This window comes from Arthrobacter sp. 131MFCol6.1, from assembly GCF_000374925.1.
Lineage (GTDB): Bacteria > Actinomycetota > Actinomycetes > Actinomycetales > Micrococcaceae > Arthrobacter.
Map to the genome: position 1 here is coordinate 781,135 of NZ_KB895541.1, position 461,373 is coordinate 1,242,507.

Annotated in this window: 401 protein-coding genes, 6 tRNA genes, 2 pseudogenes and 2 riboswitches (2 of these 411 cut by a window edge); of the genes and pseudogenes, 163 read left to right on the plus strand and 246 right to left on the minus strand. The window is 66.5% G+C overall.

The window, feature by feature from the left end; genetic code table 11:
* The 12 genes from C566_RS0103750 to C566_RS0103805 all read right to left on the minus strand — a co-directional run.
* A protein-coding gene (locus tag C566_RS0103750) for a superoxide dismutase (protein ID WP_018772998.1) crosses the window boundary here: on the minus strand, positions 1–149 show its start. It extends 475 nt beyond the left edge of the window; only the first 149 of its 624 coding nucleotides appear in the window; its start codon is at positions 147–149; its stop codon lies beyond the left edge, outside the window.
* 167 nt (positions 150–316) lie between these two features.
* Positions 317–1,297, minus strand: coding sequence for a DNA-binding protein WhiA (whiA, locus tag C566_RS0103755; RefSeq protein ID WP_018772999.1), 981 nt, complete (start codon positions 1,295–1,297; stop codon positions 317–319).
* 10 nt (positions 1,298–1,307) lie between these two features.
* Positions 1,308–2,327 (minus strand): gluconeogenesis factor YvcK family protein, encoded by a 1,020-nt coding sequence (locus C566_RS0103760; RefSeq protein WP_018773000.1) that lies wholly within the window; start codon positions 2,325–2,327, stop codon positions 1,308–1,310.
* The gene (gene rapZ / locus C566_RS0103765; RefSeq protein ID WP_018773001.1) at positions 2,327–3,250 is read right to left on the minus strand and encodes an RNase adapter RapZ; all 924 of its coding nucleotides are present in this window, start codon (positions 3,248–3,250) and stop codon (positions 2,327–2,329) included. Before rapZ ends, C566_RS0103760 begins: the two co-directional genes overlap by 1 nt.
* 121 nt (positions 3,251–3,371) lie before the next feature.
* Positions 3,372–5,381, minus strand: coding sequence for an excinuclease ABC subunit UvrC (uvrC, locus tag C566_RS0103770; RefSeq protein WP_026266349.1), 2,010 nt, complete (start codon positions 5,379–5,381; stop codon positions 3,372–3,374).
* A 74-nt stretch (positions 5,382–5,455) separates the two neighbouring features.
* A complete protein-coding gene (locus C566_RS0103775) occupies positions 5,456–6,124 on the minus strand; it encodes a lysophospholipid acyltransferase family protein (protein WP_026266350.1) in 669 nt (222 codons plus the stop codon).
* A complete protein-coding gene (locus tag C566_RS0103780; protein ID WP_026266351.1) occupies positions 6,111–6,899 on the minus strand; it encodes an HAD hydrolase-like protein in 789 nt (262 codons plus the stop codon). Before C566_RS0103780 ends, C566_RS0103775 begins: the two co-directional genes overlap by 14 nt.
* Before the next feature lie 185 nt (positions 6,900–7,084).
* Positions 7,085–10,033: an excinuclease ABC subunit UvrA gene (uvrA, locus tag C566_RS0103785; RefSeq protein ID WP_026266352.1), complete on the minus strand. Its 2,949-nt coding sequence runs from the start codon at positions 10,031–10,033 to the stop codon at positions 7,085–7,087.
* Between the two features lie 67 nt (positions 10,034–10,100).
* Positions 10,101–10,493 carry a GntR family transcriptional regulator gene (locus tag C566_RS0103790; protein WP_018773006.1) on the minus strand — a complete coding sequence of 131 codons (393 nt, stop codon included), beginning with the start codon at positions 10,491–10,493 and terminating at the stop codon, positions 10,101–10,103.
* Positions 10,490–12,331 (minus strand): ABC transporter ATP-binding protein, encoded by a 1,842-nt coding sequence (locus C566_RS0103795; RefSeq protein WP_155846773.1) that lies wholly within the window; start codon positions 12,329–12,331, stop codon positions 10,490–10,492. Before C566_RS0103795 ends, C566_RS0103790 begins: the two co-directional genes overlap by 4 nt.
* Positions 12,332–12,444: 113 nt before the next feature.
* Positions 12,445–14,202, minus strand: a complete 1,758-nt coding sequence (locus C566_RS0103800; RefSeq protein ID WP_018773008.1) for an ABC transporter ATP-binding protein — start codon at positions 14,200–14,202, stop codon at positions 12,445–12,447.
* A 134-nt stretch (positions 14,203–14,336) separates the two neighbouring features.
* Positions 14,337–15,116 carry a trans-aconitate 2-methyltransferase gene (locus C566_RS0103805; protein ID WP_018773009.1) on the minus strand — a complete coding sequence of 260 codons (780 nt, stop codon included), beginning with the start codon at positions 15,114–15,116 and terminating at the stop codon, positions 14,337–14,339.
* A gap of 143 nt (positions 15,117–15,259) precedes the next feature.
* Here C566_RS0103805 and C566_RS0103810 point away from each other — a divergent pair, with 143 nt between their 5' ends.
* The 3 genes from C566_RS0103810 to C566_RS0103820 all read left to right on the plus strand — a co-directional run bounded on the left by C566_RS0103810 (position 15,260) and on the right by C566_RS0103820 (position 19,810).
* Positions 15,260–17,806 (plus strand): DEAD/DEAH box helicase, encoded by a 2,547-nt coding sequence (locus C566_RS0103810; protein WP_018773010.1) that lies wholly within the window; start codon positions 15,260–15,262, stop codon positions 17,804–17,806.
* A gap of 89 nt (positions 17,807–17,895) precedes the next feature.
* Positions 17,896–18,432, plus strand: a complete 537-nt coding sequence (locus C566_RS0103815) for a GNAT family N-acetyltransferase (protein WP_026266355.1) — start codon at positions 17,896–17,898, stop codon at positions 18,430–18,432.
* Between the two features lie 19 nt (positions 18,433–18,451).
* Entirely contained in the window at positions 18,452–19,810 is a 1,359-nt protein-coding gene (locus C566_RS0103820; protein ID WP_018773012.1) for an alpha/beta fold hydrolase, read from the plus strand.
* A 150-nt stretch (positions 19,811–19,960) separates the two neighbouring features.
* On the opposite strand, the gene C566_RS0103825 is transcribed toward C566_RS0103820, so the two are convergent.
* The 3 genes from C566_RS0103825 to coaE all read right to left on the minus strand — a co-directional run bounded on the left by C566_RS0103825 (position 19,961) and on the right by coaE (position 24,651).
* Positions 19,961–20,989, minus strand: coding sequence for a TerC family protein (locus tag C566_RS0103825; protein ID WP_018773013.1), 1,029 nt, complete (start codon positions 20,987–20,989; stop codon positions 19,961–19,963).
* A 163-nt stretch (positions 20,990–21,152) separates the two neighbouring features.
* Positions 21,153–23,234: an excinuclease ABC subunit UvrB gene (gene uvrB / locus C566_RS0103830; protein WP_018773014.1), complete on the minus strand. Its 2,082-nt coding sequence runs from the start codon at positions 23,232–23,234 to the stop codon at positions 21,153–21,155.
* 40 nt (positions 23,235–23,274) lie between these two features.
* Positions 23,275–24,651 (minus strand): dephospho-CoA kinase, encoded by a 1,377-nt coding sequence (gene coaE, locus C566_RS0103835; protein ID WP_081627242.1) that lies wholly within the window; start codon positions 24,649–24,651, stop codon positions 23,275–23,277.
* Between the two features lie 22 nt (positions 24,652–24,673).
* On the opposite strand from coaE, the gene C566_RS0103840 reads away from it, so the two are divergent.
* Entirely contained in the window at positions 24,674–25,375 is a 702-nt protein-coding gene (locus tag C566_RS0103840; protein ID WP_018773016.1) for an IMPACT family protein, read from the plus strand.
* The gene (locus tag C566_RS0103845) at positions 25,359–25,979 is read left to right on the plus strand and encodes a GNAT family N-acetyltransferase (RefSeq protein WP_018773017.1); all 621 of its coding nucleotides are present in this window, start codon (positions 25,359–25,361) and stop codon (positions 25,977–25,979) included. Before C566_RS0103840 ends, C566_RS0103845 begins: the two co-directional genes overlap by 17 nt.
* Before the next feature lie 699 nt (positions 25,980–26,678).
* Here the strand turns inward: C566_RS0103845 and rpsA are convergent.
* From rpsA to polA, 3 genes are all read right to left on the minus strand, one after another.
* On the minus strand, positions 26,679–28,154 hold the full coding sequence (gene rpsA / locus C566_RS0103850; RefSeq protein ID WP_018773018.1) for a 30S ribosomal protein S1: 1,476 nt from the start codon (positions 28,152–28,154) through the stop codon (positions 26,679–26,681).
* Positions 28,155–28,391: 237 nt separating this feature from the next.
* Complete coding sequence (locus tag C566_RS0103855) at positions 28,392–29,723, minus strand: GNAT family N-acetyltransferase (protein ID WP_081627243.1); 1,332 nt, start codon at positions 29,721–29,723, stop codon at positions 28,392–28,394.
* 34 nt (positions 29,724–29,757) lie between these two features.
* The gene (gene polA / locus C566_RS0103860) at positions 29,758–32,655 is read right to left on the minus strand and encodes a DNA polymerase I (RefSeq protein ID WP_442852614.1); all 2,898 of its coding nucleotides are present in this window, start codon (positions 32,653–32,655) and stop codon (positions 29,758–29,760) included.
* On the opposite strand from polA, the gene C566_RS0103865 reads away from it, so the two are divergent.
* A complete protein-coding gene (locus tag C566_RS0103865; protein WP_018773021.1) occupies positions 32,654–33,118 on the plus strand; it encodes a hotdog fold thioesterase in 465 nt (154 codons plus the stop codon). The genes polA and C566_RS0103865 overlap by 2 nt on opposite strands.
* A gap of 41 nt (positions 33,119–33,159) precedes the next feature.
* Here C566_RS0103865 and C566_RS0103870 read toward each other — a convergent pair whose 3' ends face one another.
* From C566_RS0103870 to C566_RS0103900, 7 genes are all read right to left on the minus strand, one after another.
* Positions 33,160–33,708, minus strand: a complete 549-nt coding sequence (locus C566_RS0103870; protein WP_018773022.1) for a dihydrofolate reductase family protein — start codon at positions 33,706–33,708, stop codon at positions 33,160–33,162.
* Positions 33,709–33,797: 89 nt separating this feature from the next.
* Positions 33,798–34,019 (minus strand): hypothetical protein, encoded by a 222-nt coding sequence (locus tag C566_RS0103875; protein ID WP_018773023.1) that lies wholly within the window; start codon positions 34,017–34,019, stop codon positions 33,798–33,800.
* Positions 34,016–35,221 (minus strand): inorganic phosphate transporter, encoded by a 1,206-nt coding sequence (locus C566_RS0103880; protein ID WP_018773024.1) that lies wholly within the window; start codon positions 35,219–35,221, stop codon positions 34,016–34,018. The genes C566_RS0103875 and C566_RS0103880 overlap by 4 nt, the downstream gene beginning before the upstream one ends.
* A 231-nt stretch (positions 35,222–35,452) precedes the next feature.
* Entirely contained in the window at positions 35,453–36,139 is a 687-nt protein-coding gene (locus C566_RS0103885) for a hypothetical protein (protein WP_018773025.1), read from the minus strand.
* Positions 36,140–36,243: 104 nt separating this feature from the next.
* Positions 36,244–37,113 (minus strand): universal stress protein, encoded by an 870-nt coding sequence (locus tag C566_RS0103890; RefSeq protein ID WP_018773026.1) that lies wholly within the window; start codon positions 37,111–37,113, stop codon positions 36,244–36,246.
* Between the two features lie 33 nt (positions 37,114–37,146).
* Positions 37,147–38,463, minus strand: coding sequence for an erythromycin esterase family protein (locus C566_RS0103895; protein ID WP_018773027.1), 1,317 nt, complete (start codon positions 38,461–38,463; stop codon positions 37,147–37,149).
* Positions 38,460–39,842 (minus strand): MBL fold metallo-hydrolase, encoded by a 1,383-nt coding sequence (locus C566_RS0103900; RefSeq protein WP_018773028.1) that lies wholly within the window; start codon positions 39,840–39,842, stop codon positions 38,460–38,462. The genes C566_RS0103895 and C566_RS0103900 overlap by 4 nt, the downstream gene beginning before the upstream one ends.
* Before the next feature lie 335 nt (positions 39,843–40,177).
* Between C566_RS0103900 and C566_RS0103905 the strand changes: the two genes are divergently transcribed.
* A complete protein-coding gene (locus C566_RS0103905) occupies positions 40,178–41,917 on the plus strand; it encodes a long-chain-fatty-acid--CoA ligase (RefSeq protein ID WP_018773029.1) in 1,740 nt (579 codons plus the stop codon).
* A gap of 52 nt (positions 41,918–41,969) precedes the next feature.
* Here the strand turns inward: C566_RS0103905 and C566_RS0103910 are convergent, their stop codons facing one another.
* The 5 genes from C566_RS0103910 to C566_RS0103930 all read right to left on the minus strand — a co-directional run bounded on the left by C566_RS0103910 (position 41,970) and on the right by C566_RS0103930 (position 52,894).
* Positions 41,970–42,845, minus strand: coding sequence for a hypothetical protein (locus C566_RS0103910; RefSeq protein ID WP_018773030.1), 876 nt, complete (start codon positions 42,843–42,845; stop codon positions 41,970–41,972).
* Position 42,846: 1 nt separating this feature from the next.
* Positions 42,847–44,547, minus strand: coding sequence for a multicopper oxidase family protein (locus tag C566_RS0103915; RefSeq protein ID WP_026266357.1), 1,701 nt, complete (start codon positions 44,545–44,547; stop codon positions 42,847–42,849).
* Between the two features lie 117 nt (positions 44,548–44,664).
* A complete protein-coding gene (locus tag C566_RS20690; protein WP_018773032.1) occupies positions 44,665–50,037 on the minus strand; it encodes a peroxidase family protein in 5,373 nt (1,790 codons plus the stop codon).
* 609 nt (positions 50,038–50,646) lie between these two features.
* Positions 50,647–51,843: a glycosyltransferase gene (locus C566_RS0103925; RefSeq protein WP_155846729.1), complete on the minus strand. Its 1,197-nt coding sequence runs from the start codon at positions 51,841–51,843 to the stop codon at positions 50,647–50,649.
* Positions 51,782–52,894 carry an SDR family NAD(P)-dependent oxidoreductase gene (locus C566_RS0103930; protein ID WP_155846774.1) on the minus strand — a complete coding sequence of 371 codons (1,113 nt, stop codon included), beginning with the start codon at positions 52,892–52,894 and terminating at the stop codon, positions 51,782–51,784. Before C566_RS0103930 ends, C566_RS0103925 begins: the two co-directional genes overlap by 62 nt.
* 382 nt (positions 52,895–53,276) lie before the next feature.
* On the opposite strand from C566_RS0103930, the gene C566_RS0103935 reads away from it, so the two are divergent.
* Entirely contained in the window at positions 53,277–55,625 is a 2,349-nt protein-coding gene (locus tag C566_RS0103935) for an FdhF/YdeP family oxidoreductase (RefSeq protein WP_018773035.1), read from the plus strand.
* A gap of 105 nt (positions 55,626–55,730) precedes the next feature.
* On the opposite strand, the gene C566_RS22605 is transcribed toward C566_RS0103935, so the two are convergent.
* Together C566_RS22605 and C566_RS0103945 are read right to left on the minus strand one after the other, a co-directional pair.
* Complete coding sequence (locus tag C566_RS22605) at positions 55,731–55,883, minus strand: LPXTG cell wall anchor domain-containing protein (protein WP_018773036.1); 153 nt, start codon at positions 55,881–55,883, stop codon at positions 55,731–55,733.
* A gap of 83 nt (positions 55,884–55,966) precedes the next feature.
* Positions 55,967–57,367, minus strand: a complete 1,401-nt coding sequence (locus C566_RS0103945) for an MFS transporter (RefSeq protein WP_018773037.1) — start codon at positions 57,365–57,367, stop codon at positions 55,967–55,969.
* A gap of 146 nt (positions 57,368–57,513) precedes the next feature.
* Here C566_RS0103945 and C566_RS0103950 point away from each other — a divergent pair, with 146 nt between their 5' ends.
* On the plus strand, positions 57,514–58,059 hold the full coding sequence (locus C566_RS0103950; RefSeq protein ID WP_018773038.1) for a hypothetical protein: 546 nt from the start codon (positions 57,514–57,516) through the stop codon (positions 58,057–58,059).
* 159 nt (positions 58,060–58,218) lie between these two features.
* Positions 58,219–58,851 (plus strand): CG0192-related protein, encoded by a 633-nt coding sequence (locus C566_RS0103955; protein WP_018773039.1) that lies wholly within the window; start codon positions 58,219–58,221, stop codon positions 58,849–58,851.
* 12 nt (positions 58,852–58,863) lie between these two features.
* Here the strand turns inward: C566_RS0103955 and C566_RS0103960 are convergent, their stop codons facing one another.
* The 4 genes from C566_RS0103960 to C566_RS0103975 all read right to left on the minus strand — a co-directional run bounded on the left by C566_RS0103960 (position 58,864) and on the right by C566_RS0103975 (position 61,979).
* On the minus strand, positions 58,864–60,021 hold the full coding sequence (locus C566_RS0103960) for a YihY/virulence factor BrkB family protein (protein ID WP_018773040.1): 1,158 nt from the start codon (positions 60,019–60,021) through the stop codon (positions 58,864–58,866).
* Positions 60,022–60,103: 82 nt separating this feature from the next.
* On the minus strand, positions 60,104–60,712 hold the full coding sequence (locus tag C566_RS0103965; RefSeq protein ID WP_018773041.1) for a DUF3618 domain-containing protein: 609 nt from the start codon (positions 60,710–60,712) through the stop codon (positions 60,104–60,106).
* 17 nt (positions 60,713–60,729) lie between these two features.
* Positions 60,730–61,131, minus strand: a complete 402-nt coding sequence (locus tag C566_RS0103970) for a phage holin family protein (RefSeq protein WP_043466035.1) — start codon at positions 61,129–61,131, stop codon at positions 60,730–60,732.
* Between the two features lie 8 nt (positions 61,132–61,139).
* Complete coding sequence (locus C566_RS0103975) at positions 61,140–61,979, minus strand: hypothetical protein (protein ID WP_018773043.1); 840 nt, start codon at positions 61,977–61,979, stop codon at positions 61,140–61,142.
* Positions 61,980–62,294: 315 nt separating this feature from the next.
* Here C566_RS0103975 and C566_RS0103980 point away from each other — a divergent pair, with 315 nt between their 5' ends.
* The 6 genes from C566_RS0103980 to C566_RS20705 all read left to right on the plus strand — a co-directional run bounded on the left by C566_RS0103980 (position 62,295) and on the right by C566_RS20705 (position 68,339).
* Positions 62,295–62,783, plus strand: a complete 489-nt coding sequence (locus C566_RS0103980; RefSeq protein WP_018773044.1) for a MarR family winged helix-turn-helix transcriptional regulator — start codon at positions 62,295–62,297, stop codon at positions 62,781–62,783.
* A gap of 196 nt (positions 62,784–62,979) precedes the next feature.
* A complete protein-coding gene (locus tag C566_RS0103985; protein WP_018773045.1) occupies positions 62,980–63,246 on the plus strand; it encodes a GlsB/YeaQ/YmgE family stress response membrane protein in 267 nt (88 codons plus the stop codon).
* A 326-nt stretch (positions 63,247–63,572) separates the two neighbouring features.
* Positions 63,573–64,019 (plus strand): Hsp20/alpha crystallin family protein, encoded by a 447-nt coding sequence (locus tag C566_RS20695; protein ID WP_018773046.1) that lies wholly within the window; start codon positions 63,573–63,575, stop codon positions 64,017–64,019.
* 422 nt (positions 64,020–64,441) lie between these two features.
* Positions 64,442–67,108, plus strand: a complete 2,667-nt coding sequence (locus C566_RS0104000) for a PEP/pyruvate-binding domain-containing protein (RefSeq protein ID WP_018773048.1) — start codon at positions 64,442–64,444, stop codon at positions 67,106–67,108.
* A gap of 167 nt (positions 67,109–67,275) precedes the next feature.
* Complete coding sequence (locus tag C566_RS20700) at positions 67,276–67,671, plus strand: DUF7793 family protein (protein WP_018773049.1); 396 nt, start codon at positions 67,276–67,278, stop codon at positions 67,669–67,671.
* Between the two features lie 128 nt (positions 67,672–67,799).
* Positions 67,800–68,339: a dihydrofolate reductase family protein gene (locus C566_RS20705; RefSeq protein ID WP_018773050.1), complete on the plus strand. Its 540-nt coding sequence runs from the start codon at positions 67,800–67,802 to the stop codon at positions 68,337–68,339.
* A 25-nt stretch (positions 68,340–68,364) separates the two neighbouring features.
* Here the strand turns inward: C566_RS20705 and C566_RS0104015 are convergent, their stop codons facing one another.
* On the minus strand, positions 68,365–68,955 hold the full coding sequence (locus C566_RS0104015) for a helix-turn-helix domain-containing protein (protein ID WP_018773051.1): 591 nt from the start codon (positions 68,953–68,955) through the stop codon (positions 68,365–68,367).
* A 96-nt stretch (positions 68,956–69,051) separates the two neighbouring features.
* On the opposite strand from C566_RS0104015, the gene C566_RS0104020 reads away from it, so the two are divergent.
* Positions 69,052–69,747 (plus strand): class I SAM-dependent methyltransferase, encoded by a 696-nt coding sequence (locus tag C566_RS0104020; protein ID WP_018773052.1) that lies wholly within the window; start codon positions 69,052–69,054, stop codon positions 69,745–69,747.
* Positions 69,748–69,784: 37 nt separating this feature from the next.
* Here C566_RS0104020 and C566_RS0104025 read toward each other — a convergent pair whose 3' ends face one another.
* Complete coding sequence (locus C566_RS0104025; RefSeq protein WP_026266359.1) at positions 69,785–70,114, minus strand: hypothetical protein; 330 nt, start codon at positions 70,112–70,114, stop codon at positions 69,785–69,787.
* 136 nt (positions 70,115–70,250) lie between these two features.
* Here C566_RS0104025 and C566_RS0104030 point away from each other — a divergent pair, with 136 nt between their 5' ends.
* The 3 genes from C566_RS0104030 to C566_RS0104040 all read left to right on the plus strand — a co-directional run bounded on the left by C566_RS0104030 (position 70,251) and on the right by C566_RS0104040 (position 72,730).
* Positions 70,251–71,075 (plus strand): SDR family NAD(P)-dependent oxidoreductase, encoded by an 825-nt coding sequence (locus C566_RS0104030; protein ID WP_018773054.1) that lies wholly within the window; start codon positions 70,251–70,253, stop codon positions 71,073–71,075.
* Between the two features lie 101 nt (positions 71,076–71,176).
* A complete protein-coding gene (locus C566_RS0104035) occupies positions 71,177–71,602 on the plus strand; it encodes a GNAT family N-acetyltransferase (RefSeq protein ID WP_018773055.1) in 426 nt (141 codons plus the stop codon).
* A 453-nt stretch (positions 71,603–72,055) separates the two neighbouring features.
* Complete coding sequence (locus tag C566_RS0104040) at positions 72,056–72,730, plus strand: ScbR family autoregulator-binding transcription factor (RefSeq protein ID WP_018773056.1); 675 nt, start codon at positions 72,056–72,058, stop codon at positions 72,728–72,730.
* Positions 72,731–73,178: 448 nt separating this feature from the next.
* Here the strand turns inward: C566_RS0104040 and C566_RS20710 are convergent, their stop codons facing one another.
* Together C566_RS20710 and C566_RS0104050 are read right to left on the minus strand one after the other, a co-directional pair.
* A complete protein-coding gene (locus tag C566_RS20710; protein WP_331271113.1) occupies positions 73,179–73,532 on the minus strand; it encodes a hypothetical protein in 354 nt (117 codons plus the stop codon).
* A gap of 25 nt (positions 73,533–73,557) precedes the next feature.
* On the minus strand, positions 73,558–73,851 hold the full coding sequence (locus C566_RS0104050; protein WP_018773057.1) for a hypothetical protein: 294 nt from the start codon (positions 73,849–73,851) through the stop codon (positions 73,558–73,560).
* A gap of 554 nt (positions 73,852–74,405) precedes the next feature.
* On the opposite strand from C566_RS0104050, the gene C566_RS0104055 reads away from it, so the two are divergent.
* On the plus strand, positions 74,406–75,458 hold the full coding sequence (locus C566_RS0104055; RefSeq protein WP_018773058.1) for a S66 family peptidase: 1,053 nt from the start codon (positions 74,406–74,408) through the stop codon (positions 75,456–75,458).
* A 78-nt stretch (positions 75,459–75,536) separates the two neighbouring features.
* Entirely contained in the window at positions 75,537–76,427 is an 891-nt protein-coding gene (locus tag C566_RS21980; protein WP_026266361.1) for an aminoglycoside phosphotransferase family protein, read from the plus strand.
* A gap of 47 nt (positions 76,428–76,474) precedes the next feature.
* Here C566_RS21980 and C566_RS0104065 read toward each other — a convergent pair whose 3' ends face one another.
* The 4 genes from C566_RS0104065 to C566_RS0104085 all read right to left on the minus strand — a co-directional run bounded on the left by C566_RS0104065 (position 76,475) and on the right by C566_RS0104085 (position 80,352).
* Positions 76,475–77,848 carry an FAD-binding oxidoreductase gene (locus C566_RS0104065; protein ID WP_018773060.1) on the minus strand — a complete coding sequence of 458 codons (1,374 nt, stop codon included), beginning with the start codon at positions 77,846–77,848 and terminating at the stop codon, positions 76,475–76,477.
* Between the two features lie 60 nt (positions 77,849–77,908).
* Positions 77,909–78,358 carry a cupredoxin domain-containing protein gene (locus C566_RS21985; protein WP_018773061.1) on the minus strand — a complete coding sequence of 150 codons (450 nt, stop codon included), beginning with the start codon at positions 78,356–78,358 and terminating at the stop codon, positions 77,909–77,911.
* A 289-nt stretch (positions 78,359–78,647) separates the two neighbouring features.
* Complete coding sequence (locus tag C566_RS0104080; protein WP_018773063.1) at positions 78,648–79,838, minus strand: Fic family protein; 1,191 nt, start codon at positions 79,836–79,838, stop codon at positions 78,648–78,650.
* A 124-nt stretch (positions 79,839–79,962) separates the two neighbouring features.
* The gene (locus C566_RS0104085; protein WP_026266362.1) at positions 79,963–80,352 is read right to left on the minus strand and encodes a VOC family protein; all 390 of its coding nucleotides are present in this window, start codon (positions 80,350–80,352) and stop codon (positions 79,963–79,965) included.
* 444 nt (positions 80,353–80,796) lie between these two features.
* On the opposite strand from C566_RS0104085, the gene C566_RS23065 reads away from it, so the two are divergent.
* Entirely contained in the window at positions 80,797–81,015 is a 219-nt protein-coding gene (locus C566_RS23065; protein ID WP_231386238.1) for a hypothetical protein, read from the plus strand.
* A 134-nt stretch (positions 81,016–81,149) separates the two neighbouring features.
* On the opposite strand, the gene C566_RS0104095 is transcribed toward C566_RS23065, so the two are convergent.
* Together C566_RS0104095 and C566_RS22610 are read right to left on the minus strand one after the other, a co-directional pair.
* Positions 81,150–81,542 (minus strand): SHOCT domain-containing protein, encoded by a 393-nt coding sequence (locus C566_RS0104095; RefSeq protein WP_043465705.1) that lies wholly within the window; start codon positions 81,540–81,542, stop codon positions 81,150–81,152.
* A gap of 107 nt (positions 81,543–81,649) precedes the next feature.
* A complete protein-coding gene (locus tag C566_RS22610; RefSeq protein ID WP_018773067.1) occupies positions 81,650–81,805 on the minus strand; it encodes a hypothetical protein in 156 nt (51 codons plus the stop codon).
* 131 nt (positions 81,806–81,936) lie between these two features.
* Here C566_RS22610 and C566_RS0104105 point away from each other — a divergent pair, with 131 nt between their 5' ends.
* Together C566_RS0104105 and C566_RS0104110 are read left to right on the plus strand one after the other, a co-directional pair.
* Entirely contained in the window at positions 81,937–82,380 is a 444-nt protein-coding gene (locus C566_RS0104105; protein ID WP_018773068.1) for a DUF3054 domain-containing protein, read from the plus strand.
* Between the two features lie 88 nt (positions 82,381–82,468).
* The gene (locus C566_RS0104110) at positions 82,469–82,750 is read left to right on the plus strand and encodes an Lrp/AsnC family transcriptional regulator (RefSeq protein WP_018773069.1); all 282 of its coding nucleotides are present in this window, start codon (positions 82,469–82,471) and stop codon (positions 82,748–82,750) included.
* Between the two features lie 71 nt (positions 82,751–82,821).
* Here C566_RS0104110 and trpD read toward each other — a convergent pair whose 3' ends face one another.
* Entirely contained in the window at positions 82,822–83,883 is a 1,062-nt protein-coding gene (gene trpD, locus C566_RS0104115) for an anthranilate phosphoribosyltransferase (protein ID WP_018773070.1), read from the minus strand.
* A 148-nt stretch (positions 83,884–84,031) separates the two neighbouring features.
* Between trpD and ctaE the strand changes: the two genes are divergently transcribed.
* The 4 genes from ctaE to qcrB all read left to right on the plus strand — a co-directional run bounded on the left by ctaE (position 84,032) and on the right by qcrB (position 88,373).
* Entirely contained in the window at positions 84,032–84,670 is a 639-nt protein-coding gene (gene ctaE, locus C566_RS0104120) for an aa3-type cytochrome oxidase subunit III (RefSeq protein ID WP_173403075.1), read from the plus strand.
* A gap of 86 nt (positions 84,671–84,756) precedes the next feature.
* Complete coding sequence (qcrC, locus tag C566_RS0104125; protein WP_018773072.1) at positions 84,757–85,545, plus strand: cytochrome bc1 complex diheme cytochrome c subunit; 789 nt, start codon at positions 84,757–84,759, stop codon at positions 85,543–85,545.
* 100 nt (positions 85,546–85,645) lie between these two features.
* On the plus strand, positions 85,646–86,716 hold the full coding sequence (gene qcrA / locus C566_RS0104130; protein ID WP_026266363.1) for a cytochrome bc1 complex Rieske iron-sulfur subunit: 1,071 nt from the start codon (positions 85,646–85,648) through the stop codon (positions 86,714–86,716).
* Positions 86,694–88,373, plus strand: coding sequence for a cytochrome bc1 complex cytochrome b subunit (gene qcrB / locus C566_RS0104135; protein WP_018773074.1), 1,680 nt, complete (start codon positions 86,694–86,696; stop codon positions 88,371–88,373). The genes qcrA and qcrB overlap by 23 nt, the downstream gene beginning before the upstream one ends.
* Positions 88,374–88,514: 141 nt before the next feature.
* On the opposite strand, the gene C566_RS0104140 is transcribed toward qcrB, so the two are convergent.
* On the minus strand, positions 88,515–89,306 hold the full coding sequence (locus C566_RS0104140) for a GntR family transcriptional regulator (RefSeq protein ID WP_018773075.1): 792 nt from the start codon (positions 89,304–89,306) through the stop codon (positions 88,515–88,517).
* Between the two features lie 271 nt (positions 89,307–89,577).
* Here C566_RS0104140 and C566_RS0104145 point away from each other — a divergent pair, with 271 nt between their 5' ends.
* Complete coding sequence (locus tag C566_RS0104145) at positions 89,578–89,871, plus strand: HPr family phosphocarrier protein (protein WP_026266364.1); 294 nt, start codon at positions 89,578–89,580, stop codon at positions 89,869–89,871.
* Positions 89,872–90,026: 155 nt separating this feature from the next.
* Here the strand turns inward: C566_RS0104145 and C566_RS0104150 are convergent, their stop codons facing one another.
* The 5 genes from C566_RS0104150 to C566_RS0104170 form a co-directional block, all read right to left on the minus strand.
* Entirely contained in the window at positions 90,027–90,428 is a 402-nt protein-coding gene (locus C566_RS0104150; protein ID WP_018773077.1) for a cytochrome c oxidase subunit 4, read from the minus strand.
* Entirely contained in the window at positions 90,425–92,146 is a 1,722-nt protein-coding gene (gene ctaD / locus C566_RS0104155; protein WP_018773078.1) for an aa3-type cytochrome oxidase subunit I, read from the minus strand. Before ctaD ends, C566_RS0104150 begins: the two co-directional genes overlap by 4 nt.
* Before the next feature lie 10 nt (positions 92,147–92,156).
* Complete coding sequence (gene ctaC / locus C566_RS0104160) at positions 92,157–93,029, minus strand: aa3-type cytochrome oxidase subunit II (protein ID WP_026266365.1); 873 nt, start codon at positions 93,027–93,029, stop codon at positions 92,157–92,159.
* 207 nt (positions 93,030–93,236) lie between these two features.
* A complete protein-coding gene (locus C566_RS0104165; RefSeq protein ID WP_018773080.1) occupies positions 93,237–93,626 on the minus strand; it encodes a HesB/IscA family protein in 390 nt (129 codons plus the stop codon).
* A gap of 169 nt (positions 93,627–93,795) precedes the next feature.
* A complete protein-coding gene (locus C566_RS0104170; protein WP_026266366.1) occupies positions 93,796–95,226 on the minus strand; it encodes a dipeptidase in 1,431 nt (476 codons plus the stop codon).
* 106 nt (positions 95,227–95,332) lie between these two features.
* Here C566_RS0104170 and C566_RS0104175 point away from each other — a divergent pair, with 106 nt between their 5' ends.
* Positions 95,333–95,932: a DUF3043 domain-containing protein gene (locus tag C566_RS0104175; protein WP_026266367.1), complete on the plus strand. Its 600-nt coding sequence runs from the start codon at positions 95,333–95,335 to the stop codon at positions 95,930–95,932.
* Positions 95,933–96,033: 101 nt separating this feature from the next.
* On the opposite strand, the gene C566_RS0104180 is transcribed toward C566_RS0104175, so the two are convergent.
* Positions 96,034–97,107 carry a quinone-dependent dihydroorotate dehydrogenase gene (locus tag C566_RS0104180; RefSeq protein WP_018773083.1) on the minus strand — a complete coding sequence of 358 codons (1,074 nt, stop codon included), beginning with the start codon at positions 97,105–97,107 and terminating at the stop codon, positions 96,034–96,036.
* A 139-nt stretch (positions 97,108–97,246) separates the two neighbouring features.
* On the opposite strand from C566_RS0104180, the gene C566_RS0104185 reads away from it, so the two are divergent.
* Positions 97,247–98,941 (plus strand): FAD-binding dehydrogenase, encoded by a 1,695-nt coding sequence (locus C566_RS0104185; protein ID WP_018773084.1) that lies wholly within the window; start codon positions 97,247–97,249, stop codon positions 98,939–98,941.
* A 45-nt stretch (positions 98,942–98,986) separates the two neighbouring features.
* Positions 98,987–99,958, plus strand: coding sequence for an alpha/beta hydrolase (locus C566_RS0104190; protein WP_018773085.1), 972 nt, complete (start codon positions 98,987–98,989; stop codon positions 99,956–99,958).
* A gap of 6 nt (positions 99,959–99,964) precedes the next feature.
* Here C566_RS0104190 and C566_RS0104195 read toward each other — a convergent pair whose 3' ends face one another.
* The 3 genes from C566_RS0104195 to leuA form a co-directional block, all read right to left on the minus strand.
* Positions 99,965–100,816 (minus strand): isoprenyl transferase, encoded by an 852-nt coding sequence (locus C566_RS0104195; protein ID WP_018773086.1) that lies wholly within the window; start codon positions 100,814–100,816, stop codon positions 99,965–99,967.
* Positions 100,817–100,836: 20 nt separating this feature from the next.
* Positions 100,837–101,589 carry a DNA repair protein RecO gene (recO, locus tag C566_RS0104200; protein ID WP_018773087.1) on the minus strand — a complete coding sequence of 251 codons (753 nt, stop codon included), beginning with the start codon at positions 101,587–101,589 and terminating at the stop codon, positions 100,837–100,839.
* 189 nt (positions 101,590–101,778) lie between these two features.
* Positions 101,779–103,518 (minus strand): 2-isopropylmalate synthase, encoded by a 1,740-nt coding sequence (gene leuA, locus C566_RS0104205; RefSeq protein WP_026266369.1) that lies wholly within the window; start codon positions 103,516–103,518, stop codon positions 101,779–101,781.
* Between the two features lie 252 nt (positions 103,519–103,770).
* On the opposite strand from leuA, the gene C566_RS0104210 reads away from it, so the two are divergent.
* The 3 genes from C566_RS0104210 (at position 103,771) to C566_RS20725 (ending at position 106,868) form a co-directional block, all read left to right on the plus strand.
* On the plus strand, positions 103,771–105,723 hold the full coding sequence (locus C566_RS0104210; RefSeq protein WP_026266370.1) for a M13 family metallopeptidase: 1,953 nt from the start codon (positions 103,771–103,773) through the stop codon (positions 105,721–105,723).
* A gap of 90 nt (positions 105,724–105,813) precedes the next feature.
* Positions 105,814–106,140, plus strand: coding sequence for an ArsR/SmtB family transcription factor (locus tag C566_RS0104215; protein WP_026266371.1), 327 nt, complete (start codon positions 105,814–105,816; stop codon positions 106,138–106,140).
* Positions 106,137–106,868 (plus strand): cation transporter, encoded by a 732-nt coding sequence (locus tag C566_RS20725; RefSeq protein WP_051082217.1) that lies wholly within the window; start codon positions 106,137–106,139, stop codon positions 106,866–106,868. Before C566_RS0104215 ends, C566_RS20725 begins: the two co-directional genes overlap by 4 nt.
* Before the next feature lie 59 nt (positions 106,869–106,927).
* On the opposite strand, the gene C566_RS0104225 is transcribed toward C566_RS20725, so the two are convergent.
* The 6 genes from C566_RS0104225 to C566_RS0104250 form a co-directional block, all read right to left on the minus strand.
* Complete coding sequence (locus tag C566_RS0104225; RefSeq protein WP_018773092.1) at positions 106,928–108,499, minus strand: LCP family protein; 1,572 nt, start codon at positions 108,497–108,499, stop codon at positions 106,928–106,930.
* A 132-nt stretch (positions 108,500–108,631) separates the two neighbouring features.
* Positions 108,632–109,591 (minus strand): GTPase Era, encoded by a 960-nt coding sequence (gene era, locus C566_RS0104230; protein WP_018773093.1) that lies wholly within the window; start codon positions 109,589–109,591, stop codon positions 108,632–108,634.
* Entirely contained in the window at positions 109,575–110,906 is a 1,332-nt protein-coding gene (locus C566_RS0104235) for a hemolysin family protein (RefSeq protein ID WP_018773094.1), read from the minus strand. Before C566_RS0104235 ends, era begins: the two co-directional genes overlap by 17 nt.
* Positions 110,903–111,376 (minus strand): rRNA maturation RNase YbeY, encoded by a 474-nt coding sequence (gene ybeY / locus C566_RS0104240; protein ID WP_018773095.1) that lies wholly within the window; start codon positions 111,374–111,376, stop codon positions 110,903–110,905. The genes C566_RS0104235 and ybeY overlap by 4 nt, the downstream gene beginning before the upstream one ends.
* Positions 111,373–112,461, minus strand: coding sequence for a PhoH family protein (locus C566_RS0104245; protein ID WP_018773096.1), 1,089 nt, complete (start codon positions 112,459–112,461; stop codon positions 111,373–111,375). Before C566_RS0104245 ends, ybeY begins: the two co-directional genes overlap by 4 nt.
* A gap of 305 nt (positions 112,462–112,766) precedes the next feature.
* Positions 112,767–113,282 carry a flavin reductase family protein gene (locus C566_RS0104250; RefSeq protein WP_018773097.1) on the minus strand — a complete coding sequence of 172 codons (516 nt, stop codon included), beginning with the start codon at positions 113,280–113,282 and terminating at the stop codon, positions 112,767–112,769.
* Positions 113,283–113,449: 167 nt separating this feature from the next.
* Between C566_RS0104250 and C566_RS0104255 the strand changes: the two genes are divergently transcribed.
* Positions 113,450–114,103: a class I SAM-dependent DNA methyltransferase gene (locus C566_RS0104255; RefSeq protein WP_026266372.1), complete on the plus strand. Its 654-nt coding sequence runs from the start codon at positions 113,450–113,452 to the stop codon at positions 114,101–114,103.
* 46 nt (positions 114,104–114,149) lie between these two features.
* On the opposite strand, the gene C566_RS0104260 is transcribed toward C566_RS0104255, so the two are convergent.
* Positions 114,150–115,196, minus strand: a complete 1,047-nt coding sequence (locus C566_RS0104260) for an NAD-dependent epimerase/dehydratase family protein (protein ID WP_018773099.1) — start codon at positions 115,194–115,196, stop codon at positions 114,150–114,152.
* A gap of 59 nt (positions 115,197–115,255) precedes the next feature.
* On the opposite strand from C566_RS0104260, the gene C566_RS0104265 reads away from it, so the two are divergent.
* Positions 115,256–115,699, plus strand: coding sequence for a GNAT family N-acetyltransferase (locus tag C566_RS0104265; protein ID WP_043465709.1), 444 nt, complete (start codon positions 115,256–115,258; stop codon positions 115,697–115,699).
* Positions 115,700–115,876: 177 nt separating this feature from the next.
* Here C566_RS0104265 and C566_RS23395 read toward each other — a convergent pair.
* The 3 genes and pseudogenes from C566_RS23395 to C566_RS0104275 all read right to left on the minus strand — a co-directional run.
* Positions 115,877–116,107 (minus strand): annotated as a pseudogene (locus C566_RS23395) (GNAT family N-acetyltransferase); the annotation flags it as partial.
* Positions 116,108–116,134: 27 nt separating this feature from the next.
* Positions 116,135–116,374, minus strand: coding sequence for a hypothetical protein (locus C566_RS23070; protein ID WP_018773101.1), 240 nt, complete (start codon positions 116,372–116,374; stop codon positions 116,135–116,137).
* An 87-nt stretch (positions 116,375–116,461) separates the two neighbouring features.
* Positions 116,462–117,535 (minus strand): DNA polymerase IV, encoded by a 1,074-nt coding sequence (locus C566_RS0104275; protein WP_442852615.1) that lies wholly within the window; start codon positions 117,533–117,535, stop codon positions 116,462–116,464.
* A 356-nt stretch (positions 117,536–117,891) separates the two neighbouring features.
* Here C566_RS0104275 and C566_RS0104280 point away from each other — a divergent pair, with 356 nt between their 5' ends.
* Positions 117,892–118,818: a GerMN domain-containing protein gene (locus C566_RS0104280; RefSeq protein ID WP_018773103.1), complete on the plus strand. Its 927-nt coding sequence runs from the start codon at positions 117,892–117,894 to the stop codon at positions 118,816–118,818.
* A 52-nt stretch (positions 118,819–118,870) separates the two neighbouring features.
* Here the strand turns inward: C566_RS0104280 and C566_RS0104285 are convergent, their stop codons facing one another.
* From C566_RS0104285 to hrcA, 3 genes are all read right to left on the minus strand, one after another.
* Positions 118,871–119,659 (minus strand): 16S rRNA (uracil(1498)-N(3))-methyltransferase, encoded by a 789-nt coding sequence (locus C566_RS0104285; protein ID WP_018773104.1) that lies wholly within the window; start codon positions 119,657–119,659, stop codon positions 118,871–118,873.
* Between the two features lie 2 nt (positions 119,660–119,661).
* Positions 119,662–120,792, minus strand: a complete 1,131-nt coding sequence (dnaJ, locus tag C566_RS0104290) for a molecular chaperone DnaJ (protein ID WP_018773105.1) — start codon at positions 120,790–120,792, stop codon at positions 119,662–119,664.
* Positions 120,793–120,870: 78 nt separating this feature from the next.
* Positions 120,871–121,884, minus strand: coding sequence for a heat-inducible transcriptional repressor HrcA (gene hrcA / locus C566_RS0104295; protein WP_018773106.1), 1,014 nt, complete (start codon positions 121,882–121,884; stop codon positions 120,871–120,873).
* Positions 121,885–122,201: 317 nt separating this feature from the next.
* Here hrcA and C566_RS0104300 point away from each other — a divergent pair, with 317 nt between their 5' ends.
* Both C566_RS0104300 and C566_RS0104305 read left to right on the plus strand, forming a co-directional pair.
* Positions 122,202–123,053: a DUF3097 domain-containing protein gene (locus tag C566_RS0104300; RefSeq protein ID WP_018773107.1), complete on the plus strand. Its 852-nt coding sequence runs from the start codon at positions 122,202–122,204 to the stop codon at positions 123,051–123,053.
* Positions 123,054–123,196: 143 nt separating this feature from the next.
* Positions 123,197–123,616 (plus strand): DUF4870 domain-containing protein, encoded by a 420-nt coding sequence (locus C566_RS0104305; RefSeq protein WP_018773108.1) that lies wholly within the window; start codon positions 123,197–123,199, stop codon positions 123,614–123,616.
* A 131-nt stretch (positions 123,617–123,747) separates the two neighbouring features.
* On the opposite strand, the gene hemW is transcribed toward C566_RS0104305, so the two are convergent.
* Together hemW and lepA are read right to left on the minus strand one after the other, a co-directional pair.
* Positions 123,748–124,986 carry a radical SAM family heme chaperone HemW gene (gene hemW / locus C566_RS0104310; protein WP_026266374.1) on the minus strand — a complete coding sequence of 413 codons (1,239 nt, stop codon included), beginning with the start codon at positions 124,984–124,986 and terminating at the stop codon, positions 123,748–123,750.
* Between the two features lie 45 nt (positions 124,987–125,031).
* The gene (gene lepA, locus C566_RS0104315) at positions 125,032–126,885 is read right to left on the minus strand and encodes a translation elongation factor 4 (RefSeq protein WP_026266375.1); all 1,854 of its coding nucleotides are present in this window, start codon (positions 126,883–126,885) and stop codon (positions 125,032–125,034) included.
* Between the two features lie 362 nt (positions 126,886–127,247).
* Here lepA and C566_RS0104320 point away from each other — a divergent pair, with 362 nt between their 5' ends.
* Both C566_RS0104320 and rpsT read left to right on the plus strand, forming a co-directional pair.
* Positions 127,248–127,853, plus strand: coding sequence for a type II toxin-antitoxin system PemK/MazF family toxin (locus C566_RS0104320; protein WP_018773111.1), 606 nt, complete (start codon positions 127,248–127,250; stop codon positions 127,851–127,853).
* A gap of 203 nt (positions 127,854–128,056) precedes the next feature.
* The gene (gene rpsT, locus C566_RS0104325; RefSeq protein ID WP_018773112.1) at positions 128,057–128,317 is read left to right on the plus strand and encodes a 30S ribosomal protein S20; all 261 of its coding nucleotides are present in this window, start codon (positions 128,057–128,059) and stop codon (positions 128,315–128,317) included.
* Positions 128,318–128,496: 179 nt separating this feature from the next.
* On the opposite strand, the gene holA is transcribed toward rpsT, so the two are convergent.
* The 3 genes from holA to C566_RS0104340 are packed head-to-tail and all read right to left on the minus strand — an operon-like array spanning position 128,497 to position 132,102.
* Positions 128,497–129,513: a DNA polymerase III subunit delta gene (gene holA, locus C566_RS0104330; protein WP_018773113.1), complete on the minus strand. Its 1,017-nt coding sequence runs from the start codon at positions 129,511–129,513 to the stop codon at positions 128,497–128,499.
* A complete protein-coding gene (locus C566_RS20735; protein WP_231386240.1) occupies positions 129,447–131,411 on the minus strand; it encodes a ComEC/Rec2 family competence protein in 1,965 nt (654 codons plus the stop codon). Before C566_RS20735 ends, holA begins: the two co-directional genes overlap by 67 nt.
* Positions 131,412–131,454: 43 nt before the next feature.
* Positions 131,455–132,102 carry a ComEA family DNA-binding protein gene (locus C566_RS0104340; protein WP_018773114.1) on the minus strand — a complete coding sequence of 216 codons (648 nt, stop codon included), beginning with the start codon at positions 132,100–132,102 and terminating at the stop codon, positions 131,455–131,457.
* A 914-nt stretch (positions 132,103–133,016) separates the two neighbouring features.
* Between C566_RS0104340 and C566_RS21990 the strand changes: the two genes are divergently transcribed.
* Entirely contained in the window at positions 133,017–133,610 is a 594-nt protein-coding gene (locus C566_RS21990) for a hypothetical protein (RefSeq protein WP_018773115.1), read from the plus strand.
* Here C566_RS21990 and C566_RS0104355 read toward each other — a convergent pair.
* The 3 genes from C566_RS0104355 to leuS all read right to left on the minus strand — a co-directional run bounded on the left by C566_RS0104355 (position 133,594) and on the right by leuS (position 137,636).
* Entirely contained in the window at positions 133,594–133,779 is a 186-nt protein-coding gene (locus tag C566_RS0104355) for a hypothetical protein (RefSeq protein WP_018773116.1), read from the minus strand. The genes C566_RS21990 and C566_RS0104355 overlap by 17 nt on opposite strands.
* 113 nt (positions 133,780–133,892) lie before the next feature.
* A complete protein-coding gene (locus tag C566_RS0104360; RefSeq protein WP_018773117.1) occupies positions 133,893–134,969 on the minus strand; it encodes a DegV family protein in 1,077 nt (358 codons plus the stop codon).
* Positions 134,970–135,104: 135 nt separating this feature from the next.
* Positions 135,105–137,636 carry a leucine--tRNA ligase gene (gene leuS / locus C566_RS0104365; protein WP_018773118.1) on the minus strand — a complete coding sequence of 844 codons (2,532 nt, stop codon included), beginning with the start codon at positions 137,634–137,636 and terminating at the stop codon, positions 135,105–135,107.
* Positions 137,637–138,510: 874 nt separating this feature from the next.
* On the opposite strand from leuS, the gene C566_RS0104370 reads away from it, so the two are divergent.
* Genes C566_RS0104370 through C566_RS0104385 form a run of 4 tightly spaced genes read left to right on the plus strand, consistent with a single transcriptional unit; the run spans position 138,511 to position 146,229 of the window.
* Positions 138,511–141,660, plus strand: coding sequence for an efflux RND transporter permease subunit (locus C566_RS0104370; RefSeq protein ID WP_231386242.1), 3,150 nt, complete (start codon positions 138,511–138,513; stop codon positions 141,658–141,660).
* Positions 141,657–142,115: a hypothetical protein gene (locus C566_RS0104375; protein ID WP_018773120.1), complete on the plus strand. Its 459-nt coding sequence runs from the start codon at positions 141,657–141,659 to the stop codon at positions 142,113–142,115. Before C566_RS0104370 ends, C566_RS0104375 begins: the two co-directional genes overlap by 4 nt.
* 1 nt (position 142,116) lies before the next feature.
* Positions 142,117–145,263, plus strand: coding sequence for an efflux RND transporter permease subunit (locus tag C566_RS0104380; protein WP_018773121.1), 3,147 nt, complete (start codon positions 142,117–142,119; stop codon positions 145,261–145,263).
* A 30-nt stretch (positions 145,264–145,293) separates the two neighbouring features.
* Positions 145,294–146,229 carry a hypothetical protein gene (locus tag C566_RS0104385; RefSeq protein ID WP_026266376.1) on the plus strand — a complete coding sequence of 312 codons (936 nt, stop codon included), beginning with the start codon at positions 145,294–145,296 and terminating at the stop codon, positions 146,227–146,229.
* A gap of 133 nt (positions 146,230–146,362) precedes the next feature.
* Here the strand turns inward: C566_RS0104385 and glpK are convergent, their stop codons facing one another.
* The 3 genes from glpK to C566_RS0104400 all read right to left on the minus strand — a co-directional run bounded on the left by glpK (position 146,363) and on the right by C566_RS0104400 (position 150,595).
* Positions 146,363–147,877 carry a glycerol kinase GlpK gene (gene glpK, locus C566_RS0104390; RefSeq protein ID WP_018773124.1) on the minus strand — a complete coding sequence of 505 codons (1,515 nt, stop codon included), beginning with the start codon at positions 147,875–147,877 and terminating at the stop codon, positions 146,363–146,365.
* Between the two features lie 42 nt (positions 147,878–147,919).
* Positions 147,920–148,672, minus strand: coding sequence for an MIP/aquaporin family protein (locus C566_RS0104395; protein WP_026266377.1), 753 nt, complete (start codon positions 148,670–148,672; stop codon positions 147,920–147,922).
* Between the two features lie 156 nt (positions 148,673–148,828).
* Positions 148,829–150,595: an FAD-dependent oxidoreductase gene (locus C566_RS0104400; protein WP_018773126.1), complete on the minus strand. Its 1,767-nt coding sequence runs from the start codon at positions 150,593–150,595 to the stop codon at positions 148,829–148,831.
* A 123-nt stretch (positions 150,596–150,718) separates the two neighbouring features.
* Here C566_RS0104400 and C566_RS0104405 point away from each other — a divergent pair, with 123 nt between their 5' ends.
* The 4 genes from C566_RS0104405 to C566_RS0104420 all read left to right on the plus strand — a co-directional run bounded on the left by C566_RS0104405 (position 150,719) and on the right by C566_RS0104420 (position 154,660).
* Positions 150,719–151,681: a sugar-binding transcriptional regulator gene (locus tag C566_RS0104405; RefSeq protein WP_026266378.1), complete on the plus strand. Its 963-nt coding sequence runs from the start codon at positions 150,719–150,721 to the stop codon at positions 151,679–151,681.
* 83 nt (positions 151,682–151,764) lie between these two features.
* Complete coding sequence (locus C566_RS0104410; RefSeq protein WP_018773128.1) at positions 151,765–152,634, plus strand: aldo/keto reductase; 870 nt, start codon at positions 151,765–151,767, stop codon at positions 152,632–152,634.
* Between the two features lie 11 nt (positions 152,635–152,645).
* Positions 152,646–153,572 (plus strand): alpha/beta fold hydrolase, encoded by a 927-nt coding sequence (locus tag C566_RS0104415; RefSeq protein WP_018773129.1) that lies wholly within the window; start codon positions 152,646–152,648, stop codon positions 153,570–153,572.
* Entirely contained in the window at positions 153,569–154,660 is a 1,092-nt protein-coding gene (locus C566_RS0104420; RefSeq protein ID WP_018773130.1) for a glycosyltransferase family 4 protein, read from the plus strand. The genes C566_RS0104415 and C566_RS0104420 overlap by 4 nt, the downstream gene beginning before the upstream one ends.
* A gap of 264 nt (positions 154,661–154,924) precedes the next feature.
* On the opposite strand, the gene C566_RS0104425 is transcribed toward C566_RS0104420, so the two are convergent.
* The 13 genes from C566_RS0104425 to pyrR form a co-directional block, all read right to left on the minus strand.
* A complete protein-coding gene (locus C566_RS0104425; protein WP_018773131.1) occupies positions 154,925–157,084 on the minus strand; it encodes a primosomal protein N' in 2,160 nt (719 codons plus the stop codon).
* A gap of 187 nt (positions 157,085–157,271) precedes the next feature.
* On the minus strand, positions 157,272–158,507 hold the full coding sequence (metK, locus tag C566_RS0104430; RefSeq protein ID WP_018773132.1) for a methionine adenosyltransferase: 1,236 nt from the start codon (positions 158,505–158,507) through the stop codon (positions 157,272–157,274).
* Positions 158,508–158,584: 77 nt separating this feature from the next.
* A complete protein-coding gene (locus tag C566_RS0104435) occupies positions 158,585–159,898 on the minus strand; it encodes a bifunctional phosphopantothenoylcysteine decarboxylase/phosphopantothenate synthase (RefSeq protein WP_018773133.1) in 1,314 nt (437 codons plus the stop codon).
* Positions 159,899–159,950: 52 nt separating this feature from the next.
* Positions 159,951–160,211 carry a DNA-directed RNA polymerase subunit omega gene (gene rpoZ / locus C566_RS0104440; protein ID WP_018773134.1) on the minus strand — a complete coding sequence of 87 codons (261 nt, stop codon included), beginning with the start codon at positions 160,209–160,211 and terminating at the stop codon, positions 159,951–159,953.
* 39 nt (positions 160,212–160,250) lie between these two features.
* Positions 160,251–160,823, minus strand: coding sequence for a guanylate kinase (gmk, locus tag C566_RS0104445; RefSeq protein WP_018773135.1), 573 nt, complete (start codon positions 160,821–160,823; stop codon positions 160,251–160,253).
* A 40-nt stretch (positions 160,824–160,863) separates the two neighbouring features.
* Positions 160,864–161,181, minus strand: coding sequence for an integration host factor, actinobacterial type (mihF, locus tag C566_RS0104450; RefSeq protein ID WP_018773136.1), 318 nt, complete (start codon positions 161,179–161,181; stop codon positions 160,864–160,866).
* A gap of 188 nt (positions 161,182–161,369) precedes the next feature.
* Complete coding sequence (pyrF, locus tag C566_RS0104455; protein ID WP_018773137.1) at positions 161,370–162,236, minus strand: orotidine-5'-phosphate decarboxylase; 867 nt, start codon at positions 162,234–162,236, stop codon at positions 161,370–161,372.
* Positions 162,229–165,528, minus strand: a complete 3,300-nt coding sequence (gene carB, locus C566_RS0104460) for a carbamoyl-phosphate synthase large subunit (RefSeq protein WP_018773138.1) — start codon at positions 165,526–165,528, stop codon at positions 162,229–162,231. Before carB ends, pyrF begins: the two co-directional genes overlap by 8 nt.
* Positions 165,528–166,805 (minus strand): glutamine-hydrolyzing carbamoyl-phosphate synthase small subunit, encoded by a 1,278-nt coding sequence (gene carA / locus C566_RS0104465; protein WP_051082255.1) that lies wholly within the window; start codon positions 166,803–166,805, stop codon positions 165,528–165,530. The genes carB and carA overlap by 1 nt, the downstream gene beginning before the upstream one ends.
* A 22-nt stretch (positions 166,806–166,827) precedes the next feature.
* Positions 166,828–167,349 (minus strand): PH-like domain-containing protein, encoded by a 522-nt coding sequence (locus C566_RS0104470; protein WP_018773140.1) that lies wholly within the window; start codon positions 167,347–167,349, stop codon positions 166,828–166,830.
* A complete protein-coding gene (locus C566_RS0104475) occupies positions 167,346–168,734 on the minus strand; it encodes a dihydroorotase (protein WP_018773141.1) in 1,389 nt (462 codons plus the stop codon). Before C566_RS0104475 ends, C566_RS0104470 begins: the two co-directional genes overlap by 4 nt.
* On the minus strand, positions 168,734–169,816 hold the full coding sequence (locus tag C566_RS0104480) for an aspartate carbamoyltransferase catalytic subunit (RefSeq protein ID WP_018773142.1): 1,083 nt from the start codon (positions 169,814–169,816) through the stop codon (positions 168,734–168,736). Before C566_RS0104480 ends, C566_RS0104475 begins: the two co-directional genes overlap by 1 nt.
* Positions 169,813–170,427, minus strand: coding sequence for a bifunctional pyr operon transcriptional regulator/uracil phosphoribosyltransferase PyrR (gene pyrR, locus C566_RS0104485; protein ID WP_018773143.1), 615 nt, complete (start codon positions 170,425–170,427; stop codon positions 169,813–169,815). Before pyrR ends, C566_RS0104480 begins: the two co-directional genes overlap by 4 nt.
* Positions 170,428–170,563: 136 nt before the next feature.
* Between pyrR and C566_RS0104490 the strand changes: the two genes are divergently transcribed.
* Positions 170,564–171,838 carry a PrsW family intramembrane metalloprotease gene (locus tag C566_RS0104490; protein ID WP_018773144.1) on the plus strand — a complete coding sequence of 425 codons (1,275 nt, stop codon included), beginning with the start codon at positions 170,564–170,566 and terminating at the stop codon, positions 171,836–171,838.
* A 105-nt stretch (positions 171,839–171,943) separates the two neighbouring features.
* On the opposite strand, the gene nusB is transcribed toward C566_RS0104490, so the two are convergent.
* From nusB to C566_RS0104565, 15 genes are all read right to left on the minus strand, one after another.
* Positions 171,944–172,354 carry a transcription antitermination factor NusB gene (nusB, locus tag C566_RS0104495; RefSeq protein WP_018773145.1) on the minus strand — a complete coding sequence of 137 codons (411 nt, stop codon included), beginning with the start codon at positions 172,352–172,354 and terminating at the stop codon, positions 171,944–171,946.
* Positions 172,354–172,917, minus strand: a complete 564-nt coding sequence (gene efp, locus C566_RS0104500) for an elongation factor P (RefSeq protein ID WP_018773146.1) — start codon at positions 172,915–172,917, stop codon at positions 172,354–172,356. Before efp ends, nusB begins: the two co-directional genes overlap by 1 nt.
* A 155-nt stretch (positions 172,918–173,072) precedes the next feature.
* A complete protein-coding gene (locus C566_RS0104505) occupies positions 173,073–173,591 on the minus strand; it encodes a tetratricopeptide repeat protein (RefSeq protein WP_018773147.1) in 519 nt (172 codons plus the stop codon).
* Positions 173,591–174,682, minus strand: coding sequence for a 3-dehydroquinate synthase (gene aroB, locus C566_RS0104510; protein WP_018773148.1), 1,092 nt, complete (start codon positions 174,680–174,682; stop codon positions 173,591–173,593). The genes C566_RS0104505 and aroB overlap by 1 nt, the downstream gene beginning before the upstream one ends.
* Positions 174,682–175,248 carry a shikimate kinase gene (locus C566_RS0104515; protein ID WP_043466073.1) on the minus strand — a complete coding sequence of 189 codons (567 nt, stop codon included), beginning with the start codon at positions 175,246–175,248 and terminating at the stop codon, positions 174,682–174,684. Before C566_RS0104515 ends, aroB begins: the two co-directional genes overlap by 1 nt.
* A 53-nt stretch (positions 175,249–175,301) precedes the next feature.
* Positions 175,302–176,501: a chorismate synthase gene (gene aroC, locus C566_RS0104520; RefSeq protein ID WP_026266381.1), complete on the minus strand. Its 1,200-nt coding sequence runs from the start codon at positions 176,499–176,501 to the stop codon at positions 175,302–175,304.
* Between the two features lie 26 nt (positions 176,502–176,527).
* Complete coding sequence (locus tag C566_RS0104525) at positions 176,528–177,439, minus strand: shikimate dehydrogenase (RefSeq protein WP_018773151.1); 912 nt, start codon at positions 177,437–177,439, stop codon at positions 176,528–176,530.
* Positions 177,436–179,229 (minus strand): endolytic transglycosylase MltG, encoded by a 1,794-nt coding sequence (mltG, locus tag C566_RS0104530; RefSeq protein ID WP_018773152.1) that lies wholly within the window; start codon positions 179,227–179,229, stop codon positions 177,436–177,438. Before mltG ends, C566_RS0104525 begins: the two co-directional genes overlap by 4 nt.
* A complete protein-coding gene (gene ruvX, locus C566_RS0104535; RefSeq protein WP_026266382.1) occupies positions 179,226–179,810 on the minus strand; it encodes a Holliday junction resolvase RuvX in 585 nt (194 codons plus the stop codon). The genes mltG and ruvX overlap by 4 nt, the downstream gene beginning before the upstream one ends.
* Positions 179,811–179,820: 10 nt before the next feature.
* Positions 179,821–182,499, minus strand: coding sequence for an alanine--tRNA ligase (alaS, locus tag C566_RS0104540; RefSeq protein ID WP_018773154.1), 2,679 nt, complete (start codon positions 182,497–182,499; stop codon positions 179,821–179,823).
* A 175-nt stretch (positions 182,500–182,674) separates the two neighbouring features.
* Positions 182,675–182,941: a DUF6167 family protein gene (locus C566_RS0104545; protein ID WP_196802329.1), complete on the minus strand. Its 267-nt coding sequence runs from the start codon at positions 182,939–182,941 to the stop codon at positions 182,675–182,677.
* Positions 182,942–182,960: 19 nt separating this feature from the next.
* On the minus strand, positions 182,961–183,335 hold the full coding sequence (locus C566_RS0104550; RefSeq protein ID WP_018773156.1) for a DUF948 domain-containing protein: 375 nt from the start codon (positions 183,333–183,335) through the stop codon (positions 182,961–182,963).
* A 180-nt stretch (positions 183,336–183,515) separates the two neighbouring features.
* Positions 183,516–184,142: a 30S ribosomal protein S4 gene (gene rpsD / locus C566_RS0104555; RefSeq protein ID WP_018773157.1), complete on the minus strand. Its 627-nt coding sequence runs from the start codon at positions 184,140–184,142 to the stop codon at positions 183,516–183,518.
* Between the two features lie 186 nt (positions 184,143–184,328).
* Positions 184,329–184,727, minus strand: coding sequence for a hypothetical protein (locus C566_RS0104560; RefSeq protein WP_018773158.1), 399 nt, complete (start codon positions 184,725–184,727; stop codon positions 184,329–184,331).
* Between the two features lie 264 nt (positions 184,728–184,991).
* Entirely contained in the window at positions 184,992–186,425 is a 1,434-nt protein-coding gene (locus C566_RS0104565; protein ID WP_018773159.1) for a replication-associated recombination protein A, read from the minus strand.
* 64 nt (positions 186,426–186,489) lie between these two features.
* Between C566_RS0104565 and C566_RS0104570 the strand changes: the two genes are divergently transcribed.
* From C566_RS0104570 to C566_RS20755, 6 genes are all read left to right on the plus strand, one after another.
* Entirely contained in the window at positions 186,490–187,134 is a 645-nt protein-coding gene (locus C566_RS0104570) for an acVLRF1 family peptidyl-tRNA hydrolase (RefSeq protein WP_018773160.1), read from the plus strand.
* 421 nt (positions 187,135–187,555) lie between these two features.
* Positions 187,556–190,069 carry a galactose oxidase early set domain-containing protein gene (locus C566_RS20750; RefSeq protein ID WP_231386246.1) on the plus strand — a complete coding sequence of 838 codons (2,514 nt, stop codon included), beginning with the start codon at positions 187,556–187,558 and terminating at the stop codon, positions 190,067–190,069.
* On the plus strand, positions 190,066–190,791 hold the full coding sequence (locus tag C566_RS0104580) for an excalibur calcium-binding domain-containing protein (protein WP_026266383.1): 726 nt from the start codon (positions 190,066–190,068) through the stop codon (positions 190,789–190,791). The genes C566_RS20750 and C566_RS0104580 overlap by 4 nt, the downstream gene beginning before the upstream one ends.
* A 112-nt stretch (positions 190,792–190,903) precedes the next feature.
* Positions 190,904–192,193 carry a glycosyltransferase gene (locus C566_RS0104585; protein WP_018773162.1) on the plus strand — a complete coding sequence of 430 codons (1,290 nt, stop codon included), beginning with the start codon at positions 190,904–190,906 and terminating at the stop codon, positions 192,191–192,193.
* A gap of 39 nt (positions 192,194–192,232) precedes the next feature.
* Positions 192,233–193,852, plus strand: coding sequence for an ArnT family glycosyltransferase (locus tag C566_RS0104590; RefSeq protein WP_018773163.1), 1,620 nt, complete (start codon positions 192,233–192,235; stop codon positions 193,850–193,852).
* 25 nt (positions 193,853–193,877) lie between these two features.
* Entirely contained in the window at positions 193,878–195,125 is a 1,248-nt protein-coding gene (locus tag C566_RS20755) for a glycosyltransferase (RefSeq protein ID WP_018773164.1), read from the plus strand.
* 19 nt (positions 195,126–195,144) lie between these two features.
* Here the strand turns inward: C566_RS20755 and C566_RS0104600 are convergent, their stop codons facing one another.
* Together C566_RS0104600 and aspS are read right to left on the minus strand one after the other, a co-directional pair.
* Positions 195,145–196,044 carry a GNAT family N-acetyltransferase gene (locus tag C566_RS0104600; RefSeq protein ID WP_018773165.1) on the minus strand — a complete coding sequence of 300 codons (900 nt, stop codon included), beginning with the start codon at positions 196,042–196,044 and terminating at the stop codon, positions 195,145–195,147.
* 118 nt (positions 196,045–196,162) lie between these two features.
* On the minus strand, positions 196,163–197,926 hold the full coding sequence (gene aspS, locus C566_RS0104605) for an aspartate--tRNA ligase (protein ID WP_018773166.1): 1,764 nt from the start codon (positions 197,924–197,926) through the stop codon (positions 196,163–196,165).
* 123 nt (positions 197,927–198,049) lie between these two features.
* Between aspS and C566_RS0104610 the strand changes: the two genes are divergently transcribed.
* On the plus strand, positions 198,050–199,393 hold the full coding sequence (locus C566_RS0104610; protein ID WP_018773167.1) for an APC family permease: 1,344 nt from the start codon (positions 198,050–198,052) through the stop codon (positions 199,391–199,393).
* On the opposite strand, the gene hisS is transcribed toward C566_RS0104610, so the two are convergent.
* A complete protein-coding gene (hisS, locus tag C566_RS0104615) occupies positions 199,390–200,733 on the minus strand; it encodes a histidine--tRNA ligase (protein WP_018773168.1) in 1,344 nt (447 codons plus the stop codon). The genes C566_RS0104610 and hisS overlap by 4 nt on opposite strands.
* A 277-nt stretch (positions 200,734–201,010) precedes the next feature.
* Between hisS and C566_RS0104620 the strand changes: the two genes are divergently transcribed.
* The 3 genes from C566_RS0104620 to C566_RS0104630 all read left to right on the plus strand — a co-directional run bounded on the left by C566_RS0104620 (position 201,011) and on the right by C566_RS0104630 (position 204,286).
* The gene (locus tag C566_RS0104620; protein ID WP_018773169.1) at positions 201,011–201,817 is read left to right on the plus strand and encodes a peptidylprolyl isomerase; all 807 of its coding nucleotides are present in this window, start codon (positions 201,011–201,013) and stop codon (positions 201,815–201,817) included.
* Between the two features lie 61 nt (positions 201,818–201,878).
* Positions 201,879–203,516 carry a DUF349 domain-containing protein gene (locus C566_RS0104625; RefSeq protein WP_026266385.1) on the plus strand — a complete coding sequence of 546 codons (1,638 nt, stop codon included), beginning with the start codon at positions 201,879–201,881 and terminating at the stop codon, positions 203,514–203,516.
* Between the two features lie 125 nt (positions 203,517–203,641).
* Positions 203,642–204,286, plus strand: a complete 645-nt coding sequence (locus tag C566_RS0104630; RefSeq protein ID WP_018773171.1) for a type IV toxin-antitoxin system AbiEi family antitoxin — start codon at positions 203,642–203,644, stop codon at positions 204,284–204,286.
* 42 nt (positions 204,287–204,328) lie between these two features.
* Here the strand turns inward: C566_RS0104630 and C566_RS0104635 are convergent, their stop codons facing one another.
* The 9 genes from C566_RS0104635 to pdxT form a co-directional block, all read right to left on the minus strand.
* Positions 204,329–206,647, minus strand: coding sequence for a RelA/SpoT family protein (locus C566_RS0104635; protein ID WP_026266386.1), 2,319 nt, complete (start codon positions 206,645–206,647; stop codon positions 204,329–204,331).
* Positions 206,648–206,862: 215 nt separating this feature from the next.
* Positions 206,863–207,882 carry a protein translocase subunit SecF gene (secF, locus tag C566_RS0104640; protein ID WP_018773173.1) on the minus strand — a complete coding sequence of 340 codons (1,020 nt, stop codon included), beginning with the start codon at positions 207,880–207,882 and terminating at the stop codon, positions 206,863–206,865.
* On the minus strand, positions 207,883–209,658 hold the full coding sequence (secD, locus tag C566_RS0104645) for a protein translocase subunit SecD (RefSeq protein ID WP_026266387.1): 1,776 nt from the start codon (positions 209,656–209,658) through the stop codon (positions 207,883–207,885).
* A gap of 105 nt (positions 209,659–209,763) precedes the next feature.
* Positions 209,764–210,186 (minus strand): preprotein translocase subunit YajC, encoded by a 423-nt coding sequence (yajC, locus tag C566_RS0104650; protein WP_026266388.1) that lies wholly within the window; start codon positions 210,184–210,186, stop codon positions 209,764–209,766.
* A 262-nt stretch (positions 210,187–210,448) separates the two neighbouring features.
* The gene (gene ruvB, locus C566_RS0104655; RefSeq protein ID WP_018773176.1) at positions 210,449–211,573 is read right to left on the minus strand and encodes a Holliday junction branch migration DNA helicase RuvB; all 1,125 of its coding nucleotides are present in this window, start codon (positions 211,571–211,573) and stop codon (positions 210,449–210,451) included.
* On the minus strand, positions 211,566–212,210 hold the full coding sequence (gene ruvA / locus C566_RS0104660; protein WP_018773177.1) for a Holliday junction branch migration protein RuvA: 645 nt from the start codon (positions 212,208–212,210) through the stop codon (positions 211,566–211,568). Before ruvA ends, ruvB begins: the two co-directional genes overlap by 8 nt.
* A 125-nt stretch (positions 212,211–212,335) precedes the next feature.
* On the minus strand, positions 212,336–212,914 hold the full coding sequence (gene ruvC / locus C566_RS0104665) for a crossover junction endodeoxyribonuclease RuvC (protein ID WP_018773178.1): 579 nt from the start codon (positions 212,912–212,914) through the stop codon (positions 212,336–212,338).
* Between the two features lie 48 nt (positions 212,915–212,962).
* Positions 212,963–213,718 (minus strand): YebC/PmpR family DNA-binding transcriptional regulator, encoded by a 756-nt coding sequence (locus C566_RS0104670; protein WP_018773179.1) that lies wholly within the window; start codon positions 213,716–213,718, stop codon positions 212,963–212,965.
* A gap of 3 nt (positions 213,719–213,721) precedes the next feature.
* Entirely contained in the window at positions 213,722–214,423 is a 702-nt protein-coding gene (gene pdxT, locus C566_RS0104675) for a pyridoxal 5'-phosphate synthase glutaminase subunit PdxT (protein WP_018773180.1), read from the minus strand.
* Between the two features lie 114 nt (positions 214,424–214,537).
* Here pdxT and C566_RS0104680 point away from each other — a divergent pair, with 114 nt between their 5' ends.
* From C566_RS0104680 to C566_RS0104690, 3 genes are read left to right on the plus strand one after another with little or no spacing between them, the layout of a single operon-like run.
* Positions 214,538–215,827, plus strand: coding sequence for a Mur ligase family protein (locus tag C566_RS0104680; RefSeq protein ID WP_018773181.1), 1,290 nt, complete (start codon positions 214,538–214,540; stop codon positions 215,825–215,827).
* Positions 215,824–216,621 (plus strand): type 1 glutamine amidotransferase, encoded by a 798-nt coding sequence (locus tag C566_RS0104685; protein ID WP_018773182.1) that lies wholly within the window; start codon positions 215,824–215,826, stop codon positions 216,619–216,621. Before C566_RS0104680 ends, C566_RS0104685 begins: the two co-directional genes overlap by 4 nt.
* 5 nt (positions 216,622–216,626) lie before the next feature.
* A complete protein-coding gene (locus C566_RS0104690) occupies positions 216,627–217,115 on the plus strand; it encodes a GNAT family N-acetyltransferase (protein ID WP_018773183.1) in 489 nt (162 codons plus the stop codon).
* Between the two features lie 46 nt (positions 217,116–217,161).
* On the opposite strand, the gene C566_RS21995 is transcribed toward C566_RS0104690, so the two are convergent.
* From C566_RS21995 to C566_RS20765, 3 genes are all read right to left on the minus strand, one after another.
* The gene (locus C566_RS21995) at positions 217,162–217,941 is read right to left on the minus strand and encodes an alpha/beta fold hydrolase (RefSeq protein ID WP_018773184.1); all 780 of its coding nucleotides are present in this window, start codon (positions 217,939–217,941) and stop codon (positions 217,162–217,164) included.
* A 69-nt stretch (positions 217,942–218,010) separates the two neighbouring features.
* Positions 218,011–218,868, minus strand: coding sequence for an alpha/beta fold hydrolase (locus C566_RS0104700; protein WP_231386247.1), 858 nt, complete (start codon positions 218,866–218,868; stop codon positions 218,011–218,013).
* An 11-nt stretch (positions 218,869–218,879) separates the two neighbouring features.
* A complete protein-coding gene (locus C566_RS20765) occupies positions 218,880–220,160 on the minus strand; it encodes a CapA family protein (protein WP_043465720.1) in 1,281 nt (426 codons plus the stop codon).
* A gap of 82 nt (positions 220,161–220,242) precedes the next feature.
* Between C566_RS20765 and C566_RS0104710 the strand changes: the two genes are divergently transcribed.
* Complete coding sequence (locus C566_RS0104710; protein WP_018773187.1) at positions 220,243–222,255, plus strand: M3 family metallopeptidase; 2,013 nt, start codon at positions 220,243–220,245, stop codon at positions 222,253–222,255.
* Between the two features lie 299 nt (positions 222,256–222,554).
* Here the strand turns inward: C566_RS0104710 and pdxS are convergent, their stop codons facing one another.
* The 6 genes from pdxS to C566_RS0104740 all read right to left on the minus strand — a co-directional run bounded on the left by pdxS (position 222,555) and on the right by C566_RS0104740 (position 230,996).
* Positions 222,555–223,481, minus strand: coding sequence for a pyridoxal 5'-phosphate synthase lyase subunit PdxS (gene pdxS / locus C566_RS0104715; RefSeq protein WP_026266390.1), 927 nt, complete (start codon positions 223,479–223,481; stop codon positions 222,555–222,557).
* 209 nt (positions 223,482–223,690) lie between these two features.
* On the minus strand, positions 223,691–224,329 hold the full coding sequence (gene pgsA / locus C566_RS0104720; RefSeq protein ID WP_018773189.1) for a phosphatidylinositol phosphate synthase: 639 nt from the start codon (positions 224,327–224,329) through the stop codon (positions 223,691–223,693).
* Entirely contained in the window at positions 224,322–224,975 is a 654-nt protein-coding gene (locus C566_RS0104725) for an HIT family protein (protein ID WP_018773190.1), read from the minus strand. The genes pgsA and C566_RS0104725 overlap by 8 nt, the downstream gene beginning before the upstream one ends.
* Positions 224,976–224,994: 19 nt before the next feature.
* A complete protein-coding gene (gene thrS, locus C566_RS0104730; protein WP_018773191.1) occupies positions 224,995–227,004 on the minus strand; it encodes a threonine--tRNA ligase in 2,010 nt (669 codons plus the stop codon).
* A gap of 147 nt (positions 227,005–227,151) precedes the next feature.
* A complete protein-coding gene (locus tag C566_RS0104735; RefSeq protein WP_018773192.1) occupies positions 227,152–230,664 on the minus strand; it encodes a DNA polymerase III subunit alpha in 3,513 nt (1,170 codons plus the stop codon).
* Positions 230,661–230,996 (minus strand): DUF6504 family protein, encoded by a 336-nt coding sequence (locus C566_RS0104740; RefSeq protein ID WP_018773193.1) that lies wholly within the window; start codon positions 230,994–230,996, stop codon positions 230,661–230,663. Before C566_RS0104740 ends, C566_RS0104735 begins: the two co-directional genes overlap by 4 nt.
* Before the next feature lie 231 nt (positions 230,997–231,227).
* On the opposite strand from C566_RS0104740, the gene C566_RS0104745 reads away from it, so the two are divergent.
* Positions 231,228–231,614, plus strand: coding sequence for a hypothetical protein (locus C566_RS0104745; protein WP_018773194.1), 387 nt, complete (start codon positions 231,228–231,230; stop codon positions 231,612–231,614).
* Positions 231,615–231,635: 21 nt separating this feature from the next.
* Here the strand turns inward: C566_RS0104745 and C566_RS0104750 are convergent, their stop codons facing one another.
* Positions 231,636–231,962 carry a chorismate mutase gene (locus C566_RS0104750; RefSeq protein WP_018773195.1) on the minus strand — a complete coding sequence of 109 codons (327 nt, stop codon included), beginning with the start codon at positions 231,960–231,962 and terminating at the stop codon, positions 231,636–231,638.
* A 14-nt stretch (positions 231,963–231,976) separates the two neighbouring features.
* Between C566_RS0104750 and C566_RS0104755 the strand changes: the two genes are divergently transcribed.
* Positions 231,977–232,399 (plus strand): VOC family protein, encoded by a 423-nt coding sequence (locus C566_RS0104755; protein ID WP_026266391.1) that lies wholly within the window; start codon positions 231,977–231,979, stop codon positions 232,397–232,399.
* Between the two features lie 56 nt (positions 232,400–232,455).
* Here the strand turns inward: C566_RS0104755 and C566_RS0104760 are convergent, their stop codons facing one another.
* A complete protein-coding gene (locus tag C566_RS0104760) occupies positions 232,456–233,202 on the minus strand; it encodes an SOS response-associated peptidase (RefSeq protein WP_081627248.1) in 747 nt (248 codons plus the stop codon).
* A 265-nt stretch (positions 233,203–233,467) separates the two neighbouring features.
* Between C566_RS0104760 and C566_RS0104765 the strand changes: the two genes are divergently transcribed.
* The 6 genes from C566_RS0104765 to C566_RS20780 all read left to right on the plus strand — a co-directional run bounded on the left by C566_RS0104765 (position 233,468) and on the right by C566_RS20780 (position 238,890).
* Positions 233,468–233,725 (plus strand): mycoredoxin, encoded by a 258-nt coding sequence (locus C566_RS0104765; protein WP_011692168.1) that lies wholly within the window; start codon positions 233,468–233,470, stop codon positions 233,723–233,725.
* 145 nt (positions 233,726–233,870) lie between these two features.
* The gene (locus C566_RS0104770; protein WP_018773198.1) at positions 233,871–234,956 is read left to right on the plus strand and encodes an S-(hydroxymethyl)mycothiol dehydrogenase; all 1,086 of its coding nucleotides are present in this window, start codon (positions 233,871–233,873) and stop codon (positions 234,954–234,956) included.
* A gap of 11 nt (positions 234,957–234,967) precedes the next feature.
* On the plus strand, positions 234,968–235,615 hold the full coding sequence (locus C566_RS0104775) for an MBL fold metallo-hydrolase (protein WP_155846731.1): 648 nt from the start codon (positions 234,968–234,970) through the stop codon (positions 235,613–235,615).
* Positions 235,616–235,682: 67 nt separating this feature from the next.
* Positions 235,683–236,249, plus strand: coding sequence for a DinB family protein (locus tag C566_RS20770; RefSeq protein WP_018773200.1), 567 nt, complete (start codon positions 235,683–235,685; stop codon positions 236,247–236,249).
* A gap of 709 nt (positions 236,250–236,958) precedes the next feature.
* Positions 236,959–237,390, plus strand: coding sequence for a VOC family protein (locus C566_RS20775; protein WP_018773201.1), 432 nt, complete (start codon positions 236,959–236,961; stop codon positions 237,388–237,390).
* A 57-nt stretch (positions 237,391–237,447) separates the two neighbouring features.
* Positions 237,448–238,890: an AAA family ATPase gene (locus tag C566_RS20780; RefSeq protein WP_051082219.1), complete on the plus strand. Its 1,443-nt coding sequence runs from the start codon at positions 237,448–237,450 to the stop codon at positions 238,888–238,890.
* 27 nt (positions 238,891–238,917) lie between these two features.
* Here C566_RS20780 and C566_RS23400 read toward each other — a convergent pair whose 3' ends face one another.
* Positions 238,918–239,316 (minus strand): GNAT family N-acetyltransferase, encoded by a 399-nt coding sequence (locus C566_RS23400; RefSeq protein WP_331271114.1) that lies wholly within the window; start codon positions 239,314–239,316, stop codon positions 238,918–238,920.
* Positions 239,313–239,702, minus strand: coding sequence for a hypothetical protein (locus tag C566_RS23405; RefSeq protein WP_331271115.1), 390 nt, complete (start codon positions 239,700–239,702; stop codon positions 239,313–239,315). Before C566_RS23405 ends, C566_RS23400 begins: the two co-directional genes overlap by 4 nt.
* 94 nt (positions 239,703–239,796) lie before the next feature.
* Between C566_RS23405 and C566_RS0104800 the strand changes: the two genes are divergently transcribed.
* A complete protein-coding gene (locus C566_RS0104800; protein ID WP_018773203.1) occupies positions 239,797–241,428 on the plus strand; it encodes an FAD-dependent oxidoreductase in 1,632 nt (543 codons plus the stop codon).
* 54 nt (positions 241,429–241,482) lie between these two features.
* Positions 241,483–242,742: a cytochrome P450 gene (locus tag C566_RS0104805; RefSeq protein WP_018773204.1), complete on the plus strand. Its 1,260-nt coding sequence runs from the start codon at positions 241,483–241,485 to the stop codon at positions 242,740–242,742.
* 165 nt (positions 242,743–242,907) lie between these two features.
* On the opposite strand, the gene C566_RS0104810 is transcribed toward C566_RS0104805, so the two are convergent.
* Both C566_RS0104810 and C566_RS0104815 read right to left on the minus strand, forming a co-directional pair.
* Positions 242,908–243,396: a hypothetical protein gene (locus C566_RS0104810; RefSeq protein WP_231386248.1), complete on the minus strand. Its 489-nt coding sequence runs from the start codon at positions 243,394–243,396 to the stop codon at positions 242,908–242,910.
* Positions 243,397–243,428: 32 nt separating this feature from the next.
* Positions 243,429–245,987, minus strand: a complete 2,559-nt coding sequence (locus C566_RS0104815) for an AMP-binding protein (protein WP_051082257.1) — start codon at positions 245,985–245,987, stop codon at positions 243,429–243,431.
* 212 nt (positions 245,988–246,199) lie between these two features.
* Between C566_RS0104815 and efeO the strand changes: the two genes are divergently transcribed.
* Genes efeO through C566_RS20790 form a run of 3 tightly spaced genes read left to right on the plus strand, consistent with a single transcriptional unit; the run spans position 246,200 to position 249,170 of the window.
* Positions 246,200–247,126, plus strand: a complete 927-nt coding sequence (efeO, locus tag C566_RS0104820; protein WP_018773207.1) for an iron uptake system protein EfeO — start codon at positions 246,200–246,202, stop codon at positions 247,124–247,126.
* Positions 247,123–248,517 carry an iron uptake transporter deferrochelatase/peroxidase subunit gene (efeB, locus tag C566_RS0104825; RefSeq protein ID WP_018773208.1) on the plus strand — a complete coding sequence of 465 codons (1,395 nt, stop codon included), beginning with the start codon at positions 247,123–247,125 and terminating at the stop codon, positions 248,515–248,517. Before efeO ends, efeB begins: the two co-directional genes overlap by 4 nt.
* Positions 248,514–249,170, plus strand: a complete 657-nt coding sequence (locus C566_RS20790) for a hypothetical protein (RefSeq protein ID WP_018773209.1) — start codon at positions 248,514–248,516, stop codon at positions 249,168–249,170. The genes efeB and C566_RS20790 overlap by 4 nt, the downstream gene beginning before the upstream one ends.
* 18 nt (positions 249,171–249,188) lie before the next feature.
* Here the strand turns inward: C566_RS20790 and C566_RS0104835 are convergent, their stop codons facing one another.
* On the minus strand, positions 249,189–249,722 hold the full coding sequence (locus C566_RS0104835; RefSeq protein ID WP_018773210.1) for a GNAT family N-acetyltransferase: 534 nt from the start codon (positions 249,720–249,722) through the stop codon (positions 249,189–249,191).
* A gap of 254 nt (positions 249,723–249,976) precedes the next feature.
* Between C566_RS0104835 and C566_RS0104840 the strand changes: the two genes are divergently transcribed.
* The 3 genes from C566_RS0104840 to C566_RS22005 all read left to right on the plus strand — a co-directional run bounded on the left by C566_RS0104840 (position 249,977) and on the right by C566_RS22005 (position 251,784).
* Positions 249,977–250,234: a hypothetical protein gene (locus tag C566_RS0104840; protein ID WP_018773211.1), complete on the plus strand. Its 258-nt coding sequence runs from the start codon at positions 249,977–249,979 to the stop codon at positions 250,232–250,234.
* A gap of 405 nt (positions 250,235–250,639) precedes the next feature.
* Entirely contained in the window at positions 250,640–251,062 is a 423-nt protein-coding gene (locus tag C566_RS22000) for a GNAT family N-acetyltransferase (protein WP_231386279.1), read from the plus strand.
* 140 nt (positions 251,063–251,202) lie between these two features.
* Positions 251,203–251,784 carry a hypothetical protein gene (locus C566_RS22005; protein ID WP_018773214.1) on the plus strand — a complete coding sequence of 194 codons (582 nt, stop codon included), beginning with the start codon at positions 251,203–251,205 and terminating at the stop codon, positions 251,782–251,784.
* On the opposite strand, the gene C566_RS0104860 is transcribed toward C566_RS22005, so the two are convergent.
* Entirely contained in the window at positions 251,781–253,100 is a 1,320-nt protein-coding gene (locus C566_RS0104860) for a carboxylesterase family protein (RefSeq protein ID WP_018773215.1), read from the minus strand. The genes C566_RS22005 and C566_RS0104860 overlap by 4 nt on opposite strands.
* 12 nt (positions 253,101–253,112) lie before the next feature.
* Entirely contained in the window at positions 253,113–253,820 is a 708-nt protein-coding gene (locus C566_RS0104865) for a FadR/GntR family transcriptional regulator (RefSeq protein ID WP_018773216.1), read from the minus strand.
* Between the two features lie 122 nt (positions 253,821–253,942).
* On the opposite strand from C566_RS0104865, the gene C566_RS0104870 reads away from it, so the two are divergent.
* From C566_RS0104870 to C566_RS20810, 3 genes are all read left to right on the plus strand, one after another.
* Positions 253,943–255,352 (plus strand): SLC13 family permease, encoded by a 1,410-nt coding sequence (locus C566_RS0104870; protein ID WP_018773217.1) that lies wholly within the window; start codon positions 253,943–253,945, stop codon positions 255,350–255,352.
* Between the two features lie 105 nt (positions 255,353–255,457).
* Entirely contained in the window at positions 255,458–256,711 is a 1,254-nt protein-coding gene (locus C566_RS20805; protein ID WP_018773218.1) for a CaiB/BaiF CoA transferase family protein, read from the plus strand.
* Positions 256,705–258,282, plus strand: coding sequence for a carboxyl transferase domain-containing protein (locus C566_RS20810; protein WP_018773219.1), 1,578 nt, complete (start codon positions 256,705–256,707; stop codon positions 258,280–258,282). The genes C566_RS20805 and C566_RS20810 overlap by 7 nt, the downstream gene beginning before the upstream one ends.
* Here the strand turns inward: C566_RS20810 and C566_RS0104885 are convergent.
* Positions 258,251–258,997 (minus strand): lipoate--protein ligase family protein, encoded by a 747-nt coding sequence (locus C566_RS0104885; RefSeq protein ID WP_018773220.1) that lies wholly within the window; start codon positions 258,995–258,997, stop codon positions 258,251–258,253. The two genes, C566_RS20810 and C566_RS0104885, sit on opposite strands and share 32 nt — an antisense overlap.
* Before the next feature lie 16 nt (positions 258,998–259,013).
* On the opposite strand from C566_RS0104885, the gene C566_RS0104890 reads away from it, so the two are divergent.
* Positions 259,014–259,403: a DUF2177 family protein gene (locus C566_RS0104890; protein WP_018773221.1), complete on the plus strand. Its 390-nt coding sequence runs from the start codon at positions 259,014–259,016 to the stop codon at positions 259,401–259,403.
* Here C566_RS0104890 and C566_RS0104895 read toward each other — a convergent pair.
* Positions 259,400–260,203: a thioesterase family protein gene (locus C566_RS0104895; protein ID WP_018773222.1), complete on the minus strand. Its 804-nt coding sequence runs from the start codon at positions 260,201–260,203 to the stop codon at positions 259,400–259,402. The genes C566_RS0104890 and C566_RS0104895 overlap by 4 nt on opposite strands.
* Before the next feature lie 187 nt (positions 260,204–260,390).
* On the opposite strand from C566_RS0104895, the gene C566_RS0104900 reads away from it, so the two are divergent.
* A complete protein-coding gene (locus C566_RS0104900) occupies positions 260,391–261,110 on the plus strand; it encodes an endonuclease/exonuclease/phosphatase family protein (protein WP_018773223.1) in 720 nt (239 codons plus the stop codon).
* 57 nt (positions 261,111–261,167) lie between these two features.
* Here the strand turns inward: C566_RS0104900 and C566_RS0104905 are convergent, their stop codons facing one another.
* Entirely contained in the window at positions 261,168–262,280 is a 1,113-nt protein-coding gene (locus C566_RS0104905) for an alkaline phosphatase family protein (RefSeq protein ID WP_051082220.1), read from the minus strand.
* A 151-nt stretch (positions 262,281–262,431) separates the two neighbouring features.
* Between C566_RS0104905 and C566_RS0104910 the strand changes: the two genes are divergently transcribed.
* A complete protein-coding gene (locus C566_RS0104910; protein WP_018773225.1) occupies positions 262,432–263,472 on the plus strand; it encodes an isopenicillin N synthase family dioxygenase in 1,041 nt (346 codons plus the stop codon).
* 71 nt (positions 263,473–263,543) lie between these two features.
* On the opposite strand, the gene C566_RS0104915 is transcribed toward C566_RS0104910, so the two are convergent.
* The 3 genes from C566_RS0104915 to C566_RS0104925 are packed head-to-tail and all read right to left on the minus strand — an operon-like array spanning position 263,544 to position 266,297.
* The gene (locus C566_RS0104915) at positions 263,544–264,011 is read right to left on the minus strand and encodes an SRPBCC family protein (RefSeq protein ID WP_018773226.1); all 468 of its coding nucleotides are present in this window, start codon (positions 264,009–264,011) and stop codon (positions 263,544–263,546) included.
* Between the two features lie 49 nt (positions 264,012–264,060).
* A complete protein-coding gene (locus tag C566_RS0104920) occupies positions 264,061–265,770 on the minus strand; it encodes a DUF5671 domain-containing protein (protein ID WP_155846732.1) in 1,710 nt (569 codons plus the stop codon).
* Positions 265,767–266,297, minus strand: coding sequence for a hypothetical protein (locus C566_RS0104925; protein WP_018773228.1), 531 nt, complete (start codon positions 266,295–266,297; stop codon positions 265,767–265,769). The genes C566_RS0104920 and C566_RS0104925 overlap by 4 nt, the downstream gene beginning before the upstream one ends.
* 104 nt (positions 266,298–266,401) lie before the next feature.
* Here C566_RS0104925 and C566_RS0104930 point away from each other — a divergent pair, with 104 nt between their 5' ends.
* Positions 266,402–267,856, plus strand: coding sequence for a DUF5129 domain-containing protein (locus C566_RS0104930; RefSeq protein ID WP_018773229.1), 1,455 nt, complete (start codon positions 266,402–266,404; stop codon positions 267,854–267,856).
* Positions 267,857–267,908: 52 nt separating this feature from the next.
* On the opposite strand, the gene C566_RS0104935 is transcribed toward C566_RS0104930, so the two are convergent.
* A complete protein-coding gene (locus C566_RS0104935; protein ID WP_026266393.1) occupies positions 267,909–268,103 on the minus strand; it encodes a DUF1918 domain-containing protein in 195 nt (64 codons plus the stop codon).
* 298 nt (positions 268,104–268,401) lie between these two features.
* Here C566_RS0104935 and C566_RS20815 point away from each other — a divergent pair, with 298 nt between their 5' ends.
* Genes C566_RS20815 through C566_RS0104950 form a run of 3 tightly spaced genes read left to right on the plus strand, consistent with a single transcriptional unit; the run spans position 268,402 to position 275,214 of the window.
* Positions 268,402–271,593 carry an efflux RND transporter permease subunit gene (locus tag C566_RS20815; RefSeq protein ID WP_018773231.1) on the plus strand — a complete coding sequence of 1,064 codons (3,192 nt, stop codon included), beginning with the start codon at positions 268,402–268,404 and terminating at the stop codon, positions 271,591–271,593.
* The gene (locus C566_RS0104945; RefSeq protein WP_018773232.1) at positions 271,590–272,057 is read left to right on the plus strand and encodes a hypothetical protein; all 468 of its coding nucleotides are present in this window, start codon (positions 271,590–271,592) and stop codon (positions 272,055–272,057) included. The genes C566_RS20815 and C566_RS0104945 overlap by 4 nt, the downstream gene beginning before the upstream one ends.
* A gap of 1 nt (position 272,058) precedes the next feature.
* A complete protein-coding gene (locus C566_RS0104950; protein ID WP_018773233.1) occupies positions 272,059–275,214 on the plus strand; it encodes an efflux RND transporter permease subunit in 3,156 nt (1,051 codons plus the stop codon).
* 12 nt (positions 275,215–275,226) lie between these two features.
* On the opposite strand, the gene C566_RS0104955 is transcribed toward C566_RS0104950, so the two are convergent.
* Positions 275,227–276,312: a serine hydrolase gene (locus C566_RS0104955; protein ID WP_018773234.1), complete on the minus strand. Its 1,086-nt coding sequence runs from the start codon at positions 276,310–276,312 to the stop codon at positions 275,227–275,229.
* Between the two features lie 153 nt (positions 276,313–276,465).
* On the opposite strand from C566_RS0104955, the gene C566_RS0104960 reads away from it, so the two are divergent.
* The 5 genes from C566_RS0104960 to C566_RS0104980 all read left to right on the plus strand — a co-directional run bounded on the left by C566_RS0104960 (position 276,466) and on the right by C566_RS0104980 (position 280,383).
* Positions 276,466–277,023 carry a dihydrofolate reductase family protein gene (locus C566_RS0104960; protein WP_018773235.1) on the plus strand — a complete coding sequence of 186 codons (558 nt, stop codon included), beginning with the start codon at positions 276,466–276,468 and terminating at the stop codon, positions 277,021–277,023.
* A 121-nt stretch (positions 277,024–277,144) separates the two neighbouring features.
* Positions 277,145–277,954, plus strand: coding sequence for a phosphatase PAP2 family protein (locus C566_RS0104965; RefSeq protein ID WP_081627249.1), 810 nt, complete (start codon positions 277,145–277,147; stop codon positions 277,952–277,954).
* Between the two features lie 2 nt (positions 277,955–277,956).
* Entirely contained in the window at positions 277,957–278,700 is a 744-nt protein-coding gene (locus tag C566_RS0104970; protein ID WP_018773237.1) for a DedA family protein, read from the plus strand.
* Between the two features lie 5 nt (positions 278,701–278,705).
* On the plus strand, positions 278,706–279,383 hold the full coding sequence (locus tag C566_RS0104975) for a response regulator transcription factor (RefSeq protein WP_018773238.1): 678 nt from the start codon (positions 278,706–278,708) through the stop codon (positions 279,381–279,383).
* The gene (locus tag C566_RS0104980) at positions 279,376–280,383 is read left to right on the plus strand and encodes a sensor histidine kinase (protein WP_018773239.1); all 1,008 of its coding nucleotides are present in this window, start codon (positions 279,376–279,378) and stop codon (positions 280,381–280,383) included. Before C566_RS0104975 ends, C566_RS0104980 begins: the two co-directional genes overlap by 8 nt.
* Positions 280,384–280,529: 146 nt before the next feature.
* Here C566_RS0104980 and C566_RS0104985 read toward each other — a convergent pair whose 3' ends face one another.
* Positions 280,530–281,225: a hypothetical protein gene (locus C566_RS0104985; protein ID WP_018773240.1), complete on the minus strand. Its 696-nt coding sequence runs from the start codon at positions 281,223–281,225 to the stop codon at positions 280,530–280,532.
* Positions 281,226–281,229: 4 nt separating this feature from the next.
* Positions 281,230–281,432, minus strand: a riboswitch (cyclic di-AMP (ydaO/yuaA leader).
* A 201-nt stretch (positions 281,433–281,633) separates the two neighbouring features.
* On the opposite strand from C566_RS0104985, the gene C566_RS0104990 reads away from it, so the two are divergent.
* Positions 281,634–281,882 (plus strand): hypothetical protein, encoded by a 249-nt coding sequence (locus C566_RS0104990; protein ID WP_231386249.1) that lies wholly within the window; start codon positions 281,634–281,636, stop codon positions 281,880–281,882.
* On the plus strand, positions 281,879–283,084 hold the full coding sequence (locus C566_RS0104995) for a cation:proton antiporter (protein ID WP_018773242.1): 1,206 nt from the start codon (positions 281,879–281,881) through the stop codon (positions 283,082–283,084). The genes C566_RS0104990 and C566_RS0104995 overlap by 4 nt, the downstream gene beginning before the upstream one ends.
* 54 nt (positions 283,085–283,138) lie before the next feature.
* Here C566_RS0104995 and C566_RS0105000 read toward each other — a convergent pair whose 3' ends face one another.
* Positions 283,139–283,858, minus strand: a complete 720-nt coding sequence (locus C566_RS0105000; RefSeq protein ID WP_018773243.1) for a DNA alkylation repair protein — start codon at positions 283,856–283,858, stop codon at positions 283,139–283,141.
* 345 nt (positions 283,859–284,203) lie between these two features.
* On the opposite strand from C566_RS0105000, the gene C566_RS23080 reads away from it, so the two are divergent.
* Positions 284,204–285,343, plus strand: a complete 1,140-nt coding sequence (locus C566_RS23080; protein WP_231386250.1) for a glycoside hydrolase family 16 protein — start codon at positions 284,204–284,206, stop codon at positions 285,341–285,343.
* Between the two features lie 86 nt (positions 285,344–285,429).
* On the opposite strand, the gene C566_RS0105010 is transcribed toward C566_RS23080, so the two are convergent.
* On the minus strand, positions 285,430–286,083 hold the full coding sequence (locus C566_RS0105010; RefSeq protein WP_018773244.1) for an aspartate/glutamate racemase family protein: 654 nt from the start codon (positions 286,081–286,083) through the stop codon (positions 285,430–285,432).
* 322 nt (positions 286,084–286,405) lie between these two features.
* On the opposite strand from C566_RS0105010, the gene C566_RS20825 reads away from it, so the two are divergent.
* Positions 286,406–286,726 carry a hypothetical protein gene (locus tag C566_RS20825; protein ID WP_018773245.1) on the plus strand — a complete coding sequence of 107 codons (321 nt, stop codon included), beginning with the start codon at positions 286,406–286,408 and terminating at the stop codon, positions 286,724–286,726.
* Between the two features lie 9 nt (positions 286,727–286,735).
* Here C566_RS20825 and C566_RS0105020 read toward each other — a convergent pair whose 3' ends face one another.
* The 4 genes from C566_RS0105020 to C566_RS20835 form a co-directional block, all read right to left on the minus strand.
* On the minus strand, positions 286,736–287,509 hold the full coding sequence (locus tag C566_RS0105020; protein ID WP_043465732.1) for a glycoside hydrolase family 16 protein: 774 nt from the start codon (positions 287,507–287,509) through the stop codon (positions 286,736–286,738).
* Between the two features lie 42 nt (positions 287,510–287,551).
* On the minus strand, positions 287,552–288,523 hold the full coding sequence (locus tag C566_RS0105025) for a dienelactone hydrolase family protein (RefSeq protein ID WP_018773247.1): 972 nt from the start codon (positions 288,521–288,523) through the stop codon (positions 287,552–287,554).
* Between the two features lie 239 nt (positions 288,524–288,762).
* On the minus strand, positions 288,763–289,194 hold the full coding sequence (locus C566_RS0105030) for a nuclear transport factor 2 family protein (RefSeq protein WP_018773248.1): 432 nt from the start codon (positions 289,192–289,194) through the stop codon (positions 288,763–288,765).
* Between the two features lie 230 nt (positions 289,195–289,424).
* The gene (locus C566_RS20835) at positions 289,425–292,832 is read right to left on the minus strand and encodes a choice-of-anchor D domain-containing protein (RefSeq protein ID WP_196802330.1); all 3,408 of its coding nucleotides are present in this window, start codon (positions 292,830–292,832) and stop codon (positions 289,425–289,427) included.
* Positions 292,833–293,305: 473 nt separating this feature from the next.
* Here C566_RS20835 and C566_RS0105045 point away from each other — a divergent pair, with 473 nt between their 5' ends.
* Positions 293,306–294,001, plus strand: a complete 696-nt coding sequence (locus C566_RS0105045) for a maleylpyruvate isomerase family mycothiol-dependent enzyme (RefSeq protein WP_018773250.1) — start codon at positions 293,306–293,308, stop codon at positions 293,999–294,001.
* 106 nt (positions 294,002–294,107) lie between these two features.
* Positions 294,108–295,148: a Gfo/Idh/MocA family protein gene (locus C566_RS0105050; RefSeq protein WP_018773251.1), complete on the plus strand. Its 1,041-nt coding sequence runs from the start codon at positions 294,108–294,110 to the stop codon at positions 295,146–295,148.
* A 52-nt stretch (positions 295,149–295,200) separates the two neighbouring features.
* Here C566_RS0105050 and C566_RS0105055 read toward each other — a convergent pair whose 3' ends face one another.
* Together C566_RS0105055 and C566_RS0105060 are read right to left on the minus strand one after the other, a co-directional pair.
* The gene (locus C566_RS0105055; RefSeq protein WP_018773252.1) at positions 295,201–296,346 is read right to left on the minus strand and encodes an aminotransferase class V-fold PLP-dependent enzyme; all 1,146 of its coding nucleotides are present in this window, start codon (positions 296,344–296,346) and stop codon (positions 295,201–295,203) included.
* Complete coding sequence (locus C566_RS0105060) at positions 296,333–296,848, minus strand: mycothiol transferase (protein ID WP_018773253.1); 516 nt, start codon at positions 296,846–296,848, stop codon at positions 296,333–296,335. Before C566_RS0105060 ends, C566_RS0105055 begins: the two co-directional genes overlap by 14 nt.
* Before the next feature lie 196 nt (positions 296,849–297,044).
* Between C566_RS0105060 and C566_RS0105065 the strand changes: the two genes are divergently transcribed.
* Entirely contained in the window at positions 297,045–298,154 is a 1,110-nt protein-coding gene (locus tag C566_RS0105065) for a HoxN/HupN/NixA family nickel/cobalt transporter (protein WP_051082221.1), read from the plus strand.
* 22 nt (positions 298,155–298,176) lie between these two features.
* Here the strand turns inward: C566_RS0105065 and C566_RS0105070 are convergent, their stop codons facing one another.
* The gene (locus tag C566_RS0105070; protein WP_043465735.1) at positions 298,177–299,499 is read right to left on the minus strand and encodes a hypothetical protein; all 1,323 of its coding nucleotides are present in this window, start codon (positions 299,497–299,499) and stop codon (positions 298,177–298,179) included.
* A 238-nt stretch (positions 299,500–299,737) separates the two neighbouring features.
* Between C566_RS0105070 and C566_RS0105075 the strand changes: the two genes are divergently transcribed.
* From C566_RS0105075 to C566_RS20845, 5 genes are all read left to right on the plus strand, one after another.
* Complete coding sequence (locus C566_RS0105075; protein ID WP_018773257.1) at positions 299,738–300,244, plus strand: LURP-one-related/scramblase family protein; 507 nt, start codon at positions 299,738–299,740, stop codon at positions 300,242–300,244.
* Between the two features lie 14 nt (positions 300,245–300,258).
* Positions 300,259–302,481, plus strand: coding sequence for a transglycosylase domain-containing protein (locus C566_RS20840; RefSeq protein WP_051082222.1), 2,223 nt, complete (start codon positions 300,259–300,261; stop codon positions 302,479–302,481).
* 131 nt (positions 302,482–302,612) lie between these two features.
* Entirely contained in the window at positions 302,613–303,170 is a 558-nt protein-coding gene (locus C566_RS0105085; RefSeq protein WP_018773259.1) for a hypothetical protein, read from the plus strand.
* Between the two features lie 98 nt (positions 303,171–303,268).
* Entirely contained in the window at positions 303,269–303,721 is a 453-nt protein-coding gene (locus C566_RS0105090) for a hypothetical protein (RefSeq protein WP_155846734.1), read from the plus strand.
* Positions 303,722–304,006: 285 nt separating this feature from the next.
* Positions 304,007–305,290, plus strand: a complete 1,284-nt coding sequence (locus tag C566_RS20845; RefSeq protein WP_269210535.1) for a wax ester/triacylglycerol synthase domain-containing protein — start codon at positions 304,007–304,009, stop codon at positions 305,288–305,290.
* Positions 305,291–305,375: 85 nt separating this feature from the next.
* Here C566_RS20845 and C566_RS22010 read toward each other — a convergent pair whose 3' ends face one another.
* The 5 genes from C566_RS22010 to C566_RS0105120 form a co-directional block, all read right to left on the minus strand.
* Positions 305,376–305,900, minus strand: coding sequence for a hypothetical protein (locus tag C566_RS22010; protein ID WP_018773262.1), 525 nt, complete (start codon positions 305,898–305,900; stop codon positions 305,376–305,378).
* A 120-nt stretch (positions 305,901–306,020) separates the two neighbouring features.
* A complete protein-coding gene (locus C566_RS0105105; protein ID WP_018773263.1) occupies positions 306,021–306,341 on the minus strand; it encodes a carboxymuconolactone decarboxylase family protein in 321 nt (106 codons plus the stop codon).
* 54 nt (positions 306,342–306,395) lie between these two features.
* Positions 306,396–307,124: a flavodoxin gene (locus C566_RS20855; RefSeq protein WP_018773264.1), complete on the minus strand. Its 729-nt coding sequence runs from the start codon at positions 307,122–307,124 to the stop codon at positions 306,396–306,398.
* Positions 307,125–307,231: 107 nt separating this feature from the next.
* Positions 307,232–308,089, minus strand: a complete 858-nt coding sequence (locus C566_RS0105115; protein WP_018773265.1) for an aldo/keto reductase — start codon at positions 308,087–308,089, stop codon at positions 307,232–307,234.
* Positions 308,090–308,154: 65 nt separating this feature from the next.
* Positions 308,155–309,147 carry an MFS transporter gene (locus tag C566_RS0105120; RefSeq protein WP_026266397.1) on the minus strand — a complete coding sequence of 331 codons (993 nt, stop codon included), beginning with the start codon at positions 309,145–309,147 and terminating at the stop codon, positions 308,155–308,157.
* A gap of 131 nt (positions 309,148–309,278) precedes the next feature.
* Between C566_RS0105120 and C566_RS0105125 the strand changes: the two genes are divergently transcribed.
* On the plus strand, positions 309,279–310,193 hold the full coding sequence (locus C566_RS0105125) for a helix-turn-helix transcriptional regulator (RefSeq protein ID WP_018773268.1): 915 nt from the start codon (positions 309,279–309,281) through the stop codon (positions 310,191–310,193).
* An 87-nt stretch (positions 310,194–310,280) separates the two neighbouring features.
* Here C566_RS0105125 and C566_RS0105130 read toward each other — a convergent pair whose 3' ends face one another.
* From C566_RS0105130 to C566_RS0105145, 4 genes are read right to left on the minus strand one after another with little or no spacing between them, the layout of a single operon-like run.
* Complete coding sequence (locus C566_RS0105130; RefSeq protein ID WP_018773269.1) at positions 310,281–310,685, minus strand: universal stress protein; 405 nt, start codon at positions 310,683–310,685, stop codon at positions 310,281–310,283.
* Positions 310,682–312,214 (minus strand): tripartite tricarboxylate transporter permease, encoded by a 1,533-nt coding sequence (locus tag C566_RS0105135; protein ID WP_026266398.1) that lies wholly within the window; start codon positions 312,212–312,214, stop codon positions 310,682–310,684. Before C566_RS0105135 ends, C566_RS0105130 begins: the two co-directional genes overlap by 4 nt.
* Before the next feature lie 9 nt (positions 312,215–312,223).
* Positions 312,224–312,811, minus strand: coding sequence for a tripartite tricarboxylate transporter TctB family protein (locus tag C566_RS0105140; RefSeq protein ID WP_155846735.1), 588 nt, complete (start codon positions 312,809–312,811; stop codon positions 312,224–312,226).
* A gap of 5 nt (positions 312,812–312,816) precedes the next feature.
* Positions 312,817–313,818 carry a Bug family tripartite tricarboxylate transporter substrate binding protein gene (locus C566_RS0105145; protein ID WP_018773272.1) on the minus strand — a complete coding sequence of 334 codons (1,002 nt, stop codon included), beginning with the start codon at positions 313,816–313,818 and terminating at the stop codon, positions 312,817–312,819.
* A gap of 142 nt (positions 313,819–313,960) precedes the next feature.
* Here C566_RS0105145 and C566_RS0105150 point away from each other — a divergent pair, with 142 nt between their 5' ends.
* From C566_RS0105150 to C566_RS20865, 8 genes are all read left to right on the plus strand, one after another.
* Positions 313,961–314,845 carry a LysR family transcriptional regulator gene (locus C566_RS0105150; RefSeq protein WP_018773273.1) on the plus strand — a complete coding sequence of 295 codons (885 nt, stop codon included), beginning with the start codon at positions 313,961–313,963 and terminating at the stop codon, positions 314,843–314,845.
* Between the two features lie 129 nt (positions 314,846–314,974).
* Positions 314,975–315,889 carry a 5-dehydro-4-deoxyglucarate dehydratase gene (gene kdgD / locus C566_RS0105155; RefSeq protein ID WP_018773274.1) on the plus strand — a complete coding sequence of 305 codons (915 nt, stop codon included), beginning with the start codon at positions 314,975–314,977 and terminating at the stop codon, positions 315,887–315,889.
* 11 nt (positions 315,890–315,900) lie between these two features.
* On the plus strand, positions 315,901–317,532 hold the full coding sequence (locus tag C566_RS20860; protein ID WP_018773275.1) for an aldehyde dehydrogenase (NADP(+)): 1,632 nt from the start codon (positions 315,901–315,903) through the stop codon (positions 317,530–317,532).
* Entirely contained in the window at positions 317,529–318,857 is a 1,329-nt protein-coding gene (locus C566_RS0105165; protein WP_018773276.1) for an enolase C-terminal domain-like protein, read from the plus strand. The genes C566_RS20860 and C566_RS0105165 overlap by 4 nt, the downstream gene beginning before the upstream one ends.
* A gap of 107 nt (positions 318,858–318,964) precedes the next feature.
* A complete protein-coding gene (locus C566_RS0105170; protein ID WP_018773277.1) occupies positions 318,965–319,885 on the plus strand; it encodes an AEC family transporter in 921 nt (306 codons plus the stop codon).
* A gap of 100 nt (positions 319,886–319,985) precedes the next feature.
* Positions 319,986–321,113, plus strand: coding sequence for an L-talarate/galactarate dehydratase (locus C566_RS0105175; protein WP_018773278.1), 1,128 nt, complete (start codon positions 319,986–319,988; stop codon positions 321,111–321,113).
* A gap of 10 nt (positions 321,114–321,123) precedes the next feature.
* Complete coding sequence (locus C566_RS0105180; protein WP_018773279.1) at positions 321,124–321,828, plus strand: FadR/GntR family transcriptional regulator; 705 nt, start codon at positions 321,124–321,126, stop codon at positions 321,826–321,828.
* Between the two features lie 174 nt (positions 321,829–322,002).
* A complete protein-coding gene (locus tag C566_RS20865) occupies positions 322,003–323,367 on the plus strand; it encodes an MFS transporter (RefSeq protein ID WP_043466150.1) in 1,365 nt (454 codons plus the stop codon).
* A 66-nt stretch (positions 323,368–323,433) separates the two neighbouring features.
* Here C566_RS20865 and C566_RS20870 read toward each other — a convergent pair whose 3' ends face one another.
* A complete protein-coding gene (locus C566_RS20870) occupies positions 323,434–323,622 on the minus strand; it encodes a hypothetical protein (protein WP_018773281.1) in 189 nt (62 codons plus the stop codon).
* Between the two features lie 75 nt (positions 323,623–323,697).
* A complete protein-coding gene (locus C566_RS0105195) occupies positions 323,698–324,168 on the minus strand; it encodes a MarR family winged helix-turn-helix transcriptional regulator (protein WP_018773282.1) in 471 nt (156 codons plus the stop codon).
* A gap of 81 nt (positions 324,169–324,249) precedes the next feature.
* Here C566_RS0105195 and C566_RS0105200 point away from each other — a divergent pair, with 81 nt between their 5' ends.
* A complete protein-coding gene (locus tag C566_RS0105200; RefSeq protein ID WP_018773283.1) occupies positions 324,250–324,960 on the plus strand; it encodes a hypothetical protein in 711 nt (236 codons plus the stop codon).
* A gap of 24 nt (positions 324,961–324,984) precedes the next feature.
* On the opposite strand, the gene C566_RS22895 is transcribed toward C566_RS0105200, so the two are convergent.
* Complete coding sequence (locus tag C566_RS22895; protein ID WP_043465742.1) at positions 324,985–325,449, minus strand: hypothetical protein; 465 nt, start codon at positions 325,447–325,449, stop codon at positions 324,985–324,987.
* A gap of 178 nt (positions 325,450–325,627) precedes the next feature.
* Positions 325,628–326,008, minus strand: a complete 381-nt coding sequence (locus C566_RS20880; protein WP_018773285.1) for a DUF7793 family protein — start codon at positions 326,006–326,008, stop codon at positions 325,628–325,630.
* 164 nt (positions 326,009–326,172) lie between these two features.
* Between C566_RS20880 and C566_RS0105215 the strand changes: the two genes are divergently transcribed.
* Both C566_RS0105215 and C566_RS0105220 read left to right on the plus strand, forming a co-directional pair.
* Positions 326,173–326,475: a DUF4193 domain-containing protein gene (locus C566_RS0105215; RefSeq protein ID WP_018773286.1), complete on the plus strand. Its 303-nt coding sequence runs from the start codon at positions 326,173–326,175 to the stop codon at positions 326,473–326,475.
* 186 nt (positions 326,476–326,661) lie between these two features.
* Positions 326,662–328,212, plus strand: coding sequence for a M1 family metallopeptidase (locus tag C566_RS0105220; protein ID WP_018773287.1), 1,551 nt, complete (start codon positions 326,662–326,664; stop codon positions 328,210–328,212).
* A gap of 75 nt (positions 328,213–328,287) precedes the next feature.
* On the opposite strand, the gene C566_RS0105225 is transcribed toward C566_RS0105220, so the two are convergent.
* On the minus strand, positions 328,288–329,022 hold the full coding sequence (locus tag C566_RS0105225) for an NUDIX domain-containing protein (protein WP_018773288.1): 735 nt from the start codon (positions 329,020–329,022) through the stop codon (positions 328,288–328,290).
* A 107-nt stretch (positions 329,023–329,129) separates the two neighbouring features.
* Here C566_RS0105225 and C566_RS0105230 point away from each other — a divergent pair, with 107 nt between their 5' ends.
* Positions 329,130–330,191 carry an SPFH domain-containing protein gene (locus C566_RS0105230; protein WP_018773289.1) on the plus strand — a complete coding sequence of 354 codons (1,062 nt, stop codon included), beginning with the start codon at positions 329,130–329,132 and terminating at the stop codon, positions 330,189–330,191.
* A gap of 9 nt (positions 330,192–330,200) precedes the next feature.
* Entirely contained in the window at positions 330,201–331,100 is a 900-nt protein-coding gene (locus tag C566_RS0105235) for an NAD(+)/NADH kinase (RefSeq protein WP_018773290.1), read from the plus strand.
* 45 nt (positions 331,101–331,145) lie between these two features.
* On the opposite strand, the gene ggt is transcribed toward C566_RS0105235, so the two are convergent.
* Entirely contained in the window at positions 331,146–332,972 is a 1,827-nt protein-coding gene (gene ggt / locus C566_RS0105240) for a gamma-glutamyltransferase (RefSeq protein ID WP_026266400.1), read from the minus strand.
* Between the two features lie 382 nt (positions 332,973–333,354).
* Here ggt and C566_RS0105245 point away from each other — a divergent pair, with 382 nt between their 5' ends.
* Together C566_RS0105245 and C566_RS23085 are read left to right on the plus strand one after the other, a co-directional pair.
* Complete coding sequence (locus C566_RS0105245) at positions 333,355–335,058, plus strand: HNH endonuclease signature motif containing protein (protein WP_018773292.1); 1,704 nt, start codon at positions 333,355–333,357, stop codon at positions 335,056–335,058.
* A 430-nt stretch (positions 335,059–335,488) separates the two neighbouring features.
* Positions 335,489–335,725, plus strand: coding sequence for a DUF2087 domain-containing protein (locus tag C566_RS23085; protein ID WP_269210536.1), 237 nt, complete (start codon positions 335,489–335,491; stop codon positions 335,723–335,725).
* A gap of 201 nt (positions 335,726–335,926) precedes the next feature.
* Here the strand turns inward: C566_RS23085 and C566_RS0105255 are convergent, their stop codons facing one another.
* The 3 genes from C566_RS0105255 to C566_RS0105265 form a co-directional block, all read right to left on the minus strand.
* Positions 335,927–336,895: a GNAT family N-acetyltransferase gene (locus C566_RS0105255; RefSeq protein WP_051082223.1), complete on the minus strand. Its 969-nt coding sequence runs from the start codon at positions 336,893–336,895 to the stop codon at positions 335,927–335,929.
* A 119-nt stretch (positions 336,896–337,014) separates the two neighbouring features.
* Positions 337,015–338,157 (minus strand): phosphotransferase, encoded by a 1,143-nt coding sequence (locus C566_RS0105260; RefSeq protein WP_231386253.1) that lies wholly within the window; start codon positions 338,155–338,157, stop codon positions 337,015–337,017.
* 210 nt (positions 338,158–338,367) lie between these two features.
* Positions 338,368–338,673 (minus strand): hypothetical protein, encoded by a 306-nt coding sequence (locus C566_RS0105265; protein WP_018773296.1) that lies wholly within the window; start codon positions 338,671–338,673, stop codon positions 338,368–338,370.
* Positions 338,674–338,841: 168 nt separating this feature from the next.
* On the opposite strand from C566_RS0105265, the gene C566_RS0105270 reads away from it, so the two are divergent.
* Positions 338,842–340,455 (plus strand): phospholipase D family protein, encoded by a 1,614-nt coding sequence (locus C566_RS0105270; RefSeq protein ID WP_026266401.1) that lies wholly within the window; start codon positions 338,842–338,844, stop codon positions 340,453–340,455.
* A 79-nt stretch (positions 340,456–340,534) separates the two neighbouring features.
* On the opposite strand, the gene C566_RS22015 is transcribed toward C566_RS0105270, so the two are convergent.
* Together C566_RS22015 and C566_RS0105280 are read right to left on the minus strand one after the other, a co-directional pair.
* Positions 340,535–341,518: a hypothetical protein gene (locus tag C566_RS22015; RefSeq protein WP_018773298.1), complete on the minus strand. Its 984-nt coding sequence runs from the start codon at positions 341,516–341,518 to the stop codon at positions 340,535–340,537.
* 191 nt (positions 341,519–341,709) lie between these two features.
* On the minus strand, positions 341,710–343,575 hold the full coding sequence (locus tag C566_RS0105280) for a hypothetical protein (RefSeq protein WP_018773299.1): 1,866 nt from the start codon (positions 343,573–343,575) through the stop codon (positions 341,710–341,712).
* A gap of 587 nt (positions 343,576–344,162) precedes the next feature.
* Between C566_RS0105280 and C566_RS0105290 the strand changes: the two genes are divergently transcribed.
* From C566_RS0105290 to C566_RS20900, 5 genes are all read left to right on the plus strand, one after another.
* Positions 344,163–344,618 (plus strand): hypothetical protein, encoded by a 456-nt coding sequence (locus C566_RS0105290; protein ID WP_155846736.1) that lies wholly within the window; start codon positions 344,163–344,165, stop codon positions 344,616–344,618.
* Between the two features lie 973 nt (positions 344,619–345,591).
* Positions 345,592–345,762: a hypothetical protein gene (locus C566_RS22625; RefSeq protein WP_155846737.1), complete on the plus strand. Its 171-nt coding sequence runs from the start codon at positions 345,592–345,594 to the stop codon at positions 345,760–345,762.
* A 512-nt stretch (positions 345,763–346,274) separates the two neighbouring features.
* Positions 346,275–347,048 (plus strand): DUF6994 family protein, encoded by a 774-nt coding sequence (locus C566_RS20890; RefSeq protein WP_018773303.1) that lies wholly within the window; start codon positions 346,275–346,277, stop codon positions 347,046–347,048.
* A gap of 884 nt (positions 347,049–347,932) precedes the next feature.
* Positions 347,933–348,946, plus strand: coding sequence for a serine hydrolase domain-containing protein (locus C566_RS0105305; RefSeq protein WP_196802331.1), 1,014 nt, complete (start codon positions 347,933–347,935; stop codon positions 348,944–348,946).
* Between the two features lie 989 nt (positions 348,947–349,935).
* A complete protein-coding gene (locus tag C566_RS20900) occupies positions 349,936–350,148 on the plus strand; it encodes a DUF6112 family protein (protein WP_018773306.1) in 213 nt (70 codons plus the stop codon).
* Positions 350,149–350,163: 15 nt separating this feature from the next.
* Here the strand turns inward: C566_RS20900 and C566_RS20905 are convergent, their stop codons facing one another.
* From C566_RS20905 to C566_RS22630, 6 genes and pseudogenes are all read right to left on the minus strand, one after another.
* Entirely contained in the window at positions 350,164–350,913 is a 750-nt protein-coding gene (locus C566_RS20905) for a PP2C family serine/threonine-protein phosphatase (RefSeq protein WP_018773307.1), read from the minus strand.
* Entirely contained in the window at positions 350,914–351,594 is a 681-nt protein-coding gene (locus tag C566_RS0105325) for a vWA domain-containing protein (RefSeq protein ID WP_026266404.1), read from the minus strand.
* A 45-nt stretch (positions 351,595–351,639) separates the two neighbouring features.
* The gene (locus tag C566_RS22020) at positions 351,640–354,030 is read right to left on the minus strand and encodes a protein kinase domain-containing protein (RefSeq protein WP_155846738.1); all 2,391 of its coding nucleotides are present in this window, start codon (positions 354,028–354,030) and stop codon (positions 351,640–351,642) included.
* Positions 354,030–354,482 carry a helix-turn-helix domain-containing protein gene (locus C566_RS23305; RefSeq protein ID WP_018773310.1) on the minus strand — a complete coding sequence of 151 codons (453 nt, stop codon included), beginning with the start codon at positions 354,480–354,482 and terminating at the stop codon, positions 354,030–354,032. The genes C566_RS22020 and C566_RS23305 overlap by 1 nt, the downstream gene beginning before the upstream one ends.
* Before the next feature lie 138 nt (positions 354,483–354,620).
* Positions 354,621–355,313, minus strand: a complete 693-nt coding sequence (locus C566_RS0105340; RefSeq protein ID WP_018773311.1) for a DUF6994 family protein — start codon at positions 355,311–355,313, stop codon at positions 354,621–354,623.
* 502 nt (positions 355,314–355,815) lie between these two features.
* Positions 355,816–355,905 (minus strand): annotated as a pseudogene (locus tag C566_RS22630) (thymidine kinase); the annotation flags it as partial.
* Between the two features lie 389 nt (positions 355,906–356,294).
* Between C566_RS22630 and C566_RS23095 the strand changes: the two are divergent.
* Complete coding sequence (locus C566_RS23095; protein ID WP_018773313.1) at positions 356,295–356,633, plus strand: hypothetical protein; 339 nt, start codon at positions 356,295–356,297, stop codon at positions 356,631–356,633.
* A gap of 679 nt (positions 356,634–357,312) precedes the next feature.
* On the opposite strand, the gene C566_RS0105355 is transcribed toward C566_RS23095, so the two are convergent.
* The 7 genes from C566_RS0105355 to C566_RS0105385 all read right to left on the minus strand — a co-directional run bounded on the left by C566_RS0105355 (position 357,313) and on the right by C566_RS0105385 (position 369,473).
* Entirely contained in the window at positions 357,313–359,589 is a 2,277-nt protein-coding gene (locus C566_RS0105355) for a hypothetical protein (protein WP_155846739.1), read from the minus strand.
* Between the two features lie 264 nt (positions 359,590–359,853).
* Positions 359,854–363,063, minus strand: a complete 3,210-nt coding sequence (locus C566_RS0105360) for a sacsin N-terminal ATP-binding-like domain-containing protein (protein ID WP_018773315.1) — start codon at positions 363,061–363,063, stop codon at positions 359,854–359,856.
* Complete coding sequence (locus C566_RS20925; RefSeq protein ID WP_018773316.1) at positions 363,060–366,083, minus strand: helicase-related protein; 3,024 nt, start codon at positions 366,081–366,083, stop codon at positions 363,060–363,062. The genes C566_RS0105360 and C566_RS20925 overlap by 4 nt, the downstream gene beginning before the upstream one ends.
* Before the next feature lie 377 nt (positions 366,084–366,460).
* A complete protein-coding gene (locus C566_RS0105370; protein WP_018773317.1) occupies positions 366,461–367,498 on the minus strand; it encodes an NYN domain-containing protein in 1,038 nt (345 codons plus the stop codon).
* Between the two features lie 113 nt (positions 367,499–367,611).
* Positions 367,612–368,010, minus strand: a complete 399-nt coding sequence (locus C566_RS0105375) for a DUF898 family protein (RefSeq protein WP_026266405.1) — start codon at positions 368,008–368,010, stop codon at positions 367,612–367,614.
* Between the two features lie 90 nt (positions 368,011–368,100).
* Positions 368,101–368,766, minus strand: coding sequence for a DUF4352 domain-containing protein (locus C566_RS0105380; RefSeq protein WP_018773319.1), 666 nt, complete (start codon positions 368,764–368,766; stop codon positions 368,101–368,103).
* Between the two features lie 47 nt (positions 368,767–368,813).
* Positions 368,814–369,473 carry a hypothetical protein gene (locus C566_RS0105385; protein ID WP_018773320.1) on the minus strand — a complete coding sequence of 220 codons (660 nt, stop codon included), beginning with the start codon at positions 369,471–369,473 and terminating at the stop codon, positions 368,814–368,816.
* 238 nt (positions 369,474–369,711) lie between these two features.
* Between C566_RS0105385 and C566_RS0105390 the strand changes: the two genes are divergently transcribed.
* The 5 genes from C566_RS0105390 (at position 369,712) to C566_RS0105410 (ending at position 378,766) form a co-directional block, all read left to right on the plus strand.
* Entirely contained in the window at positions 369,712–371,775 is a 2,064-nt protein-coding gene (locus C566_RS0105390; RefSeq protein ID WP_018773321.1) for a hypothetical protein, read from the plus strand.
* The gene (locus C566_RS0105395) at positions 371,775–373,403 is read left to right on the plus strand and encodes a class I SAM-dependent DNA methyltransferase (RefSeq protein ID WP_018773322.1); all 1,629 of its coding nucleotides are present in this window, start codon (positions 371,775–371,777) and stop codon (positions 373,401–373,403) included. Before C566_RS0105390 ends, C566_RS0105395 begins: the two co-directional genes overlap by 1 nt.
* Positions 373,400–374,638: a restriction endonuclease subunit S gene (locus C566_RS22030; protein WP_081627254.1), complete on the plus strand. Its 1,239-nt coding sequence runs from the start codon at positions 373,400–373,402 to the stop codon at positions 374,636–374,638. Before C566_RS0105395 ends, C566_RS22030 begins: the two co-directional genes overlap by 4 nt.
* A gap of 172 nt (positions 374,639–374,810) precedes the next feature.
* On the plus strand, positions 374,811–378,035 hold the full coding sequence (locus C566_RS0105405) for a type I restriction endonuclease subunit R (protein ID WP_051082224.1): 3,225 nt from the start codon (positions 374,811–374,813) through the stop codon (positions 378,033–378,035).
* A 56-nt stretch (positions 378,036–378,091) separates the two neighbouring features.
* Positions 378,092–378,766, plus strand: coding sequence for a DUF4230 domain-containing protein (locus C566_RS0105410; protein ID WP_026266407.1), 675 nt, complete (start codon positions 378,092–378,094; stop codon positions 378,764–378,766).
* 127 nt (positions 378,767–378,893) lie between these two features.
* On the opposite strand, the gene nrdF is transcribed toward C566_RS0105410, so the two are convergent.
* The 7 genes from nrdF to C566_RS0105445 all read right to left on the minus strand — a co-directional run bounded on the left by nrdF (position 378,894) and on the right by C566_RS0105445 (position 386,925).
* A complete protein-coding gene (gene nrdF, locus C566_RS0105415) occupies positions 378,894–379,868 on the minus strand; it encodes a class 1b ribonucleoside-diphosphate reductase subunit beta (protein WP_018773326.1) in 975 nt (324 codons plus the stop codon).
* A 90-nt stretch (positions 379,869–379,958) separates the two neighbouring features.
* Positions 379,959–382,079, minus strand: a complete 2,121-nt coding sequence (gene nrdE, locus C566_RS0105420; RefSeq protein ID WP_026266408.1) for a class 1b ribonucleoside-diphosphate reductase subunit alpha — start codon at positions 382,077–382,079, stop codon at positions 379,959–379,961.
* Positions 382,080–382,153: 74 nt separating this feature from the next.
* Positions 382,154–382,558, minus strand: coding sequence for a class Ib ribonucleoside-diphosphate reductase assembly flavoprotein NrdI (gene nrdI, locus C566_RS0105425; RefSeq protein ID WP_231386281.1), 405 nt, complete (start codon positions 382,556–382,558; stop codon positions 382,154–382,156).
* Positions 382,559–382,725: 167 nt separating this feature from the next.
* Positions 382,726–382,971 carry a glutaredoxin-like protein NrdH gene (gene nrdH, locus C566_RS0105430; RefSeq protein WP_018773329.1) on the minus strand — a complete coding sequence of 82 codons (246 nt, stop codon included), beginning with the start codon at positions 382,969–382,971 and terminating at the stop codon, positions 382,726–382,728.
* Between the two features lie 395 nt (positions 382,972–383,366).
* The gene (locus C566_RS0105435; protein WP_018773330.1) at positions 383,367–384,743 is read right to left on the minus strand and encodes a class I SAM-dependent methyltransferase; all 1,377 of its coding nucleotides are present in this window, start codon (positions 384,741–384,743) and stop codon (positions 383,367–383,369) included.
* Between the two features lie 2 nt (positions 384,744–384,745).
* The gene (locus tag C566_RS0105440) at positions 384,746–385,507 is read right to left on the minus strand and encodes a DUF1365 domain-containing protein (RefSeq protein WP_018773331.1); all 762 of its coding nucleotides are present in this window, start codon (positions 385,505–385,507) and stop codon (positions 384,746–384,748) included.
* Positions 385,504–386,925, minus strand: a complete 1,422-nt coding sequence (locus tag C566_RS0105445; protein ID WP_018773332.1) for an NAD(P)/FAD-dependent oxidoreductase — start codon at positions 386,923–386,925, stop codon at positions 385,504–385,506. The genes C566_RS0105440 and C566_RS0105445 overlap by 4 nt, the downstream gene beginning before the upstream one ends.
* A gap of 316 nt (positions 386,926–387,241) precedes the next feature.
* Here C566_RS0105445 and C566_RS0105450 point away from each other — a divergent pair, with 316 nt between their 5' ends.
* A complete protein-coding gene (locus tag C566_RS0105450) occupies positions 387,242–388,162 on the plus strand; it encodes a LysR family transcriptional regulator (RefSeq protein ID WP_018773333.1) in 921 nt (306 codons plus the stop codon).
* Between the two features lie 125 nt (positions 388,163–388,287).
* Here the strand turns inward: C566_RS0105450 and C566_RS0105455 are convergent, their stop codons facing one another.
* On the minus strand, positions 388,288–389,685 hold the full coding sequence (locus C566_RS0105455; RefSeq protein ID WP_018773334.1) for an aldehyde dehydrogenase family protein: 1,398 nt from the start codon (positions 389,683–389,685) through the stop codon (positions 388,288–388,290).
* 109 nt (positions 389,686–389,794) lie between these two features.
* Between C566_RS0105455 and C566_RS0105460 the strand changes: the two genes are divergently transcribed.
* Positions 389,795–390,301: a DUF2004 domain-containing protein gene (locus C566_RS0105460; protein WP_018773335.1), complete on the plus strand. Its 507-nt coding sequence runs from the start codon at positions 389,795–389,797 to the stop codon at positions 390,299–390,301.
* A gap of 242 nt (positions 390,302–390,543) precedes the next feature.
* On the opposite strand, the gene metE is transcribed toward C566_RS0105460, so the two are convergent.
* Positions 390,544–392,877, minus strand: a complete 2,334-nt coding sequence (metE, locus tag C566_RS0105465) for a 5-methyltetrahydropteroyltriglutamate--homocysteine S-methyltransferase (protein WP_018773336.1) — start codon at positions 392,875–392,877, stop codon at positions 390,544–390,546.
* Between the two features lie 48 nt (positions 392,878–392,925).
* Positions 392,926–393,942: a methylenetetrahydrofolate reductase gene (locus tag C566_RS0105470; RefSeq protein ID WP_018773337.1), complete on the minus strand. Its 1,017-nt coding sequence runs from the start codon at positions 393,940–393,942 to the stop codon at positions 392,926–392,928.
* Between the two features lie 430 nt (positions 393,943–394,372).
* Here C566_RS0105470 and C566_RS0105475 point away from each other — a divergent pair, with 430 nt between their 5' ends.
* On the plus strand, positions 394,373–394,570 hold the full coding sequence (locus C566_RS0105475; RefSeq protein ID WP_018773338.1) for a hypothetical protein: 198 nt from the start codon (positions 394,373–394,375) through the stop codon (positions 394,568–394,570).
* An 18-nt stretch (positions 394,571–394,588) separates the two neighbouring features.
* On the opposite strand, the gene C566_RS0105480 is transcribed toward C566_RS0105475, so the two are convergent.
* From C566_RS0105480 to C566_RS0105580, 20 genes are all read right to left on the minus strand, one after another.
* Entirely contained in the window at positions 394,589–395,791 is a 1,203-nt protein-coding gene (locus C566_RS0105480) for an ROK family transcriptional regulator (RefSeq protein WP_018773339.1), read from the minus strand.
* 155 nt (positions 395,792–395,946) lie between these two features.
* Complete coding sequence (locus tag C566_RS0105485) at positions 395,947–397,092, minus strand: class I SAM-dependent methyltransferase (RefSeq protein WP_018773340.1); 1,146 nt, start codon at positions 397,090–397,092, stop codon at positions 395,947–395,949.
* Between the two features lie 134 nt (positions 397,093–397,226).
* Positions 397,227–398,357, minus strand: coding sequence for an NAD(P)-binding domain-containing protein (locus C566_RS0105490; RefSeq protein ID WP_018773341.1), 1,131 nt, complete (start codon positions 398,355–398,357; stop codon positions 397,227–397,229).
* A gap of 14 nt (positions 398,358–398,371) precedes the next feature.
* Entirely contained in the window at positions 398,372–398,731 is a 360-nt protein-coding gene (locus C566_RS0105495) for a zinc ribbon domain-containing protein YjdM (RefSeq protein ID WP_018773342.1), read from the minus strand.
* Positions 398,732–398,800: 69 nt separating this feature from the next.
* Complete coding sequence (locus tag C566_RS0105500; RefSeq protein ID WP_018773343.1) at positions 398,801–399,598, minus strand: amino acid ABC transporter ATP-binding protein; 798 nt, start codon at positions 399,596–399,598, stop codon at positions 398,801–398,803.
* Complete coding sequence (locus tag C566_RS0105505) at positions 399,585–400,250, minus strand: amino acid ABC transporter permease (protein WP_018773344.1); 666 nt, start codon at positions 400,248–400,250, stop codon at positions 399,585–399,587. The genes C566_RS0105500 and C566_RS0105505 overlap by 14 nt, the downstream gene beginning before the upstream one ends.
* Before the next feature lie 36 nt (positions 400,251–400,286).
* Positions 400,287–401,108, minus strand: coding sequence for an amino acid ABC transporter substrate-binding protein (locus C566_RS0105510; RefSeq protein WP_018773345.1), 822 nt, complete (start codon positions 401,106–401,108; stop codon positions 400,287–400,289).
* A 217-nt stretch (positions 401,109–401,325) separates the two neighbouring features.
* Positions 401,326–401,401, minus strand: a tRNA-Ala gene (locus C566_RS0105515).
* Positions 401,402–401,578: 177 nt separating this feature from the next.
* Positions 401,579–401,651: transfer RNA gene (locus C566_RS0105520), tRNA-Ala, on the minus strand.
* A gap of 163 nt (positions 401,652–401,814) precedes the next feature.
* Positions 401,815–402,216 (minus strand): ribosome silencing factor, encoded by a 402-nt coding sequence (gene rsfS, locus C566_RS0105525; protein WP_018773346.1) that lies wholly within the window; start codon positions 402,214–402,216, stop codon positions 401,815–401,817.
* Positions 402,217–402,281: 65 nt separating this feature from the next.
* Positions 402,282–403,565, minus strand: a complete 1,284-nt coding sequence (locus C566_RS0105530; RefSeq protein ID WP_018773347.1) for a hypothetical protein — start codon at positions 403,563–403,565, stop codon at positions 402,282–402,284.
* Positions 403,566–403,572: 7 nt separating this feature from the next.
* Positions 403,573–404,256: a nicotinate-nucleotide adenylyltransferase gene (nadD, locus tag C566_RS20935; protein ID WP_231386255.1), complete on the minus strand. Its 684-nt coding sequence runs from the start codon at positions 404,254–404,256 to the stop codon at positions 403,573–403,575.
* 55 nt (positions 404,257–404,311) lie between these two features.
* Positions 404,312–404,551, minus strand: a complete 240-nt coding sequence (locus C566_RS0105540) for a hypothetical protein (protein ID WP_018773349.1) — start codon at positions 404,549–404,551, stop codon at positions 404,312–404,314.
* An 80-nt stretch (positions 404,552–404,631) separates the two neighbouring features.
* Positions 404,632–406,017, minus strand: coding sequence for a glutamate-5-semialdehyde dehydrogenase (locus C566_RS0105545; protein ID WP_018773350.1), 1,386 nt, complete (start codon positions 406,015–406,017; stop codon positions 404,632–404,634).
* A gap of 26 nt (positions 406,018–406,043) precedes the next feature.
* Positions 406,044–407,216 carry a glutamate 5-kinase gene (gene proB, locus C566_RS0105550; RefSeq protein WP_026266412.1) on the minus strand — a complete coding sequence of 391 codons (1,173 nt, stop codon included), beginning with the start codon at positions 407,214–407,216 and terminating at the stop codon, positions 406,044–406,046.
* On the minus strand, positions 407,206–408,795 hold the full coding sequence (gene obgE / locus C566_RS0105555) for a GTPase ObgE (protein WP_018773352.1): 1,590 nt from the start codon (positions 408,793–408,795) through the stop codon (positions 407,206–407,208). Before obgE ends, proB begins: the two co-directional genes overlap by 11 nt.
* Positions 408,796–408,912: 117 nt before the next feature.
* On the minus strand, positions 408,913–409,176 hold the full coding sequence (gene rpmA / locus C566_RS0105560) for a 50S ribosomal protein L27 (protein WP_009372867.1): 264 nt from the start codon (positions 409,174–409,176) through the stop codon (positions 408,913–408,915).
* A 61-nt stretch (positions 409,177–409,237) separates the two neighbouring features.
* Positions 409,238–409,546 (minus strand): 50S ribosomal protein L21, encoded by a 309-nt coding sequence (gene rplU, locus C566_RS0105565; RefSeq protein WP_018773353.1) that lies wholly within the window; start codon positions 409,544–409,546, stop codon positions 409,238–409,240.
* Between the two features lie 401 nt (positions 409,547–409,947).
* Positions 409,948–411,543: a bifunctional hydroxymethylpyrimidine kinase/phosphomethylpyrimidine kinase gene (locus tag C566_RS0105575; protein WP_043466187.1), complete on the minus strand. Its 1,596-nt coding sequence runs from the start codon at positions 411,541–411,543 to the stop codon at positions 409,948–409,950.
* A 36-nt stretch (positions 411,544–411,579) separates the two neighbouring features.
* Positions 411,580–411,677, minus strand: a riboswitch (TPP riboswitch).
* Positions 411,678–411,825: 148 nt separating this feature from the next.
* A complete protein-coding gene (locus C566_RS0105580) occupies positions 411,826–415,086 on the minus strand; it encodes an Rne/Rng family ribonuclease (RefSeq protein ID WP_018773356.1) in 3,261 nt (1,086 codons plus the stop codon).
* 481 nt (positions 415,087–415,567) lie between these two features.
* Between C566_RS0105580 and C566_RS0105585 the strand changes: the two genes are divergently transcribed.
* From C566_RS0105585 to C566_RS0105600, 4 genes are all read left to right on the plus strand, one after another.
* Complete coding sequence (locus C566_RS0105585) at positions 415,568–416,239, plus strand: vitamin K epoxide reductase family protein (protein ID WP_018773357.1); 672 nt, start codon at positions 415,568–415,570, stop codon at positions 416,237–416,239.
* Between the two features lie 166 nt (positions 416,240–416,405).
* Positions 416,406–416,951, plus strand: coding sequence for a flavodoxin domain-containing protein (locus C566_RS0105590; RefSeq protein ID WP_043465752.1), 546 nt, complete (start codon positions 416,406–416,408; stop codon positions 416,949–416,951).
* A gap of 64 nt (positions 416,952–417,015) precedes the next feature.
* Entirely contained in the window at positions 417,016–417,741 is a 726-nt protein-coding gene (locus C566_RS0105595; RefSeq protein WP_026266415.1) for a dienelactone hydrolase family protein, read from the plus strand.
* A 173-nt stretch (positions 417,742–417,914) separates the two neighbouring features.
* Positions 417,915–418,403, plus strand: coding sequence for a hypothetical protein (locus C566_RS0105600; RefSeq protein ID WP_018773360.1), 489 nt, complete (start codon positions 417,915–417,917; stop codon positions 418,401–418,403).
* 150 nt (positions 418,404–418,553) lie between these two features.
* Here the strand turns inward: C566_RS0105600 and ndk are convergent, their stop codons facing one another.
* From ndk to ileS, 4 genes are all read right to left on the minus strand, one after another.
* Positions 418,554–418,967, minus strand: coding sequence for a nucleoside-diphosphate kinase (gene ndk / locus C566_RS0105605; RefSeq protein WP_018773361.1), 414 nt, complete (start codon positions 418,965–418,967; stop codon positions 418,554–418,556).
* A 73-nt stretch (positions 418,968–419,040) separates the two neighbouring features.
* Positions 419,041–419,496 (minus strand): DUF4233 domain-containing protein, encoded by a 456-nt coding sequence (locus tag C566_RS0105610; RefSeq protein WP_026266417.1) that lies wholly within the window; start codon positions 419,494–419,496, stop codon positions 419,041–419,043.
* 3 nt (positions 419,497–419,499) lie between these two features.
* Positions 419,500–420,858 carry a bifunctional folylpolyglutamate synthase/dihydrofolate synthase gene (locus C566_RS0105615; RefSeq protein ID WP_018773363.1) on the minus strand — a complete coding sequence of 453 codons (1,359 nt, stop codon included), beginning with the start codon at positions 420,856–420,858 and terminating at the stop codon, positions 419,500–419,502.
* Positions 420,859–420,861: 3 nt separating this feature from the next.
* Positions 420,862–424,218, minus strand: a complete 3,357-nt coding sequence (ileS, locus tag C566_RS0105620; RefSeq protein ID WP_018773364.1) for an isoleucine--tRNA ligase — start codon at positions 424,216–424,218, stop codon at positions 420,862–420,864.
* A gap of 454 nt (positions 424,219–424,672) precedes the next feature.
* On the opposite strand from ileS, the gene C566_RS0105625 reads away from it, so the two are divergent.
* Positions 424,673–425,728 carry an endonuclease/exonuclease/phosphatase family protein gene (locus C566_RS0105625; RefSeq protein ID WP_026266418.1) on the plus strand — a complete coding sequence of 352 codons (1,056 nt, stop codon included), beginning with the start codon at positions 424,673–424,675 and terminating at the stop codon, positions 425,726–425,728.
* On the opposite strand, the gene C566_RS0105630 is transcribed toward C566_RS0105625, so the two are convergent.
* The 3 genes from C566_RS0105630 to C566_RS0105640 all read right to left on the minus strand — a co-directional run bounded on the left by C566_RS0105630 (position 425,725) and on the right by C566_RS0105640 (position 428,209).
* Positions 425,725–426,810, minus strand: coding sequence for a glycerophosphodiester phosphodiesterase (locus C566_RS0105630; protein ID WP_018773366.1), 1,086 nt, complete (start codon positions 426,808–426,810; stop codon positions 425,725–425,727). The two genes, C566_RS0105625 and C566_RS0105630, sit on opposite strands and share 4 nt — an antisense overlap.
* Before the next feature lie 175 nt (positions 426,811–426,985).
* Entirely contained in the window at positions 426,986–427,792 is an 807-nt protein-coding gene (locus tag C566_RS0105635; RefSeq protein ID WP_018773367.1) for an SDR family oxidoreductase, read from the minus strand.
* A 27-nt stretch (positions 427,793–427,819) separates the two neighbouring features.
* Entirely contained in the window at positions 427,820–428,209 is a 390-nt protein-coding gene (locus C566_RS0105640) for a DUF488 domain-containing protein (protein WP_018773368.1), read from the minus strand.
* 106 nt (positions 428,210–428,315) lie between these two features.
* On the opposite strand from C566_RS0105640, the gene valS reads away from it, so the two are divergent.
* The 3 genes from valS to C566_RS22635 all read left to right on the plus strand — a co-directional run bounded on the left by valS (position 428,316) and on the right by C566_RS22635 (position 431,887).
* The gene (gene valS, locus C566_RS0105645) at positions 428,316–430,934 is read left to right on the plus strand and encodes a valine--tRNA ligase (RefSeq protein ID WP_018773369.1); all 2,619 of its coding nucleotides are present in this window, start codon (positions 428,316–428,318) and stop codon (positions 430,932–430,934) included.
* Between the two features lie 340 nt (positions 430,935–431,274).
* Positions 431,275–431,739, plus strand: a complete 465-nt coding sequence (locus tag C566_RS0105650) for a DUF6325 family protein (protein WP_018773370.1) — start codon at positions 431,275–431,277, stop codon at positions 431,737–431,739.
* 1 nt (position 431,740) lies between these two features.
* Complete coding sequence (locus C566_RS22635; RefSeq protein WP_018773371.1) at positions 431,741–431,887, plus strand: hypothetical protein; 147 nt, start codon at positions 431,741–431,743, stop codon at positions 431,885–431,887.
* Between the two features lie 551 nt (positions 431,888–432,438).
* Here C566_RS22635 and C566_RS0105660 read toward each other — a convergent pair.
* The 6 genes from C566_RS0105660 to C566_RS0105685 all read right to left on the minus strand — a co-directional run bounded on the left by C566_RS0105660 (position 432,439) and on the right by C566_RS0105685 (position 437,755).
* Positions 432,439–433,044, minus strand: coding sequence for a mycothiol-dependent nitroreductase Rv2466c family protein (locus C566_RS0105660; RefSeq protein ID WP_051082259.1), 606 nt, complete (start codon positions 433,042–433,044; stop codon positions 432,439–432,441).
* A gap of 113 nt (positions 433,045–433,157) precedes the next feature.
* Entirely contained in the window at positions 433,158–434,441 is a 1,284-nt protein-coding gene (clpX, locus tag C566_RS0105665) for an ATP-dependent Clp protease ATP-binding subunit ClpX (protein ID WP_018773373.1), read from the minus strand.
* A 131-nt stretch (positions 434,442–434,572) separates the two neighbouring features.
* Positions 434,573–435,232, minus strand: a complete 660-nt coding sequence (locus tag C566_RS0105670; RefSeq protein ID WP_026266422.1) for an ATP-dependent Clp protease proteolytic subunit — start codon at positions 435,230–435,232, stop codon at positions 434,573–434,575.
* Between the two features lie 38 nt (positions 435,233–435,270).
* Complete coding sequence (locus tag C566_RS0105675; protein ID WP_018773375.1) at positions 435,271–435,909, minus strand: ATP-dependent Clp protease proteolytic subunit; 639 nt, start codon at positions 435,907–435,909, stop codon at positions 435,271–435,273.
* A gap of 308 nt (positions 435,910–436,217) precedes the next feature.
* Positions 436,218–437,612, minus strand: a complete 1,395-nt coding sequence (gene tig / locus C566_RS0105680; RefSeq protein WP_018773376.1) for a trigger factor — start codon at positions 437,610–437,612, stop codon at positions 436,218–436,220.
* A 68-nt stretch (positions 437,613–437,680) separates the two neighbouring features.
* A tRNA-Pro gene (locus C566_RS0105685) sits at positions 437,681–437,755 on the minus strand.
* A 131-nt stretch (positions 437,756–437,886) separates the two neighbouring features.
* Between C566_RS0105685 and C566_RS0105690 the strand changes: the two genes are divergently transcribed.
* Positions 437,887–437,957 (plus strand) — tRNA-Gly (locus tag C566_RS0105690).
* 139 nt (positions 437,958–438,096) lie between these two features.
* Here C566_RS0105690 and C566_RS0105695 read toward each other — a convergent pair.
* From C566_RS0105695 to C566_RS0105705, 3 genes are all read right to left on the minus strand, one after another.
* Positions 438,097–439,014, minus strand: coding sequence for an Fpg/Nei family DNA glycosylase (locus tag C566_RS0105695; RefSeq protein ID WP_018773377.1), 918 nt, complete (start codon positions 439,012–439,014; stop codon positions 438,097–438,099).
* Complete coding sequence (locus tag C566_RS0105700; protein WP_018773378.1) at positions 439,014–439,505, minus strand: ribose-5-phosphate isomerase; 492 nt, start codon at positions 439,503–439,505, stop codon at positions 439,014–439,016. The genes C566_RS0105695 and C566_RS0105700 overlap by 1 nt, the downstream gene beginning before the upstream one ends.
* 242 nt (positions 439,506–439,747) lie before the next feature.
* Positions 439,748–440,749, minus strand: a complete 1,002-nt coding sequence (locus C566_RS0105705; RefSeq protein WP_018773379.1) for a hypothetical protein — start codon at positions 440,747–440,749, stop codon at positions 439,748–439,750.
* Positions 440,750–441,034: 285 nt separating this feature from the next.
* Here C566_RS0105705 and pepN point away from each other — a divergent pair, with 285 nt between their 5' ends.
* On the plus strand, positions 441,035–443,590 hold the full coding sequence (gene pepN / locus C566_RS0105710) for an aminopeptidase N (RefSeq protein ID WP_018773380.1): 2,556 nt from the start codon (positions 441,035–441,037) through the stop codon (positions 443,588–443,590).
* Positions 443,591–443,678: 88 nt separating this feature from the next.
* Positions 443,679–444,164 carry an OsmC family protein gene (locus C566_RS0105715; protein ID WP_018773381.1) on the plus strand — a complete coding sequence of 162 codons (486 nt, stop codon included), beginning with the start codon at positions 443,679–443,681 and terminating at the stop codon, positions 444,162–444,164.
* 5 nt (positions 444,165–444,169) lie between these two features.
* On the opposite strand, the gene C566_RS0105720 is transcribed toward C566_RS0105715, so the two are convergent.
* Entirely contained in the window at positions 444,170–445,195 is a 1,026-nt protein-coding gene (locus tag C566_RS0105720; protein WP_018773382.1) for an NAD-dependent epimerase/dehydratase family protein, read from the minus strand.
* 136 nt (positions 445,196–445,331) lie between these two features.
* Between C566_RS0105720 and C566_RS0105725 the strand changes: the two genes are divergently transcribed.
* On the plus strand, positions 445,332–445,991 hold the full coding sequence (locus C566_RS0105725) for a mechanosensitive ion channel family protein (RefSeq protein WP_018773383.1): 660 nt from the start codon (positions 445,332–445,334) through the stop codon (positions 445,989–445,991).
* 4 nt (positions 445,992–445,995) lie between these two features.
* Complete coding sequence (locus tag C566_RS0105730) at positions 445,996–446,454, plus strand: globin (protein WP_018773384.1); 459 nt, start codon at positions 445,996–445,998, stop codon at positions 446,452–446,454.
* 65 nt (positions 446,455–446,519) lie between these two features.
* Here the strand turns inward: C566_RS0105730 and C566_RS0105735 are convergent, their stop codons facing one another.
* Complete coding sequence (locus C566_RS0105735; protein WP_018773385.1) at positions 446,520–447,179, minus strand: hypothetical protein; 660 nt, start codon at positions 447,177–447,179, stop codon at positions 446,520–446,522.
* A 62-nt stretch (positions 447,180–447,241) separates the two neighbouring features.
* Between C566_RS0105735 and C566_RS0105740 the strand changes: the two genes are divergently transcribed.
* Positions 447,242–448,219, plus strand: a complete 978-nt coding sequence (locus C566_RS0105740) for an acyl-CoA thioesterase (protein ID WP_018773386.1) — start codon at positions 447,242–447,244, stop codon at positions 448,217–448,219.
* Between the two features lie 176 nt (positions 448,220–448,395).
* Here C566_RS0105740 and ettA read toward each other — a convergent pair whose 3' ends face one another.
* The 3 genes from ettA to C566_RS0105755 form a co-directional block, all read right to left on the minus strand.
* The gene (gene ettA, locus C566_RS0105745) at positions 448,396–450,078 is read right to left on the minus strand and encodes an energy-dependent translational throttle protein EttA (RefSeq protein WP_026266424.1); all 1,683 of its coding nucleotides are present in this window, start codon (positions 450,076–450,078) and stop codon (positions 448,396–448,398) included.
* A gap of 95 nt (positions 450,079–450,173) precedes the next feature.
* A complete protein-coding gene (locus C566_RS0105750) occupies positions 450,174–450,479 on the minus strand; it encodes a DUF6993 domain-containing protein (RefSeq protein WP_155846740.1) in 306 nt (101 codons plus the stop codon).
* A 367-nt stretch (positions 450,480–450,846) separates the two neighbouring features.
* Complete coding sequence (locus C566_RS0105755) at positions 450,847–451,413, minus strand: single-stranded DNA-binding protein (protein ID WP_018773389.1); 567 nt, start codon at positions 451,411–451,413, stop codon at positions 450,847–450,849.
* Between the two features lie 246 nt (positions 451,414–451,659).
* Between C566_RS0105755 and C566_RS0105760 the strand changes: the two genes are divergently transcribed.
* Positions 451,660–451,732 (plus strand) — tRNA-Arg (locus tag C566_RS0105760).
* A 76-nt stretch (positions 451,733–451,808) separates the two neighbouring features.
* On the opposite strand, the gene C566_RS0105765 is transcribed toward C566_RS0105760, so the two are convergent.
* Entirely contained in the window at positions 451,809–452,825 is a 1,017-nt protein-coding gene (locus C566_RS0105765) for a magnesium and cobalt transport protein CorA (RefSeq protein WP_018773390.1), read from the minus strand.
* A gap of 330 nt (positions 452,826–453,155) precedes the next feature.
* Between C566_RS0105765 and C566_RS23100 the strand changes: the two genes are divergently transcribed.
* Positions 453,156–453,659 carry a LapA family protein gene (locus tag C566_RS23100; protein ID WP_018773391.1) on the plus strand — a complete coding sequence of 168 codons (504 nt, stop codon included), beginning with the start codon at positions 453,156–453,158 and terminating at the stop codon, positions 453,657–453,659.
* Positions 453,660–453,697: 38 nt separating this feature from the next.
* Positions 453,698–454,375, plus strand: a complete 678-nt coding sequence (locus tag C566_RS0105775; protein ID WP_018773392.1) for a GNAT family N-acetyltransferase — start codon at positions 453,698–453,700, stop codon at positions 454,373–454,375.
* Here the strand turns inward: C566_RS0105775 and map are convergent.
* On the minus strand, positions 454,372–455,139 hold the full coding sequence (gene map, locus C566_RS0105780) for a type I methionyl aminopeptidase (RefSeq protein ID WP_018773393.1): 768 nt from the start codon (positions 455,137–455,139) through the stop codon (positions 454,372–454,374). The genes C566_RS0105775 and map overlap by 4 nt on opposite strands.
* A gap of 78 nt (positions 455,140–455,217) precedes the next feature.
* Here map and C566_RS0105785 point away from each other — a divergent pair, with 78 nt between their 5' ends.
* Positions 455,218–455,901: a DNA alkylation repair protein gene (locus C566_RS0105785; RefSeq protein WP_018773394.1), complete on the plus strand. Its 684-nt coding sequence runs from the start codon at positions 455,218–455,220 to the stop codon at positions 455,899–455,901.
* On the opposite strand, the gene mptB is transcribed toward C566_RS0105785, so the two are convergent.
* Positions 455,898–457,505 carry a polyprenol phosphomannose-dependent alpha 1,6 mannosyltransferase MptB gene (gene mptB / locus C566_RS0105790; protein ID WP_018773395.1) on the minus strand — a complete coding sequence of 536 codons (1,608 nt, stop codon included), beginning with the start codon at positions 457,503–457,505 and terminating at the stop codon, positions 455,898–455,900. The two genes, C566_RS0105785 and mptB, sit on opposite strands and share 4 nt — an antisense overlap.
* A gap of 168 nt (positions 457,506–457,673) precedes the next feature.
* Here mptB and orn point away from each other — a divergent pair, with 168 nt between their 5' ends.
* The 4 genes from orn (at position 457,674) to def (ending at position 460,439) form a co-directional block, all read left to right on the plus strand.
* Positions 457,674–458,306, plus strand: coding sequence for an oligoribonuclease (gene orn / locus C566_RS0105795; RefSeq protein WP_026266426.1), 633 nt, complete (start codon positions 457,674–457,676; stop codon positions 458,304–458,306).
* Between the two features lie 199 nt (positions 458,307–458,505).
* Positions 458,506–458,578, plus strand: a tRNA-His gene (locus C566_RS0105800).
* A gap of 93 nt (positions 458,579–458,671) precedes the next feature.
* Positions 458,672–459,826 carry an acyl-CoA dehydrogenase family protein gene (locus C566_RS0105805; RefSeq protein ID WP_018773397.1) on the plus strand — a complete coding sequence of 385 codons (1,155 nt, stop codon included), beginning with the start codon at positions 458,672–458,674 and terminating at the stop codon, positions 459,824–459,826.
* 40 nt (positions 459,827–459,866) lie between these two features.
* Complete coding sequence (gene def / locus C566_RS0105810; protein ID WP_018773398.1) at positions 459,867–460,439, plus strand: peptide deformylase; 573 nt, start codon at positions 459,867–459,869, stop codon at positions 460,437–460,439.
* A gap of 65 nt (positions 460,440–460,504) precedes the next feature.
* Here the strand turns inward: def and C566_RS0105815 are convergent, their stop codons facing one another.
* Together C566_RS0105815 and C566_RS0105820 are read right to left on the minus strand one after the other, a co-directional pair.
* Positions 460,505–461,215, minus strand: coding sequence for an alpha/beta fold hydrolase (locus C566_RS0105815; protein WP_018773399.1), 711 nt, complete (start codon positions 461,213–461,215; stop codon positions 460,505–460,507).
* 9 nt (positions 461,216–461,224) lie between these two features.
* Positions 461,225–461,373, minus strand: the final stretch of a protein-coding gene (locus tag C566_RS0105820) for a DUF1579 family protein (RefSeq protein ID WP_018773400.1). Its footprint extends 310 nt past the window's final position; the window shows 149 of its 459 coding nt (coding positions 311–459); the start codon falls outside the window, past its right edge — the gene reads right to left on this strand; the stop codon is at positions 461,225–461,227.

A 461,373-nucleotide genomic window follows, 5' to 3' on the forward strand; every position in this document is an offset into this window, starting at 1 on the left:
GCCTCGGCCAGCTGGGCCAGGGCGTTGTTGGCGCCGGCCACGTAGGCGGCGTGGTGCTTGCTGTGGTGCAGCTCCATGATCTTCGCGGAGATGTGCGGTTCCAGCGCTGCGTAGTCATAGTCGAGCTGGGGCAGTACGTACTCGGTCACAAAATCCTCCAATGTCGTGGACGGGTTGTCCGGTTCGGTAACTCTCGGATTGTGCATCCGGATGCGGGCATCCGGAAAATTGCGGTGGGATCCAACGGCGACAACCCACCGCGGCTCCCGGGTATTTCCATTCCCGGTATATTCCTGCTGTTGATTCTAGGGGCGGGCTAGTCGTCGAGCATTTCCGGCGTCACATTGGCTTCGGTGCCCGGGATGCCGAGGTCCTGGGCCCGTTTGTCCGCCATGGCCAGGAGCCGGCGGATCCGGCCGGCGATGGCGTCCTTGGTCATGACGGGGTCGGCGAGCCGGCCCAGCTCGTCCAGGCTGGCCTGCTTGTGCGCGACCCGGAGCTCACCGGCATACTTCAGATGGTCCGGGACGTCGTCGCCCAGGATTTCCAGGGCCCGGTCCACCCGGGCGCCGGCGGCCACGGCGGCCTGCGCGGAACGGCGCAGGTTCGCGTCATCGAAGTTGGCGAGCCGGTTGGCAGTGGCCCGGACTTCCTTGCGCATGCGGCGTTCCTCCCAGACCATCAGGGCGTCATGTGCGCCCATGCGCGTGAGCAGCGCGGCGATCGTGTCGCCGTCGCGGATCACCACGCGGTCCACTCCCCTGACCTCGCGGGCCTTGGCCTGGATGCCCAGGCGGCGGGCGGCGCCGACGAGGGCCAGGGCCGATTCGGGGCCGGGGCAGGTGACTTCCATGGCCGAGGACCGGCCGGGCTCGGTGAGCGAGCCGTGGACCAGGAATGCGCCGCGCCAGACGGCTTCGGCGTCCGCGGCGGAGCCGTTGACCACTACCGACGGAAGGCCGCGCACGGGGCGGCCCCGCGCGTCCAGCAGTCCGGTCTGGCGGGCGAGGGCCTCACCGTCGCGCACCACCCGCACCACATAGCGGCTGCCGCGGCGCAGGCCGCCGCCGGAGACGACGATGATCTCGCTCTGGTGGCCGTACACCTCGGCGATGGCGGCGCGCAGCCGCCGGGCGGTCGATGCGAGGTCGACTTCGGCCTCGATCACAATCCGGCCCGAGATGATGTGCAGCCCGCCGGCGAAGCGGAGCATGGCCGAGACCTCGGCCTTGCGGACTGAGGACTTCTTGATATCCAGACGGGAAAGTTCTTCCTTGACTGATGCTGTCAGTGCCATGGCACCTTTCCTAACTATTCCCGAAAATATCGTGATACGCCGTCGCCAGCCGCAACGGATCGTGGACCGGACGGCGACCAGACGCCCCCACTTTACCCAAGACCACCTCGGCGCCGAGCATTCCTGCCGCCGCCTCGAAGTCGGGCAGGTTCTGCACCGACGCCGGGTCGGCCAGGATGACGTCGATCGTGAACTCCGGCGCGTACTCGCGCAGCACCCGGAGGTGGTCGGCGGCGGTCATGCCGGCGGTCTCCTTGGTATCTGTGGCCAGGTTCATGGTCAGGCACCGGCGGGCGGCCGTGTTGGCGAGGGCCTCGCGCATTTCGGGCAGCAACAGGTGCGGCAGAACGGACGTGTACCAGGAGCCCGGACCGAGGATCACCCAGTCTGCCAGCTCGATCGCCGTCAGTGCCTCGGTGCAGGCCGGAGCGTTCTCAGGCAAGAGCCGGACGTGCTCCAGGGACCCTGCCACCGCGCACTTGGCCTGACCGGTGAGGGTCTGCAGTGCCGTTGCGCCGTCCGGGGCGGTGACCCGGACCTGGCCCTCGATGGTCAGCGGGACGCTGGACATTGGCAGGACTTCGCCGCGGGCGCCGAGCAGGGCGCCGGCCCACTTCAGGCCCGCGACGGTGTCGCCCAGGAGCTCCCAGAGCGTGACGATCAGGAGGTTACCCATCGCGTGTTCATCGAGGGAGCCGCCGCGGCCTTTGCCGGGCGCGAAGCGGTGCTGCATGACGTCACGCCACGTGCGGCCCCAGTCGGTGTCGTCGCACAGCGCGGACAGGGCCATCCGCAGATCGCCGGGCGGCAGGACGCCGTACTCTTCGCGGAGCCGGCCGGAGGAGCCGCCGTCGTCCGCGACCGTGACGATCGCGGTGAGCTCGGAGGTCAGCAGGCGCAGGGCCGACAGCGAGGCGGAGAGACCGTGGCCGCCGCCGAGCGCGACGACGGAGGGTCCTTTGTCCTGCTGGCTGGCGAAGGCCGCGCTGGCGGGCGGGACGAGGGGCAGCGGGCCGGTCAGCAGCGCCATTACTCGCGGCCCAGGTCCCGGTGCGTCGTGGTCACGGTGACGCGCGGATATTGCGCCAGCCTCCGTGAGAGTTCGACGGCGACCGCCACGGAACGGTGTTTGCCGCCGGTGCAGCCCACGGCGATGGTGGCGTAGTGCTTATTCTCCCGCCGGTACCCGTCCAGGACCGGTTCGAGGGCCAGCACGTAGCGTTCCACGAAGTCGCTGACGCCCTGGGCCTCCAGCACGTAGTCGCTGACGTCCTTGTCCAGCCCGGTGTGCGGGCGCAACTGCGGCACCCAGTGCGGGTTGGGGATGAAGCGGGCATCGGCCACGAAGTTGGCATCCACCGGGAGCCCGTACTTGAAGCCGAAGCTCATGACGTTGAGCCGCAGCGCCACCGGCCCGGTCTCGCTGAAGAGTTCGGTGATCGCGGTGGCGAGGCCATGGACGTTGAGGGAGGACGTGTCCAGGACAATGTCGGCGGTGTCCTTCAATTCACGCACCAGCTCGCGTTCGGCGGCGATGCCGTCGAGGATCCGGCCGCCGCCCTGGAGCGGGTGGGGCCTGCGGCCCTGCTCGAAGCGGCGCACCAGGACGTCGTCGTTGGCGTCGAGGAACAGCACGCGGAAGCTCACGCCCGTGGCTTCCAGGGCGCGGAGCGCCGCGCGCATGTCGACGAACAGTTCCTTGCTCCGGACGTCCATCACGACGGCGAGCTTGGACATCGAGTGCGGTGTCCGGGACACCAGTTCGGCGAGCGTGCCGAGCATCTGCGGCGGCAGGTTTTCCACGACATACCAGCCATGGTCCTCAAGGGCGTCCGAGGCGGTGCTGCGGCCGGCTCCCGACATTCCGGTCACCACGAGCAGTTCAGCCTCGACGGGTTTGACGGGTGTCATGCCGTCCGCATCCGTCTCGGATCCTGCCGTCGACTCTGCCATCAGTGAAGCCCCATCTCTGCCTGTGCGATTTGCTGTTCCGTCAGGTTTGCGCGCCGGCCGCGGTGATGCCGCGGCCGTGCCGTACCCAAGTCTTTACCCTAGCTAAGTTTGGCGGCGCTAGCTAAGTGTCGAGGATTTCGCCGGTGGTCATGTTGACGGCAGGAACCGTAGCGGCTTCCTCGAGGCCGCCGGCAGTGAAGTGCCGGACGATCGAGGCGGCCAGGGAGGGGCCGATCCCCTTGGCACCGGTGAGTTCCTCCTGCGTCGCGGCCTTGATCGCCTTGACGGAGCCGAACTCGGCCAGGAGGGCCTTGCGTTTGGACTCGCCCAGCCCGGGCACGCTGTCCAGCGCGGACACCGTCATGGCCTTGCCGCGCTTTTGCCGGTGGAAGCTGATGGCGAAGCGGTGGGCCTCGTCGCGGATCCGCTGCAGCAGATACAGGCCGGCGGAGGCGCGCGGCAGGATCACCGGGAAGTCGCTGTCCGGCAGCCACACTTCCTCGAGCCGTTTGGCCAGGCCGACCACATAGACGTCCTCGATGCCCAGCTCTTCCAGCGCCCGCGCGGCGGCATTGACTTGCGGCTTGCCGCCGTCGACGACGACAAGGTTGGGCGGGTAGGCGAATTTGCTCCGCGGCGTGGGCGTCGTGGAGTCCGCGACCGCCGCGGCGGTTGCCGCGTCCAGGGCCGCTTGGTGCGCCGGTTTGGCCGCGGCCGCCGCGTGCTCGTTTTTCTCCTGGAGATAGTGCCGGAACCGGCGGGTCAGCACATCGTGCATGGCCGCCGTGTCGTCGGTGGCGGCGGCTCCGGTCACGGCGAACTTCCGGTAGTCGGACTTTTTCGGCAGGCCGTCCTCGACCACCACCATGGAGCCGACTACGTTGGTGCCCTGGACGTGTGAGATGTCGAAGCACTCGATCCGCAGCAACGCCACGGGAAGCTCGAGCGCCTCCTGGATTTCCTGCAGGGCCTGGGAGCGCATGGTGAGGTCGCCGGCGCGCCGGGATTTATGGAGTTTGAGGGCGTGCTCGGCGTTTTCACGGACCGTGGACAGGAGGGCGGCCTTGTCGCCGCGCTGGGGGACGCGGATGTCCACCCGTGCCCCACGCAGGCCGCTGAGCCATTGTGCGAGTTCCGGGGCGTTGCTGGGTTCGGTGGGCACCAGCACTTCCCGGGGCAACCTGCCCTGCAGCCCGGCTTCCTCGCCGTAGACCTGCTGGAGCAGGTGTTCGACCAGTTCCGGGGTGGTGGAGTCCTCGACCTTTTCCACCACCCAGCCGCGCTGGCCGCGGATCCGTCCGCCGCGGACGTGGAAGACCTGGACGGCGGCCTCGAGTTCGTCTTCGTGCAGGGCGAAAACGTCGGCGTCCGTGCCCTCGGCCAGGACGACGGCGTTCCGTTCGAAGACCTTTTTCAGCGCCACGATGTCGTCCCGGAGCCGGGCCGCGCGTTCGTAGTCGAGCTCGGCGACTGCCGCGGCCATCTCCCGTTCCAGCCGGTTGACGAAGGGCTTGGCTTCGCCGCCCATGAACGTGCAGAAATCCTCGGCCAGGGCGCGGTGGTCCGCAGCGGAGATCCGGCCGACGCACGGCGCGGAGCATTTGTCGATGTAGCCGAGCAGGCAGGGCCGGCCGCTGGCTTCGGCGCGTTTCAGCACCCCGGGACTGCAGCTGCGCACCGGGAACACGCGCAGCAGGGTGTCCATGGTGTCCCGGATCGCGCCCGCGGTGTACGGGCCGAAGTACCGGGTCCCCTTCCGCCGGTCGCCGCGCAGCACCTGGACGCGCGGGTACTTCTCCCCCATCGTCACGGCGAGATACGGGTAGCTTTTGTCGTCCCTGAACATCACGTTGAAGCGGGGCGTGAATTCCTTGATCCAGGTGTATTCCAGCTGCAGCGACTCGAGCTCGCTGCCCACCACGGTCCATTCGACGCTGCTGGCCGTGTGCACCATCGCGTAGGTTTTGGGCATGAGCCCGGCGGGGTTGGCGAAGTAGGTGTTCAGCCGGGCACGGAGGTTTTTGGCTTTGCCGACGTAGATGACCCGGCCGTGCGGATCGCGGAAGCGGTACACGCCCGGATTGGTCGGAATTTCACCCGTCTGGGGTCGGTAACTCGCTGGATCTGCCACAGATCAAGTCTACTGAGCCTCCGGCGGTGCCGTTGCACGTGCACCGCCGCCGGCCGGGAGCAGGAAACCGCGGGCTATTCGGCCGACTTGCTCTGGTTGTAGCTGGTGGAGCGTTCCTGGCCGCTGAGGTCCGCGATGGCGTCCATGATGCGGTCCGTGACCTGGCGGCGGGCCGGCAGGGAATGGTCCGGTCCGGTCTTCTCGAAATACAGCGGCTCGCCCACCTTCATGGTGAAGTGCTGCGGTTTGACGGACTTGCTGTCCGCAGGCTGCAGGTGTTCGGTGCCGATCAGGCCCACCGGGATCACGGGCGCGCCCGTGGTGAGGGCCAGCCAGCCGACGCCGGTGCGGCCGCGGTACAGGATGCCGTCGCGGGAGCGGGTGCCTTCGGGATAGATGCCCACGCCCTTGCCGGAGTCGAGGATGTCCAGCAGGGTCTTCAGAGCCTGGACGCTCGCCGCCTGCTCACCGCGTTCCACCGGAATGGAGCCCACGGCCTCGAAGAAGGACTTCATGGCTTTGCCCTTGATGCCGCCGGTGGTGAAATATTCAGCCTTCGCGAAGAATGCCACGGGCCGCGGCATGAGGGCCTGGACGATCACGCTGTCCAGGAAGGAGAGATGGTTCGGGGCCACGATAAACGGCCCATCCTTGGGCACGTTTTCCAGGCCGATGACCGTGGGACGGCACGTGGTGGTTACCAGCCCCCGCGTGGTCCAGCGGATTGCGTCAAACATTGCCATCGGTGTGCACCTCGTTCAGGGCTGTGGTCCCCGGGCGTTCGGAGAGCCGGTTGATCGTCGCGTGTAGCGCCGTGGTGGTGTGCACGATCTCGACGGCACCGGCCGCGTGCAGTTCGCCGTCGGGCGCAAACCCCCAGCCTACGCCGATGCAGTCCAGTCCGTTCGCAGCGGCCCCGGCGACGTCCTGTGCCCGGTCCCCCACCATCACGGCCCGGCCGACGGCCGAAGGGGCAGCGTCAGCCAGGTCCGAGAGCGCGGCAGCGACGATGCCGGCCTTGCCTTCTGGAACGGAGCCTTCGGGGACGGAGCCTTCGGGTAGGGAGCCCGCGCCCGGACCAACGGCCTCGCCGGCGGCCTCGTCGGCGGCGGAGCCCCGGATGCTGTGGAAGAGCCCGGCGATGCCGTGGCGCGCCAGGACGGTGCGGGCAAGTCCTTCCGGCTTCTGGGTCGCGACGGCGATGGGCCGTCCTGCGGCGACAAAGTCCTCGAGGAGGCCGCGGATTCCCGGGTAGAGCCGGCTCTGCGCGATTCCCGTGGCAACGTAGTGCGCGCGGTAGATGCGGATGGCGTCTTCCAGCTGTGCGGCCGGAACACCGGCGATTTCCGTGAGGGAATGGCTGAGCTTGGGCCCAATCATGGCGTCCATCCGAGACTTGTCCGGAACCGGCAGGCCAAGTTCGGTGAGGGCCGCGGCGATTCCGTCGGTAATTCCCCCGGCGGGATCGACAAGAGTGCCGTCAAGGTCGAAGATCACGGGCACTGTTGTATGCGTCACCGGCTTAGTTTCTCACGAGTGTGCGGTTGCCAGAAATTCGCATGCTCCTTCAGGAATACATCGGGAATACATCACGCGGTACATCAGGGAATACAGCAGCGAATAGATCAGGCGGTGACATCCCCGCGGGGGGACGCGTGCGGCGGAAGCATGCCTGCCGCCGCACGGTCCCTGGCGGCGCGTGTTCAGGCGAGGAGCTCGGCCAGGAACGCGGCCGTGTGGCTTTCGCTGGACTTGGCCACCTGCTCGGGGGTGCCGGACGCGACCACACGGCCGCCACCGGACCCGCCGTCGGGGCCAAGGTCCAAGATCCAGTCGGCGCTCTTGATGACGTCGAGGTTGTGTTCGATCGTGATCACCGTGTTGCCCTTCTCCACGAGGCCCTGCAGCACCATGAGGAGCTTGCGGATGTCCTCGAAGTGCAGGCCGGTGGTGGGCTCGTCCAGGACGTAGACGCTGCGGCCGTTGGAGCGTTTCTGGAGCTCGGCTGCGAGCTTCACGCGCTGGGCCTCACCGCCGGAGAGCGTGGTGGCGGGCTGGCCCAGCCGGACGTAGCCAAGGCCGACGTCGACGAGCGTGTTGAGGTGCCGCGCGATCGGCGAGAAGGCCGCGAAGAACTCGGCCCCTTCCTCGATGGGCATGTTCAGCACATCAGCGATGGTCTTGCCCTTGTAGTGGACCTCCAGGGTTTCGCGGTTGTACCGGGCGCCGTGGCAGACCTCGCAGGGGACGTAGACGTCCGGCAGGAAGTTCATCTCGATCTTCAGGGTGCCGTCGCCGGAGCAGGCCTCGCAGCGGCCGCCCTTGACGTTGAAGGAGAACCGGCCCGGCAGGTAGCCGCGGACCTTGGCTTCGGTGGTCTCGGCGAAAAGCTTCCGGATGTGGTCGAACACGCCGGTGTAGGTGGCCGGGTTCGAGCGCGGCGTGCGGCCGATGGGGCTCTGGTCGACGTGCACCACCTTGTCCAGGTGTTCGAGTCCCTGGACGGACTTGTGCCGGCCGGCCACCTGCTTGGCGCCGTTGAGCTTGTTGGCGAGCACTTTGTAGAGGATCTCGTTGACCAGGGTGGACTTGCCCGAGCCGCTGACGCCGGTGACGGCGGTGAACAGGCCCAGCGGGAAACTGGCGTCGATGTTCAGGAGGTTGTTTTCCTTCGCCCCGACCACCTTGAGCTCGCGCTTCTTGTCGTATTTGCGCCGCTTCTTCGGGATCTCGATTTTCCGCCGGCCCGAGAGGTAGTCGCCGGTGAGTGAGTCCGTGTTTTCCAGCAGCGCCTGGTAGGAACCGGAATGGACCACCATGCCGCCGTGCTCGCCGGCGCCCGGTCCGATGTCCACCACCCAGTCGGCCTCGTGGATGGTGTCCTCGTCATGCTCCACGACGATCAGGGTGTTGCCGAGGTCCCGGAGCCGGGTGAGTGTCTCGATCAGTCGGCGGTTGTCCCGCTGGTGCAGGCCGATCGAGGGCTCGTCCAGGACGTACAGCACGCCCACGAGGCCGGAGCCGATCTGGGTGGCCAGCCGGATGCGCTGGGCTTCGCCGCCGGACAGGGTGCCGGAGGGCCGCTCCAGGTTCAGGTACTCGAGTCCGACGTCGAGGAGGAAGGTCAGCCGGGCCTGGATTTCCTTGAGGACCTGGTGGGCGATCTGGGCCTCACGGCCGGTCAGGACGAGGTTGTCGAGGAAGCCTGCGCATTCCCGCATGGGCAGCGCGGCGACCTCGGCGATTGATTTGCCGTTGATCAGCACGGATAGCGACGCGGGGTTCAGCCGTGCCCCGTTGCAGGCCGGGCACGGGACCTGGCGCATGTATTCCTCGTAGCGGTCGCGCGCGTAGTCGGAATCGGTCTCGCCATGCTTGCGGTGGACGTACTGCACGACGCCCTCAAAGCCGGTGCTGTACTTCCGTTCCCGGCCGAAGCGGTTGCGGTATTGCACCACCACCTTGTGGTCCTTGCCATGCAGGACGGTCTGCCGGACGTCGGTGTCGAGCTTCTCCCACGCCGTCGTCATGGAGAAGCCGAGTTCCTCGGCGAGCCCGGCCAGCAGCCGGTTCCAGTACTCCGTGGTGGCGGTGCCCAGGGACCACGGCGCAATGGCCCCCTCGGACAGCGAGAGCTCCGGGTTGGGGATGAGGAGCTCCTCATCGACCTCCAGCTTGGTGCCGATGCCGCTGCACGCACTGCAGGCGCCGAACGGGTTGTTGAACGAGAAGGAGCGGGGCTCGATCTCGTCGATCGCCAGGGGGTGCTCGTTGGGGCAGGCGAGGTGTTCGGAGAACGCCCTGATCCGCTCGGGATCGTCCGCTTCGAGGTCGACGAATTCGGCCAGAATGCGGCCCTCCGCCAGTCCGAGGGCGGTTTCGACCGAGTCGGTCAGGCGCTGGCTGATGCCTTCCTTGACCACGAGGCGGTCCACCACCACTTCGATGGTGTGCTTGAACTGCTTGCCCAGCTTCGGCGGATCACTCAGGTGGACGAGCTCGCCGTCCACCCGCGCCCGCGAGTAGCCCTTGGCGGTGAGTTCCTTGAAAAGATCCACGAATTCGCCCTTGCGGCCGCGGACCACGGGTGCCAGCACCTGGAAGCGCGTGCCGTCCGGGAGTTCGAGCAGCTGATCGACGATCTGCTGCGGGGTCTGTTTGGTCACAGGCTCACCGCAGACGGGGCAGTGCGGCCGGCCCACACGGGCCCAGAGCAGGCGCATGTAGTCGTAAATCTCGGTGATGGTGCCCACGGTCGAGCGCGGGTTCTTGGACGTGGACTTCTGGTCGATGGACACCGCCGGCGAGAGGCCCTCGATGAAATCGACGTCGGGCTTGTCCACCTGGCCCAGGAACTGCCGGGCATAGGCGGAGAGCGATTCGACGTAGCGGCGCTGGCCCTCGGCGAAGATGGTGTCGAAGGCGAGGGAGGACTTCCCGGAACCGGACAGGCCGGTGAACACGATCATGGCATCGCGCGGCAGGTCCAGGTCCACGTTGCGCAGGTTGTGCTCGCGGGCGCCCTTGACGACGAGGCGCGTCATGTCCGGACGTTTCAGGACGGGGCGGGACGGGACCGCATCCCGGACTGCCAGCGGCTCGACGGCGGAATGGACTTCAACGGCTGGATCTTCAGCTACAGCTTTAGGCACGAATCTAATGCTAATCGAAAACTTCTTCGAAAAACTATTCCGCGAGCCTAGGGCGGCACCGGATGTGCTACTGGCGGTCGTAGGCGGCGGCCAGCAATTGCACGGCCTCGGCAAAACTCGCGCCCTGGGCCTTGGCGGCCGCGGCGAACTCCTCGGCGGCGGCGGACAGCGAACTCCAGGCCGCATCGCGGGCACACACAACGGTGCCGTTGCGGCCCTTGGTCACCACAACGCCGGCCGCCTCGAGTTCCTTGTAGGCCCGCGCCACGGTGTGCGGAGCCACGCCCAGCTCGCCGGCGAGGCTGCGCACGGCCGGAAGCCTGGTGCCCGGCGCGAGCGTGCCGTTGTCGGCGCGTTCGATGACGTAGAGCCGCAGCTGTTCGAAGAGCGGGACGGAGCTGGCCGGATTGGTCCGCCAGGATCCCGGGAAGCGCTCCCCCGCGGCGTCCGCGGGGCTCACTGTTCGGCCTTCCGAACGGCCGGGACCTGTTCGCGGCCGGCGAACTGGGCCTCGTACAAATCCTTGTAGAGGCCCCGCCGCGCCACCAGCTGCTGATGGGTGCCGTGTTCAACGATTCGTCCGTGGTCCATGACGAGAATTAGATCAGCGTCCCGGACCGTGGACAAACGGTGCGCGATCACGAAGCTCGTATGACCTTGCCGCAGCTGCTCCATGGCATGCCGGATCTGCACCTCCGTGCGGCTGTCGACGGAACTCGTCGCCTCATCCAGCACCATGATGTTGCGCCCTGCAATCTGCGCCCGTGCGATCGAGACGAGCTGGCGCTGGCCCCGGCTCAGGGAGTCGCCGTCATTGCCGAGCATCGTGGCGTAGCCGGCCGGCAGGGACCGCACAAACTGGTCCACGTGGCTGGCGCGGGCCGCCGCTACGATGTCGGCGTCGGTGGCGCCGGGCCTGCCGTATTCGATGTTCTCCCGGATGCTGCCGGTAAACAGCCAGGCATCCTGCAGCACGATTCCGAAGGCGCGCCGCAGCTCGTCCCGCGGGATGGTGGCGATGTCCGTCGAGTCCACCAGGATCCGGCCGGAGTCGAGTTCGTAGAAGCGCATCAGGAGGTTGACGACGGTGGTCTTGCCGGCCCCGGTGTGTCCGACGATCGCCACCGTCTGCCCCGGGTCCACCGTGAAGGAGAGGTCCTTCACCACGGGGGTGCCGGGGCTGTAGCTGAAGCTGACGTGTTCGAACGTGACCCGGCCCGCTACTGCGCCGGGATCCAGCAGGTCGCCGGGCGTGGGCGGGGCAGGGGGTTTGCGTCCGTTGGAGGATTTGCGGGGGACATGGAACTTCCGCGCGGCCGTGGCGCCGCGCAGCTTGCCGGCGCCGTTGGCCGCAACGGCGGGCACGGCGCTGTCCGCAGGGATCTCCGGGGCGTCCAGCAGCTCGAACACGCGCTCGGCCGAGGCCAGGCAGGACTGCACGAGGGTCAGCATGCCGCCGATCTGGCTCACCGGCTGGCTGAAGAGGCGGGAGAACTGGACGAAGGCCTGGATGCCGCCGATCGTCAGGAGCCCCGCGGTGACCTGCAGCGCCCCCACCACAGCAATCGCGATGTAGTTGAGGTTGGCGACAAACACCAGCAGCGGCTGCACGATGCCGGACAGGTACTGGGCGCGGGTGCTGGATCGGGTGAGCTTCTCGTTGCGCTCCCGGAAGCTCGCCGCCGACTCTTCCTGCCGGCCGAATGCCTTCACCACTTCATGCCCGGTGAAGAATTCCTCGAGTTGGGCGTGCAGTGCCCCCGTACTGCTCCACTGCTCCTTGAAGTGCGCCTGGGAGTGCCGGGCCACGAGGACCGTGATGACCGTGGACACCGGCACCGAGAGGACCGCGATCAGCGCCAGCAGCGGCGAGAGCCACAGCATCATGGCGAGTGCGGCCGAGAGCATCAGGACGGACATGATCAGCTGGTTGAGGAGCTGGTTGAGCGCCTGGGAGATATTGTCGACGTCGTTCGTGGCCCGGCTGAGCACGTCGCCGCGGCGCTGCTCCTCGAAATGGCTGGACGGCAGCACATGGAGTTTTTGTTCCACGGAGCCGCGGAGGCCGTAGCTGAGGCGCTGCACCGCGGTGGCGGTGAGGCTGCCCTGGATCCAGCTGAACAGCGACGCCCCGACGTACATGGCGGAAACCGCCAGCAGCCGCTCGGCCAGCTGTTGCTCGTCGAGGGAGCCGCCCAGGAAGCCATCGACGACGACGTCGGTGGCGTCGCCCAGGACCTTGGGCGCCGCCACGTTCAGTGTCACGAACGCACAGGTGGCGGCGATGACACCGGCCATCCGCCATTTCAGCGGCAGCAGCAGGCCAAGCAGCCGGGCGGCGGTGTGCCATTTGATGCGCTCCGGCACGCCGGGTCCGGCAACGGTCCCGGCGCGGTGTGCCCGCGCGCGGCTCACGGGGCTTCCTCCAGCACCAGCTGGGACGCGGCAATTTCCTGGTAGCTGGGCGAGGACTCCATGAGCTCTCTGTGCGTACCCTGCGCGACGACCCGGCCGCCCTCCAGTACCAGGATCAGCCCGGCGTCCACGATTGTTGACACCCGCTCGGCCACGATCAGCACGGTCGCCGAGCGCAGCAGCGGCTCAATCGCCGCCCGGAGCCTGACGTCGGTGCCGTAGTCCAGAGCCGAGAAACTGTCATCGAACAGGTAGGCGGGGGCCCGCTTGAGCAGTGCCCGAGCGATGCACAGGCGCTGCCGTTCGCCGCCGGAGAAGTTGGTACCGCCCTGGCTTACGGGGGTTTCGAGCCCGAGCGGCAGGGCGCGGACAAATTCGGCGGCCTGGGCGGCTTCGAGCGCCTGCCACAATTCGGGCTCGCTCGCGGCTGGCGCCCCAAGCCGGAGGTTCTCCGCGACCGTGTCCGCAAAAAGATAGGACTGCTGCGGGACTATTGCCATCAGGCCGCGCAGGACGTCCAGGGGCATCGCCCGCACGTTGTCCCCGCCGATGCTGATCTCTCCGGCCGTCGCGTCGAGGAACCGGGGCAGCAGGTTCAGGAGTGTCGTCTTGCCGCTGCCGGTCGCGCCGATGATCGCCGTCGTGGTCCCGGCCCTGGCGGTGAATGAGACGCCGTCCAGCACGGGCGCTTCGGCTCCGGGGTACGCGAAGGACACGTTCCGGAACTCGACAGCGCCGGAGCGGTCCGTGGCGCCCGCATCGGCGGCCCCACCGGCGGGAGCAGCGGCAGAGCCGGCGGGAACGGCCGGATCCGCGATGGCCGGTTCCGTGTCCAGCACTGCGCGGATCCGTTCCGCGCACGCCGCTGCCCGGGGTGCGGTCATGAAGACGTACATCGCCATCATGATGGCAATCAGGATCTGCAGGATGTAGGCGATGAACGCCGTCAGCGCCCCCAGCCGCATTTCGCCGGCGTCGATCCGATGTCCGCCGAACCACACCACGAACACGGAAGAGATGTTGACCACGAACATGATCATCGGCATCATCGCCGCCACCAGGAGGGCGGACTGCAGATTGTTCCGGGTGAGGTCCTTGTTGGCTTCATCGAAGCGGCGGACTTCGTGGTCCTGCCGGACAAAGCCGCGGATGACATTCGCGCCGATGATCTGCTCCCGCAGCACCCGGCCGATCCGGTCCAGGAGGCCCTGGCCCTGGCGGTACAGGGGAATGAGGCGGCGCACGATCACCGTCATGATCACCGTCAGGACCGGGATCACCACGACCACGATCCAGGACAGCACCACGTCCTGGTGCACGGCCAGCACGATGCCGCCGATGAAGATCGCCGGTGCGGCAATCAGCATGATGAACACCAGGACGGCGAGGTTTTGGATCTGGGCGACGTCGTTGGTGGCCCGGGTCACGAGGCTGGGCGCGCCGAAAGCGCTGACCTCCTGGGAGGAGAAGGACTGCACCTTCGCGAACAGCTCCCCGCGCAGCTGGCCGCCAATCTCCATGGCGACCACAGCGCCCAGATATCCGGCCGCGACGGCCGTGATCACCTGGACGGCAGCGATTCCGGCCATCCAGGCCCCGAGGTGGAGGATCTCCCCGGTGTCCCCGCCGATGATGCCGTCGTCGATGATCGCGGCATTCAGGGTGGGCAGGAGCAGGTTGGCAGTGGCTTGCACGAGCTGCAGCACAACGATGGCCAGCACGGTCCCCTTATGCGCGGACAACAGCCGCGACATCAGGCCTATAAGCACTGAACCTCCATTACTAGCCCAGGGCCCGGAATGGTGATCAGCCTAACGGCCGCCCCACACCGCCACGTCATTGTAAGCCCCATTCCGGAGTGCTTCGTGTCAACCGGCAGACACGCCGCCTACCCGGTTTTCTGCGCCACCGCGAACGTGCGGCGGAACGGGAAGACCGTCCCGTGCCGGCCTGCCGGATATGCGTCGTCCAGCCGTGCCGAATACTCGGCTTCGAACTCCCTGGCCTCGTCCTCGGGGAGGGCCGCGAGGACCGGCCTGAGTCCGGTGCCGCGGACCCACTCCAACACCGGGTGGGCGCCCGGGAGCAGCTGCTGGTAGGTGGTCTCCCAGGCGTCGGCGGCACAACCGGCGTCGAGCATGATTTCCAGGTACTCCGCCGCTTCCCCCACCACGTCGTCGTGGCGCAGCACCCCGGCGAGCCGCCCCGCCCAGGCCGGAGATTCGGCCAGCTCCCGCATCAGGGTGTGCGACGGGGCATTGAAGTTCCCCGGCACTTGCAGCGCGAACCAGGCGCCCGGCTTGAGGGCATCGAGCCATCCAGGCAACAGCTTTCGGTGGCCGGGCACCCACTGCAAGGCCGCGTTGGTGACCACCACGTCCGTGTCGCCGGACGGCAGCCAGTGCTCAATGTCGGCCAGCTCGTAGGAAAGATTGGCCGCCGCGGCTGCGTGGTCCTTGGAAATGGCCAGCATTTCCGGCGATGAATCCAGACCGACCACCTGCGCGCCCGGCCAGCGGTCCGCGAGCGTCGCGGTCAGGTTTCCGGGACCGCAGCCGAGGTCCACCACGTGCCGCGGGGCTTCGGCATGGATCCGCCCCGTCAGATCAAAGAATGGCCTGTCCCGGTAGTCCCCGAACTGCACATATTTCTCCGGATCCCACTTCATGGCTGCCTCCAGTTCCCGGCACGTTGTCCTAACCGAAGCCTAGTCCCGGCCCGTGGGACAGCCAAGGAAGAGCGCCGGCGCTGCGTGCGGCGCACGGCCCGTCCGGTGCCGCGGGTACCACGCGGGCACTAAGCTGGACAGCAATGAAACTCGTTGATCAGCTCCCCGCCCCGGCCGCCCGTATCCCCGGCAGGACGGGCCTGGACCCGGACGAGCTCTACACCCGGTTTGTCGAGTGGACCGAGACCCGCGGACTGGCCCTATACACCGCCCAGGACGAGGCCATCATGGAGCTGGCCGCCGGCTCCAACGTCATCCTGGCCACCCCGACCGGGTCCGGGAAATCCCTTGTCGCCATCGCCGCGCACTTCCAGGCCATGGCCCGCGGACAGCGGAGCTACTACACCGCCCCGATCAAGGCCCTCGTCTCGGAAAAGTTCTTTGCCCTCTGCGAGATCTTCGGCGCCGACAACGTCGGCATGATCACCGGCGACTCCGGCGTGAACCAGGACGCCCCGATTATCTGCTGCACGGCCGAAATCCTGGCCAACATCGCCCTGCGTGAAGGTTCGGCGGCGCAGCTCGGCGCCGTGATCATGGATGAGTTCCACTTCTACTCGGACCCGCAGCGCGGCTGGGCGTGGCAGGTGCCGCTGCTTGAACTGCCCCAGGCGCAGTTCCTGCTGATGTCGGCGACACTCGGCGACGTCAGCCGGTTCGAGGACGGCCTCAGCGAACTGACCGGGCGCACGACGACGACCGTCAGTTCCGCGGAACGCCCCATTCCGCTGCACTACTACTACGAACAGACTCCGGTCCACGAGACCCTCGAGGAGCTGCTCGCCACCAAACAGGTCCCGGTGTACGTGGTCCACTTCAGCCAGGTCGAGGCGATCGACCGGGCCCAGAACCTGATGAGCATCAACGTCTGCACCCGCGAGGAAAAGGACAAGATTGCCGAGCTCATTGCCGGGTTCCGTTTCGCCGCAGGCTTCGGCAAGACGCTCAACCGGCTGGTCCGGCACGGGATCGGCGTCCACCACGCCGGCATGCTGCCGAAGTACCGCCGGCTGGTCGAACAGCTGGCCCAGGCCGGCCTGCTGAAGGTCATCTGCGGCACGGATACGCTCGGGGTAGGCATCAACGTGCCCATCCGCACCGTGCTGCTCACCGCCCTGAGCAAGTACGACGGCGTCCGCACCCGGCTGCTGAACTCCCGCGAGTTCCACCAGATCGCCGGGCGCGCCGGCCGCGCCGGCTACGACACCGCCGGGACCGTGGTGGTCCAGGCCCCGGAGCACGTGACGGAAAACGTGAAGGCGATGGCCAAGGCCACGGCCAAGTTCGGCGACGACCAGAAGAAGCTGCGCCAGGTGGTGAAGAAGAAGCCCCCGGAAGGCTTCGTGTCCTGGGGTGAACCGACGTACAAGCGGCTGGTCGAGTCTGTTCCCGATCCGCTGACGTCAAGTTTCACCGTGACGCACGCGATGCTGATGAACCTGATGGAACGCGCCGGCGACCCGTTCCAGGCCGCCCGCCGCCTGCTCACCGAAAACCACGAGACCCGCCCGGCCCAGCTGCGGCTCATGAAGAAGGCCCTGGGAATTTACCGCGAGCTGCTCGCTGCCGGCGTCGTGGAGCGGATCCCGGCCGGGGAGCAGGGTGCTGACGGCCGCACGGTCCGGCTCACGGTCCACCTGCAGGCCAACTTTGCCCTCAACCAGCCGCTGTCCCCGTTCGCGCTGGCCGCGCTGGAGCTGCTGGACCCGGAGTCGCCGTCGTACGCCCTGGACGTGGTGTCGGTGATCGAGGCCACCCTGGAGAAGCCGCGCCAGATCCTCTCGGCACAGCAGAAGAAGGCGCGCGGCGAGGCCATCGCGGCGATGAAGGCCGACGGCATCGAGTATGACCAGCGGATGGCAATGCTCGAGGAGGTCACCTACCCGCAGCCGCTCGCGGAGATCCTCGGCGAGGCCTTCGATGTCTACCGCAAGGCCGCGCCCTGGGTCGGCGACTTCGAGCTCGCGCCCAAGTCCGTGGTCCGGGACATGTACGAGCGCGCCATGAACTTCGGCGAGTTCGTCCAGTTCTACGGCCTCGCCCGCTCCGAGGGGATCGTGCTGCGCTACCTCGCCGACGGTTTCAAGGCGCTCCGCCAGACTGTCCCGCAGGATGCCCTCCGTGAGGACCTCGAGGACCTCATCGCCTGGCTGGGAGAACTGGTCCGGCAGGTGGACTCCAGTCTGCTGGACGAATGGGAAGAGCTCACATCCGGCGCCGCGCCCACACCGCACGACGCTCCCCCGCCCCCGCCGCCGTCGCTGACCTCCAACATCCGGGCCTTCCGGGTGATGGTGCGCAACGAGATGTTCCGCCGCGTGGAGCTGTTCGCCGATGAGGCCGCCACGGCCCTGGGCGAGCTCGACGCCGGCTCCGGCTGGGACGCGGAGCGCTGGGAAGATGCCCTCGATGACTACTTTGATGAGCACAACGACATCGGCACCGGCCCGGATGCCCGCGGTCCCGGGCTGCTGATCATCACCGAGGAGCCCGGGGTGTGGAAGGTGCGGCAGATCTTCGATGACCCCGCCGGCAACCACGACTGGGGCATCTCCGCCGACGTGGATCTGGCGGCCTCGGACGAGTCCGGGACCGCCGTCGTCCGTGTCACCGACGTCAACCGGCTCTAAGCGGGACGGCACGGGGCGGGCGCAGGCCTGAAAGCACGGCGGGCTTGAACGCAGGGCCGGGGCCTTCGCACCGCGGGTAAACTCGAACAATGAGTGTAATCCGCCCTGCCACAACGCATGACGTCCCTGCCATCCTGCAGATGATCCACGACCTCGCCCTCTATGAGAAGGAACCGGACGCCGTCCGGAACACCCCCGAGATGCTCACCGAGGTCCTTTTCGGCGACAATCCCAAGGTCTTCGCCACGATGGCCGAGAACGCGGCGGGCGAGGTCCGCGGCTTTGCCCTCTGGTTCCTGAACTACTCCACGTGGGAGGGCGTCCACGGGATCTACTTGGAGGATCTCTACGTCCGGCCGGAGGCCCGCGGCGAGGGCCACGGCAAGGCACTACTGCAGCACCTGGCAGCGACCGCCGTCGACCGCGGCTACGCGCGCGTCGAATGGAGTGTCCTGGACTGGAACGAGCCCTCCATCAACTTCTACAAGAAGCTCGGCGCCCTGCCGATGGAGGAGTGGTCCACCTTCCGCCTCACCGGAGCGGCTCTGGCGGCTTTCGGCGGCCGCCGCGCAGTTGCCGGTGCCGGCTCCCGCTCCGGTTCCCGCGAGGCGGCAACCCGTGGCTGATCTTCCAATGACGGGACTCATGGGAGCCTCCCTCCTGGAGACTGCATCCAGCGACGGGCGCAAAGTTCCGCACAGCGTCCGGGCACGCCACACCTACCGGGGCATGCGGACCGCGGAACACTACTTCCAGGTCCCCCTGGACCACTTCAGCGAGGCGGGGCGCCGCGGCGAAACCATCACCGTGTTCGCCCGCGAGTACGTGTCCACCGAACACAGCGAGGAAGCGGCCGCCGGGCTGCCCTGGCTGCTGTTCCTGCAGGGCGGTCCCGGCGGCCGCGGAAACCGGTTCCCGTCGCTGGGCGGCTGGAGCAAGGCCGCCGCGAAGGACTTCCGGATCCTCATGCTGGACCAGCGCGGCACCGGACTGTCCTCGCCCGTGGACCGCAACACGCTGCCGCTGCGCGGCACCGCCGCGGAGCAGGCCGCCTACCTGAAGCACTTCCGCGCCGACTCGATCGTCGCCGACGCCGAGGCCATCAGGGCCGCCTTGGACTCCGCCCCCTGGACCATCTACGGCCAGAGCTACGGCGGATTCTGCGCGCTCAGCTACCTCTCCTTCGCCCCCGAGGGGCTGCGCGAGGCACTCGTGACAGGCGGGCTGGCCCCGCTGGGCGGATCCGCGGACCGTGTGTACCAGGCCACGTTCCAGCGGGTCGCGGCACGGAACGCCGAATACTTTGACTGGTACCCCGAGGACCGGGCCGCCATCACCCGGATCGCCAGGCACCTGCGGGAAACAGAGGAGGTCCTGGCCGACGGCGGCCGGCTCACGGTGGAACGGTTCCAGATGGTGGGCTCGTTCCTGGGCGGCAATACCCGGGTGGACGCGCTGCACCACCTGCTCGAGGACGCCTTCGTGGCCACACCAGGCGGCGACCGCCTCTCGGACGCCTTCCTGGAACAGGTCCGTGGCCTCGTGTCCCGGGCCGCGAACCCGCTGTATGCGTTGATGCACGAGTCCATCTACGCCCAGGACGGTGCCACCAATTGGGCCGCCTGGCGCGTGCTGGAGGAATTCCCCGAGTTCCGCCCCGACGCCGGCGAGCCGCTTCTGACCGGGGAAATGGTGTACCCGTGGTACTTCGAGCAGGACCCGGCGCTGCGCCCGCTGCAGGAGGTGGCCCGGCTCCTGGCCGAAAAGGACGACTGGGCGCCGCTCTACGATCCGGAGAGGCTGGCACTGAACACCGTGCCCGTCGCCGCGGCCGTCTACACCGACGACATCTACGTGGACCGGGAGCTGTCCCTGGAGACGGCGGCCGCGGTCCGGGGCCTGCAGGTCTGGGAGTCCGGCGAGTTCCACCACGACGGCATCGCGGACGACGGCGAGGCGATCTTCGGGCGCCTGCTGGGGATGGCCCGTTCCGCCCGCCGCTGACCCGGCCGCCGGCCAGGCACGGTCTCGGCCCGATGATCCCCGGCTTAACAGTTAGCCGAAACAGGTACGGCGCTGGACCCGCGAGGGGCCAGCGCCGTACTGCTGTGCGCTGCCAGGCATGCGCTGCCGGGTACCCCCGGCGGTGCGGAACTAGTCGACGTCGCTCAGGCTCTTGCGTGAGTCCTCTTCCAGCCGGGCGTCCAGCTTCGACTTGGACGCCTTGGAGCTCACCAGGCTGGCGACCACCGCGATGACGATGGTGCCGATGATCACCCCGAGCGAGACGTAGGTGGGGATCTCGGGGGCCCATTCGATGTGCTGGCCGCCGTTGATGAACGGCAGCTCGTTGACGTGCATGGCGTGCAGGACCAGCTTCACACCGATGAACGCCAAGATCACGGACAGGGCGTGCTTGAGGTAAATGAGCCGGTTCATGAGGCCGCCGAGCAGGAAGTACAGCTGGCGCAGCCCCATAAGGGCGAAGATGTTGGCGGTGAAGACGATGAAGGCGCTCTGGGTGAGGCCGAAGATGGCCGGAATGGAGTCGACCGCGAAGAGCAGGTCCGTCATGCCGATGGTCACGAAGACGATCAGCATCGGGGTGAACACCTTTTCGCCGTCGACGACGGTGCGGAGCTTGCCGCCGTCGAACTGCTCGGACATCGGCAGGACCCGGCGGATCCGGGCGATCAGCGGGTTTTCCTTGTCTTCCTCGTCCTCGCCCTCGTCCTGGGCCTGCTTCCAGGCGGTCCAGAGCAGGAAGGCGCCGAAGATGTAGAAGACCCAGCTGAACTGCTCGATCACAATCGCGCCGAGCATGATGAATATGCCGCGGAGGATCAGGGCGATGATGATGCCCACCATGAGCACTTCCTGCTGGTACTTTCTCGGTACCGAGAAGCGGGCCATGATGATGATGAAGACGAACAGGTTGTCGATGCTCAGGCTGTATTCGGTCACCCAGCCGGCGATGAACTGGCCGCCGAATTCCGGGCCGGTGAAGGCGAACATGGCGCCGGCAAAGACCAGGGCCAGGGCCACGTAGAACGCGACCCATAGTCCGGCTTCTTTCATGGAGGGCTCATGCGGGCGTTTGAGGACCATCAGCAGGTCGATGGCCAGAATGACGCCGAGGACGACAAACGAGCCGATCTCGAACCACAGGGGAAGCTCGGGCACGGGGGAAATACCTTTCGTAGGGTACAGCTCAGCGGTGTAAGTCTCTCCGACCGCCGGCGCATGACGCTGCCTGGCTGCCCGCTACGCCCGGCACGGCATCGTAGCCGTGCGTGTTGACGATCGTAGCGTTTCGGATACTCCCCTACGTTTGACCGAGTTTACCCTAGGCGTGCCCCGCGGATTGCATTTGCCGCAGTTCCTTCTTCAATTCGCCCACCTCATCGCGCAGCCGGGCGGCCAGTTCGAACTGCAGCTCCCCGGCTGCGGCGTGCATCTGTTCGGTCAGCTGTTCGATCAGGCCGACGAGGTCCTCTGCCGGCGCGGCGGCGAGACCGTCCGCACGGATGAGCGAGGTGCCCTTGCCCTTGCCGCGGTTCTTCCCTGCCGCGGCCAGCAGCTCGCGGGTGTCCGCGTCTTCCTTGGCCAGCTGGTCGGTGATGTCCGCGATCTTCTTCCGGAGCGGCTGGGGATCGATCCCGTTCTCCGTGTTGTAGGCCACCTGGATGGCGCGGCGGCGGTTCGTCTCGTCGATGGCGTGGGCCATCGAGTCGGTGATCCGGTCCGCGTACATGTGCACCTGGCCGGAGACGTTTCGGGCGGCGCGCCCGATGGTCTGGATCAGGGACGTCGAGGAGCGCAGGAAGCCCTCCTTGTCCGCGTCCAGGATGCTGACCAGCGACACCTCCGGGAGGTCCAGGCCTTCACGGAGCAGGTTGATGCCGACGAGGACGTCGAAGACACCCATCCGCAGTTCGCGCAGGAGTTCCACGCGGCGCAGCGTGTCGACGTCGGAGTGCAGGTATTCCACCTTCACGCCGTGGCCCAGCAGATAGTCCGTCAGGTCCTCGGCCATCCGCTTGGTCAAGGTGGTGACCAGGACCCGCTCGTTCTTCGCGGTGCGGGTCCGGATTTCGCCCAGCAGGTCATCGATCTGCCCCTTCGTGGGCTTGACGACGACCTCGGGGTCGATCAGGCCCGTGGGGCGGATGATCTGCTGGACGAAGCCGTCGGACTTGCCGAGCTCGTACTTGCCCGGTGTGGCGGAGAGGTAGACGGTCTGGCCCACGCGGTCCTGGAACTCGTCCCATTTGAGCGGGCGGTTGTCCATCGCCGAGGGCAGCCTGAAGCCGTGGTCCACGAGGTTCCGCTTGCGGGACATGTCGCCCTCGTACATGGCGCCGATCTGCGGCACGGTGACGTGGGATTCATCGATCACCAGGAGGAAGTCGTCCGGGAAGTAGTCGATCAGGCAGTGCGGCGCGGTCCCGCGGGCCCGGCCGTCGATGTGCGAGGAATAGTTCTCGATGCCGTTGCAGAACCCCATCTGCTGCATCATTTCCAGGTCATAGGTGGTGCGCATCCGGAGCCGTTGCGCCTCGACCAGCTTGTTCTGGCTTTCCAGCACGGTGAGGCGCTCGGCCAGTTCGTCTTCGATCCGCTTGATCGCCCGGCCCATCCGTTCCGGACCGGCGACGTAGTGCGAGGCGGGGAAGACGTACATTTCGTTCTCGTCCCGGAGCACTTCGCCGGTCAACGGGTGGAGGGTCTGGATATTTTCGATCTCGTCGCCGAAAAACTCGATCCGGATCGCCAGTTCCTCGTACATCGGGATGATTTCCACGGTGTCCCCGCGCACCCGGAACGTGCCGCGGTGGAAGTCCATGTCGTTGCGGGTGTACTGCATGGAGACGAACTTCCGGAGCAGGTCGTCGCGGTTCATTTCCGCCCCCTTGCGGAGCGTCACCATGCCGGCGATGTATTCTTCCGGGGTGCCAAGGCCGTAGATGCAGGAGACGGTGGCGACCACGATCACGTCGCGGCGGGTCAGCAGCGCGTTGGTGGCGGAGTGGCGGAGCCGTTCGACTTCCTCGTTGACGGAGGAATCCTTCTCGATGAAGGTGTCCGTCTGGGCGACGTAGGCTTCCGGCTGGTAGTAGTCGTAGTAGGACACGAAGTATTCCACCGCGTTGTTCGGCAGCAGTTCTCGGAATTCGTTGGCCAGCTGCGCGGCGAGGGTCTTGTTCTGCACCATCACCAGGGTGGGCCGCTGGACCTGCTCGATCAGCCAGGCCGTGGTCGCGCTCTTACCGGTACCGGTGGCGCCGAGCAGCACGACGTCTTTTTCGCCGTTCTTTATGCGCTCGGTCAGCTCTGCGATAGCGGCCGGCTGGTCACCCGCCGGCTGGAACTCACTGATGACCTCGAAGGGCGCCACGACGCGGTTGATTTCCTGGGCAAGACTCATGTACCTAATCTACCGCCGGGCTGTGACAGGATGCCCTGATTCAGCTTTGGGCAGTACCGGGGCCGACCCCAGCGCCAGCGCTTTGTCCCGGCGCAGGGCCGGTGGCAGGTGCCGTGGAAGAGCTGGCGGCAGGTGCGGTTGCGGCGGCGCCGCCAACGGTGCCTGTACCGGCGTCGTCCGCTCCGGGGTTGTCCGTTCCGGTGTTGTCCGGGTACGACGGCGGCTGCCATCCCGTGCGCTGCACCCACGCTTCCATCCGGGGCGCGGCGTAGTCGGTGAACCAGCCCTCTTTGTCGGCCGCGTAGCCCGCGGTGGACTTGTCGACGTCGTGCAGCCCCGCGACCCGCTGCTTTTCGGCGACGTAGTCCGCCCGGGCCTCAGGATCGGCTCGCAGCCAGTCGCGGAAGCACAGCGCGTAGCGCCAGCCAGGCGAGCCGGCCGCGCGGAGGTGGAGATTCACCGGCCGGCCGGGGTCGGCGTTGCCGTGCAGCCGCTTGCCCCAGTCCGCAGGGTCCGGGTGCGAGGGCTTGGGGTTGTCGGCGATGATGCCGGGCCAGCGCGGGAATCCTGCGGCGGCCAGCAGCGGCGCGATCCGGTCCGCGGCGTCGAGGTCCCGGACGCTGAGCTGGAGGTCGATCACATCTTTGGCGTCGAGGCCAGGGACGGCCGTGGACCCGATGTGGTCCACGGCCAGGACATCCTGCGGAACCGCTGCCCGCAGCCGGGAGATCAGCCGGGCGGCCTGCGCGCCCCACGCGGGATCGGCCGGGGCGAGGACCGGCCCCGCCGTCCGCGGGGCAATCCTCTGCTCCTTGAGGTTCAGTGCGAACGGCGCCAGCCGCTCCTCCCACAGCGCGTCGACCGCGTGCCGGAGGTCCCCAAGGGTGCCTGAGTTATCCAGCACGACGTCCGCAGCGGCCAGCCGGTCCTCGCGGCCCGCCTGGGCTGCCATCCGGGCGCGCGCCTCGTCGGCGGTCATGTTGCGGTGTTCGGCCATGCGGTGGACCCGGACGTCGTCGGGGGCATCCACCACGACCACCAGATGGAAGTTCTTCCCTTGTCCGGTTTCGACCAGGAGCGGGATGTCCTGGACCACGACGGCGCCGGCCGGGGCGGCGGCGACCATCGCCGCGGCGCGCTCCCGCACCAACGGGTGGATGATCCCGTTGAGCGCGGCCAGGCGCTCCGGATCACCGAAGACCAGGGCACCGAGCCGTGCCCGGTCCAGCCTGCCGTCCGGGGTCAGGACGGCAGCACCGAAGGCCTCCACCACACTGGCCAGCCCGGGCGTACCCGGCTCCACAACCTCCCGGGCCAGCGCGTCGGCGTCGACAAGTACTGCTCCGAGGTCGCGCAGGCGCGCGGCAACCATGGACTTTCCCGAGGCGATTCCGCCGGTCAACCCGATCTTCAACACCTCACCAGACTAAACTGAACCGGTGGCAGATGCGGCGGAATCCCCCGAGAGCAGGACGGCCATTTACACCACCCTCGCCGCGGGGCCCGGGTTTCGCCACGAAATCGAGGTCAAGCGGTCCCGTTTCATCACCGTGCTGGCCCGCACGGCGGACGAGGACGCCGCCCGGGCCGTCTTGGGCCGGTTGCGCCGGGAATTCCATGACGCACGGCATCACTGCTTCGCCTTCGTGCTCGGTCCCGACCGGGACGTCCAGCGGTCCAACGACGACGGCGAGCCGTCCGGCACCGCGGGCGTCCCCATGCTTGAGGCGCTGCTGAAGCGGGAGACCGCACCCGGCGTCACCGACCTCAGCGACGTCGCCGTCGTCGTCGTGCGTTATTTCGGCGGCATTCTCCTGGGTGCCGGCGGCCTGGTGCGGGCCTATTCCGAATCGGTGTCCAGCGCGCTCGAGCTCGCTCCCCTTGTGCGGCGCCGCCGGCTGCGCATTTGCTCGGTTCCGGTGCAGCACGCCGTGGCCGGGCGGCTCGAGAACGATTTGCGCGCCGCGGGGTATGTCATGGCCGAAACCCGTTACGAGGCGCAGACTACTGTCCTGAGGCTGGCGCTGCCGGATGATCCGGAAGAACTGGCCCGGGCCGCGGACCGTGTGGCCGCCATGTCGGCCGGCAGCGCGTCGCTGCTGCCCGGAGAAACGGAGTGGATCGATGTCCCCATCAGTTGAGCCTGCGCCCGCGGTCGAGCTGCTTGACGTCAGCGAGGAGCTACTCGAACAGCTCCTGGAACTTGCGCTGCGGGACTCCGACGCCGACGAGGTCACCCCGCCGCTGGGCACGACCGCCGGCTGGAACACCGACCGGATCAGCTGGTTCCGCGAATTCCACCGCGCCGCCGCAGCCGGCCTGGACGGTCCCGCGGGGCAAAAGACGTGGGCCATCCGCTGCGACGGGCAGCTGGCAGGGTCCATCCGGCTCAAGCGGATGGACCCGGAGTCGGCAGAAGCGGGTGGCGGGGCCGGCGGTGGCGGGGCCGGCGGTGGCGGGGCGGGTAGTGGCGGTGGTACCGGGGCTGGTGATGGTGGCGGCGGGGCGCTGGAAACCGGGATCTGGCTCGCCCGGAGCTTCCGCGGCCGGGGTGTGGGCCGCGAGGCACTGCGCCTCGTAAAGGCTCGCGCCGCGTCGGCCGGGGCAGCCGTCCTGGTGGCCGAGACGACGGCCGGCAACGTCGGAGCCCTCGCGTTGCTGAAGTACGCGGGCGCCGAACTGGTGACCGGTGCTCCCTCGGAGACGGAGACGGTACCGGTCATAGGGAAGATCCCGCTGCGCTGAAGGCATGGCATCCGGGCCGGGTCTTCCTATGCCCATCCCACGTTCCCAACACTGGACATGCTCTCCTGTGGCCCACCCCCGGGCGCTGAACGACCACTGGACATGCCCCACCGTCGTCGCGGGAGATGTGCCGGCTCCTCCTATGCCCATCCCACGCACCCAACACGGGACATGCCCTCCCGTGGCCAACCTCCGCGTGCGGAACGACCACTGGGCATGCCCCACCGTCGCCGCGGGAGATGTGCCGGCTCCTCCTACGGCCAGGCCACGCACCCAGCACTGGACATGCCCCGCAGGAGAGTTTCAAGAATGGGCATGTCCGGCGGCCATCGCATGTTGCGGGCACCCGGCACTGGACATGTCCCGCGCCCAGGACCAGGACTCGACACAATCCACAAATGCCCACGGGCCAGCTCCAAAAATGGGCATGTCCGGCGCCAGGGCATGGCGTGTGCCTCCCAGCACTGGATATGTCCCGCGCCCAGGACCAGGACTGGACACAATCCACAAATGCCCACGGGCCAGCTCCAAAAATGGGCATGTCCCCCGGAAGAGGGTTCCACGAATGGGCATGTCCCCCGGAGAACAACGGGGGCCCAACGTGGCACAAAGAAAGGTGGCCGCCCCCGAGGGGACGGCCACCTTCAAGCTACAAACTGCCTGGCCTCAGGGAGCGGACTCCGTGAGGGACACGGGCAATTAGTTGCCGGTCAGCTTCTCGCGCAGAGCGGCAAGAGCCTCGTCCGAAGCAAGCGTGCCTGCACCGGTCTCGGCCGCAGCCGGCTCGGAGGAGTAGCTGGTGGTGCCGGAATCGCTCTCGCCGGACGTTGCAGCTGCAGCGTCGTCGGCAGCGTGCTGGGCAACCTGCTTCTTGTGTGCTTCCCAGCGGGTCTGGGCGTCAGCGTACTGCTGCTCCCAGGCTGCGCGCTGGTTCTCGTAGCCCTCAAGCCACTCGTTGGACTCCGGGTCGAAGCCCTCCGGGTACTTGTAGTTGCCCTCTTCGTCGTACTCTGCGGCCATGCCGTAGAGAGCCGGATCGAATTCGGTGCTGTCGGCGTCGACGCCCTCGTTGGCCTGCTTGAGGGAGAGCGAGATGCGGCGGCGCTCGAGGTCGATGTCGATGACCTTGACGAACAGCTCGTCACCAACGGAGACAACCTGCTCGGCCAGCTCAACGTGGCGCACGGCGAGCTCGGAGATGTGGACCAGGCCTTCGATGCCGTCTTCAACGCGAACGAACGCGCCGAACGGAACCAGCTTGGTGACCTTACCCGGAACAACCTGCCCGAGGGCGTGGGTGCGGGCGAAGGTCTGCCACGGATCTTCCTGCGTAGCCTTGAGCGACAGGGAGACGCGCTCGCGGTCCAGGTCGACCTCGAGAACCTCGACGGTGACTTCCTGGCCAACTTCGACAACCTCGGACGGGTGGTCGATGTGCTTCCAGGACAGCTCGGAAACGTGAACCAGGCCGTCTACGCCGCCCAGGTCCACGAAGGCACCGAAGTTGACGATGGAGGAAACGACGCCGGGACGGACCTGGCCCTTTTCCAGCTTGTTGAGGAACGTGGAACGGACCTCGGACTGGGTCTGCTCGAGCCATGCACGGCGGGAAAGCACAACGTTGTTGCGGTTCTTGTCCAGCTCGATGATCTTGGCTTCGATCTGCTGACCGATGTACGGAGCGAGGTCGCGCACACGGCGCATCTCGACGAGGGATGCGGGCAGGAAGCCGCGCAGACCGATGTCGAGGATAAGACCACCCTTGACAACCTCGATGACGGTACCGGTGACAACACCGTCTTCTTCCTTGACCTTCTCGATGTCGCCCCAGGCACGCTCGTACTGAGCACGCTTCTTGGAGAGGATCAGGCGGCCTTCTTTGTCTTCCTTGGTGAGCACCAGGGCTTCGACCTGATCGCCAACGGAGACGACGTCTCCGGGGTCAACGTCGTGCTTGATGGAAAGCTCGCGGGAGGGAATGACACCTTCGGTCTTGTAACCGATGTCGAGCAGAACTTCGTCGCGGTCGACCTTGACGACGGTACCTTCGACGAGGTCTCCGTCGTTGAAGTACTTGATGGTGGCGTCGACAGCTGCGAGGAAGTCCTCAGCGGTACCGATGTCGTTAATGGCGACTACGGGGGTACCGGGCTTCTCGGTGGAGGTGATGGTCATGTAGTAGGGGCTCCGTTGTGGATAGTGAGTCGGTCAGGCAAACGCTTCGCCGGCATTATGGAATGCAGGCCAAGAGCACGGCATCACAGCTAGCGATCCGCCGGGTCATCCTGATTTTGTGGATTGTAGATGCGCGCACGTAGTACGCGCCCGTTTAGTCTAGTCGTTTACGCGAACGCCGGTCAAAGCGCCCGGGAGTGTTCGCGTCGCCGGTGGCGCCGAAAGCGGGCCGGAGGCCTAGAAGTGCGTGAGGCAGTGCGGTGAACGTTCGACGGCGAACATGAGCCGCGCTGTCAGCGCCGCCCCGGCGGTGTGCTCGGTGATCCGGCCGGCAGCTTTCAGGGTTACAGGACAGACGGCGCCCAGGTAGATCGAGCCGAGGTCCGCGACATCAAGGGACAGGTCCGGTTCGGCCTCCGGAGCCGGCGTCACCGTGGCCTCTCCCCCGCTGACCGTGAGAGCGAAGGTGCCGGCCGCGAAGCCGAGACCGTCCCTGATCGCGAGAACGACCGTCCCGTCGGCCGAGTAGCGCCGGGCCCCCAGCACCCGGACCGGGTCCAGGACCCGCAGCCACAGCATGTCGCGGTGGTCCGAGGCCTCGACGCACCGCGGATCCTCAAGCGCCCAGGCCAGGGGGTCGTCCACCGGCGCATCCTGCCAGCTGATCCGGTCCACCAGGTCGATGCTGCCCAGGAACTGCCACAGTTCCAGGTAGGCGGCGTCATTCGCGGCCACGAGGTCCACGATCTCCATGGTGTACGGCTTGGCGTCCCACCCGGCGAACTTATAGGACACGTACCCGTCCACGGTGCCGTCGGCGTCGTAGTGCAGGGCGCAGCGGATTGCCTCGTCCTCGCCGCCGTCGCGGCCGAGCATGCCCGAGGACCGCAGCCGGTACGCCTCCTGCCGCGAGATCGATCCGGGCATGGAGGCGTGGAGCCGCCCAAAGACCTTGGGGGCCAGTTCCAGCAGGACTTTGCGGTCCGCAATCTCCACGGAGCCAGCGGGCGCATGGCGCAACCGGAAGCGCGGCCCGGTGTCGACCTTGATGCTGCGTTCGAAGGTGGCCACGCCGTAACCGAACCGGCCGTAGATCGAGGCCTCCGAGGCGGTCAGTGCCGCCAGCGCGACGCCGTCCGCCTTCGCCGCGGCAAGGTCCTCGGTCATCATCCGCCGCAGCAGTCCCTGCCGGCGGTGGGTCCCGCGCACCGTGACGGCCGTGACCAGCTGGGCCTCGAGCTGACGGCCGTAGCCGATGTTCAGCTCCTTGCGCAGGGTGGCGAAGGTCGCCACCGGGACGTCAGCCGCCAGCGAGTGGGCCGCGACGCCGTCGGCCTGGTAAACGCCGGTCATTTCGCGGTTGTCCACGAGATACATGGCCATGATCTTGTCCACGAAGTCGGCTTTGCGCGGCTCGTCGTAGAAGCCGATCCCGACCCCGTGCAGCCACGCCGTGCCTTGCGCGTAGTCCGCCGAGTCCTTCGCGACCGCGCGGAACCGCCTGAGCTCGTACTTATCTGCCATGTACTTCTCCCCCTGAGAATCCTGCGAATCCTGAAGTCCCGGCATTGCCGGAACGAAAACCTGCCGGAACCGGTAAGCGTTAGTGCCCCGCCTCGTACCAGCTGGAGCCGATGCCGATCTGGACGTCCAGCGGGACGCTGAGGTCCGCGGCCGAGCCCATTTGCTCGGTCACCAGCTTCTCCACGGTCTCGCGCTCACCTGCGGCGACTTCGAGGACCAGTTCATCATGGACCTGCAAGAGCATGCGCGATTTCAGGCCCTGTGCCGCTAGTTCCGCGTGGACGCCCAGCATGGCGCGCTTGATGATGTCCGCCGCCGATCCCTGGATGGGAGAGTTCAGCGCGATGCGCTCCGCATTCTCGCGCAGCTGGCGGTCGGTGCTGGTCAGGTCCGGCAGGTAGCGCCGGCGCCCCTCGATGGTCGCGGTGTAGCCGTCGATCCGGGCCTGGTCCACCACGCCGCGGAGATAGTCGCGGACGGCCCCGAACCGGTCGAAGTAGTCCTTCATAAGGGTCCGTGCCTCGTCAACGGAGATCTCCAGCTGCTTGGACAACCCGAACGAGGTCAGACCGTATGCGAGGCCATAGGACATCGCCTTGACCTTGGACCGCATGGCGCTGGTCACCTGGTCGGTGGGCACATGGAAGATGTTCGAGCCCACGAACCGGTGGAGGTCTTCGCCGTCCTTGTAAGCCTGGATCAGGCCGGCGTCGCCCGAGAGGTGCGCCATGATGCGCATTTCGATCTGCGAGTAGTCCGCGGAGAGCAGGCACTCGTAGCCCTCGCTGACCACAAAGATGCCGCGGACGCGACGGCCTTCCTCGCTGCGGATCGGGATGTTCTGCAGGTTGGGGTTGTTGGAGGAGATCCGGCCCGTGGCTGCGACGTTCTGCGCGTAGGTGGTGTGGATCCGGCCGTCCTCCGTGACGGACTTCTTCAGCGACTCCAGCATCTGGCGCAGCTTCGACGACTCCCGGTGCGCCATGAGCTGGACCAGGAATTCGTGCCCGGTTTTTTCCAGCAGGTTCTTGAGTGAGGCGGCGTCGGTGGTGTAGCCGGACTTGATTTTCTTGGTCTTCGGCAGTTGGAGTTCGTCGAACAGCACGGTCTGGAGCTGCTTCGGCGAACCAAGGTTGACCTCATGGCCGATCGCGGCGAACGCCAGCTCCTGGGCGTTGTCGATCACCTTGGCGAGGTCCGAGAGCTGCTCGTCCATGCGGGGCATGTCGATGGCGATTCCCGCGAGTTCCATATCGGCGAGGACGCGGCTGACGGGCAGTTCCAGCGTGGTGAGCAGGTCCTGGGCTTTGCGTTCCTTCAGTTCTGATTCGAAGAAGCGGCTCAGGGCCTGGACGACGGCGGCCACGTGGACCAGCGCACCGGCACTGGCGGCGTCGTCGCCGTCGAACGCCAGCTCTAGCTGGCCCGCCTTGGCCGCCTCGGTCGACACCGAGATGTTCAGGTGATGCTGCGCCAGCTCGGCGAGTTCATAGCTGCGGCGGTCGGGCTGGATGAGGTAGCCGGAGATGGAGGTGTCATCCACCACGCCCTCCAGTTCCAATCCGCGGGCGGTGAGGGCCTTCAGGGCAGCCTTGAACCCGTGCACCACCTTCGGTGCCTTGGCGTCACGCAGCCACGCTGCCAGGACGTTCTCGGCGGCAGCATCCTGGCTGGCCAGGTCGATGTAGACGGCGGAGTCGTCGCGGACGATCGCCACCGCGGCGGCGTCCTCGCCGATCCGGCCCGGCACGAGGTCCACCGCCACCGCGGAGCGCTTGCCGGCACCGGCCGCGAGGAACGCGCCGAGCTCGGCTGCGTCCGACGGGACCACGAAGTCGGGCGTTTCGAGGCTTTCCCGGTCGGCTTCGGCAACTTCACTGCCGTAGAGGGCAAAGAGCCGGGTGCGGATGGTTTTGAATTCCAGGGCGTCGAACAGCTCCTCGAGGGCGGCCTGGTCCGGCCGAGGGTCCGCGAGCTCGTCCAGTGTCACCGGCAGGTCCAGGTCGGTGTGCAGCCTGTTGAGGCGCCGGTTGCGCTTGACGTCGTCAACGTATTCGCGCAGGGAGTCCCCCACTTTCCCGCCGATCGCGTCGAGGTTCTCCAGGACACCCTCCAGGCCGCCGTAAAGGTTGATCCATTTTGCTGCCGTCTTGGGCCCGACGCCGGGAACGCCGGGGAGGTTGTCCGCGGACTCCCCCACCAGGGCGGCAAGGTCCGAGTACTGGGCCGGGCTGACGAAATACTTCTCCTGGATGGCGTCCGCGTCCATGCGGGGAATATCGCTGACACCCTTCCTGGGGTACAGGACAAAAACGTTGTCGGTGATGAGCTGGAAGGCGTCGCGGTCGCCTGAGACCAGAAGCACCTCGTAACCGGCTTTTTCCCCCATTGCGGCGAGCGTGGCCAGGATGTCGTCAGCTTCCCAACCGGGCATTTTGATGGTCTTGATGCCCCAGGCGCCCATGACCTTGTCGATGAGGTCGATCTGGCCGCTCATTTCCCGCGGTGTCTCGTTGCGTCCGCCCTTGTACTCGCTGTACTCGGCCTTGCGGTGCGTCGTGTCATCGGAGACGTCGAACGCGACCGCCACGTGGGTGGGCTTTTGCTCCTTGATCAGATTGATCAGCATGGAGGTGAAGCCGTGGACGGCGTTCGTGTGCTGGCCCGTGGCGGTGGAGAACTTGTCCGCGGGCAGGGCGAAGAACGCCCGGAATGCCATGGAGTGTCCGTCGAGCACCAGAAGCCGCGGCTGATCCGTGATCGGGATCACGGGGGCCTCGGTGGCGGAAACCGATGCTCCGGCCCGGCTGGATTTTCCGGCTGGCTTGGCCGCAACCACGGAATCCGGCTCAGTTGCCGGGATAAGGTCTGCGGAAAGGGGGGCAGCAGAAAGAGGGGCAGCATTTCGGGAGGCAGCACTTTTGGAAGCAAGGGCCGGTTTGGTAGTTTCACTCACAGGTGCCAGCCTAGTTCCCATGATGGACAATTTCACGCCCGGCCCGTACGCAGCCGAGCTCGCGGCGGCCGGTGTTCCCGAGGAGATGCACGATTGGCTGGGCCAGTACGGCGTCGGGGCCCTCGTGGTGAAGATGGGCATCCGCTTCCTCGAGATGAGCCCGGAGCGGACCGTGGCCACCATGCCGGTGGAGGGCAATACCCAGGTGGCCGGCATTTTGCACGGCGGTGCCCACGTCGTCCTGGCCGAAACCCTGGGTTCGTTCGCCGCGGGCCTGCACGCCGGTCCCAACCGCCAGGCGCTGGGGATCGAGGTCGGGGCGACGCACCACCGGGCTATCTCCGAAGGCATTGTCACCGGCACCTGCACGGCCATCCACCTCGGCCGGACCCTCGCCACCCACGAGATCGTGATGACCGACGAGCACGGCCGGCGGCTCTCCACCGCCCGGATCACAAACCTTATCCGCGATACCGCGCGCTAGGGGAACGCACCGCCTGCGGTACCGGATCTGGCCGGATCCGGCTACGTCCGGCCCGGGAAGCGGTACCGCAACTCGACGATGCCCCGGCCCAAGGTTCGGGAAGACGTCAGCTCGAGCGGCGGCGTCGGGCCGGCCATGGGCAGCAACGGCTTGCCGCTGCCCAGGACCACGGGAATGACCGAGACAATCAGTTCGTCCAGCAGCCCGGCGTCCGCGAACTGCGCCGCGAGCACGCCTCCACCCACAACCCAGACGTTCCGGCCGCCGGCTGCGTCTTTGAGGTCGTCCACGAACTCGCCCACGGCCCCGCGAACGAACGTCACATCTGCGCCCTCCGGGGCGGAGTGTTCGTGGCGGGTGAAGACCCAGGAGGGTGTGCCCGGATACGGCCACGTGTCCGGTTCATGCTCCCGGAGCCACGCGTAGGTCTCGCCGCCCATGACAATGCAGCCGACGTCGGCCATGAACGCGTCATAGCTGTCCTGTCCGCCCTCAAAGCCGTCGAACTGCAGCAGCCAGGCCAGATTGTCGTCGGCGGTGGCGATAAACCCGTCGAGCGACGAGGCCACGAAGTACTGGAAGCTCACCATGGCCCCAGCCTAGCGAATCCGGTAACCGGTTTCCCATCCCCGTGACGTACCGGTTGCACGGCCGCGCGGACGCCCTACTTGTGGACGCCCTACTTGTGAAAGTAAGGAATGATCAGGTAGAGCCCGTAGAGGATCGCACAGCCGCACACGGCGAAGCAGCCGTACGCGAGCGGCCGGGTCCACGACGGCGGCGAGTTCCGGATGTCGCCCGCGATGGCCGTGAGCCGGACACCCAGGGCATAGAGGACGACGACCGTCACTGCGGAGACAAGCGTGGCACCTGCCACACTGAACAGTTCCAACCATTTCATCGCTGGACACCACCGTTCTTGATCGCCTTCGCGGCGGACTTCTTCTTGCGGAATTGCACGGCCTGGCCGACTTCCTCGATCTGGACCGCGTTGTGGTGGCCGACATGGGATTTGCGCGAACGCAGGAACATGTAGGCCACGGCGGCGGTGCCGGCGACGGCCGCAATGACCACTCCCACGACCCCGGTTTGCACGAGCATCGCTGTCAGTGCGCCCACGATTCCGGCCGCGGGGAGCGTGAACAGCCAGCCAATGGCAATCCGGCCGGCGGTTCCCCACCGCACGGTGGTGCCGCGGCGTCCCATTCCGGAGCCGATGACTGAGCCAGAGGCCACCTGTGTGGTGGACAGGGCGAAGCCCAAGTGCGAGGAGGCAAGGATAGCGGCGGCGGTGCTGGTCTCTGCGGAGAAGCCCTGGGCGGGCTTCACTTCGGTGAGGCCTGAGCCCATGGTGCGGATGATCCGCCAGCCGCCGGCATAGGTGCCGATCGCGATGGCCAGGGCGCAGGCCGTAATGACCCACCACTGGGGGTCGGAACCGGCGGGCTGGGTGCCGGCCGCGATCAGGACCAGCGTGATGATGCCCATGGTCTTCTGGGCGTCGTTGGTGCCGTGCGCCAGCGCCACAAGGCTGGACGTGAAGACCTGTCCGGTGCGGAATCCGCCACGCTTCTGCGTGAGTTTGTCACCGGTTTCCGGGTCGTGGCGGGAGGTCAGGGCGTAGGCCAGCCGCGTGCACAAGTAGGCGACGCCGCCGGCGATGATCGGGGCGAACACGGCGGGAAGAATGACCTTCTGCAGGAGCGACTCGAAGTTGATCGAGTGGATGCCGATGCCGGCGATCGCGGCGCCGATCAGGCCGCCGAAGAGGGCGTGGGAGGAACTGGACGGCAGGCCCTTGAGCCAGGTGATCATGTTCCAGAGGATGGCGCCCATCAGCCCGGCGAAGATGATGTCCGGGGTGATCTGGACACCGTCCGAGCCTTCCTTGATGATGCCGCCAGAGACGGTCTTGGCGACTTCAGTGGAGAGGAACGCTCCCACAAGGTTCAGCACCGCCGCGAGGGCAACTGCTGTTTTCGGTTTGATGGCGCCGGTCGCGATGGGGGTAGCCATGGCGTTCGCGGTGTCATGAAATCCGTTGGTGAAGTCGAAGAATAGCGCCAGCGATATCACTAGCGCCACCATTACGGTGATTTCCACCTGTTGCCCAATCTGCAGTGTCCATGGTCAGCAGTTCCATCCCCGGCGCCGCAGGACGACAAACGTTCATCTGATGTCCGATGATTGTTTGTGGTCACTTAACAGCTTGAAACCTTATCGATGGTACGTGGGAAAGACGGCAGGGCAAAACATGCCGGAAGACCCTAATTCCCGGGGCCGCCCGCCGGTGGCCGGCAATCTTGGCGGCGGTGCGACGCCGGTCACAGGAGGCTAGACGGCCCGGCGGGCGTCCGGCGCCGGACCGGCGTCGAGCATCGAAGCGATCCTGTCCTCCAGCGCCGCGAGCGTCGCCTCGGGCAGCACGATGAGCCCGTCGAGTTCCCGGCGGGCGCGCCGGTAGGCCGTCTGCCGCTCGGCGGGAGTCGCGGCCGCGTCCGATGCGATCCGCAGAAGTTTCCGGGCCGTCTCCAGCCGCTGGCGTTCGGGACCGGTAAACTTGCTGTCCCTGATCCGCTTGGCTTCCCGTTCGGCGACGTCGAATGCGAGCTCAAAGCTGGTCACGGCCGCCCGGTACTCCGCAAGCCGTGCGGCGGTCCTGACTTCGGCCGGGGCGGCGGGCCGCAGCCCGTCGGCCTCGCGCTTGGCCCGCAGGAAAGCCACGGTGAGCGGCTCCCGGACATCCGTCATGACCGGATAGTCGATCAGCTTGCCCACGTCGAGTTCGTAGTCCAGCCAGCGCTTGTTGACGGTGTCGTGCGCCTTCATGAGGGCCAGCACGTCGGCCTGGCCGGCCTGCTCTGCCTGCGCCGCCTGGTTCTTGAGCGTGTAAAGCTCCACCCGGCGGCGGTGCCGGCGTTCAGCGGCTTTGGACCAGGACCGCGCCCACCCACCGGCCAGTCCGCTCAGGGGGAAGACGAGCCACCAAAAGTGAGTGACGAAATTGAAGAAGGGGTCCACGGCATCATCCTCCCATCCGTGGGCGACGCCGGAAAGCCCCCTCCAAAAGGGGGCCTTCCGGCCCGTTCCGGGTCCTGCCGGGCAACGGGTGGCCTGCCTGGCGGTCAGTCCCCGTGCTTGACCTTGTGCACCCGCGTGACGATGGTGGGGCACGGCACGTTGAGGAGCACTGCGTGTGCGGTGGAGCCGAGCACTGTCCGGGAGAACCCGCCACGTCCGCGGCTTCCGATCACCAACTCCCTGGCGCCGGCGGCGATATCCACGAGGGCCTTGGCCGGTTCGGTGTTCGTCTCCAGGCGCTGGTGGACCACCAGGTCGGGATATTTGTCGCCGAGCCCGGCGACCGACTCGGCGAGGACAATCCGGTCCTCTTCGACGATGCTCTCGGCGAGACCGCTGGTCGGCAGCTGCTTCTCGACCCACCGGGCGGGGCTCTTGAACGCGAGGACCACGGTGAGCTCGTCTCCACCCCGGTCAGCTTCTGCGGCCGCGAAAGCGACGGCCTGCAGCGACTCCTCGGAGCCGTCCACGCCGACCACAACGCCCTTTGCCCCGGCGGCCGGTTTCGCCGGCACGACCGCTACCGGGCATTCCGAGGCCGAGACGACCTGCAGGGCCCGGTCCGTCATGGGGCCGCCGCCCATCCAGTGTTTGTCGTGCCCGCCGACCACGATCATGGCGGCGTCCTTGGACACGTCCCGGAGCACCGAGCCGCCGCTGCCATGACGGAGCTGGATGTCCACCGGGACCTCCGGGGCCTGCTGCCGGGCGGCCTCCTCCGCGTCCCGAAGCAGTTCCATCCCCGATTCCCGGATGATCTCGTGGTACTGGAAATCCGGCGACATCCAGCGGTCGTCCACCGCGTGAACGACCGTGACCGGGAGCTTGTCCCGGCCGGCCCGTTCAAGGGCCCAGGCCAGGGCGGCGTTGCTGCCCGCCGAGCCGTTGATGCCGACAATGATTGCTTTGCTCATGCTGGTTCCTGCTTTCCTGGAATGCACACCGGCCTAGTATCCGGTGGGCTCGGTCTCGAACTCCGGTTCTTGGGGCGGGCCCTCATGGTGCACCGGCCGCAGCGGTGCGGTGTGTTCCAGCCAGATGAGGGCGTCGTAGCGCTCCCCCATTCGGGTCGGAACGTAGTTTCCGGCGTCCCTTTCCGGGTGGTAGACGACGCCGATCGCCCGGTGCCCGAGCCGTGTCGAAAGCCATGGCCCGGTCCTGTCGTCGCCGAACTCCAGCACTGCGGGCACCCCCAGGGCCTGGTGCAGGAAGTCTTCGTGGCTGCCCGGGCGTGCTTCCGGCACCGCCAGGATGCGTTCGGGGCGGCCCCACCCGTCGGAGGCGATCACAGAGCCGCGGTGGGCTGCGAAACCGACCAGCAGCACCCCTTCGCCCGCGTGGCGTTCGCGCAGCAGCTGCCCGACGTTGACCAGGCCGTCCTGCGCCATGTCGGTGGCCCGGGCGTCGCCGATGTGCGTGTTGTGTTCCCAGATCAGGCCCTTCGACGCCGGCCCCAGGTGCCTGCTGACCCGGTCGATGGTGTCGGCCATATGGTGGTCGCGGACGTTCCAGGACTGCCGGTCGCCGCGGACCATGATGCGGTAGTAGTGTTCGGCGTTGGCCGCGACTTCAGCGTTCTGGACGGCGTCGAAGGCATCCTCCTCATGGTGGCCGGGGCTGAAGGCCCGGTTCCTGACTTCGGTCAGGAGGGCCACGACGTCGGGCTCGCAGGACTGCGGAACAAGCCGCGTGCTCCAGGCATACTGGTGCGGGTCCTCATGGTGCGGCAGGAAGCACTGCCAGGCGCGCTCGGCCGCGGGCACGGCGTCGGGAACGTTCTCCTGCAGCCAGCCAATGATTTCGCGCAGCGAATCCCAGAGCGAGTAGACATCCAGTCCGTAGAACCCGACACGTTTGTCCAGCGGCCTGGCCAGGTTCCAGCTGCGCAGCCAGTCCAGGAACGCCGCGACTTCCTCGTTGGCCCACATCCAGGTCGGCCAGCGTTCAAAGCCGGCCAGCAGCGCGTGGACGCCCTGGTCCTTCCCGTCCTGGCCGCGGACCCAGCGGTTGATGCGCCAGCAGTCGGGCCAGTCCCCTTCCACTCCAATCCAGTTGTAGCCTTCCTCCGCGATGAGCCTCCTGCTGAGCGTGTCACGCCAGGTGTAGAACTCGTGGGTGCCGTGGGAGGCCTCGCCGATGGCGACAAAACGGCAGTCGGCCGCGCGCCGCACGAGGCCGCTGAGGTCCCGATCGGTTTTCAGCGGCCGGGCGAGGTCGTGGATCTCCTTGAGCACGGTGGTGCGGGTGACGGCCCCGGGAATCATCGCGGATCCTCGATATCGACCGTTTCCAGGTATTCGGGCACCCTGGCCCGCCACCCGAGTTCGCGTTTGATCCTGATCCGCAGGGCGTCCGACGCGTCCGGGTCACCGTGCGTGATATAGGTCATGCGCGGCTCTATTTCTGCCGCCCTCATCCACGCAATGATGGCGTCGCCGTCGGCGTGCGCGGACAGGCTTTCCATCTGGATAACTTCGGCCCGCACCTTGACGTCCTCCCCGTAGATGCGCAGCTCGCGTTCACCGGCAGCCAGGGTGGCCCCCCGCGTGCCGCTGGCCTGGTAACCGCTGAGGATGATGGCGTTTTTCGGGTCGGGGCCGTACGCCGCGACGTGGTGCAGGATCCGTCCGCCAGTCAGCATGCCGCTGGCCGAGATGATGATCATGGGCCCGCCGCGCAGGTTCAGCAACTTGGATTCGTCCACTGTGCGGGTGAGTTTGGCCAGCTTGTACATGTCCACGTATTCCTCCCGCTTGAGCCTGTGTTCTTCGGGGTGGCGCTGGTACATTTCGGAGGCGTCGATGGCCATGGGGCTGTTCAGGTAGACCGGGATGCGGGGAATCGCGCCCTTGCGCAAGAGCCGGGACAGGTACAGCATGAGCGTTTCGGCCCGGCCGACGGCGAACGCGGCAAACATGATGACCCCACCGCGTTTCGCGACGCGGTTGATGATTTCTCCCAGCAGCTGCTCCGGGTCCTCGGTGGAGTGTTTCCTGTTGCCGTAGGTTGATTCCGTCACCAGGATGCCGGTCTCCCCGAGCGGACGGGGCGGGTACATGAACGGGTCATCGGCGCGGCCCAGGTCCCCGGTGAAGTGCACCGACTGCGAGCCAAGCCGGACGTGCACCTGGGCGGCCCCCAGGATGTGCCCGGCCGGCACAAACGTCAGCTCCATGCCGCCGCCCAGATCGCGGGGAACGTCAAAATCGAGGATTTTGAATCTGTTAAGGGACGCAACGGCGTCCGCAGCCGTGTAGAGCGGCAGTGCGGGATCATGCGCGGATGACCCACGATGCGAGGCGTACCGGGCCTCTTCCTCCTGCAGGTGGCCGCTGTCCGGCAGGATGAGTTTGCACAGGTCTGTGGTCCCGGCCGTGGCATACACGGGGCCGACGAACCCGTCCCTGACCAGAGCAGGGACATAACCGGTGTGGTCCAGGTGCGCGTGGGTCAGCACCACGGCGTCGATGGACCGCGGCGGCACCGGAAAGGGCGCCCGATTTCGCTCGCGGCTGCGCTTGTAGCCCTGGAAGAGTCCGCAGTCCACCAGCACGCGCCCGCCGCCGGCGTCGATCAGGTAGCGTGAACCGGTCACAGTGTCGGTGGCACCAAGGAAGTTCAGGCTCGGCTGTTGGTGCTTCATGGCGCTCCCGTGGACCTTTTGCGTTGCGCAAACCCGTGAACTGCGCGAACCTGTGACCTGCACGAACCTGTGAACTGCGCAAACCTCTGAACTGCGCGGCCCAGAGAAATGCGCGGATCTGCGGCTCGCTGTGTACGCCCCAGCTTCCGCCCGGGCCTGCCAAGCGCCAAGGGCCAAAAGTCACCTCCGGGCCAGCGCCGCCCGCCGGAGTCCCTTCCCGCTGCGCGCGTCCGCACTGGCCCGCCCCGGTAGGATTTCCTGACGGGCCCGGCCGGGCCCGCGGCCGGGAGCCCGGCACAGCCCCGCACAGCGCAGCCCAGTGGCAAGGACACACCATGAGCACCACATCCGCAGGGGCCCGGCGTCCCGACCGCCCCTGGACCCGCCACTACAGCCCCGGCGTTCCCGCCAGCCTCAAGCTCCCGGAAGGGTCCCTGGTCGACCTGATGGACTCGTCCGTCCGGCGCTACGGGAAGAAGACCGCGCTCGAATTCTTCGGCGCGCGTACCAGCTACCGCGACCTCGGCACCGCCATCAACAGGGCGGCCGCGGGCCTGAAGAAGCTCGGCGTCCAAGCCGGCGACCGGGTGGCACTCGTCCTGCCGAACTGCCCGCAACACATCGTCGCGTTCCACGCGGCACTGCGCCTGGGCGCCGTCGTCGTCGAACACAACCCCTTATATACGGACCGCGAACTGCGCCACCAGTTCGAGGACCACGGCGCCACCGTCGCCATTGTCTGGGACAAGGCCGTGGACAAGGTCCGCCAACTGCCCGCCGACGTCGGGCTGCGAAGCATCGTCTCCGTCGAACTGATACCGGCGATGCCGCTGCTGCAACGGATCGCGTTGCGGCTCCCCGTACCGGCGGCCCGTGCGGCGCGCGCCGCCCTGGCCGCCGGCAAGCACCCGCCCCGGCCCGCGGCGCAGCCGGCACCCCGGACCGTGCTGGCGTGGAAAGACCTTCTTGGCGCCGGCAGCCTGAAGAAGAGGCATCCGCGCCCGGCCGCCGCCGACCTGGCCGTCATTCAATACACCAGCGGCACCACGGGCCGGCCCAAAGGCGCCATGCTGACCCATGCCAATCTGCAGGCCAACGCCGCGCAGGGCCGCGCCTGGGTGCCCGGGCTCAAGGACGGCCGGGAAACCGTATACGCGGTGCTGCCCATGTTCCACGCCTACGGGCTGACGCTGTGCATGACGTTTGCCCTGAGCATCGGCGCGAAGCTGGTGCTGTTCCCCAAGTTCGACGTCGACCTTGTGCTGAAGGCGCACAAGAAGTCGCCTGCCACGTTCCTGCCGGCGGTGCCGCCGATCTACGACCGCATCGCCGCAGCGGCCGCCGAGCGCGGTATTGCGCTGGACAGCATCCGCTTTTCCATCTCGGGGGCGATGAACCTGCCGACGGCGACGGTGGATACGTGGGAGAAGGCGACCGGGGGCTACCTGATCGAGGGCTACGGGCTGACGGAAACCTCACCCATCGCCCTGGGCAACCCCTTCGGGCCCACACGGAAACCGGGAACCGTGGGGGTCCCGTTCCCCCTGACGGACATTCGTGTGGTTGACCCGCGGAACGTTCTCCTGGACCGTCCCCCGGGCGCCGAGGGCGAGCTCCTAATCCGGGGCCCTCAGGTTTTTGCCGGCTACTGGAACCGGCCGAAGGAAACGGAGGAAGCGCTGCTGGAAGGCGGCTGGTTCCGCACCGGTGACATTGTCTCGGTGGACAAGGATGATTTTGTGACCGTCCGGGACCGGATCAAGGAACTGATCATCACGGGGGGCTTCAACGTCTCCCCCACGGAAGTGGAAGACGTCCTCTCCGCATACGCCGGTGTCCAGGACGTGTGCGTGGTGGGACTGCCCCGCCCGGGCGGCGGCGAAGACGTGGTTGCCGCCGTCGTCCCGTCCGCGGGCTCTGGCCTGGACCAGGAGGCGCTGCTGGCGTTTGCCCGGGAGAACTTGGCCGCCTACAAGGTGCCGCGCCGCGTTGCCGTCATGGACGAGCTGCCGCGTTCGCTGATCGGCAAGGTCCTGCGCCGCGAGATCCGGGACACCCTCGTGGCCGGCCGGTAGCGTTCCCCCTTGCCCCCCGGCCGGCCACTTGTGCGGTCAGTCCCCGGGCTCCTCAGTGTCCTGAATCATCGGCGCCTGTGTCGTGACTGCCTGTGTCGTCACTGGCCGTGTCCTCAGGGGCGGCGCCTTCGTTGTGCCCTGGGTGATCCACGCTGTCCTCAGCCGAGGGCTCCGGGGCCGGTTCCGGTTCGCGGGACAGGTCGACGCCCTCCCCGGTGGTCGAGCGGGGAACCAGTGCAACGGTTGCCGGTTCCACCCCTGCGCCGCGGGCGATGCCGTTCCGCACGGATTCCACCAGCGCGTCGCTGAGCAGCGGTCCCGTGTAGCTGACTGTCAGGGTTCTGCCCTTCTGGGAGGTCGCGTAATTGCCCAGCGCGTCCGACAGAATGCCTTCCTCGGCGATGGCATGGGCCGAGGCTGCCGGATCGGCCGCCTGTACCGTGAACTGGAGATCGTGGACCAGGACCGAGGCGGCATGGATGTGCTCCACACCGGGGTTGCTCCCCTCCGGGCCGAAGGCCCGTTCGGCCAGCTTCTGCGCATCATCGCTGGTGCTTCCGGGCGGCAGCGCCAGGATGAGGTCCGGAGAAAGGTGCTCAAGGACCCCTGGGTCGAGCACATCCGGGGAGATGCCGGACAGTACGGTGCCGCCGGCGGCCGCGGCCCGCTCGAGCCGGGCACGCAACGCGCCGAGGTCGGCGTCCGGGGCCGGGTGGACGGCGATGACGGCGCGGCGCCGCACCATCAGCCCGTCGTGGCTCACGGCCGGACGGCCGTTGCCGACGTCGGTCCCCGTCTCGAGCGAGACGGGCGCGGCGCTCGGCGCTGCCGTCGGCGAAGGCTGGGCCGGGGCCGGCGGCCCGCCCGTGCAGCCGCTCAGCGCCAGCACCAGCAGGGCCGCCACGCCCACTGTCTCAACGCGGCCCATCTCAGGTCCCTGCGGGCAGGCCGGGCCGGTACACCGGCGGGAACGCGTCCGGGGCAGTGGTGTCGAGGACCGGCGGGTCGGAGGTGATGGGGTCGTTGGTGCGGAGGTCGCCCACCGAGAACTGCACCATCATGTCGTGGTCCTCATGGACCAGGTTGTGGCAGTGGATCATATAGCGGCCGCCGCCGCCGGTACCGGTGTCGAACTGCATGAGGGCCGTGATGGACTCGTTCTCGCCGGCGTAGAAGACATCCTTGGGGCCCTTCTCCCAGGCAAACGGCAGGCCGCCGTTGGTGTTCCTCGCGATGATCTTGGCGTCAATGAGGTGGATGTGCACCGGATGGAACCATCCCCCGGACGCGTTGATGATGGTCCATTGCTCGACGTCGAAGGGCTGGGGGTTGCCGAACAGCTTGGTGAACCCGGATTTTTCCACATCGGCCCACGTGACGCCGTTGACGGTCCACTCTCCGTGGTCCCGGAAGAATTTCAGCTCGCGCTTCGCCTTCGCCATCGCCGGGGTGAGGCTCATGGTGGGGATGCCGCCCCGGGCCGCGTTGACGGAGCCGCCATCGTCCAGGGTGACTGGGATGCTGGAAATGGAACCGGTCCCCGAGCCGGAGTCGGTCACTACCTGGAAGCGCATGATCTTGCCGGTGTTCGCGAAGTCGATGTTGTTCTTATTGCTGAGGTTCCGCAGCTCGATCAGCTGGCCGGTCCGGTATTTACGGAAGTCGATCAGGACCTCATAGCGCTCGGCCGTCCCTTGCCGCCAGGACTTCACGGCCTGCACCTTGGGAACCATGCCGGCGTCGGTGCCCACCACATAGATGGGATCCCCCGTGGACAGCGTTGGCCGGTAGGACCGCGAAATCGAGGCGACGAGCACACGGAACCGGTAGATCCGGGGCTTGACCTTCATTGTGGGCCACGGAACGCCGTTGACCATGATGATGTCGCCCCAGAGCCCCTTCTGGTCGTTGTCGTTGTAGGCGAGCGAGCCGTCGGCGTTGAACATCGCGTCCGAGATCATGAGCGGTACGTCGAACTCTCCCTGCGGCAGCTGCGCCCGCTCGTACTTGTCCGACAGCGGATAGAAGCCCGCCAGGCCCGAATACACGTTCTGGGCGGTGATGTGGTGCTTGTGGTCGTGGTACCACAGGGTCCGTGCCGTCTGGAAATTCGGGTAGCGGTAGTTCTTGACGTTGCCCGGCACGGTGATGTCGTTGGCATAGCCGTCGTACTGCGGCAGCGACGCTGAGCCGTGCAGGTGGGTGACGGTATCAAAGCGGGCCGGCTGAACCAGCCCGGCGGCGGGCAGGGCGTTGCGGATCCGCACCTCGATCCGGGTACCCTGTCGGGCCCGGATGGTAGGACCCGGAAAGATGCCGTTGTAGCCGGCCACGGTGGTGTTCAGCCCCGGCACGAACCGGGCCTGGCCGAGCTTCTGGGTGAGGGCATAGCGGGCGAAAGGACGGGCGGGGTCGCCGCCGTCGAAACCCGTCTGAAAGGGGACGAGTTCAGGCGGGCGGCGGAAGACGCCCGCATAGGGAACAGGCATGTTTTCGGGTGCAAGTTGGCTGGCGGTGATGACCGGTGTGCTCGGCCCAGTAGCGGGGATGTCGTCATCGCCACCACTGAGTCCGGCAAGGCCGAGAGCGCTGACGGCGCCCAGTTTGAAGATCTCTCGTCGTGTAGTCATGGCCCCTCCAAGTGGGCAATAGAGCTGTATACCGTGTCGAAAAGTGGCTTTCCAACAAGTGAGGAAGCCGGCCGGCGGACCGCTACAGGCCCGCCGGCCGGCGTTCTCAGACTGCTGCTACAGTGCTGATCCCGTGGTGAACGTCCACCCGGTGTTGACCAGCGGGTTACCTGCCAAATCACGAATTGCGGCGGTGCCACCTTGTAGGTGGACAAGGTACTGCGTATTCGCGGTCAGGCTGGCTGACGGGTCGATAGTCAGCCTCCTTGTCACTGAGTTGAACGTGACGGTCGCTGTCACCCGAGCCCCGGCCGGATTGGTCAGCCAAGCAGTGGTCGACGAGAATCCGGTGATGGCCTCACTGAACGTGGCGGCCACGTTGCTGTTGCGCAGCACCCCCGTGGCTCCAGCGACGGGAGTCCTGGCAGTGACGGTGGGCGCCGGGCCCGTGGTGAACTGCCACGTGCTCGTCGCCATCGTGTTGCCCGCAACGTCACGGATCCCCGAGAGGGTCGCCGTGTACACCCGGTCTGCCGTCAGCGTGATGCTCGGGTCCAGAGTCGCAACCCGGGTGAGCACGTTGTAGGACACGACGGCGGGAACCAGTGTGGTGCCGAGCCGCAGCTGGAACGTGGTTCCGCTGACTCCCGTCACCGCCTCGCTGAACGTTGCCGTCACATTCGCCGTCTGGCTCACGGAGCGGGCACCGGATGCCGGTGTCCGCGCCGTCACGGTGGGAGCCACGAATTCCGTCCGTGGTGTCACCGCTGCGGTGCGGGCCGAGAATCCGCCCGTACCCACTGCGTTGACGGCGGCGACGTCGAACGTGTAGGCCGTCCCGTTGGTCAGGCCCGTCACGACGACGCTTCCAACGTTCCCGGTGACCGCCTGCGTACGTGCCAGGACAGTTCCGGCGAAGGCCCGCACCGTGTAGCCGGTGATGGCGGATCCGCCGGTGTTAGCCGGTGCGGTCCACCTCACGGTCGCCGAAGCATTCCCTGCCGTGACTGTCCCGATGGTGGGCGCTCCCGGTGCGGTGGCCGTCGTCGGGCTCACCGTGTTGGAGAGTGCCGAGAACGGGCTGTCACCGAGGGCGTTGCTGGCCAGGACCTGGAACCGGTACTGGGATCCGTTCGTCAGACCGGTAACCACCAGGCTGGTGGCGCCAGCCGGGGCGGCGCGCAACGCACCGACCTGGACACCGGCCGGGTTGGTCGTCACGTCGAGCACCTTCACGGCGAAGGCGTCGGCAGGGCCGACTGTCGGGGCCGTCCAGCGGACCGTTGCCTGCCCGGCGCCGGCGGTTGCCGTGCCGATGACCGGAGCGTTGGGCAGGACGGTGTCGGAGAACTGCAGGAACTCGATGTTGCGGATCGTGTCCGTGCCATCGGCGCCGACGTTGTCCACCACCGTGGTGGTCGAGCCCGCCGAGCCCACTGTGCCGTTCCCGCCGGTGGTGGTGACGGTGTAGTTGGCCCGCGGTCCGGTGAAGATCGCGACGTCCCGGTTGCCCGCGGTTTCGAGGGCGGTGGGGGTGACGATTTCACGGACGGCCACCAGGTTGCCCGGGTTGACCACGCCGGCCGCTACGGCGGCCGCCAGGGTCATCGGGTTACCTGTCTGGTACTGGCGCTCCATGAGGTCGGTCGTGCCGATCTCCGCTCCTGCGTCGTCCCGCACGCTGATGCGGATCTTCAGGGACCGGTCACCGTCGAGCACGTCGTTGCCGCCGCGGCCCTCGAGCTTGTCGCTGCCAAGGCCGCCGATGATGATGTTGCCATCACCCCAGACCGGACCGGTCAGCGGGCAGACACCCATCGGTGAGAGTGCTTCCACGGGTGCAAGCGGGGTTGTCGGCGCCGGGAGGATGGCTGCCAGGCCGGCGATCCGGTTGATGCCCGTCTGGTCGAGGACGTCGCAGCCGCTAAAGCCGGCACCACCTACGGTGCTGGGCACTTCGTCGTCACCTCGGATCACGTCGTCAAACTTGGAGCCCGAGTTGGCCTCCACTTCCTGCCAGCGGTCGCGGTTGACCACAACGGGCAGCGGAACACCAACGAGGTTGTTGTTGATCTTCATGTCGTCGTCGGCGGGCACGGTGTCGTACTGGTGGGAGGCCCAGTCGAAGCCAGCTGAACCGGCGTAGCGGTCGATCGCAGCGTTGCTCGTCATGATGTCGTCGCCACCCTCGGCGTCGTAGTCGTTCTCGCCAACCTGTCCGACGAAGATGTCGTTTCCGGGCTTCGTCTGGGCCGGGTCATCGAAGAACGGTGCGCCGTGGTCGCCGATCAGCAGGTCCTGCCCGGATCCGCCTTGGATCCAGTCATCGCCGCCGTCACCGAATGTGGCATCGGCACCGTCACCGGACTGCACGAAGTCGTTTCCTTCGCCGGCAAACGTTTCGTTGTCGTTGGCGCCGCCGTTGGTGAAGTCCTGGCCGTCGCCGCCCATGTTGATGTCGTCACCGATACCGGAGTTGAGGTAGTCGTTATCCGGACCGCCCTTGAGCACGTCGGCCCCCGAGAGATCGGTGATCCTGTCGTTGCCCGTGCCGCCGAGTGCGATGTCGTCGCCGCCCTGGCCTTCAATGACGTCGTTGCCCTCGTTGCCGAGGAACGTGTCGTTGTCGTTGCCGCCGGTGACCCGGTCAGCGTTGGCGGTGCCGTTGTAGACCGACTGGCCGTTGATGCCGCTCGGATCGACTGTGTTTTTCTCCATGTACTGGATGGTGCCGTCCGGCTTGCGCAGGAGCAGCAGGTTCTCCTGGCACTCGCTGGCCGGGTCATCGGCAACCGTGGCCCCCGATGCCGTGTAGCCCGCCGGAGTACCGGCCAGGTTGCCCAGCTGGAACTTGCAGTCGGCGGTGCCGAACGCATCGGCCTTGAGCGAGTGCGCGTTGGTGTTGCGCATGATCATCTCGGCAAAGGAGTTGCTCTCCAGCTGCGCCCGCAGGTTCATGCCCGGTGTGCGCAGCAGGTAGTAGAAGCGGTCGCCGTTCTGCAGGTCGGTCAACTGGTTCTCGAACACGTAGTTGAACGTGCTGCCCAGGAGGCCGCCGAAGAGGTTGGTCTTCTCCGCGAGGCCGCCAACCCAGAGGTCGACCTTGTTCAGGCCGGTCTCCTGCGTCGCCCACGGACCGGCACTGTTCATGAAGTCCGTCATGTCAGCCGTGGGAGGGGTTGCCAGGGTGCCGGGATCAACGATTGCCTTGGCTGCTGCCCGCTTGCCTGCCAGCGTGGTTTCGCTGGTGATGGTCGGGTAGGTGCCGTAGGCGGCTACAAAGTTGATCAGCGATTCCGGGTGCTTGAGGTTCTGCCCGAAATCCGCCCAGCTCGTATACGGAGCCAGTTGGGCGTCGCCCGTTTCGTTGTTGATCTGGCGCCGCAGCTCGTTGAGCGGCGGAACGCCTTCGGAACGGGCACGCGTCATGTTGATCGTCGCCAGGTCCAGGGGAAGACCCAGCAGGTTGTTGCGCAGGGTGCCCGTCACGAACTCGTCGAGTTCGTTGCCGACCTGGTCGCTCATGCCCATGACGATGCTCCCGGCGGCCTCTTCCGAGGTCAGGGACCCCGCCGATCCGCCGTTGGTGTACTCGGGCGGGTTCAGGAAACCATTCAGCAGGGAAATGGAGTTGTCGGTGCCGTCCGCGTTGGTCCTGGCGATCGTCTCGGTGAGCATCGAGTGCCCGAACCGGTAGACCGCGTGGGCGAACTCTGCCCTCACGGCCGCGTTGACGTCCGTGTGGTAGACGTGGAACGGCTGGACCGCAGGCTGGACCTTCCTGGCGAACTCCTCGAAGACAAGGTGCTGGTATTCCATTTCCGTGACGAACCGTGCCGCCTGGAACAAGCGTTCGCCGTTCCAGCCGTTGGCACCGGCGGCCAGCTTCCACTCCGCCAGCGCGGCGACGCCCTTGGCCGAAGTGTCGTTGGTCAGGGTGTTCTCGATGTCCGCGACGAGCCGGTCATGCTCGGAGTGGAACACCTGGTGGATCGTGGTCAGGCCGATGTTTTCGTTGACGCGGCCGTCACCGGCACAGAAGTGCGCGTTGAGCATTTCGTCGTCGTACGTCCCGGCGGGCTGGTTCGCAAAATCTGCGGAGGCCGTGTTGTCGGTGTCCGGGGTGGGCGCGACGGGCGGCGTGGCAGGGTTGTGGTCCGCGTCCTGAGGCGACGGGTCGGCGTTGTGCGCGATGTCGGTCAGGAACGGGGTGTCGAAGTGCCGCACGTTTGCCGGCACCGGGACAGGATTTGCCGTGTCGCCCTCAACGAGTCCGGTCAGCGTAACGTATTGCGGCAGGCCCCGGGCGGGGCCGGGAATGAACTTGCCGTACGGGTCAGCTGCGATCATCGGGATGTTGGTGACATCCTTGTCCTCAAGCTTGAGGCCAAGGAAAATCGCTGCCTGCGACTTGACGTCCGCCCACGTGGCCATGCCGCCGGCTGTGGGGCCGGCAGGACCGCCGAGGAGCTTGCCGGTTGAAACCGGCCTGCCGGCGGCGTTGTTGATGTACTCCCGCAGGAACACCTGGTGCGAGGGGTGGGATGTGTAGGTCTGGGACTGGTCCACGTAGGGCGAGTCCGTGTTGGCGGCTTCCTGGACGTCATCCGCGGTACCGAGGATTCCGTCGTTGCCCGGCTGGTTCTGGGCCCGGGTGAGCACCATGAACGCGTTCGGGCTGTTGGGGGCCACTTCGTCACCCGTTCCGGCCTTGCCATCAGGGCCCACGGTAATCAGCGGGTCGTCAGCCTTGAGCGGCACGAACACCGTTCCGCCGCCCTTGACCGTCTGATCCACACCGTGGTCGAAGAACTGACCGAACAGGGTGAACAGGGAGTTGTACGGCGGAGAGAGCCCGACGTCGGTGGTGACATTGGGGATGAACAGCGTGTCACCCGTGGGGACGCAGCCGGCCGGCACAGCCTCGACCGGCGGAGACGCCAAGGGGTCAGGATCAGTGGTGCAGGGGAACAGCCCGGGGGCGCCTTGGGTCCGGACCGGGAACCCGGCGGCAGCCACGGCGGCTGGATTGGTGGATGTCTGGTCCACGACCAGATTGCTGATCTGGCGGGGCTGGGAGTCGAACACGTTGCCCGACTTCTGTGCGTAGGAGGACGTGCCGGCAGGGCCGAACCCGGCGGGCACAGCGTCGGCGGTGCTAAATGACGGCGTCGCGTGGCGTGGGAAAAGCTGATCGGCGGCCCCAAACGTTTCGCGGCCCTTGATCAGGTTGTTGCAGGAGCCGTCAACCGTACGGAGGCCATAGGAGGTGAGGGCATCGGGAACTTGGTTGGGACCCGGCCCGACCAGCGCCCCGCAAGGGCCGGTGGCCGACGTCGTGTTGGCGACGTGCGCCTCGGCGACCTTGATCTGCTTGAGGATGTAGGCCAGGTCGGCCGGGGTGACGGTGAAGCCTGCGCCGATGGGTGCCGGCGCAGCGTTGGCGCCAAGCGCCGTTGTGGTGAGTCCGATAAAGCTGAGCAGGGTCATCGCTGTCCCTGCGGCAACTGCGCGGGTTGGCCGACTAAAGGCACGTCTTTGGCCGTCGACCTTCCTGCATGCGAACAAATTCATTGCACACCTGCCTCTTCGAGTGAGTGATGGTGCAAGAGTGCTGGGTGATTCCTTGGAGAAAACTGGACCCGGCCGGTAACTAACGATCCGGACCACGGTCCGGGGATTTCCGGGGCGTCGGGCCACGCGGACCGCGGGCTGGAAGTACGCGCGCCGACACCTTGGGCTACTCGCCCCGAGGCCGACGGCGGCAACGTAGCCTACGCGGGAACTACCGCGCTGACGTGGCGTCCGAGAATAACAGCCGGGTAACTACTACCCCTTGAGGACTCGAATTTTTGGCTCCCACTACCTGAGGCCGACGCACAGCAGATCCCCAGCTTGCGCCAAGGTGGTGCTGGTATGGGCGGTGCCGCATGGTTGCCGGACGGTGCACGGGATCCTGGCGGCATGGTCCCCCCGGTAGCCTAGGCAGGGCCCGGGGGCTTCGCGACCGTTTGCCCCTTTTGCACCAGCGGGCGACGGTCGGCGCTCATATGCCGCTGGCTGGCCAAGCCGCGAGCCTGAGGGACAGCGGCACACTGGCTATGTGCTGGCTATGCCCACTGCGTTCCTGCGACGTGGGCTCGTCGCGCTAGAACCCCCAGAGCCACGGCGAAACCTGATGAGTCCGAAGTTCTTCTCCGGAATTGCCATGGCAAAATACCAAACCATGCCGAGGGGCAGAATGATCAAGCTTGTGATCAGTGTGTAGAAAGGCATCAGCAATAGCCAGCGATTCCGATCTTTCCAGTGAATGCCGTAAATCATGCCGAAGTAGAGAACGGCTGCGGCCAGCAGCGACAGCCCGGGATGCACGAGCGCTTCCCACCGAAGAAGGAGAAAAGCAAACAGTACGACACTGCCGTATGTCCAGAAGAATGGATGCCAAAAGCAGAAACGGATATTCACAATATACAAACGGAATTCCCCGCCCGCCCAGGCCAGGCGCTGCCGCCACCAGGACCGCAGCGTCGCTGGTACCTCCGTGTTCACGGCGAACGGGATGTGTGTCATGCGGTATCCAAGGCGCTCACCGAGCAATCCTGTCTCAACATCATTCCCCTGGAAGAAGAGTGAATGCTGCGCCATAATGGCCCGCATCGCAGATGTTGTTCCTGCGTGGCATGCGCCGCTCAGAAGCCACGGCATGACGAACCGGAGACGCATGGCCAGGCGGTACTCATGCCGCTGCAACTGGACCAAGGCGGGCCCCTCCGCCTGTGGCACCAGTTCAATGGAGGCGACATCGTCACCCCGCCTCCGAAGCTCTCCCACCAGCTCTGACAGCGGGCGGACCGACGTCGAGTCCGCATCCAGGCATACGACATAGTCGGCTTGCACAACAGTGTTCAGCGCGTCCCTGATCACGCGGTCTCGCACGGTGCCGCCCGTCCGGCGCCGGGTTCCGGCCGCGGGAGGAGCGTAATCGCTGTAGAAAATCCGGAACCCGTGGTTCGCTGCTATTTCCTCCAGCGATTGCCGGAAATCGTCGGTTTCGCCGGAGGTCGTGCAGAGGATGATCTGTGGGCCGTAGCTATGGAGATAGTCCAGGTTGGTCAAATACCGGATGTCACCGTAAATGGGTACAAGTACATCGAACGACAAGCCCTGAAGGGACTCGCTTCCGGCTTCACGATGCTCCGTTCGGAAGCGGCTGCTGCGGGCCGCTCCGACAGCGTCAATTAAGACTGCCAGAAGGGGCAGTGCTAAGAGCGCCAGAAGAGAGGCTGTCCAGTCCATCGTTTACCTTTCCAGCAGTAGTGAATTCGAGGGCCTCGCGAACGAGTGCGGGGTGCGCGCCGTGATCTACGAGCTCGCGAAGCAGTGCCAGTGCGCCGTCAATCGGATACGCTCCGACGTCGACCTTCGAGATCCGCGGATGAGGCGTGGCATAGTGGGTTTCGCGCAGGTCGAAAAGTTCCTCGGACATCTTTTCGCCGGGGCGGAGCCCGGTGTACTCAACTTCAGGCATCGGGCAGTTGACCAATTCGACATACCGGCGCAGCAGCGACTCGATCCGCACCGGCGCACCCATGTCCAGCACGTACGTTTCCCCGCCGGAAGCGAGGCAGGCGGCTTCGATCACCAGGCCGGCCGCTTCGGGGATGGTCATGAAATAGCGTGCGACACCGGGATCGGTGATCCGGATCGTCTGTCCCGTTTGAATTTGCGTCATGAGCGTGGGCAGAAATGAGCCTCGGCTGCCCAGGACATTTCCAAAGCGAACACTGGCCACTTTGGTCGCCGAGGTCTCGGCGTACTTGCCAGCAACGTGCTCGGCGAGACGCTTGGACCATCCCAACGCCGACGTCGGATTTGCCGCCTTGTCCGTGCTGATGTTGACAATCCTGTCCACGCCCGCGGCCATTGCGGCACGCACTACGGACTGGGTCCCAAAGACATTGGTCTTGACGGCTGCTTCGGGTGCCCGCTCCAAGAGCGGCAGGTGCTTGTGCGCTGCGGCATGGAACACCACGTCCGGACGGACCTCCTGCATGATGCGCCGCATCAACTGCTCGTCACGGATGTCGGCCAGCCGGTAGACGTCATCATCCAGCAGTGCCATGCCTTCCAGGTCCATTTGCAGGTTATAGAGGGCGAACTCGTCGTTATCGACGCAGAAGACCTTGCCAGCTTCCAGCGTATTCATCTGGCGCACGATCTCTGACCCGATGGAACCCCCGGCGCCCGTCACCAGGATGGTTCTGCCTTGGATCAAGGCTTTCGCAGCAGACCCGTAAACGTGCATCGACTCTCTGCCAAGTAGTCGGTCGGCCCAAAACTTTTCCATCGCACTGCCCCCAAGTTCAAAAAATTGTTCGGCTTCTGATTGAGCAAATTCATCGCAGGACAGATCTCCTCGGCTCCGCCAAGGAGGCGGCCGAACGCAAATGAATACCCGCATGCCGCAGGGCCGTGACCCTGGAATCCGTTGGTTTTCCCCCACTGAGACCTTCCACCCCAACAACACACGGCTTTTTTCTCGGCAACACGAGTAGCTGGTACCTGTAAATGGGCGCGGGCACTACTTGGTAAGGAGGACTTGCCCACGGGCCCGGCCCGGCCAATTGCTTGCGGCGCTCCGGTCAAGCTGATAGGCCTGAAGGTAAGGTGCAGAGTGGCAGATCAGCACGCCGCCCCGTCCGGGTGGTGGTTGCAGAAGGGAATTTCACGTGACTCGCAAGACTCCTCATATCGAGGAACCGTCCGAGCAGGATCTCGTCGTCGGGGACGGGCCGAAGAGCTGGGCCGCCGGTGTCCCGGGCGTGTACCACTCCATGAAGCCGGCCATCGAACAGATGGGACTGAACCGGACCCGCAAGACCGTCATGGCGATGAACCAGAAGGACGGCTTCGACTGCCCGAGCTGCGCGTGGCCGGATCCGCACCACCGCAAGGCATTCGAGTTCTGCGAAAACGGGGCCAAGGCGGTGACCTGGGAGGCGACCCCGGTGGTGGTTCCCGAAACTTTCTGGGCCGAGAATTCGGTCAGCGACCTGCGCAGCCAGACGGAGTACTGGCTTGGCATGCAGGGCCGGCTGACCGAACCGGTGTACAAAGCCGCCGGCGAGGACCACTACAAGCCGGTCAGCTGGGACGAGGCGCTCCGGCTCGTGGCCGACAAGCTCAAGGGCCTGGACTCCCCCGACCAGGCGGCGTTCTACACCAGCGGCCGGACCTCGAACGAGGCCGCATTCCTCTACCAGCTGATGGTCCGCGGCTACGGCACGAACAACCTGCCGGACTGCTCCAATATGTGCCACGAATCCTCCGGCTGGGCCATGGGCCAGACCATTGGCATCGGCAAGGCGACCGTCAGCTTCGACGACTACGCCCGGGCCGACCTGATCATCATCATGGGCCAGAACCCCGGCACCAACCACCCCCGGATGATGACCGAACTTGAGGCGTGCAAGCGCAACGGCGGCGAGATCGTGGCCGTCAATCCCCTCCCCGAAGCCGGCCTGCGCCGGTACAAGAACCCGCAGCAGGTCAACGGGGTCATCGGTCACGGCGTCCAGATCGCCGACCAGTTCCTCCAGATCCGGATCGGCGGCGACATGGCGCTGCTGCAGGCCGTGTCCAAGCGCGTCCTCGACGCCGAGACCAAGAACCCCGGGACAGTCCTGGACCACGCCTTCCTGGCCGAACACTGCGAGGGACTCGAGGAACTCAAGGAGCATCTCGCCGGGCTGGATGAACGCACAGTACTCGAGGCCACGGGCCTGCGCAGCGAGGACATCGATGAACTCGCCGCCCGCTACCTCAAGGCTGAGAAAGTCATCATCACCTGGGCCATGGGCATCACGCAGCAGAAGAAGGGTGTTGCCACCATCAAGGAGATCATCAACCTCCTGCTGCTGCGCGGCAACATCGGCAAGCCCGGCGCCGGCGCCTCTCCCATCCGCGGGCACAGCAACGTGCAGGGCGACCGGACCATGGGCATCTGGGAGCAGATGCCGCAGTCCTTCATGGAGGCCCTCGGCGAGGAGTTCGACTTCGAGCCGCCCCGTGAACACGGCGCGGACGCCGTCGAGACCATCAACAAAATGCGCGCGGGCGAGATCAAGGTATTCGTCGCCCTGGGCGGCAACCTGGTGGGTGCCATCTCGGACACGAACGCCGCCGAGGCTGCCATGCAAAACACGGAGATGACGGTCCAGATCTCGACCAAGCTGAACCGCTCGCATACTGTGACGGGCCGGGAGGCCCTGATCCTCCCCACGATGGGCCGCACCGAGATCGACATCCAGGAATCCGGTCCGCAGTTCGTTTCGGTGGAGGACACCGTCTGCGCCGTGCACCCGTCCTGGGGCAGCGTCGAGCCGGTGTCCCATCATCTGCTCTCGGAGCCGGCCATCGTGAGCCGGCTGGGCAAACTCCTGGTGGGCGACAAGATCAGGGCCGACTGGGACGGCTATGAGAAGAACTACGACCTCATCCGGGATCACATTTCGCACGTGGTGGGCGGCTGCAAGGACTACAACCAACGGATCCGGCAGGAGGGCGGGTTTGTCCTCGCCCACGGTCCCCGCGACTCCCGCACCTTCCCCACGCCCACCGGCAAGGCCGTGCTGACAGTCAATGACCTTGAACTTGTCGAACGGCCGGAGGGAACCCTGATCCTGCAGAGCATGCGCTCCCACGACCAGTTCAACACCACCATCTACTCGCACAACGACCGCTACCGGGGCATCAAAAAGGGCCGCCATGTGGTGTTCGTCAACCCTGACGACATCGTCGAACTCGGCCTTGCGGACGGTCAGTACGTGGACGTCCGCGGCGTGTACGACGACGGTGAGGAACGCGTGGTGCGCAAGTTCCGTGTGGTGTCCTATCCCACGGCACGCGGTTGCGCTGCTGCCTATTACCCCGAAGCCAACGTGCTGGTGCCGCTGAACCACACGGCCGAAGGCAGCAACACGCCAGTCTCGAAGGCAGTCATCGTCCGGCTCGAGCCGAGCCTGGACCAGACGCCCGACGCCGCCGCAACAGCCCCTGCCCGGGTGGCCTCACCCTAGTCACCTGCCCAAGTCACCCGCCAGCCGGGGCCGGGCCGATCCGAACGAAAACGGCGGCCGGTCCCGAAGTGGACCGGCCGCCGCCGAATGGATATCAGGGTTGCATCAGGCCTTGGCCTTTCGCTTCACCCAGCCCCATACAGCCGTGGCCACTAGGAGTACCAGGCCGATGATGGCCAACCAGAGCAGGCCCTTCACGGCGAAGCCAAGGATCGAAAGAACAAGCCAAATGATAAGCAGTGTGATTATTAGTCCCATACCGAAAGCCTATGCCACCCGTGTGGCCGTGGTGGCGCAACGACGCTCCGGCCACCGGACACAAGCGCTGGACGCGGCCCGTCCTATGGGCCAGGTTTGAAAATCTGACGGCTCCGGGTGCTTTGGGATGGGACCTTCTGCCTTGCCCGGAGTGCGGGCCGCTTAGGCCGGTTCTGGATACCGACGGCGGAAACTATGCCCCCGAGTATCAACAACACCGCCGTCACCGCAACCATCCGGTGAAATCCATCGAGCTCAAGTTTGCCGCCCAGGACCAGGCCTACCAGCGCGATGCCGATCAGACCGGCTACCCTGCTGACGGCGTTATTCACTGCCGAGCCGATGCCGGCCTGTTGTTCCGAAACCGAACCGAGAATGGCGGCGGTCAGTGGGGCGACTGTCGCCGAGAGCCCGACGGCGAACAGGAGGATCCCAGGCATCAACTGGGTCCAATAGTTGACCGGGATCTCAGTCGCGAGCATCAGAAAGTAGCCGCCGCCGGCGAGTGCAGGTCCGAAGGCCATGAACCACCTCGGTCCGAAGCGCCCGGCCAGTGAACCAAACCATGACGCCAGGAGGATGTTGACGATGCTGACCGGAAGCAATACCAGCGCGGCCATCGTCGCCGGAAACCCTGCGACCTGCTGCAGGAAGAGCACGATGATGAATCCCCCGATCGACAATGCGGCGTAGATAAATGCCGTAGCCACGTTGCCGACGGCAAAGTTTCGGACGGAGAAGAGGCTGAGGGGCAAGAGCGGCTGATGCGCCGTCCTTTCCCGCCAAATGAATCCGGCGAGGCACAGGATGCCGAGGGCGAGGGGCATCAGAATGAGCGGACTCCCCCAGCCATAGTTGCCTTGTTCGATCAACGCGTAGACTGGCCCCGCCAACCCGAGCACACAGAGCACAGCACCCGGGTAGTCGATCCGCACGCCCTTCTTGCGAACATCCTTGGCCCGCAGCACGGCCAGCAAGTACAAAGTCACGGCAATGGGCAGGACGTTGATTCCGAAGATCCAGCGCCAGCCCACCGAATCTACGAGGACTCCGCCGAGCAGGGGTCCGGCGATGAAAGCCACGGTTGTACCAGCTGTCCACTGGCCGATTGCCTTAGCCCGGGGCGCTTCGTCGAAGTTTGATGTGATCAGGGCCAGGGAACTGGGCACCAGCAAGGCGCCCGCGACGCCTTGAAGCGCCCTGGCCAGGACCAGCCAGTCCGCTGTGGGTGCCAGCGCACACATCACTGATGTCGCGCCGAACCCGATCAGGCCTGCGCGGAGAACGACAACCCGGCCCAGCAAATCAGAGAGCGAACCGGCGACCAGGATCAGTGACCCCAGGGTGATCAGGTAGGCATCGACAACCCATTGCTGCGTCGTCAGTCCGCCGCCCAGTTCACGGGAAATGGCCGGCAGCGCTACGTTGATGACGCTGCCGTCGAGAAACGACACAAAAGAGGCGAGAATCGCGATCCACAGCACGAGCCTCTGCGTACGCGCCGACGGTAGGGAACCCACCCCTCAAGCTAACACCCTCGCCCCCTCCGACAGTCTCACCGGGAAGGATGGACTAGCCCTCCTGGGCCACGCTGTGCGGTGAGCTGGGCCTAGCGAGGTACTCTGCGACGATGCTGAACACCCTCAACCCTTGCCGCTTGTTCATCACGGGCGCCAGCGGATCTGGAACGACAACCCTCGGCCGGGCTATCGCCAACCAGTGGGCGGTACCCCACGCCGACGCCGACGACTACTTCTGGCAGCCGACGTCACCGCCGTACCGGGAAAAGCGGACGCCGCCGGAGCGCATATCGTTGATGCGCGAAGTCTTCCTGCCGCGGAGTGCCTGGGTTCTTTCGGGTTCCATCATGGGCTGGGGCGAGGACCTCGTGGAGAAGATTGATGCTGCAGTGCTCCTCACCCTTGATCCGGAGTCGCGCATGTCGCGGCTGCGGGCGAGGGAACGAATCAGGTTTCGCGAATTGGCCAAAACAGGCGGGATCGACGAGGCAGCCCATGCGGAGTTTTTGTCCTGGGCGCGAGGATACGACGACCCCGATTTCGCGGGCCGGAACCTCCGCCGACATGAACAGTGGCTGTCAACTCTGCCCTGCCCCGTCCTTCGAATCGACAGCTCCCGGCCGGTGGACGACCTCGTGCACGCCATTACCCGATAGGCCAGAAGTCCCGTCCCGCGCTGCGGCCGGGGACCACCGTCATAGTCGACCGAAACTTCACGCGTCGGCCCTACCTTGCCGGGCCGGATGGTGCTGGCTGCATCAATCTGAAGGACAGCTTCTGCCCGAACCCCCCGGGCCGCGGTTAGGCTTGCAGTCATGGCGATCATCCACCAGGCAGAACTGCAGCCGACGAAACTTGAACTTCTCGCAGAGTGGCTGCCCCGCCAGGCGTGGTTCACGGAACCCGACACGGCAGCGCTGCACAAAGTAGGCTCCTACCGGTTCGACGACCCCGCCGGCGAGGTCGGCATAGAAACCATCATCGTGTCTGTGGGCAGCTCCACTTTTCAAGTCCCACTCACGTACAGGGCCCAGCCCTTGGCTGGCGCGGAACCCTGGTTGGTCGGCACGATGCAGCACTCGGTACTCGGCCTGAGATGGGTTTACGATGCCTGCGCCGATCCAATCTACGTGGCAGCACTGGCGGCGAGCATCATGTTGGGACGCCCGCAGGCAGAGCAATACCTCCAAAAAGGGGAAAACCTGGAACTCCTGGCCCAGACGGTCTTCGTGCAAAGCACTGGACCGAAACTCGAGGCAGTTCCTGACGTCTCTTCGGCGGCACCGCGCGCCACCGACGCCGGCACCGCTATCGAGACTGCCGGCCTCAACTTGCTCGTTATCCGGCGGCTGGACCTAGATGAGCACCCTGTCGGCCCGCTCGCGCTCACCGGCACCTGGGAAGGTCAGAGGGACAACGTCAAACTCGCCGCCATCAGTGATGCCTGACTTTTCCGCAAGTTAGGGGCGCTCCACTCCGTCGGTGTCCCGATGACGGTTTTGGTCTTCCTGCGGTTCAGGCTGGTTCCCGTACTGTTCCCGCAGCTCGCGTCCGCGGCCAATGTCTTCTTCTTCGCGGGCCTGGAGCTTGTCGCTCTGTTTCGTATCCCGTGGTGGCAATTGGATGGTCTCTTCGGCCTCAATGCCGGATTGGAGTTGGCGTCCACGCTCCATTTCGGCGTCGAACTCGGCACCGAACAGCAGCGACATGTTCAAGATCCAGAGCCACAGCAGCGAGATGATGACGCCGCCGATCGCACCATAGGTCTTCTCGTAGCTGTTGAAGTTGGCCGCATAGAAAGCGAAGGCCAGGGACGCCAGCAGGAAGATGACCAGGGCGATAGCGGAACCCAGGCTCATCCAGCGGAACTTGGGCTGCTTTACGTTCGGCGTGGCGTAGTAGAGGATGGCGATCGCCAGAATCACGAGCAACAAGATCACCGGCCACTTGAGAATGTTCCACGCCGTCAGGACTGCCCCGCCCAGGCCGATCGCGTTGCCGACGGCCTCGGCCACCGGCCCGCTCAGCACCAGCATGGCCGAAAGCACGAGAACGATCAGCACGGTGGCAATGGTGACGGCGAGCATCGTGCCCCGAAGTTTGATGAACGGCCGGCCCTCGTCGATTTCGTAGATCCGGTTCATTGCCCGGCCAAAGGCCCCGACATAGCCGGAGGCGGACCAGAGGGCGGTGACGATGCCGATCAGCAGAGTGAGTCCAGCCGCGGAGGAACTGCTGAGCTGCTCGACTGGTTGTTTGATTGCCTCCACAGTTTCAGCAGGCGCGAATCCCTGGACGATCTCCAGGAGTGCGGACGTGGTCTTCTCTGCCTGCCCGAAGATGCCCAGCAAAGACACAAGGGCCAACAGCGCCGGGAAGATTGAGAGGACCGAGTAATAGGTCAGGGCTGCGGCGAGATCCGGGCACTGGTCCTTCGTGAATTCACGCAGGGTCTTCTTGGCGATGTACTTCCACGAGGGCTTAGTGACGTCGGCCGGGCTGTCCGGTTTGCGGGAGTCGTCCGGGGCGGGTGCCGTGCGGGCCTTGGCGGTGCTGCTCTCGTCCGTTTCGGCGTCGGTCATGGATTCATCTTCTGCCCTGGTTGGGTTCTTGGCCATGGAGATTCCTTCGTGGTGTTAAGGGAAATGGCCGGCCGCCCAGCGCATCAGCGAGGGCAGCCGGCCGTATTCAGACGCGGCCTCAGGCCTGCTGAACGTTGTCCTTGGCTTCGGCGGCGCGATACTTGACGTCCGCCACAGCGGTCTGCCCGTCTGCCTTGAGATGATCGGTGGCGTCCGCGGCAGTGGCCTTGACGTTCGCCATGGCTTCCTGGGCGGGCTCCTTCAGCCCTTCGGCCACGTGCTTGGCGGCATCCGTCAGTTCCGTAGTGAGGGGCTCGGCTGCCGATTTGAGGGCATCAGCGGCTTCACGCTCCTTTTGGCTGGCCGGGATCAGGGAGGAAACGAGCAGGCCTGCCCCGAAGGCGATCAGCCCGGCAGCCAGCGGGTTCCCCTGGGTCCTGTTCTTCAGCTGGCCCGGCGCGCCCGCAACCGCCGAGCCCGCGTCACTCACGTGCGCGCCGACGGTTCCGGTGGCGGAGTGAACGTGGTCGGCGGTGTGGTCTGCGGTTCCCATGACTTTATCCTTCACTCCGAAGACGGCGTCTTTGACGTTCTCTTTGACTCTGTCCGTCTGCCGCTGGACGATGTGCGACGGCGTGACCTTGTCAGCGACGGCGTCCACGTTTGTGCCCAGGCGGGCACGGGTTGCTTCAATATCTGCTCGGATGACATCCGGGTTTTCACTCATCGTGTTCCTCGCTGAATCTAGGAGTTGGGTTTTAGGGTGGGCGGGATTTCCTGGAGGGTTTCGGCCGTTCTCGGCATGCCCTTGATCGCGTTCAGTTCCTTGCGGCCCCTGGCTGCCAGCACAGCGGCGACAACTGCCCAGATGACGGCGACAACGACGCCGGACCAGCCCAGTCCCATCACATTCCCCAGCGCCCACCAAAGCGCCAAAGAAAGGAACAGGAGCACGAAGTGGCCAGCGACGCCGGCTCCGGCGAGCATGCCGGTGCCCTTGCCGGCCCGGGTGGCGGACTCCTTGAGTTCGACCTTGGCCAATTCCACCTCCTGCCGCATCAGGGTGGACATGTCCCGTGTGACCTCACCAAGAAGGTCACCCAGGGAAGTCGATTCAGCCTTTGCCTGCGCGGCTGTGGGAGGCATTTCGCTGCTCATCGACGGCCACCGTCAAAGGGGTCATCGCGCAGCGGATCAGCCTGCTGCAATGGCTCACCGGCCACGGACTCTGAGGACCGGCGGCCCTGCCCGGCGTCGCGGAGCGGATCGTGGGTGCCCAAATCGGAATCCAGCGGATTCGGCGGGTAGGTGTCCGCGAGGCCCGCCGTCGTGGTTTGCGGAGCGGGCATCTGCACGGGCGGCGGCGGAACCGCTACCCCGGTATCGGGGATCCGGCCAGCAGTGGACGGTCCGGCAGCGGTGGCGCCCGTCGTCTCGGGAGCACCGGCGCTCAGGCTGCGGCTCAGACGCCCGGCCAGTACACCGGCTCCGGCCGCGAGCAGGAGGAAGGTACCCGGGCGCTGGCGGGCAAAGGACTTTACCTCGGTCAGCAGCGAACCCGGGTCCCGGCCATCGAGCCAGGACGCAACAGCGGAGGACCGCTCGGCGGCTTGGCGGACGAGGTCGGTGGCCACGCCGGGCTGGTCCGAGGCGGCCGCCATGGAATGCAGTTCGCCGGCGACGGATCGCAGACCCTCGGCGACCTTCTGCTGCTGGGTTCCTGCCTGCTCGGTGAGATCGGACCTGGCCTGGTGCAACAGGTCCCGGGCATTGGTCTTGACTTCGGCGGCAACGTTGACTGCCTCGGTCTTGGCCGTCTCGGCGACGTTCTGGGCAGCGTCCGCCGCGTGCCGCGTTACGTCCGCAGCTTCGTCCCGGGCCGCTTCCTGTTTCGAGTCAGCGCGTCCCGTACCTTGCGGGGGCACAACTCCAACGCCGGCGTACCGGTCCTGGGAAACTTCGGGTGTTGCCTGGGCCCATGGATTCTGTGTCATCGTTGCTCTCTTTCAGGAATGGTCCGCTTGGGATCGTGACTAGCGCTACCGGATGAAATTAGTAAGCACGGTTACTAACTAGATAGTAAGCACACTTGCTATATGGAGCGCAAGCCCTCCGTCGAAAATCGGACGGCCCGGCTCTCGCCCTCCCCACGACACGCCGTGCACCTGCAAGCGGCGTGCGAAAAATAGTAAGCATACTTGCCAAAAGAGTGTCCGGCATGCATAGGGTGGAGGTTCAGCGCCGGCGCTTTTTGCCGCCGTCGCGGGCAGCGTGACCTTCGTTGCCACCCAATCAGGAAGGCCTTCTTCGTGATCCTCGCCCGTGAGCCCCACGCCAGGGACGGCTACCGGCTTCTGACAGCAGCGGCCCGTTTAGTCCAACGCCTCCACGACGACGCGTTGGCTCCGCTGGGATTGACGCGTGCCGCCGTCATCGCCCTGGAAGCCGTGGCACCCCGCCCCATGTACCAGGAGCAGCTCGCCGCAAAAGTCCATGTCCAAGGCCAAACGCTCGGCCGCGTCCTTGCCCGGCTCGAGGACGGGGGGTTGGTCACGAGGACGCGAAACCCGGAGGATCGGCGCCAATTTCGGGTCGAGATTACCGACGCCGGCAACGCCGCACTGCAGGCGGCCTCTCGGGCTGAGCGGGCGGCCGTTCCTGCCGACTTCGACGGGTGGGAGGCCTTGTCTGAACAACTCGCCCGGTTTGTGGAGTTCTTCCAGGCTCCACGACCGGGAACTCCAGGTTCCAGCGGCCCACCGCCCACCCAAAGCCGGCCCCCAGCTTCAATGAACTAGCCTCCCCCGGCCAGTTCCCCTGAGCCGGCCACACCCGGGACCCACGGCCGGCCGCCGCTTCCCTTGGAGGCGGGAACGGAGAGGGACGAGCGAGATCCAAGGCCGCTCCGCCGGGTATTGCGCGTTACTACGCATGCTGATTAAATCGCCGTTACGGCCGGATTCCACGACCGGTATACCGAAAGGAAGTACAAAGATGGGAATTCTTGCTTTTCTCATTCTCGGCCTTATCGCCGGAGCTATCGCCAAGGCGATCCTTCCGGGCCGGCAGGGAGGCGGCTGGCTGATCACACTCGTTGTTGGCGTCGTGGGCGCAATCCTCGGAGGTTGGATCGGCTCGTTGATCTTCGGCGGAGGCCTCGCTGACTTCTTCGATCTGCGGACCTGGCTCCTCTCCATCCTCGGGGCCGTTATTGTGCTTCTGATCTATGGCGCCCTTGCCGGTCGCAGGACCAGGGCGTAGCAGGCTCGGCCCTTCGGATGCGGGGCTGCCCCTGAGGGCGTCCTGCAACGTCTGTTAGGCGGCTGCGGGCCGGTTCTGGAACGCCCCGGCAAGGAACTCCTGGTGTTTCACGGCCCGCACCCGCCGAATCCAACCTCATGCCGGGCCCCCAGCCCCGCCACGCTTCGTCGAGCACAAGCTCTGAAAGTCCTCAAGAGCAGTTCCCTCGGCCGGCGCCGGCGCCGGCGTCGCCGTCATAAGTAGTAGCCGCCAAAGCGGCCGATGTCACGGCTCCGCGCGCATCCGGCCTCACGGGACCAGCGATGCAAAACAGCAAGGAGATAGAGATGGACAACCTATTCCGCCGCACGGGCATCGACGTGCCCGAACCTGTCCGGCGCTTCCTGCAGGGCGAGACCGACACCTGGCTCAGAGTCGAAGAATACCGGGACGGAAACACCTTGGTGGTCAGAACCGACATCCCCGGCATCGATCCCGACAAGGACATAGATATCACCGTCACCGAGGGCAACTTGAACATTGTGGCCCGGCGCACGGAACCTGCGCACAAGGATCAGCCGGGTTACCGCAGCGAAGTGCGGTACGGCGAATATTCTCGCAGCGTCCCGCTCCCCCGCGGGGCGGACACTGACAACGTCGAGGCCAGCTACATCGACGGTGTCCTGGAAATTCGCGCCCAGATCCCGGAGCAGTCCGGAGCATCCGCCACGAAAGTCCACGTCTCCCGCGGCGGAAGCCAGTCACCGGAAGCACCTGAGAACTTCGTGACCTGACCGGCAATTCGGGCACTCGACTCAACCGGCACTCACCAGCGACCGCGGCGCCTTCCGGCATCCCTAACAGCAGCGAATCCCCTGCTCGACTAACTGGACAAGAACCAGACCTGCTCGTGCACCTTGCTCTCAGCCGTCGCCTCGCTCAAGGACCCACCTCGGACAGCGACGACGAGGTAATCCTTCACGAAGAGCGAGACATAGCCACCAAGGAGACCGTCCCGGTTGAACGGGTCCGCATCGTTACTGAAACGGTCACCGATGAAGTCACGAGCCGTGCCTCCGGGCACCCCTCGGCCGGCGGCGTCAACGGGATACCTTGGCCCCGTACGGCTATGGCCTCTTGCCTGCGGCAGTGCCAGTATGTTGGGCATCAGGCTCAACCACGGAGCCCCGGCTCCGGGCGGAAAGGACTCGAGGTCATGACCTACATCAACAACTTCAGCGATGTGGGGCGAGGCGACGTTGCCGTGGCCGGCGGCAAGGGCGTCGGACTGGGCGGCCTCAGCCAGGCAGGACTGCCGGTGCCTCCGGGGTTTGTGCTGAATACCGCAGCCTATGCGGATTATGTGGCTGCCAACCATCTCGGGCCCGGCATCCATGAGCTGGCCACCCTGTCGCCGACGGCGGCGCCCCAGGACTATGAGGAAGCCTCGAAACGGATCCGCGCCCTGTTCACCGGGGGCACCATGCCGGCCGGGATCGCGGCGGAACTCGGCGCCGCCTACGGGAGGCTCGGCAATGGGGACGCGGCCGTGGCGGTGCGCTCCTCCGCCACGGCCGAGGACCTCGCCTCAGCCAGCTTCGCCGGGCAACAGGAAACCTACCTCAACGTACGCGGGGAAGAGGCCCTGGCCGCGGCCGTGACCGAGTGCTGGGCTTCCCTGTGGACGGCGCGTGCCATGGCCTACCGCGCCCGTGAAGGCATCGGACCGGACACGGTGCGCCTCGCGGTCGTGGTCCAGCAGATGGTCGACGCCGAGGCGGCCGGGGTGATGTTCACCGCCAATCCGGCCAACGGGCGCCGCGACCAGACGGTGATCAGTGCCGCATGGGGTCTGGGCGAGTCCGTCGTCAGCGGATTGGTCACCACGGATGACGTCGTCGTCGAAATGGAGACGGGCCGTGTGCTGTCGCGCCGGACAGCTGACAAGGAGGTCATGACCGTCTACGCGGAGCGCGGCACCGTGGAGCAGCCGGTGCCGGCGGCGCGCCGTCGCCAGGCCGTACTGGACGACCGGGCGGCGGCCGAGCTTGCCGGCTACGGAACACGGATTACGGATCATTTCGGGGCGCCGCAGGACATCGAATGGGCACGCGCCGGTGGCGAGTTCTTCATCCTGCAATCCCGGCCCATCACCGCACTGCCCGAACCGGCAGCCGACGTCCCGGACACCTGGCCGGTGCCCTACCGGCACGGGCTGTACTTCCGGGCAAGCATCGTTGAACAGCTGCCCGACCCGCTCTCGCCGCTGTTCGCCGACCTCATTGACGGCTCGGTGTCCCGGTCGCTGAGGGCCCTGACGGCCGGCGCCGTCGGCAAGGAAGTAATCCGCGAGGACGACGTCGGGCTGCCCACCATCAACGGCTACGCCTATTACTACTACCGCAACTCGGGAATGTGGCGGGTGATGGGCAAGTCGCTGACCGCGATGCGCGCGCTGGCCCGCGGCAAGGCGCATATGGGAGTGGCCGGCTGGCGGGAATTTTCGCATCCCCGCTACGAGGAGGTGATCAAGGACTGGTCGGCGAAGCCCGTCGGGGAGCTCTCCGGCGAGGAACTGCTGGCGGGTGTGCAGACGCTGCTGGACGCCGGCACGGTGTACTACACGGCCGTGCAGTCCATCATTCCGATCGCCGCAACAAGCGAAATCTCCTTCCGGGCCTACTACGACAAGTTCGTTCGGCGCGACGGCGATCCCCCCGCGCAGACCTTCCTCCTCGGCTACGACAGCGAACCCATCCGGGCCGAGAAGTCGCTGTACGACCTCGCGGCCTGGGCCCGGGACGTCCCGGGGCTTGCCCCGGCGATCCTCAACGCACCCACCGCGGCACTGGCCGGGTCGCAGCGCACCGGGTTCCCGCCTGCCGGCGTGGACCCGGCACCCTGGCAGCGCTGGCATGCCCGTTTCCAGGAGCACCTCGGCCGGTTCGGCCATGCGGTCTACAACCTGGACTTCGTCAGCCCGGTGCCGGCCGACGATCCCTCGCCGCTGCTGGAGACGGTGAAGTTTTACCTGCGGGGACAGGGCAATGACCCGTACGAGCGCCAGCGGCTCTCGGCCGGCCGCCGCGAGGAGGAAACCAGCCGGATCATCGCCCGGCTCGGGCCGAGGCGCTGTGCCGCGTTCCTCCGGTTGCTCCGGTGGGCACAAAATGCAGCCCCGATCCGCGAGGATGCCCTGGCCGACGTCGGCCTGGCGTGGCCGCTGCTGCGGCAAATGCTGTTCGAGCTCGGACGACGGCTGGTCGGCTCCGGTGTCATCGCCGAGCCCGGCGACGTCTTCTGGCTGCGCCACCGGGAGTTGCGCAGCGCCGTCGAGTTCGGCCTTGCCGGGTCGGGCACACCGGCGGCCGTGGCAATTACCGGGGCAGACCGGCCCGTCCGCGCCGGTGCCGTCGAGGAGCGCAAGATGCTGTGGCGGGGCCAGGCCAAGGCCGCTGCCCCGCAACTGCTGCCGGAGAGCCGGTGGATGGAGCGGGCCTTCGGCTCCATGATGCCGGCGGGCCCACAGGACCAGCTCGGCGACGTCATCAAGGGCGCCGGCGCCAGCTCCGGGCAGGTCACCGCCCCCGCCCGCGTCCTGAGCGGGCCCCAGGATTTCGGCCTGATGGAGCCCGGGGACGTCCTGGTGGCCCGCATCACCACCCCGGCCTGGACGTCGCTGTTCGCGATGGCCTCCGCCGTGGTCACCGACGTCGGCGGGCCGTTGAGCCACAGTTCAATCGTGGCCCGCGAGTATGGCATCCCGGCCGTGCTGGGCACCGGTGTGGCCACCCAGCGGCTCACCAGCGGCCAGCGAATCCGCGTGGACGGCGACGCCGGCACTGTCACGATCTCGGATCAGGCCGATGGGCAGGGGCCGTGACCGGAAGCCGTCAAAACGCTCCTGCCGCCCGCTAGTGCGCGATGATGCAGGGCCTCCGCGGAACACTCATGCGCTCCTGCCCTTTGCCGTCATGCCTTGTGATTGTTCAACAAGTCACATTTATTCCGCGGGGTGGGCTACCCTCATCGGAAGACTAAGGGGAACTCATGGCGGAAATCGCGTTGACCTGCACAAACGCAAAGTTGGACCTGGATGCGGAGGGCACCTTCCACCTGACTTGGAAGCCCGGCTCCACGGTCTCGGCAGCCGATGCCGGCGCCGTCGTTGCGGCCGTCCAGGCGGTGAGTGGAAGCAGTCGGCAGCCGATGATTGTGGAGGTTGTGGACGTGTGCATGAGTCCCGGGGCGAGAGAGACGCTGTTGGCGAAGCGCTTCGTCTCAGCAGTGGCACTGGTCGGGACTTCCGTCGTGGACCGCGTGGTAGCCGCGGCGCTGCTGCGCCAACAGGATTGCCCGCACGGATATTTCACGTCCGTCGACGTTGCCAGGCAGTGGCTGGGACAATTGGCTGCCCCCGCAGCAGAAGAAGGATCCGCGGCATAACCGTGAGGGTCCACGCCCTCAGACTCGCGGCCAGCGCAGTTGCCCCGGCCGCCATCCACGAGGCACGAACACTCCGGCTCCGAAGCCTCGGATAACAGCCAGGCGCCACCGACCTGAAGGAGATCTTCATGGGCAAGCTGACAGTGACCGCTTTTTCTACTCTGGACAACGTTGCCGAGGAGCCCCAGCTCTGGTCGGGCCCGTTCTTCAGCGACGCCACCGTGGCCTTCAACGAACAAGTTCTGGCCGGGGCGGACTCGATGCTGCTCGGCCGGGTCACTTATGAGGGCTTCGCCGCCTCCTGGCCGTCACGGTCGGGCGACTTCACGGCCGACACATTCAACGCCATGCCAAAGTATGTCGTGTCCACCACCCTGGACCACGCCGACTGGAACAACAGCACGATTATCGCCGACGACATTATCGGCCAAGTCCGCGAACTTCGCGAGCGGGAGAACGTGCTCGTGTGGGGAAGCCCGACGCTGACCAAGACGCTCATGGAGGAAAACCTCGTCGACGAGTACGTTCTGCTGCTCTCCCCCATCGTGCTCGGGCGTGGCAAGAAGATGCTGCCGGAGGACGGAACCCGACACACGCTGCACATCGTCGAGCTTGAGCTCCTCGAAGGCGGGATGCTGGCCCTCCGGATGGCGCCGGCAGCGGCCTAAGGAGTGAGCCCGTCAGAGGATGCGCTCAGCTCTTGCGTGTGGGTGCAGCCCGGACGTGCGCGCGCTGACCTTGTTTGCCGATGAGGCTGAGGAATTCGACCGGCCCGGCGCTGGTGGCGCCGAACCAGTGCGGGGTTCGGGTGTCGAACTCCACGGCTTCGCCGGGCCTGAGGATCAGGTCATGTTCACCGAGGACGAGGCGCAAGGTGCCGTTGAGGACATAGGCCCAGTCGTAGCCTTCGTGGGTGCGCAGCTGAGGCTCCTGTCCATCCCGCCCCGTGGGGAGGATGAACTTGTAGGCCTGAATACCGCCTGGCCGGCGCGTGAGCGGCAAGATCGTCGACCCGTCTGCACCGGCGACGGGTCGCAGATTGAGCCGGGGGTCGCCGGTCGGCGGCGCATCGACGAGTTCGTCGAGGGTTACCCCGTGCACGCGGGCCAGTGGAAGGAGCTGCTCGAGGGTGGGCCGCCGCAGGCCTGCTTCGAGTCTGGAGAGTGTGCTGGCGGAGATGCCTGTCTGCTCGGCGAGGTCAGCGAGTGTGACGTCACGGCGGAGTCGCAGGCGCTTGAGGCGCGGCCCGACGGCGCTGAGTGTGTGGTCGAGATCGTCGCTCATGGGGCCATTTTGCCATTCGGCAATACCGCTTGCACGCCCACGTAATTGTTCACGACCATGGATTCTCAAGCGTAATCAGATCGGAAGGGGTTCCAGATGGCCGAGACGGCAGAGACATCGTCAGAGGAAGAAGCTGGGGGACGCGACGGGGATGAGATGACGCACAGCTTCGACAAGGACTACTGGCAAGGGCACTGGGCATTGGCCCACGGTGCCACGCAGGCAGATTCGGGAGGGAGTGCCCCGAACCCGCATCTCGTACGCGAAACCAGCGGACTCGCACCGGGTAGAGCGCTGGATGCCGGGTGCGGGACAGGGGCCGAGGCGACCTGGCTGGCCGCGCGCGGCTGGCAGGTCACCGGCGCCGACATCTCCGGCGCTGCCCTCGCTCAGGCGGCCGAGCGTGCCGAAGGGCAGTCCGCGCCCGGCAGGGTGACCTGGGTCGAGGCTGATCTGACGTCGTGGGCGCCGGGAGGCCGCTTCGACCTTGTGACCACCCACTACGCGCACCCGGCGATGCCGCAGCTTGCCTTCTACGAACGCATCTCACATTGGGTAGCCCCCGGCGGCACACTGTTGATCGTCGGGCACCTGCACGGTCCCGCCACCCCGGGGCACGGGCACCGTCCTCCCCCGGAAGCGACTGTCACCCTGGCGGACATCACCAGGGGTCTCGACTCTGCCGTATGGAGCATCGCGAGTGCCGAGGAGATCACACGGACGCTCCCCGGACCCGGTGACCGCGCTCTCCCGCTGCACGACGTCGTCGTGCGCGCCATCCGACACAGCTGACCTGACCGTTTCCCGCGCGCTATACCCCCGGTCCCGCTCAGTCCGGCAGGCTGGCATCGACCGGGAAGGTCATGAACGCCGGCGTCTCGTACGGATGAACGGACAGCGCCGCCTTGACGACGGCGTTACGGCGGGAGTGGGGGAAGATTGCCTCGATCCGGGTTTCCGACACCTCCTCGGGGGAACCGACGACGCCGACGGCCGGGTTCGCGCCGGGCAGCGGGGTAAAGCGCCCGGTGCCGTCGAGGCTGAACGAGCAGTGTGAGTAATTGCCCAGCCTGCCGGCCCCGGCGTCGCCAATGGCCTGCCGCACCGCGGACGCGGCGTCGGTGGGGACATAGATGACCAGACAATCCATGGGCTCCATGCCAGAAAGTCTGCCATGGAGCCCGGAGGAGTACTGGGCCATACGCCGGAGCGGGTGCGTGCACCGGGCGCCCGGGCGCACGCACCGGCCTATCATGGGGATCACGGAACGGAACATAAGCGGGAGGCCGCTTAAAATGACCAGCGAACGCGAACGCGCTGCGGCGCCAACGGGCAACGTTGCGCTCGTGACCGGTGCGAGCCGAGGCGTCGGCCGGGGCATTGCCCTTGGCCTCCTGACCGGGGGGTTTCGAGTTTACGGCTCGGGCCGCTCGATCAACGAGGCGGACCTGCCGCGGGAAATACGGCGACTGCGCTGCGACCATCTCAGGGACGACGAGACGGCGCGCGTTTTTGAAACAATCCGGTCCGAATGCGGCAGCCTCGATCTTCTCGTCAATTGCGCCTGGGGCGGCTACGAGAAGATGGTTGAAAGTGGCGCGTTCACGTGGCCAGCGCCGTTTTGGGATCAGCCGCCGCATCGCTGGACCGGCATGATGGACGCAGGCGTACGCGCGGCGTTTATGTGCTCGGCGCACGCGGCACGCATGATGACCCCGCAGCACTTTGGCGTCATCGTCAACATCAGCTTCTGGTCGGCGCAGCGCCACCTCGGCAACACGATTTACGGCATCGCCAAAGCGGCGACAGACAAGATGACGTCAGACATGGCTCTCGAGCTGAAGCCGTTCGCTGTCCCGGTAATCTCGCTCTACCCCGGCCTGGTTCGAACCGAGGCGGTCCTCGCCGCCGCCAAAAGCGGGGCATTCGACCTCTCAACCAGCGAAAGCCCCGAGTTCATTGGCCGCGTGATCAACGCGCTGTTCCACGACCCGAACCTGATGGCCCGGACCGGCCAGGTGCTTGTCGCCGCCGCGGTTGCTAGGGAGCTGGGCGTGCTGGACATCGACGGAAGTTCGCCGCCCGTACTTACCCTGGCGGACCTAGGCTTGGAGGGGTGAGCAGTTGGGCAGCGACACCCGTGGACCATTCCGGTGCCGTCGAACGGGGTCACTGCGGATTCGCTCTGCCGCCGCTTGCAACGCCATGCAACACTGGTCGGATGCCGGCGTTTAGCATCTTCACTTCCAGCGAGTTTTCCGATGCCGAGGTTCTCTCGTTGTACGAATCTGTGCGGTGGGCCGCCTATACCCGGGATCCCGCACTGCTCACCAGGGCGATCCGAAGTTCCTCGTTTGTCGTGACCGCCCGGAATGCGGAAGGTGAGCTGGTTGGCCTCGCGCGGGTTGTGTCCGACGATGCGACCATCTGCTATTTACAGGACATCCTCGTTCGGCCATCCTTCCAAGGCGCGGGAGTAGGGCGGGCTCTGGTGGACCAAGTCACGGCAAGATTCGCGCATGTCCGGCAAACAGTGCTCATCACCGACAATGAACCAGGGCAACGCGCCTTCTACGAAGCCATGGGTTTTACCGAGGGGTCAAACTTCGCTCCGGAACCCGTGCGTGTCTTCGCTCTATTTCGGTAGCGCGGGCGTTTCAGTGCGGAGGGACCCCTATTTCGCTAGCCCGGAACTTACTCGACCCGCAGGTCGACGGAGACATTCATCCAGCAGTGGAGGCGGCCCATCATCCCCTCTTCCTAACAGTGACGCGTTCTGCTGGAGCCTCGGCTGGCGCACCGGCCACGCCGAGCTCCGGAGCCGGAGGCTCTGGTTTGGCCAAGAAAGTACCGGCCCGTGCCGTCGCAGAAGTTGCAGTCGATCCACCGCTACAAGACGGTTGACCGCTTTGCTAGGATCGGAGCAGGCTTTCGTCTCCTACCTTTCAGTTGGCGACCGGTGGGTCCCGGAGTTGCGACAGTTGCGACGCGACAGAGGGTGGTTCAGAGAACGCCGGACGGCGGAACTCCCGATCAACTCGCGCAGCGGGTGAGTGAAGATCCTGCTTCCACGTCCCAGAGTTGAAGTTGAGGTTCATAGATGGTCCTTCAGGATCGCGCGAAGGCCACCCGCGGTGCCATTGTCGTCGGTGCCGCTGCAGTTTTTGAGGAGCACGGCTACGGCAGTGCCAGCTTGACCCAGGTCTCTGAGGCGGCCGGGGTGACCAAGGGCGCCCTCTATTTCCACTTTCAGTCCAAGGAAGATCTCGCCAGGGCGGTCATCGAGGAGCAGCATCGGATCGTCGTGGCCGAAAGCGAAAGCATCCTTGCCGGGGATTGGCCAGGCCTGACGGCAATGATCCTGCTGTGCCGCGCTTTTGGGCTCCAGCTCGTGCACGAGCCAGTTGTCAGGGCCGGCATCCGATTGACGTTTGAGGCGACGGCTTTTGGTCCGCCCGTGCGCGGCCCCTACGAGGACTGGATCGCCGTAATGGAGCAGCTTACCGAGCGGGCCAAGGCAGAATTGCAGGTCCGGCCTTCCATCGACGCCGGGACATTTGCCCGATACCTTGTTGCTTCGTTCACCGGGGTTCAGATGGTCTCCGGAGTACTCACCGACCGCGCGGACGTCATGCAACGGATCGAAGAAATGTGGGAGATCGTGCTGCCGGGGATCATGCATGACGATTTCAACGAGGACCCCCATGCCCTCTCCGGACTGGTTTCCACTGGAAGCCTCAGCCCGACAGGGATTCGTACCCCACTAGCACCGTGACCGCCTCGCACGGCCGCGAGGGCTGCGACTCCCGAGCAGGAGGTGCCTTGCTTGCCCTCCTCGGGACTTTCTGCGAGCCCAACTCCCCTAAACCGGATGACCGCCTTGTTTTAGCGCTGGTGGTCAATTATTCTTGTCTCGGATCCATTGGGGACTCCGCTCGAAGAGGGCTGTGTCGGCGCGCATTTTTTGGGGGGCGCCGGCACAGACCCCCGGACTGGACTGCCCGCCATGGCGATCCAAGGCGTTCGCGGCGACTGCCGCCGTCACGTTTGAACTTGAACAAGTCTCCGCCTATGGTTGTCGGAGGCGCCCCGATGCATCCCCCAATAGCATCGGGGCGTCCCCATGTTCCGAGGCTTGGAGCGGCACGAGTGAGGCCACTGACCGGCGCCAGAACAGCGCCTCTTACCATCGGGACTCAGACCTCAGAGGGAAAGTTTGAAGCCTACGTGCGACGCTTCGAAGCCAAGTCGCTCATAGAACCGGTGTGCTGCGACCCTGGACTGGTCAGACGTGAGCTGAACCAGTTGTGCGCCACGTCGGCGCCCTTCTGCGACCGTTGCATGGTCCCAACCACTTCATTTTCGGTCGAGACAACTACGAGAAGAAGCTGCGCGGGGTCCGCATCAATCGCCTGGAAAGCAAGATCGTAGGGATTCCGGTGCTCGATTGCAATCGAGTCGACAGAGGCTCGGAGCTGGTCGGCAGCCAGCAGCCCAACAATCGAAGCCACATCACATGATTCAGCTTTCCTGATTGTGAATCGGCGGCCGGGCAGTTCCAGTTCAGCGAGAGTCATTTCCTCAGTATTCCAGCCATCAAAATCAGCCAGGCGCGGCCCGCCGACGCGAGGCCAGCACTCCAATGATCGCGGTGGCGACGATGACACACGTTGCTGCTACTGACGCGTTGAGGACGAACGAGAGTTCCATTTGGTGCGGGAGAAGCATAGATTCGTCCCACCCCGCATTGTCGGCGCGATTGATGATGTCTGCGTCGATCGGATTCCACAGGATGGCGGCGACACTCGTCGCCACGAAGGCGCAGAGACTCAGTGCGAGCTGGACGACGGACAGTACTGACGGCTTTCCATTGTGGTTTGACGGATGTTTGTCCATAGCTTCCCCCGTTTAGTCTCAGTCGCGGCCGTTGCAGCCGCCGCTAATGCATTGCCCGTTGCCCACCGCCGGGGGCGACGTCAGCCGGCCCTGCCGCTTCGATAAGCCCTGAGTGCGTCTTCCCTGATCCACTTTCGGGTCAGGAAAGCGTCCAGAACGAAAGAAGCGCCGAGGGCCGTCCAGGAAGTCCATACTGGCGCAAGGCCGGCAATCACCCAGACCCCGACAGCAACAACGAAGCCGGCGGAGACGTAGCCATAGATTCGGCGTGCACGGGTCGCAAATCGTGCCTCTTGCGTCTCGCGAAAGTAGTTCAGCATCAGTCCCCCAAGGTTCGAATCGGAGCCTACAGCACCGGCTGCGCCAAATGGCGAAAATGGATGCGTGGGAGATACGGCTATAACCCACAATATTTCTGAATCACGGAGTTATCAGGCTCGCCACCCGCAGCGCCATATCTCCGCACCTCCTCCGCAGCACGGTTGAGGATCCTGCACCGGCACGTCGGGGCGTCGAGTGGCCTCGAACCACGCCCCATCTGGTTCGATGAGTGAATGGATCATTCGCAGCTGAAGCTGTCCGCCCCGAAACTCGTTGCGGGCGATCGGGTCGCGGTTCTCTCCCCGTCCTTCGCCGCCCCGGGATTCGCCCCGGCCGTGCATGCGCAGGCGATGCGGCTGCTCACTGCGGCTACGGGGTTGATCCCCGTGGAATTCCCGACGACTCGCAAGCTCGGATCCAGTCCCGAGGAACGGGCGGCGGACATCAATGCGGCGTTCGCCGATCCCAGCATCCACGCTATTCTCGCCACCATCGGCGGCGACGACCAGATCACGGTCGTACCTCATCTCGACGAGGCGGCCGTCCGGACGAATCCAAAGATCTTCATCGGATACAGCGACAACACCAACCTGCTCAACTGGTTGTGGTCACTCGGGATATCCGCATATTACGGCGGTTCGACCCAAGTCCACCTCGGCGCCGGGCCGGGTGCGGACGACGTCCACGTCGCTTCCCTGCGGGCTGCGCTGCTCACCGGGGGCGAGCTCGACATTACCGATCCCGGGGAGTCAGAGGACTTCGGGCCGGATTGGCTCGATCCGCGGGCACTCGTCGAATACGGCGACCGCGAACCCACCGAACCCTGGGCGTGGACGGGCGCCCAACGCACGGTCTCCGGTTACACGTGGGGTGGCTGCATCGAAGTCCTCGACCAGCTCGCCATCGCCGACAGGCTGCCCTCCGTCGACGCGCTCCGGGGCGCAATCTTGATCCTCGAAACCAGCGAACTGCTCGCTCCCGCAGATTGGGTCAAGCGATGGGTTCGTGCGCTCGGCGAGCGTGGTGTCCTGGGGGCGGTCGACGGCGTGATGGTCGCCAGGCCTCCCGTCAGCAGCCACGGGCAGGTTCCGCCTGCCGCCGAACGGGCTCGGCTGCGCGCCGCACAGCGCGATGTGGTCAGCACCGAAATCGCACGATACAACCCGGACGCCGTCGTGTGCATCGGGGTCCCCTTCGGGCACACCCGGCCGCAGTGGATCCTCCCCTACGGCGGTCGAATCCAACTCGACGGAGAAGCTAGGACGGTTACCGCCAGTTATGCCTGATCGTGGCTGGCGGTACCCAGCAAGGGATCTGATCGGGGAAGTTTCACGAGTGTGGCCCGCACCGCATAGCATCGCTTCATGACACAGGTTGCGGTGCCCATTGCTGCCCGCGACCGGTTGCTCGAACGATTCGGCCCCGCGGCTGCGTCCTGGATCGACGACTTCGGAACGATCGTTGGAGAGCTCTGTAAGAAGTGGGGAATGGAGCCCCGCACTGTCTGCGCGGGCGGGACCGGTGCCGTCGTCGAGTGCGTGTCGACCGCGGACGGAACGCGGTACGCGCTCAAGCTCTCACCCGACCCCACAATCTCAGAGCAGGAGGCCTCCGCGCTCACGTATTGGGCAAACGCGCACACTGTCGTCGACCTGGTGGACGCGGACGCCACTCGTGGCGCGATCTTGCTCCGTTGGCTCCCCGATGCCACCGAACTGACCGAAGCGTGCAGCATCGCGGAGGTTACCGGTCTCATCAGCGACCTCTACACGCCAAACAGAACACCGCCACCGAATGTTCCCCGTGCCCGTGAGCGCGTGGAGTTCGTGTTCGAGTTGTGGGATCGCCGGCGACGCGCTCTCCCGAACTCACCGATCGACGATGCAGTCTGGCGTCGATGCCACGCTGCTGCGATGGATATGGCAAATGACGGGGATTGGCTTCTTCACGGCGATCTTCACCCAGGCAACATTCTGCGGACGGGTAACGGCGGCCGAATTGTCGCGATTGACCCACGCCCGTGCATTGGTGATCCAGCGATGGACCTCACCGACCTGGCTATGTCTGGCGCGACCAGCGAAGCGGCCATCCGCAGCCGGTGCCGGCAGCTCGCTGATATTGCCAATCCAATCGACCCAGACCGGCTGTGGCTCTGGTGCCGCAACTTCGCCCCGATCATGGCTGTCTCACTCGCCCGCCGCGTTGCGGGGACCGCCACCATCATCACCATGCGCACCCTTGCCAACGCCCGCTGAGCACTCCCTGCCACGATCGAGGGCACCCGTCGAGTCAGCGTCATTTCCTATCCGGTGGGGCGCACGTTTTGATTTGAGCGGAAGAGGTTGATGGGGTCGTATGCGGCCTTGACTGCGGCCAGCCGATCGTAGTTCGCGCCGTAGGCTGCCCTCACCCGTTCCTCCCCTTCCTGGCCCAGATCGTTGACGTAGACACCGCTCGCGGCAAAGGGCTGCATCGCTTCGAAGAAGGCGCGGGCCCAGCCGACGTGGCGCTCGGTTTCTGCCGGATCAGACCACTGGGCCAGGATGAGGAGTTCGCTCTGGGACCGGCGATGGGGAAATGCCGTGGCTGCCGGGGGAACCCTCGCGGCCACACCGTGCAGTTGTTGCATTCCGATGCCGCTCGCCGCTGAAGGCATCTCGACCGCAAACTGGAGCAGGACATCGATGGCGCCGGCGGTGAAGTCAGTGAAGAAACTCGACTTCCAATAGTGGTTCCGGCCCCGCGGAAAGCCGGCGTCGTGGGCGCTCTGCCAAGCGCCATAGTCGGTTGGCACCACCTCGTCCACAGCTGGGCCAAGCTCGCGCAGGGGTCGGAGCGCCAGCGCCGCCTCATCATGCCCGCCGCTCCAGCAGACGCCGACGCCGAAAACAGGGCGCCCAGAGGCGTCACACCCCAGGCTGGCCGACATCGAGAGTTCGTCGGGGCAGGAAGCGGCGAATCCGGGATAGAACCCCAGGACCTCCCTTGTCCGTTCGGCCGGGAATGAGAGCGCTCCGGCAAGAACCTGCCCGACGGGATGCAAACCATAGGTGAAAGACGTGACAACGCCGAAGTTGCCGCCGCCCCCACGGATGGCCCAGTAGAGGTCTGCGTGTTGGTCGGGGCTCGCCGTCAGCAGCCTGCCATCCGAAGTCACGATGTCGGCGGCCAGCACGTTGTCGCAAGCGAGCCCGTGTTTGCCGTTGAGCCAGCCGATGCCACCCCCGAGGGTCAAGCCGGCGATGCCGGTAACCGACACGACTCCGAGCGGCGTGGCCAGGCCGTGCGCCTGAGTGGCGGCGTCAAGGTCGGCCAGGAGCGCACCCGCTCCAGCCACGGCAACCCGCCGTTCGGCGTCGACCTGAACGTGCTTCATGCCGGAGCAATCCAGCATGAGCCCATGGGCGCCGACGGCGTTCCCTGCCACGTTGTGGCCGCCGCCCTTAATGGAGACGGGGAGATCCTTTTCCCGGGCGAAGGTCACCGCACGGCGAATATCGTCGGAGTCGGCCGGGCGGACGATCACGTCCGGACGGCGGTCAATCATCGCGTTGAAGACCTTCCGGGCTTCGTCGTAGCCGACGTCTCCTGGACGGAACAGCGGGCCCCGGAGCGCCGAGTTCAGGCCATCGACGTCGGCCGGGTCAAGCGACGGTGAGGGGCTCCGGAAAGCCATGCCGCGGCACCTTTCTCGTTCGAGATCGTCAGGAACGCTCCCCGGCCCACGGCGTCGTGCTCATTTGACCGTCAGTGAGCCGTGCATGTTGGGGTGGTAGGTGCAGTGAAAGGCGTAGGTCCCCGGTTCGGAAGGTGCCTTGAATGTGGCCGTACCGCCGTTTTCCTTGACCTCGACATCAAAGAGAGTCACATTCTGGTCAGCGGTTACCGTGTGCTCGGCAGTGTCCATGTTGATCACCTTCACCTCAGCGCCGGGAGCCACGGCACCCGGGATCTCGTAGGCGAAGTTGCTGATCGTGATGGTCGCGGCGGCGGCGTTTGCCGCCCCGCTGCCCGATCCTGACGCGGCGGATCCGGCCGGGGCAGACGGTTCCATCGACATGCTGGGAGAGGTCCCGGCCGTCGTGGCGGGCGCCGGCGTCTGCGTTCCGCCGCCTCCGGCACAGCCGCTCAGCCCGATCAGTACCGTTGCCAGCACAAGTGCAGTCCGTGTCTTGTTGCTCGTCATGATGTGCCGTCCTCAACGCTGGAGGGGGCTGAGGAATCAGCCCGGCTTCCTTCCATTCTGCATCCGCCACCATCAAAAAGCACCGCTAAATAGCTGCGTCAGAGAGTACTGCCATCAGTCCTGCGTCCTTGCCTTTTGCAGGTAGGCCATGAGTCCGGCCAGTTGATCCGGGGTCCAGGGCAGATCGGTGCTGAGGGCAGCCTGATTGTCATGCCACATGGAATTGCCTTTCCAGGAGAGTGCGCAGCGCCCCCTGGGGACGGGCCGCCGGCTCCGGTTCCGTCCCCGGTCAGCCGGCCTTCCCGACGTCGGCCAGCCGGTTGTTCAGCCGGTCCACCTCGTCGAGGACTTCGGTCGCCGCCCAGGCGCGGCTGCGCTTGGACTGGGTGACCGGGGTGATGACTCCGGCGGTGGAGAGCCGCTGCAGTGCGGCGTAGACGGAGCTCTCGGCGACGCCGGCAATATGGGCAGCGCTGTGGGCCTCGAACACGGGCCGCTCCAGCAGCCACGGGATGATCTTCTCGTCCGCGGATCCTCTCCGAGGCCTGGCCAGCTCCAGCCACATCGCCGGCAGCGCATCGAGGGCGGCGACGGATTCCCGGGCCGCATCCGAGGCGCGGACAGCGGAACGGGCCAGGTAGAGCACGAACGGATCGGCATCACCGGAGCGGTAGTTGTTGACCAGGCTGAAATACGTGTCGACGTCGGCGACCATCGCCGACGCAATCGGGGTGACGGTGTTCTTGGTGAGCCCACGACGCCGGGAAATCGCACCAATGAGGGCCCGCCCGATCCGGCCGTTGCCGTCGGTGAACGGGTGGATGGACTCGAAGTGGGCGTGCGCGATCGCCGCCTGCGCCATGATCGGCACGTCGCGGCGGTTGCAGAAGACCATCAGGTCTTCCATCAGGTCCGGCACGAGCTCCGGCGGGGGCGGGACGTGGATGGCGCCGCGCGGTGAATGGTCGCTGCCGCCGATCCAGTTCTGCACGTCCCTGAGCCGGCCGGCGTGTGGGCCGTCCATCGGGTCGTCTTTCATGAGCGTGTGATGGGCGGACAGCATGGCCTCCAGCCGGATCTCGCCGGTTCGCCCGGCATCGTCGATCATCCCTTGCACAGCGTCGGCGGCAGCCACCATTGAGCGAGCGTCGTCACTGGCCTTGAGCCCGATCATGGCCCGGGCGTAGTCGTCGCGGTTGGCGTTGACGTGCTCGATTTTGGAGGAGGAGACCGCCTCGCTGCGGAGCAGGAACCCGCTGATGGCGGCCATCCGCGTGCCGGCGGTGACGTCCAGGGACGCTATGGCGACGGCGGCCTCCTCCAGTGCGACGATGGTCTCACGCCCCGGATCGAACCAGCTCCCGGCGATCAAGGGCGGCAGAGAGACCACAACCTCAGTGAATTCCCGGTCTTCGCGGGGCGGCCGCCCAGACGACTTCCACGGCATCGTCTTGCTGCCGTGCGCAGGCCAGCGGGTCATGGATCCTCCGGAAGTCTAAATAGTCACCTTGCTATTTAGACTTTAGGGGCTAAACATGAATAACGCGATGCGTGTTTGGGGAAACCCGCCGTGGCGGAGCACTCTGCGGTCGAATGGTCCAGCCTTAGGAGCCGGCTTGCCTAGCGTCCGGCCCCGTAGCTTCCTGTATGACCCAGCGGTTGCCGTCCGGGTCACTGAAGTAGGCGAAGGCGATTCCACCCATGTCTTGGACTTCGCTGACTTCTGCTCCCCGCTGGAGCAGCTCAGCCCGCGTGGACGCCATATCGGGGACCACCAATTGCAGGCCCTCCAGGCTGCCCGGCGGCATGCTGGTCATTCCCGTGCCGATGACTATGGAGGTGGCGGAGCCGGGTGGCGTGAGTTGCACGACCCTCATGCCCGGTATGTATTCGACGTCGTGGTCCAGGACGAACCCGAGTCGGTCCGTATAGAACGACTTGGCCTTGTCCACATCACTGACGGGTACTTGTACGACCTCGAGGCGCATCTCCATGCGCCCCACAATACCCCGGCGGTCGCGCCGGAAGACAGGTACGGACAATGCCGCTGCGAGGAGGTCGGATGGCGCCTGCCGCGATTTTTCGAATACGCGAATAAGCTCTCCACAGCTACGACAACATGCATGAAGCGCCGGAGCGCAGCGCCGGGAAGAACCGGAGCGCAGCGCCGGGAGGAACCGGGTTCGCGAAGGCCCGGGAATTGCTCGTCAAGCTCGCGGCACGGTGGACACACGTTGCGGCTTGGGACAGCTACAAGGAGATGGATATTGATGCCGCTAGATCAGCTTTTCGCAATACTCGCCTGCACACTTCTGGCTGGCCTGAGCATTTTCCAAGGCGCGTTGGCCGCCGGTGCCCCGCTCGGGAGATTGGCGTGGGGCGGAAACTACCGTGTCCTCCCAGCCAAACTGCGAATCGGGAGCGCCGTAACCATTGCCGTGTACGCACTCTTCGCCTACGCCGCGCTCGCAAAGGCCGACTTTGTCCCGGCCTTGGTCAGCGAATCCTTTACGGCGGTCACCGTGTGGGTGATGACGGCATACTTCGTGCTTGGCGTCCTCATGAACGGGATCTCCCGCAGTAAACCTGAGCGTCTCGTCATGACCCCCACCACGCTTGCCCTTGCAGCCCTCTACCTGGGCCTTGCACTCCACTGATGTCCAGCAGGGGAATCAGCGAACATGGATCGTGCCGAATCCCACGCCGGACGTAGCGCGCCCCAACGGAAAACGCAGCCGCGACGACGGCTGCGTTTTCCGCTGATGGGGTGGCCGACTTGAAGGCGGTGGAGTCAGGCCCGGCTCAGCGCCTTGGCCTTAACTGCGTCGAATTCGCTCTGGGTCAGCGTGCCGGCGTCGAGGAGTTCCTTGGCCTTCGCGATTTCCTGGGACGGGGACGCCGTGGCCACGGAGCGGATGTATTCCGTTGTTGCCGCTTCTGCCTGCTGGGCGCTGCGGGCCTGGCGCTCGGCCATGCTGCGGCCCCGCGCGATCAGGTATACGAGAACCGTGAGGAACGGCACGAAGATCAGGAAGATGACCCACACGGCCTTGAGCCAACCGCTGAGTTCGTGGTCGCGGAAGATGTCGGTGATGACCGCAAACAGTGCGAAGAGGTACGCGATGAACGCGAATGACCAAAAGAACAGCCAAATGAAGTTCCAGAATTGCTCCACGGGAGCCATCCTTTCGTTCTGAGGAGGCCCTGCTGGCATCCCTTACCCGCCAAGCTAGCCCGACTGGGTTGCCCGCCGTTAGGACCAAAGGGCCTGATTTCAGCGGGGTGGCGGGCCTAGAAGAAGTGCAGCTCGCTGGCCGCATCCGGCGAGGGGTGCACCACGGGAGCCTGGCCAAGTTCGAGCAGGATGTCGTTAATGCTCAGCTGGCCGTCCAGCTGAGGATCCAGCTGCACCGGGACAACAGCCTCCGGAACGGCGTCGCTACTCATGCCACGATCATATGTGCGGACAGTCCCTGAGCCTGGGGGCCACGCCGACCGGGGTCCGGGGCTGGCACCGGGGGCGTCACGCGTAGTCCTCCTGCAGGGCGGCGATGGCCAGCGGGACTAGGCTTGGATGTATGCCTTCTCCAGCCCCCAGACTCCCCCGCCCGTCCGCTCAGGGCAGTCCACGTACCGGCCTCCGGCCCGCGCAGACAGCGGCCCTGGCCGCATGCGCGGATGCACTGCTGATTCTGCTCTTCGCAGCGATTGGGCGCGACGCGCACCAGCGCGGAGAAATCATCACCGGTGTCTTTGCGACGGCGTGGCCGTTCCTCACGGGCGCGGCACTGGCCTGGCTGGTCCTGCGGTTGTGGCATGACCCCCTGCGGGTGTGGCCCGCAGGCGTCGCTGTCTGGCTTGGAGCCGTCGGCGTCGGCATGCTCCTGCGGGCCCTCACCGGCCAGACGGTGGTGCTGCCCTTCATCATCGTGGCCCTGCTGAGCCTGGCCGTTTTCCTCTTGGGTTACCGACTGGTGGCCGCGGGCGTCCGGCGGCTGCGTTCACGCCGCCGCCAGGCCTAATGCACTAGGCTTGCAGAAGATGGCAGCGCCCGTGCAAGGGCCGCCGACAGGCCCGCAAACGGCGCAACCGATCCGGAAAGGCTCACACGTGGTCACCGCATTCGTCCTGATCAAGACAAACGCTTCACGCATCCCGGAGACCGCCGAGGAAATCTCCGCCATCCCGGGGATCAGCGAGGTCTATTCCGTAACGGGCGAGTGGGACCTGATCGCCATCGCCCGGGTCGCCAAGCACGAGGACCTGGCGGACGTCATCGCGGACAAGCTCTCGAAAGTGCCCGGCGTCGCGCACACCACCACGCAGATCGCGTTCCGCGCGTACTCCCAGCACGACCTCGATGCGGCCTTTGCCCTTGGTTTCGAGCAGTAGCGAACAACCCACATACCAGCAGCACACAGGACGGGCCCGGCAGAATCTGCCGGGCCCGTCCTACTTGATCTTTATGCGGTCTGAGACAGGGCAACCCACCTGTCCAGCACGGCGGCCGCCGCTCCGGATTCAATAGACTGCTCGGCGCGGCTAAACGCGGCGGCCATGCGCTCCGCCAGCGGACCCACGGCGTCGAGGTCGAACGCCACCAATCCGGCCGCGGCGTTGAGCAGCGCCGCATCGCGGGCCGGCCCCGGCGCACCGCCCAGGACGGCCCGGACGACGGCGGCATTCGCCACCGCGTCGCCGCCGCGCAGCTCCTCCAGTGTGGCCTTCCGGATGCCGAGATCGCGCGGATCAAACATCTCTTCAGTTACCTCACCGTTGCGGATCTCCCACACCCGCGACGGGCCGGTGGTGGTGAGCTCATCCAGGCCGTCATTGCCGCGGAAAACCAGGCCCCGGCTGCCGCGCTTGGCCAGCACTCCGGCCACCAGCGGGGCCATCTGCTCATTGGCGACGCCCACCGCCGATGCCTGGACATGTGCCGGGTTGACCATGGGGCCAAGGAAGTTGAACGCCGTCGGAACGCCGAGTTCGCGGCGGGCGACGGCGGCATGCCGCATCGAGGGGTGGAAAACCTGGGCGAAGCAAAACGTGATTCCCGCCTCTTCGGCGTTGAGCGCCACGCGGGGAATGGGAAGATCCAGCCGGACACCGAGGGCCTCCAGGACATCGGCGGAGCCTGACGAGGACGACGACGCACGGTTGCCGTGCTTGACCACCCGGGCCCCCGCTCCGGCGGCGATAAGGGCGGCCATCGTGGAGATGTTGACCGTGTTCTGCTGGTCGCCACCCGTGCCGACGATGTCCAGCTTCTCGCCGGCAATGTCAATGGGGTTGGCGTTGGAGATCATCGCCTCCACCAGGCCAGCCAGCTCATCCACGGTCTCGCCCTTAGCGCGCAGCGCCACCAGGAATCCCGCCACCTGGGCCGGCGTCGCCTCACCGGACATGATGGAGTTCATGGCCCACTCAGTGCTCCCGGCAGTGAGGTCGGCGCCGCTGATGAGAGCGTTGATGAGCCGCGGCCAGGTGTTGCCTGCCGCCTGTGCAGATGCCTGTGAAGTCACCTCCCGATGCTATCGAGGTCGGCCCCGCAAAGACCAATGTGAACCCCGCCGGGAACTTTTCCGCGCGAATTCGCGTCTTTGTAGAAAAAGTCCTCCGAAAACGCGGTTTGCGTTGGGCAGGACGGACTTTTATAGACATAATGTCTATGTGACATCTGCGACCCATGCCCCCAGTACCCCGGCGCACCCGACGCTGAACCGCCCGAACATGGTTTCTGTTGGAACCGTTGTGTGGCTGTCCAGTGAGTTGATGTTCTTCGCCGGTCTCTTCGCCATGTACTTCACACTCCGTTCGACTTCCGGACTGATGTGGGCCGAGGAGACAGCCAAGCTCAACTTCCCGTTTGCGCTCGTTAATACGATCGTCCTCGTGGCAAGTTCCTTTACTTGCCAGATGGGCGTCTTCGCTGCCGAGCGGCTCCAGCCGCGCCGGACCGGCGGACGCTTCAGCTTTACCCAGTGGGGGATGAACGGATGGTTCATCCTGACGTTCCTCATGGGTTCCTTCTTCGTCGCCGGCCAGGCGACCGAGTACGCCATGCTCGTTTCCGAGCATGTCTCGCTGTCCTCCAACGCCTACGGTTCGGCCTTCTACATCACGACGGGCTTCCACGGCCTGCACGTCATCGGCGGTCTGATTGCCTTCCTGCTCATCATGGGCCGCTCCTTCGCCGCGAAGAAGTTCGGACACTTTGAAGCGACTTCGGCGATTGTCACCTCGTACTACTGGCACTTCGTGGACGTCGTCTGGATTGGCCTCTTCCTGGTCATCTACGTCCTCAAGTAGTCAGACTTGACTCTTTTTCTACAAGAGGCAGAATTTCAAGAAGCGGCTCCCGGAGCCACCGCAGGATCGAATAAAGGAACCACCACGTGAAGGCACTCTCGCAGAAGCGACGTCACCCACTGGCAGCAATTGCACTGCTGCTGATGGGCCTCTTGGTCACGGGTGGGCTGTACGCCGTTGCCACCACCGTCAACCAGGCCAAGGCCGACACCACTACCTACAGCGCAAGCGACGTAGAGGAAGGCGGCAAACTCTTTGCCGCCAACTGCGCCACCTGCCACGGCATGGGTGCCAGCGGATCGCAGGCCGGACCGTCCCTTGTGGGCGTCGGCGCCGCCGCTGTTGACTTCCAGGTCGGCACCGGCCGCATGCCCATGCAGATGAACGGCCCGCAGGCCTACAAGAAGCCCGCCCAGTTCAATGAGGAACAGACCAAGCAGCTGGCTGCTTACGTTGCCTCCCTCGGCCCCGGCCCGGCCATCCCGGAGGCAGGTGTGCTCGATGAGAAGGGCGACGCCGCCAAGGGTGGCGAGCTGTTCCGCACAAACTGCGCCATGTGCCACAACGCTGCCGCTGCCGGCGGTGCCCTGACCCGGGGCAAGTTCGCCCCGGCCCTCGCGGGTGTCTCCGGCCAGCACATCTACGAAGCCATGGTTACCGGCCCGCAGAACATGCCGGTCTTCAGCGACGCGAACATCACCCCGGAGGGCAAGCGCGACATCATCACGTTCCTGAAGCAGATTGAGGCCAACGGTTCGCCCGGCGGCGCCGATCTTGGCGCACTGGGACCGGTTTCCGAAGGTCTCTTTGTCTGGATTGCCGGCCTGGGCGTAATCATCGCGTTCACCATCTGGCTCACGTCCCGCACGTCCTAAGCGGACCTTGCACCTGTAAGAATTTTCTGCTGACCCGTCAGCAGTTTGAATTGAAACCTAACTCGGCACTCGCCGAGACGAGAGAAGGATGAGGCGAATTATGGGCAACCATAGTGACGGCGGTCCGAACGACTCGGGCACCGTAGCTACGGCTGGTCAGAATGAGGTGGAGAAATTCCAGGATCCTGGAATTCCCCCGCACCGTTTGCGCCTGGCTGACACGGACCCGAAGGCCGCTAAAAAGGCAGAACGGCAGGTAGCCCTTCTGTTCGGCATCTCGGTCGTTGGCACCTTGATATTCCTGGTGGCGTATTTTGCGATCGATCTGGGGGATGATTCCACGATCGCCACGATCCGTCTCCAGAATGCACTGCTGGGCCTGGGTACCGCGTTCGCGATGCTGGGCATCGGCACCGGTATCGTCCACTGGGCCAAGGCCCTCATGCCGGACCACGAGGTCTCGGAAGAGCGCCACGCGATCCGCACCGAGGAAGACCGCCAGGCTGCCGTCCGCATCGTCGATGACATTGTGGAAGAAACCGGCATCAAGCGCCGGCCGCTGATCCGCAACACCCTGCTCGGCGCCGTCGCACTGGCACCCCTGCCGGCCCTGGCCATCTTTGGTGACCTCGGCCCCCGGCCGGATGACACGCTGGCCCACACCATGTGGGCCCCGCAGGACGGCAAACTCAAGCGTCTCGCCCGCGACCCCGATGGCACTCCGATCAAGGCCGCGGACGTTACTTTGGGCTCTGCTTTCCACGTCATCCCGGAAGGGCTGAACGAGCTGAGCGAAGGCAAGCTGAATGAGAAGGCTAAGTCCGTTGTCCTCCTCATGCGCCTGAACCCCGAGGAGCTCCACCCCTCTCCAGGGCGCGAAGACTGGGCCTACAACGGAATCGTTGCCTACTCCAAGATCTGCACCCACGTCGGCTGCCCTGTTGCCCTCTACGAGCAGCAGACGCACCACCTGCTGTGCCCGTGCCACCAGTCCACCTTCGACCTGACCCAGCAGTGCAAGGTGATCTTCGGCCCCGCCAGCCGCCCCCTCCCCCAGCTGCCGATCTCCGTCGACTCTGAGGGTTACCTCGTCGCCACGAGCGACTTCCATGAACCCGTTGGACCGACCTACTGGGAGCGTGAGCAGCATGTCCTCATCCCAAACTCCTGATGCCCCCGTCTTCGTCGCCAAAACCTCAGGCGGCCGCATCACCGACTTCGTCGACCAGCGTGTTGGCGGCTCCGGAATCCTCCGTGAATTCGGTCGGAAGGTCTTCCCGGACCACTGGTCGTTCATGTTCGGCGAAGTGGCGCTGTACTCCTTCGTCATCCTGTTGCTCTCGGGCACTTTCCTGACCTTCTTCTTCGATCCGTCCATGGCGGAGACGCACTACGCGGGCTCTTACGCGCCCCTGAAGAACGTTGAAATGTCCGTGGCGTACAGCTCCTCACTGGACATCTCCTTCGATGTTCGTGGCGGCATGTTCATGCGCCAGGTACACCACTGGTCGGCCCTGCTGTTCGTAGCCTCTGTCTCCGTGCACATGCTTCGCGTGTTCTTCACCGGCGCATTCCGCAAGCCCCGCGAACTGAACTGGGTGGTGGGCAGCGTCCTGCTCATCCTCTCCATGGCCGCAGGCTTCACCGGCTACTCACTCCCCGATGACCTGCTCTCCGGCAACGGCCTGCGCATCATCGACGGCGTCATCAAGTCCATCCCGGTCATCGGCACGTACACCTCGTTCTTCCTCTTCGGCGGCGAGTTCCCGGGCACCATGATCATCAGCCGCCTGTACATGCTCCACATCCTCCTGGTTCCCGCGCTCATCCTGCTGATGATCGTGATGCACCTCTTCATGGTGGTTGTGCACAAGCACACGCAGTACCCCGGCCCCGGCCGCAATGACGGCAACGTCGTCGGCTACCCCCTGGGACCGGTTTACGCGGCGAAGGCCGGCGGCTTCTTCTTCATCGTGTTCGGTGTCGTTGCCCTCATGGCGGCGTTCTTCACCATCAACCCGATTTGGAACTACGGCCCGTACGACCCCTCCCCGGTTTCGGCTGGCACCCAGCCTGACTGGTACATCGGTTTCGTTGACGGCGCCCTGCGCCTGATGCCGGGCACGATCGGTGACTGGAAGGTTGAGCAGATCTGGTTCGGCCACATGTTCACGTTCAACGTGCTGCTTCCGGCCCTGGTCCCCGCGGGCATCCTCTTCACGGTCATGTTTGCCTACCCGTGGATCGAACGCTGGATCACCAAGGACAACCGTGAGCACCACGTCCTGGACCGTCCCCGCAACGCTCCTACCCGTACGGCAATCGGCATGGCCGGTTTCGTCTGGTACTGCGTGATGTGGGCAGCCGCCGGCTCGGACCTCATCGCCACCCACTTCCACGTGGCCCTGAACGATGTGACCTATTGGCTGCGCGCGCTGTTCTTCATCGGACCGGTCATCGCGTTCATCGTCACGAAGCGGGTCGCCCTGGCGCTCCAGCGCAAGGACCGCGAGATTGCCCTGCACGGCCGTGAAACCGGCCGCATCGTGCGCCTGCCGCACGGAGAGTTCATCGAGGTCCACGCCCCGCTGGACGAATACAAGCGCTACAAACTGGTCGGCTTCGAGTCCCCGGCCCCGCTCCCCGCGGTGCCGAACGAGAACGGCGTCGTCGACCGCAGGGAAAAGCGCCGCGCGAAGCTTTCCCGCTGGTTCTTCGAGGACCGGGTTGCCCCGGCCACTCCGGCAGAGCTGGAGGCCGCTCACGGCCACCACGGCGCCCACGAGGCCGTCGAAGCTGCAGAGTCCCAGAAGACGCTGAGCCACTAGGCAGCACCAAGCAATACACAGGAAGGCCCGGTCCCCTTGGGGACCGGGCCTTCCTGCATTCCCAATGAAACAACAGCAACACTGGGTCACTTCGCGCAAGCCACCTTCGGGATGGGCGCGAAGTGAGCCGAGGTGTTGTGGCTAGGGGCGGTACCCCGAGGCGTAGTTGCGGGTAGGCCGGACGCCGGGGCGTTGCAGGGGCACCCAGAGCTTGTAGCGGTCAGCCCGGTAGTAGGACACGGAGTAGTCCACCATGGCGCGGGCCACAAAGGCGTGCCGCTGGATCTTCAGCAGCGGAGTGCCGACCTCGACGTTCAGAAGCCGGGCCGTGGACGGCGACGCCGCCGTGGCCTCGATCATGTCCTCGCCCCACTCCATCACCAGCCCGTAGCGTTCGCTCAGCACGTTGTAGAGGGACGTGGGCGGTTCGCCGTCCAGCAGCCCGGGAACCCGGTGGGCCGGAATGAAGTTCTCGTCCACGCTCATCGGCTCGTTGTCGGCCAGCAGGAGGCGCCGGAACCGGACCAAGGGTGTCCCTTCCTCCAACTGCAGTTCGCGGGCCAGGAACGCGCTCGCGCCAATCTGCTCGAAGCTCAGGACCTTGGCGGCGGGGACCATGCCGCGGCGCTGCATCTCTTCGCTGTAGGAGGTCAGCTTCACCTGGAGATCCAGCTTGGGTTTGCGCACAAACGTGCCCAGGCCCACGACGCGCTCAATCACTTCCTCGCCCACAAGGGCGTCGATGGCCTGGCGCACGGTCATCCGGGCCAGACCGAAGCGCTGGGCAAGGTCCCGTTCGGAGGGCAGGGCGGATCCGGGCGGGCAGGCGGCGGCGATGTGCGCCCGCAGGATTTCCCGCAACTGCACGTAGATCGGCACCCCGCTCTCACGGTCGATCTCGCCGATCATTTTGGCCGCGTTAGTGGACGCCATGCTTCAGCCTCCGGTCGCGGCCCGGCGCGGGAAAAACACTCATATCTCAAGGGTAAGCCCGTGGCCCGGCAGGTCTAGACCACGCCGCCGACTCAAGTCGTGCGGCGCACTCCCCCGCGGCTACCCTAGAAGGTAAAGACCGGTGCCGGGGCAAGGGCGCCCGCCCGGTCCGACGGAATGCCTGCCGAACGTCTCCACCTGGATCGCGGTCGGGTGGCCGGCCCGCCCAGTAGCAGCACGTACAGAACAACACCAGCATGAGGGAGTCCCGTTGCCAGTTCGCAAGGCAATCGTCATGGCCGCCATCGGCCTCCACGCCCGGCCGGCGGCAGTATTTGTCCGGGCGGTCACGGCGACCGGCCTCCCGGTGACCATCAGCAAGGACGGCAGGCCCGGCGTCGACGCCCGTTCGCTGCTGGAGGTCATGACCGAGGACTTCGAGTGCGGCTGTGAGGTGGAGCTGGCCGTCGCTGCGGACGCCCTACCGGCCGCCTGCAGCCCCGCAGAGGCCGAGGGTGCGCTGGAGGAACTCCGGATCCTCTTGGAGTCGGCAGCGGCGTCCTGAGGGGCGCACGCGGGCCGGACGCGCGAAGGCGCACCACACCCAGCCGGCAGGAACAAGCCCCGGCAGCAACAAAGAAGCAAGGCACAAACGACGGCGGCCCCCACCATTGGTGGGGGCCGCCGTCGTTTGTTCTGAACTTTTAGTCCGGGTGCGCGCTAGTGCGCGTGGTCACCACGGCTGTACTCGTAGACCCAGCCGACCAGTGCGACCACTGCCATTCCGCCGGCGATGAAGACGATCCACCAGCCCACGGCCAGGCCGAGGAACCCTGCGGCGCAGGACAGGCCCAGCATCAGCGGCCACCAGCTCCAGGGGCTGAAGTGTCCCTGCTCGCCGGCGCCTTCGTGGATCTCGGCGTCGTTGCGGTCCTCGGGGCGCATGCCCACGCGCCGGCCGGTGAAGCCGAGGTAGGCGCCGATCATGCCGGCGAGGCCGCCAACCAGCAGGATGGCCAGTGCGCCCACCCATTCGGTCCAGTTGGTCAGGTAACCGTAGATGAATGCCACGGGCACGAAGAAGAAGACGCCGAAGCCAAAGATCCTTGATTCGATTTTCACTTGGCGGTGTCCTTCTGGTCGGCGTTACCGAGAGCCGCTGCTGCCGGAGCAGGCGAATCCACGGTGTAGGACTGGGAAAGCTCCGGGTGGTGCAGGTCCAGGGCAGGACGCTCGGAGCGGATACGGGGCAGGGAGGTGAAGTTGTGACGCGGCGGCGGGCAGGACGTGGCCCACTCCAGGGAGGCACCAAAGCCCCACGGGTCATCAACTTCCACACGCTCGTTGCTGCGCCAGGTGATGTAGACGTTCCAGAAGAACGGAATCAGCGACGCGCCGAGGACGAACGAGGCGATGGTGGAGAACTGGTTCATCCACGTGAAGTTGTCCTGCGGCATGTAGTCGGCGTAGCGGCGGGGCATGCCCTCGACACCGAGCCAGTGCTGGATCAGGAAGGTGCCGTGGAAGCCAAGGAACAGCATCCAGAAGTGGATCTTGCCGAGACGCTCGTTGAGCATCTTGCCGGTCCACTTGGGCCACCAGAAGTAGAAGCCGGCGAACATGGCGAACACGACGGTGCCGAAGACCACGTAGTGGAAGTGCGCCACCACGAAGTAGGAGTCCGAGACGTGGAAGTCCAGCGGCGGCGAGGCCAGGATGATGCCGGTGAGGCCACCGAAGAGGAACGTCGCCAGGAAGCCGATGCTCCACAGCATGGGGGTCTCAAACGTGATGGAACCGCGCCACATGGTGCCGATCCAGTTGAAGAACTTCACGCCGGTCGGAACGGCGATGAGCATCGTCATGAAGGAGAAGAACGGCAGCAGTACCGAGCCGGTGACGTACATGTGGTGGGCCCACACGGTCACGGACAGGGCGGCGATGGAGATGGTCGCGTAGACCAGGCCCTTGTAGCCGAAGATCGGCTTGCGGCTGAAGACCGGGAAGATCTCGGAGACGATGCCGAAGAACGGCAGCGCAATGATGTACACCTCAGGGTGGCCGAAGAACCAGAACAGGTGCTGCCAGAGGACGGCACCGCCGTTCTCGGGGTCGAAGATGTGCGCACCGAAGCGCCGGTCCGCGCCGAGGGCAAACAGCGCGGCGGCCAGCGGCGGGAAGGCCATCAGGACCAGGATGGAGGTTACGAGGGCGTTCCAGGTGAAGATCGGCATCCGCCACATGGTCATGCCCGGGGCGCGCATGCAGATGATGGTGGTGATGAAGTTGACCGCGCCAAGGATGGTGCCGAAGCCGGAGAGCGCCAGGCCGAAGACCCAGAGGTCACCGCCCACGCCGGGGCTGAACGTGGTGTTGGACAGCGGCGCGTACGCGAACCAGCCGAACGACGCGGCACCCTGCGGGGTGATGAAGCCGGAGACGGCGATCGTGGAGCCGAAGAGGAAGAACCAGAAGGCCAGTGCGTTCAGTCGCGGGAAGGCGACGTCGGGGGCACCGATCTGCAGCGGCATGATGACGTTGGTGAAGCCGGCGAACAGCGGCGTCGCGAACATCAGCAGCATGACGGTGCCGTGCATGGTGAAGAGCTGGTTGTACTGCTCTTTGGTCTGCAGGATCTGCATGCCGGGCTCGAAGAGCTCGGCACGGATCAGCAGCGCCATGATGCCGCCGAAGCAGAAGAAGATGAACGACGCGATCAGGTACATGTACCCGATCGTTTTGTGGTCGGTCGAGGTGATCCAGTTGACGACGATGCGTCCCTTGGACTTCGGTACTACGGGAGCCTCGAGGATCCCGGCGGATTGAGTGTAAGTTGCCACGTCGCTCCCCTTACTTGGTTTCGGCCGGGGCCGGGTTGCGGTCGTACTCTTCACCGAGCAGGCCGGTGTTCCCGTCCTGGCGCAGCTTGTCCATGTGCGCCTGGAACTCCGACTCGGAGACAACCTTCACGCGGAACAGCATTTCGGAGTGGTACTCGCCACAGAGTTCGGCGCACTTACCGTCGTAGGTGCCCTCCCTGGTGGGCGTCAACCGGATGTAGTTGGTCTTGCCGGGAATCATGTCCCGCTTCTGCAGGAAGGCAGGGACCCAGAAAGAGTGGATGACGTCGCGCGCGTTGAGCTCGAGGTCAACAGACTTGTTGACCGGCAGGTACAGGGTGGGCAGCTTTTCCTTGTCCACGTCGTTGCCGGTCAGGTGCGCCTGGACGCCCGCTTCGTGCACGTCCTCGGTGACGACGTTGCCCTTCAAGTAGTTGAAGTCCCAAGCCCACTGCTTGCCGCGGACGTCGACGACGACGTCGGCCGGCGTTGAGCGGTCATCGATCGACTGCTGATCGCGGTCGGTGAAGTAGAAGAACACCAGGACCATGAACAGCGGGATCGTCAGGTAGAACACTTCAAGCGGAAGGTTGAAGCTGCTCTGGCGCGGGAAACCCACGGTGCCCTTGCGGCGCCGGTAAGCGACGATGCACCAGATCATCAGGCCCCAGGTGATGATGCCGACGACCAGCGCGGCAATCCATGAGTTGACCCAGAGGTCCATGATGAGGTCAGTGTGATTGGTGGTGCCACGCTCGGTGGGCAACCAGCCCTTCTGTACCTCTGGTGAACATCCAGTCAAAGCCAACGCGCCGGCTAGTGCCAAGCCAGTGATCGTAGTGATCTGTTTGCGTCGGCTGCCGGTTCGGTTCTGCGAACTCACAGACGGCCCTTCCTACTTGTTGCTGTTGCCCCGCAAATTACGGGCAGGGCAAACGAAAAGTTTTACTACTCGGTGTAGAGCTTACCGCTCCCCGGGAGTTTTCGCCCACATGTCCGCACCGTGCGTCGGGAGCTTTTTGTAGGCGCCGCTCGTTGAGGATCCTGCGGCACTAAGGCCGGGCAAAATGCCCGGCCTTAGTGGAAGGAATTAGTGGAAAGAATCTCCGCAGGCGCAGGACCCGCCGGCGTTCGGGTTGTCGATCGTGAAGCCCTGCTTGGCGATGGTGTCCTCGAAATCGATGCTGGCACCGCTGAGGTAAGGAACACTCATCTTGTCGACGACGACTTCCACGCCGTCGTAGTCGCGCACAGCGTCCCCGTCGAGCAGCCGCTCGTCGAAGTAGAGCTGGTAAATCAGGCCGGAGCAACCGCCGGGCTGCACGGCAACGCGGAGGCGCAGGTCGGTGCGGCCTTCCTGCTCCAGCAGGCTGCGGACCTTTCCGGCCGCGACGTCGGTCAGCATGACCTCGTGCGTGGCCAGCTCGCCGGTCTCGGCGGCAGTGTTGCCGGCGCTGTTTTCATTGGTTGTAGTGCTCATGGCCTACCTTCTTGCAACGGTGGTGGCGGCCCCGCTCGCACGGTGCCCGCCCCTACTTAAACGGTATGGGCTATAGCTACATGCTACTTCGCGCAGCCTTGTAGCTCTAACTCCTGACGTAACTGTGGGAGACGGCTGGATGTTCCCCCGGCCCGCCACTGCGCGGGGGCTAGAGCGCGCCCTCGTCGTTCAGGCGCGCGAGCAGCAGGGCCTCGGCGACGATCGCGTTCCGGAAGTCGCCCAGGTGCAGCGATTCGTTGGCGCTGTGGGCGCGGGAATCGGGGTCCTCGACGCCGGTGACCAGGATCTGCACGTCCGGGTAGAGGTCCGTCAGGTCCGCGATGAAGGGAATCGATCCGCCGATCCCCATTTCGACTGCGGGCACGCCCCAGGCCTCGCCGAGGGCCCACATGGCCACGGACGCGGCCTTCGAGCTCGTGTCGGTCAGGAAGGAATTGCCGCTCTCCCCCGGGGTGAATACGACCTGCGCGCCGAACGGGGCGTGGTCTTCGACGTGCTTGCGGACAGCCTCCATGGCGGCTTCCGGGTCCTGGCCCGGGGCCAGGCGCAGGCTGAACTTGGCCCGTGCCCGCGGCAGCAGGGTGTTGGAGGCTACGTCCACGGCCGGGGCGTCAAAACCGATGATTGACAGGGCGGGCTTGGTCCACATGCGTGAGGCAATGCTGCCGGTCCCGGCGAGCTTCACGCCGTCGAGCACGGAGGCGTCAGCGCGGTACTCCTCCTCGGTGAGGTCGACAACGACGTCATCGCGGCTCACCAGGCCCTTGATCGCGACGCTGCCCTCGTCGTCGTGGAGTGTCGCGATCAGGCGGGCCAGCAGGGTCGGGGCGTCGAGCACCGGGCCGCCGAACATGCCCGAATGCACGGCGTGGTCCAGAACCTTGACCTCGATGGTGCCGTCCACCAGGCCGCGCAGGCTGGTGGTGAGGGCCGGAATGCCGACCTTCCAGTTGCTGGAATCGGCGACGACGATCACGTCCGCGCGGAGCAGCTCGCGGTGGGTTTCCAGGAACTGCCGGAACGTTGGCGAGCCGGCCTCCTCTTCGCCCTCGAAGAAGAACGTCACGCCCAGGCCCAGTTCGTCCCCGAGTACGCGCGTCACTGCCGAGTAGGCGGCGACGTGGGCGAGGATGCCGGCCTTGTCATCGGCGGCGCCGCGGCCGAAGAGCCTGCCGTCGCGCTCGACGGCGGTGAAGGGGTCGGTTTCCCACAGTGCCAGGTCGCCGGTGGGCTGGACGTCGTGGTGGGCGTACAGCAGGACTGTCGGCTTGCCCTCCGCGGCCGGGCGGCGGGCGACGACGGCGGGCCCGCCGGGCGTCCCGTCTTCCTTGTCGCAGCGGAGGATCCGGACGTCGTCGAAGCCGCTGGCCCGAACGAGGCTGGCGACGGCGTCGGCGCTGCGGTTCAACGGAGCAGGATCAAAGCTGGGCCAGGCGATGCCCGGAATGGCGACAAGGTCCGTCAGCTGGCCGATCGTCTCGTCGAACGATTCGGCAACGGCCTGGCGGAGGGCCTCGGCATCGATGGTGCCGTCGTGGTCCATGGTGGTCTGCGGGTTCCCCGCGGTAGATGAAGTCATGGCCAAAACACTACCCGTGCTCTGAATCACTACAAACAGCGTCACGGCCGGGCCTGCACCGTGTGGGCTGGGTCTCGGGCCTGTGTCTGCGGGGTATTCTTTAGGGGTGTTTGGACGTAAAAAGGAAGCGCCATCGGCGCAGGACGTAGTTGACCAGCAGGCATCCGAGGCAGCAGCCCGTAGCGCCGTGACCGGCAAGGGCGCACCCACGCCCAAGCGCAGCGCCCAGGAGGCGGCCCGCAAGCGGCCCCTCGTGCCGGAGGACCGCAAGGCTTCCAAGGCTGCCGAGCGCGCCGCCGTCACGGAGCAGCGGCTCAAGATGCGGCAGGCCATGGACACCGGTGATGAGAAGTTCCTGCCGCTGCGGGACAAGGGTCCGCAGAAGCGGTTCGCCCGTGACTTCGTCGATGCCCGCTTCAGCCTTGGCGAGTTCCTCATGTTCGGGGCCCTGCTGTTTGTCATCATCTCCTTGCTCGTGCCGGCCTCCAGTGCACAGATGGTCTACGTCCTGGGCGCCTTCTGGGTCATGTTCCTCGCGGTCTTCGTGGACGTCTTCATCCTCTCCCGCAAGCTCAAGAAGCGTCTCGGCGAAAAGTTCGGCGACGTCGAGCGCGGCACCGTCTGGTACGGCTCCATGCGCTCCCTCCAGTTCCGCCGCCTGCGCCTGCCCAAGCCCCAGGTCCGGCGCGGCGAGTACCCCGCTTAACATTCCCTTCCACTATTTTTCAACCAAGAAGCCCCCGGCAGTCACCTGCCGGGGGCTTCTTGGTTGCAGCGAATGGTCCGGGCCCGAGTACCCCGGGAGCTTTAGCGCCGGCTCGGGTGGGTGGCCAGCAGCCGGTTGATGCGGGCGGCCCAGAAGGGGCCCTCATAAAGGAACGCCGTGTAGCCCTGGACGAGGGTGGCACCGGCGTCCAGCCGTGCCTGCACATCCTGCGCCGTTTCGACGCCGCCCACCGAGACCAGGGTCAGTGCTCCGCCGGTGACGGACTTGAGCCGGGCCAGGACCTCCAGGGACCGCTTCTTCAGGGGTGCCCCGGAAAGACCCCCTGCCCCGCACGCCTCGACCTTGTCGGGGCCGGAGGCGAGCCCGGTGCGGGCGATCGTGGTGTTGGTGGCGATGATGCCGTCCAGTTTCAGGTCGAGCGCCAGTCGCGCGACGTCGTCGATGTCCTCATCGCTGAGGTCGGGCGCGATCTTGACCAGGAGGGGAACGTGGCGGCCAGCGGCCTTGTCCGCCTCCTCCCCCACTGCGCTCAGCAGCGGGCGCAGGGTCTCCACGTCCTGCAGCAACCGAAGCCCGGGGGTGTTGGGCGAGCTGACGTTCACCACGAGATAATCCGCTGCGGGGGCAAGGCTGCGCGCGCTGATCAGGTAATCGGACACCGCGTCCTCGAGCCCAACCACCTTGCTCTTGCCGATGTTCACCCCGATCACGGGCCGGACGCCGGGGTGCTGGCGCTGCAGGGCGGCGCGGGCGGACTTGAGCCGCGGGGCCACCGCCGCGGCGCCGTCGTTGTTGAACCCCATGCGGTTGATGACGGCTTTGTCCTCTACGAGGCGGAAAAGCCGCGGCGCCGGGTTCCCGGGCTGGGCCTGGCCGGTGATGGTGCCGACCTCAACATGGCCGAAGCCGAGCTCGGCCAGCGCCTCGATGCCGAGGCCTTCCTTGTCGAAACCGGCCGCCAGGCCGAACGGCGACGGGAAGGTCAGGCCGAACGCCTGGGTCTGCAGCGACGCCGCCGGGGCGGTGAACTTCTGCAGCAACCGCCCGGCACCGCAGCTGTGGGCGAGGCGGATGGCCTTGAACCCGATCTTGTGGGCGCGTTCGGCGTCCATCCATGAGAAGGCCAGCCGGAAGAATGTGGGATATACGCGCATGCCTCTAGTTTTCCGGTTCGGGCCGCGCAGACCAAACCAGTGTGCCGGTGCCAGCCGGTTGTGACTGCCGTTGTGACTGCAACGCCGCACGCCCCTGCCCCGGCGGCCGAAGGGCACCGGGGCGAGTTAGCATGAAGCCATGACCAGCGATGAGGGCGTCGGAACGGGCGGCTATGGGGCATCAGGGCGCGGGATCGAGGCCGACGTCGTGGTGGTCGGCGCCGGCCTGGCCGGGCTCGTGGCCGCGGCCCAGGCCTATGCCGCCGGCCGCCGGGTGGCGGTGCTCGATCAGGAACCCGAGGCCTCCGTCGGCGGCCAGGCGCACTGGTCCTTCGGCGGCCTTTTCCTGGTCAACACCCGGGAACAGCGGCGGCTTGGGGTGCGGGACAGCGAAGAGCTCGCCCTCGCCGACTGGCATGCGTCCGCGGGATTCGACCGGCCGGAGGACGCCCTGGCGAAGGAGTGGGCGGCGGCGTACGTGAACTTTGCCGCCGGGGAGAAGCGTGCCTGGCTCGCCTCGCTGGGCGTCGGGCTGTTTCCCCTGGTGCAGTGGGCCGAACGCGGCGGCTACGGTCCGGACGGCCACGGCAATACTGTCCCGCGCTTCCATGTCGCGTGGGGCACGGGACCTGCGCTGGTGGCCCCCTTCCTTGCCAAACTGCGCGAAGGCGAAGCTGCCGGCCGCGTGTCCTTCCATTTCCGCCACCGCGCCACTGGGCTCGTGAAAACCGCGGGCCGGGTCAGCGGCGTGCGCGGCGAACTGCTCGAGGCCAGCGGCGCGGGCCGGGGCGAACGCTCTTCACGGCGTGTGGCCGGAAGTTTCGAGGCTGCGGCCGCGGCCGTGGTGGTGACAAGCGGCGGGATCGGCGGCAACCACGATACGGTCCGCAAGCAGTGGCCGGGCGGCGCGGCGCCGGAGCGGATGTTAAGCGGCGTGCCGGCATCCGTGGACGGGGAATTCCTCCCCGCCGTGGGCCGCGCCGGCGGACACCTCATCAACGGGGACCGGATGTGGCATTACCCGGAGGGCATCCACAACCATGCCCCGGTCTGGCCGCGGCACGGCATCCGGATCCTGCCCGGACCGTCGGCCCTGTGGCTGGACGCGACCGGGCGGATGCTCCCGCCTCCCCTGTTTCCGGGTTTCGATTCCCTCGGCGCCCTCCGCCACATCCTGGCCACGGGACATGCCCATTCATGGTTCGTCCTGAACCGCAGCATCGCCCTGAAGGAGTTCGCGCTGTCCGGATCCGAGCAGAACCCGGATCTCACGGGCAAGGATGTTCGGCGGCTGGCCTCACGACTGAAGCCCGGCAGCGACACGCCTCTGCAGCTGTTCCTGGACCGCGGGGTCGACTTCCTGCAGGCACGGGACCCCGCCGAGCTGGCCGGCCTGATGAACGAGTTGACGGGCGGGCAGCTCATCGACCCCGCGACCCTGGAGCAGCTGATCCGCGACCGGGACCGGCAGTTTTCCAGCGGGATGGGCAAGGATCCGCAGCTGGCGGCGATCCGGGCAGCACGGCGCTTCGCCACCGACAAGATCATGCGGGTGGCGCCGCCGCACCGGCTGCTGGATCCGCGGCACGGTCCGCTGCTTGCCGTCCGGCTCTCGGTCCTGACGCGCAAGAGCCTTGGCGGTGTGCAGACGGATCTGCAGTCGCGGGTCCTGGATGCCGGCGGGCAGCCGGTGCCCGGGCTGTTCGCGGCCGGTGAGGCCGCAGGGTTTGGCGGCGGCGGAATCCACGGCTACCGGGCACTCGAGGGGACGTTCCTGGGCGGGTGTCTCTTCTCCGGACGTTCGGCGGGCCGCGCCGCGGCGTCCGCGGCATAGCCGGCACGCAGCAAGCACAGAGTCAGCAGCGCAGGAGGAAAGTCGATGCAGTGGCGGACCGACATTCTGGGGGATGATTTCCAGGCGTGCGCCTTCGAGGCCGCCGGCCCCGACGGTGTGCTGCGCACTGCCACCCTGGTCCGCCATACCCCGCTCCCGCCGGCACCATCGGGACTGCCGGCCCGGGCCGTGCTGTTCCTGCACGGCTGGAGTGACTATTTCTTCAATGAGGAGCTCGCGGAATTCTGGGCGGGGCAGGGGTTTGAGTTTTTCGCTCTAGACATGCACAACCATGGCCGCAGCCTGCGCCCGGGAACCCACGGCGGCTACGTCGCGGACCTGGACAACTACGACGCCGAAATCACCGCAGCGATCGGGATCATCGGCTCGCTCCGGCCAGCCGGCGCGGCGCCGCAGGTGACGCTGATGGGACACTCCACCGGCGGCCTGATCGCTGCGCTGTGGGCCGACCGGCATCCGGGGGTGGTGTCACAGCTGGTCCTGGACAGCCCGTGGCTGGAAGTCCACGGCAGCCCCGCCCTGCGCCGGGCCGCGCGGACCATGGTGGAGCCGTTCGCCCGGTTCTGGCCAGAGTCGGTGATCCGGCTGCCCGAGCGGGCCTTCTATTGGCGCAGTATCAGCAGCGCCGCGGAGGGCGAGTGGGCCCTGGACGATGCCTACCGCCCGCCGCATGCCTTTCCGGTCCGCGCCGGCTGGCTCAGCGCCGTGCTCGCCGGACAGTCCAGGGTCGCCCGTGGCCTGAACATCGATGTACCCATCCTGGTGCTCATCTCGGGCGCCAGCGCCAACGGGATGTTCTGGAAGGAGTCCATGCGCCGCACGGACGCGGTCCTGGACGTGAACACGATCGCCCTCCGCGCGCTCAGCCTGGGCCGCACCGTGACGCTGGAACGGATTGACGGCGCCCTGCATGACGTCTTCCTCTCCGCCCCGCGGGTCCGGGCTGACGCCTATGCCCGGTTGTCCCGGTGGATCAGGGCATACGTCTACGATTGACGCGGATCAGCTGACCTGGCCGCCCGCGGCGGGAGCGGCATCGATGGCTCCTCCGTAGCGGCGGTCCCGCTGTGCGTAGATCTCGACGGCGTCCCACAGGGTCCGGCGGTCCACGTCCGGCCACAGGGTATCCAGGAACACGAACTCGGCGTAGGCCGACTGCCACAGCATGAAATTGGACAGCCGCTGTTCCCCCGAGCTGCGCAGGAACAGGTCAACGTCGGGCAGGTCGGGCTCGTCCAGGAACTTCTGAATGGTCCGCTCGGTGATGGCGCCCGGCTTGAGCCGGCCCTGCGCCACTTCCTCCGCGATCGCGGCGACGGCGTCGGCGATTTCGGCGCGTCCGCCATAGTTGACGCACATGTTCAGGGTGCAGGTGCTGTTGCCGCGGGTGTAGTCCTCGGCCTCTTCAAGCTCGCGGATCACCGAGCCCCACAGTTTCGGACGCCTCCCGGACCAGCGGATGCGGACCCCCCAGTCGTCGAGCTGGTTCCGCTGCCGGCGCAGCACGTCCTTGTTGAAGCCCATCAGGAAGCGCACCTCCTCGGGGGACCGCCGCCAGTTCTCGGTGGAGAAGGCGTACACGCTCACGTGCTCGATCCCCAGCTCGATCGCACCGGCCATGACGTCCAGCAGCGCAGGTTCCCCCGCCTTGTGGCCCTCGATCCGCGGCAGGCCGCGCTGGTTAGCCCAGCGCCCGTTGCCGTCCATGACGATCGCCACATGCCTCGGGATGAACTCCGCGGGAATCGCGGGCGGAACAGCCCCGGACGGGTGCGGATACGGAGCCACCACCGGGGTGGTCCGCCGCCGGCCGTTGGCCTGTTTCGCCTGGCTCTTCTCCAGGTTCTTTCCCAAGCTTCTTCCCAATGCCACTTTTACGTTCGCTCCACATGTTTGAGGGATTTCAGGACTCGTTCCAGGTGCCACTGGAGGTAGCTGGCCACCAGACCGGCCGCTTCCCGGCGGTGGACGGACGCGGAGGCATCCGCCGTCGTCCAGTTCCCGGTGAGCAGGGCACCCATCAGGAGCACCGTCTCCGGGGCCGGCGCGGGCGATCCCGGCGGCCGGCACGCGTGGCAGACCATGCCGCCAAGCGGCGCGGAAAAGGCGGTGTGCGGCCCGGGCGCACCGCACCGGGCGCAGTCGGTGAAGCTGGGCGCCCAGCCGCCGGTAGCGAGGGCGCGGAGCAGGTAGGAATCCAGGATGAGTTCGGGGGCGTGGTCGCCCCGGCTCAGGGACGCGAGGGCACCCACCAGGAGGTTGTATTGGGCGGTTCCGGCTTCGCCGTCGACGTCCGTGAGCTTCTCCGCTGTCTCGGTCATGGCGGCCGCCACCGTGTACCGGCCATAGTCCGCGGCGATGTTTCCGCCGTAGGCGCCCTTGGCCACGGCCTGCGTGACGACGTCCAGGGTGCGTCCGGAAATCAGCTGGAGATCGGCCACCATGAACGGTTCCAGCCTGGCACCGAACCGGCTGCTGGTGCGCCGGACGCCCTTCGCCACCGCCCGCACCTGGCCGTGGTGCTTGGTCAGCAAGGTAATGATCCGGTCGGCCTCGCCCAGCTTGTGGGTGCGCAGTACGACGGCGTCATCACGGTAGGCGCGCGCTGCGAAGGATTGTTGGACCACAGTTAATCTTCGCACTGTCTTTGCGGAATCACGGCATGGGCAGCACCGTCGAGGTCAAACGCGTTGGCAAAATACGGCGCCGCCGGAGTGTTCCGGCGGCGCCGTATGTGTTGGTCCGACAGTGCCCGCCCGTCCACTGACGGATCAGGCCGGGTCGGATCAGGCAGGGTCGGTTCAGGCAGGGTCGGTTCAGGCGCGGGCGTCCCGGATGGCACGGTTCACGGCCGAGATGACGGCCTTGAGGGCGGACGTGCTCGTGTTGGCGTCAATCCCCACGCCCCAGAGCACGCGCTCACCCACGGCGCATTCGACATACGCGGCGGCCAGGGCGCTGCCGCCCTCGGAGAGTGCGTGTTCGCTGTAGTCCAGGACCCGGACGTCCACGCCGTCCTCCCGCAGGATGCTCAGCAGGGCCGCAATGGGGCCGTTGCCGGTCCCGGTCCGGCGGACCTGGGTCCCGTCGATCTTCAGGGCGGCGGTCAGGGTCATGTCGCCGTCTTCGTCCGTCTCGGTGCTGATCGAGCCGAGGGCGTAGCGGCCCCACTGCGTATCGGCAGAGCCCGAGGGCAGGTACTCGTCCTGGAAGACCTGCCACAGCTGGGGTCCGCTGACTTCTCCGCCGACCGTGTCGGTCCGCTTCTGGATGACGCCGGAGAACTCGATCTGGGCGCGGCGCGGCAGGTCCAGGCTGTGCTCGTTCTTGAGCAGGTACGCGACGCCGCCCTTGCCGGACTGTGAGTTGACCCGGATGACCGCCTCGTAGCTGCGGCCAAGGTCCTTCGGGTCCACCGGCAGGTAGGGGACCTGCCAGGTGTAGTCGGCCACGTCCTTGCCCGCTGCGGCCGCGTCCTTTTCGAGGGCCTCCAGGCCCTTCTTGATTGCGTCCTGGTGCGAGCCGGAGAACGCCGTGAAGACGAGGTCTCCGCCGTACGGGGACCGCTCGGCCACGGGCAGCTGGTTGCAGTACTCCACCGTGCGGCGGATTTCGTCGATGTCGGAGAAATCGATCATCGGGTCGATGCCCTGGACGAACATGTTCAGGCCCAGCGTCACCAGGTCCACGTTGCCGGTCCGCTCGCCGTTCCCGAAGAGGCAGCCCTCGATCCGGTCTGCACCGGCCAGGTAACCCAGCTCGGCGGCGGCGACGCCGGTGCCGCGGTCGTTGTGCGGGTGCAGGGACAGGATGATGCCTTCGCGCGGGTGCAGGTTCCGGCTCATCCACTCGATGGAGTCGGCGTAGACATTGGGGGTGGCCATTTCCACCGTGGCGGGCAGGTTGATGATGACCTGCCGGTCCGCCGAGGCTTCGAAGACGTCGGCAATCGCGTTGCAGACCCGGATCGCATACTCCAGCTCGGTGCCGGTGAAGGACTCGGGCGAGTATTCGTAGGTGATGTGCGTATCGGCGAGGGTTTCCTCGTACTTCTTGCACAGCCGTGCACCCTGCAGAGCGATGTCCAGGATGCCGTCTTCGTCCTGGTTGAAGACCACCCGGCGCTGCAGTATGGACGTGGAGTTGTAAAGGTGGACGATTGCCTGCTTCGCCCCGACCAGGGACTCGTAGGTCCGCTCGATCAGGTGCTCGCGGGCCTGGGTCAGCACCTGGATCGTGACGTCGTCGGGGATGTGGTTGCCCTCGATCAGCTGCCGCACGAAGTCGAAGTCGGTCTGCGATGCCGAGGGGAACCCGACCTCGATCTCTTTGTAGCCCATCCGGACCAGCAGGTCGAACATCTTCAGCTTGCGGGCCGGGCTCATGGGATCAATGAGGGCCTGGTTGCCGTCGCGGAGGTCCACGGCGCACCAGCGCGGGGCCTTGGTGATGACTTTGTCCGGCCAGGTGCGGTCCGGCAGTTCAACGGTGATCTGGTCCTGGAACGGAACGTAACGGTGGACCGGCATTCCTGAGGGCTTCTGTGCGTTTCGCATTACAATCGGGGCCTTTTCTGTGATTCTTGGTGAAAGGGTGGCCGGGCAACACAAACTCCGCAGCGAGGGTGGGCCTTGCGCTAGATCGCGTCTGAGGCCTCGCCGCGGCAGCTAAGAAGGAGCAGTTCTGCGCGCACCTTTTCACAGTAACACGGGTGCGTAAGATGAAGGAGCCAGACCACCGTAACGTCCACCATGCAGACCGTGCGCCGGCAAACGCTCCGGGCCGGACTGCCTCTCAAAGGAGCATCCGTGCCACTTTCGGGGATCGATCTGTCCACCATCGACGCCAGCGTCCGCCCGCAGGATGACCTGTACCAGCATGTGAATGGCGGCTGGCTCAACAGCACGGTCATCCCGGACGACCGGCCGCTGGAGGGCACGTTTACTGCCCTGCGCGACGCGTCGGAGCTCGCGGTGAAGGAGATCATCGAGCAGGCCGCCGCACGCGGTGCGGAGGCTACCGGCATCGAGCGCAAGATCGGGGACCTGTACAACAGCTTCATGGACGAAGCGGCGGTGGAGGCCAAGGGCCTGGACCCGCTCCGGGCGCGGCTGGCGGAGGTGTTCGCGACGACGTCGGTGCCCGGTCTCGTGGCGCTGGCCGGGCGGCTGTTCCGCGCCGACGTCTCCGGACTTTTCTACATCTATCCCGCCCCGGATGCCGGAAACCCGGACCGGGTCCTGCTCTACACCGGCCAGGGCGGCCTGGGCCTGCCCGATGAGTCCTACTACCGGGAAGCGAAGTTCGCCCCGATGGTCCAGGCCTACCGTGCACATGTGGGGGCCATGCTGGGCCTCGCTGACGTGGCCGACCCCGAGGGGGCGGCCGGGCGCGTGGTGGCGCTGGAAACTGCACTGGCCTCGCACCACTGGGACAACGTGACATTGCGGAATCCGCAAAAGACGTACAACTTGAAGTCCGCGGAGGAAGCGGCGGAGCTGTTCCCCCTGCTGGCCGACTGGTTCGACGCGGCCGGCATCGAGCCGGAAAAGCGTGCCGAGCTGGTGGTGAGCACCCCGGATTTCTTCTCCGGCGCGGCCTCGCTGCTGGACTCCGAACCGCTGGCGACCTGGCAGGAATGGCTCGCCATGCGTGTGGTCAGCGCGGCCGCCCCGTACCTGTCTTCCGAGTTCGTGGACGCGAACTTCGCGTTTTATGGCACCACCCTGAGCGGTACGCCGCGGATCAAGGACCGCTGGAAGCGCGGCGTCGCGGTGGTCGAGGCGGCCCTCGGGGAGGCAGTCGGGCAGATCTACGTGACGAAACATTTCCCGGAGGGGCACAAGGCGCGCATGCAGACCCTCGTGGCCAACCTGATCGAGGCGTACCGGGAGTCCATCACCGGGCTGGCCTGGATGGGCGAGGCAACCAAGCTCGAGGCCCTGAAGAAGCTGGATTCATTCCGCGCCAAGATCGGCTTCCCGGACAAGTGGATTGACTACTCCGCCGTGGAGATCGACCCCGCCGATCTGCTCGGGAACGTGGAGCGTGCGCACAGCGCCGACGTCGACCGCCACCTCGACGAGGTCGGCAAGCCCGTGGACCGCGAGAAGTGGCTGATGACGCCGCAGACGGTCAACGCCTACTACCATCCGCTCCTGAACGAGATCGTGTTTCCCGCAGCCATGCTGCAACCCCCGTTCTTCACTGCCGACGCCGATGACGCCGTCAACTACGGCGGCATCGGTGCCGTGATCGGCCATGAAATCGGCCACGGCTTCGATGACCAGGGCTCGCAGTACGACGGCAGCGGCCTGCTGCGCAACTGGTGGACCGAGGACGACCGCACCGCCTTTGAGGCTCTGGCCTCCCGGCTCGTGGCGCAGTTCGATGCCCTCTCCCCCACGGCCGCCCCCGGCCACACCGTCAACGGCAAGCTGACCCTGGGTGAGAACATCGGCGACCTGGGCGGCCTCACCATCGGCTACAAGGCCTACCTGATCAGCCTCGACGGGCAGGAACCGCCCGTGCTCGACGGCATGACCGGGGTGCAGCGGTTCTTCGCGTCCTGGGCCGCTGGGTGGCGGCAGGTCATCCGGACTGAAGAGGCCATCCGCCGGCTCGCCACGGATCCGCACTCCCCCAACGAGTTCCGCACGAACGCCATCGCCAAAAACCTTGACGCCTTCCATGCAGCATTCGGCGTCACGGACCAGGACGGCATGTGGATGCCACCGCAGGAGCGCGTCAGCATCTGGTGACCCGAGGCGCCCGGTCACTGGCACCGACCCAGCCGGGAAGGATGTGCGTACACGCTTGCGTGAATACATCCTCAGCTGTACTTTCGGTTGATGGAAACGCTCACAAATGCCCCGGTGCTGGCACGGTTCGGTTATGCCGTGTCAGACCCGACACGGGCAGAGATCATGCTTGCCCTCACGGCTGCGCCGTCCTATCCCTCTGAGCTGGCGGATTCTCTTGGGGTATCCCGGCAGAGCATGTCGAACCACCTGACGTGCCTGCGGGGATGCGGTCTGGTCGTTGCCGTGCCCGAGGGGCGAAGGACCCGCTATGAGCTCGCCGATCAGCGCCTCGGCCATGCCCTCACGGATCTTCTGGGCGTCGTGCTCGCCGTGGACCCGGCCTGCTGCGCACCCGACGGGACGTGCACGCTGTGACGACATCCCTCCAGCTGTCGCCAGGCCCGGTCCGCCGTGCCGTCCTCAGCCGCCGGATCCGCCTGTTCGCGGCCGCCACCATCAGTTACAACCTCATCGAGGCCATTGTGGCTCTGTGGGCCGGGGGTACGGCCGACTCGTCGGCCCTCATCGGCTTTGGCCTGGATTCCATCATTGAGGTCGCGTCGGCGCTGGCGCTGTCGTGGCAGTTTTCCACCAAGGACCCCGAGCGGCGCGAACACCTCACCCTGCGGATGATCGCCGTTTCATTCTTCGCACTGGCCGCCTTTGTCTCCGCCGATGCGCTCAGTTCGATTCTCGGCGCCGGCCAGGCACAGCACTCGACCCCGGGCATCGTGATTGCCGCACTGAGCCTGCTGATCATGCCGGTCCTCTCCTGGCTCCAGCGCCGGGCCGGCCGGGAGCTCGGATCACGCACGGCGGTGGCTGATTCCAAACAGACCCTGCTCTGCACGTACCTGTCGGCGGTCCTGCTGGCGGGATTGGTACTGAACAGCACCCTTGGCTGGTGGTGGGCCGATGCCGGCGCGGCGCTGGTCATCGCCGCGATCGCCATCCGCGAAGGCATCAACGCCTGGCGCGGCGACGTCTGCTGCACGGTCCCCCATACGGCGGCCGGCAGCCTCCCGGCGGCGACGGAGCAGGCCTGCTGCGACGGCTGCGGCGCCGAAACAACACCTCCGCAGGCCGTCGCCCAGAACCCCTGACCAGAAAAAGGGTCCCCGTACAGAAAAGTCTGAACGGGGACCCTTTTTTGCGGGCGGGGTTAGCGCGTGATCAGTTCCGGGTTGGCCTGCTGGCAGACGGTGTCGCCGGCGGTCTGGTTGACGATGTCCTTGGGCAGCTGCGGGGCAGCAGCGGCGGCGGTCGGCGTCCCGTTGGCGAAGTCACTGCCCAGGTAGACCTGGACCCCGGTTACTCCGGCGGCCGGGAGCACCCGGTCCGGCGCCACGCCGAGCAGGGCCGCGACGTCCGCGGCGACGTCAGCGGAGTCCGCGCCGTAGTAGACCGCCGTCGCGGCGACGGACGGAGCCGTCAATTGGCCCACCTCGGTGAAGCCGGCGCCCTTGATGGCCTGCATGATTTCCTGGGTCCGGGCCGGAACGCCCGAGCCGTTGGCCACGGTGACGGGCTGCAGCGTCTTGTCATACGCCGGGGCGGTGGGGCTGGGAGTCGGCGTCGGCGTGGCGCTGGCACTCGGGGTAGTGCTCGGCTTCGCGGTCGGATCCGTCAGGTCCACGTCGTTGCGCATGGCGGCGAACAGCTGGGATGCCGCGGGCTCGGCCAGCTGCAGCCGGTTGATGTCCGCTTCGGCCGGGACTGTCGGGGTGGCAACGAAGGCTACTTTGCCGACGTCGATGTTCTTGAGCCGGTTGCCCACGGTCAGCAACGTCGGCACCGAGGCCAGGCCGTCGTCGATGGTCAGGTTCTTGGTGATCGCGTCCGCGATGCCAAGCATCCGGGCCGGGTTGGTGAGCGTGCCGTCGTCCTTGATCTTCCGGGTCAGGGCCGACAGGAAGCCCTGCTGGGCCTTGATCCGGCCGAGGTCGCCGCCGTCACCGAAGGCGTGCCGGGTGCGGACGAACGACAAGGCCTGCTCGCCCTGGACGGTGGAGGTGCCCTTGGGCAGCCGCAGCTTCGAATCGGGGTCGTATACGGCGTCGCTGACACACACTGACACGCCGCCGACGGCGTTGGAGAGTTCCTTGACGGCGTTGAAGTCGGCCATCATGAAGTGGTCGATTTCCAGGCCGGTGAGCTTGTTGACGGTGTCCACGGCGCAGCCGATGCCGGCCTCGGACATGGCCGAGTTGATCATGACACCGGTCTGGGCCGGGTACTCCTTGTTGGTTTTCGGATCCCTGCATTTGGGGATATCGACCAGCAGATCGCGGGGGAAGCTGACCACGTTGACCCGCTTGTTGTCCGCGGAGATGTCCATCAGCATCATTACATCCGAGTGCCCGTAGCCGGTTGCGTCATCGCTGGTGCCGTACTGCGAGTTCTTCCCGTCGCGCGTGTCCGAGCCAAGGATCAGGATCTGCATCCGGTCCGTCGAATCGTTCACGGCACCCTCGGTCTTGGTGCTGCCGGCGCTCAGCGGGGCCTTGGTGAGGTTGCCCTGGAGCCGGATGGCCCAGTAGGCGCCGAAAGCGATCACGCCGACCAAAAGCACGGCCACCACGCCTGTGAAGACTTTCAGCCAGGTGGGGGTCCGGCGGGCGGAGCCGAGGTGGCGGGCCGGACCAACGGCGGGATCGGCCGTGTGCCGGGCAGCGGCCGTTGACCGTGCCGGCGGGGCGGATCCATCGGCACGGTTGTCACGGGGTCGAACCACTTGTTGAGCCTTCCTAAACGAACGGGGAGTCAGCCCATTTTAGAGTCCGAATCTGAGAAAACGCCGATGGCCCTCTCTTGGGAGCGGCGGGAAGGGCCAACGGCCAAAATAGGGGCCTAAGAACAGCCCGGTTCAGAACCCCAGTTTGACGAGCTGCTTCGGGTCGCGCTGCCAGTCCTTGGCGACCTTGACGTGCAGGTCGAGGTAGATCCGGGCACCGAGCAGCGCCTCGATCGCCTTGCGCGCGTTGGTCCCGACCTCGCGGAGCCGGGCGCCGCCCTTGCCGATGATGATGGCCTTCTGGGAGGGGCGCTCGACGTACAGGTTGACACGGACGTCCAGGAACGGCCGGTCTTCGGGACGGCCTTCCCGCGGAACGATCTCATCGACGACGACCGCCAGGGAGTGCGGCAATTCGTCGCGGACGCCTTCGAGGGCTGCTTCCCGGATGAGTTCGGCGATCATCACCGCTTCCGGTTCGTCCGTCAGGTGTCCGTCCGGGTACAGCGGCGGCGACGCCGGCATGTGGCCGATCAGGACGTCGGCAAGGGTGTCGACCTGGAATCCGTCCGTGGCGGAGACCGGGACGATGTCCTTCCAGCCCTCCTCGCCGAGGACCTCGCGGCCCAGGGCAGCGACGGCGAGCAGCTGCTCGGTGAGCGCCTGGCGGTCCACGGTGTCGGCCTTGGTCACGATCGCGATGATTGGCTTGTTGGGGATGGCGGCGAGCTGGGCGGCAATGAACTTGTCCCCGGGGCCGATCTTCTCGTTGGCCGGCAGGCAGAAGCCGATCGCGTCGACCTCGGCGAGGGTGTCGGCGACCAGTTCGTTCAGCCGCTTCCCCAGCAGCGTGCGCGGGCGGTGCAGGCCCGGGGTGTCGACGAGGATCAGCTGGGCGTCGTCCCGGTGCACGATGCCACGGATTGTGTGGCGCGTGGTCTGGGGCTTGGCCGAGGTGATCGCGACTTTTTGGCCGACCAGGGCGTTGGTGAGGGTGGACTTGCCCGCATTGGGCCGCCCGACCAGCACCGAGAAACCGGCGCGGTAGCCGCCGTAGGCTGCTTCGCCGTCGGACTTATTCTGCTTGCTCACGTGAGACTCCCTGTTGGATTGGTGCGGCCTCGTCGAGAAGGTCTTCAAGGTCAGTTTGTTCTTTTGCCACGGCGGCCGCAATGATGTGGCTGACGCGGTTCCGCCGGCCCTCCAGCCTGTCGGCGCGGAGGGACAGTCCGTGGACCTGGACGGTGCTGCCGACAATCGGCACCCGCCCGAGGGCCTTGGCCAGCAGGCCGCCCACGGTGTCTACTTCGTCGTCGTCGAGCTCGAGGTCGAAGAGTTCGCCGAGGTCCTCGATGCTCATGCGGGCGCTGACCCGGTAGCTTCCGTCCCCCAGGGCCACGGCCTCGGCGCTTTCGGTGTCGTATTCGTCCACGATTTCGCCGACGATTTCCTCGATGAGGTCCTCGAGCGTGACCAGCCCCGCAGTTCCGCCGTATTCGTCAATGACGATCGCAACGTGCGTGGATTCTTTCTGGAGTTCGCGCAGCAGGTCACTGACGAGCTTCGAGTCCGGCACGTAGCGGACCTCGCGGGCCACCTCGTCCACGACCGGGGGTTCCTCGTCCGGGCCGAGGTTGTGGAGCGAGGCGGCAACGTCCTTCAAGTACACAATGCCCAGGATCTGGTCCGTGTTTTCGCCGATGACCGGGATCCGCGAATACCCGGAGCGCAGGAACAGGGACATCGCACGGTGCAGGCTGGATCCGGAGTCGATCGTGAGGATGTCGGTCCGCGGCACCATGACGGAGCGGACCAGGGTGTCCCCGAAGTCGAAGACCGACTGGATCAGCTCGGCCTCGTTGTCCTCGATCACGTCGGACTCGGTGGCCCGGTCCACGAGTTCGCGGAATTCCTCTTCGCTGAAGAACGCCTCGCTGTCGGCCGGCGCGCCGGGCGCTACGACGCTGCCGAGCCGCACCAGCCAGCCCGGGATCGGGCCGAGCACGGCATAGAGGGACCGGACCAGCGGGGCGCTGAACCGGACCAGGGCGGCGGAATGGACCCGGCCGAGCTGCCGCGGGGACACGCCGACGATCACGAAGCCGACCAGCGCCATGATGCCGGTGGCCGCCAGCCCGGCCAGCCAGACGTTGTCCAGCATGCTGTAGAGGAGGACGGTGACGGCGACGGCGGCGGCCATCTCGAACCAGACCCGCCAGAACCGCAGGGCGCGCATGTGCCCCACGGGATGGGCCAGGATGCGTTTGAGCGAGGTGCCCCTGCTGTTCAGGACCGCCTGTTCGGCGTCGTGCCGGGGCAGGAAGTTGAAGGCGGACTCGGCAGCGGTGAGCACTGCGGCAAAGCTAAGGAACACCAGCGCCATGCCGGCGAGGATCAGTGGGGTCACTGAACCGTCTCGGACGGGGCTGCTTTGCCGGTGAAGGCGGTCAGGAGTTCGCGCTGCAGCCCGAACATCTCTTCCTTCTCTTCCGGCTCGGCGTGGTCATAGCCCAGCAGGTGCAGGATGCCGTGCGTGGTCAGCAGCAGCATCTCGTCTTGGGTGGAGTGGCCGGCGTTGCGGGCCTGGACCTCGGCCACCTGGGGGCAGATGGCGATGTCGCCGAGCATGCCCTGCGGTGTCGGCTTGTCCGGCGTGCCCGGCGTCAGCTCGTCCATGGGGACCGAGAGGACGTCGGTGGAGCCGGGCTCGTCCATCAGTTCGAGGTGCAGCTTTTCCATGGCCGGTTCGTCCACCAGCAGGATGGACAGCTCCGCCTGCGGGTGGATGTAGAGGCTTTCGAAGATGAAACGCGACAGCGCCACGAGCTCGGACTCGTCCACGACGACGCCGGATTCGTTGTTAACCTCAATGCTCATGCGTGTTCTCCCCGCGTTTCCCGGGCAACGGAGTGCTTGACCCGGTTCCTTTGGACTTCGTCCCAGATGCTGTACGCGTTGACGATATCCCCCACGAGGCGGTGCCGGACGACGTCGGAGGCATCCAGGATCGAGAAGTTGACGTCCTCGATTCCCTGCAGGATCTCCTCGACAATCCTGAGCCCCGAGCGGGTGCCGAAGGGCAGGTCCACCTGGGTGATGTCGCCGGTGACCACCATCTTGGAGCCGAAGCCCAGACGGGTCAGGAACATCTTCATCTGCTCCGGCGTGGTGTTCTGGGCCTCATCGAGGATGATGAAGGCATCGTTGAGCGTGCGGCCCCGCATGTAGGCCAGCGGGGCGACCTCGATGGTGCCGGCTGCCATGAGGCGGGGAATCGATTCGGGGTCCATCATGTCGTGCAGGGCGTCGTAGAGGGGCCGCAGGTAGGGGTCGATCTTGTCGCTCAGGGTGCCCGGCAGGAAGCCGAGCCGCTCCCCCGCCTCGACGGCAGGACGGGTCAGGATGATGCGGCTGACTTCCTTCTGCTGCAGGGCCTGGACCGCCTTGGCCATTGCCAGGTAGGTCTTGCCGGTACCGGCCGGCCCGATCCCGAAGATGACAGTGTTCGCGTCGATCGCGTCCACATAGTTCTTCTGGTTCAGCGTCTTGGGCCGGATGGTCTTCCCGCGGGTGGAGAGGATGTTGGTGGTCAGCACTTCCACGGGGTTCTGCAGTGACTGGCTGCGGAGCATGGAGACGAGCTGCTGCAGCACGGCCGGGGTGATGACGGTGCCTCGGGCCACCAGCCCGCGCACCTCATTGAGCAGGCGCATGATGCGCGGCACGTCGGCGGCAGGCCCGCTGATCGCAAGCTCGTTGCCCCGGACGTGGAAATCGACGGCGGGGAACTGGTTTTCGATGAATCTTAAGGCTTCGTCATGGCTGCCCAGCGACTGGACCATCTGCTCTGAGTCGTCGAACAAGACCACCTCCGTCCGCAGCCCTGGTAGGGAGTGGGGAAATTCCCCTGCGGTGCGTTCTCGGGCGCTGAACCGGGCCTTGCCGTTCGCTGCTTCAGTCATGGTGTTGGCCCGCGGGCCTCTGGTCCCCTCCAGTATGAATATGGTCTGTCGCCGTGATCCGTACCGACGGCGGTTCGCACCGCCCGCGGCCGGGGTCAACGGGTCCTTCCATCTTACGCCAGCGCGGCGCGGCCGACGCCGGAGGGGATCCGGCGCCGGCCGTTACGGGTACGTATTACCGAAGACGACCCACCCATCCAGCCAGTGGGCGCCTGTTGCCGGGCACGGCTGTTCCGCGTTGCCAGGTTGCGGCTCCGGTTGCGGCTCCGGTTGCGGCTGCGGCTCCGGTTCCGGCGTCGACACGGTCATGCCACGCTCTCCAGCGCGCCGGCGCAGGACCGGACGCCCACGTAACTTCCCTTGTAGAAGAGCAGGGGCTCAGCATCGGGACGGGCGCCCAGGGAGCGGACAGCGCCGACGACGATCGTGTGGTCGCCGCCGTCGTACTCCTGGTGGAGTTCGCAGTCCACCCACGCCAGGGCCCGGTCCAGAACGGGGTTACCCAGCGGCGAAGGAGAGTGGCCGACGCCGGCGAACTTGTCCGTCCCCGAGCGCGCGAACTGCCCCGCCAGGTGCTGGTGCTCAGCGGGCAGGATGTTCACGGTAAACCGGCCCGCCGAACGCAGCAGCGGCCAGGTGCTGGACGTCCGCGCGGGGCTGAACGTGACCAGAGCCGGCTCCAGGGACAGGGACGCGAAGGACTGGCAGGTGAAACCGGCCGGCCCGTGCTGCGTTGCCGCGGTGATCACCGTCAGCCCGGTGGCGAAGTGTCCAAGAATGTGGCGGAGTGTCGTCGGGCTGAGATCAGTTTGTTCCGTCATGGCGGGTCCTTTCGAGCGCTGGTAGCCCCAATCAACCACCGCGGACACGGGTTCCCAAGCCGGCCGCAACGCACTGTCGCGCAGCGACACAACGCGTCACGGACCCGTTGCATGACGTAAGAATCGGGCGCCACGGGTTCGCCGGCCATGGCCGTTAGGCTCGGTTGATGGCAAACCACGAAAATTTGATGGCCGTCAGATCCGCGTACGACACGGTCGCCGAGACCTATTCGGCGGTGATCCCGGATACCAGCTTCGAGGCCACGCTGGATATGGCCATGGTGGACCACTTCATCGCGCACCTGCGCGCCACGGCAGGCCGGACGGTGATCGACGTCGGATGCGGTACCGGACGAATGGCCAGTTACCTCGGCCACGCGGGGCTGAACGTCAGCGGTGTCGACGTGTCGCCCGAAATGGTCCGGGTCGCGCAACAACTGCATCCCGGGCTGCTGTTCGAAGTCGGAGAGCTGGCGGACCTGCCCAAAGCCGACGCAGCCGCGGACGGTGTACTCGCCTGGTATTCGATCATCCACTCTCCCCCGACGGCGCTGCCGGCGATCGCGCGCGAGTTCTGGAGAGCGCTCCGCCCTGGCGGTTCGGCGCTCGTCGCTTTCCACGCCGGCAGCGGCCACCACACGATTGACCGCGCCTACGGACATGACGTCGAGCTCCGCACGGAACTGCACGCCCCCGACGAGGTGGCACTCCGGTTCACGGAACAGGGCTTTGCGATGCGCGCCCAGCTGGTGCGTTCACCAAGGGCCATGGAAAAACATCCGCAGGCCGCCATTCTCGTCGACAAACCCCTCGCCCCTTAAGCCCTTAGCCCCCTCAAACCCATAGCCCCTTCAAACCTGTAGCCCATTACAGGGGACGTTGGCGTGTCCGCAGGGCGGAACCAGCGGTGAACTGCTCTTCACGGCTGTAGTCGAGATAGTGCCCGAGGGACGGATCGTCGGTTCCCGGCATGGCTCCGGCCGCTGCCGCCTTCACCAGCCAGTCCACCTGATGCGGGATGGTCTGGGCATATGTCCCAACCGGCTCATAGGCCAGGACGAGGGAGGCCGTGGTGCTGAGTACCAGCGGGGGCCGAAAATCCCACGGGTGGTCGCCGAGGCCCGCGGGTGCGCTGTCATCCAGGAGCACCTCTTCCCAGTGGTGGCCCAGGTGGCGGGCGATTGCTGCGGCGATCTGCCGGGCATTCGGCGCATCTGGATCGGCGCTGTTGAGGATCCGTGCCGCGGGCACGGCGGCCACCCGTTCCACGAGGGCCGCCGTGTTCACCGCTGCCGTCGTGTGGTCCGCGCCCTGCCCCGCATGGGCCAGGAATACGGCCGGGCGCCGGTCGAGCACCCGTTTGACGAACATCCATTCCCGGGGCAGGGCCGCGCCCTCACCATGCACCTTGGAGGCCCGGATCACTGTCACCGGATGGCCGCTGTCCAGGAGGGTGTGCTCTGCGGCCACCTTGTTCGCGCCATAGCCTTCCCGGGAGTCGTAGTCCCCGGTTCCCGGCCGCATGGTCGGATTGTTCTCGAGGATGGGCTCATCAAAGCGGGGCGGTACATCGGAATTGACGTGATTGCCGGCGGCGTCAACGTACACGGCCTTGCTCGAGAGCATGACGGTCGAGGACACCGAGGCCAGGTGCGGCAGGAGTTGCCGGGCGTCGGCGTCGGTGTAGCAGACCGCGTCCACGAGGAGATCGGCGCCACCGGCTATCACCCCGGCCATGGCGGCGTCGTCACGACGTTCGGCGGCGATAAATCGGACACCGGCGGCAGCCAGGTCAGCCGGCATCTTGGTCCGGTCCCGGCCCGTCATGTCCACGGCCCAGCCGGCACGGATCAGCCGCCACGCAATCGCGCGGCCGAGAACGCCAGTGCCTCCAAGGATTACTGCCCGTTTCATTCGTCCGACTCTAACGGACGGGTGCTTTTGCTGACGCACCGCCAAAGTAGGGTACTTCCATGTTCATCATTCGCGAAGGGCGCCCAGACGATGTGCCCGGCCTTGCGACGCTAAGGGCCACGTGGGCGGCGGAACAGGACCCCGCACTCATGGACGATCCAGCCTTCGATGCCGCCTTCCGAGAGTGGATGACTGCCAGTCCCCGAAAGTTCTTCGTGGCCGACTACGGTGGCGAACTAGTCGGGATGCTCAACCTGATGATTTTCGAGCGGATGCCCAAACCGGGGACGGAATCGTCCCGGTGGGTCTATCTGGGCAACGCCTACGTCCTTCCGGAGTTTCGGAACGCCGGAGTCGGCGGCCAACTCGTGGACGCCTCGATCCGGTTCGCACAAAGCATCAATGCCGTACGGATGGTGCTTTCCCCCTCCGACGAATCACGCGGCTTTTACGCACGGCTTGGTTTCGAGCCGGCCGGGGAACTGAACATTCTCAGGTTCTGACGCCTCGGATCCGCCAGGCTGATGCGCCGGCTCCGGCATGATGGACCCATGGAATTGCAGACTGAGCGTCTCCTCCTGCGCGAATACACGATGGATGATTTTGCAGCGGTACATTACCACCTGATAGCGCACGGTCGGTGGGTGACCTCAGCCGACCGTCGGCGTGGATGTGCCCGGCTAAATGTCGGAGCGGACCATCCGCATCTCAGGTAGTTGCTCCCAGTCGGGTGAAAGCAATTTTCGTGTCCCATCGGGCTGAAAACCGTTCTTGGCATAAAGGGCCCGAGCGCGGGGGTTGGCCTCAAGCACCCACAGGTAGGCGGGTAAATCGCCGACGGCGGCCCTCAGCAGGGCCTCCCCGAGTCCAGTGCCATGGGTGCGCCCCAGTGTGTAGATGGAGTAAAGCTCAAGTTCTCCGGGTAAGTCATCGTCACGTCACGTGCCTGCGTCGGCAAATCCGACGATTTCATTGCCCTTGTCCAGGGCGATGATTCGAGGCTCGGCGCTGTCCAGATAAGGTCGGCGTTTTTCCACGCGCTCCGGGATGCTGGCACGGCGCGCATCGAAGAACGCCGGGGACAGAAGGTGGCCGTAGCATTCCTCATGGGCCCGGGTGTGCATCCGGACTACGGCATCAGCGTCCCCACCCGCGGCCTGGCGGATCTGGTATTCCATCCTCCCAGCATAGCTTTGACTTGAGGGGTTCCCAGGGTCACTTTCAGCCTGCCCGCAGAACGCTGCGGCGGTAAGGCAGCGACGCCGTCACCAACCGCCGCGCGTCGGTGTATGTCCCGTTCGGGCATCGTCGGGCATTGCCATTTCGGCCCGCAGGCCCAGGAGCCGGATCGGACGGCCCGCTTCGATTCCGGCTGCGAGGTCCAAGGCCCGCGAGAGGATTTCGTCCCGGTCGAATGTCTCGGGAATCTTCCTCGCGTGTGTCTTGGTGACGAACGGCGCGTAGCGAACCTTCAGGGTCAGTCCAACCACGGGCCGTCCTTCGGCCACAACATCCTCCAGGACACGCGCCGTCAGCTCCCTCACGGCGTCGTCCACCTGTGCGGGCTCGGTCAGGTCGCGCTGGAAGGTGGTCTCCCGGCTATGCCCGCGGGCAACCCACGGGGTGGCGTCCACAACGCTGGTGCCGTCCCCGCGGCCGAGCTCCGCGTACCAAGGTCCCATCCTGGGGCCGAACTCCGGCACCAGGTCTTGGGGGTCGGACGCGGCGAGCTCGGCGACTGTGTTGATGCCGAGTTTGGCCAGCCGGCCCGACACCTTGGTTCCGACGCCCCACAGGTCCTTCGTGGGCCGACTGCCCATGACAGCGAGCCAGTTCCCGGCAGTGAGACGGAAGACGCCGGCCGGTTTGCCGAAACCGGTGGCGACCTTGGCTCGGACCAGGGTGTCGCCGATGCCCACGCTGCAATGCAGCTGCGTGCGCTCCAGGACAGCGGCCTGCACCTGCCGGGCGTAGGCTTCCGGATTCTCTGTCTTGATGCCCACAAAGGCTTCGTCCCACCCCAACACCTGCACGGTGGCGCCGGGCTGCGCGCGCAGGGTAGCCATGACCGTTTCAGACGCCGCCAGGTAAGCCTCCTGATCGACTGGCAGGATCACGGCGTCGGGCACTTTCCGGGCCGCAATGCGTAAGGGCATGCCCGAACCGACGCCGAATGCCCGGGCTTCGTAGGATGCGGTCGACACCACAGCGCGTTCCGTGGGATCGCCACGGCCGCCGACAATGATCGGCTTGCCAGCAAGCTCCGGCCGCCGGAGTACTTCGACAGCCGCGATGAACTGGTCGAGATCGACGTGCAGCACCCACGGGATTCCGCTCACGCCACCAGTCTGCCCTAAACGACCCCGGCAGGGATCGCTGGCTGAGCAACGATGGGCGCCACCGGCGTCCGCGCCTGGAACCACCAGCGGGCCAATTTAGGTATCAACTTTGTATCGGCCTCATATCGTTCCCGTTGCAGTTCCGGCGCCGGGGCCCAAACCCGGCTGCCGCACCGTGCCCATGTGCCATGCTGGAATCCGGCTCCCCCGGGATCGCCGCGCCGATCTCCGGCCGGTGAGGGACGGGTGCGGCCGCCAGCGGCCGACGACGGCTACAAACGGATCATCACCGCGGAACGCGGGGCGTAAGACGAAGGGACAGCGGCATCAGCAAGCGTGGAGTTCAGCAGCCATCGGTGGGGCGCATCCGCCGCGCCGCGCTGGCGTTGGCGCTGCCTGCCGCCCTCGTCCTGTCCGGCTGCGTGGCGACGCCGCAGAGCGGCATCACGAATTCCAGCAGCCCGTCGGAACTCATTCCCGTCCCGGCGTCGGGCGTGCCCACCACGAGCGCTCCGCTCGAGACAGCCCAGACGTCGAACAAGGCTCCCGTGTATTGGATCGGCCGGGGCAATGACAACGCGTTTCTCTACCGCGAGTTCCGCGATGTTCCGGACCAGGACAATCCCGTCACCCGTGCCCTGCGGGTCATGATGTCGCAGAAGCCGCTGGACCCGGACTTTTTCACGCCCTGGCAGAATCCGAAGAAGCTGGCGACGTCGATTTCCGGCAAGAACGTCATCACGGTGGATGTCTCCGCTGATGCCTTCAACAGCAACGTGGATGCGGCCATGGCCGAGCGCGCCATCCAGCAGCTCGTCTACACGGCGACAGCTGCCGCGGCCAGCGCCGGCCTCATCGATGCCGGACAGCAGGTCCAGGTGGTTGTGCTGGTGGACGGTCACACGGACTACGTCGCCTTCAACCACGTCCGTCTGGGCGAGCCGACGTCCCGCAGCGCCGGGATGGTGGCCCCAGTGTGGATCATTGATCCGCAGGAGGGCACGTCCGTGGGCGACGGTTCGGTCAAGATCCGTGGCCGCAGCACCGTCCAGGGCGGGAAGCTCCGCTGGGCGATCCTCAAGGTCGACGGCGACGGCGACAACGCCAAGACCGCGTATCTCAACGGCAGCGCCACCGCCTCGGCCGATGCAACCCAGTCCGGGCTGTTCACCTTGTCCGTGAACCTCGGCCCGGGCAATTACGAGGTCCGGGTGTCCCAGGTGGACGCATCCGACAGCGCCAAGGAAGTATTCCAGGACACCCGCGGGTTCACGGTCAAATAACCGTCACCGTCAAATAGCCGCCACTGTCACCGGTGACGGCGGCTGCCGCGGGTCACCAGCGGCCGAGGATGTCGCTGGCCAGCACCGTGGCGGCGGGCCCCGCCGTGGACGAACGCAGAACATGGTGCCCCAAAAGGGCCGTGACCGCGCCGGCGTCGCAGAGCCGGGTCACCTCCCGCGGACTGATGCCGCCTTCCGGACCCACGATCAGCAGGACCTCACGGGATCCGGCATCGCCTGCCATGACCTCGCCGGGCTGCGCGGATTCCAACCAGGATTCCAGGACGAGCCGCAGCGGGCGCACGGCGTCTTCATGCAGGATGACGGCGAGATCTGCCGCCGCCACGGCCGCCTGCAGCCCGGCGCCGTCGACGGCGGCCCGGACCTCGGGAATCCATGCCCGGCGCGCCTGTTTGGCGGCGGCCGTCACCACCGACTGCCATTTGGCATGCGCCTTGGCGGCCCGCTCGGCCTTCCACCGCACGATGGACCGCTCGGCCTGCCAGGGAATGACGGCGTCGATGCCCAGTTCTGTCGCGGTCTCGGCCGCGAGTTCGTCGCGATCGCCCTTGGCGAGGGCCTGGACCAGGACCAGCCGGGTTCCGGGCCGCGGTTCCTCGGCAAGGTCCATGCATTCGACGGTCAGCTGCCCGGGAGCGACGGCGGTCACGGCGCCGGTCAGGCGTTTGCCGGCGCCGTCCGCGATGTCGACGGTTTCCCCGACGGCGATCCGCTTGACGGTGACGGCGTGGCGTGCCTCGCCGCCCTCAAGGACGAAGACCGAGCCGGGGACCTGCTGGTCCAGGGTGCCTGGTGCGGTGAAGAAGACCGGGTTACTCACCGCTACAGGTTACCGAGCCGGTCCCGCAGTTTGGCGAAGACGCCGCCGCTGGCCGCAAGCTTTCCTTCCGTGAGGTGCTCGCCGCGGTGCTTGGCCAACTGGCGGAGCAGTTCTTCCTGGACGTGATCGAGCTTGACCGGCGTTTCCACCTGCAGGTGCACCTTCAGGTCGCCGCGACCGTGACCGCGCAGGTGCGTGACGCCGAGGCCGCGCAGGGTGATGATCTCGCCCGACTGGGTGCCGGCCTTGACGTCGATCTCCTGCTGTCCGTCGAAGGTGTCGAGGGATATTTCGGTGCCGAGCGCGGCTGCGGTCATGGGAATGTTGAGGCTCGCGTGGAGGTCATCGCCCTCGCGCACGTAGGTGGGGTCGTTGTTGACCCGGATCTCCACGTACAGGTCCCCGGCGGGGCCGCCTGCAGGGCCTGCCTCGCCCTGGCCGGACAGCTGGATGCGGGTGCCGGTGGCGACGCCGGCCGGGACCTTGACGGTCAGGGAGCGGCGGCTGCGGATCCGGCCCTGGCCGCTGCATTCGTTGCACGGGTCCTTGATGACGGTGCCGAAGCCCTCGCAGGATCCGCAGGGGGCGGATGTCATGACCTGGCCCAGGATGGACCGCACGGCGCGCTGGACCTGACCGCTGCCGCCACAGATGTCGCAGCGGACCGGGTGGGTGCCCTCGCGGCAGCAGGACCCCTCGCACGTGGGGCAGATGACGGCCGTGTCGACCTCGAGCTTCTTGTTCACACCGAACACTGCGTCGCGGAGGTCGATGCGGACGCTGATCAGCGCGTCCTGGCCGCGGCGGACCCGGGACGCCGGGCCGCCCTGGCCGCCGCCGGCGCCGAAGAAGGTCTCGAAGATGTCCTGGAAGGCGAAGCCCTGGCCCGAGTAGCTGCCGCCGCCGAAGCCGTTGTCGGTGCCGTTCTCGTTGCCGGTGGTGTCATAGACCCGGCGCTTCTGCGGATCAGAGAGGACCTCGTAGGCGTGGGTGACGGCCTTAAACCTGTCCGAGGCATCTTCCCCGGGGTTCACGTCCGGGTGCAGGGTGCGGGCCAGTTTCCGGTAGGCCTTCTTGATCTCCTCCCCCGATGCGTCGCGGGAGACTCCAAGAACGTCGTAGTGGCTGCTCAAAGTGTGTATCTCTTCCTTTTCGTACTGCCTGTGGGGCACTGCCTGTGGGGCAAGAAGTCGTGTTCGGTCCCGGGCCTGTCAGGGCCCCAGGATCCTCGAAAGGTAGCGGGCCACCGCGCGGACGGCGGCCATGGTGGTGGGATAGTCCATCCGGGTGGGCCCAAGCACGCCGACCTTGGCCGTGGCGTCCGGCCCGTAGGCGGTGGCCACAACGGAGGCCTCGGCCAGACCGTCGTAAGGGTTTTCCCGGCCGATGCTGACCGTGACACCCCGCGGGTCTTCGGCCATTTCGCTGAGCAGGCGGAGCATGACCACCTGCTCCTCGAGGGCCTCCAGTACGGGGCCGATGCTGAGCGGGAAGTCCACGTTGGAGCGGGCCAGGTTGGCGGTGCCGGCCATGACCATGCGCTCTTCGCGGCTGCTCGTGGCCAGGGCCTCCAGGCCGCGGGCCAGCGCCTGGGCCGCTCCGCGCCGAGCGGGCGGGCCACCGGCAACGACGGCGGGCAGCAGCTGCGGCATCAGGCTCAGCGGGGTTCCGGAGAGGCTGGCCAGAAAGCTGGTCCGCAGTTCCGCCAGCGCGTCGTCGGGAAGGTCCTGCCCGACGTCGATCACGCGCTGCTCCACCTTGCCGGTGTCCGCGATCAGTACCGCCAGCACTTTCCGGGGCGCCAGCAGCACGAACTCGATGTGCCGCACCCGGGCGCGGCTGAGCAGCGGATACTGCACGACGGCGACCTGGTTGGTCAGGTGCGAGAGGAGCCTCACGGTCCGGTCAAGAATGTCGTCGAGGTCGTCGGATCCTTCCAGCAGCGCCTGGATGGCCCGGCGCTCGGCCGGGGACAACGGCTTCACCGCTGAGATCTGGTCGACGAAAAGCCGGTAGCCCTTGTCAGTGGGGATCCGGCCGGCGCTCGTGTGCGGTGCCGTGATCAGGCCCTCGTCTTCCAGCGCCGCCATGTCGTTTCGGATCGTGGCGCTGGAGACGCCGAGATGGTGCCGTTCCACGAGCGCTTTGGAACCCACGGGCTCACGCGAATGGACGTAGTCCTCCACGATGGCGCGCAGCACTTCGAGTTTGCGCGGTTCGCTCACGCTCCACCTCCAATCGACTGTCCCGCAGTCGGTGCCGTCCGCCGTGTCCGGTCCGGGTCCACAAGTGCTGCACGGACGGTCCGCATCAGGACAAGGGTTAGCACTCGACATGCCTAAGTGCTAACCAGTCTAATATGAGTCGCCGCGTTGTTAGCATTGGATTCGCTCCAGGCGTGGCCCGCGGGAACGCGATTCCCGTCACGCCGGTGCCGAGACCGTGGCAGCCGCTGCCGTTGCCGCGCCGTCGCGGTCCGGTTCCGGCCCCGGAGAGTTCCACCGACCGCCGTACATTCCGAGTGCAAAGTAAGCGTGTAGAGATGTCGTACCAGAACTGGGGACCCCAGGACCTGTCCGCCCCCGCCAAGACCCAGTTGCCGGAAGTCCCGGTGGAACGCGGGATGGTCCTCGAGGAGGTCCAGTCCGGCTGGGTGGGGGCCGTGACCCGGGTGGAGAAGTCCGGCGGCATGCACGTGGTGGCGTTGGAGGACCGGCGCGGCAAGTCGCGGTCCTTCCGCCTCGGCTTCGGCTTCCTCCTGGAGGGCCAGCCCATCCGCCTGATGCCGCCGGCCCCGAAGAAAGCGGCACCGGCCGCCGGTGCCGGCCGCACGGCGTCGGGCTCGGTGCGGGTGGCGGGGCAGCGCGCCCAGGTGGCCAAGGCCAGCCGTATCTGGGTGGAGGGAAAGCACGACGCCGAGCTCGTGGAGAAGGTGTGGGGCGATGACCTCCGGGTGGAGGGCATCGTCGTCGAACCCCTGCACGGCATTGACGACCTCGCGGCCGCCGTGGCGGAGTTCGGCCCGGGCCCGGGGCGGCGCCTCGGCGTGCTCGTGGACCACCTGGTGCCCGACTCCAAGGAGTCGCGGATCGCCGATGCCGTCATGGCCTCACCGGGCGCCGCCGGCAACGTCCTCATTGTGGGGCACCCCTACGTGGACGTGTGGCAGGCCATCCGGCCCGCGGTCCTGGGGATCGAGCAGTGGCCGGTGATCCCCCGCGGCGCGGACTGGAAGACCGGCATCCTGATGGCTTTCGGCTGGCCCCACTCCACAAAGGAGGACATCGGCCTGGGTTGGCAGAAACTCCTGGGTGCTGTCCGCAGCTACGCTGATCTGGAGGCGTCGCTGCTCGGCCGCGTGGAAGAGGTCATTGACTTCCTCACTGTGCCCTAGTCCGCCGCGGCGGCCGCCCCTGATCTCCATTTCCGGGCGCGAGCAAGTATTCTTGAAACGGCGGCCGCGCTTCCAGTGCGGTCCCGGCTAGTTCAGGCACAACCCAGGCAGCAACGCATCACCGCAATCCGAAGGGCTACACCGTGGCAGATAACGCACGCGAACACACGGGCAATCAGGCTGGCCATGGCCAGCCCCCGTACCATGGGGTTCCGGCAAACGCGCTGCCGCTGACGGCCAGCGAGGACCGCCAGTGGGCCACGCTCGCCCACTTCGGCGGCATCCTTGGCTGCGTGCCGTCGCTGCTGATCTACCTCATCTTCAAGGACCGCGGCCCGTTCACGGCGCAGGAATCCAAGGAAGCCCTCAATTTCACGCTGCCGCCGACCATCGCTGCAGTGCTGGCCAATCTGCTGGTCTTCATCCCGGTGGTGGGCAACCTCTTCGCCGTGCTCGCCACGGTGATCTGGATTGCTGTGACGTGCTTCTCGGTGGCGGCAGGCATCCACGTCAACCGCGGCCAGCCGCACCGTTACGAGTTCAACCTGCGCTGGATCAAATAGCCGGCCCGGACCAAGCTAAAGAGAGCCGGCCGCTGCCCGTATGGGGCAGCGGCCGGCTCTTTTTTGTGCCGCAGGCCGTCTGCGGCGCTGATGCGGGCAGCCAAATTGTGGAGGCTTTGCGGCCGGGCAGACTAGTCCGGCAGGATCCTGCGGACGACGGCGTCGGCCAGCAGCCGGCCTTTGAGCGTGAGGATGAGCCGGCCCTTGAACGCGGCCGCGGGGTCCACGAGGCCGTCAGCGATCAGCCCCGCGACGGCGTGCCTGCCGGTGTCCCCCAAGCCGCCGAGGCTCGGGATATCGAGTCCGGAGTTCAGCCGGGCCTCGAGCATGACGCGTTCCACGTGGCGGGTTTCGGTGTCCAGCGTTTCGCGTCCGGCGGCAGGTGAGACGCCGGCGCCGAGGCGGTTGGCGTAGGCGGTGGGGTGCTTGACGTTCCACCAGCGGACGCCGCCGACGTGCGAGTGCGCCCCGGGCCCGATGCCCCACCAGTCGTCCCCGCGCCAGTAGGCGAGGTTGTGCCTGCAGGCCTGTTCGGGGGTGCGGGACCAGTTGCTGACCTCGTACCAGGCGAGCCCGGCGGCGGAAATCAGCTCGTCGGCGAGTTCGTATTTGGCGGCGTGGTCGTCGTCGTCGATTTCCGGGACTTCGCCACGGCGGATCTGCGCGGCAAGCTTGGTGCCGTCTTCAACGATCAGGGCATAGGCGCTGATGTGGTCGGGGGCGTAGGAGAGTGCGGTCTCGAGCGAGTGGCGCCAGTCTTCCAGCGACTCCCCTGGCGTCCCGTAAATGAGGTCGAGGCTGACGGCGAGCCCGGCATCGCGCGCCCACTGAACCACCTCGGGCACCCGGCTCGGCGTGTGGGTGCGGTCCAGGACCTTCAGGACATGCGGCACGGCCGACTGCATGCCGAACGAGACCCGGGTGAACCCGGCGTCGGCGAGCAGCTGCAGGGATTCGGGCGTGACGGAATCGGGGTTCGCCTCGGTGGTTACCTCGGCGCCGGGCTGCAGGCCCCAGGCGCCGATCGCGGCTGTGAGGATGCGCGCCAGATCCTCCGCCGGCAGCAGCGTGGGGGTGCCGCCGCCGAAGAAGACCGTGCTGAGCGGACGGTCAGGCAGGCCGCTGCCCCTCAGGGCCGCGGCGGCGAACTCCACTTCCGCGATCGCGGTGGCGGCGTAGGCGTCCTGGGAGGCCCCGCCGCCCAGCTCGGTGGCGGTGTAGGTGTTGAAATCGCAGTACCCGCAGCGGACCGCGCAGAACGGGATGTGCACATACAACCCGAAAGCGCGCTGACCGGCGCCCTCGCGCGCCTGGGCGGGCAGGAGCCCGTCCGGCGGCGCCGGGTCGCCGAGGGGAAGGACGCTAGGCACGGGCCCGGCCTGCCGATACTGCAGCAACAGTCATTACCTGCACCGTTACTTCTTGGCCTTGTCCTTGGACTCGTCCGTTGTCAGCGCGGCGATGAAGGCCTCCTGCGGCACCTCGACGCGTCCCACCATCTTCATGCGCTTCTTGCCTTCCTTCTGCTTTTCCAGCAGCTTGCGCTTTCGGGTGATGTCACCGCCGTAGCACTTGGCCAGGACATCCTTGCGGATGGCGCGGATGCTTTCGCGGGCGATGATCCGGGAGCCGATGGCGGCCTGGATGGGCACCTCGAACTGCTGGCGCGGAATGAGCTCGCGCAGCTTGCCGGTCATCATCACGCCGTAGGCGTAGGCCTTGTCACGGTGGGTGATTGCGGAGAATGCATCAACCTGCTCGCCCTGGAGCATGATGTCAACCTTGACCAGGTCGGCCACCTGCTCGCCGTCGGCCTTCCAGTCCAGTGACCCGTAGCCGCGGGTCTTGGACTTGAGGATGTCGAAGAAATCGAAGACGATTTCGGCCAGCGGCAGGCGGTAACGGATTTCCACCCGGTCCTCGGAGAGGTAGTCCATGCCGCCCATGACGCCGCGCCGGCTCTGGCACAGCTCCATGATGGCGCCGACAAACTCGTTCGGCGCAAGGATGGTGGCGGACACCATCGGCTCGCGGACTTCCGCGATCTTGCCGGTGGGGTATTCGCTGGGGTTCGTGACGTGGACGACCTTCTTGTCCTCCAGCGTCACCTCGTATTCCACGTTGGGCGCGGTGGAAATCAGGTCCAGGTTGTATTCGCGTTCGAGCCGCTCGCGCGTGATTTCCAGGTGCAGCAGGCCCAGGAAACCCACCCGGAAGCCGAATCCCAGCGCGGCCGACGTTTCCGGCTCATACACCAGCGCGGCGTCGTTGAGCATCAGCTTCTCCAGCGCATCGCGGAGCACCGGATAGTCCGTGCCATCGAGCGGATACAGGCCGGAGAAGACCATCGGCTTGGCGTCCGCATAGCCGGGGAGAGACTCGGTGGCCGGCTTGGCCAGGTTGGTGACCGTGTCGCCCACCTTGGACAGGCGGACGTCCTTCACACCGGTGATGAGGTAGCCCACCTCGCCGACGCCAAGGCCCTTGGAGGGGGTGGGTTCCGGGGAGCTCACACCGATCTCAAGGAGCTCGTGCGTGGCACGGGTGGACATCATCTGGATGCGTTCACGCGGGTGCAGCATGCCGTCGACCACGCGGACGTAGGTGACCACACCGCGGTAGGTGTCGTAGACCGAGTCGAAGATCATGGCCCGGGCGGGGGCGTTCGGGTCGCCCACCGGGGCCGGAAGGTCGCGGACAATCTTGTCCAGCAGAACCTCGACGCCCATGCCGGTCTTGCCGGAGACGCGGAGCACGTCGTCGGGGTCGCCGCCGATCAGGTTGGCGAGTTCCGCCGCGTACTTCTCCGGCTGTGCTGCCGGGAGGTCGATCTTGTTCAGGACCGGGATGATCGTGAGGTTGTTTTCCATCGCCAGGTAGAGGTTGGCGAGGGTCTGGGCCTCGATGCCCTGGGCCGCGTCCACCAGCAGGATCGCACCTTCGCAGGCCGCGAGCGAGCGGGAGACCTCGTACGTGAAGTCAACGTGCCCGGGGGTGTCGATCATGTTCAGCGCGTAGCTGGTGCCGTCGAGTTCCCAGGGCATGCGGACGGCCTGGGATTTGATGGTGATGCCGCGTTCGCGCTCAATGTCCATGCGGTCCAGGTACTGGGCCTTCATGTCACGGGACTGGACAACACCAGTGAACTGGAGCATCCGGTCGGCCAGTGTGGATTTGCCGTGGTCAATGTGCGCAATGATGCAGAAGTTCCGGATGATGGCCGGATCTGTTGCGGCGGGCACCGGGGCGGTGCGGGCCATGGGAGACACGCAGGGTCCTAACTGTTGGCATTACTGTTGGCTTTTCCACGGCTCGGTGCGGATGCTCGTATGCCATCCTGCGACGTGGCGCATTTCTGTCCCTATAGTCTCCCACGTCCGGGTCAGTGGCAGTGCATCCCTGCGTTGCGTTGCGCACTCTGCCAGCTCCGGTGGGCTCTCGGCGGGATTCCGCCCGCGGGTCCCGCCTCGATTCTGCTGCGGTTCCGGCCGCGGCTCTGGCCTCGCTGGGTCGCTCCGGGGGCAGCATCCGCCGGCCGCCTGCCGCCAGCCGGGCACCGCCCCTCTCGCCCTCCCATACCCTGCCCCTTTCTCTGCCCTTCCCCTGCGGGGGTTGCCGGTATGGTTTCCCCATGGCTTGGAACTTACGATCGATCAGCGGCGCCGTCCGCGATGCCCTGCGCTTCCTGGACAAACTCGGCGGCTCCGCACCGGGGACCACCCGCGGGCCGGCGGCGAAACCCGCCGGAAAACCTGCGGCGAAGCGGCGGCCCGGCCAGGCACGTCCCGGCACCCCGACCCGCGCCACAGGCGGCACCCCGGCCGCCGGACTGACCGGGACATATCCCGGCGACTTCCGGGGGCGGGCCGCCGTCCGCTACGCCCCCGCACCCAACGGCCTGCCCGAGCCCGGAGAAATCGTCTGGACCTGGGTGCCCTACGAGGAGGACTATTCCCAGGGCAAGGACCGCCCGGTGCTGCTGGTGGGCACCAGTGGCCGGTATTTGCTGGGACTGATGCTGACGAGCAAGGACCACGACGGCGACTCCCGCCGGTCGGATGACTACGTGGACATCGGCACGGGACCCTGGGACCGCCAGGGCCGGCCCAGCGAAGCGAAGCTGGACCGGGTTCTGCAGATCAATTCCAAGGACATCCGGCGCGAAGGGGCGATCCTGGACGCAGGCCGCTTCAACCTCGTCGCGGCCGCGCTGCGGGAGAGCCGCGGCTGGAGCTGACCCGGCGGACACCCTGTGCGGCGGCGGATCGCCACCCGCACTCGTGCCTGCACGTTGATCTCTGCTATTATTTACAGCTGTGTGTCCGTGCAGGTCGACGGCCACAGATGGTTGGTCGCCATAGGTATCCCCACGCCGCTCAGTCAATGGCCAATCTGAAAGCCCTCTAGACCATTTTCCGCATTGAAAAAGAGAGTTCACACGTGGCTAATATCAAGTCCCAGAAGAAGCGCATCCTGACCAACGAAAAGGCTCGCCTGCGCAACAACGCAGTCAAGTCCGAGCTGAAGACGGCCATCCGCGCCGTCAACACCGCCGTTGAGTCCACCGACAAGGATGCTGCGGCTGTTGCACTGCTTTCTGCCAGCCGCAAGCTGGACAAGGCCGTCAGCAAGGGTGTTCTCCACAAGAACAACGCTGCAAACCGCAAGTCGGCCATCTCCAAGAAGGTCAACGCGCTCTAAGGTTTCCAGTTCACTTGAACTGATGATTGTGGCCGGCACCCCTTGGGTGCCGGCCACATCCAGTTAAGACGTACCGTCATGAACCAACTTCGCGCCCATTCGGGTACGCCGCCAACTGGCCGCGCCGGGTCCGGACCCGCAGGGCCGACAGGCCCGGACCCTAGGTTCGAACGCGGGTGTCAGGAACTTCGCGCTGAAGTGGCAATCACCGTCACCGCATGTTCCACGGCATAAACGGGATCCCGGGAGAGGCCCTTAACCTGGGCGTCGGCCTCGGCGGTGACCTGGATGGAGCGGACCAGCCCCTCGGGCGTCCAGCGCCGGACTTCCCGCTGGGCCTGTTCGACGAGCCAAGGCTGCATTCCCAGTTGCTTGGCGATCTGCGAGGACGACCCCTGCGCACCGGCCACCTTAGCCAGGGAGCGCAACTTCGACGCCAGGGCAGCCACGATCGGAACGGGGTCCGCGCCGGTGGCCAGGGCATGGCGAAGTGTGGAGAGGGCCAGGGGGCCGTTGCCGGCCATCGCGGCGTCTGCGACCTTGAAAGCTGTTGCCTCGACCCGGCCGCCGTAGTACTTGTCCACCATTGCCGAGTCCACGCCGGTGGTGGCGTCAGCGATCAGCTGGCTGCAGGCGGCGGCTAGTTCCGCGAGTTGCGCGCCGACGGCGTTGACGAGGGCGTGCACGGCGTCGGGCTCGATACGACGGGAGGCCGCCCGGAACTCGGCCGTGACGAAGGCGATTTTCTCGGCGTCCTTTTTGAGCGGCTGGCAGTCGACTACGGGCCAGCCCGCGGCCTTGATGGCGTCCAGCAGCTTCTTGCCGCGCACTCCCCCGCCGTGGCGGAGCACCAGGAAGGCGTCCGGTTCCGGCTGGGCCACATATTTCAAGGCATCGGCGAGGAAGGCATCGTTCATCGCCTCGAGCCCGTCGACCTCGATGAGCTTTTGTTCGCCGAACAGTGAAGGGCTGACGTTCATTGCCAGGGACCCGGCTGTGTAGCTGCCGGCATTGAGCCGCGTAATTTCGACGTCGGGCGCCACCGCGCGGACTTGCCCGCGGATACGGTCCATGGCTCGGGCACCCAGGTAGTCTTCCGGACCGCCCACCAGGACGACGGCAGCAGGTGTCACGTCGCGCCAGGTGGCGGTGTTCGACGCCGAGGTCCTGGGCCGTTGGGTCTGGGCAGCAGCCACTCGTGATTCCTCCCGGAAGTTGGTTTGCGGACTCTAAGCGTCCCACGCCCGGACCGGTGGTCCAAGCCGCGGCTATAGGTCTGCCGGGCGGCTGACCGTGCCGCCGCCTGCGACCGTCCGTCGAGGACGGCCACCACCCGCGCGTGCGCCGCCAGGACACCCCGAACAACCGCGGCCGGGTGCAGGGCGAGCCACGCCGTCGCCAGCACAGTCGCGGAAAAGAGTCCCATGGTGGCTGCGCCGAAGGCCCCTTCCGGCCAAGGCAGGGCGGCGCCCGGGAGGGCCGCGAAGAACCGCGCGACGCCCGCCACTGCGCCTGCGAAGACAGCAGCTGCGGCCATGAGGAGGCCCGCTGCGGCGGGGACAGCGGGCAGGAGCGCCGCGCCGGCCGTGCCGAGGAGTGTTACTGGCGCCACGAGCGCTGCAGCGGCCATATTCGCGGGCAGGGCGTAGGCGCCGAACTGCGGCTGCAACAGTACGATCGCCGGGGCGCAGAAGAGCTGGGCGGAGAGGGGGACGGCGACGCCGGCTGCCGCCCAGCGCGGCACCGAGGGTGGCAGCCAGTCCATGATGCGGCGTCCGGTGACAACGATTCCCAGCGTGGCCAGGACCGAGAGCAGGAACCCGAAGCTGGTCGCCAGGACCGGCTGCGCCACCAGCAGGCCGATGACGGCCACGCAGAGCAGGCTGAGTCCGCGCCCTGCCCGGCCAAAGGCCACGGACGCGAGGCCGATGCTGCCCATGAGCGAGGCCCTCAGCACGCTGGGATCGGGTCCCACCATGAGGACGAACAGCGCGAGCCCCGCGAGACTGGCCCCAGCGGCTGCTGTGCGCGGAAGCCGGAGGGTGCGGGCGGTGAGCAGCAGCGTCCCCAGGATCAGGCTGCAGTTTGCCCCGCTGACGGCTGTCAGGTGCGTCATCCCGACGGTCTTCATGGCGGCTTCCAACTCGGCGTCCAGGGCGCTGGTGTCACCGGTGACCATGCCGGGCAGCAGCCCGCCGGCGTCGCCCCCGAACCGTGCCGCCGCGGCGGTGAAGGCGCGGCGTAGCTCCCCGGGACCCTGCTGCCAGGGCCCGGGTCCACGCAACAGGGTCGGCGCGGACGTCGCTGCCATGAGTCCCGTCTCCGGCTGTCCTGGAGCGGCCGGCCGGAGCTTGCCTGTGGCGCGCAGGTGCTGGCCCGGAACGGCGTCTCCCCACGAGGCCCCGCCCATGACGACGAGTCGGGCGTCCCCTGCGACCCTGTGGCCGCCGAAGGTCATCGCGGTCAGCTTCACGGGAACTGCCCAGCGGTCGGCCAGGCCACCGGCCCCGGGAATCCTGAGCCGCCGCGGGGCGCTTTCAATTTCCAGTTCCGCGACGACGGCCGCGCGGGCGGCCACGGCTTCGGCGATTGCGCCGTCATGCCGCTGGGAGGCCTCGACGGCGGCGTGCGCGGCCGCCGCGAGGGAGAGCGACAGCGCCACTGCCACCGTGGCACGTAAGCTGCGCGGAGCCGCCTGCCCGGCACTGGGGCCGAGCCCGGCGCCGCCGCGCCCAATCCTGGCGCGCCGCTTCCCCTCCGGCCGGATCCCAGAACGGCCGAGTTTGACGCGGCCGGGCAAGAAGAGCATGATTCCGGCCGCCGCCGCCAGGGCAGTGCAGAGGCCGGCCAGTCCAGCAGGGGGCAACCAGTTCCCGGCACCGGCGGTACCCCAGACGAGGAGTGCCGGGAACACCAGCCGCAGGTCCGTCCGCCGTCTCCGTGCGATCTGGCGCTGACGAGAGGCGGTGTCACGCGCGGGTTTGAGTGCTTCGCGGATCTGGCCGGCGGCCACCGGATCATCGTGCTCCTTGCGGGCCGGGGAACGGACGGCCGCGTCGGCGTAGCGCTGCCATCTGCTCGGTGGGACCCTCACAGAACCCAGCCGGCTGGTCCGATTCACGCCGGGCTGTGCCACGTCAGATACCCACCAACGGGAGCAGGGCCTCGAGCAACTTGGGACCGATCCCGTCAACGGCGTCGAGCTCCTGCACGGTCTTGAACCGCCCGTGCTGCCGGCGCCAGTCCACGATCCGCTGCGCCAGCACCGGCCCGACGCGCGGGAGAGTCCCGAGCTCCTCGAGGCCGGCGGTGTTGAGGTTGACCTTCCCACCACCGCTGACTGGCCCTGTGCCGCCCGCACCGGAACCGGGCGCAGATGAGCCGCCCGCGGGCGCATCCGGCTCATCGGGTTCGCCGCGGATCGGCACCAGGACTTTCTGCCCATCCTCCAGGACGGCTGCCAGGTTGAGCCGGTCCGGGTCCCCGAGGCCAGCGGGTCCGCCGGCGGCCGCAATCGCCTCGTGCAGACGGCTTCCCGCCGGCAGTTGAACCACCCCCGGGCTGGCCACGGCACCGGCAACATGGACCTCGATGCTTTCCGGCTCTCCGGAGCCACCGTCTCCCGGAGGCGCGGTTGTCTCGCCAGGTGCGGGACCTGGTGCTTCCTCGGCGGCAGCGGCGGAGTCGCTGAGAGCCACCACCTGAGCGCCGCCGGTGCCGGCCTGCCACCAGAAGCAGCCGCCCAACAGCACTGTGAGGACGCCCAGCAGAGCCGCAGCCTGCACCCCGGTCCTGGCCCGCAATCGCAAAGTTGACGGGTGCCTCCCTGCACGGCGGTACCCGCGGGTTGCATCCGCATGGCGTGAAGGGTCGCCCCCAACGCGCCGTCCAGCAGCGCGGACGGCTTCGGCCGCCCGGGTCGGAACGGGGGTGTCCGGTGCCGGCACCTGCACCTCCAGCAGCCCCATGGAGTTGCCTGGTTCCCGGCCGGGATCCGGGAATTTGTCCGGATTCGCAGCGTCCCCCGCATCCCGGGCATCCCCGTGCGTCGCCGCCAGGCGTTCACGGGCAGCCCTAACTCCCGTGTCGGATCCAGCTCCCGGGTTGCGGCGTGACATGGAAACGACTCTAGGCAGCCCTCACGCCCGCTGATACCGGGGACCGGGCGTATGTGGAAATACCTGAGTAATACGCGTAGATCCCCGGCATCAGGCAAGTATTCCCTACGCTGGTGCCCGCCCGGACCCGGTGGTAACGTCTGCATCCAATCGAGAAGACTTTGCCGGCTGGGGGCAACCCTGATCGCCTGGATGTAAACATCAGGCGGCGAAAGCTGGTGTGCAATGAAGTGGTTGTTTGGGCCCGCGGCGGTTCTGGCGCTTGGCGGTGCCATGCTGCCGGCCCCGCCCGTTGTGGCAGATACAACGCAAGCCACTTCAACCCAGGTCGTGAAGTTTTCTCTGGAAAGCAGCTTCTGCCCTCAGCACGGTCTTTACGGCATAGCGCATGTTTCGGTCGACGGCACGGCGGGAATGAATGCCGACCAGAATTTTATCTGGACGACCCAAACAGCCGCCACATCCATCCATGCCGTTCCGCCGCAGGGCGCCGTCGCCAATGTCACGATTGTCTACCACTGCAACGTCCAGGTGCTCTGGTGGCTGGAGCCCGGCAGTGCCCACAGGGTGAAAGCGGCCCTTTGGGTCAACGGCTCAGGCGAGCAGCCCAGCTACACTATCGGGCCGAATCAGCCAGCCCCCGGGCCAACGCCTCCAACAACGCCCCCGCCAACGACTCCGCCTCCGACGACCGCGCCGGCGACCCTGCCATCAACCGCCCCGCCGACGTCAGTGTCAACAACCGCGCCCACGCCTTTGCCGACGACCCTGACGACGATCCCGGCACCCCTTGCGCCGACCCCGCCGCCGGCGGCCATACCGACCACCGAGCCAACGTCCGAGCCAACGTCCGAGCCAGTGACCGTGCCGACGACCCCGGCAACGCCCGCGCCGCCAACGTCCGAGCCAACGTCCGAGCCAACGCCAGCGCCGACGGTCGCGCCAACCACCCCGCCAACGTCCGAGCCAACGACCCTGCCAACGTCGGAGCCAGCCACCCCACCAGCCACCCCACCAACGTCCGAGCCAACGTCGGAGCCAACGACCCTGCCAGCGACACCGCCAACGGCATCGTCCACACCTGCGTCGACGGAATCGCCGACGCCCGGACGGACATCGCCCGTGCCTACCCCCTGAAACGCAGTTACGGCCCGGGGTTCACTTCTGATAGGTGATGTACGCCTCGTACTGCACCCGCCACTTGTCCGCGGCCTTGGGATCCGGCACCGTGGTGGTGAGGAACTGAACGCTGGTCACTTGGCCCTTGAGGTATTTCAGCCACTTGGTCACCTCTTCGGCAACGTCGCGGTCGAATTGGGCTACGTGGTGCACCTGCATTGCCATGGCGGCCTCCGGATTCGCATGTTCGCTGGGTTCGGTGGAGTGACTTTACCGCCGCCGCCCGTTCACGGCCAGAGGCCAGCGCCCGCGCAGATGGAGCGGATGGACCCGCCGGACTAGTCGCCGGCTTCCGTCTCTTCGGCCGCCGCCCCGCCAGGGCGCGCTTCCCCGCCCGCCGGGGCAGCGACGTCCCCGGCGAAGGCATCGGGCTTCGCTGCGGTTGGGGTGCTGCCCTCCCCCACGATCACCGCCAGCACACCGAGCCCCGCATGGGCCGCCAGGACGGCCGGGAGTGCGCTGATCTGGGCCGGCGGGCATTCCGGCAATGCCACGGCCAGGCGCCGGGCAAGGTCTTCGGCCTCGGCCTGGTTGCCGAAGTGGTGCACCGCCAGCCGTGCCTGCCCGGCAGGGCGGGTGGAGGCGTCAGCGGCCACGATTTCTTCGAGCCGTGCGATGGCCTTCCCCGCTGACCGGACCTTTTCCAACGGGATAATCCGGCCATCGTCAACCGCCAGGATGGGTTTGATCGAGAACATGGTCCCCCAGAGCGAGGCCGCCGCCCCGATCCGGCCGCCCCGGCGCAACTGTTCCAGGCTCGGCACATAGAAGTACACTTTGGTGCGGTCCAGCCTGTCCTGCGCGAAGGCCAACACCTCGGCCGCGCTCCTGCCGTCGGCGGCCGCGACCACCGCGCCCTGCACGCCCATCCCCTGCGCCATTCCAACCGTCCGGGAGTCGAGGACCTCTACCGGGATGCCGACCCGTTGGGCTGCCAGACGGGCGGCGTCGGCAGTCCCGGAAAGCCCTGCGGAGATGTGAATGGAGACCACGGACTGAAAGCCACGCTCGCTGGCCTCCCGGTAGGCGTGTTCAAACTGCCCCGGTGACGGACGCGAGGTCTTGACGGGCTTGCCGCTGGCCAGTGCCACGGCGATGGTCTCCGCAATGTCGTCCTCACCTTCGCCGTAGATTTCGGCGCCGACCATAACGGGCATGGGGACTACAGTGAGCCGACCGTCAGCAGCGAGAGCCCGGATCCAGTCGGCGGGCAGCGCGGCAGCAGAGTCCGTGACCACCGCAACCTGCACGACGGCGGCCGGAGCCGCTTCGGGGATGCCTCCCCGGGAACCCTGCCGCAGGCGAACAAGCCGCTCGCGCAGCCATGGCCAGCCTGACGGCTCGCGGTCTGGCACGAAGGACCTCCTGCTGTGGGGACGCATGGACTTTTTTGCCGGCGAGGGCAATCGTGCCCGTCCCATTGCCTGCACTGGTTGCCTGTACTGGCCGCCGGGGTCAACCGGCGGCCAGTGTCAGGCTAGTACGCCCGGCTAGGCCGGGACGATGTTGACCAGTTTAGGCGCCCGCACGATCACCGTGCGAAGGGCACGGCCGTCGAGGGCGCGCTGGACATTTTCCGATGCCAGCGCCAGTTCGCGCAGGTCTTCCTCGGAGATGTCCGGGGAAACCTCCAGCCGGTCCCGCACCTTGCCCTGCACCTGGACGACGGCGGTGACCGTGTCCTCCACGAGCAGCGCTTCGTCGTGGGTGGGCCAGCCGGCGTTGGCGACCGATGCCGGGTGCCCCAGGACGTTCCACAGGTCCTCGGCGGTATAGGGCGCAAACAGGCTCAGGATGACGGCTACGGCTTCCACGGCTTCGCGGACTGCGGGGTCTGCGCCGCCGGCACCGCCGACTGCGTCAATAGTCTTGCGGGTGGCGTTGACCAGTTCCATCAGCTTTGCCACAACCACGTTGAACTTGTTGTGCTCCAGCAGTGCCTGCGCATCGGCGATCGTGCGGTGGGTGACGGTGCGCAGGGCACGGTCACCGGTGGCGACGTCGACGCCGGGTGCGCTTGTTACGTCCTGGCCGAGGCGCCAGGCCCGGGCCAGGAACTTCGCGGAGCCCGACGGCGATACGTCCGCCCAATCGACGTCGTCCTCCGGCGGGGAGGCGAAGATCATGGTCAGGCGGACAGCGTCGACGCCGAACTTGTCCAGCTGTTCGCCGAGGTCGACGCCGTTGCCCAGGGACTTGCTCATGGCCTTGCCGCCGTTGAGGACCTGCCCCTGGTTCAGGAGCGCGCTGAACGGCTCGTCCGCCTCGATCATGCCGAGGTCGTGGATGACCTTGGTGAAGAACCGCGCATAGAGCAGGTGCAGGATGGCGTGCTCCACGCCTCCCACGTACTGGCCCACGGGCATCCAGTCGTTGATCTTCTCCGGATCGAACGGACCGCCGGTGTACTGCGGGGAGACGAAGCGCAGGAAGTACCAGGAGGAATCCACGAAGGTGTCCATCGTGTCCGTGTCCCGCTTGGCCGGGCCGTGGCAGTTGGGGCACTCGACATTGACCCAGCTTTCGACCGCGGCGAGCGGCGACGTGCCCTTCGGGGACAGGTCTTCGCCGCGCAGGTCCGCCGGCAGGGTCACGGGCAGCTGATCGTCCGGGACCGGGACCTCGCCGCAGGCCGGGCAGTGGATGATGGGGATCGGGGTGCCCCAGAACCGCTGCCGGCTGAGCAGCCAGTCACGCAGCCGGAAGTTCACGAACTTCTCACCGGTGCCCAACTCGCGCAGGATTTCGATGGCCGCCGGGATGGCCTCGGCCTTCGGCAGCCCGTCGAGGCCGCCGGAGTTAATCAGAGTCCCCTCGCCGGTGGTGGCGATGCCCGTGGCAGCGGGGTCTTCCTCGCCGGTGTCCAGGACTGCCCGGACGGGCAGGTCAAAGGTCTTGGCGAAGTCAAGGTCGCGCTGGTCATGGGCCGGGACGGCCATGATGGCGCCTGTGCCGTAGTCGGCCAGGACATAGTCGGCGGCCCAGACGGGCAGCTTTTCGCCGTTGAGCGGGTTGGTCGCGTAGCGCCCGGTGAAGACGCCCGTCTTTTCGCGCTCGGTGGACTGGCGCTCGATCTCGGAGAGCGCCTTGACCTGTTCGCGGTAGGCGTCCAGGGCAGCGGCGTGCTCGTCGGTGACCAGTTCGACGGCGAGCGGCGCGTCGGCGGCGACGACGAAGAACGTGGCGCCGTAGAGAGTGTCCGGACGCGTCGTGAAAACGGTGACATCCTTGGCGGCTTTGCCGCCGTCGGCCTCGATCACGAAGTTGACGTGGGCGCCCTCGGAACGGCCGATCCAGTTTTTCTGCATCGCGAGGACGCGTTCGGGCCAGTGCCCGCGCAGTTCGTCCATGTCATCGAGCAGGCGGTCGGCGTAGTCGGTGATCTTGAAATACCACTGGTTCAGGGACTTCTTGGTCACAGGAGTGCCACACCGCTCGCAGGCCCCGTTGACCACCTGCTCGTTGGCCAGCACGGTCTGGTCCTTGGGGCACCAGTTGACCGGCGAATTCTTTCGGTAGGCCAGTCCACGCTCGTAGAACCGCGTGAACAGCCACTGGGTCCAGCGGTAGTACTCCGGGTCGGAAGTGTGCAGCCGGCGGGACCAGTCCGCCGAGATTGCGTAGCGCTTGAACGACGCCGCCTGGGTGTCAATGTTGGCGTACGTCCACTCGCTGGGGTGCGCGTTGCGTTTGATCGCTGCATTTTCCGCGGGCAGGCCGAAGGAGTCCCAGCCGATCGGGTGCAGCACGTCGTAGCCCTGCTGGCGCAGGTAGCGCGCCACGACGTCGCCCATCGCGAACGCCTCGGCGTGGCCCATATGAAGGTCACCGGACGGATACGGGAACATGTCCAGCACGTAGCGGCGTTCCTTAGAGCCGTCATCGAGCGGCGTGAAGACCTTCAGGTCTTCCCAGACCTGCGGCCATTTGGCTTCCATTGCCGCGAAGCTGTAGGCACCTTCCTCGGGCCCCTCCGCCGCGGCTGCTGGCGATCCGGTCTGTGTTTCCGGCTGAACGCTCACTGCTGGCCTCTTCTGTTCTATGCGGCCTGTTATCCCAGGCCTGTCTACCTTCAGGCCTGCCTGCCGCCAGGCCTGTTCACCATCAAGTCTGCACTGTCACGGCCGGCTGCCCGGCCCTGACTCCATACTGTCCGTACGTGGTACTCCTGCTGTTACTTCGTGCGTTGCGGCCCGGAATGTACCCCGGACACACAAAAGCCCCTCGACATGGAGGGGCCGCCGCTCGGCAATCCGGGGACTCTTCGGAATCGAGGTCTCGTCGGGATGCCGGGCGGCTAGCTAAGCAGGAGCACGGCGCGCATAGGACCACTTTAGCCCCTCGGGCTGGTTCGCGCTGAACCGACGGGCCCCTTGCGGCCCGGTAGTCGCAGTCGACTCGCGCTCCGGCGCCCGGCGCGGGCCGCTATGTCCACAATTGTTACAAATGACATACCTATGGAATAGCGGTACTTACTGCCAATTGCTGGACGCATCGGGCGAGTAGTCACGACAGCAATTCGAGTAGCTCGGCGTATAAAAACAGGTAGAAAAATAGCGAATACTCGGGTGGCCGTCCGCGGGTGGCCGGCCCGTTCCACGCAATTCGATCCGAATGCGGATTATGAGCCTCCAGGCTGGGAGAAACCCGTGAAAACCCGGGGGTGAAGCTTAAAATTTGACCTTGCCAAACGATTCAAATGGGAACACTATTCGATAAAGATCAGCAAATGGGATCTCTTGGGGGGATTCGCAAATGGTCTCGGGTTGAGGAGCCTGTAATGTATCAATTGCGCAATTCTTCCGTGCAACTGCCGAAAACCCCCACCGGCCGCGATCGCGACGCCGGCTCCCTGGAACAGGGCTAGCCATGTTCGGCTGGATCACCCGTTTCAGTATGCAGTTCCGCATCCTGGTTCTTGCGATCGCCGGCGGACTCATTGCCTTCGGGGTAGTGAACGTCCCAAACGTCGCCATCGACAGCATGCCGGAGTTCGCCCCGGCCCACGTCGAGATCCAGACCGAGGCCCTGGGCCTCTCAGCTGCCGAAGTTGAACAGCTCATCACCGCTCCGATGGAAGCCGACCTCCTTAACGGGGTGGCGTGGCTCGATGAAATCCGGTCCAAATCAGTTCCCGGCCTATCCTCAATCGAGCTCGTGTTTGAGCCGGGCACCGACCTTCTGCGCGCCCGCCAGCTCGTGGCCGAACGCATGACCCAGGCCCACGCGCTGCCGAACGTCTCGGCACCGCCGCTGATCATGCAGCCGCTGTCGTCAACCAGCCGCGTCCTTATGGTCCGGATGAGCTCCAAAGAGCTCTCCGGGATCGAAATGTCGGTCCTGGCCCGGTGGAAGATCAAGCCGCGGCTGATCGGCATTCCCGGTGTCGCCAACGTTTCCATTTGGGGCCAGCGCGAGCAGCAGCTCCAGGTCGAGGTGACCCCCACGCAGCTGCGTGAGAAGGGCATCACGCTCGAACAGGTCATCAAGACCACGGGCAACGCCGTCTGGGTGTCGCCGCTGAGCTTCCTTGAGGCGTCAACTCCCGGCACGGGCGGGTTCGTAGAGTCGCCGAGCCAACGGCTGGGCATCCAGCACGTCCTGCCCATCCGAACGCCGGCCGACCTGGCCAAGGTCAGTGTCGAAGACGCCGGATCTCCCATGCTCCTGGGTGACATTGCCCAGGTAAAGGAGGACCACCAGCCGCTGATCGGCGATGCCGTCGTCGGCCAGGATGCTGGCCTCCTGCTGGTCGTGGAGAAGTTCCCCGGAGCCAGCACGCTGCAGGTCACCAAGGACCTCGAAGCTGCGCTGAACGACATGCAGCCCGGCCTTTCCGGAATCCAGATGGATACGTCCGTCTTCCGGCCCGCCTCCTTCCTGCAGGATGCCGTGGACGGACTCGGCCTGGCGCTGCTCGTGAGCCTCCTGATCGCCGTCCTGCTCTTCTGGGCCCTGTTCCGTTCCTGGCGTGTCGCCGTGATCGCCCTCGTGGCGATCAGCACCACGGTCATGGCGGCGGGAGTGGTGCTCTACTTGCTCGATTCCACACTGAATATCTCGATCCTCGCCGGCATCTTGCTGGGCGTGTCCGTGATTGTGGGAGACATCGTGGAGGATGTGCAGGCGCAGCGGCGCCGGCCGTTGCGGGCCACGGAGACCGAAACCGATGCCACCATCAGGTTCCGCATGGTCCAGCTTGTCCGCAGCGTCCGCACACCACTGTTCCACGGGTCCCTCATCATGGCCCTCTCCCTCGTTCCCACGCTGTTCGTTGCGGGAGTCGGAGGCGCGTTCTTCCAGCCCCTCTTCTGGTCCCTGGCGTTGGCGCTGGCCGTGTCAATGGTGGTGGGTTTGTCCGTGACACCGGTCCTGGCGTACCTCCTGCTTCCCGCCGAAAACTCCCGGCGGGCGGACTCGCGCAGCGTTGTCCGGGCCAAGTCCACTTACGACCGGGCCCTCGAGGGGGCACGTTCCCGCCGCACCCTCAGCCTCGTCGCCGTGGCCGTCGTTGGCCTGCTGGGACTCGCCGCCGCATCGCAGCTGGTCGGAAACCGGGCGGTCGTGCCGACGATTCCGGACCGAACGCTCCTGGTGCAGTGGGACTCGATGGCAGGCACGTCCAACGACGAGGTCCGCCGGGTGGCGTCCAAGGCGTCCGACGAACTGCGGACCCTGCCGGGTGTTTCAGGAGTCGGCGGGCACATCGGCCGCGCCATTTCCTCCGACCAGGTTGTCGGGAACAGTTCCGCGGAACTCTGGGTATCCATCACACCGGATGCCAACTTCAGCGAAACGGAGCAGGCGGTCCGTGACGTCGTCCAGGGTTACCCGGGCATCGCCCACAACGTGGTGAACTACTCCCAGCAGCAGATCGGTCAAGAGCGCAGCAGCATGGATCCCGGATTCGCCGTCCGCGTCTACGGAACCGACCTGACCGTCCTGCGCGAGAAGGCCGAAGAGGTCCGCAAGGCCATCGAAAAGGTCGACGGCGTGAAGAACCCGACGATCAACGCCAGCACCATGACGCCCGTCGTCGAAGTCGAGGTCAACCTTGAGGCGGCGCAAAAGGTCGGCATCAAACCCGGCGACGCACGGCGCGCGGCTGCCGCCCTGATGCAAGGCATCGTCGTCGGCAACCTTTTCGAACAGCAGAAGGTCTTTGAAGTGGTGGTGCGCGGCGCGGTGGACGTCAGGGATGACCTGACCAGCATCCGTGAACTCCTGCTCGACACGCCCAGCGGCGGCCAGGTCCAGCTGGGCCAGATCGCCGACGTCCGGCTCGTGCCCAGTGAAGTCGTGATCCTGCATGATGACACCTCACGCCGGATCGATGTCGTGGCCGAGGTCAGCGGACGTCCGCTCGCGGATATCCAGCGCGACATCAGCGCGGCGATCGAACAGGTTCAGTTCCCGCTGGAATACCACGCCGAAATCCCCACGAAGTACAGTGAACAGCTCGCCGGGGATTCCATGGTTCTGTGGATCGGCGCGGCTGCCCTCCTGGGCATCCTGCTCCTCCTCCAGACAGCCGTGCGGAGCTGGAAGCTGGCGCTTGCCGTCTTCCTGTCCCTGCCGGCCGCGCTGGCCGGGGCCGCCGTGGCAGCGTGGATCGCGGGAGGCGCCATCACTGTGCTGGCACTCACGGCCTTTGCCGCGGTGCTGGCGGTCGCTGCCCGCAACGCGGCGCTGCTCTCCGCCCGGACTGACGAGCTGTGGCGGGCCGCCCCGCACGAATCCCCTGACAAGGTCATCATGATGGCGGCCCGGGACCGGGTATCGCCCATCCTGAAGGCCGCCCTGATCACGGTGGCGATCCTGATCCCGCCGGGACTCTTCGGCGGCGCCGTTGGCGGGTCCTTCCTGGGCCCGATGGCCCTGATCATTGTCTGCGGACTCATCACCACAACTCTCATCGGGATCTTCGTACTCCCACTGCTCGCACTCTGGTTCGGGCCCAGTTCCGCCCCGGAAGAGTGGGCCGAAGTGTACGAGGCCGAAGTTCCCGTCCAGCCCGTTACGCAGGAAAAGGTGGAAGCAAAATGACCAGCCAACAGCCCTCGCGGCGCCTGCCCCTGGCGGCCGCTGTATGCGCAGCACTTCTGTTCGCATTGCCCGCCTGTGCCCAGACGACCGCGGCGGCCCCCGCCGCCGTGTCCGCCAACGAACCCGCCAAGGTGGAGAAGAATGCCGCAACCGGCATCGCGAAACTGACGTTGACGGAGAAGGGAATAGAACGCCTGGACCTGAAGACCGATACCGTCAAGGCCGGAAAGGGAACGGACGTCGTCGTACCCTACTCAGCCCTGCTCTACGACGCCAGCGGAAAGACCTGGGTGTACACCAACCCGGCCCCGCGGGTCTACCAGCGGCAGCCGGTGACGGTGGCCAAGGTGGAGGACGGAGTGGTCACGGCCTCAGCCGGCCCCGCGGTCGGCACCGCAATCGTGACGGTCGGCGCGGCTGAACTCTTCGGCGCTGAATTCGATACGGCGCACTGACATGCGCCGGATTGTCGCTGCAAGTCTGAGGTTCCGGTCCATCATCATTGCGATGGCGGCCGCCCTCATGATCGTGGGCGGCGCGCAACTGAGCAGTGCTTCGGTGGATGTTTTCCCGGAGTTCGCACCGCCCCGTGTCGAGGTCCAGACGGCATGTCTGGGTCTCACTGCCTCCGAAGTCGAGGAACTCGTCACGGTTCCGATGGAGCAGGCCTTCAACGGCATAGACGGCCTGGACCAGATGCGGTCGAAGTCTGTGTCGCAGCTGTCCGCCATCGTGATGGAGTTCAAGCCCGGGACCGATCTGCTCACCGCCAGGCAGCTGGTGTCTGAGCGGATGGCAACGGTCATACCAACCCTGCCTACCTGGGCCGCGCCGCCGGTGATGCTCCAGCCGCTGTCCTCCACCAGCCGTGTCATGAAGATCGGGCTGTCCTCCGAGACCCGCTCCCTGATCGAAATGTCCATGGTTTCCTACTGGAACATCCGGGCACACCTGTTGCGGGTGCCGGGCGTGGCGAACGTGGCGATCTGGGGCGAACGCCTTCAGATGCTCCAGGTCCAGGTTGATCCGGCCAAGCTGGCAGCCAACAACGTGACGCTGGAAAACGTCATGAACTCCACGTCCGATGCCTTGGACGCCGGGTTGCTCAAGTACTCACCCGGCGCCTTGATCGGCACCGGCGGGGCGCTGGAAACACCCAGCCAGAGCCTGACCATCAGGCACGTACAACCCATCACGTCTCCGGCGGACCTTGCCCAGGTGCCGCTTGAGGAACGTGAGGGATTGCCTCCCCTGAAGCTCGCCGACGTGGCAACTGTCGTGGAGGACCACCAGCAACTGATCGGTGACGCGGTCATCAATGGCGGCCCCGGACTGATGCTGATCGTCGAAAAGCTGCCGTGGGGCAACACCCTCGAAGTCACCCGCGGGGTCGAGGAAGCGCTGAAGGAACTGCAGCCCGGCCTGACCGGGATCGCAGTCGACACCACCCTGTTCCGGCCCGCCTCGTTCATCGAGGAATCGCTCGGCAACCTGAGCCTCGCGCTGCTGCTGGGCTGTTTCCTGGTGGTCCTGGTGCTGAGTGTCTTCCTGTTCCAATGGCGGACAGCACTGGTGAGCGTGACGGCGATCCCGTTGTCGCTGATGGCAGCGGCCCTGGTGCTGTATTGGACCGGAGGCACGATTAATACGATGGTGCTTGCGGGGCTGGTGATTGCCGTCGGGGTGGTGGTGGACGATGCCATCATCGACGTCGAGAACATCGTCAGACGGCTCCGGCACCACCGGGCCAGCGGCGGGACCGAAAGCACCGCCCGCGTGGTCGTCAATGCCTCCCTGGAAGTCCGTGGCCCCATCGTCTACGCCACTTTGATCATCGTCGCCGCCACGGTGCCGATCTTCTTCCTGGACGGACTGACGGGTGCCTTCTTCCGCCCCCTGGCCACTGCCTACACCCTGGCCGTGATGGCGTCCATGCTGGTGGCCCTCACGGTCACGCCGGCGATGGCGTACATCTTCCTGCGCAACGCCAAGCTGGAAGACCGGGATCCGCCGGTGGTCCGGGTTCTCAAGCGCTGGTACGGCGCCGCCCTGCGGCCCATTGTGAAGCGCCCGCTCCCGGGCTACCTCGCGGTGGCGGCACTCGGCGTCGTCGGAATCATAGCGGCACCGCTCCTGGGTCAGTCGCTGTTGCCCTCGTTCAAGGAACGTGACTTCCTCATGCACTGGGTCACGCAACCCGGCACCTCCAACGCCGAGGAAGTTCGCGTTAGCCAGCTGGCTTGCCGGGAGCTGATGACCATTCCAGGTGTCAACAACTGCGGGTCCCACATCGGTCAGGCTTTCGCCGCCGATGAGGTGGTGGGCGTCAACTTCGGCGAGAACTGGATCAGCGTTGACCCCTCGGTCGACTACGACAAGACCCTGGCCTCCATCCAGCAGGTCGTGGACGGGTATCCCGGCATCCACCGGGACGTCCAGACTTACCTCAAGGAACGTGTCCGCGAGGTGCTCACCGGCACGGGCTACTCGATCGTGGTCCGCGTGTACGGCGATGACCTGGACACGCTGAAGAAGCAGGCGGACAAGGTCAAGACTGCCCTGGCCGGCATCGAGGGGGCCATCGGCGCCAAAGTCGCCCTCCAGGTCAACGTTCCGCAGGTGGACGTTGAGGTGAACCTGGACGCCGCCAACCGCTATGGCCTGAAGCCCGGTGACGTCCGCCGTGCCGCGGCCACCCTGGTCTCCGGCGAGGAGGTCGGCGACGTCTACCGGGACGGCAAGGCCTACGATGTCCAGGTCTGGAGTCCTCCGGCAATCCGGACCAGCGTCACAAGCATCGAGAACCTCCCGCTGGACACTCCCAGCGGGCAGAAGATCCGGGTGGCCGATGTCGCCAAGATCACGGTCAAGCCCACTCCCAACGTCATTGAGCGTTCTGAAGGGTCCCGCCGTCTCGATGTCAGCGCCAACGTCAAGGAAGGCGATCTCGCTAAAGTCGTCGAGAAACTCGAATCCGATCTCCAGTCGGTGGAGTTCCCCACCGGGTACAGCGCCGAGATCCTGGGCGAATACGCGGAGCGGCAGGCCGCCTCGCAGCGGCTTCTCCTCTTCGCGATGGGCGCCCTGGTTGTGGTCTTCCTCCTGCTCCAGGCGGCATTCCGGAGCTGGCGGCTTGCCGTGCTGGGCATCCTGACGCTGCCGGTGGCACTGGTGGGCGGGGTGATCGCCGCGCACATGAGCGGCGGAATCCTGTCTCTCGGTTCGCTGGTCGGGTTCCTGACAGTGATGGGCATCGCCGCCCGCAACGGCATCCTGCTCATCAACCACTGCCAGCACCTGGAACAGTTCGAGGGAATGACCTTCGGACCTGCCTTGGTCCTGCGGGGCGCAGCCGAACGCTTGTCACCAATCCTGATGACTACGCTTGCCACCGCCCTCGCCCTGGTCCCGCTGGTGGTGATGGGCAACCGGCCCGGCCATGAGATTGAGCACCCCATGGCGGTGGTCATTCTGGGCGGCCTTGTCACGTCGACACTGGTCAACCTGTTCATCGTCCCATCGCTCTACCTGCGGTTCGCCAAGAAGGGCCCGTCACGCCGTGACCGCCAGCCCGGCCAGCCGGAACCCGTCCCTGTCGCCTAGTACCACCACCAATAAGGAGAGGCCAGTCAGATGACACCACTATCTAAGAGATTTACCGCTTACTGCTCCGCGGTCTTGCTGGTGGTGGCATCGCTGACGGCGGCGACGGCGGCCGCGGCGACGGCCGCCGCCGCGCCGGCGGCCACGAGTACCAAGGAACTGTGCGGCCCCGGCTCGGTGCTGAGGTTCAACCGTTCCGCGTTCCCGGCAAAACCGAATATCGACAACCAGTGGCTCAGGCTCAGGCCCGGGATGCAATACACCACAACCGGCAAAGTAATCTCCCCGGACGGGACGACCACCCGCACGGTTGTCAGCACCGTCACAGGACTAACCAAGGTCATTGACGGGGTCAAGACGATCGTGGTCTGGGACCGGGACTACTCCGACGGTGAACTCGTGGAGTCCGAACTCGCTTTCTTCGCCCAAACGGAGAAAGGGACAGTCTGGCTCTTCGGCGAATATCCGGAGGAGTACGAGAACGGGAAGTTGGTCGGCGCGCCCAGCACGTTCATCAGCGGCATCGACAGGGCCCGGGCCGGCATCGCCATGCAGGCCAAGCCGCACCGGAACACCCCTGCATACGTCCAGGCCTATGCCCCCACCGTGGACTTCCTGGACTGCGGGGACGTATTCGCGAAGAACCAACGAGTCTGCGTCCCCACGGGATGCTACAACGACGTGCTGGTGATTGATGAGTTCAACCCGCTCGACCCGCCAAGCGCCGGCCACCAGCGCAAGTTCTACTCAGCCGGGACCGGGCTCATCAAGGTGACAGCAGTCGGCGGCGAAGACCAAGAGTTCATGGACCTGGTCAAGATCACCAGGCTCACCAGCGCGGTGCTGGACAGGATCAACACCCGTGCCCTTGAGCTCGACAGCAGGGGCTACACAGTCAGCAAGGACGTCTACGCCAAGACGCCGCGTGCTGTCGTGCGGACCCCGTCTACGCGGCCCGTGCCCTGAGGGACAAACCCGACGCGGGACAGCGCTGACGCAGACAGTGAAGAGCTCCGGCCAGGTTTCCCTGGCCGGAGCTCTTCTTTGTCCGCCGAAGCCGTACCCGCCGGGGCGGCACCCGGCGGGTCGGTGTGTGCGCCTACTTCACGTCGTCATCAACCCAGTCCATGGACTTGGTGACGGCCTTCTTCCAGAGACGCATCTGGCGTTCCCGCTCGGCCTGGTCCATTTGCGGCTCCCACCGCTTGTCCTCGGCCCAGTTGGCCGAGCACTCGCCCAGGTCCTTCCAGAATCCGACCGCCAGGCCGGCCGCGTAGGCTGCGCCCAGCGCCGTCGTCTCGACCACCTTCGGACGGATGACCGGCACGCCGAGGATGTCCGCCTGGAACTGCATCAGGGCGTCGTTGGCGACCATGCCGCCGTCGACCTTCAGCTCCGTCAGCGGGACGCCTGAGTCGGCGTTGACGGCGTCGAGCACCTCGCGGGTCTGGAAGGCGGTGGCCTCCAGCGCCGCGCGGGCAATATGGGCCTTGGTAACAAAGCGGGTCAGGCCCACAATGGCGCCACGGGCGTCCGAGCGCCAGTACGGCGCGAAGAGGCCGGAGAACGCCGGAACAATGTACACCCCGCCGTTGTCCTCCACCGAGGCCGCGAGGGTCTCGACCTCCGGGGCGCTGCTGATCATGCCGAGGTTGTCACGCAGCCACTGGATCAAGGAACCGGTGACGGCAATGGAGCCCTCCAGCGCGTAGTGCGGCGCCGCGTCGCCGAGCTTGTAGCCGACGGTGGTCAGCAGCCCGTTCTTGGAATGGATAATTTCCTCGGCCGTGTTGAAGATCAGGAAGCAGCCCGTGCCGTAGGTGTTCTTGGCTTCCCCGGCATCGAACGCCGCCTGCCCGAACGTGGCCGCCTGCTGGTCGCCCAGGATGCCGGCCACAGGAACCTCGCGCAGCAACTGGGAGGTGTGCACCGTGCCGTAGACCTCGGAAGAGGACTTGATGGTCGGCATCATGGAGGCCGGGACACCGAACGCGTCAAGAATCTCCTGGTCCCATGACAGCGTCTCAAGGTCCATGAACATGGTCCGTGAGGCGTTGGTCACGTCCGTGACGTGCACTCCGCCGTCGGTCCCGCCGGTCAGGTTCCAGAGCACCCAGCAGTCGGTGTTGCCGAAGACGAGGTCACCGGCCTCCGCCTTGGCCCGGGCGCCTTCGACGTTGTCCAGGATCCACTTGATCTTGGTGCCCGAGAAGTAGGTCGCCAGCGGCAGGCCCACCTTCTGCTTGAAACGTTCCACCCCGCCGTCCTTCGCGAGTTCGTCCACGATCGGCTGGGTGCGGGTGTCCTGCCACACGATGGCGTTGTAGATCGCCTCGCCGGTGGTCTTGTCCCACACCACCGCTGTTTCGCGCTGGTTGGTGATGCCGACGGCGGCGATGTCGTGCCGGGTCAGGTTCGCCTTGGACAGAGCCGAGCCGATCACTTCGCGGGTGTTGTTCCAGATTTCAGCGGGGTTGTGCTCCACCCAGCCGGGCTGGGGGAAGATCTGCTCGTGCTCCATCTGGCCGGAGGAGACGATGCTGCCGCTGTGGTCGAACACGATGGCGCGGGTACTCGTGGTGCCCTGGTCGATGGCAACTACGTACTGGTTCATATTGACGTCCTTGTCTGTTTAGCGTGGCAGTTGATCTGGCAATCAGAGGGGTAGTACAGGGGGGATGATCGGCACAACAGCGGCCACGAGGCCGCCGAGGCCGCCACCGATCAGGGGTCCGACGACCGGGATCCAGGAGTAGCTCCAGTCGGAGGACCCCTTGCCCTTCATGGGGAGGAGGGCGTGCGCGATGCGCGGGCCCAGGTCACGGGCCGGGTTGATGGCGTAGCCGGTGGGGCCGCCGAGGGAAACACCGATGCCGACAACCAGCAGGGCGACCGCCAGCGGGCCAAGTCCGGACGGTGTCCCGCCGAAGGTCAGGATGACGAAGACGAGGACAAAGGTGCCGATGATCTCGGTGATCAGGTTCCACGGGTTCGAGCGGATCGCCGGGCCGGTGGAGAAGACGGCCAGCTGGCTGGCGGGCTCGGATTCGGCATCGAAGTGCTGCCGGTAGGCCAGCCACATGATGACGGCGCCCAGGAAGGCGCCGGTCAGTTCCCCGCCGAAGTAGGTCAGGGTTGAGGCGAAGTCGACCGGAACGCCGGGGGCGTACAACTTCTTGCCGTTGACCAACAGGCCGAAAGTCACGGCAGGGTTCAGGTGTGCACCTGAGATGGCGGCAACATAGACACCGGAGAAGACGGCAATGCCCCATCCCCAGGTCACCATCAGGAACCCGCCGTTGTTGCCCTTAGTGCCTTTGAGCGCAACGTTGGCCACCACGCCGCAACCCAGCAGGGTCAGCATGGCGGTACCGAATAATTCGGATAGGAAAACTATTCCAAGAGACATCTTTGACTCCTCTATTTTCTGTTGTCGGCGTCCGCGAGTTTGGAAGCCGTGGGGCCGGCAGCATGTTCGTGCTGCCGGCCAGCCACTGCGCCGGCCGCCGGGGCGGACCGCGCAGTGCTTGCACCCGGGCTTCCCTGCCCGGGCACGCAAGCAATATCAGGCGACCAGGCTGTGGACCCGGACACCGTGGAACCGTTGGAGCACCTCCTGTGCGTGGCTGATCTCTGTGGCCCGGCGTGCCGCGTCCCAGCCGAGCGGTCCGGAAAGGATGTCCGCAACTTCATTCAGCAGTTCCCCGGTCACCAGGCCGCGGAAAGCCAGGGACGTGCGGCGGATGAGGACGTCCACGAGGTGCCCGATCTGCTCGTGGGCGGCCATGAACTCCAGTTCGCGGGTGCTCAGCTCACGCGTCGAATGCAGCAGCCGGTCCGGCCCGCCGGCCGGCCCGTCCAGGAACCGGATGACTTCTTCGGCGCGAGTCCCGTAGCGGGTCAGCAGCCCGGTGACGCGGGCGGCGTCGCGGCCGGCCGACATGTGGGCCTTGATCCAGCGCTGGACGCCGTCCTCGCTGTCCGGGAACCCTGCTCCGCCGCCGATGGCGAGCTTCGCCGTCGAAACCTTCCGTTCCAGGCCGAGCTCGGCCAGGACGTCGTTGCTCAGGTGCTCGGCCAGGGCCCGGAACGTGGTCCACTTGCCGCCGACGAGGCTGAGGACGGCTCCGCCCGCCGCCTGCCGGCGTTCGATCCGGTAGTCCCGGCTGACGAACCCGGGCTGGGTGGCGTCATGCTTCGGCAGCGGGCGCACACCGGAGAACGAGTAGACAATCTGGTCCCGGCCCACCGGGATGTCCGGGAAGACGTGGCCGATCAGGTCAAAGAAGTAGTCGATTTCCGCCTCGGTGCACACGGCGTCCTGGGCCATGTCGGCGTCGACGTCGGTGGTGCCGACCAGGACGCGGTCCCCCATCGGATAGATCAGCACGATCCGGCCGTCGGTGTGCTCGAAGAAGATCTCGCGGCCGTTGCACGCCGCGAGCAGCTCCGGATGGTCCAGCACGATGTGCGAACCTTTGGTGCCGCCCATGAACGACGACGCCGCTCCCATGGCCTCGTTGGTCAGGTCGACCCAGGCGCCTGTGGTGTTCACGACGACGTCGGCAGTGAAGTCGAACATCTCGCCGGTCAGTTCGTCGCGCAACTGGACCGTGGTTCCGGGGGTGCCGGTGGTCCCGGAGCCACCGAGGGAGACAAGCGAAACGTAGTTGCTGGCGCGGGCGTGGCTGTCCGCACCACCGGCCTTCTCGCCATCCTGGAGCACGTCGAGGGTGAGGCGCTCGGGGTTGTGGACGGAGGCGTCGAAGTAGGTGGCCGCGTATTTGATCCCGGGGTGCAGCCGGGGCAGCTCCTCCAGGGCGCGCTTGCGTCCGCGGAACTGGTGGCGCGGGACCGTGCCGCCGTCGCGGGAGAAGAAGTCGTACATGCTCAGGCCGAGCTTGATCAGGAACGCCCCGCGTTCGGTGTGCTTGCCCTGCTTGTGGGTCAGGAAGCGCATGGGGGCGGCCAGGACTCCGGAGAAGGTGCTGAAGATCGGGATCGTGGTCTGCAGCGGCTTGACGTAGTGCGGTGCGATCCGCAGGAGCCTGTTGCGCTCGGTCACGGATTCCTGGACGAGGCGGAACTCGCCGTTTTCGAGGTACCGGATGCCGCCGTGGATCATGTGGGAGGAGGCGCCGCTGGCGCCCTGGCAATAATCGCCGCGCTCAACGAGCGCCACATCCACGCCCTGCAGCGCCAGGTCACGGAACGTGCCGACCCCGTTGATTCCGCCTCCGATGATCAGAACCTGCGCGTGCCGCCGCGTCCGCAGCTTCTGCACCGAGGCGCGATCGTTCGCCGGTGTGCCGACTGAGTCCTTCTGTCCCAAAACTGCTCCCTTGGGTTTGATTCTGTGCGGCACGCCCGTGGCGCGGCGCCGTTCAACACTATTCTTTGGACTAATGGAAAATGGAGTCAAGCACTATGCACAAACGTGCAGATGGGAAATTTCATGATGCATTCACGCCAGTCCGACGCCCTCCGCGCGGCCCAGCTGTATTACCTGCAGGACCTGACCATGGATGCCATCGCCCGCGAGCTCCGGACGTCCCGGTCCACGGTGTCGCGGCTGTTGTCGGCGGCGCGCGATTCAGGTCTGGTGCAGATCCAGATCCGCAGCCCGCTAGACACCGGGCCCGAACTCGAGGGCATGATCCGCGCCGAATACAAGGTGGATGTCCATGTCGTTCCGGTCGTGGACACCCTCAATGAGGCGGAAACACTGGACCGGGTGGCCATGCAGGCCGCCCGGACGATCGGACCGCTGGTGGACTCCAACGCCATCATCGGCGTCGCATGGGGCTCCACCCTGAGTGCCGTGAGCCGGCACCTGACGCGCAAGATCACCCACGACAGCGTGATCGTCCAGCTCAACGGCGCCGGGAACATGCAGACCACCGGCATCACCTATGCCTCCGACATCATGCGGCGGTTCGGCAGCGCCTACGGAGCACGGGTGGAACAGTTTCCCGTACCGGCCTTCTTCGACCACGCCGCGACCAAAAAGGCCATGTGGAATGAGCGCAGTGTTCAGCGGATCCTGGAGCTGCAGGCCCGGATGAGCATCGCCATCTTTGGTGTCGGATCGGTCGACGCCGACTACCCCAGCCACGTCTACGCCGGCGGCTACCTCGATGAAGACGACCTGAACGTGCTGGCGAACTCCGATGTGGTGGGCGATGTGGCCACGGTGTTCTTCCGCGCCGACGGGTCCTCGGGCGGCATCACGCTCAACGCGCGGTCCACCGGCCCGGGCCTGGCCCAGCTCCGCCAGGTCCGGCGCCGCATCTGCGTGGTGTCAGGTGCCTCCAAGATCAACGGGCTCAGGGGCGCGCTGGCGGCAGGACTGGCCACCGACCTGATCCTGGACGAGGCCAGCGCCCGCAGGCTGGTCCGGTTCGACGGACTGGGCTGAGCGGCCGCGGGGCACCGTGACGGGCGTGGTCTGCAGCAACGGCGGTCCGGCATCCGCCAGCGCCAGTGGGTAAAGTCTTTGTCATGAGACTCTCCCCCCGGCTGACCCTGAACAACGGCGTATTGATCGACCGGCTGGGATTCGGGCTGTACAAGGTCCCCCCGGCCGACGCCGCCAGCCTGGTGACCATGGCGGTCGAGACCGGCTACCGGCACTTCGACACCGCCGCCATGTACGGCAACGAGACCGGCGTCGGCAAGGGAATCGGTGCCCTATCCGGATTTGAGGGGACCGGCGGCGGCCCCGGGGAAACCGCACCCTATGTTTCCCGCCAGGACCTCTTCATCACCACCAAGGTCTGGAACGACGACCACGGCTACGACGCCACCATGCGTGCGTTCGACACCTCGATCTCCAACCTCGGCCTGGAGTACATCGACCTCTACCTGATCCATTGGCCGTGCGCGCGCCGTGGCCTGTTCCCGGAAACGTACCGGGCCCTGGAGACGCTGTACCGCGAAGGCAAGGTGCGCGCAATCGGCGTCTCCAACTTCCAGCCGCAGCACCTGGACCGGCTCCTGGAAACGGCGGAGGTGGTGCCCGCCGTGAACCAGATCGAGCTTCATCCCTGGCTGCAGCAGGATGAACTGCGGGAAAAGCACGAGGTCCTGGGCATCCGCACGGAGGCGTGGAGTCCTTTGGGCCGCGGCCAGGTCCTGAAGGACCCGGTGATCCTGGCCCTCGCGGCCGAACACGACCGCACGCCGGCGCAAATCATCCTGCGCTGGCACCTGCAGCTGGGCAATATCGCCATCCCCAAAGCCAGCTCGTCCGGGCGGATCCGCGAAAACTTCGAGGTCTTCGACTTTGAGCTCTCCCCGCTGGATATGACGGAGGTCGGCGGCCTCGAACGCGGCTTCCGGACCGGCTCCCACCCCGACAACGTCGCATAGGATTCGAACCAATGGAACAAGTGGATACCGGTCCCTCACGCGCGCCCCTGTTCAGCGGCGGACTCGACGCCCGCACCCGGGCCGCGGCCGTTGAGGTTGACGGCGCCCGGATCGCATACTGGGTCTACGAACCCGCCGAGGTCACCGCCGAGACGCGCACCATCCTGGTGGTGCACGGGTTCCGCGGCGACCACCACGGCCTGCTCCGGGTAGCCGACCAGCTGACGGACATGCGCCTGATCATGCCGGACCTGCCGGGCTTCGGCAGCTCGGCTGCCTTCGCAGGAACAGGGCACAGCGTTGCCGCCTACTGCCAGTTCGTTGAAGGCTTCATGGCCGCGCTGGGGCTGGGCTCGGACACGGTCCTGTTGGGGCATTCGTTCGGTTCGATCATTGCCAGCCATTTCGTGGCGGCCAAGCCCGGCGCCGTGGCCCAACTGATCCTGGTCAATCCCATCGCGGCGCCTGCCCTCGAAGGGCCCAAAGGCCTGATGACGAAGCTTGCGGTGCTCTACTACGAGGCCGCCGCACGCCTTCCCCAGCGGTTCGGGCTGGCCCTGCTGCGCAGCCAGGCGATCGTGCGGGTGATGAGCGTGACCATGGCCAAGACCGGGGACAAGGACATCCGCCGGTTCGTGCACGCCCAGCACAGCGCCTATTTTTCCTCCTTCGCGGACCGGGACAGCCTGCTTCAGGCCTTCAAGGCCTCGGTGGGCAGCAACGTCACCGAGGTGGCCTGCGAACTGACCCTGCCGGTGCTGCTGATCGCGGGAGAGAAGGACGAGATCGCCATGCTGGCGGACCAGCACAAACTCGCGGCGCGGCTCCCTGACGGGAGGCTGGAAATCATTCCCGGCGTCGGGCACCTGGTCCACTACGAAACCCCCGAACCCGCCGCCCGCTACATCCGACGCTTCCTGAAGGACCACGCCGCGTGAAGATTCTCATTGATGCCCGCTTCACCCGGCTGGACCAGCACGACGGGATCAGCCGCTACGGCGCCAGCCTGATCGCGGCGGCGGCCAAGATCGCCGACGTCTCGATGCTGATCAGCGATCCCCGCCAGCTCGCGCTCCTGCCCGAGGTTCCGTACACCGTGATCAACAGCCCGCTGTCCCCGGCCGAACTCTTCGTGGCGGCCAGGGTCAACAAGCTGGGCGCGGACGTGGTGGTGTGCCCCATGCAGACCATGGGCAGCTGGGGCCGGAAGTACGCCCTGGTGCTGACCCTGCACGACCTCATCTACTATGAGCACCCCACTCCTCCCGGATTCCTGCCGGCCCCGGTCAGGGTCCTGTGGCGGCTGTACCACAAGGCCTTCTGGCCCCAGCGGCTTCTGCTGAACCGGGCGGACATCGTGGCAACGATCAGCTCCACCACGGCGGCCCTGATGGCGAAGTACCGGCTCACCCGGCGTCCCGTCAGGATTGTCGGCAACGCCCCCCAGCACGGCCACACCCCCCGCGACCCCGGGGCGGGGGCCGACAAGACGCTGCTCTACATGGGTTCCTTCATGCCCTACAAGAACGTGGAGACCATGGTCCGCGGCATGGCGGAGTTGCCGGACATGACCCTCCATCTGCTCAGCCGCATCGCCCCGGAGCGGCGGGCCGAGCTCGAGGCCCTGGCCCCGGAGGGCGCAAACATCGTCTTCCACAATGGCGTGACCGACGCCGAGTACGAGGCCCTCCTGGCACGCACCACCGTCCTGATCAGCCTGTCCCGGGCCGAGGGCTACGGACTGCCGCTCGTCGAGGCCATGTCGCACGGCACGCCGGTCATTGCCAGCGACATCCCGATCTTCCGGGAAGTCGGCGACGACGCCGTCAGCTACGTGCATCCGGACTCCCCGGCGGAGTTTGCCGAGGCGGTGCGCACGCTTGAGGACCCCGCCCTGTGGAAAGCCCGTTCCCGCCGTTCCGTGGAGCGGGCGGCAGACTTCAGCTGGGACGAGTCGGCGCGGCGGCTCGTGGCCGTCGCCGAAGAGGCCGTCGCGCTCCGGAACCGGCCTCGCGGCCGGAGATAGCCGGAAGGGCCGTAAGCGGCCGGCTCGGAGATCGACTCCGCACTCGCGGCGGGGCCGGGATGACGCCGGGGCCATGGGTCCCCGATCACCCATTTGTCGCAGATGGCCGCAATAGGAGCCTCATTCCGGCCATCTGTGGCGAATGGCTGCCAGCAGGCAGGCCCGTTGCACGGGCGGGGCCGCCGCGCATGGTGGGGCCGCGGTCCAGGGTGGGCCGCCGCGCCGGGTGGGGCCAGGTGAACCGCGGGGACGCCCTGGAAGGTTCTAGAGGACGTCGACGCCGTCCAGGCGCAGCTGCACCGGGTCGTCGCTGCGCTTGGCTGCGGCCGCCGCCTTGACGGCCCGCATGACAGCCGTGGCGGCCGCGGCCTGGGCGTAGGGGATGAACAGAAGGGTCCGGACTTCCTCGCCGGAATCCCGGGGCGGCGTGCGGCCGGCCCCTGCGGCTGCCGACAGGATGACCGGCGCGGGCCCGGCAGTCCGGAGGACGGTTCCCTGCGCGGCCAGCTGCTGCTGAATGGCATCCGTGAAATGGCCGACGGCGGTCCTGCCTCCGGTGACGGAGGCGACACGCACGGCGGGCGGCAGCTGCAGCTCCTGCCGCAGTGCCAGTTCACGGCTGGCGTACCCGGCGGGATCCCAGCGCAGCAGGGCGCCGACCCCGGCGGCGTCGTCGGCCGTAATGACCACCAGGCCGCCCTCGGAAGCCGGCCGCACCAGGGCCGCGGCGTTGAACCAGCGGCGGACTGCGTCCTCCCCCGCCCTCAGGTTCTCCCGGCGCAGCAGCGAGTCGCCGTCGAGCAGCAGGGCTGCGGCGTAGCCGCCGGCGGCCACCGGTTCGGCACCGACGGTGGCCACCACGAGGGCCGTGGTCTCCGCAACGGTGGCCTTGATCTGGTCCCCGGAAGAGGTGATGACCGGTTTCCCCGGAAAGGCCCGGCCGAGCTCCTCCGCGGTGCGGAGGGCTCCCGTGGCGCCGCGCCGGAGCCTGGCGCCGTTGCACGTGCCGCAGCGCCATGCCGGGGCCGGTGCCGAGCACCAGCGGCACTGCGGCACGGCGCTGCTCCCGGCCGGGCCGGCGATCGCCAGGGGCCCGCTGCACGCGGTGCAGCGGGCAGGTTCCCGGCAGGTGTCGCACACCAGCGAGGGGGCGTAGCCGGCGCGGGCCACCTGGACCAGGACCGGACCGCGTTCCAGGCCCTCCTTGGCAGCCCGCCAGGCCGCGCCGGGGAGGCGGGCGATGCGGGCGAGCGGGTCATGCTCGAGTTCGTAGCTGTCGGCCGTGTTCAGGACGCGCGGGACTGTCCGCCGCAGGACGGTCCGGTCCGCTTCCACGGCCTGGGCCCAGCCGGAGCCGACCAGCCTCTCCGTCTCGGTGCTGCGCGAATGGGCCGCGAGCAGGCACGCGGCTCCTTCCTGGCCCGCCCGCAGCAGGAGCACTTCGCGGGTGTGCGCGTACGGTGACCGCTGCTCGATATGGAGGTCATCGCCGTCGTCCCAGCAGACCACGAGCCCGAGGTTCGGCACCGCCGCGTAGGCCGCGGACCGGGTACCCACCGCGACTCCGGCGGCGCCGCTGAGCACGCGCAGGAAACTGCGGTAGCGCGGCGTCTGGCCGTCGTCAGCGGTGAGCCGGGCGACGTCGCCGGCGGGAAGCAGTTCCAGCAGGGCAGATTCCACGCGATCGAGGTCCCGGTAGTCGGGCACCACCACGACGGCGCCGCGGCCCGAGATCCGGACCGCGGCCACGGCTTCGGCGATCATTCGCGGCCAGCTGGCGGGCCCGTACCCCTGCAGGGCGGTCAGCACGGCCCGGGGCGACTCCCCCGCGGCGAGGTGGGCGAGGAACGCCGCACCGTTGCGGTACCGGGTCCAGACGCTGCCGGCGGCCGGTGACGGAAGCGACACGTCGGTCGCCAGACCGAACATCTCAGTGCCGAAGAGTCCTGGGTCGAGCCGGCCGTCCGGGGCGAATTCCTTTTCGAGTTTGGCCATGCGCGGCGGCACGGCAACGCGCAGGACATCGCTGACGGTTCCGGCGTAGCGCGCGGCGATCCGGCCGGCGAGCTCGGCCACGGCGGGGGTCAGGACCGGCACGGCGGAGAGCACCTTGTGCAGCGGCACGAGGGGGTGGCCGGCGTCGGATCCGGCCGTGCGCTCCAGCAGGTATCCGGCCAGTTCCTGCCCGTTGAACTTGACCTTGACCCGGACTCCGGGCAGGGCTTCGGCGTCGAGGGCGGCGGGCACGCTGTAATCGAAGGGCCGGTCCAGGTGTGGGAGCGAGGATTCGATCAGCACCCGCGCCACCGGCAGGTGCGCCGCAAGGGCAGGCCCGGACGCTTCCGCGGCGGAGGCGGGAAAGCCCTGGAGCAGGGAGAGCTGCTGGGGTTCGCCGGGCGCGCCGCCGGCAGGACTGGGACTCACGGCTCGAACCTCCCCTCGGGCTAAATGGCGGTTTCTCAAATGCACTGTGATCCTGGAAAACTGTGATGCTAAGAAAAACTGTAGCCAGGCCACCGGAAGGCGGCCTGGCTACAGTGCATCACACAGGACTGACAAACTCACCATCAAAACAAACCGCCTGGACGGCTTCGGACGGTGTGGCCCGGCCTCAGGCGTTGAAGAACGCCTTCAGCTCGTCCACCCGGTCCAGGCGTTCCCACGTGAAGTCCGGGTCTTCGCGGCCGAAGTGTCCGTGGGCGGCGGTCTTGGCGTAGATCGGGCGCTTGAGGTCGAGGGCGTCGATGATGGCCCGCGGGCGCAGGTCGAAGATCTCGGCGATCGCGGCGCTGATCCGGGCCGGGTCCACTGTTTCGGTTCCGAACGTCTCAACGTAGGTTCCCACCGGGCGGGCCTGTCCGATCGCGTAGGCGATCTGGATTTCGGCGCGCTTGGCGAGGCCGGCGGCCACCACGTTCTTGGCGACCCAGCGCATGGCGTAGGCGGCCGAGCGGTCCACCTTCGACGGGTCCTTGCCGGAGAACGCGCCGCCGCCGTGGCGGGCCATGCCGCCATAGGTGTCGACGATGATCTTGCGGCCGGTGAGGCCGGCGTCGCCCACCGGGCCGCCAATCACAAAGGCGCCTGCGGGGTTGAGGATGTTGCGGGTCCGTGAGGTGTCCAGGTTGGACAGCGCCATGACCGGTCCCACCACGTGCTCGGCGAGGTCGGCCCGGAGCCGGTCGAGGCTGGTGCCCTCGGCGTGCTGGCTGGAGATGACGACGGTCTCGACCGAGACCGGACGGTCGCCGTCGTAGCCCACGGTGACCTGGGTCTTGCCGTCCGGGCGCAGGTAGGAGAGTTCGCCGTTCTTGCGGACCTCGGTCAGCCGCTCGGAGAGCCGGTGCGCGAGCCAGATGGGCACGGGCATGTAGGACGGGGTTTCATCGCTGGCGTAGCCGAACATGAGTCCCTGGTCGCCGGCGCCCTGGAGGTCGTAGTCGTCCTCCTGGCGGCCTTCACGGGCTTCGAGGGAGTTGAACACGCCGCCGGCGATGTCGTTGGACTGCTGGCCGATGGACACCGAGACGCCGCACCGGGCGCCGTCGAAGCCGTTGGCCGAAGAATCGTACCCGATGCCCAGGATGGTCTCCCGGACTATCTGGGGGATCTCGACGTAGGCGTCGGTGGTGACCTCGCCCGCAACGTGGACCAGCCCGGTGGTGGCCAGGGTCTCCACGGCTACCCGGGACTCGGGGTCTTTGTCGAGCAAGGCGTCGAGGATCGCATCGCTGATCTGGTCACAGATCTTGTCGGGGTGGCCCTCCGTCACCGACTCGGACGTGAAGAGCCGGAGCGCGGCGGGCGTGGACCCGTGGAAGGCGGGGATGTGCAGCGGTAAAGTCACTCAACTACCTTACTGGTTGGATAACGGACGTCCGGCGGCGTGTGTCCCCGTGCTAAGGAGATGTTGGTTACGCCGGGCTACGCCGGCGGTACAGCCCGGCTCAGCTCGGCGCTGATCCGGTCGATCACGGCAGCCGCGACGTCGGATTTGGAACCCGACGCCTCTTGGGGTTCGGAGCCGTCGCGGGAAAGGATGACTACTGAGTTCGTGTCCTCACCAAAGACCAAGTCCCGGCCCACCTGGTTGACGACCAGCAGGTCACAGGCTTTCCGGCGCAGCTTGTCCCGGGCATAGTCCAGGACGTCACCGCCGGCGTCGCCCGTCTCGGCGGCGAAGCCGACAATCAGCTGGTTCCGGGACGCGGCGTCGCGGACCTCGACGAGCTCGCGCAGGATGTCCGGGTTGCGCACCAGGTTGATCACGGGGTCGGCGACGTCGTCGCGCTTCTTGATCTTGGTCCCGGCGACGTCCGCCGGGCGGAAGTCCGCGACGGCGGCAGCCATGATGACGACGTCGGAGTCGGCGGCCGCGTGCAGCGCCGCCTCCCGCAGTTCCAGGGCAGTTTCGACCTGGACGAGTTCGACGCCGGCGGGCGCCGGGACCTCCATGTGGGCGGCCAGGAGGCGGACGCGGGCGCCGGCCGCACTGGCGGCCGCGGCCAGGGCCACGCCCTGCTTGCCGGAGGAGCGGTTGCCGAGGAACCGCACGGGGTCCAGCGGTTCCCGGGTGCCGCCGGCACTGATGGTCACCGTCAGCCCGGCCAACGGCGGGACCGCCGGCTGCGCCGCTGCCGGCCCGGCGGCCGGGGCGGTGTCCATGTCAGCCTTAACGGCCGGCATGGCCGCGGAAGCGGCGGATGCGGCGGCGCCGGCGAGGGCCATGGCGGCGGTGAAGATCGCCTCGGGCTCGGGCAGCCGGCCGGGGCCGGAGTCGGCGCCGGTGAGCCGGCCGCTCGCGGGTTCCAGCACCGTAACACCGCGGCTGCGCAGGGTTTCGACGTTGGCTTCGGTGGCGGGGTGTTGCCACATTTCGGTGTGCATGGCCGGGGCCATGAGCACCGGGCAGTCGCCGGCCATCAGCAGGGTGTTGAGGAGGAGGTCATCGGCCTGGCCGGTGGCCGCACGGGCCAGGAGGTCGGCCGTGGCCGGGGCCACGACGATCAGTTCGGCCTCATGGCCGAGCCGGACGTGGTTGACCGTGTGGACGGCGTCGAACACGCTGTTGCTCACCGGGTGCCCGGACAGGGCCTCCCACGTGGCGACGCCGACGAAGCGGGTGGCCGCCTCGGTGGGGATGACCGTGACGTCATGCCCGGCTTCAGTAAAAAGCCGGAGGAGCGATGCCACCTTGTAGGCGGCAATCCCTCCCCCGACTCCGAGGACTATGCGCACGTGATCTCCGTCAGCAGGCAGTCTGTTTACTTGGCTCTTCCCGCGGAGGGAATTACTCTGCGGTTTCGATCGGCGTGGAGACGAGCTTGCCTTCGTTGATCTCGCGCAGCGCGATCGACAGGGACTTCTCGTTCAGCTTGGTGTCTACCAGCGGGCCAACGTACTCAAACAGGCCCTCATGCAGCTGGGCGTAGTACGCGTTGATCTGGCGTGCGCGCTTGGCACCGAAAATCACCAGTCCGTACTTCGAATCGGCGGCCTTCAGCAGCTCGTCGATCGGCGGGTTGATGATGCCTTCAAGGTTCGTGGACACGAATTCTCCAAATTCTAACGGGCCGGTACGTCCCGGCGCCTAGCGCGGGTTCGGGGTCAGCCCCATGAGTGAAACAAGCTCGTCCGCTGCCCGACGAACGTCATCATTGATGACGGTGTGGTCGAACTCCGGTTCAGCGGCAAGTTCTAGTTTAGCGGTTTCCAGCCTCTGCTGTTGTTCTTCGGTGCTTTCCGTGCCGCGGCCGACCAGCCGGCGGACCATTTCGTCCCAGCTCGGGGGCGCCAGGAACACAAACTGGGCATCCGGGACGGCCTGCTTGACCTGCCGGGCGCCCTGCAGGTCGATCTCCAGCAGCACCGAGCGGCCCTCGGCAATGGCGGCGTCAACCGTGCTGCGCAGCGTGCCGTAGCGGTTCCGGCCGTGGACGACGGCCCATTCGAGCAATTCGCCGTTTTCGACCAAAGAATCGAATTCCTCGGCCGATTTGAAGAAGTAGTGGATCCCGTCCTGCTCCCCCGGCCGCGGCGGGCGCGTGGTGGCAGACACGGAGAGCCAGACGCCGGGATAGTTATCCCGGATGTAGGTGGACACGGTGCCTTTGCCAACAGCCGTCGGGCCGGCGAGGACTGTCAGTCCCGGTTTCTTGCTCACATATTCCTTTGGGCGGTGGTGGGCAACTCGGCGGACCGAGCTACTTGTCGTCAATAAAATCTACCAGCGCACGGCGCTGGTGGATTCCCAGGCCGCGGACCCGTCGGGACTGTGCGATGCCGAGCTGGTCCATGATGGCCGCCGCCCGGACCCGGCCGATCCCGGGCAGAGCCTCGAGCAGCTCCACGATTCTCATGCGGGCAATGGCGTCGTCGGATTCGGCGGCGCTGATGACTTTGGCGATGGTCAGCTCGCCCGTCTTGAGGCGCTCCTTGGCCTCGGCCCTGGTGGCCCTTGCGGCAGCAGCCTTGCGAAGGGCGTCGGAACGCTCCTGAGGAGTGAGTGGTCTCAAACTCACGGAAGGCCTCCCTGCATGGCGGGACGGGGCACTCATGCCCTTGCCCCGAACCTACCGTCAGGCGGCGGCAGAAATCAATGGAAATCTGCGCGCCGGCCAGTTCGGGAACGGAAAAGAGCAGTCCCCGGACGGGGCAGCCCGCGGTCCGGGTCCGTTAGCTCGGTCCCGGGCCGGTGTGGCGGCCGCCGCTAGGCGGCGAGGAGTTCGTCGAGGGTGCGCCGCGCGGCATCCCGGAGGGCCTGCTGCTGCGGTCCGGCGCCGAGGATGTCCCGGCTTGAGGTGCCCAGGACCTGGGGATAGGCCGCACCGAAAGTGCGGCGCAGGTCCGCGGCGGTGGCTCCCTGCGCACCCAGCCCGGGGGCAAGGATGGGCCCGCGGACCGCCGCCAGATCGAGATCCAGTGCGGTGAGGGCGGAGCCCACCGTGGCGCCGACCACCAGGCCCACGGAACCAAGGGAACCGTCATAGCGGCGGTTCTCCACCGCGGCCGCTTCCGTGATCCGCCGCGCCACGGAGTCCGTCCCGCCGACGTGCTGGACCGAGGCTCCCTCCGGGTTCGAGGTCAGCGCCAGGACGAACACCCCGCGCCCGGTCTCGGCCGCCAGGTCCAGGGCGGGCCGGAGTGATTCGAAGCCCAGGTACGGGCTCAACGTCACCGAATCCGCGGCCAGGGCCGAACCGTCCCGCAGCCAGGCGTCCGCGTAGGCGGCCATGGTGGAGCCGATGTCGCCGCGTTTGGCGTCCGCGATGGTCAGCACGGACGCTTCAGCCGCCGCCGCCAGGGTGCGTTCGAGCACGGCGATGCCGGCCGAGCCGTGGCGCTCATACAGGGCCACCTGAGGTTTCACCGCGGCAGCGAGGGAACCCACGGCCTCCAGCACGGTCAGCGAGAAGCGTTCCAGCCCGGCGGCGTCGTCACTCAGCCCCCAGCGCTGCAGCAGCGCCGGGTGCGGGTCGATGCCGACGCACAGCGGTCCGCGGGCCGCCATGGCCCGCCCCAGCCGGGAGCCGAAGGACTCCCGGCCGGCCGTTTCGGCGGCGGATGCCTCAGGCATCCTGGAGCGCCTTCAGGTTCGCGGCGTGCTCCTGCAGGCTCGTGACCGACCATTCGTAGGTGCGCAGCGCCTCGATGGCCTGGACGGCGGCGTTGAACTCGGCCACGGTGGTGATGCACGGGATCCCGATCGACGTCGCGGCGGCACGGAGTTCGTAGCCGTCGCTGCGGGCCTCGCCACCGGAGGGGGTGTTGAAGACCATGTCGATCTCGCCGGCGATGATGAGGTCGGCGATGGTGCCTTCACCCTCGGCGCTGGAGCCTTCGGCGACCTTCCGGACCGGGGTGGCCTGGATGCCGTTGCGGCGGAGCACGTCGGCCGTGCCGCCGGTGGAGACGATCTCGAAGCCGAGGTCCGAGAGCCGCTTGACGCCCATGATGACCGAGCGTTTGTCCCGGTTGGCCACCGAGACAAAGATCTTGCCCTCGGTGGGCAGCGCGTTGTTCGCGGCCGCCTGGCTCTTGGCGAAGGCCGTGTCGAAGTGCTTGTCGATGCCCATGACCTCGCCCGTGGAGCGCATTTCCGGGCCGAGCAGGGAGTCGACCACCTTGCCCTCGGGGGTGCGGAAGCGGCTGAACGGCAGCACGGCTTCCTTGACCGAGACCGGCGCGTCCAGCGGCAGGGTGGAGCCGTCGCCGCTCTCCGGCAGCATCTTGTAGGCGCTGCGGAGCTGGTTGATGGTGACGCCGGTGCCGATCAGGGCAGCGGCTTTCGCCATTTGCACACCGGTGGCCTTGGAGACGAACGGCACGGTGCGGGAGGCGCGCGGGTTGGCTTCGAGGACGTAGAGCACGTCGGAGGCCAGGGCGAACTGGATGTTGATCAGGCCGCGGACGCCCACGCCCTCGGCGATGGCCAAGGTGGCGGTGCGGACCCGTTCCAGCACGTTGCCGCCCAGGGTGATGGGCGGCAGCACGCAGGCCGAGTCGCCGGAGTGGATGCCGGCCTCCTCGATGTGTTCCATGATGCCGCCGAGGTACATCTCCGTGCCGTCGTAGAGGGCATCGACGTCGATCTCGACGGCGTCCTCAAGGAAGCGGTCGATCAGCACCGGGTGGTCCGGGGTGATTTCGGTCGCGTTGGCGATGTAGCGGGAGAGGTTGGGCTCGTCGTAGACGATCTCCATGCCGCGTCCGCCGAGGACGTAGGAGGGGCGGACCAGGACCGGGTAGCCGATCTCGTCGGCGATCTTCTTGGCGTCCTCGAAGGACACGGCGGTGCCGTTCTTCGGCGAGACGAGCCCGGCCTTGTCGAGGACGCGGGAGAAGGCGCCGCGGTGCTCGGCGAGGTCGATTGCCTCTGGCGAGGTGCCGAGGATCGGCACGCCGGCGTCGGCGAGCTGCTGGGCGAGCTTGAGCGGGGTCTGGCCACCGAGCTGGACGAAGACGCCCATGACCCCGCCGGTGCGCTCCTCGGCCGCGATGACCTCGAGGACGTCCTCCAGGGTGAGCGGCTCGAAGTAGAGCCGGGTGGAGACGTCGTAGTCCGTGGAGACGGTTTCCGGGTTGCAGTTGACCATCACGGTCTCGTAGCCGGCCTTGCGCAGTGCCATGGAGGCGTGCACACAGGAGTAGTCGAACTCGATGCCCTGGCCGATCCGGTTGGGTCCGGACCCGAGGATGATGATGGACGGCTTGGCGTGCAGCGCCACCTCGTCCTCCTCGTCATAGGAGGAGTAGTGGTACGGGGTGTAGGCGGCGAACTCGGCCGCGCATGTGTCCACGGTCTTGTAGACGGGACGGATGCCCAGGGCCTGCCGGACCCCGCGGACGACGTCCTCGGAGTTGTGGGTCAGCGCACCGATCTGTTCGTCGGAGAAGCCGTGGCGCTTGGCGCGGGTCAGCATCTCCGGGGTCAGCGCCGCGGCCTGGCGGATTTCGAGGGAGATCTCGTTCAGCAGCTGGAGCTGGTCCAGGTACCAGGGGTCGATCTTGGTCGCCTCGAAGAGCTGTTCGACGGTGGCGCCGCCGAGCATGGCGCGCTGCACCTGGTGCAGGCGCTCGGTGGTGGGACGCTTGGCCTTTTCGATCAGCTCCGCGACTTCCCATTCCGGGACGTGGCTGAAGTCCAGCTGCGAGCCCTTCTGCTCGAGGGAGCGCAGCGCCTTCTGCAGCGCCTCGGTGAAGTTCCGGCCCATGGCCATGGCCTCGCCCACCGACTTCATGGTGGTGGTCAGGGTGGGGTCCGCCGCCGGGAACTTCTCGAAGGCGAAGCGCGGGACCTTCACCACCACGTAGTCCAGGGTCGGTTCGAAGGACGCCGGGGTCTTCTGGGTGATGTCGTTCGGGATCTCGTCCAGGGTGTAGCCGAGGGACAGCTTCGTGGCGATCTTGGCGATCGCGAAGCCGGTGGCCTTGGACGCGAGGGCGGAGGAACGGGAGACGCGGGGGTTCATTTCAATCACGACCACGCGGCCGGTGTCAGGCTCGACGGCGAACTGGATGTTGCAGCCGCCGGTGTCTACGCCCACCTCGCGGATGACGGCGATGGAGATGTCGCGCAGCCGCTGGTATTCGCGGTCCGTCAGGGTCAGGGCCGGGGCGACGGTGATCGAGTCGCCGGTGTGCACGCCGACCGGGTCGAAGTTCTCGATGGAGCAGACCACCACGACGTTGTCGTTTTTGTCCCGCATCATCTCGAGCTCGTACTCCTTCCAGCCGAGGATGCTCTCTTCGAGCAGCACCTCGGACGTGGGGCTGTACTGCAGGCCCTGGCCGACAATCCGGCGCAGGTCCCCCTCGTCGTAGGCCAGCCCGGAGCCCAGGCCGCCCATGGTGAAGGAGGGCCGGACGACCATCGGGTAACCGAGGTCCCCGGCCGCCTCGAGTGCCTCGTCCATGGTGTGGATGATGTGGCTGCGGGCCGACTCGGCGCCGCAGCGCTCCACGACGCCCTTGAACTTTTCGCGGTCCTCGCCCAGCTCAATCGCGGCAATGTTGGCGCCGATCAGCTCGACGTTGTACTTCTCCAGGACGCCGTTCTTGTCCAGCGCGATGGCCGTGTTCAGGGCCGTCTGGCCGCCGAGGGTCGGCAGGAGCGCGTCGGGGCGCTCCTTGGCGATGATCTTCTCCACCACTTCGGGGGTGATCGGCTCGATGTAGGTCGCGTCAGCGAACTCGGGGTCCGTCATGATGGTGGCCGGGTTGGAGTTGACGAGGATGACCCGCAGGCCTTCCTCCTTGAGGACGCGCAGTGCCTGGGTGCCGGAGTAATCGAATTCGGCCGCCTGGCCGATCACGATCGGGCCGGACCCGATGACCATGACGCTCTTGAGGTCAGTTCTCTTGGGCATTACTTCGTGTCCTCAGTCTTGGAATCGGTGGCAGTCTTTGTGCCGGTCTCTGTCTTTGAAGAAGCGTCCGCCATCAGCTCGATGAAGCGGTCGAAGAGGTAGGCGGCGTCGTGCGGGCCGGCGGCCGCCTCGGGGTGGTACTGCACGGAGAAGGCCGGAATGTCGAGGCAGGACAGGCCCTCGACGACGTCGTCGTTGAGGCTCACGTGGCTGACCTCGACGCGGCCGAAGCGTTCCTCGGGGGCCTGGGTGGCGCCGTTGAGCGGGGCGTCGACGGCGAAGCCGTGGTTTTGCGACGTTATTTCGACCTTGCCGGTGCGGCGGTCCATCACGGGCTGGTTCAGGCCGCGGTGGCCGTAGCGCAGCTTGTACGTGCCGAAGCCGAGGGCCCGGCCCAGGATCTGGTTGCCGAAGCAGATGCCGAAGTACGGGATCTTCTCATCGAGCACGGAGCGCAGCAGCGCCACCTGGTTGTCCGCGGTGGCGGGGTCGCCGGGGCCGTTGGACATGAAGAAGCCGTCGGGGTTGACGGCCTGGACGTCGGCGAGGGTTGCCGTGGCGGGCAGCACGTGTACCCGGACCCCGCGCTCGGCGAAGCGGACCGGGGTCATGCGCTTGATGCCGAGGTCGATCGCGGCAATGCTGAACCGAGGCTCGCCGTCCCAGCCGAAGTCCTTGGGCTCCACCGTGTAGGCGGCGTCCACGCTGACTTCCTCGGCGAGCCGGGAGCCTTCCATCGGCGCGCTGGCCAGGACGGCGTCGACGAGGTCCTTGTCCGTGGCGCGGGCGGCGTCGCCGGAGAAGATGCCGGCGCGCATGGTCTTGTGTTCGCGCAGGTGGCGGGTGATGGCGCGGGTGTCGACGCCCTGGATGCCGACGATCCCCTGCTCGACGAGCTCGTCGTCGAGGGAGCGTTCGGAACGCCAGTTGGAGGGCCGGCGCGCGGCGTCGCGGACGATGTAGCCGGCCACCCAGATGCGGCGGGACTCGGCGTCGTCGGTGTTGACGCCGGTGTTGCCAATGTGCGGCGCGGTCTGGACCACGAGCTGGCGTGCGTAGGAGGGGTCGGTGATGGTCTCCTGGTAGCCGGTCATGCCGGTCGCGAAGACTGCCTCGCCGAGGGCCGTTCCGGCGGCGCCGTAGCTGGTGCCACGGAAAATCCGGCCGTCCTCGAGCACGAGGACTGCGGGGGTGGATGCTGCTGCAGCGGGTGCAGTGGGGGTTGGTGTCACTGTTTTTTCAATCACTGTTTTTTCTGACACTGCTGTTTCTGACACTTCGTTGGCTTCCGTCACGTCGTTACTTTCCACTATCGGCTTCTGCCTGAGGGGCTGCGGAGATCAAATTTCGGAGGGTGGTGAGGAGCACGGCTTTGTCCTCGGCGCGGCGCGTCCGGTAGCCGGTGTCGAGTTCGTGGGAACCGAGCATCCAGCTGAGCACCAGCAGGCCGTCCTTTTCCACGAACTTTCCGGCCATGCCGCTTTCCTGCCGCACACCGGTGAGGCGTCCGGCCGGGATGAACACCGGGCCGGCGCCCGCGCGCTCGAACAGCACGCCTTCGGGGTGCACGGAGAGCCTGGCGTTGGTGCGGATGCCCAGATGGTGCACGGCGATCCGGTCCAGCCAGTCACCGGCGGTGGTGGAGGCGACGTACTGGCCGTCGGCGGCGGCCAGCGGGGCGCCGAGTCCGGCCGGAACCTCGGGGAGGGGCTCGACGTCGGACTGGCGGCGCAGGCGGTTACGCCAGCCGACGGCGATGAGGGCAAGCGCGACGCCAATCAGGACGAGCGTGAAGAGCAGGGAAAGGTCCTTGACACTCACGGGCGGCGGCCCGCCGGTCCGGCGTCGAGCGCATCGACCGGCCACCGGTAGGGGGTGTTGAGTTTTCCGTCGAGAACGGTCGGGTGGCCCTTGAAAAACGTCGCCACTACCTTCCCCGGCAGTTCCCGGCCGGCAAACGGAGAGTTTCGGCCCATGGTTGCCATCTTAGAAGGGTCCACGGTCCAGCGCGCAGCCGGGTCCACGAGTATGACGTTGGCCGGCTCCCCCGCCTCGAGCGGCCGGCCCTGGTCCTGGACCCGGCCGATGGCGGCCGGCGCCGTAGAGGTCACACGGGCGAAGTCCTCCCAGCCCATCAGGCCGGTTTCGATCATGGTGTGCTGGACCACGGAGAGCGCGGTTTCCAGCCCGGTCATGCCCATGGCTGCCTGCGCCCATTCGCATTCCTTGTGTTCGCTCGGGTGCGGGGCGTGGTCGGTGCCGACGACGTCGATCGTGCCGTCGGCCAGGGCGGCCCGGAGGGCCTGGACATCGGCGTCCGTGCGCAGCGGCGGGTTGACCTTGTAGACGGGATCGTAGCTGCGGGCGAGCTCATCGGTGAGCCAGAGGTGGTGCGGGGTGACCTCGGCTGTGACGTTGACGCCGCGGGACTTGGCCCAGCGGATGATCTCCACAGACCCGGCCGTGGAGACGTGGCAGACGTGCAGGCGGGAACCGACGTGCTGGGCCAGCAGCACGTCACGGGCGATGATGCTCTCTTCGGCGACGGCCGGCCAGCCGGCCAGGCCGAGGACGGCGGAGACCTCGCCCTCGTTCATCTGGGCGCCGGCGGTGAGGCGGGGTTCCTGCGCGTGCTGGGCCACGACGCCGTCGAACGCCTTGACGTATTCGAGCGCGCGGCGCATCAGCACCGGGTCGTGCACGCAGATGCCGTCGTCGGAGAACACCCGAACATGGGCGCGGGAGTCTGCCATGGCGCCGAGCTCGGCGAGCTGCTCCCCCGCGAGGCCCACGGTGACCGCGCCTACCGGGCGGACGTCCACCCAGCCGGCGGTCCGGCCAAGGGTGAGGACTTGCTCCACGACGCCGGCGGTGTCCGCCACCGGGGTGCTGTTGGCCATGGCGTGCACGGCCGTGTAGCCGCCCAGGGCGGCGGCGCGGGTTCCGGTTTCGACGGTTTCGGCGTCTTCACGGCCGGGTTCGCGCAGGTGGGTGTGGATGTCCACCATGCCCGGGAGCGCGACGAGGCCCGCGGCGTCGATGACTGTCGCTTCCCGCACCCCGGCAACGTCGGCGTCCAGGTGCCGGCCGCGGGCGGCGATCACGCCGTCCCGGATCAGGAGGTCTTCGGCTGCTCCGCCCAGGATTGAGGCACCCCGGATGAGGTGGGCGCCGCTGTTGTCTGCGTTCTGGTGCTGATCGGCCATCAGTGGCTCTCCTGGTGGGAATAAGTGAGGTTCGGATTGGCGGCGTGGGCCGCGGGCGCGTCCGAAGACGCGGCCGCAGACGCGGCCGCAGAGGCAGAAACTGCTGCGGCGGCGGGCTCGCGGTTCTCCCCGGACAGCAGCAGGTATAGTGCCGCCATCCGGACCGAAACGCCGTTGCGGACCTGCGCCAGCACGGTGGAGCGGGGCGAGTCGGCCGCGGCCGCGGAGATTTCCAGGCCGCGGTTCATCGGACCCGGGTGCATGATGATGGTGTCCTTGAGCCCCAGGCTGTCGAGGGCACGGAGCCGGTTGTCGTCGAAGCCCCAGCGCCGCGAGTACTCGCGGGTGGTGGGGAAGAAGGAGGCATTCATCCGTTCGCCCTGGACGCGGAGCATCATCATGGCGTCCACGCCCTGCGCGAGGGTCTCGTCGAGGTCGAAGCTGACCGCGCACGGCCATTTTTCGACGCCGATGGGCAGCAGCGTGGGCGGCGCGACGAGGGTGACCTCGGCGCCGAGGGTGCGCAGCAGCCAGACGTTGGAGCGGGCCACGCGCGAATGCAGGACGTCACCGGCGATGGCGACGCGCATGCCTTTGAGGTCGGCGCCGGCCGACGGTGTTCCGGCCAGCTTCGACCAGTGCCGGCGCATGGTGAACGCGTCCAGCAGCGCCTGGGTGGGGTGTTCGTGGGTGCCGTCGCCGGCGTTGATGACGGCGGCGTCGATCCAGTCGGTCGCGGCGAGCCGGTGCGGGGCGCCGGAGGCCCAGTGCCGGATGACCACCGCGTCGGCGCCCATCGCCGCGAGCGTCTGGGCGGTGTCCTTCAGCGACTCGCCCTTGGAGACGGACGAGCCCTTCGCGGCGAAGTTGATGACGTCGGCGGAGAGCCGCTTGGCGGCGGCCTCGAAGGAGATCCGGGTGCGGGTGGAGTCCTCGAAGAAGAGGTTGACCACGGTGCGCCCGCGCAGGGCGGGGAGCTTTTTGACCTCGCGCTCCCCCACAGCCGCCATTTCCTCGGCGGTGTCCAGGATGCGGATGGCGTTGTGCAGGCTCAGGTCTTCGGTGGAGAGCAGGTGCCTCATGCGGTGGCCTCGATGACCACTTCATTGACGGGGGCCCCGTCTGTTGCCCCGCCTCCGGCAGAGTCGGTTTCCTCGAGCCGGACCCGGACCTTCTCCGATGAGGAGGTGGGCAGGTTCTTGCCGACATGGTCCGCGCGGATGGGCAGTTCCCGGTGGCCACGGTCGATCAGCACGGCGAGGCGGACAATCCGCGGCCGGCCGAGGTCGATGATGGCGTCCAGGGCCGCCCGGATGGTGCGTCCGGAATAGAGGACGTCGTCGATCAGCACCACAACTTTGTTGTCGATGCCGGTGCGCGGCAGCTGGGTGGGGTACGGCGGCCTGGTGGGCTGGTGGGAGAGGTCGTCGCGGAACATCGTGACGTCGAGTTGGCCGACAATCGCGGCGGCGTCCACGGTGGGATCCGCGGCGGCGATCTTGGCGGCGAGGCGGACGGCGAGGGGATAGCCCCGGCGCGGGATGCCCAGCAGGACGAGGTCCTGGGAACCTTTATTGGCCTCAAGAATTTCATGGGCGATACGAGTGAGGGCGCGGTCTATGTCAGCCTGGTTGAGGACAACCCGGGTGAGCACCACCTGCGCCGGACCCGGTGCTGAAGGCACGGAAGTCATGGCTCGTCTCCCCTTTCCCCGCCTCACGGGACGGAATTAAAAAAGGATTGTTTGCTCTTTCAAATTACCACAACGGCACTGCCGCCCCGTCGCCGCGGGAATGCGTTTAACCTCACACGGACATAGGCTCGGTTCCATGACGATGAACGAGCCGCAGCCGGGGCATGGGCACACCGGCGGCTCCCGCCAGCGGCCGCTGCCGGAGCAAGCGAACCCGACGTGGCTGGGGCGGGTCCAGCCGGCGTACTACCAGCGGCCCCCTGCCAACGACCGCAGCCAGTTCCAGCCGGCGCTGCCTCCCGCCCGGCCGGCGGGCGGCGGCCCGGGCTGGAAGAACGGCCGCAGTTCCGGCGTTTTCGGCCTCGTGCTGGCCGGCGGATTCCTGGCGTTCCTCGGCCTCTTCCTGGTCCTGCCCTTCCTGCTGGAGAGGACCGGTATCGCCGGCTTTGCTGTTGGCTTCGTCGCCTCACTGATTCCCCTGGCGACCGTGTTGCTGACGGTGCGCTTCATCGACCGCTGGGAACCCGAGCCGAGGGCCCTGCTGCTTTTCGCGTTTGCCTGGGGAGCCGTCGTCTCGATCGCGGTGACGATGCTGATCCAGCCCTATTTCTCACTGGTGGCGGGGCCCGCCTCGGGACTGGACTATGCTGCGTTCGCCGTGACGGTCCAGGCGCCGGTGGTGGAGGAATTCGCGAAGTCCCTGGGGCTGCTGTTGCTCGTGCTCTATGCCCCGAAACACTTCAACGGACCGGTCGACGGTGTGGTGTTCGCCTTCACGATCGCGGCGGGCTTCGCGTTTACCGAAAACATCCTCTACTTCGGCCGCGCCATCGCCGCATCCAGCGACCCCGGCACGGACCTCGCGGTGGTCTTCTTTCTCCGCGGGGTCCTCTCACCCTTCGCCCACGCCATTTTCACGGGTACCACGGGCCTGGTGATGGGCTTCGCCGCCAGCCGCGGGAACACCGGACTGTCCGTGCTGGCGTTCTTCGCCGGCCTCGTTCCCGCGATGCTGCTGCACAGCGCCTGGAACAGCATGGGCCGGGACTTCCTGGACCGGTACGTGATGGTGCAGGTGCCGATCTTCCTGCTGGCCGTGCTGGTGATCGCGCTGTTGCGGGTGGCTGAGCGCAGGCTCACACGCCAGCGGCTCAAGGAATACGCGGCCGCGGGCTGGTTCACCGCGGCCGAGGTCGAAATGCTGGCCACCGCGGCCGGCCGCCGTTCGGCGCTGCGCTGGGCCAAGTCCACCGGGCGGGGCGCACAGATGAAGGCCCTGCTCGATGCCGCCACCCAGCTCGCCCTCACCCGGCAGCGGATCCTCAGCGGCCGGGACGTGCCGGCCCACCAGCGCGATGAGCAGCACCAGCTCGCCCGGATCGCCGCACTCCGGGCCGCCGTCGTCGGCTAGGAAACGGCGGACGCCAGTGGAACCGGTGCATGACGGTTAACCCGGGGGAACAGAAAGAACCCCGGCCAGGATGTCCTGGCCGGGGTTCTTCGGGGCGCCGAGAGCTTACGCCAGCAGCGAGGGCTTCAGCTGCTGCAGCCGGCCCAGTAGGCCGTTGATGAACGACGGCGACTCGTCCGTGGAGAGCGTCTTGGCCAGGGCCACAGCCTCGCTGACCGCCACGCCGTCCGGGACGTCGTCGTTGTAGAGCAGTTCCCAGGTGCCGATCCGCAGGATGATGCGGTCCACGGAGGGCATGCGCTCCAGGGTCCAGCCCTGCGAATAGGTCTCCAGGAATTCGTCGATCGCCACCTGGTGCGAGACCACGCCTTCGACGATTTCGAGGGTGTACGGGTTGACGATCTGGTCGGTCTGCTCGCGGCGGGACTTCAGCACGTCGAACGCCGAGGCCGAGCGCTGCTCGGCCTCAAAGAGCACATCGAGGGCCCGGTTCCGGGCCTTACCGCGCGCACTCACTAGTCGTTGACCCGGCCGAGGTAGCTGCCGTCGCGGGTGTCGACCTTGACCTTGGTGTTGTTCTCGACGAACAGCGGCACCTGGATCTCGTACCCGGTTTCGAGGGTGGCGGGCTTGGTGCCGGCCGAGGAGCGGTCGCCCTGCAGGCCCGGCTCGGTGTAGGTGATCTCGAGGACGACGCTCGGGGGCAGTTCGATGTACAGCGGGTTGCCCTCGTGGATGGCGATGTTGACCATCTGGTTCTCGAGCATGAAGTTGGTGGCGTCGCCGACGGTGGCGGCCGAGACGGTGAGCTGGTCGAAGTCCGAGGTGTCCATGAAGACGAAGTCGGCGCCGTCCTGGTACAGGTACTGGTAGTCGCGGCGGTCCACCGTGGCGGTCTCAATCTTCAATCCGGCGTTGAAGGTCTTGTCGACGACCTTGCCGGACATCACGTTGCGCATCTTGGTGCGCACGAACGCGCCTCCCTTGCCGGGCTTGACGTGCTGGAACTCGATGATGTTCCAAAGCTGGCCCTCGAGCTTAAGGACGGTTCCGTTCTTGATGTCGTTAGTGGTTGCCACTGTATCCTCTTAGTTTCTCTCTGGTTCCATCAGGCCGGTGCTATCGGCCGGACGATCTATGCCGGGCCGGCATGCCAAGCGGCCCGCCAGCGCGTATTTGTCAAAAATCCAAGATCCATTCTACCGGTTCTGGCGGACAGCTGCCTGACGCAGGCTCAGGACTGCTGTTCCAGCACGTCCCTGGCGCGCTGCAACGCTACGGTGGAGGCGTAGATGAGGGCCGCGTCGGCGGACCCGGCGACGCGCAGATCCAGCGCCTTGGCGAAGGATTCGACGGCGGCGCCGATGTTCCCGCCGGCGAAGTAGGACCGGCCGAGGTGCTGGCGGACGGCGGCCTCCTCCAGGGTGCCCTGGGTCTCGGCGAGGAGCTGGCGGAACACCTCCACGGCCCGGTCGAAGCGGTTCGAGACCCGGAGCACGTCCGCCTCGAAAATCCGCAGCCGGAGCGAGCCGGGGTCCTTGTAGCGGGCCTCGGCGAGGAGCTCCGCGGCTTCGGCCGCGTGCCCCTCGACGAGCCGGACGAGGATCAGGTCCCCGGGGTCCGTCGAGGCTGACAGCGCCTCGGCCAGGACCTCGTCATTGACGATCTGGGGCATCAGGGACTGCGGGTTGATCCGGATCCCGGGAAATCCCGCGTCCGGCCACTCGCTCGTGCCGCCCTTGACCATGTGCATCAGGAGGCAATCTCCTGGTAGGCGGCAAACAGCAGGGACGTGTCCGGGACATCGAGGATCCCGGGCCGGCCGACGCCGTCGAGCACCACGAACCGCAGCAGGTCACCGCGGGATTTCTTGTCCCGGCGCATGCCGTCCAGGAGGGCCTGCCAGCGGTCGCGGCGGTACGTGATGGGAAGCCCGAGGCTTTCCAGGATGCTGCGGTGCCTGTCGGCGTCGGCGTCGCTGAGCCGGCCCACGCTGCGGGCGAGCTCGGCGGCGAACATCATGCCCACGGAGACGGCGGCGCCGTGCCGCCAGGAGTAGCGCTCGGCGAGTTCGATCGCGTGGCCCAGGGTGTGGCCGTAGTTCAGGATCTCGCGCTGGCCGGTTTCCTTCAGGTCCTCGGACACGACCCGGGCCTTGACGGTGATGGCGCGTTCGATCAGTTCCCGCAGGATGTCCGAGCGCGGATCGGAGACCGCGGACGGGTCCTTTTCGATCAGGTCCAGGATGGCCGGGTCGGCGATGAAGCCGCACTTGATGACCTCGGCCATGCCGGAGATGATCTCGTTCTTCGGCAGCGTCGCCAGCGTGTCGAGGTCCGCGAGGACGCCGGCGGGCGGGTGGAACGCGCCCACCAGGTTCTTGCCCTCGGCGGTGTTGATCCCGGTCTTACCGCCGACCGAGGCGTCCACCATGCCCAGCAGGCTCGTGGGCATGTGGATGACCTTCACGCCGCGCAGCCAGGTCGCGGCGACAAAGCCGGCCAGGTCCGTGACGGCGCCGCCGCCGACGGCGACGATGGCGTCGGACCGGGTGAAGTCGTTCTGCCCCAGCACCTGCCAGCAGAAGGAGGCGACCTCGATGTGTTTGCCCTCTTCGGCGTCGGGGATTTCCGCGGTCAGCGCGGTGAAGCCGGCGGCGGCCAGCTCTTCCCGGACGGTGTCCCCGGTCAGCCGCAGCGCGCGGGGGTGGATGACCAGGACGCGCTTGACGCGCTCGCCCAGCAGGCCCGGCAGGCTTGCCAGGAGGCCGCGGCCCACTACGACGTCGTAGTTCTCACCCGGCGTTTGTCCGGTGACTTTGATGACGGTTGATTCGGTACTCACTATTCAACTTCCTTTGTCGACGCCGGAGCGGGCGCCGCCGCGGCCTTAGCCGCGGCGTGCTCCCCCAGCGCATCTTCCAGCCGGTGAGCCAGCTCCGGAACGCTGCCGCGCCGGACATCGAGGACGAGGTCGGCGAGCCGTTCGTAGACCGGTTGCCGGGTGGCGAACAAGGTCCGCCACCGGCCCATGGCGTCCCCGGCCAGGAGCGGCCGGCCCGAATTTCTGGCGATGCGTTCCGCCACAGTCTCGGCGTCGCATTCGAGGTATACAACGGTACAGCGGCCCAGGAGCTGCTGCGTACCGGAGTCAAGGACGGCCCCGCCGCCGAGCGAAATGACGGCGGTGCCGCCCTGTGCCTCTTCGATGGCCTGGGCCACGGCCCGGGCCTCCATCTCGCGGAAGGCGTGCTCGCCCCGGCTGGCGAAGATCTCGGCGATCGTCCCGTGCTGGGCCACCACGAGGGCGTCGGTGTCGATGAAGGCGCACCCGAGGTGCTGGGCGAGCTGTTGCCCGATCGCCGATTTGCCCACCGCCATCGGTCCGATCAGGACCACCGGGCCGACGATTTTCGCGGCGGGCGCCGCCGCAACGGAGGGCCCGTCGGTGTTCCCGGCCGGCACTAGTGGCCGATCGAGTCCAGGGACGCCGGAATGCTGTCCAGGTAACCCTTGATGTTGCGGGCGGTCTCCTGCACGGAGTCACCGCCGAATTTTTCCGCGACCGCTTCGGCGATCACGAGGGCCACCATGGCCTCGGCCACCACACCGGCGGCCGGCACGGCACAGACATCGGAGCGCTGGTGGTGGGCCTTGGCGGCCTCCCCCGTGCTGACGTCGACCGTCCTGAGGGCGCGGGGCACGGTGGCGATCGGTTTCATGGCCGCACGGACGCGCAGGACATCGCCGATGCTCATGCCGCCCTCGATCCCGCCTGCGCGGTTGGAGGTGCGGATGATCTTTCCGTCCGCGTCTTTGACGATCTCGTCGTGGGCGGCGGAGCCGCGGCGGGCCGCGGTCAGGAACCCGTCGCCGACCTCAACGCCCTTGATGGCCTGGATGCCCATCAGGGCCGCCGCCAGCCGTGAGTCGAGGCGCCGGTCCCAGTGGACGTAGCTGCCGAGTCCCGGCGGGAGCCCGTAGGCGAGTACTTCCACGACGCCGCCGAGGGTTTCGCCTTCCTTGTGCGCGACGTCTACCTCGGCCACCATGGCGTCCGAGGTTTCGCGGTCGAAGCAGCGCAACGGGTCGGCGTCCAGGGCGATCACGTTGCCCGGGACCGGCAGCGGCCGGCCTTCCGGCACGGCTACGCTGGCGATGGACACGGTGTGGGAGACGAGTTCAATGCCGAGCTGCTTGAGGAACGCCGCGGCGACCGTGCCGAGCGCCACCCTCGTGGCCGTTTCGCGGGCGCTGGCGCGCTCCAGGACCGGGCGGGCCTCGTCGAAGCCGTATTTCTGCATGCCGGTGAAGTCGGCGTGGCCGGGCCGCGGGCGCGTCAGCGGGGCGTTCCGGGCCTGGTCGGCCAGGATTTCGGGCTCCACGGGATCGGAGGACATGATCTGTTCCCACTTGGGCCATTCGGTGTTGCCGACCTGGATGGCGACGGGACCGCCCTGGGTCAGGCCGTGGCGGACTCCGCCGAGGATCGTGACCACGTCCTGCTCGAATTTCATCCGGGCGCCGCGGCCATAGCCGAGCCGGCGGCGGGCCAGCGCCTCGCTGATGTGGGCGCTGGTGAGTTCCACACCGGCGGGCACGCCTTCAATTATTCCGACCAGTGCCGGGCCATGGGATTCTCCGGCAGTCAACCAACGCAACATACATTCCATCCTGCCATGTCGGGCGGTTAGAACACCCGTCGGGGCGCTCCGACTGCGTCACACATCACATCTGTGACTCCGGCCGGGAGGGCCTCGCCCAGCCCGGTGAAGTGCCGCACCTGCTCCACCGCCTGGTAGATCAGCATTTCCAGTCCGGGGACCACGGTGCCGCCGGCTGCCTGCCAGACCGCGGCGATCCGGCTGGGCCAGGGATCGTAGGCGACGTCCAGGAGGACGCCCGGGCTGCCGTGCGCCGGCAGTGCGCTCGACGGATTCGCCGCCAGCTCTTCGGCCAGTTCACCGGCCAGTGCGTCGGCCGCGCGGGGCGGCAGCGTGGAGATGACGACGTCGGCGGCTGCGACGGCGGCGGCCGCGCCGGCGAGGGGAAGGACCCGGACGGGGACGCCTACGGCGTCGGCAGCCGCGCGGGCTTCCGCCGCGCGGCTGACATCGCGGACGAACACTTCGGCGGACACCGCCCCCAGCTCCTTGAGCGCCGCGACGGCTGCTGCCGCGGTCCCGCCCCCGCCGAGGATCGCGGCGGTGGGCGCCGAGGCTGCCCCCGCGTGCCGGAGCGCGTTGACGATCCCGGCGACGTCGGTGTTGTATGCGACCAACCGGGTGTGGCCAGCACTGCCGCCGTCGGATTCGAACGCCACCGTGTTGACGACCCCGAGGGCGCGTCCAACGCCCCGGACCTCGTCCACTTCCGCCACCATGGCCGACTTGAGCGGCATGGTGACCGACAGGCCGCGCCAGGAACCGTCAGCGCGCACCTCGTCCCTGACGTGCCGCATGAAATCCGGCAGGGCGGCCTCGGTCACGTCAATGGCTGAGTAGGCAATGTCCACGCCGAGGTGGGCGTACGCGGCCCGGTGCAGCGCCGGCGACTTCGAATGGCTGATGGGATGCCCAAGGACGGCCGCCCGAAGCGTCATACGCAGCGTCCCGGGTTGGCCTCGCACCAGGCGTTGTACTGCTCCACGTAGCCGTTGTGTTCCGCCAGGGTCTTGGAGAACTTGGTCTCCTTGGTGTCCAGGTTGATGGTGACCCAGTAGAGGAAGTTGTTGGACTTGGGCTTGGCGGCGGCGTCAATGGCCGTCTTGCCGGGAGAACCGATGGGGCCGGCCGGCAGTCCCTGGTTGGCGTAGGTGTTGTACGGGTTCGACTTGTCAGCCTTCTGGGCCTCGTCGATGTGGAAGCTGCGGATGCCCAGCCCATAGGTGACGGTGGCATCGGACTGGATCAGCCCGTTGGTCTCGGTGTTGTTGGGCTTGAGGCGGTTGTAGATAGCCCCGGCCACGTCACCGTATTCGGCCTGGCCGCCTTCGGCCTGGACGATGCTTGCCACCGTCAAGACGTCGTACTGTTTCGCGGGATCGGTGACGCCCTGGGCCTTGAGTTCAGCCTGGGTGTTGCTGACGAGCTTCTGCATAATGTCCTTGGCGGAGGAGCCCAACGGGAAGCGGTACTCTCCCGGCGAAAGGTAGCCTTCGAGGTTCTTGGCTTTGGCCGGGACGCCGAACTGCCCGGGCGCATCGCTGAGCGCTTTCAGCTCCTGAACAGAAATCCCGGTGCCCTCGGAAATCGCCTGCAGGGATTCGCCGATCCGCAACCCGGCGCTGAGCGCAAAGTACATGACCTTGTCCTGGCCCTTGTTGAGCAGGACATCCACGGCATCGGAGTTCTTCATTTCCTGGCGCATCGAGAACGTGCCGGGGTTCAGGGCACCGCCCGAAGCGGTGAACTCCTTGAGGAAAGTGTCCGCGTTCGCCACGACCTTTTTCGACTGCAGTTCGGTGGCCACGGACCGCGGCCCGGCGCCGGGTTCGACCGTGATGGTGACCTCACCGGTTCCGGGGCCGGGGTAGTCGGCCATGGTGTCCCCGCCCAGGAGCGGCTTGAGGAACTGGGCGCCGACGGCGATTGCGACGACGAAGACCGTCAGGGTCAGCACCAGGGCCAGGAAGCGGCGCCGGCGGCGGACCTTCTTGGACGGACCCTTGTTGTGGCGGACCGCTCCGGCCATCAGCTCCTCTCCCGGGTCGCCGTGGTACTCGGCGTCCGGGTGCGGCTGTGCCTGGGGGTCACCGGAGTTGTCGTAGGCATGGTGCGCCTCGTCGAGGGGGTGCGGAGCGTAGCCATCGTGGACGCCGGCGTCATGGGCAGCCGCATCGTGGCGGGCCTCGTAGCCGAGCCGTCCCGCTGACGCATAGACGGCGTCCTCGTGGCCAACGTCTTCGCGGACGGGCTCGTCGGGGACAGGTACTTCGTGGACAGGTACTTCGCGCACGGGGATCAGCTGCGTGAAGTCTTCGTGCGTGGGCTCTTCGTGCATTGTTTCCCGGTGCACGGGCTCATCAGGCACGGCTTCCTCGTGCACAGTCTCTTCAGGAACTGCTTCTTCGTGCACAGGTTCTTCACGCACAGGTTCTTCCTGCGCGGCTTCTTCGTGCACGGGCTCTTCACGAACGGCTTCTTCGTGCACGGTCGGAGCCGCGTCGGGGAGTTCCGGTGCGGACTGCGGCAGTTCGCGGTCCTGTGCCGGTGGCGGGGCCGGGGCCGGCGTAGGGACGTCCGCTCCCGTCTCAAAAGCCTGCGGCGGGATCACGTTGTGACCTTGGGTGGCCAGAAGCTTTTCCCGGGCCCGGATTTCTTTGCGCGTCAGCGGTCGGCCGGCGCCACCAAGGGCGTCACCGGAGGAGTCATCACTGTTGACCGGGCTCACTGTAGCCTTCCATGTTCTGAAGAGTGCGTCTGTACTGCCGGGCCGGTCTGTGCGCCGTCTCCGGTCGGCCCCGGCGCAGACTCCGCGTACACGCGGGTTCCGACCTCCGTTCCCCTGGCCTTTTGCATATCAATCGCATGTTGCAGAATACCTGCCGCCGCAACCTGATCAACAACTGTACGGTGATTCCTGCTGCTCATGCCAGCCTCGTGCAGGTTGCGGTGCGCGGTCACAGTGCTGAGCCGTTCGTCAATCAGGCGCACGGGCAGCTCGGATCCGGCGTCGCGCAGGGCCAGTGCCAGCAGCTGTGCGTAGTCTGTGGCCATCCTGGCGGAGGCGTGTTCTTCGCCCTTCATGGTGCGCGGCAGTCCCACGAAAATCTCCACGGCATCCAACTCCACGGCCAGGGCGGCCAGGAGTCGCACGTCAGTGTTCTTTTTCACGTTCCGCTGCAGCGTGCGCAGCGGGGTCGCCAGGATTCCATCGCGGTCGCAGACGGCCACGCCCACGCGGACGGTGCCGACGTCCACCCCGAGCTTCACGCCCCGGGGATAGACGCCGGCCACAGCAGCTTCAGACACGTGGGATCCGCTATCGCCGGGTAATGGCGTCCACGACGGCGCCGAGGGCAGCGCCGACCTTGGCGACGTCGGTGCCGCCGCCCTGGGCGACGTCGTCCTTGCCGCCGCCGCCGCCGCCGAGGATGCCTGCGGCGAGGCGCACCAGGGCGCCGGCCTTGACTCCGGCTGCCCGGGCGGCCTCGTTGGTGGCGATCAGGATCACGGGACGGTCGTTGCTGACACCGGCCACCGCGACGGCGGCGGGCTCGGAACCGAGACGCGTCCGCAGGTCCAGGGCCAGGCCGCGCAGGTCGTCCGCGCCGCTGACCTGGCCGGCGTCGTGCGCAATGACCTTGACGCCGGCGGCGTCCTGGGCGGTGCCGACCAGCTGGGCAGCGGCGGCCGTGAGCTGCTCCTTGCGCAGCCGCTCAAGTTCCTTTTCGGCCGTCTTGAGCTTGGTCAGGGTGCTGGAAATCCGGTCCGCGAGCAGCCCGGAGGGAACCTTCAGCATTTCCGTGAGTTCGGTGACAAGTGCCCGCTCCGCGGCGAGGTGCCGGAAGGCGTCCATGCCCACGAAGGCTTCGACGCGGCGGTTTCCTGAGCCGACCGACTGTTCGCCGAGCAGGGACAGGCTGCCGATCAGCGAGGTGTTCTCGACGTGCGTGCCGCCGCAGAGCTCGCGGGACCAGGCACCGTCGATTTCCACGACGCGGACCTCGTTGCCGTAGTTCTCACCGAACAGCGCCATGGCGCCGAGCGCCTTGGCCTCAGCGAGTCCCATGATCTTGGTTTCCACCCGGAAGTTGTTGCGGATCGCGATGTTGGAGACTTCCTCGATCTCGGACCGGGTGGCGGCGCTCAGGCCCTCGCCCCAGGCGAAGTCGAAGCGCAGGTAGCCGGCCTTGTTGAAGGAGCCGCGCTGCAGGGCCTCCGGGCCGAGGATCTGGTGCAGGGCCGCGTGCACAATGTGCGTGCCCGTGTGGGCCTGCTCCGCGGCGTGCCGGCGTTCCCGGTCCACGGCGGCCTGAACCAGCGAGTCGGCACCGATTTCGCCTTCGCGGACGATTGCCTTGTGGACGCTGAGGCCCTTGACGGGGCGCTGGACATCCAGGACCTCGACGACGAAGCCGTCGCCGGTGATCAGCCCGGTGTCGGCAGCCTGGCCGCCAGCCTCGGCGTAGAACGGCGTCTCGGCCAGGACCAGTTCGATTTCATCGCCGGTGGAGGCCTGGGCGACCTTCCGGCCGCCGGACAGGATGCCGCGGACCTTGGACTCGCCCTGGAGCTCGGTGTAGCCGGTGAAGACGGTCTCGCCGGCGGACAGCAGCTCCTGGAACGCGCTGAGGTCCGCGTGCGAACCCTTCTTGCCCTTGGCGTCGGCCTGGGCGCGCTGGCGCTGTTCGAGCATGAGCTTGCGGAACTCGGGCTCGTCGACTTTCAGCCCGGCCTCTTCGGCCATTTCCAGGGTGAGGTCGATCGGGAAGCCGTAGGTGTCATGCAGGGCAAAGGCGTCGGCGCCGGAGAGCGGCTGGTTGGCGGCCTTGGACTCCTTGACGGCGTCCTCGAGGCGGGCGGTGCCGGAAGCGATGGTGCGCAGGAACGCCTTCTCTTCGGCGTAGGCAATCCGGCTGATGCGCTCGAAGTCGGTCTCGACGATCGGGTAGACACCCTTCATGGCGTCCCGCGAGGCCGGCAGCAGCTCCGGCAGGCAGGCCTTTTCGACACCGAGCAGGCGCATGGAGCGGACGGCCCGGCGGATCAGGCGGCGCAGCACGTAACCGCGGCCCTCGTTGGAGGGGGTCACGCCGTCGGCGATCAGCATGAGCGCCGAGCGGATGTGGTCGGCCACGACGCGCATGCGGACGTCGTCCGTGTGGTGCGGGTCCTCGGCGGACTCAGCGGAGGTGTACTCCCGGCCGGAGAGCGCCGCGGCCCGGTCGATCACGGGACGGACCTGGTCCGTCTCGTACATGTTCTCGACGTCCTGGAGGATCATCGCGAGGCGCTCCATGCCGAGGCCCGTGTCGATGTTCTTCTTGGGCAGCTCTCCGGTGATGTCGAAATCCACCTTGGAGCGGACGTTGTCGATCTGGTACTGCATGAACACGAGGTTCCAGATCTCGACGTAGCGGTTTTCGTCGGCGATGGGGCCGCCCTCGACGCCGTAGGACGGGCCGCGGTCGTAGTAGATCTCCGAGCAGGGACCGGCCGGACCGGGCTGGCCGGTGGACCAGTAGTTGTCGGCCTTGCCCATCCGCTGGATCCGTTCGCCCGGCATGCCGGTGTTCTTCAGCCACAGCTGCTCGGCCTCGTCGTCCTCTTCATAGACGGTGACCCAGAGCCGCTCCGGCGGCAGTCCGTACCCGCCGTCGTCCACGCTGGTGGTCAGGAGCTCCCACGCGAACTTGATGGCGTCTTCCTTGAAGTAGTCGCCAAAGGAGAAGTTGCCGCACATCTGGAAGAAGGTGCCGTGGCGGGCTGTCTTCCCGACTTCCTCGATGTCACCGGTCCGGATGCACTTCTGCACGCTGGTGGCCCGCTGGTAGGGGGCCTCCTCCCGTGCCGTCAGGTACGGGATGAACGGGACCATGCCGGCCACCGTGAACAGCAGGGACGGGTCGCTGGAGACCAGGGAGGCGGAGGGCACGGCGGTGTGCCCCTTGCTGACAAAAAAGTCGATCCAGCGCTTGGTGATCTCCTGCGACTTCATGAGCTGATTTCTTACCCTTCAATATTCACTGCGATATGTGGCCCGCGTCTGTGTTGCGCGGGACAAGCTGGGGACCGGCACTGATCCGGGCCCGTCAATCTGGTGCCCGCCACCGGGGGCGTTGGCGCGCCGTCACTCCCGGTGGCGGGCACCTTACTTACTAATTCTCTCCCGGCTAGCGCCGGACCGCATCCCGGCGGGCGACGGTGCCGCCGGAAGCCAGGTCCGTTGCGGTCTCGATCCCGAGCGCCGCGCGGAGTTCGGACTCCCGCTCGCCCATGCCGTCGCGGATGGCATCGGCGAAGTCGAGCAGGCCGTCCGCCAGCCGTCCGACTGCCCGGTTCAGGCCCTCGGGGCCGAGGGCGGACTGGGCTTCGGTGACCTTGCGGAAAGCGATGACGCCGATTGCGACGCCGATTCCCATCCAGATGATTCTGTTCATGTCAGGTGCTCCCGGAGGGTTAGCGGCTGCGGCGGCCGGTGGCGGGCTTTTTGCGGGTGCTGAAGGCGGAGCGCACACCGTAGCTGAAGGCTGCCACCTTGATCAGCGGCGAGCCAACGGTGGCGGCCATAAGCGAGGACAGCGCCGAGATGTTGGCGGAGGCGTCCGAGACGTTCGAGGAGATGCCGTCAACCTTCTTCAGCTGCTCGTTGGTGGTGGTCACCGTGGCGGTGACCTCGTCCATGAGCGGGGTGGCGCCGTCGCTGATGGAGCGGATGGTGGTCCGCATTTCGTCGAACACTCCCCCGAGCTTCAGGATCGGCACGGCGAGCAGCAAGACCAGCAGTGCAAACACTCCAGCCGCGATCAGGCCGGCAATATCGCCACCAGACATAGACACTCATCTCCTTGAACTGCAGTGGATACCTGCTTGTTGCGTCGGGTTCCGACGGTTTCGGCCGGCAGTTTAAACCGGCAGGCAGAGCCTGCTCCCGGGGAACTCCCCCAAGTACCTTACATACAAAGAAGCCCGCGGCGCTTGCCACGGGCTTCTTTGTAGGTGATGCCTTTTGAATTAGCGTGCGTAGAATTCCACGACGAGCTGCTCTTCGCAGGTCACGGGGATCTCGGAACGCTTGGGGCGGCGCACCAGGCGGGCCTGCAGGGCGTCAAGCTTGACGTCCAGGTAAGCCGGAACGATCGGCAGGACGTCGCGGTGAGCGCCGGCTGCTGCAACCTGGAACGGAGGCATGGTCTCGCTGCGGCTGTGAACGTGGACCAGCTGGCCCTCGCCGACGCGGAAAGACGGGCGGTCAACGCGGATGCCGTCAACGAGGATGTGGCGGTGCACAACCAGCTGGCGGGCCTGGGCGATGGTGCGGGCGAAGCCGGCACGCAGCACGAGGGCGTCGAGACGCATTTCGAGCAGTTCGATCAGGTTTTCACCGGTCAGGCCCTTGGTGCGGCGTGCTTCTTCGAAGGCACGGGTCATCTGGGCTTCGCGGATGCCGTACTGGGCGCGCAGACGCTGCTTTTCGCGCAGACGTACGGCGTAGTCGGAGTCCTGCTTCTTGCGGGCACGGCCATGCTCACCGGGGCCGTACGGGCGGCGCTCCATGTACTTGGCGGCCTTGGGGGTCAGAGCGATGCCGAGTGCGCGCGAAAGGCGTGCGGTACGGCGAGCACGAGTGTTGTTAGCCACTTGTGTCCTTCCAATATCTGCGGTGTGTCAGTGTTACTGGCCTCCACGATGGAGAGCATCGGCCAACCGCTGCCTTTTGCTACTGGGCACAGGGCAACCCTCATCAAATGCGAAGATTCAATGGATTGTGCGTCCGTACCTTGCCAGACAACGAACAAGCCTACCAGATCCGGCCGACGGACCGGCTCAGATCCGGGCGTGCAGTCCCCGGGCTCCGCTGCGCCCAAAGGACGCCGCCCCCAGGAATTCCACGGCCACGAACGGTTTCGGGCCGACCACCCATTCGTCGTGACCGGGCGGAATCGCGTAGGTGTCGTTGGCGTGGATCGTGGAGCGCAGCCCTTCGGCCGTTTCAACTTCCATCTCACCGGAAATGCAGAAACCGAGATGGTGGTGCAGGCAGACGTCGGTCTGCTCGTAGGGTCGGGTGTTAACCGACCAACGCCAGCCCGGGCCCAGGATCAACCGGGCCACCGAGTAGTCGTTCACCGTGCAGAGGTCGAATTCGGCCTTGTCCGGGCACCGTTTCTTGTCCGGCACATCGAAGGACTTCACTGCCATGGCTGTAACGAAGTTGATACTCATGGGGCACCTGCTGGGGAGGGGGCGGGAACGCTCGCGGTGGATGACCTGGGATGGAGCGAAGCCGGCTGCCGTTCCAGGCTCCGGGTAGCGGGAGCCGGCATGTGCCCGCGCTGTCCCCTGCGCCGCACGGACGGTCAGCAGATCCGTGCTGACATAATTCCACGTTAGACCTCTTGGCCCCTATGTCAACGGCGGATTCCGGCGCCGCGGCCCGCTGCCGACCAGCCGCTGGTCACGGGCGTTCGCGGGCGGTTCGCGAGCGGTTCAGGTGCCGCGGATGATCTTCCGAAGCCGCTCGAGCCGGGTGGAGATGTCGCGTTCGGCCCCGTTGCCGGTGGGTTCGTAGTAGTTGCGCCCGACGAGGTCATCCGGCGGGTACTGCTGGGTGGCGACGGCGTGCGGGGCGTCATGGGCGTATTTGTAGCCTTTGCCGTGGCCCAGCTGTTTTGATCCCGGGTAGTGGGCATCGCGCAGGTGGGCGGGGATGCCGTTCCCGAGCCCGGCGCGGACGTCGGCGATCGCCTGGTTAATGCCCATGTACGCGGCGTTGGACTTCGGTGCGGTGGCCAGATGCACCACGGCCTCGGCGAGGATGATGCGGCCTTCCGGCATGCCGATCAGCTGCACGGCCTGGGCCGCCGCGACGGCGGTCTGCAGCGCCGTCGGGTCAGCCATGCCGACGTCTTCGGCCGCCGAGATCACGATCCGGCGGGCCACGAACCGGGGGTCCTCACCCGCCTCCAGCATCCGGGCGAGATAGTGCAGTGCGGCGTCGACGTCGGAGCCCCGGATCGACTTGATGAACGCGCTGGCGACGTCGTAGTGCTGGTCCCCGGCCCGGTCGTAGCGGACGGAGGCGACATCCAGGGCGCGCTCCGTGTGCTTGAGGTCGATCTTGACCGGAGCCGCATCGGCGTCGTCCGCGTCCCCGAACGCGACGCCGGCGGCCGCCTCGAGCGCGGTCAGTGCACGGCGGGCGTCGCCGCCGGAGAGCCGGACGAGGTGCGCCAGGGCGTCGTCGCTGAGTTCTACTTTGCCGCCGAGCCCGCGGGCATCCGTCGCGGCCCGCAGGAGCAGGCCCTCGACGTCGGCGTCGGTGAGCGGCTTGAGGGTCAGCAGGAGGGACCGCGAGAGCAGCGGGGAGACGACGGAGAAGGACGGGTTTTCGGTGGTCGCGGCGACCAGCACCACCCAGCGGTTTTCGACGCCGGGCAGCAGGGCGTCCTGCTGCGCCTTGTTGAAGCGGTGGATCTCGTCCAGGAACAGCACGGTGGTGGTCTTGTAGAGGTCCCGGGCAGTGAGGGCCTCGTCCATGACGCGGCGGACGTCCTTGACTCCGGCGGTGATGGCGGAGAGCTCGACGAACTTCCGCCCCGGGCCCTTGGCAATCACATGGGCAAGAGTGGTTTTGCCGGTTCCTGGAGGCCCCCAGAGAATCAGTGAACTGGGGCCCGCGGGGCCGGTCGCGTCGGAGCCGGCCGCCAGTTGGCGCAGCGGGGAGCCTTGGCCGAGGAGGTGCTGCTGGCCCACGACATCATCGAGGGTGCGCGGCCGCATCCGGACGGCGAGGGGGCTCCGTGGCGACGCTGGCCCGGCGGCAGACCGGGCGTGGCCGGAATCGTCGGTGGCACCCTCGGCTGCGCCGAAGTCGTCGCTACCGTCGGCGTTGTCCCGCCCTGCACCAAAGAGATCATCCACATAGATAGGCTACTTCTAGTTCCTGCCGCCCCTCACCCTTATCCCCCGCAACGGAGTACCTGCCATGTCCAGCCCCGAGACCCGTGTGGCTTTCGTCTCCGGCGACCGGCTGCCGGGCTGGGTGGATCGCTTCGCCGCGAGCCACGGGGCACTGGCGGAGGAGGAGCTCGACGCCGGCCTGCAGCTGCGCGCCGCCGACGGCGCCGTGGCCGTCCTCCGGGCGCCCTGGCCCGTGGACGGCCGGCCCGGCAGCGGCCACGACGCCATCTCCCGGCTGGCCTCCCTGGCCGGGCAGCCCCGGAGCATCGGCACCGTCCTGGTCCGCCGCGGCGGATATTCGGTGGCTGTGGTCAGCGCCGGCGCCGTACTGACGTCCAAGACAGGCACGCGCCACGTCCAGTCGCGGACGGCTGCAGGTGGCTGGTCCCAGCAACGTTTTGCCCGGCGGCGCGCCAACCAGGCCGATGCCCTCGTGGAGGCTGTCGCCGAGCACGCCGGACGGATCTTCGCTGAGCACCGGGTCGAATACCTCGCGCCCGGCGGCGACCGGACCCTGGCGGACCAAGTGCTCGCCGAGCCCGTGCTCCGGCGCTACGCCGGCCTGACGCGGCTCGCGTTTCTGGACGTCCCGGATCCACGCGCGGCGGTACTGAAGAAGGCCGCCGCGGAGCTGTGCTCCGTGCGGATCCTGGTGACAGACCCGCAGTAGTTCCTGCCGTACAGGCTCCCGCCGGGTAGGCGCCGGCCCCGGATTCGGCTCATTTTGTGTCTCTTGCAGCGTCCCCGCAGTTTCTCTGCCCGGCAGCTCCGGCCGGGCGCGGGAGCACCGGAGGGGCGCTGACCTTGGCTTCCACCCAGTGACCAAGTAGTTCGGCGGGGTCCCCGTCCACCACCTGAGTACACCCCGCATTCCGGCGCGGTGCGAAGTCGAGTAATTTTTACTCGTTCCCCCTGCATTTTGCCGCCCATAGACTCAAACACATCCCTTTGTCACTGAAATCACACGCTAGTGGGGAATTCAATGTGCAACATTGACCATCCGATTCCCAGAATGACAAATACGGAATCAACGCCCACCGAAAACAGGATCTACAACGGCAGAATACGCAACGCACTGGATGCGGCGGGCCGTGAATAACCTACAACGCCCCCGGCGCCTCATAGCGCTCATCCTGGCGTTCCTTATTCCCCTGAACTTTATCGTGGGCGCCGCCGCTCTGGCAGCCGACCCCGTCAATCTCGTGAGGAACCCGTCTCTGGAGGAAGGTGCCGTGGACGCCACATGCTACAAGCGGGCCGGCTGGGGAACCGAAGGCGACTGGAGTTTCGTCCAGGGACGGCTCGGCGGCAGGGCTGCATCAGTCACTCTCCAGGGCCATACGGCGGGCGACCGCAAGCTCGTCCAGGAGGAGAGTACCCAATGTGCACCTACTGTGGTCCCCGGCCGCGGCTACACCATTCAAGTCTGGTACAAGTCCACGGCGCCCGTGTCGCTCACCCTGTTCCGCCATTCAGCCCAGGGCTGGAGCTACTGGGGCGATATCCAGCAGCAGGCACCGGCAGCGGACTGGACCCTCGCCACTGCCCCCACCCCCACGATCCCCGACGGAACGGATTTCCTAAGCTTCGGGCTGTCGCTCGCAATTGACGGGACACTGGCGACCGATGACTATTCCCTGACGGAAATTCCTGCGCCGACGCAAAACACCACCGAATTGATAATTAACGGAAACCTCGCGGACGGAACTCCCACACCAGCGTGCTTTATGCTGGCCGGTTGGGGAAACCGACAAATAGCGACTTCACTCTCAAATGACGTCCCGGCAAATTCACCCGCCGGAACGCGATCCTTCGCAATAAGTGCCAGCGCATATCAGTCCGGAGACGCAAAACTCATCCAAGCGGACGCGCCGGGCTGCGCACCCGCCGTCACACCAGGGGAACAATACGACTTCAAGGTCGATTACAAGTCCACCGCGGCCGGCCCGTCCGGCCTGACCGTCTTCAGCCATACAGTCAACGGCTGGCAGTACTGGACCGACCTGAAGGAATTGCCGCCCGTCCCCGGCTGGACGACAGGCCAGGCGCGAACACCGGCGATCCCCAACGGCGTCGACCGTATTGCCCTGGGTGTTTCCATCGCCGGCAACGGCACCTTGTCGACCACCAACTACTCGCTGGCCAAATACGACGCAGCGGGACCACCTCCGGTGGGCGGGCCGGACGCCGTCGGCTCCTGGGAAATCCTGTCATCGCAAATGCCCGTGCGGGCGCTGCATTCAACGCTGCTCCACGACGGACGCCTGCTGCTGATCGCCGGTTCGGGCAACGACGAGACGAACTTCAATGCAGGGTCATTCCGGGCCGTGGTCTGGTCACCCAGCACCAATGTCTTCAAGAACATCCCGGTGCCCTACGACATGTTTTGTGCCGGACACGTGACCCTGCCCGACGGGAAAGTACTCCTCGCCGGCGGCACCCAGGCGTTCCCCACCGCCAATGTGGGGCCCACCACCTTCCAGGGATCCAAGAAGAGCTACTACTTCGACCCCGCGGACGACGCCTTCCATCAGCTCTCGGACATGGCCGGGGCCCACTGGTACCCGTCACTGACGAAACTGGGCAACGGTGACATCTGGTCCGCCGGCGGCCTCGATGAAAAGGCCCAGGGCACGGTCCTGACAGAGATGTTCAACACCTCGGCCATGAGGTGGCTGCCGCAGAACCAGGTGCCGCAGACCTGGAGCTTCTGGGGCACCTACCCGCACATGTTCCTTCTTGAAAACGGCAGGATGTTCTACTCCGGGGGCCACACCTTCGGCAACGGGCTGCCGGGGACGGGCTCGTCGATCTACGACTGGGCAACCGCGCAGATCTGGGATGTCCCCGGGCTGCGGCAAAAGGATCTCAGGGACCAGGCCGGCTCCGTTTTCATCGGTCCGGTCCAGGACCAGAAGCTCATGATCGTTGGCGGCGGCAACGCCGACGGCAACACCCCCGGCATCAACCTGGTCGACATCATCGACCTCAAACAGCCGAGCCCGCACTACGTGCCCGGCCCAGACCTTCCCGGACCCGGCAAGATGTACGTCAACGTCCTGAACCTTCCCGACCGCTCCGTGCTTGCGGCTAATGGCGGGCAGTTGAACCGTTCTGGAAACATCCAGACGGCTGCCATCTACACTCCGTCGACCAACTCCTGGAAGACTGTGGTGGCAGACCCGGTTGGCCGCAATTACCACTCGACGTCGATTCTCCTGCCGGACGGCCGGGTGGCGGTCATGGGCTCCAACCCGCTGGATAATTCCTTCGAAGCCAGGATCTCGGTCTACAGTCCGCCGTACCTGTTCAAGGGACCCCGGCCGGCCATCACATCGGCTCCCGGCCAGGTGGGCCACGGGCAGAATGTGCAGATCGCTGTGACCGGCGATGTCGCCACCGCCTCCCTCATCCCGCCGATGTCCCAGACCCACCAGACCGACACCAACGCGCGCGTCGTCGACCTGCCGCTGGCGGGCACGGGCGCGGACCGCACCGTGCAAATCCCCAGCAATCCGAACCTCCTGCCGCCCGGGCCGTACATGCTCACAGTGTTGTCCGCTGACGGAATCCCCAGTGTTGCCCGTTGGGTGTGGGTTTCATGAGGCGCGGCACGGAAACTGCAGCGGGTGGTGCACGCGGGGCACGCGTCGTCGTCGCCCTGACGACGGCGGGCCTGGCAGCCGCGGCAGCCATGGTGTGGGGCGGGATGTCCGCCGTCGCCACGGTCGGTGCGGTCAACGCCGGTCCGCGCGCGAGCCAAATTCCACCGGCCGCCACGCCGGCCGAAGCGCCCACCGGCGCCCGGCCGGGGCCGTCCGCCACCACGGACGCGGCCACGGACCCCACCCAGGACGCCACCGGTTCCGGCAACGCAGTGAAACTGGGGCCCATTCCCCCGGTTTCCGTGGCGCCCCAGGCGTCCACGTCAGCAGGCGACGCACCCGAAGTCTCCCTGGCTGAGGCGGCACGGACGGAAGCCGGTGCGGCCGCCTCCTTGCCGGAGGGCGGCAATTCCATGGGCCTCAAGCAGCGGGGCCCCGTTGACCCGGCAGCGGTGCTGTCCGGCAAGAGCCTGTCCCTGGGCGGTTGTCTGCCCCAGTACGGCTCCGACGGACAGTGCCTTCCTGCCATTCCGCCGAGCATGAGCCGGCACCTGAAGGAAATGAAGGACGCTGGCCTCGACCCCGGGTCCATGCCGCATACATGGACCTGTACCGAGGTCCGTACGTACTTCAAGGGCGGACTCGCCGTGCGCAAAGCGCACGTCGATCCGCAAAAACTCGACGCCAACCATGACGGCGTCGCCTGCGGTGCGGCCGACTAGCCGCCGCGTCCCTTCCCGGGCCCGCCTGCGGTCCTGCTGACTGTCCACCCGACTGACGATCCCGCCCGTTTCCGAGATCCCCTGCTTCCACCTACCCCATTGGAGCTCCGTCATGTCCGCTACCTTCCTGGCCAGCGCCCTCGTCGTCATCATCGCCCTGGCACTCTTTGCCATCGCAGTGTCCACCCTTTACCTGAACACGTACGCATGGTGGGACCCCAAGACGCAGGTGCGGACCTCCTACTCCGGCCTTCAGGGGACGGAGGGACATTCGTTTTCGCTGATCATGCCGTGCCGGAACGAACGCGAAGAGGTCATGCGCGCCACCTTGGCCGCGCTCCTGGCACAGACCCATTCGCGCAAGGAGATCATCATCTCGGTCGGACATGACGACACCGAGACGGTGGAGGTCGCACACCGGCTCGCCCGGGAGTTCCCGGAGTTCGTCCGGGTCAGTGTCGACGTCAGCGAGCGGAAGAACAAGCCGCGGCAGCTGAACCAAGCGCTGTCAATGTGCCGCTACAGCGTGGTCGGGGTTTTCGACGCCGAGTCGATCGCGGCCGAAGAACTCCTGGCCCATATCGACAGTGTCTTCACCACCAAGAACGCCGACGTCGTCCAGGGTGCCGTGCAGCTGATCAACTACAAGGACACGTGGTATTCGCTGCGGAACTGCCTTGAATACTTCACGTGGTTCCGGTCCAGGCTGCACGCCCATTCCCGGCAGGGATTCATTCCCCTCGGCGGCAACACCGTGTTCATCAAACGAGAACTGCTGACGGCGGTGGGCGGCTGGGACGGCTCCTGCCTCGCCGAGGATTGTGATCTCGGTGTGCGCCTGTCGACGCTGCGCCGGAAGATCGTGGTGGCCTATTCGCCGCAATTGGTCACGCGCGAGGAGACGCCCGACAGCCTGTCCGGGCTCATCCGGCAGCGCACCCGCTGGTCCCTCGGATTCATGCAGGTCTTCGCCAAGGGCGACTGGAAGGCCCTGCCGTCCCGGCGGATGCGGACCATCGCCTGGTGGACCCTGATGCAGCAGCATTTCATGGCACTGGCCGGCGTCTGCATTCCCATCGCCATCGCGGCGGCTATCTGGGGCAATTTCCCGCTGGTGGTCACGTTGATCACCTTCCTGCCGCTGGTACCCACGCTGGTGACGGTCGCCTTCGATGTCTGCATGCTCCACGAGTTCGGCCGCGACCATAAGTTCGCCATCAGCTGGTACGACTACTTCCGCCTCGTTGCCGGCACTCCCCTCTACCAGATGGTCCTGGCCTTCGCGGCTCTGCGGGCTTTGTTCAAGTTCGGGCGCCGCGATTTTGCCTGGGAAAAGACCGACCATTCCGGATCCCATCTGTCCTACCTCGTCCCCAGCACTGCCGCACCGGCACGGCAATAGCACCCCATTGACATTGCAACGTCCCCTCAGGAGGCAGTCATGGCAACCACGGAACTAAAACCCGCTCCACCAGCGGCGGCCGGCACCCCGGGTGCAAAGGCCGAACGCGCGCCCAAACACCGCGGCACAGCGCACGGCCCCACGTTCAACCTCAGGTTCCTCCCGTTGTGGGACAAGGTTGCCCTCGCTGCGCTGGCCGTCGCCGCGGCCGTCCTCAGCCTGTGGAATCTCGACGGAGCGCCCAGCTACCAGGACGACGAAGGCACCTACACCTCCCAGGCCTTCGCCGTGCACTCGGGAACCCTGGCCCCCTACACCTACTGGTACGACCATCCGCCGCTGGGATGGATCCAGATAGCCTCACTGAACTGGCTGCCGAACCTGCTCGGGCTCGGCGACGGCACCTCCATCGGTGCCACCCGGTACGTAATTTCGGTGTACTTCGTGGCCAGTGCGCTGCTGCTCTACATGGTGGCCCGGCGGCTGGGCATGCGCATTCCCTTCGCGGCCCTGACAACGGTGCTCTTCATCCTGTCCCCGCTCTCCCTGGTGCTCGGACGGCAGATCTACCTCGACAACATCGGTGTGCCCTGGCTCCTGCTGGCCTTCTATCTGGCCCTGTCTTCGCGGGACGCGCTGTGGCACCACGTGGGAGCCGGGATCTGTTTCGCGATCGCCGTGCTCTCGAAGGAAACCCTGTCCATCTTCGGCCCCGCCCTGCTGCTGGCCCTGATGTACCGGCCTAAATGGAGCAACCGGCTATTTTCGGTGGTTGGCTTCCTCACCGCCGGCGGACTGCTGCTGGCCTTCTACCCGCTGTCGGCACTGCTGCGCAACGAGCTCCTCTCCGGACCCGGTCACGTCTCGCTCCAGGATGCCCTCGCCTACCAGCTGCTGAACCGTTCCGGCTCGGGCACCATCTTCGAGGCCGGCTCCAGCCGCGCGGAGTTACTCGCAGGCTGGCTCTACTTTGACAAGTACCTGATCGCGGCCGGACTGGTGGCCGCCGTCGTCTGCCTGCTGCGCCCGCGGTCCCGGATTCTCTTCGTCGCCATTGCCTCCTTCGCCACGCCGATTGTGCTCGGCCAGGGCTACCTCCCCGCGATGTACATCATCGGCGTAATCCCGTTCCTGGCGTTGGCGTGCGGCTCGGCCGTGGACATCGCCTGGAGCGGGGCGGAAGGGCTCGCCCGCCGCGCGCCGGGCCTGACCCGGCCGCTGCAGGCGGCGTTCGTTGCCGTGCTGTCGGCATCTTTGCTCCTGATGTCGGTGCCGCAGTGGTTTGAACAGGACAGAACGCTCCTTACCGCCCAGACCAATTCCAACTGGCGCAGCGCCATGACCTGGGTCCAGGACAACGTCTCACGGAGCGACGTCGTCCTCGCCCCCTACTCCATGTGGCACGACCTTAATTCAAGCGGCTGGAACAACGCCTGGACCATGATCGCCACGGAGAAACCGGACCTCGACAAGCAATACGACATCGAACGGCCCGGCGGGTGGCGGGAAATCCGCTGGATCATCGTCGGCCCGTCCGTCACGGCCAACATCGACTCCCTGGGCCTGAGCCGGGTGAAGACGGCCCTGCAGAACTCGGAGGAAGTCCAGACCTTCGGCGAATGGAGCGTGCACCGCGTCATCAATCCCCCGTCCACCTAGGACGCAGACGAACAGGACGGCAGTCATGAAACTTTCAGTCATCGTCCCCACGCGCAATGAGGCGCCGAACGTCCAACAACTGATCGGCCGGGCTGCCGAGGCCTGCCGTGAAATCGACGCGGAACTCGTGTTCGTTGACGACTCCACGGACAACACCCGGGACGTCATTGCGGCCGCCGCCGCGACGGAGCCAATGCGCATCAGGGTGATCCACCGGGAGGCGCCCGCCGGCGGCCTGAGCGGCGCCGTAGTGGATGGCGTGCGGTCCAGCGGCGCCGAGTTCTGCATGGTGATGAGCGGCGATCTCCAGCATCCGCCGGAGCTCATCCCCGCCCTGCTCGCGGAGCTCGAAGACAACGACGCCGACGTCGTGGTCGCCTCGCGCTACGGTGCCGGCTGCAGCGGCCGCGTCCCCGGCACTGGCGGCAGCAGCGGCGGCGTGGCGACCTGGTCCCGCCGTGTCCTCTCGGCCGGGGCCACGCGCATCACGCTGGCACTGTTTCCCCTGCGGCTGCGGGGCTGTTCTGATCCCATGACGGGGTTCTTCGGAGTGCGGCGCTCCGCCATTGAGTGCAGCGCGCTGCGGCCCAGCGGGTTCAAGATCCTGCTGGAAATCCTGGCCCGGCACCAACTCACAGTGTCCGAAGTTCCGTTTACCCTCGGACTGCGGACCGCAGGCAGGTCCAAGGCGGGCGTGGGCCAGGGGCTGCGCTTCCTCCGGCAGCTCGGCGAGCTGCGTGCGGGAACGGCCGCGCTGTTCGCCGCCGTGGGCGCTGCCGGGACCGTGCTGAACCTTGCGATCATGGCATTCCTGCTCTCCTCCGGAACATACTTCGTCGCGGCCGCCATCGTGGCCGCGGAGCTGACGATTGTCTCGAACTTCCTGATGCAGGAACACATTGTCTTCGGCACCCTGCCGCACAAGGCCAACGGCTTGCGGACCCGGTTTGCGCAATCGTTCTGTTTCAACAATCTGGAGGCCCTGGCCCGGCTTCCCGTCCTGATGCTGGCCGTGAACGTCCTGGCCATCGACGCCGTCCTGGCGCAGGCCGCGACGCTCCTGGCAGCGTTCGTGGTGCGGTATTTGTACCACTCGAGGATCGTGTACTCGGCTAAACCCGCGCGCACCCCCGGCGCCGGCCGGACGGCGTCCAACGGCGGGGGGATCGCCCGGGCCCGTGGACGCCTCCGTCGGCAGCCGGCCCGCGGCCCCGGGGCGCACAGCCTTGGGACGGGCGGGCTCGGAAATGGGCACGCCGGCAAGGGAACCTGACGCCTGCCGGACGGCCCGGCTAGCAGCCGGTCAGGTGCCGCTTGGGCCTGTCCTGACGGTAGAGGTAGCGGCCGGCTTCGCGGAAGCCGGCGCGGGCGTACAGCTCACGGGCACCGGCGTTGGAGGCCATGACCAGCAGCCAGTACCCCGCCAGGCCGCGGGCCCCGCCCTCGCGCAGCAGCGCCTGGACCACCCGGCCGCCGTGGCCCCGACGCCGTGCATCCGGCCGCGTTGCCATGCAGTACAGCCCGCCCCACCCGGGCCCGGACGGGCCGGTGTTGGGCAAGGCGAGGCGTGCGACGGCGGCCGGCGACCCGCCGTCGTCCCGGACGAGGGCGTACAGGGCCGGGCACCCGGCCAGGATGCGGCGGGCCACGGCGAACTCGTCCGCTCCCCCGCGGCCGTCGACGCTCCACCACAGCTCCAGCCATTCCGCCGACGGCTCGGCGGAGATTTCCACGGCAGGTCCGGGGCCGCCGGAATCCGGGCCGGGTCCGGACTCCGCCCAAGGGCCGCGGACCAGGACCAGGGTTTCGGACTGCCGGGTGAACCCTTCGTCATCGAGCATTGCGTGCAGCGCCGCATGGGGCGGGCCATCGAAGACCTGGAAAATCAGCGGAAGCCGGCGGTTCCGGTACCAAAGCCGGGCCTCCCGGAGCGCGGCCAGCAGCCGGTGCGGGTCATCATCGCCGGGAAGCCGCGCCCAGACCGAGTTTGCCCGTTGCGTCACGCCGGAGGCCGCCCGCAGCACCCAGCCGCCCGATTCCTCCCGTTCGGCAGCCGGCCATGCGGCATCCATCAGCCCTTCCAGCCCCGGAATGGCCAGGAGGTCCGATTCGGTGCCCACTTCCGGGTCCGGTTCGGGGCCCACTTCCGGGTCCGGTTCCGGGCCCGCTTCGGGCATCGGGGTCAGGTCCATCGAGGTTCTCCGTCCGGAACAGTTGCGGCCGATCATGACAGCGGCAGGGGCCTCCGGTTGCCCGGGGAGCCCCTGCCGCTACGGCTGATGCTTCCAGCCTGGTTTTGCCGTCCGCGGCCTACTTGGCCTCGGGCTTAAAGTCGACGCCGGCTTCCTTGCGCTGCTGCGCCGTGATGGGAGCGGGAGCCTGGGTCAGCGGGTCGAAGCCGCCACCGGACTTCGGGAACGCGATGACGTCGCGGATGGACTCCACGCCGGCCAGCAGGGCAACCACGCGGTCCCAGCCGAACGCGATGCCGCCGTGCGGAGGGGCACCGAACTTGAAGCCCTCCAGCAGGAAGCCGAACTTGGTCTGCGCGTCTGCCTTGTCCAGGCCCATGAGCTCGAAGACCCGTTCCTGGACGTCGCGCTCGTGGATACGGATCGAGCCGCCGCCAATTTCGTTGCCGTTGCAGACGATGTCGTAGGCGTAGGACAGCGCCGACTCGGGATCCGTGTCGAAGGAGTCCATGAACTCGGGCTTGGGCGAGGTGAACGCATGGTGCACGGCGGTCCACTTGCCGGCGCCGACGGCGACGTCGCCGGAGGCGACCGCGGCGGCGGCGGGCTCGAACATCGGCGCGTCCACGACCCAGCAGAAGGCCCAGTCAGCGGGGTTGATGAGCCCGGTGCGGTGGCCGATCTCGACGCGGGCAGCGCCGAGGAGCGCACGGGACGGGGTCTTCTCGCCGGCTGCGAAGAAGATGCAGTCACCGGACTTGGCGCCGACGGCGTCGGCGAGGCCAGCGCGCTCGGTCTCGGTGAGGTTCTTGGCGACGGGACCGGCGAGTTCGCCGTCCTCCTTGTAGAGCACGTACGCCAGGCCCTTGGCGCCGCGCTGCTTGGCCCATTCCTGCCAGGCGTCGAGGGCGCGGCGGGCCTGGGAGGCGCCGCCGGGCATGACGACGGCGCCGACGTAGGGCGCCTTGAAGACGCCGAAGTTGGTGTCCTTGAAGAATTCGGTCAGCTCGGTGAGCTCCTGGCCGAAGCGCAGGTCCGGCTTGTCCGAGCCGTAGCGGGCCATGGCGTCGTGGTAGGTGATGCGCTGGATCGGCGTCGGGATCTCGACGTCGATCAGCTTCCACAGGGCCTGGACGATGTTCTCGCCCAGGCGGATGATGTCGTCCTGTTCCACGAAGCTGGCCTCGATGTCCAGCTGCGTGAATTCCGGCTGGCGGTCCGCGCGGAAGTCTTCATCGCGGTAGCAGCGGGCGATCTGGTAGTACTTTTCGAAGCCGCCCACCTGAAGGAGCTGCTTGAACAGCTGCGGGGACTGCGGCAGCGCGTACCAGGAACCCGGCGTCAGGCGTGCGGGGACCACGAAGTCGCGGGCGCCTTCCGGCGTCGAACGGGTCAGCGTGGGGGTTTCGATCTCCACGTAGCCGTCCTGGTGGAGCAGTTCGCGGGCCACGCGGTTGGCTTCCGAGCGCAGGCGCAGGTTGCGGGCGGGGCCGGGGCGGCGCAGATCCAGGTAGCGGTGCTTCAGGCGTGCTTCCTCGCCCACCTCTACGTGCTCGTCGATCTGGAACGGCAGCGGATCCGAGGTGTTGAGGATGGTGACCTTCTCGGCCATGACCTCGATCTCGCCGGTGGGAAGCGCCGGGTTCTCGTTGCCTTCGGGACGCTGGGAGACGGTGCCGACGATCTGCAGCACATACTCGTTGCGCAGTCCGTGGAAGACCTCTTCTTCGCGGACCACAACCTGGGCGACGCCGGACGCGTCGCGCAGGTCAACGAATGCGACACCACCGTGGTCACGACGCCGGCCGACCCAGCCGGCGAGGGTTACGGTTTGTCCAATGTGCTCGGAGCGAAGTGATCCGAGGTCATGTGTGCGCAGCACAGCACGCCTTTCTGAAGAAGACAGAGGGAAAATCAAAAGCGATATTAAAACAATGACGTTCTAATAGGATCGCTACGGGAACGATCCCGTTCGAGTTTACCCGTTGGAAAGGCCCCTTCCGCCATGGCAACCCGGCACAACGGAACCCAGCCCGGTGGCCGGCCCGGCCCGCAGCGGCCACACCAGCGGCTGCAGCGGCGGCTCGGCGTGTTCGATTCCACGGCAATCGGCCTGGGGTCGATGCTGGGCGCCGGCGTGTTCGTCGTGTTCTCCCCCGCCGCCGCCCTGGCCGGGCCACTGCTGACACTCGCCGTGGCCGTGGCCGGCGTCATCGCCTACTGCAATGCCGTCGCGTCGGCGCAGCTGGCGGCAAGGTACCCCGCCAGCGGCGGCACCTACGTGTACGGGCGCCGGCAGCTCGGCCAGTGGCCCGGCTTCATTGCGGGCTGGGGCTTCATCACGGGCAAGACGGCGTCCTGCGCGGCGATGGCGCTGACGTTCGGGCACTACGTGGCGCCGGCCTATGCCACACCGCTGGCGGTCGCCGGCGTCGTCGCCCTCACGGGAGTTAATCTGCTCGGCATCACGCGGACCGCGTTGCTGACCAGGATCCTGCTGGCCGTTGTGTTGGCCACGCTCGTCTTCGTCGCCGTGGCCTCCCTGCTCGGCCCGCACCCGGCGGGCGCCCCCGCGGTGTCGGCGGCGCCGGCCTACCCCGCGCCGCCCTCCGGCGTCTGGGGCGTCCTTCCCGCGGCGGGGCTGATGTTCTTTGCCTTTGCCGGCTATGCGCGGATCGCGACCCTGGGTGAGGAGGTCAAGGATCCCGCCCGTACCATTCCGCGGGCCATCCTGGCCGCACTGGCCGGGGCCTTCGTGATCTACCTTGGCCTGGCCGCGCTGCTGCAGTGGCACCTGCCGCCGCAGCAGCTGGCGGGTTCGACGGCGCCGCTGCTGGACGCGGTGGAGGCCTCCCGCCTCAGCGGCGGAGTCCCGTTCGTCCAGGCCGGCGCGGCGGCCGCCTGCCTGGGCGCTCTGCTGGCCCTGATCACCGGGGTCGGCAGGACCACTTTGGCGATGGCGCGGGAACGGGACCTGCCCGCCCCGCTGGCCAGGGTGGGCCGCGCCCGCAGCGTCCCGTTCACGGCGGAACTGGCCGTCGCGGCCGCCGTCGTCGTCCTGCTGCTGAGCACCGATGTGATGACCGTGGTCGGATTTTCCAGTTTCGGTGTGCTGGTCTATTACGCCGTGACCAACGCCGCGGCTTTCACGCTGTCCGGCCGCCCCTGGCATGCGCCGCGGTGGCTCAATGTGCTGGGCTTCCTCGGCTGCCTGATCCTGGCCGTCACCCTGCCGCCGGCCTCCGTGCTGTTCATGGCGGCGGTGCTGGCGGCAGGGGTGGCCGGGCGGTTCCTCGTCGTGCTGGTGCGCAGGACGAGGGACAACAGCAGGCCTGCCCCGAAGGCCTAGCGCGCGGCGATGACGCGCACGTGCAGGTCCTCCTCGGAGGGCGTCCACGAGTCCGGATCGGCGTCATACTGCTCGCCCGTGCGGATGTCCTTGACCTGGTGCTTGCCGTCGTTGTCGGTGAACCAGACAAACGGAATGCCGCGACGGTCGGCGAACTTGATCTGCTTGCCGAACTTCTCGGCCTTAGCGGCGACCTCCGTGGCGATGCCCCGGCTGCGCAGCTGCGCCGCGACATCCTGCGCGGCAGCCCAGCTGTCGTCGTTGTTGAGCGTCACCAGCACGGCGGTCGGCACGGAGCGCGTGGCTTTGGCCAGGTCCTGGCTCAGGATCCGCGATACCAGGCGGGTCACGCCGATCGAGAGGCCGACGCCGGGGAACTTCCGGTTGCCCTTGCTCGCCAGGGCGTCGTAACGGCCGCCGGAGCAGATCGAACCCAGCTGCTCATGCCCCACCAGGACGGTTTCCACCACGGTGCCCGTGTAGTAGTCGAGGCCGCGGGCGATGCTGAGATCGGCTACGACCCGTCCCGGCGCGTGCTGGACGGCGGCCGCAATGACCTGCTCCAGCTCGTTCAGGCCTTCCTCCAACAGCTCGTTGGTAACACCCAACGCCCGGACCTGCTCCACGAAGGACGTGTCCGTGGTGCGGATGCCCGCGAGCTTCAGGGCAGCCTGCGCCTGATCGTCAGTGGCGCCGAGTTCCTCCTTCAGCAACTCGGCCACCTTCGCCGGGCCGACCTTCTCGAGTTTGTCGATACTGCGCAGGACGCCCGCGGTGTCCGTGAGGCCGATCCCGGTGTAAAAGCCCTCGGCCAGCTTGCGGTTGTTGATCCGCAGCAGGAAGTCGGGGATGGGCAGCGCGTTGAGCGCCTCGGCAATCACGAGGGCGATTTCGACGTCGTACCGGAACGGAAGTTCGCCGTCGCCGACAACATCGATGTCCGCCTGGGTGAACTCGCGGGCCCGTCCCTCCTGGGGACGTTCGCCGCGCCAGACCTTCTGGATCTGGTAACGGCGGAACGGGAACGCCAGGTAGCCCGCGTTTTCCACGACGTACCGGGCGAACGGCACGGTGAGGTCGAAGTGCAGGGCAAGGGCGTGCGGGTCAACCTTGGCAGCGGTGTCCGCGTCCTCGTCCTGGAGCCGGCTCAGCCCGTAGACCTCTTTATCGATTTCCCCCTTGCGCAGCAACTGGCCCACCGTCTCCACGGCGCGGGTCTCGATGGAGGAGAAACCATGGAGCTCGAAGGTCCGGCGCAGCGTGTCCAGCACATGGAGTTCCACCAGCCGCTCCTCGGGGAGCCACTCGGGGAATCCTGACAGGGAGGCTGTGCGTGCCATGGTGAAATTTTCTCCTCTGGTTACCACTGCGGTATCTCGTTGCTACTGCAGTATGTCTGGGCGCGGGCGTCAGGCGGCATTCTCACTGTCGAAACGTGACGAAGATAAGCGGCAGACCGGCCAGTCGTGCATAAACTGTGTGCGGCAGTCAGTTTATGCGTTCGGCGCCCGCTTCTTCCAACGGAGCCGGCCCGGCGGGGCTGCCTGCAGCTTGCTGCTGCTACCGCGACGGCGCCTACGGCCCGTTATGGTGGCGGCCATACAACCAGGAGGACCTTTGGCGGCCAGTTCACGCAGCGCACGCGAGGCGAAGCGGCGCGTCCAGCAGATGGAGGCCAGGCGCGGCCTGCGCCGGGACCAGGACAAGCGCCGCAAGCGCGACAACGTCTTCGCCATCAGCGCCGGCACGGCGGCAATTGGCCTGGCCTTGGTGCTGCAGCTGACCGTTTTCGCCTCCAACCCGACCGAAGAGGAGTTCGCGGCCGTGCAGGAGGGACTGAACAGCCCGTCGGCATCCGCTACACCCACCGCGGCCCCGACGAATGGCGCGAACATCCCCAAGCCGGAGACCGCCGCGGGCAAGACGTTCACGGGCGAGCTCAAGCTCAACCGCGGCACGCTCGGCGTCGAGTTCGACGGCACGAAGGCCCCCCAGGCCGCGGCGGTCTTCAAATCCCTTGCCGACCAGAAGTTCTACGACGGCGTCAGCTGCCACCGGCTGACCACGGCCGAGAACTTCGGCGTACTCCAGTGCGGGTCCAAGGCCGGCGACGGCAGCAGCGACCCGAGCTACACCTGGGGCCCGCTGGAAAACACCCCGCCGGACAACAAGTACCCCGCCGGAACGATCGCCGTGGCCCGGACTGGCGGGAACGCCAACGGCAACGGCACCCAGTTCTTCATTGTGTACAAGGACACAGTCATTCCAGCGGATGCCGCCGGCGGCTATACGGTGGTGGGCAAGGTGACCTCGGGGCTCGACGTGGTGGGCGGTATTGCCGCCGCCGGACTGAAGCCTGGCGACAACGCCACCGACGGCGCACCTGTGGAACCAGTCACGATAGACTCGTTCTCACTGAAGTAACCAGCCGCGGCCCTAAAGGCCGTGGTCCCGGTATTTCCCTCCAAGCGAAAGACTTCTAGCGGTGACAGACAGTCAGAAATCCGACGAAACATTGGCAACAGCAGCTGCCAACGAAACCGAAGCCGAGGCAACCCCAGCCGAGAGCGCAGGCGCTGCCGTAAACGCCGCCGGCGAGACTGCGGAACCCGCGGCCCCGGCCGCCGCAGGCGAGGAGCCCGCCGAGGCATCCGAACCCACTGTGTCGGCGGAAGCCGTCGAGGCTGCGGAGACGACGGAGACGGCCGAGGCTGTTGACGAAGCCGAAGCGACTCCCGCATCCGCTCCGACGCCGGGCCCCACGGCCGCGCGTCCCGCGCCGAGCCCGGCAGCGTTTGCCGCCCGGCCGAAGGCCAAGCCGTCAGCGGCCGCACCGGCTCCCGCGCCGGTGGCCGTGTCCTCCGCAGCCTCACTGGCCGAAGCGGCCCGCTGGGGCCGTGTTGAAGGCGACGGCCACGTCTTCCTGACCGTTGACGGCACGGAATACCCCGTAGGCCAGTACCCGGGGGTCAGCGCCGACGAGGCCCTGGGCTACTTCGCCCGGAAGTTCGACGACGTCGTGGCCCAGATCGTCCTGCTTGAACAGCGGGTGAGCTCCAAGGCGCCCACCGCGGACATGCAGAAGACCGTCACGCACCTGCGCGAGCAGCTCGCCGAACGGAACATGGTGGGCGACTTCCGCTCCGCCGAGGCCCGGCTGGACGCGCTGGTGACGCAGATCGGCGAGCTGGAAAAGGCCGAGAAAGCCGAACACGACGCCGTCCGCGCCGCTGAGCTTGCCGCCCGCGAGGCCATCGTGGCCGAGGCCGAGGAAATCGCCGGCCACGATCCCGCGCAGATCCAATGGAAGACCTCCAGTGCGCGGATGAACGAACTCTTCGAGAGCTGGAAGACCGCACAGAAGAGCGGCGTCCGGCTCGGCCGCAGCAACGAGGACGCGCTGTGGAAGCGGTTCCGCGCCGCCCGCACGGTGTTTGACCGGCACCGCCGCGCCTACTTCTCCCAGCTGGACAGCAACAATTCGGCGGCCAAGGCCGTAAAAGAGAAGCTGATCACCGAAGCCGAGGCCCTGTCCTCCTCGACCGACTGGGGTTTTGCCGCCGGCGAGTACCGCCGCCTGATGGATGAGTGGAAAGCCTCCCCCCGCGCCAGCCGCAAGGACGACGACGCGCTGTGGGCACGCTTCCGCGCCGCCCAGGACGTCTTCTTCACCAACCGGCAGGCAGCCAACGACGAGATCGACCAGGAATACGGTGCGAACCTGGTGGTAAAGGAAGCGCTCCTGGTGGAGGCCAACGAGCTCCTGCCGATCAAGGATCTCGCGGCAGCCAAGAAGGCACTGCAGTCCATCCGGGACCGCTGGGAAGAAGCCGGCAAGGTGCCGCGCGCCGACATGGGCCGCGTCGAGGCCGGTCTGCGGAAGGTGGAGGACGCTGTCCGCCACGCCGAGGACGAAAACTGGAAGCGCTCCAACCCGGAGACGAAGGCACGCACCAACAGCGCCCTCACCCAGCTCGAAGCCGCCATCGCCGGTCTCAAGGAAGACCTGGCCAAGGCGGAGAAGGCCGGCGACGAACGCAAGATCAAGGCCGCCCGGGAAGCCCTCGAGGCACGCCAGGCCTGGCTGGAGCAACTCGAGCGCTCAGCGAGCGAGCTCTCCTAGGCACGCTGCAGCCCAGTACGAAGTACACCAGCAGGTCAGTCCAGGCCCCGTTTCGGTTATCCACATGACCGGCACGGGGCCTGTTCTGTGTCCGGGGAACCGGGAACGATGGCGGAATGGTACCCATGCCCCGCGCTCCCGCCGTCCCGCAGGTTCCGGGCCGGCACGCCCCGGACCCGAGGGGGCCGGGTCCGGGAGACTGCGAACTCTACTCCCCCGGCGCTCTGTTCTCCTGGCCCGAGCTGCAGGCCATGGCCGCCGACGGCGTGCTGACGCAGCTGTATCAGCGCGGCTACCTGCCACCCGGGGCCAATGCCAGTCCGCAGCTTCGCGCGCGTGCCGCGTCCCTGGCGGTGGCGCCGGCAATCCGGCAGCGGGTCGTGGCGGGCCGGATGACCGCGGCATGGATCTATGGGTGTGCCACGGAGCCGGACCGTCTGGCGCTGCTGGTTGACGCCAACCGGCGGATTTCCAGCCTGCGGTCCGTGCGCGGCTGCACCTTCCACGAAGTTCGGCTGGGGCCGTTCGACGTCGTGAGCATGGGAGGCCTGATGGTGACCAGTCCGCTGCGCACGGCCGTGGACGTGGCGATGCACGTGGATGAGGAACGGGCCCTGCCGGCCCTGAGGGCGCTGCTGGCTCGTCCCGAACTGGGCGTGCGCCTGCGACTGCTCAGGCTTGCCGTTGACGCGAGTCCGCGCGTCCCGCACAAGCGGGCGGCCCTCGCGAAGCTCGCCGCCCTCGTGGCAGAGCCGGCGGCGCCGGATTGACCCCGTCCTCTCAAGGGTCGGGCCGAGCCGTGAACTGCCGGGTCAGCTGCGGCGGCGGTTTCCGGTGGTGCGGTACACGTCGAAGACGCCGTCGATCCTGCGGACCGCGCTGAGCACGTGGCTGAGGTACTTGGGGTCGCCCATCTCGAAGGCAAACTTGGAGATGGCCACCCGGTCCGTGGACGTGTGGACGCTCGCCGCCAGGATGTTGACGTGGTTTTCCGAGAGCACCCGGGTGACGTCGGAGAGCAGTGATTTGCGGTCCAGCGCCTCGACCTGGATCTCCACGAGGAACACGCTGGACTGTGTGGGGGCCCAGTCCACCTCCACGATCCTGTCCGGCTGGTCCATCAGGCCGCTCACGTTCGTGCAGTCGGTCCGGTGCACAGAGACCCCGGAGCCGCGCGTGACGAAGCCGAGGATCGGATCCGGCGGGACCGGCGTGCAGCACCGGGCCAGTTTAACCCAGACGTCGTCCACGCCGCGGACAACAACACCAGAATCGGAGAAGCGGGCCTTGCTGACCTGGGTCGGGATGGAGACCTCGGTGAGGGCATCGTCCGGGTGCTCGTTCCCGCCGAGGCTCTCCACCAGGCGTTCCATCACGGACTGCGCGGAGGTGTGGCCATCGCCCACACCGGCGTAGAGCCCGGAGATGTCGGCGTACTTGAAGTCCTCCGCGATCGCCGCGAGGGCGTCGTGGGTCATGAGCCGCTGCAGCGGGAGGTTTTGCTTCCGCATCGCCTTGGTCAGCAGGTCCTTGCCGCGGTCGATCGCTTCCTCGCGGCGTTCCTTGCTGAACCATTGCCTGATCTTGTTTCGGGCCCGGGCACTCTTGACGAAGTGCTGCCAGTCCTGGCTGGGGCCGGCGCCTTCGGCCTTCGACGTGAAGATCTCGACCCAGTCGCCGTGGTTCAGTTCGCTGTTGAGCGGAACGAGCTTGCCGTTGACGCGCGCGCCGATGGTCCGGTGGCCTACCTCGGTGTGCACCGCGTACGCGAAGTCGACGGGCGTGGACCCGGCGGGGAGGGCCATGACCTCGCCCTTGGGGGTGAAGACGAACACTTCCCGGGCGTTGATCTCAAAGCGCAGGGAGTCGAGGAATTCGCCGGGGTCCGACGTCTCCTGCTGCCAGTCCACGAGGGACCGCAGCCAGCCCATGTCGCCGTCGCGCGGGCTGCCGGGGCCGGCGGCCGTACGGTTCGGCTGGTCCTTGTACTTCCAGTGTGCGGCGACGCCGTATTCGGCCCGGCGGTGCATCTCGTGGGTGCGGATCTGGATCTCCACCGGCTTGCCGCCGGGACCGATCACCGTGGTGTGCAGCGACTGGTACATGTTGAACTTGGGCATCGCGATGTAGTCCTTGAACCGCCCGGGCAGGGGGTTCCAGCGCGAGTGCATCGCGCCCAGGGCCGCGTAACAGTCCCGGACTGAATCGACGAGGACGCGCACGCCCATGAGGTCGTTGATGTCGTCGAAGTCTTTGTCGCGGACGATCATCTTCTGGTAGATCGAGTAGTAGTGCTTTGGCCGTCCGGTGATCGTGGCCTTGATCTTCGCGGTCCGGAGGTCCTCGGTGATCTGGTTGCGGATGACCGCGAGGTTCTTTTCGCGCTCGGGGGTCCGGTCCCCCACCATGCGCACGATTTCCTCGTACACCTTCGGGTAGAGGGCCGCGAAGGACAGATCCTCCAGCTCCCACTTGATGGTGTTCATGCCAAGCCGGTGGGCCAGCGGCGCGAAGATCTCCAGCGTTTCGCGCGCCTTGCGGGCCGAGGACTCGGCCGAGACAAAGCGCCAGGTGCGGGCGTTGTGGAGCCGGTCGGCGAGTTTGATCATCAGGACGCGGATGTCCTTGGCCATGGCGACGACCATCTTGCGCACAGTCTCGGACTGGGCCGCCTCACCAAAGCTGACCTTGTCCAGCTTCGTGACGCCGTCCACCAGCATGGCCACTTCCGGGCCGAACTCGGTCTTGAGGTCGGCGAGGGTATAGGACGTGTCTTCGACAGTGTCGTGCAGCAGGGCCGCGGCCAGCGTGGTGCCACTGAGGCCGAGTTCGGCGAGGATGGTGGCCACCGCGACCGGGTGGGTGATGTATGGGTCACCACTCTTGCGCTTCTGGCCCCGGTGGCAGCGCTCGGCCACCACGAAGGCGCGCTGGATGAGGTCGAAATCCTCTTTGGGGTTGTTGGCGCGCACCGTGCGCAACAAGGGCTCCAGGATCGGCGAGTACGCCGGAGCACCACGGCCCGTCAGCCGGGCAAGGCGGGATCTCGTGCGTTCGCGACGGCCGGGGAAAGTGGGCCGGGCACCGGAATTGTCAACCGGCACGGGAACATCGGGGCGTCCGGGAGCCACCAGGCCAGTCTGTGACCCCTGGCCTTGGCCCTTGTCCGCTGGTGCCTCCGGCACCGGCGTCGAACGTTCTTCCAATGGAGCACCTCTCGCGACCGGTTAATTATTCAAGTGTATTCCCGCAGCAGGATACTTCGATAACCGACGGGGATACGGCGACGGGCCGGAGGCCGTCGAAAGGGACGGTCTCCGGCCCGTTTGTGGCCGCTTGGGACGGTTCAGGCCGTGGCGGGCGATGCCGGCGACGCGGTCTTGGCTGCCGCTTCGGCGCGCCTCTGCTCCACGCGCTTGGCCTGCTTGACCAGGTCGGGTTCGCCCTGCCGCAGCGCGGCGTACAGCGGAGCCGCGATGAAGATCGTGGCGGCAGTGCCGACCAGGATGCCCACGAACAGCGCCAGGGACAGGTCCCGCAGGGTTCCGGCACCGAGCAGCCCGGCCCCGATGAAGAGGATCGCACCGACCGGCAGGATGGCCACCACCATGGTGTTGATGGACCGGACCAGGGTCTGGTTGATGGCGAGGTTGACCTCTTCGGCGAAGGTCCGCCGGGTGGAGGCCTGCATGTCCGAGGTGTTCTCCCGGATCTTGTCGAACACCACCACGGTGTCGTACAGCGAGTAGCTGAGCACCGTGAGGAAGCCGATGATGGCGGACGGGGTCACTTCGAAGTCGCTGAGGCCGTAAACACCGGCGGTCATGAACATCGTGACGGCCATGCCGACAAGTGCCGAGAGCGACATCTTCCAGGTCCGGAAGTAGAGCGCCATCAGCACGGCGGCCAGGCCCACAAAGATTGCCAGACCCATCAGCGCCTGCTTCGTGACGTCCGCACCCCAGGTGGGGCCGACGAAGGTTGACGTGACTTCGTTATCCGTCACGCCGTAGGCCTTGGTGAGGCCTTCCTTGATCTGCAGCGTCTCGTCGTCGGAGAGCTTGTCCGTCTGGATCCGCATGGTGGTGCCGGCGACATTCGCCACGCGCGGCACGGACCCCGCCACGACGTCCGTGACGGCCTTCTCGCCGAGGGAGGCCTCGGTGGTCTTGACGTTGGAGACCGTGAACTCGGAGCCGCCGCGGAACTCGATGCCGAGGTTGAATCCACCCTTGGCGACCGGGATCAGGATTGAGAGCGCGACGGCGATTCCGGCGATCAGGAACCAGATCTTCCTGTAACCGACGAAGTCGTACGAGCGCTTGCCCGTGTACAGCTCATTGCCGAATGTTGAGAAGTTGACCATTTACTTGCCCTCCTTGGACGCGCTCTTGGAGGTACCGGCGAGCTGTGCCTGTTGTGCCTGATCCTGCTTTTCGGCGAGACGGCGTTCTGCAATGGTCATCCGGCGCTCTGCCTCGGCGGCGGCACCGGTGTTCTTCGCCCGTACTACTGCCACGGGCTTGTCCTCCGGGGTACGCATCCGGCCGGCACCGCGGTACAGCGGAACGGCGCCGAGGCGCTTCGGGTCCAGGCCCGAGAACCGGTGGCCTTCGCCGAAGAACTTGGTGCGGGCCAGCAGCTGCAGGGTGGGGTGGGTGAACATGAAGACGACGATGAGGTCGGCGATTGCGGTGAGGCCGAGGGTGAACGCGAAGCCGCGGACGTTGCCCACTGCCACGAAGAACAGCACGACGGCGGCGAGGAGGTTCACGGCCTTGGACGCGAGGATGGTGCGCTTGGCCCGCTTCCAGCCGTTTTCGACGGCCGAGACTAGGCCGCGTCCTTCGCGGAGCTCATCGCGGATGCGCTCGAAGTAGACGATGAACGAGTCGGCCGTCTGGCCGATGGCCACGATCAGGCCGGCGACGCCGGCGAGGGAAAGCCGGTAGTTTTCGGTCCAGCCCAGGATGGCGATGGCCAGGAACGTCAGCACGCCGGCGATCACGAGGGAGGCCACGGTCACGAAGCCAAGGGCCCGGTACTGGAACAGCGAGTAGATCACCACGAGCAGCAGGCCGATCAGGCCGGCAAGCATACCCATGCGGAGCTGCTCCCCGCCCAGGGTCGCCGAGATCTGCTGTTCGCTCTGGATTTCGAAGCTGATTGGCAGGGCACCGAAACGGAGCTGGTCGGAGAGGGCCTTGGCCGACTCCTCGGTGAACCCGCCGGTGATCTGCGGCCGGCCGTCGGTGATGACGGCGAGGGAGCGCGGGGCGGAGATGACCTGGTCGTCCAGGACGATAGCGAACTGGGACTTCGGATCCGAGCCGGTCTGGCCGCCGCCGGCGGCGTAGAACTGGTACAGGCGCTCGGTGATTTCCTTGAACTTGGTGGTGCCCGCGTCATCGAACTGGATGTTGACGGCCCATTCATTGGTCACGGCACCCTGGGCGCCGCGCTGCAGCTGGAAGGAGGAGGACTTGATGTTCGAGCCCTTCACCTCCACCGGACCGAGGATGTACTTGATGGCCGGCGAATTGGCCGACGCCGGCTCGCAGGTCACCAGCGGCTTGGTCGGGTCCGAGCGCTGCTGCTTGTCCTGGGAGGGGTTGTCGCAGTCGAGCGCCTCGAACTGCTTGTAGACCTCGGGGGTAATCCAGTTCTCGTCGCTGCTGTTGGCGGGTGCGGCAGTCGGCTTCGGCAGCTGGGCGTCCGGGGTCCTGGACGCGGCGGGGACCGCTGCGCCGGGACCGGTCTGGATGACCGGGCGGAAGTTCATGTCGGCGGAAGCCTGGATCAGCGCACGGGTTTCCTTGGCAGGGGTTCCCGGGAGGCTGACGACGACGTTGCGGCCGGACTGCGTGCTGATTTCCGCTTCCGCGACACCTGAGCCGTCCACGCGCTGGCGAATGATCGCCACGGCCTGGTTGAGCTGGTCTTCGGTGATACCCGAACCGCCCTCAACCTTGGGCGCCAGGATCATCTGGGTGCCACCTTCAAGGTCCAGTGCGAGCTTTGGAGCCCAGCCCGCCTGGCCGGCCATCGTGCCGCCCGCCAGGACAGCCGTCATGGCGGCGATGATTACGCCAAGCCAGACCAGCATCCTGATGGCTGAGTATTTGGGGCCAGTTCGTGCCATTGTCGATCTTTCTATTATTTACGGCGGATCCGCCGGCGCGGGCTCTGGGCCCCCGCCGGCGGATGCCCGCAACCGTTGCTTCGCGGGATAGCTCAGGAAGGCAGACTAGCTGTCTTTTTTGCCTTCGTCGTTGAGGCGGCGCAGGGTTTCCTCGGGCGTTTCGGTGCGCGGCGCGTCGTGGACCGGGGCGCTGGCGTCCGTGCCCTCAGCACCCAGCTTCTCGGTGGTCAGCGAGGACGCATCGTCGGGAACGACGGTCGGCTCCTCGGCAGCGACAACCGGCTCCACAATTTTGGTGACGGCCTGGCGGTGCACGGTGGCGGTGTTCCCCGGGGAGAGCTCCAGCGTGACCTTGTTCTCGGCCTCATCGATGTTCACGATCCGGCCGAACAGCCCGAAGCTCGTCATGACCTCGACACCGGGCTCGAACTTGGACTGAAGCTGTGCCTGCTGCTGCTGGGTCTTCTTGTTGCGGCGGAACATCATGAAGACGAAAAGTCCGAGCATGACGAACAGGAGAATCGTCATGATGTCGATGCCGCCGCCGGCCTGCGGCTGGGTCTGGGCAGAAATAAGTCCGAACACAGGGATTGTTCCGTTCTGTACTTGCATAGCTGTTTTTCAGCAACGTCCGTTTGCTCCGGGCGGCGCGGGCAGGGGTCTGCGCAGCAAACTGGCAGCGAGACCGTCCCCCAGACCGCCGGCGGCTACCTGCTCTCCGCCCACGGAAACAAAACCCGAACGTGCCGAGCGTCATACCAGTCTAAAGGGAAAAGCTGAAAGAACGGTGCTAGCGGCTGTTTCGGATCCATTGAGGATCGGTTTCTTCGCCAAGGTCCCCGCCGGGCACGCCCATAGGGCTCTGGTCCAGCTCGTCGGCCTGGAACAGCTCGAGCGGGTCCTGGCCGAAGGCGCCGGCCGGAACGGCGAAGCCCAGGTGCGTCCATGCCGGCGCCAGGGCAATGCGGCCGCGCGGCGTCCGGCCGAGCAGTCCCTCCCGCACCAGATAGGGCTCGGCGACCGTTTCCACGGTCTCCGTTTCCTCGCCGACGGCGATCGCGAGCGTGGACAGGCCGACCGGCCCGCCGCCGAACTTGGTAATGAGGGCCTCGAGAACGGCACGGTCCAGCCGGTCCAGGCCGCGCTTGTCCACCTCATACATGTCCAGGGCCGCAGACGCCGCCCGCGCATCGATTTGCTCAATGCCGTGCACGAGCGCCCAGTCCCGGACGCGGCGCAGGAGCCGGTTGGCGATGCGCGGCGTGCCCCGGGACCGGCCGGCGATCTCGCTGAATCCGGCGGAATTGACCTTCAGGTCCAGCAGGCCGGCGGAACGGCGCAGGACCAGTTCCAGCTCCTCGACGGAGTAAAACTCAAGGTGGCCGGTGAAACCGAAGCGGTCCCGCAGCGGCCCGGGAAGGAGGCCCGCCCGCGTGGTGGCGCCGACGAGGGTGAAGGGCGGCAGCTCCAGCGGAATGGCCGTGGCGCCGGCGCCCTTGCCGACGACGATATCGACGCGGAAATCCTCCATCGCCATGTACAGCATTTCCTCGGCCGGCCGGGACATGCGGTGGATTTCATCCAGGAACAGGACCTCGCCCTCGGAGAGCGAGGAAAGGATGGCCGCGAGGTCACCCGCGTGCTGGATGGCCGGGCCGCTGCTGATCCGCAGCGGGACGTTCATTTCGGCCGCGATGATCATGGACAGGGTGGTCTTGCCCAGGCCGGGAGGGCCCGAGAGCAGCACGTGGTCCGCGCTGCGGCCACGCATGCGCGAGGCCTCCAGGACGAGCGAGAGCTGCTTGCGGACCCGGTGCTGGCCCACGAAGTCGTGCAGGTTCTTGGGCCGCAGGGCGGCTTCGATGACCCGCTCCTCCGGCTCCTCTCCCCCGGCGACGATCGACGGCTCAGCCACGCGCGCCTACCCGGTTTCCGGCGCGGGCGCCGTCCTGGCCCAGCCAGCGCAGCGTCGCGCGGAGAATCTCCGCCACATTGCCGTTGGCGGCAAGGTCCGGGGAATCGGCCAGGGACTTGTCGATGCTGGCCGTGGCATCCTTTTCGGACCAGCCCAGGCTGGTCATCGCGGCCACCACCTGTGGCTTCCAGACTGATTCCGCGGACACGGCCGCGACGGGCGCGCCGGCAGTGCCGTGCGGCACAAGCTTGCCGGCGAGTTCGAGCACGATCCGGCCGGCCACCTTCGGTCCGATGCCGGGGACCTTCGTGAAGGCCTTGCCGTCGCCGGAGTGTGCGGCCACCCGGATGGCTTCCGGCTCGTGGACGGCCAGCACGGCCAGGGCGAGGCGGGGACCGACGCCGCTGACGCTGAGCAGCACGTCAAACACCTCGCGCTCGTCATCGCTCGCGAAGCCGAACAGGGTCAGCGAGTCCTCCCGCACGATCAGGGACGTGAACAGCTTTCCCTCCTCACCCACCCGGAGGCCACTGAGGGTCTGCGGTGTGGCGTTGACGCTCATGCCGGCGCCGTTGAGGTCGATCACGGCGGAGGACAGGCCAACATGCGCAACGGTTCCGCGAAGAAAACTGATCAAGGCCGGGCTCCTGGTCTAACTGGCGTCTGTAACTGGGGGATTAAAGAAAGTACGGCCCGGCACGCCGGCTATCCGAACATATCTACGAATACCCTACCAAGCTACGCGGCGCCACAGCCGGACATTCAGCGCGCACGGCGCGCTTTTGCCTCCGCGTCCGCCCACGCCCGCTGCGCCGGAGTGAGGGACTGGCTGCCCGGCCCCGTCGTCGAGACGGCGGCGCCGCTGCCGGCCCGCCAGGCATGGGTGATGGCCAACGCGAGGGCGTCGGCGGCGTCGGCCGGGCGCGGGGGCGCGTCCAGCCGGAGGATCTTGGTCACCAGCTTGGTGACGGCGTCCTTGTTCGAGGTCCCGCTTCCCGTCACGGCGGCCTTGACCTCCGACGGGGTGTGCAGCGCCACCGGGATGCCACGGCGCGCGGCGGCCGCAATGACCACGCCGGAGGCCTGCGCCACCCCCATGACCGTGCTGACGTTGAGCTGGGAAAAAACCCGTTCCACGGCGAGGACGTGCGGCTCGTACTTGTCCAGCCACTCATCGATGGATGTGGCGATGACCAGCAGCCGCTGGTCCAGGCTCTCCTCGGGGGAAGTTCCCACGACGCCGAAGGCCACCAGGGTGGCCCGCCGGTTCCGCTCGACGTCGACGACGCCGATCCCGCAACGGGTGAGGCCCGGGTCAACCCCCAACACGCGCAGCGTCACGATTGGGCCGTCAAGACCGGGCCTCAACGTCTCGGCGAGGTGAGCGCGTCACTCAGCTTCCAGTGCGGCCTGCACTTCGTCGCTGAGGTCGGCGTTGCTGTAGACGTTCTGGACGTCGTCGAGCTCTTCCAGGGCGTCCACGAGCTTCATGAACTTCTTGGCGGCGTCGAGGTCCAGCGGCACCTGCATGGACGGCACAAACTCGGCCTCGTCGGTGTCGTACTCGATGCCGGCTTCCTTGAGGGCATCGCGGATGGCCTGCAGGTCGGTCGGCTCGGAGTGGATCTCGAAGCTGTCGCCGTTGTCCTTGACTTCCTCTGCCCCGGCGTCGAGGACTGCCATCAGGACGTCGTCCTCGCTGAGGCCGTTCTTCGGCAGCGAAACGACGCCCTTGCGGGAGAAGAGGTAGCTGACGGAGCCGGGATCGGCGATCGTGCCGCCGTTGCGGGAGATGGCGAGCCGGACCTCGGAGGCGGCACGGTTCTTGTTGTCCGTGAGGCACTCGATCAGCAGCGCGGAACCCTGCGGGCCGCGGCACTCGTACATGATTTCCGTGTAGTCGACGACCTCGCCGGTGAGCCCGGCGCCGCGCTTGATGGCGCGGTCGATATTGTCAGCGGGCACCGATGTCTTCTTGGCCTTGGTGACGGCCAGTTCCAGGCTGGGGTTGCCGGAGAGGTCAGGGCCGCCCATGCGCGCCGCGACTTCGATGTTCTTGATCAGCTTGGCGAACGACTTGGCCCGGCGGCTATCAAGGATGGCCTTCTTGTGCTTGGTCGTCGCCCATTTGGAGTGGCCTGACATGCTTTACGCTTCTCCTCTGATCATTCGAATAAACAGTTCATGCACGCGCTTTTCCCCCGTCACTTCCGGGTGGAAGGAGGTGGCCAGCAGCTTGCCGGAACGCACTGCAACAATTCTAGCCGTCCCGTCCAGGGATTCGGGGTGGCCGGCTTTGGACGGTTCCACCTGGGCGAGGACTTCGACGCCGTCGCCGACGCGCTCCACCCAGGGCCCGCGGATGAAGACGGCATGGACCGGGGCCACTGCCCCGCCGGCGGCGCTGAACCCGAGCCCCCTGAAGTCCAGGTCCGTCTCGAAGGACTCGCGCTGCCGGCCGAAGGCGTTGCGGCGCACGGTGATGTCGAGTCCGCCGAACGTCTGCTGCGGGTTTCCGGCCAGGTCCTTCGCCGGGTCCGCGATCTCGTCCGCCAGCAGGATCATCCCGGCGCACGAGCCGTAGACGGGCAGGCCGGCCTGGATGCGTTCGCGCAGCGGATCCCGGAGCCCGAAGATCCTGGCGAGCTTGTCGATCGTGGTCGATTCGCCGCCGGGGATGATGAGCCCGTCCAGGCCGTCGAGTTCGGCGGGACGCCTGATCCCGACGCCCGCGGCACCGGCGGCTTCCACGGCATGCAGATGCTCCCGGAAATCGCCCTGGAGTGCCAGGACACCAATCCGGAGGCCCGAACCCGCGCGGGATTCAGGGGAAAAAGAGGGGGTGGTCATCCCCACAGCATAATGCGCTGCGCCGCGCCGCAGCGCATAGAAGGCGCATGGAAGGCGCCTGCAACGGCCCCGGGCGTCCGGGTTCCATGCCGCTGCTGGGATATATTACAGAGCATGCTTTACTTCAGCGTTCCGCTCGGCAAGTTCGTCCGCCGGGTCTCCCGGCTCAGGGGCGGAGGCTCGGCCCTCCCCGGGCTTGTGGTCGAAAAAATCGACCCCGATTTCATGCGGCGGACGTTGTCCACGCTGCCGCTGGGGGTCGCCGTTGTCAGTGGCACGAACGGGAAGACCACCACCACCAAGATGGTGGTGGAACTGCTCGAGAGCCAGGGACTGAAGGTCTTCACCAACCGCACCGGCAGCAACTTCACCCGCGGCGTGGCCGCGGCGCTCCTGGGCGAGGTCGACTGGCGGGGCCGGCTCGATGCCGACGTCGCGGTCCTGGAACTGGACGAGGCACATGCCGTGCACTTCGTCAACAAGGTCCCGCCGCGGTACAGCCTCCTGCTCAACGTCCTCCGCGACCAGCTGGACCGTTTCGGCGAGATCGACAAGACCGCCGAACTGCTCCAGCACATCGCGTCCAGGACCACCGGGACCGTGGTCCTGAACCGGGAAGACCCGCGCGTCGCCCGGATCGCGCAGACCCTGGACGGGCCGGAGGTGCTCTACTTCGGGCTGGACGATTCCCTGCTGAGCACCTTCCCCAACGACGACGACATGCGCGCCGCCCCTGGCAGCCCGGTGCCGGCCGCCCCCGCCCGGCCCGCCGCCGACGTCGTGTTGCGCCGCGTGGGCGCCGACGACGCCGATTTCGAGTACGACGGCGCGACGGTCACCACGGGGATGAAACTGCGCGGCGTCTACAACATCTTCAATGCCGCCGCCGCGCTGACCCTGGCCCGCGGCGTCGCGGGCGCCCGCGGCACCGGGACCGACCAGGCCGGCCTGCTGACGGCGCTGTCCAAGGTGGCGCCGGCGTTCGGCCGCGGCGAAAGCCTCGTGGTCGATGGCCTCCCGCTGGAACTGGTCCTGGTCAAGAACCCCAGCGGTTTCCGGCTCGGCCTCAAATCCTTCCCGGCCGCGGGGTACGCCACGATGATCGCGATCAACGACAACTACGCAGACGGCCGGGACATGTCCTGGCTGTGGGACGTCGAATTCGACACGCTCCGCGACGGCGGCGTGGACCAGCTCACGGGCTCCCGCGCGTATGACATGGCGCTGCGGCTGCAGTACGACGACGTCGCGATCGGCGCCGTCGACACGGAAATTGCGCCGGCGCTGGCAGCGTTCATCCGCGGCGGCGAGGGCAAGCCCAAGAGGATTTTCTGCACCTACACGGCCATGCTGGCCATCCGCCGCGAGCTGTCCAAAATCACCACAGTGGAGGTGGTCTCATGACCCCCCGGTCCCCCGAAACCCCGCACGAGCTGTCCTTTGGGCACGAACTTCCGCCCGAAGATTCCGCGGCCCCCAGCAAGGGAACCATCCGGGTCCTGCAGCTATACCCGCGGGACATGAACATTTACGGCGACTGGGGCAACGCCCTGGTCCTCGCGCAGCGGCTGCGCTGGCACGGCTACACACCGGAACTGCTCGAATACAACGTTGGTGACCCGTTCCCGGCAGACGTGGACCTGATTGTCGGTGGCGGCGGACAGGACAGCGGACAGCTCGTCATCCAGGACGACCTCCTCTCGCGCGAGTCCACCCTGAAGCAGATGGCCGACGACGGCACCCCAATGCTTGTGATCTGCGGGCTGTACCAGCTGTTCGGGAAGTTCTTCAAGACCCGGCTCGGGTCCGTCCTGCCGGGCATCGGCATCCTGGACGTGGAGACCCACGGCACCGATGAGCGCCTGATCGGGAACGTCACGGTCTCCTCCCCCGAATTCGGCAGCATCCTGGGCTATGAGAACCACAGCGGCCAGACCACACTGGGACCGGGCGTCGAACCGCTCGGGACCACCGCCAAAGGCACCGGCAACAACAGCACCGACGGCCAGGAGGGCGCCCGCTACCGCAACATCGTGGCGAGCTACCTGCACGGCTCGCTGCTGCCCAAGAACCCGGCCCTGGCGGATTTCCTGATCCGGACCGCCGTCGAACGTAAATACGGCAGCTTCACCCCGGGCACCCCGGACGACTCCTACGCGGTGCTGGCGCGGGAACACGCCGCCCGCCGGCCCCGCTGACCCGGATGGCAGGCACCGGCGGCGGCACGATCCAGATTGGGCGCGACACGCCGGGGCGGCAGGACGTCCTGCAGCTGCTGGGCGAGCACCTCGCCGACATGTACGCGACCTCCCCGCCGGAAAGCGTCCACGCCCTTGATCCCGCCGCGCTGGCAGGCCCCGGCATCAGCTTCTGGACGGCCCGGCAGGACTCCCGGCTCCTGGGCTGCGCGGCGCTGAAACACCTGGCTTCCGGCGACGCCGAGATCAAGTCGATGCGGACCGCGAATGCAGCCCGCGGGCGCGGTGTGGCCTCGGCTCTGCTGCGCCACGTTCTGGCGGAGGCCCGGGACAGCGGCTACGAACGCTTGTTCCTGGAGACGGGTAGCCAGGAGTTTTTCGCCCCCGCGCGGCGACTGTACGAACGGCACGGCTTCGTGGGCTGCCCGCCTTTCGCCGGCTACGAAGCCGACCCCAACAGCGTCTTCATGAGCCTGCGCCTCGACGCCGGGTAACAGCCCGGAAGCTTTCCACGGCCCGGCCTGCCATTACCGGCCCCCATTACCGGCTCCGAACGAAGGCCAGGACGTCGCGCGGCACCCGCCTGCTCGATCCCGCCCGGAGATGGCCCCACCGCTCGTAGACGATCAGGGTGCAGTCTGGAATCAACCGCGCGGTCTCCTCCGCAACCGTCCTCGGGAAGAACGCGTCCCGCCCGCCGCAGAGCAGCAGGACGGGCGGGCGAATGAGCGGCAGCACCGCCCGCGCATCGAACGCCAGCTCGGCACGCGCCTCCGTCAGGATATCCGCGGCGGGGCACCCGGCGGGGTCCAGCACGCGCCTGCCGACAACAGGTCCCAGCAGTTCCCGCAGCCACCGGGTCCGCGGGCCCGGTAAGAGGTACTCGGCCAGGACCGTGCCGGCGCGGCCCGGGTCTCCGGCCGCGACGGCGGCGGCCATCCGCTCGTCCACGTCCTTGCCCCACGCGCTCAGTTCGGCCGCCGTGACCACCATCGCGATGTGCCCGAAGGACCGCGGATGGCGGGCGGCCAGGTACTGCCCGATCATCCCGCCGAATGACTCGGCCACCACCAGGTCAACCCGGCCGCCGAACTCCTCGGCGATCAGCCGGGCATAGTCGGCCGCCATGTCGGCGCTGGTGTGCGACTCCGGCATGTTCCGCCGGCGGGTGACAATCCAGATGGCGTACCCGGCCTCCTGATAGGCGGCGAACTCCCGCCGGAACACCTGGCGCAGCACCCCCTGGGGCACAAAGCTCCCCGGTCCGCCCTGGACGAACAAGAGCGTCTTCGGGCCCGGGCCCCACGTCAGGTAGTCCATCCCGTTAGGGAACGTCCCGCTCCGGGATTCCCGATCCCGCCGGCCTGCCCGCGCCATGACGACGCTGGCCTACGGCGTCGTCAGGGGCTGCGGCTGCCGCAGCAGCTCCGCGAACTCCGCCGGCCGGGATGCCGGCCACCAGTGGCCGCTGTCCACCCGGATCACCGTGAGGTCATCCACCCAGGATTCCAATCCCTCCATGAGGTCCGGCGACAGGAAGGAATCCTTCAACGGCACCACCACCTGGACAGGCAGCGTCACGCGGCCGCCGGGCGGCCAGTTCACGGCCGAGAAAAAATTGGCGCGGTAGAGGGCCAGACCGCGGATGGGATCATCGCCGACGTCGCGCTTCGCCGTCTGCGCGTAGCGTTTGGTGAGGAACAGGCGCCAGGCGGCCTCCGGCAGCTTCGGCACAAGGAACGCGGCGATGTACCAGCTGCGGGCCAATTGACCGGCCAGCTGCGGCCACGCCCGTGGACGTGCATACCGGCTTCGCACCCACCGGGCGAAGTGCCGCAGGTCCGGGCCGGAGATGGACGTGTACCGGCCGATCAGCCCCGCGGCCCTAGGGTCCTGGACTGCGGCCCAGCCCTGGATCGATCCCCAGTCATGGCCCACAAGATGGACGTCCCTGGCTCCGACGGCGGCCAGCACGGCGAACATGTCATTCACGAGCGTCTTCAGGGTGAAGTCCCCGGGGAGGCCGGTGACGGCGGACGCGCCGGCGTTCCGGGTGTCGTAGGCGACCACGTGGTGGCTTCGGGCCAGATCACGGATGGCCGGCAGGTAGACCTGATGGTTGTCCGGATAGCCGTGTACCAGCAGCAGCGTCGGCACGTCCGGTCCCGGCTCCCTGCCATACTCAAACACGGCAAGCTCGGCCCCGTTGGCCGCGACGGTGCGCCGCCGTTCGTTGATCATCTCCATGCCGCCCAAGCTTAGGGCCCCGCGGTGAGAATAAGCTCATGGGCGCCCGCCGCCGCGGCGCCCATCGACTCCAGCACGGCCGTGGTGCGCCGGCGCGTGGCCGCGTCCGCCGCCGTTCCGGCACAACGGCCCTGCGGCGCGTCGGCCGCGACCGAACACCAGCGGTAGGGTCCGCGGACCATCACCGACGGCGCCCAGGCCAGGTCTGAGGCGGCCCAGGACCCGGCCGCGTCCTGGCTGAACTGCACCCGGACCAACAGGCCCTCGTTGTTGACGACGAACGACGGCGAGAGCTCGGTGATGCCGTTCCCAAGCCCGTACACAATCCAGGTTCCCTTGTACTTCTCGATCGGCAGCATCGAGTGGCTGTGGTGGCCGTAGACCAGGCTGAACAGGCCGCTGTCCACGAGCGCATGGGCGACGTCGCGCTGCTGGGCGTCGGGCCTGTTTGAGTACTCCTGGCCGGCGTGCATGACCCCCAGCACGATGTCCGCGCCCAAAGCCCTGGCCTTGCGTGCTTTGGAAATCATGGCATCGGGATCGAGCAGGTCAACCTGCCAGGGCTGCTCGGCGCGCAGCCCGTTGAGGCCGTATGTGGCATCAACGACGGCGATTTTGGCCGCGGCGGTCTGCAGGATCAGGATCCCCTGTGACTCCGCCTCGGTCCGGTACGAGCCCGTGTGCCGGAGTCCGGCGGCGTCGAGGGCGTCCAGGGTGCGGATAAGTCCCGCGGTGCCGCGGTCAACGGTGTGATTGCTGGCCGTCGTGCAGGCCTGATAGCCCACGCCCCGCACGGCGGTGATGATCTGCGGCGGAACGTTGAACGAGGGATACCCGGAGAACGGACCGTCCGGGCCGGCCACCGGTGTCTCCAGATGGCAGATCGCCACGTCGCTCTGCTCGATGTAGCGCCGCTGGCCCTCCAGCAACGGCCCGAAGTCCAGCCCCGCCGCGCCGGCAGCGCGGGCGTCCTCGCTGGCCTGCCGCCAGAGCTGGGGGTGGACCAGCATGTCCCCGGTGACGAGGACGGAGGTGCACCGGGCAGCCGCACAGCCTGGACCCTTCCCGGGCGTAGGCGTGGGCGTCGGTGTGGGCGTCGGGGACTGCGTCGGGGTGCCCGACGGCGGCCGGGCGACGTCAGCCGCTCCCCCGGTACCGCCGGCTCCCGCCGTGGGACCCGGGGGGTTATCCGGCCCGGCAAAGAGTCCGCAGGATGCCAGCAGAGACGCGAGAACAACGGCCGTGGCGACAGCCAGCATCCGTCCCCGAGGCCTTGCGGTCGTGCTCCCCATGCCGCTCATCCTATGGTGGGCGGCATCACAACACACGGAGGCGATCGTTGAGAAGCGGCCGCCTGCATGAAAGAGTCATTTCATGACCAATCCCCTCCTGAGCCCCAGCACCCTGCCCTATGGACTGCCGCCGTTCGCGGATATCGAAGACGCGCACTACGCCGAGGCCGTCGAGGCCGGCCTCGCCGAGCACCTTGCCGAAATCCAGGCCATCGTGGACACCCCGGCGGCCCCGACCTTCGAAAACACAGCCCTTGCCATGGAGCGCTCCGGCCGGCTCCTGGACCGGGCCGCCGCCCCCTTTTTCACCCTGGTTTCCGCGGACGCCCCGGACACCATCAGGGACCTCGAGACCCGACTGTCCCCGCTCTTTGCCGCCCACCAGGACGCCGTCTACCTCAACCGCGGGCTCTACGAGCGCTTCGCGGCGCTGGACGCAACGGTCCTGGACGCGGAGTCCGCCCGGCTCGTGGAGGAATACCTCAAGGAGTTTCGGGCCTCCGGCATCCAGCTCGACGACGCCGGCCAGGAGCGCCTCAAGGAAGTCAACGCCGAGCTTTCCCGGCTCGGCACCGAGTTCGGCCAGCGCGTCAAGGAGGGCATGAAGTCCGCGGCCCTGCTGCTTGATGACGCCGACGACCTCGCCGGCCTGCCCGCCGACGACGTCGCCAGCGCCGCCGAGGCTGCCCGGACCGCCGGACACGAGGGTAAGTTCCTGCTGACCCTGATCCAGCCGAGCAACCAGCCCGCCATGGCCGCGCTGGCGAACCGGGATGTCCGCCGTCGCCTCTATGAGGCCTCCATCGGCCGCGGCAGCGACGGCGGCAGCTTCGATGTGCTCGATCTGGTCAAGGACATGGTCCGGCTCCGCGCCGAGAAGGCCAGCCTTCTGGGGTTCGCGAACTTCGCCGAACTCAGCGTGGACCGGCAGACGGCACCGGACTTCCAGGCCGTTCAGGCGATGATGAGCCGGCTGGCCCCGGCCGCCGTCCGCAATGCCGACGCGGAGGCCGAGGCGCTGGCCGAGGCCGCCGGCCACCCGCTCGAGGCCTGGGACTGGGCGTACTACTCGGCCAAGGTCAAGCGGGAGCGGTATGCCGTGGACGAGCAGGCCTTGCGCCCCTACTTCGAGCTTGACCGGGTTTTGAATGATGGCGTGTTCTTCGCGGCGAACGCCCTGTACGGCGTCACCTTCCACGAACGCGCCGACCTCGCCGGCTACCACCCGGACGTGCGAGTCTGGGAGGTGAAGAATTCCGACGGCACGGACCTGGGCCTGTTCCTGGGCGACTACTACACCCGTGACACGAAGCGCGGTGGCGCGTGGATGAATTCCCTCGTGGAGCAGTCCGGGCTGCTGAACACCCGTCCTGTGGTGATCAACAACCTCAACATCTCCAAGCCGCCGGCCGGCGAACCCACCCTGCTGACGCTGGACGAGCTGCGCACCACCTTCCACGAGTTCGGCCATGCCCTGCACGGCCTGTTTTCCGCCGTCACGTATCCGCGGTTCTCCGGTACGAACGTGCCGCGGGACTTTGTGGAATACCCTTCGCAGGTCAACGAAATGTGGATCATGTGGCCCGAGGTCCTGGCCAACTATGCCCGGCACCACGCGACCGGCGAGCCCCTGCCGCAGGAGACCGTGGACAAACTCAACGCCGCGCAGCTGTGGGGCGAAGGCTTTGGCACCACGGAATACCTCGGCGCTGCGCTGCTGGACTTGGCGTGGCATGTCCTGGACGGCTCCGACATCCCGGACGACGCCGTCGAGTTTGAAGCGAAGGCCCTGGCTGCGGCCGGCGTGGCGCACAGCCTGATCCCGCCGCGCTACCGGACCGGCTATTTCCAGCACATCTTCGCGGGAGGCTGGTACGCCGCCGGCTACTACTCCTACATCTGGAGCGAGGTCCTGGACGCCGACACCGTGGAATGGTTCAAGGAAAAAGGGGGCCTCAGCCGCGCCAACGGCGACTTCTTCCGCGCCGAACTGCTTTCCCGCGGCAACAGCCGGGACCCGCTGGAGTCCTTCCGCGCCTTCCGCGGCCGGGACTCGGATCTCGGGCCGCTGCTGAAGCGCCGCGGCCTCGACTGACCCGTCTGAACTGAACCCTCATCGACTGACCCCTCTTCGACTGCTCCGTAGGCGCCCTTTTGAGGCCCGATAACGGCAGTTGCGGAGCAATCGACGGGGAAAACCAACGACGCCGGGCGGCCACCCAAGAAGGTGACCGCCCGGCGTCGTCAATCAGGAGCGTCAGGCGAAGGGCGGTGTGATCCGGCAGCGTGCGTAAAAGGGGCCCCGCGCCCCGAGCAGCCTCTTAGCCGCCAACAAGGCGCGGGGAATAGCACGCCGAGGATCAGCGCCGTCCGGCGCCCCCAAAGGCCCGAACGTTACCAGCCGCGCTCGGCGAGGCGGTGCGGCTGCGGGATCTCGTCGACGTTGATGCCGACCATGGCCTCGCCCAGGCCGCGGGAGGCCTTGGCGATCTCGTCCGGGTCGTCGTAGAAGGTGGTGGCCTTCACGACGGCGGCGGCACGCTGGGCCGGGTTGCCGGACTTGAAGATGCCGGAGCCGACGAACACGCCGTCGGCGCCGAGCTGCATCATCATCGCGGCGTCGGCCGGGGTGGCGATGCCGCCGGCGGTGAACAGCACCACCGGGAGCTTGCCGGTCGCGGCAACTTCCTTGACCAGTTCGTACGGTGCCTGCAGTTCCTTGGCCGCGACGTAGAGCTCGTCCTCCGCCATGCCGGCGAGCTTCTTGATCTCCGCGCGGATCTGGCGCATGTGCGTGGTGGCGTTGGAGACGTCCCCGGTGCCGGCCTCACCCTTGGACCGGATCATCGCCGCGCCCTCGTTGATGCGGCGCAGGGCCTCGCCCAGGTTGGTCGCACCGCAGACGAACGGAACGGTGAAGTTCCACTTGTCGATGTGGTTGGTGTAGTCGGCCGGGGTCAGGACCTCGGACTCGTCGATGTAGTCCACGCCGAGGGACTGCAGAACCTGCGCCTCGACGAAGTGACCGATCCGGGCCTTGGCCATGACCGGCACGGACACGGCCGCGATGATCTTGTCGATCATGTCGGGATCGGACATGCGGGACACGCCGCCCTGGGCGCGGATATCGGCCGGAACGCGTTCCAGCGCCATCACGGCCACGGCACCGGCGTCTTCGGCGATGCGGGCCTGCTCGGCGTTGACGACGTCCATGATGACGCCGCCCTTGAGCATCTCAGCCATGCCGCGCTTGACGCGGCTGCTGCCCGTGACGTTCTTCGCGGACGCGCCGGCTTCGCTGCTTACATCAGGTGTAGACACAAAAACCCCTATGGGTAGATAGATGACCTCGCCGGGGGCGCGGACGGCACGTTCATGCCGTGTCTCGCACACACCGGATTACCGGATCCATTGGCCGGTAAGGCTAATACTATCCCCCGGCCGGGGCACGGCAGAATTCGGGTTACAGCAGTCGAATCCCGCGCGGGGACAGGGATTGGGCGCGGCCGCCGGGGCACCGTGTGGCGCCGTCAGGCGGGACGTTCGGTGGCGGTACCTTCGGGTTCCCCAAGCGACTGGCGGTGCACTGTCACGATGCGCTGGATCACTGTCACCAGGCTCGCCGTCGCGAGCAGGCACAGCGTCACCAGCAACACCACGGAGGGCAGGCCCAGGCCGGTGAGTCCCGTGACCACCAGCACGGACACGAGGCGCTCGGCGCGCTCGGCGATGCCGACGTTGGCGTGAAAACCCAGGGCTTCGGCCTTGGCCCGGGCATAGGAGACCACCATGCCGAGCACCAGGCAGAGAATGGCGGCGACGGCGATCGCCGGGTTGGCGCCGCCGGTGAAGAACCAGACGGCGACGCCGGCGAACAGGGCGCCGTCGGCCACGCGGTCAAGGGTGGAGTCCAGGAAGTTGCCCCACCGGCCGCCGCGCTGCTGCATCCGGGCCATGATGCCGTCGATGACGTCGGAGAAAATGAACGCCGTGATGAACACGGTCCCCCAAAAGAGCTGCCCGAGCGGGTAGAACACGAGGGCGCCGACCACGACGCCGAGCGTGCCGACCACCGTCACGGCGTCGGGAGAGACCCCGATCCTCAGCAGCCAGCGGGCAACCGGGGAAAACAGGGCGGTGAAGAAACCCCGGGCGTGCCTGTTAAGCATCCTTCTCCCCGGCTGTTTCCTGGTGCGCTGGTATTTGCTGCTTTGGTGTCTCCTGCGGCGCGGGCGTTTCCTGCGGCCAGGCGTCGGCGACCTGCTGGCGGACCTCGCCGAGGGTCTGCGTGACCGCCTTGGTCTGGGCAATGATGGGGAAGAAATTTCCGTCCCCGCCCCAGCGCGGCACCACGTGCTGGTGCAGGTGGCCGGCGATGCCCGCCCCGCCGGTGACTCCCTGGTTCATGCCCAGGTTGAAACCGGAGGGGTTGGCGACTTTGCGCAGCACCCGCATGGCCGTCTGCGTCAGTTCGGCGAATTCCGCCGTTTCCTCGACCGTGAGATCCGTGTAGTCGGGGATGTGCCGGTAGGGGCAAACCAGCAGGTGGCCCGGGTTGTAGGGAAAAAGGTTCAGCACCACGTAGCTGGTGCGGCCCCGGTACACGATCAGGGAGTCCTCGTCCCCCCGCTCGGGTGCGGCGCAGAACGGGCAGTCGTTGGGGTCCTTGAACTGGTGCTGGCCGCCCTTGATGTACGCCATCCGGTGCGGGGTCCACAGGCGCTGGAAAGCGTCCGGGACCCCGGCCAGGCCGAAGTCGTCCGTCACGGCGTGGTCGCCCGGATACTCCGGCCCGGCCCCTGTCGATTCCTGCACGCGCTGCCCTTCCGTCTGCCTAGCTGGTCCGGTTGCGGACGGCGTCGACGATCCGCTGGACGGCCTCGGCGACGGGCACACCGTTGTCCTGGCTGCCGTCGCGGAAGCGGAAGGACACCGCTCCCGCCTCGGCATCGTCCCCGCCGGCGATCAGCACGAACGGGATCTTGTCCTTGCTGGCCGTGCGGATCTTCTTCGGGAAACGGTCCGAGGAGATGTCCACCTCGGCGCGGATGCCGGCCGCCTTGAGCTGGTCCACGACGTCGAACATGTAGTCGTTGAAGGCCTCCGCGACCGGGATCCCCACCACCTGGACGGGTGCCAGCCAGGCAGGGAAGGCGCCGGCGTAGTGTTCGGTGAGCACGCCCATGAAACGTTCCACCGAGCCGAACAGGGCGCGGTGGATCATCACCGGCCGCTGCCGGGTGCCGTCGGCGGCCTGGAACTCGAGTTCGAAGCGCTCGGGCAGGTTGAAGTCCAGCTGGATGGTGGACATCTGCCAGGTGCGGCCGAGCGCGTCCTTGGCCTGGACCGAAATCTTGGGGCCGTAGAACGCGGCTCCGCCCGGATCCGGGATGAGCTCGAGCCCGGAGGCTTCGGCCACCTCGGCAAGGGTGCGGGTGGCTTCGTCCCACGCGGCGTCGTCGCCCACGAACTTGTCTTCGTTCTTGGTGGAGAGCTCGAGGTAGAAGTCGTCCAGGCCGTAGTCCTTGAGCAGGCCCAGGACGAAGTTCAGCGTGCTGGTGAGCTCGTCCTTCATCTGCTCGCGGGTGCAGTAGATGTGGGCGTCGTCCTGGGTCATGCCCCGGACGCGGGTCAGGCCGTGCACCACGCCGGACTTCTCGTAGCGGTAGACCGAGCCGAATTCGAAGAGCCGCAGGGGCAGTTCGCGGTAGGACCGGCCGCGGGAGCGGAAGATCAGGTTGTGCATGGGGCAGTTCATCGGCTTGAGGTAGTAGTCCTGGCCGGGCTTGCGGACCGTGCCGTCCTCGTTCAGCTCCGCGTCGATGTGCATCGCCGGGAACATGCCCTCCTTGTACCAGTCCAGGTGGCCGGAGACCTCGTACAAGTGACCCTTGGTGATGTGCGGGGTGTAGACGAAGTCGTAGCCGGCATCGACGTGGCGCTGGCGGGAGTAGTCCTCCATGGCCTTGCGGATGATGCCGCCCTTGGGGTGGAAGACCGGCAGGCCCGAGCCGAGTTCGTCCGGGAAGGAGAACAGGTCCAGCTCCGCGCCGAGCTTGCGGTGGTCGCGGCGCTCGGCCTCGGCAATGCGCTCCTGGTAGGCCTTGAGCGCGTCTTTGGTGGGCCAGGCGGTGCCGTAGATGCGCTGCAGCTGCTGGTTGTTCTGGTTGCCCAGCCAGTAGGCCGCCGAGGACCGGGTCAGCGCGAAGGCGTTGGAGATCAGCTTGGTGTTCGGCAGGTGCGGGCCGCGGCACAGATCGCACCAGACGCTGTCCCCGCTCTTGCGGTCCACGTTGTCGTAGATGGTGATGTCGCCGGCGCCGACCTCGACGCTGACGCCCTCGCCGGCATCGGCGGCGTCATTCTTCTTGCCCAGCAGTTCGAGCTTGTAGGGCTCGTCCTTCATCGCCTCGCGGGCCTCGTCCTCGGACACGACGCGGCGCACGAACTTCTGGTTCTGGTTGATGATCTTCTGCATCATCTTTTCGAGCTGGCGGAGGTCTTCCGGGGTGAAGGGTTCAGCGACGTCGAAGTCGAAGTAGAAGCCGTCCGTGATGTAGGGGCCGATGCCGAGCTTCGCGTCGGGGCGCAGCTGCTGCACGGCCTGGGCCATGACGTGGGCCGTGGAGTGGCGCAGGACGTTGAGCCCGTCCGGGGAATCAATGGTGACGGCCTCAACGTTGGCGTCCTCGGGAAGGGGCTGGTCCAGGTCCTTCAACTCGCCGTTTACGCGGGCCACAACGACGTCGCGGCGCTCAAAGAAGAGTTCCGCGCCGGTGGTCCCGGTAGTCACCTTGGTCTCTTCGCCGTCGACGAGAAGGGTGATCTGCTGGGCATCTGACACGGGTGTCTCCTATTCAAAGTTAAGGCTTCGTAGCTTGTGGCGTACGGGGACCACAGCCAGCCTCGTCCATGCTATCGGTTTCTCCAGAGGCCAACCAACGCGCCACGGGCGCAGCCGCAACCCAGCGGCGGCCCCGCCGCGGGCCGGTCAGCCGCCCAGCCCGGTGATGGCGAGGTTCCTGCTGATCCCGTCCAGGGGACCGTCCAGGGGGCCGGACAGGTAAGGCTCCTGCTGGCCGTCGACGCCGGATTCCGGGGCCGGGAACGGCAGGCTCTCGGGGCGGCTGAGGTCCCAGGCCATGGAGGCGCTGATACTTATCCCCCGCGGCCCGGTCCGGCGGGTTGTGCCGCGGATCAGCAACAGGCGGGTGCCGAACAGCAAGGATCCGGACTGCTCCTGCGCTTCGTGGAAGAAGACCGAATCCACGCAGCCCGTGCCGTCGTCGACGCTGATGAACACCACCCTCCGGCCGCCGCGCATGGGCGGAGTCTGGGTGGCCACCCGGACCCCGGCAACCAGCACCTCCGTGCCGTTGCGCAGGCCCAGCAGCTTGTCCGCGGTGGTGACGCCGAGCCGGTCCAGTAGCGGGCGGTGGCTGGTCATGAGGTGCTCGCTGACGTCCACGGCCATGAGGTCCAGCTCCGCGCGGACGTTGTCCACCATGCTGGGTGCGGGCAGCGCCGGCAACAGGTTCGTCAGCTCCACGTCCCCCAGCGGCAACGCCAGCTGGCCCTCAATGACCTCCACGCCCTTCCGCAGGGGGCGGGCCTGGAGTTTCTGCAGGTGCTGGACCAGATCCGCCCGGTTGGCGTCTCCCCCGGACGCCCGGTGCAGCGAATCGAAGGCCCCCAGCTGGGCCAGTCGCTGGATGCTGGGCCGGCTGAGCCGCGACCTGGCCCGCAGGTCCGCCAGGGAGTCGTAGGGCTGGCCGGCCACAATCCGTTTCAGCTCGGCGCCGGAGAGTCCGAAGATGCCGTTCAGGCTCAGGCGGATGCCCAGCCTGCCCCGGTCCGGCCCGGATTCCACCCGCTCCACCCGGTACTCGGCCTGGCTCCGGTTGATGTCGAGGGGAAGGATGGGGATCCCCAGCCGGCGGGCCTCGGCCACGAGCAGGCGCTTGGGGTACATGCCGGGGTCGTGTTCCCAGAGCCCGGCGAGGAAGGCCTCCGGGTGGTGTGCCTTCAGCCAGGCGGACTGGTAGGTGGGCACGGCGAAGGCGGCGCCGTGGGCCTTGCAGAACCCGAAACTGCCAAAGCCCTTCAGCGTGCCCCAGACCTTGTCCACCACCTCGGGACCGTAGTTCCTGGCCCGCGCCTCCTTCCGGAAGAACTCCTCCACCTTGGCTTCAAGCACTTCATTGCCCAGCGCACGGCGGAACTCGTCGGCCCGCGCCAGCCCGCACCCGGTCATGACGTCGAAGGTCTTGAGGATTTGTTCGTGGAAGACCGTGACCCCGTGGGTCTCTTTCAGGACCGGCTTGAGGTCGGGATGCGGGTAGACCTCGGGGGCGAATCCGTGCCGGTGCTCCAGGAAGGGCCGGACCATGTCGGATTTCATCGGACCCGGCCTGAACAGCGAGATGTCAATGATGAGATCGTTGAATTCCCGGGGGGCCAACTTGCCGATCAGTTCGCGCTGGCCCGGGGACTCGATCTGGAAGCAGCCCAGGGTGTGGGTGCTGCGGATCAGTTCAAAGGTTGGCTCATCATCGAGCGGGACCGCGTTGAGGTCGATGTGCCCGTCCCCTGAGATGTAATCCGGCCCGGTCCCGTCAGGGCCGGCCGGATGCGCGCCGGCGGCCACCACCTCGGCCTTGGAGGGGTGGAGCCGGATGACTTCCCGGACGGCGAAGGCCATGGCGCTCTGCATCCGGACGCCCAGGACATCGAGCTTGAGCATGCCCATGGGGTCCATGTCGTGCTTGTCGAACTGGCTCATGGGCAGGCCCAGGCCGCTGGGCTGCACGGGGGTGCGGTCCAGCAGGGTGGCATCGCCGAGGATGACCCCGCACGGGTGCATGGAGATGTGGCGGGGCAGCCGGTCCAGCCGCTCCGTGAGGTCCACCAGCAGGTCCAGCTGCTGGTTTTCGGTGAAGCCGCGCTGCTCCACCCGGTCCGCGAATTCCTTCAGCTCGGGTTTCTCCACGAGGGCTTCACGGAAATGCCGGGCCGAGAACCGCCACAGCTGCTTGGCGATTTCCCCGACCTCGCCGTCGTCCATGCCCAGGGCCAGGCCGGCGTCGCGCACGGCACCGCGAGCGCGGTAACCGTTCTGCATGCTCATCAGCGTGACGCGTTCGGCTCCGAAGCGCTCAAAGATCTTCCGGTAGACGTTGTGCCGTTCTGCGCTTTCGACGTCGATGTCAATGTCCGGCAGCGTGGCGCGGTCCCGGGAGAGGAAGCGTTCAAAGATGAGGTCGTGCTGGAGCGGGTTCACCTGGCTGATGTCGATCAGGTAGTTGACCAGGCTGGAGGCGCCCGAACCGCGCGCGGCCGCCCGGACGCCCAGGTCCAGGATCATCCGGGAGACCTCTGCGACGGTCAGGAAGTAGGAGGCGAAGCCCAGCGAGTCGATGATCCGGAGCTCGTGCTCCAACCGGGCCCGCAGCTGCTGTTCCCGCTGACCGGAAATTCCCGGGAAACGGCGGCCGATGCCGGCCTCACAACGCAGGGTCAGTTCGGCGAGCGCGTCGCCGTCGATCCCGATCACGGAGGCCTCCGGGACTACGGGCTGTTTCCAGCCCATGTCGGCTTCTGGATCCATGCGGCAGCGGTCCGCGAGCGCCTCGGTCTGGGCCAGGAGCCGCTTGAGGTCCGCCGTGCCGTAGCCGGCGGCGTGGATGATCTCCTTGCCCAGCTGCAGCATCTGGGCCGCCGATTTCAGCCAGCCCTGCCCGTTGGGCTGCAGCAGCGGGGCGGCGGAGAGCTCGGGGAGGGATTTCAGCGTCCGGGCCGAGTCCAGCACATCGGCGGTGGCTGCGCCGTCCTCGGCCACATACCGCACGGCGTTGCTCAGCACGGCGGGCACCCCGTGTTCTGCGGCGAGTTTGAGCATGCGCACCGCATGGGCGGTGCTCAGCGGTTCCCCGGGCGGGCTGAGCTGGGACACAACCTCCGCCGCGAGGGTTCCGGGGGGCATGGCGTCCAGCCAGCGCTTGAACAGGGTGCGGGGCCGCAGGTAGCGCCGGCCGCCCATGGCCCGGCCGACGTCGGAGTCCGGGCCGATCAGCACTGTGAGGACCGGCTGCAGGGTTTCCGGGTGCAGGGTGCGGGAGGCCAGTTCCGCCCGGGTGACGGCCACCGGCACTATTCCCCCGGCCTTGCCCGTGGTGCGGGCATGGGCGTCGGAGATCAGCCGGCACAGCGCCCGGTAGCCGGCGCCGTTGTTGTGTCCATGCGCCAGCACGACGACGCGTCCCCCGAGCTGGGTGCGGTGGTCGCCGTCGTCGTCAAAGACCGCAAGGTCCACCCCGACGACCGCATCCAGCCCGGCGGACATACATGCCTTCAGGTGCTTGACGGTCCCGTACAGGCCGTCACGGTCCGTGCAGGCCAGCGCGGTGGCGCCGTCTGCGGCGGCCGCGGCGGCGAGTTCATCCGGCCAGGAGACGCCATAGTGGGCGCTGAAGGCGGTGGAGACGTGCAGATGGGTGAAGTTCATGCTGATTCGGACTTCCGGAGGGGCTGCAGGGCGTCGTGGATCTTCAGGAGCCGCCACCGGCCGCTGCCTACGTGCCGGGTCAGGTCTAGGGTGAGGGTCGAATCCGCGGCGTGATCCCCGACGGCTCGCACCTGGACCCGCCAGATCTCGTGATCCACCAGGCCAGGCCCGCTCCCGAGCGGCGCCCGGCGTTCCTCCGCCCACCACTGGCGGCGTTCATACCAGCGGACGGGTTCCGCGCAGACCGTATAGCGCCGGCCGGCCCAGTCCAGGCGCAGGGGCTGGCCGGAGGGCGTGCAGACGACATCCACGGACTCGCTGAAAATGCCCACGTTGCCTCCCGACCCAGTCCGGGCTGGAGCCGGCCCAGTCCCCGCTTCGACTTCCTACGTCTATTCCGCTTCCAGCGCCTTGTGTTTCAGCGCCTTCTGTTGCAGCGCCTCTGTTTTTCGAGCCCTGTATTTATTCGAACATATCTTCGAATAAATACAGTCTACGTCGGAGAGGCGACAAAACCCAGATCGGGGGTGGACGGACGATTGCACAGGTAGCAGGATTGAGCCATGAGCTCCCATATCGCACTCCTGAAGCACGTAAAGATCGCCGCCAAGAATTCAACCTTGGTGGCGACCTTCGATATAGACGGAAATATCCCGGGGCAGGGCGCCTACGTGGTGGGCCTACTGGCAGCCGGGCCGGACTACTCCCATCAGCGCAGACTGGGCATTGAGTTCATGAACGGCGAGGCCGTGTCCTTCTACTACTTCAACCATGACGGCACGGAAGAGAACTTCGACCTCAAAGGCGTGGAACACTCAGGAAACACCATCACCGGGAACTTCCCCATTGCAACTGTGCTTGGCCTGCCCAAGGGCCATCTCATGACGGCCTTCAGCGACTGTGACGGCCGGGATTACCAGGCCAACGTGCCTGTTGAAGAGGCCCTCTAGGCAACTTCTTATGGGCTCCCGCTAGGAAGTGGACTTGTACACTTCCAGCTCGAGCGTGATGAAGGCATCGATCATCGCCCGGTAAGTCTTCTCGACAAGTTCGACGTCGATGTCCTTCTTTTCCGCCGTGGCGCGGACATGTTCGATGACCCGCTCCACACGTCCGGGCGCACGGACCTCGGCGCTGTCCGCCTTGAGGGTCCCCGCGATCCGGATCAGCCGCTCGCGGCGCCCGATCAAGGACACAATCTGCTCGTCCACCTCGTCAACAGCCACCCGCACGGCGGCGAGCTGTTCGCGGTCGGCCTGGGCGGCCTTGTCGTCTGCGTGATTTGTGGGCATGTGCATGACAGTATCGAAAGATGCAGCCACGAGTCGACTTCATATCGCTAGGTGTCCGCAGTGTTGACGCCTCACGCCGCTTCTACGTTGATGGCCTCGGCTGGCCGGCCCACCGGGAAGTCCCCGGGGAGGTGCTCTTCATCCAGGTCAACCACGGGCTCATCCTCTCGCTCTGGGACGCGGGCCAGATGCAGTCCGAAGCGGCCACAGATCCCCCTGCCGGCATTGCGAGCATTACGCTCAGCCACAACCTGGCCAGCACGGCGGAAGTCGACCGGGTGATGGCCGAAGCCGAGACCGCGGGAGCCCGCATCGTTGCGGCACCGAAGACCCAGCCCTGGGGCGGCTACACCGGCTACTTCGCCGATCCCGACGGCTACCGCTGGGAAGTCGCCTTCAACCCCGGCTGGTCGGTCGACGGCGGCGGCATAGTGACGCTCTGACCTCAGGGGCCCAACGCCCCCACGCGGGGCAGTCGCTGGATGTGCCGGGGCACCCGCTAGAACAGGCTCCCGACCGGCTGGATGAGTTCCGGTGAGTCATTCTTGACGTTCCCGACGGCGGTGCCGACGGCGTCGATCGTCCAGCCTTCCGCCACGTCGTGCGCCCCGGCCCGGACCAGATCCACGAGCCCGGCCGCGTCATCGGCCTGCGGGTCCAGCCAGGTCTGCATGGTCTCGCGGTTCATGGGCAGCGGAACCCTGTCGTGCAGCGCGGTCAGCTCGGCCAGCATTCCCCCGGCGTAGCCCTCCGGCGGCGAGTCGGTGGTCATGATCGAGGTCGAGAGCATCCAGCGCTCCGGGTCGCCCTCCGCCTTGGACGGGTCCCGCCACCATTCATAAAGCCCAGCGAAGACAATGGGGCGTCCGTCCTTGGGATGGACGTAGTAGGGCTGCTTGGTGCGGCCCTCACCCTTCCACTCGTAGTAGCCGTCCGCCGGGACGGCGCAGCGACGTGCGCGGGTCGCTTTCCGGAAGGCTGGCTTCTCCAGCACGGTCTCGCTGCGGGCATTGATCATCTTGGACCCGATGCCCGGGTCCTTGGCCCAGGACGGCACTAGGCCCCAGCGCGCAATGTGCAGTTGACGGACCGGCTCCCCCTCCACCAGCCGTTCGAGCAGGATCGGCACATCCGCCGTCGGGGCCACGTTCCACGACGGTGGAATCGCGATCTCATCCTCCATCCCGGCATCGAATTCGGCCAGCAGGTCTCCGACGGCCCGGGCCATCACGTAGCGTCCACACATGGCACCAGCATGCCACCGCACCCATTTCATGTCATCCGCCCCAGCCTCCCGGCTGAGCCCCGCCGAGGTCGCCGGAAACCTGCGATTTCGCCGGAGCTTTGCGGCGACTCCGCTGCTTTCCCGCGAATTCGCGTCCGGCGCCATCGTGGGCCACGCGCCTGCGGGAATAGCGGGGTGCGGGGTACGGTTGTTGGCAGTGACGTACGACTTCAGTGGGCGCCCGGCCCGACATGCCGGCCCCAACCACTTACTTGAGGAGAACTTAGTGGACTTCACCCCCGAATCCGGCACCATCACCATGTTTTCGACCACTTGGTGCGGCTACTGCAACCGGTTGAAGAAGCAGCTGGATGCGCAGGGCATCGGGTACACCGAGATCAACATCGAGGAAGTCGAAGGCACCGCCGATCTGGTCGAGCAGCTCAACGGAGGCAACCGCACAGTCCCCACCGTGCTGTTTCCGGACGGCACCGCCGCCACCAACCCCTCCGCAGCAGAGGTCAAGAGCCGGCTCGCCGCCTAGGCCCTTCCTGCATCCAAGGACACCACCAAACCACGACGGCGCGGCCTCCCAAAGGCCGCGCCGTCGCCCGTTGCGCCAGTATGTTGCGCCAGTAACCAGTAAGTTGTGCCAGTAATCCGCGTTCGAGAGCAGAGGAGCTTGTTTCATGGTCCATAAAGTCAAGGCCGCAGTAGTCCGTTCCAAGAATGCCGACGTCACCCTGGAGACAATCCTGGTGCCGGACCCCGGCCCCGGAGAGGCCCTCGTGGACATCCTGACCTGCGGTGTCTGCCACACCGATCTGCACTACAAGCAGGGTGCCATCAACGACGACTTCCCCTTCCTGCTCGGCCACGAGGCCACCGGTGTTGTCAGTGCCGTCGGACCCGATGTCACCGAGGTCGCCCCCGGGGACCGTGTGGTGCTGAACTGGCGGGCCGTCTGCGGCGAGTGCCGCGCCTGCCGCCGGGGCCAGCCGCAGTACTGCTTCAACACCCACAACGCCACCCAGAAGATGACGCTGGAGGACGGCACGGAGCTGACGGCCGCGCTGGGCATCGGTGCCTTTGCCGAGAAGACCCTCGTGGCGGCCGGCCAGTGCACCAAGGTGGACCCCGACGCCGATCCCGCCGCCGTTGGCCTGCTCGGCTGCGGCGTCATGGCAGGCATCGGCGCGGCGATCAACACCGGAAACGTCCAGCGCGGCGATTCGGTCGCCGTGATCGGCTGCGGCGGAGTCGGCGTGGCCGCCGTCGCCGGCGCGGCGCTCGCCGGAGCCACGACGGTGATTGCCGTCGACATCGACGCCAAGAAGCTCCAGCGCGCGAAGGACCTCGGCGCCACCCACACGGTGGACTCCTCCGCCGGCGACCCCGTCGAAGCGATCCGTGAACTGACCGGCGGTTTCGGCGCCGATGTCGTGATCGACGCCGTCGGCCGCCCGGAAACCTACAAGCAGGCCTTCTACGCCCGGGACCTCGCCGGCACGGTGGTCCTGGTGGGTGTGCCGAGCCCCGAGATGACACTTGAACTGCCGCTGCTGGATGTGTTCGGCCGCGGCGGCTCGCTGAAGTCCTCCTGGTACGGCGACTGCCTGCCTTCGCGCGACTTCCCCACGCTCATCAGCCTCTACCGGCAGGGCAAGCTGGATCTGGACGCCTTCGTGACGGAGCGGATCACGATCGACCAGATCGAGGAAGCCTTCACGAAGATGCACGCCGGCGCCGTGCTGCGCTCGGTGGTGGAGCTGTGAACGCCGGCTCTGTGAGCATCCGGATCGACCGGCTGGTGACCTCCGGGACGTTTTCCCTCGATGACGGGACCTGGGATGTCGAGAACAACGTCTGGATCCTCGGGGATGACGCCGAATGCGTCATCATCGACCCGGCCCACGATCCCGCTGCCGTGGCCGCCGCCGTCTCGGGCAGGAAGGTCACGGCAATCCTGCTCACGCACGGCCACGATGACCACATCCGCGCCGTGGGCGAGGTCCGGTCGCTCGTAAACGCGCCCGTGTACCTGCACCGGGACGACTGGATGCTGTGGGAGCGGGTCTTCCCCGGCACCGAGCCGGACCACGCCATTGCCGACGGCGACACGTTCGACGTCGCGGGGGCAAGGCTCGTGGCACTGCACACCCCCGGCCATTCGCCGGGTTCGGTGTGCTTCCTTCTCGAGAGCGAGGGCACCGTGCTTAGCGAAAAAACGGTGTTCAGCGGGGACACGCTGTTCCAGGGTGGCCCCGGGGCGACGGGCCGTTCCTTCAGCGACTTCCCGACCATCATCGAATCCATCCGGACCCGGCTCCTGCCGCTCCCGGCCGGCACGACGGTCCGGACCGGCCACGGGGATCCGACGACGATCGGCGCCGAGGCACCGCACCTTGAGGAATGGATCGCGCGGGGACACTGACCGCATCCAGGCAAAGGCCCGGTCCGCCGCTTCCGGACCGGGCCTTTCCGCCATAGGATGTGACGCCATGAGCTCTCTCCCCAGCAAGGATCCGGCAGTACTGACCGCGGACCTACGGACCCAATTCGATGCGTTCCTCGATGAACATCGTGCGGACCTGCACGCCTGCCTGGACGGGCTCACCGAAGAGGAGGCCCGGGCCTCGCTGGTGCCGTCGCGGACCACCCTCCTGGGGCTGGTCAAACACGCCGCCTTCGTGGAGAAGGTCTGGTTTGATGAGGCCATCACGTGCCGGTCCCGGGCGGAGATCGGCATTCCGGCCACCCCCGACGAATCGTTTATCCTGGCGGAGGAGGACACCATCGCGGGCCTCCAGGCCGACTACCTCCAGGCCTGCGAGGACTCACGCCGTCGGGCCGCTTCCCTCGATCTTGACGACCTTGTCAGGGGCAACCGGCGCGGACCGCTGCCGTTGCGGTGGGTCTACCTGCACATGCTCAGGGAACTCGCCCAGCATTGCGGCCACGCGGACATTCTGCGCGAGCAGATCCTCGCAGCGCGCACCGGACGGCACCGGCCGCCCGGGCCTGGAATCTACACCAGAAGAGCGGCAATGCACAATGGGTGCGGGTGAGCGCGGATGCGGCCACCCCCGATTGGTTTTCACAGGGCCGCATCCGCGCTGGTCTAGGGAAGGCCGGGTTCCAGCTCTGGTCCCGCGTGCCGGCGGCGTAATCGCACCCCGGTCGGCTCAGACACCACAGTGGGGGCACTCCAAGAACCAGGCCGGCCGGATGTCGTGCGCGATCCAAAGACGAACGCCGTGAACGGGGCGACGGCACTGCCGGCGACATCGACTCTGGTGGCCATGAGATAGGAACTCCCGCAACGAAGTGAGCAGCCTCTGCCTGACCAAAGTCAGAATATCAATTGCATTTGCCGCACAAAAGGAAAAGAGAGTAACAATCAATAGGCGGATTTTCCGGCCGGAAAGCCCGTAGCTCCCCCGTGCCGGCCTCACCATCCGCCGAACAGACACCATGCTCCGTACTTCCTCGTCAGAAGACCGGGTGCTGTTCCAGACCCCAGCGCGAGCAGTGGAGTGAGCGCCACGGCTGCAATTCCAGTTTTCGTTCCCTTATTCGTGGTTCCCCAATTGGCCAGAAATATGTTGGCGAGCCTGCCGCACGGGTGTCAGGTTTCCCGGGCGACGGTGATTTCCCACTCGGGCATGGAGTTTCAGCAGTTTGCCTCGCCGGAATCTCCAGTTCGGTCTTGATCGACTCCGCGGCCGTGGGAAACAATGTTCGCGGCGTAACGGTCCCCGGTGAAAAGGGTTTTCAATGACAGCGCGGGATACCTCCTCAGTCGGTGTGCCGTGCTGGGTCGATACCTGGCAGCCAGATCCCCAGGCCGCCAAAGACTTCTACGGTCCGCTCTTCGGCTGGACTTTCGACGACCCGGCTCCGATGCCGTCCGGTCTCGACGGCGCCTACTACGTTGCCCGCCTCCACGGTCAGCTGGTGGCCGGCATCGGACAGGCGCCGCCGCAATCGCCGCCGGGGTGGATCACCCATGTGCGTGTCGACGACGTCGGGGAAGCCCTGGTGCGTTCCGAACGGGCGGGAGGCAAGCGCTTGGCGCCGTTTGATGCCGGCGCGGATGACCGTCACGCTGTGCTCGTCGACGGCGCCGAACTGGCGAACGAGCCGAATTCCTGGGCCATGAGCTCGCTGCGGGGCGGCACCTTTGCCGTCAGCGCAGCCGCCGGCTGACGCTTGCTGGAGAGCATGAGCGCCGCACCCGATTTGCGGCGCTGGTAGGGTCAGCGCATGGATGAAATTTTGGGGAAGTTCATCGACAATTTCGCGCGGCTCGTGGAGCTTGCGCAGTCCGGGCAGCAGCGGGTGCAACCGGGAACCCAGCTGCTGACTACGCTGACTGAGCATTTGGCGGTCCGGGCCGAATCAGTGTCAGTAGTGGTTGAGGAGATTCCGCCGCACCGGTTCGTGGACGCAGACATCCTCATGGAGGAGCTCGCCACGGAGGATCCTGAGTTCCGGCTCGTGGGCATCGGCGGCGGCGACCAGCGCCACCATCACTCGCTGAGCGACATGCTGCAGCAGTCCCAGCTATTTCCGCAATTCCCCCTGTCCCAACCGGACTACGCCAACCTCGCTGTCGGGCCGGACGAACAGCGGCAGGCCGTTGCCCTGGGGCTGTGGCTGTTCAGCCACGGAGGCAGTCCCATCGCCGTGCTGCAGCGGGACGCCAACCCCCGGTATGGCCGGCAGTCAGCGTCCCTTGAAGTTTTGGCCGGCGCCACAGATAGGGCCGCCCGGTTCCTCTCGGAGTTCCGGCGGCGGATGCAGCACCGCAGCGTGCTCAAGGGGCAGGTCATTTCCCTGGTGATGGGTGAGTATGGTCCCAGCGCGGCCGGGGTGACCTTTCATGCGCGGCCGGTCCTTGCCGCGTCGGATGTCATCCTGCCGGACGGCCTGCTGGAGAAAGTGTCGGACCACGCGCTGGGTATCGCCGAGCACCGTGAGTCCCTGATCAAGTACGGCCAGCACCTGAAACGCGGCGTCCTGCTCTATGGCAGGCCGGGGACGGGCAAGACCCATACGGTGAGGTATTTGTTGAGTCGGAGCGAGGGTGTCACAGCAATCCTTCTTTCGGGGGGATCGCTCGCCAGAATCTCAGAAGCCGCCACCATGGCCCGGGCGCTGCAGCCCTCCATCGTGGTTCTTGAGGACTGCGACCTCATCGCCGAGGACCGCAGCTTCGGGCACGGGCCTCAGCCGCTGCTGTTCGAGGTGCTGGACGCCATGGACGGTCTGGCCAGCGACGCCGATGTGGCGTTCGTGCTTACCACCAACCGCGTGGACATGCTCGAACGAGCCCTGGCACAGCGCCCGGGCCGCGTGGACCTGGCCGTGGAAATTCCCATGCCTGCCCAGGCGGAGCGGGTTGCGCTGATCAGACTGTATGCCCGTGGTATTCCCTTCAGCGCGAACTCGATTGAAGATGCCGCCGCCCGCGCCGACGGCACCACCGCCTCGTTCGCGCGCGAACTCGTCCGCAGGGCGGTCGTTGCCGGCGCATTGGAAGGCGTGCCGGTGGCGGACATTCATCTCGAGAAGGCCGTGGATGACCTGATGGCCGACAGCGCCGCCCTCACCCGAAGCCTCCTCGGCAGCGGCGCCGGGAGCGACGCTGAGGGCATGGGAGGGCCGTTCCCCGGACCGCCGGCGACCTTTCATCCCGGGGGCTAGGAATGACCGCACCCAGTGTCTGGGCCGTCAGCGCCGCCACCGGTACGGCGTGGTTGTGGACACCCGGCGCAAACCGTAGCGTTCCAGGATTGGTCGCGAATATTCGGTCGAGTCACTGTGGATGAGTTTCTTACCGAGCGTTAGTGCGGCGCGAGCCCGGGCGGCGGTGAGGGCCCGGTAAATGCCCCGGCCGCGCCATTCGGCCCGCGTTGCCCCGCCCCAGATGCCCGCGAATTCTGTGTCAGGCACCGGTTCGAGGCGGCCTGCGCTCACGATCAGGCCTTCGTGTTCGGCTACCCACAGTTCCATTCCGCCGTCGTGTGCCACCCGACGCAGGATTGCCTCAGCGTTGCCGTCGGAGACGTTGGCGCCGAAAACCTCGTCCTGCATTGCGCTCATGGCACGGATGTCCCGTTCTGCGCTCACCCGCCGCAAGCTGACGCCGGGAGTGGCACATCCACGTTCAGCGAGTGGGCCGGCCCGATCATGACCGATTCGGTCTCATCAGGTTCAAATCCGTTGTCGAGCAGTGCGCCATGAAGTCCCGGCGCATGATCGTGACCACGGGTTTTCCACTCGACCCGGTCAATTGCGGGATCCTCGCGAAAAAAGGCGAGCGCTTCGGCCACCCAATGCGAGATCGTCCGGGCACTGGCCCCATCGAGGTCCTGATATGTCACGAAGCCGCTGCCGCCCGCGAAGGTCACCAGGCGCAGCGGGCCCAGCCGTTCGACCCCGATGGCACCAAGCGTCTCGGCATCCGTGCGGAGTTGCCGGTCGTAGGCCATCAGAAGTTCGTCAGAAAGAGTCATCGGCGTCCACGGTACAGCCAGAGAACTACCTCTTCCACGGCCAGCCGCCGAGGCTTAGACTCGATTCGCTTGACCAAACAGGGAGAAGTCCGGCATGAGGCTCGTCGTCGATCTCACAAAATGCCAGGGTTACGCACAATGCGCCTTCCTCGCCCCGGACGTCTTCACGATCCAGGGGGACGAGGCCCTGACGTACGACCCCGACCCTGACGAGGCGCAGCGCACGAGGATCCGGCGGGCCGCCGCGGCGTGCCCTGTACAGGCCATCCGACTCGACCAGCTTGAGGAGCCGCGCAGCCCGCGGCCTCCCATAGAAGCCCCAGGAACGGCAGCCGCAGGCGGGGGCAACGGGGGCATGTTCAAACGATCCGGAAGGATCGTCATCGTGGGCACGTCACTGACCGGGCTGCGCGCGGCGGAGCGGCTGCGCGAGGAAGGGTTCACGGGCTCGCTGACCCTGATCGGCGAGGAAACGCACGAACCCTATGACCGGCCGCCGCTGTCGAAACAGGTCCTGACCGGTACGGTGCGCTCCGATGACACGTCGCTGCCACGCCGCCGCACAATCGACGCAGACTGGCGTCTGGGCGTCGCCGCCACCGGTCTGGATCTGGCCGCCAGGCAGGTGCATCTCGCCGACGGCAACCGAATCGGATTCGACAAGCTGTTGATCGCCACCGGCGTGCGGGCCCGTTCCTGGCCAAACGCGGCGGAGGCGGCGCTGGCAGGCGTGCTGACCTTGCGGACCCGGGAGGACGCCGCAACGCTTCGGCAGCTCCTGGCCGCGCGCCCTCGCCGGGTCCTGGTCATTGGCGCCGGGTTCATCGGCTGCGAAGTCGCTTCGGTGTGCCGCGAACTTGGCCTGCCGGTCACCGTGGCGGAGGCTGGTCCGGCACCGCTCGGCGCGGCGCTGGGCAGCGTGATCGGTGCAATTGCCGGAGAGCTGCAGATCGAGAACGGCGTGGATCTGCGCTGCGGCGTCAGGGTCGTCTCGCTGGAAGGCGATGCCGGCGGACAGCTGCGCCGCGCCCGCCTCTCCGATGGCACCACACTTGACGTGGACATCGCGGTCGCCGCGCTCGGGACCGTCCGCAACGGTGACTGGCTCGCCGGTTCCGGATTGGCGAGCGGTGTGTGGGGCGTCGCGTGCGACGCCGGCTGCCGCGCTTTCGACGCCAACGGGCTGGTCACCGATGACGTCTTCGTCGCCGGCGACGTGTCCCGCGCCCCGCAGCCGATGTTCGGCTACCAGTTCCTCGCCGTCGAGCACTGGGGCAACGCGATCTCCCAGGCCGAGGTTGCAGCGCACAACATGGTGAGCGGCGAGACCGAACGGTGGCCGCACCTGGCGGTGCCTAAGTTCTGGTCCGTCCAGTTCGGCACCGAAATCAAGAGCGTGGGCGTGCCCTCGGTCGCCGATCAGGTCGCCATCGTGCAGGGAGCGGTTGCCTCGCGGAGGTTCCTGGCGGTTTACGGCTACAAGGGCCGCATCGTGGCCGCGGTGGCCTTCAACCAGAACAAATGGCTTGACTTCTATGAACCGCTGATCGAGCAGGCGGCGTCCTTCCCGCCCTCGTTCCACCACGTTGACGAGCCCGCCGATGCGCAGCCGGTGCAGGCCGGGTTCCAGCCCGCCGCCAGCCCGACCCAAGATGCGACCGTCGTGGTGACCGGCCACTATCCCAATGAGCGGCGCGCCAGATTGACTGACCGCCGCCTCCCGTAACGCGCCGCCCGGAGACCGGCACCCACCGGCCCCACGACCCTAGGAGCCTTCGCCATGGCCCAACCCACCATCTGGGAGCAGATCCTCGACACCGCCAACCGGGCGAACCCCTACCCGTACTACGAGGAGCTCCGCAAGACCCCTGTGACACGTCTTCCGGACGGAAGCTATCTGGTGAGCACCTACGCGGAAATCGCCGCCCTGTTGCACGATCCGCGGGTCAGCTCAGACATCACCAGGAACCCGGCAGCCGCCGCGGCGGGCGCCGCCGCCACCGGCGAGGACGGGGACGGGGACGGCGCGGGCATGACACCGACTTTCCTCAGCATGGATCCGCCTGATCACGACAAGTTTCGACGGATCACCATGCGGCACTTCGGCCCGCCAACGACTCCCGGCAGGGTGGCCGGGATGGAGGAGCGGATGGCGGAAATTGTCACCGACCTCGTCGACGACATGGCCGACCGCGGCCGGATCGACGTCGTCGATGACCTGGCGTATCCGCTGCCCGTCACGGTGATCTGCGAACTTCTCGGTGTGCCCCCAGGCGATGAACAGCGCTTCCGGGTCTGGGTGGACGTTGCCCTGCAATCCACGGATCCAGGTCTCGATCCCGAAACCCAGCAAAAGAAGAGAGTCGAGGCCGGCAAAGAACTACGTGCATTCATGCAGGAACTGGTCGACACCCACCGGCGGGCACCGGGGAATGACCTGCTTTCAGCGATGGCCACAGATGATGGCCCCGAAGGGCGCATGCCGGACGAACAACTGGTGAGCACCGGGCTTCTGCTGCTCATCGCCGGACATGAAACCACCGTGAACCTCATCTCCAACGGCGCACTGACGTTGCTCCGTCACCCCGCCGAGCTCCAGAGGCTGCGCGATGACCCGGGTCTGGCCATCCCGATGGTCGAGGAACTGCTCCGCTACGAGCCGCCTGTCCATTTCATCCCGTTCCGCACCGCCCTCGACGACATCGAGATCGCCGGCACCACCATCCCGGCCGGCGCCTCCTTGACCCTGGTCCTGGCCGCGGGCAACCGCGACCCCGCCCACGTCACTGACCCCGGCCTCTTCATCCCAGACCGGCGCAACAACCAGCACCTCGGCTTTGGTGGCGGCGTCCATCTTTGCTTCGGGGCGCCCCTGGCCCGCTTGGAAGCGCAGATCGCCCTCACCCAGTTCGCCACCAGGCTGGAGAACCCGCGGCTGGTCTCCGACCCGCCGCCGTACCGGCCGAGCCCTTTCCTGCGCGGCCCCTCCCACCTTCCGATAGACATCGACGGCGTCCTCGCCCCTGGCCAGGAGAACTGACGGTAGTCGTTGGCATCGCCAACGCCGGCTTCCCTGATGATCTGGTCCATGCCGACTGCCCGGATGCCCTGGTGGTAGAACAACGGGCTTGCCGAGGCGAACGCCACGGTCGCCAGCCGTGACCCGCAGCGCGCTGAGGGCACCTTCAGCGCGCCCGTGCGGACTTCAGCGGGTGACCGTCAGTGGCTTCATTGGCGCCGCACAGGACACCAGTGCAAGGCCGACCTCGCCAGCGCCTGCCACGCGGTTGTTCCTGCCGGTGTCATCGCACCAGTCAACGTTGTAGGGCATAGCGGTTACGACGGCATCCCCCACGGCCGTCCGGGCGGGTACGACAAATGTGTACGTGAACCCGCCGGCGTCGTTCATGGCGGCGGTGGTGTTGACGACTTCCACCCCTGTTGCGTCGGTGACGCTCACCTGGATGCGCGCGTTCTTGCCGTAGCGGGGATTGCAGTCAGCGTCCGGCGCTGCGACCGTCACGCTTTGCCCAGGCGCGGCCGTCGTCGGAGTCAGCGAATAGGCGGGCGGGAAACACGGCGGCTCCCCGTCAGTGGAGGACGCGCACCCCGAGATCGAGGCAACGAGTACCAATGCGCCCACCGTGGCACTGATCGCGGAGTGCCGACCACGGTCCTTCCAATGGAGAGCCATGCCGTCAGTGTCGCTGGTACGGCACCCGACGCCTACTGTTGTGCTGAATTCGTGCCCGGATCGTTGCCTGCGCGTGTACGCCACCGGCTGACTGCGCTCATCACCCGCCCCCATAGCGCCCAGTAGGCCACGCCCGCGGCCAACGAGCCTGCCACGGCCAAGGCGGGGCTGATCGCGGCCAGCGGCGGGTAGACCACCCAGTGGACCAGATACGCGTAGAGGGAGGCGCTGGCGAGCACCACCATGAGGCGGCGGAGGACCCTCGGCACCGGAATGCTGGGCAGCCAGATGAGCAGCAAGATCCCGGCGAGCAGCGTGGCCTCCCGGCCCGGATTCTCGAAGAATCCCGGAACGGTCGCTGCTGCAACGACAGAGACCAGGCAACGCTGGGCGATGGTCCGGGACCGTGCAATAGCCCAACCCAGCGCGAAGAGCCAGAGCGCAGGCGCCGTGTGCGGCACCCCGGGGTTCACCAGCTCATAACGGGTCAGGAGCCCCACGCCGGTCAGCGCCAGCGGAAAGAGCAGGGGGAAGCGCCGCTCGGCGCGGTCCGCCCACGGAATGGCCAGCAGTGCCGTCGCCGCGAGAAGCAGGTAGACGAGAATTTCGATGAACCAGAAATGCCACTGGGTGGTCACCGCCTCCGGCCCGAGGACGGCGTTGAGCAGCAGGATATTGGCGGGCGCGTAGTAGTCGGTGGTCAGGTACGCCACCGCAATGAACGCCATGCTCGGCACCACGATTCTTGCCACGCTGGACAGCTGCCGCCGCAGCCGTGGGACGCGCTTCCCGGAGAGCTGGAAGCGGGCGAAATTGTAACCGGCTACCGCCATGAGCACGTGGGCCGCACCCTGCCAGCTGAACAGACCGACGTGCGTGCTGATGATCAGGACGATCCCGACGGCCCGCAGCACGACGCTCGTTTCCACGGGCGTAACGAACCGCCGGCGCTTCCGGACCGGTGCAGTGCGCGGCGGCGGCTCCAGGTCCCGGACCGGCGTCACGTGCCAGTTGGGCGGGAGATGGCCCAGGGCCTGTTCCAGCCGCACCGACGCGGCCACGTAGGACAGTGAGTCCCCGCCCAGGGACACGAACGTGTCATTGGGCGCGATGTCGGCGCACTCCAGCGCGTCCTGGAAGATCCTCCGGACGCTGTCCGGAGGACTATTGTCCGGGCCGCGGATTTCCGCCGTGGGGGCGGGTGCTGGCACTGTTTTCGGCCCGCACAGGGCCAGAACGGCCTGGTAGTCGAGCTTGCCCGTTGCCAGGCGCGGGAGATGTTCGACGGCGTGGACCTCCAGGGCCGCCCGCGGCAGCCCCATGCCCTGGGCGAGGACCTTGCCCAGCAGGTGCGCGTCGTGGTCGCCTTCGACGGCGACGACGACGCCGTCGTCCGTCCCGGCGCTGGCCGCCTGCACACCGAGGTCGGCCAGGAGCCGCTCGACCTGTCCCAGGTCAACGCGCAGCCCCACGATCTTGACGAACCGGCTGCGCCGGCCCACGACTTCGTAGACGCCCGCCGGGTGCAGCCGGGCGAGGTCGCCGGTGCGCAGCTCCTCAACGGACCGGCCCGCGGCGAGGTCCGCCGGGCATTCGGCATAGCCAAGCATGACGTTGGCGCCGCTGTAGACAAGTTCGCCGTGTTCCAGCCCCGGTACGGGGTCGATCCTGAACGAGCCGCCGGGCACCGGGATGCCCACCGCGCCCGGGACTTCGGCCGCCAGTTCCGGAGGCAGGTACGCCATCCGGGCCGTCGCTTCGGTCTGGCCGTACATCACGAAAAATTCCCAGCCGTTGCGGCGGCCCAGTTCGGCGTATTTCCGCACCGATTCCGGCCCCAGCCGGCCCCCGGCCTGGGTGACGTAGCGCAGGCCGGGCAGGTCCATGTCCGCGAACCCGACCCGTTCCAGCAGGTCAAAGGTGTACGGAACGGCCGCGAAGGACGTAGCTCCCCGGCGTCGGAAGAGCTCCCAGAAGCATGGATCAACCACGGAAAGGTCGGTCAGGACCAGCCCGGCGCCGCGGAGCAGGTGGCTGTTGATCACGGACAGTCCGTAACAGTAGGACGTCGGCAGCGTCGTCGCGGCACGGTCGTCGGGCCCGATGTTCAGGTACTCGGCAATGGACTCGGCGTTGGCCTGCAGGTTTGCATGAGAGAGCCGGACGAGCTTGGGCGAGCCTGTGGATCCGGACGTGCTGAGCAGGAGGGCCAGGTCCGGGTGAAGCTCGTGGCGGGTGTCGGTCCGGCGTTCGTCCATCAGGAGCTGCCCGGCGCCGGACCGGACAACGACGTCAGGGTCGTAGGCCGCAACGAGGGATTCCAGGGCGGCCGGCTTGTCCTCCGGCAGGAGAATCAGCGGGTGGCCGCCGGCCAGGGCCGCCAGATAGACCACAAGGGAGTCGAGGTCGTTGGCGGCGGCGAGCGCCACGAGGCGCCGCGTGGTGCCAAGACGGAGGGAGAAGGCATCGACCCTCTCCGCCAGCTCCCGGTACGTCATTGCCAGGGTGTCGGTGAGTATGGCAGGGCTGTCCCCGTGGCTCGCAAGATCGGCGGCAAAGGGCACCCGCATGAAGTCAAGCTGCGTGGTCACCCGGATCACTTTATTAGATTAGGCTTACCTAAACCAAATTAGGGTACGAAAGGTTTGCGTAATCCCCGCCGATGGGTATCCTCCTTACTTAGGGGTGCCTAAATCGGGCTAGCGTCGGCGGTATTGCCGATGGAAGCCCACACGGTCCCGCACCCCCGGCTTCCGCACTCCAGCACAGCACTGTTCCACCCGTCCGATCCAAGGAAACACCCATGCCCAGCATCCCCCTGCCCAAAACCACTCCCCGGCTCCGGAAGACGCTTGCCCTGTTGGCCGCGGCAACCGCCGTTCCGCTTGCCCTGGCCGGCTGCATGGACACCCCAAAGACCCCGGGCGACGCCGCCGCCGGCCCCGTCCAGGTCAGCAGCAGTCCGGCCGTCGACGCCAAACTCCAGGCCCTGCTGGACACCGGCACCCGGCAGTACTCGGCTTTCGTCTTGGACCAGACCGATCAGCTGCTTGACGGCACGAAGGCGTTCGCGGCAGCTTACGCCGCCGGGGACGCAACGAAAGCCCGCGGGCTCTATGCCGACACGCGCATGCACTGGGAGCGCATCGAGCCGGTGGCCGAGTCTTTCGGGGACCTCGACCCCAAGCTCGATGCCCGTGAAGCCGACCTCGAACCCGGCCAGGAATGGACCGGCTGGCACCGGGCCGAAAAGGACCTGTTCCCGCCGGCCGGCTACACCCCCCTCGCACCGGCGGCACGTGCCGCCATCGCCACGCAGCTCGTTGCCGACACCGAGGACCTGGCCCAGCGGACCCGCACAGTGGAACTCTCCGCGGACAAGATCGGCAACGGCGCCAAGGAACTCCTGGACGAAGTAGCCACCGGCAAAGTCACCGGGGAGGAAGAAATCTGGTCCCACACCGATCTCTGGGACTTCCAGGCCAACGTTGACGGAGCCCGGACCGCCTTCGACAGCCTGAAGCCGGTGCTGGCGCAGAAGGACCCGGCCCTGGCCGCAGCGCTCGAGGCCAAGTTCGCAGCCTTGCAGGCCGGGCTCAAGAAGCACTCCACCGGCGACGGCTTCACCTACTACAACAAGCTCAGCCAGGCCGAAGTCCAGCAGCTCGCCTCCCTGGTGGATGCCCTGGGCGAGCCCCTGGCCAAGCTCACATCGGCAGTAGTCCTGTGACCGGCTGCCCCTTCGGCGGCAGCCCCGGCCAGACCCCCGACGGCGGCACTCCGGAATCAGCCAAGGCACCGGGAGCCCCGGCCTCGCCCGCGCCGTCCGCAGCCCCCGGTTCGGGAAAGGGCCGGCTGTCCCGCCGCGGGCTCCTGTCCCTCGCAGGAGCCGGCGGCGCGGGCGCCGTCGCCGGCCTGGCGGCGGGGCTCCTCAGCCACGACGCCGTGACGGCAGCGGCCGCGCCGCTGGCGGCGCCCGGCGACATCATCCCCTTCCACGGTGACCGCCAGGCCGGCATCGTCACGCCGGCCCAGGATCGCCTTCACATTGCAGCCTTCGACCTCGTCACGGAGGACCGCGCCGAACTCATCCGGCTCCTGAAGGACTGGACGGCGGCCGCCGCGGCCATGACCGCGGGGCGCAGCACGGGCAACAGCGGTGCCGTCGACGGCCCCTACGACGCCCCGCCCGAGGACACGGGAGAAGCCCTGGACCTGGGGGCCGGCAAACTCACCCTCACCTTCGGGTTCGGCCCCGGCCTGTTCGAGAAAGACGGCAAGGCCCGCTTCGGACTCGACGGGCGCCGCCCGGACGCCCTGATCGACTTGCCGCACTTCCCCGGCGACGACCTCCAGCCCGGACGCACCGGCGGCGACATCGTGGTGCAGGCCTGCGCGGACGACCCCCAGGTGGCCGTCCACGCGATCCGCAACCTTGCCCGCATCGGCTTCGGGCAGACCCGCGTCCGCTGGTCCCAACTGGGCTTCGGCCGGACGTCCTCCACGACGCGGGCCCAGACCACCCCGCGGAACCTTTTCGGCTTCAAGGACGGCACCAACAACCTCAAGGCCGAGGACACCGCCCTGCTCGAGGAGCACGTGTGGGCAGGCCAGGGAACGCGTCCGGAAGAGGGCTGGATGGCCGGCGGCACGTACCTCGTGGCGCGCCGGATCCGGATGCACATCGAAATCTGGGACCGCACCTCGCTGCGCGAACAGGAAGCGCTGATCGGGCGCACCAAGGGCGCAGGGGCCCCGCTCTCCGGCGGCGAGGAATTCACCGCCCCGGACTTCCAGCTCCAGGGGCGCAGCGGGGAACCGCTGATCCCGCTGGACGCCCACGTCAGGCTCGCGCACTCAAGCCAGAACGACGGCGTCAAGATGCTCCGGCGCGGCTACAACTACACCGACGGCTCGGACGGCCTGGGGCACCTCGACGCCGGACTGTTCTTCATCGCGTTCGTCACGGACCCCAGGACCCACTATGTGCCCATGCAGCTGGCCATGGCGAAGGAGGACACGCTGGCTGTGGAATACCTTAAACACACCGGCTCGGGTCTGTTCGCGGTTCCGCCGGGCACCAGGGCGGGAGGCTTCATCGGCGAAGGTCTCTTCGCATGATGGCAGCCGTCACCGCTGCCGGACTTCCGCCCGGTACCGGTGAAGCGGGCCAGCCCGATGGCACGGAACATCCCGGACGCGGCATCAGCGGGTCCGGCAGGCCCGCTGGCAAACCAACCCTGAAACTCGTGCTGCTGGGGATGGGCTGTTCGGCAGCGTGGCTGGCCTCCGTGCTGATCGGAGGGTCGTTCGACCCCGGGGTGCAGATCCACCGGGTGGCCCTCGCCGCCCATATCCTGGCCCTGGTGCTGTCCTTCGGCGCCATCCTGGTGCTCGACTGGGTCGGCCTGCTCTGGCTCCTTGGCCGCCGCGACGTCCACGACACACGCCGACTCGATTCCGCCGCGCAGCCGCTGATCTGGGGCGGGCTGGCGATCCTGCTCATCTCCGGGGCGCTGCTGCACCCCGATCTCTCCAGCCCGCCGACCCAAATCAAACTCGTCAGCATCCTGGTCCTCATGCTCAACGGGCTGGTCCTGACGAAGACCATGAAGCAACTGCATCAACTGCCGCCGGAAACCTTGTTCACGGCAATGGCAGCCGGGCTGCGGGCACGTTTGCTCGCGGCTTTGTGCATCTCGCAAACCTGCTGGTGGACGTCCGTGCTGGTCGGGCTGCTCAACAGCACGCTGCGGCGCTGGACGGGAACCTGACGCCGGTGAGACCTTTGACTACCGCGCGGGCGAGAAGATCCGGCTGTGGCGTTTCTCGGCCACAGCCGGATCGAATCTCGTGTCTTCCAGTGTCCCGCCGTCGTCGAGCCACCGGCGGTTGGTGTAGAAGCTGATGGCCCGATTGTTGCCTTTCTCCACCCAGAGAAATGCCCGGTCGTAGCCGAGGGCGATCAGCTGTTGTTCCGCGGCGGCGAACAGAACGGAACCTACGCCCTGCGCCCACCAGTCCGGATGCACATTGATCGCGTGGAGCTGACCGGTTTCCGGGTCCGCGTCGCCGGCAGCAGGGCCGAGGATGGCGAACCCCGCAACCTCACCGGCGCTTTGGACGACGAGGTGAATGGTCCCTTGCCTGGGTTCCAGGATGTTTCGGCGCCAGGCGGTGGCTGCGCGTCCGACGTCGAGACCGTCAAGGTACTCATCGGTCATGACGCCGCGGTAAGTGGCCCGCCAGGCCGCAATGTGGATCTCGGCCAGCCGTGCGGCGTCGTGCACGGTTGCGGCCCTGACGCTGATGTCCGGAGTGGTCATGGTCCAGAATCTATCAACTGGGGTCACCGGTGCCGTGCGGCGCGCACAAGGCGGCGGGCCAAGTAGCCGATGACGACGACGCTGGCTGTGGCGAGGAGCCACGTGCCCGCGGATCCAAGGGCTAGGCCGCTCACACTAGGGCCGATTCGTTCAGCGCGGTACCCTGCATTAACACCGTGCCGGCCTCCCCCGGCCACGTCGCCCGCTGCGGTCCCGACCGGCTAACGGAACCGTTTCTTGGAAAGGTCCACGCAATGTCAGAATCTGATCTTTCGGCGCTCCGGGAGCGGGCTGCCCGCGGTGACAACGACGCCATCGGCGAGCTCATCGAGCTTGCCGCGGAGCGGGAAGACTTCGACGAGCTGCGGCGCCTTGCGGACGGCGGCAGCAAAGACGCTGAGGATCAACTCGTTGAACTCGCAGCCGAGAAGGAAGATTTCGAAGAGCTCCGGCGCCTGGCATCCGCCGGCAATACGGACGCCGCCGACATCCTGGCCGAACTCAATGAGTAAGCACTCCCGTGCCCCGGGAGAATCTCCGCAGCTGAAAATTGACTAGGTGAATATTCGCTGAAGCACCTATGCTGCGCTGAGTCGTAAACACGGCATCGATACTGGGGGTTTGAAATTGGATCTTGGCTTGCTCGTTGCGGCCCTTTACTGGGCTGTTCCCGTGGCAGCGTTTTTCGTTCTGGCGCGAACCGTTTTCCGGCTGAACACGTTTCTGAAGTTGCGGATCGCCCAGCTTCGCGCAGAGGCCTCGCCCGCCGAGGCAGCAGAGCTTCCGCACTAATTTCAGTTCGCTGGATTGATTCCATATTGGCGAATAGTTCAAGGGAAAGAGCGCCCGTGACTCCTATAGCGCTGGTGGTGCGCGCAGCGAGGCCGGAAGACGCGGCTGAGGTGCGCCGGTTGTCCATGGCTTTCACCCCAGGCGCACAAGAGGTTCCGCCGGAAGTTTTCCATAGCCGTTTCGCCCGGTTCGTGGCCGACGCTTCATGGTGCCTCCCCGTGGCACATGCACAGGGAAGCGGCAGTCTGATCGGCTATGGCCTGGCGCAGGATTTCGGGCCAGGCCTGCGGGCTACGTACACCACAGGTCGCGTACATGACCTCTTTGTCGATCCTGACACACGCCTGGGCGGCACGGGAAGGGCCCTCATGGACTTCATCTTCGACTGGTCACGCGCCAGACCGCAGCCAATGATCCTGGACTGGCAGGCAAGTCCGTCAGCCATCGGCTTCTACGAGGCCCTTGGGTTCACGGCCGATCGCGTGGGCGACTTTCCCAAGTGCCCGGGTTTCACCCTTGACCACCGAGTCGGACACCGCGTGCGGTAGATTGCACTCATCCCGGCCACGGCTCGGGCAATGGAGGGGGACCATTGAAAGCATCACAAGAGCGGCAGCACCCGCCGCGGGCGGGCCGTGCGGACTCCGCCCGTGGAGGCAAAACGCACCGCTCGGCGTCGGGCCGCCCAGTGGCCGCTGCCGTTTGGGCCGCGGCTGCGGGCACCCTGTGGTGGCTGATGGCCGGCGGAGAATCCCGGGCCGCGATGGACGCTGCACCTTGGCTGGTGCTGGTGTCCTGGTTGGTCTATGTAGCCCAGTGGCGGCCGTGCCTGCGCGCTGATGGCGGCGGCTTTACGCTGATCAACGGCCTCCGCGACCACCGGATACCTTTCGAAACGGTCCAGGACGTCGAAGTCCGCTACGCCGTCACTGTCAGGGCCGCCGGCAAGCAGTATGTGAGCTGGGGCGCTCCCACCCCGCCGGGCTCGTTCGAATCCGGCTTTGAGCACGTAAGTGACCTGAAGAGCCGGCCCCACAGCATCTCGCCTAGCAATGAACGGTTCAGGCACCCACAGCCCGCGGTGACCACCGGCCGAGACGAGATCGCCCAGGCGTGGCAGGACGCCCGCGCCGCCGGGCTCCGCTCCTCCGACGGCACAGAGACCACAACCACAGTTACCCCAGCCACCGTATCCACGACATGGAACCGCCCGATGATCGCCCTCGGCGTCGTGGTGCTCCTCTGGGTGGTCGCTGCCCAACTGTTCTAGACCGAGCGGTAGCGGAGCGAGCCGGGAATCTCGCCGCGGGACCCGAGACCTTCCCCGTAGGCGAACCGTGCCCACAGTGCCCGCATGGCCCGGCCGTGGGCATTGATCTCGTCCCACGTCGCTCCCGCCAGGAGCCCGGCACCCTCCCACGTGCGCTGGTGGCCGAACAGCAGGGGCAGGTCAACTGTGTGCGCGGCACCATAGAGATTTCCCGGTGCGCGCCAGGACAACAGGTAGCTATGGGCCCGGCCGCCCGCCCGTACATGCCGCTTGGCAAACTGCCGCGCCGCTTTGCCGTACACCATTTCCGTGACCACCCATGTGACCGCCTTGAGCACGGCGCTGCCGACCACGGGAATCCTCACCACCCGGCCCAGGCGCGGGCTGCGCGGCAGAAACAGCCGGGCCTCCTCCGCTGTGTAGCCGATCAGGATGTCGATAGCCGGGGCAGCGGCATTCCAGGCCCGGTCAAGCCCGGACTCCTCGGGCAGGGGTGAATGCCCGTACTGGATCCCGAACGGCATGGCAGCCATCAGCCCGAACTTCCTCGCCGCCCGCGTCACGTCCTCTTCAATGGCGACGACGTCCATCGCCGGAGTCGCGGCGGTAACCGCCTCGGCGGCCACCCCCATGGCGGCGGTCATCCTTTCCCGCCCCCGGGTGATGCCCAACGGAGCACTTTGAATGATTGCGCGCTGGAAGAGCGACGCCGCGTCAGGGGTCGCCATGAGGTGCGCGACGGCGTCGCCCCCTGCGGATTGCCCGAACGCCGTGACGCGGCCCGGATCGCCGCCGAAGTATGCGATGTTGCGCTGCACCCACCGGAACGCCTCGATCTGGTCCAGCAGGCCCAGATTGGCGGGCCGGCCGGTGCTGGTGGACAAATATCCGAAGAGGCCCAGCCGGTAGGTCACCGAAACGACGATCACCCGGGTTTCGGCAACCAGCGCGGCCGGGTCGAAGATCGCCAGATCCCCGGAACCGGACGTGTAGGACCCGCCGTGCAGCCACACCATGACAGGCAGCCGTTCACCGTCGTGGAGATCGGCAGGCAGGGTGATGGTCAGGCGCTGGCAATCCTCGCTGCCCGGAAGTTCGCCGTAGCGGGTGCCGAGCACGTCATCCAGGAAGGGCACCGGCGCCTGCGGGCACGCCGGAGACAGGGATGTCGCCTCGAGCGTCTCGGACCAGTCGGGTGCCTGCGCGGGCGGCTGAAAGCGTTCCGCGGTGGCGTAGGGAATGCCGGCGGCACGCACGACGTCGCCGTCGCGCCATCCGGCGATCGGGCCACACGGCGGATCGAAGGAAAGGTTCACGTTTATTCCGGTCTAGCTGTTCTTCAGGAGGGCAACGTCGGAGACAAGATCAATGTGCTCGAGCATCGCCGCCGCGGCGGCCGCCGAGTCCCGGGACCTGATCGCGTCGGCGATCTTGCGGTGGGAGGCGAGCGACTGCTCCGGCCGGCCGGGCTGTCCGAGTGATTCGAGGCGCGTTTCCAGGACCATGCCGGCAATGAAGGTCATGAGCTGGGCCAGGACCGCAGAGTGGGCCGCGGCGGTGACGGCCTGGTGGAACAGCTCGTCGCCGCGTGCGCCGCGGTCTCCCGAGGCGACCTCTTCAGCCATGGCTTCGAGGGCGTGATCGATCGCGCTCATGTCCTGCTCCGTGCGGCGGGCCGCGGCCAGTTCGGCCAGCTTAACCTCCAGCGTGCTCCGCGCCTCAACGATCTCGGGCAGACGGCTCCGGTGCTCGCGGAGGCCTTTGATCACGGAAGGAACGTTCGGCCGGTAGACCAGCACCGCTCCGGTGCCGTGCTGGACGTCGATCACGCCAAGCACCTCGAGGGCCACCAAGGCCTGCGCCAGGGTGGCACGGGAAACCCCCAACCGCTCGGCAAGTTCCCGTTCGGCCGGCAACGTGTCCCCGGGGCCCAACTCTGCGGACTCGATGAAGTCCATGATCTGCTCCACCAGCTGCTCGTAAAGCCGGGGCCGCGAAACGCGGGAAATCTGATGCGTTGCCGCTTGCTTTGCCATGCGCGTCCTTCCAGCCTGCCTTGACTCCTAAGACTACCGGAGAACTATTGACAAAGACACCTAGTGTCTAGGAGGCTAGGCCACTAAGCCAGTACCAACCACTTCGATCCGGAGGAACAACGATGTCCGCTCCCGTCCTGTCCATCATCATCCTGGCGGTGATGTTCCTGCTGGCCACGGTGCTGCCGCTGAACATGGGTGCCTTGGCCTTTGTAGGTGCCTTTCTTCTGGGCTCCCTGGTACTGGGGATGTCCACCAACGACATCCTGGCCAACTTCCCCGGCGGCCTGTTCCTGACCATCGTCGGGGTTACTTACCTGTTCGCCATCGCGCAAAACAACGGCACCATCGACCTGCTGGTCCGGGGCGCCGTCCGGCTGGTCGGCAACAAGGTCGCCCTGATCCCGTGGGTCATGTTCGCCATCACCGCGGTCATTACCGCCGTCGGCGCCCTCTCCCCGGCCGCCGTGGCCATCATCGCGCCGATCGCCCTGAGCTTCGCCGCCAAACACAAAATCAATCCGCTCATGATGGGCATGATGGTGATCCACGGCGCGCAAGCCGGCGGCTTCTCCCCCATCGCCGTCTACGGCGTCACCGTCAACAGCATCATTGCCAAGACGGAGCTGGATGCCAATCCGATGGCGATCTTCCTGGCGAGTTTCCTCTTCAACCTGGCCATCGCGCTGGTGCTGTTTGTCGTCCTCGGCGGCGGCAAACTGCTGTCCACCCCGGGCGGGCGGTTGGTGGAACAGGCCGCAGAAAAGCGCATGTCCGTCAGCGTGGGTGCCCGCGCGGCCGGCGTCACGCTGCAGGGATCCGGATCCGACATCTCCGCGGCCGGCGTCTCGGCCAAAGGCACCTCAGGCTCCGGTGCATCCCCGGCAGCCGGTCCCGCCGGGGCCGCTGCGCCCCCGGCCAGCGGCGCCCGGGCATCCGTGCCCCAGCTCATCACCATCCTTGGCCTGATCGCCCTGGCCGTCATCTCGCTCGGATTCAAGGTGGACGTCGGCTTCGTTTCGATCACCATCGCAATCGTCCTCGCCCTCGTGTCCCCCGCAGCGCAGAAGGGCGCCGTTAACAAGATCAGCTGGTCCACCGTCCTGCTCATCTGCGGCATGCTCACCTTCGTGGGCGTCCTCGAAGAAGCCGGCACCATCGCATTCGTGTCCGGCGGCGTGGCGGATCTTGGCATGCCCCTGCTCGCCGCCCTGCTGATCTGCTACATCGGCGCCATCGTCTCGGCCTTCGCCTCCTCCACTGCCATCCTGGCGGCCCTCATTCCACTGGCGGTGCCGTTCCTGGCCACCGGCGAGGTCGGCGCCGTCGGCGTGATCGCCGCCCTGGCCGTGGCCTCCACGATCGTGGATGTGTCCCCGTTCTCCACCAACGGCGCCCTGGTGCTGGCCAACGCGCCAGAGGACGTGGACAAGGACAGGTTCTACAAGCAGATCCTGGCCTACAGCGGCATCGTCGTCGCCGTCGGGCCGGCCATCGCCTGGCTGGTCATGGTAGTCCCGGGCTGGATGTGACCCCTGGATGTAGCCGGCAAATCAACCAGCCGGGGCGAGCACACCGCCCGCACCCGCCAAGACCGACCAGAGCCCGCCAAGACCGACCAGAAAAGGAACACGTCCATGAGCACCGAATCCATGCCCGACGCCGAAGGCCCCCTCACCGGCTATCTCGTGGTGGACCTGAGCCGTGCCCTCGCCGGCCCGCATGCCGGGATGATGCTGGCTGACCTCGGCGCGCGGGTGATTAAGGTGGAGAACCCCGGCACCGGAGACGACACCCGCGGCTGGGGTCCGCCCTTCGTGGGCCCCGAGGATGATCCGCAGGCCACGTACTTCCTCTCCTGCAACCGCAACAAGGAATCCATTGCCCTGGACCTGAAGAGCGACGACGGGCGGGCAGTGCTGCGTGAGCTGCTGGAACGCGCCGACGTGGTCATCGAGAACTTCCGTCCCGGCGTCCTGGACCGGCTCGGGTTCTCCGCTGCGCAGATGCATGCCCTGAATCCGGCGCTGGTGGTCCTCTCCATCACCGGATTCGGGCACGACGGACCCGAAGCCCAACGCAGCGGCTATGACCAGATCCTCCAGGGCGAGGCCGGGTTGATGTCGCTGACCGGACCCGGGCCGGACGATCCGCAGCGGGTCGGGGTCCCCATCGCCGACCTCCTCTCCGGCATGTACGGGGCGTTCGGCACCCTCGCGGCGCTGCTCCAGCGTGAGCGGACCGGTCAGGGCCAGATAGTCCGCACCTCATTGCTCGCGGCCCTGATCGGGGTCCACGCCTTCCAGGGCACCCGGGCCACTGTTGCGGGCGAAGTGCCCAAGGCCCAGGGCAACCACCACCCGTCCATCGCCCCTTACGGACTGTTCCACTGCCGGCAGGGCAGGGTGCAGATCAGTGTGGGAAGCGAAAAGCTCTGGAGAACGTTCGCGTCGACGTTCGGGATCGACGCCGCGCGGCCGGAGTTCGCCACCAATGCGGACCGCGTGCGCAACCGCGAGAAAGTCATCGAAGAGGTGGAGCGGGTGTTCTCCGATTTTGAGGCGGAGCCGCTGCTCACCAAACTCAACGCCGCCGGCGTCCCGGCCGGCAAGGTCAGAACCCTGGACGAAGTCTACGAATGGGAACAGGTCCACTCGCAGGGTCTGGTGATCGACGTCGAGCACAAAATCCTCGGGACCGTGAGCCTGCCTGGCCCGCCGTTGCGGTTCTTCAGCGCCGCCGGCACCAACGAAACCACGTTGACGTCCCACACCGCACCGCCGCTGCTGGACCAGGACGGCGAGCAGATCCGGCGGTGGCTGGGGCTGACAGCCGGCACCCGGGCCGGCGCGGCGACAGTCACGGGCCAGAAGGGTCCCCGGGCATGCTGACCCAGCAGACGGTCCGGCACCTGGACGCCACCGAACTCATCGCCGCGGTCCTCGATCCCGGGTCCTACCGCAGCTGGGACGCTCCCGTGCTGGACCCTGATCCCGACCCCGGGTACCGGCAGGAACTGGCCGCCGCCCGGGCCAAGTCCGGCGTGGACGAGTCCGTCCTCACCGGCGAAGGCCTTATCCGCGGCCGCCGGGTGGCCGTGATCGTCAGCGAGTTCCGGTTCCTTGCTGGTTCCATCGGCCAGGCCGCCGCGGAACGGATCGTCGCCGCCGTCGAACGGGCCACCCGCGAGGGCCTGCCCCTCCTCGCCGGTCCGGCGTCGGGCGGAACCCGCATGCAGGAAGGGACCATCGCGTTCCTCTCCATGGTCAAGATCAGCGCCGCCGTCCGCACCCACCGCAACGCCGGGCTGCCCTATCTGGTCTACCTGCGCCATCCCACCACGGGAGGCGTCATGGCCTCGTGGGGGTCCCTCGGCCACATCACCGCCGCCGAGCCCGGCGCCCTGCTCGGCTTCCTCGGACCCCGGGTCTACGAGGCCCTCCACGCCACCCCTTTCCCGGAGAACGTCCAGACAGCCGAGAACCTCTTCGACAAAGGGCTGATTGACGCGGTGGTCCCGCCCTCGCAGCTGTCCGACGTCGTCGACCGCGCCTTGGGCATCCTGGTCACCGGCCCCCGCCCGACGGTCACCGCGCCCGCCACGCTGTCCGTGAAGCCGTCCGGCGCCGGCGCCTGGGAGTCGATCGGCATCACCCGCGACCCCCGCCGGCCGGATGTCCGGCAGCTGCTGGCGCACGGGGCCCGGGACGTGCTCCCGCTCAACGGCACCGGCCAGGGCGAAAAGGACCCCGGCCTTCAGCTGGCCCTGGCCCGTTTCGGCCGGGAATCCTGCGTCGTGATCGGCCACACCCGGCCGCGGGCCGACCGGCCGACGGCGATGGGGCCGGCGTCCCTCCGGGAAGCCCGGCGCGGCATGCGCCTCGCCGAGGAACTCGGGCTGCCGCTGGTCACCATCATCGACACCGCCGGCGCCGCCCTGTCCCAGGAAGCCGAGGAAGGCGGCCTGGCCGGCGAGATCGCCCGCTCCCTGCACGACCTCATCGGGATCAACGCACCCACGGTGTCCGTGCTGCTCGGGCAGGGGGCCGGAGGCGGGGCACTGGCCCTCCTGCCCGCGGACCGCACCATCGCCGCGCAGCACGCCTGGCTGTCGCCGCTGCCGCCAGAAGGCGCGAGCGCCATCGTCCATCGGAGCACCGGCTTCGCCGCGGCCATGTCCGAGGCCCAGGGCGTCAACGTCGCGTCGCTGTACGCCAACGGACTCGTGGAGCACATCGTGGACGAACGCCCCAATGCCGCCGACGAGGCTCTGGCCTTTTGCAGCCGCCTCGGCCGCGCCATCGAATACGAACTCGCCGCGCTCTCAAAAGCAGGAGTCGACGAACTGCTCCCCCGGCGCCTGGCAAAGTACCGAAACCTGGGCAGCGTCCTGGCACCGGCGGAGGGACGCCGCCCGGCCGGGACCGCCGCTAGGACAGGCTCGAGAACTCCGCGTAGCTGAGCGGGGCGTAGCGTCCGTAGGCGGCGATCACCGCGGCCTCGACCGCATCGACGTCGAGGCCCGGCACCAGGTCATCGGCCGCGCCGGCCGTCGCCGGGTCCCATTCGAGGCCGAGGGCGGCGTAACTGGCCTCCAGGACCGCGCGGATCGGGGCCGAGTCCGCCACCACGATCACGGAGCTGAAGAGCCAGCCGCCGGCGACCACGCGCTGGGCGGTGCCGACCAGCTTGATCCGGTGTTCGGGGAACTCCGGGTCGCTGCCGTGCACGCTGAACTCCCCGGGGCAGTACTCCCCCGGGATCTCACCGACGCCGGCATCCACGCCCGCGTCGCGCAGTGCCCCGGCGAGCAGTTCGCCGAAACGCGAAAACCGTCCCTTGGCCCCGGCTATCGCGTCCGCATCGGGTTCCAGATGGTCAATTACGAGCGTTCGCTCGTGGTACGCCGCCGCGCGGCCGCCGGCCTTGCGGACCAGCGGCTCGAAGCCCAGCTGCCGGCAGGCGTTGGCGGCTGCTTCGAAGCCGGGCAGGTGCGTGTCGCGCTGGCCGAAGGCGACCGTGGGAACCGGCCGGTACAGCCGCAAGGTGGGACCGAGTGAGCCCGTCTTGACCTTCTGGAGGAGCCCGAGCGCGAAGTCGAGGTCGGCCGCGGCGCCCAGTGATTCCTGCTGCCGCACCACCGTCAGTGTCCGGGACCCGGCAGGCGCCTGCGGCATGTTGTTATGCTCCCTTATGGTCATTCTGCAATTCCTCGTCGTAGCCGCCGCCTTCGCCGTCATCGACGCCATCTGGCTCAAGACGATGAACCCGTTCTACCGCCGCCAGATTGGTGGCCTGATGGCCGACAAGCCCAATCTAGGTTACGCGGTGGTGTTCTACGTGATCTACATTGCCGGGATCGTGTTCTTTGCCCTGACGCCAGCGCTCGACGGCGGCAGCTGGCTCAGCGCTGTGGGCTACGGTGCCGCGCTGGGCGTGTTTGGCTACGCCACCTACGACCTGACAAATGCCGCCACGCTCAAGACGTGGCCGTGGCAGCTGATCGTCGTCGACATCCTGTGGGGAGCCGTGCTCACGGCGCTGGCCACGCTGGCCGGCTGGCTCGTCTTCCACACGAACTAGGACTTGCGCAGCGTCAGGATCTGTTCCGCGCGTCCGAACGGGCCCGTGAGGTCATGCAGCACCGTGGAGGTGAGCCCGATCCCGTCCGTGCCGAACGTGACTTCGTTGTCCAGCCCCAGCCACTCCCCCTCCGGCTGCCGGTACATGTGGATCTGCAGGTCCAGGTTGGGGAAGGCGTAGCTGCCCTGGCCCGGCGGGACCCGGGCGGCAATGCCGTTCGCTGTGTCCACGAGGCCGACCAGCCGGGCGAGGTCGCCGCTGTCCGCCCGGTCGGTCAGCGGATAGTCGGTGCGGAGCCACACTGTCCCCGAGCCCGCCCGGTGGCCCTCGGCGATCCGCATGTGCAATGAGGCGATGTAGCCGCCGGGCCAGACGGCCGCGGCGTCGTACGGCTCGCAGTCCTCAGGGGCCGGAATCCGAGGGTCCTCGAAAGCCGCGATGGCGGACGTGTCCGAGGTGATCATCCGCCAGGCCGTGGCGCGGATGGCCGTGCGCCCGCCGGCGACGAGCTCGGCCTGCACCAGTTCGATGGTCCGGCCCGGGCGCAGGGTGGAGGTCACGATCTCGAACTCACCGCCGGGGATCAGCCCGAGGATTTCATAGCTGAGCCGCGCCATGCGCATATCCTCGCGAGGCTCATGCCGGGCCAGGCAGTCGGCCATGATGCCGGATGCGGGGGCCATGTGCTGCTCGTGTTCGTTCCAGGCGCCTTGGGCGTGGATGGTGGAGCGGAACCGTCCGTCCCCCAGGACCTCGTAGTAGAAATCGCCCTCGGCAAGATCCGGTAGTGCAGCAGTCAACGTCCGCCCTTTCGCATGGCTGGTGATTCCAGAACACACTATCCTGCTGCGCTTTTCGCAGCTCCCGGCCGCTGTGTTTCCGGCTCCGGTCCGGCGCGGTCCCGGGACGCGCGTTGCGGTTGTTCCCACTCGATCCGCTCTGGCTGGGTAGACTCGGGTGAGGTTTTAACGACTATTCACCGAAGAGGTGCTCCCCCTGCTTAGAGTCATCAGCTACAACCTCCGCAAGCACGCGGCCAGCGGCGAGCTGGTCGATCTGGCCCGTGATTTCGAGATTGATGCTTTGTGCCTCCAGGAGTGCGACACGGACGATCTGCCCGAAACCATCGGGGATCTGCATCTGGCCGATTCCACCAAGGGCAACCGGCTGGGCCTGGCGATCTATTACCGCATGAGCCGTTTCACGGCCTACGAGACCAAGACCTTCGCCCTCAAGAAGTCCATGCACGACCGTGTCCTCTCCCCCGCGCACGAGCGGCTCATCGGCACGCGGGTGACCGACAACGAGACCGACCACGGCCTCGTCATCGCATCGTTCCACGCGGCGCCGCTGACGGCGTCCAACTCACTGCGCCGGAACCAGATCCATGCCGCCCACGCCGAGCTGCTCAGCATGGGCGGCGGACTGATGTCCCTGATGGTGGGTGACTTCAACTATCCGTTCTTCACCAAGTCCCTGACAGCGCAGATGAAAGACGCCGGCTACGACCTCACCATGAGTGACCGACGGACCTACACCCGGTACAAGGTCTTCAAGGGCCATTTCGACTTTGCCACGTCCCAAGGCCTCGAGATCGAAAGCGTGGAAACGCTGGCCCGGGGCGCCTCGGACCACCTTCCCATCCTCATCACGGCCGAATATGGCCAGGATGGCAACGGCAACGGTGCGGCACCCGCGACCAGCTGACGGCCGCTCCTGAGGCGTCGGTCCTGCCGGGTAGGTCGTGCCGGGCGGGTCCTGCCGCTAGGAACCCGCATTGAAGACGTCCCCGCCGAAGCCGTTCAGCCCCGGCGCCCCGGCGTACCCGAGGCGCGGGAGCGAGAACGCGTCTTCGATGCTGGCCAGGAGGCTGAAGTGGTTGTAGGCCCGGTCCGACGTCGTGCCGCCTTTCGTGAACGGCGAGAGGACCAGCGCACCAATCCTGCCGCCGGCCGTCCCTCCGGGCAGCAGCCCTGAGGGCCCAACTGTCTTGCCCTCGGACTCGTCGAAGGTGATGACCAGCATCCCGTCCTGCCGGAAGGCCGGGGAGTCCAGGATGGCCGGGACCTGCTGGCTCAGCCAATGGTCTGCGGTGGCCAGTCCGCCTGCGCTGCCATCGACGCAGGGGTTGTCGTGGCCGTCATTGCAAAGATTGGGCGAGATGTAGGACAGGTTCGGGGTGGTGGCTACGGACTGGAGGTCGCCGCGGAGTTCGCTGAAGTCCACCACATTGCTCTGGCAGTCCGGTGACGAGGTGATGGCCTGGAAATACACGAACGGGTTGTGCCGCGTTGCGTATTGGTCACCCACCTTGGCGCCCTGGCTGGTGTCCTGCCCGCCGAGTTCGGGATGCCGGCACGGCGTGCCCATGTCTTCCATGTAACCCTTCCAGGTCTTGCCGGCGGCGCTGAGCTGCCCGGCGACCGTGGGGACCGAGGCCGGATAGACGCAGCCGGTGCCCTCCGCCAAGCCGAGCGCGCCGGTCCCCGTCAGCTCAAACGCGGCGTAGGTGGGGCAGTCGGCGCGGGTCATCGCGTTGGACGCCTGCCCGGAGATCTGGGCCAGGTAGTTCGGGTTCGAATTGTGAGCGATCCCGTAGTACTTGGAAAGCAGGACGCCCTGGCTGCGAAGCGTCTGCGACAGGTAGGGGGCCTCAGAACCTGCGCCCCACACCTTGTTGTAGCCCTTGTTCTCGAGATTGATGACGAACACGTGCCCGGGCTTCGACGCCGCCCCCGTGGTGGCGGTGCCCCCGGCCGTGGGAACCGGGTTGCTCCCCGGCGGCGCCGGCGCGCACGCCGCTGCCGACACGACCAGGACTGCTGCAGCAAGCAGCGCGGCGATTCGTCGATGAGTTTTCGTGGCAGTCCGGCTCATGGATTCAGGCTTTCTGATTGACCGATCAGCGTGGCCTTGGCGGCTTCAGTGTTTGCACTCTTTCACACCGCGGTCAAGAAAACCCGCGAGGACGCTGCACAGTTGCTGGGAATGAGTTCAGTAGTGAATGCTGTGGTGGTAGTTTGCACTCATGGGCGCACCATCGGATCCCATTCCGCTCCTGGATCTGAGCACCGCCAGGGGGCGCGACGGCACGTTTGACCCGGCGTTTATTGATGCACTGCGCGACGCCACGCACCGGGTGGGCTTTTTCCAGCTGACCGGCTACGGGGCCTCTGCCGCCGAGGTGGATGAGCTCTTCGACGTCACGCGGCGGTTCTTCGAGCTTCCGCTTGAATCACGGCTGGAACTGGACAACCGGCTCTCACCCCATTTCCGCGGTTACACCCGGCTGGGCCACGAAATCACCCAGGGGCGGCCGGACGCGCGCGAGCAGCTTGATTTCGGACCGGAGCGGCCCGCGGTCGCGGACTACCCACCGGATCAGCCGTATTGGCTGGTCCAGGGGCCAAACCTGCTGCCGGACCGGGCGCTGCCCGAGCTGCGCACCGTGTGCATGGCCTGGGCGGAGCAGATGTCCCGCGTCGGAGCCGAATTGCTCAGCGCCATCGCCGTGTCGCTGGACCTGCCAGAGGGATACTTCGACGAACCGTTCCGGGACTCACCGGCCTGGATGGCCAAGTTGGTCCACTACGTGGGCGGCGTTGTCGCGGACGCCGGACCGCAGGGTGTCGGCGCGCACGCGGACTACGGCTTCGTCACATTGTTGCTCCAGGATCAGGTCGGCGGCCTGCAGGTTCTCCCGCCGGGCACCGATGGCTGGATTCCGGTCGAACCTATTCCGGGGGCTCTGGTGGTCAATCTGGGCGAAATGCTCGAAGTCGCGACCCAAGGCTACCTGGCCGCCACCATCCACCGCGTCGAGGCGCCCCCGGCCGGCGTCGACCGCTATACGGTCCCCTTCTTCTTCTCGCCCCGGCTCGACGCCGTCATTGAGCCAGTGCCCCTGCCGCCCGCGCTGGCGGCCCGGTCACGGGGGGTTTCCGATGATCCGGACAATCCGATGCTCGCGTCCTACGGCGCCAACGTGCTCAAAGGCTGGCTGCGGGCCCACCCCGAGGTTGCCCGGATCCATCACCCCGAACTTATCCGGACCGCCGGGCAGTCCTGAGCGGCCGCAATTGACCGGCCAACACGCCGGGAATGACGAGCCGCCGCAGGGCGTCCCGGCGGCGTCCCCCCTCAGGCCTTTCGCTGTGCGACGGCGCCGGCCAGCGAGGCCAGGCCCTTTTCGAAGTCGGCGCCGACCATCTTGTCCATATTCATGAACAGGGCAAAGACCTTGCCAATGCCCTTGTTCTCCCCGGTCATCGTCCAGGTGACCTGAGTGCCGTCACCGGAAGGCGTGAACGTGAAGGAGGTGGGGTTGACCGCTTTGAAGGGCTTGGTGAACTCCAGACGGATCTTGATGTTGCGCGGCTCGGCGGTGTCCACGATTTCCATCGTGCCGGAGCCGGCCTTGCGGTTCCCGCTCCAGGCGTATTTGGCGCCGACCCCGGATTCGTTGCCGGAGTAGCTCCGTTCCATGGCAGGATCAACTGACTCCCACGGCGACCACTTGGTCCATTCGCGGAAGCTGTTGACCAGCGGAAAGATGTCCTCGGCCGGTGCGGGAATGACTGCGCTGCGGGTAACTTCGTAGGTAGACATGCCGCAATCCTAGGGGGTGATCGGCCCGACCAGGCCCAGGACAGGCAGGTCAGCCCTGCAGCGGGATGACCTCAATCCCCCCGTGCTGATCGGCAACGACCAGGACCCGGGCCGCCGCCACACCCTCCAGTGCGGCCGCCAACCGGTTCTCTTGGGTCCCGGCATCGCCCGCGGCTTCCCCACCGGCAACGCCGGCAACATCGGCAACGCCGGCAACATCGGCAACGCCGGCAACATCGGCAACGCCGGCAGCACTGGCACCAGCACCGCCGTCGGCCCGCTTCCACACGGTGACGCCGGCCCCGGTGACCTCGTCGATGACTCGCCGCAGCGGTGCGGGGTCGGATCCCGCCACGAGGAACACGTGGCCGATGGTGCGCGGACGGACCGGACCGGCCGCGGCGAGCACGGCGCGGTCCTGCCGCCACACCGCAAAGTGGTACCCGAACACGAGTCCCGTGGCCACCAGAAGCCCCAGGGGTGCGCGGATCCGGTCCACGAGGCTTCCACCGCTGACATCGCCCAGGAAGAACTCGAACATCCGGAACCCGATCACCAGCAAGGTGACCACCGCCACCACCGCGCTCAGGCCGAACACGGCCACCAGGTAGATCCGGCGCGCGTTCAGTCCGGCGCCGGTCGCCGACGACTGCTCCACGGGCCGCCACGCAAGCCACCAGACCGGCCCGCCAACCAGGAGCGAGCTAATTCCCGCAAGCAGCAGCGTCCGCGCCCCGGCGCCGGCCAGCGGCGTCGCCGTCATCGCGAGGACCGAGTTGACGATCACGCCGATCCCGGACGCTGCCGCGACCAGGGCGACGCCGGAGGTCACCAGCCTGCCGCCCTGCAGCGTTGCCTCTGTGCGCCCGCGCGCGATGTTGCGGTGGTAGACCCAGACGAGGCAGCCGATGGCGGCCGCGGACACAGCCGGCGCGAGTGGCTCCAGCAGGAGCTCCAGCGGTTCGGAACGGTCGAACAGCAGGCGAAGGACCACGAAGAGCGCGACGCCGGCTCCGCCCAGGGTGAGAATGCCGGCGCCGAGCACCCCGACCGTGATGAGCGCGACGTCGGCCAGCCCGGTCTGCAGCCTCCGGCCGCCGTCGTGCTTCCAATGCCACCACCAGATAATGGTTCCGCCGACGGCCCAGACCAGGGATTGCAGCGCCGAAACCCACCACGGCTTGCCCACCGACACCTCAGTCGCGGCTCCCCGCAGGGCGGCATCCAGCAGTGTGGATAGGGCTGAGACGGCGCCGCCCACGCCCAGCACGAGCCCCAGCACCGAGCCGAGCACCGTGGGGACGTCGGAGAGGTCTGTCGGGTTCTTCCGGGGGTGATGCCACATCCACCGGTGCCAGGCCAAGACCGCGGCCCACACCAGACCGGTGGCCAGCGACAGCCGCCATTCCAGCCCCTGGCCGCCGATCAGCGAAGACAGAGAGTTCAGCACGTTGGTGGCGGCGATGAGCAGGGCGAGCAGGTAGGCGCCAGCCAGGTAGAGACCCCAGCCGACGGCGGACCGTTCCTCCGGGTCGTCGAGCCGCCGCCATACCGCCCACCACAAGAGGGCAGCGAGCGGCCCGCCAATCAGGGCGAAAGCCAGCGAGCGGGCGAGCCCGGCGACGTCGTCCGAGGCCAGCTCCGTCCCCGCCACCAACAGGCGGCCGAGCAGTCCGCTGAGCCCGACGGCGGTGATCACCACCAGCGCGAACAGCAGCGCGTAGGTGATGAGCCGGCGCACAGTCCGTTGGGCGCTCACTGCTTCACCTGGCCCGGGCACACTGTCAGCTGCCAGGGTGCGGTGTCGATCAGCCAGCCGTTGCCCGACCGAACGAGGTCGAACGCGTCCTCCACCTGGTATTCGGCACTGCCAAAGGGGCCGCCCGGCTCGGACACAGTGATGAGCACCCTCACGTCCGCGGATTCCGGCCGCTCGGTGGTAGATACCAGCGTGACTCGCAAATTCCGGGCCGTGGGGCGGGCGTCGGGTGTGCACTTGCTCCGGGCGGCTGGCGTCAGGTAGGCGGAGGCGGCCGCCTCATCCCCGGCAATGACGGCGGCGGCATAGCGCTGTGCGACGCCGGCGGGCGTTGACTCGGCCAGGGGCGCAGGTTCCCCGCGGGTGAAGACAACTGCCAGCGCGATGATCACGATCACCGCGATCGCGGCCAGGATGGCCAGCAGGGTCCGGTCAGGCCTGGTGCGGCGCGGCTCCCCCGGCTCCTCCGGCTTCTCCGGCTTCTCCGGGCCGGGTTCCTCCGGCGGTCCTTCAGGCTGCGGGCTCATGCCGCAAGTATGGACGCTGGTCCAGCGAACGGTCACGATGTCTTTCGTCCCCTTTCCGCGGCGTCCGCGTCGACGCAGCCGAAGCCAGCCACTACGCTCGGAAAATGGGATTCATGCGCAAAGCCCTCGCCGCTGCGGTTGTGCTGATGGCCGGCCTTCTCGGCGGGGCCCCCGCGGCGCTCGCCGTGACGCCGACCGCCGTCGTGGTTGAAGACCGCGCCGGGGTATTGGACCAGCGGACGCTGCTGCCGGCGGTACAGGCCACCGACTTTTATGAGCCCACCAAAGTTGCGGTCTACACGTACAACGGCACGGCCGCCGACAATCTGAACGAAGAAGTCCTGCGGTTCGCCCGCACCGAACATCCCGAATGGATCAGCGCCGACGGGCAGAAGTGGGCAGACGGGCTGTTCATCTTCGCCCTCGATCCGGTGGGCCGGCATGTGGGGACGTACATGGGCGAGGACCGGAAAGTCTCCCTTGAACAGCGCGAGGACATCCAGAACGCCGCCAAGGAGCTCCTTCGCGATGCGCAGTGGACCGAGGGCACCATTGCCGGGATCCGCCGCGGTGCCGAACTCATCAACCAGCCGTGGTACCGGTCCACGGCTTTCCTCGTCACAGCCTGGGCGGCAGTGGCCGCCGCAGTCTGCGCAGCCGCGGCATGGCTGATCGTGCGGTGGCGGACCAGGGTGTCCAGCCGGAAGGAACTGGCCCGGGGCGACGCCAGCTACGCCAATGTCAGCATGGACCTGCAGGTGACCGAGCTCAACGCCAGCACTATTCCCGAGTCGTCCCGGTACGGGAGCACGGTGCTCGAAAAACACCGCACATTCGTGAACCGCTACGGTGCAGCCACCGAACTATCCAACCAGGTACACGCCCTCAGCAGCCGGGACCTGAGCCGCCGGCCCAACCTCAAACTGGTCCGGAGTTACGCCGACACCGCCGCCGAACTCGACGCGCTGGACGACGTGATCGCCGATACCAATGCCTTGCTCAACCGAGGCTCGTCCTGGCCTGCCGCTTGGGACCGCCAGCTCGCGCCGTTCCGCAGTGACCTGGACGGCGTGGAAGACCTGCTGAGCCAGCGCCGCGCCGAGGGAACCTCAGCGACGGCAGCGGCCCTGCGGTCCTTCCGCGACGAAAGCCAACGTGACATGGAGCGCTGGTCGGCGGAACTGGCGGACGGCTCAATCACACCCGAAACGGCGCTGGACCGGTTGCGTGACGCCCGGACCCACCTCTCGGAGCTGCTGAAGAAACACGCCGACACCCTGATCCAGGCCTTTGCCCGCAATGAGAAGGAAGCCGGGCTGATGCGCGAGGAAATGGACAGCGCGCAGGCGGGAGCGAAGGCAAAATACGGCCGCACATACGAGCCGAGCATCCTCGGAACGGTGTACCCGTCCTACTACTTCTTCTCAGTCCCGAGCTTCAACACCGGCTTCACCAGCGGCGTCAGCAGTGTCAGTAGCGCGCGCGGCGGCGGCACCACCACGGGGTACGGGTCCAGCGGCGGAAGCTTCTCCGGGTCCGGGAGCTCATCAAGTTTCTAAGGCCACGTTTCCTGGGCCCACTCCTTGGGGCCGTACTCCCGGGCCCTTACTCCTAGGGCTCGGTCCCGGGCCGTTCGACGGCGAAATCACCACCGGGGAACATGATCGTCTCGTGCCCGTCGTCAAACCTGACGAGGTACGGCGGGGCACCATCGACCCCCCTGACCTCAACGATCTGGCCGTGTCGGTCCGTGGATTCGACCGTGGTTCCCCGGATGACAATGCGGTCCCCTGCGACTGCTTTCATGGCGATCACCTGTATCTCTATTGACGCCTCTGTGCCCGAAGATCATTATGACTCTTGACGGTGGGGGGCGCCATGGCCTTGGACTGAGGAGCCGTGCCGTGAACACCATCCGGGCATTTTCCACTGCAGAAAAAGCATTCAGCACCCATTTCCCCGAGTTCGGTTCCGCCGCCGGACCGCGTCGCCCGATCTCCTCGCTTCCCGGGCTCGTCGGTCCGGGCCACCGGCGACGCCGGCCCGGTGGTCGCCAATCCGCGGGCCCGGGCAACATGGTGGAGCCTGCGGGGTACCGGCCGTGATGGGCGCAATTCTCCGCTGGGTTCTGCAGTTCCGGATTCTGGTCCTGGCAGCGGCCGCGGGAATCCTGGCCCTCGGGCTCACCAGCCTGCCGAGCATGTCCGTGGACGCCTTCCCGGAATTCGCCCCGCCCCAGGTGGAGATCCAGACCGAAGCCCTGGGACTGTCGGCCGCCGAGGTTGAGCAGCTCATCACCTCACCCATGGAAGCCGACCTGCTGAACGGGGTCGCTTGGGTGGAGGCCATCAGGTCCAAATCCGTCCCCGGCCTGTCCTCGATCCAGATGGTTTTCAAGCCGGGGACCGACCTCCTCCGCGCACGCCAGCTGGTCTCGGAACGGCTAACCCAGGCACGCGCACTGCCCAACGTTTCGGCGGCGCCGGTGCTGATGCAGCCGCTGTCCTCGACCAGCCGGGTCATGATGATCCGGCTGACCTCCAAGGACATGTCGGCCATCGACATGTCCGTCCTGGCCCGCTGGACCATGAAGCCCGGGCTCCTGGCCGTGCCGGGCGTCGCCAACGTGGCGATCTGGGGCCAGCGCGACCAGCAGCTCCAGGTCCTGGTGGACCCGGCGCGGCTCGAAGCCAAGGGCGTCACGCTGGACGAAATCATCAAGACGACCGGCAACTCCGTGTGGGTCTCGCCACTGAGCTACCTGGAGGCATCCACACCCGGCACCGGCGGCTTCTTTGAGACGGGCCACCAGCGGATCGGGGTCCAGCATGTCCTGCCGATCACCACACCGGAGGACCTGGGCCAGGTCCCCGTCCAGGGTGCGCCAGGCCATCTCCTGCTCAAAGACGTCGCCACGGTGTCAACGGATCACCAGCCGCTGATCGGCGACGCCCTGCTAAGCAAGGAAGCCGAGCTGTTGCTGGTCATCGAGAAATTCCCGGAGACCAACACGATGGACGTGACCCGGGGCGTTGACGAGGCCCTGCACGCCCTCCAGCCCGGCCTGCCCGGCGTCGCGATAGATACCAGCGTCTACCGGCAGGCGTCCTTTATCGACGAAGAGATCGGGACGCTCGGCGCCGCCCTGCTGGTGACGCTGCTGCTCATTGTCGCCATGTTTGGGGCCTTCTTCCGTTCCTGGCGCACCGCCTTGATCAGCCTCATCACGATCCCGGTGTCGCTGACCGCGGCGGCGCTGGTGCTCGATTGGCGCGGCACCGGGATAAACACCATGGTCATGGCCGGCCTGGTGCTGGCCCTGGCGGTCATCGTGGGAGACGTCGCGGAAGACCTCAGCGGCATCGCCCGGGCACGGAGGGCCGAGGCCAGGTCCCGCCGCGAACCTTCCGACGGCGGGACGGAGTCTACGCCGGCACAGGACAGGCAGCCGCGCGATTCAGTGATCCCGGCCGCCCTGCGGGCAGCCCGCACACCAATGCTCTACTCACTGCTGATCATGGCTTTGGCCCTCACGCCCGCGCTGTTCATCCCGGGTGAGAACGGTGCCCTGTTCGGACCTCTGGTCCAGAGCTACCTGATTGCCCTGATTGTCTCGATGATCATCGCCCTCACGGTCACTGCAGCCCTCGCGTTCGTCCTTCCGGCGGCATCCAAGACCCCGGAGCGGCGGTCCCTCCGGCGGCTTGAAGGCGCGTACGGCAGGTACGTGAAGCGTTTGGCAGGGAAAACCCGGTGGGTATTCGCCGCCGCCGCGGTGGTGGCGCTGGCCGGACTGGCGCTCGCTCCCCAGCTGGCCGGGACCCATCCAGTGGTGCCCGTCCTGGCGGACAAGACCCTGGTAGTGCACTGGAGCGCGATAGCCGGCACCTCCGACCAGGAAATGAGCCGGATCACCGAGGCGGCAGCCGACGAACTGCGCACGCTGCAAGGGGTGGCCAACGTTGGAGGACACATCGGACGCGCGATCACCTCCGACCAGGTCGGCGACGTCAGCTCCGGCGAGCTGTGGGTGACCGTGGCCCCGGACGCGGCGTACGCCGACACTGCCGCCGCCGTCGACCGCGTGATCGCCGGCTATGCAGGCCTGACCAGCAAAGTCTCCACCTATCCGCAGGAACGCATCGACCAGATCCGGGAAGAAGCCGACAGTGGGTTTGCCGTCCGGGTCTTCGGACTCGACCCGACGATCCTGCGGCAGAAGGCGGCGGAGGTCCAAACAATCCTGGAGCACACCGCCGGAGTGGCCAATCCCCACGTCGACCTGCCCGCCGAACAGCCCATCGCGGAAGTCAAGGTGGACCTCGCCGCGGCCCAAAAGGCCGGCGTCGTCCCCGGCGACGTCCGACGCGCGGCAGCCGCCCTGCTGCAGGGCATCGAGGTCGGCAACCTGTACGAACAGCAGAAAGTCTTCTCCGTCATCGTCAAGGGCGCCGCGGCCACCCGCAACAGCCTGGACAGCGTCCGCAACCTGGTCATCGACACTCCCGACGGCGGCCACGCCCGCCTCGGCGACATCGCACAAGTGACCATGGTCGGGAACGAGTCCGTGATCCTGCACGATGACACCTCGCGCCGCATCGATGTGAAAGCCGACATCCAGGGGCGCCCCCTGGCCGACATCCAGCGTGACATCAACGCGGCCCTGCAGCAGATGCAGTTCCCGATGGCGTACCACGCCGAGATCCTCACCCAGTACGCCCAGCAGCAAAGCAACTACCAGTGGCTCTGGCTGCTCGCGGCAGTCGCCGCGGCCGGCATCCTGGTGTTGCTGCAAACGGCGACGGGGAGTTGGCGGCTCGCCGCCCCGCTCTTCCTGGGCCTGATCCTGGCACTGTCCGGCGGCGCGCTGGCCGCTCAGGCCACCGGCGGCGTCAACGCGCTGGTCGCCCTGGTCGCCTTCGCCGCAGTCCTGGGAATCGCTGTCCGCGGCGCCCTCCTGCTGGCAGGCCACGTCCGGGACCTGCGGGCAACAAATGCTTCGGCCCCCTGGCAGGCGCTGGTGGTCCGCGGAAGCAGGGAGCGGCTGGGACCTGTCCTGATGTCGACCGTGATAACGGCGCTGGCGCTAGTGCCCCTGGTCCTGCTGGGCGGGGTCGTCGGAACGGAAATCATCCTGCCGCTTGCCGTGATCATCTGGGGCGGCCTGCTGACAACAACGTTCTTCACGCTGTTTGTGGTGCCCGCTGTGCTGCTTCGGTTCGAGCCCCAGCAGGCGCCCAGCCCGCCGGCCGGCCAAGGCACCGCCGCACCAACTGAAAGTCGGGATGCGTCATGAACTCCACACTTTCGCCGCGGGGTAACAAGGTCGCGGTTTTCATCATCGCGCTGATCGTGACGGTGTTCACGGCGCTCTCGGCCACAGGTTGCGCCCAGGCGCCGGAGGCCGCACCCTCCGAAGGCGAACCGGCGGAGATCGCTGAAGTCCCCGGCACGGATCTTCACCGGCTCACCCTCACGGACCACGCCGTCGAACGGGTCGGGATCGCCACGGCGGTGACTGCAGTGGATCCCCAGACCGGGAAACTCACTGTCCCCTACGGTGCCATCCTGTACGACAGCTCGGGCAAGGCATGGGTCTACACCAACCCTGAGCCCCGGGTCTACGTCCGCCAATCCATCACGGTCCAGCGCATCAACGGCGACGTTGCCGTCCTGACGGACGGGCCGCCGGCAGGGACCGTGGTAGTCACCACAGGTGCCGAGGAACTTCTCGGCACCGAATTCGATACGGCCGAGTGACATGCGCTGGCTCATCGGGATCAGCCTCCGTTTCAAGACGGTTGTAGTCGCCCTCGCGTGCGCCGTGATGCTGCTAGGTTCCCTACAGTTGGGCGCAGCATCCGTGGATGTCTTCCCGGAATTCGCCCCGCCACGCGTGGAAATCCAGACCGCATGCCTCGGGTTGACCGCCCAGGAAGTCGAAGAGCTCGTCAGTGTGCCGATCGAGGCCGCCGTGAGCGGCATGCCGGGCCTGGACGAGATCCGGTCCAAGTCCGTACCCCAGCTGTCCTCGATCGTGCTGCTCTTCCATCAGGGCACTGACCTGCTCAACGCCCGTCAGCTCGTATCGGAACGGATGGCTTCGGTGACCGCGGCGCTGCCCACGTGGGCGGCCCCGCCGGTGATGCTGCAGCCGCTGTCCGCGACCAGCCGCGTGATGAAGATCGGGATGACGTCGTCGGAACATTCGCTCATCGAAATGTCCATGCTGTCCTACTGGACCATCCGGGCCCGGCTCCTGCGGGTCCCCGGGGTGGCCAACGTGGCCATCTGGGGCGAGCGGCTCCAGATGCTGCAGGTCCAGGTGGAGCCTGACAAGCTCAAGGCCCAGAACGTCTCCCTGAACCAGGTCATGGAAGTCACTGCCGGCGCCCTCGACGCCGGGCTGCTGAAGTACTCGCCCGGACGCTTCATCGGCACGGGCGGCTTCATTGACAGTCCGACCCAGAGGATGGGGGTCCGCCACGTCCAGCCGATCCAGACGCCCGCGGATCTGGCCCAGGTGACGATTCGGGAAAAGAACGGCGTGGCGCTGCATCTGGGCGACGTTGCCCAGGTTGTAGAGGATCATCAGCCGCTGATTGGTGACGCCGTGATCAACAACGGCCACGGGCTCATGCTGATCGTCGAGAAGCTGCCCTGGGGCAACACACTGGACGTGACCAAAGGTGTCGAGGAGGCCCTCCACGAGCTGCAGCCGGGCTTGCGCGGTATCAACTTCGACACCACGATCTTCCGTCCCGCCAGCTTCGTTGAGGAGGCGATCTCCAACCTCAGCATCGCGCTGTTGCTGGGCTGCCTGCTGGTAGTCATGATCCTCGTCGCGTTCCTCTTCCAGTGGCGCACGGCCCTGATCAGCATCATCGCCATTCCGTTGTCCCTGCTTACAGCCGCACTGGTGCTCTACTTCACGTCCAGTTCCATCAACACGATGGTCCTGGCAGGGTTGGTCATTGCGGTGGGCGTCGTGGTCGATGACGCGATCATCGACGTCGAGAACATCATGCGCCGCCTACGGCAGCGGCGCGCCGGAGGCGTTAAGGGCTCGGGCACCGACGAATCTGCGGCATCGGTGGTTTTGAAAGCCTCCCTGGAGATGCGGAGCCCGATCGTCTACGCGACCCTGATCATTGTGGTCGCCGCCGTCCCGATCTTCTTCCTGGACGGGCTGACCGGCGTCTTCTTCCGGCCGCTGGCCGTCTCCTACACCCTGGCCGTCCTGGCCTCCATGTTCGTGGCGCTGACGGTGACGCCGGCCCTTGCCCTGATTCTGCTGGGCAACGCCAAACTGGAAGAACGCGATGCGCCGCTGGTCCGGGTGCTCAAACGCGGCTACCACGCCGCCTTGTCCAAGGCCATGAACCGGCCCCGGTTCGGTTACGCAGGCTTTGGCGTTCTGGCGGTGGTGGGCCTGGTCCTCGCTCCCCTGATGGGTTCGTCCCTGTTCCCCACGTTCAAGGAACGGGACTTCCTGATGCACTGGATCTCCGAACCGGGAACCTCGGCCGCCGAAGAGTTCAGGATTTCCCAGCGCGGCTGTGAGGAATTCCTCAAGGTCCCCGGGGTCCTGAACTGCGGCACGCACATCGGGCAGGCATTCGCCGCGGACGAGATCGTCGGTGTCAATGCCGGCGAACACTGGATCAGCATCGACCGCCACGCCGACTACGACGCGACGGTGGCGGCTGTGGAGGAAGTGGTCAACGGCTACCCGGGGCTGCACCGTGACGTCCAGACCTATCTGAAGGAGCGGATTGAAGAGGTTATCACCGGCGCCAGCGAACCCATCCTGGTCCGCGTCTACGGAGACGACCTCAACGTGCTCCGGGAACAGGCGCAACGGGTCAAGACCATCATGGACTCGATCGAGGGCACCGAGGACCCGCATGTTTCGCTCGAGGTGGAAGTCCCCCAGATTGCCGTGACGGTTAACCTGGCCGCGGCGCAGAAGTACGGCCTCAAACCGGGCGACGTCCGGCGCGCGGCCGCGACACTCGTGGCAGGCGAGGAGGTCGGCGACGTCTTCCGGGACGGCCGGGCCTACGACGTCCAGGTCTGGAGCACCCCGGCCACCCGCTCCTCCGTCACCAGCATCGAGGATCTGCCCATCGATACGCCCAGCGGAACGCGGGTTCGCCTCGCCGACGTCGCGGACGTGATCCTGCAGGCGACGCCGAACCAGATCGACCGCACCAACGGTTCCCGCCGTGTCGAGGTGGGATCCTTCCTGGCCAACGGAGCGGATATGGGAACCGTGGTCGGTGAGTTGAAATCGCGGCTGGAGAGCCTGGAGCTCCCCACCGGCTACAGCGTGCAGCTGCTCGGCGAATACACCGAACGCGAGGCGGCAACGAACCGCCTGATGATCTACTCCGCGGCGGCACTTGTGCTGATCCTCCTGCTGCTGCAGGCGTCCTTCCGCAGCTGGCGGCTGGCAGTCCTGTCGCTGCTGACGCTGCCCGTAGCCCTGGTGGGCGGGGTCATAGCCGCCTACATGACCGGCGGAGTCCTGTCCCTCGGGTCCCTCGTCGGCTTCCTCACGGTGATGGGGATCGCTGCGCGCAACGGCATCCTGCTGATCAACCACTGCCAGCATCTGGAAACCTATGAAGGCCAAACCTTCGGCCGCGCCCTGGTGATGCGCGGGGCGGCGGAGCGGCTCTCGCCCATCCTCATGACCACCCTGGCCACCGGGCTGGCCCTGGTACCCCTGGTGGTCATGGGCAACATCCCGGGCCATGAAATTGAACACCCCATGGCCGTCGTCATCCTGGGCGGCCTGGTCACCTCCACGCTGCTCAATCTGTTCATCGTGCCCTCGCTCTATCTCCGCTTCGCCAAGTCCAGGAAGACCACGGAGAGGGAACGCGCTGCCGCCGGGCCGGCGACCGTCTGACGGCGGCCAGACTCAGAACAACGCGGCGGTCACAGTCCGGGTGAGCTGCTGAATGATCTGGGTGCGGGGGCCCATATCGGAGTAATTCTTGCCCCGGGTGTACACGACGAACACGAAGGCCCGGCCGTCCTTGTCCAGGACGGCCGCGTCATGCAGGTTTCCGAACAGCAGTCCGTACTTATGGTGAACCCCTACCCCGGGCGGAACCGCCGGCGGGATCAGTGTCTCAAAGTTGGTGTTCTGCATATAGGAAAGGAGCTGGGCGGTGTTGCGGGCATTGAGCAGCTGTCCCGTGTAGAGCAGTTGGAGGGTCCTGGCCATTTCTGCGGGCGTCAGCAGGTTGACCGTGCGGTCGTAGGTGATCCCGATCGACGCGGCGTATTCCGTGATGCCCCGCTGGCCGACCGCCCGCAGGATCAGCGCCCACGACTCGTTGTTGCTCTGCTGGACCATCTGGCGGATCTGGGCGCCGGCCGTCGAGGCGCCCATCCGGGCGGTCAGCGAGGCGCGGCCGGTTTCCACGAGATGGTAATACGCCGACGCGGCCAGGATCTTCGCCGTGCTGGCGGCCACAAACTTGCCCTGGGCCCCATAGCCGTGGACCACGCCGTCGGAGACATCGATCAAGGACACCCCCAGCGCGTAGGCGCTGTTGGCCGCGATGATCCCGTTGATCTGGCTCTCCAGTTCCGGGTCAATGGCCGGGACCGCGACGGCAGGCACGGCGGGGAGCTCAGCCGGTTTCCCGGCGGCCGCCGAGACGGTTCCCGCCACGGGCGAAGGAGTGGCGGGCAGGTCAGATGCCGGCGGAACGGTCCGGCCGGCATCGGTGACCGGCGCCGTCGCCGCAGCGGCCGGCGGGTCAGAAGGCAGCCCTGCCTGGACGCCCGCATAGACGCCGCCGGCGGCTACAAGGGCCAGTGCGACGGCGGCCGCCGTCGCATACTGTCGCCGGATCCTCCCCTCGCGCCGGGCGAGGGCCCGCGGGCCGGGCTGGGACCCGTCGCTTGCCCGGTGCCCGCCGGAGCGGTAGTGGCGCGGCGTCGGCTCAGGCATCCGGACCGGCCCCGTGCTGTTGTTCGAATCGTTCGCAGGCATCGTACTTCCCCGAAGGTGACTGACCGCGGTGGGGCCATAGACTTCCAGCATTCTTCCCGCTTGCGGTATCCCGCGCAAGGGCACGTCTCCGGGGAAAAGTGGTTCTGCCATCCAAAGCCGCGGCGTACTGTGGAGAAAACGTGAGGAGCGGAGATGCGAAAAATCGTCCTGGCCATGCAGGTGTCCCTCGACGGATTCTTCGAGGGCCCGGACCGCGACATCAGCTGGCACATGGTCGACGACGAGCTGCACCGCCATTTCAACCAACAGTTGAGCACCATGGGCGCCTTCCTTGACGGCCGCGTCACGTACGAGCTGATGGAAGGGTTCTGGCCCACCGCAGACAAGGACCCAGCCGGCGGCCCAGTGATCGCCGAGTTCGCCCGGATCTGGCGGGACATGCCCAAGCTCGTCTACTCCCGGACGCTGACATCAGCCGCCTGGAACACTACCGTGGTCCGGGATGTAGTGGCGGAAGAAGTGCTGGCCCTGAAGGCGCAGCCGGGCGGGGACTTGGCCCTCGGCGGGGCAGAACTGGCCGATACCTTCCGGCGGCTCAGGCTGATCGACGAATACTGGCTGTACGTCCATCCGGTACTGATTGGCCGGGGCAGACCGCTGTTCAAGGCTGCGGACAGCAGAGCCCAGCTCCGGCTGCTGGAGACACGGGCTTTCAGCAACGGAGTGGCGCTGCTGCGCTATGCCGCGTAGCCGGCGCGGCGGCCCCCTGTGGCCATCGCTGCTGCACTTTCTTAAGCATTTCTTAAACGGCTGACGGAAGAGTGGAAGTTGTCGCCTGTCCGGGCGCCCTTGTCCCGAGCCGGAGGATCCCATGACTGGACCTGCCCCTGTTAAGCGCGATACGCCGCCGGGCGGTGATGGAGCACTGAGCCGCAGTGGGGTACTGCGCCGTCCCGACGCCGTGCCTCCCACCGCGGGGCCCCGGCTGTGGGCCCTCCCCCGGGTCCGCCATTGGCTGGTGCTGGGCATTCTGCTGTCCGCCGCCGTCGTGGCGCTGGGCGTGGCGGCGCAGCTGACCCCCGGCTTTAGCGCCACCGAGCTCGGGATCGATCAGGATCTAAGCCGGCACCACGCCGCCGCCCTGACCGCCGTCGCGATGGCCCTGAACGTCGTGTTTGGCCCGGTGGCGGGCCTCGCGCTGATCGGCGCCACGGCGCTGTCCATCTGGCTGTTCCGCGGCGGCCTGCCCAAGGCGGTTGCTTTCGGCCTCGTGGCATCATCCGGCTGGGTGGCGAGTGAAATCTTCAAGCTCATCGTGGCCCGCCAGCGGCCCAACCCTGCCCTGCTGTTCGATCCCCTGGCGCCGGAAACGGGTTCCAACAGCTTTCCAAGCGGCCACGTGTCCTTTGCGGTGGCACTGGGATTCGCAGTGTACTTCCTGGCCCGCGGAACCCGCTGGGCCAAGGTCACGGCCGCCGGGGCGGCGGCGGTGGCCCTGATCGTAGCCTGGTCACGGCTGTATATCGGCGTCCACTTCCCCACCGACGTCGCGGCGTCGTTCCTGGCCGCGAGCGCAGCCGTGGTCTTGCTCGCGGGACTGTGGAACCGTGTCGCGCCGCGGATGGCGGATTGGCGTCGGGTGACGTCCGGCAGCCGGCCGCTGGGCGCTGAGGGGAAATGATAATGCCCGCCCTAAACGTTCTTGCCGTCCTTCCGGCCGCCCACGCCGCCGGAACACCGTCCCTGCTGGACCCGGCAAGCCTGCTCGCCGGGTTGGGTCCGGCCGCCTTGGGTGTGATCGCGGCCATGGTCTTCATCGAATCGGGCGTGCTCTTTCCCTTCCTGCCCGGCGACTCCCTGCTGTTCACCGCAGGCCTTCTGCACCAGCAGCTGCAACTGACGTTGCCCGTGCTGATCGGCGTCGTCACCGCGGCCGCGGTCGCCGGGGACCAGGTCGGCTACATGCTCGGACGGAAATTTGGCCGGCGCTGGTTCAAGGACGACGCCCGGATCCTGAAGACAGCGCACCTGACCACCACGGAGGACTTCTTCCGCCGCCACGGCGGGGCCGCCGTCGTGCTGGCGCGCTTCGTCCCCATGGTCCGGACGTTTGCTCCCCTGACCGCCGGAATCGCGCGCTATGACTACAAATCCTTCACCCTGTGGAATATCACCGGCGCCGCGGCATGGGCGGCCTCCGTGACGATGCTTGGCACCTGGCTGGGGCACTTTGACATCATCGCCAGGAACATCGACGCCATCGTCGTGGCCATGGTGCTCGTCTCCGTCGTGCCGGGGGTGGTGCAGCTCCTCAAACGCCGCCGCAACTCCCGCGGCGCAGCCGCATCCGCAGCCAACGCCGCCGGCGACACGGCGGAGGAACCCGGGGGCGGACGGCGGACTGAGGAAATGGCCGCGGAAGAATAGCTGACATGACTTCCGCTGAGCTTCCCTCCCTGCTGCTCGTCGAGGACGACGCCGTCCTGGGACCGCTCATCGCCGAGCTCCTGGACCCCGACTACCGGGTCCAGTTGGTCACCAACGGCCGCGATGGCCTCCACCAGGGGCTGACCGGGAGCTGGGACGTCATGATCGTCGACCGCGGGCTGCCCGCCATGGACGGCATCGCCCTCATCACGGCTTTGCGGTCGAAAGGCATTGCCACGCCCATCCTGATCCTGACCGCGCTGGGCGATCCCGACGAAAAGGTCAGGGGACTGGACGCCGGCGCCAACGATTACGTGACCAAGCCGTTCGACGCCGGCGAACTGGCAGCACGCCTGCGCGCACTGACGCGCTCCTTCCCTCCCCCGGCCCCGGCACCGGTGGCGATCGGGGACTGGGAACTGGACCCGACGCAGCGCTCCGTCCGTTCCGTCTACGGGCAAACGGTGCCGCTGACCGCGAAGGAAGGCCAACTGCTGGCAGCCCTGGCCGCGGAACCGGACCGCGTCTTCACCCGGGACGAGCTCCTCGCGGCGTGCTTCCACGCCTCGGAGCAGCCCGGCGTGATCGATACCTATGTCCATCACCTGCGCCGGAAGATCTCCAAAGCCGTGATCCGCACGGTGCACGGCCTCGGATACCAGATCGGCGATGCTCATGAGTGACGGCCGGCCGGCACGCGGAAATCCGGACCACTCCGTCCTGCGCAAGGCCTCCCTCAAGGTCGCGCTGCGGATCAGCGCCGCGTGCGCGGTCATGGTTCTCGGGCTGCTCGCCGCCACGGCGCTGTACCTCACGAACCAACTGGCCCATCCTGAAGTGCCGGGTTCGGCGGCGGCCGGGGCGGCCTACACATACCTGGATTCCAAGGATGTCCTCGAAGCCATGATCATCGCCGGGGTGGCGGGAATCCTGCTGGCCGGCATCGTCGGGTGGCTCAGCGCGCGCAGCGCCATCCGACCCCTCAGTGAGGCCCTGGCCAGGGAGCGGCGTTTCGTCCAGGACGCGAGCCACGAATTGCGCACCCCATTGACCATCCTGGACACCAGGATCCAGCTGGCCCAGCGCAACACTGTGCCCGGCTCCAGGCAAAGCCAGGACCTGGCCCGGATCCGGGAGGACGCCGCGACGCTGACCGGGATTGTCACCGAACTGCTCCTCGCGGCTACCGCGGAGGCCCCGGCCCACTCCGCACCCCCTGCCGACCTGGCCGATGCTGCCGCCAGCGTCGCCGTCAGCCTCCAGCCGGTGGCAGAGCAGCGGAAGGTGCGCCTGGAATTCTCTGCCGATGCCCGGCCGCTGGCCCGGATCGAGAAGAACTCGCTGCGCCGTGCCGTGCTGGCCCTGGCGGACAACGCCCTGGCCCACACGCCTCCGGGCGGCCGCGTGTCCATCACGACCTCAATCGAGCAGAAGCGCGCCGTGATCACCGTGGCGGACTCGGGGACCGGAATTACCGGCGTCGATCAGGCCCGGATCTTTGACCGGTTCGTGCGGACCGCCAGCACCGGCAGCTCACAGGGACAGCGGAGCTTTGGGATCGGGCTGGCCTTGGTCCGGGAGATTGCCGTCGCTGCGGGGGGCACTGTCGAAGTGGCCGCGACCGGGGACGAGGGAACGGTCATGAAGTTGACGCTTCCGCTCAGTGCGAGCGGGAATCCCTGAGGATCCTGTGCTGGAGAAAGGCGGTGCCGCCGGGAGCCCGGACCCCCAAAATGCAGAGACAGGAAAGACCGGCGATCGATTTGCCCCCAAGGGAAATCGATCGCCGGTCTTTCCGGACTGTCTGGCCCCGCTCGGGGCCATGCGGCTTAGGCGCGGACGAAGGTCACGCCGCCGGTCGCGGTGAGCCAGGACAGCGGGTGCACCATCGTCTGGTTCGAGCCGTTCATGCCGCCGCTGACCACCTGGCCGTTGCCGGCGTAGATGCCCACGTGGCCGGACTGGACCACCATGTCACCGGGCTGCGGCGTGGCAACAACGGCTCCAAGGCCAAGGAACGCGCGGGGACCGATGTCGCCAACGGGCTTGCCCGCGGCGCCAAGGGCCTTCTCCACCATGGCGGTGCAGTCCTGGGTGATGCCCACCTGGCTGTAGGCGGCAGAGAGCATGATGGCGTTGCGTCCGCCGGCAGCGGGCGCCGCGGCCGGCGCTGCTGCCGGAGCGGCCTGCACCTGGACGGTCGCCTTGGGCGCTGCCACCGGGGCTGCCGCGGGCGCTGCAGCGGGCGCTGCAGCGGGAGCCAGAGCTGGAGCCGGAGCAACGGGCTGCTCGATGACCGGCGCGGCAACAGAATCCACTGCGGGGCGCTCGAAGCTGATCTTGACGCTTGAATCGGCGCTGACGGGGGCGCTGACCTGTCCGGTGACGTCGATGTTCGACGCCGGAGCGGAGTCACGCTGCACGGGGGCGGTGGCGGCGTTGGCAGCCATTCCGCTGGTCAGGACCAGGCCGGATGCGGCGGCGAGGACGGCGGCATGGCGCGCAAAAGTATTGACTGAAGTCATGAATGTAGCCTCTCCCAATGCCTGCGAGGTGAGCTGTCGGATTCGGATGGGAGGCACCCGGCCGCACTCCCGGGCCCGTCGTGGCGGGCACTGTGCGGCTTCACCCCAAGACCTGCATATCAGCAGGTCAAAAGTGGTTTCCCCGTCTCTGCCGGACGTTGATGCGAGTTACCCCCGGGCCGCGGCAGAGTTAGGCAATCGGCTGGGGAGCGCCCGTATCGGAGACAACAGGCACTCATCAACCGTAGCGCGAACCGCACCCGAAAGTCACATTCAGGTAACGGAGGCGGTGAGGGCGTCCCGCAATTTGCCCATAGGGCGGCGCCGTTTCCGAACATAGGATGATGCCATCAGCACCACCGGAAGCGGAGGCCCGAAATGAACAGCCATTGTGTCGCCATCTGCCAGTTGAGCACTCAGCCCCAAGAGGATTTCGACGTCAACACCGAGCTGCTGATCCTGGACGGCGGGGACGTCCACGTAAGCACATGGGACGCGGAACCGCGCGACGGCGGCTTCGACGAGCACGTCCTGAATGACCGGGTGGACGCGCTCGGGTACATGGTTGTCAACGACTGGGCCTTCCTGGACGGGAAGGCCTACGCAGTAGTGGAACGGCGGTCGGGAACGGTGCCGGCGGGCCGCGGCGAACCGTGACCTTCCTGTCCCTGGCGCTGATCGCCATCATCGCCCTGGCTGGCCCCCTGCTGGCCCTGCCCGTGCGCTGGCACTTGCCTGTCATGCTGGGTGAGCTGCTGGCCGGCATCGCGATCGGGCGCTCAGGCCTGGCCCTTGTGGACCCCGCGGACCCGACATTCACCCTGCTGGCCAATATCGGCTTTGCGCTGATGATGTTCGTGGCAGGCACCCACGTTCCCGTGCGGGATCCGCACATCCGTGGCGCCCTCGGGAAGGGCTCGCGCCGGGCGATTGTGGCCGCAGCGGCAGCGGTGGTGGTCGGAACCGGCATCGGGCTGCTGTTCGGGACTGGACATGCTCCCCTCTACGTCGTGCTGCTGGCGTCTTCGTCGGCCGCCCTGGTGCTTCCAATCGTCGATTCCCTGCGCCTCGGCGGGCCAGATGTCGTGGACATGACAGCGCAGGTGGCAATAGCCGACACAGCCTGCATTGTGGCGTTGCCGCTCCTGGTGGATCCGCCCCACGCAGTCCAGGCGGCGCTGGGCGTCCTCGTGGTGACCGGGTGCGCGGTGGTGCTCTTTGTCGGCTTGCGCTGGCTGGAGCGCCGGGGAATCCGCCGGCGCGTGCACCGGCTCTCGGAAAGCCGCAAGTTTGCCCTGGAGCTGCGAATCCAGCTGGCCGTACTCTTCACCCTGGCCGGTGTCGCAACGTGGAGCAATGTTTCTGTGATGATGGCAGGCTTTTCCTTCGGCCTGGTGATGGCTGCCGTCGGCGAACCGCGGCGGCTGGCCCGGCAACTGTTCGCGCTCAGCGACGGCTTCCTGGGTCCGCTCTTCTTCGTCTGGCTGGGTGCCTCGCTGACGCTCAGGGACCTGGCCGGACACCCTGACATGATTGCCCTCGGCCTGGCACTGGGGGGCGGGGCCCTGCTGGCGCATGCCGACCTGGCTTTCCTGGGACTCCCGCTGCCCCTCGGGGTGTTGTCGGCGGCCCAGCTTGGCGTACCGGTGGCCGCGGCGAGCATCGGCACGCAGCTCCAGGTCCTGCTCCCGGGCGAGGCCGCGGCCCTGCTGGTGGGAGCGCTGGTCACCATAGCCGCGGGCGCCGTCGCCGGGTCACGGGCGGCGAGGACTTTCGCGCTGCCGGCAGGTGCCGGCGGCAAGTCCGGGGATTCCGGCAGCACCGTCGGGCAGGGCGATCCGGGAGATCCGAAGGGCTGACAGTCCGGATGTCTGAATGTCCGACATGTCTGAATGTCCGAACCAGCCGGATCGTCATGCCCCAACGGACGTGAATTGCAGTTCCGGCCTCCGCTTTGCCATCTCCGCCAGGACCCGGGAGACCGCGTCCCGGACAGCCATGCCGTCGGCGTCGAACTTCCCGCCAGGCTCGCCGAGCACCGCGTTGGCGTGCCGGACAAACCTGTCCCAGTCCCCCGCGCCCGCGCGCAGCGCCAGCAACGGCGAGAGCAGCGCGGCCCGGCGCAGCCAGGCATCCGGCTCGCGCACCCATCGGTCCAGCACGCTGTCGGCCCGCACCCTGGCCAGGACATCGAGTCCGTCCACCAGGGGCCCGACGACGTCGACGGCGAGCGGATCCACAAGGTCCGGCACCCGCGCCTGCCGGATGAACCCCTCCAGCCGGGTGAGGTCGGCGTTGGTCAGCAGCTTCACGTTGTTCTGCAGCAGGACCACGGCGGCCAGCCGGCGCTCGAAAACCGGCGCTGCCCGCAGATCCGAGCCCGCCAGATCGGAGCGCTCCAGTTCCGAGCCCCACAGTTCGGAACTCAGCGCAGCGACCTCATCACGGGAGAGTCCGGGATAGCGGCGGCCGGCATCGCGGACCGTGCCACGTACGGCACCCACGGAGGTGCCGTAGAACCGAAGGCCGCTGCCCGCTGGCTCCGTTTCCAGCCGCGCCTGCAGCTGCTCAGCGCGGCGCCAGGAAGCTTCCCGCTGCAGGGAGAGGTCGATGAACTCGCCGGCTTCACTCACGGGTCCATTCTTTCCCCTCCCAGCTCACGGTGGAAACGCGGTGCCAAGCCGTCCTGAGCGGCGGGCGTGGACCGTCCAGATCCCCCGCCGGCCCTGCTTGGCAGGTCACCCTTATCTTCGCGGGAGGCTTGCGGGCTGAGGTAACGGTCCGGTAACGTTGGCCGCTGGCCGTGAGGCCCGGCCCGAATGCAGGGCCCCGGACCGCCCCTTCGCAGGGCCCCGTTGCGCCGTTCGGCGTCTGCTCGCCCATGCCTTGCGGCAGGGGCCGGATGAGACTTTCCGCACTATCCGCCGCCCTGGCAGCGTCGGTTGTGTGTGCCAGCCACGAAAGCCCGGAGGGGTCCGTTGTTCAAGAAACCGCTGTTCAGTAAATCAACGTTCAATACATCAACGTTCAAGGATGCACGGCCGAAGGCACGCCTCTCGGCACCACAGCTGAACAAGGTAGCGATTGCGCTGAGCCTGGGCGCACTGTCCCTGACCGGCTGCAGCGCTGGTCCCACCTCCGGCGCCGCAGCCGTTTCCCCGGCCACCGAGGCCGCGTATTCTGCTGCGGACTCCACGTCCTCGGCGGCAACCCAGGCCTCGCATCCTGCCGCGAAGGCCACGGCCTCGGCGGCCGCAACGCCGAAGCCGGCGGCCCCCTCGGCCCCCAAACCTGTCTCCGGCACGGCCGCTGCACATCCGGCCCCCGGAGCCGGTGCGGCACCTGCACCGGCTGCCGCGGCAGCCGCCCCGGCAGCTGGCGCACAAGCGGCAGCCGCTCCGGCGCCGGCACCGGTAACGGCGGCCGCCGCGCCCGTCGCGGCCCAGGCCGCCGTCGCCGCGACCGGCGACGGGTCCCAGGCCGCCACGGCCCGGGGCTGGGGTGCGGTTGTTGCGGGTGACGAGTTCTCCAAGGCCGGCGCCCCCGACTCCACCAAGTGGAGCGTCTTCAAGGGATCCGGACATGCCGGCAAGGGTGTCAGGAGCCCGCAGGCGTGGTCAGTCGCCAACGGCGTGGCCACCGTCAGCGGTGACTCGGCCGGCACCACGGGCGGCATGTCGGCCAAATTTGCGCAGCAGAAATACGGCAAATGGGAGACGCGCATGCGGACCAACGCCCGGGACCCCGAGTACCACCCCGTGCTGATCCTGTGGCCCAACAACAACACCTCGCCCAACTGCGCCGAGATTGACTACGCCGAGGGCAGCACCAACACCACGCAGATCAAGTTCTTCCTGCACTACGCCTGCGGCGGCTCGAACTTCCAGACCACGGCGGCCAAGACGATCGACACCACCCAGTGGCACAACTACGCAGTGGAGTGGACTCCTGCCGGCATCACCGGTTACATCGACGGCGTGAAGACCTTCTCCGACACGAACCCCGCGCACCTGCCCTCCGTGGGCATGCATCAGACGTTGCAGCTGGACTGGTTCCCCGACGGATCGGCCACCAAGCCTTCACAGATGCAGGTTGACTGGGTCCGCGTCTACAAATAGGACCGACACCAGGCAGCCCCGCGCCCTGTTGCGGCGCGGGGCTGCCGTGGCGTTGGACCCTGGTTCGCCGTCACAGGCGGCCGGACTCAAACCTCCTGAAGTTCCCGGGCGAGAACTGCTGAGACGAGCATCGAACCGGCCGCCGTCACGGCGTCGATCACCGGAACCCCGAGCCGGCGGCGGAGCACGTCCGCCATGCCGATGCTGCTCAGGCCCGTGCTGGCCTGGACGATCACGTCGGCACCGGCGTCAACCAGCATGTGGGCCGCAGCGAGGGCGTCGAAGATCCCGGCAGGCATGAGGAACGCGTCGGGTGTCTCGACCCGCCCCTGCCCGTCAATGAGCAGCATACGGTCGCCCAGTGCATCCGAGATCGGGCCCGGTACGTGTGCGCCGAGTCCCAAAACTCCAATCCGGCCGCCGAAGGTCAGAGCCGCGGCCGCGGCTGCGGAGCCCGCCCCGATGACCGGGATATCCACGGCTGCCCGTGCGGCGGCCAGCCCGGGGTCGGACGCGCAGCTGATAATCAGGGCGTCGGCGTCCCCCGCCATGTCCCGCGCCAGCTGGACAACTTTGGGTGCCGCAGACTCGAGCGACGCCTGGTCGTAAACGCCGGACGGCTGGTCCGGAATACAGCGCGAGGTGACGGTAAATCCGAATGCTTCCCGGAGGAGTTTCCCGTGGGCGTGAAGCAGGCGTCGGTCCGACGTCGTCATCACCCGGATCAGTCCAACACGCATGGCGTACTACCTTTCGAACGGAGTGCTTGGTGCGAGGCTACCCGGCGAGTATTTCCGCGTCTTTTCGGGCAGATGACCAACACAAGCGCTGCAGCGGATACGCCCCGTGGCGCCAGCGGCCGTTAGCATTCCGCGGGCAGCGGCGACGTGACTTGTGCATGAAACTTGGCGAAAACTTCGCTCCCGTGTGGGGTTGGTGGCCCGGCGTCGTTGTAGGTTTGTCACGGTGGCCCGTCTTAGGACCCGGGTGCAGTACCCGGGATTGGGGGAAGGCGGCAGGCCGGTTCCGGACTCAGCCGGAACGTTGACCAAAGGAATAGCCATGTCGGTGGAGCCGTCGTCCACTCCAGGACGCCTCGAAGAACAGAATCCCGAGAACCTGGTATCCGGTGCGGAACATGCCGCATCTGCCGCCGGAATCCGACATCAGGCCGCCAGGATCATTGACGCCGTCCTGGACGACACTGCCCCGGAACAAACCCGCGCACGGGAACTGCTGCGCCAGCAGTTGGCTGCGCATCCCGGACATCCGGAACGGGCCCTGTTGGAGCACCTTGCGGCGTTGAAGGCTTTTGACGGGCACCGCGAAGGGACGTCGGAGGCTGGCGGCCCGTTCCGGCCGGAATTTGCCTCCGGCGAGTAAGCGCAACACTTACTTGTAAACGCGGATCCAGTCGACCTGCATCTGGCTGGGTTTGGTGGGCGTGCCGTTGGGAAACCAGTCCAGCTGCACTGTTTGGTGCATGCCCACCGTGGGCTGGTGCGCCGGGTTCGTGTCCGCAAACCACAATGACCCATCGAGGTATCCGGTAATTCCGGCGGGGGTCCACTCGACTGCATAGTTGTGCCATTGCGTCGTGTCGAGCGGCCGGGCTGCCCGGGTCTGGAAGCCCGGTCCGCTGCAGGCGTGGTGCAGGTTGAACCTGATCAGAGTGGTGTCCGCAGTGCCTTCCGCATAGTCGATCTCGGCACAGGTGGGTGAACTGTTGTTGTTCGGCCACAGGATCAGGACCGGATGGTATTGCAAATCCCGCGCACTCGTTTTCATCCTGGCCTCCCAGCGGCCGTACCGCTGATTGGCAAACCTGGCGGACATTCCTCCCGTGGTGCCTGCCCCGTCGCCGCTGAGGGTCACGACGCCGCAGCCCACTGCAAGGGCATTCGGACTTCGGATCCCCTTGCCCGCGTGCCCCGGGCCCTTGTAGACCTTCCATTTCGCCGGGTCAGGCGGCCCTGCATAACTAAACTCATCCCCGGCCACCACCGGTCCCCAGCCGCGGACGACGGCGGCCTGGGTCCCGTCGGAGGCGAGCGTCACGGCCGTGGCGACTTCGGCGGGCCGGTCCATGCCCGGCGCGGCGCCATACCCGCCAAGAGTCAACGCGCCCGCCGCGGCCAGGGCCGCCGTCGTTCGTCCTACGGTCATCGTGCCTCTATCCGGTCGGGAGGTATCTCCGGGCCCTGTCGCTCATACGTATTTGCCGAACCAGGCGAGCGTGTCGTTCCATGCGGCCGTGGCCTGCTCCTGGTTGTAGCGCGGCCCGGTGTCATTGTGGAAGGCGTGGTCCACGCCGGGATAGATCTTGAGCTCGTTCCGGACGTCGGTTTTGGCCAAGGCATCCCGGAGCGCCGGCATGGCGCCGGTGATCCGCTGGTCCAGTTCGGCGTAGACGCCGAAGACAGCCGCCTTGATGGCGGTGACCTTGTCCAGGTCAGGCGCGGGTCCATAGAATGCTGAGGTCGCTTTCAGTCCCGGGATCGCGGTCGCCGACTGCCACGTGATGCCGCCACCGAAGCAGAAGCCGTTCATGGCGATGCGACCCTGATCAACGAAGTCCTGGGCGTTCAGGTAGTCAAAGCCCGCTGTGAAGTCGGAAACGTGACGCTGCGCCCCGGCCTGGGTCAGCGCGCCCGGGACAGCGTCCGGGTCCATACCCGCGGTCCCGCCCTCCCGGCTGAGCAGGTCCAGGGCCAGTGCGGCGTATCCGGCTTTGGCGAAGCGGCGTGCCACATCCTGGATATGGGGTGTCAGCCCGCGGTTCTCGTGGCAGATCAGCACGGCCGGCCCGGCGGCCCCCTGTGCAGGCCGTGCGAGATAGCCACTGATATCGGTGCCGCCCGAGGCGAATTGCACGGTCGCCGTTGTTAGTCCGGCCGCTCCCTCCGGGACCGACAGCGGGCTCTTGGCCCCCGGCACCGCACCCGCGGACGCGGCGCCGGACCCCGGAGCGGACAGTGTCGGCGTCGGCATCGGATCGGTACTGCGGGGAACCTCGTCGGGCGTGCAGCCCACCAGGAGCATCGCCGCCGAGGCCGCTGCCATGCTGCCCATGATGAACGCCACACGGCGCGTGAACGTGTGCTGGCTCATGGCGCCGGCGCGGTAGTCGTCGAAGAATTCCTCGATCAGATACTTTTCAAACTTGCCGAGCTGGGTCATGACGGGCCTCTTCCAGTGTGCCGATCATCCTCCTCCGAAGTCAGAATTCCGGCAAGGGTCCTGCACGCAGAGCCACCGCGGCCGGGCGCCCGGCTACTACCCAACTTCCCAACAACGACGACGACGGCGGCGGCCCAACCCGGCGCCGGCTCGGTAGCGGCAGGCTCCCGTCACCGGCACCACGCCAAATCGCTCAGACGCGCGCGTAGCCTTCCTTCAGCCGCCTGGGGCCCGCCGCCTCAGTCCCCGCGACCACCCGTGGGCCGGTCCGGCCGGCGGCCCGTTAGCGTATGGACTGCCTCTGCAATGCCCACGTCCCCCCGTTCAAGCTCTTGCATGTAGAGTCTTCCGCTCGTAATGAGGCCGTCCTTGATCTCGAAGATCGTTACGCCGCGCATGTCGAAGGACCGTCCATCGGTGCGGGTGCCGAGCCAGGTCCATTCGCTCCATGTGCTGTTACCGTCGTCCACGGAGCGGAGCAATTCTGCGTGAAAATCGGGAACGCCAGCGAATATCGCTGCCCAGTTCGCGTGCATCTGCGCCCGTCCCACAAATGCCCTGGCCGGGTGCACCGGCTGCACGCTTTGGTACGACTCATGGAACAACGCGGCCGCTGCCTCAAGGTCGTGGTCGTTGAACGCAGCAAGCAGGCGCTGGATAAGTTGGCTCATGTGATCACTCCTCAGCTTGGCGGGCTCCTCCTCGGTTTCAATCTGCAGGCTCGTTGGCGGCCCGCGCCACTGCCGGAAACCGGTCGGCCCGGATCTTCAATTTACGCCGCAGCCGTCGCCCGCTTCCAGACCACTCAGGTCGGACGGTACAGATCCGGACCGACCGGCGTTCGGACCGATAAGGTCCAGACGCCAATCGGTCCGGGAGGATCTGACGTGACGTGCCCCCGCTATCCGGTGACCTTCTTCAGTGTTGCGTTCCATGTCAGCCGCCCATATTGGAAATCCGTCGCCCGACCGACGGATACCGTGTATGAGTCGCTCGTGGGATATCCCAGCCGGCTCGTCTCCCAGCCCAGTGACGCCCACTTAGACCGGATCGCACCGGTCACCGGGTGCGCCAGGGTCCTCGGCGTCCAGTAGATCGACGCCGAACCGGAGAAGTGGTTGTAGCGCCCCACTTTATCGGGGGTGCCCTTCTCGTCCGTGATCGGGTAGCGCAGCGGGCCGGTCTCCCAGCCAAGTGCCGCCCATTTGGACCGGATGGCACCTAAGACAAAGTGCGCCCCCGTCGTCGGCGACCAGAAGATCGAGTTTCCACTTCCACCTGAGAAGTGGTTGTACCGTCCCACCCCGTCCGCCGACGCCGTAGTGTCGGACGTCGGATAGCCAAGTCCGGTCTCCCAGCCCAGCGACGCCCACTTGGCGCGGACGGCCCCTGTCACCGAATGGGCCTTGGTTGTCGGTGTCCAGTAGATCGACGCCCCACCCGCACCGGAGAAATCGTTGTACCGTCCCACCCCGTCCGGGGCCCGTTTCTCGTCGGTGATTGGATAGCCGAGCGGTCCTGTCTCCGCGCCGAGTGCCCTCCATTTGGACCGGATCGCACCGGTGACCGAGTGCGCTCCAGTGGCCAGTGAATAGTAGATCGAGGTCCCGCCCGCACCAGAGAAGTCGCTGTACCGCCCCACCGTGTCTGGCGACACCTGCTCGTCCGAGGTCGGGAAGCCGAAGCGGCCTCCGGCGCCGCCTTCGGCCTTGTAGCGCTTGTAGATTTCATTGAGGACTGCATGGGCCCCGGTCTTCGGTGACCAGCAGATCACCCCTCTGGTGTAGTCCTGGCATTTGCCCACGCCCACGGCGTACTCCGCGGTCAGTGACCGGCCGAGGCTCGACCCGGGGCGGCCGGCATTAATCTTCCATGCGTAGGCAGCGATGGGGTCATCGGTACCGTTCCCGGTGAGCATGACCTTCTGGGCAGCTTGGCCGTCGTTCGCCGTGATCAGGTAGTAAGTTTCGGAAGTTCCGGCCTGCCCGACGGCCGTGGGTGCGAAGGTTACGGTCTGGTACGCGGTTTCACCGGCGGGAATTTTCAAGCCCTCGGAGATGGGATTCGTAGTGGAGAAGACGCCCTGCGGCGCTTTCGCCTTCGTGATGGTCATTGGAATGTTGCCGGTGTTCTTGATCTCGAAAGCCCGCGTAACCGACGTCCCGGCGGGGACGTCACCGAAGTCCAAAGAGCGCGGCAACTCCAGGTGCGCTGCGCCCGAGACTGCGGTCGCGGCCACCTTGACGGTCACCTTCCCTCGGTTACTGGCGACTACGAGCGTATCGGTCACCGGACTCGCCGAGGTGGGACTGAACGTCATGGACACCGCCACCGACGCGAGGGGCTGGATGCTCTGCCCGACGCCCGGCACCGTGGCGGCGTCAACGCGGAGCTGTGCGTTGGCCGGCAGAGTGACGCCGGTGATCTTGGCGACGGTGGTGCCCGTGTTGACGATGTTGACGGTCTGCCGGCTGACAGTGTTTGTCGGGACGTCGGTGAACTGGACCGTGGCCGGAGTCGCGCCCAGGCCCTCCTTCGTGCCGACGCCGTGGACGCCGAGGAGGACGGTCTCGCCGTCGGCTGTCTTGACCCTCAGGGTGCCATCCGCCTGACCCGGAACGGCCGGCGAGAAGGCCACAGGTACCGTCATGCTTCCGCCCTTGGCCAAGGTCCGGGGCAGGGTGAGCGTGGTTCCGATCCTGAACGGGGTGCTTGTTGTGATGGAGCTCACCGTTACCGCCCGCGACGCGGTGATCGTCACGTTGCCGGTCACGGTCTTCCCCACCGCGACGGTGCCGAGGTCGGTGTTCTTCGCCCCTACCGCTGATGTTGTCGGGGCGCCGAAACCCAGGACGTGCCCGTCCCGGGTGCCCACGTAGACGCGGCCTTTGTCCGTGGCCACCGAGGAGAACTTGGCCCCTATACCCAGTGGTGCGCTAAACACTTCCTTGAGGTTCCCGGTACTGTCCGGAATTGCACGGTAGGCGCGCAGTTCGGCCCCGGCCCCGGTGCCTCCGCTGACATAGACCACCCAGACCAGGGCGGAGGACCCGTCCGTGCCGGAGGACGTCACCACCGGCGAACCGGAGCTGAACCCGAACGTGCCCGCAGAGGTCCCGACGGCGGCGAGGCTGACCCCGCCATTGGCGCCAGGCACGAGCTTGAAGGCGCGAAGGTACCCGTTGCTTTCGACGACGTAAAGGTAGCCACCGTTGCTGGTCCCGAGAAACGCGGGCTTTCCCCACACTCCGCTGTACGGACCGGCCTTGTCCAGGACGGCGTCGGTGCCGCCGGCCCCCTGCGCCATGCCCCCCAGGTTGTCCCGGTCCAGGAGATACATGGTGCCGTCTTTACCGATTTGGGCCAACAGGTGGGGGTGTGCAGCAGTGCCATAGCCATCCGGGATCGCGACGGGAGCGCCGGAGCCCAGATCGGCGTCGTTCCGGTTAAGTTTTGCGTTGTCGGCCGGGCTGAAGAAGTCGGTGGCTTTCAGATTGCCGTCACTGCCGACCCGGAGCCGGACCACCGCCTCCGCCAGTGTGGTTGGGGGATTCGATCCCGGGCCGGGCTTCGGGGAAATGCCGTTCCCTGTGGTGAGCAGGATGTTGGCGGGACCGTCGGACACCAGTCCTCCGCCGGATTGCCAGATTCCGCCCTCCGCGTTGGCGTTGCCTGATTCGGTGGCCCACATCGTCGTCTGCCGGCCGGCGGTCGATACGCCGACGACGTAGCCGACGAAGGGGGTGTAGTCGCAGTGGCTGGCAAATCCTGCATATACGACCCCGTTCAAGAGCAGCAGCCCTGGGCGCTGCATCGCCGTCATCGGGTTGAACGGGCGGGCCGGGTCATTGGTCGGGGCGCCTTGGATCTTGACGGGGAAGCCGGGTTTCTCCGCGCCGGTCGCCACATCCAGGGCGTGCATGTACCAGTGCGGGAACAGCTTACTTGCCCCGTCATTCGTCTTGGCCAGCAGGTAGACGCTTTTCGTCGCCGGGTCGTAGACCGGAGTGGACGTGATTCCGATGTTGGGAGTGAGGTCACCGCAGCTCACCGTCGACGCCGGCCACGCCGGCCCGAGTTTGCGCGTCCACTTTGCCGCGCCCGTGGCGCTGTCCAGCCCGTAGACGGCATTGTTTTCCGTGGCGGCAATCACGGTGGTGCCGACTACGAGCGGCTGGGCGTAGACCTGCCCGTCCACGGTTGCGGAGAACAGTTTGCCGAAGTTTGATGATGCGACCGCCGACGGCGAGAGCCCGGGCTCGTCGCGGTCCCATCCGGTCCGCAGGGAATCGTGGGCGATGGTCCCCACGTCCGCGACGGCGGTCCCGCCGACCGACAGCCCGGCGAGGGCGAGCGTGGCCGACAGCAGCGACGCCCACGCGCCCCGGGACCACCCGCGGTGTCGGGGCGACGTTGCGTGGATTGCGGCCGCCCGGTGCTTCCGGGGATGCGGTGGCCCACCCGTCCGTTTACTGCGCAGACGGCCCTGAAAATGGCCGGACGACACTCGAGATTCTGTTTGATCATGCATGGCTGAGACCCGATCCTGACCATTACATTGACTTTATTAACCCAGTGCTTTGGAGCCTAGAAGCGGGGGTTGGTGAGCGCGCGAGTGGAGGGTACTCGACTTTTCGCGTGCGATTCCCGTATTCTTCCGGCTGCTACTGGCCTTGTACTTGGGCGGACACGATTGCCTACTTGCCGGGCGTGCGGAAACGCCTCAGCGCTCCGCGCCCGCCCGGGCCGCTGACTGCCCCGGCGTCGCGTTAGGCTCCTCTCATGTCGCCCGATCGATTCCTGGCCGAGCTGGCCAGCTCCCTGGACCACCTCGGCACGCTCGCCCGGCAGCCGCGGGACACGCTTGCCCGCAACGTTCCCGCGTGCCCCGGCTGGTCGCTCGAGCAACTCTTCGGGCATCTCGGCTCAATCGAGCAGTGGGCAGCAGCTGTGGTTCGGACAGGCACCTTTGCCCCGGAACCTGCACCGCTGGCTGAGGGCGCCACAGCCTGGTTCCTGGCGGGCACCGCCCCCTTCCTCGAGACGATGACGGGCCTGGATCCCGAGAAAGAATGCTGGAACTTTGGCCCGCGGCCCCGCACCGCCCGGTTCTGGCTTCGGCGACAGGCCCACGAACACGCCATCCACCTCGTCGACGCCTGCCAGGCACTTGGCCTGGAGATCCCCGCGCTGGCGGATGACTTCATGCTCGACGGTGTCGACGAGGTGCTGGCAATGTTCGCGCCGCGGCAGCTGCGCCTGGACCGGATGCCGCACCCGGACAAAGCCGTGACCTTCCAGGTGCCGGGGGCCACCAGCTGGACGCTGGGCCCTGGTCCCGCCGTGGCATCGATTTCCGCCCCGTTGCCGATGATGTATCTGGGTCTTTGGGGTCGATCCAACCTGGCAGACAGCGCCCTCATTGAAGGTGACGCCGCCGCGGCCCTGCGCGTGCTTCGGGGTCCGCTCACACCGTGAGTCCCGGTTTTCGGGCTTAGGATACGAACACGTCCCGGGAAGCCGTGGACACTCCACGAGCCGCCCGATGCTTTCGTGACCGCATGTTCGAAGGGAACCCAAACGCATGTCAGAGCACGCCACAACCGGCACCGCAGATCTCTCCACGCCCGTGGCCAGATGGGGAATTCTTGGCACCGGGTTCATCGCCGGGCTCCAGACGCCGGACCTGATCGACAACGGCTCAGTGGTCCAGGCCGTGGGCTCCCGGACCCTGGCATCCGCGACCGAGTTCGCCGCCCGGTTTCAGATCCCCACGTCCCATGGAAGCTACGAGGACCTCGTGGCCGACCCGGACGTCAATGTTGTCTACATTTCGACGCCGCACCCGTTCCACCACGAGAATGCGCTGTTGGCCCTGGACGCCGGTAAACACGTGCTGATTGAAAAACCCTTCGCCATGAATGCCTGGCAGGCCCGGGAGATTGTGGAGCTCGCCGAGGCGAAGGGACTGATCGCCCTTGAGGCCATGTGGACCCGCTACCTTCCGCACATGGTCCGTATCCGTGAGCTGATTCGGTCCGGTGCCCTGGGCGAGGTCCGGACAGTGATCGCGGACCACAACCAGAATCTGCCCAGAGACCCGGCGCACCGCCTCAACGACCCGGCGCTGGGCGGCGGAGCGCTCCTGGACCTGGGCATCTACCCCGTGTCCTTCGCCTTCGACGTCTTCGGGGCGCCGACCGGCATCCGCGCTACGGCCAGCATGACTGAAACCGGTGTGGACCGGCAGACCGCGATGATCTTCGAATACGGTGACGGGCAGCAGGCCGTGCTGCAATGCGCGCTGGACACGGCAGGACCAAACCAGGCCGCGATCATCGGAACCGGAGGCCGGATCGAGATCCCGTCAGTCTGGTACACGCCGTCGGCCTTCACCAGGTACGACGCCGACGGAAACGTCATCGAGCGCTTCGATGAACCAGTCGCCGGCCGCGGCATGCAATACCAGGCGCGGGAAATGGAGCGGCTCATTGCGGCCCCCGCCATTGCCAACGACATCCTGCCGCCCCGGCAGAGCGTTCAGGTCATGGAGGCCATGGATGAAGTCAGGCGCCAGATCGGCCTCGCCTACGCCAGCGACGCCAAGGACCACGGGCGCGCCTAGTTCCGGTGCTCCGGCAGCCCCGGTGTCCAGGGGAGGCACGGCCCGCCGCCGCTCAGCCGCGCCCGATCAGCCCGGCCACGCGATCGAGTTCTTCTTCCAGATTGTAGAAATGTACCGCCAGCCGGATCCTGCCCTCGCGGACGGATGCCACGACGTTGGCCTGGCGGAACCGCGCCAGGACCGCCTCGGCGTCTGTCACGGGCACGGAGAAGATCGTGGAACGGTGCTGCTCGGCGAACGGCCGGAACGCGGAGCCCTGCGCCACCAGGGCCTCCTCCAGGCGAAGGGCGAGCCGGGCGTTGCGATCGAGCAGGGCCGTGATGCCGAACCGGGTGAAGATGCCAAGCGCCGCCTGCTCGGCCAGGGCGGGAAACCACGCCAAGGAGGCATCGAGCTTCGAAGCCGTGGGTGAGAGGTCCATAGCCGGTCCGTAGAAGCTCTCGGCCGGGTTGCGAGCGGCCTTCCAGCCGGGACCGACGGGCTGGATCCGGTCAAGCAACCCGCTGCGGACATAGAGGTAGCCCATGCCCCTGGAGCCGAGCAGGAACTTGTGGCTCGCGGCGGCCAGGAAATCCACGCCGTCGCGCACCACATCCAGCGGCACCGCGCCCGCGGCCTGGCAGGCGTCGACGAAGAACCAAGCGCCGGAGCGGGCCGCGACCCGGCTGAGCGCGGCCAGGTCGGCCCGGTAGCCGTTGGCCGAATGAACGGCGCTCACGGCGATCAGGCGGGTGCCGCCGTCGGCCGCCTGGCCAAAGGCCTCGGCCGTCACGCCGTCGCCGCCCGGTGCCACGGCCCGGACCTCGTAACCGCGGTTCCGGAGCAGGAGCCAGGGGTAATAGTTCGAGGCGAATTCGTTCCCGGCGACCACGACGTTCTCCCCGCGCTTCGCAGGCGGCAGGTTGGCGGCCACTATTCCGGCGGCGGAGCTCACGGCCGGGACGATCGCGATCTCCCCCGCCGTCGCCCCGACGACCTCCGCGAACATGCTGCGGGCCTCCTCCCCTGCCCGCTCGGCATCCATCCAGTCGAACGTGCCGGCGGACCAGCGCTCGACGGCCAGCTCGTAGGCCTCGCGGGCGGGGGCGCAGCCGACGTTCATGGAGGCGGTGTTGAGATAGATGGTGTCCTGTAGCCCCGGGAAGAGCCCGCGAATATCGGCCGCCTGCATGGCCGGGACCGCCCTAGCCGTGCCCATGCACGGAGTTCAGGCCCTTGGCGTAGGCCGCCTGCCCCACATGCTGGAGGCAATCGGCAATCGTGCTCACCAGCCGCACCCCGAGGGTGACGGGCGGGTCCCAGCGGGTATCGACGATGCGGTCGAAGTCGTCGTCGCCGAGGTTCGCCAGGAAATTCGAGGTCTGCCGGTGGACGGCGTCGTAGTATTCGAGCAACAGTTCCGGCGGTGCCTGCACCGCGTCCACCTGGGCGCTCGTATGGCCGTAGCCGGTGTCCCGCTTGGAGAGCGGCAGGCCGAAGCGGGCGGCAAACCCCTCCGAGGTCCAGACCTGGTCCAGGCCCGCGGCGGAGGCGACTTGGGCGTCCTCGACCCTGCTGAGGTGCCAGATGAGCCAGGCCATTGAATTCCCGTTGCCTCCGGGCCGTCGGAGCAGGGCGGCCTCATCGACCCCGGCCAGGGCCGCGGCCACCGTCTCACGGATCCGGCCGAAGGCATCCAGCAGCAGTTCATTGGATTTCATCGAGTCCCCTCGCTGTGCGTGATCGAAGTGCTGTGCATGATCGGTGATCCCCATGCTTGCATGGAGGCCGCACCGGCGGATAGGGCCGCGCGTCAGGCGCAAGCGGACACCCTCGCGGCGTCAACACTGTCGCGCGCAGTTCCGCAGCCCGCGAGGTCTTGGCAGCGGCGACCCCCCGCGCCTACCCTTACGGATTATGAGCAACTTGTTGCCTGTAGCGCAGCCGGTGCGGGCGACGTCCAGTCGCTGGGAACGCCGGGACAAGTTCCATCTCGCCGGCATCACCGGCTTCGTCCTCCTGCTCAACGTCGTCGGCTGGAGTGTGTTGACCCTGGCCGTGGCTCCACAGAACTTCACGCTGGGCCGCTCCGGTGTGTACGGGGTAGGGCTGGGCGTCACCGCCTTTCTGCTGGGAGTGCGGCACGCGTTCGACGCCGACCACATCGCCGTCATCGACAACACCACCCGCAAGCTGGTCGGCGAGGGAAAGGCCGCGCTGGGGGTGGGCTTCTGGTTCTCGCTGGGCCACTCGACCGTGGTGTTCGGCGCGGCGCTGCTCCTGGCCCTCGGCGCGAGGGCCATGGCCGGCACCGTGCAGGACGGGGACTCGGCCCTGATGCAGACGCTGGGACTGGTGGGAAGCGTCGTGGCTGGAACGTTCCTGATCCTGATAGGTCTGATGAACCTCGCCTCGGTGATCGGCATCGCCCGGGTGTTCCGCGGGATGCGGACCGGGGAACTGGACGAGGCCGAGCTTGAGCACCAGCTCAACAACCGGGGCTTCCTGGCGCGGCTCCTCGGCGGAACCATCCGGCGGATCACCAAGCCATGGCACATCTATCCCGTCGGCCTGCTGATGGGCCTGGGATTCGACACCGCGTCCCAGGTGGCCCTGCTCGTGCTCGCGGCCGGTTCCGCGGCCTTCTCCCTGCCTTGGTACGCCATCCTGGTCCTGCCGGTGCTGTTCGCCGCCGGAATGAGCATTTTCGACACCGCCGACGGCGTGTTCATGTCCCGGGCTTACGGGTGGGCGTTCCTGAAGCCGGTCCGCAAGGTCTTTTACAACCTCACAGTCACGGTGCTCTCGGTGATTGTGGCCCTGGTGGTCGGGGTTACCGTGCTGCTCGGGGTCGTGGCGGACAAGCTGGGACTCGAATCCGGTCCGGCTTCCGCCATTGGTTCGCTGGACCTCGGAAACGTCGGGTACATCATTGTCGGACTGTTTGTCATCATCTGGCTGATCGCGCTCGCCGTCTGGAAATTTGGCCGGATCGAGCAACGCTGGAGCCAAGCCGGCACCAGCTGAGCCGCTTCCGGCGCAAGATGGGTCAGCAGTTGGGCGAGTCGAACTCGTAGGCCCCCGAATCGGCAGCGGCCGTTCCGTTGCAGTCCCCGTCCTGGGGCACCGCACTTCCGGCAAGGTCGACGGCGGACAGGCTCGTTCCAGCGCGGTCGATGGCCGGGCTGGTGCCGGTCAGGTGGAGATCGGCCGGTGCGTTCACGAAGCGGGCCGACGCGGTGGTGGACGTGCTGTTCGGGACAAAGTTGACCGGGCCGTTGAGGACGTTCTGCTTCTCGGTCCAGCCCGAGCCGTTGATCCACAAGGAGTTCTTGACGCCCGTCAGGATGTTGCCACGGATCACGGTCGATGCCGGGCAGCCCGCATGGCAGACGACGGCCTGGGATTGCGGCCCGTTCAGATACACGGTGTTGAACTCGAACACGGTGCCGTTCGTCGGCCCGAAGGACGTCCCTGCACCGCGGGCGATCAAGCCCTTGGCCTGGGCACAGTTGGCACCACAGGTCGACCGGACCAGGTTGTAACGGTAGGTGTTGCCGTCCGCAGTTCCGGAGGACCGGCCGATCTCCGAGAAGTTGTTGTTGTCCAGGGACACATTGTGATGGATGTAGTTCCGGCTGCCGTTGTAGATTTCGAAAGAACCGCCGTCGCGAGTGTAATCGTAGGAAAACGCGGTGGAGCCGCTGACCGTGTTGCTGGAGAGTTCGTTGTCATTGCCGTTGATCAGCACACCGGAAGCGCCAGAATCGTCACTGCAGTTCACCGCCTGGGGTGTCCCGCAATTCGTGCCCTGTGTCAGGACGTTCATGATGTTGTTGTTGGTCAGCACATTGCCGGTGTATTTCCCGAAGTCAGACCCGGTCCCTGCTTTGATGCCGACGGCATTGTTGGAGGCGCTGGAATTGCGGACCGTATTGCGGTCGCCGGTGACGCTGATGCCCGCGTAGCCGCAGGAGACGCCCCGAAGCCCGTCAACGGTGGTGAAGTTGCCGTTGATCCTGATGCAGTTTCCTGACTTTCCGCCGGTAATGATCGGAGCGTTGCCGGGCCCGTAGCCGATCAAGGTGATGGGCGCTGCCTCGGTCCCGCTCTGGGTGGTCACGACACCTCCGGTCCAGGTGTCGCCCCTGCGGAAACTGACGGTGTCGCCGGGCTTGAGGACGATCGAGTTGACCTTCGACAATGACTTCCAAGGCGCAGCGCTTGACGTTCCCGAATTCGTATCGCTCCCGGCCGCACTGACGAAGTACGTGGTGCCCGCGGCCTGGGCCGGCGCCGGGAGGCCCACCGCCAACCAGCCGGCCGTCAGGAGCAGGGTGGTCAAGGCTGTGAAGGCGGAATTGATTCTCATGGCCATCCTCGCGGGTTTGTGGGTGAACGGAGGAGAGCTCCGCGACCTTGAGTGTGTCCGCTCCGGCGCTTCGACCATAAGTCGAGACAGGTCATCCGCCGAACCTAGTGGGCCGGGGTTGTAAAAAGCTGGGGACGGGTCCGGGCATAGCCTCATTCCAGGCCGTTCTTCAGAGTGGCCCGCGGACCATCCGGTTCGGGTGAGGCGGCGGCCGGAGGAGCGGTCCTATGGTCAGGGAATGGGACTACTGCGGCACCGGCCTGACGAACCCGTGGGCGAGCGGTTTCAGATGCGCGAGAAGCTGCTGTCGATCGGGGATGACTTCTGGATCGAAGACAGCCAGGGCAGACGCGCCTACAAGGTCAATGGCAAGGCGTTGCGGATGCGGGACACTTTGGTTCTGGAGGACGACTCCGGCAACGAGGTGGCGCGCATCCAGGAGCGCAAGCTCTCGATCCGGGACAAGGTCGCCGTCGAGCGCGGCGAAGACACCGCCGCAACGGTCCACAAGGCGTTGATAGGGCTCCGTGACCGCTTCTCGATCGACGTAAAAGGCGGCCCCGATATGATGGCGCACGGCAACATCGTCGACCACGAGTACGAGATCGAACGCGACGGCCATACGGTCGCCACGATCTCCAAGAAATGGTTCCGTGTGCGCGAGTCCTACGGCGTCGAAATCGCGGCGGGCGAGGACGTTCCGCTCCTCCTGGCGATCACCGTCGCCATCGACTCGTTGACCTAGCCTGGCCAGGCACCATGGCGCCCAGGAAACGCACCCGATCCCGGCTAGCCGTGACCCTGTGGGGGCTTTTCGGCTTCTTCACAGCGAGCGCGGTCTGCGGCGTCCTGGCCGCCAGCCTCCTGGTCCCGACCGTGGCCGCCGCCGGCGTCGCCGTCAAGGAATCGATCGTCCTGTTCAACAGCCTTCCCTCGGAACTGACCGTTGATCCGCCGTCGGAGTCGACCAGGGTGCTCAGCGCCGACGGGAAACCGATCGCCACCTTCTACGCGGAAAACCGCGTGAAGGTCCGCCTCGACCAGATGTCCCGGTACATCAAGGACGCGATCGTCGCGATCGAGGACCGCCGCTTTTACGAACATGCCGGCATCGACCCCCAGGGGATTCTCCGGGCCCTGGTGTCCAACCTGACCAGCGGCGGCAGGCAGGGCGCCTCCACCCTGACCCAGCAGTACGTCACCAACGTGCTCAACGACTCCCTCGTGTCGGCGGATCGGGGCGATCAAATTGTCCTCAACGGGCAAAAGAGCATGGCCGACAAGATTCGCGAGATGAGGCTCGCCGTCGAACTGGAGAAGAAGTACACCAAGGACCAAATCCTCGAGGGGTACCTGAACATCGTGTTCTTCGCCCGGGACGCCTACGGCATCGAAGCCGCGTCCCGCTATTTCTTCAACACCACGGCCAAGGACCTCACCCTGCCGCAAGCTGCCCTGCTGGCCGGCCTCGTGAACAGCCCCAGTTTCTACAATCCTGACGTCCATCCGGAGAACGCCGTCCAGCGCCGCAACCAGGTTCTCGCCAGGATGCTCAGCTACGGCGCCATCACGCAAGTGCAACACGATGCGGCCGTCGCCGCCCCGGTGGATCTCAAGATCACCCCCGGCAGGCAGGGGTGCGCGGGCGCGGAAATGGCACCGTACTTCTGCGACTACGTGTCCCACCTCATCCTCAACAATCCGGCCTACGGCGCGGACATGGCCGAGCGGGAACGGAAGCTGTTCCGCGGCGGCCTGACTATCACCACCACCCTGGACAGCCGGCTCCAACTGGCCGCCCAGGCGCAGGTCGATGCCACGGCCGGGGCCAACCCGGACAAATGGGGCGCGGCGATGGTCTCCATCGCACCCGGTACCGGCAAGATCCTGGCGATGGCGCAAAACACCGTCTTCCTCCCGGCGCCCGGGAAATTCGATACGCAACTGAACTTCAACGTCGATTCCAAGGATGCCAACGGCAACGACCTCAACGGCGCCGGCGGGTTCCAGCCCGGCTCCACCATGAAGCCGTTCACGTTCGCGGAATGGCTCAACGAGGGCAAGTCCCTGGCCGCTATAGTCGACGCGTCCCGGCGCTCCTATCCGCTCGGGTTCCGCTGGAGATCAAGCTGCGGCAGGGTGCTCGGGGCCTACAGCACCAGCCAGAAGAGCCTCGGCGCGGCGGACGACCTCCAGAACAACGACGCCGGGTACTACCGCCGCATGCGCGTGGACTACGGGCTGTATAACTCCATCAACACCGCCACCTTCGCCGAGGCCGCGCAACTCGATTTCTGCGGCATCCAGAAGATGGTCGATGCCGCCGGGCTCCACAGCGGCGTGGACAACGCCCAAATCAACATGCACCAGCTGGGCAATCTGCTGGGCGCCATCGGGGTGGCGCCGCTCCATCTGGCCAACGCGTTTGCCACGTTCGCCAACGACGGCAAGTACTGCGCACCGATCGCCATAATGTCCGTCACTGATGCGGGGCGACGTAAGCTTCCGGCCGAGACCAGCGCCTGCCGTGATGCGTTCAAGCCCGAGGTCGCCCGGGGCGTGAACGCCGTGCTGCAGGACGTGTTGAAACGCGGGTCCGGCGTTTACATCAAGCCCAAGGTCCAGGAGCGGTTCCCGGTTGCGGCCAAGACCGGCACGTCCAATACCAACGGCGCCACCTGGGTGGTGGGCTACACGAGCGGCCTCGCGACGGCTTCCTTCTTCGGCGACGCCCTGGAGGGCCAGAAGCGGCCAGGACAAAACATCACCGTCAACGGCAAGTTCTATAAGGCCATTGACGGGTACATGCTCGCCGGCCCGCAGTGGGCGAACTACATGCTTCAGGTCGCCCGGTATTACCCCACCGCCCCCTTCCCGGCGCCGCCTGAGTCCATGACCCGGTCGCCCTTCGCGAGCCGGACTCCCCCTACGACCCGCACGCCGTGCTTCCCCGGTGTTAATGGTGCGTTGTTGTGTCGCTGACACTGGCCCGAAATGCTCTGGATCCAAAAGCGCACTCTATGCCTTCAGGCCTGGAGCCTCTATCCTCTTGCCATGGGAGACGGGGCCAAATTTCCGGCGAGGGGAACCGCGCCACCGCGCGCAGGTGGCTCATGAATCCCGATAACGCCCAGCCCCACGACAATTACGACGCGTTCCTGTCGAGGCTTGACGCCGCCACAACCAGCCTGAGCACCCGGGCCGCGTCGCTGGACAAAGCACTGGCAGCCGTTTCCCTCCTCTTGGGACCATCTGAGTCCGCCGTCCGGAAATGGGAACGACGGCGCCATTACGTCAGTGAGCAGCTCGCCGTGCACTCCGGGTCCCCGCAGTCCTACACCGCGCTGTGCGAGCTCCACGTCGTGGCAGGAAAAATGGAATCGATGCTCCGCGGCCGTGTCCAGCGTGTCACCGAGAAGCTGGCAGTCATGCAAGGGCGTCGAGAGGCCATCGACAAGTCACTGCTGGAGCTTGAGCTGAGCAGAATTAAGCTGACTTCGTCCCGGATGCTGTCACAAGACCGCGAAAAGTTGAGCAGCATCTTTTCCGAAATCGCCGGCTCCACCGTGGCCACAGGAGCCATTCCCGATATGGGGTTGCTGAGCGATCTCAAGGAAGCACGCCAGGCAATCATCCTGGCCGAAGCGCTCATGGAAGTGAAGGGGTACTAATCATGGATATTTCACGGCGCGATCAGCCCCGAAAGGACATCGTCGCCCTCGTTCGCTGGTCAAAGAAACCGGGCGAAAACCCCGTTTTCAAATTCATCATGTCGAGTATTTTGGGATTGATTCTCTGCCTGTTCCTGATGATCTTTCTGCCCTTCCTCAGAAGCTTCGGTGCCCTGGTGTTGTTCACCCTCTTCTTCGCCGCGCTTCTGACGGTGCGCACCGTCATGGCCCAGCAGCGCTTCATGCGGGGGCTGACCAAGAGGATCAATGACACCCTCGCCGAGGTCACGAACAGCCCGGGCGACCAACTGTCGGTCAGGCAATTCCGGCACATGACCAAGACCGGGGAGCAGCTTCCGCTCCTTGTCAGCGGCGTACCCGGGCTGAACCTGCATGTGGCCCGGGCGTCAACGCTGGAGAGACATGCCCCCGAGAAGTGGGTTGCGGTCTTCACGGTTGTGCCTCCGGAGAACGGGACCGCCAGCTTCGACCGCCTGGTGGCGGCGGCCATCAACGCCGGCCCCGGTACCACCAGCGCGAAGGCCTCCTAGCGGCGGGAGCTGGCCGCCGTCGTCACTCCACATTTTTCGGCGCCGCTGGCGGCTGGCTCCTCGGCTATGCAGAGCGGGCAAGTGGGACGTTCTGCCCTAGCGTCTAAGCCATATAGGCCCAACAGTGAGGACATGACGACCAAGTCGGGTCGCAGGCTGTCTCTGCTCAGCAACTTGTGGGTCGCTGTTTTCTTCCCTCCAAGGAGTACAGAGAATTCAAAGATCTGGTTCCGGGGACCGAAAATGACGCCAAGACAACATGTTGACCGGGTGAGTGCCGAGGACATGATGTCCCTGGACGCCGATATCGGCTCAGCACCAATGCAAGTCGGGGCCATCCTCATGCTCAGCGAGGAAGGCGGCGAAGGTCCGGCACCCCTCCTGGATGCACTGGCGCGTCGGCTCGGCGCTGTCCCCCGGCTGCGTCAACGGCTGGTCTCTGTCCCCTTCGGCTGCGGGCGGCCCATTTGGGCGGAAGATTCCGGCTTTGATCCGGCACAGCACGTGGGCGTGATCGCCTGTCCGGCCGGCGGCGAGGAAGCCGTGCTCAACATTGCAGCCGAAATGCTCGCCACGCCGCTGTCCCACGACCGTCCTCTCTGGTCAGCCAAGCTCATTACCGGCGTGAGCCAGGACCTGTCAGCGCTTGTTGTCGTTTTTCATCATGTCCTCACGGATGGAATTGGAGGTCTTGCCGTCCTGGAGGCCCTGGCCGCCGCGGAAGAGGGATGGCATGGCCGCCGGGAGCCAGAGATTCCATACTCGGCGCTGCAGCTGGCCATTGATGCTGCGAGAAGCCGATTCAACGCACTGGCCCGGCTGCCGGCCGCACTTCGGACCGCAGCCGCCGGAGCCTCCGAGTTGCGAGAGACGGGCAAACCCCGGGCTGCCCGCACCTCACTCAACCGCCCGACGGGTCCGCAACGGACGCTTGCTGTCCTCCGCTGCGACGTGGAGGCCGTCAGAACCGCCGCACACGTGCAGGGAGCGACGATCAACGATCTGATCCTCACCGCCGTCGCGACGGCCTTGCACCGCGTGCTGCTGGCGCGGGGCGAATATGTCGAAGAGTTCGTCATCTCCGTGCTGTTTTCGGCACGCCGCCACACAACAGTCACCTACTTGGGGAACCGGAGCGGCATCATCCCGGTGACCGTTCCCGCGGTCGGTCCGACCAACAGACGGCTGGCAAAAGTGGCCGCAACAATGATGAGTGTCAAGCAGCGGCCTCCCGGCGCCTCCACTGCAATCATCGGCCCCGTATCCCGGATCGCAGCGCACCTTGGCGCCTACCGCTTCGTCATAGACCACCAACACCTTGTCCATACATTCGTCACGAACCTGCGGGGGCCCGAACGTGCCCTGGAGATCGCGGGCAGGCCGGTAACCGGGATCATTCCGCTCGGAGCGATCAGCGGTAACGTAACGGTTGCATTTGCTGTCCTCTCCTATGCCGGCACGCTGACCATCACCACAATCGCCGATCCCGAGACATGCCCGGACCTGACACGACTTCGTGACGAACTTTCCAGCGCACTTGAGGCTCTGATGGAGACTGGGCCCGCATGAGCTTCGACCCGGGAATGTCCGGACATGGAGGGCATCCGGCCGGGCGCATTCTGCGCGGGTGGGAACCTAACTGACCTGGCGCTGGCTAACGCCGTTTATCCAAGCGTTCACGGACCTTTGTCCAGAAGCCCGGACCGGCGCCGTCGTGATTCATCCGCCCGGTCCAGTGGCTCTTCGGGGTGTCCCTCCGGTAGACATGACTGTGAACGGTTGGGTCCGTACTCAGCAGCCAGTCCACGACGCCCCAGAATTGGGCCAGCAAGTCCTGCTGGAGCGCTTCCTCGCGTGAGAGTTTGTGGCCCCAAAGGGGTGAGTCAGGATACGGCTGGGCTGCGTCCACCACAGTCGCCGCCGGTTCTGCGGCTCCCGCTATGGGACCGACTCTGCAGCCGAAGCTCACTCGCCCGCCGGTGGAGTCGTCCCCGAATGGGCCGAATATGACATCGATCCACGCCTCATGTTCGTCGCCATGGTGATGAAGTGCTGACTTCGCAATGGCATGGGTGCGGCCATCCATCAGGATGAAGTGATCCACAACGACAAAGGTCGCCCCGCAACAGGAGCATTCCTGCTCACGAATGTCCGGCGCGCCGTCCAAGCTCAAGGTCATGCCCCGACCCTAAGCGATGGACGGGGTATCCTGCCGGCAACCGGGGCAAACTTGGGCATTTGGACCGCGCCCTCGACCCCGACAGCTAGTGCTCTGACACCTTAGGTAGCCACCTCGCCGTCAGGCGGTGAAGATTTCCCTGGCGACCGTGATGGCGGACATCGCTTTGGGCCAGCCGGCGTAGAAGGCCAGGTGGATGATGGCCTCTTTGAGTTCGGTCTCGGTCAGGCCGTTGGCCTTTGCGCGTGCGAGGTGTCCGCGGAGCTGGTCGGTGCTGCCGCTGGTGACCAGGCTGGCGACCGTGATGAGGCTGCGGTCCCTTGGGGAGAGTTCGCTCCGCTCCCAGACGTCGCCGAAGAGCACGCTGTCGGTGAGGTCGACGAGCTTGGGGGCGAAGTCGCCGATGAGTTGCTGGGCCCGGGTCTGGTGTGAATTGCTCATGCTGGAGTCCTGTCGGGAAGTGTGTGCAGTGGATGGGGATTGGCTGCGGGCAGCTCACCCCGCGGGGCTTGAACGGTCCTGGAGCAGTCCGGTGCGGCGCAGCCAGGCCTCGGCAGCCGGCCCGGCGTCCCGGACGTCCTCGCCCCGCACCGCGAGCCCTTCGCCGATGGTCGCCCCCGGGCAGGAGCGGGCGTAGTCCCGTTCGGTGGTGCCGAGACCGCTCATGGCGTGGGTGGTGACGGCGTGGATGGTTTTGCCGGTGAAGTCGTAGCTTTCGGCGAATGTCGTCATGATCATCGGCGCCCGGACGTTCCAGATCCCGCTGGCCAGCAGTACGGTGTCGTACTCCTCGATCGAGGCAAGCGGGGAGGCCATGGCCGGGCGTGCGTTGCCGTCCTGCTCGCGGACGTTGCGCGCGACGGTCGCGTCGTAGCCGTCCGGGTAGGGGTCGGCGGCCTCGATGCGGTGTACGTCGCAGGCGATGAGATTGCCGATCGTGCTGGCCAGTACTTCGGTGTTGCCGACGTCGAGGTTGGTGCGCCCGCCGTAGTAGTAGTTTTCCCCGGCGCGGGAGAAGTAGGCGAGCAGGACCCGCCGGCGTTCCCGCGCTCCCGGGGTGATTTGTGCGGAGGGAGACGTGGCTGGCTCTTGTAGGGGCATGGGGGCGTCCTGTTCTCGCGGGCCGCAACCCGAGATTCCGGCCGTGATCATGGCGGCGCCCAGACCGCTGACGGCCGAACGCAGGACTGCGCGCCGGGCAAGGGGCTCCAGGCTGGTGTTCATCACGGGTCTCTCTGGTCGTGTTTGCCGCCCCGGGGCCGGCGGTGGCCCGGGGCAATGGGGTCCGTCCGGGTGCCGGGTCGGGTCACCCGGACGGAAGGCGGGGGTGGTTAGTCGATCCGGCGTCCGCCGAGCCAGCTGACCATGGCGGGGTCGCGGTGGTCGAAGAAGAGGCTCGCACCGGTGTCCAGGGTGGCGATCCGGCTCATCTGCTCGTCGGTGAGCTCGAAGTCGAAAACATCGAGGTTCTGGGCCATCCGCTCGGGCCGGACTGATTTGGGGATGACGACGACCTCGCGCTGGATGAGCCAGCGGAGGACGACCTGGGCCACGGACTTGCCGTGCGCCTCGGCGATGGCGCTGAGGAGCGGATCGGTGAACAGGTTGTTCTTTCCCTCGGCGAAGGGTCCCCAGGACTCGATCTGGACGCCGCGTTCGCGCATCAGTTCCTGGTCGGTGGCGCGCTGGTGGAAGGGGTGGGTCTCGATCTGGTTGACGGCCGGGACGATCTTGTTGTGGTCGATGAGGTCGACCAGGCGGTCGGGGTGGAAGTTGGACACGCCGATGGCGCGGGCCAGGCCTTCTTTGTTGATTTCCTGCATGGCCCGCCACTCGCTGTAGTAGTCCCCGAGCGGCTGGTGGATCAGGTACAGGTCGAGGTAGTCCAGTCCGAGCCGGTCCAGGGACTTTCCGAAGGCGCGCCTGGTGTCGTCCTGGACGTTGCCGGTGGGTGCGTGCTGGATCCAGAGCTTGGTGGTGATGAAGAGTTCGTCGCGGGCGATTCCGCTGGCCTTGATCGCGGCGCCGACGGCCTCTTCGTTGCCGTAGGAGGCGGCCGTGTCCAGGTGGCGGTAACCGGCCGCGAGGGCGGCTTCGACGGCGGCCTGGGTTTCGTCGTCGGGGATCTGGAAGACACCGAAGCCGAGGATCGGCATCTGGACGCCGTTGTTGAGGGTCACGTTATTCATGGGATTTCCTTTGTGCGGGGTATCGGTTGGTTGCGGACGGGGCCGTGGCGGGGCCCGTGGCTCTGTCACGTTTGGGGCCGGGGTGCTTCCGCATGCCGTAGTCGCAGCGACGCGGCGATGAGGACGACGAGGACGACGGCGGTGGTGCCGAGGCCCAGGCGGAGGCCGGCCATGAAGTCGTGCCCGGCGAGCAGGGCGCCATAGATGGCGACGCCGAGGGAGCCGCCGACCTGCCGGGCGGTGTTGATGACTCCGCTGGCGGTCCCTGCGTTCTGTGCCGGCACGTGGTCCATGACGAGGGCGATGATCGGGGGAACGGTGAAGGATCCGCCGACGCCGACGGGGACCATGACGAGCGCCACGAGCAGGGCCGGCGCGTCGGCGGGGAGCACCCACAGTCCGGCCAGGCCCAGCGCCATGAGCAGTTGGCCGGCGGCGATCATGGCCACGTTGCCGAACCGGGCCATCAGCCGGGCCGCGAGGGGGTTGAGGATGGCGACGAGGCCGGTCATGGGCAGGAACAGCAGGTTGACGAAGAAGATCAGCCGCCAGTCGATCTCGGTGAGCACGCCGCCGAGCACCGGACCTGCCGCCGCAGCGACGGAGCCTCCCAGACCCCAGTACACGATGGCCCGGCCGCGACTGGCTGCATCCTGGTAGGCCTCCCGGATGAGGGCCAGGGAGCTGGGGGTGATCATCGCCGCGCCGATGCCCTGCAGGATGCGGCCGGCAATGAGGACCGGCAGGCTCGGGCTGAACCCGCACGCCAGGGACGCAACGGTGAACAGGATCATGCCGAGGCCATAGGCGCGGCCTGCCCCCGCCCGGTCGGAGAAGGTCCCCGAGAAAAGCTGCAGGGCGGAAAACATCAGGGTATAGCCGGTGACGATCCACTGCAGTCCGGACAGGCCGCCTCCGAGGTCGTTGCGGATCTCTGGCAGGGCGACGTTGACGATCTGGGCATCCAGGGCAACGGCGAAGAACCCGAGCATGGCTACCGCCAGCGACGCGCGCGGCCGGGCCACCGTTCTCGAGGGGCTGAGCGTGGATAAAGACATGGTGTCCTTGCAGGATGGGGAGACTGGACTCATTCAAGAAAACCAGCCGTTTCCTGAGCGCGGGAGTACCTGCCGTGCGGTGTACTGCCAGTTCCTGTTAGGCCGGACCGGGAGGTCGTAGCGTAGGGGCCATGGAGAACAGCCAAGACGTCCGCGAGTTCCTCATGAGCCGGCGCTCGCGCATCACTCCCGCCCAGGCCGGGCTGCCCGCCTACGGCGGGACGAGGCGGGTGGCCGGCCTCAAACGCGAGGAAGTGGCCATGCTGACCGGCGTCAGCACCGAATACTATGCCCGGCTCGAGCGTGGAAACCTGCGGGGAGTATCCGAGAGCGTCCTCGAATCCCTCGCCGCGGCCCTCCAGCTCGACGAGGCCGAACGGGCCCACCTGCTCGATCTGGCCAGGGCCGCCGCCCCATCGCGGGAACCGGGGAAGCGACGGGTCCGGGCCGAAGTCCGGCCCAGCATAGAGCGGATATTGTCCGGAATGACCGGCACGCCCGCCTATGTCCGCACTACCCGCATGGACATCGTGGCTGCCAACAGCCTCTGCTTCGCCCTCTACGGCGGCATTCTCAGCCCCGAGACCCTGCCGCTGAACCTCGCACGGTTCATGTTCCTGGACCCGCGTTCCCGGGACTTCTTTCTCGAATGGAACACCGTGGCAGATGACCTCGCCGCCGCGCTCCGCACCGAAGCAGGCCGCAGCCCCCACGACAGAGCCTTGAACAACCTCATTGGTGACCTTGCCACCGGAAGCACGGAATTCTCGACACGCTGGGCACGGCACAACGTCCGCTTCCACCGCTCGGCCCGCAAGACACTGCACAACCCGCTCATCGGAGACATCGAACTCACCGGCGATTCACTCGAAATCCCCGGAGAGGGCCTGACCCTCATCGCCTACACCGCCGAACCTGGAAGCCATGCCGAGGAACAACTCGACTTCCTCACCAGCTGGAGTGCCGCCGGAAAACGTCCCGCCGAACCGGCTGCAGCCACCGCAGCGACCATGCCACCCGAAAGCGACTCGCAGGACCGACCCTGAGCATCAAATAGCGCCGCGAAAAGCAAACGGGCCGGACCCCGCCTAGGGGGTCCGGCCCGTCCGCCGTTTGGGAGCCGCGGGCGCTTTCTAGGAGAGGGCTCCGTCCGCCTTCACGGCAAGGACAGGCCGATCGGCCTGCATGAGGATGCGCTGGGCGTGGCTGCCCAGGATGAATTTTCCGACCTGTGAGCGGTGCCGCAGGCCAATGACGATGAGGGAGGCGTTGACCTCTCGGGCGACGTCAAGGAATTCATCGGCGAGGTCCTCACGGTACGGCGGTTGGATCACCGTGGCCCTGATGCCGGCCTCCGTGGCCCGGCGGCCGGCCTGCTCCAGGATGTCGGAGGCGGCAACCGACTTGTCCACCAGTGCGCCCTCGCGGGCGGAGTTGACGATGACCAGGTCTTCCTTCCGGAGCACGGCTTCGGCGATGCCGGCGGTCAGCGCGGCTTCCCCTGCCGGGGTGGGGACGAAACCGACGATGATGCTCATACCTTCTCCTTGATTTTCGTGGTGACGGGTTGTCCGACTGGCACTGTCTTGCGTTTGGCGAGCACGGTCCGGATGCCCGGGAGCACCGCCACCAGGACGAACACGAGGAGCAGCGTCGCGGAGATGGGACGGGTGAGGAAACCAGTGGGATCGCCGCCGAACACGAGAAGTGAACGGCGCAGCGAGCTCTCCAGCAGGGATCCGAGGACGAACGCCAGGACCAGCGGCCCGGGTTCAAAGCCGAACTTCTTCATCAGGTATCCGACGATCCCAAACACCACGACAAGCGTCACATCGAACATGCTGTTGTTGATGGTGTAAGCGCCGAGCAACGTGATGAGAGCGGTGACCGGGGCCAGGATCGCGGCCCGGACGCGGAGGATCTTTACGAAGATTCCCACGAGCGGCAGGCTCATGATCAGCAGGAGGATGTTCCCGATGTACATGGAGTTGACGACGCCCCAGAACAGCTCGGGGTCCTGCTCCACCAGTTGCGGCCCCGGTGTCACGCCCTGGATCAGCAGGGCACCGAACATCAGGGCCATGGTGGCGTTGGCCGGGATTCCAAGGGTCAGCAGCGGAATGAACGACGACGTTGCCGCCGCGTTGTTTGCCGTTTCCGGCCCAGCGACGCCTTCGGGCGCGCCCTTGCCGAATCGTTCCGGCTGCTTTGCGCGCTTCTTCTCCATCGCATAGGAGGCCATCGACGCGATCGTGGCGCCCCCGCCGGGCAGAATCCCGAGGAAGAACCCCAGGACCGAACCGCGGGCGATCGCGCCTGAGGCCTGCTTGAGATCCGTGCGTGAAGGCCAGACGTTCGTGACCTTGGACGGCGCCTTGGCCGCCCGGTGACGCTCCTCGAGGTTGTAGAGGATTTCGCCCAGGCCGAAGACGCCCATGGCGATCGGCACAAAATCGATTCCGTCGGCCAACTCCAGGTTGCCGAACGTGAAGCGGCTTTCGCCGGTGAAGATGTCCCGGCCGACCGTTGCCAGCAGCAGTCCGACGGCGGCGGCGATGAGTGCCTTGGTCTTGGCACCGTTGCTGATGGTGGCCACCAACAGGATCCCGAGCAGTGCGAGGGCGGAATATTCTGCCGGGCCGAAGTCGAGGGCAAAGCTCGCCACGATGGGGGCCAGGAAGGTCAGGCCGATGATCGCGGCGGTTCCGCCGATGAACGAACCGATGGACGCCAGGCCGAGTGCGGTGCCGGCCTTGCCCTGTTTGGCCATCTGGTAGCCGTCGAAGACCGTCACCACTGAGGATGCTTCGCCGGGAAGCCGGAGGAGCACGGAGGTGATGGTGCCGCCGTACTGTGCCCCGTAGAAGATTCCCGCGAGCATGATGATGGCGGTGACGGGTTCGACGTTGTAGGTCAGCGGCAGCAGGATGGCGATGGTTGCCGCCGGCCCCAGGCCGGGCAGGACACCGATCAACATGCCGATGACGACGCCGATCAGGCAGTACAGGAGGTTGCTCGGCTCCAGGACAACGGCGAATCCGTTGATCACGGGATTTAGAAAATCCACGGGGTTCTCCTAGAAGAGGTGGGGAATGGAGGTGTTGAGCGCCAGGACGAAGATCGCATAGAACGCGGCCACGACGATCGCGCTCACCAGCACGGTGGAGCGCCACGTTTCGCCGCCCAAAAAGCGCATCCAGATGACGCATAGGACCAGGGCGGGCAGTTCAAAACCGATCACGGGCATGAGCGCCACCATGGCGGCGAGGGTGACGAGCCCTGTGAGGGGTGCCAGGGACATGCGGGTGAACTTCTCCGCGTCCCGGTTGTGCCGTCCGATGATCAACTGGAAGAGTCCCAGGACCACCATGACGCAGCTGATCATGAACGGCCACAGCCCGGGCTGCGGGGCCGCCGGAGTCCCCAGGCCCATCACAACGGACAGGACCAGGGCGCCGGTGCCGACGCCGACGACCACCAGGGAAGATGCCGCATTGGCGAGCGCCCCGGCGGCGGGAGGCTTTTCGTCCTCCCACTGCGCGGCGAGCTGCTCCGGCGTCAGGTCCTCCAGACGGTCGTCGGCAGGCGTGTCGGGGGCGTCCCCGCCGGAGGGGGCGGCCGGGTGGCGTCCCCCTCCGGCGGGCACTGCAGGTGTTGCCGTCACTTGGATCACTTCGTCCCGCTGAGGCTGATGTCGTACTTCTCCACCAGCGACTTGTACTTGGCGGCGTATTCCTTCCACTGGGTGACGACTTCCTCGCCGGAGATTTCTTTCGGCGTCAGCATGTTCTTCTTGTTGAATTCCTTGTACGAATCGGACTTGAAGGTCTCCTGGATGGCAGCGAGCAGCTTGTCCTTTACGTCCTTGGGGGTCCCCTTGGGAGCGGCGACAGCGCGATACTGAGCCACAGGAACGTCGTAACCGGATTCCTTGGCCGTGGGCACGTCCGGAAGGAAGGAGTTCCGCTCTTCCGAGAAGACCAGCAGCGGTGCTACCTTCCCGGCCTGGATCTGCGGCATGGCTTCACCAAGCTGGATGGTGGACACTTCGACCTGATTGCCAAGGACGGCGGTGAGGGCAGGCTTGCCGCTGTCGAACGGAACATCGGTGCCCTTGACGCCGGCCTGCTTGAAGAGGACGGTCTGCGCCAGCTGGCTGCCGGTACCCACGCCGGTGGTGCCGAAGGTGATGTTGCGTCCGGCTCCGGTCAGGTCCTTGATGCTGTTGAAGCCGGAGGCCTTGCTGGCGACCAGCACGTAGTCGTCCTGGGACAGGCCGGCGATGATGTCGAGGTCGTCGATGTTGACGGCCTCATCCGCGGTGACCGCCAGCGGGGTGATCGTGACAAGGGACGCGGTGACCAGCAGGAGGTTCTGGCCGTCGGCAGGTTTGCCGGCCACTTCCTTGGTCGCCAGGGCCCCGTTCGCGCCCGGCTTGTTCACCACAGGCATCGGGGCGCCGAGGGATTTGGACGCGCCCTCGGAGATGGCGCGGGCAATCAGGTCGGTGCTTCCGCCGGCGGCCTGGCCTACGGTGAGGTTTACGGGCCCGTTCGGATATTTTGAAGAATCGGAACTGCCGCCGGCAACATTGCCGCAGGCCGTCAGCGCCAAGAGCGTGACGGCGGATGCCGCTCCAAGTACGGTGCGGCGCGAAGGGAAGTGCATCATTGAAACTCCTCATTGATGGTCAGGGCCAGCGCCCCGGAAGCATGTGAACCGCGTCACTGCCGGTTCGCTGTGTCGAGTGTAGGGAGCGGCTATGATGCATGTCTAAGCCCAAATATGCATCGAGTGATACCGGGAAGGCATCATGTTTACCTTTGACCAGCTGGCCGGATTCATCGCGGTGGCAGAAGAACTCCACTTTGGCCGCGCAGCGGAACGCCTAAACATGACCCAGCCTCCGCTGAGCCGGCAGATCCAGAAGCTGGAGAAGACCGTTGGCGCCGAACTGCTCGAACGGGACAACCGGAGGGTCCAGCTGACCCCGGCAGGAACCGCGTTCCTCGACGAAGCCAGGCGCCTGCTGGCCCTCGCGGAACGGGCGCCGGTCACCGCCCGCCGGATCGCTTCGGGCCGCTCCGGCCTGCTGCGAATCGGCTTCACCGCCGCCAGCGGGTTCAGCATCCTGGGACCGCTGCTGGAGGAGATTTCGGCGATTCTCCCCGACGTCGACGTCGACCTGCAGGAACTGGTGACCGGCGAACAGATCCAGGCCCTGGAAACGGGAGAACTGGACCTGGGGCTGGCACGACCGCCGTTCGACAAGGACGTTTTCGATTCGCGGCTTCTGTACCGCGAATCCATGATGGTGGCGGTCCCGGCCGGCCACCGCCTGGCCCGCCGCGGCGGAATGGTTGGGAACGAGGACCTCAAGGACGAGGCCCTCATCATGCATTCGCCGCTGCAGGCCCGGTACTTCTACGACCTCGTAATCCGCATGCTGCCAGTGCAGCACGGGAACGTGGTCCACACCGTCAGCCAGATCCTGACCATGGTCTCGCTGGTGGCCGCCAAACGCGGCGTCGCCTTTGTGCCCCGCTCCGCCACGGCACTCGGCATCCAGGGGGTCGAATTCCTCCCGCTGGCCAGCAGCCATGGCGAGCCCGTGGAGCTTCATGCCATCTGGAGCCGGAAAGTGAGCAATCCCGCCCTGTCGCGGCTTCTCGGCAGCCTGGACTTCCAGCTGGACTGAAGCCGCGACCATGCACTGAAGGTATCAATGCATTCAATAATGCACTTGGACAGGCATGAGGCGCCAAACCTAGGGTGAAGGGGAACCGCACTTCCCCGCCGACTCGGCGCATATCCGGAGGACCATACCGTGGCAAAATACACACCCCAGGAACTGGCGAACGTCCTCAAGGACGGCCTGCTCTCCTTCCCCGTCACCTCGTTCGATGCTGAGCTCCAGTTCGACGAAGAGAACTACCGCAAGCACCTCGCCTGGCAGGCCAGCTTCCCGGTCGCCGGACTCTTCGCCGCGGGTGGCACCGGGGAGGGCTTCTCGCTGACCCCGACCGAGTCCGGGCGCGTTGTCCGCGCCGCCGTCGGGGAAGTCGGCAGCATCGTCCCGGTCCTGGCCTCCGCCGGCGGCTCCACCGCCCAGGCCATCGAAAACGCTCGCGCCGCCGAGGAAGCCGGCGCCGACGGCATCCTGCTGCTCCCGCCGTACCTGACCGAAGCAGACCAGGGCGGCCTGATCGACCACGTCAGCGCCATCTGCCGGTCCACCTCCCTCGGCGTCATCATCTACAACCGTGCGAACGCGATTTACAAGGACACCACGGTCGCCACGCTGGCCGACCGCCACCAGAACCTGATCGGTTTCAAGGACGGCGTCGGCGATCTCGAACACGACGCCCGGGTCTACGCCAAGCTCGGTGACCGCCTGTTCTACCTCGGCGGCCTCCCCACTGCCGAGACGTTCGCGCTCCCGCTGCTGCAGCTGGGCATGAGTACCTATTCGTCCGCCATGTACAACTTCGTGCCCCAGTTTGCCCTGGACTTCTACCAGGATGTCCGCAACCACGACCGGGTCGCCGTCAACCGGAAGCTGAACGAGTTCGTGATCCCCTACCTGGACATCCGCGACCGCGTGAAGGGCTACTCCGTCTCGATCGTCAAGGCAGGACTCGACGCGATTGGCCGCTCCGCCGGCGGGGTCCGCCCACCGCTGCAGAACCTGGCGCCCCAGGACCTCGCAGACCTCAAGTCCCTTATCGCCACCGTTTCCTAGGAGGACGCACCGTGACACTCACCGGACGCTCACTCATTGCCGGCCAGGCCGTCGCCGGGGACGGCACGACGGCGTACGCCTTCAATCCCGCCACAAACGAACGGCTCGAACCCGGCTACACGCTGCTCACCGAGGAACAGCTGAAGGACGCCACCGCAGCGGCCGCCGCGGCCTATCCCTCCTTCAGCACGCTCGACCCGGAAACCCATGCCCGGTTCCTCGAGGCCATTGCCGGGAACATCGAGGCGATCGGCGAGGAACTCATCACCCGCGCGGGCCTCGAAACCGGGCTGCCGGCCGCCAGGCTCCAGGGTGAGCGGGCGCGCACCACCGGCCAGCTCCGGCTCTTCGCCGGCGTCGTACGCCAGGGGGATTTCCGCGGGGTCCGGATCGACCCGGCGCTGCCGGACCGCGCTCCGCTGCCGCGGGCGGACATCCGGCAGCGGCAGATCCCGCTGGGTCCCGTCGCCGTTTTTGGTGCGAGCAACTTCCCGCTGGCCTTCTCGACGGCGGGCGGCGACACCGCCTCCGCCCTCGCCGCCGGCTGCCCCGTGGTTTTCAAGGCCCACAATGCGCACCCGGGCACCGGCGAACTCGTCGGCCAGGCCATCACCAAGGCCGTCCGCGACACCGGGCTGCACCCGGGCGTGTTCTCGCTGATCTACGGTCCGGGCAGCAGCATCGGCCAGGCGCTCGTCGCCGATCCGGCCATCAAGGCCGTCGGCTTCACCGGGTCGCAGTCCGCCGGCATCGCGCTGATGCGCACCGCGGCCGCCCGGCCAGAACCCATTCCTGTCTATGCGGAGATGTCCTCGCTCAACCCGGTGTTCGTCTTCCCCGGCGCTCTCGACGGCGACGCCGAAGAAATCAGCGCGCTCGCCCGGCAGTACGTTGCCGCCGTCACCGGCAGCTCCGGGCAGCTGTGCACCTCCCCCGGCCTCCTGTTCGCCCCCGCCGGTGCGGCCGGCGACGCCTTTGCCGCCGCCGTCGGCCGGGCCGTGTCCTCCTGCGCCGGGCAGACCATGCTGACCGAAGGCATCGCCGGGTCCTGGCACGCCGGAGCCGATGCCCTGGCTTCCGCCGGGAACGTCGGCGTCGTCGGGCAGGGCGCCGACGGCGCGACGATGAACGCCCCGGCTCCGGCCATCTTCGGCACGTCCGTCGCCGAATTCGTGGCCAACCCCGTCCTGCACCAAGAAATCTTCGGCGCCGCCAGCCTGGTGATCCGGTACTCCACCACCGGGGAGCTCGTCGACGCCGCCCACCGGCTCGAAGGCCAGCTCACGGCCTCCCTGCAGCTCACCGAATCGGACTACCGCGCCGCTGCCCCCCTCATCCCGGTACTGGAGCAGAAGGTCGGCCGGATCATCGTCAACGGCTGGCCGACCGGCGTCGAAGTAGGCCACGCCATGGTGCACGGCGGCCCGTTCCCCGCCACATCCGACACCCGGACAACGTCCGTGGGTACATTGGCAATCAACCGGTTCCTGCGCCCCGTCGCCTACCAGAACCTGCCACAGGAACTGCTCCCGGCGCCGCTGCAGGACCCCAACCCGTGGCGGCTGAACCGCCGGATCGACGGCGTCGTTCAAGCCCCGGCGGCAGAACAGACTGCAACAGAGAAAGCAGAGGCCAACGCGTGAGCACGCAGCCCACCATTGCCCACGTTGAAGTGGTCCCCGTTGCCGGGCACGACAGCATGCTGATGAACCTCAGCGGCGCGCACGGCCCGTTCTTCACCCGCAACATCGTTCTCATCACCGATTCGAATGGCCGCACCGGACTCGGCGAAGTGCCGGGCGGGGAAAAGATCCGCGCCACCATCGAGGAGGCCGGCGCCTTCCTGGCCGGCCAGCCGGTGGCCCGCTACCGCTCCCTGCTCCGGGACGTCGCGGCGAAGTTCGCCGACCGCGACGCCGGCGGCCGCGGCCTGCAGACCTTTGACCTGCGCACCACCGTCCATGCCGTCACCGCGATCGAATCCGCACTCCTTGACCTGCACGGTCAGTTCCTCGGCGTCCCCGTCGCGGAACTGCTCGGCGACGGCCAGCAGCGCAGCTCGGTGCCCATGCTCGGTTATCTATTCTTCATCGGCGACCCCGGCCGAACGGATTTGCCGTACCTGGTGGAGGACGCGCCGGCGGACCGGTGGGAAGAGCTCCGCCGGCGGGAGGCCATGACACCGGACGCCGTGGTGGCCCTGGCCGAGGCCGCCCAGGAACGCTACGGCTTCAGCGACTTCAAGCTCAAGGGCGGCGTGCTCTCCGGCGACGCCGAGGTGGATGTGGTGACGGCCCTGGCCGGGCGTTTCCCGGAAGCCCGGATCACCCTTGATCCCAACGGTGCCTGGCTCCTGGAGGAAGCCATCCGGCTGGGCAAACGCATGCAGGGCGTTGTGGCCTACGCCGAGGACCCCTGCGGCGCGGAGGGCCGTTTCTCCGGACGCGAGGTCATGGCCGAATTCCGCCGTGCCACCGGGCTTAGGACCGCGACGAACATGATCGCGACGGACTGGCGCGAAATGTCCCATGCCATCCGCAGCAACGCCGTGGACATCCCCCTCGCGGACCCGCATTTCTGGACCATGCACGGCTCCGTCCGGGTGGCACAGATGTGCGCCGAATTCGGCCTGACCTGGGGATCGCACTCGAACAACCACTTCGATATCTCGCTCGCCATGTTCACCCACACCGGGGCGGCCGCCCCCGGCGAGATCACGGCGCTGGACACGCACTGGATCTGGCAGGACGGCCAGGGGCTCACCAAGGACCCCCTGCAGATCAAGGACGGTGCGATCAGGGTTCCGGACGCTCCGGGCCTCGGAATCGAACTGGACCGCGACGCCCTGGACAAGGCACACCAGCTGTATCTGGAACACGGTCTCGACGCCCGCGACGACAGCATCGGCATGCAGTACTACGTTGACGGCTGGTCCTTTGATCCCAAGCGGCCCTGCCTCGTGCGCTAGAAAGCAACCATTCCTTCTGCACGGCCGGGCATCCTCCACACCAAGAGGCCCGGCCGTGCAGAGCCACGCGTACTTAGCGCGTACACAGATTATTAGAAGGACCAATCTTGGGCGGCGTTCTCACCGGCATACTGATCGTCGCCTCCGTCATCGCCGTCGGCTATCTCTCAGCCCGGCTGCGGATCCTCGGACCGGAGGTCCAGGGCGCCCTGACCCGCACCGCGTATTACATCACCAACCCGGCACTGCTGTTCACAGTGGTGGCCGGCAGCGATATCCGGGCCGCGCTCGGAACTGATGCCCCGCTGGCGCTGCTCTCCGCGGCGGCCGTGGGGCTGCTCTATGCACTGCTGAGTTTCCTGTTCTTCCGCCGGCCGGTGGCAGAGACAGCCGTCGGCGCGATGGCCAGCAGCTACGCGAACGCCAACAACATCGGGATCCCCGTCTCCCTCTACGCCGTGGGAACTGCCCAGCACGTGGCTCCCGTCCTGTTGGCCCAGATCCTCGTCCTGGCGCCGGTCTATTTGACCCTCCTGGGGCTCGCGTCGGGGTCCAGGATCTCCTGGCGGAAACTGCTGCTTCAGCCCTTAGCCAACCCCATGATTATTGCTTCCGGCCTGGGTGCGGCGGTCGCACTGACCGGCTGGACCGTTCCGGACCTGCTGCTGAAACCTGTCGACATGCTCGCCGGCGGCGCCGTCCCCATGGTGCTGCTGGCCTTCGGACTGTCCCTGGCCGGCAAGGCCCCGCTGCAAAAGGGCGACGGGCGCACTGAATCGCTCGTCGCCACCTTCCTGAAGATCGCAGGCATGCCGGTGATCGTCTGGGCGCTGGGACGCTTCGTCTTCGGCCTCGAGGGGCAGCACCTGCTGGCCATCGTGATCATGGGGGCGCTGCCCACGGCCCAGAATGTCTTCCTCTTCGCCTCCCCGTACCAGCGCGGCGTGATCGTTGCCCGGGACGTCATCCTGTGCACCACCCTGCTCTGCGCCGGCTCCCTGCTGGTCATCGCCTGGGTGCTTGGCTGACTGCGGCGCAACACTGTTCCGATACTTGTTATACAAGTATATAACTTGTAACCTAAGTTGAGCGAGGCGGAGTTGCCCCGCAGGAACTTCAGGGAGAACCATGACCAGCGTTGATCTCATCCGCCACGTAAAGCTGTCCACGGCCAGGCTTCCACTCGCCGTTCCGATCAGTGACGCGAAAGTGTTCACCGGACGCCAGAAGCCGATGACCGAGGTGGTGTTCCTCTTCGCCGAAATCACCACCGAACAGGGCCACAGCGGAATCGGCTTCAGCTACTCCAAGCGCGCCGGCGGGCCGGCCCAGTACGCCCACGCTAGGGAAGTCGCCGAAGGCATCATCGGCGAGGACCCGAACGACATCGGCCGGCTCTACACCAAACTTCTCTGGGCCGGGGCGTCCGTGGGCCGCTCCGGCGTGGCCACCCAGGCGCTGGCCGCAATTGACATCGCGCTCTACGACCTCAAGGCCAAGCGCGCCGGCCTGCCGCTGGCCAAGTTCCTGGGCGCCTACCGGGACTCCGTGCAGACCTACAACACGTCGGGCGGTTTCCTCCATGCCTCCCTGGCCGAGGTCAAGGCCCGCGCCACCGTCCTGCTGGACGAAGGCATCGGCGGCATCAAGATCAAGGTCGGCCTTCCGGACACCGCCGAGGACCTGCGCCGCGTCGCCGGCATCCGCGAGCACATTGGCTGGGACGTGCCCCTCATGGTCGACGCCAACCAGCAGTGGGACCGCGCCACCGCACTGCGGATGGGCCGCCGGCTGGAAGAATTCAACCTCGTCTGGATTGAGGAACCGCTTGACGCGTACGACTTCGAAGGCCACGCGGACCTCGCCCGCGCCCTGGACACCCCCATCGCCACGGGCGAGATGCTGGCCTCGGTCGCGGAGCACAAGGGCCTGATCAGCGCCAACGGCTGTGACATCATCCAGCCTGATGCCCCGCGCGTCGGCGGCATCACCCAATTCCTGCGCCTCGCCGCCCTGGCCGACGAGCGCGGACTCGGCCTGGCCCCGCACTTCGCCATGGAAATCCACCTCCATCTCGCCGCCGCCTACCCGCGCGAGCCCTGGGTGGAGCACTTCGACTGGCTCGATCCGCTGTTCAACGAGCGCCTCGAAACCAAGAACGGCCGCATGCTGGTCCCGGACCGCCCCGGGCTGGGCATCTCCCTCAGCGAGCAGGCGCGCGCCTGGACCACAGAATCTGTGGAATTCGGCAAGTAACCTTGAATCCATGAGCCGGAACCTGACCGCGGACCTCGCAAGCGATCTCCGCCGCCGCATCGTCGACGGCGTCATTGTGCCTGGCGCGAAGCTGCCCAGCGAAAACACCCTGATCAGCGAATTCGGCGTCAGCCGGACCGTGGTCCGTTCGGCCCTGACCCGGCTGCAGGCGGAGGGGCTCGTGGAAACCGAACGCGGGCGGGGCAGCTTTGCGCTGACCCCGCCGCCGGACGGCCCGCAGCACTCGGCCGGCAGCCGCCCCGTGGCCAGCCTGGAAGACCGCCTGTGGCAGTTGGAGTTCCGCATCGCGGTGGAGTCCGAGGCAGCCGCCCTCGCCGCCCGGAACCACACAGCCCGGCAGCTGAACGCTGTCCGGAAGGCTTTTGAAGAGTTCATGGACAGCGCGGCCCACCCGGCTCACGCCATGAAAGCCGACTACGAATTCCACCAGGCCATTGCCGCAGCCTCCGGGAACCCCTTCTACTCCGACTGCCTCGCATCCCTGGGGCCGACCATGATCGCGATGCCCCGCGCCCGGCTCGTGGGCGGCGGTGAGCCTGATGCGCGCGAGCATTTCGACCAGGTGGTGCAGGAACACGAATCAATCGTCGCCGCCATCGCGGAAGGCGACGGACCGTCGTCGTCGGCGGCGATGCGGAGCCATCTGGCAAATTCCCGACGGCGGCTGCGCGCCGCCGCTCCCGGCAACGGCTGACCCCAGGGCCCGGGCGTCGGCGGAGACCTCCAGTCCCTCAAGGTATCCATCGATGCAATTAATGTGTTGGACGGGCATTACCGCCGCCGAATAAAGTGAAGAATCGCTGTGGCGCGGGCCACAATCAACTGCCCGCCCCGGCCGACCAGCTTCGCCAATTCAAAGGAAATCTCCATGCAGTCTGTCGACAACGCTGTCACGGACGTGGCCTTGGCCACGAAGAAGTTCTTCAAGCGGGTGCTGCCCATCATGCTCGTCATGCTGGTCTGCAACCAGCTCAACCGTTCCAACATCGGCTATGCCCAGGAGCATCTGCACGCGGATGTCGGCATCGGCGCTGCCGCCTACGGGTTCGGGGCCGGGCTGTTCTTCATCGCCTACGCAATCTTCGAACTGCCCAGCAACGTGATGATGGAGAAGTACGGCGCCAAGGTCTGGCTGGCCAGGATCATGATCAGCTGGGGCATCGTCTCATTTCTGATGGTGTTCGTGCAGAACGAGACCATGTTCTATGCCCTGCGGTTCCTCCTCGGCGCAGCGGAAGCCGGCTTCTTCCCCGCCGTCATCTTCTACTTCGCCCGCTGGGTTCCGGCCGGGCAACGGGGCAAAGCAACAGCGATCTTCATCGCCGGCTCCTCGGTCGCCGCGGCACTCTCCGGCCCGATCGCCGGAATGCTGCTCAGCCTCCACGACGTCCTGGGATTTCGCGGCTGGCAGTGGCTGTTCGGCTTCGAGGGGTTGCTTTCCGTGGTTGTCGGCATCGCGGTGTTCTTCGTCCTGGACGCCAAGATCGCGGACGCCACATGGCTGACAGCGGGCGAGAAGTTTGCCCTCACCGCGGCGATTGCGGACGAGGACGCCCAGCACGCCGACGCCTCAGGCGGAAATCCCAGCGGGAAGGTCAACCGCTGGAAGATGCTCCTGAACCCGCAGATTCTCCTCCTCTGCGGCATCTACTTCTCCGTGCAGCTCTCCATCTACGCCAACACGTTCTGGCTGCCCAGCATCGTCAAGCAGATCCCGGGGACCACGGACCTGAGCGTCGGATTCCTCTCCGCCATCCCCTGGGTCTGCGCCGTGATTGCCATGTACTTCGCCGCCAAGTGGCAGGACAAGGCCAAGTCCAAACGGCCCCTCCTCGTCGCTGCTCTCCTGGTCGCCGCCGTCGGAACGCTGGCAGCCGCCGTCGCGTCCCCGGTCCTGGCCCTCGTGTTCCTGGCCATCGCCGCCATGGGATTCAAGAGCGCGTCACCGTTGTTCTGGACCATCCCCCAGTCAGGCCTGCACCCCCTCATCCTCGCGCCGGCGATTGCCATCATCAACTCGCTGGGCAACCTCGGTGGCTTCGTGGCCCCGCTTGGTTTCGGCATCATCAAGGAGCAGACCGGCAGCGTCATCCCGGGGCTCTTCGCCCTCGCAGCGGCATCGACAATCGCCGCCGCGCTCGTGTACTTCCTCAAGGAGCGCCAGACCGAAGCCGCGGCAGGGCCCACGGCTGCGCCCGAGGAGTCGTCGCCGTTAGCAGTGGCCGCCAAATAGACGGACGCAGAAAGGAAAGGCAGGCGCCCCTTCGGGCGCCTGCCTTTTCCGTCGCCTATGCCGCGCTCAGTGGCTCTTGCGTGCGTCCTGCAGGTGCCGGTCGAGCTTTTCTTCGGCTTCGCGGCGCCGCTGACCGATGATGCGCAGCTGCTGCGTGATCGGATTTCCGTAGCCATCAACGTCGCGGTGATGCGTGCCCTTCAGGCGCTCGGGGCCGGAGGGCAGGGTCAACCGCGGTTCAGTATTTTCGCCCATACCGGGATGATCCCACACTGCCCGCCGGCTGAAAAGGGACTGTTTTAGCCTCGAAAATTGGCCGGCACGCCTGGTTCACTCCCGGCTCGTGTCCCGATGCAGGTCCGTGTCGAGGGCATGGCCGCTGGCCAGCCTGGCCAGCAGGAGCCCCAGCTGCGCAGACTGTTCGTTGGTGAGCGGGGCCAGGAGTTCGGCCTCGTGCCGTTCGGCGATTCCGCGCAGTGCTCCGAGCACCTTCGTGCCCTCGGCTGTCAGCCGGAGCTCGTAGTTCCGCCGGTCGGCGCTGCTGCGCACGCGCGCCACGAGGCCCCGCGTTTCCAGCGAGTCGATGAGGGGAACAACGCGGCTCGGCACCGCTCCCAGGCGGTCGGCCAGGGACCGCTGGCTCAGCCCGGGGGTGCGGCCGAGCAGGCGGAGGACGCCCGCGTCGCTTGGGGTCAGGCCGAGCTCGCGGGTGCGTTCGGCGAAGCGTGCCGATGCCAGCGCCCCGAGCTGGGACAGCAGGAAAGCGGTTCGCTTCGGCCGCGGCGGATCCGGTGAGTCCATGCTCCAATATTACGCCATTGACAGAATCATTCAACAGGTGAATCATTTTAATTGTGACGTAATTATCGGAAAGAAGCGATCATGACCGACCTGTCCTCCCACCACACCGTTCCCTCGACGCAGTCCGGCGGTCCCAACCCGGGCATCCTGGCGGCCGTGAGTCTGGGACTCACAATCGGAGCCCTGCTCAGCAGCACGATGCTCACCAACGGGCAGACCTACGTCTCGCCCTTCTCCCCCGCCGGCCAAGTCGCGGCATATTTCCATGGAAACCCCGACGCCGTGCGGCTCGCCAGCCTGTTCCAATTCGGTTCAGCGGTACCGCTCGGCATCTTTGCGGCCACCGTTTACGCCCGGCAGCTACGGCTTGGCGTGCGCGTCCCCGGGCCCGCAATCGGCTTCTTTGGCGGCATCACCGCCTCGGTGTTCCTCATGGCCTCGGCCGCCGTGGGGTGGGTCCTGAGCCGCCCGGAAATCACCACCGACGTGACGCTGACCCACGCACTGTCGTTTCTCGCGTTCATCACCGGCGGCGTCGCCTATGTCGTCGGCCTGGGTCTCCTCGTCGCCGGAATCGCCGTCCCCGCCCTCATCCTGCGCTTCGTGCCGCGCTGGCTGGCCTGGGCTGGTCTGGTGATCGCCGCCCTGTCCGAGCTGAGCTTCCTCTCCATGGTGATCGAGCCGCTCCAGTTCCTGCTGCCCGTCGGGCGGTTCGGCGGACTCCTCTGGCTCGTTGCGGTCGGATTCCTGTTGCCGCGGAGCCGGGCTGCCGCGAATCGACGGGAACCCTGAGCCTCTCGAACTGGCTTGCCCGGCCTAGGCACCCTCCCCGGAGACGCCGCCGAGCACGCCTCCGTCCGTGCGGCCATATCGCACGCGCTCAGTGGGACGATGATGCAGGAGGGGTTGGCGGGCGGCCGAACGGCGACCTGGCGACCGTCCGGCGCCTGGCCTCGATGGCTGCGCGGGCGTTTCCGCCGCCGCTTCATCCGTGACGAGTGTCAGGTCGGTTCGCCGGCCCTGGGCAGCTTCTTCCCGGAGCGCGATCAGGTGTTCCGCCAGCGCAACTTCCGGCCGGCCCGGGTTGGCCTGCAGCAAACGGCACAGCTGATCCCGGGCACGGGCCTGCCCCGGCGAAGAATCAGACAACACTTCGGCGATGATCTCGGCGGCCTGCAGGCGTATCCCCCGCGCCCGGCTGTCCTCCGGCTCGTTGACCAACGCGTCCGTGGGTGTGTGTCCGTGTGAGGGTTCCGCACGGGACGACAACTCAATGGACATTGGCATTCCTTTGTTCCCGTTCCGGCAGAGCCCGGAACCGGCCACGATCCCGAGAGCCCTGCGTACATTCCTGGAGCCGGCGGGGCGGAAGACCGTGAAGACACTTTACAACGGGAAAGACCGGTCTGTCTCGGGTCGGGGGCGGATTTGATGGCGGCGCCGGGCCTTGTGGCAATGCTTAATCGCGGCTCTGGATGACTTCCTGCAGCCATGCGATTGCGTCGGTCCTGGATGTAAAGAACTCGTGCGGGTACTTGGTCTCCCGGCTCGTGGCGGAAGCGATGACCCTGTCGACTGTGCTGGATCCGAGGACCGCGATGGCCACCACGCCCCTGCTCTGTGCGAACTGGTATCTGGCCGCCGCGCTGAACTCCACGTCGGTCATCTCGGAGAGCATTGGCATCGGCGTCCCGCCACTGATCCGGTCCACGGCAAGCATGGCGTCCCGGGCGTCGTCGGCGTCCACAAAGGAACCCGGGCGCCAGAGGCTCTTGAGTATCCCTGCATCGACGCTGAGCGAGTTCTTCCCGTCAGCGGCGTCGATTGGTCCCTGCATCATTCCGTTGATCCTAGGCCCGAACTGCGGCGGCGCCCCGCACCGCGCCCATGGGATGGCCGGCGAACGCCGCACGGCGTGGATTCTGCCCCCGACTGTGGAACAACCGCGGGGTGCCGTACGTTGCACTTAGCCTAGTTAAGACTCGAGAAACGAGAACAAGCCAAGTGGCAACCGATTACGACGAAGTCCGCTCGGACGTCAAGGAAACCCAGGAAAACTCCCTGGAAGCACTGCAGTCCGCCAACGCGCCGGACGCCCGCAGCGTCGTCCAGGAACTCGACGAGGCCGACGGGCTGGATGGGGCCGGAGTCCCCGGCGGCGAGTTCATTGCAGAAGAGCTGATTGTCCAGGTCATCCCGCAGGCTAACGACGAGTTCACCTGCAGCTCCTGCTTCCTGGTCCGGCACCGTTCCCAGATCGCCCGGCAGTCTGGCAACGATATCTACTGCACGGACTGCGAGGGCTAAGAGACAGACTGCCCTGGCCGAGGCCGCCGGCGCGAGAGCGTGGTCCCCCGCTGACGCGTTGTTTCGGACAGATCATCGGCAGGCTTTCGCCGGCCTCCTGCCATTCCCTCGGACAGGTACCAAGGTTTTCCAAAGTTGCTGTGGGGATCATGGGCGACATTCCACAACGGCATTGGGGGCGCGGTCATGAGGCAGCACTTCAGAAGGCTCCTGCGCCGTGCAGCGGTCATCGTCGTGCTGGCCGTGGCCAGCGCCGGCGCAATCAGCGGGACTGCGCAGGCCGCCCCCAGTCACGACAGCCCCCGTTACACGGCGGGCGCTCCCGGCAGCGGCGACGAGTACTTCCCGTTCGCCGGCAACGGCGGCTACGACGTCCTGAACTACGACCTCGCGCTCCGCTATGCGCCACCGACCAATCCCGCGGTGCTCGCAGGCCGCCTCAGCGGGGTCGCGACTGTCACCGTCCGTGCAAAGCAGAACCTGGAGTCGCTCAACTTCGACCTGCGCGGCCTCGGCGTCACCTCGGTCCAGATCGACGGCAAAACCGCCAAGTGGTCCCAAGTGCAAAACGACGCGAACCGGACCTGGGAACTCACCATCGGGCTGCGGCCGAAGCTGAAGGCCGGACAGACGACGTCGATCGTGATCGAGTACGGCGGAATCACCGGCCGGCCGCTCGACACGACCGGGGCGCTCTACGGTTGGGTCACCACCGCTGACGGCGCCATGGTCGTCAACGAGCCCGAGGGTGCGGCGACCTGGTACCCCGTGAATGACGACCCTGAAGACAAGGCGACCTACACGTTCCGCATCACGGTGCCGGCGGGGAAGACGGCTGTGGCGAACGGCCTGCCTGTCGGCAGGCCGGCGACGAAGGCCGGATGGACCACATGGACGTGGAAGGCCTCGGACCCGATGGCCAGCTACTTGTCGACGGCGAACATCGGCGACTTTGCCCTGTCCTACGACGTCGGTCCGCACGGGCTGCCCATCATCAACGCGATCGACGCGGACGTGACGGGCGCGGCACTGGCCGAGACGAAGGCGTCGCTTGCGTTGCAGCCCAAGATGATCGCATTCCTTGAGGGCCAGTTCGGTCGGTACCCGTTCGAGGCCTTCGGCGCGATCGTCGACGACGACACGGTCGACTATGCGCTGGAGACGCAGACGCGGCCGGTCTACTCGGAGGTCGCGGACGAATACACGGTGGTGCACGAACTCGGGCACCAGTGGTTCGGAAACGCGGTGAGCCCGTCCGACTGGCAAGACATCTGGCTGAACGAGGGCTGGGCGACGTACATCGAGTGGCTGTGGGCCGAGCACCAAGGCACGGCCACGATGCCGGAACAGTTCGGGGACGCGGTGACATACCTCGACGCGAACAACCGCTGGGCGCTCAACATCGCAGACCCGGGCCGCGACAACTTGTTCGCGGGCCAGGTCTACCTCCGCGGGGCGGCTGCCCTCTACGCGCTGCGCGCTGAGATCGGCGACGCGGCATTCCTCCGCGGCACCCGGATGTGGTTGAGCCGCTACAACGACTCGACGGCGACGACGGAAGACTTCGAAGCCGTGATGGAAAAGACCTCGGGCCAGCCGCTCGACGCGTTCTTTGACGACTGGCTGCGCCAAGGCGACCGCCCGGCGATGCCACAGCAAGCGGTAGCGAAAACTCACGTGATTCCAGGACCGGCCCCGACGCATTCCCACAACACGCCAAGGACCACACTCCGGTAGCGGAGGGCTCCTGGACGGCCGTGGACACCAGGTGTACCAACCGGAACCCTCGACACCTTGCTGGCTGGTGGAGCCTCAGGCGCGCGGGCGCATGAGCGGTGGGTTGAGCACGGCCCGTACTGGCTGACCTGCTGCCTGGCGGGCTGCTTCAGCGAGCCGGAAGAGCGCGGCAGGGCGGCCGGCGTCCCCTGTCGTCATCCGCCCGGTGTCTTCCAGGAAACCAGGCGTTCCCGTGGCCTTGCGGTGGAAGTTCCGGGGGTCCAGCCGCGTGCCCCAGACGGCCTCGTACACGGCCCGGAGCTGGGCAATGGTGAACTCGTCTCCGCAGAAGGCCGCCCCCAACGGCGAATATTCGAGCTTTGATTTCGCCCGCTCCAAGGCGTCGACGAGGATCCGCTCGTGGTCGAACGCGAGCTGCAATTCGCCGTCCAGCACCTGGCTGACCGGGTACCAGGCAGCGTGCTCGGCGTCGCTCCCGGCGGACAGGACGGGGAAGTTTGGCGCGAGCAGCAGGTGCGCCACCGTGAGTACATCCCCCCGTGGGTCGCGGCCCTTCGGGCCGTAGCTCCCCAGTTGTTCCAGATGGCCAGGAACCCCCACGACGCCGGTTTCCTCGGTCAGCTCACGGCCCGCCGCCGTCGCCAGGTCCTCCCCCGCCAGCACGAAACCGCCGGGCAGGGCGAGCCTGCCGCGGAAGGGCTCAATGAGGCGGGTGATGAGCAGGACCTTCAGGACGTCGTCGGTCACGGTGAGGGCGACGACGTCGACGGTCACCGGGAAGCGCGCGGGCGCCGGGTGGGATTCAGGCATGAACCCATCGTAGATATTTATCGTCATATTGACAATAAATCGGGCAAGGCCCTACAGTTCAGTTATCGTCAAATTGACGAGAACACTGAATGGTTTAGGAGAATCCCATGGCCAGCATCAAGCGCTACCCCTGGATCAGCCACTTCCTGGGCAGCCCCACCGGCTATGTCGTCCACCTGCAGAAGGGCGAGGTCAGGCACCAGGGAGTCGGCCAGGCCTTCTGGTTCCGGCCGGCTAACTCAGTGCTCAGCGAGGTTCCCGTGGATGATCAGGAACTGCCCACCCTCTTCCACGCCATCACCCGTGACCACCAAGACGTCAGCGTCCAGGCCAACGTGACCTACCGCTTCATCGACCCGGTGGCCGTCTCCAACCGGCTGGACTTCGGCCTCCAGCCGGCCGGCGCGGCGCCGGCGACCGGGAAGGAGCAGGTGGCCACGATTATCGGCCAGCTGTGCCAGAGCCACGCCATTGACCAGATCGCCACCACGACGCTGGCCGAGGCGCTGGAACGCGGAGTCAGCCAGCTCCGCAACGTCCTCACCGAGGCCCTGCGCGCTGACACCCGGCTCCTGTCCACCGGCATCGAGATCCTTGGGGTGCAGGTCCTGGCGGTCCGGCCGGAGTCCGACGTCGAACGGGCCCTGCAGACGCCGGTCCGTGAACAGCTCCAGGCCGAAGCAGACCGCGCCGTCTACGAACGCCGGGCAGTCGCCGTCGAGCGCGAACGGACCATCTCCGAGAACGAGATGGCGAGCCAGATCGAACTGGCCACCAGGCGCGAACACCTGGTCGCCCAGGAAGGCGCCAACGCTCGGCGCCAGGCCGAGGAAAAGGCCGCAGCGGGACTCATCGAGGCGGAGGCTTCGGCCGAACGCAAAGGCATCGGCGCCTCCGCCGAAGCGAACCAGATCCGGCTCGTAGGCCAGGCGGCAGCGGCGCGTGAGGCCGCCACCATGGAGGTCTACAGCGGCATGGAACAGGCCACTCTGCTGGCTCTGGCCCTGCGCGACGCAGCCGGATCACTGCCCAACATCGGCAACCTCACCATCACGCCAGACCTGCTCAGCGGGGCACTTGCCGGGCTGTTCAGGGAGCCCGCGGGCGGCGCGGTTCCGGCTGCTGCCGCCGGCGCGGTGGCAAGCACCGCCGGCAGCTTCGAGAACTAGGCTCCTGACATGGCAAACCCCCGCCTCGTCATCGTCCACCGGCGGACCGAACTCCAGGAACTCCTGGACCGGCACGCCACCCGCGGCCAGGCCGAATTCTTCCTCCGCACCCGCGGCCGCACCCTCCAAGACGTGCAGGAGCGCCACGACCGGCTCAACGCAGCACTGGCGACAGTCCGCGCCGCAGTTCCGGCCGAATGGCGGCACGCAGAAGTGGAACGCGCGGACCTCAGCAGGTTCCTGCTCACACCGGAGGACGTCATCGCCGTTGTCGGTCAGGACGGGCTTGTGGCCAACACGGCGAAGTACCTCAACTCCCAGCCCGTCATCGGGGTCGACCCGGAACCGGAAGCAAACCCAGGCGTCCTGGTTCGACACACACCCAAGGCGGCAGCCAGGCTCCTGCACGAGGCCGCTGCGGCCGGGACTGCGGAGCGGCTGCAGTGCCAGGAACTCGCGACTGTGACGGCACGGCTCGACGACGGGCAGGAACTCTCGGGGCTCAACGAGGTTTTCATCGGGCACGCCTCCCACCAGTCGGCCCGGTACCGGCTCACGACCCCGGCGGGCCGGGCCGAGCGCCACTCTTCGTCGGGACTGATCGTCTCGACGGGCACGGGCGCCACGGGCTGGTGCGCATCCATCGCCCTCGACCGCGGCGGACGCCCCCTGCCGGCGCCAACAGACCCCCGACTGGCATGGTTCGTCCGGGAGGCATGGCCCTCCCCCATCACCGGAACCTCCTTGACCGAGGGGGTCCTGGAGGCAGGCGAAACACTCCGAGTCACTGTTGCATCCGACCAGCTCGTGGTGTTCGGTGACGGGATGGAAGATGACCGCCTCACCGCATCCTGGGGACAGGAAATCACGGTCCAGTTGGGCGCACGGCCGCTCCGGCTGGTGGGGTAAGAGCCCCGCTGACGCCCCTTCCCCGACTTCCCCAAGCTGCGCTGCCTACCTCCGCGACGCCTTAAGGGCCATCGCGGATCCGCCGCCGCGCCGCACGGGCTCGGCGGCTGCGACCATGCCGCCATCGGGCAGGAACTCGATGGCGGTCGCGGCGCCGATCTCCGCTGCCGAGGTGAACGCATCCCCCGACGGCGTGAACTGATGGCCAAAGGGTGCCAACTGGCTGCCGTACTTGGCGATGAACTCCGGCTCGGCCGTGACCTTGGCCGCGTTCCGTTGCGAGGCCCGCGGTGCCGCGATCGCCTCGGAGATGGTCATGCCCAGGTCCACCCGGTTCAGGATGGTCTGCAGGACGGTGGTGATGATGGTCGATCCGCCGGGCGAGCCGAGGGCGAGGAACGGTTTGCCCTCCTTGAGGATGATGGTCGGCGACATGGACGAGCGCGGGCGCTTTCCCGGCTCGATCCGGTTCGGGTCGGCCGGGTCGTAGACGGTCGAGAAGTCGGTCAGCTCGTTGTTGAGCAGGAAGCCGCGGCCGGGGACCACCATGCCGGACCCGCCGGTCTGCTCGATCGTGAGCGTGTAGTCCACCACGTTCCCCCACTTGTCCGCGACCGTCAGGTTGGTCGTCGAGATGTTCTCCGTGTCCTTCTCGACCGCAGGCGCGACGGCGGCGGCCGGGCACGCGCCGTCGTACGCGGACACGTCCCCCGGCGCAACAGGCTTCGCTGCCGCGTGCAGCGGGTCGATCCGGCAGGCGCGCTCCTTGCCGAACAGAGGGTCAGTGAGCGCGGCGGTGGGGACGCCTACAAACGCGGGGTCACCCACGTACTTGCCACGGTCCGCGAAGGCAAGCGCGCTGGCCTCGAGGTAGTGATGTAGGGCGCCCGGAGTGGACATCCCGGACAGGTTGGAGGGGTCCAGGATGTTCAGCGCCTCGCCCACCGTGGTGCCGCCGCTGCTGGAGGGCGCCATGCCGTAGACGTCCAGGTCGCGGTAGTCCACGTGCGTGGGCGCCTGGTCAAGGGCGCGGTATGCGGCGAGATCCGCGGTCGTCAGGTGGCCTGCCGGAACGGGCAGTTTTGTTTTAGAAGTCTTAGGTGGAGCCTGCACCGTGGCCGCGATCTCGGCGGCAAGCGGTCCGCTGTAGAAGCCGCTGGTGCCCTTTTTCGCGAGGAGCCGGTATGTCTCGGCGAGGTCGTGGTTTTGGAAGACACTGCCGACGGCGGGGGCGTCGCCGCCCGGGAGGTAGAGGCTGCTGGTCGAGGTAAAGGCCTCGAACCGGGCCTTGTTGTCGAGGGTCTGCTGGCGGAACGTCTTGTCGACCACGAACCCGCGGGTCGCCACGTTGATGGCAGGTTTCAGGGCCTCGCCGAGACTCAACGTGCCCCACCGGTCCAGGGCACGCGCCCACGTGGCCGGGGTGCCCGGGACGCCAACGGAGACGCCGCTTGTGACGAGCTCGGGAGTGAAGTTGTACGGCTTGCCGGTCGCCGGGTCGATGAACGCGTCGTGCGGCATGCCTGCCGGCGCGGTCTCGCGGCCATCGATCGTGCCTACCTTGCCGGTCTTCGCGTCGTAGAACACGAAGTAGCCCCCGCCGCCGATTCCGGCACTGTAGGGCTCAGTCACACCAAGGGTCGCGGCTGCGGCGACGGCGGCGTCCGCCGCGTTGCCGCCCTTGCGGAGGACCTCGATCGCCGCAGCGGACGCCTCCGGGTCCACGGTGCTCACCGCACCGCCGTACCCAGTGGCGGTTGACGTCTTTGCGATTTCCCGCGGATCGGCCTGCGCAGGGGCGAGGACGCCGCCCGTCACGCTCAATGCCAGGGCCGCCGTGACAGCCACCAGCCCTCGTGTCATATGTGCCATGATCGCTCCCGAGTCCGTGTTACGCCTGTTGACAGTTCCTGTCACGCTACTACGCGGGCGTGCGACACTCAACACTCGTGGACGGCATCCTCTGCCCTTTCGCAGCCGTCAGAAGTGGCTGCCGGGTGCTCGGTGGCGTCGGCGGGGTCCGGGGCGCGGCGTGCACTCCCGGTCAACCCCGCGCCCGGCATTTCCAGCCGCTCCCGGCACTCCGCCCGCGTTGGTCGTTGGCGGCTTGCCGCAACTGAAATCCGCGGACGTAAGTCAGCGCCTTAGGCATGTGGCTGGAAGACCGGTCTCATCAAAAATTGTCGGTGCCTCGTGATTTGCTTGGGGTATGGATCGCGGGACAGCGCGGGGTGCGGAGATGTGGAGTGCGGAGATGTGGAGTGCGGAGAGCGGTGCGGCCGTGGAGGCCGTCGCCGAGTCCGCTGCCGTGCTTGCTGCCTTGGCCGGAGCGGCCGCTGACGACGCCGATCCGCCTGCCGACCCGCTGGAAGCCGCCGATCCGTTGCGGCGGCTGGCGGACGGGTGCCTCGACGGGCTCGCCGAGGTGGCCCGGCTGGAGGCCCGGACCGCGGCACTGAAGGTCCAGCTGGCCGCCGACTACGCGCAGGCGGCCAGGTTTTTGGCGCCGCCGGCGCCGTCCGCGCGGGACCGTGCCGTTCAGGAGATGGCCCTGGTGGCCGAGGTCGCGTGTGTCCTGACCGTCAGCGAACGCAGCGCCGGCGCCCTGCTGGCTGAGTCCCGGGCCCTGACGTCGGCGCTGCCGCTGACCCTGGCCGCGCTGCGGGCCGGCACGATCTCCTGGGCCCACGCCCGGATCCTTGTGGAGGAAACCGCCGGCCTGGACCGGGCCGGCGCGGCCGGGCTCGAAGCGCATTTCCTGGACCCCGCCGCACCGAACGCGGCCCGCGGCTGCCCGGCCGGGGACCTCGTTCCGGCCCGGTTCCGGGCCAAGGCACGCACCTGGCGCGAACGTCACCACCCGGCCAGCATCGAGACACGGCACGCCACGAGCGCCGCGGACCGGCGGGTCGAGTTCGTCCCGGACCGGGACGGCATGGCCTGGCTCTCGGCGCACCTTCCGGCCGACACCGCCGCCGGGATCTGGGAACGGACCACCGCCGCGGCCCGCGCCCTGCAGGGCCCGGACGAGGCCCGGACCCTGGCCCAGCTCCGTGCCGACATCACCGCCACCTGGCTCCTCACCACCGGCACCCAAAGCACCGGAATTGACGGCGGAACGGCCAACCGCGGCACCGGGACCGGGACCACCGGCGGCATGGCTGCGGGGGCGGGAGCGGGTGCGGGCTTGGCAGGGGGTGGTGTTCCGTCGCCGCGGGCGCAGGTCCTGGTCACCGTCCCGGTCCTGTCCCTGCTGGGCGCCACGGACGAACCGGCCGTGCTGGACGGGTACGGTCCGATCCCGCCGTCGATGGCCCGCCGCCTCCTCATAGACGGCGGCGGCTCCTTCCACCGGGTCCTGACCGACCCCCGGGACGGTGCCCCGCTGGAAATCGGCCGGACCAGCTACCGCCTCACGACAGCCCAGCGCCAGTGGCTCCGGCTCCGCGACGGCAGGTGCCCCTTCCCCGGCTGCGGCAACCACTCCCTGGACAACGAAGCAGACCATATTCTGGCCTGGGCCGACGGCGGCACCACCGGCATCACCAACCTCGGCCAGCCCTGCCCCAAACACCACCGCCTCAAACACGCCTCCGCCTGGACACCGGCCGGGGCCAGCAAGGACCACCCGCCGGGCTGGACCTCCCCGGCCGGGCGGCACTACCCCAGCGAACACCAGGACTGGGAACCACCCCGCTGGCCCGAGGACTGGCTGCCCCACATCCCAGCCACGGACACACACCCGAAACCAGGCCACGACCCGGACCTGCCCGAGGATCCGTACCCGGCCCCGCCCGAGGATCCGGAGCCAGGCCTGCTCGAGGATGCGGACCCGGGCCTGCCGGAGGATGCGGATTCGGACCTGCCCCCGGACCCCTTCCCGGACTGGCACCTATTCACCGCCGGGCACCCACTGCCCGATCCAGTGCCGGAATACCGCTTGCTCCAATCCATCTGAACGGCCAACTGTCAATGTCCGGTCCATCAGTCTGCCCTCTGCAGGCCCTGTCCGCCACACCCGCGCCGGACTACGATTTTGCCTGTTGACCAAGTACCCGTGACCAGCACAGGCGGGGCAAACGCAGAGCGAGGAAGACGCTGTGACCGGAACGACGATGATGAGTGGACCGCACTGGCGGCGAGTAGTGGCAGCCCTCGCTAACACGGACGCTCGGACCGCCTACGCGCAAATAGTGCTCGGCGCCAAGCTCCCCGACGTGCTAGCTGACCTGAACGACCACCGACGAAACCGAGCCACCACTGCCCTCCTTGAGTCGGGACTCGTCGAACGGAATGCTGCCAACGAACTGGTGGCGCCCGAGGCGATCTTCCGCGACCTTCTCACACAGCAGCCCCGGCGACAGCCGCAAACCGGATTGGCCCGCTTTATGCGCTTGGGGAGGATCGAGAGGTATCCAGCCAACATGACGGATCGGCGGGAGCTCCTGGCTTGGATCGTCAGCGAAGCCATCGAGCCGGGCGAACACCTAACGGAAAAGCAGGTAAATGAACGGCTCCTCAACTACACCGATGACGTCGTGATGCTGCGCCGCTACATGATCGACTTCGGACTACTGGACCGGACGCCCTCCGGCTCCTCCTACTCCCGGCACGACGAAGCCTAGGCCTGGAACCTGGCATTCTGACAGCCTCAAAACCTGTCCGAGCGCCAACTCAGCGCAGACGGGACGCAGTAGTCTCTTTTGCCACCGGGTATAGAAGGGCAGCTTTGCTGCCCGCCCAAAAGAAGAATGAGAGATGTAGGTCTATTTGGAAGATTGTCCAACAGTTGACCGGGACATGTTGCGCGGTAGGGGACGGGGATGTCAGCGCCAGTCGTCGATCACGTAGGCGTCGGGGTGACTGTAGCCGGGCTCGTTGGGCCGGTGCATGGTCACGCCCTGCATTCCGGTACGGAAACCCCGGGCGACCATGCGCTGATAGGCATCCGGGCGGCCAAGGTTCATCCCGGCCTCGAGCTGACCCAGTCCGCGCTCGGCGGCCAGTTGCTCGCAGGCGTCGAGTAGTCGTTCGAATCTGTCACCGGCCTGCCGGCCGGGGCGTACGGCGCCGAACTTGACGAAGCACACATCCGCGCCGGCCTCCGTGCCCGGTCCGCAGTGACACACGGCCAGCCCGTCGAGTCCCGACTTGCCCGGCAGCAGCACGGTGTCGCCGGGTCCCTGCGCGTGCGTGGCCACGATCTCGCGTTCCAGGTCCAGCCCCTCGTACACGGCGTCGGTCAGGGCACGACAGGCGTTGAGGTAGTCGGGCCGCTCGGCGGCGGGCAGTTCGGCATACGTCACCCGGCCTGGCACCGCGCCGCGGGCTTCGACCGGTTTACGCATGACGGCGGTCAGGAATCGGGGCCAGAAGCCGTACCGGCGGTAGAGCTCGAGGTGTTTGGGACTGTGCGCGAAGGTGAACAGGCCGAGGTGGCTATTTCCCCAGGTCTCGAAGCAACCCATGATCGGCTCCATCAGGCTTTTCCCGACGCCGTGGTCCCACAGGTCCGGACGCACGGTCAGCGGCCCGAAGAACCCGACGCTGCCCCAGTTGGCGGCGAAGTTCGATCCGGCGAGCTCGCCGTCGACCGTCGCGGCGAAGGCGGCGTGCGGATCGGCGGCAAAGCGAGTACGGACATAGTCGGCGGTCCCGAACGGATCGGGGATCCCGAGGAACGTCCCGAACGCCGCCCTGCAGATCTCGTCGGCGCGATCGAGGTCCGTTTCGCGCAGCGGGCGGACCGACACCGGGCCCCCGATACTCTTTCGCCCGGTTTCCTGTGCGGTCATGACTCTCTCCCTCCACGACGTCTTCCTGCCTCCAACCCGTGAGTTGGGTGGCCTCCTCCAGCACCCGCGCTTGCTCATCAAGATCCCCGCGCAGCCCCGAACCCTTGAGCTGACGGAAGCTATGCCTCAGTGGTCTGATAATGCTTTGCCCGTTCGTCGAGAACGGCAGTGGCCATGGCTAGGCGCCCGGGGAGCGGAACCAATGCCTCCCGGAGCCAGATGGTGTCCGAGTAGGCATGGAACCGGTCCGGATTTACATGCAGTTCCTGGGCTACTGCCAACACCTGATTGTGAGCCGTAAGGTAACGTGCCGACGACAAGTCGTTCCGTCGCCGGTGTAGCTCCAAGCGCACATCCATCTTGGCCAGATCGCGGGCCGCCTCTGCTTGGGCTCCTTCGTCAAAATCCAGCAATCCGAGCGGGGACCGATCGTCGACTACGATGATCTGCTTGCTGTGCAGGTCTCCGTGGGACCACACCAGCGGATCCGGGGCCGTCCGAAGCAAATTCTTCGTCACATCCTCCGCTGCGGCCCGCAAGGCACTGACTTGAGGCGACATTTCCGGCACGTTTTCGAAGTGACGCAGCCAGCGGTTCACGCATCGCCACAGATACGCCGCTTCCACCTCTGCTGAGCGGAGCGGCAGACTGTTCAGAACGCTGCGTGCGGCGTTGCCGGGCGGGACGCTCAGCAGAGCGACCCACGAGCGCGCCCATTTCTCCCATGCCCGTGCGAACGATTCATCGCTGGTCGTGTAGTCATCCTCACTCAGCTCGTTCAGGGTCGGTCCCGGGACGGTGCTGAAAGCGATGACGTCCTCGGAGCTGCGGAGGATCCTGGGGGTCGTGAAGGTGCCGCCGGCGTCCAGGAGAATGGTCACGCGAGCGCAGCGTTCGGCGGACGCGATGGCCTGCCCTGGCCGGAAAATCTTAATGTAACGGCCCTCCGCCCGGACCACCGCACGCCTGTGGGGCCGATACGTAATAAGTTCGCCTTCCTGGGCTTCCGCCCGCAAGGCGGGCAGTTCGGGATCGTCCAGCGGCACGAGTTCAAAGCGCCCCTGACGCAGATAGGCTCCACGGAGAGCGCGGGTCCGGCCCTGGCTCACGACCTCCAGCACGTAGTTTCCTGGCTTCTTGTCGAACCAGGCCCGGCTGACGCGCCAAGTTGTGCCCGTAGCTTCGTCGGCATATTGCGGGACGGGCAGGTACCAGCTCATCGGATCAGCTCCAAGTGCCGCTTCAGATTGTGTGACCAGCATGAACGAAGAGCATGAGGTCCAGATGAAGTGCGCATTAAGGAACCCTCATGAATGGACCGCCGTCGGATCGCTCATTTTGCCTGGTGACCAGGCACGCGGTGACCATCACAGGCGGGTGCAGACGCAGAGTGAGGAAAACGCTGTGACCGGAACGACGATGATGAGTGGACCGCACTGGCGGCGTGTAGTGGCAGCCCTCGCCAACAGCGGTCAGCCCGCGCCCTGGCCCTCGCGGGCCACCTCTTCCAGAATCCTGGCTGTCGGCGCTGCCGTCATCAGCTGCCCTATCACCTCCGGCTTGTCCCACACCTGGCTGCGCAACTTTTCCAGAAAGCCGGTCGCGGCGTCGCTGGTGTCGAAGTCAAGGAGCACGGCCACGCTGTTCTGGTCCTCGGTATCCCGGAACAAGCGGACAGACCGGGCGCCTGAGGCGGCGCGGCCTGCGGGATCACTGTCGAAGACGTTCTTGAAAGCCTCATAGTCCCGGACCGGATAGCTAATCTGCAGGGTGAACATCGTCGTTCCTTTCCCTCGGGCTGTGTCAGGAACACGATAGGCCGACCAGCGCCATCCCGGTAGGGCCAGAGTGCGGCTTTGATCCGGTCGGTGACATTAGGCAGCACAGTCGCTACGTTGAACATCGGACACTAGTGGCCTGGGTTCGGGCGCCGAAAGAAGGACTGAGTGGACAGTGATGCTGGTACGTGGTTTCTGAGCCGCGCTGAGCGGGGGAATTTGGCCACAGACGTGCACGCGGGCGGTGCCGGATCGCCGCCGTGGTCGGAGGGCAATCTAGTGCGGCCCCTGATTCATGGTGCGACCTACTTCGCCCGGCTGCACGAGGAGTTGACGGCTCTGAAGGCGGGAGACCGCGTGTGGTTCACCGACTGGCGTGGCGACGCCGACGAGCGGCTGCTGGCGGACGGACCGTCGATCGGCGACGTGCTCGCGGGGTTGGCCGGCGCGGGTGTGGAAGTGCGGGGCCTTGTTTGGAGATCCCACGGAGAGCGCGTGTCGGCCCCGATCAGCGGCCGATCCAATGAGCTCCTGAGTCGCCAGGTCAACGACGCCGGCGGAGAGGTGCTTCTGGATCAGCGTGTACGCCTGTTTGGCTCCCATCACCAAAAAATCTTCGTCATCCGCCGTCGTGACAATCCGTCGCGGGACGTCGCGTTCGTTGGCGGGATCGACCTTTCCCACAGCCGTCGGGACGATGCCGACCACGCGGGCGACCCCCAAGCCGTGAGCATGGATTCCCGGTACGGGAAACGACCGCCGTGGCACGATGCCGCCCTCGAACTGCGTGGCCCCGTGGTGGCAGATGTGCTGGCAGTGTTCGCTGAACGGTGGAACGACCCCCATCCCCTGGACCGACGCACCCCCTACCGGATGCTGCTGCAACGACTGGCCCGTATGCCCCGGCACCCCGAACCGCTCCCGGCCACTGCTCCTCCGCCACCACCGGCGGGCCCCCACGCGGTGCAGCTGCTGCGCACCTACGGCGTTAGGCGTCCCCCGTTTCCGTTCGCGCCTGGTGGGGAGCGCAGCATTGCCCGCGCCTACACGAAAGCCTTCGCCCGTGCCCGCACGCTGATCTACGTCGAGGATCAGTACCTGTGGTCGAAAGAGGTCGCAGCCGGAATCGCGGAGGCCCTCGACCGGAATCCCGACCTGAACGTGATCGCCGTCGTCCCCCGTTACCCCGACGCTGATGGGCCGCTCGCAGGGCCGGCGGCCCGGATCGGGCAACTGCGTGCCATCAGCATGCTGCGTCGGGTCGCGCCCGACAGGGTCGGCGTGTTCGACCTGGAGAACCGCGCGGGAACTCCGATCTATGTCCACGCCAAGATTTGCATCATCGACGACACCTGGTTCACCTGCGGCTCAGACAACTTCAACCGCCGGTCTTGGACCAACGACAGCGAGCTCACCTGCGCCGTATTCGACACGACTGTCGAAAACCGGGACGCGGCCGGCACTGACAACAGCCACGACACTTTCCGGCCTTTGGCTCGCGGGCTCCGGCTCCAACTCTGGGCCGAACACTTGGGCCTGGACCAGAACGACCCCCGGCTCGTCGACCCGGCGGCCGGGCTCAAACTTTGGAATACCACCGCAGACACTCTCGACCGCTGGCATGAAACCGGCTGGGGCTCACCCCGACCCGCCGGACACGTGCGCCACCACACGCCAGAGCCTGTGTCGCCGCGCCAACGCCTCTGGGCAGATCCGATGAGCCGCCTCCTCATGGACCCAGACGGCCGCCCCCGCCGGCTGCGCGGCACCACCCAGTTCTAGGCACATAGCGCTTCACGACAGTGACGGCGTGTCACTCGTTGCTGCCGGCCGCACAAGGCCGGTCAGGGCTGCTCCCGGATCAGCGCACCGAATAATAACTGCTGGTTGTGGTGGCAGTCGTATAGCCGGGCTTGGCACCGGTAACGCTGACGGTGAGCTTGGCACCTTTATCGGCGGTCCGGACCTTGTAGGTCGAATACCAGGCTCCTGAGATCGGGACGCCGTTGCGCAGCCAGCGGTACTTGAAGGCCGTGCCCCAGGTCCAGGCGCCCCGACTCACAGACAACACATTCCCGGCCTTGACGGTGCCGACGATCGTCGGCGTGGACGAACTCAGGGTCCCCGCCGCCACCTTCGCCGAAGAGAAGGCGCCCTGGGTCTTCAAGATCCTGCCATTCAACGTCGAGGTGACCCAGATGTCGATCTTCCTGCCCAAATCGGCAGCCACAGGCGTGTAGTGGCGACCAGTGGCCCCGGCGATCGTCACGCCGTCACGCATCCACAAGTAGGATTCGCGCACCACGTTCATTTCATTACGTGCCCAGAGACCGGGGACGACGGTCAGGGCCTTCCCCACGGTCGGCGTGCCTTGGATGTAAGGCGGTCTGGTCTGGGCCGGGTCACGCAGGGTCACGGGCTTGGGCGCCGTGACTCGCACCTGGGCGGTGTCGTAGCCCGCGGCCGCGACCGTCACGAGGACCGTGACGGTCGCACCGACGTCGGACACGCCGGGCGTGAACCTCGGGCCGCTGGCCAATACCTTCCCGTCCGGAGACAACCAGTCGTAGGTGACCGTCAGCTTGTCGGACGGTTCCGACCAGGTGCCCGCCGTCACCTTCATCACGGAGCCGGTCACGAAGGTCCCGGTAACGATCGGCTCGGTGACGTTCGTCAGCTGCATCAGGCCCGCGGCCGCAGGCACAGCTACCGCGTTGGAGTAGGCATCGATCGGGATGGCATGCATCGGGTCGTCGGCGTCGGCGTGGGCCGGGACGGCGAGGCCGGCAAGCGAGAGCGCGGCGAGTGCCCCGGCGATGCCGAGACGGATGGTCTTCTTGTTCAATTGTTCCCCCAAAGTCTTCGGGCCGGTCCCCCCGGGCCCATGATGATAGTAGCGCCCGGGACCGGTCTGCGACTACGTCGCTGCAGGTCAGGGTGCAGGATTGACGGCGTAACGTCTCCAGGTCACCAACGAGCGCAAGGGAGTCTGGGCGACACCAGGACCCTTTGCCTCGCACCAGGTGGGGCCTGCGGTCAGCGGGCGAAGTACGCTCCGCTGGTCTGGGTGACGGTCGTACAGCCGAGCCGGGAGCCTGTGACACGGACGGTAATCCTCTTATCCCTGTCGGCCGTCCGGACCTTGTAGGTCGAAGCCGTTGCACCGTAGATCGGGACGCCGTTGCGCAGCCAGCGGTACTTGAACGCAGTGCCCCAGGTCCAGGTGCCGGGCTTCGCGGTCACCAGTGTTCCGGCCTTGACGGTTCCGGCGATCGTCGGCGTGGCCGAGCTCAACGCCGCAGCAGCCACCTTCGCCGTAGCATCGGTCGACTGGGTCTTCAGGATCCTGCCGCCCATCGTGGACGTGACCTTGACAGAGATTTTCTTGCCGAAGTCGCCGCCCACCAGGGTATAGTCCCGGCCGGTGGCCCCGACGATCGGGGCGCCGTCACGCAGCCACTGGCGGCTCTCTGTCAGTCCCTGTGCATAGCCTGACCAGGTGCCGGTGGAGACGGTGAGCTTCTCCCTCACCGTCGTGTTGCCCCGGATGGCCGGGGCTTTGGTCTGGGTCGGGTCCGGCGCGGTCACGGGCTTGGGCGCGGTGACCTTTGCCCAGGCGGTGGTATAGCCGGGAGCGGTGGCGGTCGCTATGAGCGTGACCGTCGTCCCAAGCTGGGTCAGGTTGGGTGTGAAGGTCGGGCCGGTGGCCGATACCTTCCCGTCCGGGGACTGCCAGTAATAGATGACAGTCAGATTTTCGGCAGGTTCGGACCAGGTGCCGGCCGTCGCCGTCATCGCCGTGCCAATCACGGCGGCACCGGCCAGGACCGGCTTGGTGACATTCGTCAGCGGCTTCAGCTCAACCTTCGGGGGCTCCGGGGGCGCCGGGATGACCGTGCCCGCGGCCGGGGGGACGGCCACTGAATTGGAGCTGGCCTCGGGGCCGCCAGACGTGGTCACGAGCTCCAGGGTGTGGCCCTGGTCCTCGGCGGTGATCGTATAGGTCAGTTCGTTGGCGTCGGGAATCTGTATGCCGTCGCGCATCCACTGGAAGCGGTGCTCATTCCAATCGCTGGTGTTCCGGTCGGTGTGGTCAAACCAGGGAAGGTCGACAGCGGTGAGGGTGTCCCCCACCTCGGTGCCGCCGGTGACCACAGCGCCGGGCGTCTCGGGGGTGAAGGTGCCGCGCCTGGCTGCGGAGGTCACGGAGACCGGGTCGAGGCCGGCGGCGTAGCCGGTGACCCGGAGGCTGAGCAGCCCCGTCGGGCCCCACGTTGTCCTATCAAATCTTGGGGCGGTGGCACCAGGGATGGGCGAGCCGTCACGGAGCCACTGATACCGGAACTGAACGCCACTCGGCCCCCAGTCCCCCAGTTGGGCGACGACGACGGGCCAGTATTCACCATCTTCTGCGCCCAGGGATTCGAAACCCACATACCCCGCCCGGACCGTCGGAACGGCGCCGGCGGCGTCCGAGACCGAAGGCGTCTTGGTCGACTGGACGGTAGTTGCTTTGAACTCCGGAGCACGGCCCGTGGTCCTAACCCGGATGCCCTTGCCGAGGTCCGACCTGGTCAGCCGGTACGTGGTACCGGTGGCGCCCAGGATCGGTACGTCGTTGCGCAGCCACTGGTGCGTGAGCGTCGCGTTGGAGGGACCCCAAACGCCGTCGTAAACGGTGAGGGTGTTGCCGACCAGTAGGGCGCCCCCGATAAGCGGCCGCGGGCCGGCAACCGGGGTGTTGACCATCACCGGCTCCTGGCTCCCGTCCGGCGCCGTGCAAAGCTTGATCGAATCAACGATCGGGCCGCAGGACGGTACGAAGCCTGCGTGCGCCGGAACCGCGAAACCGGCCAGCGACAGGGCGGTAAGCGCCCCGGCGGCGCCGAGACGGATGGCCATCTTTTTCAATTGTTCCCCCCAGGGTCAGCGGGCCGGTCCCCCGGGCCCATGATGATCGTAGCGCCCTGCCTGCTGTTTTCGGCACTGTTGCTGCAGGTCACGGTGCCGGGATGATCTCGAACTGCTCCACACCCACAGGTTGTCGGCCAAGGCCGCCGGAGTCCACGACCAGACATGGACCCAACCGTGTTCCAGGCCTTGCGCTCCTCACCGGTGATCCCGCAACGTAGGCCAGATGGTTTTGCAGGCCCAGCAGGTGTCATGCCTCAGGGCCTCGTCGCAGAACTGGGTGCCCATCTCGATGCACTTCTCGAAGTTGATGTAGGTCCGGGGTTCACGGCGAACGTGTCAACAGCGGTGGTCCCCGCGGAGCGCTTTGCTCGGCTCCTGAACAACTACACGTAGCCACCCAGTGTTGCGACGATGGAAGGGCCGCAACGGTTGGTCTTGATGACTGCCTCGAAAAAGTGAATACGGAACAACTCCTTCCTTGACAGTGACCTTAGGCACCAAGAAGTCCCCTAGGCTGCTACGTTGTTCCCAGCTGGGGGCATTGGGGACTCCCTGCACTCTCAAGGGGAACTCACATGAGCACTGAATATCCGCACCCGGGCTACTCAGCCATTGCAGCAGAGACTGAAGACGCCAAGCGTTCCCGTAAGGGACGGACCGGCATCGGAATCGGGCTCCTTGCAGTGGGTGCGCTCGCCGCGTTTGGCATGGTCTGGTTGTACACGCAGTACGGCCCCCTCATCGGCACCCTCAGCGAGAGCGAGAGGGCCGAAGTCGTCATATTCGACGCCCTTAATGTCCTTTTCATTCTCGCCCTGCTCGTTGGCGGGATTTGGAACATCTCAGCACGACGCAGCAAATCCCTGGCTCCCCCTATTGCAGCGCTGGCCCTGTCCGGCATCGGCCTAGCACTTGCAATCACCAATCTCCTGGACACCTTGAATACGGTGGGAATGAGGCCAAACTTTGTCGCGTTTTTTCTCTACTTAGGCATCCTCGTGCAGACAATCAGGCTCATACGGGGGCGTTGATCAGCTTCGAGCCGATCTTCAGGTCCTTCGCCGGGGTCTTGCCGGGGGCCGGCTCGGCAGGTGTCAGTTGGCCAACTGTTGTGAACCGTGGCCATTTGGGTTGGGAAATGGAACAGAACGGCCCCGCACGCGTGTGCGTGCGGGGCCGTTCCGGATCGATCGACTCACCGGCGGGAAAGAAAGAAAGAAGAAAGTGTAGATGGACAGGCTACTTGGTACCGAGGACCACTTTCGCTACCGCGCATTTCCGCGATCGCAGGAGCCCGTGCGCGCCATGACATGGACAAACCAGATGGTCCTTTATGCTCCTGTCGTGGTTCCGGATCCGCCTCCTTTTGCTCGCCCTGAGATTTAGAGGCGCCCAGTCGTGACACCAGGGACTCGATTCTCCAACTGCCCCGCACTGTACGGCCGGAACCTCTCGCGACGCCGAGGGTTTATGTCCCACGTCGGTAGCGAGCCGCCGATGACCTGACACAGGCTGGGCCGTGCTCCAATTCCGGCCAGAACGGAATGAAGGTGCAGGGTGGAAATGGGGGTGGTCCTGACTCAAACCGTCACAAGCAACCGGCGAGTCGTGGGTGGTCCTGGTTCAAGCCGTCACACCGGTCCTGAATCAAACTGCCATAGTCAGAATTGGGACTGAGGACCACGCAGCCAATACCGGAACCCGAGGCGTCCGAAGCCGGCCAACCAGCCTAGAGCCGACGAGCGGTCGAGCCGCGAGAACGACGCGCGCCGCAGGCGCGAAGAAGAGGCCGAAGAGCGTCGTCGCCAGCAAAACTTCGACCGCACTCTGCTTCTCATTGACAAGTACGTGATTCCGTTGACGAAAAATTACCTCATTCCGGGTGCGACTAAGTTGTGGGACACCAAGGGCAGACCATTGTGGGACACCAAAGTCGTGCCCGGGGGGAAACGGCTTGCGCAGCGATTGTTCCGCCCGAAGCTGAGCGAGCCAGAGGTCCCAACCGTGAACGGAGATGCTCCTGAGTTCGCAGCCGAGACCGCCAACCCGCACGCGGCCTTCCGGCACAGTACCAACCACACAGTCGAGATGTCGGCCGAAAAAGAGGCCGTTGAAGACACGGCCGTCGCTGACGTCATCCAGATAGATAAATACCAGGACTGCCGGTCCGCGTAGGGGGTCGGCGGCGTTTGACCTTATGGAGGGCAAGCTGACGTACTGCCTCGAACGTCAGAGTCACGGCGCTGGGCAGGGTGGCCTCACTGCCCGGGAAGCGGCGCAAGTGTTGTGCGCACCAGCAGATGCCCGCCAGCGGGACGCGGTAGGACGGACGGCCATACAGGGAGAGCGCGGTTGATCAGGCCAAGTATGGTCAGCAGCTTGATTAGTTCGCGTTCGATCAGCACGCAGCACACTGAAGCGGAGCCAGGCTAGCCCGTGTGGGAAGGCGTGGATATAGGGGAACTCATCAACCAGAGCAAATCAGGGCGAAGCTTGTCGTAGGCGGCCCGATGCTCTGCAAGCCCGGCGCCAGGTTCTCACCAAGGGATTGGCTAAAGGGGTGGCCGCGGGTCCTTGGAGGAGCCCAATGCCGCCGAAGATTATCATCCAAGTGCTTGCGCGACCGTGCAGTTGTTTCAGCTGCAGGTTCCGCGGTTCGCAAAAGGCGGGCACATAGACTTCCTTCCATGCGCGTCTTCGACATTGCCTTCAACTACCTGCTCGACACCACGCCTCCAGGAAGGGACCCGGACTCCCATAGTCCGCGGCTCAAGGCTGACCATCAGCTGCTCTGGAAGAAGGAGCTATGCGAGGGGCAGCTGTTCGAATTGGCGGTCTCGGAAGTTCCCAAGGTGCGTCGGAAAAACTACCTGATGTTCGAGCAGACGCCCGACAAGTGGTTCACGGTCGGCAGTGACGCCATCACGAACTCCTACACCAGGTGGGGGAAGCCCAAGGCCTTGGTCGAGGCTAAGGCCGAGTTGAGTGAGGAGCAGAAGCGCCGCTATTTCGACCCGCCGTACACGATCGGCAGCGCCATGATCTGGCCCGTCAGGACAATACACCTGCCCACCCTCAACACCGCCAGGGGAATGCGGATACGGATTGCGGACCGGATGGACTTGACTCTAGAATGCATCCGGCGCCACTACGCCAAGGAGCCAGGCAGCCCCCTCGCCGACGTCACCACTAACTATGGGGACTTCTTCGAACTCTTCTGTACGTTCGAGAAGTTCGTGGAGTTCTTCCACTTCCAGGATCTCGTGACGCCGGAGGGGAAGATCGACTTCTTCCTCGAGGAGGATGAGGACAAGGTCTTCACGCGCCTCGGCGTCCCGGTCACGAAGGACGAGTACGTCAGGGTTCAGGAAGCCTCGCTGAAGTTCATAGCGCTGCGGGGCAACCGGATGGCCGACTGGGTCGAGAAGAACCACCGCGACATTGAGGTCCGACGGCAATAAACACCGGCCTGTCCCTACCCGAGAATGCGAGAACAGGCGACGAATCACGGCGCTCCGCCTGTCACAGCATCTAGGAATCTCCCCAGGAGATCGGCCAGTTCGCCTTGCTGGCCTCTCGTTTGAGCAAGTGCTGCAATTCGGTTGCAGGAGAAGCCTCGAAGCGTGGTAGTTGTCTCCCCTATTCCAGGAACCGAGCAGGCGGAAAACTAGCCTGCTGCCGCTTCCAGGCGGTCCGAAATTAACAATTGTTAAAGTGCGGAAAATCTACACGCGGACCTGTTAATCTTCGGGCGTACTGGACAACCAGTGTCCAATACGGCCAAAGATTAACAATCGGTCCTTGTGGTTACGGCCTTTTCACGCGGACACTAACAACCTGTCAGACCGGCTTTCCGCCTGTAAGTTAGCAAATCGGACCTGGGCGGCGGAAGGCTCGACTCTACGACTAGGAGGCGCAGCATTTCCTTTCAAACTGTTGAGATGCCCGTCCAGATTCCTGACGAAACCGGCGACCATTGCGCGCTGATCTGCATCGATGCCAAAGCGAAGAACTTTGATCGCCATGGTACTCAGCAACGCCCTGACCAGGAGGCGGTCTCAGACCGGGCTTGGCCGACTCAGCAGGCTGCCTGCGGAGGGACTTTGAGAGCCATGCCTATCCAGAAGACACATTTGAGCGTAAAAGGATGTTCATGGGTGCCTTGCCTGCTTGGTGGCGGACGCGTCTTCGTCTGATCGGTGCCGCGTTTTCCGCGGTTTTGCTTGTCGCTGTGAGCGGTTGCGTGGGAGCCCCTCCCGGCCAGGCCCCTTCCGGGCCGGCTCCGCCGAGCGTCTTCGCGACCCAGGCAGCGACGGATTCTCTGGAACCCAGAATCCAGCACTTCATGGATGGCGGGGCAACGTCCTTTGTTGTGCAGCTGAGATGGCCTGGTGGGGAATGGTCCAAGGCCTACGGGGTGCGAAACCTGGAGAGCAAGGACCCGGCTCAACCCCAGGACCGGGTATCCGTTGCCAGCATTACGAAATCGATGGTCGCCGTCTCCGTCTTGAAACTCGTCGACCAGGGACTTATCGGGCTCGATGACCCGGTGAACGATGTCCTGGAGAGCTTCCGAACCACGCTGCGGCCGCCCGGACCGATCACTGTCCGCCAGTTGCTGAACCATACCTCCGGCATGCCCGATTACGGAGACTCAGAATACGCGGCGGGACCACTGAAGCAGGTTGCGAACACACGACTCAGCATGCAGCGAGGACTCGAACTGGCCGCCACGCTCCCCTGGGAGTCCAAGAATATGGACCGCTTTGCATACTCGAGCTCCAACTACCTAGCCCTCGGCCAGCTGATCGAAAAACTGCGCGGACGGCCCGTCGCCGACGTGCTCCATCAAGACATCTTCGCGCCCCTGGGACTTCAGCACACGTCGCTGGCCGAACCGGACCGCGGGGCTCCGGACAACATCCACGCCTACGTCATGGATGGCGGCGAACGGGTCGATGTCACCCAGCCCGAGGTCTTTGTCGGCTCCCCCGCAGGCGGCGTCATCTCCACCATGCAGGACGTCAACGACTTCTACCGGGCCCTCCTCCGCGGCCAGCTCCTCTCCCCCGGCATGCTTGAGGAAATGAAGAAGAAGACCGAATTCTGGGACTACGGACTCGGTCTAGAGCGGTATCCTGACGCATGTTCCGGCGACTTCCGCTACGGCCATACAGGGCACATATTCGGCTACATGAGTATTTCCATCACGAGCGCCGACGGCGGCAGCCAGATCACGATGACCATGGCGCACGCCCCGCTGCCTTGGCAGGACCCCGCAACCACGCGCCGCATCGACCTGCTCCAGACGCAGATGGAACAGGCCGCCCAGGAAACCCTCGACCGCCTCTGCCAGTAAACAGAATGGGGAGCCGGGCCCGGGTGGAGCCCCTACCGTTGTGAACACGGCGGCCGTGGCCGGGGACCGTCTGGCCTGCGGGCCTATCCCATCCCAGCAATGCCAGCCCAGGTCCCACTGCCGCCGGTCCCGCCACCGCCACGGTCGTCGTCCTTACCGCAACGTCTACAGCGCTTGTAGCGGCCGCCATCCTCGGTGACTTCCGTGTGCCAATCGTGGCGCATGTTCAACCTACACAACAGGGTCCTCAGCATGATGCTCTCCGATCTGAGGCACGCTCCCCGCAAACCGCGGTCCCTACCCAGCCAATGCAAGTTTAAGCCTGCCCCCTTATCCTCACCAGTGAAACTCCCGTAGCACTCCACCAGGAACGGGCACACGGACAAGGAACAAAGGACATTCTCGGCTCGGGACCCCCGATCCATCGCCAACATTTGCCCCCACGCAGCGTTTCCTGTGTTGGACCCTCGACACGAGCTAGTCAGTACCTGGCAAGGGCTTGCGTAGCGTTCCAGATGCCTGCACTCCGAAATGTCCGCTGAACCCAACTTCCTGCGCGGTCGTCATCAAGCCAAGGACTGTTGAGAGCTCACAAAGCGGGCCCTGCACGATTTACCGTGCAGGGCCCGCTTTAGTGGCAGCTACTACATAGAAGACTTCCAAATAGAGTGCCGTTCATCCAACTAGATCGACAGCTCACAGAAGCTGTAGATTGCCAGGCCAGTCGGTCCCGAGGACCATTCCCTTCCCCCGTGTTGACGCAGCGGCACGAGCCCGGCCGCATCTTCCCGCGGTCAAACTAGTTGGTCCTTTTTGCGTCGGACTCTGCCATTGGTCGGCCGGACCCGACTTCTCGTCGGTGTACCGGACGGCCGCGGCTTGAGTCGCGCGGCGTGCAGAACCTCGACGCCGCGGGCACCGCGGCACTCTTCTCAGCGGAAGGAGCTGCGTGACGTGGACGTGTTCCCCGACTTCGCGGACAGGCCGAGTTGCACGCCATCGTCGGCGCGCTGCTGACCGTCGTGCTCATCTTCGCTGCGCTCATGCTCGTCATCTGCGCCGCAGCGTGGGCGATCTCATCGCCGAACGGCAACCTCTCATCAGCCGTCCGCGCACGCACCGGATTCCTCGTCTCCGTCGGAGCCGCCGCCCTCGGGGCCACCTGGGTCAACTTCCTGCTCGGCGTCGGCGCGAGCATCTGATCCTGCCGATGGAGGTCAGGAGCGGCGCGCAAGGATTCCGATGGAGCAGTCGTCCTTGGTTGCCTCGCGGAGCCTGGTGTCGACCACCCGCCGCAGTCGCTTCTTGTGCTCCGGGCTTTTCACTTGTCGCGTCGGAGCGACCGCGACCGCCTCGATCAACTTCGCACAGGCAGGGGCCAAGGTTTTCGAGCGGTTGTCGAACAGGCTCGCACTCGTGCCATCGCTCATCAAGATGAAGCCGGACACACCCTCTGTCGCACCTCGGAACAACCGCGTCGAACTCGCGGCGTCAGGGGACGTGACGAAGGTGGTCTGATTTGCGAATTCGGCGTTGTCGGGTGCTGATACGACACGCAGTTCGCCATTCTTGACGTAGCCAATTACGCCGTCCCCGATGTGCACGACGACGAACCTCTCCGCCGAGACCGCGACAGCGAGGAAGGTCGACGCCAGATCCGCGAACGTGCAACCGAGCCGCCGACCCACACCCGCGAGACGCTCGTGCAGGCGTTCGAGAATCTCCTGCCGTGCTTGCTCTGCATCGGCACTGGTGTCGAACTGCCCGAACTGCTCGATGAGCAGCGCGCAGCCTTCTTCCACTACTGCCTGAGCGCCGAACTCCGATTGAGAGGCTGAGCCCGCGCCGTCAGCGAGGCAGAGCACTTGGATACCGCGGCCGGACAGGTAGGCGGTCCTGTCCTGTCCGCGCGTGCCGTCTAGTTCGTGCCCGCGTCCTCGCACTTGATAGTGGAACTCGTTGAACACCTAGAGCTCCGCCCAGCCAGCCAGCCCCTCGAGGTCCGGCTTGACCGTGTCGCCCGGCGTTGAACGAGAGACCCGAGAGACCGACTTCGACAGCCACTCGAAGAACTCCTTGAAGCTCAGCCCGCGCAGCCGCAGCGGCGGGCGGTTCGGGCTGAACTTCGCCAGCACGTCCATGTCGGCATCAGTACCGATGCCGATCGGGAACACCGTCAGCTTCTTCTGCGCAACAAGGTCGGTCACACGCTGGACCGCCCGCTCCAGTTCGACGGCGCTACCGTTCGGCTGTCCGTCCGTCATGAGCACGAGCCAGGGCTGGTAATAGAGGACGCCCGCGCCTGAATACACTGACTTGCGCTTCTCCAACGTGTCCAGCGCAAGGTTCACCCCTTCCCCGAGAGCCGTGCCGCCTGTGGCGTCAATCGCGTCCCTGCGCTGGAGCCGCTCGACGCTGGAGAAGTCCTGGATCAGGCTTGCCTCGGAGTTGAACTTGACGATGCTCACCTCGGCGGCATCATGGGCGTCATCGTCCTCGTCGATGGCGTCATAGAAGAGGTTGACGCCCCGCACGAGTTCTCGGATCTTGTCGCCCATCATTGACCCGCTGGTATCAAGGCAAAGGATTACGGGAACCCTTGGCGTCGGGTTCTCTATGAGGTCATCGGCGCCGATTGCGAGTGCCATGTCACTAGTCCTTATCAGTTCGGATGGTTCGTGAGTGCTGTTCGGTTATGACTTCCACCACTCCGCGAGACGCTCCCAGAGGGACTTTCTGGGTGCGGTGCTCTGCGGACTGGTCGAGGTCGCGGTTGGGCGCGACGGACGCGGACTTGCCGCTGGCCTCAGAGGGCACGTCTTCCTGATCGCGGCATGCGCCTTTGGAATGTCGAGCCCCTTGCTCGTGAACCAGCTCGCGTGGTCGAAGGTGATGAAGGGCTGGCGGCAGTCGGCGCAGAGCCTCGCAGGGTCGAGCTGTGCCGCCTTCGTTGCACAAGAGGCGCAGCGCCCATACGTCAGCTCAGTCTTGGGAGTAGGCGTTCCGCAGTCCTTGCAGACGACGAGCTGGCAGTTGGAGCAGCGGCCGTCGATGAGGTACCGGCGTGGTGTGTCCTTCCCGCAGTTGCTACAGGCGGCGTAGTTCCGCTTGCGGTTGCACTCCCAGCAACGCCCGTCTCGCAGCGCGTCGGCAGGCTTCGGTTTGCCGCAGTCCGAGCATCGGGTCTGGTTCTGGCGACAGTCGTCGCAGAGCTTTGGAGTCCAGTAGCTTCGCTTATCCTCCTGCCAGCGCCCGATCATCGAGGTACCGCACTGAGCGCACTCGTACTCGGGTGTCTCCGCGTCCTTCTTCTTGAACCGATTGGGGTAGACATCGTGCGACATCTGATCGAAGTCGTCGAACCCGCCGAAGAACTGCTCGTACTCGCGGAACACCCGCAGCCACTCGTCCGCGGTCGGACGCTTGGAGTACCTCAGCCCGTCGCGGTGGAAGGTATTCCAGAACGTGCGCTTCACGGGAAAGGGCAGGTGACTCCACATGTACTTCCAGTTGCCCTCCGGCTGATCCCGGTCGGAAGCCCCACGGAACTGGAACGCGAACTTGCCCTCCTTGATGAGCGCCGCAAAGTCCCCGCCGTCCGCACCTGCCCGCGCGTAGGGGAACTGGCCGGTGATGAGAATCATGAAGAGCATCGTGGCGACGGCAAACAGTTCCTCCTCTTCCGTGCGCAGAGCGTCCGCGTAGTCTCCGGTCATGGTGGGAGCGGTGAACATCGGCGTCCCTACTGGACACGGGTATCCCTCCAACTGCCACGAGTCAGCGTCGATGATCCAGACATCCTTGTTCGCGTCGACCATGACGTTCTTCGGGTTGATGTCGCCGAGCAGGATGTTGAGGGAATGCAGGTAAGAGACCTTCTCCAGGAAGGAAATGCAAACGTCGACGAGATCCGCCTTCGTCCAGTTAGGATAGGTCTTCTTGAACCGGGCGGGCCGCATGACCGTCGCCTGGAGTTCCTTCCCCGTGGCCCGCGGCATGGCGTAGCCGACGAATTCACCGTCGCTGTTCGTGATGAGGCTTGTCGGGAAGCCGATGCATTCCCGCTCGAATCCGCGCGCCAGGAGCAGGGTCAGCTTCTCCTTGCGGTGCCATGTCCGGTGTTCGGCGTCGAAGACCTTGACGACGCTGTTCGCCGCACCGTCGACTGCGTAGACTCTCCCCTCGCCGCCCTCACCGAGCATCGCACCGAGCACAAGTATCCCGGTGTCTCCGCGAGCCGATGTGAAGCGCACGGTATCCCCGGCCGCGGGCAGGACTGCGCTCCCCTCCAGCACGCGGTCAGGAGCCTTGATCGCCGCCGAGGGGTTGAAGGCACCCGGGACGCCTCTCACTGTTCCGACCGCGGAGCGTTGCTGCCGCGTCGTTCGGCGTGCGCCAGGCGCGGCGACGACCGGGGCGACCGCGAACGTCTGCTGGAAGTCGGGGAGCAGCAGTGCGAGCTCTTCGACGTCTTTCTGGTCCTTGTCGGTGCCAAGCCCCTGCTCGACAAGCCTCGTCAGGCGTGCGTGCTTGCGCGAGGCTCGCTCATACAGGGCCTGATCGCTATCCACCTCGATCAGCCCGTCCTTGGTGAGAACCCCGGCGACGAGACGCCGATCCGTCTCCGCCGCGACCAGCCGAATTCGCAGCCGCAGAGTGGTGTCGTTCGTCAGAAGGCACATCTCATAGCGGTGGGCTGCACGTTTGAAGACCTCGACAAAGAGGTCGTCTGCATAGGGGTTCGATACATCGCCGAGGTCCGTTCGGATGAGTCCCGCGCCCACGGCCGCGTCGAGGAACACCAGGGCATTGCCGGCCTTCGTGATCGAGCCCACGCGCTGTTCGCTCAACCCGGAGGTGTCGATCAGACTCTGCTTAGTCAGTTCATCGACGACCTTACTCGGGACCACGACGGGATTCTCGTGCGCACGGATTGCCTCAGCGCATCGCTTGAAGAGTCTCTTGAGCCCACCCTCATGTGCCGGGTCCGTGTCCATGAAGACGTTCGTGTCGATGAACAGCCTGTGTTCCGGTTGCACGAAGTCCTCTGGTGTGATCGCGACCACCGCGGTTTCTATGGCCACTAGGACTCCCGCCCCTCTCCGAGTGCGCGCTGAAGTCTCGGCGCATCAGCACGGAAGGTCACGTTGCTCTGGAAGCCGGTCGATCTCGGTGAGAACTCGGTAAGCAGTTCTGCGGCCCTTTCCTGGCTCACCTGGCGGGCACGCTGGAACGCAACCAATTCGTCGACAGGGATGCGGTGGTGCGTCCCAACTTTCACAGCTTCGATGCTGCCTGATTCGATGAGCTTCATGAGCGTTGCCCGAGAGACACCGAGCAAGTTCGAAGCTTCTGTGGTCGTGTATTGCTCCTTAACGGGAACGACGACGGCACCTGATCCATGCTCCGATTCAAGGAGTCGCAGAATGTTCTCTGCGCTCGTGCGCGAGAGCGTGAGCGTTACTTGCACGTGACCGCTAGCTTCTCGGAGCGCGCGGCGTAGCACGTCGATCGAGTCTTCTTCTTGCCCGGCCATACCGCCTCTATTGCCACAACTGTCCTTAACTGCTGTTACTGTAAAGCGAGGTGGCTTGTACCAACGCGCCTTACTTCTCGAATCCGTTCAATCTTCAGCGAGTGTTCACTGTAGATTTCGAGCCTGCTGATCAGAAGGTCAGGGTTGGACGTCGATCCTCTTGTTGCGTGCACGGATGAAATCCCTGCTGCGTTGTAAATACTCAAGGTATTCGTCGGGGGTCTTTGGAACTGCCGGTGTCCTGAAGTTGTCGAACGGGTGGAAGAACCGGATGGTGCCGTCCTCATTGATGAGGTCCTGCAGTAGGAAGAATTCAACGTACCCGTCAAAGTCCTTGAACAGGGTGAAGAAGTCTGCATACCTGTCCAGGACTTCTCCGAATTTGTTCGACGGCTCGCCTGAATAGTGGCGGCGGATGCATTCCAAGGTCAAGTCGAAGCGGTCGGCGATGCTGGGGTTGCATCCCCGTGCACTATTGATCTCCATTTTTCCGCCGATGCGGTTGCCAGGAAACACAAGAGCGCTGCCGGCAGTGTAGCCGCCGTATTGGGGCAGTTCATGGGCCGGAATTTTCGCGATGGCTTTGGACGCCTTATCCTTCAGCCTGGTAGTGATGGCGTCGCTGGCAAGAAGGAAGACACCCAGCTCGGACCGGTGCACGAGGTACCTGCCAGGCTCCTGTACCAGATCGAAGTGTCCTCCGCCGTAGGGCAGATCCTTGCTCCACAGCAACTGGTGATGCCTGCGCAGGGTCGGGCTGTACTTGTCGGGGTCCTTTCCCGGCGGAGTATCCGAGCGGTAGTCAAAGGACGTATCAACGCCTGCGGTCATAGTGTTTCTCCCCCTGCTTGCCCGATTCAGCGGACATGCCGTCACCGGTTCAGCAGCGTCGAGGCTACTGAGCGTGGACAGTTGCCCGGCCGCCACAAAACGAGACTTTACCTCGCCGCCGCCCTCCCGAGCGTTAGCCACACACATGTTGCATGCATTGCATTCCTAGCGGCATCGACACGACTCCAGTTTGAGTTCTCCAGCTTTCCGGTGAGCAACCACCGCGAACTGCAGCAGCACTGCCGTTTTGTGCACGAATTCGTACCCTGTCAGGAACTCCTATCAAAGAGTGTTGCAGTTCGCCGACATTCGGTTATGCGCTGCATTCAGCCACCATCTATGCAAAAGACCGTCAACGATCAGGCTGGGGAGGACTACTGGCTACGGGATCGCGTCCCGAACTTCCCACGCCGCACTGCCACCAGGAACCGTCCCCTCAGGCATCCACTCCGACTCGACATAGTCGCGGTCATCAAGGATTGACGGGTTCAGATGGAAAAGGGCCTCGGTCCTCGTAGTTGAACGACGCCTGCAGCAGGCCGGTGGACTTCCCAGCGTTCATGGCGCCGTAGCGGAAATGCAGCTTGGCCAAGGTGGTCCTTTCGACGGCGGCGGCGTCGATTCTACGCACCGGCGTACGGCGGGGCCGGCCGGAGCCGTACGGTAGCCGGATGGAACGCTTTACAGGCTTCATCGCGGGTCTGGGCACCAGCGCGGGTCGCCGGCTGGTGGTCGGGCAATGGACGGACTCGCCGCTCGGCGCCTTCACGGACGTCATGACCGAGGACCGCGACGGGCTGCGGACGCTGCTGGCCCCCAACCGGGCGGTCGCCGACTATGTGTCCGCGACCTACCGCTTCGATGAGGTGGTGGTGGCACCGCTGGATGCCAGCCTGAGCCCCGCCGGGGAACGGGGCACGGAACCGGGGAACGAACCCGGGACCGCCGCACTGGTCCTCCGCGTTTCCGGTCGGCCCGCTGGTGCTGCGCGCCGACCTGGGCCCCGTGACAGCCCTGGGGCGGATGCTGCAACTCCCCGCCCGGATCGCCGTCTACCCGGCGTGGCTGACGGCCGTGAACCGCGCCGCGGGGATCCTGCTCCCGGGGGTGGCCACCGCCGGCTCCGCCGGAGGCGGACGCCGGGAGTACTATGGCGTGCGCTCCATCCGTGGCATCAAGCGCGCCGCGGCGAGCTGGAACGGGGCCGAACTCGGGCCCCTCGCGCCGGTGGATCCGCCCGTGCGCTTCGGCTTCAGTTCCGTCCCCCGCACGCCGCAGGCCGTGGCCGTCACGACGACGGTCCTTCCCGCCCGCCGCTGAAGCGGGACCGGTGGCGGAAGGGGGTTAGCGGCGTTCGTTGCCGGAAGCAACAAGACCTTCCCTTCTCAAGCTCGGGCGTTGCCCGCCCGCCCGCCGCATAAAACGGTCCTTCACCGCACCACTCCCCTGCCAGTTGCCGACAGACAGTTAGTAAGGAGCGGATTTCCGGGCTCTCTGGTCGTTTCTTCCAACTAGGCCGGCACCTCACACCAACCCTCAAGTTGGATGACGTCCCTAACTAGTCACGACTATGTCGCGAGTACGTTCTCAAAAGTCGCGCAAACTCTGCAAAAGTCGCAACTAGACGTTCACGTCATACGGCCCCGCACACCTCAGCGTACGGGGCCGTATGAGAGTTCATTGAGAATGACTGGAGACAGGGAACGGAACCGCCAACTAGGCCGACGTTCGCAAACTTCCAGGGGAGATTCCGCCAACTATCCATCTATGTTGTAGATAGGCAGGCTATTTGGTCCTGAGGACCAACGCTCTCGTTGTACCCGGGCGACGCCCTTGAAGCTTCCCATGGACAGACTTTTTGGTCCTTTTGCACCAGGAAGCCTCCAGATCAGTCCCTACAGGACCGATTCGCCTCAGGCAGCGGCGACCCGGACAACGAATCCTCGTTGCGGGGGGTGCTGTTTCTGACCCCCGCCATGGCTGCTTCCTGAATCGAATGTCAGAGCAAGCCTACTGTCTTCAGGGCAGGCACTTCTTGCTGATCCATGACCGTGTGCCCGTTCTCAATGCTCTTGAGGCGAACCGTTCCGTTGATGCATGCGTCCACATGAAAGGTTGAGATAGTTCGGCACTGGGGACAATGTCGAACTACGACGAAGGGGCGCAGTAGGTGCCATTTGCCGTCGGGGTCAAGTATGTAAAGACTGTCGGTTTCGATGTCATTGGCTGACACCTGGTCGGTTTCAGATTTTACGACCCAATGATCTCCTATCATTTCCCGATAGGTCACAGTAGCCACGCTGGCGAACGAGTCCCACGAAGCCGCAGTCACGTGCCTCAGAGGCATATCCACCAAGAATGCCGCAGCCAGCGTCAGTATCCGAAGATCTGTCAGAGCTGAGTCAATCGCTTCGGCCAAATCAGCGGGTTCGACCCGCCGGTTGTGAGCTTCGTCGTTCCGGCGGTTGCTGAGCCTGACCCGCGCAGCCTCAACATCAGCAGTACGGAACATGCCGATGATGTTGGCCAGGCCCGATTGGGTCACGCCCACGGCAAAGTGCTTGCCGCTGGTTTCCTGAAGTACAGCTGCCCAGTCGCCCATCCCGGGGCCGGATCCGCCCCCGAGTTTTCGTTGGATGGCTTCTACCGCTTTTACTTCGATGCCGGCGGCTCGGGCTAGGACGAGGACTACTTGCGCCAGAAATGTCAACACAGATTCAGCCGTGTCAAGAATCGACGTATACCCAGAGCCGGGGGGACCCCCTGAAAGGGAGGCTTCCATAACCCTCCATCGATGAGCTATGGGGTATGGGAATGCCCTCCTTACTACAAAGTCCGGATCGTCGAGGTTGGCAGCCTCGCGGTTCCTCCAACGAACAAAGCGCCCCGCCTCGATAATTTTGGGTCGCGCTTCCTTGACGGACGGGTAATCAAAGATCGAATCAATTACCCGACCGGCTTCGTCAGCCCATTCCAGGAAGTTGTTCTGAGCTTCTCTAAGATTACGCAAAGCGGCCAGAATCTCTTCGTCAGGTATGGGTACCGTAAGTTCCCCGATCTCCCGCCCCAAGTGGAAGGTTGAATTATAGGCGGAATGCAACTGTGTTGCGGCTGGCGACCGCAGGTAGGCGACGGCGAAGTCGATGACTTCCGGGGGCACAGACTCGAGCGGACGCAGCACGAGAACGTTGCTATTCCAAGTTGCAGGATATGTGCCGCAGAACTTTGCGACTTTAAATCCACGCTTATCGGACTTAACTGAGATAACTGGGATAAGGAAGTCATTTGCCCGCAACAAGTCCGGCTCTTCAGAAAGCATCCACGTTGCTTCCGCATCCGCATCAGTTATCGTTCCGTCGAGCCTGAGGTCACGCCCGGCAAGGACACGTGCTGCACCTAGAGCATTAGCCTCACAGAGTTGTCCCCTATGCGCGACGGGATGAAATTTTCCGCGGCGGATTTCGAACAGTTCCTCCAAAGGCGCCGTGTAACCAAAGTGAGCGAGATCTTGTCTTTTTGCCTCTATTTTGGGGTCCCGCAAGCCGTAGGCCAGACTATCTCCTGCCTCAAGGTCGCCTCGAAAGACGTAGCCGAACTCGGTTGTGCTGCCCTTCATCCTCTGTAACCTGTTGAAGTCAGCAAGAACGTCGGCAGCGCCAGTATCCTCTGCTTTCCCGACTTCGAAGAACCTGACCAAGGGGTCAGCGTGTCCTCTCGGTACAAGGCACAACAGCACGCCTTCGAAGGACGTATGGACGTTGGGAAAGACGTCGCGAATGTAAACGGCGTGCGTAACTTGCCAGTTGGCCATCAGGTCGCTGCGAAACAACCGGAATCGTTCAGATCGTACGGTGGATGCCGGCAATAGCACGCATAGAACCGCGTCGACATCGGGCGCCGGGCAGTGAAGGAGTATCTCCTCCTGGAATTCGAGCAAGGACCGTGAGGCCGTGCTATAGCTAAGCAGCCTCCTTTCCTCACCTTCCTGCTCGCCTGCGACAGTTGATCGCCGCCCCCACGGTGGAATCATTAGCACGTTATTCCCGGAGTTCAGCAGCGACTTCGTCTGGGTCGCCATCTCGTCCCAGTTCACAACATGTTTGCTCCATCTCTCCGGCAATCCAGGCACAGTTACGGATGGTGGAGTGCCGTCCTCAGACTGGGAAGTCACTACTGCAACCGACCGCTCGGTCTCTCCAGTCGCAAGAAGACTGCCTATTATTTCAACGAGCACGCATTCGGGATGCCCGTCTGCCGAACTTACATTGCTGCCCATGAGGCGTAGTACTCTCCCATTTCTTGCTAGACACAGCACTTCTAATGACTTTGTCAAGGTTTTTCGCACAGGGTGCACCGACCAGCTTGAACAATAGGACGATCCCAGGCCAAATTGGGCGGTATGGAGCATCTGGCTTGTCCATTGCACGGCTTGTAGAGGTTGCAGCGGGCCAAGGGAGGAGCAGGAGGTCATAGGTGGCTCCTGCCGTCTTGTCCCACCACTTGGCCGATTGCCCTTCGCTATGCGAGTTCGGTGCCTGATCTATCCCCCAACTGCAGGAGGCTCCGAGTCTATGAGGATCTGAAGGTCCTTTAGGTGCTTGCCCGTGAAGTGCACGAGCGTGGTGTTACCGGCGAGGTTCACAGGTACTTGGGCCGAAAGTTGCCCTTCGGTCAACGGGAAGGTGGCTATTTCTTCTTGCCAGTCGGCATCGCCAGCAATGCGCCAGGAACGGAACTTCGCCGCGCACACAGGGCAAAGGGCCAGTGCGTTAGAGCTTACGTCGTGACCGTGTTCTACACATTGCACTCCCTCAAAATAGTCTCGGCCATCGGGAGCCTGGAATGGCATGGGTTCATGACAAGCCTGGCAAATAACAGACCCATGGCTTTCGTATGCTGTCCTCAAATAGGTCCTTCGGCCTTCCCGATTTGCCGCTGCGTCCACACGCACCGATCGTTGCCGTAAATCGTACGAGCGCGTTGGCGCTGTTTGGTAGCTTTCAGCGGTTCGGCTCGCCCTCCGGTCACCGTAGGCAGCATCTTCTGGCAGGGGTGCTCGGGCGTCTCTCTCTCTCAGAAGCTGTTCAATTCCGTCTCGCCCCAGCGCTTCGGCCAACTTGCTAAGCTGCTCAGCCTCCGAGGCATCCTTGAAGCCAAATCTCTGGGCTGCTTCTTCCAGTCCCTGGCGCTCCAAGCGACGTTGCGCGGTCCTGGATCCGAATCCGATGGCCTTCAGCATGGGTGTATCCCGCACAGGAAAGTCCGGATGGATCGTTCCCTCATCGAGTTCCTCGGGCTTGCAGAGATTTTCATCCGTGTCAGGTAGCCATGCTGTGTCTCTTAGCATTTGCACGAGGCTAGAAGTCATTCGTCGGATCGGGGCGGAACCGTTGGGTCGATAAACAGCCTGAGACTTGGCTAGCGGAGCTGTAAGGACTATCTCCCAGACTTGCCGTCGAAGGACACTATCGCCGTGGCGCAGGATGCTTTCTCCTAGTTCAAGCTGCCAGTCCGCGCTTTGTTTGTAATGAGTCTGTTTTGAATAGTCCGGTGCCCCGAATTCAAGGTTCTTTCGCGGATCTACCGCGGAGACTCGGGGGTGGACAAGCACACCGCAATCACGTAAGAAGTCTGACAGCCCGTCAAGGCCGGCATACCCGTCCCACACTTGGCAGAACTTGTCACCTGCAATTGAAAACCTGTCGATGACGGAGCTCCACCCCGTTGGGCTGGTCGTGGGTTCATCGACGTACAGTCGCCACGGCGGGTATCGAACTAAATGTCCTTCTGGATGACGTGCCACCAGAAAGGGAACCTTGCGAAAACTGGCCGACCGCTGGGAGGAATCTTGAACCTCGTGTATGTACCGACGCAGTCTTTCCACTTCATGTTCGCCGTCGTCACCTTCCAGACTGGATGTTATTACCTCAGGGAAAAAGTGTGCGAGTTCTTCCCTGAGTTGCGTTTCGGCGTTCCAGACACGCACGCCGATGTCTTTCAGGAATGTCCAAATGGCAGGTCCCAGTTCATCCTCACTGTCGCCGAGGCGCCAAATCAAGGGAGAAACCTGCAAGTCAGAACCGGTCTCGACCGCGTCAGGGAGGATGGCATCGGAAGGAACCACGTGATCGGGTGCGCCGTCCCCGGCCACGCGGATGATGGGGAGCCCCGAAAGTTCACTGGTCCACGTTGACACCCAGCCGCTCCGGTTGAGCAATGCGTATAGTTGACGCAGTTTGTCGTTGGAAAAGCTCGAAATCCATGACTGGATATTCTTGGTTACGACCTCGTCTTCTTCGTCTTCTGGGCCTTCCCATTCTTCGCCGAGGGCAACGAAGTAGTCCAGTACGTCGTTCTCGTCGATTTCCGAATTGAACAGCTGTCTGATGAAGCTTCGAGCACGGTCCCGCGGGGGAAGTTTCGCCAGAAGGGGAGACGCCATGAGTTCAGGATCCTCAGGGGAAACTTCGCCCACGGCCTTGAGGAACGCCAGGTCGGCATCGTTGAGCACCTGCGAAACGCTAGGTTTCGCCAGTTCAAGTCCAGCTGCTGGCGCGTAGCCTCCACTGAGACACGGGGTAATCGGTTGAGTTCTGAAAGCCTGGACCACGGCATCGCGTATGGGGACAAACGAGGGCCCGACTTCGTCGGCGAGTGGTAGCGCACTTAGCAGTCCGTCGTTCGTGATCCCTGCCAGCGCCATATCGACTACCGTGTCGGCGACGAGCTCGCCAATCAGAGCTATGAGTCGTTCATTCACCGGCGTGTCTCTAATGGTGTCTCGTGCCACCGTGGACTCAAACGGGGCATGGATGTGGAACTTAAGTCCTGACTGCTCCTTAACTGCTGGGAAGAAGATACATACGGAACCAGACTCGACCGGCTCTATGAGCCGATCTGTCGGCAGAGCAACCTTCTTCGGGTTCGACGTGGCCGTAGACGGCCCAGGTGTGAAGTCCGCGACACGGAAGGCTGCCGCAACTGTTGCGTCGACATACTCCCCGTTTTCGATCTCCACGCTGGCGGTCCGCTCAACCCTCAGCCAGTTGGTTGCCCGGACGTCCTCGCCTCTCGTCGTCCGGATCGTCTGGCGGCCGTCGCCATTTCCTATACGCTCGATGACTCTAGTAGGTACCGCGGGAGCCGCAAGAGTGACTCGGCTGATATTCCTGAGGAAAAGAAGCGATGATGCCTCCAGTTCTTCAAGTCCTGACCAAATCTGGGCGAAGGCTTCATCAGCAGGTTTTTCGGTACGGTTGAAAGGCAACACGAAAACTGTGCCCATGCCCTGCGTCTCCGACGCCGGGAGTGTCGGAATATCGTCATCGGGGTAGAAGAGATCAACGATTCGGAAATGGTAATCACCGGAATGAATTTCGGGGGTGCTCGTGAAGTCGTAGACAGCCTTGAAACCCACCCCAAATTTGCCGATCCGTGTAGGGTCGTCACGTTTGGACGAGTCGGCCACGTTTGTAATGGAGTCGATGTCGCCTAAATCGAACAACCGGGTGCCATCGTGTGCGAACACCACGCGATCACGATGAAGTGTAAACGTCACATTTCTGGCACCGGCGTCTTCAGCATTCTGAAGTAGCTCGTACAGGAAGTGCGCCTGGTCCGGGTACATCTGAGTGAGGAGATTGCGAAGGCCACTCCCGCCCTTTGCCCTAAGGCCATCAAGCAGCAGCCGGCTGTTCCGCTGAATACCCGCGAGGCTGTCCGGAGTGACCCGCCGCTCAACCTCGCTCACGCGACAACCTCGAGAAGTACCGTCGCAAGCAAGTCAGCTTGGATGTCGGAGCGATTCCGGATGCCCTCCAGCCGGGCAAGTCGTCGTTGGTAGTCCGCTCTTGCAGATTCGATCTGCGATGTACGCATCCGCCGTATGCGCTCCTCACTGGCGCCGGCCAGTTGATCCTCGAGGAGCAGAAGATTAGCCTGCGATGTAGTCGTGAGCGAAGCGATCAACGATTCTGCCCATTCGGCGGTTCGCTCTCGGTGCTTCGCACTGGAGTCCCGCCAAGCGCTGTAGTGGGCGGCCTCAAGCTGATCCAGCTCCGTGTCCGACATGTGGGCTGATCCATCAACGCAGTCAGAGTCGCGGAGCAGTTCAGCGAGCATCTCTGGTTCCACAGTGCTGCCAGCAATCAATCGAAGTTGATAATCATCCCGAATGCCCAGCCGACTCCATCCGTGGATGGCCACCGGATACCTTCCTGCTGGGACTTTGGTGCTTCGTACACGTGCTGACACCATAACTGGTTCATTCAGTTGGACCTCCTCGGTCGCGCATCTGACGAGGGGGTGCGTGGGCGACAGAAGGTGCGCCCCTTCCAGCTCCGGGGTGACCGTTAATCGTGCAACGGAGTCCTCTGACTTCAGCCATGCTGTCCACTCCCGATCTGAGGGAAGAGTCTTAGGGAGACCCTCGTACTGACGCAGAAGCCGATCCTTAGCTGAGCGCGAAAGCCTCAGCGTGGCGGCTCGATCGGGGCGTAGGTTGATCCGCTTCCCCGACTCGATGCTGGTCAGATACTCGACCACAAGGTGGCAAAGAGCGTCAGCAGTCATCCAGGGGCTTGTGGCATTCCGGACTTCCGCGCCGTCGTCGGTGGGGACTTCCAGTCCAAATAGCTCCGACTGCTGATCCTCCAGCTTCAGCTGCTCTTCGATCACGTTGATTTCGTTGTCAGCCAACTGCTGAAGCCTTAAACGTTGCTCTTCCAACGTGAGCGTGAGGTCGCCGGCGATCGCTCGTATGCCAGTGGTGATGTCCCCAAGGATCGCCTCACTGGCCCCCAGTGCTTGTTCGAACACCCCGATCCTCCAGAGGCAACGGTGGTATATCTCCGCGTCGACAGTTCCTGCAGTGACGAAATTCAGTATCGCTACGGACTCGGACTGTTGGCCATACCGATCAATGCGGCCGATGCGCTGTTCAATGCGCATCGGATTCCACGGGAGGTCGTAGTTGATCAGCATGTCGCAGAACTGGTAGTCCAGACCTTCGGTACCGACCTCTGTGGACAGGAGAACGTCGATTGCGTCGGGGTCGCTCGATGGAAGCTTGAATCGACGCCTGACCGTCCGACGCGCCTCGTCGTCTATTCCGCCGTGGACCTGCGCCACACGAAGTCCGCTAGCCGTCAGCCGATCGAAGAGGTACCCGACGGTGTGCAGGTAGGAGGTGAAGAGGATCGCCTTCGGATTGGGCATCTCCAGCTTCTCGACGAGAGCACGCTCGAGCGCGTCGAATTTGGGGTCGTCGTCCCTCAGTGCTGAAGCCAGATCCAAAAGGTGCCTGAGTTGAGGCTGAAAGGTGTCGATGACGTCAGGGCTCAGGTCATTCGCCCCGTCCGTGTTCTCGCCGTATTCATCGAAGGCTTCAAGCCTGCGGTTGACCAAGTCGTAGAGTAGCGGTGCGAGCCCGTTGATGCTGCTTGCAGCTTGCCTTCTCAGTCCGGAGATTAGAAAGGCTACGGGTCCGGTTCCGTGGCGCGCCTCCACTATGTCGCCGCACAACTGCAGCAGCTGGTCGTGCAGTTGTTGTTGCCCGGATGTGAACGGGACTTCTATGGTCCGGGGCTTACGGGTTGTGAAGGCTCCGATGTCGCGACGTCGCGTTCGAGTGATGAACCCGGAAAAGGTGTGTAGATCCTCTAAGAGCCGGATGATCTTGACTCTTGTCTCTGCTGTCGGGAGGACTTCGAGCAGGTCTCTCAGCTCATGAGTACGAGGGTCATGGGCGAGAACCCCGTGTCCCCAGACTGTGTCAAGCGCCGTGGCGAGGTTGGTTTTTACGGTATCCACCCACTCGACGCCCGCGCCTCGCGCTGCTGTGGCCGCCGCATTGAGAGCGGGATTCGGAGCCCCAATGCGTTCAAAATCGTGTGGGTCTGAAATGACGTCGGGGCGGAGTAAGTGAAGAAGGTTGAAGAGATCCTGCTCGCGCGTTTGGATCGGTGTTGCAGTCAGGAACACAACGGCCTCCGCATTTTCCACGAAGAATTTGACGTTACGGTGTCGCCAGGTCTCGGTGTTACGGATGTGGTGTGCCTCATCGACGATGACGAGGTCAAACTTTGGTGGCTCGTCCAAATCAAGAAGTCCTCGAGTCACCCTGCGGCCCTGGGTGTCACCAAGCATGAGTTTCTCGTCCAAAAGTGAGAATGGGACAATTGCCTGGGAGAACCGAGACGGCCATGTGCCGTCAAGATAGGTTTCATTGATGCAATGGTTGAGCGTCTCACCGTTGAGATGGATGAAGGATTCATCAAACCGCTTCATTTCGTCCAACCACTTGCGCTCTGTAACCAGCGGCTTTGGACAGATAATCAAGACGGACTGAATTTCGCGCCGTGCTTGCAACTCCTTGATGATGAGTCCAGCCTCAATAGTTTTGCCAACACCGACTTCGTCTGCGATAAGCAGCCTGGGTCGATCGGAGCGAATGAGCTTCATAACCGGCCGGTATTGGTACGGGATGAACTGGATACGGGAGGACCCCAGCGAGTACAGATGCTTTGCAGACGGGCGCGCAAGCTGAGTCGCCGTCAGCGCAGCCTTAAGCCGATCAACGGTAGACAGCTCCGCCGACGCCGTTTCGACAGCGATTTCGAGCTGTGAAGCATATAGAGACCGTGTCCGCCCGTCACCACAAAAGACCTCCAGCTTCGGATCGCCGACACTACTGATTTCGCGGACAACTATGCCAATGATTGACGGATCGGCACGCAGAACTACCTTGGCACCTACCGGATAAGGATTCACAGCTGGTCCGCCCGGGTGAGCGTCGGCGTTCCGGCCTCATCATCTCGGCCGGAAGCGGCCAGCATTTCTTCCACGTTTCCCCTTATATGCGCATCACGTCATCGCGAATCACCTTGAATCATATGGCCAGACCCGAAATTTCTGGCGCACGTGGCGCCGTTCAGGCCGCTGAGTATTTGACGCCTTGGGGGCCGCCAGGGTCGCAAGGCTATGAATGATGCGCGTCTCCCGTCGAACATTAAGGGTGCAGGCAATCGACAAGCATAGGGATTTGCGAGGCGCGTCGTGGATAAGTTCAACTCGGACAGAATGTCTGGTAGATCCAACGCGGGCACCTATCGCCTCGATGTGCGGACCGGGTGACGCTGCGTTGAACCTTAGTTGAGCTGGTCGAGGCGTTCCCAGAAGGCGCGGCGCAGTTCCCGGCGGATGCCCTGATAGTCGGTTTTCTGCTCTCCGATCCGCTGAGCGCAGTCCTTTAGGAGGACGCGGTCGATTTCCTGCGGCAGGAAGGGCCGGTCAGCGACCAGTTCACGCAAGAGGCCCTGGGTGGTGTTGTTGTACCAAGACTCAGCGACGGCGTATCCAACCTCGCAAGCGGCGCCCACGGCGGACTCCTCGTGTGCGGCGCCAGCGCCGCCCGTAGCGGAGCTATAGACCAAGTCAGCGGTTTCGGGGCGCTGAACCCGGTACACGGGTGCCGGGAGGCCCGGTCGGGGCGAAGCGGAAGGCTTCGGACGGACGGCACCGCCGTGCTCAGCCGAGACAGTGGCCGCGATCGCCGCGGCAGGCGACGCTGGCTCCAAAACCGGCGCGGGCGACACCACCGGGACAGACGAAGTGACCGGCGCCAACGGAGCCGCCTTCACCTGCTTTGTGAAGCACTTCTCCACCAGCTCCACCGGCAACGTGATGATGCTGTCCACCCGCAACGCCAAGTGTTCCGCGACCGAGGTCACCCCGAGGCGGTGACTGGTGTTCTCCAGGCCCACTAGGACAACCTTCACGCCAAAGTCCTGCGCGGCTTCGACAGCTTCGGCAAGGTCGTCATCGCCGGAGAGGAGGAAGACGGTACTGGCGGCCTTGTTCCGGGCGACGCCGACAAGGTCCAGCCCCAGCTTCAGGTCCACGCCCTTCTGTACGCCGTCCACTGACATTCGGCCCAGACGGACCTTCACCCCGGAGATCATGCCGATGCGTTTGTGCTGGTCGGTGAAGAGCGCGTCACGGGACGCGTCATACCAGTAGGTGCGAAGGGTGGGGAGGCCGCTGAAATCTTCGGTGCACTTGAGGATTCCCTCGATAAGGGGTTCAAAGTTGACGATGGACGCTGAGCGTAGGGAGGTGCCTGCGGTTTGCATGCCTCCGACGGCGAGGAGAAATCCGGCGTCGATAAAGATTGCTTGCTGGTCCATGCGTGGTGGCCTTTGTCTGGGTGTGGTGTTCATATGGTGTTGAGTGGTTGGAATCGGCAGGTCGGCGGGCTGCAGAAAAGCCCTGCAGCCCAAAGGGTGCAGGGCCTTTCCGTCTACGCGTAGACGGTGTTCTCAACCTTCCACTGCATCAGCCGTGGGTAGACCCAGAAGGTGTAGATTCCCAACGTGATGATGCTCAGAAGCAGCCACTTGAGCCACAGCCCGAAGATTCCCCACCCAGTGCCGATGAACTGAAGCTGCCGGCCGTGGAGGTACGTGTTCTTGGCCCGCCACCGTTCCACCAGGACGACGGCGAACGGGTAGCAGAGCCCAAGAGTGCAGACCGTTATCAATACGCCGAGGATCTGCGTACCGAACCAGGATGCTGCCCCGCCGCGGAATTGGTAAAGCTGGAGACCGGGAACGGTCCCCGCGCCGGCGGCCACCATTGTGCCCTGTCCTGCGGCGGGCATCTGCCCGTGTGCCGAAACTTGCTCGTGGTTGATGCTCAAGGATTCCCCCAAATAGATAATGCGAATGACCAGTTGAACTGTAAGGGCTAACTGAGGAGCCGGGCCCCCGGACACGGCTTCCCAGCAGCGTTACGCCGGAATCTGAATGCGCGCCGCTTCCTGCATCAGCGGGGTGGAGATCATTACTGTCGACGCACCGGGGGCAATGTCAAAAGCAATGAATCCCCGCGCCTTGTCCCCCGGCAGAATGCTGCCCGAGGCGAGCTGGTTGTCAGCGAACAGGCTCAGGTCGGCCTTGCGCCCATTGGTGTCCTTCGCTGAGAAGTAGAACGGGTTGGAACTGGTTTTCCCTGCTTCCGTTTCCCAGAGGACATCCAGGAGAAGATAGGTCCCGTTCTTCGCTGCCGTCGCGAAGGCCGTGGTGGTGACAGCGTCGGTCCGAACAGCCGAGACAATCGTGATCTTGGCGACGTCGCCGTTCCCCATCTTGACGCTGAACGGGACGCCGACGGCGTGCGCGGCGGGCGCCGGGGCAGCGGCTGACGCCGCAGCCGGCGCGGCAGCGGCCGGTACAGCAGTTCCCGGAGAGGCAGCTGTCGCCGCCGCAGTCGCCGAGGTCGCGGCGGCCGGGCCGGCGTCCCTTGCCTGCTTGGACCCACCGGAGCACGAGCCCATGGCGATGCCAAGCACCAGAACGCCGGCGGGGATGAGGAAGCGCTTCTTCTTGAAGAACGGTCGAGGCTGAGGCGCTGCAGTCGGAGCAGGCAAGGGCTGGGAGTAATTCTCGTGGGACATGGTTATGCCTTTCTAAAAGTAAATGATGCTTAGGAGTGCGGGTGTTGCTACTGCTTTTCCCATTTCCCGCAGCGGCTGGACTTGAAGTCCTGCCCGGCAGAAATAGCAACCGAGGGCCGGCCGCCGCCGGGGAGGTCGTTGTCGATGATGTTGCTGCCGTTGCTGCCGGTCGCGTAGATGCCCCAGTAACAGGAAGAGCCGACGTCGGCCGCTGCCCGGTACGTGCCCGGTTCAATGTCGGTCCCGACTGTCCAGGTGCCGTCACCGATAGTGTTGGCAGCCTTAGTCTTCTCGGCGCCCGTCACCGCGTCCTCGCGAGCCTTCACGGCAGCCTCGGCGGTTTTCACGGCCGCGTCGGCCTTACCGACTTCGCCCTCCTTTGCCGTGACCTTGGCTTCGCGGGCTGCCATGCCGTTCTGCAGAGTGTCGTACTTCGCTTTCATCGACTCGTAACTGGCTTTGGCCGAGTCGCGGTCCGATTCAACGGTCGCCTTCTCCCCCGCCAGTGCCTTGTACGCGTCGCTGGACTTCGGGTCCGGTAGCGTGGTGCCGATACCCACCGCGCCGACCAGCAGCGCCAGAACGCCCACCATCAGGAGCACTTTCCTCTTCCGTGCCGCCTTCGCCTCGTCCGGAGACTGCTGCCCCTCCTGGCGAACGTCTTTGATCTGCCGCGCATCCGCCTGGCTGGTGTCGGTATTCAACATGTTCTCTTCCTCTGTTCACGGGTAGCTGCTGAGCGGCGGCGGGATACCGATCCCCCAATGCGTGGTTCCCCGCCGCCGTCACAGCTCGGGAGGATTCCTTCGTCGCTGCAGAATCGAAGCTACGGCCGCGCGCAACCCCCGGAGTCAAACAACGCTGATAACCCCCGTTATCAGAAGTTCAGCAGTAAAGGCACGATGGGCCGCTAGGCTGAGGGTCGACGTCGTAAGGAGGCGGAATATGAACGAAGCAGAAGCGCTGCGCATGAGCCTGTCCGACGTTGCCTCTTTGGCCCAGGTCCAGCGCCCGGTCGTATCTATGTGGCGCAAGCGCAGCGCCGGATCGACTCACCCGTTTCCCGAGCCCACAGCTCTTGAAGGCGGCCGAGAGCTGTTCGACGCCGACAAGGTCGCCAGCTGGCTGCACGCAACGGGTCGCGGCAACAATCCGGAGGCCCGCAACGACGTCGCCGCGTTCGCACGGACGCCCGCCACCGCAACCTACGGCACAAGTGCAACCACACTGAACGCCCTCACCGCGCTGCTGACGCTCAAGGCCATGACGGGCACGGCGCTGGGAAGTTTGAGTCCGGACGAACTGCTGGACCTCGCAGACGAGTGCGATCCGGACGATTTGTTCCTGTACTCGGAGCTGGAGGCTGTGGGTGCGGCGCTTGCTTCCACGGCGGCGTTCGCGGACCGATTGGTGGACAGCGCCTACAACACGACCGCCGCCTTCGAGCAGCTGCTGGCCGCCAGGTTCCGGGCGGGGCTCCGGGAACACTCGGACACCGCCCTCACCGATTCCGCCGTAGATCTGGTCGCCTCGGCTGCGGTCGAATTAGCGGCAACGCTCGGTGGAGATTCTGTCTTCGCGGATTCCACGCGCGGGGGCAGCGACCTTTTGATGGGCGTCGTGCAAATCTCTGGGGAGAGTTCTGCTCTCACCTTTTTGACAGCGGACGACGACGGCGGCGCCGCTCGCCTGGTGCGTCGCCGCCTTCGCGTGCATGGCGTTGACGGCGGACAGATCCGTGTCGACTCCAGCGGCGAGTTTGCCGTTCACGGGCCTGTGGTTCACGTGGCGCAATACCCTTCCCCAGGCCAACCGGCTATGGATGCTGCCGAGATTCTCTCAGCGGTGGAACAGGTTGTTCTGCAGATGGACGATCATCAGCGGGCAGTCCTCATCGCGCCCGCACGCGTTCTCTGCGATGTCCCGCTGACGGCCTCGGCCGCCGGCCTCCGTTCAGGGCTCCTGCGAACAGGCCGAGTCCGTGCAATTGTGCGGCTGCCCCAAGGCCTGCTGCGTTCCAAGCCACGCGAAGCTCAAGCCCTCTGGGTGCTGGGACCATCCTTTGCGGAAGTGCCCATTGCCGAGCGCTGGACCATGGTGGCGGACCTCAGCGCACAGGAGCTCACAGAAGACGTCAAACAGGACGTGGTCAGCGACATCGTCGCGTCCATGGGCGACCGCGCCACGGTCCGCGCGCACTCCTTCCGTTTTGCCCGGCTGGTGCAGACCCGTCTCCTGCTGGCAAGTAGGAAGTCCCTGGCGGTAGCGCACCCAAGCGGTTCGACGCCGGCTTCCGGCGGCGCCGAGGCAACCCTTCGGGTGGAGGAACTCGTGCGCCTGCTGCAGGCCAGCGAATCCGGCCAATCCGTTGCCGTGAACGTTCTGCCCGCAGATCTGAACACGAAGGCTCAGCCTGCCTCCGTCCAGGAACTCCTCGCCGCCGGCAACCTCAAATACATCAAAGGAAACCGACTCGAGGACGCGGATCTGGCGCCAAGCGGCGGGCCTCGCGTCCTGGGGCCGGCCGACCTTCTTAGCCCGCATACGGCCCCGCCCCGCCACCTCAGCCTCCTGGACTTCGCGGCCAGCAATCCTTCCGGGCGCCTCACCGAGCCCGGCGACGTCGTCTTTTGTACCAGCCCGCGGCCCGCGGCACTGGTGGATACGGAAGGCGGCTCCGTCGTCGTATTTCCCGCTCGAGTATTTCGGATCGACGCCGGTGACCCCGGCGGGCTGGTGCCCGACGTCGTCGCAGCGGACATCAACAATCTCCCCGCCGCGGACAAGTCCTGGCGCCAGTGGCGCCTCCGCCGCGTCCCGGACGCCCAGCGTAAGAAACTGGCCGATTCCCTCGCCCGGCTGCAACACGAACAGCAGCAAGCCCGCGAACGCCTCGGGCGGCTCGAAGAACTCGCTACCCTGATTACGGACGGCGTAGCGGGCGGAAGCCTCACCCTGACAGACCCCAGCACTAAGCTCGCCGAACCACAGACCGAAGGAACCCAGTAATGCCCCCGAAATTGAAGGTGGACCTCGCCCCGTCCACCATGAAGGAACTCAAGGACACGCTCTGGAAGGCCGCGGACAAACTGCGCGGTTCCATGGATGCCTCCCAGTACAAGGACGTGATCCTGGGACTGGTGTTCCTGAAGTACGTCTCGGACGCCTTCGAGGAGCGCCGCGGGCAGATTCAGGCGGAGCTGGAGGCGGATGGGCTCAACGAGGAACAGATCGCCCAGCTGATCGACGACGTGGACGAGTACACCGGCCGCGGCGTGTTCTGGGTCTCGGAACGTGCCCGATGGGCCCACCTTGCCGAGAACGCCAAGGGCTTGCCTGGGATGGACGGTGAGCAGCCCAAGTCGATCGGCCAGCTCATCGATGAAGCCATGGACCTAATAATGGCTGACAACAAGTCACTGGCCGCCACACTCCCCCGCATCTACAACCGGGACAACGTGGACCAGCGCCGCCTCGGCGAACTCCTGGACCTGTTCAACTCCGCCCGCTTCACCGGCCAAGGGGCCAGCAAGGCCCGCGACCTGCTCGGGGAGGTCTACGAATACTTCCTCGAGAAGTTCGCCAAGGCCGAGGGCAAGCGCGGCGGCGAGTTCTACACCCCCGCCGGCGTGGTCCGCGTCCTGGTGGAAGTCCTGGAACCGCACCGCGGCCGCGTCTACGACCCGTGCTGCGGCTCGGGCGGCATGTTCGTCCAGGCCGAGAAGTTCCTCGCCGCGCACAATATGGAGGGCTCGGACATCTCCGTCTACGGCCAGGAGCTCAACGAGCGCACCTGGCGGATGGCCAAGATGAACCTCGCCATCCACGGCCTCAACGCCAACCTCGCCTCCCGCTGGGGCGACACCTTTGCCCGCGACCAGCACCCCGAGCTGAGCGGGACCAACGGCGCGGACTTCATCATGGCCAACCCGCCCTTCAACATCAAGGACTGGGCGCGTTCCGAGTCCGACCCCCGTTGGAAGTACGGCGTGCCGCCGGCCGGGAACGCCAACTACGCCTGGATCCAGCACATCATTTCCAAGCTGGCCCCCGGCGGCAGCGCCGGCGTGGTCATGGCCAACGGCTCCATGTCCTCCAACTCCGGCGGCGAAGGCGAGATCCGCGCCCAGCTGGTCGAGGCGGACCTGGTCTCCTGCATGGTAGCCCTGCCCACCCACCTCTTTCGCAGCACCGGCATCCCGGTCTGCACCTGGTTCTTCGCCAAAGACAAGACCGCCGGTATGAACGGCTCCGTCGACCGCGCCGGGCAGGTACTGTTCATCGACGCCCGCAACCTCGGCTACATGGTGGACCGCGCCGAGCGTGCCCTGTCAGATGAGGACATCGCCAAGATCGCCAACACCTATCACGCGTGGCGCGGGACTTCCTCCGCAATTGAGGCCGGCCTGACGTACGACGACGAAGCCGGCTTCTGCTACTCAGCCAGCCTCGCGGAGGTCAAGGCAGCGGACTATGCGCTTACGCCGGGCCGGTATGTCGGGGCGGCGGACGTTGAGGACGACGGCGAGCCGATTGAGGAGAAGATCGCACGGCTGTCCGAGGAGCTGTTTGCGCAGTTAGAGGAGTCGGAGCGGCTGGCTGCTGTCGTTCGTGACCAGCTGGGGAGGGTCTCATGAATGTCACCCGCGTCGTGAGCATCGGGGACCTTGTGTCAGCCGGCGTGCTCCAAGTCGGAGACGGATACCGTACTAAACGAGCTGAACACGGTCACCCTGGTTATCGAATTATTCGTGTTGCCGATGTGATGGACGATGTCGTCCGGCTCAACGGTCCGGACTTCGTCTCGGACGAATATGCCACCGCGATAGGAGGGAAAGCAGGCCAAACGGGTGACGTTTTGCTGACTACTAAGGGGACCGTTGGCCGCGCGGCCATACTGCCAGAGATAGACGAGAGAGTCGTCTACAGTCCGCAGCTGTGCTACTTCCGAGTCTTGGAAGACGAGGCGATCACACCCCGTTTTCTGCGCTATTGGTTTAGCAGCACTGAGTTCTGGGGTCAGGCAGTCGACCGTATGAACAACACGGACATGGCTGCCTACATCAATCTGGCTGACATCCGCTCTCTCAAACTGACCCTTCCTGAAGTTTCCGAACAGCGGGCGGTTACAGAGGTACTGGGGGCACTCGACGACAAGATCGCCGCAAATTCCCGACTCATCGCAAAGGTCGGGGAGGTCCTAGAAGCGACTTTCGCTTTGCTTTGCGGGCAGCCCGACGGGATGATCCCGTTCAGCGACATTGCGACTATCACGAAGGGCGTGTCATATCGAAGCGCAGACCTTTGTGATTCGTCCACTGCCCTTGTCACATTGAAGTCATTCGACAGAAACGGCGGGTACTCCCTCAGAGGACTCAAGGAGTATTCCGGCCCGTTCAAGCCTGCTCAACAGATCGCACCTGGCGAATTGGTCGTGGCCCAAACAGACTTGACCCAAGCGGCAGAAGTGGTCGGACGAGCGGTGCGCGTCCCACGAGCCTCCGGCTACGAAAGGCTCGTCGCAAGCTTGGACCTGGCCATCGTTCGTCCGAGCCAGGACTCGCCAGTCGAATTCCTGCTTGGCGTGATGTTGCAGGGGCGCTTCAGAGCACACTGCAGGAGCAGAACAAGCGGCACGACAGTCCTGCACCTAGCATCTGATGCAATTCCATCGTTCCAGGCACCCTTGGTTTCGCAGGACATACAGGAGAACTACGCTGCCGTGGCGCGTCCGATGCTGCAGCTTCGAGACTCGCTCGAGTACGAGATGGACTCGTTGGCATCAACCCGTGACGCTCTCCTCCCCCAGCTCATCTCCGGCATGCTGCGCGTCAAGGATGCCGAGAAAGTGCTGGAGGTCGCGGGGGTATGACGGTCGGGCGAGGGTGCGCGTCAGCTAGCAATGCCAACGCCCTTCGCTGAAGCCTAGGCGGCCAGAAAAATTATGCCAGTGCCGCTTACACCATTGCATTGGAACCACTACTTCGCCCTCGGGCTACCCAGTTAGTAGTGACTCGGGTCCGAACTTTCACACGACATTTAGCATGACATCCGGTTTATCAGGGGGAACCACCGTGACAGCAGCACCCGCAGTAGCCTTTTCCGAAGCCGATTGGGAGGGCATGGCCCTAGACCGTTTGGCCGAGCCGCTCGGCTGGAAACCGGTATCCGGGCAGGACATCGCGCCCGGCAGGGGCGAGCGGGTCTCTTGGGACGAGCTGCTGATCCGGCCCCGGCTGCTTGCTGCCCTGCAGCGCTTCAACCCTACGGTTCCAGCTCAGTATTTGCAGCAGGCCCTGGCCGAAATTGCCTCGCCCAAGTCCAACGACGCCATCACCGAGAATCACCGCCTGCACAACTACCTCGTGGACGGTTACCGGCTCAGCTACATCGACTCGGACGGCAACGAGGCCAACCCCACCATCCATCTGCTCAGCTCGGACCCGGACCAGAACGACTGGCTCGCCGTCAACCAGGTCACCCTGGTGCAGGGCGACTACAAACGCCGCTTCGACGTCGTGCTCTACTGCAACGGCATGCCGGTCAGCATCATCGAACTGAAGAAGGCCGGCAGCGCCACCGCCGACGTCGCCTCCGCCCACGCCCAGCTGCAGACCTACCTGCGCGAGTTCCCCATGGCATTCCGTTTCTGCGTGTTCACGCTCGCCTCGGACGGGATCCAGGCCAAGTACGGCACGCCGTTCACTCCCCTCAACCACTTCTCACCGTGGAATGTCGACGACGACGGCATCCCGGTCGCGCCCGGGTTCATGGAAGACGGCGAAGCCGTGACCGCATTGGAGACCGCGCTCAACGGCCTCTACAACGTGGATCGTTTCCTTCAGCTGACTCGCAATTTCACCGCGTTTGATCAGAGCTCGGACGGGCTCAGCAAGCGGATCGCCAAACCGCACCAGTATTTCGCCGTGACCAAGGCTGTCGGCAGCACCGTTACGGCCGTGGAAAGCAACGGCAAGGCCGGCGTTGTCTGGCACACGCAGGGCTCCGGCAAATCCATGGAGATGGAGCTCTACGCCAACTTGGTGGCCCGGAGTTCAAAGCTGAAGAACCCGACCGTAGTGGTCATCACAGACCGCAACGAACTCGACGGCCAGCTATTCGAAGGGTTCAGCCGGAGCCTACTGCTCGCGGAATCCCCCAAGCAGATCAAGAAACGCTCCGAGCTCCGAGACGAATTGAGCAACCGCACCACCGGCGGCATCTATTTCACCACGCTGCAGAAGTTCGGCCGCAGCAAGTCGGAGAAGGACGCCGGCTCGGACCACCCGCTGCTGTCGAACCGCCGCAACATCATCGTGGTCGTGGATGAGGCCCATCGCTCGCACTACGACGATCTGAACGGCTACGCCCGGCACCTGCGGGACGCGCTCCCCCACGCAACTCTGATCGCGTTTACCGGCACGCCGCTTTCCTTCGCCGACCGCAATACTCGAGAGGTTTTCGGTGATGACATCGACGTGTACGACCTCTCCCGTGCGGTGGAAGACGGCGCCACGGTTCAGGTGTACTTCGAGCCGCGGCTCATCAAGGTGGGCCTGGCCTCGAACATCACGGAAGAAGACCTGGACAAGTCCGCCGACGAGGCGACTGCCGGTCTGGACGACACCGAGCGGGCGCGCATCGAGGCGAGCGTCGCCGTCGTGAACGCGGTCTACGGTGCGCCGCAGCGGATCGCTGCGCTTGCGGCCGACCTGGTGTCGCACTGGGAGAACCGCAGCGCCCGCATGGGCAAATTCATCGAGGGCCCCGGCAAGGCCATGATCGTGGGCGGGACGCGGGAAATCTGCGCGAAGCTGTACACGGCGATCGTGGAACTGCGGCCCGAGTGGCATTCCGACGACTTGGCCAAGGGCAAGATCAAGGTGGTCTACTCCGGGAACGCATCCGATGTGCCGCCGGTCTCCGACCACGTGCGCCGCGATTCTGCGAATGCAACGGTGAAGGAGCGGCTCAAGGACATTGACGACGAGCTGGAGTTGGTGATCGTCAAGGACATGATGCTCACCGGCTTCGACGCCCCACCGCTGCACACCCTGTACCTGGACCGGCCACTCAAGGGCGCGTTGCTGATGCAGACGCTGGCGCGCGTGAACCGCACGTTCCGCGGCAAGGAGGACGGGCTGCTGGTGGCGTATGCTCCGCTGGCGGAGAACCTGGCCAAGGCGCTGGGAGAGTACACGCAGTCCGACCGGGTGAACAAACCCGTGGGCAAGAACACTGACGAGGCCGTTGTGGCTGCACGTGGTCTGGTGGATTCCCTGCGCGAGCTGCTCGCTGGCTACGACTGGCGGGCAGTGCTGATGAGGGGCGGCCCGAAGGCGTTTGTGTCCGCGGCGACGGGGGCTGCGAACTACCTACGCAGCCCGGAGACTCCCGGAAACCAGCCGGCCGCCGGCGAGGAGACGCTCGCCTCGAAGTACCGGCGGTTCTCCAGCAAGCTGTCCCGGGCGTGGGCACTGTGCTCCGGATCCGAGACCCTGGCAGAGCTGCGACCGGAAATCCAGGTCTACGAAGAGACCCGCGTGTACATGGCCAAGTTCGACGCCGCCGACCGGCAGGCCAGCGGCGAGCCGGTGCCGGAAGAGATCCAGCGGCTGCTGGGCAACCTGATCGCTACCGCAACCTCCTCCGGCGAGGTCCTGGACATCTACGAGGCCGCCGGCATGCCCAAGCCGTCGCTTGATGACCTGACACCCGAGTTCATTGCAAAGACTCAGCAGGCGCGGAATCCGCAGCTTGCAATCGAGGCTTTGCGGAAGCTCATCGCTGACGAGTCCGCTAAGACCACCCGGAACAACGTAATTCGACAGCGGGCCTTCTCCGAGCGGATCACCGAGCTGATGAAGAAGTACACCAACCAACAGCTGACATCGGCGGAAGTGATTGCCGAACTGGTGGAGCTGGCCCGTGAGGTTGCCGCCGAGGGCCACCGCGGCGCCCAGTTCACTCCCCCGCTGAATACAGACGAACTTGCCTTCTACGATGCTGTGGCTTCGAATGAATCGGCCGTAGAAGTCCAGGGCGAAGGCGTACTGGCTGACATCGCCCGTGAACTGGTCTCAGTGATGCGGCGGGACGTGCGCACCGACTGGACCGTCCGCGACGACGTCCGCGCCAAGCTGCGATCCTCGATCAAGCGACTCCTGGTCCGTTTCGGATACCCGCCGGACAAGCAGCCCGAAGCCATCAAGCTGGTCATGGAGCAAATGGAATCAATGGCCCCGCGGTTTGCCGAGGCACGGAGCTAACCACACCAGAGATTCCGCCGTCTGGCGGTGGCACTAGAAACACGAAAAATGGAGAAATGACTACTAACGAAACATCCACTGCAAGGCCGGTTTCTGCACCCCCGCCGGCTCCCGACCGGAAGAATTCTTTGATGAAAGGCATCGCGCTTTTGGTGCTTGGCGCACTAGTGGCGCTAGCCGGAGTCACTGCAGCGAATGCGTTTGGGCTCAATCCATTCCAGTCGCGTCAGATCGACCGGAGCCAGCCCACGCTGCTGAAGTCGATTCAGAACGTCAGCCGGTTCCAAGCCGCAGTCGGAAACTTCGAAAAAGTGATTGATATCGAGGATGACATTGCGGGGGTGCCCGCCATCATCGCCGGACGGCGGACGCTTTTTGTCGCAGCGGGCACAGTGAATGCCTATGTTGACCTTTCCGGCCTTACCGACAAAGACCTAGAGCTGTCGCAGGACGGCAAGACGGCGACGGTTCGGCTGCCCGAGTCTCAGCTCGAGAAACCCAACCTCGACTTTGACCGATCCCATATATACGATCAGAACCGCGGAATCTTCGACCTGATCGCCGACGGGTTCGAGGCGCCGGATCAGGCGAAACTCTACAAGCTCGCCGAGACGAAGTTTGCTGCCGCGGCGGCGGAGTCGGAGCTCCGTAAGCAGGCCACCGAGAACACCAAGGCATTTTTGACCAGCTTGTGCGGCAGGCTCGGACTCCAGGTCACTTTCCGCGACTAGGGCGGACGAATCAGGGCGCGCTCGGCACAGGTAGAAAGCTCAGCCGTTCTGGCCGACATCCGGAATGCTGGCCGACACGAAACGACCCCGCACGCTCCTGCGTGCGGGGTCGTTTCTGCTGAACAGACTAGAAGTCCCAGTCGTCATCCTCAGTATTGACAGCCTTGCCAATCACGTACGACGAACCCGACCCCGAGAAGAAGTCGTGGTTCTCGTCAGCGTTCGGCGACAGGGCCGAGAGGATCGCCGGGTTCACGTCGGTGACGGAGGCCGGGAACATGGCCTCGTAGCCCAGGTTCATCAGCGCCTTGTTGGCGTTGTAGTGCAGGAACTTCTTGACGTCCTCGGCCAGGCCGACGGAGTCGTAGAGGTCGTGCGTGTACTGGACCTCGTTCTCGTACAGCTCGAAGAGCAGCTCGAACGTGTAGTCCTTGATTTCCTGCTTGCGCTCCTCGGACAGGCCCTCGAGGCCCTTCTGGAACTTGTAGCCGATGTAGTAGCCGTGCACGGCCTCGTCGCGGATGATCAGGCGGATCAGGTCGGCCGTGTTCGTCAGCTTGGCCCGTGAGGACCAGTACATCGGCAGGTAGAAGCCGGAGTAGAACAGGAAGCTCTCCAGCAGCGTGGAGGCCACTTTGCGCTTCAGGGGGTCGTCGCCCTGGTAGTAGTCCATGACGATCTGGGCCTTCTTCTGAAGGTTCTCGTTCTCGGTGGACCAGCGGAACGCCTCGTCGATCTCCTTGGTGGAGGCCAGCGTGGAGAAGATGGAAGAGTAGCTCTTGGCGTGCACGGACTCCATGAACGCGATGTTCGTGTAGACAGCCTCTTCGTGCGGGGTGAGGGCGTCTGGAATCAGCGAGACGGCGCCGACGGTGCCCTGGATGGTGTCCAGCAGGGTCAGGCCCGTGAACACGCGCATAGTGAGCTGCTGCTCGTCCGGGGTCAGCGTCGCCCACGACTGCACGTCGTTGGACAGCGGCACCTTCTCCGGCAGCCAGAAGTTGTTGACCAGGCGGTTCCAGACATCCACGTCCTTGTCGTCCTGGATGCGGTTCCAGTTGATCGCCTCGACGTGGCTAAGCAGCTTGACCTTTTCGGTCATGTCATCCCCTAAATGTTGGGTTTAGTTCTTAGTTAAAGCGTACGACGGCGGGCGGGCGCCCGCCGTCGTACTGTCACGATTTAGTTGAAGCTACAGCATGCAGCTGACGCAGCCCTCTACCTCAGTCCCTTCAAGCGCGAGCTGGCGGAGACGGATGTAGTAGATGGTCTTGATGCCCTTCTTCCAGGCATAGATCTGGGCCTTGTTGATGTCGCGCGTGGTGGCGGTGTCCTTGAAGAACAGCGTCAGGGACAGGCCCTGGTCCACGTGCTGCGTGGCGGCGGCATACGTGTCGATGACCTTCTCGTAGCCGATCTCGTACGCGTCCTGGTAGTACTCCAGGTTGTCGTTCGTCAGGTACGGCGCCGGGTAGTACACGCGGCCCAGCTTGCCTTCCTTGCGGATCTCAATCTTGGACGCCACCGGGTGGATCGAGGAGGTGGAGTTGTTGATGTAGGAGATCGAGCCGGTGGGCGGCACGGCCTGCAGGTTCTGGTTGTAGATGCCGTGCTCCATGACGGAGGCCTTCAGCTCGCGCCAGTCATCCTGCGTGGGGATGTGGATGTTCTTGAACAGTTCCGCGACCTTCTCGGTCTGCGGGACCCATTCCTGGTCCGTGTACTTGTCGAAGAACTCGCCCGAGGCGTACTTGGACTTCTCGAAGCCGCCGAAGGTCTGGCCGGTCTGGATGGCCAGCAGGTTGGAGGCGCGGACCGCGTGGAACACCACCGAGTAGAAGTAGATGTTGGTGAAGTCCAGGCCCTCTTCGGAACCGTAGTGGACCCGCTCGCGCGCCAGGTAGCCGTGCAGGTTCATCTGGCCGAGGCCGATCGCGTGGCTCTGGTCGTTACCGCGGGCAATCGAGGGCACCGAGGTGATGTTGGACATGTCCGAGACGGCCGAGAGCGACCGGATGGCCGTCTCGATGGTCAGGCCGAAGTCCGGCGAGTCCATGGTCTTGGCGATGTTCAGCGAACCCAGGTTGCAGGAGATGTCCTTGCCGGTCTGGTCGTAGGACAGGTCATCGTGGTACGTCGTGGGCTGGGAGACCTGGAGGATCTCGGAGCACAGGTTGGACATGATGATCTTGCCGTCGATCGGGTTTTCCCGGTTCACGGTGTCCTCGAACATGATGTACGGGTAGCCGGATTCGAACTGGATCTCGGCGAGGGTCTGGAAGAACTCGCGCGCCTTGATCTTGGTCTTCTTGATCCGGGAATCGTCCACCATCTCGTAGTACTTCTCGGTGACCGAGACGTCGGAGAACGGCATGCCGTAGACCTTTTCGACGTCGTACGGGGAGAACAGGTACATGTCCTCGTCCCGCTTGGCCAGCTCGAAGGTGATGTCCGGGATGACGACGCCCAGCGAGAGGGTCTTGATGCGGATCTTCTCGTCCGCGTTCTCGCGCTTGGTGTCCAGGAAGCGGTAGATGTCCGGGTGGTGCGCGTGCAGGTACACCGCGCCGGCACCCTGGCGGGCGCCGAGCTGGTTGGCGTAGGAGAAGCTGTCCTCGAGGAGCTTCATCACGGGGATAACGCCGGAGGACTGGTTCTCGATCTGCTTGATCGGCGCGCCGACCTCGCGGATGTTGGTCAGCGCGAAGGCGACGCCGCCGCCGCGCTTGGAGAGCTGCAGCGCGGAGTTGATGGACCGCCCGATCGACTCCATGTTGTCTTCGATGCGGAGCAGGAAGCAGGAGACCAGCTCGCCGCGCTGGCGCTTGCCGGCGTTCAGGAACGTCGGAGTGGCCGGCTGGAAGCGGCCCTCGATGATCTCGTCCACCATCTGGGTGGCGAGCTTCTCGTCGCCGCGGGCCAGGTGCAGGGCCACCATGCAGACGCGGTCCTCGTAGCGCTCCAGGAAGCGCTTTCCGTCGAACGTCTTTAGGGTGTAGGAGGTGTAGAACTTGAACGCGCCGAGGAAGGTCTCGAAGCGGAACTTCTTCTTGTACGCGCAGTTGTAGAGCTCGCGGATGAAGTTCATCGTGTACTGGTCGAGGGTTTCGCGCTCGTAGTACTCGTTCTTGACGAGGTAGTCCAGCTTTTCCTCGAGGTCATGGAAGAACACGGTGTTGTTGTTCACGTGCTGCAGGAAGTACTGGTGCGCGGCCTCGCGGTCGGCCTCGAACTGGATTTCCCCGTTGGGGCCGTAGAGGTTCAGCATGGCGTTCAGCTCGTGGTAGCCCAGGCCCTTGTAGGCGGCCGGCATTTCGTGCTTCTTCTGCTGTTCCTGCTTCTCAACAGCGGCGGCGCCGGTGCCGGTGTGCAGGCCTGCGCCTTCAGTTACTGCTTTGTCTGCGACAGTCGTGTCCAAAACTCTTCCAATCCTTGTTGTACACGGTTGACGTCTTCCGGCGTCCCCATGAGTTCGAAGCGATATAGGTGCGGGACCTTGCACTTGGCGGCGATGATGTCCCCTGCCATGCAGTAGTTGTCCCCGAAATTGGTGTTTCCTGCGCCGATCACTCCGCGGATCAGCTTCCGGTTGCCCGGATCGTTCAAAAACCTGATGACCTGCTTTGGAACAGATCCCTCTCCCCCGGTGCCGCCATAGGTCGGGAGCAACAAAACGTAGGGCTCCCGGGCCACCAGCGGAGCGTCCCTCGGGTAGAGGGGGATCCTGGCGGCGTCGACGCCCAGCTTCGTTACGAAGCGTGCGGTATTTTCGGAGGTGGAGGAAAAGTAGATGAGCCGGCAGTGCGTTGTGGTGGCCGGTGCTGCCGTGCTGACCGCTTCCCCGCTGTCAGCCGTGGCAGCCACCCGATCTTCAGTTATTAGAGCCACGGTGGTCACCTCATCTACCGTGAATTCTTGCCTGGTAGCGGCGTCCTGGGCTTTTCAGGCGACAGGGCGTTTCAGGCTACAGCTACGGCGGCAGCCTGCGCCAGTTCTTCGATCTTGTCCGGGCGGAAACCTGACCAGTGGTCCTGGTCGGTGACGACAACGGGGGCCTGCATGTAGCCCAGGGACTTCAGGCGCTCAAGGGCTTCCGCGTCCTGGGAAATGTCGACGCTCTGGTAGGCGATGCCCTTCTTGTCCAGCGCGCGGTAGGTCGCGTTGCACTGAACGCAGGCCGGCTTCGTGTAAACCGTAACGGTCATGGTCCTGTCCCCTTTGTTGAAGTCTTCTGTGGAGCGCAATCCCGGCTCCGGATGTCCCGCGCTGATGCTCTGCTGGAACTGTATGTCGATACTACATGTAGTGCAAGAGCCTCATGTGGACCCCAAGATGATGTATTACAAGTATGTCATTTAACCCACCTTTAATCCACAGGAGGGTGTCCTCCAAATGTCCGGATTTCCGCCATTTTCGCGGACGAAATCCACACCCTGTGGAGTAGTTAGCCACATTAATCACCCCCGCGTGTCGCACCGCAGACGGCGTGTCGCGCGCCGCCGCGGGGATCCGGATCGGTGGCGCCGGCCACTACATCTGGTGTCCGGGCACACGAAAGAGGCGGGCACCGTGGTGCCCGCCTCTTTGGTTCGTGATTGTTCTAACAGCCGTCGAGCACGATCTGCTGCACGTCGAGGTAGCCCGTTTCAAACCCGGCCCGGGAGTAGCAGAGGTAGAACAGCCACATCCGCTGGAAGACCGCGTCGAAGCCCATGGCCCCCACCTCGTCTTCGCGGGCCATGAACCGCTCCTCCCAGAGCCGCAGCGTCTGGGCGTAGTGCTCGCCCATGGCGAGGCGTTCGCGCACGCGCAGTCCGGTCTGCTTCGCCGTGATGTCTTCAATGGCGCGGACGGACGGAATGACCCCGCCCGGGAAGATGTACTTGTGCACCCAGGTGTAGCTGGTGCGGGTGGCCATGAGCCGGTCGTGGGCGATCGTGATGGCCTGGATGGCCACCTTGCCGCCCGGGGCCAGGACCCGCTCGATGGTCTGGAAGTAGGTGGCCCAGTATTCGAAGCCGACGGCCTCGATCATTTCGACCGAGACGACGGCGTCGTACTCGCCCTCCACGGCGCGGTAGTCCTTGAGCTCGATCGTGACGGCGTCGGCGTAGCCGGCCTCGGCCACGCGCTGGCGGGCCAGTTCCTGCTGCTCGCTGGAGAGCGTGACGGAGTAGACGGTGGCGCCGCGGGCGGCCGCGCGCAGGGCGAGCTCTCCCCAGCCGGTGCCGATTTCCAGCACCCGGGTGCCTTCCTTCACACCGGCCTTGTCCAGCAGCCGGTCAATCTTGGCCTGCTGCGCGGCGGCCAGCCCGTCCCAGGCCACGTTCCGCAGGGCGTCGCCGCTTTCCGGGAAGAGAGCGCTGGAGTACGTCATGGTGCTGTCCAGGAAGGAGGCGAAGAGCTCGTTGGAGAGGTCGTAGTGCCGCGAAATGTTGGAACGGGTGTTCTTCTCCGTGTTCCGTTCCCTGCGCGGCTGGCGCGGCAGGTACAGGCCGCGCAGCTTCTGCAGCGGCTCGGGCACGAGCGTGCCGACGCGGGAGGCAAAGACCTCCATGACGGCGGTGAGGTCATCGGCGTCCCAGTCGCCGGCCATGAAGGACTCGCCCAGGCCGATCAGGCCGCCGTCGCCGAGCCGGGTGGCGAAGGCTTCGGGCCGGTTGATGGTCATGACGGGATAGGCGGCGGCCGCCTCGTCAGAGGAAGCTTTGCCCAATACTGTGCCGTCCGGGTACCGGACTTCCAGCGGCAGCCTGCGCACGGCCGCCTTGAAGATGGCGTCCGCAGCGCGTCCGGCCACGCGGGCCTTGAGGCTCGAGGGCACCGTGGCGATGCTGGGCCAGATGGCGGCGTCGATGGTGGCGGGAGGCTGGGGAACGGTGTACGGCACCCTGCCGGTGACGGCGCTGCCGTTTATGGCGCTGCTGCGCGTGGTGCCCTGTGCCCGTCCCGTACCGGATCCGGTCGCTTCGGTCATTGTCACTGAACTGCCTCCTGTGAAGGGTGGTGTGGTTTCTTGATGATGGGCAGGCGGCGCGCCCACAGCTTGATGCCCTGCCAGCGGATCTGTGCCGCGACACGCAGCGGGGCCGCGGGGACGGCGAGCGCCGCGGACACGATGTTCCGCACGCTCGCTTCGTGCCGTACGCCGTCCATGGTGGCGATGAAGGGCTGCTGCCCCTCCCGTTCCAGGACGATCGATACGGCGAGCCGTTCGCCGGGCTCGGGGAGCTTCATACGGTATTCGCCGTCAACGTCGTTGAACGGCGAGACGTAGAACGCCTTCGGGACGCTCGCCCTGCCCGTGGCGTCGGTTTCGAGGAGGTAGCAGTGCCGCTCCCCGTACGTGTTGTGGACCTCGGCGACGACGCAGCGCAGCTCACCGGAGGCGCTGTGGCACCAGAACACGCTCAGCGGGTTGAACACGTGCCCGAACACCCGGGCGCTGGCAAGCATGGTGATGCGTCCGCCGTCGAGCTTTATCCCCTGGGTGGCGAGGTAGCTTTCCACGTTGCCGCGCAGGGTGCCGCCCGGATCGCCGAGGTGGTCCTCCACCCGGAAGCCGGCCAGCGGCCGGAGCAAGCGCGGCAGCCGCGGGAGGTGGTCGACGTCGACGTACCAGCTGTAGCTGCGGTAGGTAAACGCGTTGCGCAGCGGGGTGCGCCGCACATGGGCGATGGCGGTGCGGTAGATGGCCGCGCCGTGGAGGGCGGCCGGGTGGATGGTGGCCGGCGCGCTCATGGCACCTCCACCGTGGCCGGTTGAACTGTGGCCGGCTGGACTGCGGCCGGCTGGAGGTCCGGGTCCACGGCCACCGTGCCGATATTAACGGGGAGCTGGTCCCAGTCGCGGCCGAGCCGGGCGGCGGCCTTGAGGCCGGACAGGGCGCCGTCCTCGTGGAATCCCCAGCCGTGGTACGCACCGGCGAAGGCCAGACGCTCGTCGCCGAGTGCGAGGATCCGCTGCTGCGCCGCCAGCGACTCCGGCGTGTACTGCGGGTGCTCGTAGACCATCCGGTCCAGGACTGTGGCGTCGTCGATCAGCTCGGATTCGCCGAGGCTGACGATGTACCGGCCGCCGTCCACGGGGTCCAGCCGCTGCAGCCGGGTCATGTCGTAGCTGACCAGGACCTTGTCCGGCCGGGCGTCGCAGGACGGCAGCCGGTAGTTCCAGGAAGCCTGGGCGTTGGGACTGGCCGGCAGCACGGCCTCGTCACGGTGGAAGAGCGTCTGGTTCACCGAGTACGGCATGCCGCCAAGGGCGGCCCGCTCGGCGGCCGAGGCGTCGGTGAGCATGCGCAGGGCCTGCGCAGGGTGGGTGGCGATGACGACGGCATCAAAGGTCTCGCGCACGGTCCCGGCGCCGAGAGCGGACGTGACGTCGACGCCGTCGGCGTGCCGCTGCACCGCGGTGACCGGGCTGGCGAGCCGGATGTCCGGCAGGGTCGCGGCGACCTTGTCGACGTAGCTGCGCGAGCCGCCGGTGACGGTCCGCCATTGCGGCGAGCCCTTGACGCCGAGCAGGCCGTGGTGGCCCAGGAAGGTGAACAGGTAGCGGGCCGGGTAGGCCAGCGCAGTGGTGGGGTCGCAGGACCACACGGCGCTGACCACGGGGGTCATGAAGTGCGAGATGAAGTAGCTGCTGAACTTCTCCCGCGCCAGGAACTCCCCGAGGGTGAGCTCGTGTCCGTCGGCTGCCGTGCCTGTGGCGGGTTCGGCCAGCAGGGCACGGGCCCGGCGGTGGAACCGGGTGACTTCCAGCAGCATCCTCAGGTAGCGGCCGCGCAGCAGGGTGGACGGCCGGGGAATGATGCCGCTCCCCTTGGCCCGTGCACCGGCGTATTCCAGGCCGCACCCGTCGCAGCGGACGGACATGCTCATTTCGGAGTCCTGGGTTTCGACGCCGAGCTCGGCGAACAGGCGCAGGAGGGTGGGATACGTCCGCTCGTTGTGGACGATGAAGCCGGTGTCCACGCCCAGGGTGGGCCCGTTCTGCTGCGGCACATCGTGGGTGTGGGCGTGGCCGCCGAGCCGGGAGTCGGCCTCGAAGAGCGTTACCCGGTCCTGCCCGTTCAGCACGTACGCGGCGGTCAGCCCCGCCACTCCGCTGCCGATGACGGCTACCCGCCGGCCTGCCGGAATCCCTGCTGCTTGCGACACTGATCTGCTCCTGTTGTCTGGCCCGAAGTCTCTTATGGGCAATTCGTGGCCGTCGGGCGGCCGGATGAGTATGAATCTGGGATTTTTTAGTTCTGCCGTCAGACCGTCGCCAGTGACGCCATCATCCGTCCCTTGGGTTGGGTTCCTCGGATTCTCCTGCATCGGCCCGGCCGCGCAGCGCAGACATTCCGTGCAGTCCCTCCGACAGACATCCGGCAGATTTACCGGCACGGCCGCCGGAGGGCCGGATATGCCACAATGAAGCGGGAATTCCGGTCCCGTCTCCGTGGACCCGCAACCAGGCGAAGGGCAGCCCTTGATCAACCCCGTCCATCTCCGGACCCTTGTGGAAGTGATCCGGCTTGGATCGTTTGCGGCCGCCGCCACCCGGCTCGGCTACACGGCCTCGGCCGTCTCCCAGCAAATGTCGGCCCTGGAACGCGACACCGGCGTCACCTTGTTCCAGCGCGCGGCCCGCAGCATCCAGCCGACCGAAGCCGCCGTCGTGATGACCCGGCACGCCGCCAAGGTGTTGACGGACATCGAGACGCTGATGGCCGCCGCCTCCCGGGCGCAGGAAAGCCCCAGCCAGGAGCTGCGGCTGGGCATCTTCCCGAGCCTCGCCACCTATGTGCTGCCGCCGATCCTGCAGAACCCGGCCTGGAAGAAGCTCGGCATCGACCTGCGGGTCTCGGTCGCGGAACCGGCCCAGACCATCCAGGGGCTGCGGACCGGCGGCGAACTCGACGTCGCCCTGGTGTACCAGGTGGGACAGTCCGGCCTCGCCTGGCCGCACACCGTGGACCGGCAGTGGATCGGCGACGACGACTTCCGCGTGGTGCTGCCGGCGGCCTGGGGCATCGGCACGGATTCCAAGGTGGCCGCGCCGCACCTCTCGGATATGCCCTGGATCATGCACCACCCGGGCACGTCCGATGCCACGGTAATCGAACGGCTCTTCGCGAGCTGCAACCTGCACCCCCGCGTGGTGGCCTACAGCGATGACTTCCACGCCAGCCTCGAGATGGCCGCCGCCGGGCTCGGAGCCGCCCTCGTCCCCGAGCTCGCCTTGCGGCACCGGCCGGCCGGCGTGGTGGTCCTCGATGTGCCGGAGATCCGGCTGGCACGGAATGTTTTCGCCCTGCTGATCAACGAGAAGCGGACGGCCCAGGTCCAGCTGTTCGTGGAGCTGCTGGCCGAGACGATGCACCGGCTCGGGACCGCGCGCAAGGACTGAGCTCAAGGGGACTGAGCTGAAAGGCCTGGGCTGAGGGGCCTGGGCTGAATGGCCGGCAGCGGTGGGCCGACGTCGGCTGGGAGGTCAAAGGGGACGGCGTGGAGGCCGGTCAGCCCGGCGGGCGTTCAGCGCTTCCTGGCCCGCTTCCCGACCGGCGCCACCAGCGCGTCGATGATCCGGTGCTTGGTCCGGGTGTACGGCGGGTAGATCGCTTCCAGCGTGTCCGGCCAAAGCGGCTTGTCCAGGGTGGGGCGCTCATGCGAGAACGTCCGCACCGAATGTTCCCCGTGGTAGGCCCCCATGCCGCTGCCGCCGACCCCACCGAACGGAAGCCCGGGGATGGACAGGTGGGCCGCCGGAACGTCGACGCACAGGGCCCCGGACGACGTCCGCCCGGCGAAGGCGCGGCGCGTCTGTGGATCCTTGCTGAAGACGTAGAGTGCCAGCGGCTTGGCGCGCCCGTTGACCTCCTCGATGGCCGCGTCGAGCCCGTCCACGGGCACCAGTGGCAGCAGCGGTCCGAAGATTTCTTCCGCCATGACGGCGTCGCCGGGCGCCGGCCGCAGCAGGGTCGGCGCAAAGTAGCGGCTGGCGGCGTCGCGCTGTCCGCCGTGCACCACCGTGCTGGCATCCGCCAGGGCAGCGAGCCGTGCGAAGTGGCGGTCATCGACAATCCGGCCGTACGACGGGCTCGCCGCCGGGTCCGTTCCGAAGAGCGCCGTAACGGCCTTGATCAGCTCGGCCTGCAGCGGCTCCAGGACCTCCTCCCGGGCCAGGACGTAGTCAGGTGCGACGCACGTCTGCCCGGCATTCATGAACCGGCCCCAGGCGATGCGTTTGGCCGCCGTGGCCAGGTCCGTGGACGCGTCAACGTACGCCGGGGACTTGCCGCCGAGCTCCAGGGTCACCGGGGTCAGGTGCTCGGCCGCCGCGCGCATGACCACCTTGGCCGCGGCTTCTCCCCCGGTGAAGAAGATGTGGTCGAAGCGTTCGGCCAGGAGCGCCGTGGTCTCCGGGATGCCGCCCTCCACCACCTCGGCGGCGCCGGCCAGGTATTCGGGAATCCAGCGGGCCAGCGCCGCCGAGGTGGCCGGGGCGTGTTCGCTCGGCTTGAGCACCACGGTGTTGCCCGCGGCCAGGGCTCCGGCGAGCGGGGCGAGCAGCAGTTGCAGCGGGTAGTTCCACGGCCCGATCACCAGCACCACGCCCAGCGGGGTGAGTTCGGTCCAGGCCCGGGCCGGCCGCACTGCCAACGGCACCGGCACGCGGCGGGGCCGGAGCCAGTCTTCGAGATGCCGCTCCAGGTGCGCCGCCTCGGCGTCTACGAACCCGATCTCCGCCAGCTGCGCCTCGGTGTGGTGTTTGCCCAAATCGCGGGCGAGGGCCCCGGCGAAGTCCGCGTGCCGCTCCGCCAGCATGCGCCGCAGCCGGCCCAGCTGATCCAGCCGCCAGATGAGCGGACGGGTGGTCCCGGCGTCGAACGCGGCCCGGGCACGGATGACGGGTGAGATTACATGCTGCATCCGATCAATGTACAGTCATGCGGCCGTCCGCCGGCCGGGGACTGGATATGACGCCACGGAAAACTCTTCAACGCTGGAATGGTCCGGTTTTCAGGACTATGTTGAAGATATGAACAAGGTAGCGAGCAAGCACTTCGGCGAGGTCGAGCTCAACCACGGACGGGAGCATAATCTCACCGCCACGCATGAGCTGGCGGGCCAGACCGTGGAGCTTGACCTGAATGTCAACGCGCATGACCATTTTGATGAAGCTGCCATGCATAAAGTTGACTACCGCCTGCGCTTCCTGCCCGAACTCGTGGACCAGGTCCGCGAAATGATCGCCGAGGAACTGGACCAGGAAGGCACCAGCCCGCAGGAGTACCGCCACTTCCATTGCAACGCGATCAAGGACGAACACCTCAAAAAGGTCTTCGGCGTCGAGGACAAGAGCCAGCTGACCGACGAGGTCTTCCTCAAGGCGCTCAAGCTCGGCCACGTGGGCATCTACCCCGGCCAGCCGGAACGCTACTTCGTCCTCGATTTCACGCTGGGCCAGCACTTCACCGACGAGATCCTCGTCGCTTCCGCGGATGAGGACGGCGTCGTCGACGACGAAATCCTCTGGGAGTCCTGACTCGGGAATCCTGGGTCGCTGCTAATCCTGCGTCGGTTGCTCCGAAGATGCCCTTCTGGGCGCTCAAAACGGCGGCTGCTCAGCAATCGATGATCAAGAACGTACGACGCCGGCCGGCCACCTTGCGAAGGTGACCGGCCGGCGTCGTTTGTGCGTGGAGCCAACTCCTTGGCGGCTGCCTATTTAGCGGCCCCCGCTTAAGGGGTTCCACTATTTGGCCGCTGCCTACTTGGTGGCCTGTGTTACTTGGCAGCTGAGAGCAGCTCGGCGCGAACCGTCCTGGTGGCGGTGACCAGGTTGCGCAGGGACTCTTCCGTCTCGGCGTAGCCGCGCGTCTTCAGGCCGCAGTCCGGGTTGACCCAGAGCTGGCGGGACGGGACGTGCTTGACGGCGGTGCTGAGCAGTTCGGTGACTTCCTGCTCGCCCGGGACGCGGGGCGAGTGGATGTCGTAGACGCCCGGGCCCACGCCGCGGCCGAAGCCGTGGGACTCGAGGTCGTGGACGACCTCCATGCGGGAGCGGGCGGCCTCGATCGAGGTCACGTCGGCGTCGAGGCCGTCGATCGCGTCGATGATGGCGCCGAACTCGGAGTAGCACAGGTGCGTGTGGACCTGGGTGGCGTCCGCGGCGCCGGCGGTGGCGAGGCGGAAGGACTTCACCGACCAGTCCAGGTACGCGGCCTGGTCGGCCTTGCGCAGCGGCAGGAGCTCGCGGAGCGCCGGCTCGTCCACCTGGATGACCTTGATGCCGGCCGCCTCGAGGTCGGCGATCTCGTCGCGGAGGGCCAGCGCCACCTGGTTGGCGGTCTCGCCGAGCGGCTGGTCATCGCGGACGAAGGACCAAGCGAGGATGGTGACCGGGCCGGTGAGCATGCCCTTCATCGGCTTGCTGGTCAGGGACTGGGCGTACTCGGCCCACTTCACCGTGATCGGGGCGCTGCGGGTGACATCGCCCCACAGGATGGACGGGCGGGTGCAGCGCGAGCCGTAGGACTGGACCCAGCCGTGGACGGTGACGTCGAAGCCTTCGAGGTTCTCGGCGAAGTACTGGACCATGTCGTTGCGCTCGGGCTCGCCGTGCACCAGGACGTCGAAGCCGAGCTCTTCCTGCAGCTGAACGACGCGCTTGATCTCGTCCTTCATGAGCTGCTCGTACTGCTCCGTGGTGAAGTCGCCGCGGTTGGCGCGGGCCCGGGCGGTACGGATTTCCGAGGTCTGCGGGAAGGAACCGATGGTGGTGGTGGGCAGCGCCGGCAGGTGCAGCGCCTTCTCCTGGGCTGCCTCGCGGACGGCGTAGGCGGAGCGGTTGAAGTCGGCGCCGGTCAGTGCGGCGGTGCGTGCCCGGACGTCGCCGCGGCGGACGCCCTCGGCCTCGGCGCGGGAGGCGATGACGCGGGTGGCCTCGTCGATGGCGGGCTGGACGGCTGCTTCGTCGGTCAGCAGGCCGGCGAGGGTGACGACTTCAACGGCCTTCTGGTCGGCGAAGGCCAGCCAGCTGCGCAGCTGCGCGGAGAGCTGGACTTCCTCGTCGACGTCGTGCGGGACGTGCTGGGTGGAGGTGGAAGTGCTGATGGCCAGCTTGGCCACCGACGTCTTCAGTTCGGCGATCTTCTTCGCGGAGGCGGCGAGGTCGTTGCGCCAGATGTTGTGGCCGTCCACGACGCCGGCGACGAGGGTCTTGTTGCCCAGCGCGGCCAGGGCCGCGGCGGACGGGACCTCGCCCTTGAAGACGTCCAGGTGCAGGGCGTCGATGCCGGTGGCGGCAAGGGTGCCGAGTTGGCCGTTGAGCGCGCCGTACGGGGTGGAGACGAAAAGCTGCGGGCGCTGGGCCGCGGCGGCCAGGGCCTCGTAGGAGCGGGCGACGGCGGCCTGGATTTCCACGGCCGGGGTGTCCTGGTCCACCACGAGGGCGGGCTCGTCGAGCTGGACCCAGCTGGCGCCGGCGGCGGCGAGCTTCTGCAGCAGCGCCGTGTAGACCGGGAGGACGTCCTCCAGGCGGGACAGCGGGCTGAAGCCGGCCGGGGCGTCGTCGGAGGCCTTGCTCAGCAGCAGGAACGTGACCGGGCCGACGATGTACGGGCGGGTCTCGACGCCGTTGGCGAGGGCGTACTCGAATTCCTCGACGATCCGGTTCGAGGTCAGCGCAAAGTTGGTCTCCGGACCGATTTCCGGCACGAGGTAGTGGTAGTTGGTGTCGAACCACTTGGTCATTTCCAGCGGCTGCTGGTCCTTGTTGCCGCGGGCCAGGGTGAAGTAGCCGTCGATGGCGAGCTGCCCCTGCGCGTTGAGGAGGTTCCCGAAGCGGGCCGGCACGGCGCCGAGGTGGGCGGCGGCGTCGAGCACCTGGTCGTAGTAGGAAAAGGTGCCGGGGACGGCTGCGGCTTCGGTCAGGCCCAGGCCCTGGAGGCGCTTGGCGGTGCCGAGCTGGATTTCCTTGGCGGCAGCGTCCAGGGCTGCGGCGTCGATTTTGCCGGCCCAGTAGGCCTCGACGGCCTTCTTGAGTTCGCGGCGGCGGCCGATGCGCGGGTAGCCGAGGATCGAGGCGGACGGGAAGGGGGTGATGGGAAGTTCAGTCATGGGAAGTCCTAGGTGTTGGTGGTTCTGTACGGAGGGAAGTTGTTGTGCCTAGCTGGCGAGCTGGCCGCTGGCGGCGCCCCGGGATGCGCTGATGCGGCCGGCGCCGTGCCGGTTGCCGCTCTGCCGGCTGCCGCTGTTCTTGTTGCCGCTACGCGGCCGGGGCAGGGCGAGCTTGTCCAGCACGTCCAGGGCCGCGGCGTGCTCATTGAACGTGTAGAGGTGGATGCCGGGGGCTCCGGCGTCCAGGGCTGCGTTGGCGAGATCAACGGTGGCGCTGACCCCGATCCGGGTCCGCTCGGCGTCGGTATCGGCGGCCGCGAGGCGTTCGATGAGTTCCGGGGCCGGTTCCACGCCGGTCAGTTCGCCGAGCCGGGCGAGCCGCCGGAGGCTGGTCAGCGGCATGACCCCGGGAATGATCGGGATGGTCACCCCGGCCCGGCGTGCCCGCGCCAGGAGGTCGGCGTACTGTTCGGTGTGGAAGAAGACCTGGGTGATGGCGAAGTCGGCGCCGGAGCGCTGCTTGGCCAGCAGGACCTCGACGTCGTGCGCCTCACTCGGGGATTCCGGGTGCCGGGTCGGGTAGGCGGCGACGCCGACCGCGACCCTGCCGGCGCACAGCAGTGCCGAGCGGCGCTGCTCCACGCGGCGGATGAGCTCGATCAGGTCCTGGGCGTACCGGAGCGATCCCGGCGGCGGGGTTTCTCCGTCTTTGGGCCGGTCGCCGCGGAGGGCGAGGATGCCGCGGACGCCGACGTCGAGCAGTTCGCCGATGATCTCCGCCAGCTCCTGCGGGGAATTCCCCACGCAGGTCAGGTGGGCCAGGGGCCGCAGCGTCGTTTCCTGCACGAGCCGGTTGACGAGATCGACGGCGGTGCTGCGGTTGGAGCCGTTGGACCCGTAGGTCACGGACACGTAGTCCGGGTCCGTGGCTTCCAGTTCGCCGATGGTGGTCCAGAGGGATTCGGCGGCTGCGGGCGACCGCGGCGGGAACAGCTCGTAGGACAGCGCAACAGGGGCCGCGCCGGCAAGATTGGGATGGGTATCGATAAGGCTTGGAGGTGACATTTGCGTCCTTGGCTTTGAACACTGCCGCCGGGAGATCCGGAATCCCGGCGGACCGGAACCAGAAACGGAAACTCCGTCGTCAGTGAATTGAGTTTGGGGAACACGGAGGGAACTTCAGCAGGGCGCAGCCGCGACTGTTACGCCTGATACGAAGTTGTCCGTGAGCAAATGTCAGGCCCACATGGGGGCACCCACACCCTCCTGGGCCGCCCGGGGGCAGCTTTCAGCGGAGGATCGCTGACACGTTACTGAGGTAACTTGTATAGAACTCTAAGACCCGGCCGGGGTGCCCTTCAAGTCGGCGTCCGAATTAAGACGCACCTTTACGGGCGTTTGCGGCGCCGGGCAGAATAATGTTCGCCGAAGGCGCCAATTTCGCCCCGCGCGGCCCGCTCTCCCCAACGCACCTGGTCAGGACTATCCTGTTGCCATGATTCAGCTTCCAGCCAGCTACCAGCAGTACCTCGCCGGCAAGAGCGAGAGCTTCATCAACACCGTCCGGCCAGTCCTCATGCAGTCGGCCGCAGAGAGGTTGCACGGGGTCCGGATTCTCGTGCTTCCGCATGGCCACCAGGCGCATCTGGATGACACCATCCCGTATGGGACGGTGGTTGAGGACATCGACTGACGTCCGGTCAGCCCCTGCCTAGTCCCCCAGGAGCAGCCGCTGGGAGCGCGGGGCCAGTGTGTGTTCGAGCACCAGGCAGGCCGCACCGACGGCGCCGACGTCCTCGCCTACCCCTGTGCCCACGACTTCGATCCCATGGATCCTCCGGGTGGCACTGTTTGCCTCGACGAGTCCGGGGACCAGCTCGAGGTAGGCCGCTGAGAGGCATGTCCAGAACGGGCCGCCGAACACTACCCGGTCCACGTCCAGGGCGTTGGTGACGACGGACACCGCACGGGCCACGAGGACTGCGGACCCTCGAATGATTTCCTTGGCTTCATCGTTGCCGGCGTCGGCGATCGCGCACAACTCGGCGAACCGCTCCTGGACTGCCGGTGCGCTCCTGTCCTGGAGTGAACCATCCAATATCCCGGCCGCCTCGGCCTGCGCCACGAGGACCTGCGGGATGGCGGAGGACTTCACGCATCCGTGCTGCCCGCAGTCGCAGAGGGCGCCGCCCGGGTCGACGACGATGTGTCCGATTTCCCCGGCGTTGCCCGAGGTCCCGCGGACGACTTCGTCATTGAGGACGATCCCGCAGCCGATCCCGGTCCCCATATACATGAAGACAAAGCTGCCCTCTCCGCTGGGGCCGCCGGCCCAGGTTTCGGCCACGGCTGCGCTGGTGACGTCCTTGTCCATAAGCGTGGACAGGCCAGTGGCTTCCGCCAGGGCATCCCGCAGCCCCACGTGGTCCCAACCCGGCAGCAGCGGCGGGTCCACGACGGCGCCCTCGTTGAGGTCGATGGGGCCCGGCGACGCAACCCCGAGCCCGGCGATCCGGTCCGGGTCCACCCCGGAGTCCAGGATGAGCCTCTTGATTTCGCCCGCGATGGTTTCGATGACAGCCCTGGGGTCGGTGCCGGGCGGGGTGGTGATCCGTGAGTGCCGGACGACGGCGCCGAGCAGGTCCAGCACGACGAACGTGAGGACGGCCGGGTCCAGGTGGACGCCCACGGCATACATCCCCGCGGGATTCAGCCGGAGCATGGTCCTGGGCTTGCCCGGCCCGGTGCCTTCCTTGCCTGCCTCGACGATCAGGTGCTGGTCCAGCAGGCGGCGGGAAATGTTGGAGATAGTCTGCGGCGAGAGTCCGACAATCTGGGCGAGTTCCACCCGGCTCAGCCCGCCCGGCGTGCGGCGGATGGCGTCCAAGATGACCGTGAGGTTGAAGTCGCCCATCTTCGGTAGGTTGGTCCCTCGCCTCGGCGAGGGTTGCCGGAACTCGGTCACTGATACCTCTAAACGTTTTGGCCACGCACAGCAGTTGTCAGAATCGTACGTTACGTGCAGGCGTGCGCCCACACTTGCGCTTTACTGACACAAAGTTTCTTTCGTCAAGGCCGCCGGGTGCTGGCCGTGACGGTGAATTTTGGATTCCTGCCGGCCTCGCGTGTGGGCCCGATCAGCCGTTCCAGGGCCGGCCGGTAGTGCAGGTGGCTGTTGAACACGGTCCAGAGCTCCCCGCCCGGGGCGAGCACCCTGCCGGCCGCTTCGATCAGCTTGATCCCCGCGCCGGAGTGGACCGCCGCTTCCAGGTGGAAGGGCGGGTTGAGCAGGACCAGGTCCGCGCTGGCGTCCGGGAGGGAGCTCATGGCGTCGTCCTGGAGCACGTCGATCCGTCTGTCCAGGCCGTTCGCCCGGGAGGTGGCCAAGGCTGAGTCGACTGCGGCGGCGGACCGGTCGGTGGCGGTGACGCGGGCACCGGGGTTGGCGCGGGCGTACATCGCGGCAAGGATTCCGGTGCCGCAGCCAAGGTCAACGGCATGGGTGGCGTGCGGCATCCGGGGCAGGAAGTCCAGCAGGAACCTGGTCCCGATATCCAGCCCGGTGCCGGCGAAGACGGCGCCCCGGGCGCAGACCGTGAGCCCCAGTCCGTCGTTGACCTCAGTGACCGGGAAGGGCAGCGCTGCCGGGACCGGCTTGGGGCTCCGGGCCAGCAGGAGCCGTGATTTCTGCCGCGCCAACTGGGGCTGGACGTCGCCGAAGTAGCGGCCCAGGACGGCGTTCATGCCCAGGCTCATGTGTTTGACGCGTCCGCCCGCGACCAGCACTACCTCGGGCGCCGCGTAGCGGGCCACGGCGTCGGCGATCTCCTCAAGTTCCGCCAGGGACCGCGGCAACTGCAGCAAGACCAGGGAGGCTCCCTCCAGCAGTTCGGCGCCCAACGGGAGGTGCTGGAAGCCGCCGTCGATGCCCAGGGCCTCGGCGTTCGCCCGCAGCGCCCGTTCACCGGTGATGAGGTCCTGCTGGACCCGCACGGCCTCCGCCCCGAGGGTCAGGGCGCCGAGGGTCAGGGCACCGTACCGGTCCCCCACCACCGCGAGCCGGCCGCCGGGCGGCAGCAGGCCGGCCGCGCGCATCTCAAGTAGTGAGTCCAGCAGGAGCCTGTCCGTGGCGTCCCAGGCCTGCAGGTTGTCGGCCTCCACATCCGGGAATCTACGCAGCCGGGCAAAGAGGGATTCGAAGCTGTTGTCCGCCACGCGCGTTGTGCCGCCGTTTCTTCTCGGGTGGGAATTTAGCTGGGTGTTTGGAACTTCGGCACTGCACTTCAACGCGGGGTCACTTACGGTCCGTCCTGCACTCCGGGATGGGCCGTAAGTGACCCCGCGTTGCTTTAAGTTATACCGGTCCGGGCCAGCAGTGTGACGATTCCGGCGACGGCGGCCCGGCCGGCCCGGTTGGCGCCGATTGTGGACGAGGAGGGCCCGTAGCCGACGAGGTGGACCCGGGGCTCGGCGGCGACCTGGGTGCCGTCCATCGCGATGCCGCCGCCGGGTCCGCGCAGGTGCAGCGGGGCGAGGTGTTCGAGTTCGGCCCGGAATCCCGTGGCCCACAGGATGACCCCGGCGGCGAGGAAGCTGCCGTCGGCCAGCCGGACGCCGTCGGGTTCGATCGCGGTGAACATCGGGTGCCGGTCCAGGACGCCGCGCGCGGCGGCGGCGCGCAGGGCCGGGGTCCAGATCAGGCCCGTCACGGAGACGACGCTCTGCGGCGGCAGGCCCTGGCGCACCCGCTCCTCGACCAGGGCGACGGCGTCGTGGCCGGCCTGCCGGTCGAAGGCGGCCTCGCGCCAGACCGGTTCCCGGCGCGTGAACCAGGTGGTGGTGGTGACCCTGGAGATCTCATCGAGCAGCCCGACGGCCGAGATCCCGCCGCCGACCACGATGACATGCTCCCCGCGGAATTCGTCGGCGGACACGTAGTCGGCGACGTGCAGCTGCCGGCCGCGGAAGCTGGCCCTGCCCGGATAGATGGGCCAGAACGGCCGGGTCCAGGTGCCGGTTGCGTTGATGAGGGCGCGGGCCGAGAACCGTCCGCGGGAGGTTGCGATGCTCAGCCGCCCGGCCGGATCATCGTCCTCCCGGCTCACCGACTGCACCTTCACCGGCCGCTCGATCGCGAGGCCGAGGTCGTGTTCGTACCCGCCGAAATAGCGGGTGAGGAAACTGGAGCTGGCCTCGGCGGGGTCCACGTCGGGCTGCGGGATTCCCGGGAGGTCGCTGATGCCGTTCACGGTGGCCATGAGCAGGCTCTTCCACCGGTGCCGCCAGGCCCCGCCGGGCCCGTCCTCGGCGTCGAGCACGATGTATGTCCCGGCGGGGGCCGGGCTGGCCGCGTCGGGGCCGGCCGCGTCAGCTGCGGCCGGGACGAAGCCGCGGCGCTGAAGGTGGTAGGCCGCCGACAGTCCTGCCTGGCCGGCGCCGACCACGACGACGTCGGCCGCCCGCACCGTCTCAGCGGTCACGGTCGCGTTCCCGGTCAGATCTTCTTGACGACGCTGGACTTGAGCTGCATGGGGCCCACGCCGTCCACCTTGCAGTCGATGTCGTGGTCGCCGACACCGTTGACCAGGCGGATGCCGCGGACCTTGGTGCCGACTTTGATGACGGTGGAGCTTCCCTTGATTTTCAGGTCCTTGACCACGGTGACGGTGTCGCCGTCGGCGAGGACGTTGCCTACCGCGTCCTTGATGACGGCGGCCGCTGGGGCGTCGGCTTCTGCGTCAGTCTCCGCGGACGCGGACCATTCGTGCGCGCACTCCGGGCAGACCAGGAGTGCCCCCATTTCGTAGGTGTATTCGCTGGAGCATTCGGGGCACGGGGGCAGGGAGTCGTTCACCCGACCAAGTTTAGCCGCCGCTTGTGCCCGCCCGTGCTGGCGGCCTTCTTCTCGCCGCGGCCGGGCGCCTTAGAACGGGTTCAGCAGGCGGTCCACGAACTGCCGCGTGCGTTCCTCCCGCGGGTCCCGCAGCACGGTGTCGGGGTGGCCGCGTTCGACCACCACGCCGCCGTCCATGAAGATGACCTCGTCGGCCACCTGACGGGCGAACGCGAGCTCGTGGGTGACCACCACCATGGTCCAGCCTTCGTCGGCGAGTTCCTTGATGACGGCCAGGACCTCGCCCACGAGCTCGGGGTCCAGCGCAGAGGTGGGCTCGTCGAAGAGCAGCAGTTGCGGGCGCAGGGCGAGGGCTCGGACAATGCCGACGCGCTGCTGCTGGCCGCCGGAGAGCTCGAAGGGGTAGCTGTTTTCCTTGCCGGTCAGGCCGACCCGGGCCAACAGGTCCCTGGCCTCCTGGATCGCCTCCGCCTTGGGCCGCTTCTGCACCTGGACCGGGCCCTCGATCACGTTCTCCAGGACGGTCTTGTGCGGAAAGAGGTTGTAGTGCTGGAACACCATGGCGCTGCGGTCCCGCAAGGCGAGCACCTGCTTCTTCGCCACCGGTGTGGCAAAGTCCACGGTCAGTTGCCCCGCGAATTCGGCGACGCCGGCGTCGGGCACTTCGAGGCCGTTCAGGCAGCGCAGGACTGTCGTTTTTCCTGATCCGGACGGCCCGATCAACGTGACCACTTCGCCGCGCCGCACTTCAAGGTCGATGGATTTGAGCACTTCGTGCTGGCCGAACGCCTTGCGCAGGCCCGTGACGGTCAGGAGCGGCTCGTCCGGGACAGGAACATCGGAGGGTTGCGGTTCAGTGGGCGACATAGCGGTCCAATCTCTTCTCCAGGGCGGACTGTCCGCTGGCGAGAACGAGGCAGATGATCCAGTAGATCACGGCTGCTTCCAGATACAGCAGCATGAATTCCTGGCTGAAGGCTGCCACCTGCTGCGCCACGCGGAACAGTTCGGTGACGAGGATCAGCGACGCCAGCGAGGTGTCCTTGACCAGGCTGATGAAGGTGTTGGACAGTGGCGGAACCGAGACCCGGGCGGCCTGCGGCAGGATGATCCGCACGAGCGTCTGCCGGCGCGACATTCCGATGGTGTGGCCGGCCTCCCACTGGCCCTTCGGAACGGACAAGATGGCCGCCCGGATGACCTCCGCGGCATAGCCGCCGACGTTCAGGGAGAACGCGATAATGGCGCTGGGCCAGGGGCTGATGGTGATTCCCACGGAAGGCAGCCCGTAGAAAATGACGAACAGCTGGACCAGGAGCGGGGTTCCTCGGATGACGGAAATGTAGGTCCGCGCCACCGCGGAAACCAGGCGGTTGCGGCTCAGCCGCATGAGGGCCACCACCAGCGCCAGCAGGAGGCCCAGGCTGAACGATGCCAGCGCCAAGGGGATGGTGCCGAAGATCGCACCCGTCAGGAGGGGGCCCAGCGATGACCACACGAGTTCCCAGTTGATGCTCATGCCCGGACGCGGCGTTTCTCTGCGGCGTGCACAGCGCTACTTCGAGACGTCGGCGTCGAAGTACTTCTGGGAGATCTTCGTCAGGGTGCCGTCGGCCGCCAGCTCGCCGAGGGCCTTGTTGATGGCGTCGGCCAGGCTGGTCGATCCCTTGCGCAGGGCGAACGCGCTCAGCGACTTGTCAGTGGTCTCGGCAGCAATCTTGATGCCGGTGTCGTGGTCGGTCTTCTGGTAGTCCAGGTACGTCAGCTTGTCGTTGATGGTGGCATCGACGCGGCCCTGCTTGAGCAGTGTGATCGCCTGCGCCCAGCCCTCGACGGCCTCGACGTTCGCGCCGCTCTGCTGCGCCAGCTTGTACCAGTTGCTCGTCAGGGACTGCGCCGTGGTCTTGCCCTTGAGGTCCTCAAAGGAGTGGATGCTGTCGTTGTCCGACTTGGTGACAACGACGCCGGTGCTCACCGTGTAGGGGGTGGAGAAGTCATACTTCGCCTTGCGCTCATCGGTGATGGAAACCTGGTTCGCGACGACGTCGAACCGCTTGGCGTCGAGGCCGGCGAAGATGGCGTCGAACTGCGTCTCCTGGAAGGCCGGCTTGACGCCCAGCTTCCCGGCGACGGCGTTGATGATCTCGACGTCGTAGCCCGTCAGCTCACCGCTGCCGTTGGCGTGGAACGTGAACGGCTTGTAGGTGCCTTCCGTGCCGACCTTGAGCACGCCTGCGCTCTTCACATCGCTGAGGGAGGTGTCCGCACCCGCTGCCGGCGCTGAGCTGGCCGGGGTGGTGGACGCCGACCCGCAGCCTGCCAGGGCGAGCCCTGCGGCAGCAATGAGGCCGATAACGGAAAGTCGTGTGCGCTTCATGATGTTCCTTAGTCGTGGAGCCGGAAATGGCCTTCCAGCTAAGCCGCATGGCGGCTGTCTCCTAGCGACGATAGCAAGGTCCCGCTCAGGGTGGAGAGCCTAAATGACAGTTTATGACGTCCCGTCATGAGACGGTCTTGACGGATGCAACTCCTGAAGGCCAGCCCCAGTGCGGGGCACGAAAAAGGGAACCACCGCCTCGCGGTGATTCCCTTTCTGGTGGAGCTGAGGGGACTCGAACCCCTGACCCCCTGCATGCCATGCAGGTGCGCTACCAGCTGCGCCACAGCCCCTCATTTGCCCGGAAGTTTCGTCCTCCCTGAAGCAACCTGAATAGCCTAAACCACAAATCGCGTTCGCGCTAATCGGCGCGTTGACTCATGGGAAAGGTTCGTTGACTTCCAGGGTCTTGCCCGGATCCTGGCACAAAAAAATCCGCCGGAATCTTTCGATTCCGGCGGATTATCCGGTGGAGCTGAGGGGACTCGAACCCCTGACCCCCTGCATGCCATGCAGGTGCGCTACCAGCTGCGCCACAGCCCCGAATTTTCGCTGCTCCGAGCATGTCTGCTGACGTGCAAAGCTCCGGTTTTCTGTCCGGATCTCTCCGAAGCAACTCAAATATCTTAGACCAGCCCGTCGGAAAATTCCAAATCGGGCATATTCGGCTCTTTTTAGCGTCCGGACGTGGCCTGAGCGCGGGTGGCTACTCCGTGTCGGTGCCGGCGGTGGCCTTGGCGGAGGCGTCGTCGCCGAGCTGCAGATCGACGACGGGGCAGTCCTTCCACAGGCGCTCGAGGGCGTAGAACACGCGGTCTTCCTCGTGCTGAACGTGGATGACGACGTTGGAGTAGTCCAGCAGCACCCAGCGACCGCCGGAGCGGCCCTCGCGGCGGACGGGCTTCTGGTCAAACTTGGAGAGTTCGTCCTCGATGCCGTCCACGATTGCGTTGACCTGGCGTTCGCTCGGGGCCGAGGCAATCAGGAAGACGTCGGCCAGGGCCAGCCGTTCGCTGACGTCCAGAGCCACGATGTCCTCGGCAAGCTTCTCCGAGGCAGCGCGGGCTGCGTGGCGGGCGGTAGTGATGGATGAATCGGTTGCAGTCACGGGACTCCTTGTAGTGATGAAAAACTATGGTGATGAAAATGTGGGCGCCGGTGGCGGCCTGAGACCTAGTGGGCCAGCCCGGTGACGATCAGCGTGATGCCGGCGATGAGGGCAACAATCCCCACCGCCAGGACGCCGAGCTGGAGCATGCGCAGGCGGCGCGCCCGGCCGAGCCCGGCGGTGGCGGCATCCAGGGGTTCCAGCCCGTAGGCGGCATTCGCGGCCACGGGTTCCCCGCCCACGAATCGTTCGTCGGACTCCCCCGCGGAAATTGCTGCGCTTGCCGGCCGGGCTGTTCCGGCTTTGGCGGCTGCTTCCGCCCGGGCCAGGACGCCGGCTCTGCCAGCGGCAGAACCCATAGCAGGACCTGCGGCCTTCTGGCGGGAACTGCCCGGCCGCCGCAGGCCGGGCTTCCGTGGCGAGTCCACGCGCGGACCCGGGTTGGTGACAACCGGGACATACGACGTGGCAGGGCGCTTCATGACGGGCCGCTCCACGCCGGGAATCTTCTCAAATTCCAAGGGTGTAACCATGGCCAGGTTGTTGGCCGTGGTCGGATCGTTGCGAGGCGCCGGCGGCTGGCTGTTTTGTTCGGCAAGCTTCTGCTTGGCGGCGGCGCGGCGGTTCAGGATAGCGGCGCGCTCGGCGAGGGCGATCTGCTCGGCCAGGACGGCCGGATCAACGGCATCCGGATCCGTGGCCGCAATGTGTTCCATCTTGGCCACTTGGTTCTTGGCCTGCTCCGCGAGGAGCTCGCGGGCGGCCAGCGCCTGCTCCACGGTCATGCCCTCGGGCGTCGTGCCGCCCGGTCCGGCGCCATCGCCAGCGGGAGCCTTGGGCGCAGCGGGGGCCTTGGGCGCCGGGGCGGCTGACGCAGCCGGGGACGTGCCCTTCGGGGCAGCATCCTTCGGAGCAGCGCCCTTCGAGGCGGCGTCCGTGGGGGCGGTGTCCTTCCCGGCCGGGGAAACCACCGGAGTGGCCCGGGTCCGCGGCGACACCGGGACAATGGTGTTGGCCTGGGTGGCCGGGGCGGTTTCGGTCGCCAGCTCCAAAAGCCTCAGCTGGCGTCGCGTGGGCGGCCCGCCGCCGGCCAGCTGGCCTTCCTTTTCTGCGAGTTCCTTGATGGTGCGCAGTGCGGCGCGGTCCCGTGCCCGGACCTGTGAGGACCGCTCTGTGCCGGCAGGCACAGAGCCAGCGCGCACAGAGTCCACCGGGGCGTCGGCAACGCGACGGCTCCGGCCAGTGATTTCGGCCTCCGTCGGCTCGCCCGGGCCCGGTGTGTCCAGGCGTTCATCTCTGGCCTGCCGCAATTCGCGGCGGCTGCGGATGGGAGGCTGTTCCTGACTCATGGCAAACTCATTCAGTGCTGGCTGGTTGGGTTATCTCAAGGGCTGGATCGTGCTGTGCGGGGTCAGTTTCTGCCGCGCCGTTTCCGGCGTTGGCGGTCCCGGCGTGTCCGGCTTCAAGGCGGTCGGCGTCGGGGCTGGCGTGGTACAGGCCGTACTTGGCGATGTACTGGACCACCCCGTCCGGCACGAGGTACCAGACGGGGTTTCCTTCGGCCACCCTCGTGCGGCAATCCGTGGAGGAAATGGCCATGGCCGGGACCTCCAGGAGGCTGACGTCCTTGCGTCCCATGCCGTCCAGGACGTGGCCTGGCCGGGTGACGCCCACGAAGTGCGCGAGGGACCAGAGTTCATCGATGTCTTTCCAGGACAAAATCTGGGCCAGGGCGTCCGCGCCGGTGATGAAGAACAGGTCGGCGTCCGGACGCAGGGTCCGCAGGTCACGCAGGGTGTCGATCGTGTAGGTCGGTCCCGGACGGTCAACGTCCACCCGGCTCACGGTGAAGCGGGGATTCGAGGCCGTGGCGATGACCGTCATGAGATACCGGTGCTCGGCTTCGCTGACCTTCTTGGCCATCTTCTGCCACGGCTGGCCGGTGGGCACGAACACGACTTCGTCGAGGTCGAACTTGGCCGCGACCTCACTGGCCGCGACAAGGTGTCCGTGGTGGATGGGGTCGAACGTGCCGCCCATCACACCCAGACGCAGGCGGCGCTGGGCGCCGCGCTGCTTCGTGGGGGCGGAAATATTAGTGACCTTGGCCGTGATCGTGCTTGTTCGGGTGCTGGCGGTGCGGGTCCGCGTGCTCCTCGACGGCCACGTGGCGCCGGCCCAGGTTGGAGTAGGACAGCGTGATCAGCAGCAGGACCACCAGGATCGCGAACATGGTGGCGCCAATGACAAACGGCGGTGCAATGAGCGGTGCGAGTTCCTCGTGGCCCGATTCGCCGGCGGCGGCGACGAAAGTGGCGATCTGCTGCGACAGCATGTTCTCCCCTAGTGAGTTCAAAATTTGACGACGGCGGAGGTGTCCGCCGTTCCGGTCTTCCGTTCCATGTTACAGCGTTGCTAGCCCCGGATCTGGCCCTCGCCCTGCACGATCCACTTGGTCGTGGTCAGCTCGGTCAGCCCCATGGGGCCGCGGGCATGGAGTTTTTGGGTGGAAATCCCCACTTCGGCGCCGAGGCCGAGCTCGCCGCCGTCGGTGAAGCGGGTGGAGGCGTTCACGATCACGGCGGCCGAATCGACATCGGCGATGAAGCGCTCGGCGTTGGCGAGGTCGTTGGTCAGGATCGCTTCTGTGTGGCCGGTGGACCACTTGCGGATGTGCCTGACGGCCTCGTCCAAGCTGTCCACCATGGCCACCGCCAGGTCCAGGTTCATGTATTCGGTGGCCCAGTCATCCTCCGTGGCCGGCACGGTCTGGACCGAGGCCGGCAGGGCGGCGCGGATGCGCTGGTCCACGTGCAGGGTGACCCCGGCAGCCCGCAACGCGGCGGCGACCGCGGGAAGAACGGTGGACTTGGAGTGCACCAGGAGCGTTTCGACGGTGTTGCAGACGCTGGGCCGCTGGGTCTTGGCGTTGAGGAGGATGTCCACGGCCATTTCCTCGCTGGCGGAAGCGTCCAGGAAGATATGGACGTTGCCTTCACCGGTCTCGATGACCGGTACGGAGGAGTTCGTCACAACGGCCTGAATGAGCTCGCGGCCGCCGCGGGGAATGAGCACGTCCACCCGGCCACGCGCCCGCATGAGCGCGTTGGCGCCGTCGCGGCCGTACTGGTCCACGGTCTGGACGGCGTCGGCGGGCAGGCCCACCGATTCCAGCGCATCCCGGAGGATGGTGATCAGGGCGGCGTTGGTGGCAGCGGCGGCGGATCCGCCGCGCAGGATGACGGCGTTGCCGCTCTTGAGGGCCAGCCCGGCGATGTCGACCGTGACGTTCGGGCGGGCCTCATAGATCGCGGCCACCACGCCCATAGGTACGTTGATCTGGCGCAGGCGCAGCCCGTTGGGGAGGGTCTGGCCCCGCACGACGTTTCCTACGGGATCGGGCAGGGTGGCGAGGTTTTCGAGTGCGGCGGCGAGGGCCGTGATGCGTGAGTCGGTAAGCGTCAGGCGGTCCAGCAGGGCGGCGCTGGTGCCGGCGGCCCGGCCGGCCGCGACGTCCTTGGCGTTGGCGGCCAGGATCTGGTGCTTGTGTTCCACCAGCGCCTTGCCGATGGCGCGCAGGCCCCGGTCCTTCCAGGCCCGGTTGGCACGCGCCATCTTGTGGGCAGCGTTGCGCGAGCGGTCTGCGATCGCGTGGACGGCCGCTTCGGTCCCTGTTGCGGTGCCAGGGGCGGGTGCCGGATCCGGGGCCGCGGCGAACCCTTGGGCGGGCGCGGCGTTACCGGCGGGAACGGTGCCGGCAGGCACATCAGTCACGGCAGCGGAAGTCAGGGCCTCAGTCATGCTTCCAGTTTAGGCGTCGGGGGAACCTAGACCAGCACCAGGTCGTCAACATGAACAACTTCGCGGTCATATCCGCGGCCCAGTGCCTTGCCGAGCTCATGGGTGGACCGGCCCAGCATTTGGGGCAGCTCGGCGGCCGAATAGTTGACCAGCCCGCGGGCAATCACAGTGTTGTCCACTGACACCATCTCCACGGCGTCACCGGCCTCGAAGTCGCCCTTGACCGCTGCGATTCCGGCCGGCAGGAGCGAGGTGCGGCGGTCGCGGACGGCCTTGACCGCGCCGTCGTCGAGCACCAGGGTGCCGCGCACGGATGCCAGGTGGGCCAGCCACAGGAGCCGGATCGGCTTGCGCGCGCCGTTGACGGAGAACCACGTGCCCACGTCCTCGCCGGCCAGCGCAGCGGCCGCATTGGCCGTGGATGTTACGAGGGCGTGGATGCCCGAACCGGCGGCGATGCTCGCGGCTTCGACCTTGGTGACCATGCCGCCCGTGCCCACGCCGGCCTTGCCGGTGCTGCCGATCGAGACGCCGTCGAGGTCGTGGGGGCCGGAGACGTGCGGAATCCGCTTGGCGCCGTGCGACGGCGGGCCGTCGTACAGGGAGTCGACGTCGGAGAGCAGCACGAGCGCGTCGGCGCGGACCAGGTGCGCCACCAGGGCCGCGAGGCGGTCGTTGTCGCCAAAGCGGATCTCGTGCGTGGCTACGGTGTCGTTTTCGTTGACCACCGGGACAACGCCGAGGTTCAGCAGCCGGTCCAGCGCGCGGAACGCGTTGGTGTGCTGGCTGCGGCGCATAAAGTCGTCCGCGGTCAGCAGCACCTGGCTGACGGTGACCCCGTGCGCGCCGAAGGCGTGGGTGTAGCGGGCCATCAGCAGGCCCTGGCCTACGCTGGCCGCGGCCTGCTGGGTGGCGAGGTCGCGGGGGCGCTTCTCGAGGCCGAGCGGGGCGAGGCCGGCGGCGATCGCGCCGGAGGACACGAGGATGATCTCCGCGCCCGCGTTGCGCTTGTGCGCCAGGGCGTCGGCGAGCCCGGTCAGGGCCTCTTCGGAGATCCCGCCCTTGATGGAGGTCAGCGAGGACGAGCCGACCTTGACGACAATCCGGCGCGCCCCGGACAGCACAGTGCGGTCCGGGGCGTCGATGGTCTGGGCCTTGAGCGGCTGGGACCGGTGCTCGACGACGGTCTTACTCGTCATCGGCTTCGCCCAGTCCACTCTCCTTGAGCGGCTGCCGCGCGCGGCGGCCGCTGACGGATTCGGTCCAGATGCCGGCCTTGCGTTCGGCTTCGAGCTCGGCGCGGGCGGCGGCCTTGGCGTCGCGGCGTTCCTGCTGTTCGTCGCGCTTCTGGCCACGCGTCGGGCGGTCGCCGATGTCGGCGAAGCGCACGTCGGTGCCGCGGGGCGAGGCGAGCAGCTCGGCACCGGCCATCATGGTCGGCTCCCAGTCGAAGACGACGCCGTCGTCCTCGCCGATGACCACCATGTCGCCCGGCTTGGCGCCCTGCTTGAACAGTTCATTTTCAACGCCAAGCTTGGCCAGGCGGTCGGCGAGGTAGCCGATCGCTTCCTCGTTGGTGAAGTCGGTCTGCTTGACCCAGCGCACGGGCTTGTCCCCCAGGACGCGGAAGAGCGGCTCGAGGTTCTTTTCCTCGCGGCGGATCGTGAAGCCGGTCTCGTTGACGGCGCGGGGGCGCAGCACCGGGGCGTGCACCTTCGGCGGGGTCGCGGCGACGGCGTCGCGGGCGGCCTTGACGATTTCGGCCATGGCGAAGCCGAGCTGGCGGAGGCCTTCGTGGCTCGTCGCCGAGATTTCGAAGACCTTGTAGCCCCGGGATTCGAGCTCCGGGCGGACGAACTCGGCCATGTCCTTGCCGTCCGGCAGGTCGACCTTGTTCAGGGCCACGAGGCGGGGGCGGTGGTTCAGTGGAACGACTTCGCCGTCGGACCCGCTGTAGCTCATGTCCACGGCGTACTTCTCCAGCTCGGCCTCGATGATGGCGAGGTCGGAGAGTGGATCGCGGTCCGATTCGAGCGTGCCGCAGTCCAGCACGTGCACCAGGGCGGCGCACCGCTCGACGTGGCGCAGGAAGTGGTGGCCGAGGCCCTTGCCCTCGCTGGCGCCCTCGATCAGGCCGGGGACGTCGGCAATGGTGAAGCGGACCTCGCCGGCCTGGACGACGCCCAGGTTGGGGATGAGGGTGGTGAAGGGATAGTCCGCGATCTTGGGCCGGGCGGCGGACATGGCGGCGATCAGGCTGGACTTGCCGGCGGAGGGGAAGCCGACGAGGGCGATGTCGGCGATGGACTTCAATTCCAGGACAACGTCGCTGGATTCGCCTTCGATGCCGAGCAGCGCGAAGCCGGGCGCGCGGCGCTTCTGGGAGGACAGGGAGGCGTTGCCGAGGCCGCCAATGCCGCCGGCGGCGGCGATGTATTCGTCGCCTTCGGCCACGAGGTCGGCGATGACTTCGCCGGACTTGGACTTCACCACGGTGCCCACCGGGACCGGAAGGATCAGGGTTTCGCCGTTCTTGCCGCCGCGCCAGTCGCCCATGCCGGGGCCGCCGTTGGTGGCGTGCCGGTGGGGCGCGTGGTGGTAGTCGAGCAGGGTGGTGGTCTGGGGGTCCACGCGCAGGATGACGTCGCCGCCGTTGCCGCCGTTGCCGCCGTCGGGACCGCCGAGGGGCTTGAACTTCTCGCGGTGGACGGAGACACAGCCGTGGCCGCCGGTACCGCCGGATACGTGCAGTACTACCCGGTCTACAAAGCTCGCCACGTGGATCTCCTCAGTGCTGTTCCCCGGACCCCCAAAGAGGCCCAAGATGATTGTAATGCGGTTAAAACACCGGTGGAGCGGACCTAATGGCCCGCCCCACCGATTTAGAACTTATTGTTACTCTGCAGCTGCAGCAGCCACGATGTTCACAACGCGGCGACCACGGCGGGTGCCGAACTCGACAGCACCGGGGGTCAGGGCGAACAGGGTGTCGTCCCCGCCGCGGCCTACGCCGGCGCCCGGGTGGAAGTGGGTGCCGCGCTGGCGGACGATGATCTCGCCTGCGGAAACTACCTGGCCACCGAAGCGCTTGACGCCGAGGTACTGGGCGTTGGAGTCACGACCGTTGCGAGTGGAACTCGCGCCTTTTTTATGTGCCATTTGAAATGCCTGCCTTCAAAAATTCTGGGGAATCTGCTGGAACCTGAACAGTAACGAAGAGTTACTTGATACCGGTGATCTTGACCTTGGTCAGTTCCTGACGGTGGCCCTGACGCTTCTTGTAACCGGTCTTGTTCTTGAACTTCTGGATGACGATCTTCGGACCACGGAGGTCTTCGAGGATCTCAGCCGTAACCGTTACCTTGGCCAGGTCCGCAGCAGCAGACGTGACTTTGTCACCGTCCACCAGGAGCAGTGCGGGCAACTCAAAGGTGCTGCCGGCTCCACCGGGGACGCGGTTCAGGGTAACGAAGTCTCCAACGGAAACCTTCTCTTGGCGGCCGCCTGCGCGGACAATCGCGTACACCACTGGGGAACTCACTTCTCTCGACGTTTATTACTAGATTTGCGTGCGGAACCAGGGGCCAAATTGTTTGGACCGGCTCACGCTGTGCCTCAACGCCGGTGGATTCCCCGGGGGAACCCATGAGCTATCCCCGGAACAAATCCATTTGGAATTCCAAGCGGACTGTTCTCAGGGTCATAACCCAAGTGTTGGCGTAAGCACCGAAGATCTAGAATACGCTAATTTTGCCTTCGGCCGCAAATGAGGCTGGTTCCGGCGGGTAGTCCGTGATAGGCGCCACAACCTCCTGAGGCAAGACCCTGTCAATGTTCTTGACCGGGATCTTGACCATCCTGAGCTGTGTTGCCGCAACGACTTCCGGAACCGTGCCCCACCATCGTACCGGTAGTCCGGGCCAGCTCGTGTCAGGCGTATAGCCGCGGCGCGTCGAAGAAGTCCACTTCGTAGCGCGATGACTGCCGGAAAGCCAGGGCCATGGCCTCCCGTTCGCTCTCCGATGCCCGCCTGGCCGCCGTGTCCGTGTACGCGATGGCCTGCCGGGTCGCGGCAGCGAAGTCCTCATCGGCGTAGGTCCGCAGCCAGTCGGCGTAGGGGTGCTCCCCGGGGGCGCCGCCGGCCAGGAATTCCCGGTGCAGCGTGGAACCGACCTCGGCGTAGAGCCAGAAGCACGGCAGTGCCGCCGCCACCAGGACCCCGTAGCTGCCGGACACCGAGGCGGCCAGCAGGTGGTCCACATACGATTTCGTGACCGGGCCCAGGGTGGAGTCCGTGGGGCGGGTGCTGAGCCAGGAACGGTGCAGCTCGGATTCGACTTCCAGGCAGGTCTGCGCCGAACGGGCCCAGAACAGCTGCTCGGCCTCGGTGGGGGCAATCGCGGCGGCCCGGGCCAGGACCCGGGAGTAGCCGTTGAGGTAGATGGCGTCCTGGGCGAGGTAGTACGCGAACTCGTGCTCGGGCAAGGACCCGTCGGCCAGTCCGCGGACGAAGTCCAGGGCGTAGATGGCTTCAAGATCGCCCGTGGCTCCTGCGCGCAGGGCTGCGGCGAACTCCCCCGCTGCCGGACCGTGGCCGGCCGGGCGGCACTGTCCGTCGGTGAGTTGCTGCCCGTCCTGGAGTTGCTGCAGGTGGTGGAAGTGGTGGACCGGGCCGTTGCCGGTGCCGACGTCCAGGACCGAGGCTTTGCGGAGCGCGCCCAGCAGCCACGGCTTGACTTCCCGCAGCGCCGCTTCCCAGTCCCCCACCCGGGCCTGCACGGTGGCCATGGCCGAGGACAGCGAGCAGCCGGTGCCGTGGCTGTTGCGCGTGGCGATCCTCTCCCCCGGTACGACCACTGTTTCCTGGCCGAGCAGGCCACCGGTGTTGACCAGCGCATCCGGGCAGCCGGCGGCGTCGTCGTCGGCGGCGTCGGGCTGTCCGCCCTGGAGGTGGCCGCCCTTAACCAGGACGGTGGTGCCGGTCAGGGCGGCCAGCCGCTTGCCCTGCGCCAAGGCCTCGGCCCAGTCAGCCGCGACGGGTTCCTTGAGCAGGATGGCGAGTTCGGCGAGGTTGGGCGTGATGAGGTCCGCCAGCGGCAGGAGGGCCTGCAGGGCGGCCTCGGCCGATTCCTGCAGGAGCCGGTCCCCGCTGGTGGCGACCATCACCGGGTCCAGGACGACCACGGCGGGGCGCACCTTTTCCAGCCAGCCGCGGACGGCGTCGATCACGGCGGCGTCACCGAGCATGCCGATCTTGACCGCGTCGATGCCGATGTCGTCACTGATGGCGTCCAGCTGCGCCGTGAGGAACGCTGCCGGGGGGACGTGGACGGCGCGCACGCCCTGGGTGTTCTGCGCTGTCAGGGCGGTGATGGCGGCCATGCCGTAGCCGCCGTTCGCCGCGATGCTCTTCAGGTCGGCCTGGATTCCGGCCCCGCCGGAGGGATCGGAGCCGGCGATGGCCAGCACGCGGGGAATGCGCGGCGGCGCCGGCAGAGACTCGCTGTGCAGAAAATTGGCCGGCAGAAACTCGCTGGGCAGGAACTCGGACGGATTCGATCTCGCGGACAAGGCAGACATCCCTTCGCCGGTGCTAACCGGACAGGTTCAACGGGTCTGGATCTCAGCCGGCCCGATGCCCGGCACCCCGTGTCAGTGTTCCAGCCTAGCCGCTGCCACCCTGTGGCCCCGTTAACGCACGGGCGGGCCCGGGCCTGGACGGACGTATGTTACGTCTGCCCTGACCCGGACCCGCAGCCCGACCAGTCGAAATAGTGACCGGTCGGGGATGTGGTCAGTCGCGGAGGACTACAGCTCCGACGCCGGCACGCCGACGCCGAGGATGATCGGCTCGTTGCCGGCCGGGACGGACGCAGGCCTGGCCGCAGCGGGAGCCTTGGCCTCGTGAACCGATCCGGCCGCGGCCGGCCGGGTTGCCTCGCGGTGTTCCACGGAGGTTTCGTTGGCTGCGCCCTGGGCGCGGCTGGCACTCCGGTTGCGGCGCCCGCGGCGGCCGCGCGTGGTGTCGGCTGTGCGTGACGCCGGCGCCTCCGCCGCGCGGACGGCCGACGGCGCCTCGGGCGCCGTGGCTTCCGGGGCGGCAACAGCCGCTGCCTGGCCGGCGGCCTGGTCCTGCTTGCCGGCCTCGGCCTCGCCCAGGTTGGCGAAGGCCTCGGTCAGCAGGTCCAGGGTCAGGGCTGGTGACGGCGCGTCCTCGGCGTGCTCGACGAAGGGCAGGGCCACCTGCTCGCCGCCAAACGTCAGCACCGTTGCGGGGCGGCCGGCTGCCTCGTCGGCGGCTGCGAGCTGTGTGACGGCGTCGACGGCGGCCTGGCGGGCCCCGGCGTCGCTGGCTGCGGCTGCCTCCCCGTCGTGCAGGTGCGCGGCGTGCGCCGCGGCAGCGATGTTGGCCAGCGCGGCACGGGTGGCTTCGGCCTTGGCGTGGCGTTCGGCCTCGGTGGGCTCGGCGTGGACGGGTGCGGGTGCGGCCGGCGCGGTCTCCGCGCCCTGGCCTCCCCTGCCGCGGCGACGGCTCTTGCGTTCCGTGCGGGCAGCAGGCTGCGCTTCGGTGCGCGGCACGTAGTGCTCCGCGGCGACCGTGTTGGCGCGGCGGTGTTCCACCGGCTCGTCGTGGGTGACGATGCCGCGGCCCGCACACGTTTCGCATTGCTCGCCGAAGACTTCCAGCAGCCCGGTGCCCATCCGCTTGCGGGTCATCTGCACGAGGCCCAGCGAGGTCACCTCGGCCACCTGGTGCTTGGTCCGGTCCCGGCCCAGGCACTCCACCATGCGGCGCAGCACGAGGTCGCGGTTGGATTCGAGCACCATGTCGATGAAGTCGATCACGATGATGCCGCCGATATCGCGCAGGCGCAGCTGCCGGACGACTTCTTCGGCCGCTTCCAGGTTGTTTTTGGTGACCGTTTCCTCGAGGTTGCCGCCGGAGCCGGTGAACTTGCCGGTGTTGACATCCACCACGGTCATGGCTTCGGTGCGGTCGATTACGAGCGAACCGCCAGAGGGCAGGAAGACCTTCCGGTCCAGGGCCTTGTGGATCTGCTCATCGATGCGCCAAGCCGCGAAGATGTCCGTGTCCTTGGTCCACTTCTCGAGCCGGCCTACGAGGTCCGGTGCGACGTAGGTGACGTAGGCCTCGATGGTGTCCCAGGCTTCCTCGCCGGAGACGATCAGTTTGGAGAAGTCCTCGTTGAAGACGTCCCGGACCACCTTGATGGTCAGGTCAGGTTCGCCGTAGAGCAGCTCGGGGGCGAGGATCTTGGTGGACGTCGACTGGCTCTCGATGCCTTCCCACTGCGCGCGGAGGCGGTTGATGTCGTGGGTCAGCTCTTCCTCGGACGCACCCTCGGCGGCGGTGCGGACAATGACGCCCGCGTCCTCGGGCAGGCGGTCCTTGAGGATCCGCTTGAGGCGGTTGCGTTCGACGTCGGGCAGCTTGCGGGAGATGCCGGTCATGGAACCGCCGGGCACGTACACGAGGTACCGGCCGGGCAGCGAAATCTGGCTGGTGAGGCGGGCGCCCTTGTGGCCGACCGGGTCCTTGGTGACCTGGACGAGCACGGAGTCGCCGGACTTCAGCGCGTTCTCGATCCGGCGCTGCTTGCCCTCGAGGTTGACGGACTCCCAGTTCACTTCACCGGCGTAGAGCACGGCGTTGCGGCCGCGGCCGATGTCCACGAAAGCGGCTTCCATGGAGGGCAGCACGTTCTGGACCTTGCCCAGGTACACGTTGCCGATCAGGGAATCCTGCTGGGTCTTAGACACGAAGTGCTCGGCGAGGACGCCGTCTTCGAGGACACCGATCTGGATTCTGTCGTCGCGCTGGCGGACGATCATCTGGCGGTCCACGGACTCGCGGCGGGCCAGGAACTCGGCCTCGGTGATGACGGTGCGGCGGCGGCCCGTGTCGCGGGATTCGCGGCGGCGCTGCTTCTTGGCTTCCAGGCGGGTGGAGCCCTTGACGGACGTGACGCGGTTGTTGACCGGCGCCTCGGCCATCGCCCGCGGCGCACGGACGCGGGTCACCGTGTTGGGCGGATCGTCGCCTTCCCCGCCGGTCAGCTCCAGGTCCTGGTCACCGCGACGACGACGGCGGCGGCGGCGGGAGGTCACACCGTCTTCGAGGATCACCTCTGAGCCTTCATCGCCCTCTTCTTCGGTGCCTTCGGTCTCGGTATCGGACTCGGCAGACGTGCGGGTGCGGCCGCGCCGGCCGCGGCTGCGGCGCCGACGGCGGTTGCCGGCGTCCTCGTCCTCGTCGCCTTCTTCGTCCTCGGGCTCAGCTGCTGCCGCGGCAACGGGGGCCTGACGCACCACGGTGCTCAGGTCCGGGGCCTGGAAGATCACGGAAGTGAGGGCACCCGGTTCCATGAACAGCGACGCGGCCGGGCTTTCCTCGGGACGGGCTTCCGGCTCTTCGGGCTGGGCTGCGGCGGGCTGGGCTGCGGCGGCGTCCGCAGCGGGTGCTTCCGTAGCGGGCGCTTCTTCGGCCGGGAGTACTGCCGCGGGTGCTTCTTCGGCCTTCGGGGCGGCCTTGGCACGGCTGGCGCGGCGCCGGACCGGCTTCTCTGCAACCGTCTCTGCAACCGTTTCGGCGGCGGCAGCTGCGTCAGTGCCACCTGCTGCTGCGGGGGCCTCAGCCACGGCAGGTGCGGCCGCTTCGGCGTCGCCGGCGAAGGCAGGCAACGGTTCCGGGGCGGTTACAGCTTTCCGGGTCCGGGTGCGCCGCGCGGGCGCCTTGGCCGCAGTGTCAGGTGCGGCAGTGTCAGATACGGCAGCTTCTGGTGCGGCTGCTTCGGGTGCGGCGGCCTCGACGCTGGCTGCCTTGCGGCGGCCCCGGACGGGCTCATCTGAGCCGGCCGCGTCGGCCAGGGCGGCGGCTTCGGCCACAGCCTCCGCAGCCTCCGCGGCGTTGACCTTGGCGACGGGCGCCTTCCGGCGCGTCCGGACGGCCCTCTTCGGCGCTGCCGGAGCCTCTGCTTCCGCAGTTCCCTGCGCTTCCCCGGCGACTGCTACTTCTTCGTTTCCGGCTACAACCTGGTCATTATCCATATGTGGCGACACTCCTGCCCCTGATGCGCCGCCACATTCGGCGCCCCTTGGGGCAAATATGCGTCAACACCCGCAGGCATTGACAGAAGTCAATTGGATACCCTCAGGTTCGCACCGGCAGTGGGGTGCGGCAGCCCTGGAGGGCCGGCGAGATTGTTTTGGAACCCGTTGACCTACACGCCACAACCAGGTGCCGTCCAATGGCATTGCGGGACAGCTGGAATCAGAGGATCCGCAGCTCCCTGCTCATCATTGGCGGTCTTGAAACAAAATCGCCGGACCGGAATCCGGATGTGGATCGGGTTCCAGCCACGATCATTGTCTCACAGGAGCCGTCAAAGCAGGCGTAGGCGGGGCCGGAAGCGCACCAGGTGCGGCCGGGCACGGCGGACGGGGCCATTTTCCGGCGCTGTTCAGCCTGCGGCGTTACAATCGGGGCAAGAAGCACCCGGTCAAGACGACTAAAAAGGACTCAATTTCCATGCCCAGCATCTCCAGCACTGCCGGCGACGCGACCGTGCACCAACCGGGTTCCGGCCCGGCCCCCGCGGAGCGGTCCCTTCCCTCGATGACCCGCGACCGCCCGTTCGCCTGGCTCCTGCTGATCACCGGCGTCATCGGCTGGCTCGCATCCGGTGCCCTGGTGCTGGAGAAGCTGGAGGTCCTGAAGGACCCGAACCACGTCACGGTCTGCGACGTGAACCCATGGATCTCCTGCGGGCAGGTCATGCAGACACCGCAGAGTTCCGTGTTCGGCTTCCCCAACATGTTCATCGGGATCGTCGCCTTCGCCGTGATCATCACCACGGCCATGGGTATCCTCGCCGGCGCCCGGTTCGCCCGGTGGTACTGGCTGGGGCTGCAGGCGGGCGTGACGCTGGGCTTCGCGTTCGTGGTCTGGCTCTGGTCCCAGGCCCTGTATTCCATCCACATCCTGTGCCCGTTCTGCATGATCGTCTGGGCCGTGATGATCCCGCTGTTCGTCTGGGTGAGCGTCCGGAACGTCTCCCACGGCGTGATCGCGCTGCCTGCCGGCCCCACCAAGGTGATCGGCGACTCGGGCTGGATCATTACGGCGCTGCTGTACGTCGCCGTCATCGCGACGATCTTCTTCGCCTTCATCCAGGTCTTCATCGGGACCTCCGGCTACTAAGGGCGCCCAACCGCACCGAGGTGACAGTTAAGGCCAATGCTCGCGCTGAGCATTGGCCTTTGCTGTCACCTCGGTGACATGGTCCGGGCCCATGTCGGGACTTATGGCACGACCCCGCGCGCACAGGTTGGAGAAGGCTGGAGAAAGGAAGACAGGAGGCTTCATCGTGACTGTTCTTGTTGCCTATGCAAGCGCCTTGGGGTCCACCCGGGAGATAGCCCAACATATGGCGTCCCGGATGGCGGTTGTGCTGGGCGAGGTGGAGTGCCGGTCCGTGGAGGAAGTCGAGGCCGTCTCGCGCTATGAGGCTGTCGTCGTCGGCAGCGCCATCCACAACCAGGCCTGGCTGCCCCCGGCTTTGCTGTTCTTCAAACACCATGCCCGCGAGCTGGCCAATCGACCCGTCTGGGCCTTCAGCGTAGGGATGGCGGATGCGCTGCCCAAGCCGTTTCGCCGTCGCGGCGCGGCACTGCAACAGGAACGTCTGGCCGAAGTCCTGAACAAGGAAGTTTCGCTTCGGGACCACAAAATCCTCTCCGGCGTCTACCAGGCCGGCCAGATGCCGGCACCGCTCCGGATGGTGTTCCGGCTAGTCGGCGGCCGTTTTGGGGATTTGCGGGACTGGGCGGCTGTCGACGACTGGACGGACCAGATTACGGACCAACTCGCAAAACCTGCTTCGTCCACATCTTCAGGCAGCATCACAGGATAATGCCATCGAGACTGCACAGTCCGGCCCGGCCGCCTGGCGGGGTGGAGCGTGCCCGGGAGGCCCCATGACGGTTGTGAGCATTCGCACCGAACGAGGGGACATGCCAGCCTACGCGGCGACGCCGGCCGGTGCCGGTCCGTGGCCCGGGGTCGTCGTCATCCATGACGCACTCGGCCTAAGCCGTGACACCAGGGGCCAGGCCGACTGGCTGGCCAGCGAGGGGTTCCTCGCCGTGGCGCCCGACTTGTTTTACTGGGGCAGCAGGGCCACTTGCTTGTGGTCCCTCATCCGCGGCTGGCGGCCACTCGGCGACCTGGACGCCAGCCGCGCCTGGCTGGCCGGACAGGACGGCTGCACCGGCCGGATCGGCGTGATCGGCTTCTGCATGGGCGGCGGGTTCGCCCTCATGCTGGCCCCGGACCATGACTTCGCCGCGGCAAGCGTCAACTACGGCGGACTCGATGACGAAACCGCCCGCGCAATTTCCCGCGCCTGCCCCATCGTTGGCAGCTACGGCGGCAGGGACCGCTGGCCCGGAGTGCGCAAGGTCCCGGCCCGTCTGGAGCCGCTGCTCGCCGAGGCCGGAATAGACCATGACATCAAGGTCTATCCCGACGCCGGTCACGGATTCCTCAACAGGCATGGCCCGTCGGATCTCACGTTCGGGGACAAGTTGCTCGCGAAGCTGGTCGCTGCCGGTTACCACGAGCCCTCCGCCGAGGACGCGCGCGTGCGCATCCTCGGCTTCTTCCGGGAACACCTGACCACCCCTGAGGGGGAAGCTAGATAATGCACCCTGCACCGAGGGGATCCCTGCTGGCAGCCGGTGCCGTGGCCGTTTTCACCACCGGCTACCTGGCCGTTGTGCGGCCACGCCTGCTTCGCTGGGGTGCGACCGTTGACGAAGCGCGGGGACCTTACCCGGGCGCCGGGTTGATTCCGGGCAGCACCCGAAGCGCGACCATGGCCGTCACCATCGATGCGCCCCCTTCCCGCGTGTGGCCCTGGCTGGTGCAGATGGGAACGGATCGCGCCGGCTGGTACAGCTGGGACCGTCTCGACAACTTCAGGCGCCGCAGCGCAGAGAGCATCCATCCGGAGTGGCAGGACATCGCCATCGGTGACCGTCTGGCGGCGAAGCCCGACGGCAGCGAGTGGTGGGCGGTCGCGGCGCTTGAACCCGAGAGGTTCCTGGGCCTGCGGATGTCGGTCGATCTCCGCGGGCGTCCATTCGACCCCGCACGAACCCGGCCCCGCTATTACACCGACTCGCTCTGGGGATTCGAGTTGCGGGAGGCCCCGGGTGAGCGCACCCGGCTGGTAGTCAGCGGGTACTGGTCGCTACGGCCACAATGGCTGCAACCCATCATGAGCATTGCCATGCTGGAGCCCGCGCACTGGGTCATGCAGACCCGTCAGTTCTCGAATCTGGTGCGCCTCGCCAGCCGTTGAGAATGCACCCGGCCCGGAAGGCCCGGAGCGCGCAGCGAACCCCTCCGCCGCGAGGTGCCCGATCGCGGCGGGACAGTTAAGGCCAATGAACGCGTGCGTTCATTGGCCTTAAACTGTCCCCTCGGTCCTGAGGGTGTCCCGAAACCTGGGCTAGAACCAGATCTTGATCTCGCGCTCGGCGGATTCCGCCGAATCCGAGCCGTGGACCAGGTTCTGCTGTACCTTCAGGCCCCAGTCGCGGCCGAAGTCGCCGCGGATGGTGCCGGGCGCCGCCGTCGTCGGGTCCGTGGTGCCGGCGAGGGTGCGGAAGCCCTCGATCACGCGGTGGCCCTCGAAGATCGCGGCGACCACGGGGCCGCTGAGCATGAACTCAACCAGCGGCTCGTAGAACGGCTTGCCGACGTGCTCCTCGTAGTGCTGCTCCAGCAGTTCGCGGCTCGCGTCGACCTTCTTGAGCTCGGCCAGGGTGTAGCCCTTGGCTTCGATCCGGCTCAGGATGGCGCCGGACAGGTTGCGGGCGACGCCGTCGGGCTTGATCAGGACGAGGGTGCGCTCAATGCTCACAGCTGCTCCAATGTGTTGGGGTGGGATTCGGGTCAAGTCTACGGGGTTCGGGCCAAGTGCCGGGGATGGACGTTCAGGCGCTGTTACCGGGCGCGGGGCCCTGGGGGTGGGCGGCATCCCAGTCAGCCTGCTCGCGCTCCCGTTGGGCGGCTTCGCGGTCAATCCGGATGCCGGTCCGGATCCCGTACCACCACGCCACGGCGAAGAGCGCGCCGACGAGGTACATGGCTGGTTCCACGATGCCGCCCAGGATCAGCACGAGCTGCAGGATCCAGCCCAGGGCCACTCCCCACGGCTTCGAGAGGACCGCGCAGGTGAAGACGAAGACCAGGCACAGGCCGATCCCGACCGAGAAGACCAGGGCCGCAGGGTATTCGTTCCGGTGCAGTCCAAAGACGGCCAGTGTCCCGAAGAGCACCACGAACGCTTCCAGCAACAGGACCGTGGAGGCGAACATGACCTTCGTGGAACGTCGTTTCTTGGGCATACCCGGGCGCCATTCGCGCTGGGCTTTGGTGAGTTTCGCCATCGCCTACGCGTCCGCCTTTCCGAGCAGGATCCGGGCGTCCGCGACGAGCGTGATCGAGCCCGTCACGAGGACCCCGCCGGCGAGCTCGTCGTCGGCTTCGGCACGTTCCACGGCCCATTCGAGGGCGTCGTCGAGCTTCTCGGCGACGTGGATGTTCTCCTCGCCGAAGCCCAGGTCAACCGCGATCTCGGCCAGGTCCTCGGCCGGGACGGCCCGGGGCGAGTTGGACTGGGTGAAGCAGTATTCGGTGGCGAGCCCGCCCAGGGATTCCTTGAGCTGGCGCAGGATTTCCTCGGCGTCTTTTTCCCGCAGCACACCGACCACCACCACCAGCTTGGTGAAGTTGAAGGCCTCGTGGATGGCCTCGGCGGAGACCCGGATGCCCTCCGGGTTGTGGGCGGCGTCCACGATGATGGTCGGCGCGGTGCGGACCACCTCGAGCCGGCCCGGGGAGGTGACGGAGGCGAAGGCCTCCTGCAGGATCTCGGCGTCGATCGCCTTTTCCCCGCCGAAGAACGCTTCCAGCGCGGCAATGGCGACGGCGGCGTTCTCGGCCTGGTGCGCGCCGTGCAGCGGTACCAGCAGGTCCTCGTAGCGGCCCGCGATGCCCTGGATGGTCACCATCTGGCCGCCCACCGCGACGGTGCGGGATTCAACGCCGAACTCCACGCCCTCGAAGCGGAACGGCACGTTGACTTCCTTGGCCTTCTCCAGCAGGACCTGGGCCGCGTCGACCGGCTGCGCCGCGCTGATGAGGAAGCCGCCGGGCTTGATGATGCCGGCTTTCTCATAGGCGATGTCCCCGGTGGTGTAGCCCAGCAAATCGGTGTGGTCCAGGGAGATCGGGGTGATCACGGCCACCTGGCCGTCGCCGACGTTCGTGGCGTCGGTGATGCCGCCCAGGCCCACTTCCATGACCGCGACGTTGACCGGCTGGTCCGCGAAGACCGCGAAGCCCAGGATGGTCAGGCACTCGAAGTAGGTCAGCCGGGGCTGGCCCGCCGCCTCGAGTTCGCCGTCCACGATCTGCAGGTAGGGTCGGATCTCGTCCCAGATCCGGACGAACGTCTCATCCGGCACCGGGGCACCGTCGATGCTGATCCGCTCGGTGACCTTGGACAGGTGCGGGCTCGTGTAGCGGCCGGTGCTCAGGCCGTGGGCGCGCAGCCCTGCCTCGATCATCCGGGCTGTGGAGGTCTTGCCGTTGGTGCCGGTGACGTGGATGATCGGGAACGCCTTGTTCGGCTCCCCCAGGATTTCCATGGCCCGGTGCAGCGGGGCGAGCCGCGGCTCCATTTTGTTTTCCGGCGCCCGGCCCAGGAGCTCGGCGTAGACGCTTTCCACGGAGAATTCGTCGGTCATGGCTTAGGCTCCAACTTTCTTGGCGACGCTGACCTGCGGGTCCTTGACGTCGGCCGCCAGGGTTTCCAGCTCGACGGTCAGGGTTTCGGTCTTGACCAGCTCCGCGTTGGCCAGCAGGGCCTCGACGACGTCCTGCTTCGCCGTGACGGACGTGCTGATCCGGTCGCTGACATTGAGTCCGGCGTCCTTGCGGGCCTGCTGGATGGCGCGGACCATGTCACGTGCCATACCTTCGGCCTCCAGCTCCGGGGTGACCTCGGTGTTGAGGACCACGAACCCGCCGCCGGGAAGCACGGCCGCCGCGCGGGATCCTGCGCCCTCCGCAGCTTCCGCCACGACGGTTTCCAGGGTGTACTCCTGCGGCTCGAGGTCGAGGCCGCCGGCGGTGACCACCCCGGCGTCGCTGACGGACCAGTCACCGGACTTGGAGCCCTTGATGGCCTGCTGGACGTTCTTGCCCAGGCGCGGTCCGGCGGCCCGGGCGTTGACCACGAGCTTCTGTTCGATGCCGAACTCCTCCGGGGAGGCGTGCTCGGCGTCGAGCAGGCGGACCGAGCGCAGGTTCAGTTCATCGGCGACGACGGCGGCGAAGCCTCCCAGCGCGTCCGCGCCGGGTGCCACCACCGTGAGTTCCTGCAGCGGCAGGCGCACGCGCAGGTTTGCGGCCTTGCGCAGCGAGGAGCCGGTGGAGCAGATCTGCTGCACGCGGTCCATGGCCTGGACCAGTCCCGGATTGGCCGGGTAGAGTCCGGCGTCCGGCCAGTCGGCCAGGTGCACGGAGCGCCCGCCGGTGAGACCGCGCCAGATCTCCTCGGAGACCAGCGGCAGCAGGGACGCGGCCACGCGGGTGACGGTTTCCAGCGCGGTATAAAGCGCGTCGAAGGCGTCGACGCTCTCGTCGAAGAAGCGCTGGCGGCTGCGGCGGACGTACCAGTTGGTGAGCATGTCCAGGTAGCTGCGGAGCTCGTCGCAGGCTCCGGAGATGTCGTAGCTGTCCAGCTGGGCGGTCATGTTCCGGACGAGGTCTCCGGTGTTGGCCATCAGGTACTGGTCCAGGGTGTCGGCGTAGCCGTCGTAGCGGAGCTTCGCGTCGTAGCCGTTCCCGCCAGCCGAAGCGTTCGTGTACAGCGTGAAGAAGCTGTACACGTTCCACAGCGGCAGGATGACCTGGCGGACGCCGTCGCGGATGCCCTGTTCGGTGACCACGAGGTTGCCGCCGCGCAGGATCGGGCTGGACATCAGGAACCAGCGCATGGCGTCGGAGCCGTCACGGTCCAGGACCTCGGAGACGTCCGGGTAGTTGCGCAGGCTCTTGGACATCTTCTGCCCGTCCGAACCCAGCACGATGCCGTGGCTGATGACGTTGCGGAAGGCCGGGCGGTCGAACAGCGCGGTGGAGAGGATGTGGAGCATGTAGAACCAGCCGCGGGTCTGGCCGATGTACTCGACGATGAAGTCCGCCGGGTTGTGGGTGTCGAACCATTCCTCGTTCTGGAACGGGTAGTGGACCTGGCCGTAGGGCATGGACCCGGAGTCGAACCAGACGTCCAGGACGTCCTCGACGCGGCGCATCACGGACTGGCCCTCTTCCGGGGTGCGGGGGTCATCCGGGTTCGGGCGGGTGAGCTCGTCGATGAACGGCCGGTGCAGGTCCACCTGGCCGTCGTTGTTCAGCGGCAGGCGGCCGAAGTCGGCCTCGATCTCGGCCAGGGAGCCGTAGACGTCGGTGCGCGGGTAGTCCGGGTCGGTGGACTGCCAGACGGGGATGGGGCTGCCCCAGTAGCGGTTGCGGCTGATGGACCAGTCGCGGGCGTTGGCGAGCCACTTGCCGAACTGGCCGTCCTTGACGTTGCCCGGGATCCAGTTGATGTCCTGGTTGAGCTCGGACATGCGGTCCTTGAACTTGGTGACCTCGACGTACCAGGAGGACACGGCGCGGTAGATCAGCGGGTTGCGGCAGCGCCAGCAGTGCGGGTAGCTGTGCTCATAGCTCGCCTGGCGGACCAGGCGGCCCTGGGCGCGGAGCACCTGGGTGATGGGCTTGTTGGCCTCGAACACCTGCAGCCCGGCGATGTCGGCGAGGTCGCCGTGGCCGAAGAGCGGCAGGAACTTTGCGCCCTCGTCGACCGAGAGGACCACGGGGATGCCGGCCTCTTCGCAGATCTTCTGGTCGTCTTCGCCGTAGGCGGGGGCCTGGTGGACGATGCCGGTGCCGTCGGTGGTGGTGACGTAGTCAGCCACGAGGAAGCGCCAGGCGTTCTCGGTGCCGTACTTTTCGGCGTCGTGGAAGTAGTCCCAAAGCGGCTCGTAGCTCAGGCCGTTGAGTTCGGCGCCGGTGTGGCGGGAGGAGATGGCGGCTTCCGCGGCGGCGGCGCCCTCGGCCCCGTCGCCGTAGCCGAGGTCCTTGGCGTAGGCGGCCAGGAGGTCAGCGGCGAGGAGGAAGCTGCCCGTGACGGGCGCGTCGGCTGCGGCGGCCTTGATCCCGTGCGGGCCGGCCGGCAGGACCACGTAGCTGATGTCGGGCCCGACGGCGAGCGCGAGGTTGGTCGGCAGCGTCCAGGGCGTGGTGGTCCAGGCGAGCGCCTGCACCCCGGCGAGCTGCCTGGACAGCTCCGACTCCCCCGCCGTGATGGGGAACGTGACGGTGACGGTCTGGTCCTGGCGGTTCTTGTAGACGTCGTCGTCCATGCGCAGCTCATGGTTGGACAGCGGCGTCTCGTCCTTCCAGCAGTACGGCAGGACACGGTAGCCGTTGTAGGTCAGGCCCTTTTCGTGCAGCTGCTTGAAGGCCCACAGCACGGACTCCATGTATTCGACGTTGAGCGTCTTGTAGTCGTTCTCGAAGTCCACCCAGCGCGCCTGGCGGGTGACGTAGCTCTTCCACTCGTCGGCGTACTTCATGACGGAGGCGCGGCAGGCGTCGTTGAACTTGTCGATGCCCATGGCCTCGATCTGGGTCTTGTCCGTCATGCCGAGCTGCTTCATGGCTTCCAGCTCGGCGGGAAGTCCGTGCGTGTCCCAGCCGAAGCGGCGCTCCACCCGGCGGCCGCGCTGGGTCTGGTAGCGGCCCACGAGGTCCTTGGCGTAGCCGGTCAGGAGGTGGCCGTAGTGCGGCAGGCCGTTGGCGAAGGGCGGGCCGTCGTAGAAGACGAATTCGTTGCTGCCGTCTTTGCCGGCATCGCGCTGGTCGATGCTGGCCTGGAAGGTACCGTCCTGGTCCCAGTACTTGAGGATGCGCTCTTCGATCTCCGGGAACTTCACGGAGGCGGACACGCCTGAGGTGGTGGAGGCAGAAGTGTTGGAAGCAGCGGTGGAACCGGCGCCTGCGGGTGCGGCGGAGGCCTTGGGGTAGTAAGTCATCTCGACATCCTGGGTTGAGCGGCGAACACATGTATTCATTCAGGATGCGAGGACGGCCCCTGCACTGTCTTTCGACAGCACCGGCTCCGCGGTACCACCTCACTTACCGCCACCGGTTCCCACCCTTCCGGGAAAGGGTCTGCACCGGCGTCGGCCGCTCATTACTGCTGTGACGGGCTTACCCGTCCGGTTCTACTGGCCCAAGCACGCACTGTGGCGACTGAGTCTCCACTGCATGCGGGGGTTTTCTTCCGGAAGCTCACCGGTGATGGCCGGGTCAAAGCTGCTACGTCGATGTTACTGCAAATCACTGGCCCAACGCAGTGACAGGCAGTGACAGGCAGTGACCCTCCGTTTTACAGCGCGGCAATCTCCGCTGTGAGGGGGGCGACGTCGGCGGTCCGACTGCATAGACTCTTGCCATGACCGTCCCCCGGCCGCCCCGGGCCTACCCGTGAAGCGCCGCAGCGCCAGCCGGCGGTGGCACGTGTCCTCTGCCCTCTGCGCCGCGCCCGTTGCGGTGGTCTCCATATTCCGGGCGGTCCCGGCGCCGTGGCCGGCCCCTGTGGTCCAGCTCGTGGCCTACACGCCCTGGTTCGTGCTCCCCGCGGGCGCGGCCCTCCTGCTCGCGCTGCCGGGCCGGCGTCCCTGGGCGGTCCTCCCGGCCGGCGCTCTCCTGGCCCTCCAGCTGCTGTGGCTGTTCCCGCCGGACCGCGTAGCGGACCGGTTCCTGGCCCGGCCGGCGGACCCCTTACAGGGGCAGGAACAGGACACGGCACGGGACACGGGACAGCGGCCGGCGGCGGAACTGACGGTCATGAGCCTCAACGCCTGGAAAGGCCAGGCGGACGCCGCGGAAGTGGTCCGGCTGGTGCGTGAAAACAGCGTCGGGTTCCTTGCCGTCCAGGAACTCTCGCCGGCCCTGGAAAAACGGCTGGACGCGGAGGGGCTGGGCGCGCTGCTTCCGCACCGGATCAGCCGTTCGAGGGACGGCGCGGGCGGCGGTGCCGTGTACTCCTCCCGCCCGATGATTCCGGTGGACTCCGTGGACGGTTCCGCCTTCCACATGCCCACAGTGCAGTTGGAGCTCGACGCCGGCGGCCGGCCGGCCCCCCTCACCGTCACCAACGTGCACACCAAGGCTCCGGTGTGGGGCCGGGCCGGGCAGTGGCGGAGCGAATTGGCTGCCCTGGGCCGCCTTGCCGCCCGTCCCGGCAACATGCTGCTGCTGGGCGACTTCAACGCCACCCTCGACCACGCGGAGTTCCGCCAGATCCTTCAGGGCCCGGACGGTACCGGGCCCGATGGCCCCCGCGTCGACGCCGGCGCCGCCGCCCTGGCGCGGCTGGTGACGACCTGGCCCATGGCCGGGCCCCCGCTGCCGGGCGTGGTGATCGACCACATCGTGACCGGCCCGCGGGTGCGCAGCAGCGGCTATGCCGTGCTGCCGGTGGCCGGGACGGACCACGCGGCGGTCCTGGCCACGTTGTCCGTCCCGGCGGCGGACTAGCTGCGCGGCAGTTTCATGCCGGACTCGGCCATCACGTCCCGGAGCCGGTCCGGGTAATCGGTGATCAGCCCGTCCACGCCGGCACCGATGAGCGCCCGCATGGTGGGCTTGTCATCAACGGTCCACGGAATGACCTGCATGCCGGCCGCATGGGCACGGCGGACCATGTCGGCGGTGACGTACGGAACATAGCCCGGATCCGTCACGGCGCCGTTCTGCGGCGTGCCGTGCACCGGTGAGATGGCATCGAAGCCCAGGGAGGAGGCTGCGGCGACGAGGTCACCGCCGAAGTCATCGGCGTCGATGCCGCCCAGCCACGGCGACTTGCCCGGCTGGCCTGCCTGGAGGAAGTCCTTGTTAGTCAGGGCCACGGTGCGGATCTGGGGATCCTGCTGCTGCACCAGGCGCAACGAACCCCAGTCGAAGCTCTGGATTGAGACACGGCTCTGCATGTGGGCGGCCTTGATTTCGCGGAGGGCGACGTCGACGAACTGCTCACGCGGCGCGGTTTCCTGCGGCGCACCTGCCTCCACCTTGGTTTCGATATTGAACTTCACCCGGCTGGCGCGGCGGGAGTCCGCCAACGCGAAGACCTCGGCCAGCGTGGGCATCTTGGCCGCCGGCGAGGCCGCCTGGCCCGGGAACTGGGGCAGCGTGAGGCTCCCGCAGTCCAGGCTCCGGACCTGCGCGAACGTCAGGTCCTTGATGTATTTGCCCACGTAAGGGAACTGGGGGTCGTTCGGCGTGACAGGAGCCGTGTCCAGGCACTTCTGGCCGCTGATCTTGCGGTCGTGGGTGATGACCTCGTGGCCGTCCTTGGTGATCTGGAGGTCAAGCTCAAGGGTGGAGACGCCGGTCTCGATCCCCTTCGCGAACGACGCCAGGGTTGACTCGACGCTCAAGCCGATGCCGCCTCGATGGGCCTCGAGGTCAAAGTGGTTGTCCTGGCCGTTGGGGTTCGTGTCGGCAGCGTTTGCCTGGGCGGCGGCGGTGAGGAGCAGGGCTGCGCTGAGTACGGCAGCGCCGAGCTTCGTCGGGGTTCGCATGGGAAAGATCTCCACTCTGGTGGTGTGCAGTTGCATGCGCAACCTTGCCCAACCCCGGCCAACTACGGACCAGCAATGCCTGACCTCCGCCCCACGCGGCGGTGAACGTCCGGTGTCGCCGCCGGACGCCCGCCGTCGGGCCTGGCCCTGGGCACGGCCTGGACCGGAGCCCAGCGCCCTTAGCCCTTAGCCCTTAGCCCAGGTCCGGGCCCTACTGGCTCTTGCGGATCAGCTTGTAGTTGGCCGCTTGCGCTACCGGGCGGATCACGATCTGGTCCAGGTTGACGTGGTGTGGCGCCACGACGGCGTAGCGGACCACATCGGCCACGTCCTCGGCGGTCAGCGGCTTCTCGACTCCCTGGTACACCTTGGCTGCCGCGTCCTGGTCGCCGAGGCGGTTGAGGGCGAACTCCTCGGTCTGCACCAGCCCGGGGGCCACCTCGATCACGCGGAGGTTGTGCTCGGCCTCTTCGAGCCGCAGGGCGCCTGTCAGGGCGTGCTGGGCGAACTTGGCCGCGTTGTAGCCTCCGCCGCCCTCATAGGCCGCGAGCCCGGCCGTGGAGGTCAGGTTCAGCACGGTGCCCTCGCCGCAGGCACGCAGCATGGGCAGGAACGCGCGGATCAGCTTCATGCTGCCCAGCACGTTGACCTGGAACATCCATTCCCAGTCCTCGGTCTTGGCCCCGGCAATCTTGTCGGCGCCGCGGGCACCGCCCGCGATGTTGATCAGCGTGTCGATGCCGCCGGCGCGGGTCACTGCATCGAGCAGCCGGGCCACATCGGCGTCGTCGGTCACATCGGCGGGAAGAGCGACGGCGCCGGTTTCGGCGGCGAGCGCTTCGAGCCGGTCGGCACGGCGGGCGACGGCGAACACGGTCCAGCCTTCCTTGCGGAGCGAACGCACCGTGGCCTCGCCGATTCCGGTGCTGGCGCCGGTGACCACTGCTGCTTTGGCCACTGCTGCGTTGAATTCCTGTGTCGTGAATTCTTGTGTGTTGTTGTCGATTCCCTCAGTCATGGCACCACCCTAACGGCAATCGCGGGCTCATTTCCTGCTGTTGCGGCCTCGCTCCAGGAACTCCTGAAGCACCCGGGCATGGTTGGTCTCCGGGTCCCGGGCGCCGAAGAGCAGCGTCACTTTCCCGTGCTCCGCCGCGAGTCCGTACAGCGTCTGCACCGCGGGGTTGGTTTCCAGCTCCGCTTCATAGGCCGCCCGGAACTGCGCGAACCGCTCCTGCATGTGCGCGAATTCCTTGCGCAGCGGCGGTGACGGCGCCACGTCCTTGAGCCAGAGCTCCAGTTGGGCCCTTTCCTTGCTGACTCCCCGCGGCCAGAGCCGGTCCACCAGGACCCGGCAGCCGTCGTCGTCGGAAGGATCCGCATAGACGCGCTTGATCGCGAAGGCTCCGGCAGAATTTCTCTCAGAATTGCCCATCTGCGCATGCTACTTCACGTTACTTCGGCGGCTCCCGCACCCGGAGAACCCGCCGCCGGTGCGTTCCGGTACATAAGGGGATGGCAGTTAGTGGAAGAATTGGCCCATGGCTGAAGACAATCAGGGTACAGACACGCCCACCACCGCCCCCATCAACGTTCCGGACAAGCCCGCCCTGGAGGGGCTGGAAGAGGCGCTCACGCGGCGCTGGCTTGAGGAAGGGACCTACAAGTTCACCCAGGACACCACCCGGGAACAGGTCTACTCGATCGACACTCCCCCGCCTACCGCGTCGGGATCCCTCCATGTCGGACACATGTTCTCCTACACCCAGACCGACGTCCTGGCGCGCTACCAGCGCATGACCGGCAAGAACGTCTTCTACCCCATGGGCTGGGACGACAACGGCCTGCCCACCGAGCGCCGCGTCCAGAACTACTACGGCGTGCGCTGCGACCCGGCGATCGCCTACGACGCCGGCTACCGCCCCCCGGCCGAGCCCGCCAAGAACCAGCGCGACTTCGACGTCATCTCCCGCAAGAACTTTATCGAGCTGTGCGAAGAGCTCGCGGTCGAGGACGAGAAGGTCTTCGAGCACCTCTTCCAGACCCTGGGCCTGTCCGTGGACTGGGACCTGACCTACCGGACCATCGATGACAAGTCCCGCGCCATCTCGCAGCGGGCCTTCCTGGCCAACCTGGCCGCCGGCGACGCGTACATGGCCGAGGCCCCCACCCTGTGGGATGTCACGTTCCGCACCGCGGTGGCCCAGGCCGAGCTTGAAGACCGCGAGGTCGCTGGCGCCTACTACCGCTACCCGTTCTTCACCGAAGACGGCGAGAAGATCTTCATCGAGACCACCCGCCCCGAGCTGCTGGCCGCCTGCGCCGCGCTCGTGGCCAACCCCGATGACGAGCGCTACAAGCCGCTGTTCGGCAAGAAGGTCACCTCACCGCTGTTCGGCGTAGAGGTGGAGGTCAAGGCCCACCCGCTGGCCAAGGCGGACAAGGGCTCCGGCGTCGCCATGGTCTGCACCTTCGGCGACCTCACCGACGTCACCTGGTGGCGCGAGCTGCAGCTGCCCACCCGCGCGATCGTGGGCCGGGACGGCCGCATCATCGGCGAGACCCCGGAGTGGATCACCACCGAAGAAGGCCGCGCCAACTTCGCGGCCATCGCCGGCAAGACGGTGTTCAGTGCCAAGGAGTCCGTGGTGGAGCTCCTGGCCGCCGCGGACCTGCTCGACGGCGAGCCCAAGAAGATCATGCACCCGGTGAACTTCTTCGAGAAGGGTGACAAGCCTCTCGAGGTCGTCACCTCGCGCCAGTGGTACATCCGCAACGGCGGCCGCGACGAGGACCGCCGCGAACGGCTGATTGGCCGCGGCAACGAGATCGAGTTCCACCCGGCGTTCATGGGCTCCCGCTACGAGAACTGGATTTCGGGGCTCAATGGCGACTGGCTCGTGTCCCGCCAGCGCTTCTTCGGCGTGCCGGTGCCGGTCTGGTACCCGCTCGATGCCGACGGCAACCCCGAGTACGACGCGCCGATCGTTCCGTTCGACGCGCAGCTGCCCGTGGATCCCGCGGCGGATGCGGCCCCCGGCTACGAGGAAGCCCAGCGCGACGTGCCGGGCGGCTTCACCGGCGACGCGGACGTCCTCGATACCTGGGCCACGTCCTCGCTGACCCCGCAGATTGTGGGCGGCTGGAGCACCGACGAGGCGCTCTTCGCCAAGGTCTACCCCTTCGACGTGCGCCCGCAGGGTCATGACATCATCCGGACCTGGCTGTTCTCCTCCGCCGTCCGCGCCGACGCGCTGCAGAAGACCGCACCGTGGAAGCACGCTGCCATTTCCGGCTGGATCCTGGACCCGGACCGGAAGAAGATGTCCAAATCCAAGGGCAACGTCATTGTGCCCACGGATGTGCTGGAGGAGTACGGCTCCGACGCCGTGCGCTACTGGGCTGCCTCGGCCAAGCTCGGCGCGGACACCGCCTACGAGATCGCGCAGATGAAGATCGGCCGCCGCCTGGCGATCAAGCTGCTCAACGCCTCCAAGTTCGTCCTGAACCTGGGCGCCACCGAGGACTCGGTCGTCTCCGGTGACCTGTCCGTGCTGAGCAACCCGCTGGACCGGGCCGTCCTGGCCCAGCTCGCCGACGTCGTTCAGCAGGCCACCAAGGCCTTCGAGGGCTACGACTACGCCCGGGCGCTGCAGATCACCGAGAGCTTCTTCTGGAACTTCACCGACGACTACGTGGAGCTCATCAAGGACCGCGCCTACGGTGCGGCCGGCGAGGAGCAGCAGGCGTCCGTGCTGGCCGCCCTCGCGACGAGCCTGGACACCCTCCTGCGGCTCTTTGCGCCGTTCCTGCCGTTCGCCACGGAGGAAGTCTGGAGCTGGTGGCGCACCGGTTCCGTGCACCGCGCCCAGTGGCCCTCCGCCATCGCGGTCGACGGCGACACGACCCTCCTGGCCACGGTGGGCACCGCGCTCAGCGGCATCCGCAAGGCGAAGTCCGAGGCCAAGGTCAAGCAGCGCACCGAGGTGCTCTCCGCGACGATCACGGCCTCGGAATCCCTCACGACCCAGCTCAAGGCCGGCCTCGCCGACCTCAAGGCCGCGGCCAACGCCCGTGAACTGGCGCTTGTCGCCGGCGAGGGCGAACTGGCCGTCAGCGACGTGGTGCTGGCACCGGCCGAGCCGGCCGTCCAGGCGTAAGGCCTGCGCGGCCCGTCCGGGGGCAGACGTTTGGGTCTGGCCTCCGGAGACTGATGAGGGCGCCGTGCCGGGGAAACCTGGCGCGGCGCCCTCGCTCGTCCTCAGGGGCAGAAGCGATCCACGCCGAGGCCTACCTCCGCTGGGCCGCCGGGCAGTCCCACTGCCCGGGCAACCTTCCCGTCACCACCGCCGAACAGACGGAACAGGACCGCGGGCCCTGCCCCGGGTGCATGAGGTCACCCGGTGCGGGTGAGGCGCCGCACCTCACCGGGGGCACAGAATGAGATGCAGCGGTCCGTCGGATCGCCTTGAACCCCAAGAAGAAGCGGAGGTCATACGCATGACTGAGACACTCGATGAACTGGGGCCAGTGGACTGGATCGTCGTTGAATTCCCCGGGCCCGACTTCGGCAAGGGCCAGATCGCCCCGTTCCTGGAGGACCTGGTCCAGCGTGACCTCGTCAGGGTGCTCGACATGGTGTTCCTGAGGAAGACGGAGGACGGCACACTCGAGACGGCGGAGATCTCCGACCTCGACCCGAGCGAGCTCGGCGAGGTGCGCACGGCCGAGGCCGACCTGGCCATGGTGCTCTCTGAGCAGGACGTCATGGACCTGGCCGAGACGATCGCGCCCGGCCACTCCGCCGCGGTGCTCGTCTGGGAGAACCTGTGGGCGGCCCCGTTCGGCACGGCAGTCCGCAAGGCCGGCGGCCAACTCGTGGCCAGCGGCCGGATCCCGACCCAGGCCGTCATCGCCGCCTTCCAGGCCGACGCCGAGGCCGAACAAACGACAGAAGGAGCCTGACATGCCACTGGCAGCACGCCGCAGACGCAGGACCGCCGCCGCCGTCGGCGGGGCCGTTGTGGTCGCCCACGGGATCAACCGTCGCCACGACCGGCGGGACGACCGCCGGGACGACCGCGGCGACCGCCGGGAAGACCGACGCGATTAATACCCGCGACTAACACCCGCGGCTGACCCCACGGAGCCAGCCCCGGGCACGCGCAGGTGCGCATGACCCGCCTTGGGTCATGCGCACCTGCACAAGGCCCACTCCCCACCCGGGGAAGCGCCCCGGGACAGCGATCTGACGAATTTTGGGCACACTTTTTGGGGACTGTTTTTGGGGAAACAATTTTGGTCACCCTGATTTGGGCAAGTCACCCTGTTTTTGGGCAAAGGGGAAGCCCCATCAGCGTTAGCCGTTGGTGGGGCTTCGACTTTTCGATTGTCACGTGACGTCTTAGACAATCTGGCGGGATCCTTAGACTTTCAGGTCTTCCTACCTCGTCACTGGTAGCCATCATCTGACTTTGCCGAAGGCTGCGTCGGATGAGTGTCACTGAATCTTTGGTTCCTGCGTCCCTCTTCTTTCGAAGTGGGTAAGTTCTATTGTTGTCCCCCGGCCCGCCGTGCACAAGAGCCCCGGCAGAACTACATAGGAGTAGTTCTACCGGGGCTCCTGGCAGGCCGGGCAGGGGGCCAGGCCCGGCGTGTTCAGGCCTAGTTGAACACCGGGCTTTCGGTGCGGCTGCGCTTGATTTCGAAGAAGTACGGGAAGGATGCCAGGGTCACCGTGGCGTCCCAGATCTGGCCGGCTTCCTCGCCGCGCGGGATGCGCGTCAGGACCGGGCCGAAGAAGGCCGTGCCGTTGAAGGCGACGACGGGTGTCCCCACGTCCTGTCCAACCAGCGAGATGCCTGCCTCGTGGCTGGCGCGCAGCTGCGCGTCGAATTCGTCGCCCTGGCCCGCGGCCGCAAGCTCGGCCGGCAGTCCTGCCTCGGCCAGCGACTTGGCGATGACCTCGTCGATATCCGTGATGCCTTCGTTGTGGATCTTGGTGCCCATGGAGTCATAGAGCGCCTTGATGTATTCCGCACCATGCTGTTCAGCGGCGGCGGTGATGACGCGGACCGGAGCCCACGCCTTCTTCATGAACTCGCGGTACTGCTCGGGCAGTTCCTCGCGGCCCTCATTGAGCACGGCGAGGCTCATCACATGCCACTCGGTCTTGATGTCGCGGACTTCTTCGACTTCGCCGATCCAGCGGGAGGTGACCCAGGCGAAGGGGCACATCGGGTCGAACCAGAAGTCGGCTTTGTTGGTCATGGTTTCAGACACAGGTGTTCTCCTTAAGAAGTCTGCTTGGGACTGCGCCGGGGCAGATCACACACACGGCGCGCAAAAGAATACAGCGACCTTGGCCGCGTTTATATTCCGGATCAGGCCGACTTGCGGCGCTTGACCTCGTCGTGGGCGATCATCGTGGGCGCGGCCTTCTTGGTCACGACCTCTTCCGTGATCACGACGCTGGCGACGTCGTCGCGGCTGGGGAGGTCGAACATGACCGGGAGCAGGACTTCCTCCATGATGGCGCGGAGCCCCCGGGCTCCGGTGCCGCGCTCCAGCGCCTGGTCGGCAATGGTGTTGAGGGCCTCGTCCTCGAAGATGAGCTCGACGCCGTCGAGCTGGAACATCTTCTGGTACTGCTTGACGAGGGCATTCTTCGGCGTGGACAGGATCTGGATGAGGGCGGCGCGGTCCAGGTTCGAGACGGTCGTGATGACGGGCAGCCGGCCGATGAATTCCGGGATCAGCCCGAACTTGAGCAGGTCTTCCGGCATGACCTCGCCGTAGGAATCCGTGGTGTTCTTGACCTCGTTGAGAGGGGCGCCGAAGCCGATGCCCTTGCGCCCGGACCGCGAACCGATGATGTCCTCGAGCCCGGCGAACGCGCCGGCCACGATGAACAGCACGTTGGTGGTGTCGATCTGGATGAATTCCTGGTGCGGGTGCTTGCGTCCGCCCTGCGGCGGGACCGAGGCCACGGTGCCCTCGAGGATCTTCAGGAGCGCCTGCTGCACGCCCTCCCCCGAGACGTCCCGGGTGATGGACGGATTTTCGCTCTTGCGTGAAATCTTGTCGATCTCATCGATGTAAATGATGCCCTGCTCGGCCTTTTTGACGTCGTAGTCGGCGGCCTGGATGAGCTTGAGGAGGATGTTCTCCACGTCCTCCCCGACGTAGCCGGCCTCCGTCAGGGCCGTGGCGTCGGCGACGGCGAACGGGACGTTGAGGCGGCGGGCGAGAGTTTGGGCCAGGTAGGTCTTGCCGCAGCCGGTGGGGCCGATCAGCAGGATGTTGGACTTGGCGATCTCGACGTCGTCGTGGTGCACGCCGTCGGCGAGGTTGCCGCTCTTCGGCGCGTGGCCGGCCTGGATCCGTTTGTAGTGGTTGTACACAGCGACGGCGAGGGATCGCTTGGCCGGTTCCTGGCCAATCACATATTCCTGCAGGAAATCAAAGATTTCGCGGGGCTTGGGCAGCTCGAAACTGCCCAGGTCAGCTACTTCCGCGAGTTCCTCTTCGATGATCTCGTTGCAGAGTTCGATGCACTCGTCGCAGATGTAGACGCCGGGCCCGGCAATGAGCTTGCGGACCTGCTTCTGGCTCTTTCCGCAGAAAGAACACTTCAGCAGATCTGTGCTCTCGCCAATCCGAGCCATGTGTGAACCCCTTTAGTAGCTTGCTGCTGGCTGTGACATGTTCCACTCTAGGTCACTTTGGGCCCGTTGGGTGGAAAGCGGACGCCGGTGCGGCCAAGTAAAAATGCCGCACCGGCGCCGCGGATTGCTGATTAGCGCGCGATTGCCTGGGGCTTGATCTTGCGGGAATCCAGGACCTGGTCAATGAGGCCGTACTGCATGGCCTCGGCGGCCGTGAGGATCTTGTCCCGCTCGATGTCGTTGTTGACCTGCTCCGGCGTGCGGCCGGAGTGCTTGGCCAGCGTGTCCTCGAGCCAGGAGCGCATGCGCATGACCTCGGCGGCCTGGATCTCCAGGTCCGAGGCCTGCCCGCCCTGTCCGCCGGACAGTGAGGGCTGGTGGATCAGTACGCGGGCGTTCGGCAGCGCGAGGCGCTTGCCCGGCGTGCCGGCCGCGAGCAGCACGGCGGCGGCGCTGGCCGCCTGGCCGAGGCAGACGGTCTGGATCTCAGGCCGGATGTACGTCATGGTGTCGTAGATCGCGGTCATGGCGGTGAAGGAACCGCCCGGGGAGTTGATGTAGAGCGTGATGTCGCGGTCCGGGTCGGTGGACTCGAGCACCAGCAGCTGGGCCATGACGTCGTCGGCCGAGGCGTCGTCGACCTGCACGCCAAGGAAGATGATGCGGTCCTCGAACAGCTTGGTGTACGGGTCCTGGCGCTTGAAGCCGTAGGGGGTGCGCTCTTCGAACTGGGGCAGCACGTAGCGGCTGCTCGGCAGGTTACCGGCAGTCGAACCGAAGTTGTAGTTCATGTTCATTGCTCCTGAATTCATTGCTGTCTACCTGCCGGTCAGTTCTCGGTGGCTGTCGCAGCGCCGCCGCTGTTGCCGGAGCCGTTGGCGTTTGTTCCGCCGCCGCCGGCCACGGATCCGGCGTGCGCGGCGATCTTGTCGAAGAAGCCGTATTCGAGGGCTTCCGGGGCCGTGAACCACTTGTCGCGGTCGTTGTCCTTGAGGATGGTTTCCACGGTCTGCCCGGTCTGGTCGGCGGTCAGTTCGGCCATAACCTTCTTCATGTGCAGAATCAGCTCGGCCTGGATCTTGATGTCCGACGCCGTGCCGCCGATGCCGCCGGAAGGCTGGTGCATGAGGATGCGGGCGTTGGGGGTGGCGTAGCGCTTGCCCTTGGTGCCGGAGGAGAGCAGGAACTGGCCCATGGACGCCGCGAGGCCGGTGGCAACCGTGACAACATCGTTCGGGATGAACTGCATGGTGTCGTAGATGGCCATGCCGGCGGTGACGGAGCCGCCGGGTGAGTTGATGTAAAGGTAGATGTCCCTTTCAGGATTCTCCGCCGAGAGCAGCAGCAGCTGGGAGCAGATCGCGTTGGCGTTATCGTCGCGGACCTCGGAGCCGAGCCAGATGATGCGCTCTTTCAGCAGGCGGTTGTAAATGTAGTTATCCTGGGCTGCCGGATCGACCGTGGCCATCCGGGGTGCCCCTGCTTGCTGTGACATATGTACTTACCTCTCGCTGGCGACGGTGACGCCACTGGACGACATCACTGAACTTTCCTACAGCGACACTAACCGTTTTCACGCCCGCTTTGTTCGCTGGCGCCGGGCTGTTCGCTGACGGCGCACGATTGCCGGAACCCCTCGCGCCGGGTCCCGGATGCGGGGCGTTCGTGGCCCCCGAACCAACCGTGCCGGCCGGGCGTGGCCGCAGGCGGGGACTTAAAGCGGTCGGCCCCCGGATCGGTGATCCGGGGGCCGACTGTTCTAAGTCTCAGGGACTGCTAGAACTTCACTGCTGCGGGGTCATCGCTCGGCGTGGCCTCGGTGGTGGCTTCTTCCGAAGCTGCTTCGTCCTCAACGGTCTCGGCGGCCGGGGCAGCCTCGTCGCCGGGGCGGACGAAATCGCTCAGGTCAACCTTGTTGCCCTCGGAGTCTGTGACCTCGGCCTGGCCCAGCACAACGGCCAGTGCCTTGCGGCGGCGGACCTCGGAAACCATCATGGGCACCTGGCCGCTCTGATCGATGATCTGGGCGAACTGGTTCGGGTCCATGCCGTACTGGCTGGCGGTGGTGACGATGTAGTCGATCAGCTCATTCTGGCTGACGTTGACTTCTTCCTTCTCAGCGATGGCATCGAGGATGATCTCGTTCTGGAAGGCGCGCTCGGTGTTGGCCTTAACCTCGGCGCGGTGTTCCTCGGTGTCGTGCTCGCCTTCACCGTGGGCGTTTTCGGCGCTGAAGTGCTGCTCAAGCTGCTCTTCGACGATCGACGCCGGGACGGGAACCTCGACGAGCTCAACGAGCTTGTCCAGGACCTTGTCGCGGGCCTCGACGCCCTGGTCAACAACCTTGGACTCGGCGGCCTGCTTGGCAAGGTCCTCACGGAGTTCGGCCAGGGTGTCGAATTCGCTGGCGAGCTGGGCGAAGTCGTCGTCGGCGACGGGGAGCTCGCGCTCCTTGACGGCCTTGACGGTGACCTTGACCTGGGCGGACTCGCCGGCGTGCTCGCCGCCGACCAGCGTGGTGTCAAAGATGGCGTCTTCGTCGGCGCTGAGGCCGGTGACGGCCTCGTCGAGGCCTTCAAGCATGGTGCCGGCGCCAACCTGGTAGGACAGGCCGGAGGCGGAGTCAACATCGGCGCCGTCGATCGAGGCTGCGATGTCGATGGTCAGGAAGTCGCCATCGGCGGCCGGGCGGTCCACGGACTTCAGCGTGCCGAAGCGGCCGCGGAGCTCGTCCAGGGCCTTGTCGACGTCGGCGTCCGAAGACTCGGCGGCGGCGACCTCAACCTTGATGCCGGCGTAGTCCGGCAGTTCGATCTCGGGGCGGATGTCAACCTCGGCGTGGAACTTGAGTTCGCCGTCGGTGGCGGACGGGTCCGGAACCTCGGTGATCTCGACCTCGGGGCGGCTCAGGGGGCGGATGCCGGTTTCCTGCACGGCGGCCTGGTACCAGCCGTTGAGGCCTTCGTTGATGGCCGTCTCCAGGACGTAGCCGCGGCCAACGCGCTGGTCAATGAGCTTGGAGGGGACCTTGCCCTTGCGGAAACCGGGGACCTGGATCTGCGAAGCAACAGTCTTGTATGCCTCTGCGATGCTGGGCTTCAATTCCTCAAAAGGGACCTCAACATTGAGCTTGACCCGCGTGGGGGTGAGGTTCTCGACAGCGCTCTTCACAGTCTAAGTACTCCTGGTGTGGGGGGTATGGGGTTCTGCATTGCCACGTGCTGGCAGTGCTTGCAGAGTCGGGGTGACAGGATTTGAACCTGCGACTTCCTGCTCCCAAAGCAGGCGCTCTAGCCAAGCTGAGCTACACCCCGTAAGTGCACAGAACAGTCTACGGTCATACTGTGCTGATTTGCACATTTGACACCGGGGCCCTGAATTGGGTTTAGTTGTATCCGGCTTGAACAGCCGCCCGGAAGTTTTACTGGAGTTCCAGTGAGATCCCGGGGACGTAGCTTAATGGTAAAGCCTCAGTCTTCCAAACTGATTACGCGGGTTCGATTCCCGTCGTCCCCTCGGAAATATGACGAAACAAAGCCCCTCCGCGGAGGGGCTTTTTTCATGCCCTTGGCCGTCGATTGCTCCACAACTGCCCTTCTGGAGGCTCAAAAGGGCTGTTGCGGAGCAATGGATGCGGCTGGGCAGGCGTACCGGCTCAGGCCTGCTGGCAGGCGGGGCACCAGTACAGCTTCCGGGCGCCGAGCTCGGTCAGCGCCACCGGCGTTCCGCAGTCGCGGCAGTCGAGTCCGTGCCGCCGGTAGACGAAGTGGGCCTCCTCCGGAGCGGGCAGCACGCCGCGGGCTTCGCCGGCTCCGGCCCCGTTCCAGTACTGCGGCGTCGTGGTGATGATCCGTCCGTCCCTGACGCCGTCGGACATCATGGCCGCGGTGTCGTCCCAGAGCCGGCGGGCCGCGTCCGGTGACAGTTCAGCGCCGGGCAGCCAGGGGTTGAGCCGCTGCCGGAACAGCAGTTCGGCCCGGTAGACGTTCCCGACGCCGGCAATCACCTTTTGGTCCATCAGCAGGGCAGCCAGCGGTGTACGTTTGCCCGCCACGGTGGCGGTGAAGGCGTCCCGGTCGCCCGAAAGGTTCCGCAACGGGTCCGGGCCGAGCCGCGCCAGTACGGCCGCCGCTTCCACGTCCGTGATCGCCTCGCAGGTGGTCGCACCGCGGAGATCGGCCCAGCCGTGCACGCCGGCGAGCCGGACGCGGACGGCACCGACCGGCGCGGGCGGGCCCACGTACGCGGCGGGACCGGCCGCATCACCGTCGTCGTAGACTTCCCGCTCCCCCACCTTCCGGGGCGCGCCGATGCTGGACGCGCCGCGGAAGGTGTCGTCGCCGCCGAAATCCCAGGCGCCGTAGAGCCCCAGGTGGACGTGCAGGAGAAGCCCGTGCCCGAACTCCAGGAAGAGGTGCTTCCCGTGCGCCACGGAACCGACGAGGGTGTGGCCGTCCAGCAGCGCCGCGCCTTGGGCAAACCGGCCCTGCGGACTGGAGACCGCGAGCCGCTCCCCCGCGAAAACGTCCCCGAACTGGCGGGCCAGCCGGTGGACGGAATGCCCCTCCGGCACTAGTCGATAACCTCGCCGGTGCGCTCGTACGTGGCGATCTTGCCGATCCGGCGGACGTGACGCTCATCGTTGCTGAAGGGTTCGGCCAGGAACGCCTCGATGATTTCCGTGGCCTCGTCGACGCTGTGCTGGCGGCCGCCGACGGCTACGACGTTGGCGTCGTTGTGCTCGCGCGCCAGCTGGGCGGTGGACAGGTTCCAGGCCAGCGCGGCACGGACGCCCTTGACCTTGTTGGCGGCGATCTGCTCGCCGTTGCCCGAGCCGCCGAGGACGATGCCGAGGGCGTGGGTTCCGGCTTCCTGGTCCGCAACGACGGCGAGGGCGGCGTTGATGCAGAACGACGGGTAGTCATCCAGGGCGTCGTAGACCTTGGGTCCATGGTCCACCACCTCGTACCCCTTGGCGCTGAGGTGGCTGACCAGGTGGGCGCTGAGCTCCATTCCGGCGTGGTCGGTGGCAATGTGCACGCGGGGCAGGTCAGAAATGGTCACGGCTGTTCCGTTCGGTTGCGGCGCCGGGCGGCGGCCGGGGGCGGTTGGGGTCTGGTCCAAGCGTACTAGGCCGGGTCTTCCGGGACGGTTCCGCAGCCGGCCGGACGCCGCACTGGGCGGTCGTGTTACACAGGCCCGGCACGCCGTCGTACTCCGCTGTCGTGCTCCACCGTTGATCTACACCGCGGAGCGACACCGCCGTGCTACACCGTTGATCTACACCGCGGAGCGACACCGCCGCGCTACACCGCGGGGGTCCCGCCGTTCCGCCGGGCCCTGTCCGCCACCCGGGACAGTGTTTGGGCGATGTTGTCGGCCGCGGTGGCACTCCCGCCGCTCACCGCCAGCCGGCGCCCGTCCGAGCGGTCGATGACCACCGCGGGGCCGCTGCTGACCAGCATCGCCGTGGTGTTGCCGTGGATCCGGTAGCCCCACCCGCCATAGTCCGCCGCCGTGACGTCCCTGGGCGTGGCGGCGTCGATGGCCGCGGCCGGAACCTCCATGACCCGGACGAACCCTGCCGCGAAGACGTGCAGGCCGCCGCGGTCAACCCGGATCCGGGCCACCAGGAACGCCGCGGCCACCAGGGCCGCCGCCACCAGGAGGACTGACAGCCACGGCACGGCAATGGTCAGGAGGGCGGCCGGCAGAAGCGTTGCGATGCCGAGCATGACGAAGATCGAGCTGCGGGCGTGGACCCAGAGGCTGACCCGGTCCCGGGCCAAATCAGGATCCTGTTCGCGCTCGAGCGCCTGCCGGACGGCGAGGTCGTCATCGACGGACCAGCGCTCGTCGGCTTTGAAGACGAAACCCATGACGATGCCCAGGCCGAGGGCCGCGCCGCTGCCGAGTGCCAGAACCGAGGCGTCCACATGCGATCCCCGCGCATCGGGCAGGCCCAGCTGGCCCACGAGCACGGCGGCGAGGACTGTGGTGACGAAGAGGCTCATGGACAGGCCGGCGCCCATCATGATGCGGCGCATCATTGCGGGGCGGGACAGCGGCACGGCCTGCAGCAGCACGGCCCAGCCGATTACCACGATCAGCGAGGCCCCGGCTCCCACGACCGTGCCGAACGGCGCGAAGTCGGCGGCACCGGCGGCGGTCCAGCGGACGGCGAGCGGCTCGGGCAGATCCCGGCGCACCAGAAGCGCACACACCACGAATCCTGCCGCCAGCATCAGGGGGAAACCGATGGCAAAGCGCAGCGCCCTGGCATCGACTGAGTCACGGATCTTTCCCATGCTCCAACGCTACCGCGGACGCACCTTGAGGGATCTGGGGACGTGCGCAGGTCAGGACGTGGCCGCCCCACACCGCACCCATCTGACGCGAATGGCCGCTAAGGGCAGCGGCTTAGGGGCCTTTCGTGGCAAATCGTGGACTGGGTGCAGAGGCCTTGGGGCCGGACATTGTGATCGGGCTAACTTGCCAAGGGCGGCTGACGTGAAAGAATAATTTCACAGTATCGCCGGCGGCTGCGGCCGGCCGGCAGTATCCATCTTCTTCTGGAGGCCCCTTTGCCCGGTATGAACCTGACCCGCGCCGAAGCCCGCGAGCGCGCCGCCCTGATCGACGTCGACTCCTACGAGGTCAGCCTGGACCTGACCCGCGGCGAGAAGGTCTTCGGCTCCACCACGGCCGTGAAGTTCCGTGCCAAGCCCGGCTCGTCGACCTTCATCGACGCCGTGACCCACGCCGTGCAGAGCGTGAGCCTCAACGGCCGCGAACTGGATCCGGCCGAGGTCTCCGACGGCATCCGGATCCAGCTCCCGGACCTGGCGGCCGAGAACCACCTGCTCGTGGTCGCCGAGGCGCCGTACATGAACACCGGCGAAGGCCTGCACCGCTTCGTGGATCCGGTGGATAACGAGGTCTACCTGTACACCCAGTTCGAGGTCCCGGATTCGCGGCGCATGTTCGCCGTCTTCGAACAGCCCGACCTGAAGGCCAGCTTCACGTTCACCGTCACCGCACCCTCGCACTGGGACGTCGTGTCCAACTCCCCCACCCCGGTGCCGGTGGAGACCATCCCCGGCGCGGATGGGGGCGCCCGCTCCGTCTGGGAGTTCACGCCGACTCCGCGGCTGTCCTCCTATGTCACCGCACTGATCGCCGGGCCGTACCAGTCGGTGCGCAGCGAGGTCACGTCGGCGGCGGGCAAGGTCACCCCGCTGGGCATCTTCGCCCGCAAGTCGCTCATGCAGTACCTCGATGCGGACAACATCTTCGAGCTCACCCGGCAGGGCTTCGAGTTCTTCGAGGCCCAGTTCGGCTGCCCGTACCCGTTCGAGAAGTACGACCAGCTCTTCGTGCCCGAGTTCAACGCCGGCGCCATGGAGAACGCCGGGGCCGTCACCATCCTGGAAGGCTACGTCTTCCGCGGCAAGGTCACCGACGCCCAGGTGGAACGCCGCGCCATCACCGTGCTGCACGAGCTCGCGCACATGTGGTTCGGCGACCTCGTCACCATGCGCTGGTGGAACGACCTCTGGCTCAACGAGTCCTTCGCCGAATACATGTCCCACCTGGCCGCCGTGGAGAACACCGAGTTCGGCCACGCCTGGACCACGTTCGCCTCCGTGGAGAAGTCCTGGGCCTACCGGCAGGACCAGCTGCCCACCACGCACCCGATCTTCGCCGAGATCAACGACCTCCAGGACGTCGAGGTGAACTTCGACGGGATCACCTACGCCAAGGGCGCCTCGGTGCTGCGCCAACTCGTCGCCTGGGTGGGCCCGGAGCAATTCATGTCCGGGGTGCGGGAGTACTTCAGCAAGCACGCCTGGCAGAACACCGAGCTCAGCGACCTCATGGCCGAACTCGAGAAGGCCAGCGGCCGCGACCTGGAACGGTGGGGGCAGCTCTGGCTGGAGACCGCCGGCGTCAACACCCTGACACCGGAAATCTCGGCGGCCGCGGACGGCACCATCGAGTCGTTCGCCATCGTGCAGTCGGCGATCGAGAGCGAGCCGACCCTGCGCCCGCACCGCCTCGCCGTCGGCTTCTACAACCTCAACGGCGCCGGCAAGCTGGAGCGGGTGCACCGCGAGGAGCTCGACGTCGACGGCGAGCGCACTGTGGTCCCGGCCCTGGCCGGCCTTGCCCAGCCTGACCTGGTCCTGCTCAACGACGATGACCTCGCCTATGCCAAGGTCCGCCTGGATCCGAAGTCCCTCGCCACCGCAACGGCCCACCTGAAGGACTTCAGCCAGAGCCTCCCCCGCACGCTCGTGTGGGGCTCAGCCTGGGACGCGGCGCGCGACGGCGAATCCCCGGCCCGCGGGTACGTGGAGCTAATCCTCGCCAACATCGCCGAGGAATCCGATTCCTCCGTGATCCTGGTCCAGCTCCGGCAGCTGGCCACCACGCTGACCTTCTACGTGGCCGAGGAACACCAGGAAGCCACGGCCGTGGCCGCTGCCGACAAGCTCTGGGAGCTCGCCTCGGCGGTGCCTGCTGGCTCGGACGCCCAGCTGCAGTTCGTGAAGTCCTACGCCCTGCTGGCCCGCAGCGCCGGGCAGCTGGACACGGTGTCCGGGCTGCTGGACGGCTCGCTCACCCTCGACGGGCTGAGCGTGGACCAGGACCTGCGGTGGGAGCTGCTGGCCTCCCTCGTGGCAGGCGGCCGCGCCGGGCAGGAGCGGATCGATGAGGAACTGGAGCACGACAACACCTCCAACGGCCAGAACGCGGCGGCCCTGGCCAAGGCCGCCATCCCCACCCCGGAGGCCAAGGCCGAGGCCTGGGAATCGATTGTGGTCAAGGGCGATCTCTCCAACGCCCTGCAGGGCTCCGCGGTGACCGGCTTCACCCGTGTCCTGGACACGTCCCTGCTCGAGCCGTACGCCGAGAAGTACTTCGAGGCCGTCCCGGGCATCATGGCCGGCCGCACCCACGCGCTGGCCTCGCAGATCGTCGTCGGGCTCTACCCGGCCCAGCTGACCACGCAGGCCACGGTGGACCGCACGGATGAGTTCCTCGCCTCGCTGCCCGAGGGCAGTTCGGCGCTGCGCCGGATGATGCTGGAGAACCGTGACGGCGTTGCCCGTGCCCTGCGGGCCCGCCAGGCCGACGTCGGCTAACGACCGCGGCACCGGCATCCCCGGCCAGCCTGGAACCCCGGCACCGCCCCTGTGCGGCGCCGGGGTTCCGTCGTTCTAGGCTGGAGTCATGAACCTTGACGAACACCGCTATGCGCTGACCGTCCGCTGGACCGGGAACCTCGGGGCCGGGACGTCCACGTACCGCGGTTACTCGCGCGACCACGACGTCGAGATCCCCGGCTTGCCGGTGTTGCACGGCTCGGCCGATCCGACCTTCCACGGGGACCGCGGGCGTTACAACCCCGAACAGCTGCTCCTGGCCGCCCTCTCGCAGTGCCACATGCTTTCCTTCCTGCACGTGGCAGTGAAGCACGGCGTCGTGGTGACGGCGTACGAGGACCGGGCCGAGGGCCTGATGCGGACCAACCGGGACGGCAGCGGGCAGTTCGAATCCGTCACGCTGAAGCCCCGGGTGACGGTGGCGGAACCGGCGGCACCGGATGTTCTCGAGGAACTCCACGTCGAGGCCAACAAGGTCTGTTTCATCGCCCGCAGCGTCAACTTCCCGGTGCTGCACGAGCCGACGGCTGTGGTGGAGGGCCAGGCGGACTGAATAATTCAGGCGGCGCCGTCAGCCGGGCCGGACGAGGCCCCTGACCGGTACGCGGATACGATCCGGCGCTCCGCCTCCGGGCTCATCCCGGCCTTGCGTTCACGGCCAAGTCCGCGGCGGCGTTCATCCGCCAGGGTGTCTCGCAGCGTGTCCATCCAGGGCCGCAGCCGCAGCCCGGCGGTACGGGCGGCGTCATTGCTGCGGGTCGCGAAGCCCTCGTGGCCGGGCGGCAGCCACAGCGGCAGCGAGTCCGGGCCGGCCCAGTAGTTCGCGCCGTGCGACGCCAGCCAGTCCTCGGGGGCGACAACAACCTCGGAGTCGGCGTCGGCGAGCTGGCGGGCTTCCCCCAGGTAGGCGGCAAACGGCACCGGCTCACCGACGGCGTTCAGCGCCCCGGTGGTGCCGTTTTCAGCGGCGGTGAGGATCCAGGCTGCGAGGTCGCGGACATCGATGACCTGGGTGGCGTCGGCGGGGATGTCCGGGACAAGGACGGGATCATCGTCGCGGGCAAAACGGGCCGGCCAGTACCCGTAGCGGTCGGAGCCGTCCCCGGGTCCGCCGATCAGGCCGGCGCGGCAGAGGTGCGCCGTGTCCCCTGCCAATTCCCGGGTCAGGTGTTCGATCGCGGACTTGGCTTCGCCGTAGTTTTCCATGGTCAGCTCCGTGCCCGGAGCCAGCGCCGGGAGCACCTGGGCGTCCTCGGCCTCGCCGGCCACGGAATGGTCCGCGTAGACCGAACAGCTGGAGATGAAGGTCCAATGCCGGGCCGAGCCGGCCAGCGCCTCGAGGGCCTCCCGTGCCTGGTCAGGGTCCCGCGAGACGTCGACGACGGCGTCCCACCGGCCGCCGTCGGCGGCTGCCTCGTAGGCGGCCTTCCCCTGCGAGCGGTCAGCGCGCAGCCAGGTGGCGCCGTCGGGCGGTGCGGACGCGGTGCCGCGGGCCAGGCAGGTGACGTCGTGGCCGGCGGCCAGGGCCTGCCGGGCTATTTCTGCTGACAGGAAGACCGTCCCGCCGAGGACCAGGATGCGCATGGGGCCACGCTACGGCGCTAATGTTGAAGTAGACCAGAGTGTTATGCGCCCGGCGAACGCCGGGCGCCTGTCCGGACGACCAGCCCTGCTGCCGCCCGGCAACAGGGACGCCGTAAACAAGGAGTTTCCCCCGCCGATGATCAGCCTGACCACCATCGAACCCATCACCGCGCCGGATATCTCGGCCGTCAACCTGCCAGGTGGCCTCATCAGCCTGGGCATCGGCGTCGCCGTGTGGCTGGTGGCATCCTTCGTGATCACCGGAATCACCAAACGGGTTGCGGCGGGCAGCACACTTTTCAAGAAGTCACACTTCCGCTGGGTGGCTCCGGCGTTCCGCGCACTGGACCACGAACGCCGCGTCCAGCGGGCAGAGACAATCGGTGCACTGCTCCGCAGCGTGGTCGGCGTCCTGATCGCCGTCCTCACCATCGTGTACGTGCTCAAGTACCTGAACGTGGACGTGGCACCCATCCTGACGAGCGTCGGGATCCTCGGTGTGGCCATCGGCTTTGGCGCCCAGCAGTTGATCCGCGACTTCCTCGCCGGCATCTTCATTACCTTCGAGGACCAGTACGGCATTGGCGACATCATCGAGACTTCCGAGGTGGTGGGCACGGTCGAGGCCATGAACCTGCGGATCACCCGGGTCCGGGCCGACGACGGCACCATCTGGTACCTGCGCAACGGCGAAATCCTGCGCGTGGGCAACCGTTCCCAGGGCACGTACATTCCACCCGAGGCGTCCCCGGCGGACGAGGCCGACAGCGCACCTCAGCAGAAGGCCGGAGAATAGTGAAATGACGATTCCCAGCGCCAGCGAACCCGGCCAGCCCAGGCAGCTGCTGCAGAACGATCCGTTCAGCCAGCCCGGCTACACGGACAACTTCTATGACGCCGTGGGCGGCCACGAGACTTTTGTGAAGCTCATCGATGTCTTCTACGACGGCGTCGCAACAGATCCGCTGTTGCGCGCCATGTACCCGGAAGAGGACCTTGGCCCGGCCAAGCGCCGCTTCCTGATGTTCCTGGAACAGTACTGGGGCGGGCCGACGACGTACGGCGAGGAGCGCGGGCATCCGCGGCTGCGGATGCGCCACATGCCGTTCCGGGTGACGCCGGAGGCCAAGGAACGCTGGCTGTTCCACATGCGCGCCGCGGTGGATGCCCTGGAGCTGCCGCCGTTGTACGAGGGGACACTCTGGGACTACATGGAGCGGGCCGCCCTGTCCATGGTGAACAGCCCGTCGGAGGCCTAAGCGCGGAGGAGTGGGCGCGGAGGACTGGGCGCGGAGGACTGGGCGCGGAGGGTGCCGGAAGCGTCCTAGAGACCGGTACCGGTCCGGACCAGCACGTGGCCGCGGGTGCCGCTGAGCCGGTACCAGCGCCCGGCCCGGTAGAGCCGTTGTTCGCCCTCTGCCAGGAAGCCCAAGGTGAGCGCGGCGAACGCGGCTCCGCCCGGCAGGCCGCCGGCGTCGGGCAGTTCCCGGCCCCAGACCGTTGCCCTGGCGTTGTTGACGATTAACGCGCCGGGCTTGTCCGGGATGATCGCGGCGATCTCCCTGATGCCGGCCTCGGCTGCGGTCCGCAGGGCGGCGTCCTCGACGGTGCCGAGCAGTTCCCAGCCGGCCCGCGGCGCGCCAATCCCGGCCCACGACTCGCTGACGGTCACCGGCGGGACGGGAAGTTCGACGTCGTGCTCCCCCGCCCGCGCCAAACGGTCCAGGACCGCGGACAGCGGCACCGTCACGTCAGTGTCCGCCGGCTGTGCCAGCGCCATGGTCCGCAGGCCCAGGATGGTGGGGGTGGATTCGCCCAGGAGCCGGGGCCGCAGCACGCAGACGTAGGCGGCCAGGACCGGTCCCGTGGCCTGAAGCCGGATGGCGCCGTCGTCAATGGACTTGGCGCGGGTGGCGAAGGTGCGCAGGTCGTCGAGGTCGCGGGGATCGGTGAACTGCAGGGGCTGGGTTAGGACATCAGACACACTACTGACTCTACCGGCTGCGCTTCTTTGGAGCGGCGCCGGGCGCCGTCTAGAGTCAAACCATGACTGAAGCCGAAGCCGGACTGTTGGGGCTCCCGACCCAGGACCCCACCTCCTCGCTCATCCAACTCCTCAACCTCGGCGAGCTCGAGGGCGCCCGGACGGACGAGGACATCTTCATGGGTCCCTCCCAGCAGCAGCCCCAGCAGCGCGTCTTTGGCGGCCAGGTGCTGGCGCAGTCCCTGATAGCAGGCAGCCGCACCGTCGATCCGGACCGCAGCGTGCACTCCATGCACGGTTACTTCCTCCGGCCAGGAGACGCCAACAAGCCGATCACCTTCGGCGTGCAGCGCCTGCGCGACGGCCGGTCCTTCTCGGCCCGCCGGGTCCACGCCTATCAGGAGGGCATGCCCATCCTGTCGATGATCGCGTCCTTCCAGGCTGAGGACGAAGGGATCGAGCACCAGTCCGAGATGCCCGCCGGGATCCCGGACCCCGAATCGCTGCCCAGCACCGCCGACCTGCTGGGCAAGTTCGACCACCCCGTGGCCCGGCACTGGGCCTACGAGCGGCCGTTCGACATCCGCCACGTCGATCCGGCGCTGTATGTCTCGGCCAACGGACCCCGGGAAGCCCGGAACGCCGTGTGGATGAAGACTTTCGGTCCGATGCCCGACGACGCCGGCCTGCACCGGGCCGCGCTGGCCTACGCGAGCGACTACACCCTGCTCGAATCCATTCTCCGCAAGCACGGGATGAGCTGGATTACGCCGGGGATGTCCGTGGCGAGCCTGGACCACGCCATGTGGTGGCACCGGCCGGTCAGGGTCGACGAATGGCTCCTGTACGTCCAGGAATCGCCCAGCGCGCAGGGCGCACGGGGCCTGGCGACGGGCCGGATCTTCAGCCGGGACGGCCGGCACGTGGCGACGGTGGCCCAGGAAGGCATGATCCGCGTCCCGAACGACTTCGCGGACACCGGCCTCAAGAACACCGGCTTCAAGAACACGCAGAAGGGCGGCGTGCAGGCCGCCGTCTAATCGGCGGCGGTGCAGCACGAGCTCCGCGAGGCTTAGGGCTGCTGGCATTCCCATTCCGGCGGGTGGCATATAGCGCCCGCCGCCCACATCGTCCCCGGCACACAAAAAAAGCCGGCTCCCCTTGAACTGGTTCAGGGGGAGCCGGCCTTTTTCGTGGCGCTGTAAGCCTTGCGGGCTTAGTCGCGGGTGAGGCGGCGGTGGGTTACCCGGTGCGGCTTGGCCGCGTCCGGGCCCAGGCGCTCCACCTTGTTCTCCTCGTAGGACTCGAAGTTGCCCTCGAACCAGTACCACTTGGAGGGGTTCTCCTCGTCGCCTTCGTAGGCGAGGATGTGGGTGGCCACCCGGTCCAGGAACCAGCGGTCGTGCGAGACGACGACGGCGCAGCCCGGGAATTCGAGCAGGGCGTTTTCGAGGCTGCTGAGGGTTTCGACGTCGAGGTCGTTAGTCGGTTCGTCGAGGAGCAGCAGGTTGCCACCCTGTTTGAGGGTCAGTGCAAGGTTGAGGCGGTTGCGCTCACCGCCGGAGAGCACCCCGGCCTTCTTCTGCTGGTCCGGGCCCTTGAAGCCGAAGGCGGCCACGTAGGCGCGGGACGGCATTTCGACGTGGCCGACCTGGATGTAGTCGAGGCCGTCGGACACGACTTCCCACAGGGTCTTGTTCGGGTCGATGCCGCCACGGCTCTGGTCGGCGTAGGAGATCTTGACGGAATCGCCGATCTTCAGTTCGCCGCCGTCGAGCGGTTCCAGGCCCACGATGGTCTTGAAGAGCGTGGACTTGCCGACGCCGTTGGGGCCGATGACGCCGACGATGCCGTTGCGGGGCAGGCTGAAGGACAGTCCGTCGATCAGAGTGCGGTCATCGAAGCCCTTCTGGAGACCCTTGGCCTCCAGCACGAGCCCGCCCAGGCGCGGTCCCGGCGGGATCTGGATCTCTTCAAAGTCGAGCTTGCGGGTGCGGTCCGCCTCGGCAGCCATTTCCTCGTAGCGGGCCAGGCGGGCCTTCGACTTGGTCTGGCGCCCCTTGGCGTTGGACCGGACCCATTCGAGTTCCTCGGTCAGGCGCTTGGCCTGCTTGGCGTCCTTCTTGCCCTGGACTTCCAGGCGGGCGCGCTTCTTTTCCAAGTACGTCGAGTAGTTGCCCTCGTACGGGTACAGGTGGCCGCGGTCCACTTCGGCGATCCACTCGGCCACGTGGTCGAGGAAGTACCGGTCGTGGGTGACGGCAAGGACGGCACCGGAGTAGCTGGAGAGGTGCTGTTCCAGCCACAGCACGCTCTCGGCGTCAAGGTGGTTGGTGGGCTCGTCGAGCAGGAGCAGGTCCGGCTTCTGCAGCAGGAGCTTGCACAGCGCGACGCGGCGGCGCTCACCACCGGAAAGCAGGGTGACATCGGCGTCGGCGGGCGGGCAGCGCAGTGCGTCCATGGCCTGTTCCAGCTGGGAGTCGATGTCCCAGGCGTCGGCCGCGTCGATCGCTTCCTGCAGCTGTCCCATTTCCTCGAGGAGGGCATCGTAGTCAGCGTCGGGGCTGGCCATTTCCTCGGAGATCGCGTTGAAGCGCTGGATCTTGCCGTAGATTTCGCCAACGCCTTCCTGGACGTTGCCCAGGACGGTCTTGTCCTCGTTCAGCGGCGGCTCCTGCAACAGGATGCCTACCGTGTAGCCGGGGCTGAGCCGGGCCTCACCGTTGGAGGGAGTGTCCAGGCCAGCCATGATCTTGAGAATGGTGGACTTACCGGCACCATTCGGGCCGACAACGCCAATCTTGGCCCCCGGGAAGAAGGACATGCTCACGTCATCGAGGATGAGTTTTTCGCCAACAGCCTTACGGGCCTTGGTCATTGTGTAGATAAATTCCGCCATGCCTACAAATCTAGTGGTTCGGCCGGGATAACTCACATTCCGTGAGCCCGGATCGGCCACTTGACGGCCGCCCTGTCGGCCGCCGATGGTTCTGCTCAGTCCCGGACGCCCACGAGGCAGCCGCCGGAGTCCAGACCCGGCAGCACAGTGACGGCAACGGTGCCGGTGCGGATCTGGGCCACAATGCAGTTGCTGCCGTCGCGCACGGCGGCCTCGACGGCGTCGGCAGCCAGACCGGTGGGCGTCCGCCCGGCGGTGACTTCCACAGCGTCGGCCGGAATCCCTGCGTTAACCAACGATGCGCGGATGTCCGCCGTTTCGGGCCGGCCCCCGCCGCGGACCACGGCGTTCAGGGCCGTCTCGACCGTGGATTTCGTGGCGGATTCCCTGTCGGGTTTCATGCCGGGTTTCATGCCTGGTTTCATATCGGGGCTGGCTGTCCCGGCCCCGCCGGCGGGCGGCCCAACCAGGTCCGGGGACACTGCGGGTGCCCGGGACGCTGCGGAAGGTGTGCCTTCAGAATCCGGGGCTCCAGCGGCCCGGGCCCCGCTACTACCGGCCGCCGTCGCACAGGCGGAGGCCGACAGCAGGAGGACCAAGGTTGCGGCGACCGGAACGGCCCAGCCGCCGCGACGTGCTGCCCCTCCCCCGGCGGGGGTGGGCGCCGCCCGTCCTGCAGTGATCTTGGCGTGTTGCATCGGGCAATTCTGCCACGCGGTGGCGTCCCGTTCCGGTGACCCCCGGCGCTGCCCGCCGGTCCTGCGGCATTCAGGCAGCGGCGCCTTTCAGTTCTCCGGTTTCCTGGTCCACCTCCTCTTCCTCACCGCTCTCGTCATCGATGAAGGTCCCGTGGTGGTCGGTGCCGCCGTCGCCGTCCGCGCCGGCATCCTCTGGCTGGCTCTGCGGTCCGCCGCCGTCCCGGTCCCCAATGCCGGGCGCACCTGGGGAACCGGGTCCGGCAGTCGTCTGGCTGCCGGCCCCGGCTGAACGGGTGAAGTTGGCAGAGCCCCACATGAGGTCGTGGCCGACTGACTCCGCATTAATTTCGGCGTCGTGGTAGACCCTGCCGTCCTTCTCCCAGCTCCGCATCTTCAGCCTGCCAACCACGATGACCCGCTGGCCCTTCTTGATGCTGCAGCCGATGTTGCCGGCCAGTTGCCGGTATCCCTGAACGGTGAACCAGTTGGTGTTGCCATCCACCCAGGTGCTGGAGCCGCGGTCGTAGCGGCGCTCGGTGGCGCCGAGCCGGAAGGACGCCGTGGCCACGCCACCGGGTGTGGTCGCGCTTCTGATCTCCGAGGCGACGAAGCCACGGACCGTAATGTTGTCGCTCATTCTCATGTCCTCTGTCTCGAATTGTCGTGCCCTGCCGGGCAGTTCCAGCATCCCGCCGCCGGCCACGGCCGGGGAGTGCCCGGCTGTGCCATGTGGAAAACCGGCGGCCGGCAACGGCGTGGGGGCCGTGTTGGGGACTAGTCCGGTCCGGCGGGAGCGGCCACCGGCCGCCGTTGACCCGCACCGGCCGTCCGGCACTGTAAACTTTTTGAGGCGTCACCGGCAGCAGCCGGTGGGCACCAGCGCGCCCCAGTAGCTCAGGGGATAGAGCAGCGGCCTTCTAATCCGCCGGTCGGGGGTTCGATTCCCTCCTGGGGCACAAGAGAGCGGCTCTGACCTGCGACAACGCACGGTCAGGGCCGCTTCTTGATTCAACTCATATTTCAAACAGAGCATCAGATCCACTTGTTGTGCTTGAACGTCAGGAACAGGATCCCGCCCATGCCGATCATGAGCCCGAGTGCCATCGGGTAGCCGAAGATCCAGTCGAGTTCGGGCATGTCGCGGAAGTTCATGCCGTAAATCGACGCGATCAACGTCGGCGCGAACAGGATGGCAGCCCACGACGAGATCCGCTTGACCTGCTCGTTTTGGGCGAAGCTCGACTCCGTCAGGAGCCGCATTTCGTCGTTCTGCCGCTGGGCTACCAGGGCTGCGTTGACGGCCAGCGCATTCTGCAACAGCGCCCGGAAGGCAGATACCCGCTCCCCCAGCCGGATGGCGTGGTCCAGGACGTCGCGGAAATGGTCCTGCAGTTCGGGGTCCGGCACCCCGTCCGGTCCGCTGCCCATAAGGCTCTGCAGGATTCCGGCCAGCGGGGCCGTCGCACGCTGGAACGTGATGACCTGGCGGGAGAGTTCATAGATCCTGCGCGATACGCCGGGATCGGCAGCGAACAGGTCGTCTTCGATTTCATCGATGTCGTTTTCCAGGCCCGCGGCCACCGGCTCGTACTCATCCACCACCTGGTCCAGAATCGCGTACAACACCGCATCCGGTCCGAGCGCCAGGAACTCCGGCTCGGACTCCATCCGCCGGCGCACCCGGGCCAGGTCGGGAGACTCCGCCCGGCGGACAGTCACCACAAAGTCCGGGCCGGAGAACACATGGATCTCGCCGAACTCGACCTTCTCCACATCGTCCAGGTACCGCGCGGGCCGCAGCACCAGGAACAACGTCTCGCCATAGTGCTCAAGCTTGGCCCGCTGGTGGCCGGCGAGCGCGTCCTCCACGGCCAGGTGGCTCAGGTCAAATTCCTCGGCCACTGAGCGCAGCTCCTCGGCTTCGGGCCGGTAGAGCCCAATCCAGGCCATGCCCTGGCGCTGCCGCAGCAGAAAGTACGTCTCCTCGAGCCCTTCCGGGTCGGCGGTCCGGTGGCCGTCCACATAGACGGCGTTGTCAATGATCGTCACGGCCGCGCCTCCTCTTCAAGGCATTCGCTTTGCTGTGACGTTATACCGTCCCCCGGCCGGTGCCAACAGCCTGCACTGCCCCGCGACCGCCGCTGCTTCTCCGGAAAGGTTGCCGGAGAGATTGCCGGAAAGATTGCCGGAAAGATTGCCGCCCACCGGCGGCCGCCAAAGACCACGAAAGCAAAGAAGTTGGTGTGCGGGGGATCGACCGGACCGTGCCGCCCACTGCCCGGAGCCCCGCCAGCCCTCAGCACGCTTAGTATTGAGTTGACGGGCAGGCCGGCAGCGAAAGCCTGTGCACCCTGCCCGCAATCGAAAGGTACGGCCGCCATGACCGAAACACCCCGCAGATTCGACCCCACCAATCCAGACGACGCCCCCACCACCCAGTACGCGGAGGCAGCTGACGCCACAACCGGCCCCGGGTCCGCCGAGCAGGTCCCCGGCACCGATGGCCCGGCGGGCAGCACCGATGTGGCCGCCACGACGGCGGGACGCGCCGAACCCTCCCGTGCCGAGGCACCCACGGAGCCGGCTCCCGCCCGCGCACCGGAAACGCGCCAGGTCACCCGTGCCGGAATGGTCTGGGCCGCGGTTGCCTGCGCACTGGTGGTGCTGATCCTGCTGATCGCGTTCATCCTGCAGAACCAGGAATACGTGCAGGTGAAGTTCTTTGGCCTCGAAGGCGCGGTCCCGCTCGGCATCGCGTTGTTCATCGCGGCAGTCGGCGGCGGAGTGCTGGTCGCCATCGCCGGAGCCGCCCGCATTATCCAGCTCCGGCTCGCCGCTCACCGTATCCGCCGCCAGTCGAGCCCGGGCACCCGCACGCGCTGACGCTGACGCTGACGCCGCCAGGCGCTACCCTCTTTTCCATGCGCGAAGCAGAACTCCGGACCCAGGCAACCATCACCACCGCCGCGGCGGACTGGCCCGATGTCGAGCGTCTCTTCGGCGTCCGCGGCGAACCCTCACGCTGCTGGTGCCGGTTCTTCGCCTTGACCGGCCCCCAGTGGTCCGCGTCCACCCCGGATGAGCGGAAGAACCAGTTGCGGGAGAAGTTCGGCGGCGGCCAGCCGGAGCCAGGGGTCCTGGCCTTCCGCGACGGGAATCCCGTGGGCTGGTGCGCCGTCGAGCCCCGCGGGTGCTACCCAAGGATCCTGCGCTCGAAGGTGCTGGCGTCGGCCCCCGACGCCGCCAAGGATCCCGGCGGGCACCAGGTATGGTCCGTCAGTTGCTTTGTGGTCTCCCCCGGCCACCGGCGGACCGGCGTGGCGGGAGCGCTGCTTGCCGCCGCCGTCGAACACGCCCTCGCGCACGGCGCAACCGTAGTGGAGGGATATCCGGTCGACCCCGCGCAACGGCCCAAGGCCGGCCCGGCGGATCTCTACCACGGCACCTTGGGGCTCTTTTTGGCGGCCGGCTTCACAGTGGTCAGCAATCCAGTGGTCAGCAATCCAGTGGTCAGCAATCCAGTGGTCAGCAACGCGGTGCCGGGACGCGCCGTCGTCCGTCTGACGGTGCCCCCGCCCGGCGGGGACCGCGGGCGCTAGGGCAGGGTCAGGATCACCGGCCCGTCGGCGGTGATGGCCACGGTGTGCTCGCTGTGCGCGGCGCGGCGGCCGTTCGCTGAGCGGAGGGTCCATTCGTCGTCGTCATGGTAGTAGTCGTCTTTGCGGCCGAGAATCAGCATCGGTTCGATGGCGATGACCAGGCCCTCGGTCAGTTTGATGCCGCGGCCGGGACGTCCGTCGTTGGGAACGGGCGGCTCGGCGTGCATGGTCCGGCCGATGCCGTGGCCGCCGTGGTCGGCGAGCAGCCCGTAGCCTGCCCGGCGCGCCGCCCCGCCTATCGCGTAGGCGAGATCCCCCATCTTGTTCCCGATCCTTGCCGCGTCGATCCCCCTCGCCAGGGCGGCGTCCGTGGCGTCAATGAGGGCCTGGTCCACCGGGTCCGCGGTCCCCACGATGAAGCTGATGGCCGCATCGCCGCACCACCCGGCCAGGAAGGCGCCGCAGTCCACGCTCAGGAGGTCCCCGTCCTGGAGCCGGTACTCGTTGGGGATGCCGTGCACGACGGCGTCGTTGACGGACGTGCAGATGACCCCGGGAAACGGCACTGATGCCCAGCGCGGCCGGTAGTTCAGGAACGCCGGGGTGGCTCCGGCGTCGGCGATTGACGCTGCGGCGACATCGTCCAGCTCCTTGAGCGAAACGCCGACGGCGGCCGCCTCCCGGACCCGGGCGAGGGTGGTGGCGACCACCCGGCCGGCCTCGCGCATCAGTGCGATCTCTTCGGGACTCTTGATCATGGACATGGCATTCCCTTCCGACGCGGAGCCGCGGCTTGCTGGATTCAACTCTAAAGCCCGCCGCGGCATGTCTACAGTGGCCTCATGACCACCACGGAACTGATTGACGCGATCCGCGGCAGCCTGCAAGCTGCTGCCGATCCTGGGCGCGCCGCCGGGGCACAGGCTTACATGAAATCGCAGATGCCGTCCCTGGGCGTGAGGGTTCCCGAAGTCCGCAGCATAGTCAGGGCCGCGGCCGCGGACCACCCGCCGGCCAGCCTGGCGGGACTGCAGTCCACGGTGCTCGCGCTGTGGCGCAACGCAAGCCACCGTGAGGAACGCTACGCCGCGATCGAGCTCACGGGACTCAAGCCCGCTGCCGGGGAACTGAGCATGCTGGCCATTTATGAGGAAATCATCCGCACCGGAGCCTGGTGGGACCTGGTGGACGGGGTGGCGCACCGGTTGGGCGCCCTGTTGCAGGCCCACCGGGCGGAACTGACGCCGGTGCTGGAACGCTGGAGCCGGGATGAGGACTTCTGGGTCCGGCGGGCCGCCATCACCGCACAGCTGGGGGCGAAGGCCGCCACGGACACGGCCCTCCTGGCCGCTGTGATCGAGGCCAACCTCGACGATCGGGAGTTCTTCATCCGCAAGGCGATCGGGTGGGCGCTGCGCCAATACGCCAGGACGGATCCGGCCTGGGTGCGGGCGTTCGTGCGGCGGCATGCCGACGAGCTCAGTGCGCTCTCGCGCAAGGAAGCGCTCAGGAACCTGCCGGCCTAGATGATCGGCCGCGTGGTGACCGGCTCGTCCGACTTGGTGAACAGCAGCTTGGTCTTCGGGTCCAGGAAGATCAGGTACAGCGCGAACAGCAACGCGATGATCGCCGCGGCGTTGCGGGCCAGCGCAAGGGCCAGGCCCAGGTCCGCGGTCTGCAGGTACGGGAAGACATCGAGCTGGTCCGAGATCGCGTAGACCATGAAGAAGGACACGATGAAGTACAGCGCCTTGACCTGCCAGTCGTCGCGGATGCCCGTGACGGCGAAAAGCGGGATGAGCCAGACGATGTACCAGGACTGGATCATCGGGGACAGCAGCACGACGGCGGCGAACGCCAGGGTGAGCCGGCGCATCAGGCGGTCGTAGTCGCCGCGGAAGATCTGCCAGGCGACGATCCCGACGGCGAGCAGCTTGCCGGCGTCGAACGCCCACTTTGCCAGCCCCCAGCCGTCGAGCCCGAAGGCGTTGGAGATGGAGGCCACGATCAGGCCCACCAGGCCGACGGGCGCGTACCAGATCCAGATGCTGCCCGGGGCGGACAGCCCGTTGATCCAGCCGAAACCGAAGCCATTGACCCGGCTCATGAGATACAGCAGGGCCAGGCTGAGGCCGGCCGTGAGGGCCCAGAAGACGAACTTTCGTGGCCAGCTTGCACCCTTGCCCGCCCAGAGCAGGCCGATGAACGGCAGGAAGACCACCGTGATGGGTTTGACGGAGATGGAGAGTGTGACCAGCACGATTCCGAGGATGACCCGGCGCGTGGCGCAGTAATAGAGGCCGGCCAGGGCCAGGCCGATCATGAGGGCGTCGTTGTGGACGCTGGCGATGAAGTTGGTGAGGAACAGCGGGTTGGCCGCCGTCAGCCACAGGGCCCGGTTCGGGTTCACGCCGTGCAGCTCGGCCAGTTTGGGCACGTAGATCACGCAGAGGACCACGCCCACCAGGGCCGCGATCCGGAACAGCATGATGCTGCCTTCGGGGTGCACGTTGGTGGCCCAGACCACGAACTGTTCGATCCACAGGAAGAGCTGCCCGTACGGGACGGGGGCTTCGGTCCACATTCTGTCGGCGCCCAGCTGGAAGTAGTTGGACAGCGCCGAAATGCCGTTTTCGTAGGGGTTGAAGCCCTCCACCATGAGCCGGCCCTGGCCGATGTACGCGTAGACGTCGCGGCTGAACAGCGGCACGGAGAACATCAGCGGCAGCCCCCACGCCACCGTCGCCTGGAGCGTGGCCTTGCGGGCGCCGGCCCCCCAGACCCGGACGCGCTGGCCGAGCCGCAGCCAGGCGCGGACCAGCAGCATGCCGCCGAAGGCCAGCAGGACAATGCAGAGGGCGACGCCCAAGGCCTCGGTGCGCATCCAGATGAACAGCGGGACGCGGCGGAGTTCGGACGCGGGGGCAAGCCACCCGACGCCGATCGAACCGATCGTCATGAACAGGGAGCCCAGGAACCCGGCAAGGATCGGGGACCGCGGGTTGTCGACGTCGCCGGCGGCCTCCCCCTCAGGGGAGGCCGCAGTCCGGGCAGACGCAGAGGGGCGGGACGTGGACGGGCTGGACGTACCGGCAGCCGTTTCCCCCGCCGCAGGCACAGGCGCCGTCATGTCAGGATCGTCCAATCTGTTGTGGGCCACAATTCCGCCCACAGCCGGCCGCATTGTCCGGCCCGGGGCGCCGCGTTGAAGAAATAAGTGCCGAAATAATTCGGCGGCCGCGTATTCGAAATCCTAGCACCGGACGGCTCTGTGGCGTCGGAACGGTAGGCTGGGCGGGTGCCTATTACTAACGAACGCATCGTCTGGATCGACTGCGAAATGACCGGCCTGGACACCAAGAATGATGCCCTTATCGAGGTGGCCGCCCTGGTCACCGATTCGGAGCTCAACATCCTGGGAGACGGGGTCGACGTCGTGATCAAGCCCGACGACGCCGCGCTGGCCCAGATGAACGACTTTGTCCGCGACATGCACACGCGCTCTGGCCTGCTGGCGGAGCTTCCGCACGGCAAGACGATGGCCGAAGCGCAGGCAGCCGTGCTCGCCTACATCAAGAAATGGGTGCCGGACCCGCGGAAGGCCCCGCTCGGCGGCAACTCGGTGGGCACCGACCGCGTGTTCCTTGTCCGCGACATGCCCGACGTGGTGGAGCACCTGCATTACAGGGTGATCGACGTCAGCACCATCAAGGAACTCTCCCGCCGCTGGTTTGCCCGGGCCTATTTCCAGTCCCCCGCCAAGCTGGGCGGCCACCGGGCACTCGGAGACATCAAGGACTCCATCGACGAACTCCGGTATTACCGTGAGGCCGTGTTTGTCCCCGCGCCGGGCCCGGACAGTGCCACGGCGCAGCGGATCGCCAAGCGCGTCATGGGCGGCGAAGCAGCCGAGCCCACCCCGGCCGGTTAGCGGCCGCACACCCTCGCCCTCGCTGCGGGGCCGATGAAACGTCGCCGGGACGTGGCGCAGAAAAGTAATCTGCGCCACGTTTCGCGGAAATTTTGGCGAAAATCGCAAAAGTGGCAAAACCACCACCAAACAGCAGGTAAGCTATTTGTCGTTGCCTTTCCAGCCAGCCGGTTCGCCGGAGGGCCTGATATGGCACATGGTGGGCGTAGCTCAGTTGGCAGAGCGCCTGGTTGTGGTCCAGGAGGTCGCGGGTTCAACCCCCGTCGCTCACCCTCATGAAGGACGGCAGTGATTGTCCGACCTTTTCCAAAGGCCGCACCGGTTATCCGGTGCGGCCTTTGTTGTCTGTATGGGAAGGAATCGCAGTGAAGCGCAAGCTCTTTGAAGAAGACCACGAGATGTTCCGTGAGATGGCCGCCGAGTTCAATGCGCGCGCCGTCGCTCCCCACTACACCCAGTGGGACGAGGACCACATGATGTCCCGGGAACTGTGGTCCGCGGCCGGCGAGCAGGGCCTGCTGGGCCTGGCCGTGCCGGAAGAGTTCGGCGGCATGGGGATGTCCGACTACCGCTTCCGGACAGTGCTCGACGAAGAATTCGCCAGGAGCAACCACCTCGCGGTCGGTCTGGCCTTCCACCTGCACGATGACATGGTCCTCCCCCACCTGCTGGCCTACGGCTCCGATGACCTCAAGGCCCGCTGGCTCCCGGGCATGGTCTCCGGCGAAAAGGTCACCTCGGTCGCCTGGACCGAACCGGGGGCCGGCTCCGACCTGCGCGGCATCCGCACCAAGGCAGTCCGCGACGGCGACGACTGGCTGATCACCGGCCAGAAAACGTTTATCGGCAACGGCATCTCCGGCGACGCCTCCCTGGTCCTGGCCCGCACCGACGGCGGCACCGGACGCGGAAACCGCGACTCGTTCTCACTTTTCATGGTCCAGAAGGGTGAGGGCTACAACACCGGCAAGCAGCTGGACAAAATGGGCCTCAAAGCCTCCGACACGGCCGAGCTGTTCTTCGACAACGTCCGTGTCCCGCACGCCGACCTCGTCGGCGAGGAGGGCAAGGGCCTGCAGTACGCGGCCGAACAGCTCCCCCAGGGCCGGCTGGCCATCGCCGTGGCAAGCTCCGCCGTCGTGCGCGCCACCTACGAGGCGACTGTCCGCTACACGAAGGACCGCAACGCGTTCGGCGAGCGGATCATCGATTTCCAGAACAGCCGCTTCGAACTGGCCGACATCCTCACGGAGGTCGAGGTCACCGAAGCATACGTGGACCAGGCCATCCTGGCGTTCAACGCCGGAGAGCTCGATGCCGCAGGCGCTGCCCGTGCCAAACTGTGGGCGTCCGAGCGCGCCAAGTCCGTCACGGACCGCTGCCTGCAGCTGCACGGCGGCTACGGCTACATCATGGAATACCCGGTGGCCCAGGCCTACCTCGCCGCCCGGCTGCTGACGATCTTCGGCGGCACCAACGAAATCATGCGCGACGTCGTCGGCCGCACCATCGCCGGCTGACCGGCCGCGACTCCACCAGCACCCGAGGAACTTTTCTGATATGACCGTCCTGCCCATCACGATCTGGGGCGAGCCCGTGCTGCACCGCCGGGCCGCGGAAGTCGAAGTCTTCGACGACGAGCTCCGCACCCTGATCGCCGACATGTTCGAGACCAACGACGCCGCCAACGGCGTCGGGCTGGCGGCCCCCCAGGTGGGGGTCGGCAAGCGGCTCTTCGTGTACAAGTACGACAACGACGACGGCGCCCCGCCCACCGGCGTCGTGGTCAACCCTGTCCTGACACTTTCCAAGGTCTCCGGCGCCCTCCCGGACCCCGACGAGGAAGAGGAGGGCTGCCTGTCGTTCCCCGGTGGCCAGTATCCGCTCAAGCGGGCCGAATGGGCGAGGGTCCAGGGCTTCGACGGGGACGGGAAGCCGGTGGAATTCGAGGCGACCGGCTGGTTCGCCCGGGTCATCCAGCATGAGTACGACCACCTCGACGGCAAGCTCTACGTCAACCGGCTGATTGACCGCTATGCGCGCCGGGCCATGAAGCAGGCCAAGCGCAGCGGCTGGGGCGTTCCCGGCCTGACCTGGATGCCGGGAGTGGACCCGGACCCGTTCGGCCACTGACGGCCGGGGCCAGCTGGATGCTGGCGGGGATGGTGGAAGACCGGCGGGCTGGCGCCCGGCCGGGGTCAGTTCCCCGGGGTCCGGTCGACGGCGGCCAGGATGGCGGCGCCGAGCTCGGCCGGCCTGGTGAACTGCGGCCAGTGGCCGGTGGGCAGGTCCACGTAGTCGACCTCGCGGATCCGTCCGAGCTCGGCCACGTACGGGTGGCCGCCGGCAATCATTTCCTTCAGCATCGCGGACGGGAATTCGCAGGCGATGACGGTGACCGGGACCGCGTAGCGGCGTTCATCCGTGAGCTGCTGCCGGTCCTGGGCCACGCCGCGGGGCTGCGGGATGGCACGGGCACGGAACATGGCGCGCAGCTCGTCGGTCAGGTCAGTGAGGTCCTCGTCCTCGAAGAGCTCCCACGGCGGCAGCGGCACGTCGTCGCCGTCGGCCGGAAGTTCGTCATTGATGACCCCGCCCTCCCCCAGTGGCCCGCTGTCCACGTAGATTGCCCGGGCCACCCGGTCCGGGCGGGCATCGACGGCGCCGTGGATGATGGCTCCGCCGCCGGAGTGGCCCACCAGGACCACCGGGGCGTCGAAGGAATCGATCTTCGCCACGACGGCGTCGATGTGGGTGCGCAGGCCGATGCCGGCGCGCGGCGCATCGGCCGACTCCAGTCCCGGCAATGTCAGCGGGTAGATCTTGTGCCCGGCCGCGGTCAGCGGCGGGGTGACGTCCGCCCACGACGAGGCGTCCAACCAGAATCCGGGTACGAGGATGATGTCCATGCCGGTACCCTACCGGTGGAGTTCCAGCTCCACCACCTGATAGGGGTCCTCGCCCGGGACGAGGTTGTGCATGGTGATGCGTCCGCCCGGGCCATCCGCCGGGTGCAGGTGGATCTGCCAGCCCCAGTCCGGGCCGGGCGGCGCCGGATAGGAGCCGT

Coding starts and splice junctions, on each gene's coding strand:
- whiA (WP_018772999.1), bottom strand. CDS start 1,297: ATGGCACTGACAGCATCAGTCAAGGAAGAACTTTCCCGTCTGGATATC.
- C566_RS0103760 (WP_018773000.1), bottom strand. CDS start 2,327: ATGGCGCTGCTGACCGGCCCGCTGCCCCTCGTCCCGCCCGCCAGCGCG.
- rapZ (WP_018773001.1), bottom strand. CDS start 3,250: ATGGCAGAGTCGACGGCAGGATCCGAGACGGATGCGGACGGCATGACA.
- C566_RS0103775 (WP_026266350.1), bottom strand. CDS start 6,124: ATGGCAATGTTTGACGCAATCCGCTGGACCACGCGGGGGCTGGTAACC.
- C566_RS0103795 (WP_155846773.1), bottom strand. CDS start 12,331: ATGGCCGGTGTCATCGCCGCCACCTGTGCGTTCGTGACACTGAACGTG.
- C566_RS0103800 (WP_018773008.1), bottom strand. CDS start 14,202: ATGTCGCGGCTGTTGTCCGCGCATAAGGGGACCGTGCTGGCCATCGTT.
- C566_RS0103805 (WP_018773009.1), bottom strand. CDS start 15,116: ATGAAGTGGGATCCGGAGAAATATGTGCAGTTCGGGGACTACCGGGAC.
- C566_RS0103810 (WP_018773010.1), top strand. CDS start 15,260: ATGAAACTCGTTGATCAGCTCCCCGCCCCGGCCGCCCGTATCCCCGGC.
- C566_RS0103815 (WP_026266355.1), top strand. CDS start 17,896: ATGAGTGTAATCCGCCCTGCCACAACGCATGACGTCCCTGCCATCCTG.
- C566_RS0103820 (WP_018773012.1), top strand. CDS start 18,452: ATGGGAGCCTCCCTCCTGGAGACTGCATCCAGCGACGGGCGCAAAGTT.
- uvrB (WP_018773014.1), bottom strand. CDS start 23,234: ATGAGTCTTGCCCAGGAAATCAACCGCGTCGTGGCGCCCTTCGAGGTC.
- C566_RS0103845 (WP_018773017.1), top strand. CDS start 25,359: ATGTCCCCATCAGTTGAGCCTGCGCCCGCGGTCGAGCTGCTTGACGTC.
- rpsA (WP_018773018.1), bottom strand. CDS start 28,154: ATGACCATCACCTCCACCGAGAAGCCCGGTACCCCCGTAGTCGCCATT.
- C566_RS0103855 (WP_081627243.1), bottom strand. CDS start 29,723: ATGCCGGGACTTCAGGATTCGCAGGATTCTCAGGGGGAGAAGTACATG.
- C566_RS0103865 (WP_018773021.1), top strand. CDS start 32,654: ATGATGGACAATTTCACGCCCGGCCCGTACGCAGCCGAGCTCGCGGCG.
- polA (WP_442852614.1), bottom strand. CDS start 32,655: ATGGGAACTAGGCTGGCACCTGTGAGTGAAACTACCAAACCGGCCCTT.
- C566_RS0103870 (WP_018773022.1), bottom strand. CDS start 33,708: ATGGTGAGCTTCCAGTACTTCGTGGCCTCGTCGCTCGACGGGTTTATC.
- C566_RS0103875 (WP_018773023.1), bottom strand. CDS start 34,019: ATGAAATGGTTGGAACTGTTCAGTGTGGCAGGTGCCACGCTTGTCTCC.
- C566_RS0103890 (WP_018773026.1), bottom strand. CDS start 37,113: ATGAGCAAAGCAATCATTGTCGGCATCAACGGCTCGGCGGGCAGCAAC.
- C566_RS0103895 (WP_018773027.1), bottom strand. CDS start 38,463: ATGATTCCCGGGGCCGTCACCCGCACCACCGTGCTCAAGGAGATCCAC.
- C566_RS0103900 (WP_018773028.1), bottom strand. CDS start 39,842: ATGAAGCACCAACAGCCGAGCCTGAACTTCCTTGGTGCCACCGACACT.
- C566_RS0103905 (WP_018773029.1), top strand. CDS start 40,178: ATGAGCACCACATCCGCAGGGGCCCGGCGTCCCGACCGCCCCTGGACC.
- C566_RS0103910 (WP_018773030.1), bottom strand. CDS start 42,845: ATGGGCCGCGTTGAGACAGTGGGCGTGGCGGCCCTGCTGGTGCTGGCG.
- C566_RS0103915 (WP_026266357.1), bottom strand. CDS start 44,547: ATGACTACACGACGAGAGATCTTCAAACTGGGCGCCGTCAGCGCTCTC.
- C566_RS20690 (WP_018773032.1), bottom strand. CDS start 50,037: ATGACCCTGCTCAGCTTTATCGGACTCACCACAACGGCGCTTGGCGCC.
- C566_RS0103925 (WP_155846729.1), bottom strand. CDS start 51,843: ATGGACTGGACAGCCTCTCTTCTGGCGCTCTTAGCACTGCCCCTTCTG.
- C566_RS0103930 (WP_155846774.1), bottom strand. CDS start 52,894: ATGGAAAAGTTTTGGGCCGACCGACTACTTGGCAGAGAGTCGATGCAC.
- C566_RS22605 (WP_018773036.1), bottom strand. CDS start 55,883: ATGGGACTAATAATCACACTGCTTATCATTTGGCTTGTTCTTTCGATC.
- C566_RS0103950 (WP_018773038.1), top strand. CDS start 57,514: ATGCTGAACACCCTCAACCCTTGCCGCTTGTTCATCACGGGCGCCAGC.
- C566_RS0103955 (WP_018773039.1), top strand. CDS start 58,219: ATGGCGATCATCCACCAGGCAGAACTGCAGCCGACGAAACTTGAACTT.
- C566_RS0103960 (WP_018773040.1), bottom strand. CDS start 60,021: ATGGCCAAGAACCCAACCAGGGCAGAAGATGAATCCATGACCGACGCC.
- C566_RS0103965 (WP_018773041.1), bottom strand. CDS start 60,712: ATGAGTGAAAACCCGGATGTCATCCGAGCAGATATTGAAGCAACCCGT.
- C566_RS0103970 (WP_043466035.1), bottom strand. CDS start 61,131: ATGCCTCCCACAGCCGCGCAGGCAAAGGCTGAATCGACTTCCCTGGGT.
- C566_RS0103975 (WP_018773043.1), bottom strand. CDS start 61,979: ATGACACAGAATCCATGGGCCCAGGCAACACCCGAAGTTTCCCAGGAC.
- C566_RS0103985 (WP_018773045.1), top strand. CDS start 62,980: ATGGGAATTCTTGCTTTTCTCATTCTCGGCCTTATCGCCGGAGCTATC.
- C566_RS20695 (WP_018773046.1), top strand. CDS start 63,573: ATGGACAACCTATTCCGCCGCACGGGCATCGACGTGCCCGAACCTGTC.
- C566_RS0104000 (WP_018773048.1), top strand. CDS start 64,442: ATGACCTACATCAACAACTTCAGCGATGTGGGGCGAGGCGACGTTGCC.
- C566_RS20700 (WP_018773049.1), top strand. CDS start 67,276: ATGGCGGAAATCGCGTTGACCTGCACAAACGCAAAGTTGGACCTGGAT.
- C566_RS20705 (WP_018773050.1), top strand. CDS start 67,800: ATGGGCAAGCTGACAGTGACCGCTTTTTCTACTCTGGACAACGTTGCC.
- C566_RS0104015 (WP_018773051.1), bottom strand. CDS start 68,955: ATGAGCGACGATCTCGACCACACACTCAGCGCCGTCGGGCCGCGCCTC.
- C566_RS0104020 (WP_018773052.1), top strand. CDS start 69,052: ATGGCCGAGACGGCAGAGACATCGTCAGAGGAAGAAGCTGGGGGACGC.
- C566_RS0104025 (WP_026266359.1), bottom strand. CDS start 70,114: ATGGAGCCCATGGATTGTCTGGTCATCTATGTCCCCACCGACGCCGCG.
- C566_RS0104030 (WP_018773054.1), top strand. CDS start 70,251: ATGACCAGCGAACGCGAACGCGCTGCGGCGCCAACGGGCAACGTTGCG.
- C566_RS0104035 (WP_018773055.1), top strand. CDS start 71,177: ATGCCGGCGTTTAGCATCTTCACTTCCAGCGAGTTTTCCGATGCCGAG.
- C566_RS0104040 (WP_018773056.1), top strand. CDS start 72,056: ATGGTCCTTCAGGATCGCGCGAAGGCCACCCGCGGTGCCATTGTCGTC.
- C566_RS20710 (WP_331271113.1), bottom strand. CDS start 73,532: ATGACTCTCGCTGAACTGGAACTGCCCGGCCGCCGATTCACAATCAGG.
- C566_RS0104050 (WP_018773057.1), bottom strand. CDS start 73,851: ATGGACAAACATCCGTCAAACCACAATGGAAAGCCGTCAGTACTGTCC.
- C566_RS0104055 (WP_018773058.1), top strand. CDS start 74,406: ATGGATCATTCGCAGCTGAAGCTGTCCGCCCCGAAACTCGTTGCGGGC.
- C566_RS21980 (WP_026266361.1), top strand. CDS start 75,537: ATGACACAGGTTGCGGTGCCCATTGCTGCCCGCGACCGGTTGCTCGAA.
- C566_RS0104065 (WP_018773060.1), bottom strand. CDS start 77,848: ATGGCTTTCCGGAGCCCCTCACCGTCGCTTGACCCGGCCGACGTCGAT.
- C566_RS21985 (WP_018773061.1), bottom strand. CDS start 78,358: ATGACGAGCAACAAGACACGGACTGCACTTGTGCTGGCAACGGTACTG.
- C566_RS0104080 (WP_018773063.1), bottom strand. CDS start 79,838: ATGACCCGCTGGCCTGCGCACGGCAGCAAGACGATGCCGTGGAAGTCG.
- C566_RS0104085 (WP_026266362.1), bottom strand. CDS start 80,352: ATGGAGATGCGCCTCGAGGTCGTACAAGTACCCGTCAGTGATGTGGAC.
- C566_RS0104095 (WP_043465705.1), bottom strand. CDS start 81,542: ATGGCTCCCGTGGAGCAATTCTGGAACTTCATTTGGCTGTTCTTTTGG.
- C566_RS22610 (WP_018773067.1), bottom strand. CDS start 81,805: ATGAGTAGCGACGCCGTTCCGGAGGCTGTTGTCCCGGTGCAGCTGGAT.
- C566_RS0104105 (WP_018773068.1), top strand. CDS start 81,937: ATGCCTTCTCCAGCCCCCAGACTCCCCCGCCCGTCCGCTCAGGGCAGT.
- qcrA (WP_026266363.1), top strand. CDS start 85,646: ATGGGCAACCATAGTGACGGCGGTCCGAACGACTCGGGCACCGTAGCT.
- qcrB (WP_018773074.1), top strand. CDS start 86,694: ATGTCCTCATCCCAAACTCCTGATGCCCCCGTCTTCGTCGCCAAAACC.
- C566_RS0104140 (WP_018773075.1), bottom strand. CDS start 89,306: ATGGCGTCCACTAACGCGGCCAAAATGATCGGCGAGATCGACCGTGAG.
- C566_RS0104165 (WP_018773080.1), bottom strand. CDS start 93,626: ATGAGCACTACAACCAATGAAAACAGCGCCGGCAACACTGCCGCCGAG.
- C566_RS0104170 (WP_026266366.1), bottom strand. CDS start 95,226: ATGACTTCATCTACCGCGGGGAACCCGCAGACCACCATGGACCACGAC.
- C566_RS0104180 (WP_018773083.1), bottom strand. CDS start 97,107: ATGCGCGTATATCCCACATTCTTCCGGCTGGCCTTCTCATGGATGGAC.
- C566_RS0104185 (WP_018773084.1), top strand. CDS start 97,247: ATGACCAGCGATGAGGGCGTCGGAACGGGCGGCTATGGGGCATCAGGG.
- C566_RS0104190 (WP_018773085.1), top strand. CDS start 98,987: ATGCAGTGGCGGACCGACATTCTGGGGGATGATTTCCAGGCGTGCGCC.
- leuA (WP_026266369.1), bottom strand. CDS start 103,518: ATGCGAAACGCACAGAAGCCCTCAGGAATGCCGGTCCACCGTTACGTT.
- C566_RS0104215 (WP_026266371.1), top strand. CDS start 105,814: ATGGAAACGCTCACAAATGCCCCGGTGCTGGCACGGTTCGGTTATGCC.
- ybeY (WP_018773095.1), bottom strand. CDS start 111,376: ATGAGCATTGAGGTTAACAACGAATCCGGCGTCGTCGTGGACGAGTCC.
- C566_RS0104245 (WP_018773096.1), bottom strand. CDS start 112,461: ATGACTGAAGCAGCGAACGGCAAGGCCCGGTTCAGCGCCCGAGAACGC.
- C566_RS0104250 (WP_018773097.1), bottom strand. CDS start 113,282: ATGACGGAACAAACTGATCTCAGCCCGACGACACTCCGCCACATTCTT.
- C566_RS0104255 (WP_026266372.1), top strand. CDS start 113,450: ATGGCAAACCACGAAAATTTGATGGCCGTCAGATCCGCGTACGACACG.
- C566_RS0104260 (WP_018773099.1), bottom strand. CDS start 115,196: ATGAAACGGGCAGTAATCCTTGGAGGCACTGGCGTTCTCGGCCGCGCG.
- C566_RS0104265 (WP_043465709.1), top strand. CDS start 115,256: ATGTTCATCATTCGCGAAGGGCGCCCAGACGATGTGCCCGGCCTTGCG.
- C566_RS23070 (WP_018773101.1), bottom strand. CDS start 116,374: ATGGAATACCAGATCCGCCAGGCCGCGGGTGGGGACGCTGATGCCGTA.
- C566_RS0104300 (WP_018773107.1), top strand. CDS start 122,202: ATGTCGTACCAGAACTGGGGACCCCAGGACCTGTCCGCCCCCGCCAAG.
- C566_RS0104320 (WP_018773111.1), top strand. CDS start 127,248: ATGGCTTGGAACTTACGATCGATCAGCGGCGCCGTCCGCGATGCCCTG.
- C566_RS0104355 (WP_018773116.1), bottom strand. CDS start 133,779: ATGGCAATGCAGGTGCACCACGTAGCCCAATTCGACCGCGACGTTGCC.
- C566_RS0104370 (WP_231386242.1), top strand. CDS start 138,511: ATGCAGTTCCGCATCCTGGTTCTTGCGATCGCCGGCGGACTCATTGCC.
- C566_RS0104375 (WP_018773120.1), top strand. CDS start 141,657: ATGACCAGCCAACAGCCCTCGCGGCGCCTGCCCCTGGCGGCCGCTGTA.
- C566_RS0104380 (WP_018773121.1), top strand. CDS start 142,117: ATGCGCCGGATTGTCGCTGCAAGTCTGAGGTTCCGGTCCATCATCATT.
- C566_RS0104385 (WP_026266376.1), top strand. CDS start 145,294: ATGACACCACTATCTAAGAGATTTACCGCTTACTGCTCCGCGGTCTTG.
- glpK (WP_018773124.1), bottom strand. CDS start 147,877: ATGAACCAGTACGTAGTTGCCATCGACCAGGGCACCACGAGTACCCGC.
- C566_RS0104395 (WP_026266377.1), bottom strand. CDS start 148,672: ATGTCTCTTGGAATAGTTTTCCTATCCGAATTATTCGGTACCGCCATG.
- C566_RS0104405 (WP_026266378.1), top strand. CDS start 150,719: ATGATGCATTCACGCCAGTCCGACGCCCTCCGCGCGGCCCAGCTGTAT.
- C566_RS0104410 (WP_018773128.1), top strand. CDS start 151,765: ATGAGACTCTCCCCCCGGCTGACCCTGAACAACGGCGTATTGATCGAC.
- C566_RS0104415 (WP_018773129.1), top strand. CDS start 152,646: ATGGAACAAGTGGATACCGGTCCCTCACGCGCGCCCCTGTTCAGCGGC.
- pyrF (WP_018773137.1), bottom strand. CDS start 162,236: ATGCCTGAGGCATCCGCCGCCGAAACGGCCGGCCGGGAGTCCTTCGGC.
- carB (WP_018773138.1), bottom strand. CDS start 165,528: ATGCCCAAGAGAACTGACCTCAAGAGCGTCATGGTCATCGGGTCCGGC.
- C566_RS0104475 (WP_018773141.1), bottom strand. CDS start 168,734: ATGGCCGATCAGCACCAGAACGCAGACAACAGCGGCGCCCACCTCATC.
- C566_RS0104480 (WP_018773142.1), bottom strand. CDS start 169,816: ATGAGGCACCTGCTCTCCACCGAAGACCTGAGCCTGCACAACGCCATC.
- pyrR (WP_018773143.1), bottom strand. CDS start 170,427: ATGACTTCCGTGCCTTCAGCACCGGGTCCGGCGCAGGTGGTGCTCACC.
- C566_RS0104490 (WP_018773144.1), top strand. CDS start 170,564: ATGACGATGAACGAGCCGCAGCCGGGGCATGGGCACACCGGCGGCTCC.
- C566_RS0104505 (WP_018773147.1), bottom strand. CDS start 173,591: ATGCACATGGTCAAGGGCGGCACGAGCGAGTGGCCGGACGCGGGATTT.
- aroC (WP_026266381.1), bottom strand. CDS start 176,501: ATGTTGCGTTGGTTGACTGCCGGAGAATCCCATGGCCCGGCACTGGTC.
- C566_RS0104525 (WP_018773151.1), bottom strand. CDS start 177,439: ATGACGCTTCGGGCGGCCGTCCTTGGGCATCCCATCAGCCATTCGAAG.
- alaS (WP_018773154.1), bottom strand. CDS start 182,499: ATGAAGTCGCAGGAGATCACCAAGCGCTGGATCGACTTTTTTGTCAGC.
- C566_RS0104545 (WP_196802329.1), bottom strand. CDS start 182,941: ATGAACAGAATCATCTGGATGGGAATCGGCGTCGCAATCGGCGTCATC.
- C566_RS0104550 (WP_018773156.1), bottom strand. CDS start 183,335: ATGTCTGGTGGCGATATTGCCGGCCTGATCGCGGCTGGAGTGTTTGCA.
- C566_RS0104560 (WP_018773158.1), bottom strand. CDS start 184,727: ATGAGTATCAACTTCGTTACAGCCATGGCAGTGAAGTCCTTCGATGTG.
- C566_RS0104570 (WP_018773160.1), top strand. CDS start 186,490: ATGTCCAGCCCCGAGACCCGTGTGGCTTTCGTCTCCGGCGACCGGCTG.
- C566_RS0104580 (WP_026266383.1), top strand. CDS start 190,066: ATGAGGCGCGGCACGGAAACTGCAGCGGGTGGTGCACGCGGGGCACGC.
- C566_RS0104585 (WP_018773162.1), top strand. CDS start 190,904: ATGTCCGCTACCTTCCTGGCCAGCGCCCTCGTCGTCATCATCGCCCTG.
- C566_RS0104590 (WP_018773163.1), top strand. CDS start 192,233: ATGGCAACCACGGAACTAAAACCCGCTCCACCAGCGGCGGCCGGCACC.
- C566_RS20755 (WP_018773164.1), top strand. CDS start 193,878: ATGAAACTTTCAGTCATCGTCCCCACGCGCAATGAGGCGCCGAACGTC.
- C566_RS0104600 (WP_018773165.1), bottom strand. CDS start 196,044: ATGGACCTGACCCCGATGCCCGAAGCGGGCCCGGAACCGGACCCGGAA.
- C566_RS0104610 (WP_018773167.1), top strand. CDS start 198,050: ATGGCAACCCGGCACAACGGAACCCAGCCCGGTGGCCGGCCCGGCCCG.
- hisS (WP_018773168.1), bottom strand. CDS start 200,733: ATGGCACGCACAGCCTCCCTGTCAGGATTCCCCGAGTGGCTCCCCGAG.
- C566_RS0104630 (WP_018773171.1), top strand. CDS start 203,642: ATGCCCCGCGCTCCCGCCGTCCCGCAGGTTCCGGGCCGGCACGCCCCG.
- secF (WP_018773173.1), bottom strand. CDS start 207,882: ATGGTCAACTTCTCAACATTCGGCAATGAGCTGTACACGGGCAAGCGC.
- secD (WP_026266387.1), bottom strand. CDS start 209,658: ATGGCACGAACTGGCCCCAAATACTCAGCCATCAGGATGCTGGTCTGG.
- yajC (WP_026266388.1), bottom strand. CDS start 210,186: ATGACGATTCTCCTGTTCGTCATGCTCGGACTTTTCGTCTTCATGATG.
- C566_RS0104670 (WP_018773179.1), bottom strand. CDS start 213,718: ATGTCAGGCCACTCCAAATGGGCGACGACCAAGCACAAGAAGGCCATC.
- pdxT (WP_018773180.1), bottom strand. CDS start 214,423: ATGACCACCCCCTCTTTTTCCCCTGAATCCCGCGCGGGTTCGGGCCTC.
- C566_RS0104680 (WP_018773181.1), top strand. CDS start 214,538: ATGCTTTACTTCAGCGTTCCGCTCGGCAAGTTCGTCCGCCGGGTCTCC.
- C566_RS0104685 (WP_018773182.1), top strand. CDS start 215,824: ATGACCCCCCGGTCCCCCGAAACCCCGCACGAGCTGTCCTTTGGGCAC.
- C566_RS0104690 (WP_018773183.1), top strand. CDS start 216,627: ATGGCAGGCACCGGCGGCGGCACGATCCAGATTGGGCGCGACACGCCG.
- C566_RS21995 (WP_018773184.1), bottom strand. CDS start 217,941: ATGGACTACCTGACGTGGGGCCCGGGCCCGAAGACGCTCTTGTTCGTC.
- C566_RS0104700 (WP_231386247.1), bottom strand. CDS start 218,868: ATGGAGATGATCAACGAACGGCGGCGCACCGTCGCGGCCAACGGGGCC.
- C566_RS20765 (WP_043465720.1), bottom strand. CDS start 220,160: ATGGGGAGCACGACCGCAAGGCCTCGGGGACGGATGCTGGCTGTCGCC.
- C566_RS0104710 (WP_018773187.1), top strand. CDS start 220,243: ATGACCAATCCCCTCCTGAGCCCCAGCACCCTGCCCTATGGACTGCCG.
- pgsA (WP_018773189.1), bottom strand. CDS start 224,329: ATGCTTAACAGGCACGCCCGGGGTTTCTTCACCGCCCTGTTTTCCCCG.
- C566_RS0104735 (WP_018773192.1), bottom strand. CDS start 230,664: ATGAACTTCACCCATCTGCACGTCTCCACCGCCTTCAGCGCCCACTAT.
- C566_RS0104745 (WP_018773194.1), top strand. CDS start 231,228: ATGAGCTCCCATATCGCACTCCTGAAGCACGTAAAGATCGCCGCCAAG.
- C566_RS0104750 (WP_018773195.1), bottom strand. CDS start 231,962: ATGCACATGCCCACAAATCACGCAGACGACAAGGCCGCCCAGGCCGAC.
- C566_RS0104755 (WP_026266391.1), top strand. CDS start 231,977: ATGCAGCCACGAGTCGACTTCATATCGCTAGGTGTCCGCAGTGTTGAC.
- C566_RS0104760 (WP_081627248.1), bottom strand. CDS start 233,202: ATGTGTGGACGCTACGTGATGGCCCGGGCCGTCGGAGACCTGCTGGCC.
- C566_RS0104770 (WP_018773198.1), top strand. CDS start 233,871: ATGGTCCATAAAGTCAAGGCCGCAGTAGTCCGTTCCAAGAATGCCGAC.
- C566_RS20770 (WP_018773200.1), top strand. CDS start 235,683: ATGAGCTCTCTCCCCAGCAAGGATCCGGCAGTACTGACCGCGGACCTA.
- C566_RS20775 (WP_018773201.1), top strand. CDS start 236,959: ATGACAGCGCGGGATACCTCCTCAGTCGGTGTGCCGTGCTGGGTCGAT.
- C566_RS20780 (WP_051082219.1), top strand. CDS start 237,448: ATGGATGAAATTTTGGGGAAGTTCATCGACAATTTCGCGCGGCTCGTG.
- C566_RS23405 (WP_331271115.1), bottom strand. CDS start 239,702: ATGACTCTTTCTGACGAACTTCTGATGGCCTACGACCGGCAACTCCGC.
- C566_RS0104800 (WP_018773203.1), top strand. CDS start 239,797: ATGAGGCTCGTCGTCGATCTCACAAAATGCCAGGGTTACGCACAATGC.
- C566_RS0104805 (WP_018773204.1), top strand. CDS start 241,483: ATGGCCCAACCCACCATCTGGGAGCAGATCCTCGACACCGCCAACCGG.
- C566_RS0104810 (WP_231386248.1), bottom strand. CDS start 243,396: ATGGCTCTCCATTGGAAGGACCGTGGTCGGCACTCCGCGATCAGTGCC.
- efeO (WP_018773207.1), top strand. CDS start 246,200: ATGCCCAGCATCCCCCTGCCCAAAACCACTCCCCGGCTCCGGAAGACG.
- C566_RS20790 (WP_018773209.1), top strand. CDS start 248,514: ATGATGGCAGCCGTCACCGCTGCCGGACTTCCGCCCGGTACCGGTGAA.
- C566_RS0104835 (WP_018773210.1), bottom strand. CDS start 249,722: ATGACCACTCCGGACATCAGCGTCAGGGCCGCAACCGTGCACGACGCC.
- C566_RS0104840 (WP_018773211.1), top strand. CDS start 249,977: ATGTCAGAATCTGATCTTTCGGCGCTCCGGGAGCGGGCTGCCCGCGGT.
- C566_RS22000 (WP_231386279.1), top strand. CDS start 250,640: ATGGCTTTCACCCCAGGCGCACAAGAGGTTCCGCCGGAAGTTTTCCAT.
- C566_RS0104865 (WP_018773216.1), bottom strand. CDS start 253,820: ATGGCAAAGCAAGCGGCAACGCATCAGATTTCCCGCGTTTCGCGGCCC.
- C566_RS0104870 (WP_018773217.1), top strand. CDS start 253,943: ATGTCCGCTCCCGTCCTGTCCATCATCATCCTGGCGGTGATGTTCCTG.
- C566_RS20805 (WP_018773218.1), top strand. CDS start 255,458: ATGAGCACCGAATCCATGCCCGACGCCGAAGGCCCCCTCACCGGCTAT.
- C566_RS20810 (WP_018773219.1), top strand. CDS start 256,705: ATGCTGACCCAGCAGACGGTCCGGCACCTGGACGCCACCGAACTCATC.
- C566_RS0104885 (WP_018773220.1), bottom strand. CDS start 258,997: ATGCCGCAGGCGCCTGCCGGGTCCCGGACACTGACGGTGGTGCGGCAG.
- C566_RS0104890 (WP_018773221.1), top strand. CDS start 259,014: ATGGTCATTCTGCAATTCCTCGTCGTAGCCGCCGCCTTCGCCGTCATC.
- C566_RS0104905 (WP_051082220.1), bottom strand. CDS start 262,280: ATGAGCCGGACTGCCACGAAAACTCATCGACGAATCGCCGCGCTGCTT.
- C566_RS0104910 (WP_018773225.1), top strand. CDS start 262,432: ATGGGCGCACCATCGGATCCCATTCCGCTCCTGGATCTGAGCACCGCC.
- C566_RS0104915 (WP_018773226.1), bottom strand. CDS start 264,011: ATGTCTACCTACGAAGTTACCCGCAGCGCAGTCATTCCCGCACCGGCC.
- C566_RS0104925 (WP_018773228.1), bottom strand. CDS start 266,297: ATGAGCCCGCAGCCTGAAGGACCGCCGGAGGAACCCGGCCCGGAGAAG.
- C566_RS0104930 (WP_018773229.1), top strand. CDS start 266,402: ATGGGATTCATGCGCAAAGCCCTCGCCGCTGCGGTTGTGCTGATGGCC.
- C566_RS0104935 (WP_026266393.1), bottom strand. CDS start 268,103: ATGAAAGCAGTCGCAGGGGACCGCATTGTCATCCGGGGAACCACGGTC.
- C566_RS20815 (WP_018773231.1), top strand. CDS start 268,402: ATGGGCGCAATTCTCCGCTGGGTTCTGCAGTTCCGGATTCTGGTCCTG.
- C566_RS0104945 (WP_018773232.1), top strand. CDS start 271,590: ATGAACTCCACACTTTCGCCGCGGGGTAACAAGGTCGCGGTTTTCATC.
- C566_RS0104950 (WP_018773233.1), top strand. CDS start 272,059: ATGCGCTGGCTCATCGGGATCAGCCTCCGTTTCAAGACGGTTGTAGTC.
- C566_RS0104955 (WP_018773234.1), bottom strand. CDS start 276,312: ATGCCTGCGAACGATTCGAACAACAGCACGGGGCCGGTCCGGATGCCT.
- C566_RS0104960 (WP_018773235.1), top strand. CDS start 276,466: ATGCGAAAAATCGTCCTGGCCATGCAGGTGTCCCTCGACGGATTCTTC.
- C566_RS0104965 (WP_081627249.1), top strand. CDS start 277,145: ATGACTGGACCTGCCCCTGTTAAGCGCGATACGCCGCCGGGCGGTGAT.
- C566_RS0104970 (WP_018773237.1), top strand. CDS start 277,957: ATGCCCGCCCTAAACGTTCTTGCCGTCCTTCCGGCCGCCCACGCCGCC.
- C566_RS0104975 (WP_018773238.1), top strand. CDS start 278,706: ATGACTTCCGCTGAGCTTCCCTCCCTGCTGCTCGTCGAGGACGACGCC.
- C566_RS0104980 (WP_018773239.1), top strand. CDS start 279,376: ATGAGTGACGGCCGGCCGGCACGCGGAAATCCGGACCACTCCGTCCTG.
- C566_RS0104985 (WP_018773240.1), bottom strand. CDS start 281,225: ATGACTTCAGTCAATACTTTTGCGCGCCATGCCGCCGTCCTCGCCGCC.
- C566_RS0105010 (WP_018773244.1), bottom strand. CDS start 286,083: ATGCGTGTTGGACTGATCCGGGTGATGACGACGTCGGACCGACGCCTG.
- C566_RS20825 (WP_018773245.1), top strand. CDS start 286,406: ATGTCGGTGGAGCCGTCGTCCACTCCAGGACGCCTCGAAGAACAGAAT.
- C566_RS0105020 (WP_043465732.1), bottom strand. CDS start 287,509: ATGACCGTAGGACGAACGACGGCGGCCCTGGCCGCGGCGGGCGCGTTG.
- C566_RS0105025 (WP_018773247.1), bottom strand. CDS start 288,523: ATGACCCAGCTCGGCAAGTTTGAAAAGTATCTGATCGAGGAATTCTTC.
- C566_RS0105030 (WP_018773248.1), bottom strand. CDS start 289,194: ATGAGCCAACTTATCCAGCGCCTGCTTGCTGCGTTCAACGACCACGAC.
- C566_RS0105045 (WP_018773250.1), top strand. CDS start 293,306: ATGTCGCCCGATCGATTCCTGGCCGAGCTGGCCAGCTCCCTGGACCAC.
- C566_RS0105050 (WP_018773251.1), top strand. CDS start 294,108: ATGTCAGAGCACGCCACAACCGGCACCGCAGATCTCTCCACGCCCGTG.
- C566_RS0105055 (WP_018773252.1), bottom strand. CDS start 296,346: ATGGGCACGGCTAGGGCGGTCCCGGCCATGCAGGCGGCCGATATTCGC.
- C566_RS0105060 (WP_018773253.1), bottom strand. CDS start 296,848: ATGAAATCCAATGAACTGCTGCTGGATGCCTTCGGCCGGATCCGTGAG.
- C566_RS0105065 (WP_051082221.1), top strand. CDS start 297,045: ATGAGCAACTTGTTGCCTGTAGCGCAGCCGGTGCGGGCGACGTCCAGT.
- C566_RS0105070 (WP_043465735.1), bottom strand. CDS start 299,499: ATGAGAATCAATTCCGCCTTCACAGCCTTGACCACCCTGCTCCTGACG.
- C566_RS0105075 (WP_018773257.1), top strand. CDS start 299,738: ATGGGACTACTGCGGCACCGGCCTGACGAACCCGTGGGCGAGCGGTTT.
- C566_RS20840 (WP_051082222.1), top strand. CDS start 300,259: ATGGCGCCCAGGAAACGCACCCGATCCCGGCTAGCCGTGACCCTGTGG.
- C566_RS0105085 (WP_018773259.1), top strand. CDS start 302,613: ATGAATCCCGATAACGCCCAGCCCCACGACAATTACGACGCGTTCCTG.
- C566_RS0105090 (WP_155846734.1), top strand. CDS start 303,269: ATGTCGAGTATTTTGGGATTGATTCTCTGCCTGTTCCTGATGATCTTT.
- C566_RS20845 (WP_269210535.1), top strand. CDS start 304,007: ATGATGTCCCTGGACGCCGATATCGGCTCAGCACCAATGCAAGTCGGG.
- C566_RS22010 (WP_018773262.1), bottom strand. CDS start 305,900: ATGACCTTGAGCTTGGACGGCGCGCCGGACATTCGTGAGCAGGAATGC.
- C566_RS0105105 (WP_018773263.1), bottom strand. CDS start 306,341: ATGAGCAATTCACACCAGACCCGGGCCCAGCAACTCATCGGCGACTTC.
- C566_RS20855 (WP_018773264.1), bottom strand. CDS start 307,124: ATGAACACCAGCCTGGAGCCCCTTGCCCGGCGCGCAGTCCTGCGTTCG.
- C566_RS0105115 (WP_018773265.1), bottom strand. CDS start 308,089: ATGAATAACGTGACCCTCAACAACGGCGTCCAGATGCCGATCCTCGGC.
- C566_RS0105120 (WP_026266397.1), bottom strand. CDS start 309,147: ATGTCTTTATCCACGCTCAGCCCCTCGAGAACGGTGGCCCGGCCGCGC.
- C566_RS0105125 (WP_018773268.1), top strand. CDS start 309,279: ATGGAGAACAGCCAAGACGTCCGCGAGTTCCTCATGAGCCGGCGCTCG.
- C566_RS0105130 (WP_018773269.1), bottom strand. CDS start 310,685: ATGAGCATCATCGTCGGTTTCGTCCCCACCCCGGCAGGGGAAGCCGCG.
- C566_RS0105145 (WP_018773272.1), bottom strand. CDS start 313,818: ATGATGCACTTCCCTTCGCGCCGCACCGTACTTGGAGCGGCATCCGCC.
- C566_RS0105150 (WP_018773273.1), top strand. CDS start 313,961: ATGTTTACCTTTGACCAGCTGGCCGGATTCATCGCGGTGGCAGAAGAA.
- C566_RS0105175 (WP_018773278.1), top strand. CDS start 319,986: ATGACCAGCGTTGATCTCATCCGCCACGTAAAGCTGTCCACGGCCAGG.
- C566_RS0105180 (WP_018773279.1), top strand. CDS start 321,124: ATGAGCCGGAACCTGACCGCGGACCTCGCAAGCGATCTCCGCCGCCGC.
- C566_RS20865 (WP_043466150.1), top strand. CDS start 322,003: ATGCAGTCTGTCGACAACGCTGTCACGGACGTGGCCTTGGCCACGAAG.
- C566_RS20870 (WP_018773281.1), bottom strand. CDS start 323,622: ATGGGCGAAAATACTGAACCGCGGTTGACCCTGCCCTCCGGCCCCGAG.
- C566_RS0105195 (WP_018773282.1), bottom strand. CDS start 324,168: ATGGACTCACCGGATCCGCCGCGGCCGAAGCGAACCGCTTTCCTGCTG.
- C566_RS0105200 (WP_018773283.1), top strand. CDS start 324,250: ATGACCGACCTGTCCTCCCACCACACCGTTCCCTCGACGCAGTCCGGC.
- C566_RS22895 (WP_043465742.1), bottom strand. CDS start 325,449: ATGTCCATTGAGTTGTCGTCCCGTGCGGAACCCTCACACGGACACACA.
- C566_RS20880 (WP_018773285.1), bottom strand. CDS start 326,008: ATGATGCAGGGACCAATCGACGCCGCTGACGGGAAGAACTCGCTCAGC.
- C566_RS0105220 (WP_018773287.1), top strand. CDS start 326,662: ATGAGGCAGCACTTCAGAAGGCTCCTGCGCCGTGCAGCGGTCATCGTC.
- C566_RS0105225 (WP_018773288.1), bottom strand. CDS start 329,022: ATGCCTGAATCCCACCCGGCGCCCGCGCGCTTCCCGGTGACCGTCGAC.
- C566_RS0105230 (WP_018773289.1), top strand. CDS start 329,130: ATGGCCAGCATCAAGCGCTACCCCTGGATCAGCCACTTCCTGGGCAGC.
- C566_RS0105235 (WP_018773290.1), top strand. CDS start 330,201: ATGGCAAACCCCCGCCTCGTCATCGTCCACCGGCGGACCGAACTCCAG.
- ggt (WP_026266400.1), bottom strand. CDS start 332,972: ATGGCACATATGACACGAGGGCTGGTGGCTGTCACGGCGGCCCTGGCA.
- C566_RS0105245 (WP_018773292.1), top strand. CDS start 333,355: ATGTGGAGTGCGGAGAGCGGTGCGGCCGTGGAGGCCGTCGCCGAGTCC.
- C566_RS23085 (WP_269210536.1), top strand. CDS start 335,489: ATGCGCTTGGGGAGGATCGAGAGGTATCCAGCCAACATGACGGATCGG.
- C566_RS0105255 (WP_051082223.1), bottom strand. CDS start 336,895: ATGACCGCACAGGAAACCGGGCGAAAGAGTATCGGGGGCCCGGTGTCG.
- C566_RS0105260 (WP_231386253.1), bottom strand. CDS start 338,157: ATGCTGGTCACACAATCTGAAGCGGCACTTGGAGCTGATCCGATGAGC.
- C566_RS0105265 (WP_018773296.1), bottom strand. CDS start 338,673: ATGTTCACCCTGCAGATTAGCTATCCGGTCCGGGACTATGAGGCTTTC.
- C566_RS0105280 (WP_018773299.1), bottom strand. CDS start 343,575: ATGGCCATCCGTCTCGGCGCCGCCGGGGCGCTTACCGCCCTGTCGCTG.
- C566_RS0105290 (WP_155846736.1), top strand. CDS start 344,163: ATGAGCACTGAATATCCGCACCCGGGCTACTCAGCCATTGCAGCAGAG.
- C566_RS20890 (WP_018773303.1), top strand. CDS start 346,275: ATGCGCGTCTTCGACATTGCCTTCAACTACCTGCTCGACACCACGCCT.
- C566_RS0105305 (WP_196802331.1), top strand. CDS start 347,933: ATGGATGGCGGGGCAACGTCCTTTGTTGTGCAGCTGAGATGGCCTGGT.
- C566_RS0105325 (WP_026266404.1), bottom strand. CDS start 351,594: ATGGCACTCGCAATCGGCGCCGATGACCTCATAGAGAACCCGACGCCA.
- C566_RS23305 (WP_018773310.1), bottom strand. CDS start 354,482: ATGGCCGGGCAAGAAGAAGACTCGATCGACGTGCTACGCCGCGCGCTC.
- C566_RS0105340 (WP_018773311.1), bottom strand. CDS start 355,313: ATGACCGCAGGCGTTGATACGTCCTTTGACTACCGCTCGGATACTCCG.
- C566_RS0105355 (WP_155846739.1), bottom strand. CDS start 359,589: ATGGGCAGCAATGTAAGTTCGGCAGACGGGCATCCCGAATGCGTGCTC.
- C566_RS0105370 (WP_018773317.1), bottom strand. CDS start 367,498: ATGGACCAGCAAGCAATCTTTATCGACGCCGGATTTCTCCTCGCCGTC.
- C566_RS0105380 (WP_018773319.1), bottom strand. CDS start 368,766: ATGTCCCACGAGAATTACTCCCAGCCCTTGCCTGCTCCGACTGCAGCG.
- C566_RS0105385 (WP_018773320.1), bottom strand. CDS start 369,473: ATGTTGAATACCGACACCAGCCAGGCGGATGCGCGGCAGATCAAAGAC.
- C566_RS0105390 (WP_018773321.1), top strand. CDS start 369,712: ATGAACGAAGCAGAAGCGCTGCGCATGAGCCTGTCCGACGTTGCCTCT.
- C566_RS0105395 (WP_018773322.1), top strand. CDS start 371,775: ATGCCCCCGAAATTGAAGGTGGACCTCGCCCCGTCCACCATGAAGGAA.
- C566_RS22030 (WP_081627254.1), top strand. CDS start 373,400: ATGAATGTCACCCGCGTCGTGAGCATCGGGGACCTTGTGTCAGCCGGC.
- C566_RS0105405 (WP_051082224.1), top strand. CDS start 374,811: ATGACATCCGGTTTATCAGGGGGAACCACCGTGACAGCAGCACCCGCA.
- C566_RS0105410 (WP_026266407.1), top strand. CDS start 378,092: ATGACTACTAACGAAACATCCACTGCAAGGCCGGTTTCTGCACCCCCG.
- nrdF (WP_018773326.1), bottom strand. CDS start 379,868: ATGACCGAAAAGGTCAAGCTGCTTAGCCACGTCGAGGCGATCAACTGG.
- nrdE (WP_026266408.1), bottom strand. CDS start 382,079: ATGCCGGCCGCCTACAAGGGCCTGGGCTACCACGAGCTGAACGCCATG.
- nrdH (WP_018773329.1), bottom strand. CDS start 382,971: ATGACCGTTACGGTTTACACGAAGCCGGCCTGCGTTCAGTGCAACGCG.
- C566_RS0105435 (WP_018773330.1), bottom strand. CDS start 384,743: ATGACCGAAGCGACCGGATCCGGTACGGGACGGGCACAGGGCACCACG.
- C566_RS0105440 (WP_018773331.1), bottom strand. CDS start 385,507: ATGAGCGCGCCGGCCACCATCCACCCGGCCGCCCTCCACGGCGCGGCC.
- C566_RS0105455 (WP_018773334.1), bottom strand. CDS start 389,685: ATGCAGCATGTAATCTCACCCGTCATCCGTGCCCGGGCCGCGTTCGAC.
- C566_RS0105460 (WP_018773335.1), top strand. CDS start 389,795: ATGAACAAGGTAGCGAGCAAGCACTTCGGCGAGGTCGAGCTCAACCAC.
- metE (WP_018773336.1), bottom strand. CDS start 392,877: ATGACTGAACTTCCCATCACCCCCTTCCCGTCCGCCTCGATCCTCGGC.
- C566_RS0105470 (WP_018773337.1), bottom strand. CDS start 393,942: ATGTCACCTCCAAGCCTTATCGATACCCATCCCAATCTTGCCGGCGCG.
- C566_RS0105475 (WP_018773338.1), top strand. CDS start 394,373: ATGATTCAGCTTCCAGCCAGCTACCAGCAGTACCTCGCCGGCAAGAGC.
- C566_RS0105480 (WP_018773339.1), bottom strand. CDS start 395,791: ATGGGCGACTTCAACCTCACGGTCATCTTGGACGCCATCCGCCGCACG.
- C566_RS0105500 (WP_018773343.1), bottom strand. CDS start 399,598: ATGTCGCCCACTGAACCGCAACCCTCCGATGTTCCTGTCCCGGACGAG.
- C566_RS0105505 (WP_018773344.1), bottom strand. CDS start 400,250: ATGAGCATCAACTGGGAACTCGTGTGGTCATCGCTGGGCCCCCTCCTG.
- C566_RS0105510 (WP_018773345.1), bottom strand. CDS start 401,108: ATGAAGCGCACACGACTTTCCGTTATCGGCCTCATTGCTGCCGCAGGG.
- C566_RS0105530 (WP_018773347.1), bottom strand. CDS start 403,565: ATGAGTCAGGAACAGCCTCCCATCCGCAGCCGCCGCGAATTGCGGCAG.
- nadD (WP_231386255.1), bottom strand. CDS start 404,256: ATGGGCGGCACGTTCGACCCCATCCACCACGGACACCTTGTCGCGGCC.
- C566_RS0105540 (WP_018773349.1), bottom strand. CDS start 404,551: ATGCTGTCGCAGCAGATCGCCACTTTCGTCGCCGCCGCCGGCGAATCG.
- C566_RS0105545 (WP_018773350.1), bottom strand. CDS start 406,017: ATGACTGAGGCCCTGACTTCCGCTGCCGTGACTGATGTGCCTGCCGGC.
- proB (WP_026266412.1), bottom strand. CDS start 407,216: ATGACGAGTAAGACCGTCGTCGAGCACCGGTCCCAGCCGCTCAAGGCC.
- rpmA (WP_009372867.1), bottom strand. CDS start 409,176: ATGGCACATAAAAAAGGCGCGAGTTCCACTCGCAACGGTCGTGACTCC.
- C566_RS0105580 (WP_018773356.1), bottom strand. CDS start 415,086: ATGGATAATGACCAGGTTGTAGCCGGAAACGAAGAAGTAGCAGTCGCC.
- C566_RS0105585 (WP_018773357.1), top strand. CDS start 415,568: ATGCCCAGCATCTCCAGCACTGCCGGCGACGCGACCGTGCACCAACCG.
- C566_RS0105595 (WP_026266415.1), top strand. CDS start 417,016: ATGACGGTTGTGAGCATTCGCACCGAACGAGGGGACATGCCAGCCTAC.
- C566_RS0105600 (WP_018773360.1), top strand. CDS start 417,915: ATGGCCGTCACCATCGATGCGCCCCCTTCCCGCGTGTGGCCCTGGCTG.
- C566_RS0105610 (WP_026266417.1), bottom strand. CDS start 419,496: ATGGCGAAACTCACCAAAGCCCAGCGCGAATGGCGCCCGGGTATGCCC.
- C566_RS0105615 (WP_018773363.1), bottom strand. CDS start 420,858: ATGACCGACGAATTCTCCGTGGAAAGCGTCTACGCCGAGCTCCTGGGC.
- ileS (WP_018773364.1), bottom strand. CDS start 424,218: ATGACTTACTACCCCAAGGCCTCCGCCGCACCCGCAGGCGCCGGTTCC.
- C566_RS0105630 (WP_018773366.1), bottom strand. CDS start 426,810: ATGCAACTGCACACCACCAGAGTGGAGATCTTTCCCATGCGAACCCCG.
- C566_RS0105635 (WP_018773367.1), bottom strand. CDS start 427,792: ATGACTGAGGGAATCGACAACAACACACAAGAATTCACGACACAGGAA.
- C566_RS0105640 (WP_018773368.1), bottom strand. CDS start 428,209: ATGGGCAATTCTGAGAGAAATTCTGCCGGAGCCTTCGCGATCAAGCGC.
- valS (WP_018773369.1), top strand. CDS start 428,316: ATGGCTGAAGACAATCAGGGTACAGACACGCCCACCACCGCCCCCATC.
- C566_RS0105650 (WP_018773370.1), top strand. CDS start 431,275: ATGACTGAGACACTCGATGAACTGGGGCCAGTGGACTGGATCGTCGTT.
- C566_RS22635 (WP_018773371.1), top strand. CDS start 431,741: ATGCCACTGGCAGCACGCCGCAGACGCAGGACCGCCGCCGCCGTCGGC.
- C566_RS0105660 (WP_051082259.1), bottom strand. CDS start 433,044: ATGACCAACAAAGCCGACTTCTGGTTCGACCCGATGTGCCCCTTCGCC.
- clpX (WP_018773373.1), bottom strand. CDS start 434,441: ATGGCTCGGATTGGCGAGAGCACAGATCTGCTGAAGTGTTCTTTCTGC.
- C566_RS0105670 (WP_026266422.1), bottom strand. CDS start 435,232: ATGAACTACAACTTCGGTTCGACTGCCGGTAACCTGCCGAGCAGCCGC.
- C566_RS0105675 (WP_018773375.1), bottom strand. CDS start 435,909: ATGGCCACGGTCGATCCGGCAGCCCAGGATAACTACATTTACAACCGC.
- C566_RS0105705 (WP_018773379.1), bottom strand. CDS start 440,749: ATGGGAAAGATCCGTGACTCAGTCGATGCCAGGGCGCTGCGCTTTGCC.
- pepN (WP_018773380.1), top strand. CDS start 441,035: ATGAACCTGACCCGCGCCGAAGCCCGCGAGCGCGCCGCCCTGATCGAC.
- C566_RS0105715 (WP_018773381.1), top strand. CDS start 443,679: ATGAACCTTGACGAACACCGCTATGCGCTGACCGTCCGCTGGACCGGG.
- C566_RS0105720 (WP_018773382.1), bottom strand. CDS start 445,195: ATGCGCATCCTGGTCCTCGGCGGGACGGTCTTCCTGTCAGCAGAAATA.
- C566_RS0105725 (WP_018773383.1), top strand. CDS start 445,332: ATGATCAGCCTGACCACCATCGAACCCATCACCGCGCCGGATATCTCG.
- C566_RS0105730 (WP_018773384.1), top strand. CDS start 445,996: ATGACGATTCCCAGCGCCAGCGAACCCGGCCAGCCCAGGCAGCTGCTG.
- C566_RS0105740 (WP_018773386.1), top strand. CDS start 447,242: ATGACTGAAGCCGAAGCCGGACTGTTGGGGCTCCCGACCCAGGACCCC.
- ettA (WP_026266424.1), bottom strand. CDS start 450,078: ATGGCGGAATTTATCTACACAATGACCAAGGCCCGTAAGGCTGTTGGC.
- C566_RS0105750 (WP_155846740.1), bottom strand. CDS start 450,479: ATGAAACCCGACAGGGAATCCGCCACGAAATCCACGGTCGAGACGGCC.
- C566_RS0105755 (WP_018773389.1), bottom strand. CDS start 451,413: ATGAGCGACAACATTACGGTCCGTGGCTTCGTCGCCTCGGAGATCAGA.
- C566_RS23100 (WP_018773391.1), top strand. CDS start 453,156: ATGACCGAAACACCCCGCAGATTCGACCCCACCAATCCAGACGACGCC.
- C566_RS0105775 (WP_018773392.1), top strand. CDS start 453,698: ATGCGCGAAGCAGAACTCCGGACCCAGGCAACCATCACCACCGCCGCG.
- map (WP_018773393.1), bottom strand. CDS start 455,139: ATGTCCATGATCAAGAGTCCCGAAGAGATCGCACTGATGCGCGAGGCC.
- C566_RS0105785 (WP_018773394.1), top strand. CDS start 455,218: ATGACCACCACGGAACTGATTGACGCGATCCGCGGCAGCCTGCAAGCT.
- mptB (WP_018773395.1), bottom strand. CDS start 457,505: ATGACGGCGCCTGTGCCTGCGGCGGGGGAAACGGCTGCCGGTACGTCC.
- def (WP_018773398.1), top strand. CDS start 459,867: ATGACCGTCCTGCCCATCACGATCTGGGGCGAGCCCGTGCTGCACCGC.
- C566_RS0105815 (WP_018773399.1), bottom strand. CDS start 461,215: ATGGACATCATCCTCGTACCCGGATTCTGGTTGGACGCCTCGTCGTGG.